Source organism: Bosea vaviloviae (assembly GCF_001741865.1).
Taxonomy (GTDB): domain Bacteria; phylum Pseudomonadota; class Alphaproteobacteria; order Rhizobiales; family Beijerinckiaceae; genus Allobosea; species Allobosea vaviloviae.
Genome location: NZ_CP017147.1, coordinates 1,526,478 through 1,983,213, shown reverse-complemented (window position 1 = coordinate 1,983,213; position 456,736 = coordinate 1,526,478). Strand labels below are relative to the sequence as shown.

Annotated in this window: 425 protein-coding genes, 4 tRNA genes, 2 pseudogenes and 1 riboswitch (2 of these 432 only partly in view); of the genes and pseudogenes, 226 read left to right on the top strand and 205 right to left on the bottom strand. The window is 65.3% G+C overall.

Annotated features, from left to right (window positions below):
- From BHK69_RS09285 to cobJ, 5 genes are all read left to right on the top strand, one after another.
- Positions 1-1,240, top strand: partial view of a cobaltochelatase subunit CobN gene (locus tag BHK69_RS09285; RefSeq protein WP_069689848.1) — the 3' portion only. The gene continues 2,300 nt to the left of window position 1, outside the view; only the last 1,240 of its 3,540 coding nucleotides appear in the window; the start codon falls outside the window, past its left edge; its stop codon occupies positions 1,238-1,240.
- Positions 1,237-2,526: a precorrin-3B synthase gene (cobG, locus tag BHK69_RS09280; RefSeq protein ID WP_083269220.1), complete on the top strand. Its 1,290-nt coding sequence runs from the start codon at positions 1,237-1,239 to the stop codon at positions 2,524-2,526. The genes BHK69_RS09285 and cobG overlap by 4 nt, the downstream gene beginning before the upstream one ends.
- 3 nt (positions 2,527-2,529) lie before the next feature.
- A complete protein-coding gene (locus BHK69_RS09275) occupies positions 2,530-3,162 on the top strand; it encodes a precorrin-8X methylmutase (RefSeq protein WP_069689846.1) in 633 nt (210 codons plus the stop codon).
- Between the two features lie 85 nt (positions 3,163-3,247).
- Entirely contained in the window at positions 3,248-3,925 is a 678-nt protein-coding gene (locus tag BHK69_RS09270) for a precorrin-2 C(20)-methyltransferase (RefSeq protein WP_425285563.1), read from the top strand.
- Between the two features lie 14 nt (positions 3,926-3,939).
- The gene (gene cobJ / locus BHK69_RS09265) at positions 3,940-4,731 is read left to right on the top strand and encodes a precorrin-3B C(17)-methyltransferase (RefSeq protein ID WP_069693509.1); all 792 of its coding nucleotides are present in this window, start codon (positions 3,940-3,942) and stop codon (positions 4,729-4,731) included.
- Here cobJ and BHK69_RS09260 read toward each other — a convergent pair.
- Positions 4,674-5,438 (bottom strand): cobalt-precorrin-6A reductase, encoded by a 765-nt coding sequence (locus BHK69_RS09260; protein WP_083269218.1) that lies wholly within the window; start codon positions 5,436-5,438, stop codon positions 4,674-4,676. The two genes, cobJ and BHK69_RS09260, sit on opposite strands and share 58 nt — an antisense overlap.
- On the opposite strand from BHK69_RS09260, the gene BHK69_RS09255 reads away from it, so the two are divergent.
- Genes BHK69_RS09255 through bluB form a run of 5 tightly spaced genes read left to right on the top strand, consistent with a single transcriptional unit; the run spans position 5,437 to position 9,773 of the window.
- Entirely contained in the window at positions 5,437-6,693 is a 1,257-nt protein-coding gene (locus BHK69_RS09255) for a bifunctional cobalt-precorrin-7 (C(5))-methyltransferase/cobalt-precorrin-6B (C(15))-methyltransferase (protein WP_069689844.1), read from the top strand. The genes BHK69_RS09260 and BHK69_RS09255 overlap by 2 nt on opposite strands.
- Positions 6,690-7,079: a cobalamin biosynthesis protein gene (locus BHK69_RS09250; RefSeq protein ID WP_158516180.1), complete on the top strand. Its 390-nt coding sequence runs from the start codon at positions 6,690-6,692 to the stop codon at positions 7,077-7,079. Before BHK69_RS09255 ends, BHK69_RS09250 begins: the two co-directional genes overlap by 4 nt.
- On the top strand, positions 7,076-7,840 hold the full coding sequence (gene cobM, locus BHK69_RS09245) for a precorrin-4 C(11)-methyltransferase (protein WP_069689842.1): 765 nt from the start codon (positions 7,076-7,078) through the stop codon (positions 7,838-7,840). Before BHK69_RS09250 ends, cobM begins: the two co-directional genes overlap by 4 nt.
- Entirely contained in the window at positions 7,837-9,156 is a 1,320-nt protein-coding gene (locus tag BHK69_RS09240; protein WP_069689841.1) for a cobyrinic acid a,c-diamide synthase CobB, read from the top strand. Before cobM ends, BHK69_RS09240 begins: the two co-directional genes overlap by 4 nt.
- On the top strand, positions 9,153-9,773 hold the full coding sequence (gene bluB, locus BHK69_RS09235) for a 5,6-dimethylbenzimidazole synthase (protein WP_069689840.1): 621 nt from the start codon (positions 9,153-9,155) through the stop codon (positions 9,771-9,773). The genes BHK69_RS09240 and bluB overlap by 4 nt, the downstream gene beginning before the upstream one ends.
- 128 nt (positions 9,774-9,901) lie before the next feature.
- On the opposite strand, the gene BHK69_RS09230 is transcribed toward bluB, so the two are convergent.
- The 5 genes from BHK69_RS09230 to BHK69_RS09210 form a co-directional block, all read right to left on the bottom strand.
- On the bottom strand, positions 9,902-10,555 hold the full coding sequence (locus tag BHK69_RS09230) for a 3-oxoacid CoA-transferase subunit B (protein ID WP_069689839.1): 654 nt from the start codon (positions 10,553-10,555) through the stop codon (positions 9,902-9,904).
- A gap of 12 nt (positions 10,556-10,567) precedes the next feature.
- The gene (locus BHK69_RS09225) at positions 10,568-11,275 is read right to left on the bottom strand and encodes a CoA transferase subunit A (RefSeq protein ID WP_069689838.1); all 708 of its coding nucleotides are present in this window, start codon (positions 11,273-11,275) and stop codon (positions 10,568-10,570) included.
- A gap of 144 nt (positions 11,276-11,419) precedes the next feature.
- Positions 11,420-12,049, bottom strand: coding sequence for an Isoquinoline 1-oxidoreductase subunit (locus tag BHK69_RS09220; RefSeq protein ID WP_083269216.1), 630 nt, complete (start codon positions 12,047-12,049; stop codon positions 11,420-11,422).
- On the bottom strand, positions 12,049-14,232 hold the full coding sequence (locus BHK69_RS09215; protein WP_069689837.1) for a xanthine dehydrogenase family protein molybdopterin-binding subunit: 2,184 nt from the start codon (positions 14,230-14,232) through the stop codon (positions 12,049-12,051). The genes BHK69_RS09220 and BHK69_RS09215 overlap by 1 nt, the downstream gene beginning before the upstream one ends.
- Before the next feature lie 2 nt (positions 14,233-14,234).
- Entirely contained in the window at positions 14,235-14,696 is a 462-nt protein-coding gene (locus BHK69_RS09210) for a (2Fe-2S)-binding protein (protein ID WP_069689836.1), read from the bottom strand.
- Between the two features lie 191 nt (positions 14,697-14,887).
- On the opposite strand from BHK69_RS09210, the gene BHK69_RS09205 reads away from it, so the two are divergent.
- From BHK69_RS09205 to BHK69_RS09185, 5 genes are all read left to right on the top strand, one after another.
- Positions 14,888-15,529 (top strand): TetR/AcrR family transcriptional regulator, encoded by a 642-nt coding sequence (locus BHK69_RS09205; protein WP_069689835.1) that lies wholly within the window; start codon positions 14,888-14,890, stop codon positions 15,527-15,529.
- A gap of 164 nt (positions 15,530-15,693) precedes the next feature.
- Positions 15,694-16,458, top strand: coding sequence for an ABC transporter ATP-binding protein (locus BHK69_RS09200; protein ID WP_069689834.1), 765 nt, complete (start codon positions 15,694-15,696; stop codon positions 16,456-16,458).
- Positions 16,448-17,191 carry an ABC transporter ATP-binding protein gene (locus BHK69_RS09195; protein ID WP_069689833.1) on the top strand — a complete coding sequence of 248 codons (744 nt, stop codon included), beginning with the start codon at positions 16,448-16,450 and terminating at the stop codon, positions 17,189-17,191. The genes BHK69_RS09200 and BHK69_RS09195 overlap by 11 nt, the downstream gene beginning before the upstream one ends.
- Positions 17,192-17,300: 109 nt before the next feature.
- Positions 17,301-18,506: an ABC transporter substrate-binding protein gene (locus BHK69_RS09190; RefSeq protein WP_069693506.1), complete on the top strand. Its 1,206-nt coding sequence runs from the start codon at positions 17,301-17,303 to the stop codon at positions 18,504-18,506.
- A gap of 184 nt (positions 18,507-18,690) precedes the next feature.
- Positions 18,691-19,578, top strand: coding sequence for a branched-chain amino acid ABC transporter permease (locus BHK69_RS09185; protein WP_069689832.1), 888 nt, complete (start codon positions 18,691-18,693; stop codon positions 19,576-19,578).
- Positions 19,579-19,589: 11 nt separating this feature from the next.
- Here BHK69_RS09185 and BHK69_RS32595 read toward each other — a convergent pair whose 3' ends face one another.
- Positions 19,590-19,730, bottom strand: coding sequence for a hypothetical protein (locus BHK69_RS32595; protein WP_158516179.1), 141 nt, complete (start codon positions 19,728-19,730; stop codon positions 19,590-19,592).
- Here BHK69_RS32595 and BHK69_RS09180 point away from each other — a divergent pair.
- Positions 19,729-20,721, top strand: coding sequence for a branched-chain amino acid ABC transporter permease (locus tag BHK69_RS09180; protein WP_069689831.1), 993 nt, complete (start codon positions 19,729-19,731; stop codon positions 20,719-20,721). The two genes, BHK69_RS32595 and BHK69_RS09180, sit on opposite strands and share 2 nt — an antisense overlap.
- 122 nt (positions 20,722-20,843) lie before the next feature.
- On the opposite strand, the gene BHK69_RS09175 is transcribed toward BHK69_RS09180, so the two are convergent.
- The 3 genes from BHK69_RS09175 to BHK69_RS09165 all read right to left on the bottom strand — a co-directional run bounded on the left by BHK69_RS09175 (position 20,844) and on the right by BHK69_RS09165 (position 22,971).
- A complete protein-coding gene (locus BHK69_RS09175) occupies positions 20,844-21,215 on the bottom strand; it encodes a c-type cytochrome (RefSeq protein WP_148663359.1) in 372 nt (123 codons plus the stop codon).
- Positions 21,212-22,216, bottom strand: coding sequence for a Vgb family protein (locus BHK69_RS09170; protein WP_069689830.1), 1,005 nt, complete (start codon positions 22,214-22,216; stop codon positions 21,212-21,214). The genes BHK69_RS09175 and BHK69_RS09170 overlap by 4 nt, the downstream gene beginning before the upstream one ends.
- Before the next feature lie 224 nt (positions 22,217-22,440).
- On the bottom strand, positions 22,441-22,971 hold the full coding sequence (locus BHK69_RS09165; protein WP_069689829.1) for an isochorismatase family protein: 531 nt from the start codon (positions 22,969-22,971) through the stop codon (positions 22,441-22,443).
- Positions 22,972-23,206: 235 nt separating this feature from the next.
- Between BHK69_RS09165 and BHK69_RS09160 the strand changes: the two genes are divergently transcribed.
- The gene (locus BHK69_RS09160; RefSeq protein WP_069689828.1) at positions 23,207-23,611 is read left to right on the top strand and encodes a VOC family protein; all 405 of its coding nucleotides are present in this window, start codon (positions 23,207-23,209) and stop codon (positions 23,609-23,611) included.
- A 346-nt stretch (positions 23,612-23,957) separates the two neighbouring features.
- On the opposite strand, the gene BHK69_RS09155 is transcribed toward BHK69_RS09160, so the two are convergent.
- The 3 genes from BHK69_RS09155 to BHK69_RS32845 all read right to left on the bottom strand — a co-directional run bounded on the left by BHK69_RS09155 (position 23,958) and on the right by BHK69_RS32845 (position 26,431).
- On the bottom strand, positions 23,958-25,040 hold the full coding sequence (locus tag BHK69_RS09155) for an alpha/beta fold hydrolase (protein WP_069693504.1): 1,083 nt from the start codon (positions 25,038-25,040) through the stop codon (positions 23,958-23,960).
- A 450-nt stretch (positions 25,041-25,490) separates the two neighbouring features.
- Positions 25,491-25,697: a hypothetical protein gene (locus tag BHK69_RS09150; protein ID WP_069689827.1), complete on the bottom strand. Its 207-nt coding sequence runs from the start codon at positions 25,695-25,697 to the stop codon at positions 25,491-25,493.
- 224 nt (positions 25,698-25,921) lie between these two features.
- Positions 25,922-26,431 carry a DUF1488 family protein gene (locus tag BHK69_RS32845; RefSeq protein WP_199579082.1) on the bottom strand — a complete coding sequence of 170 codons (510 nt, stop codon included), beginning with the start codon at positions 26,429-26,431 and terminating at the stop codon, positions 25,922-25,924.
- 238 nt (positions 26,432-26,669) lie between these two features.
- Between BHK69_RS32845 and BHK69_RS09140 the strand changes: the two genes are divergently transcribed.
- Both BHK69_RS09140 and BHK69_RS09135 read left to right on the top strand, forming a co-directional pair.
- A complete protein-coding gene (locus tag BHK69_RS09140) occupies positions 26,670-28,163 on the top strand; it encodes an MDR family MFS transporter (protein ID WP_069689825.1) in 1,494 nt (497 codons plus the stop codon).
- A gap of 89 nt (positions 28,164-28,252) precedes the next feature.
- Entirely contained in the window at positions 28,253-28,804 is a 552-nt protein-coding gene (locus BHK69_RS09135; protein WP_069689824.1) for a DUF1269 domain-containing protein, read from the top strand.
- Between the two features lie 152 nt (positions 28,805-28,956).
- Here BHK69_RS09135 and dapD read toward each other — a convergent pair whose 3' ends face one another.
- Positions 28,957-29,799 carry a 2,3,4,5-tetrahydropyridine-2,6-dicarboxylate N-succinyltransferase gene (gene dapD / locus BHK69_RS09130; RefSeq protein ID WP_069689823.1) on the bottom strand — a complete coding sequence of 281 codons (843 nt, stop codon included), beginning with the start codon at positions 29,797-29,799 and terminating at the stop codon, positions 28,957-28,959.
- Positions 29,800-29,943: 144 nt separating this feature from the next.
- Here dapD and BHK69_RS09125 point away from each other — a divergent pair, with 144 nt between their 5' ends.
- The 3 genes from BHK69_RS09125 (at position 29,944) to BHK69_RS09115 (ending at position 32,096) form a co-directional block, all read left to right on the top strand.
- Entirely contained in the window at positions 29,944-30,246 is a 303-nt protein-coding gene (locus BHK69_RS09125) for a hypothetical protein (RefSeq protein WP_069689822.1), read from the top strand.
- Between the two features lie 90 nt (positions 30,247-30,336).
- Positions 30,337-31,671, top strand: a complete 1,335-nt coding sequence (locus BHK69_RS09120; protein WP_069689821.1) for an 8-oxoguanine deaminase — start codon at positions 30,337-30,339, stop codon at positions 31,669-31,671.
- A 173-nt stretch (positions 31,672-31,844) separates the two neighbouring features.
- Positions 31,845-32,096, top strand: coding sequence for a hypothetical protein (locus BHK69_RS09115; RefSeq protein WP_069689820.1), 252 nt, complete (start codon positions 31,845-31,847; stop codon positions 32,094-32,096).
- Positions 32,097-32,108: 12 nt separating this feature from the next.
- On the opposite strand, the gene BHK69_RS09110 is transcribed toward BHK69_RS09115, so the two are convergent.
- Positions 32,109-32,627: a MarR family winged helix-turn-helix transcriptional regulator gene (locus tag BHK69_RS09110; RefSeq protein WP_069689819.1), complete on the bottom strand. Its 519-nt coding sequence runs from the start codon at positions 32,625-32,627 to the stop codon at positions 32,109-32,111.
- A 209-nt stretch (positions 32,628-32,836) separates the two neighbouring features.
- Between BHK69_RS09110 and hydA the strand changes: the two genes are divergently transcribed.
- The 3 genes from hydA (at position 32,837) to BHK69_RS09095 (ending at position 35,497) form a co-directional block, all read left to right on the top strand.
- Positions 32,837-34,300, top strand: coding sequence for a dihydropyrimidinase (hydA, locus tag BHK69_RS09105; RefSeq protein WP_069689818.1), 1,464 nt, complete (start codon positions 32,837-32,839; stop codon positions 34,298-34,300).
- A gap of 102 nt (positions 34,301-34,402) precedes the next feature.
- Positions 34,403-35,065: an aspartate/glutamate racemase family protein gene (locus BHK69_RS09100; protein ID WP_069689817.1), complete on the top strand. Its 663-nt coding sequence runs from the start codon at positions 34,403-34,405 to the stop codon at positions 35,063-35,065.
- A 219-nt stretch (positions 35,066-35,284) separates the two neighbouring features.
- Entirely contained in the window at positions 35,285-35,497 is a 213-nt protein-coding gene (locus BHK69_RS09095) for a hypothetical protein (protein ID WP_148663358.1), read from the top strand.
- A 21-nt stretch (positions 35,498-35,518) separates the two neighbouring features.
- Here the strand turns inward: BHK69_RS09095 and BHK69_RS32590 are convergent, their stop codons facing one another.
- Positions 35,519-35,686, bottom strand: a complete 168-nt coding sequence (locus BHK69_RS32590; RefSeq protein WP_158516178.1) for a hypothetical protein — start codon at positions 35,684-35,686, stop codon at positions 35,519-35,521.
- 292 nt (positions 35,687-35,978) lie between these two features.
- Between BHK69_RS32590 and BHK69_RS09090 the strand changes: the two genes are divergently transcribed.
- The 4 genes from BHK69_RS09090 (at position 35,979) to BHK69_RS09075 (ending at position 40,712) form a co-directional block, all read left to right on the top strand.
- Positions 35,979-37,475, top strand: coding sequence for an ABC transporter substrate-binding protein (locus BHK69_RS09090; RefSeq protein ID WP_199579079.1), 1,497 nt, complete (start codon positions 35,979-35,981; stop codon positions 37,473-37,475).
- A 303-nt stretch (positions 37,476-37,778) separates the two neighbouring features.
- Positions 37,779-38,696 carry an ABC transporter permease gene (locus BHK69_RS09085; RefSeq protein ID WP_069689814.1) on the top strand — a complete coding sequence of 306 codons (918 nt, stop codon included), beginning with the start codon at positions 37,779-37,781 and terminating at the stop codon, positions 38,694-38,696.
- Positions 38,696-39,577, top strand: a complete 882-nt coding sequence (locus tag BHK69_RS09080; RefSeq protein WP_069689813.1) for an ABC transporter permease — start codon at positions 38,696-38,698, stop codon at positions 39,575-39,577. Before BHK69_RS09085 ends, BHK69_RS09080 begins: the two co-directional genes overlap by 1 nt.
- Before the next feature lie 151 nt (positions 39,578-39,728).
- Positions 39,729-40,712, top strand: coding sequence for a LysR family transcriptional regulator (locus BHK69_RS09075; RefSeq protein ID WP_069689812.1), 984 nt, complete (start codon positions 39,729-39,731; stop codon positions 40,710-40,712).
- 268 nt (positions 40,713-40,980) lie between these two features.
- On the opposite strand, the gene BHK69_RS09070 is transcribed toward BHK69_RS09075, so the two are convergent.
- From BHK69_RS09070 to BHK69_RS09040, 7 genes are all read right to left on the bottom strand, one after another.
- Positions 40,981-42,225, bottom strand: a complete 1,245-nt coding sequence (locus BHK69_RS09070) for a Zn-dependent hydrolase (RefSeq protein WP_069689811.1) — start codon at positions 42,223-42,225, stop codon at positions 40,981-40,983.
- A gap of 162 nt (positions 42,226-42,387) precedes the next feature.
- Positions 42,388-43,602: a serine hydrolase domain-containing protein gene (locus BHK69_RS09065; protein WP_244548447.1), complete on the bottom strand. Its 1,215-nt coding sequence runs from the start codon at positions 43,600-43,602 to the stop codon at positions 42,388-42,390.
- 152 nt (positions 43,603-43,754) lie between these two features.
- A complete protein-coding gene (locus tag BHK69_RS09060) occupies positions 43,755-44,657 on the bottom strand; it encodes a LysR substrate-binding domain-containing protein (protein ID WP_069689809.1) in 903 nt (300 codons plus the stop codon).
- An 87-nt stretch (positions 44,658-44,744) separates the two neighbouring features.
- On the bottom strand, positions 44,745-45,635 hold the full coding sequence (locus tag BHK69_RS09055) for an ABC transporter permease (RefSeq protein ID WP_069689808.1): 891 nt from the start codon (positions 45,633-45,635) through the stop codon (positions 44,745-44,747).
- Positions 45,636-45,638: 3 nt separating this feature from the next.
- Complete coding sequence (locus tag BHK69_RS09050; protein ID WP_069689807.1) at positions 45,639-46,589, bottom strand: ABC transporter permease; 951 nt, start codon at positions 46,587-46,589, stop codon at positions 45,639-45,641.
- A gap of 18 nt (positions 46,590-46,607) precedes the next feature.
- Positions 46,608-48,266 carry a peptide ABC transporter substrate-binding protein gene (locus BHK69_RS09045; RefSeq protein WP_069689806.1) on the bottom strand — a complete coding sequence of 553 codons (1,659 nt, stop codon included), beginning with the start codon at positions 48,264-48,266 and terminating at the stop codon, positions 46,608-46,610.
- Positions 48,267-48,331: 65 nt separating this feature from the next.
- Positions 48,332-49,483, bottom strand: coding sequence for an NAD(P)/FAD-dependent oxidoreductase (locus BHK69_RS09040; RefSeq protein WP_199579076.1), 1,152 nt, complete (start codon positions 49,481-49,483; stop codon positions 48,332-48,334).
- 267 nt (positions 49,484-49,750) lie between these two features.
- Between BHK69_RS09040 and BHK69_RS09035 the strand changes: the two genes are divergently transcribed.
- The 4 genes from BHK69_RS09035 to BHK69_RS09020 all read left to right on the top strand — a co-directional run bounded on the left by BHK69_RS09035 (position 49,751) and on the right by BHK69_RS09020 (position 53,635).
- A complete protein-coding gene (locus BHK69_RS09035; RefSeq protein ID WP_069689804.1) occupies positions 49,751-50,182 on the top strand; it encodes a Rid family hydrolase in 432 nt (143 codons plus the stop codon).
- A complete protein-coding gene (locus tag BHK69_RS09030; RefSeq protein WP_069689803.1) occupies positions 50,169-51,524 on the top strand; it encodes an NAD(P)/FAD-dependent oxidoreductase in 1,356 nt (451 codons plus the stop codon). The genes BHK69_RS09035 and BHK69_RS09030 overlap by 14 nt, the downstream gene beginning before the upstream one ends.
- 20 nt (positions 51,525-51,544) lie before the next feature.
- Positions 51,545-53,068 (top strand): aldehyde dehydrogenase, encoded by a 1,524-nt coding sequence (locus BHK69_RS09025; RefSeq protein ID WP_069689802.1) that lies wholly within the window; start codon positions 51,545-51,547, stop codon positions 53,066-53,068.
- 207 nt (positions 53,069-53,275) lie between these two features.
- Positions 53,276-53,635 carry a helix-turn-helix domain-containing protein gene (locus BHK69_RS09020; protein ID WP_069693503.1) on the top strand — a complete coding sequence of 120 codons (360 nt, stop codon included), beginning with the start codon at positions 53,276-53,278 and terminating at the stop codon, positions 53,633-53,635.
- 123 nt (positions 53,636-53,758) lie between these two features.
- Here BHK69_RS09020 and BHK69_RS09015 read toward each other — a convergent pair whose 3' ends face one another.
- Positions 53,759-53,980, bottom strand: a complete 222-nt coding sequence (locus BHK69_RS09015) for a hypothetical protein (protein ID WP_069689801.1) — start codon at positions 53,978-53,980, stop codon at positions 53,759-53,761.
- A gap of 132 nt (positions 53,981-54,112) precedes the next feature.
- On the bottom strand, positions 54,113-55,150 hold the full coding sequence (locus BHK69_RS09010; protein WP_083269213.1) for a LysR family transcriptional regulator: 1,038 nt from the start codon (positions 55,148-55,150) through the stop codon (positions 54,113-54,115).
- Between the two features lie 271 nt (positions 55,151-55,421).
- On the opposite strand from BHK69_RS09010, the gene BHK69_RS09005 reads away from it, so the two are divergent.
- The gene (locus tag BHK69_RS09005) at positions 55,422-56,621 is read left to right on the top strand and encodes a GNAT family N-acetyltransferase (RefSeq protein WP_069689799.1); all 1,200 of its coding nucleotides are present in this window, start codon (positions 55,422-55,424) and stop codon (positions 56,619-56,621) included.
- Positions 56,608-56,823: a hypothetical protein gene (locus BHK69_RS09000; protein WP_069689798.1), complete on the top strand. Its 216-nt coding sequence runs from the start codon at positions 56,608-56,610 to the stop codon at positions 56,821-56,823. Before BHK69_RS09005 ends, BHK69_RS09000 begins: the two co-directional genes overlap by 14 nt.
- A gap of 140 nt (positions 56,824-56,963) precedes the next feature.
- Here the strand turns inward: BHK69_RS09000 and BHK69_RS08995 are convergent, their stop codons facing one another.
- The 14 genes from BHK69_RS08995 to BHK69_RS08930 form a co-directional block, all read right to left on the bottom strand.
- Complete coding sequence (locus BHK69_RS08995) at positions 56,964-58,388, bottom strand: FAD-binding oxidoreductase (RefSeq protein ID WP_158516177.1); 1,425 nt, start codon at positions 58,386-58,388, stop codon at positions 56,964-56,966.
- Between the two features lie 4 nt (positions 58,389-58,392).
- Complete coding sequence (locus BHK69_RS08990; protein WP_069689796.1) at positions 58,393-59,157, bottom strand: SDR family NAD(P)-dependent oxidoreductase; 765 nt, start codon at positions 59,155-59,157, stop codon at positions 58,393-58,395.
- Entirely contained in the window at positions 59,154-60,902 is a 1,749-nt protein-coding gene (locus BHK69_RS08985) for an SMP-30/gluconolactonase/LRE family protein (RefSeq protein WP_083269212.1), read from the bottom strand. Before BHK69_RS08985 ends, BHK69_RS08990 begins: the two co-directional genes overlap by 4 nt.
- On the bottom strand, positions 60,842-61,834 hold the full coding sequence (locus tag BHK69_RS08980; protein ID WP_069689795.1) for an NAD-dependent epimerase/dehydratase family protein: 993 nt from the start codon (positions 61,832-61,834) through the stop codon (positions 60,842-60,844). Before BHK69_RS08980 ends, BHK69_RS08985 begins: the two co-directional genes overlap by 61 nt.
- A complete protein-coding gene (locus BHK69_RS08975; RefSeq protein ID WP_069689794.1) occupies positions 61,831-62,958 on the bottom strand; it encodes an ABC transporter ATP-binding protein in 1,128 nt (375 codons plus the stop codon). The genes BHK69_RS08980 and BHK69_RS08975 overlap by 4 nt, the downstream gene beginning before the upstream one ends.
- Positions 62,959-62,973: 15 nt before the next feature.
- A complete protein-coding gene (locus BHK69_RS08970) occupies positions 62,974-63,804 on the bottom strand; it encodes a carbohydrate ABC transporter permease (RefSeq protein WP_069689793.1) in 831 nt (276 codons plus the stop codon).
- Between the two features lie 10 nt (positions 63,805-63,814).
- Positions 63,815-64,720: a carbohydrate ABC transporter permease gene (locus tag BHK69_RS08965; RefSeq protein WP_069689792.1), complete on the bottom strand. Its 906-nt coding sequence runs from the start codon at positions 64,718-64,720 to the stop codon at positions 63,815-63,817.
- A 252-nt stretch (positions 64,721-64,972) separates the two neighbouring features.
- Positions 64,973-66,235 (bottom strand): ABC transporter substrate-binding protein, encoded by a 1,263-nt coding sequence (locus tag BHK69_RS08960; protein ID WP_244548446.1) that lies wholly within the window; start codon positions 66,233-66,235, stop codon positions 64,973-64,975.
- Positions 66,236-66,423: 188 nt separating this feature from the next.
- Positions 66,424-67,593: a mandelate racemase/muconate lactonizing enzyme family protein gene (locus BHK69_RS08955; RefSeq protein WP_069689791.1), complete on the bottom strand. Its 1,170-nt coding sequence runs from the start codon at positions 67,591-67,593 to the stop codon at positions 66,424-66,426.
- Positions 67,590-68,522 (bottom strand): dihydrodipicolinate synthase family protein, encoded by a 933-nt coding sequence (locus tag BHK69_RS08950; RefSeq protein ID WP_069689790.1) that lies wholly within the window; start codon positions 68,520-68,522, stop codon positions 67,590-67,592. The genes BHK69_RS08955 and BHK69_RS08950 overlap by 4 nt, the downstream gene beginning before the upstream one ends.
- A gap of 765 nt (positions 68,523-69,287) precedes the next feature.
- Complete coding sequence (locus BHK69_RS08945; protein ID WP_069689789.1) at positions 69,288-70,796, bottom strand: argininosuccinate lyase; 1,509 nt, start codon at positions 70,794-70,796, stop codon at positions 69,288-69,290.
- Positions 70,797-70,945: 149 nt separating this feature from the next.
- Entirely contained in the window at positions 70,946-72,109 is a 1,164-nt protein-coding gene (locus BHK69_RS08940; RefSeq protein ID WP_069689788.1) for a M20 aminoacylase family protein, read from the bottom strand.
- Positions 72,106-72,735: a glutathione S-transferase family protein gene (locus tag BHK69_RS08935; RefSeq protein ID WP_069693500.1), complete on the bottom strand. Its 630-nt coding sequence runs from the start codon at positions 72,733-72,735 to the stop codon at positions 72,106-72,108. The genes BHK69_RS08940 and BHK69_RS08935 overlap by 4 nt, the downstream gene beginning before the upstream one ends.
- A gap of 11 nt (positions 72,736-72,746) precedes the next feature.
- Complete coding sequence (locus BHK69_RS08930) at positions 72,747-73,961, bottom strand: diaminopropionate ammonia-lyase (RefSeq protein WP_069689787.1); 1,215 nt, start codon at positions 73,959-73,961, stop codon at positions 72,747-72,749.
- A gap of 135 nt (positions 73,962-74,096) precedes the next feature.
- Between BHK69_RS08930 and BHK69_RS08925 the strand changes: the two genes are divergently transcribed.
- Positions 74,097-74,576, top strand: a complete 480-nt coding sequence (locus BHK69_RS08925) for an Lrp/AsnC family transcriptional regulator (protein WP_069689786.1) — start codon at positions 74,097-74,099, stop codon at positions 74,574-74,576.
- On the opposite strand, the gene BHK69_RS08920 is transcribed toward BHK69_RS08925, so the two are convergent.
- Positions 74,573-74,905: a GIY-YIG nuclease family protein gene (locus tag BHK69_RS08920; RefSeq protein ID WP_069689785.1), complete on the bottom strand. Its 333-nt coding sequence runs from the start codon at positions 74,903-74,905 to the stop codon at positions 74,573-74,575. The two genes, BHK69_RS08925 and BHK69_RS08920, sit on opposite strands and share 4 nt — an antisense overlap.
- 107 nt (positions 74,906-75,012) lie before the next feature.
- Between BHK69_RS08920 and BHK69_RS08915 the strand changes: the two genes are divergently transcribed.
- The 12 genes from BHK69_RS08915 to BHK69_RS08855 all read left to right on the top strand — a co-directional run bounded on the left by BHK69_RS08915 (position 75,013) and on the right by BHK69_RS08855 (position 90,964).
- A complete protein-coding gene (locus BHK69_RS08915) occupies positions 75,013-75,648 on the top strand; it encodes a DUF2239 family protein (protein WP_069689784.1) in 636 nt (211 codons plus the stop codon).
- 18 nt (positions 75,649-75,666) lie between these two features.
- Positions 75,667-76,572 carry an alpha/beta fold hydrolase gene (locus BHK69_RS08910; RefSeq protein ID WP_069689783.1) on the top strand — a complete coding sequence of 302 codons (906 nt, stop codon included), beginning with the start codon at positions 75,667-75,669 and terminating at the stop codon, positions 76,570-76,572.
- 359 nt (positions 76,573-76,931) lie between these two features.
- Positions 76,932-80,129, top strand: coding sequence for a chemotaxis protein CheB (locus BHK69_RS08905; protein WP_083269209.1), 3,198 nt, complete (start codon positions 76,932-76,934; stop codon positions 80,127-80,129).
- 46 nt (positions 80,130-80,175) lie between these two features.
- Positions 80,176-80,550, top strand: a complete 375-nt coding sequence (locus BHK69_RS08900; RefSeq protein WP_069689782.1) for a response regulator — start codon at positions 80,176-80,178, stop codon at positions 80,548-80,550.
- Between the two features lie 406 nt (positions 80,551-80,956).
- On the top strand, positions 80,957-81,370 hold the full coding sequence (locus BHK69_RS08895; protein WP_069689781.1) for a DUF1236 domain-containing protein: 414 nt from the start codon (positions 80,957-80,959) through the stop codon (positions 81,368-81,370).
- A gap of 379 nt (positions 81,371-81,749) precedes the next feature.
- Positions 81,750-82,709 carry a class I mannose-6-phosphate isomerase gene (locus tag BHK69_RS08890; RefSeq protein WP_069689780.1) on the top strand — a complete coding sequence of 320 codons (960 nt, stop codon included), beginning with the start codon at positions 81,750-81,752 and terminating at the stop codon, positions 82,707-82,709.
- Entirely contained in the window at positions 82,706-84,991 is a 2,286-nt protein-coding gene (locus BHK69_RS08885; RefSeq protein ID WP_069689779.1) for a glycosyltransferase family 4 protein, read from the top strand. The genes BHK69_RS08890 and BHK69_RS08885 overlap by 4 nt, the downstream gene beginning before the upstream one ends.
- 37 nt (positions 84,992-85,028) lie before the next feature.
- Positions 85,029-86,351, top strand: a complete 1,323-nt coding sequence (locus BHK69_RS08880; RefSeq protein ID WP_069689778.1) for a glycoside hydrolase family 130 protein — start codon at positions 85,029-85,031, stop codon at positions 86,349-86,351.
- Positions 86,352-86,665: 314 nt separating this feature from the next.
- Positions 86,666-86,875: a cold-shock protein gene (locus BHK69_RS08875; RefSeq protein WP_069689777.1), complete on the top strand. Its 210-nt coding sequence runs from the start codon at positions 86,666-86,668 to the stop codon at positions 86,873-86,875.
- Positions 86,876-87,391: 516 nt separating this feature from the next.
- The gene (locus tag BHK69_RS08870; protein WP_069689776.1) at positions 87,392-87,661 is read left to right on the top strand and encodes a hypothetical protein; all 270 of its coding nucleotides are present in this window, start codon (positions 87,392-87,394) and stop codon (positions 87,659-87,661) included.
- A 657-nt stretch (positions 87,662-88,318) separates the two neighbouring features.
- Positions 88,319-89,917 (top strand): alpha-amylase family glycosyl hydrolase, encoded by a 1,599-nt coding sequence (locus BHK69_RS08860; protein WP_069689774.1) that lies wholly within the window; start codon positions 88,319-88,321, stop codon positions 89,915-89,917.
- 39 nt (positions 89,918-89,956) lie between these two features.
- The gene (locus tag BHK69_RS08855) at positions 89,957-90,964 is read left to right on the top strand and encodes a glycosyltransferase family 4 protein (RefSeq protein ID WP_069689773.1); all 1,008 of its coding nucleotides are present in this window, start codon (positions 89,957-89,959) and stop codon (positions 90,962-90,964) included.
- A 111-nt stretch (positions 90,965-91,075) separates the two neighbouring features.
- Here the strand turns inward: BHK69_RS08855 and BHK69_RS08850 are convergent, their stop codons facing one another.
- The 3 genes from BHK69_RS08850 to BHK69_RS08840 all read right to left on the bottom strand — a co-directional run bounded on the left by BHK69_RS08850 (position 91,076) and on the right by BHK69_RS08840 (position 94,001).
- Positions 91,076-92,212 (bottom strand): M20 metallopeptidase family protein, encoded by a 1,137-nt coding sequence (locus tag BHK69_RS08850; RefSeq protein ID WP_244548445.1) that lies wholly within the window; start codon positions 92,210-92,212, stop codon positions 91,076-91,078.
- 95 nt (positions 92,213-92,307) lie between these two features.
- Positions 92,308-93,342: a glycine betaine/L-proline ABC transporter substrate-binding protein ProX gene (gene proX, locus BHK69_RS08845; RefSeq protein ID WP_069689771.1), complete on the bottom strand. Its 1,035-nt coding sequence runs from the start codon at positions 93,340-93,342 to the stop codon at positions 92,308-92,310.
- Positions 93,343-93,533: 191 nt separating this feature from the next.
- Entirely contained in the window at positions 93,534-94,001 is a 468-nt protein-coding gene (locus BHK69_RS08840; RefSeq protein ID WP_069689770.1) for an Lrp/AsnC family transcriptional regulator, read from the bottom strand.
- A 129-nt stretch (positions 94,002-94,130) separates the two neighbouring features.
- Here BHK69_RS08840 and BHK69_RS08835 point away from each other — a divergent pair, with 129 nt between their 5' ends.
- Both BHK69_RS08835 and BHK69_RS08830 read left to right on the top strand, forming a co-directional pair.
- Positions 94,131-95,609, top strand: coding sequence for an NAD-dependent succinate-semialdehyde dehydrogenase (locus BHK69_RS08835; RefSeq protein WP_069689769.1), 1,479 nt, complete (start codon positions 94,131-94,133; stop codon positions 95,607-95,609).
- Between the two features lie 15 nt (positions 95,610-95,624).
- Complete coding sequence (locus tag BHK69_RS08830) at positions 95,625-97,031, top strand: aminotransferase (RefSeq protein ID WP_069689768.1); 1,407 nt, start codon at positions 95,625-95,627, stop codon at positions 97,029-97,031.
- Between the two features lie 216 nt (positions 97,032-97,247).
- Here BHK69_RS08830 and BHK69_RS08825 read toward each other — a convergent pair whose 3' ends face one another.
- The gene (locus tag BHK69_RS08825) at positions 97,248-97,838 is read right to left on the bottom strand and encodes an amino acid synthesis family protein (protein ID WP_069689767.1); all 591 of its coding nucleotides are present in this window, start codon (positions 97,836-97,838) and stop codon (positions 97,248-97,250) included.
- A 144-nt stretch (positions 97,839-97,982) separates the two neighbouring features.
- Here BHK69_RS08825 and BHK69_RS08820 point away from each other — a divergent pair, with 144 nt between their 5' ends.
- From BHK69_RS08820 to proX (BHK69_RS08780), 9 genes are all read left to right on the top strand, one after another.
- Entirely contained in the window at positions 97,983-99,791 is a 1,809-nt protein-coding gene (locus BHK69_RS08820) for a helix-turn-helix domain-containing protein (RefSeq protein ID WP_069689766.1), read from the top strand.
- 128 nt (positions 99,792-99,919) lie between these two features.
- Positions 99,920-100,915: a flavin reductase gene (locus tag BHK69_RS08815; RefSeq protein ID WP_148663356.1), complete on the top strand. Its 996-nt coding sequence runs from the start codon at positions 99,920-99,922 to the stop codon at positions 100,913-100,915.
- Between the two features lie 15 nt (positions 100,916-100,930).
- Positions 100,931-102,442 (top strand): aldehyde dehydrogenase, encoded by a 1,512-nt coding sequence (locus BHK69_RS08810; RefSeq protein ID WP_069689765.1) that lies wholly within the window; start codon positions 100,931-100,933, stop codon positions 102,440-102,442.
- Positions 102,443-102,480: 38 nt separating this feature from the next.
- Positions 102,481-103,569 (top strand): LLM class flavin-dependent oxidoreductase, encoded by a 1,089-nt coding sequence (locus BHK69_RS08805; protein WP_069689764.1) that lies wholly within the window; start codon positions 102,481-102,483, stop codon positions 103,567-103,569.
- A 3-nt stretch (positions 103,570-103,572) separates the two neighbouring features.
- On the top strand, positions 103,573-104,418 hold the full coding sequence (locus BHK69_RS08800) for an alpha/beta fold hydrolase (protein ID WP_069689763.1): 846 nt from the start codon (positions 103,573-103,575) through the stop codon (positions 104,416-104,418).
- Complete coding sequence (locus BHK69_RS08795; RefSeq protein WP_069689762.1) at positions 104,415-104,729, top strand: NIPSNAP family protein; 315 nt, start codon at positions 104,415-104,417, stop codon at positions 104,727-104,729. The genes BHK69_RS08800 and BHK69_RS08795 overlap by 4 nt, the downstream gene beginning before the upstream one ends.
- Positions 104,730-104,904: 175 nt before the next feature.
- On the top strand, positions 104,905-106,098 hold the full coding sequence (locus BHK69_RS08790) for a quaternary amine ABC transporter ATP-binding protein (RefSeq protein ID WP_069689761.1): 1,194 nt from the start codon (positions 104,905-104,907) through the stop codon (positions 106,096-106,098).
- Positions 106,091-107,038: an ABC transporter permease gene (locus BHK69_RS08785; protein ID WP_069689760.1), complete on the top strand. Its 948-nt coding sequence runs from the start codon at positions 106,091-106,093 to the stop codon at positions 107,036-107,038. Before BHK69_RS08790 ends, BHK69_RS08785 begins: the two co-directional genes overlap by 8 nt.
- Positions 107,039-107,169: 131 nt before the next feature.
- On the top strand, positions 107,170-108,210 hold the full coding sequence (gene proX, locus BHK69_RS08780) for a glycine betaine/L-proline ABC transporter substrate-binding protein ProX (protein WP_199579073.1): 1,041 nt from the start codon (positions 107,170-107,172) through the stop codon (positions 108,208-108,210).
- Positions 108,211-108,608: 398 nt separating this feature from the next.
- Here proX (BHK69_RS08780) and BHK69_RS08775 read toward each other — a convergent pair whose 3' ends face one another.
- The 8 genes from BHK69_RS08775 to BHK69_RS08740 all read right to left on the bottom strand — a co-directional run bounded on the left by BHK69_RS08775 (position 108,609) and on the right by BHK69_RS08740 (position 115,201).
- A complete protein-coding gene (locus BHK69_RS08775; RefSeq protein ID WP_083269823.1) occupies positions 108,609-109,172 on the bottom strand; it encodes a PRC-barrel domain-containing protein in 564 nt (187 codons plus the stop codon).
- Positions 109,173-109,424: 252 nt separating this feature from the next.
- Positions 109,425-109,760, bottom strand: coding sequence for a cytochrome C oxidase subunit IV family protein (locus tag BHK69_RS08770; protein ID WP_069689758.1), 336 nt, complete (start codon positions 109,758-109,760; stop codon positions 109,425-109,427).
- Positions 109,761-109,769: 9 nt separating this feature from the next.
- Entirely contained in the window at positions 109,770-110,492 is a 723-nt protein-coding gene (locus BHK69_RS08765) for a heme-copper oxidase subunit III family protein (protein WP_069689757.1), read from the bottom strand.
- A 23-nt stretch (positions 110,493-110,515) separates the two neighbouring features.
- Positions 110,516-111,229, bottom strand: coding sequence for a cytochrome c oxidase subunit 3 (locus BHK69_RS08760; protein ID WP_069689756.1), 714 nt, complete (start codon positions 111,227-111,229; stop codon positions 110,516-110,518).
- A gap of 12 nt (positions 111,230-111,241) precedes the next feature.
- Positions 111,242-113,002 carry a cbb3-type cytochrome c oxidase subunit I gene (locus BHK69_RS08755; RefSeq protein WP_069689755.1) on the bottom strand — a complete coding sequence of 587 codons (1,761 nt, stop codon included), beginning with the start codon at positions 113,000-113,002 and terminating at the stop codon, positions 111,242-111,244.
- A 63-nt stretch (positions 113,003-113,065) separates the two neighbouring features.
- A complete protein-coding gene (locus BHK69_RS08750; RefSeq protein ID WP_069689754.1) occupies positions 113,066-113,881 on the bottom strand; it encodes a cytochrome c oxidase subunit II in 816 nt (271 codons plus the stop codon).
- A 469-nt stretch (positions 113,882-114,350) separates the two neighbouring features.
- Positions 114,351-114,740: a c-type cytochrome gene (locus tag BHK69_RS08745; RefSeq protein WP_069689753.1), complete on the bottom strand. Its 390-nt coding sequence runs from the start codon at positions 114,738-114,740 to the stop codon at positions 114,351-114,353.
- A gap of 371 nt (positions 114,741-115,111) precedes the next feature.
- Positions 115,112-115,201, bottom strand: a tRNA-Ser gene (locus tag BHK69_RS08740).
- A 279-nt stretch (positions 115,202-115,480) separates the two neighbouring features.
- Between BHK69_RS08740 and BHK69_RS08735 the strand changes: the two genes are divergently transcribed.
- The 3 genes from BHK69_RS08735 to BHK69_RS08725 all read left to right on the top strand — a co-directional run bounded on the left by BHK69_RS08735 (position 115,481) and on the right by BHK69_RS08725 (position 117,204).
- Positions 115,481-115,804: a hypothetical protein gene (locus tag BHK69_RS08735; RefSeq protein WP_069689752.1), complete on the top strand. Its 324-nt coding sequence runs from the start codon at positions 115,481-115,483 to the stop codon at positions 115,802-115,804.
- Positions 115,805-115,887: 83 nt separating this feature from the next.
- Positions 115,888-116,544, top strand: a complete 657-nt coding sequence (gene msrA / locus BHK69_RS08730) for a peptide-methionine (S)-S-oxide reductase MsrA (protein WP_069693496.1) — start codon at positions 115,888-115,890, stop codon at positions 116,542-116,544.
- Between the two features lie 93 nt (positions 116,545-116,637).
- Positions 116,638-117,204 carry a TIGR00645 family protein gene (locus BHK69_RS08725; RefSeq protein ID WP_069689751.1) on the top strand — a complete coding sequence of 189 codons (567 nt, stop codon included), beginning with the start codon at positions 116,638-116,640 and terminating at the stop codon, positions 117,202-117,204.
- On the opposite strand, the gene BHK69_RS08720 is transcribed toward BHK69_RS08725, so the two are convergent.
- A complete protein-coding gene (locus BHK69_RS08720; protein ID WP_069689750.1) occupies positions 117,201-117,710 on the bottom strand; it encodes a GNAT family N-acetyltransferase in 510 nt (169 codons plus the stop codon). The two genes, BHK69_RS08725 and BHK69_RS08720, sit on opposite strands and share 4 nt — an antisense overlap.
- A gap of 189 nt (positions 117,711-117,899) precedes the next feature.
- Here BHK69_RS08720 and BHK69_RS08715 point away from each other — a divergent pair, with 189 nt between their 5' ends.
- From BHK69_RS08715 to olsB, 3 genes are all read left to right on the top strand, one after another.
- Positions 117,900-119,438, top strand: coding sequence for a YifB family Mg chelatase-like AAA ATPase (locus BHK69_RS08715; RefSeq protein WP_069693495.1), 1,539 nt, complete (start codon positions 117,900-117,902; stop codon positions 119,436-119,438).
- A gap of 376 nt (positions 119,439-119,814) precedes the next feature.
- Positions 119,815-121,905: an ATP-binding protein gene (locus BHK69_RS08710; RefSeq protein ID WP_069689749.1), complete on the top strand. Its 2,091-nt coding sequence runs from the start codon at positions 119,815-119,817 to the stop codon at positions 121,903-121,905.
- Positions 121,906-122,006: 101 nt separating this feature from the next.
- Positions 122,007-122,933, top strand: a complete 927-nt coding sequence (olsB, locus tag BHK69_RS08705) for a l-ornithine N(alpha)-acyltransferase (protein ID WP_069689748.1) — start codon at positions 122,007-122,009, stop codon at positions 122,931-122,933.
- A 98-nt stretch (positions 122,934-123,031) separates the two neighbouring features.
- Here the strand turns inward: olsB and BHK69_RS08700 are convergent, their stop codons facing one another.
- The 3 genes from BHK69_RS08700 to BHK69_RS08690 form a co-directional block, all read right to left on the bottom strand.
- Complete coding sequence (locus tag BHK69_RS08700; RefSeq protein WP_069689747.1) at positions 123,032-123,898, bottom strand: SDR family oxidoreductase; 867 nt, start codon at positions 123,896-123,898, stop codon at positions 123,032-123,034.
- On the bottom strand, positions 123,895-124,947 hold the full coding sequence (queG, locus tag BHK69_RS08695) for a tRNA epoxyqueuosine(34) reductase QueG (protein ID WP_069693494.1): 1,053 nt from the start codon (positions 124,945-124,947) through the stop codon (positions 123,895-123,897). Before queG ends, BHK69_RS08700 begins: the two co-directional genes overlap by 4 nt.
- Before the next feature lie 83 nt (positions 124,948-125,030).
- Positions 125,031-125,723 (bottom strand): glutathione S-transferase family protein, encoded by a 693-nt coding sequence (locus BHK69_RS08690; protein ID WP_069689746.1) that lies wholly within the window; start codon positions 125,721-125,723, stop codon positions 125,031-125,033.
- 243 nt (positions 125,724-125,966) lie between these two features.
- On the opposite strand from BHK69_RS08690, the gene BHK69_RS08685 reads away from it, so the two are divergent.
- The gene (locus tag BHK69_RS08685; RefSeq protein ID WP_069689745.1) at positions 125,967-126,764 is read left to right on the top strand and encodes an undecaprenyl-diphosphate phosphatase; all 798 of its coding nucleotides are present in this window, start codon (positions 125,967-125,969) and stop codon (positions 126,762-126,764) included.
- A gap of 132 nt (positions 126,765-126,896) precedes the next feature.
- Here the strand turns inward: BHK69_RS08685 and BHK69_RS08680 are convergent, their stop codons facing one another.
- Positions 126,897-128,624: an MFS transporter gene (locus BHK69_RS08680; protein WP_083269206.1), complete on the bottom strand. Its 1,728-nt coding sequence runs from the start codon at positions 128,622-128,624 to the stop codon at positions 126,897-126,899.
- Between the two features lie 57 nt (positions 128,625-128,681).
- Positions 128,682-129,572 (bottom strand): protein-methionine-sulfoxide reductase heme-binding subunit MsrQ, encoded by an 891-nt coding sequence (gene msrQ / locus BHK69_RS08675; protein ID WP_244548443.1) that lies wholly within the window; start codon positions 129,570-129,572, stop codon positions 128,682-128,684.
- A gap of 120 nt (positions 129,573-129,692) precedes the next feature.
- On the opposite strand from msrQ, the gene BHK69_RS08670 reads away from it, so the two are divergent.
- The 3 genes from BHK69_RS08670 to BHK69_RS08660 are packed head-to-tail and all read left to right on the top strand — an operon-like array spanning position 129,693 to position 130,928.
- The gene (locus tag BHK69_RS08670; RefSeq protein WP_069689744.1) at positions 129,693-129,968 is read left to right on the top strand and encodes a BrnT family toxin; all 276 of its coding nucleotides are present in this window, start codon (positions 129,693-129,695) and stop codon (positions 129,966-129,968) included.
- The gene (locus tag BHK69_RS08665; protein WP_069689743.1) at positions 129,952-130,218 is read left to right on the top strand and encodes a BrnA antitoxin family protein; all 267 of its coding nucleotides are present in this window, start codon (positions 129,952-129,954) and stop codon (positions 130,216-130,218) included. The genes BHK69_RS08670 and BHK69_RS08665 overlap by 17 nt, the downstream gene beginning before the upstream one ends.
- Positions 130,215-130,928: an HAD family hydrolase gene (locus tag BHK69_RS08660; RefSeq protein ID WP_069689742.1), complete on the top strand. Its 714-nt coding sequence runs from the start codon at positions 130,215-130,217 to the stop codon at positions 130,926-130,928. The genes BHK69_RS08665 and BHK69_RS08660 overlap by 4 nt, the downstream gene beginning before the upstream one ends.
- A gap of 28 nt (positions 130,929-130,956) precedes the next feature.
- On the opposite strand, the gene lepA is transcribed toward BHK69_RS08660, so the two are convergent.
- Both lepA and BHK69_RS08650 read right to left on the bottom strand, forming a co-directional pair.
- The gene (gene lepA, locus BHK69_RS08655) at positions 130,957-132,762 is read right to left on the bottom strand and encodes a translation elongation factor 4 (RefSeq protein ID WP_069693491.1); all 1,806 of its coding nucleotides are present in this window, start codon (positions 132,760-132,762) and stop codon (positions 130,957-130,959) included.
- Positions 132,763-132,807: 45 nt separating this feature from the next.
- The gene (locus tag BHK69_RS08650) at positions 132,808-133,593 is read right to left on the bottom strand and encodes a YiiX/YebB-like N1pC/P60 family cysteine hydrolase (RefSeq protein WP_069689741.1); all 786 of its coding nucleotides are present in this window, start codon (positions 133,591-133,593) and stop codon (positions 132,808-132,810) included.
- Between the two features lie 227 nt (positions 133,594-133,820).
- On the opposite strand from BHK69_RS08650, the gene BHK69_RS08645 reads away from it, so the two are divergent.
- Positions 133,821-134,396 (top strand): helix-turn-helix domain-containing protein, encoded by a 576-nt coding sequence (locus BHK69_RS08645; protein WP_069689740.1) that lies wholly within the window; start codon positions 133,821-133,823, stop codon positions 134,394-134,396.
- A 23-nt stretch (positions 134,397-134,419) separates the two neighbouring features.
- Positions 134,420-134,950, top strand: coding sequence for a GNAT family N-acetyltransferase (locus BHK69_RS08640; protein WP_069693490.1), 531 nt, complete (start codon positions 134,420-134,422; stop codon positions 134,948-134,950).
- On the opposite strand, the gene BHK69_RS08635 is transcribed toward BHK69_RS08640, so the two are convergent.
- On the bottom strand, positions 134,947-135,396 hold the full coding sequence (locus BHK69_RS08635) for a MarR family winged helix-turn-helix transcriptional regulator (RefSeq protein ID WP_069689739.1): 450 nt from the start codon (positions 135,394-135,396) through the stop codon (positions 134,947-134,949). The two genes, BHK69_RS08640 and BHK69_RS08635, sit on opposite strands and share 4 nt — an antisense overlap.
- A gap of 92 nt (positions 135,397-135,488) precedes the next feature.
- On the opposite strand from BHK69_RS08635, the gene BHK69_RS08630 reads away from it, so the two are divergent.
- Entirely contained in the window at positions 135,489-135,959 is a 471-nt protein-coding gene (locus BHK69_RS08630; protein ID WP_083269205.1) for an anthrone oxygenase family protein, read from the top strand.
- A 15-nt stretch (positions 135,960-135,974) separates the two neighbouring features.
- Here BHK69_RS08630 and BHK69_RS08625 read toward each other — a convergent pair whose 3' ends face one another.
- The 3 genes from BHK69_RS08625 to hrcA all read right to left on the bottom strand — a co-directional run bounded on the left by BHK69_RS08625 (position 135,975) and on the right by hrcA (position 138,038).
- Positions 135,975-136,217, bottom strand: a complete 243-nt coding sequence (locus BHK69_RS08625) for a DUF3297 family protein (RefSeq protein WP_069689738.1) — start codon at positions 136,215-136,217, stop codon at positions 135,975-135,977.
- Between the two features lie 94 nt (positions 136,218-136,311).
- The gene (locus BHK69_RS08620) at positions 136,312-136,923 is read right to left on the bottom strand and encodes an ankyrin repeat domain-containing protein (protein WP_069693488.1); all 612 of its coding nucleotides are present in this window, start codon (positions 136,921-136,923) and stop codon (positions 136,312-136,314) included.
- A gap of 44 nt (positions 136,924-136,967) precedes the next feature.
- Positions 136,968-138,038: a heat-inducible transcriptional repressor HrcA gene (gene hrcA, locus BHK69_RS08615; RefSeq protein WP_244548442.1), complete on the bottom strand. Its 1,071-nt coding sequence runs from the start codon at positions 138,036-138,038 to the stop codon at positions 136,968-136,970.
- Between the two features lie 345 nt (positions 138,039-138,383).
- On the opposite strand from hrcA, the gene rph reads away from it, so the two are divergent.
- From rph to BHK69_RS08590, 5 genes are all read left to right on the top strand, one after another.
- Positions 138,384-139,100, top strand: coding sequence for a ribonuclease PH (rph, locus tag BHK69_RS08610; RefSeq protein WP_069689736.1), 717 nt, complete (start codon positions 138,384-138,386; stop codon positions 139,098-139,100).
- Positions 139,101-139,288: 188 nt separating this feature from the next.
- On the top strand, positions 139,289-139,936 hold the full coding sequence (gene rdgB, locus BHK69_RS08605; RefSeq protein ID WP_069689735.1) for an RdgB/HAM1 family non-canonical purine NTP pyrophosphatase: 648 nt from the start codon (positions 139,289-139,291) through the stop codon (positions 139,934-139,936).
- On the top strand, positions 139,933-141,135 hold the full coding sequence (gene hemW / locus BHK69_RS08600; protein WP_069689734.1) for a radical SAM family heme chaperone HemW: 1,203 nt from the start codon (positions 139,933-139,935) through the stop codon (positions 141,133-141,135). The genes rdgB and hemW overlap by 4 nt, the downstream gene beginning before the upstream one ends.
- 53 nt (positions 141,136-141,188) lie before the next feature.
- Complete coding sequence (locus BHK69_RS08595; protein ID WP_069689733.1) at positions 141,189-141,479, top strand: type II toxin-antitoxin system RelE/ParE family toxin; 291 nt, start codon at positions 141,189-141,191, stop codon at positions 141,477-141,479.
- Positions 141,479-141,808 carry a HigA family addiction module antitoxin gene (locus tag BHK69_RS08590; protein WP_069689732.1) on the top strand — a complete coding sequence of 110 codons (330 nt, stop codon included), beginning with the start codon at positions 141,479-141,481 and terminating at the stop codon, positions 141,806-141,808. Before BHK69_RS08595 ends, BHK69_RS08590 begins: the two co-directional genes overlap by 1 nt.
- A gap of 21 nt (positions 141,809-141,829) precedes the next feature.
- Here the strand turns inward: BHK69_RS08590 and BHK69_RS08585 are convergent, their stop codons facing one another.
- A complete protein-coding gene (locus tag BHK69_RS08585; RefSeq protein WP_244548441.1) occupies positions 141,830-143,044 on the bottom strand; it encodes a penicillin-binding protein activator in 1,215 nt (404 codons plus the stop codon).
- A 217-nt stretch (positions 143,045-143,261) separates the two neighbouring features.
- Between BHK69_RS08585 and rsmI the strand changes: the two genes are divergently transcribed.
- The 3 genes from rsmI to gshB all read left to right on the top strand — a co-directional run bounded on the left by rsmI (position 143,262) and on the right by gshB (position 145,784).
- Positions 143,262-144,173 carry a 16S rRNA (cytidine(1402)-2'-O)-methyltransferase gene (gene rsmI, locus BHK69_RS08580; protein WP_069689730.1) on the top strand — a complete coding sequence of 304 codons (912 nt, stop codon included), beginning with the start codon at positions 143,262-143,264 and terminating at the stop codon, positions 144,171-144,173.
- A gap of 216 nt (positions 144,174-144,389) precedes the next feature.
- The gene (locus tag BHK69_RS08575) at positions 144,390-144,770 is read left to right on the top strand and encodes a YraN family protein (RefSeq protein ID WP_069689729.1); all 381 of its coding nucleotides are present in this window, start codon (positions 144,390-144,392) and stop codon (positions 144,768-144,770) included.
- A 75-nt stretch (positions 144,771-144,845) separates the two neighbouring features.
- Positions 144,846-145,784 carry a glutathione synthase gene (gene gshB, locus BHK69_RS08570; RefSeq protein WP_069689728.1) on the top strand — a complete coding sequence of 313 codons (939 nt, stop codon included), beginning with the start codon at positions 144,846-144,848 and terminating at the stop codon, positions 145,782-145,784.
- Positions 145,785-145,829: 45 nt separating this feature from the next.
- Here the strand turns inward: gshB and BHK69_RS08565 are convergent, their stop codons facing one another.
- A complete protein-coding gene (locus BHK69_RS08565) occupies positions 145,830-146,615 on the bottom strand; it encodes a HesA/MoeB/ThiF family protein (RefSeq protein WP_069689727.1) in 786 nt (261 codons plus the stop codon).
- A 165-nt stretch (positions 146,616-146,780) separates the two neighbouring features.
- On the opposite strand from BHK69_RS08565, the gene BHK69_RS08560 reads away from it, so the two are divergent.
- From BHK69_RS08560 to BHK69_RS08505, 12 genes are all read left to right on the top strand, one after another.
- Entirely contained in the window at positions 146,781-147,776 is a 996-nt protein-coding gene (locus BHK69_RS08560; protein WP_425285562.1) for a BMP family lipoprotein, read from the top strand.
- A gap of 82 nt (positions 147,777-147,858) precedes the next feature.
- A complete protein-coding gene (locus tag BHK69_RS08555; protein WP_069689726.1) occupies positions 147,859-148,596 on the top strand; it encodes an MBL fold metallo-hydrolase in 738 nt (245 codons plus the stop codon).
- Positions 148,597-148,616: 20 nt separating this feature from the next.
- Positions 148,617-150,143, top strand: coding sequence for an ABC transporter ATP-binding protein (locus BHK69_RS08550; protein ID WP_069689725.1), 1,527 nt, complete (start codon positions 148,617-148,619; stop codon positions 150,141-150,143).
- Positions 150,140-151,240 carry an ABC transporter permease gene (locus BHK69_RS08545; RefSeq protein ID WP_069689724.1) on the top strand — a complete coding sequence of 367 codons (1,101 nt, stop codon included), beginning with the start codon at positions 150,140-150,142 and terminating at the stop codon, positions 151,238-151,240. Before BHK69_RS08550 ends, BHK69_RS08545 begins: the two co-directional genes overlap by 4 nt.
- Positions 151,241-151,442: 202 nt before the next feature.
- The gene (locus BHK69_RS08540) at positions 151,443-152,417 is read left to right on the top strand and encodes an ABC transporter permease (protein WP_069689723.1); all 975 of its coding nucleotides are present in this window, start codon (positions 151,443-151,445) and stop codon (positions 152,415-152,417) included.
- Positions 152,418-152,423: 6 nt separating this feature from the next.
- The gene (locus tag BHK69_RS08535) at positions 152,424-152,834 is read left to right on the top strand and encodes a cytidine deaminase (protein ID WP_069689722.1); all 411 of its coding nucleotides are present in this window, start codon (positions 152,424-152,426) and stop codon (positions 152,832-152,834) included.
- A 60-nt stretch (positions 152,835-152,894) separates the two neighbouring features.
- A complete protein-coding gene (locus tag BHK69_RS08530) occupies positions 152,895-153,707 on the top strand; it encodes a purine-nucleoside phosphorylase (RefSeq protein ID WP_069689721.1) in 813 nt (270 codons plus the stop codon).
- 4 nt (positions 153,708-153,711) lie between these two features.
- Complete coding sequence (gene deoC / locus BHK69_RS08525) at positions 153,712-154,470, top strand: deoxyribose-phosphate aldolase (RefSeq protein WP_069689720.1); 759 nt, start codon at positions 153,712-153,714, stop codon at positions 154,468-154,470.
- Position 154,471: 1 nt separating this feature from the next.
- The gene (deoA, locus tag BHK69_RS08520; RefSeq protein WP_069689719.1) at positions 154,472-155,800 is read left to right on the top strand and encodes a thymidine phosphorylase; all 1,329 of its coding nucleotides are present in this window, start codon (positions 154,472-154,474) and stop codon (positions 155,798-155,800) included.
- Positions 155,797-156,741 (top strand): 2-hydroxyacid dehydrogenase, encoded by a 945-nt coding sequence (locus BHK69_RS08515; protein ID WP_069689718.1) that lies wholly within the window; start codon positions 155,797-155,799, stop codon positions 156,739-156,741. Before deoA ends, BHK69_RS08515 begins: the two co-directional genes overlap by 4 nt.
- Positions 156,742-156,893: 152 nt before the next feature.
- Positions 156,894-158,252, top strand: coding sequence for an esterase-like activity of phytase family protein (locus BHK69_RS08510; protein ID WP_069689717.1), 1,359 nt, complete (start codon positions 156,894-156,896; stop codon positions 158,250-158,252).
- A 225-nt stretch (positions 158,253-158,477) separates the two neighbouring features.
- Positions 158,478-158,840, top strand: a complete 363-nt coding sequence (locus tag BHK69_RS08505; protein ID WP_069689716.1) for an SPW repeat protein — start codon at positions 158,478-158,480, stop codon at positions 158,838-158,840.
- 68 nt (positions 158,841-158,908) lie between these two features.
- Here BHK69_RS08505 and nth read toward each other — a convergent pair whose 3' ends face one another.
- Positions 158,909-159,610 carry an endonuclease III gene (gene nth, locus BHK69_RS08500; protein WP_069689715.1) on the bottom strand — a complete coding sequence of 234 codons (702 nt, stop codon included), beginning with the start codon at positions 159,608-159,610 and terminating at the stop codon, positions 158,909-158,911.
- Positions 159,611-159,630: 20 nt separating this feature from the next.
- Between nth and BHK69_RS08495 the strand changes: the two genes are divergently transcribed.
- Positions 159,631-160,170 (top strand): DUF2244 domain-containing protein, encoded by a 540-nt coding sequence (locus tag BHK69_RS08495; RefSeq protein WP_069689714.1) that lies wholly within the window; start codon positions 159,631-159,633, stop codon positions 160,168-160,170.
- Between the two features lie 62 nt (positions 160,171-160,232).
- Complete coding sequence (locus BHK69_RS08490; protein WP_148663355.1) at positions 160,233-160,769, top strand: hypothetical protein; 537 nt, start codon at positions 160,233-160,235, stop codon at positions 160,767-160,769.
- A gap of 67 nt (positions 160,770-160,836) precedes the next feature.
- Here BHK69_RS08490 and BHK69_RS08485 read toward each other — a convergent pair whose 3' ends face one another.
- Together BHK69_RS08485 and BHK69_RS08480 are read right to left on the bottom strand one after the other, a co-directional pair.
- Entirely contained in the window at positions 160,837-161,496 is a 660-nt protein-coding gene (locus tag BHK69_RS08485) for an SDR family oxidoreductase (protein WP_069689712.1), read from the bottom strand.
- Positions 161,497-161,815: 319 nt separating this feature from the next.
- Positions 161,816-162,733, bottom strand: a complete 918-nt coding sequence (locus BHK69_RS08480) for an alpha/beta fold hydrolase (protein WP_069689711.1) — start codon at positions 162,731-162,733, stop codon at positions 161,816-161,818.
- Between the two features lie 361 nt (positions 162,734-163,094).
- On the opposite strand from BHK69_RS08480, the gene BHK69_RS08475 reads away from it, so the two are divergent.
- Positions 163,095-163,997 carry a methylated-DNA--[protein]-cysteine S-methyltransferase gene (locus tag BHK69_RS08475; protein ID WP_069693486.1) on the top strand — a complete coding sequence of 301 codons (903 nt, stop codon included), beginning with the start codon at positions 163,095-163,097 and terminating at the stop codon, positions 163,995-163,997.
- A gap of 4 nt (positions 163,998-164,001) precedes the next feature.
- Here the strand turns inward: BHK69_RS08475 and BHK69_RS08470 are convergent, their stop codons facing one another.
- From BHK69_RS08470 to BHK69_RS08455, 4 genes are all read right to left on the bottom strand, one after another.
- Positions 164,002-165,696, bottom strand: a complete 1,695-nt coding sequence (locus tag BHK69_RS08470) for a hypothetical protein (RefSeq protein WP_069689710.1) — start codon at positions 165,694-165,696, stop codon at positions 164,002-164,004.
- A 207-nt stretch (positions 165,697-165,903) separates the two neighbouring features.
- A complete protein-coding gene (locus BHK69_RS08465; RefSeq protein ID WP_069689709.1) occupies positions 165,904-166,914 on the bottom strand; it encodes a proline racemase family protein in 1,011 nt (336 codons plus the stop codon).
- 103 nt (positions 166,915-167,017) lie between these two features.
- The gene (locus BHK69_RS08460) at positions 167,018-167,968 is read right to left on the bottom strand and encodes a carbohydrate kinase family protein (protein WP_069689708.1); all 951 of its coding nucleotides are present in this window, start codon (positions 167,966-167,968) and stop codon (positions 167,018-167,020) included.
- Complete coding sequence (locus BHK69_RS08455) at positions 167,965-169,140, bottom strand: fumarylacetoacetate hydrolase family protein (RefSeq protein WP_069689707.1); 1,176 nt, start codon at positions 169,138-169,140, stop codon at positions 167,965-167,967. The genes BHK69_RS08460 and BHK69_RS08455 overlap by 4 nt, the downstream gene beginning before the upstream one ends.
- A 313-nt stretch (positions 169,141-169,453) precedes the next feature.
- Between BHK69_RS08455 and ugpB the strand changes: the two genes are divergently transcribed.
- From ugpB to BHK69_RS08430, 5 genes are all read left to right on the top strand, one after another.
- Positions 169,454-170,776 (top strand): sn-glycerol-3-phosphate ABC transporter substrate-binding protein UgpB, encoded by a 1,323-nt coding sequence (gene ugpB, locus BHK69_RS08450; protein WP_069689706.1) that lies wholly within the window; start codon positions 169,454-169,456, stop codon positions 170,774-170,776.
- Positions 170,777-170,891: 115 nt separating this feature from the next.
- Positions 170,892-171,773, top strand: coding sequence for a sn-glycerol-3-phosphate ABC transporter permease UgpA (gene ugpA, locus BHK69_RS08445; RefSeq protein WP_069689705.1), 882 nt, complete (start codon positions 170,892-170,894; stop codon positions 171,771-171,773).
- Between the two features lie 113 nt (positions 171,774-171,886).
- Positions 171,887-172,330: a hypothetical protein gene (locus BHK69_RS08440; RefSeq protein ID WP_148663354.1), complete on the top strand. Its 444-nt coding sequence runs from the start codon at positions 171,887-171,889 to the stop codon at positions 172,328-172,330.
- Between the two features lie 36 nt (positions 172,331-172,366).
- The gene (ugpE, locus tag BHK69_RS08435; RefSeq protein WP_069689703.1) at positions 172,367-173,215 is read left to right on the top strand and encodes a sn-glycerol-3-phosphate ABC transporter permease UgpE; all 849 of its coding nucleotides are present in this window, start codon (positions 172,367-172,369) and stop codon (positions 173,213-173,215) included.
- Positions 173,216-173,298: 83 nt separating this feature from the next.
- On the top strand, positions 173,299-174,378 hold the full coding sequence (locus BHK69_RS08430) for a sn-glycerol-3-phosphate import ATP-binding protein UgpC (protein WP_069689702.1): 1,080 nt from the start codon (positions 173,299-173,301) through the stop codon (positions 174,376-174,378).
- Between the two features lie 218 nt (positions 174,379-174,596).
- Here BHK69_RS08430 and BHK69_RS08425 read toward each other — a convergent pair whose 3' ends face one another.
- Positions 174,597-175,238: a thioredoxin family protein gene (locus BHK69_RS08425; RefSeq protein ID WP_069689701.1), complete on the bottom strand. Its 642-nt coding sequence runs from the start codon at positions 175,236-175,238 to the stop codon at positions 174,597-174,599.
- Positions 175,239-175,431: 193 nt separating this feature from the next.
- A complete protein-coding gene (locus tag BHK69_RS08420; protein ID WP_069689700.1) occupies positions 175,432-177,612 on the bottom strand; it encodes a protein-disulfide reductase DsbD family protein in 2,181 nt (726 codons plus the stop codon).
- Positions 177,613-177,821: 209 nt separating this feature from the next.
- On the opposite strand from BHK69_RS08420, the gene BHK69_RS08415 reads away from it, so the two are divergent.
- On the top strand, positions 177,822-178,673 hold the full coding sequence (locus BHK69_RS08415; protein ID WP_069689699.1) for an SDR family NAD(P)-dependent oxidoreductase: 852 nt from the start codon (positions 177,822-177,824) through the stop codon (positions 178,671-178,673).
- 134 nt (positions 178,674-178,807) lie between these two features.
- Here the strand turns inward: BHK69_RS08415 and BHK69_RS08410 are convergent, their stop codons facing one another.
- Genes BHK69_RS08410 through BHK69_RS08400 form a run of 3 tightly spaced genes read right to left on the bottom strand, consistent with a single transcriptional unit; the run spans position 178,808 to position 181,343 of the window.
- Entirely contained in the window at positions 178,808-179,572 is a 765-nt protein-coding gene (locus BHK69_RS08410) for an ABC transporter ATP-binding protein (protein ID WP_083269202.1), read from the bottom strand.
- Positions 179,560-180,312, bottom strand: coding sequence for an ABC transporter permease (locus tag BHK69_RS08405; RefSeq protein WP_069689697.1), 753 nt, complete (start codon positions 180,310-180,312; stop codon positions 179,560-179,562). The genes BHK69_RS08410 and BHK69_RS08405 overlap by 13 nt, the downstream gene beginning before the upstream one ends.
- A gap of 5 nt (positions 180,313-180,317) precedes the next feature.
- Complete coding sequence (locus BHK69_RS08400) at positions 180,318-181,343, bottom strand: ABC transporter substrate-binding protein (RefSeq protein ID WP_069689696.1); 1,026 nt, start codon at positions 181,341-181,343, stop codon at positions 180,318-180,320.
- A 161-nt stretch (positions 181,344-181,504) separates the two neighbouring features.
- On the opposite strand from BHK69_RS08400, the gene BHK69_RS08395 reads away from it, so the two are divergent.
- Positions 181,505-181,972 (top strand): Lrp/AsnC family transcriptional regulator, encoded by a 468-nt coding sequence (locus BHK69_RS08395; protein ID WP_069689695.1) that lies wholly within the window; start codon positions 181,505-181,507, stop codon positions 181,970-181,972.
- Positions 181,973-182,111: 139 nt separating this feature from the next.
- Here the strand turns inward: BHK69_RS08395 and BHK69_RS08390 are convergent, their stop codons facing one another.
- The 5 genes from BHK69_RS08390 to BHK69_RS08370 all read right to left on the bottom strand — a co-directional run bounded on the left by BHK69_RS08390 (position 182,112) and on the right by BHK69_RS08370 (position 187,196).
- Positions 182,112-182,867 (bottom strand): SDR family NAD(P)-dependent oxidoreductase, encoded by a 756-nt coding sequence (locus tag BHK69_RS08390; RefSeq protein ID WP_069689694.1) that lies wholly within the window; start codon positions 182,865-182,867, stop codon positions 182,112-182,114.
- The gene (locus tag BHK69_RS08385) at positions 182,840-183,883 is read right to left on the bottom strand and encodes a ketopantoate reductase family protein (RefSeq protein WP_069689693.1); all 1,044 of its coding nucleotides are present in this window, start codon (positions 183,881-183,883) and stop codon (positions 182,840-182,842) included. Before BHK69_RS08385 ends, BHK69_RS08390 begins: the two co-directional genes overlap by 28 nt.
- On the bottom strand, positions 183,880-184,830 hold the full coding sequence (locus tag BHK69_RS08380; RefSeq protein WP_069689692.1) for an isoaspartyl peptidase/L-asparaginase family protein: 951 nt from the start codon (positions 184,828-184,830) through the stop codon (positions 183,880-183,882). The genes BHK69_RS08385 and BHK69_RS08380 overlap by 4 nt, the downstream gene beginning before the upstream one ends.
- An 81-nt stretch (positions 184,831-184,911) precedes the next feature.
- Positions 184,912-186,504 (bottom strand): ABC transporter substrate-binding protein, encoded by a 1,593-nt coding sequence (locus tag BHK69_RS08375; RefSeq protein WP_069689691.1) that lies wholly within the window; start codon positions 186,502-186,504, stop codon positions 184,912-184,914.
- A gap of 149 nt (positions 186,505-186,653) precedes the next feature.
- A complete protein-coding gene (locus BHK69_RS08370; protein WP_083269201.1) occupies positions 186,654-187,196 on the bottom strand; it encodes a MarR family winged helix-turn-helix transcriptional regulator in 543 nt (180 codons plus the stop codon).
- Between the two features lie 109 nt (positions 187,197-187,305).
- Between BHK69_RS08370 and BHK69_RS08365 the strand changes: the two genes are divergently transcribed.
- From BHK69_RS08365 to thiE, 13 genes are all read left to right on the top strand, one after another.
- Positions 187,306-188,007 carry a creatininase family protein gene (locus BHK69_RS08365; RefSeq protein ID WP_069689690.1) on the top strand — a complete coding sequence of 234 codons (702 nt, stop codon included), beginning with the start codon at positions 187,306-187,308 and terminating at the stop codon, positions 188,005-188,007.
- A gap of 22 nt (positions 188,008-188,029) precedes the next feature.
- Entirely contained in the window at positions 188,030-189,001 is a 972-nt protein-coding gene (locus tag BHK69_RS08360; RefSeq protein WP_069689689.1) for an ABC transporter permease, read from the top strand.
- Positions 189,001-189,879, top strand: a complete 879-nt coding sequence (locus BHK69_RS08355; RefSeq protein ID WP_069689688.1) for an ABC transporter permease — start codon at positions 189,001-189,003, stop codon at positions 189,877-189,879. The genes BHK69_RS08360 and BHK69_RS08355 overlap by 1 nt, the downstream gene beginning before the upstream one ends.
- Before the next feature lie 148 nt (positions 189,880-190,027).
- The gene (locus tag BHK69_RS08350) at positions 190,028-191,020 is read left to right on the top strand and encodes an ABC transporter ATP-binding protein (protein ID WP_069689687.1); all 993 of its coding nucleotides are present in this window, start codon (positions 190,028-190,030) and stop codon (positions 191,018-191,020) included.
- Positions 191,017-192,018 carry an ABC transporter ATP-binding protein gene (locus BHK69_RS08345; protein WP_069689686.1) on the top strand — a complete coding sequence of 334 codons (1,002 nt, stop codon included), beginning with the start codon at positions 191,017-191,019 and terminating at the stop codon, positions 192,016-192,018. Before BHK69_RS08350 ends, BHK69_RS08345 begins: the two co-directional genes overlap by 4 nt.
- A gap of 11 nt (positions 192,019-192,029) precedes the next feature.
- On the top strand, positions 192,030-192,929 hold the full coding sequence (locus BHK69_RS08340; RefSeq protein WP_069689685.1) for a polysaccharide deacetylase family protein: 900 nt from the start codon (positions 192,030-192,032) through the stop codon (positions 192,927-192,929).
- Positions 192,930-194,112: 1,183 nt separating this feature from the next.
- Positions 194,113-194,241: a hypothetical protein gene (locus BHK69_RS33390; RefSeq protein ID WP_280142027.1), complete on the top strand. Its 129-nt coding sequence runs from the start codon at positions 194,113-194,115 to the stop codon at positions 194,239-194,241.
- Positions 194,242-194,252: 11 nt separating this feature from the next.
- Positions 194,253-195,164, top strand: coding sequence for an OmpA family protein (locus BHK69_RS33070; protein WP_244548513.1), 912 nt, complete (start codon positions 194,253-194,255; stop codon positions 195,162-195,164).
- 224 nt (positions 195,165-195,388) lie between these two features.
- Complete coding sequence (locus tag BHK69_RS08330; RefSeq protein ID WP_069689684.1) at positions 195,389-195,589, top strand: hypothetical protein; 201 nt, start codon at positions 195,389-195,391, stop codon at positions 195,587-195,589.
- 234 nt (positions 195,590-195,823) lie between these two features.
- Positions 195,824-197,743 carry a sensor domain-containing diguanylate cyclase gene (locus tag BHK69_RS08325; protein WP_069689683.1) on the top strand — a complete coding sequence of 640 codons (1,920 nt, stop codon included), beginning with the start codon at positions 195,824-195,826 and terminating at the stop codon, positions 197,741-197,743.
- Positions 197,744-197,926: 183 nt separating this feature from the next.
- Positions 197,927-198,031: riboswitch (TPP riboswitch) on the top strand.
- Positions 198,032-198,107: 76 nt separating this feature from the next.
- Complete coding sequence (gene thiC, locus BHK69_RS08320; RefSeq protein WP_069689682.1) at positions 198,108-200,021, top strand: phosphomethylpyrimidine synthase ThiC; 1,914 nt, start codon at positions 198,108-198,110, stop codon at positions 200,019-200,021.
- A gap of 2 nt (positions 200,022-200,023) precedes the next feature.
- Positions 200,024-200,773 carry a hydroxyethylthiazole kinase gene (locus BHK69_RS08315; protein WP_069693483.1) on the top strand — a complete coding sequence of 250 codons (750 nt, stop codon included), beginning with the start codon at positions 200,024-200,026 and terminating at the stop codon, positions 200,771-200,773.
- Positions 200,774-200,979: 206 nt separating this feature from the next.
- A complete protein-coding gene (thiE, locus tag BHK69_RS08310; RefSeq protein ID WP_069689681.1) occupies positions 200,980-201,630 on the top strand; it encodes a thiamine phosphate synthase in 651 nt (216 codons plus the stop codon).
- An 80-nt stretch (positions 201,631-201,710) separates the two neighbouring features.
- On the opposite strand, the gene BHK69_RS08305 is transcribed toward thiE, so the two are convergent.
- Complete coding sequence (locus BHK69_RS08305) at positions 201,711-202,589, bottom strand: DUF1311 domain-containing protein (RefSeq protein WP_069689680.1); 879 nt, start codon at positions 202,587-202,589, stop codon at positions 201,711-201,713.
- A 390-nt stretch (positions 202,590-202,979) separates the two neighbouring features.
- On the opposite strand from BHK69_RS08305, the gene dnaK reads away from it, so the two are divergent.
- Both dnaK and dnaJ read left to right on the top strand, forming a co-directional pair.
- A complete protein-coding gene (dnaK, locus tag BHK69_RS08300; RefSeq protein WP_069689679.1) occupies positions 202,980-204,911 on the top strand; it encodes a molecular chaperone DnaK in 1,932 nt (643 codons plus the stop codon).
- A 154-nt stretch (positions 204,912-205,065) separates the two neighbouring features.
- Positions 205,066-206,205 carry a molecular chaperone DnaJ gene (dnaJ, locus tag BHK69_RS08295; protein WP_069689678.1) on the top strand — a complete coding sequence of 380 codons (1,140 nt, stop codon included), beginning with the start codon at positions 205,066-205,068 and terminating at the stop codon, positions 206,203-206,205.
- 194 nt (positions 206,206-206,399) lie between these two features.
- Here dnaJ and BHK69_RS08290 read toward each other — a convergent pair whose 3' ends face one another.
- Both BHK69_RS08290 and BHK69_RS08285 read right to left on the bottom strand, forming a co-directional pair.
- Complete coding sequence (locus BHK69_RS08290) at positions 206,400-206,591, bottom strand: CsbD family protein (protein WP_069693482.1); 192 nt, start codon at positions 206,589-206,591, stop codon at positions 206,400-206,402.
- A 94-nt stretch (positions 206,592-206,685) separates the two neighbouring features.
- Positions 206,686-207,528, bottom strand: a complete 843-nt coding sequence (locus BHK69_RS08285) for a helix-turn-helix domain-containing protein (RefSeq protein WP_069689677.1) — start codon at positions 207,526-207,528, stop codon at positions 206,686-206,688.
- A 141-nt stretch (positions 207,529-207,669) separates the two neighbouring features.
- Between BHK69_RS08285 and BHK69_RS08280 the strand changes: the two genes are divergently transcribed.
- Both BHK69_RS08280 and BHK69_RS08275 read left to right on the top strand, forming a co-directional pair.
- Positions 207,670-208,092 carry a hypothetical protein gene (locus BHK69_RS08280; RefSeq protein ID WP_069689676.1) on the top strand — a complete coding sequence of 141 codons (423 nt, stop codon included), beginning with the start codon at positions 207,670-207,672 and terminating at the stop codon, positions 208,090-208,092.
- A gap of 116 nt (positions 208,093-208,208) precedes the next feature.
- Positions 208,209-210,410: an esterase-like activity of phytase family protein gene (locus BHK69_RS08275; protein ID WP_069689675.1), complete on the top strand. Its 2,202-nt coding sequence runs from the start codon at positions 208,209-208,211 to the stop codon at positions 210,408-210,410.
- A gap of 190 nt (positions 210,411-210,600) precedes the next feature.
- Here BHK69_RS08275 and BHK69_RS08270 read toward each other — a convergent pair whose 3' ends face one another.
- The 5 genes from BHK69_RS08270 to BHK69_RS08255 form a co-directional block, all read right to left on the bottom strand.
- Positions 210,601-211,401, bottom strand: coding sequence for a MetQ/NlpA family ABC transporter substrate-binding protein (locus BHK69_RS08270; RefSeq protein ID WP_069689674.1), 801 nt, complete (start codon positions 211,399-211,401; stop codon positions 210,601-210,603).
- Between the two features lie 135 nt (positions 211,402-211,536).
- Complete coding sequence (locus BHK69_RS08265) at positions 211,537-212,202, bottom strand: methionine ABC transporter permease (protein WP_069689673.1); 666 nt, start codon at positions 212,200-212,202, stop codon at positions 211,537-211,539.
- On the bottom strand, positions 212,192-213,298 hold the full coding sequence (locus BHK69_RS08260; RefSeq protein WP_069693481.1) for a methionine ABC transporter ATP-binding protein: 1,107 nt from the start codon (positions 213,296-213,298) through the stop codon (positions 212,192-212,194). The genes BHK69_RS08265 and BHK69_RS08260 overlap by 11 nt, the downstream gene beginning before the upstream one ends.
- Positions 213,299-213,305: 7 nt before the next feature.
- Positions 213,306-213,476: a hypothetical protein gene (locus BHK69_RS32585; RefSeq protein WP_158516176.1), complete on the bottom strand. Its 171-nt coding sequence runs from the start codon at positions 213,474-213,476 to the stop codon at positions 213,306-213,308.
- A 10-nt stretch (positions 213,477-213,486) separates the two neighbouring features.
- On the bottom strand, positions 213,487-213,741 hold the full coding sequence (locus tag BHK69_RS08255) for a hypothetical protein (protein WP_069693480.1): 255 nt from the start codon (positions 213,739-213,741) through the stop codon (positions 213,487-213,489).
- A 444-nt stretch (positions 213,742-214,185) separates the two neighbouring features.
- On the opposite strand from BHK69_RS08255, the gene BHK69_RS08250 reads away from it, so the two are divergent.
- Both BHK69_RS08250 and BHK69_RS08245 read left to right on the top strand, forming a co-directional pair.
- Entirely contained in the window at positions 214,186-214,593 is a 408-nt protein-coding gene (locus BHK69_RS08250) for a hypothetical protein (protein ID WP_069689672.1), read from the top strand.
- A gap of 103 nt (positions 214,594-214,696) precedes the next feature.
- Positions 214,697-215,179, top strand: a complete 483-nt coding sequence (locus tag BHK69_RS08245; protein ID WP_244548440.1) for a copper chaperone PCu(A)C — start codon at positions 214,697-214,699, stop codon at positions 215,177-215,179.
- A gap of 117 nt (positions 215,180-215,296) precedes the next feature.
- On the opposite strand, the gene BHK69_RS08240 is transcribed toward BHK69_RS08245, so the two are convergent.
- Together BHK69_RS08240 and BHK69_RS08235 are read right to left on the bottom strand one after the other, a co-directional pair.
- Complete coding sequence (locus tag BHK69_RS08240; protein WP_069689670.1) at positions 215,297-216,226, bottom strand: dihydrodipicolinate synthase family protein; 930 nt, start codon at positions 216,224-216,226, stop codon at positions 215,297-215,299.
- A gap of 47 nt (positions 216,227-216,273) precedes the next feature.
- Entirely contained in the window at positions 216,274-216,960 is a 687-nt protein-coding gene (locus BHK69_RS08235; RefSeq protein ID WP_069689669.1) for a fumarylacetoacetate hydrolase family protein, read from the bottom strand.
- 217 nt (positions 216,961-217,177) lie between these two features.
- On the opposite strand from BHK69_RS08235, the gene BHK69_RS08230 reads away from it, so the two are divergent.
- Positions 217,178-217,387 carry a cold-shock protein gene (locus BHK69_RS08230; protein WP_054210450.1) on the top strand — a complete coding sequence of 70 codons (210 nt, stop codon included), beginning with the start codon at positions 217,178-217,180 and terminating at the stop codon, positions 217,385-217,387.
- Positions 217,388-217,572: 185 nt separating this feature from the next.
- On the opposite strand, the gene BHK69_RS08225 is transcribed toward BHK69_RS08230, so the two are convergent.
- Both BHK69_RS08225 and BHK69_RS08220 read right to left on the bottom strand, forming a co-directional pair.
- Positions 217,573-218,811, bottom strand: coding sequence for a multidrug effflux MFS transporter (locus tag BHK69_RS08225; RefSeq protein WP_244548439.1), 1,239 nt, complete (start codon positions 218,809-218,811; stop codon positions 217,573-217,575).
- Between the two features lie 218 nt (positions 218,812-219,029).
- The gene (locus BHK69_RS08220) at positions 219,030-219,662 is read right to left on the bottom strand and encodes a glutathione S-transferase family protein (RefSeq protein ID WP_069689668.1); all 633 of its coding nucleotides are present in this window, start codon (positions 219,660-219,662) and stop codon (positions 219,030-219,032) included.
- A gap of 163 nt (positions 219,663-219,825) precedes the next feature.
- On the opposite strand from BHK69_RS08220, the gene BHK69_RS08215 reads away from it, so the two are divergent.
- Positions 219,826-220,527 (top strand): hypothetical protein, encoded by a 702-nt coding sequence (locus tag BHK69_RS08215; RefSeq protein ID WP_069689667.1) that lies wholly within the window; start codon positions 219,826-219,828, stop codon positions 220,525-220,527.
- Between the two features lie 321 nt (positions 220,528-220,848).
- Here the strand turns inward: BHK69_RS08215 and BHK69_RS08210 are convergent, their stop codons facing one another.
- Positions 220,849-221,979 carry an IS481 family transposase gene (locus tag BHK69_RS08210; RefSeq protein ID WP_199578988.1) on the bottom strand — a complete coding sequence of 377 codons (1,131 nt, stop codon included), beginning with the start codon at positions 221,977-221,979 and terminating at the stop codon, positions 220,849-220,851.
- 397 nt (positions 221,980-222,376) lie between these two features.
- A complete protein-coding gene (locus tag BHK69_RS08205; RefSeq protein ID WP_083269200.1) occupies positions 222,377-222,670 on the bottom strand; it encodes a hypothetical protein in 294 nt (97 codons plus the stop codon).
- A 288-nt stretch (positions 222,671-222,958) separates the two neighbouring features.
- Here BHK69_RS08205 and BHK69_RS08200 point away from each other — a divergent pair, with 288 nt between their 5' ends.
- From BHK69_RS08200 to BHK69_RS31335, 4 genes are all read left to right on the top strand, one after another.
- On the top strand, positions 222,959-223,345 hold the full coding sequence (locus BHK69_RS08200; RefSeq protein WP_069689666.1) for a SpoIIAA family protein: 387 nt from the start codon (positions 222,959-222,961) through the stop codon (positions 223,343-223,345).
- Between the two features lie 99 nt (positions 223,346-223,444).
- Positions 223,445-223,732, top strand: a complete 288-nt coding sequence (locus BHK69_RS08195) for a hypothetical protein (RefSeq protein ID WP_148663353.1) — start codon at positions 223,445-223,447, stop codon at positions 223,730-223,732.
- A 625-nt stretch (positions 223,733-224,357) separates the two neighbouring features.
- Complete coding sequence (locus BHK69_RS31340; RefSeq protein ID WP_083269199.1) at positions 224,358-225,635, top strand: AAA family ATPase; 1,278 nt, start codon at positions 224,358-224,360, stop codon at positions 225,633-225,635.
- A gap of 2 nt (positions 225,636-225,637) precedes the next feature.
- On the top strand, positions 225,638-226,297 hold the full coding sequence (locus tag BHK69_RS31335; RefSeq protein ID WP_083269198.1) for a hypothetical protein: 660 nt from the start codon (positions 225,638-225,640) through the stop codon (positions 226,295-226,297).
- A 6-nt stretch (positions 226,298-226,303) separates the two neighbouring features.
- On the opposite strand, the gene uvrB is transcribed toward BHK69_RS31335, so the two are convergent.
- A complete protein-coding gene (gene uvrB / locus BHK69_RS08190) occupies positions 226,304-228,982 on the bottom strand; it encodes an excinuclease ABC subunit UvrB (protein ID WP_083269197.1) in 2,679 nt (892 codons plus the stop codon).
- A gap of 219 nt (positions 228,983-229,201) precedes the next feature.
- Here uvrB and BHK69_RS08185 point away from each other — a divergent pair, with 219 nt between their 5' ends.
- From BHK69_RS08185 to BHK69_RS08175, 3 genes are all read left to right on the top strand, one after another.
- Entirely contained in the window at positions 229,202-229,930 is a 729-nt protein-coding gene (locus BHK69_RS08185) for a helix-turn-helix transcriptional regulator (protein ID WP_069689664.1), read from the top strand.
- Positions 229,931-230,029: 99 nt separating this feature from the next.
- Complete coding sequence (locus BHK69_RS08180) at positions 230,030-230,674, top strand: acyl-homoserine-lactone synthase (RefSeq protein ID WP_069689663.1); 645 nt, start codon at positions 230,030-230,032, stop codon at positions 230,672-230,674.
- Positions 230,667-231,017 (top strand): hypothetical protein, encoded by a 351-nt coding sequence (locus BHK69_RS08175; protein WP_069689662.1) that lies wholly within the window; start codon positions 230,667-230,669, stop codon positions 231,015-231,017. Before BHK69_RS08180 ends, BHK69_RS08175 begins: the two co-directional genes overlap by 8 nt.
- 236 nt (positions 231,018-231,253) lie before the next feature.
- Here BHK69_RS08175 and BHK69_RS08170 read toward each other — a convergent pair whose 3' ends face one another.
- The 8 genes from BHK69_RS08170 to BHK69_RS08135 form a co-directional block, all read right to left on the bottom strand.
- The gene (locus BHK69_RS08170; RefSeq protein ID WP_069689661.1) at positions 231,254-232,468 is read right to left on the bottom strand and encodes a TIGR03862 family flavoprotein; all 1,215 of its coding nucleotides are present in this window, start codon (positions 232,466-232,468) and stop codon (positions 231,254-231,256) included.
- A gap of 141 nt (positions 232,469-232,609) precedes the next feature.
- Positions 232,610-233,308: a phosphate regulon transcriptional regulator PhoB gene (gene phoB / locus BHK69_RS08165; RefSeq protein WP_069689660.1), complete on the bottom strand. Its 699-nt coding sequence runs from the start codon at positions 233,306-233,308 to the stop codon at positions 232,610-232,612.
- A gap of 174 nt (positions 233,309-233,482) precedes the next feature.
- Positions 233,483-234,202: a phosphate signaling complex protein PhoU gene (gene phoU, locus BHK69_RS08160; protein ID WP_069689659.1), complete on the bottom strand. Its 720-nt coding sequence runs from the start codon at positions 234,200-234,202 to the stop codon at positions 233,483-233,485.
- A gap of 39 nt (positions 234,203-234,241) precedes the next feature.
- Positions 234,242-235,042, bottom strand: coding sequence for a phosphate ABC transporter ATP-binding protein PstB (gene pstB / locus BHK69_RS08155; RefSeq protein ID WP_069689658.1), 801 nt, complete (start codon positions 235,040-235,042; stop codon positions 234,242-234,244).
- 64 nt (positions 235,043-235,106) lie between these two features.
- Positions 235,107-235,997: a phosphate ABC transporter permease PstA gene (pstA, locus tag BHK69_RS08150; protein WP_069689657.1), complete on the bottom strand. Its 891-nt coding sequence runs from the start codon at positions 235,995-235,997 to the stop codon at positions 235,107-235,109.
- A 12-nt stretch (positions 235,998-236,009) separates the two neighbouring features.
- A complete protein-coding gene (pstC, locus tag BHK69_RS08145; protein ID WP_069689656.1) occupies positions 236,010-236,981 on the bottom strand; it encodes a phosphate ABC transporter permease subunit PstC in 972 nt (323 codons plus the stop codon).
- Positions 236,982-237,143: 162 nt separating this feature from the next.
- Positions 237,144-238,169 (bottom strand): phosphate ABC transporter substrate-binding protein PstS, encoded by a 1,026-nt coding sequence (pstS, locus tag BHK69_RS08140; protein WP_069689655.1) that lies wholly within the window; start codon positions 238,167-238,169, stop codon positions 237,144-237,146.
- 99 nt (positions 238,170-238,268) lie between these two features.
- Complete coding sequence (locus BHK69_RS08135; RefSeq protein WP_244548438.1) at positions 238,269-239,426, bottom strand: ATP-binding protein; 1,158 nt, start codon at positions 239,424-239,426, stop codon at positions 238,269-238,271.
- Between the two features lie 60 nt (positions 239,427-239,486).
- Here BHK69_RS08135 and ppk2 point away from each other — a divergent pair, with 60 nt between their 5' ends.
- Entirely contained in the window at positions 239,487-240,482 is a 996-nt protein-coding gene (ppk2, locus tag BHK69_RS08130) for a polyphosphate kinase 2 (RefSeq protein WP_069689653.1), read from the top strand.
- 26 nt (positions 240,483-240,508) lie between these two features.
- On the opposite strand, the gene BHK69_RS08125 is transcribed toward ppk2, so the two are convergent.
- From BHK69_RS08125 to BHK69_RS08110, 4 genes are all read right to left on the bottom strand, one after another.
- Entirely contained in the window at positions 240,509-241,456 is a 948-nt protein-coding gene (locus BHK69_RS08125; protein ID WP_244548437.1) for a lysylphosphatidylglycerol synthase domain-containing protein, read from the bottom strand.
- 296 nt (positions 241,457-241,752) lie between these two features.
- A complete protein-coding gene (locus BHK69_RS08120) occupies positions 241,753-243,294 on the bottom strand; it encodes an ABC-F family ATP-binding cassette domain-containing protein (RefSeq protein ID WP_069689651.1) in 1,542 nt (513 codons plus the stop codon).
- Positions 243,295-243,869: 575 nt separating this feature from the next.
- The gene (locus tag BHK69_RS08115) at positions 243,870-244,445 is read right to left on the bottom strand and encodes a hypothetical protein (RefSeq protein WP_199579069.1); all 576 of its coding nucleotides are present in this window, start codon (positions 244,443-244,445) and stop codon (positions 243,870-243,872) included.
- Positions 244,446-244,567: 122 nt separating this feature from the next.
- Positions 244,568-246,355, bottom strand: coding sequence for an ABC transporter ATP-binding protein/permease (locus BHK69_RS08110; RefSeq protein WP_148663352.1), 1,788 nt, complete (start codon positions 246,353-246,355; stop codon positions 244,568-244,570).
- A gap of 484 nt (positions 246,356-246,839) precedes the next feature.
- On the opposite strand from BHK69_RS08110, the gene exbB reads away from it, so the two are divergent.
- The 7 genes from exbB to BHK69_RS08075 all read left to right on the top strand — a co-directional run bounded on the left by exbB (position 246,840) and on the right by BHK69_RS08075 (position 251,922).
- Complete coding sequence (gene exbB / locus BHK69_RS08105) at positions 246,840-247,529, top strand: tonB-system energizer ExbB (RefSeq protein ID WP_069693476.1); 690 nt, start codon at positions 246,840-246,842, stop codon at positions 247,527-247,529.
- A 4-nt stretch (positions 247,530-247,533) separates the two neighbouring features.
- Entirely contained in the window at positions 247,534-248,028 is a 495-nt protein-coding gene (gene exbD, locus BHK69_RS08100; RefSeq protein WP_069689649.1) for a TonB system transport protein ExbD, read from the top strand.
- Between the two features lie 305 nt (positions 248,029-248,333).
- Positions 248,334-248,648, top strand: a complete 315-nt coding sequence (locus BHK69_RS08095) for an NIPSNAP family protein (RefSeq protein WP_069689648.1) — start codon at positions 248,334-248,336, stop codon at positions 248,646-248,648.
- Positions 248,645-249,472: an alpha/beta fold hydrolase gene (locus BHK69_RS08090; RefSeq protein WP_069689647.1), complete on the top strand. Its 828-nt coding sequence runs from the start codon at positions 248,645-248,647 to the stop codon at positions 249,470-249,472. The genes BHK69_RS08095 and BHK69_RS08090 overlap by 4 nt, the downstream gene beginning before the upstream one ends.
- Entirely contained in the window at positions 249,469-250,275 is an 807-nt protein-coding gene (locus BHK69_RS08085; protein WP_069689646.1) for an aspartate dehydrogenase, read from the top strand. Before BHK69_RS08090 ends, BHK69_RS08085 begins: the two co-directional genes overlap by 4 nt.
- A gap of 63 nt (positions 250,276-250,338) precedes the next feature.
- Positions 250,339-251,097, top strand: coding sequence for an SDR family oxidoreductase (locus tag BHK69_RS08080; RefSeq protein ID WP_069689645.1), 759 nt, complete (start codon positions 250,339-250,341; stop codon positions 251,095-251,097).
- 54 nt (positions 251,098-251,151) lie between these two features.
- Complete coding sequence (locus tag BHK69_RS08075; RefSeq protein ID WP_069689644.1) at positions 251,152-251,922, top strand: SDR family NAD(P)-dependent oxidoreductase; 771 nt, start codon at positions 251,152-251,154, stop codon at positions 251,920-251,922.
- A 7-nt stretch (positions 251,923-251,929) separates the two neighbouring features.
- Here BHK69_RS08075 and BHK69_RS08070 read toward each other — a convergent pair whose 3' ends face one another.
- From BHK69_RS08070 to BHK69_RS08040, 7 genes and pseudogenes are all read right to left on the bottom strand, one after another.
- Complete coding sequence (locus tag BHK69_RS08070) at positions 251,930-252,736, bottom strand: phosphate/phosphite/phosphonate ABC transporter substrate-binding protein (RefSeq protein WP_069689643.1); 807 nt, start codon at positions 252,734-252,736, stop codon at positions 251,930-251,932.
- Between the two features lie 14 nt (positions 252,737-252,750).
- Positions 252,751-253,752: pseudogene (locus BHK69_RS08065) on the bottom strand (ornithine cyclodeaminase family protein).
- A 161-nt stretch (positions 253,753-253,913) separates the two neighbouring features.
- Positions 253,914-254,891 carry an oligopeptide/dipeptide ABC transporter ATP-binding protein gene (locus BHK69_RS08060; protein WP_069689642.1) on the bottom strand — a complete coding sequence of 326 codons (978 nt, stop codon included), beginning with the start codon at positions 254,889-254,891 and terminating at the stop codon, positions 253,914-253,916.
- Complete coding sequence (locus BHK69_RS08055; RefSeq protein ID WP_069693475.1) at positions 254,888-255,871, bottom strand: ABC transporter ATP-binding protein; 984 nt, start codon at positions 255,869-255,871, stop codon at positions 254,888-254,890. Before BHK69_RS08055 ends, BHK69_RS08060 begins: the two co-directional genes overlap by 4 nt.
- 195 nt (positions 255,872-256,066) lie before the next feature.
- The gene (locus BHK69_RS08050; protein WP_083269194.1) at positions 256,067-256,921 is read right to left on the bottom strand and encodes an ABC transporter permease; all 855 of its coding nucleotides are present in this window, start codon (positions 256,919-256,921) and stop codon (positions 256,067-256,069) included.
- On the bottom strand, positions 256,918-257,892 hold the full coding sequence (locus tag BHK69_RS08045) for an ABC transporter permease (protein WP_199579063.1): 975 nt from the start codon (positions 257,890-257,892) through the stop codon (positions 256,918-256,920). The genes BHK69_RS08050 and BHK69_RS08045 overlap by 4 nt, the downstream gene beginning before the upstream one ends.
- A gap of 192 nt (positions 257,893-258,084) precedes the next feature.
- Positions 258,085-259,641 carry an ABC transporter substrate-binding protein gene (locus tag BHK69_RS08040; RefSeq protein ID WP_069693472.1) on the bottom strand — a complete coding sequence of 519 codons (1,557 nt, stop codon included), beginning with the start codon at positions 259,639-259,641 and terminating at the stop codon, positions 258,085-258,087.
- A 291-nt stretch (positions 259,642-259,932) separates the two neighbouring features.
- On the opposite strand from BHK69_RS08040, the gene BHK69_RS08035 reads away from it, so the two are divergent.
- The 7 genes from BHK69_RS08035 to BHK69_RS08005 all read left to right on the top strand — a co-directional run bounded on the left by BHK69_RS08035 (position 259,933) and on the right by BHK69_RS08005 (position 269,257).
- Positions 259,933-261,486 carry an HAL/PAL/TAL family ammonia-lyase gene (locus tag BHK69_RS08035; RefSeq protein ID WP_069689641.1) on the top strand — a complete coding sequence of 518 codons (1,554 nt, stop codon included), beginning with the start codon at positions 259,933-259,935 and terminating at the stop codon, positions 261,484-261,486.
- Positions 261,487-261,914: 428 nt separating this feature from the next.
- Positions 261,915-263,420: an ABC transporter substrate-binding protein gene (locus tag BHK69_RS08030; protein ID WP_069693471.1), complete on the top strand. Its 1,506-nt coding sequence runs from the start codon at positions 261,915-261,917 to the stop codon at positions 263,418-263,420.
- A 158-nt stretch (positions 263,421-263,578) separates the two neighbouring features.
- Positions 263,579-264,556, top strand: coding sequence for an ABC transporter permease (locus BHK69_RS08025; protein ID WP_069689640.1), 978 nt, complete (start codon positions 263,579-263,581; stop codon positions 264,554-264,556).
- A gap of 139 nt (positions 264,557-264,695) precedes the next feature.
- Positions 264,696-265,532 (top strand): ABC transporter permease, encoded by an 837-nt coding sequence (locus BHK69_RS08020; RefSeq protein ID WP_069689639.1) that lies wholly within the window; start codon positions 264,696-264,698, stop codon positions 265,530-265,532.
- Positions 265,529-267,169 carry an ABC transporter ATP-binding protein gene (locus BHK69_RS08015; RefSeq protein ID WP_069689638.1) on the top strand — a complete coding sequence of 547 codons (1,641 nt, stop codon included), beginning with the start codon at positions 265,529-265,531 and terminating at the stop codon, positions 267,167-267,169. Before BHK69_RS08020 ends, BHK69_RS08015 begins: the two co-directional genes overlap by 4 nt.
- Positions 267,170-267,322: 153 nt before the next feature.
- Positions 267,323-268,612, top strand: coding sequence for an ArgE/DapE family deacylase (locus tag BHK69_RS08010; RefSeq protein ID WP_069689637.1), 1,290 nt, complete (start codon positions 267,323-267,325; stop codon positions 268,610-268,612).
- 252 nt (positions 268,613-268,864) lie between these two features.
- A complete protein-coding gene (locus BHK69_RS08005) occupies positions 268,865-269,257 on the top strand; it encodes an NUDIX hydrolase (protein ID WP_244548436.1) in 393 nt (130 codons plus the stop codon).
- Here BHK69_RS08005 and BHK69_RS08000 read toward each other — a convergent pair whose 3' ends face one another.
- Both BHK69_RS08000 and BHK69_RS07995 read right to left on the bottom strand, forming a co-directional pair.
- On the bottom strand, positions 269,258-270,979 hold the full coding sequence (locus tag BHK69_RS08000; protein ID WP_069689635.1) for a Na/Pi cotransporter family protein: 1,722 nt from the start codon (positions 270,977-270,979) through the stop codon (positions 269,258-269,260).
- Between the two features lie 167 nt (positions 270,980-271,146).
- Positions 271,147-272,157 carry a GlxA family transcriptional regulator gene (locus BHK69_RS07995; RefSeq protein WP_069689634.1) on the bottom strand — a complete coding sequence of 337 codons (1,011 nt, stop codon included), beginning with the start codon at positions 272,155-272,157 and terminating at the stop codon, positions 271,147-271,149.
- Positions 272,158-272,244: 87 nt separating this feature from the next.
- On the opposite strand from BHK69_RS07995, the gene BHK69_RS07990 reads away from it, so the two are divergent.
- The 9 genes from BHK69_RS07990 (at position 272,245) to BHK69_RS07950 (ending at position 284,414) form a co-directional block, all read left to right on the top strand.
- Positions 272,245-273,495 (top strand): sarcosine oxidase subunit beta family protein, encoded by a 1,251-nt coding sequence (locus tag BHK69_RS07990; RefSeq protein ID WP_069693470.1) that lies wholly within the window; start codon positions 272,245-272,247, stop codon positions 273,493-273,495.
- 161 nt (positions 273,496-273,656) lie between these two features.
- Positions 273,657-273,932, top strand: a complete 276-nt coding sequence (locus BHK69_RS07985; RefSeq protein WP_069689633.1) for a sarcosine oxidase subunit delta — start codon at positions 273,657-273,659, stop codon at positions 273,930-273,932.
- Entirely contained in the window at positions 273,929-276,913 is a 2,985-nt protein-coding gene (locus tag BHK69_RS07980; RefSeq protein ID WP_069689632.1) for a sarcosine oxidase subunit alpha family protein, read from the top strand. Before BHK69_RS07985 ends, BHK69_RS07980 begins: the two co-directional genes overlap by 4 nt.
- On the top strand, positions 276,906-277,568 hold the full coding sequence (locus tag BHK69_RS07975; RefSeq protein ID WP_069689631.1) for a sarcosine oxidase subunit gamma: 663 nt from the start codon (positions 276,906-276,908) through the stop codon (positions 277,566-277,568). The genes BHK69_RS07980 and BHK69_RS07975 overlap by 8 nt, the downstream gene beginning before the upstream one ends.
- Before the next feature lie 98 nt (positions 277,569-277,666).
- On the top strand, positions 277,667-278,530 hold the full coding sequence (gene purU / locus BHK69_RS07970; RefSeq protein ID WP_069689630.1) for a formyltetrahydrofolate deformylase: 864 nt from the start codon (positions 277,667-277,669) through the stop codon (positions 278,528-278,530).
- Between the two features lie 222 nt (positions 278,531-278,752).
- Positions 278,753-280,543, top strand: coding sequence for a peptide ABC transporter substrate-binding protein (locus BHK69_RS07965; protein WP_069689629.1), 1,791 nt, complete (start codon positions 278,753-278,755; stop codon positions 280,541-280,543).
- 127 nt (positions 280,544-280,670) lie between these two features.
- The gene (locus BHK69_RS07960) at positions 280,671-281,630 is read left to right on the top strand and encodes an ABC transporter permease (protein WP_069689628.1); all 960 of its coding nucleotides are present in this window, start codon (positions 280,671-280,673) and stop codon (positions 281,628-281,630) included.
- Positions 281,596-282,537 (top strand): ABC transporter permease, encoded by a 942-nt coding sequence (locus tag BHK69_RS07955; protein ID WP_069689627.1) that lies wholly within the window; start codon positions 281,596-281,598, stop codon positions 282,535-282,537. The genes BHK69_RS07960 and BHK69_RS07955 overlap by 35 nt, the downstream gene beginning before the upstream one ends.
- A 23-nt stretch (positions 282,538-282,560) precedes the next feature.
- The gene (locus tag BHK69_RS07950; protein ID WP_148663351.1) at positions 282,561-284,414 is read left to right on the top strand and encodes an ABC transporter ATP-binding protein; all 1,854 of its coding nucleotides are present in this window, start codon (positions 282,561-282,563) and stop codon (positions 284,412-284,414) included.
- A 217-nt stretch (positions 284,415-284,631) separates the two neighbouring features.
- Here the strand turns inward: BHK69_RS07950 and BHK69_RS07945 are convergent, their stop codons facing one another.
- Complete coding sequence (locus BHK69_RS07945) at positions 284,632-285,936, bottom strand: UDP-glucose dehydrogenase family protein (RefSeq protein ID WP_069689626.1); 1,305 nt, start codon at positions 285,934-285,936, stop codon at positions 284,632-284,634.
- A gap of 164 nt (positions 285,937-286,100) precedes the next feature.
- Complete coding sequence (locus tag BHK69_RS07940) at positions 286,101-288,137, bottom strand: NAD(+) synthase (protein ID WP_069689625.1); 2,037 nt, start codon at positions 288,135-288,137, stop codon at positions 286,101-286,103.
- A gap of 250 nt (positions 288,138-288,387) precedes the next feature.
- Between BHK69_RS07940 and BHK69_RS07935 the strand changes: the two genes are divergently transcribed.
- The 8 genes from BHK69_RS07935 (at position 288,388) to BHK69_RS07900 (ending at position 295,814) form a co-directional block, all read left to right on the top strand.
- Positions 288,388-289,401, top strand: a complete 1,014-nt coding sequence (locus tag BHK69_RS07935) for a rhamnan synthesis F family protein (RefSeq protein ID WP_069689624.1) — start codon at positions 288,388-288,390, stop codon at positions 289,399-289,401.
- A gap of 180 nt (positions 289,402-289,581) precedes the next feature.
- Positions 289,582-290,637: a dTDP-glucose 4,6-dehydratase gene (rfbB, locus tag BHK69_RS07930; RefSeq protein WP_069689623.1), complete on the top strand. Its 1,056-nt coding sequence runs from the start codon at positions 289,582-289,584 to the stop codon at positions 290,635-290,637.
- Between the two features lie 33 nt (positions 290,638-290,670).
- Positions 290,671-291,228 carry a dTDP-4-dehydrorhamnose 3,5-epimerase gene (gene rfbC / locus BHK69_RS07925; protein WP_069689622.1) on the top strand — a complete coding sequence of 186 codons (558 nt, stop codon included), beginning with the start codon at positions 290,671-290,673 and terminating at the stop codon, positions 291,226-291,228.
- Between the two features lie 6 nt (positions 291,229-291,234).
- Positions 291,235-292,125, top strand: coding sequence for a dTDP-4-dehydrorhamnose reductase (gene rfbD / locus BHK69_RS07920; protein WP_069689621.1), 891 nt, complete (start codon positions 291,235-291,237; stop codon positions 292,123-292,125).
- Positions 292,126-292,131: 6 nt separating this feature from the next.
- The gene (gene rfbA, locus BHK69_RS07915) at positions 292,132-293,007 is read left to right on the top strand and encodes a glucose-1-phosphate thymidylyltransferase RfbA (protein ID WP_069689620.1); all 876 of its coding nucleotides are present in this window, start codon (positions 292,132-292,134) and stop codon (positions 293,005-293,007) included.
- Positions 293,008-293,019: 12 nt separating this feature from the next.
- Positions 293,020-293,955 (top strand): glycosyltransferase family protein, encoded by a 936-nt coding sequence (locus BHK69_RS07910; protein ID WP_148663350.1) that lies wholly within the window; start codon positions 293,020-293,022, stop codon positions 293,953-293,955.
- A gap of 306 nt (positions 293,956-294,261) precedes the next feature.
- Positions 294,262-295,416, top strand: coding sequence for an acyltransferase family protein (locus BHK69_RS07905; protein WP_083269192.1), 1,155 nt, complete (start codon positions 294,262-294,264; stop codon positions 295,414-295,416).
- A 200-nt stretch (positions 295,417-295,616) separates the two neighbouring features.
- Positions 295,617-295,814, top strand: a complete 198-nt coding sequence (locus BHK69_RS07900) for a hypothetical protein (protein ID WP_069689617.1) — start codon at positions 295,617-295,619, stop codon at positions 295,812-295,814.
- Here the strand turns inward: BHK69_RS07900 and BHK69_RS07895 are convergent.
- The 4 genes and pseudogenes from BHK69_RS07895 to BHK69_RS07880 all read right to left on the bottom strand — a co-directional run.
- Positions 295,793-295,969, bottom strand: a pseudogene (locus BHK69_RS07895) (IS21 family transposase); the annotation flags it as partial. The gene BHK69_RS07900 and the pseudogene BHK69_RS07895 sit on opposite strands and share 22 nt — an antisense overlap.
- A gap of 105 nt (positions 295,970-296,074) precedes the next feature.
- Entirely contained in the window at positions 296,075-296,884 is an 810-nt protein-coding gene (locus BHK69_RS07890; RefSeq protein WP_069689615.1) for a rhamnan synthesis F family protein, read from the bottom strand.
- 275 nt (positions 296,885-297,159) lie between these two features.
- Positions 297,160-298,608 (bottom strand): glycosyltransferase, encoded by a 1,449-nt coding sequence (locus tag BHK69_RS07885; protein WP_069689614.1) that lies wholly within the window; start codon positions 298,606-298,608, stop codon positions 297,160-297,162.
- A 48-nt stretch (positions 298,609-298,656) separates the two neighbouring features.
- Positions 298,657-300,279, bottom strand: a complete 1,623-nt coding sequence (locus tag BHK69_RS07880; RefSeq protein WP_069689613.1) for an ArnT family glycosyltransferase — start codon at positions 300,277-300,279, stop codon at positions 298,657-298,659.
- Between the two features lie 287 nt (positions 300,280-300,566).
- On the opposite strand from BHK69_RS07880, the gene BHK69_RS07875 reads away from it, so the two are divergent.
- Genes BHK69_RS07875 through BHK69_RS07865 form a run of 3 tightly spaced genes read left to right on the top strand, consistent with a single transcriptional unit; the run spans position 300,567 to position 307,084 of the window.
- Entirely contained in the window at positions 300,567-302,600 is a 2,034-nt protein-coding gene (locus tag BHK69_RS07875) for a glycosyltransferase (protein WP_069689612.1), read from the top strand.
- 35 nt (positions 302,601-302,635) lie between these two features.
- Positions 302,636-303,706 (top strand): GDP-mannose 4,6-dehydratase, encoded by a 1,071-nt coding sequence (gene gmd / locus BHK69_RS07870; RefSeq protein ID WP_069689611.1) that lies wholly within the window; start codon positions 302,636-302,638, stop codon positions 303,704-303,706.
- A 36-nt stretch (positions 303,707-303,742) separates the two neighbouring features.
- Entirely contained in the window at positions 303,743-307,084 is a 3,342-nt protein-coding gene (locus tag BHK69_RS07865) for a glycosyltransferase (RefSeq protein WP_069689610.1), read from the top strand.
- 12 nt (positions 307,085-307,096) lie between these two features.
- Here BHK69_RS07865 and BHK69_RS07860 read toward each other — a convergent pair whose 3' ends face one another.
- From BHK69_RS07860 to BHK69_RS31330, 4 genes are all read right to left on the bottom strand, one after another.
- Positions 307,097-308,350 carry a class I SAM-dependent methyltransferase gene (locus BHK69_RS07860; RefSeq protein ID WP_244548435.1) on the bottom strand — a complete coding sequence of 418 codons (1,254 nt, stop codon included), beginning with the start codon at positions 308,348-308,350 and terminating at the stop codon, positions 307,097-307,099.
- 96 nt (positions 308,351-308,446) lie between these two features.
- The gene (gene rfbG, locus BHK69_RS07855) at positions 308,447-309,526 is read right to left on the bottom strand and encodes a CDP-glucose 4,6-dehydratase (RefSeq protein WP_069689609.1); all 1,080 of its coding nucleotides are present in this window, start codon (positions 309,524-309,526) and stop codon (positions 308,447-308,449) included.
- Positions 309,523-310,296: a glucose-1-phosphate cytidylyltransferase gene (rfbF, locus tag BHK69_RS07850; protein ID WP_069689608.1), complete on the bottom strand. Its 774-nt coding sequence runs from the start codon at positions 310,294-310,296 to the stop codon at positions 309,523-309,525. Before rfbF ends, rfbG begins: the two co-directional genes overlap by 4 nt.
- A 2-nt stretch (positions 310,297-310,298) precedes the next feature.
- Complete coding sequence (locus tag BHK69_RS31330) at positions 310,299-312,647, bottom strand: FkbM family methyltransferase (protein WP_083269189.1); 2,349 nt, start codon at positions 312,645-312,647, stop codon at positions 310,299-310,301.
- A 108-nt stretch (positions 312,648-312,755) separates the two neighbouring features.
- On the opposite strand from BHK69_RS31330, the gene rfbC (BHK69_RS07840) reads away from it, so the two are divergent.
- The 7 genes from rfbC (BHK69_RS07840) (at position 312,756) to BHK69_RS07810 (ending at position 318,422) form a co-directional block, all read left to right on the top strand.
- The gene (rfbC, locus tag BHK69_RS07840; RefSeq protein ID WP_069689607.1) at positions 312,756-313,292 is read left to right on the top strand and encodes a dTDP-4-dehydrorhamnose 3,5-epimerase; all 537 of its coding nucleotides are present in this window, start codon (positions 312,756-312,758) and stop codon (positions 313,290-313,292) included.
- Positions 313,289-314,044, top strand: a complete 756-nt coding sequence (locus BHK69_RS07835; RefSeq protein WP_069689606.1) for a cephalosporin hydroxylase family protein — start codon at positions 313,289-313,291, stop codon at positions 314,042-314,044. The genes rfbC (BHK69_RS07840) and BHK69_RS07835 overlap by 4 nt, the downstream gene beginning before the upstream one ends.
- On the top strand, positions 314,032-314,580 hold the full coding sequence (locus tag BHK69_RS07830) for a GNAT family N-acetyltransferase (protein ID WP_083269188.1): 549 nt from the start codon (positions 314,032-314,034) through the stop codon (positions 314,578-314,580). The genes BHK69_RS07835 and BHK69_RS07830 overlap by 13 nt, the downstream gene beginning before the upstream one ends.
- Complete coding sequence (locus BHK69_RS07825) at positions 314,577-315,308, top strand: WbqC family protein (RefSeq protein WP_069689605.1); 732 nt, start codon at positions 314,577-314,579, stop codon at positions 315,306-315,308. Before BHK69_RS07830 ends, BHK69_RS07825 begins: the two co-directional genes overlap by 4 nt.
- Positions 315,298-316,134: a phytanoyl-CoA dioxygenase family protein gene (locus BHK69_RS07820; protein WP_069689604.1), complete on the top strand. Its 837-nt coding sequence runs from the start codon at positions 315,298-315,300 to the stop codon at positions 316,132-316,134. The genes BHK69_RS07825 and BHK69_RS07820 overlap by 11 nt, the downstream gene beginning before the upstream one ends.
- An 83-nt stretch (positions 316,135-316,217) precedes the next feature.
- The gene (locus BHK69_RS07815; protein WP_158516175.1) at positions 316,218-317,267 is read left to right on the top strand and encodes a class I SAM-dependent methyltransferase; all 1,050 of its coding nucleotides are present in this window, start codon (positions 316,218-316,220) and stop codon (positions 317,265-317,267) included.
- A gap of 33 nt (positions 317,268-317,300) precedes the next feature.
- The gene (locus tag BHK69_RS07810) at positions 317,301-318,422 is read left to right on the top strand and encodes a DegT/DnrJ/EryC1/StrS family aminotransferase (RefSeq protein WP_069689602.1); all 1,122 of its coding nucleotides are present in this window, start codon (positions 317,301-317,303) and stop codon (positions 318,420-318,422) included.
- Positions 318,423-318,428: 6 nt separating this feature from the next.
- On the opposite strand, the gene BHK69_RS07805 is transcribed toward BHK69_RS07810, so the two are convergent.
- The 3 genes from BHK69_RS07805 to BHK69_RS07795 all read right to left on the bottom strand — a co-directional run bounded on the left by BHK69_RS07805 (position 318,429) and on the right by BHK69_RS07795 (position 321,230).
- A complete protein-coding gene (locus BHK69_RS07805) occupies positions 318,429-319,199 on the bottom strand; it encodes a class I SAM-dependent methyltransferase (protein WP_083269187.1) in 771 nt (256 codons plus the stop codon).
- 70 nt (positions 319,200-319,269) lie between these two features.
- Entirely contained in the window at positions 319,270-320,229 is a 960-nt protein-coding gene (fcl, locus tag BHK69_RS07800) for a GDP-L-fucose synthase (RefSeq protein ID WP_069689601.1), read from the bottom strand.
- A 92-nt stretch (positions 320,230-320,321) separates the two neighbouring features.
- Positions 320,322-321,230: an NAD-dependent epimerase/dehydratase family protein gene (locus BHK69_RS07795; protein WP_158516174.1), complete on the bottom strand. Its 909-nt coding sequence runs from the start codon at positions 321,228-321,230 to the stop codon at positions 320,322-320,324.
- Positions 321,231-321,516: 286 nt separating this feature from the next.
- Between BHK69_RS07795 and BHK69_RS07790 the strand changes: the two genes are divergently transcribed.
- Complete coding sequence (locus tag BHK69_RS07790; RefSeq protein ID WP_069689599.1) at positions 321,517-322,491, top strand: lysylphosphatidylglycerol synthase transmembrane domain-containing protein; 975 nt, start codon at positions 321,517-321,519, stop codon at positions 322,489-322,491.
- A 47-nt stretch (positions 322,492-322,538) separates the two neighbouring features.
- Here BHK69_RS07790 and BHK69_RS07785 read toward each other — a convergent pair whose 3' ends face one another.
- Positions 322,539-323,480 (bottom strand): glycosyltransferase, encoded by a 942-nt coding sequence (locus tag BHK69_RS07785; RefSeq protein WP_244548434.1) that lies wholly within the window; start codon positions 323,478-323,480, stop codon positions 322,539-322,541.
- A gap of 74 nt (positions 323,481-323,554) precedes the next feature.
- Positions 323,555-326,173 carry a hypothetical protein gene (locus BHK69_RS32580; RefSeq protein WP_158516173.1) on the bottom strand — a complete coding sequence of 873 codons (2,619 nt, stop codon included), beginning with the start codon at positions 326,171-326,173 and terminating at the stop codon, positions 323,555-323,557.
- Positions 326,174-326,652: 479 nt separating this feature from the next.
- On the opposite strand from BHK69_RS32580, the gene BHK69_RS07770 reads away from it, so the two are divergent.
- The 4 genes from BHK69_RS07770 (at position 326,653) to BHK69_RS07755 (ending at position 330,110) form a co-directional block, all read left to right on the top strand.
- Complete coding sequence (locus tag BHK69_RS07770) at positions 326,653-327,441, top strand: ABC transporter permease (RefSeq protein ID WP_069689595.1); 789 nt, start codon at positions 326,653-326,655, stop codon at positions 327,439-327,441.
- Between the two features lie 7 nt (positions 327,442-327,448).
- The gene (locus BHK69_RS07765) at positions 327,449-328,216 is read left to right on the top strand and encodes an ABC transporter ATP-binding protein (RefSeq protein ID WP_069689594.1); all 768 of its coding nucleotides are present in this window, start codon (positions 327,449-327,451) and stop codon (positions 328,214-328,216) included.
- A 240-nt stretch (positions 328,217-328,456) separates the two neighbouring features.
- Complete coding sequence (locus tag BHK69_RS07760; RefSeq protein WP_069689593.1) at positions 328,457-329,014, top strand: LemA family protein; 558 nt, start codon at positions 328,457-328,459, stop codon at positions 329,012-329,014.
- Between the two features lie 37 nt (positions 329,015-329,051).
- Complete coding sequence (locus BHK69_RS07755) at positions 329,052-330,110, top strand: M48 family metallopeptidase (RefSeq protein ID WP_069689592.1); 1,059 nt, start codon at positions 329,052-329,054, stop codon at positions 330,108-330,110.
- A gap of 186 nt (positions 330,111-330,296) precedes the next feature.
- Here BHK69_RS07755 and BHK69_RS07750 read toward each other — a convergent pair whose 3' ends face one another.
- Together BHK69_RS07750 and BHK69_RS07745 are read right to left on the bottom strand one after the other, a co-directional pair.
- Positions 330,297-331,277, bottom strand: a complete 981-nt coding sequence (locus tag BHK69_RS07750; protein WP_158516172.1) for an NHL repeat-containing protein — start codon at positions 331,275-331,277, stop codon at positions 330,297-330,299.
- A gap of 7 nt (positions 331,278-331,284) precedes the next feature.
- Positions 331,285-331,893, bottom strand: coding sequence for a 2-hydroxychromene-2-carboxylate isomerase (locus BHK69_RS07745; RefSeq protein WP_069689590.1), 609 nt, complete (start codon positions 331,891-331,893; stop codon positions 331,285-331,287).
- A gap of 254 nt (positions 331,894-332,147) precedes the next feature.
- On the opposite strand from BHK69_RS07745, the gene BHK69_RS07740 reads away from it, so the two are divergent.
- A complete protein-coding gene (locus tag BHK69_RS07740) occupies positions 332,148-333,380 on the top strand; it encodes an argininosuccinate synthase (RefSeq protein WP_069689589.1) in 1,233 nt (410 codons plus the stop codon).
- Between the two features lie 151 nt (positions 333,381-333,531).
- A complete protein-coding gene (locus BHK69_RS07735) occupies positions 333,532-333,906 on the top strand; it encodes a hypothetical protein (protein WP_083269182.1) in 375 nt (124 codons plus the stop codon).
- A gap of 91 nt (positions 333,907-333,997) precedes the next feature.
- Here the strand turns inward: BHK69_RS07735 and BHK69_RS07730 are convergent, their stop codons facing one another.
- The 7 genes from BHK69_RS07730 to BHK69_RS07700 all read right to left on the bottom strand — a co-directional run bounded on the left by BHK69_RS07730 (position 333,998) and on the right by BHK69_RS07700 (position 338,578).
- On the bottom strand, positions 333,998-334,243 hold the full coding sequence (locus tag BHK69_RS07730; protein ID WP_069689588.1) for a DUF2188 domain-containing protein: 246 nt from the start codon (positions 334,241-334,243) through the stop codon (positions 333,998-334,000).
- A 66-nt stretch (positions 334,244-334,309) separates the two neighbouring features.
- Positions 334,310-335,143 carry an enoyl-ACP reductase FabI gene (gene fabI, locus BHK69_RS07725; RefSeq protein WP_069689587.1) on the bottom strand — a complete coding sequence of 278 codons (834 nt, stop codon included), beginning with the start codon at positions 335,141-335,143 and terminating at the stop codon, positions 334,310-334,312.
- Positions 335,144-335,290: 147 nt separating this feature from the next.
- The gene (locus tag BHK69_RS07720) at positions 335,291-335,563 is read right to left on the bottom strand and encodes a DUF3303 domain-containing protein (protein ID WP_069689586.1); all 273 of its coding nucleotides are present in this window, start codon (positions 335,561-335,563) and stop codon (positions 335,291-335,293) included.
- Between the two features lie 6 nt (positions 335,564-335,569).
- Positions 335,570-336,796: a beta-ketoacyl-ACP synthase I gene (gene fabB / locus BHK69_RS07715; protein ID WP_069689585.1), complete on the bottom strand. Its 1,227-nt coding sequence runs from the start codon at positions 336,794-336,796 to the stop codon at positions 335,570-335,572.
- Positions 336,797-337,028: 232 nt separating this feature from the next.
- Entirely contained in the window at positions 337,029-337,541 is a 513-nt protein-coding gene (gene fabA / locus BHK69_RS07710; protein WP_069689584.1) for a 3-hydroxyacyl-[acyl-carrier-protein] dehydratase FabA, read from the bottom strand.
- Between the two features lie 120 nt (positions 337,542-337,661).
- Positions 337,662-338,300, bottom strand: a complete 639-nt coding sequence (locus tag BHK69_RS31315) for a LysE family translocator (protein WP_083269181.1) — start codon at positions 338,298-338,300, stop codon at positions 337,662-337,664.
- Complete coding sequence (locus tag BHK69_RS07700) at positions 338,300-338,578, bottom strand: LysE family transporter (protein ID WP_069689582.1); 279 nt, start codon at positions 338,576-338,578, stop codon at positions 338,300-338,302. Before BHK69_RS07700 ends, BHK69_RS31315 begins: the two co-directional genes overlap by 1 nt.
- Positions 338,579-338,888: 310 nt before the next feature.
- Here BHK69_RS07700 and irrA point away from each other — a divergent pair, with 310 nt between their 5' ends.
- Complete coding sequence (irrA, locus tag BHK69_RS07695) at positions 338,889-339,353, top strand: iron response transcriptional regulator IrrA (protein WP_069689581.1); 465 nt, start codon at positions 338,889-338,891, stop codon at positions 339,351-339,353.
- Positions 339,354-339,763: 410 nt separating this feature from the next.
- On the opposite strand, the gene BHK69_RS07690 is transcribed toward irrA, so the two are convergent.
- Complete coding sequence (locus tag BHK69_RS07690; RefSeq protein WP_069689580.1) at positions 339,764-340,300, bottom strand: SH3 domain-containing protein; 537 nt, start codon at positions 340,298-340,300, stop codon at positions 339,764-339,766.
- A 201-nt stretch (positions 340,301-340,501) separates the two neighbouring features.
- On the opposite strand from BHK69_RS07690, the gene BHK69_RS07685 reads away from it, so the two are divergent.
- Positions 340,502-341,497, top strand: a complete 996-nt coding sequence (locus BHK69_RS07685) for a 2-hydroxyacid dehydrogenase (protein ID WP_069689579.1) — start codon at positions 340,502-340,504, stop codon at positions 341,495-341,497.
- Between the two features lie 39 nt (positions 341,498-341,536).
- Here BHK69_RS07685 and BHK69_RS07680 read toward each other — a convergent pair whose 3' ends face one another.
- Complete coding sequence (locus BHK69_RS07680) at positions 341,537-342,217, bottom strand: HAD family hydrolase (RefSeq protein ID WP_069689578.1); 681 nt, start codon at positions 342,215-342,217, stop codon at positions 341,537-341,539.
- Between the two features lie 14 nt (positions 342,218-342,231).
- Entirely contained in the window at positions 342,232-343,242 is a 1,011-nt protein-coding gene (locus BHK69_RS07675) for a complex I NDUFA9 subunit family protein (protein ID WP_069693463.1), read from the bottom strand.
- A 14-nt stretch (positions 343,243-343,256) separates the two neighbouring features.
- Here BHK69_RS07675 and BHK69_RS07670 point away from each other — a divergent pair, with 14 nt between their 5' ends.
- From BHK69_RS07670 to BHK69_RS07660, 3 genes are all read left to right on the top strand, one after another.
- Positions 343,257-343,628 carry a hypothetical protein gene (locus tag BHK69_RS07670; protein ID WP_069689577.1) on the top strand — a complete coding sequence of 124 codons (372 nt, stop codon included), beginning with the start codon at positions 343,257-343,259 and terminating at the stop codon, positions 343,626-343,628.
- A gap of 45 nt (positions 343,629-343,673) precedes the next feature.
- Positions 343,674-345,773, top strand: a complete 2,100-nt coding sequence (locus BHK69_RS07665) for a methyl-accepting chemotaxis protein (protein WP_069689576.1) — start codon at positions 343,674-343,676, stop codon at positions 345,771-345,773.
- Between the two features lie 112 nt (positions 345,774-345,885).
- Positions 345,886-345,972, top strand: a tRNA-Leu gene (locus BHK69_RS07660).
- 305 nt (positions 345,973-346,277) lie between these two features.
- Here BHK69_RS07660 and BHK69_RS07655 read toward each other — a convergent pair.
- From BHK69_RS07655 to BHK69_RS07625, 7 genes are all read right to left on the bottom strand, one after another.
- Positions 346,278-346,784, bottom strand: coding sequence for a DsrE family protein (locus tag BHK69_RS07655; protein WP_425285551.1), 507 nt, complete (start codon positions 346,782-346,784; stop codon positions 346,278-346,280).
- 25 nt (positions 346,785-346,809) lie between these two features.
- Positions 346,810-347,397: a hypothetical protein gene (locus BHK69_RS07650; protein ID WP_083269178.1), complete on the bottom strand. Its 588-nt coding sequence runs from the start codon at positions 347,395-347,397 to the stop codon at positions 346,810-346,812.
- Positions 347,398-347,405: 8 nt separating this feature from the next.
- Complete coding sequence (locus BHK69_RS07645) at positions 347,406-348,446, bottom strand: TAXI family TRAP transporter solute-binding subunit (RefSeq protein ID WP_148663347.1); 1,041 nt, start codon at positions 348,444-348,446, stop codon at positions 347,406-347,408.
- A 58-nt stretch (positions 348,447-348,504) separates the two neighbouring features.
- Positions 348,505-350,505: a coiled-coil domain-containing protein gene (locus tag BHK69_RS07640; protein WP_148663346.1), complete on the bottom strand. Its 2,001-nt coding sequence runs from the start codon at positions 350,503-350,505 to the stop codon at positions 348,505-348,507.
- Positions 350,506-350,940: 435 nt separating this feature from the next.
- Complete coding sequence (locus tag BHK69_RS07635) at positions 350,941-352,161, bottom strand: cytochrome c (RefSeq protein WP_069689573.1); 1,221 nt, start codon at positions 352,159-352,161, stop codon at positions 350,941-350,943.
- Positions 352,158-353,921: a GMC family oxidoreductase gene (locus BHK69_RS07630; protein ID WP_069689572.1), complete on the bottom strand. Its 1,764-nt coding sequence runs from the start codon at positions 353,919-353,921 to the stop codon at positions 352,158-352,160. The genes BHK69_RS07635 and BHK69_RS07630 overlap by 4 nt, the downstream gene beginning before the upstream one ends.
- Positions 353,922-353,939: 18 nt before the next feature.
- Positions 353,940-354,632, bottom strand: a complete 693-nt coding sequence (locus tag BHK69_RS07625; RefSeq protein WP_244548433.1) for a gluconate 2-dehydrogenase subunit 3 family protein — start codon at positions 354,630-354,632, stop codon at positions 353,940-353,942.
- Between the two features lie 391 nt (positions 354,633-355,023).
- Here BHK69_RS07625 and BHK69_RS07620 point away from each other — a divergent pair, with 391 nt between their 5' ends.
- Positions 355,024-355,500, top strand: a complete 477-nt coding sequence (locus tag BHK69_RS07620; protein ID WP_244548432.1) for a cupin domain-containing protein — start codon at positions 355,024-355,026, stop codon at positions 355,498-355,500.
- 473 nt (positions 355,501-355,973) lie between these two features.
- Here the strand turns inward: BHK69_RS07620 and BHK69_RS07615 are convergent, their stop codons facing one another.
- Positions 355,974-356,780: a TetR/AcrR family transcriptional regulator gene (locus BHK69_RS07615; RefSeq protein WP_083269177.1), complete on the bottom strand. Its 807-nt coding sequence runs from the start codon at positions 356,778-356,780 to the stop codon at positions 355,974-355,976.
- A gap of 101 nt (positions 356,781-356,881) precedes the next feature.
- Between BHK69_RS07615 and BHK69_RS07610 the strand changes: the two genes are divergently transcribed.
- The 3 genes from BHK69_RS07610 to BHK69_RS07600 are packed head-to-tail and all read left to right on the top strand — an operon-like array spanning position 356,882 to position 362,129.
- Entirely contained in the window at positions 356,882-357,973 is a 1,092-nt protein-coding gene (locus BHK69_RS07610; protein ID WP_244548431.1) for an efflux RND transporter periplasmic adaptor subunit, read from the top strand.
- Positions 357,970-359,055, top strand: coding sequence for an efflux RND transporter periplasmic adaptor subunit (locus BHK69_RS07605; protein ID WP_069689567.1), 1,086 nt, complete (start codon positions 357,970-357,972; stop codon positions 359,053-359,055). The genes BHK69_RS07610 and BHK69_RS07605 overlap by 4 nt, the downstream gene beginning before the upstream one ends.
- Positions 359,052-362,129 (top strand): efflux RND transporter permease subunit, encoded by a 3,078-nt coding sequence (locus BHK69_RS07600; RefSeq protein ID WP_069689566.1) that lies wholly within the window; start codon positions 359,052-359,054, stop codon positions 362,127-362,129. Before BHK69_RS07605 ends, BHK69_RS07600 begins: the two co-directional genes overlap by 4 nt.
- 19 nt (positions 362,130-362,148) lie before the next feature.
- On the opposite strand, the gene BHK69_RS07595 is transcribed toward BHK69_RS07600, so the two are convergent.
- From BHK69_RS07595 to BHK69_RS07565, 7 genes are all read right to left on the bottom strand, one after another.
- Positions 362,149-363,066 (bottom strand): homocysteine S-methyltransferase family protein, encoded by a 918-nt coding sequence (locus tag BHK69_RS07595; protein WP_069689565.1) that lies wholly within the window; start codon positions 363,064-363,066, stop codon positions 362,149-362,151.
- Between the two features lie 142 nt (positions 363,067-363,208).
- Positions 363,209-363,901: a GntR family transcriptional regulator gene (locus BHK69_RS07590; RefSeq protein WP_069689564.1), complete on the bottom strand. Its 693-nt coding sequence runs from the start codon at positions 363,899-363,901 to the stop codon at positions 363,209-363,211.
- Positions 363,902-363,957: 56 nt separating this feature from the next.
- Positions 363,958-364,752 carry an ATP-binding cassette domain-containing protein gene (locus BHK69_RS07585; RefSeq protein WP_069689563.1) on the bottom strand — a complete coding sequence of 265 codons (795 nt, stop codon included), beginning with the start codon at positions 364,750-364,752 and terminating at the stop codon, positions 363,958-363,960.
- Positions 364,749-365,450: an ABC transporter permease gene (locus BHK69_RS07580; RefSeq protein WP_069689562.1), complete on the bottom strand. Its 702-nt coding sequence runs from the start codon at positions 365,448-365,450 to the stop codon at positions 364,749-364,751. Before BHK69_RS07580 ends, BHK69_RS07585 begins: the two co-directional genes overlap by 4 nt.
- A 4-nt stretch (positions 365,451-365,454) precedes the next feature.
- Positions 365,455-366,180 carry an ABC transporter permease gene (locus tag BHK69_RS07575; protein ID WP_069689561.1) on the bottom strand — a complete coding sequence of 242 codons (726 nt, stop codon included), beginning with the start codon at positions 366,178-366,180 and terminating at the stop codon, positions 365,455-365,457.
- Between the two features lie 22 nt (positions 366,181-366,202).
- Positions 366,203-367,066 carry a transporter substrate-binding domain-containing protein gene (locus tag BHK69_RS07570; protein WP_083269176.1) on the bottom strand — a complete coding sequence of 288 codons (864 nt, stop codon included), beginning with the start codon at positions 367,064-367,066 and terminating at the stop codon, positions 366,203-366,205.
- A gap of 43 nt (positions 367,067-367,109) precedes the next feature.
- Complete coding sequence (locus BHK69_RS07565; protein ID WP_069693459.1) at positions 367,110-368,300, bottom strand: M20 metallopeptidase family protein; 1,191 nt, start codon at positions 368,298-368,300, stop codon at positions 367,110-367,112.
- Positions 368,301-368,436: 136 nt separating this feature from the next.
- Between BHK69_RS07565 and BHK69_RS07560 the strand changes: the two genes are divergently transcribed.
- Positions 368,437-369,612 (top strand): trans-sulfuration enzyme family protein, encoded by a 1,176-nt coding sequence (locus tag BHK69_RS07560; RefSeq protein WP_069693458.1) that lies wholly within the window; start codon positions 368,437-368,439, stop codon positions 369,610-369,612.
- 48 nt (positions 369,613-369,660) lie between these two features.
- A complete protein-coding gene (locus tag BHK69_RS07555) occupies positions 369,661-370,485 on the top strand; it encodes an MBL fold metallo-hydrolase (protein WP_069689560.1) in 825 nt (274 codons plus the stop codon).
- Here the strand turns inward: BHK69_RS07555 and BHK69_RS07550 are convergent.
- On the bottom strand, positions 370,469-370,714 hold the full coding sequence (locus tag BHK69_RS07550) for a hypothetical protein (RefSeq protein WP_069689559.1): 246 nt from the start codon (positions 370,712-370,714) through the stop codon (positions 370,469-370,471). The genes BHK69_RS07555 and BHK69_RS07550 overlap by 17 nt on opposite strands.
- Positions 370,715-371,062: 348 nt before the next feature.
- Between BHK69_RS07550 and BHK69_RS07545 the strand changes: the two genes are divergently transcribed.
- The 10 genes from BHK69_RS07545 to BHK69_RS07500 all read left to right on the top strand — a co-directional run bounded on the left by BHK69_RS07545 (position 371,063) and on the right by BHK69_RS07500 (position 381,900).
- A complete protein-coding gene (locus tag BHK69_RS07545) occupies positions 371,063-372,265 on the top strand; it encodes an ABC transporter substrate-binding protein (RefSeq protein ID WP_069693457.1) in 1,203 nt (400 codons plus the stop codon).
- 80 nt (positions 372,266-372,345) lie between these two features.
- Positions 372,346-373,245, top strand: coding sequence for a branched-chain amino acid ABC transporter permease (locus tag BHK69_RS07540; protein ID WP_069689558.1), 900 nt, complete (start codon positions 372,346-372,348; stop codon positions 373,243-373,245).
- A 7-nt stretch (positions 373,246-373,252) separates the two neighbouring features.
- Positions 373,253-375,244, top strand: a complete 1,992-nt coding sequence (locus BHK69_RS07535; protein WP_069689557.1) for a branched-chain amino acid ABC transporter ATP-binding protein/permease — start codon at positions 373,253-373,255, stop codon at positions 375,242-375,244.
- A gap of 12 nt (positions 375,245-375,256) precedes the next feature.
- Positions 375,257-375,979 (top strand): ABC transporter ATP-binding protein, encoded by a 723-nt coding sequence (locus tag BHK69_RS07530; protein ID WP_069689556.1) that lies wholly within the window; start codon positions 375,257-375,259, stop codon positions 375,977-375,979.
- A 161-nt stretch (positions 375,980-376,140) separates the two neighbouring features.
- Entirely contained in the window at positions 376,141-377,250 is a 1,110-nt protein-coding gene (locus BHK69_RS07525; RefSeq protein ID WP_069689555.1) for an ABC transporter ATP-binding protein, read from the top strand.
- 31 nt (positions 377,251-377,281) lie between these two features.
- Positions 377,282-378,310 (top strand): extracellular solute-binding protein, encoded by a 1,029-nt coding sequence (locus BHK69_RS07520; RefSeq protein WP_069689554.1) that lies wholly within the window; start codon positions 377,282-377,284, stop codon positions 378,308-378,310.
- 11 nt (positions 378,311-378,321) lie between these two features.
- Positions 378,322-379,179 (top strand): ABC transporter permease, encoded by an 858-nt coding sequence (locus tag BHK69_RS07515; protein ID WP_069689553.1) that lies wholly within the window; start codon positions 378,322-378,324, stop codon positions 379,177-379,179.
- Between the two features lie 10 nt (positions 379,180-379,189).
- Complete coding sequence (locus BHK69_RS07510; protein WP_069689552.1) at positions 379,190-380,008, top strand: ABC transporter permease; 819 nt, start codon at positions 379,190-379,192, stop codon at positions 380,006-380,008.
- 16 nt (positions 380,009-380,024) lie between these two features.
- Entirely contained in the window at positions 380,025-380,933 is a 909-nt protein-coding gene (locus tag BHK69_RS07505) for a polysaccharide deacetylase family protein (protein ID WP_069689551.1), read from the top strand.
- A 118-nt stretch (positions 380,934-381,051) separates the two neighbouring features.
- Positions 381,052-381,900, top strand: coding sequence for an NHL repeat-containing protein (locus tag BHK69_RS07500; protein WP_069689550.1), 849 nt, complete (start codon positions 381,052-381,054; stop codon positions 381,898-381,900).
- A 68-nt stretch (positions 381,901-381,968) separates the two neighbouring features.
- Here the strand turns inward: BHK69_RS07500 and BHK69_RS07495 are convergent, their stop codons facing one another.
- Both BHK69_RS07495 and BHK69_RS07490 read right to left on the bottom strand, forming a co-directional pair.
- Positions 381,969-382,880, bottom strand: a complete 912-nt coding sequence (locus BHK69_RS07495; RefSeq protein ID WP_069689549.1) for a polysaccharide deacetylase family protein — start codon at positions 382,878-382,880, stop codon at positions 381,969-381,971.
- A gap of 97 nt (positions 382,881-382,977) precedes the next feature.
- Positions 382,978-384,306, bottom strand: a complete 1,329-nt coding sequence (locus tag BHK69_RS07490) for an NAD(P)/FAD-dependent oxidoreductase (RefSeq protein WP_069689548.1) — start codon at positions 384,304-384,306, stop codon at positions 382,978-382,980.
- A 330-nt stretch (positions 384,307-384,636) separates the two neighbouring features.
- Here BHK69_RS07490 and BHK69_RS07485 point away from each other — a divergent pair, with 330 nt between their 5' ends.
- From BHK69_RS07485 to BHK69_RS07465, 5 genes are all read left to right on the top strand, one after another.
- A complete protein-coding gene (locus BHK69_RS07485; protein WP_069689547.1) occupies positions 384,637-385,488 on the top strand; it encodes a VOC family protein in 852 nt (283 codons plus the stop codon).
- A gap of 95 nt (positions 385,489-385,583) precedes the next feature.
- Complete coding sequence (locus BHK69_RS07480) at positions 385,584-387,188, top strand: ABC transporter substrate-binding protein (protein ID WP_069689546.1); 1,605 nt, start codon at positions 385,584-385,586, stop codon at positions 387,186-387,188.
- A gap of 40 nt (positions 387,189-387,228) precedes the next feature.
- On the top strand, positions 387,229-388,206 hold the full coding sequence (locus tag BHK69_RS07475; protein ID WP_069689545.1) for an ABC transporter permease: 978 nt from the start codon (positions 387,229-387,231) through the stop codon (positions 388,204-388,206).
- Positions 388,207-388,210: 4 nt separating this feature from the next.
- Complete coding sequence (locus BHK69_RS07470) at positions 388,211-389,041, top strand: ABC transporter permease (RefSeq protein ID WP_069689544.1); 831 nt, start codon at positions 388,211-388,213, stop codon at positions 389,039-389,041.
- Entirely contained in the window at positions 389,038-390,660 is a 1,623-nt protein-coding gene (locus BHK69_RS07465; protein WP_069689543.1) for an ABC transporter ATP-binding protein, read from the top strand. The genes BHK69_RS07470 and BHK69_RS07465 overlap by 4 nt, the downstream gene beginning before the upstream one ends.
- A 281-nt stretch (positions 390,661-390,941) precedes the next feature.
- Here BHK69_RS07465 and BHK69_RS07460 read toward each other — a convergent pair whose 3' ends face one another.
- The 8 genes from BHK69_RS07460 to BHK69_RS07425 are packed head-to-tail and all read right to left on the bottom strand — an operon-like array spanning position 390,942 to position 399,255.
- Entirely contained in the window at positions 390,942-391,727 is a 786-nt protein-coding gene (locus BHK69_RS07460; protein WP_069689542.1) for an enoyl-CoA hydratase/isomerase family protein, read from the bottom strand.
- A 44-nt stretch (positions 391,728-391,771) separates the two neighbouring features.
- A complete protein-coding gene (locus tag BHK69_RS07455) occupies positions 391,772-393,580 on the bottom strand; it encodes an AMP-dependent synthetase/ligase (RefSeq protein WP_244548430.1) in 1,809 nt (602 codons plus the stop codon).
- Positions 393,581-393,591: 11 nt separating this feature from the next.
- The gene (locus tag BHK69_RS07450; protein ID WP_069689541.1) at positions 393,592-394,410 is read right to left on the bottom strand and encodes an ABC transporter ATP-binding protein; all 819 of its coding nucleotides are present in this window, start codon (positions 394,408-394,410) and stop codon (positions 393,592-393,594) included.
- 2 nt (positions 394,411-394,412) lie between these two features.
- Entirely contained in the window at positions 394,413-395,594 is a 1,182-nt protein-coding gene (locus BHK69_RS07445; protein WP_069689540.1) for an ABC transporter substrate-binding protein, read from the bottom strand.
- 46 nt (positions 395,595-395,640) lie between these two features.
- Positions 395,641-396,684: a branched-chain amino acid ABC transporter permease gene (locus BHK69_RS07440; RefSeq protein ID WP_069689539.1), complete on the bottom strand. Its 1,044-nt coding sequence runs from the start codon at positions 396,682-396,684 to the stop codon at positions 395,641-395,643.
- A complete protein-coding gene (locus BHK69_RS07435) occupies positions 396,684-397,568 on the bottom strand; it encodes a branched-chain amino acid ABC transporter permease (RefSeq protein ID WP_069689538.1) in 885 nt (294 codons plus the stop codon). The genes BHK69_RS07440 and BHK69_RS07435 overlap by 1 nt, the downstream gene beginning before the upstream one ends.
- The gene (locus tag BHK69_RS07430) at positions 397,568-398,467 is read right to left on the bottom strand and encodes an ABC transporter ATP-binding protein (protein ID WP_083269174.1); all 900 of its coding nucleotides are present in this window, start codon (positions 398,465-398,467) and stop codon (positions 397,568-397,570) included. The genes BHK69_RS07435 and BHK69_RS07430 overlap by 1 nt, the downstream gene beginning before the upstream one ends.
- A gap of 17 nt (positions 398,468-398,484) precedes the next feature.
- Entirely contained in the window at positions 398,485-399,255 is a 771-nt protein-coding gene (locus BHK69_RS07425) for a FadR/GntR family transcriptional regulator (protein WP_069693454.1), read from the bottom strand.
- A gap of 189 nt (positions 399,256-399,444) precedes the next feature.
- On the opposite strand from BHK69_RS07425, the gene BHK69_RS07420 reads away from it, so the two are divergent.
- Together BHK69_RS07420 and BHK69_RS07415 are read left to right on the top strand one after the other, a co-directional pair.
- A complete protein-coding gene (locus BHK69_RS07420; RefSeq protein ID WP_069689537.1) occupies positions 399,445-400,617 on the top strand; it encodes an acetyl-CoA C-acetyltransferase in 1,173 nt (390 codons plus the stop codon).
- Between the two features lie 94 nt (positions 400,618-400,711).
- Complete coding sequence (locus tag BHK69_RS07415) at positions 400,712-401,488, top strand: DUF1499 domain-containing protein (protein WP_069689536.1); 777 nt, start codon at positions 400,712-400,714, stop codon at positions 401,486-401,488.
- A gap of 166 nt (positions 401,489-401,654) precedes the next feature.
- Here BHK69_RS07415 and BHK69_RS07410 read toward each other — a convergent pair whose 3' ends face one another.
- Entirely contained in the window at positions 401,655-402,569 is a 915-nt protein-coding gene (locus tag BHK69_RS07410) for an MBL fold metallo-hydrolase (RefSeq protein ID WP_069689535.1), read from the bottom strand.
- A gap of 135 nt (positions 402,570-402,704) precedes the next feature.
- Between BHK69_RS07410 and BHK69_RS07405 the strand changes: the two genes are divergently transcribed.
- Entirely contained in the window at positions 402,705-403,322 is a 618-nt protein-coding gene (locus BHK69_RS07405; RefSeq protein ID WP_083269814.1) for a biotin transporter BioY, read from the top strand.
- Positions 403,323-403,619: 297 nt separating this feature from the next.
- On the opposite strand, the gene BHK69_RS32575 is transcribed toward BHK69_RS07405, so the two are convergent.
- The 4 genes from BHK69_RS32575 to BHK69_RS07390 form a co-directional block, all read right to left on the bottom strand.
- Entirely contained in the window at positions 403,620-403,757 is a 138-nt protein-coding gene (locus tag BHK69_RS32575) for a hypothetical protein (RefSeq protein WP_158516171.1), read from the bottom strand.
- A gap of 139 nt (positions 403,758-403,896) precedes the next feature.
- Positions 403,897-405,507, bottom strand: coding sequence for a putative bifunctional diguanylate cyclase/phosphodiesterase (locus BHK69_RS07400; RefSeq protein ID WP_069689533.1), 1,611 nt, complete (start codon positions 405,505-405,507; stop codon positions 403,897-403,899).
- A gap of 141 nt (positions 405,508-405,648) precedes the next feature.
- Positions 405,649-407,424 (bottom strand): ATP-binding protein, encoded by a 1,776-nt coding sequence (locus BHK69_RS07395; protein ID WP_244548429.1) that lies wholly within the window; start codon positions 407,422-407,424, stop codon positions 405,649-405,651.
- 537 nt (positions 407,425-407,961) lie between these two features.
- Positions 407,962-408,038 (bottom strand) — tRNA-Pro (locus BHK69_RS07390).
- Between the two features lie 147 nt (positions 408,039-408,185).
- On the opposite strand from BHK69_RS07390, the gene BHK69_RS07385 reads away from it, so the two are divergent.
- From BHK69_RS07385 to BHK69_RS31890, 3 genes are all read left to right on the top strand, one after another.
- A tRNA-Gln gene (locus BHK69_RS07385) sits at positions 408,186-408,260 on the top strand.
- A 141-nt stretch (positions 408,261-408,401) separates the two neighbouring features.
- A complete protein-coding gene (locus tag BHK69_RS31895) occupies positions 408,402-408,686 on the top strand; it encodes a hypothetical protein (protein WP_148663343.1) in 285 nt (94 codons plus the stop codon).
- Between the two features lie 62 nt (positions 408,687-408,748).
- A complete protein-coding gene (locus BHK69_RS31890) occupies positions 408,749-408,961 on the top strand; it encodes a hypothetical protein (protein ID WP_148663342.1) in 213 nt (70 codons plus the stop codon).
- Between the two features lie 426 nt (positions 408,962-409,387).
- On the opposite strand, the gene BHK69_RS07380 is transcribed toward BHK69_RS31890, so the two are convergent.
- Positions 409,388-409,846, bottom strand: a complete 459-nt coding sequence (locus tag BHK69_RS07380) for a very short patch repair endonuclease (protein WP_069689532.1) — start codon at positions 409,844-409,846, stop codon at positions 409,388-409,390.
- Positions 409,847-409,922: 76 nt separating this feature from the next.
- Here BHK69_RS07380 and BHK69_RS07375 point away from each other — a divergent pair, with 76 nt between their 5' ends.
- From BHK69_RS07375 to BHK69_RS31885, 6 genes are all read left to right on the top strand, one after another.
- A complete protein-coding gene (locus tag BHK69_RS07375; RefSeq protein ID WP_069689531.1) occupies positions 409,923-411,527 on the top strand; it encodes a DNA cytosine methyltransferase in 1,605 nt (534 codons plus the stop codon).
- Between the two features lie 124 nt (positions 411,528-411,651).
- Positions 411,652-414,291, top strand: coding sequence for a Z1 domain-containing protein (locus BHK69_RS07370; RefSeq protein WP_069689530.1), 2,640 nt, complete (start codon positions 411,652-411,654; stop codon positions 414,289-414,291).
- Between the two features lie 139 nt (positions 414,292-414,430).
- Complete coding sequence (locus tag BHK69_RS07365; RefSeq protein ID WP_158516170.1) at positions 414,431-415,294, top strand: PD-(D/E)XK motif protein; 864 nt, start codon at positions 414,431-414,433, stop codon at positions 415,292-415,294.
- Positions 415,276-417,129 (top strand): hypothetical protein, encoded by a 1,854-nt coding sequence (locus BHK69_RS07360; protein ID WP_069689528.1) that lies wholly within the window; start codon positions 415,276-415,278, stop codon positions 417,127-417,129. The genes BHK69_RS07365 and BHK69_RS07360 overlap by 19 nt, the downstream gene beginning before the upstream one ends.
- A complete protein-coding gene (locus BHK69_RS07355; protein ID WP_069689527.1) occupies positions 417,126-418,040 on the top strand; it encodes a hypothetical protein in 915 nt (304 codons plus the stop codon). The genes BHK69_RS07360 and BHK69_RS07355 overlap by 4 nt, the downstream gene beginning before the upstream one ends.
- Positions 418,037-418,789, top strand: coding sequence for a DUF6339 family protein (locus BHK69_RS31885; protein ID WP_158516169.1), 753 nt, complete (start codon positions 418,037-418,039; stop codon positions 418,787-418,789). Before BHK69_RS07355 ends, BHK69_RS31885 begins: the two co-directional genes overlap by 4 nt.
- A gap of 252 nt (positions 418,790-419,041) precedes the next feature.
- Here BHK69_RS31885 and BHK69_RS07345 read toward each other — a convergent pair whose 3' ends face one another.
- On the bottom strand, positions 419,042-420,466 hold the full coding sequence (locus tag BHK69_RS07345) for an ATP-binding protein (protein WP_069689525.1): 1,425 nt from the start codon (positions 420,464-420,466) through the stop codon (positions 419,042-419,044).
- 5 nt (positions 420,467-420,471) lie between these two features.
- On the bottom strand, positions 420,472-421,236 hold the full coding sequence (locus tag BHK69_RS07340; protein ID WP_244548428.1) for a response regulator: 765 nt from the start codon (positions 421,234-421,236) through the stop codon (positions 420,472-420,474).
- A 284-nt stretch (positions 421,237-421,520) separates the two neighbouring features.
- Between BHK69_RS07340 and BHK69_RS07335 the strand changes: the two genes are divergently transcribed.
- Genes BHK69_RS07335 through BHK69_RS07315 form a run of 5 tightly spaced genes read left to right on the top strand, consistent with a single transcriptional unit; the run spans position 421,521 to position 425,613 of the window.
- A complete protein-coding gene (locus BHK69_RS07335; protein ID WP_069689523.1) occupies positions 421,521-421,766 on the top strand; it encodes a hypothetical protein in 246 nt (81 codons plus the stop codon).
- Between the two features lie 23 nt (positions 421,767-421,789).
- A complete protein-coding gene (locus BHK69_RS07330) occupies positions 421,790-423,247 on the top strand; it encodes a TolC family protein (RefSeq protein ID WP_069689522.1) in 1,458 nt (485 codons plus the stop codon).
- Between the two features lie 45 nt (positions 423,248-423,292).
- A complete protein-coding gene (locus BHK69_RS07325) occupies positions 423,293-424,765 on the top strand; it encodes a multicopper oxidase family protein (RefSeq protein WP_083269171.1) in 1,473 nt (490 codons plus the stop codon).
- A gap of 27 nt (positions 424,766-424,792) precedes the next feature.
- Positions 424,793-425,287 (top strand): cupredoxin domain-containing protein, encoded by a 495-nt coding sequence (locus tag BHK69_RS07320; protein WP_069689521.1) that lies wholly within the window; start codon positions 424,793-424,795, stop codon positions 425,285-425,287.
- Positions 425,288-425,319: 32 nt separating this feature from the next.
- The gene (locus tag BHK69_RS07315; RefSeq protein ID WP_069693452.1) at positions 425,320-425,613 is read left to right on the top strand and encodes a copper-binding protein; all 294 of its coding nucleotides are present in this window, start codon (positions 425,320-425,322) and stop codon (positions 425,611-425,613) included.
- 411 nt (positions 425,614-426,024) lie between these two features.
- On the opposite strand, the gene cueR is transcribed toward BHK69_RS07315, so the two are convergent.
- The 4 genes from cueR to BHK69_RS07295 all read right to left on the bottom strand — a co-directional run bounded on the left by cueR (position 426,025) and on the right by BHK69_RS07295 (position 430,503).
- Positions 426,025-426,507 (bottom strand): Cu(I)-responsive transcriptional regulator, encoded by a 483-nt coding sequence (gene cueR, locus BHK69_RS07310; protein WP_069689520.1) that lies wholly within the window; start codon positions 426,505-426,507, stop codon positions 426,025-426,027.
- A 32-nt stretch (positions 426,508-426,539) separates the two neighbouring features.
- Positions 426,540-429,080, bottom strand: a complete 2,541-nt coding sequence (locus BHK69_RS07305; RefSeq protein ID WP_069689519.1) for a heavy metal translocating P-type ATPase — start codon at positions 429,078-429,080, stop codon at positions 426,540-426,542.
- A 378-nt stretch (positions 429,081-429,458) separates the two neighbouring features.
- Complete coding sequence (locus tag BHK69_RS07300) at positions 429,459-430,106, bottom strand: hypothetical protein (RefSeq protein WP_069689518.1); 648 nt, start codon at positions 430,104-430,106, stop codon at positions 429,459-429,461.
- A 106-nt stretch (positions 430,107-430,212) separates the two neighbouring features.
- On the bottom strand, positions 430,213-430,503 hold the full coding sequence (locus BHK69_RS07295; protein WP_069689517.1) for a metal-sensing transcriptional repressor: 291 nt from the start codon (positions 430,501-430,503) through the stop codon (positions 430,213-430,215).
- Positions 430,504-430,629: 126 nt separating this feature from the next.
- On the opposite strand from BHK69_RS07295, the gene BHK69_RS07290 reads away from it, so the two are divergent.
- Entirely contained in the window at positions 430,630-431,193 is a 564-nt protein-coding gene (locus BHK69_RS07290) for a GNAT family N-acetyltransferase (RefSeq protein ID WP_069689516.1), read from the top strand.
- A gap of 141 nt (positions 431,194-431,334) precedes the next feature.
- Positions 431,335-432,525: a nickel/cobalt efflux protein RcnA gene (locus tag BHK69_RS07285; RefSeq protein WP_069689515.1), complete on the top strand. Its 1,191-nt coding sequence runs from the start codon at positions 431,335-431,337 to the stop codon at positions 432,523-432,525.
- Positions 432,526-432,609: 84 nt separating this feature from the next.
- Here BHK69_RS07285 and BHK69_RS07280 read toward each other — a convergent pair whose 3' ends face one another.
- The 18 genes from BHK69_RS07280 to BHK69_RS07185 all read right to left on the bottom strand — a co-directional run bounded on the left by BHK69_RS07280 (position 432,610) and on the right by BHK69_RS07185 (position 452,784).
- Positions 432,610-433,680, bottom strand: coding sequence for an ABC transporter ATP-binding protein (locus tag BHK69_RS07280; protein ID WP_069689514.1), 1,071 nt, complete (start codon positions 433,678-433,680; stop codon positions 432,610-432,612).
- Complete coding sequence (locus tag BHK69_RS07275; protein ID WP_069693451.1) at positions 433,677-434,726, bottom strand: ABC transporter ATP-binding protein; 1,050 nt, start codon at positions 434,724-434,726, stop codon at positions 433,677-433,679. Before BHK69_RS07275 ends, BHK69_RS07280 begins: the two co-directional genes overlap by 4 nt.
- A 26-nt stretch (positions 434,727-434,752) precedes the next feature.
- Positions 434,753-435,673, bottom strand: coding sequence for an ABC transporter permease (locus tag BHK69_RS07270; RefSeq protein ID WP_244548427.1), 921 nt, complete (start codon positions 435,671-435,673; stop codon positions 434,753-434,755).
- Positions 435,666-436,613: an ABC transporter permease gene (locus BHK69_RS07265; RefSeq protein ID WP_069689512.1), complete on the bottom strand. Its 948-nt coding sequence runs from the start codon at positions 436,611-436,613 to the stop codon at positions 435,666-435,668. The genes BHK69_RS07270 and BHK69_RS07265 overlap by 8 nt, the downstream gene beginning before the upstream one ends.
- A gap of 109 nt (positions 436,614-436,722) precedes the next feature.
- On the bottom strand, positions 436,723-438,225 hold the full coding sequence (locus tag BHK69_RS07260; RefSeq protein WP_069689511.1) for an ABC transporter substrate-binding protein: 1,503 nt from the start codon (positions 438,223-438,225) through the stop codon (positions 436,723-436,725).
- Between the two features lie 296 nt (positions 438,226-438,521).
- Positions 438,522-438,728: a heavy-metal-associated domain-containing protein gene (locus BHK69_RS07255; protein WP_244548426.1), complete on the bottom strand. Its 207-nt coding sequence runs from the start codon at positions 438,726-438,728 to the stop codon at positions 438,522-438,524.
- 130 nt (positions 438,729-438,858) lie between these two features.
- Positions 438,859-441,864, bottom strand: coding sequence for a heavy metal translocating P-type ATPase (locus tag BHK69_RS07250; RefSeq protein ID WP_342029747.1), 3,006 nt, complete (start codon positions 441,862-441,864; stop codon positions 438,859-438,861).
- A gap of 161 nt (positions 441,865-442,025) precedes the next feature.
- Positions 442,026-443,057 (bottom strand): L-idonate 5-dehydrogenase, encoded by a 1,032-nt coding sequence (locus BHK69_RS07235; RefSeq protein WP_069689506.1) that lies wholly within the window; start codon positions 443,055-443,057, stop codon positions 442,026-442,028.
- Between the two features lie 14 nt (positions 443,058-443,071).
- Positions 443,072-444,283: an ABC transporter ATP-binding protein gene (locus BHK69_RS07230; protein WP_069689505.1), complete on the bottom strand. Its 1,212-nt coding sequence runs from the start codon at positions 444,281-444,283 to the stop codon at positions 443,072-443,074.
- Between the two features lie 14 nt (positions 444,284-444,297).
- The gene (locus BHK69_RS07225; RefSeq protein WP_069689504.1) at positions 444,298-445,125 is read right to left on the bottom strand and encodes a carbohydrate ABC transporter permease; all 828 of its coding nucleotides are present in this window, start codon (positions 445,123-445,125) and stop codon (positions 444,298-444,300) included.
- Positions 445,125-446,078 (bottom strand): carbohydrate ABC transporter permease, encoded by a 954-nt coding sequence (locus tag BHK69_RS07220; RefSeq protein WP_148663340.1) that lies wholly within the window; start codon positions 446,076-446,078, stop codon positions 445,125-445,127. The genes BHK69_RS07225 and BHK69_RS07220 overlap by 1 nt, the downstream gene beginning before the upstream one ends.
- 1 nt (position 446,079) lies before the next feature.
- Complete coding sequence (locus BHK69_RS07215; protein WP_244548425.1) at positions 446,080-447,258, bottom strand: ABC transporter substrate-binding protein; 1,179 nt, start codon at positions 447,256-447,258, stop codon at positions 446,080-446,082.
- A 420-nt stretch (positions 447,259-447,678) separates the two neighbouring features.
- Entirely contained in the window at positions 447,679-448,383 is a 705-nt protein-coding gene (locus tag BHK69_RS07210; RefSeq protein ID WP_069689502.1) for a GntR family transcriptional regulator, read from the bottom strand.
- A 4-nt stretch (positions 448,384-448,387) separates the two neighbouring features.
- The gene (locus BHK69_RS07205; protein ID WP_069689501.1) at positions 448,388-448,867 is read right to left on the bottom strand and encodes a VOC family protein; all 480 of its coding nucleotides are present in this window, start codon (positions 448,865-448,867) and stop codon (positions 448,388-448,390) included.
- Complete coding sequence (locus BHK69_RS07200; RefSeq protein WP_083269170.1) at positions 448,864-450,006, bottom strand: mandelate racemase/muconate lactonizing enzyme family protein; 1,143 nt, start codon at positions 450,004-450,006, stop codon at positions 448,864-448,866. Before BHK69_RS07200 ends, BHK69_RS07205 begins: the two co-directional genes overlap by 4 nt.
- Positions 450,003-450,830 carry an SDR family NAD(P)-dependent oxidoreductase gene (locus BHK69_RS07195; RefSeq protein ID WP_069689499.1) on the bottom strand — a complete coding sequence of 276 codons (828 nt, stop codon included), beginning with the start codon at positions 450,828-450,830 and terminating at the stop codon, positions 450,003-450,005. Before BHK69_RS07195 ends, BHK69_RS07200 begins: the two co-directional genes overlap by 4 nt.
- Positions 450,830-451,921: a glycerol dehydrogenase gene (locus BHK69_RS07190; protein ID WP_069689498.1), complete on the bottom strand. Its 1,092-nt coding sequence runs from the start codon at positions 451,919-451,921 to the stop codon at positions 450,830-450,832. Before BHK69_RS07190 ends, BHK69_RS07195 begins: the two co-directional genes overlap by 1 nt.
- 26 nt (positions 451,922-451,947) lie before the next feature.
- Positions 451,948-452,784 (bottom strand): shikimate dehydrogenase family protein, encoded by an 837-nt coding sequence (locus tag BHK69_RS07185; RefSeq protein WP_069689497.1) that lies wholly within the window; start codon positions 452,782-452,784, stop codon positions 451,948-451,950.
- A 344-nt stretch (positions 452,785-453,128) separates the two neighbouring features.
- Here BHK69_RS07185 and BHK69_RS07180 point away from each other — a divergent pair, with 344 nt between their 5' ends.
- The gene (locus tag BHK69_RS07180) at positions 453,129-454,013 is read left to right on the top strand and encodes a transketolase (RefSeq protein WP_069689496.1); all 885 of its coding nucleotides are present in this window, start codon (positions 453,129-453,131) and stop codon (positions 454,011-454,013) included.
- 2 nt (positions 454,014-454,015) lie between these two features.
- Positions 454,016-455,017 (top strand): transketolase family protein, encoded by a 1,002-nt coding sequence (locus BHK69_RS07175; protein WP_069689495.1) that lies wholly within the window; start codon positions 454,016-454,018, stop codon positions 455,015-455,017.
- A gap of 115 nt (positions 455,018-455,132) precedes the next feature.
- On the opposite strand, the gene BHK69_RS07170 is transcribed toward BHK69_RS07175, so the two are convergent.
- The 3 genes in view from BHK69_RS07170 to BHK69_RS07160 are tightly spaced (each overlapping or abutting the next) and all read right to left on the bottom strand, a layout consistent with a single transcriptional unit that may run on beyond the window.
- Complete coding sequence (locus tag BHK69_RS07170; protein WP_069689494.1) at positions 455,133-455,864, bottom strand: amino acid ABC transporter ATP-binding protein; 732 nt, start codon at positions 455,862-455,864, stop codon at positions 455,133-455,135.
- Entirely contained in the window at positions 455,845-456,498 is a 654-nt protein-coding gene (locus BHK69_RS07165; RefSeq protein WP_069693449.1) for an amino acid ABC transporter permease, read from the bottom strand. The genes BHK69_RS07170 and BHK69_RS07165 overlap by 20 nt, the downstream gene beginning before the upstream one ends.
- A protein-coding gene (locus BHK69_RS07160; RefSeq protein WP_069693448.1) for an amino acid ABC transporter permease crosses the window boundary here: on the bottom strand, positions 456,498-456,736 show its final stretch. The gene runs 421 nt beyond the window's last position; 239 of the gene's 660 nt are visible here — the last part of the coding sequence; the start codon falls outside the window, past its right edge; it ends in the stop codon at positions 456,498-456,500. The genes BHK69_RS07165 and BHK69_RS07160 overlap by 1 nt, the downstream gene beginning before the upstream one ends.

The following is a 456,736-nucleotide window of genomic DNA, read 5'->3' as shown; positions in this document are numbered from 1 at the left end:
TGCCTCCTCCGAGGCCGAGCGGACAAATCTGCTGCGCGCGCTCGATGCCCGCTTCGTGCCGCCCGGCCCCGCCGGCTCGCCGCATCGCGGCCGGCCCGATGTGCTGCCGACCGGGCGCAACCTCTCGACGCTGGACCCGCGCGCGATCCCGACACGCGCTGCGGCAAGGCTGGGCAGCCTCGCCGCTCAAGCCGTGATCGCGCGCCATCTGCAGGAGCATGGCGAGTATCCGCGCCGGATCGTGATGGATCTCTGGGCCTCGCCGACCCTGCGCTCGGGCGGTGAGGATATCGCGCATGCGCTCGCCCTGATGGGCGTCGAGCCGCTCTGGGACCATGCCTCGACGCGGGTGACGGGCTTCTCGATCACGCCGCAGCCGAAGCTGACGCATCCGCGCCTCGATGTGACGATCCGCATCTCCGGCGCCTTCCGCGACACGTTTCCCGGCCAGATCGCCCTGCTCGATGCGGCCGCCCGCGCGGTTGCGGCCCTCGACGAGCCCGACGATTGGAACGAGCCCGCCGCCGCACAGCGCCGCGGCGAGGCCGGGGCGCGCATCTTCGGAGCGGCGCCCGGCCGCTATGGCGCGGCGATGGCCGACCGCGCCCTCGACGGCGACTGGACGACGCGCGGCGAACTGGCCGAGGCCTATCTCGCCGCCTCCAGCCATGCCTATGGCGGAGCGGAGGGCGCAGCGACGGCCGATGCGGGTTTCGCGCAACGCATCAGGGCGGCGCAGGCCTTCATCCATGTCAGCGACACGGCCGGGCGCGACATCCTGGAAGCCTCGAGCGCAGCGGACGTCATCGGCGGGCTTGCGGCAGCGGCCACATCACTCGGCGCCAATCCCGCGCTCTACAGCCTCGACTCCTCAAACCCCGAGGCACCGAAGGCGCGCACGCTGACGGAGGATATCGCCCGCATCGTCCATGGCCGCTTGACGCATCCGCGCTGGATCGCGGCCCAGCTCGCCCATGGCTGGCGCGGTGCGGCGGAACTGGCCGAGGCCGTCGATACGCTTTTCGTTTTCGCGGCGAGCACGGATGCGGTCGCGGATGGGCTGTTCGACGCCGTCTTCCAGGCCTATTGCGCCGATCCGGCGATCTGGAGCGCACTGGAAGCGGCGAATGCTCCCGCAGCAAACGCGATCCGCGATCGACTGGCCGAAGCCGAGCGGCGCGGCCTGTGGACGAGCCGGCGCAATTCGGTCGCGGCTTTTCTCGCACGGGCCGCGGAATGAGCGCGCTTCCGCACGGACGCGCGCCCCCGGCAACGCTGCGGCGCGGCTGGTGCCCGAGCACGTTGAAGCCGATGGAGACCGGTGATGGCTGGCTGGTGCGGCTGCATCCGCCCGGAGCCGTTCTGACGCCCACGCAGCTCATCCGCATCGCCACCCTGGCGCGCGAGCATGGCAACGGGCTGATCGAGATTTCCGCGCGCGGCAACATGCAGCTGCGCGGGTTGACGGCTCAGAGCCATCCGGCGCTGGTAGCAGTGCTGCTGGGCGAACGCCTTGTCGACGAGCATGACGGCGACGGTCCGCAGCGCCTGACGCTGATCTCGCCATTGGCGGGAGACGGCGAGATGATCGACGCCGCCGCGCTGGCAGAAGCGATCGAAGCGCGCGGGCGGCTCGTAGCCGGGCTTCCGGCGAAACTCCTGATCATCGTCGATGGCGGAGGCACGCTCTCGCTCGACGGTTTCGCCTGCGATCTGCGCCTCCTGGCGATCGCGGCCGACCGCATCATGATCGGCCTGCCGGACGGTTCATGGCGCGGGCCGATCGCCGTTGCGGATACGGTCGAGGCCGTCGAGACGATCCTGCGTCGCTTCGCCGGGCATCACGCCCAGGCGCGCGAGACGATCCGCCGCCTGCGCGATCTGTCGCCCGAGGCGCTCGCCGCTCTCTGCGACCTGCCCGAAACCGATGCACCACCACCTCGCCATGCCTCCCGCCGTGCCGGCCTGTTCGCGCTCGGCACTGGCCGCTTCGCCGCCATCGCCGGCCTGCCCTTCGGCCGCTGCGACGCTGCCACGCTGAAAGCCCTCGGCCACGCCGCCGAGGCGCAAGGCACGCGCGCTTTACGCCTCTCGCCCTGGCGCGGGCTTGCCTGCCTCGGCCTGAGCGAAGCCTCGGCGCAGGCCTGGCTCGGCGAGGCCGGTGGCCTAGGCCTGATCACGCATGACGAGGATCCACGCCTCTGGGTCCAGGCCTGCGCCGGCAAACCGGCCTGCCTGCGCGCCGAAACCGAGGCCATGAGCGATGCCGCGCGGCTCGCCGAAGCTGCCGCGCCGCTCTTGGCCCGGGGCCTGAGCCTGCATGTCTCGGGCTGTGCCAAATCCTGCGCCCATCCGGGTGGCGCCGACCTCACTTTGGTCGGCCGGGAGGGGCGCTACGACGTGGTTCTCCACGGCACGACGCACGATCAGCCTGTCGCGACGCTTGACCTTTGCGACATCCTGCGGCGTCTGCAGCCAGGACAGGATCTTTTCGCCCGCCTGAGTGCGGCGGCTTCAGGACATTAGAGTTTGAGCACGCGTTACAACTATATCCAGGACGGAGCCGCGATCTATGAGCGCTCCTTCGCGATCATCCGGGCCGAGGCCGATCTCTCGCGCTTTTCCGGCTCCGCCGCGCGCGTCGTGGTGCGGATGATCCACGCCTGCGGCATGACCGACTTGCCTGACGACATCGAGATGTCCGAGGGCTTCACGAGCGCGGCCGAGGCTGCCATGCGGGCCGGCGCACCGATTCTCTGCGACGCCAAGATGGTCGCCAATGGTGTGACACGGGCCCGCCTGCCGGCGCGAAACGAGGTGGTCTGCACACTCGACGATCCGCGCACGCCCGGCCTCGCCGCGGAACTCGGCACGACGCGCTCCGCCGCTGCAATGGAATTGTGGCGGCCACAGCTTGCCGGAGCGCTGGTGGTGATCGGCAATGCGCCGACCTCGCTGTTCCGGCTGCTGGAGATGCTCGATGCCGGCGCGCCCCAGCCTGCCGCCGTGATCGGCATTCCGGTCGGCTTCGTCGGTGCGGCGGAATCGAAGCAGGCCTTGGCCGGAGATGGCCGCGTGCCCTTCCTCGTCGTGCACGGACGGCGCGGCGGCTCGGCGATGGCGGCAGCCGCCGTCAACGCGCTGGCGCAAGAAAAGGAATGAGCCGGTGACCTCAGAACCGGCCAATTCTGCTGCTGGAAAGACTCTGCTGTTCGGCGTCGGCCTCGGCCCCGGCGACCCGGATTACATGACCCTGCGCGCCCGCGACATCATTCTCAGTGCGGACCGGCTGGTGCATTTCTGCAAGCGCGGCCGGCGCGGCAATGCCCGCGTCACGGCCGACGCGATCGTCCCGCCCAATGCGGCGCGTGAGATCGAGCTCGCCTTCCCCGTGACGACCGAGGCCCATGTCGGCGAGGTCGGCTATGACGAGCCGATCGCGACCTTCTACGAGGAAGCCGCCGCCCAGCTCGCGGCGGAGATGGAAGCAGGGCGAAGCGTCGCCGTGCTCTGCGACGGCGACCCGTTCTTCTACGGCTCATTCATGCATCTGTGGCGGCGCCTCGCCCATCGCTTCCCGACCGAGGTGGTGCCGGGCGTCACCGGCATGGCCGGAGCCTGGACCCGGGCCGGAGCGCCGATCACCTGGGGCGACGACATCATGACCGTGCTGCCGGGCACGCTCTCGGAAGCGGAATTGACGCGCCGGCTGGTCGACACCGACGCGGCCGTGATCATGAAGCTCGGCCGCAACCTGCCGAAAGTGCGCCGCGCCCTGAGGACGGCGGGGCTGATCCACCGCGCGATCTATGTCGAGCGCGCCACCATGGCCGAGCAGGTCGTGCTGAAGCTCGGCGACAAACCCGATGACGAGGCGCCCTATTTCTCGATGGTGCTGGTGCCGGGCGAAGGACGGCGGCTGTGAGCGGCTCGCTCACCATCGTAGGCTCGCTCACCATCGTAGGCTTGGGCCCCGGCGAGGCGCATTGGCTGACGCCGGCCGCACAAGCCGCGCTCGATGCAGCCAGCGACCTCGTCGGCTACGGGCCCTATCTCGACCGGATTCCGGCGCGCGCCGGCCAGACCAAGCACGGCTCCGACAACCGCGTCGAGATCGCGCGCGCCGAGCATGCCTTGCGGCTGGCGGCTGAAGGGCGGACCGTCGCTGTCGTTTCGGGCGGCGATCCCGGCGTCTTCGCGATGGCGGCGGCCGTGTTCGAGGCGCTGGAGGCGGGCGATCCGGCCTGGCGGGCGCTGACGATCACGGTCGAGCCCGGCATCACGGCGATGCTGGCGGCTGCGGCCAAGGTCGGTGCGCCGCTCGGCGGCGATTTCTGCGCGATCTCGCTCTCGGACAATCTCAAGCCCTGGGAGGTCGTCACGATGCGGTTAGAGGCCGCGCTGGCCGCCGATTTCGTGATCGCGCTCTACAACCCGATCTCGAAGGCGCGGCCCTGGCAGCTCGGCGCCGCGCTCGAGCTGGCGGCACAACACCGCCCGGCGGAGACGCCGGTGATCTTCGCCCGCGCCGTCGGGCGGCCGGATGAGAATCTGCGCGTGCTGCCGCTATCGCAAGCTGTCGCGGCTGCGGCTTCGGCCGACATGGCCACCCTGGTGATGATCGGCGCGTCCTCGACGCGGTTGATCGAGCGGCCGGGCCAGGCCGCGATCGTCTATACGCCGCGTTCCGTGACGAAGAGCCCCTGCGCCACCAGCCAGGGCAGGACCTGATCGATATGCTCGACAGCCTCGACATCGGGCTTCGGCGGCCGCTCGACCATGATCACCGGCAAGCCGAGCTGGCGCGCGGCGACGAGCTTGCCGGCCGTGGCGTCACCGCCCGAATTCTTGGTGACGAGAATCTCGACGCCTTCGCGGCGCATCAGATCCTCTTCGTCATCGGCATGGAAGGGTCCGCGCTGCTGGATCACGGTGACGTCGTGCAGCGGCAGGCGGTCTCCGATCGGCTCGATGACGCGAACCAGATAGCGATGACGCGGCGCGTCGGCGAAAACCGGGAGTTCAAGGCGGCCGACGGTCAGGAAGACGCGCTTCGGCTCGTCCCCCAGCGCCTCGACCGCGGCCTGCATATCGAGCACGGAGCGCCAGCGATCGCCAGGGCGCCGTATCCAGGGCTTGCGGCGGATGGCGAGCAGCGGCACGCCCTCGGCCTTGCAGGCGTGCTCGGCGTTGAAGGGCATGATCGCGGCAAAGGGATGTGTCGCATCGATGACGGCGATGATGCCCTCCTCGCGCAGATAGGCCCGCAGGCCCTCGATGCCGCCGAAGCCTCCGACCCGAACCGGCAGGTTCGACGGGCGGGGGTCGACTGTATGGCCGGCCAAGGAGATGATGGCGCGAATATCGGGGGCCTGTTCAGCCAGATGCTGATCAAGCGCCGCCGCTTCACTGGTTCCACCAAGAATGAGCACGGTCATGGCACTAGTTACGCTTGAAAACGATGGGCTGTCGAGCGGCAGCGAGGCTGCGCCCTCGCCTTGGCTGGCGCTGATCGGGCTTGGCGAGGACGGCCGGGCCGGTCTCGGCCCCGAGGCGAAGTCCGCTCTCGACGAGGCCGAGATCGTCTTCGGCGGCGAGCGCCATATCGCGCTGGTCGGGTCGGTGCCGGGCGAGCTGCGCCCCTGGCCGCAGCCCTTCCGCAACGCTCTGCCGCAGATCCTGGCCGAACGCGGCCGCAAGGTCTGCGTTCTCGCGACCAGCGACCCGTTCCACTACGGCATCGGCAATAGCTTGAGCCGTGCGATTCCCGCGCAGGAAATGCGGATCATCCCGCAAATCTCCTCCTTCGCGATGGCCTGCACCAGGATGCGCTGGCCGCAGGAGGAGTGCGCGCTGGTCTCGCTGCATGGCCGCACGCTCTACCGCATCGTGCCGCATCTCCAGCCGGGCGCGCGTATCCTGGCCCTGTCCTGGGACGAGACCACCCCGCGCGCCGTCGCCGAACTGATGACGGCGCGCGGCCTCGGCGGCAGTCGCATTGCCGTGATGGAATCGCTCGGAGGGCCGCAGGAGCGCGTGCGCGAGACGCGCGCCGATAGCTTCGCCTTCGACGACATCGTGCCGCTGAACATCATCGCGGTCGATGTCGCGGCCGGACGCGACTCGCGCATCCTGCCGCTCGCACCGGGGCTGGACGAGGACTGGTTCGCCCATGACGGGCAGATCACCAAATCGGAGATCCGCGCGATCACCCTGTCGGCACTCGCCCCCCGCGGCGGCGAGCTGCTCTGGGATGTCGGCGCGGGCTCGGGCTCCATCGCGGTCGAATGGTGCCAGCGCCATCTCCGCAACCAGGCCGTCGCCTTCGAGGCCAGGCCCGAGCGCGCGCACCGGATCGCACGCAACAAAATCGAACTCGGCGGCCTCTCGGTCGAGGTCGTCGGCGAGGCGCCTGCGGGCTTCGCCGGGCGCGAAGCGCCCGATGCCGTGTTCATCGGCGGCGGCCTGACAGTCGATGGCCTGTTCGAGGCCGCCTGGGCCGCGCTGAAGCCGGGTGGGCGCCTCGTCGCCAATGTCGTGACGATCGAGGGCGAGGCGAAACTCGCTGCGCTGCACGCCGAACATGGCGGCTCGCTGCGGCGCGTTTCGATCGACCGGCTGGCGCCCGTCGGCGGCAAGCATGGCTGGCGCCCGGCCATGCCGGTGACGCAATGGCGGGTCGAAAAGCCTTGAGCGGCCGTCTCGTCGCAGGGTTGGGCCTGCGTGCCGGGACGAGCGAGGGCGATATCCGCGCCTGTCTCGACCTGACACTGGCGACTGCAGGGCTCGCCGGAGAGGTCGTACCCCGTTTCGCGACACTCGCCGCGCGCAGCGCCGAGCCGGGGCTGCTGGCGCTGGCGAAGGACCGCAATGCCGAGCTCGTCGCCATTCCCGATGAGGCGCTGAAAGGATTCGAGGCGGCCTGTGCGACACGCTCCACGCGGATCGCCTCGCTCTATGGCGTCGGCTCGGTGGCGGAGGCCGCCGCGCTCGCCGCCGCAGGTCTCGGCGGCGTCCTGGTGCAATCGCGCATCACGACTGCCCGCGTCACCTGCGCCCTGGCGAGGAGCGCCACATGAGCGTGCATTTCATCGGCGCCGGCCCCGGCGCGCCCGATCTCATCACCCTGCGCGGACGCGACCTGATCGCAGCCTGCCCGGTCTGCCTCTATGCCGGCTCGCTGATCCCCAAGGCAATGCTCGACTGGTGCCCGAAGGGTGCCCGCATCATCGACACCGCCCCGCTCGACCTCGACGCCATCATCGCGGAGATGGAAGGCGCCCACCTTGCCGGGCAGGATGTGGCGCGGCTGCATTCGGGCGACCTCTCGATCTGGAGCGCCTGCGGGGAGCAGATGCGCCGGCTCGATGCTCTCGCCATCCCCTATAGCGTAACGCCAGGCGTGCCGGCCTTCGCGGCTGCCGCCGCGAGCCTGAAGCGCGAACTGACGCTGCCGGGCGTCGCGCAATCGCTGGTTCTCACCCGCACCTCGGGCCGCGCCTCGGCTATGCCCGAGCGGGAAAAACTCGCGACGTTCGCGGCATCCGGCGCGACGCTGGCGATCCATCTTTCGATCCATGTCATCGATCAGGTGGTAGCGGAGCTCACGCCCTTCTACGGCGCGGAGTGTCCGGTCGCGGTCGTCTTCCGGGCGTCCTGGCCCGATGAACGCGTGCTGCGCGGGACGCTGGCTGCGATTGCCGAGCAGGTCCGTTCCTCGGGGCTGGAGCGCACCGCGCTGATCCTGGTCGGACCGGCTTTGGGCGCAGAGGATTTCGGCGAGAGTGCTCTCTACTCGACCGGCTACGACCGCCGCTTCCGGCCGGGAGGGGGACAATGACCGCGCGTGGCCTGATCATCGCCGCGCCGCGCTCCGGCTCGGGCAAGACCACGATCACGCTCGGCCTGCAGCGCGCGCTGGTGCGGCGTGGGCTAATCGTGCGCGGGCTGAAATGCGGACCGGACTATATCGATCCGGCCTTCCATGCCGCTGCGACCGGAGCGCCCAGCGCCAATCTCGATTCCTACGCCATGCCCGGGGCATTGCTTCGCCAGATCGCGCAGGGTGCGGCAGGCCACGCCGACATCGTCATCGCGGAAGGCTCGATGGGCCTGTTCGACGGCGTGCCGGGCGAGGCGGGCCACACTGGCGCCAGCGCCGACATCGCCGCATTGATGGGCTGGCCGGTCGTGCTCGTCATCGACGTGTCCGGCCAGGCGCAATCGGCCGCCGCGATCGCGCTCGGCTGCATGCATTACGATCCGCGCATCACCATTGCCGGCGTCATCCTCAACAAGGTCGCGAGCGAGCGCCATCAACGGCTCGTCGGCCAAGGCATGGCGCGCATCGGCCTGCCTGTGCTTGGCTCCTTGCCGCGCGAGGCCAGCCTGATCCTGCCCGAGCGCCATCTCGGACTGGTGCAGGCTGGCGAGACTGAAGATTTGTTCGCCCGGCTCGATGCGCTGGCGGACGCTATCGCGGCTGCGGTCGATCTCGATGCGGTGCTCGCAGCCGCAGGGGCGACGACGATCGCCGCGCCGCTCGCGCCCGCGCCTGCCCTGCCAGCGCCGGGCCGGCGCATCGCAATTGCACGCGACGCCGCCTTTAGCTTCGTCTACCCGCATGTCGAGGCCGGCTGGCGCGCGGCCGGGGCCGAACTCGTGCCGTTCTCACCACTCGCCAATGAACCGCCGCCCGAGGATTGCGACACCTGCTGGCTGCCAGGCGGTTATCCTGAGCTGCATGCGGACCGGATCGCGGGCGCAGCGCGCTTCCTCGACGGTCTGCGCAGTTTTGCGCGGACGCGACCGGTCCATGGCGAGTGCGGTGGCTATATGGTGCTGGGGCGCTCATTGATCGATGCCGAGGGCGTCGCTCACGCCATGGCCAGGCTGCTCGGCGTCGAAACCAGCTTCGCCAAGCGCAAGATGAATCTGGGCTACCGCCGCGCCGTGCTGCAGGCCGACGGCCCGCTGGGGCAAGCCGGCCAAGCGCTCACGGGGCACGAATTCCACTACGCCACGATCGTCGCCGCCGGAGACGATGCGCCCTTCGCTATGGTCACCGATCCGCATGGCTCGGCGCCCGCCCCCGCCGGCAGCCGGCGCGGCCATGTCACCGGCTCGTTCTTCCACGCGATCGCGTTGGCGCCGTGAGCGCGCCGCCGGTCTTCGACGCAGGTTTCGCGCAGCAATTCGCTGCGCTCCTGGCATGGCGGCGCGATGTCCGGCGCTTCCGGCGCGATCCGCTACCCGAGGGGCTGGTCGACAGGCTCCTGGCGCAGGCCGAGCTTTCGCCCTCGGTCGGCCATTCCCAGCCCTGGCGCTGGGTCCGGGTGCGCGACGAGGCGCAGCGCCAGACGGCGCGGAACAGTTTCCAGCGCTGCAATGCCGATGCGCTCGGTGCCTATGAGGGCGAGCGGGCGCGGCTCTATGCCAGCCTCAAGCTCGAAGGCATGCGCGAGGCGCCGGAGCAGATCGCGGTGTTCTGCGACCATAGCACCCAACAGGGCCACGGGCTTGGGCGACGGACCATGCCCGAGATGCTGGATTATTCCGTCGTGGCCGCGATCACGCAGTTCTGGCTCGCGGCGCGGGTCGCGGGCGTAGGCGTCGGCTGGGTCTCGATCCTGGAGCCGGAAGCCGTGCGCGAGGCGCTCAGTGCGCCACCGGAATGGAAGCTGATCGCCTGGCTCTGCATCGGCTGGCCGGAGGAGGAGAGCGACGTGCCCGAGCTCGTGCGGGCGGGCTGGGAGAGCGGGCGGCAGGCCTAGCGGGCGAGCCATCGTTCTCGGGCAGCGCCCTCGGGTCCGATCTTCGATCGGCCCAAGGATGAACTCCGCGCTGACCCGAGAACCTCTTTCAAGAGATGCTCGGGTCAAGCCCGAGCATGACGTGGAGGCTACAGCGCGACCTTGAACGCCGCTTCCGTCTTGCTGGTGATCTCCTCCAGCGTGACGCCCTCGGCCAGTTCGATCAGGCTCATGCCGCCGCCATTCTCGTCGATCGTGAAGACGCCGAGATCGGTGATCACCATGTCGACCACGCCAGCCCCGGTCAGCGGCAGGTCGCAGGCCTTGAGCAGCTTGGCCGATTCCGAGCCGTCCTTGTTCTTGGCGACATGCTCCATCACCACGACGACCTTCTTGACGCCGGCGACGAGGTCCATGGCGCCGCCCATGCCCTTCACCACCTTGCCGGGGATCATCCAATTGGCGAGGTCGCCGTTCTGGGCGACCTGCATGGCCCCCAGGATCGAGAGGTCGATATGACCACCGCGGATCATGCCGAAGGAGTCGGCGGACGAGAAATAGCTCGTCGTCGGAAGTTCGGTGATGGTCTGCTTGCCGGCGTTGATCAGGTCGGGATCCTCGTCGCCCTCATAGGGGAAGGGGCCCATGCCGAGCATGCCGTTCTCGGACTGGAGCTGAACCGAAACCCCCTCGGGGATGTAGTTCGAGACCAGCGTCGGAATGCCGATGCCGAGATTGACGTAATAGCCGTCCTTGAGTTCCTTGGCGGCGCGGGCTGCGATCTGTTCACGGGTCCAGGGCATGTCTCGAACTCCTTAAGCCGCGCGCTTGCGGGTGGTGCGCTGCTCGATGCGCTTGGCCGCATTGGTGACGTGGACGATCCGCTTCACGAAGATGCCCGGCGTATGCATGTGATCGGGATCGATCTCGCCCGCCGGCACGAGATGCTCGACCTGCGCGATGGTCAGCCGCGAGGCCGAGGCCATCATCGGATTGAAGTTGCGCGCCGTCTTCCGGTAGACGAGATTGCCTTCGGTATCGCCCTTCCAGGCATGGACCAGCGAGACATCGGCGAAGAGGCCGCGCTCCATGATGTAGCGCTCGCCGTCGAAAACCCGCTCCTCCTTGCCTTCCGCGACCAAGGTGCCGACGCCGGTCTTGGTGAAGAAGGCCGGGATGCCCGCCCCACCGGCGCGGATGCGCTCGGCCAGCGTGCCCTGCGGGGTGAATTCGAGCTCCAGTTCGCCGGCGAGGAACTGCTGGGCGAAGAGCTTGTTCTCGCCGACGTAGGACGAGATCATCTTCTTGATCTGCCGCGTCTCGAGCAGGATGCCGAGGCCCGCGCCGTCGATGCCGGCATTGTTGGAGATGAAGGTCAGCTCCTTGGCGCCGCTCTCGCGCACCGCCTCGATCAGGAGATCGGGAATGCCGCAAAGGCCGAAGCCGCCGGCCATGATGGTCATGCCGTCCTTGATGGCGCCGGCCAGAGCGGCCTTGGCGTCAGGAAAAACCTTCTTCGACATCGCGTTGCCTTTGCCGCTGGAATGACTGGCCGGGGGGCTTGCTAAAGCACTAGCCGAGCGCGAGGGGCGGTTGCAACATGAGGTAGACTAAATGCGCGCAAACCCCCTTCCAAAAGGAAGGGGGTTTGCGTCGCGTTGCCAGCCTTACGACGCCGGGCAGGCCGCGCCGCTATCCGCCCAGGCCTGCATCAATTCGCCGAACTGCGCCGCCGTGCCCGGTGCCGGCTGGCGACTGGCGCCGGGATTCCAGCCCCAGAGCACCAGCGTGTCGGTGGTGACGTGCTTGACCAGCGCTGCGAAGTCGCGGCTGCCGTTGCGGTTCTGGTCCTTGAGCTGCTCGCAGATCTGGCCGAGCGTCTTGCCCTCCCAGGCCATCGAGGCGGGCGCCAAAGCCCAGTGCCCGTCGCCGGGCACGCGGGCGGGATCGTAGTTCTGCTTGCCGTGGCAGGTGGCGCATTCCAGGCCCGGCGCGCCGTGCCCGTCCTTGCCGCGCACCACCATCGGCTCGTGCAGGCGCCGCGCATCAGCCTGGCGCGGACGCTCGGTGGCGGGGTGGCAGTTCATGCAGCGCGGATGCTGCATGACCTTGCCCATTTCGGTGAAGAGCGCGACCGAACGGTCGCGCGGGTTGGCGATGCTGGAGAAGCTCGCAGCCGGGCGCAGCGTCGCCCCCCCCGGCTGCGCCTGGTTGGCGTTCTGCGCCAGGGTGAGCGCGCTCCCAGCGATGCACAGCGCGAGGCCGGCGGCGGCGGAGACGAGCAGGTTGCGCCGCATCAGACCGTCCCCCCCTGCATCGGTAGCTGACGCGGGCGGACCTGTCCGAGCGCGGCGAGAGCGTTCGCTACGGCCGGGCCAATCGGCGGCACGCCGGGCTCGCCGACGCCGGTCGGCTTCTCCGTCGAGGCCATGATCCTGACCTCGACCGCCGGCATCTCGTGGATACGCAGCGAGCGGTAGCTGTCGAAATTGGTCTGTACCGGCTTGCCCTGGTCGAGCGTGAGCTCGCCATACAGTGCGTGGCCGAGGCCGAAGCCGATGCCGCCCTCCATCTGGGCGCGGATAATGTCGGGGTTGACCGCGACGCCGCAATCGACCGCGCACCAGACCTTGTGCACCTTGGGCTCGCCGCCCTCGCCGAGCGAGACCTCGGCAATCTGGGCGACGAAGGTATTGAAGCTCTCGACGACCGCGACGCCGCGCGCCCGGCCATTGCCGGCCGCCGGCCCCGTCCAGTTGGCCATCTCGCCGACGGCCTTGAGCACGGCCGCCGCGCGCGGATGCCTGTCACCCATCATCGCAAGACGCCCCTTCAGCGGGTCCTGCCCCGCCGCCTGGAGGAGCTCGTCGATGAAGCACTCGACGGCGTAGCCGGTATGAGTGTGGCCGACCGAACGCCACCACAGGGTCGGCACGCCGACCTTGGGGTTGGCCACCTCGCAGTTGAAATCGGCGATCTCGTAGAAGAGCTCGTTGGCGCCTTCGACGGAGGTGGCGTCGATGCCGTTCTTCACCACCATCGCCTCGAAGGGCGTGCCGAGGAAGAAGGACTGGCCGACGATGTTGTCGGCCCAGGCCACGACCTTGCCGTCCTTCACCGCGCCGCGCAGGCGATGCAGGAAGAGCGGGCGGTAATAGCCGCCCGAGAGATCGTCCTCGCGGGTCCAGACCAGCTTGACCGGACGGTTCGGGCCGATCGCCTTGGCCGCCATGGCGAGCTCGGCCGCGAGATGCTGGCTGACCTGCGCACGCCGGCCGAAGCTGCCACCGGCGAGCATGGTCTCGAGTTTCACCTTCTCCGGCGGCAGCCCGAGGATGGTCGCGATGGTGGCGTGCTCGGTCGTCTGGAACTGGCTGCCGAAGCGGGCCAGCGCCTGGCTTCCGTCCCATTCGAGATAGCCGTCGAGCGGCTCCATCGGCGCATGCGCCAGATAGGGGAAGACGAACTCGGCCTCGATGACCTTGTCCGCCTTGGCGAGCACGGCCTCGGCATCGCCATGCGTGCCGGCGACGGTGCCCTTCTGGCGGGCGAGCGCGCGGTATTCGGCAATCAGCTCGCGGCTGCCACGCTTCTCGGCGGCGCTTTCGTCCCAGTTGACCTTCAGGGCCTCGCGGCCCTTCAGCGCCGGCCACATGCCGGTGGCGTAGACGGCGACGCCGGAGCCGATCTGCTTGACGTCGACCACGCCCTTGACCTTGAGGGTCGCGGCCGCATCGAAGCTGGCGACCTTGCCGCCGAAGCGCGGCGGCCGGGCGACGACCACGGTCAGCATGTTCGGCGCATGGATGTCGATGGTGAACTGCGCCTTGCCGCGCGACTTGTCGTAGCTGTCGAGGCGTTTCACCGCGCCTTCCTTGCCGATCAGCTTATAGGCCGAGGCGGGCTTGAGCGGCGCGTTCTCCGGCACGGGCAGCTTGGCGGCGGCCTCGGCGAACTCGCCGAAGCGGCCCTGCTTGCCCGAGGCATGGCTGATCACGCCGGCCTCGACCTTGATTTCGGCAGCCGGGACCTTCCAGGCATCGGCCGCGGCCTGGACCAGCATGGCGCGGGCGGTCGCGCCGGCCTTGCGCATCTGCTCCCAGCTATTGGCAATCGCGGTCGAGCCGCCGGTGCCCTGCACGCCGAAGGCGAGGTTGGCGTAGAGCTTGACGTCGGCGGGCGCGTGCTCGCTGCGCATCTGGCCCCAGTCGGCGTCCATCTCCTCGGCGGCCAGGGTAGCGAGGCCGGTGAAGGGGCCCTGGCCGAACTCGATATGCTTGACCAGCACGGTCACGGTCGAGTCGGGCGCGACGCGGATGAAGGCGTTGGGCGCGAAGGTGGCGTTGCCGCCGGGCCGGAAGGCGGCGCCGGCCCCGGAAGACTGGGCACGGGCAGCGAGCGGCAGGTGCAGGCCGATGACGAGGGCGCCAGCGCCCTTCAGCAGGGAGCGACGCGAGAGGTTGGGGTCGTGTGCGGTCATGATCAGGCCTCCAGCGCGCGGGCGGCGCTATGGATCGCGGCGCGGATGCGGACGTAAGTTGCGCAGCGGCAGAGATTGCCGTTCATCGCGAGATCGATGTCGCGATCGGTCGGCTTCTTGTTGTCCTTGAGCAGGGCGACCGCGCTCATCACCTGGCCAGACTGGCAATAGCCGCATTGCGGCACATCGCCGGCGGTCCAGGCCGCCTGGACCGCCTCGGCCTCGCGGCCGGAGATCGCCTCGATCGTGGTGATTTCGGCGCCGACCACGGCGGAGACCGGCGTCACGCAGGAGCGCAGCGGCTTGCCGTCGAGATAGACGGTGCAGGCGCCACATTGCGCGACGCCGCAGCCGAATTTGGTGCCGGTGAGGCCGAGATTGTCGCGCAGCGCCCAGAGCAGGGGCGTGTCGTCGTCGATATCGACGCTATGCGTCGTTCCGTTGACCTTGAAGGTATGGGCCATGGCTGCCTCCGATGCTGATATGACGCAGCGCGGCACCATGGTGCGGATCGAGGCTCGCCCTCGCCGGCCCGATCTGACATATCAGAAGCGGGCTATCAATCCGTAGTCCTGGGTCGCGCGACTGGACTAGTTAGACGCTTTCAGTCTAATTAGGATAGTCGCGCTCAGTTTGGATCTTGTCAAGACTGCAAATGGCCGACAGCAGCGAAAGTTCCGGCACCGGAGCAAATTCTTGTGCCGAGGATGCGACCACCCGCATCGACCAGATCGCGGATGCGGCCCTGCGCCGTTTCGCGCGCTACGGTTTCAAGCGCACCTCGATGGACGACATCGCCAAGGAGGCCGGCCTCGCCAAGGCGACGCTCTATCTGCATTTCAAGGGCAAGGACGACGTCTTCCGGGCGATGATGCTGCGGACCGGCCAGCGGGTCGATGCCCGCTGCCAGCGCGTGATGGCGATGGCGGCTCCGTTCCCGGAGCGGCTCGCGGCGCTGCTCGACGCACATTTCGGCACCGGCTACGCCTGTTTCGGCGCCGGCGAGCACCTCCTTGAGCTCAAGGCCGTGATGACGAGCGTCGCCAGCGCCGAGGTACAGGCTTTCGAGAACATCTTCACGCGCCACGCCACCGAGCTCCTCGAAAAGGCCGAAGCGGCGGGCGAGATCAGCCTGTCGCGCAGCGGGCTCTCGACGGCCACCTTCGTGGCGACATTGATGCAGGCAGCGGCCGGCGCGAAGGCCGGCGCCAAACTCTCGTGCGAAACTTACGGGGCCCGCCTGCGCGATCTCGCATCGGTCTTCGGCGCTGCCCTCGCGCCAACGGGCCTGGATTGAGGGTTTTCATCTCACGCCTTAGCCAAACGTCGTAATTCCCGCCGAAACAGCCGCAATTACGGGCAGAAGCCGGCGTTGACACTCGCTCGCGGCGCAGTGCAGCATGACTGCAAGGGGAAACGTATCAATAAGAAAGAACACGATGCTACGCTCTGGCGATCGCCATGGCTGACGACATCATTCTGTCGACGGCGGGACTGACCAAGGACTTCGGCGGCTTCAAGGCCGTCAGCGGCGTCGACCTCAAGGTCCGGCGCGGACACATCCATGCGCTGATCGGCCCCAACGGCGCCGGCAAGACGACATGCTTCAATCTGCTGACCAAATTCCTCAGCCCGACCAAGGGTGCGATCGTCTATAACGGCCGCGACATCACGCGCGAAAAGCCGGCCGAGATCGCCCGGCTTGGCCTGGTGCGCTCGTTCCAGATCTCGGCGGTGTTCCCGCAGCTCAGCGTGCTGACCAATGTGCGCATCGCGCTGCAGCGCAAGCGCGGCGACTCGTTCGATTTCTGGCGCTCGGAGAAGGTGCTGGCCGGGCTCGACGAGGAGGCGATGCGCCTCGTCGAAGCAGTCGGACTCGGCTCGTTCGCCAGCCTGACGGCAGCCGAGCTCAGCTACGGCCGCAAGCGCGCGCTCGAGATCGCCACGACGCTGGCTCTCGACCCCGAAATGCTGCTGCTCGACGAGCCGATGGCCGGCATGGGTCGCGAGGATGTCGAGCGTATCGAGGCCCTGATCCGCAAGGTCTCGGTCAACCGCACCATCCTGATGGTCGAGCATAATCTCTCGGTCGTCGCCTCGCTCTCGGACCGCATCACGGTGCTGGCGCGCGGGCAGGTGCTGGCCGAAGGCGACTATGCCACGGTCTCGAAGGATCCGCGCGTGATCGAGGCCTATATCGGCTCGGGGGGCGACCATGCTCACTAAGACGACGGCGGCAGGCCAGCCCGCGACCGAGACCGCTCCGCTGCTGAAGGTGCGCGGGCTCGAAGCCTGGTATGGCGAGAGCCATGTGCTGCACGGCATCGATTTCGACGTCGCACCCGGTGAGGTGGTGACGCTGCTGGGCCGCAACGGCGCCGGCAAGACGACGACGCTGAAGTCGATCATGGGCGTGATGGGCAAGCGCCGCGGCTCGGTCGTGCTGGAGGGCACGGAGACGATCGCCCTGCCCTCGCGCGCCATCGCCAGGCTCGGCATCGGCTACGTCCCGGAGGAGCGCGGCATCTATGCCAGCCTCAGCGTCGAGGAGAACCTGCTGCTGCCGCCGCAGGTCAGGCCGGGCGGGCTCTCGCTCGAGCAGATCTTCGAGCTCTTCCCCAACATCAAGGAGCGCTTGAAGAGCCAGGGCACGAAGCTCTCGGGCGGCGAGCAGCAGATGCTGGCGATCGGCCGCATCCTGCGCACCGGTGCCCGTCTCCTCCTGCTCGACGAGCCGACCGAGGGGCTGGCCCCGGTCATCATCGAACAGATCGGCCGGACGATCGCGCGATTGAAGCGCGAGGGCTTCACCATCATCCTGGTCGAGCAGAATTTCCGCTTCGCCGCGACCGTCGCCGACCGACACTATGTCGTCGAGCAGGGCAAGGTCATCGACATGATCCCCAATGACGAGCTCGACGCCAATATCGACAAGCTCCACAGCTATCTCGGAGTCTGAAGCCACGCTCCAGGACCAGGAACTCCAGGACCAAGGACGCCGAGACCAGGCACTTCAACAACAAAAACAACGTCGAAAACGACATTCACTCCAGGGAGAGACCCACATGATGAAACTCAAGACCATTCTGGCGACGACGGCTCTGGCCGCGCTGATGGCGAGCCCGGCCTTCGCGCAGCAGATCGCGGTCAAGCTCGGCGTGCTGAACGACCGCTCCGGCCTCTATGCCGACCTGACCGGCGAAGGCTCCGTCGTCGCCGCCAAGCTCGCGGTCGAGGACTTCAAGGCGGCCGAGAAGGGCATCAAGGTCGAGATCGTCTCGGCCGACCACCAGAACAAGCCCGATGTCGGCTCCAACATCGCCCGGCAATGGTACGATCAGGACGGCGTCGATGTGATCCTCGACGTGCCGACCTCCTCGGTCGCGCTCGCGATCAACCAGATCACCAAGGACAAGAACAAGATCATGCTGAATTCGGGCGCCGCGGCGTCCGACCTCACCGGCAAGGCCTGCACGCCCAACACGATCCACTGGACCTATGATACCTATGCCCTGGCCCAGGGCACGGGCGGCGCCATGGTGAAGGCCGGCGGCGACAGCTGGTTCTTCCTCACCGCCGACTATGCCTTCGGCCACGCGCTGGAGCGCGACACGGCGGCGATCGTCACCAAGAATGGCGGAAAGGTGCTGGGCGCGGTGCGCACGCCGTTCCCGGGCACGGACTTCTCCTCCTTCCTGCTGCAGGCACAGGCCTCGAAGGCCAAGGTCATCGGCCTGGCGAATGCTGGCGGCGACACCATCAATTCGATCAAGCAGGCTGGCGAATTCGGCATCGTCGCGGGCGGGCAGAAGCTCGCCGGGCTGCTCGTCTTCGTCACCGACGTGAACGCGCTCGGCCTGCAGACGGCGCAGGGGCTGGTGCTGACCGAATCCTTCTACTGGGACCGGGATGAGGGCACACGCGCCTGGTCGCAGCGTTTCGCCAAGGCGCATAACGGCAACATGCCGTCGATGGTCCAGGCCGGCGTCTACAGCTCGGTGCTGCATTACCTCAAGGCGGTAGAGGCGACGAAGTCGAAGGATACGGCGACGGTGCTGGCCAAGATGAAGGAGCTGCCGACCGACGACCCGCTCTTCGGCAAGGGCACGGTTCGCGTCGACGGCCGCAAGATGCACGACATGTATCTCTACGAGGTCAAGAAGCCCTCGGAATCGAAGGGCAAGTGGGACTACTACAAGCAGATCGCCGTGCTGCCGGCCGAGCAGGCCTTCCGCCCGCTCTCCGAAAGCGAATGCCCGCTCGTCAAGAAGTGAGGGCGGCTTAGCCGCAGCGTTGCGACAACCTCAACGTCATCCCGGACAAGTCGCGTAAGCGACGCAGATCCGGGATCCATCGAAGGGCCCCACGGCTGCATGGATCCCGGGTCTGCGCTTCGCTCCGCCCGGGATGACGGAGAGGTTCCAGTGCCCCTACATACCGCAATGATCTGAGCCCCGCATGTTCGAGCTTCTCGGAATCCCGCCACAAGCGCTCTTCGGCCAGGTCCTGCTCGGCCTGATCAACGGCTCGTTCTACGCCATCCTCAGCCTCGGGCTGGCGGTGATCTTCGGGCTGCTCAACATCATCAACTTCGCCCATGGCGCGCAGTACATGATGGGCGCCTTCGTCGCCTGGATGTGCCTGAACTATCTCGGCATCAATTACTGGGCGGCGCTCCTGCTGGCGCCCTTGATCGTGGGCGTCTTCGGCGTGCTGATCGAGCGCTTCCTGATCGCAAGGCTCGCCAATCTCGACCATCTCTACGGCCTGCTGCTGACCTTTGGGCTGGCGCTGATCATCCAGGGTCTGTTCCGCAATTCCTACGGCTCGTCGGGCCTGCCCTACCAGATCCCCGACGCGCTCAGGGGCGGGCAGAATCTCGGCTTCATGTTCCTGCCGAATTATCGCGGCTGGGTCGTCGGCGCCTCGCTCGTGGTCTGCCTCGTGACCTGGTTCATGATCGAGAAGACCAGACTCGGCGCCTATCTGCGCGCCGCCACCGAGAACCCGACGCTGACCCAGGCCTTCGGCATCAACGTGCCGCTGCTGGTCACACTGACCTATGGCTTCGGCGTGGCGCTGGCGGCCTTCGCCGGCGTGCTCGCCGCGCCGATCTATTCGGTCAATCCGAATATGGGCGCCGATCTGATCATCGTCGTCTTCGCCGTGGTCGTGATCGGCGGCATGGGTTCGATCCTGGGCTCGATCGTCACCGGCTTCGGACTCGGGCTGATCGAGGGCCTGACCAAGGTGTTCTACCCGGAGGCCTCGGCCACGGTGATCTTCATCATTATGGTCCTGGTGCTGCTGGTGAAGCCCGCCGGGTTGTTCGGGCGGGCCGCGTGATGGCGCTCCTGTCATTGCGAGCGCAGCGAAGCAATCCAGATGGCTCGCTCGATATCCCCCTGGATTGCTTCGTCGCTACGCTCCTCGCAATGACGGAAGAGCGTTTGCGCCTGCAAACCCAGCATCGCGGCGTAGCTGTAAGGACCTGACATGGCAAACGTTGCTACGACCGATGCACCTGTGGCGGGTTTGGCCCTCGCAGAAATGAATGACGGCACCGAGCGGCTGCACAGGGCGATCCTGATCGGGCTTGCCGTCCTGCTCGCGGCCGCGCCCTTCCTCCTCTACCCGGTCTTCGTCATGAAGGTGTTGTGCTTCGCGCTGTTCGCGCTCGCCTTCAATCTACTGCTTGGCTATGGCGGGCTGCTCTCCTTCGGCCATGCCGCCTATTTCGGCATGTCGAGCTATGTCTGCGCCTATGCCGCTAAGAACTGGGGCCTGACGCCGGAACTCGCCATCCTCTCGGGCGCGCTGGTCGCGGCCGTGCTGGGCCTGGCCTTCGGGGCGCTCGCGATCCGGCGACAAGGCATCTATTTCGCCATGATCACGCTGGCGCTCGCCCAGATGACGTTCTTCTTCTCGCTGCAGACGCCGAAATTCACCGGCGGCGAGGACGGCATCCAGGCCGTGCCGCGCGGCAAGCTTTTCGGGCTGGTCGACCTCTCCAACGACCTGACGCTGTATTATCTCGTCGCGATCATCTTCATGGCCGGGCTTTTGCTGATCTACCGCATCATCCACTCGCCCTTCGGCCAGGTCTGCAAGGCGATCAGGGACAATGAGCCGCGCGCGATCTCGCTCGGCTACCGTGCCAACCAGTACAAGCTTGCCGTCTTCGTGCTCTCGGCGACGCTGGCGGGGCTCGCCGGCGCGACCAAGGCGATCGTCTTCCAGCTCGCTTCGCTCACCGATGTGCACTGGTCGATGTCGGGCGAGGTCGTGCTGATGACGCTGGTGGGCGGGCTTGGCACCGTCTTCGGGCCGATCGTCGGGGCGCTCGTCATCGTCTCCATGCAGAACTATCTCGCCAGCCTCGGCGCCTGGGTCACGGTGGTGCAAGGCGTGATCTTCGTGGTCTGCGTGCTGCTCTTCCGCGAGGGCATTGTGGGCGTGATCGCGAAGAAGATCGGGCGGCCGCTGTAGAGCATTGCGCGAAAAAGCGGGTACCGGTTTTTCGTGGGAGCAATGCTCTAAACTTTTAGAATCGATCACGTTTTTCGCATCCGGACGGAACCGTCCGAATGCGAAAAACGTGATCGAGAGCCTCACCGCCCGCGCATCAGGAAGGCGGTGACGGCCGCCCGGTCGGCCTCGTCGTCGAGGCCCTGAGGGCTCATCCAGCCGCCTTTGAACATCGCGTCGGGGTCGACGAGATAGGCGTTCAGGCGGGTTTCGTCCCAGATGACGCGCTTGGCGCGCGCCGCCTTGAAGGCGGGCGAATAGTCGAAGCCCTCGGCCGCGCCGACGACGCGCCCTTTCAGCCCGGCCAGATGCGGCCCGGCCATGCCCTGCTTGGCGGGATCGAGGCTGTGGCAGGATTTGCAGGCCTCGAACAGCGCCTCGCCGCGCCCCAGATCCTGCGCCATGGCGAGCCCGCCCGAGAGCACAAGCGCCACGATGGCAGAGGCGTATCTCACGCCTGCTTCACCGTCTGGATGCGCACGAGGCGGTCATTGCCGCTCTCGCCACCCCAGGCCTCGCCGGAGCGGCCGTCCATCTGGCGGACATTGGCGCCGGCCTTGTCGCTCGGGAAGCTGTTGAAGGCCTCGGTGACCGGATCGAAATGCACGATGGCGTTGGCGCTGAAATCGGTCAGCCAGACCTTGTCGGCGTCGTCGACATAGACCGAATAGGCGCGCGGCTTGTCGCCCGGCAGTTTCCAGGTCTTCCAGCTCTTGCTCAGCGTGTCATAGGCGGAGACGTTGCCGGAGTTCCATTCGCTGACCCAGACCCGATTCTTCGAATCCGACCAGACGCGGCGCGCGCCCTGTCCGGGCGTCGGCGGCTCGACCACCGTGACCTGGGCCGTGCCGGTGTCGATGCTGGCGATGTGGTTGCCGGCGAGCGAGGCGTACCAGACCTCGCCCGAGGGCGTCAGCGTGATGCCATAGGCGCCGGGGCCACGCGGCGCGTCCCAGACCTCCATCTTGCGCGTATTCGGATCGAAGCGGCCGATGACGCCGTTCTGGCCGGTGAACCAGAGGATGCCGCTCTTGTCGAAGACGCCGGTGTTGAGGTTGGCCCGTGCCCTGCCCTCCGGCAGCTTGAACAATTCGACTTTGTGGGTCTTGTCGTCGACACGGGCGATGGCGTTCTGGCCGCCCTCCGTCACCCAGGCCGCGCCGTCGGGCCCGCGGATGACGCCATGAGGCGCAGCGCCCTGGCCGAGCTCGACCACCTTGAGCTGGCCGGAGCGCGGATCGAAACGTCCGAGCGTGCCGTTGCGCTGGCCGCAGACCCAGAGCGTGCCGTCGCCGGCGTCGGTGACGTCGCGGGAGCCCTTGATCGCGGGAATGTCGAAATAGGTGACGGTGAATTTCGTCTCGGTCGTCTCGGCTGCGATCGCGGCGGTCCGGCCGATCAAGGCGGGGGCAGCGAGTCCGGCGAGGCCGAGCTGGAGAAAGGAACGGCGCAGCATGGAGCGTCTCCTTCGTAGGCAGAAGCTAGAACAACGTCCGACCCGGTTGGATCGTTCAATTGCTCCAATCTATTATTTTAGCGCGTTTTCTCCGCGCAAACGCTTCGCGTTTGTCGCGAGGGAACCGTATCCACTTCGCTCGAAAACGCTCTGGGATCGCGCTTGGCTCCTTGAGTAGACCGACAAGATGGTGAAACCGGGACAGAGCCCAACGCGCTGCCGCTTCAGCGGATCAGCTTCGCCGCCGCGCGGAACTGCGGATGGGCCGCGGTCCTGAGCCATTCGAACACCACCATCTCAGTCGTGACGATCTCGGCGCCATGGCGTGCCATGCGCGCGATCGCGACCTCTTTTGATTCAGCCGCGCGCGAGCCGACCGCATCCTGCACCACGGCGACGCGGCGACGGTGCTCGAGCAGGCTCAGCACGGTCTGGCCGACGCAGACATGCGCCTCGCAGCCGCAGATGACGAGCTGCATGTCGCCGGCAAGCGCCTCCAGGAAAGCGGGCTCCGCGCAGGAATCGAAGCTCATCTTGGCGATCACGGGACCGGCGCCCGCCAGCTCAGGCACCGTGCCGCCGAGCCCGGCCGGGTTCTGCTCGGTCATCAGCACCGGCACCGCAAGGAGGCCGGCAGCATCGACCAGGCGCCTGGCGTTCGCGACCAGGCGCGCGCCGTCATGGATCGCCGGCATCAGGCGCGCCTGGAAATCGATGATGACGAGGATGGCGTCGGTGGCGGAAAGCAGGGTCATGACTGCGTCTTTCTACTGCGGTTTCCTATTGAGAGCGCACCGAAGCCCCGCTCAGTGCCGCCATGCTAAAGCATTTTCGAGCGAAGTGGACACCGGTTCCCTCGCGACAAACGCGAAGCGTTTGCGCGGAGAAAATGCGACAAAACAAGGAGGTAGAGCATTTCCGTGATTCAGAGAGACGCGGAAATGCTCTAACCTCACGCACGCCTGGAAACCAGAAAGGGAAGGAAACGCCATGCCCCAGATGATCTTCGTCAACCTGCCCGTGCAGGATCTCGACGCCTCGGTTGCCTTCTTCACGGCGCTAGGTTTCTCGTTCAATCCGCAATTCACCGATGAGACCGCGACCTGCATGGTGATCAGCGACACCATCTTCGCGATGCTGCTGACTCATGAGAAATTCCTCAGCTTCTCGCCGAGGCCAATCGCCGATACGAGCCAGGCGATCGAGGTGCTGACCTGCCTCTCCCGCGACAGCCGGGCTGATGTCGATGCCATGGTCAAGGCAGCCCTGGCGGCCGGCGGCACGACCTATAAGGAGCCGCAGGATTACGGCTTCATGTATGGCCACGGCTTCCAGGACCTCGACGGCCATGTCTGGGAGCTGATGTGGATGGATCCCGCCGCCGTGCAGGGGTGAGCTCTCCCTTCTCCCAGCCATCTCGGGCTTGCCCGAGATGGGCAAGCCAAACTGTCAAAGTCGGCAACAGCCGACTTTGATGCGGGCGAAGGTGGCTCGGCGGCGGCCGAGACGGATGAGGGGGCGCTGTGAGCTCACCGCCTGGCCGAACAGGACGCCAGCCGGAAAGGGCACGGCGCCCCCTCATCCGGCGCTGCGCGCCACCTTCTCCCGCGAGGGGAGAAGGGAAGAGCGCGCGTCATCCTCGGGCGTAGCGCAGCGAAGACCCGGGCATCTCGGGACCAGCCTCTTCCTTCACGAGCTTCCCGGGTCCGCGCTCTGCGCGGCCCGGGAATGACGCCCTTCGTCAATTCCCGCCCGCCGCGCGCTTGGGCACGCCGGCTAGCCAGACGCCCATCTCTTTGGCCCAGAACTTCGCCAGCCCCGTCGTGCCGTGGCCGCGGCTGTCCTCGCTTGCCGGGATCAGCAGCAGCTTGCCATTGGCGAGGCGCTTCAACTCGCGCTCCATGATACCGGTCTCGGGCGGGTTGCGCTCGTCATCAGCGGAGTTGATCGCCAGCAGCGGCGCCTTGATCGCGCCCAGGCCGTGGGAGGCGTCGTAGTCGCGCGAAGAATCCCACTGATAGAGGAAATCATTGGCATCGGCGCTGAAGGCGGCCTTCAGGCGCTCGTCGAGCAGCGCGTCAGCAGCCTCGCGCGTCGGCGCCAATTTCTGATAGGCGAGCGTGCCGCCGTTGGTGGCGATACCGAAGAAGACATTGGCCGTGCGGAAAGCCGGCGGCTGCGTCGTGTAGTCGCCGCCCTTCCACTCCGGATCGTTGCGGACGGCGTCGATGATCATGCGCCGCATCATCCAGTTGCGGCTCGACATCGGCGTCGGCTGCGAGGCCATCGGCACCAGCGCGTCCATGAAATCGGGATGCCTGACGCCCCAGAGCCAGACATGCATGCCGCCCATCGAATTGCCGAGCACGAGCCGGACATGGCGCAGCCCCAGCCCCTCGCTGACCAGCTTGTGCTGGGCTGCGACCATGTCCTCGTAATTATAGCGCGGGAACTTCGCCTTCAGCCCGTCGGAGGGCTTGGAGGAGGTACCGGCCCCGATCGCATCCGGCAGGATGATGAAGTATTTCGCCGCATCGAGCGGCTGGCCCGGGCCGAACAATTCGCCCGCAAAGGCCGGCGTCAGCAGGCTCGCCGCCGAGCCCGCCGTGCCGTGCAGGATCACCACCGGCTCGCCCACGGGATCGCCGATGGTGGCGTAGCCGAGCTTCAATTCCGCCAATGTCTCGCCGCTCTGGAAGCGGAAATCCTTGGCCACCCAGACGCCGCGCTTGGGCGCGGGATAATCGGCCGCCGCGGCCGCCACCGCGACGATGGACAGGATGAAGGCCGCGGCCAGGCGGCGCGGCCAGCTTGCGATGGTCATGATGATGGCACCTTCGTTGTCGCCGCCACAGCTTACCGTCACGACTTGCCGTCACGACTTGCCGCCGGGCGATCCTCCCTTGATCGAAGGATCGCGCCGAACAGGGGGCGAGGCAAGGGAGGCGGGGGTGGGCTTCTTCCTTCTCCCACCCATCTCGGGCTTGCCTTCCCTTCTCCCCTCGCGGGAGAAGGTGGCGCGCAGCGCCGCATGAGGGGCGCCGTGCCCTTTCCGGTTGGCGTCACACTCAGGCTAAACGGAAAGCTCACAGCGCCCCTTCATCCGTCTCGGCTTCGCCGATCCACCTTCCCCCGCTAGGGGGAAGGGAAAGCGCGCGCGAAATTCCCGCTAGCGCTTCCGCTGCGGTGAGGGGCTGGCGGAGCGCCGCCAGGCACGAATTGGTAGCAGTCCGCATCCGTTGAGCCAGAAGCGGCGCGGAGGGGTTGGCCGCCCTCAGCCGCGCCGGACAGGCGTCTCGGCGATCTCGTGGTGACCGATGGCGCGTTCGAGGCCATCGGGACCGCGCACGCGATACTGCTCTTCCTTGTTGTCGCGCGGCGGCATCACACGCAGGATCTCGTAGAGGCCGAGCCTGGCCTGATTGGCGAAACCCGGTTCGAGATTGACCAGATCACCCGGCTTATATGGCTGACTGGCCATGTCATCATCCCCCGTAAGACGGATTGAGGCGTTGGAACAGGTTGCGACGCGCATCGCCGCAACAGCATCGGCTTGTCCGAAAACCGGTTCCCACTTTTCGGGCCGATGCCCGAGTCATCTTGCATCGGCTTGTCCGAAAACCGGTTCCCACTTTTCGGGCCGATGCCTGAGTCATCTCGCATCGGGCTTGTCCGAAAACCGGTTCCCGCTTTTCGGGCCGATGCCTAGAAATCGGCGGGCGTCAGGCGGTGATAGCTGGCCCGGTGCCGCGCATAGGCGTTCGCGGCCGCCTTCAGGATCGTGTCCCGGTTCCGATCAAAGACATCGAGCACCTGCGCCTGACTGTCATTGATGCCGGAACCCAGCTTGCGCAGGGCGTCCATCTCGATCTGGAAGGTGATCTCCAACGAGGCATCCGAGCCCCAGAAGCTGACGCAGGAACGCCCCGCGTCGAAACTACGGACCGGATTGGGGAAATTCAGCGCCATGGTCGGCCTGCTTTCTTGCGGTTGCCTGTCACGACCAGCTTCAGGACGCCAGCGCCGCAACCTGCTGGTCCACGGCCCGGAAGCGCGGCTGAGCCAAAGCGCGCGAGCCGCCAATGACCGGCGCAAGCGCGCGCCGAACGCAGCGAGCGCCCGCTCCACTGTGTAGGTGCGCCGTCGGCTCCCGAGGGGCTCAAGCAAGCTGATCGTTTTCTCAAGGACGGTCAGGCCAAAACAGATCAACCGCAAGGCGGCTTGTTCTCGACGACCGTCCTTCGGACATGGGGAAGGCAGCCGCGCATTGTAAGGGCCGCGCAATAATAAGGCTTGAACCTCGCAACAAGACTTGGACCTCGTGAACAAGACTTGGACCTCGCAGGACTGGCCGGTCCGCTATGCAGCGGCGGCACGTCCCGCCTCTGGCGCATGGCATGCCCCAGCTTTACAAGTCTGCCATTCTCCCAACGCACGGGCAGGCCGAGTGACCATGGACAAACGGGTCGAGACGGCGGCGCATCCAGCGCCCCTTACCCATGAGGATATTCGCAGCATCCTGTTCGGCATCATGCTCGCCATGTTGCTGGCGGCGCTGGACCAGACCATCGTCGCCACCGCGATGCCGACGATCGGGCGCGAACTCAACGACGTCACGCATCTGCCCTGGGTGGTGACGGCCTATCTGCTCGCCTCGACCGCGGTCACGCCGCTCTACGGCAAGCTCGCCGACATCCATGGCCGGCGGGTGACGCTGCTCTCGGGCATCGTCGTCTTCGTCGTCGGCTCCGTGGCCTGCGCGCTCGCGCCCAATCTCTGGCTCTTGGTGGTCGCGCGCTTCGTCCAGGGGCTGGGCGGCGGCGGGCTGATCGCGCTGGCCCAGACCATTATCGCCGACATGGTCTCACCCAAGGAGCGCGGCAAATACCAGGTCTATTTCGCCGCCGTCTTCATGGTCTCCTCCGTGCTTGGACCGGTTCTCGGCGGGGTCATCGCCGAGGCGCTGCACTGGTCGGTGATCTTCTGGATCAACCTGCCATTGGGGCTCGCCGCTTACTGGATGACGAGCTCGGCGCTGAAGCGGCTGCCGCGCCATGAGCGGCCGCACAAGCTCGACGTCGCCGGCGCCCTGCTGATGACCAGCGCGACGATGACGCTGCTGCTCGCGCTCTCCTGGGGTGGCACCTATTATCCCTGGGGCTCGGCGTGGATCATCGGGCTCGTGGCCTTCTCGATCGTGTTGTGGGCGGTCTTCGCCTGGCGGCTGCGGAGCGCCGCCGAGCCGCTGATCCCGCTCGACCTCCTCGCCAATCCGGTGGTGCGGATGGGCACGATGGCAGCGGGCTTCGGCATGGGCACCTTCATCGGCCTGACGATCTATCTGCCGCTCTATTTCGAGACGGTGGTCGGGATGAGCGCCTCGGCCTCGGGGCTCGGCCTGCTGCCGCTGACCTGCGGCACCGTGATGGGCGCGACCTTGTCGGGCCGCTCGCTGACGCGATTGACGCATTACAAGCGCGTGCCGGTGGCAGGGCTGAGCGTCGCGACAGCGGGAGCGGCGCTGCTGACGATCTATGCCGGGCAGATGCCGCTCCTGCCCTTCTCGCTGACCCTTGCGGTGATCAGCCTGGGGCTCGGCACCATGCTGCCCGTGGCGACGGTCTCGATCCAGAACGCGGTGCTGCCGCATCAGCTCGGCACGGCTACCGCGATCGCGAACTTCTTCCGCCAGATCGGCGGGGCGCTGATCGTGGCGGTGTTCGGCGCGATCGTGCTCGGCGGCGTCGGTGGGGCCGGCGTCGGGCTCTCGCCCGAGGCGCTGAAGCTGGGAACGGTCGATCGCGCGGCGATGATCGAGCTGTTCCGCTATGTCTTCGCAGCGACCTGCTTCGGCTTCGCGATGGCGCTGCTGCTGATGGTGCGGATGAAGGAACTGCCCCTGCGCGGCAGCGCGGTGGAAGCGGCAAAGGCGGCCGGCGGCGAATAGCCGGAACAGTCGCCGCCCCCGCGCGTTCGCCACGAGCCCGCCGCATCGCCGCGGCGGGGTTTCGTCACGCCTTCACGCAGGAGCATGCCATGTCCGATCTCGTCGTCATCGTCTATCCGACCGAGGCCCGCGCCGAGGACATGCGCCAGAAGGTCGTCTCGCTGCAGAAGGAATACCTGATCGAGCTCGGCGACGCCGCCATCGCGGTGATGCATGAGGGCGGCAAGATCAAGTTGAACCAGCTGCTCAACACCACCGCACTCGGCGCCGTCTCCGGCTCGTTCTGGGGCCTGCTGATCGGCGCGATCTTCCTGATGCCGGTGTTCGGCGCAGCGCTGGGCGCAGCATCAGGCGCGCTCGGCGGGGCGCTGACCGATTACGGCGTCAATGACGGCTTCATGAAGGAACTCGCCGCCAACCTGCAGCCGGGCAATGCCGCGCTCTTCCTGCTGATCAACAAGATGACCGCCGACAAGGTGCTCGACGCCGTCAAGGGCACGGGCGGCGTGGTGCTGAAGACCTCGCTCGACCACAGCCGCGAACAGCAATTGCGCGATGCGCTGGCGGGAACGCCGAGGACGCCGGCGGCCGCTCCAGCCCCAACTCCGGAAGGCGCGGGCGCGCCTTCGCCGGTGGGCTGAGGCACCAGCTCTCACAGCATTCTCGGGCGACCTGAGGGAGGCCGGGATCCGAAGCGCGTCATGGTCGGGCTCGACCCGACCATCTTCGGCACCAGCGCACTCTGGTCATGAGATTCTCGGGACAAGCCCGAGAATGACGGCAAGGGTTGAGTTCAGTCGCGCAGCAATTCGTTGATGCCGGTCTTGGAGCGCGTCTGGGCGTCGACCGTCTTGACGATGACGGCGCAGGAGAGCGAGGGGCCGGGTGTACCGTCCGGGAAGGGCTTGCCGGGCAGCGCGCCCGGGACCACGACCGAATAGGGTGGCACCTTGCCGATGTGGATCTGGCCGGTGGCGCGGTCGACGATCTTGGTCGAGGCCGAGATGAACACGCCCATCGAGAGCACCGAGCCCTCGCCGACGATCACGCCCTCGACCACCTCGGAGCGGGCGCCGATGAAGCAGTTGTCCTCGATGATGGTCGGGTTGGCCTGCAGCGGCTCGAGCACGCCGCCGATACCGACGCCGCCCGAGAGATGGACGTTCTTGCCGATCTGGGCGCAGGAGCCGACCGTCGCCCAGGTGTCGACCATGGTGCCGCTGTCGACATAGGCGCCGATATTGACGAAGGACGGCATCAGCACGACGTTGGGGGCAAGGAAGGAGCCCTTGCGCGCGGCGGCCGGCGGCACGACGCGGAAGCCCGCGGCGCGGAAGCGGTTCTCGCCCCAGCCCTCGAATTTTGAGGGCACCTTGTCCCAGAACACGCCTTCGCCGGGGCCATTGGCGATGATCATGTTGTCGGTCAGGCGGAAGGAGAGCAGCACCGCCTTCTTGAGCCACTGATGCACGACCCACTCAGTGCCGATCTTCTCGGCGACGCGGGCCTCGCCGGCATCGAGCAATTCGATCACCTGTTCGACCGCCTCGCGAACCGCGCCTTTGGTGTTGATGCCGATCTCGGAGCGAGCCTCCCAGGCGGCGTCGATGGTGGCGGCGAGATCGGTGAGGGACATGGCGGCGCTCCGGCGGGCGAAAAAGTCGCGGGGAGCGATGGCGGATGAGGGCGGCGACGTCAAGGCGCAAGGATCTATGCGGGAACGACAGGCCCGAATACCGGTTATGCTGTCGTCACCATGCCCAGCGCACTGGAGGGGACCATGAAACACATCGCTTCGTGCTTGGCCTTGTGCTTGCTGCTGACCATGTCGCTCGACGCCGCGCTTGCGCAATCGCGGCCTTCAACCACGAACCGGCCCTGCAGCGTCAACCGCCAGAGTGTCGCGGCAAACGGCGCGATCGTGCTCGGCACCGGCGGCTACACCTATGACCGCTTCGTCGCCAACCGCAGCTTTTGCGAATTCGACGAGGGTGTAGAGCCCGCCTGGGTGCCGAGCCGCGACACGCCGAGCTGCTTCATCGGCTATCGCTGCAAGAGCCGCGACCCGATCTGGTTCGACTGACGCGCCGCGGTTGCTTTCGCCGCCAGCCTGGCTTCTGTTCGCCGCGACCGTAGGAACAAGGGCGACGAAAGCGCCAGACAGGATTCTTGCATGCGCCTCTGGATCAAGAACCCGCTCGGCATCGTCGCGGACAATGCCGGCGGCGGGATCGTCGTCGATGGCGCGATCATCGCCGAGCTCGTACCGGCAGGCGGCTCCCCCGCCCTGCCCGTCGACGGGGTCTTCGACGCCTCGCGCCATGTCGTGCTGCCGGGGCTGATCAACACGCATCACCATTTCTACCAGACGCTGACGCGAGCCCATCCGGCCGCGATCGATCGCGAGCTGTTTCCCTGGCTGACCGCACTCTACCCGCTCTGGGCGAGACTGACGCCCGATGACCTGCGATTGGCGGTCCGCGTTGCGCTGACCGAACTCCTGCTCTCCGGCTGCACCACGGCGGCGGACCATCATTACCTCTACCCGAAGGGGCTGGAGAACGCCGTCGACATCGCGGTCGAGGAGGCGCGGGCTCTGGGCATCCGCGCCACGATCTCGCGCGGCTCGATGAACCTGTCGCAGAAGGATGGCGGCCTGCCGCCCGACAGCGTCGTCCAGGACGAAGAGACGATCCTGACCGACAGCGAACGGGTGCTTTCCCTGTTCCATGATCCCGCGCCGGGCAGCATGGTCCAGATCGCGCTCGCACCTTGCTCGCCGTTTTCGGTGACCCCGGCGCTGATGGTGAAGAGCGCGGAGCTGGCAGCACGCTTCGATGCGCCGCTGCACACCCATCTCGCCGAGACCAGGGATGAGGACGCCTATTGCCTCGAAGTCTATGGCAAGCGCCCGCTCGACCTGCTGGAGGAGACCGGCTGGATGCGGCCAAAGACCTGGCTGGCGCATGGCGTGCATTTCAGCTGCGAGGAATGCGAACGGCTGGGGACTGCGGGCGTCGGCGTCTGCCATTGCCCGACCTCGAACGGGGTGCTGGCCTCCGGCTTCTGCCGGACGCGCGAATTGGAGGAGGCCGGGGCGCCGCTGGGCTTGGGCGTCGACGGCTCAGCCTCCAATGACGGCTCGAACCTGATGGAGGAATTGCGCCACGCACTTCTGATCAACCGCCTGCGCTATGAGAGCGCCACGGCCGTGACCGCGCGCGACGTGATCCGCTGGGCGACGGAAGGCTCGGCGCGCTGCCTCGGACGCTCAGATATCGGGCGGATCGCGCCCGGCCTGCAGGCGGATCTGGCGCTGTTTTGCCTCGACGAATTGCGCTTCTCCGGCGCGCATGACCCAGTCGCGGCGCTGGTGCTGTGCGGCGCGAACCGGGCCGACCGGGTGATGATCGCCGGCGCCTGGCGGGTGATCGACGGGGCCGTGCCGGGGCTCGATCTGGCGGCACTGCGGCGCTCGCATGGAGCGGCGGCAAAACGTTACGCCTGAGCGGGAGCCGTTTCCGATCCAATTGGACCGGAAACGGCTCCCCTCTTTGTTTTAACGCGTTTTCTTCACGCGAACCGGTGCCCACTTCGCTCGAAAACGCTCCGGTCGCCCAGAATCTTGACGCATTTCTCGGCTTGATTCGTGGCCGATCACGGCCAAGGGAGTCAGGCGCCATGAAGATCGGTTTGATCGCGGCATTGGGGTTGGCTCTTCTCGGCAGCGGCTGTGTCACGATCGCCGAGCGACGCGCGCTCGACGAGGAGCGCTGTCGCTCCTACGGCTTCCGCCCCGGCACTGACGGCTATGCGAATTGCCTGCTGCATATCGAACTCGACCGATCGGCCAGCCGCAGGGTCTGGGTCGAGCGCGATTACTACGGACCCTATTACGGCTATGGCTTCGGCTACGGCTTCCGGCGCTGGTGACAGTTCGTTCCGTCAACTGGCGGGCGGGCCGTCGCGCTCCAGCCTGAAATCGCGCAGTTGCGGCAGCTTGGCGTGCAGCCGGTGCAGGAAGCCGGTCAGCTGCGCCTGTTCCTCCGCCGTGAAGCCTTCGAGCAGCAGGCGCTCGCGGGCGGTGGCGAGCGCGATCAATGCGTCATGCAGGGCATAGCCGCTCGGCGTCAACTCCAGCACCTGCCGGCGGGCGTCGCGATCGTCGGGCCGCTCGGTGACATGGCGGGCGGCAACCAGGGCCGCGACGCTGCGGCTGACCGCGCCCTTGTCGAGCCCGATCACCTCGCAGATGCGCTGCGCCGCAATCGCCGGCTCGATGGCGAGCTGCGAGATGACGCGCCATTCGGTGACGCCGACGCCGAAACGCTCAAGATAGAGCCGCGACGAGCTGCGCGACCAGGTGTTGGAAATTGCGGTCAGGAAATAGGGAACGTAACCGCCGAGATCGAGAACATCCCGCTCCGGGCCGGCAGCGGCCTTGTGGCGCTTCGTCGAGGGCATGGCGCATCCAGAGAAGTCAGGCCGGGTATCTCACACGCCGCTGCGGGATGCGGCAAGCGCCATGAGCCGGCGCATCTAATAGAGCCTATATTGGCCAGCGCCTTGCGTGCGCGCAGGCCCGCCATACGGGGAAGCCCGTGGCGCCGGCGCCGATGCCGGGCATACTGCGCCTCGCGACCAAATCATCTGCCTGTTCAAGGAACCAGCCCATGCCGACCCCTGCCTACGACATCGTCATCCGTGGCGGCACGCTTGCGACGGCGACGGATGTGTTCAAGGCCGATCTCGGCATCCAGGCCGGGCGCATCGCCGCGATCGGGCTCGACCTGCCCGCCGGGGTGCAGGAGATCGACGCGAAGGGCAGGCTCGTCTTGCCCGGCGGCGTCGACACCCATTGCCATATCGAACAGCTCTCGGGCAGCGGGCTGATGAGCGCCGACAATTTTGAGACTGCGACGCGCTCGGCGGCTTTCGGCGGCACCACCTCGGTGATTTCCTTCGCTGCCCAGCATCGCGGCGCCAACCTCGCCAGCGTGGTTGAGGAGTATGCGGCCCTGGCCAAGAAGGGCGCGATCATCGACTACGCCTTCCACCTGATGGTGGCGAACCCCGACGAGCAGACCGTCACGCAGGATCTGCCGGCGCTGATCCGCGCCGGGCACCGCTCGGTCAAGGTCTTCATGACCTATGACGCCGTACAGGTCGATGACGGGCAATTGCTCGACGTCCTGATGGCGGCACGCTCGGCCGGAGCGCTGGTCTGCGTCCATGCCGAGAACCACGGCCTGCTGAAATGGATGGGCGAGCGCTTGATGAAGCGCGGCTACACCGCGCCGAAATACCATTCCGTCAGCCACCCCCAGGCGGCCGAGGTCGAGGCCTTCCACCGCCTGATCGCCTTCTCGGAACTGCTCGACCAGCCGATCTGCATCTTCCATGTCTCGACCGCCGAGGGCGCCAAGGTAATCCGCGAGGCACGCGGGCGCGGCGTCAAGATCTATGCCGAGACCTGCCCGCATTATCTCTTGATGACCGCCGCCGAACTCGACAAGCCCGGCATCGAGGGCGCGAAATGGGTCTGCTCCCCGCCGCAGCGGGGTTCGTCCGACCAGGAGGCGCTGTGGCAGGCGCTGGCGCTCGGCGACCTGCAGATCCTCTCCTCCGACCACGCACCCTATCGCTTCGACGAGACCGGCAAACTGAAATACGGCCCCAATCCCGGCTTCAAGCAGATCGCCAACGGCATGCCGGGGCTCGAGATGCGGCTGCCTGTGATGTTCGACGCTATGGTCTCGCAAGGCCGGCTCGGGCTGAAGAAATTCGTCGAACTGACCGCGACCGCCCCGGCCCGGATCTACGACCTGCCGGGCAAGGGCTCGCTCGCCATCGGCATGGATGCCGACATCGCGGTCTGGGATGCCGACCGCAAGATCGTGCTCGCCGACAACCTGCACGACAACACCGGCTACAACCCCTTTGCCGGCCGTACCATCACCGGCTGGCCGGAGACGGTGCTCAGGCGCGGCGAGGTCGTCGTCGCGCAGGGCGCACTGAAGGCGCAGCCGGGCTCGGGCCGATTGATGCTGCGCGAGGCCGGCGAGGCAACCCGACCGACCGGGACGCTCTCGCCCGAATTCGACCCGGCGCGGAATTTTGGCGCCAAGCTGTATTGATGCGAACGAACCACCCCCGTCATTCCAGATCGGCGCCGCTTCGCGGCTTGTCCGGAATGAGGGTGTCGTTCAGGCAAATATTCGTATTCTGAAGGAGCGCCCATGGCCGGCACCATCTTCGTCATCAACCCGAACTCGACCGAGGCCGTCACCGCCGGCATCGACAAGGCGGTCGAGCCGCTGCGCTCGGTGGACGGCCCCAAGATCGCCTGCCTGACTCTGACCGAAGGGCCTGCGGGCATCCAGTCGCAGCGCGACGCCGACGGCGTCGTCGGGCCGCTGCTGAAGCGGGCAGCCGGGCTGGAGAACGAGGCGGCAGCCTTCGTCGTCGCCTGCTTCAGCGACCCCGGCATGCATGCGCTGCGCGAGCAGAGCCGCCGCCCGGTGCTCGGCATCGCGGAATCGGGCGTGTTCCAGGCCCTGACGCTCGGCCAGCGCTTCGGCGTGATCGCGATCCTGCCGAGTTCGATCCAGCGGCATCTGCGCTATTTCGGCGCCATGGGCGTGATGGGGCGCTTTGCCGGCGATCTCTCGATCGGGATGGGCGTGACCGAGCTCAGCAATGCGGAGAAGACGCTGGAGCGCATGACCGCGACCGGCAGGACGCTGCGCGACACGCATCATGCCGACGTCATCGTGATGGGCTGCGCCGGCATGGCGCGCTTCCGCCGGCCGCTGGAGGAGGCGCTCGGCGTGCCGGTGGTCGAGCCGACCCAGGCCGCGACCGCGATGGCCGTGGGACGAGTGCGGCTCGCCGCAGCCTAAGGGCAGGATACGAAAAAGTGGGAACGGGTTTTTCGCATTGATCCTGCTCTCACTCTTGGATGAGAGACGGATTCAGATGTCAGATGGGATCACTTCGTGAGCCCATCTGACATCATCCGGCTGTAGCCCGCACCCAGGCGGAAACTTTGCGAAATGGCCGGAACCGGAAGGGCGCAACGGCGTTGCAATGCCGCCGCCTTCTCTCCGGGAGTTCTCGCCGTGGATCAGGATCGTATCGTCCGGATTGCCAGGGCCATGTGCCGCGCCGCGCGCATGGACCCGGACAAGCCTCTTGCGATCCAGGCTATCCGCGAAGAGATGCGATTTGCGCAGACCGACGCGGAAGCCTCTCCCTTGCCCGCCTGGCGGTATTTTCAGCCGGAAGCGGCCGCCTTCGTCGCGCGTCATCGCCTGCGGACAGAGACTGCTTGAACGGAGACGCGCTGAAGCGCCCTACTCCTCCGCCTCGTCCAGGCGCATCTCGAAGGCCAGCATCGCATCGGCCAGCGCAGCGAGTTCGGCGTCGCGCGCCGGGCTCTCGGGCGAGGCGCTCAGCTCCTGGACGCGCTCCTGAGCCCGCTGATAATCTTCTTCGGTATGGACGACGATCGGCTGCTTCATCGTCATAACCGGCACTGCGATTGTGGCGTCTTCATGAGCGGCGCCACAATCTCCACGACACTCCGCGCCCCGACGCCCCGCCGGCTATCCGTGGCATAGGAACAGTCTATTAGCCCGACGAAGATCTCCTGACCTATGGTTGGCTCCGCGGCATCCCGCCTCGTTCGCCCGAGCGACGGCGGCGCGGAGCGCCCGCGGCAAAACCCGCCGAAGATGAAGCGGCGCGCCGGACGGGCCGACACCATAAAAACAGGGGACGAGATCGATGGCACGGTTGGGATTGGCATCATTCATGGGCGGCATCGCCCTGACGCTGCTGGGGCTCTCAGCCCCGCCAGCACTGGCCGGCAAAGCCGACGACACGCTCAACGTCGCCTTCGCACTCGAGCCCGAGGCGCTCGACACCTACAAGATCGCTGGTCGCGAGGGGCTGATCCTGGCCCGGCACATCTATGACGGCCTGCTCTACAAGGATCTCGACACCGGCGAGATCAAGCCGGCGCTGGCCAAGGCCTGGCGCTTCACCGACCCGATGACGATGGAGTTCGATCTCCGCGAGGGCGTGACCTTCCACAACGGCGCGAAGTTCACTGCCGACGATGTGGTCTACACGCTCAACACCGCGCTCGACCCGAATTACGGCACGCGCTTCCGCATCGCCATCGACTGGATCCAGACAGTCGAAAAGGTCTCGGAATTCCAGGTTCGCATCAAGATGGCGAAACCCTTTGCCGGCGCGGTCGAGATGCTGGCCGATGCGCTGCCGATCTATCCTGCCGCCTATTTCAAGGAGGTCGGCTCGGCCGGCATGGCGGCCAAGCCCGTCGGCACCGGCCCCTACAAGCTCGTCGAGATGACGCCGGGCATCCGCTACGCCTTCGAGCGTTTCGATGCCCATTATGCCGGCAGCCCCAAGGGCAAGCCGGCGATCGGCAAGATCGTCGTGCGTACCATCCCCGAGCTCAACACCCAGTTCGCCGAGCTTCTGGCCGGCAAGCTCGACTGGAGCTGGCGCATCCCGCCCGACCAGGCGGCACGGCTCGCGAGCCGCATCCAGATCGTCAACGGCCCGATCATGCGCGTCGCCTATGTCGGCCTCAACGTGACGGCCAAGGGCAAGGACTACCCGACCAAGAACCTGCTGGTGCGCCGCGCCATCAACCATGCCGTCAACCGCGAGGCGATCGTGAAAGCCTTCGCCGGCGGCGCCTCGCAGGTGCTGAACGCGGCCTGCAACCCCAAGCAGTTCGGCTGCGCGCAGGATGTCGCGACTTACGCCTATGATCCGGCCAAGGCCAAGGCGCTGCTGAGCGAGGCCGGCTTGCCCAACGGCGTCGATATCGAGATGGTTTTTGCCGCGATGCCGCGCCCGGTCGCCGAGGCGGTCGCCTCCGACCTCACCAAGGTCGGCATCCGGGTGACGCTGAACGAGCAGCAATATGCAGCCGGCGTGCAGAAATGGCGCGCGGGCGAATTGCCGGCCTTCTTCACCAATTGGGGCAGTTACGGCACCGGCGACGTCGCCTTCATCATCTCGAACTTCTTCGGCGGCGGCGCCGACGACCTCGTCCAAGACAAGGAGGTGATCGATCTCGTCACCGCAGCCGACACGGCGCAGGACCGGGCTCTGCGCCAGGAGAACTACGCCAAGGCGCTGAAAAAGATCGCCGACCAGGCCTATTGGCTGCCGATGTACGACTTCAACATCAATTACGGCCTGTCGACGGCGCTCAACTTCAAGCCGCACCCCGACGAGTTCGCCCGCTGGTGGCTGTCGAGCTGGAAGTAGGCTTCCTCGGAGCAACGCCGTCATTCCGGGCGACCGAAGGGAGGCCCGGAATCCATCGAAGGGCTCCGGCGCTTAGAGCAGGATGCGAAAAAGTGGGAACCGGTTTTTCGCAATCGATCCTGCTCTAACTCTTTGATGAGAGACGGATTCAGATTTCAGACGGGATCACAAAGTGACCCCGTCTGAAATCATCCGGCTGTAGGATGGATTCCGGATCGGCGCCGCTTTCGCGGCTTGTCCGGAATGACGGTGCGGTTGGAATAGCAAGCGCACGCGCTCACACAGCCTCTGGATGGAACCGCCATGCTGCCCTTTCTCGCGCGCCGCCTGATCGTCGCCGTCCTCGTCGCGCTTGCGGTGTCGATGGTCGCGTTCGGGCTGATGTTCGTCGCCGGCGATCCCGCGGTGGTGCTCGCTGGCCAGGCGGGCCGGGCCCAGGATGTCGAAATGATCCGGCAGGCCTATGGGCTCGACCGGCCGCTGCCGGTGCAGTTCCTCGGCTGGATCGGCCGGGCGCTGACGGGCAATTTCGGCACAAGCCTGTATTTCAACCTGCCGGTCGCCACGATCATCGGCGAGCGCTTGCCGGTCACGCTGATGCTCGGCAGCGCCGCCTTCCTGCTCGCCATGCTGGTTTCGGTACCGCTCGGCATCGCCGCCTCGCTCAAGCCCGGCGGCCTGCTCGACCGCGCCGCGCTGCTGCTCGCCGTGCTCGGACAGGCGATCCCGAGCTTCTGGCTCGGGCTGATCCTGATCGTCGTCTTCGGCGTCTGGTGGGGCCTGGTCCCGATCTCGGGAACCGAGAGCTGGCAGGGCTATATCCTGCCCGTGATCGTGCTGAGCTATTACGCCATGCCGGCGCTGATGCGCCTGACCCGGGCCGGTATGATCGAGGTGCTCGGGGCCGATTATATCCGCACCGCCCGCGCCAAGGGGCTGGCGCGGCTGCGCATCCTCATGGTGCACGCGCTGCGCAACGCCGTGCTGCCCTTGGTTTCGCTGGCGGCGGTGCAATTCGGCATGATGCTCTCGGGCTCGATCGTGATCGAGAGCGTCTTCGCCATCAACGGGCTCGGCCGCCTCGCCTGGGAATCGCTGCTGCGCAGCGACCTGCCGGTGGTGCAGGCGATCATCCTGATCCTGTCGCTGATCTATGTGACGCTGACGACCGCGGCCGATCTGGTCAATGCCTGGCTCGATCCTCGCCTGAGGAGCGCCTGATGACGGTGCTCGATCTCGACAGCCGGGTGCTGCAACGGCGCAAGCTCTGGCGGCGCATCAGCCGCAGCACCGGCATCCATCTCGGCGGCGGGCTGCTGGTGCTGATCGCCTGCATCGCGCTGTTTGCCCCGCTGCTCGCGCCGCATGATCCGATCGCGCAGGACCTGACGCGCCGGCTGCTGCCGCCCTTCTGGCAGGCCGGCTCCGACCCGGCGCATTGGCTCGGCACCGACCATCTCGGCCGCGACTATCTCTCGCGACTGATCTTCGGCGCGCGGGTCTCGCTCGGGATCGGGCTCGGCGTGACGCTCTGCGCCGGGCTGATCGGCACGATGCTCGGGCTGCTTGCCGGCTATTTCGGCGGCAAGACCGATATGCTGATCAGCTTCATCATCACGACGCGGCTGTCGCTGCCGATCGTGCTGGTCGCGCTCGCCGCCGTCGCGCTCGGCGGCGCCTCGCTGCAGACATTGGCGATCGTGCTCAGCCTCCTGCTCTGGGACCGTTTCGCCGTGGTGGTACGCTCGGCGACACAAGGGCTGCGCAACCGCGAATTCGTCCAGGCCACGATCTCGTTCGGCGCTTCCAGCCTGCATGTGATGCTGCGCGGCATCCTGCCGAACCTGCGCAACACGCTGATCGTGGTGGCGACGCTGGAGGTCGCCAATGTCATCCTGCTGGAGGCGGCTTTGTCGTTCCTGGGCCTGGGCGCGCGGCCGCCGACGCCGTCCTGGGGGCTGATGATCGCCGAGGGACGCGAGCACATCCTGTTCGATCCCTGGCTGATCGCTTTGCCCGGTTCGGCGCTCTGCCTGCTCATCCTCGCCGTCAATCTGCTCGGCGACGGCGTGCGCGACGCACTCGATGCCACGAGCTCCTGAACCCGCCCCGGCCGCTCCCGAGAGCGAACGGCACGCGCCCTGCATACCGAGCCCGAGCTTGACGCGCGGCTCAAGCTGCGTTGCCATCCCGTTTCGCGGTGGCGGCACGGCTGCGCGTGTTAACGTGCAGGCCAGGCCGAAGGGAGAGTTCGTGACGGCAAAGCGCCCGAAACTGCATCACCTGAACTGGAATCTCCTCCACACCTTCCTGGTGATCGTCGAGGAGCGCAGCATCACGCGTGCCGCCGACCGGCTGCTCGTGCGCCAGCCCTCGGTCAGCGCAGCCCTGCAGCGGCTGGAAGAGACGCTTGGCGGACAGCTCGTGCAGCGCGACAGCCGCCGCTTCGTCCTGACCAAGCGCGGCGAGCTTTTGCACAAGGAATGCGTCGACATCTATCGCAGCGTCGCCCGCATCGGCGAAAAGCTCTCGGAAGAACATGACGAGCTGACCGGGCTCGTGCGCGTCCAGCTCATCACGCATATGGTCCTGCCGGCCTTCGATCGGGCGCTGTCGTTGATGAGCCGCCGCCATCCCGGCGTCACCGTGCGGGTCGAGGTGGCGAGCAGCCAGGACATCGTCCGCTCCGTCTCGCAAAGGCTGAGCCCCTTCGGCTTCTGCCTTTTGCCCAATCCGCTCGCCGGGCTGAATTGCCGCCATTTGCTGCGCGAGGAGTTCGGCATCCTGTGCGGGCGCGACCACGCGCTCCATGGCCGGGCCGGCGTGCCGCTCCATGAGCTCGCCGACGAGCCTTTCATCGCACTCGCCTGCGGCCAGGACGGCGCGCTCGAGCCCATGGTCTCGCTGCGCGAAGGCGCGGGGCTGGGCAGCCGCACGGTCGGCGCGAGCCCCAATCTGGAGGAGGTCGCGCGCATGATCGCCGCCGGCATGGGCATCGGCATCCTGCCGCTCGCCTCGGTGCAGGACGCGCTCGACACCGGCACGCTCTGGAACCTGTCGGGCGCGGGCGGAGGGCTCGGCGCCGATCTCTATTTCGTCAGCAGCCCGGCCATGGGGCTCAGCGCGGCCGAACTCGCCTTCCAGCGCCTGTTCGAGGACATGCTGGAGGCCGAAAGCGCGCCGCCCGAGATCATCGACAACCCGCTGATCGCAGGGCTGACGCTGCCGCTGGCTTGAGACTTTCCAGCTCGCCTCGGAACCACACCCGTCATTCCGTGGCGATCCGAAGGATCGAAACCGGAACCCATGAACACCGCCTCATTCGCCATGGTCGGCCTTGTGCCGACTATCCACGTCTCCGCTGGTCGAGAATCGTGTTCAAGACGTGGATGCTCGCCACAAGGGCGAGCATGACGAACTGGACCAGCGTCGTGTTCATGGGTTCCGGTTTCGCGCCTTCGGCGCGTCCCGGCATGCCGCCCGGTTTCCCGCAAACGCGACGGGCCTACCGGTCCGCGCGTTCCAGCACGCATTGCAGCAGCACGTTCAGCCCCGGCTCCAGATCCTCGCGGGTGCAGAGCTCGCCATTATTGTGGGTGATGCCGCCCTGGCAGGGGGCGAAGATCATCGTCGTGGGCGCGTGGCGGGCGATGTAATAGGCGTCGTGCCCGGCCTGGCTCAGAATATCCATGTGGCGGTAGCCGCGCGCGGCCGCCGAGGCGCGGACCTGATCGATCAGCTCCTCCGCGAAGATGCGCCCGCCCCATTTCCAGATATCGAGGATCTCGACGCCGCAATCGGCTTTCGCGGCCGCCTCGAAAGCGGCGCGGCGCATGCGCTCGGCCATCACCTCCGAGGTCACCGGGTCGGGATGGCGGACATCGCCGACGGCCTGGGCCCAGTCGGAGAGGATGCCCGGCTTGTTGGGCCAGGCGACGAGCCGCGCGGCAGTGGCCTTGCCGCCGCTGCCGGCGTGGTCCCAGCCGAGATCGTCGACCGCGACGAGGAAGCGCGCGCCGGCAAGCAGCGCGTTCTTGCGCCGCTCCATCGGCCAGGGGCCGGTATGGGCGGTCTCGCCCTTGAACTCGACCAGCATGCCGGTCGAGGGGAAGCCGCCGGTGACGACGCCGAGCTGCATGCCCTCGCGATCGAGGATCGGACCCTGCTCGATATGGAATTCGAAATAGGCGTCGAAGGCGTGGGGCTTGTCCTCCATCTCGCCGAGATAGCCGATGCGCTTAAGCTCCGCGCCGATCGTCTTGCCGTCCTCATCCGTACGCCCGCGCGCCCAGTCCAGCGCATAGGCGCCGGTGAAGGCGCCGGAGCCGACCATGGGCGGCGAGAAGCGCGCGCCCTCCTCATTGGTCCAGTTGACCACCTCGATCGGCCGGCGCGTGCGCTTGCCCAGCGCATCGAGCGTGCGGCAGACCTCCAGCCCCGCCAGCACGCCGGCGACGCCGTCGAAGCGGCCGCCATTGAACTGGGTGTCGAGATGGCTGCCCATCACCACCGGCGGCAGGCTGCTATCGGTCCCGGCGCGACGGGCGAAGATGTTGCCGATGCCATCGACGCGGACGCTCAAGCCGGCCTCGCGGCACCAGGCGACGAACTGATCGCGCACCTCCTTGTCGGAATCCGACGCCGCCAGGCGCGACAGGCCGCCCGGGCGGCCTGGCCCGATCTCGGCGGAGCGCTCGATCGTCGTCCAGAAACGTTCGATGTCGATGCGGGCGTCGCTCGGCACAGGCATGGCAATCTGCTCTCGGATATGCGTTTCGGCGGGGCACCGCTCGCCGGACAGGTTGGGTCACCGTCCCGATAAGGATAGTTGGCGACGGCCCGGCCCCTGGCAAATAGATATTGGCTATGCCTGATATCCGGGCGGCGCGGTTCCCCGCATAAACAGCAGATCCTAGACGACCCGCTGCAACGCCTCGCCGACCCGATTCAGAACCCCGATCTCGCGCTCGGACAAGGCGTCCTCGCTCGGCTCCGGCCGCGAGCAGAACCTGACCAGAACCAGGCGGCTTTCAGGATCGATCCAGAGCCATTGGCCATGGATGCCGACGCCGCAGAAGGCGCCGCGCGGATTGCCGGTGAGGTACCAGCAGGAGCGATACCGCCCGTCCAGGAACATGTCCCAGAAATTGCCCGTCTCCCAGGCCCGGCGATTGCCCTTAGTGCGCATATCGGCAACCCATTCGCTGGGTACGACCTGCCTGCCGTCGCGGGCCCGCCCGCCATCGAGGACGAGTTGGCCGAAGCGCGCCAGATCGCGCGCCGTCGCGCAGATACCGCCGCTGGCGCGGGCGGTGCCGGCGCGATCGACCGTGACATAAGCCGCCCCGCGCGCACCCATGGGCCGCCACAGGCGCTGCGCCAGATAGGCGTGATAGGGCGTGCCGGTGGCCCGTTCGATGACCAGCCCGAGCATGTCGGCATTGGGCGAGGCGTAGTAGAAGGCCCGACCGTGCTCGGCGGCGCTGCGGCCAAGCGAGGTCATGACCTGCTCCAGCGTCTCCGGTGTTTCGCCCGGGCGCGCCGGATTCCACAGCATGGCGCGGCGATAGCGATCGAACAGGCCGGTGGTGTCGAGATAACTCTCCTCGAAATCCAGCGCGACGGTCATGTCGAGGAGATCGCGCACGGTCGCGCTCGCATAGGCGCTACGAGTGGGCGCGGCGACATAATGCGAGATCGGCGCGGCAGGATCGAGCTTGCCCTCGCCGATCGCGATGCCGGCGAGCATGCCGGTGACCGATTTCGAGATCGAGAAGATGGTATGCGGCCGGTCGCGGTCGAGATGGGGCGCATACCATTCGGCGACGACCTCGCCATCGCGCATGGCGACGAGCGCGTCAGTGCTGGAGCGCGTCAGGTGCTCGCGCAAGGTGAGCCGCTGGCCGTCGGGATAGTCGACCTCGATCCCGTCGAAGAGCGCGCTTCCGGCATCGGACTCGGACAGGCCGGGCTCGCTGATCGCGGCTGTCGGCACCAGCGCGTCAAGGTTCTGGAAGCTCCATTGGCAGAAGGGCGCGATCCGCCAGTTCGCGAGCGCCGCTTTCTCCAGAATCGCCTGCTCCAGCATCGCCGTCCTGGGCGCCATTTGGGGATCGATAGGGGTCATCGGAGCATCCAGCATTATGAAATGGCCCGAGAGCGCGGCAGGCGCGTCCGGGCACCGTCGGCGTCACAGAGACCGGAAGGAGGCTGCGCTGTCGATGTCAATAATCGCAGCCCCGCAGCATAAAAACTGAGGCGGCATCGCCGCATCGAGGCTCAGTGCATGTAGAGGCGGACAGTGTCGCGCGCCGCGCTAATCTCGTCGCAGATCCACTCATCGAGCAGCTTGACCTGCCGCCGCCGGCGCATATCCGGCGGGCGCACGAGATAATAGGAGGCGCCTGTCGGCACCGCCTTGCGCACGGGCGCGACGAGCCGGCCGGCCTCGAGCGCCTCATGGGCGAGCACGACATCGGTCATCGCGACGCCAAGCCCGGCCTCGGCTGCGCTGAGGGCCATGTCGAGGGCGTCGAAATCCAGCCCCTTGCGCGTGTCGAGCGGATGCCCGGCCTTCTCCGACCAGGTCAGCCAGTCCTGCCTGTCGGGCAGCGGGTGCAGCAGCGTCGCCCGGTCGAGATCGCCATCGGGACAGTCGCTGCCGGAGAGATAGCCGGGCGCGCAGACCGGCAGGATCCATTCCGGATAGAGCTCCGTGGCGCAGTCCTGGGGCCAGTTGCCGATGCCGTAGCGGATGCCGAGATCGGCGTCGGTGTCGTTCAGGGTCATGTCGTTGAGGCGGGTCTGGACATTGACCTTGATCAGCGGGTGCTGGGCCTGGAAGGCGCGCAGGCGCGGGAAGAGCCAGCGCAGAGCAAAGGTCGGCAGCACCTTGATCGTCACCGCGTCGCGGTCGCTCTGGAAGGGATCGACGGCGCGGGCGATGTGGTCGAAGGCCTCTTTCACGCCCATGGCGAGGCGCTGGCCGGCATCGGTGATCTCGAGGCCGTTATGGGTGCGCATGAAGAGCGGCGTGCCGAGCTGCTCCTCCAGGATGCGCACCTGGCGGCTGACCGCGCTTTCGCTGACATGCAGGGACAAGGCCGCCTTCTTGATGCTGAGCTGGGCCGCGACGACCTCGAAGCAGCGCAGGGCGTTCAGTGATGGCAGACGGCGTGTCATGACGGTTTCCGGCCTTTCAGGCGCCGCAATATCGCATGACGAGCCGGCTTTTGTCTCGCCATCGACGCGTCGCAGGGCCCAGCCCACTCATCGGATGTCCATGCGTGGGTCGAGCGCATCGCGCAGCCCATCGCCGATGAAGTTGAAGCTGGTGACGGCGAGCGTGATCGCCAGCCCCGGCAGGATCGCGAGCCAGGGCGCGCTGGTCAGGTAGATCTGGGCGTTGTTGAGCATGTTGCCCCAGCTCGCCACCGGCGGCTGGATGCCATAGCCGAGGAAGCTGACATAGGATTCGAGCAGGATCGCCTTGGCGACGTTGAGCGTGGCCGCGACCACGATTGCCGCCATCGCATTGGGCAGGAGCGAGCGGACCATGACGCGCCAATCGGAGGCGCCCATCGCCTTGGCCGCGACCGCGTAGTCCTGCTCGCGCAGCGAGCGGATCTGACCCTCGACGATGCGGGCGACGTTCATCCAGGCGGTCGCGGCGACGAGCAGCGTCATCGAGACCAGGCTGGGCTCGACCAGCGCCGCCAGCGCCAGCAGCAGGAAGATCGTCGGGAAGCACAAGACCGCATCGACGAAGCGCATCAGGAGCGAACCGATGATGCCGCCGTAATATCCGGCGACCGTGCCGATCGTGGTGCCGACGACCACGGCGATCACCATCGCCATGAAGCCGATGGCGAGCGAGATGCGCCCGCCCATCATCAAGCGCGCGAGGATGTCGCGGCCGAGTTCGTCTGTGCCCAGCCAATGCGCGCCCGAGAGCGGCCAGGCGAAGCGATGCATCACGTCGATACGGGTGTCGTCGAAGGGCAAGAGATAGGGGCCGAAGAAGGAGCCCAGGAACAGCACGGTGATCGTCACCGCCCCGGCCATGGCAAGCTTGTGCCGGCGGAAGCGGCGCCAGGCGGCATTCTCGGCAGGCGGCGGCACTAGGACGGTATCGTCGAGCAGCGTTTGCAGATTCGCCATGATTCAGCCCATCCGAATGCGCGGGTCGGCGACGGCATAGAGCATGTCGGCCAAGAGCGAGCCGAGCAGCACCATGACGGCGGAAAACATCAGGATGCCCATCACCACCGGGTAATCGCGATACTCGATGGAATCGAGGAAGAGCCGGCCCATGCCCGGCCAGGTGAAGACCGTCTCGGTCACCAATGCGCCGCCGAGCAGGGTCGGGAACTGCAACCCCGCCAGCGTGATCATCGGCAGCAAGGCGTTGCGCGTCGCATGGCCGCGCAGCACCTGGCGCTCCGGCAGGCCCTTGGCGCGCGCCGTGCGGATATAATCCTGGCCGATCACCTCCAGCATGGCCGAGCGCATGAAGCGCGCCCAGATCGCGGTCTCGACCAGCGCCAGCACCAGGGCCGGTGCGATGAGATGGTGCAAGAGATCGAGCGGCGAACCGTCCCCGATCGTCTGGCGGTTGCCGGCCGGCAGCCAGCCGAGCTGGACCGAGAACAGATAGATCGCGATCAGCCCGAACCAGAAGGTCGGGATCGACAGCGCGACCATGGCGCCGATCGTCGCCAGCGTGTCGAACAGGGAATAACGCCGGACCGCGCCGAGAATGCCGATCCAGCAGCCGAGCCCGATCGCGATCACGGTCGAGACGGCCATGAGCTCGAAGGTCGCGCGCAGATGCGAGCCGATGACGGCGGAGACCGGCGCGCCGTCGCGAAAGGACAAACCCCAATCGCCGCGCAGCATGCGCCAGAGCCAGTCGAGATATTGCGCCAGTAGCGGCCGGTCGAGCCCGAGCTGACGGGTGATCCGGTCGAGGTCCTCCTGCGACATCTGCGAGGAGAGCGCGAATTGCGACAAGGGCCCGCCCGGCGCCAGATGCAGGATCGCGAAGCCGATCATCGAGACCAGCGCCAGGAGCAGCAGGCACTGCCCCAGGCGCTGCAGGAGATAACGCCCCATATCAATGCGCCCGGAGCATCACGAGGCCCAGTACCAGGACCGCATGTTCCAGCAATTCGACGAGCAGTTGATGTTGGCCGCGAAGCCCTGCAGGCCGTCCTTGAGCCCCTCCGCCATCACGGTCTGGTAGATCGGCAGCAGAGCGAGATCGTCGCGGATGATCTGCTGGATGCGGCCATAGGTGGCCTTGCGCGCCGCCTGGTCGAACTGCGTCGCGCCTTGCGCCAGGAGCGTGTCGACCTCGGCGTTCTGGTACTGGCAGGTGTTGAGGCCGCTGCCGCCCTTGGCGGGAATGGCCTTGCTGCTGAAGCGCGGCGTCACGTCGGGGTCGCTGCCCTGCATGAAGTTCGAGCCGACCATCACCGACTGGAATTTCGACTTCTGCCAGAACTCGCCCCAGATCACCGCGGCGGGCATGTTGCTGATGCGCATGGCCGCGCCGACGGCCTGCCAATCCTGCGCCAGCAACTGCTGGGACTGTTCGCGGCCGGGATTGCCGACGGTCGTCGAATTGGTGAATTCGAGCCTGACCCCGGCTTTGGCGCGGATGCCGTCCGGGCCGCGCACCCAGCCTGCCGCATCGAGCAGCGCATTCGCCTTGGCGGGGTCGTGCCGGTGGACCGGAAGCTTGTCGGCATAGGCCCAGGATTGCTGCGGCAGGAAGGATTCCGTCGGCACGGGCAGGCCGTAATAGAGCGCGTCGATGCGCGCCTGCTTGTTCATCGCGAGATAGAGCGCCTCGCGCACCGCCTTCTCGGCGAAGGGGCCGTATTCGAGATTGAGCGCGATATGCTCGACGAAGGCCGTGGGCGAGAGCGAGACCTTGCGGCCGCGCAGGCTTTGCGCCTCCCTCACGAAATGCGCCGAGATGCCGGAAAGCCCGAGATAATCGACCTGCCCGGTGCGGAACTGCGTGTAGAGCATCGTCAGATCGGGGATGTATTTGAAGACGATGCGTTCGAGATGCGGCCCCTGCCCATGATAGGCGGGGTTGGCCTGTAGCAGGATATGATCGCCCGCCACCCGCTCGCCCCAGCGGAAGGGGCCGGTGCCGACAGGCGCGCTGTTGAAGGGCGCGGTGTTGGGATCGCTCGCCTTTTCCAGGATGTGCCTGGGCACGATGAAGGTCAGCGCCAGGATCGAGAGATAGGGCGAATAGGCGCTTTCCATGCGCCAATGGATCTCGTCGGGCGCGACCACGCGGATGTCCCGGACGAGGCCGTGGCCGACGCGGTTGCGGACCCGGAAGCCGGGATTGTTGATCAGGTCGAGCGTGTATTTGACGTCCTCGGCCGTAAACGGCGTGCCGTCATGCCATTTCGCATCGCTGCGCAGCTTGACCTTCCAGACCAGCCCGTCGGCTGACAGGCCGCCATTCTCGAGCGACGGCACCTCGCGGGCGAGATCGGCGACCAGCTTGCCCTGGGGATCGATGTACCAGAGCGGGCTGAAGACCTGCCACCAGACGCCCTGATCGACCTCGCTGCCGGGCATCAGCGGGTTGAAGACGGTCGGCTCCTGCGAGATGCCGGCGACGACCTGGCCGCGCGGGCTGGCGGGCGGGCGCGCCTGCGCGAAACCCGATGTGGCGCGTCCGAGCCCGAGTGCCGCTCCCGCGCCGAGCGCGATCAATCCCCGCCGCGTCGGGCTTGCGAAGTCCGAATTCCTGCTGGCCATGGTCTTTATCCCCTGGTGTTGAACGGGCTGTGTTCAGCCTCGACAGTGATGCGCAGGCCCCAGCTTCAAGCGGCTGGGCGCAACGTCTCCCGCTGCGGCGACAGGTCCGCAGCGGACACGCCGAGCGCGCGCAATCCCTCTGGCAAATCCCGATCGCACATGATCGCCGCGATCGCCTGGCCCATGGCCGGCGAGGTCAGGATGCCGCAGCCGCCCTGCCCGGCGAGCCAGAAGAAGCCCTCGGTGTCGGCAGCCCGAGCCCCCGCGACAGGGTTCTTGTCGGCGGTGAAATTGCGCAAGCCCGCCCATTGGCTGAGCGGACGCCCGACCCTGAAGCTGGTGTCCTGCTCGATATTGTGGATCGCCTGCGCGACGTCGATATCCTCGGGATGGACGTCGCCCGGCTCGGTCGCGACCGCATCGGCGAGACTGCCCATCAGGCAGCCGGTCTCGGGCTTCACATACCAGCGGTAGTCGACATTGCTGACATGGGGCCATGCCGCCGTGCCGAGGCCTGCGGGCGAGGCGAAGGTGAAGGCGGTGCGGCGATGCGGGACGACGCCGAGCGGCGCCACCCCAGCGAGCCCTGCGACCTGATCGACCCAGGCGCCCGCCGCGTTGAGCAGGAGCGGCGCGCGGATCTGCTGGCCGTCGAGCGAGACCAGCCATTGGCCGCCCTTGCGCTCGATCGCGGCGATACTGGCGCCGGCGAGCAATTGCGCGCCCCTGGCCTTGGCCCCGCGCAGATAGCCCTGGAGCAGCGTGTTGACGTCGATATCCATCGCGTCGGGCTCGTAGACGCCAGAAGCGACATGTTCGGCGAGCAGTGCCGGAAACAAAGCGAGCGCCCCGGCCCGGTCGAGATGCTGCGCCCGGGCTCCGACAGAGGCCAGATTGTCGTGCAGGCGCGAGAGGGATTGCTCCTGCCCGGCGCGGGCGACGGTCAGGCAGCCGCGCGGCGTCAGGATGCGCTCTTCGGCGAAGCCGGGCGGCGGACTTTCCAGGAAGGCGCGGCTCGCCTGAGCCAGGCGCCGCATCGTGCCCGCGGCGATGCCGACGGTGAACTGCGCCGCGGTACGGCCGGAGCTGTGATAGCCGAAATGCGGCTCGCGCTCGATCAGCACGACAGAGCCTTGACCGGACAGGAAATAGGCGGCGGACGCGCCGGCGATCCCTCCTCCGATGATGATGACATCCGCCTGCATCTCGTCTCTCAACTTTCTCTCGTGGCGCGAGCCTGCTTCTCTCGCGGCGCGGCCGACTTCTCCCGCAGCGCCGCCTGTCGGCCCAGCCGGCTCGCCGTGCAGCAAGGAGGTCACCGCCCCTGCCCGTTGTCGATGACAATTAATCGAAGCCGACCGCGCAAAAACCGGGGCCAGACCCCAGATTCCTCGGCCCCCGCCTCCAATTATTGAAATCGACACAGCCGGCATCCGGCGTGATCCCTGAGGTCATACGACCCTTAGGGATAGGCGATAGCGACCATGCCCGATTTGAAGACCGCCCCAAATTTGAAGACCGCCCCAAGCAGCCGCCGCCGGATCTCGTCCGGCAGCGAATTCGAGCGGACCTATAGCTACAGCCGCGCGGTCGTGGTGGGGCCGCATGTCATGCTCTCGGGCACGACCGGCTACGACTATGCGACGAGCACGCTGCCGGCAGGCGCACGCGAGCAGACGCTGCAGCTTTTCACCAATGCAGCGGCGGCCTTTGCCCAGGCCGGCGCGAGCCTCGCCGATGTCGTGCGCGTGCGGATGTATATCTCCGGCGCGGAACACTACGAGACCGTGATGGCGGTCTTCGCCGAGACCTTCCGCGGCGTCGATCCGGCCTGCACCACGGTCGAGGCCGGGTTGTTCGACCCGGCGATTATCGTCGAGATGGACATGGACGCCGTCAGCGATGCCGGCGCTTAGTCTCTATTCGCATGTGCCCGACGATGTGATCGCGCGGCTCGGGCCGCGGCCTTGCGCCTTTCCCAGCCGGGTCGATGCCGTCGTCATTGGCGGCGGCATCGTCGGGGCCGCCTGCGCCTATGAATTGTCGCTGAAGGGCCTGAGCGTCGCGCTGGTCGAGCGCGACAAGATCGCCTCGCAGCAATCGGGCCGCAATTGGGGTTTTGTGCGCACGCAGTATCGCGACCCGGCCGAATTGCCGCTGGCGGTCGAGGCGCTCTCGATCTGGCCGACGCTGGAGCGGGAGCTTGGCCGCGAGATCGGCTGGCGCCGCAGCGGCTGCGTCTTCGTGGCCGAAAACGAGGCTGAGTACGAGACCTTCGCGCAATGGCAAGCGGCGACCCGGGACATCGCCAGCGATGCCCGGATGCTGAATCGCGACCAGACCTGCGACTTGCTGCCGGCGCTGGCGAGCAAGGTTCCCGGCGCGCTGTTCACGCCCTCGGACGGGCAGGCCGAGCCGGCGCTGGCGACGCTGGCGCTTGCACGCGCCGCCGAGGACAAGGGCGCCCTCATCCTGGAGGATTGCGGCGCGCTTGCCATCGAGACTGCGGGCGGACGCATCACCGGCGTGCTGACCGAGCACGGCCTGATCGGATGCACGACCGTGGTCTGCGCGGCGGGCGCGCAGGCGCATCGCTTCCTCAAGCCGCTCGGCCTGATACTGCCGCAGCAGATCGTCCGCAGCACGGTCTCGCTGACCGCGCCCATGGCGGAGCTGAGCACGCCCTGCTTCTGCGGCTTCGGGCTCGGCCTGCGCCAGCGGGCGGACGGCTCCTGCATCCTCGCCGCCGATTCCAGCTCCGATATCGATGTGACACTCGATTCGATGCGCGCCGCCGGCTATTTCCTGCCCGAACTGCTCAGGCACCGCAAAGGCTTCGCCCTGCGGCTCGGCCGTCCCTTCATCGACGATGTCCATGCCCGCATCGCCCTGCCGGAGCAGGAGCGCCTGGTCACGCCGCGACGCCCGCGGATCCCGGCCAATGCGCAAAAGGCCGCCGACACGGCCGGGTTGTTCGCGCGTTTGTTCGAGGGCGCGGGCCAGGCCCGGATCGTGAAATCCTGGGCCGGGCAGATCGATGTGTTGCCGGACGCGCTACCCGTCATCGACGCGCCGCCAGCGGTTCCCGGCCTGATCGTAGCGACCGGGTTCTCGGGCCATGGCTTCGGCCTCGGCCCCGCCGTCGGCCGCCATGTCGCCCGGCTTGCCGCCGGCGAACAGGCCGGCGAAGCAATCCGGCCGTTCCAGCTCGATCGCTTCGTCAAGGGCGCCTATTCGCGCCCGCACGCGCCGCTTTAGACCCCCGCACGGAGATCGCCATGATCCATGAAAGCCCGGCCTTCTACCTGGCGATAGCCGACAGGCTCACGCTCCCGACCAAGGCCTTCATCGATGGCAGCTTCGTCGCCGCGAAGTCGGGCGCGGTGATCGAGACCGTCAACCCGGCGACGGGGCTGGTCCTCGCGGCGGTCGCCCATTGCCAGGCCGAGGATGTCGACCGCACTGTGGCCGCCGCGCGACGCGCCTTCAGGAGCGGCGTCTGGTCGCGCGTCGCGCCCGAGGCGCGCAAGGCCGTCCTGCTGCGTCTGGCAGAGTTGATCCGCGCCAACAGCACCGAGCTCGCCGTGCTCGAAAGCCTCGACAGCGGCAAGCCGATCAGGGACTGCCTGAAGGAGATCGCGATCGAGGTGCCCGACACCTTCCAATGGTATGCCGAGCTGATCGACAAGAGCTTCGGCAAGGTCGCGCCGACCGGCGAACAGGCTTGCGCGCTGATCCTGCGCGAGCCGATCGGCGTCGTGGCGGCGGTGCTGCCCTGGAATTTTCCGTTGCTGATGGCCGCCTGGAAGCTGGCCCCGGCCTTGGCCTGCGGCTGCTCCGTTCTCGTCAAGCCGGCTGAGCAGACCTCGATGTCGATCCTGCGACTGGCCGAACTCGCCAATGAGGCTGGGATCCCCGCCGGCGTGCTCAACGTCCTGCCGGGCCTCGGCGAGACCGCTGGGCAAGCGATCGGCCGCCATGGCGATATCGACGCCGTCTCCTTCACCGGCTCGACCGAGGTCGGGCGGCTGTTCCTGCGCTATGCTGCCGACAGCAACCTGAAGTCGATCGGGCTCGAAATGGGCGGCAAGAGCCCCTTCATCGTCCTCGATGACGCTGAATTGTCGCCTGAGATGATCGACAACGCCGTCATGGCCGCCTTCTGGAATGGCGGCCAGAACTGCTCGGCGAATATGCGCCAGATCGTCGACCGGTCGCGGCAGGAGGAATTCCTCGATCGCGTCGTCGAACGCGCCAAGGCCCTCGTCATCGGTGCGCCGCTCGACCCCGCGACCGAACTCGGCCCGCTGATCACGCGGGAGCATCGCCGCCGCGTGCTCGACTATGTCGAGAGCGGCAGCCGGGAGGGTGCGCGGGCGGTACTCTCGGGCGCGGCTTTCGACAGCGACGCACCCGGCAGCTTCCTGGGGCCGACGGTCTTCGCCGATCTCGCCCCGGAGATGACGATCGCGCGCGAGGAGATCTTTGGGCCGGTGCTCGGGGTGATGCCGGTCGACGGCATCGAGCAGGCCCTCACGATCGCCAATGGCAGCGAATATGGGCTGCATGCGACGGTCTACACCAGGGATATCGACCGGGCCCTGTTCATGGCGCGGCGCTTGGCTTGCGGCACCGTCGCGGTCAACGGCTTCACCGAGGGCGACCTGAAGACGCCGTTCGGCGGCTATAAGCGCTCCGGCTCGCTCGCCCGCGACAAGGGCACGGAGGCGATGGCCCAGTATCTCCAGACGAAGACGATCTGGCTCAGCCTCGACGGCAGATACGCTTCGATCCCCGGCTGAGCCCGGCGCAAGAACGCAGTTACTTTATACAATAACAAATTTTATCAACCTTATAGGCTGTCCCATTGGCCATCAGAGTGCTAGCTGTCGCGTAGGGCTAACTTTCGGGGGAGGTGCCGCGTGAACGTCCAGAACTCCGCAGTCGGCGCGCCGGTCGAAAGAAAGACTCCAAATCCGATCGACAAGCATGTCGGAAGCCGTGTCCGCATGCGCAGGATGCTTTTGAAAGTCAGCCAGGAGCGGCTCGGCGATGCGCTCGGCCTGACCTTCCAGCAGATCCAGAAATACGAAAAAGGTACCAACCGCATCAGCGCCAGCCGCCTGCAGCAAATCGCCAAGGTGCTCGACGTACAGGTGTCCTTCTTCTTCGAAGGCGCCCCCACCGGCGACATGCCCGATGGCCGCTTCTCGGCCGCCGCCTCGACCGCCTATGTCTCCGACTTCCTGACGACCAGCGAAGGCGTGCAGCTGACCAAGGCCCTGATGCGGATCAAGAGCGACCGCGTCAGGCGGCGCGTCGTCGAGCTGGTCGAGGCAATGGCCGAGGCAGACGACAGGGACGCCTGAGCGTTCGAACGCGAGAGCAGGATGCGAAAAAGTGGGTACCGGTTTTTCGCATTGATCCTGCTCTCACTCTTGGATGAGAGACCGGGCCCACTTCGCGCGAAAACGCTATAGCCGCACCAGCCGTCACCGGTCGGGCGAGCTCTGGCCACGGTCCCCGCCGGCGACCAGCGAAACCTGCGCGCCCTCCAGCTTCGCGAGCTCGATCTCGACCTCTTTTTGGGCGTGCTCGAGAATGCTGCAGAGCAAGGGGCTTCCGAGGACGTTCGCTGCCGCCGCCAGTTTCGGAATATCCTTCGCCAGGATCGTCAGCGCTTCAGCCTTGGCCTTGTCCTTAGCCTTCGTCATAAGCCCGCCTCGAACGCAAACCGCGGCGGAAACTTAGAGCAGGATGCGAAGAAGTGGGAACCGGTTTTTCGCATTGATCCTGCTCTCACTTTTAGATGAGAGACAGATTCTAGAGAGGCAACCTGGATAAATCTACGATGCCAGCTTCGCCACTGCTCCCGGAGTGAAGAAGCTCATTATTTTTTTGCGCTCCATGTAGTGTTCTATCTCGGTGGGACTGACGAATTCCTCGCGGAACCAGGGATATAGCGAGGCGTCGAAGGACTGTACGACCCAGTCGATCGTCTGCCGAATATGGCGCAGCTCAGCCGCCTGCGGGTGGTAGGCGAGCCAGATGTCCCGCCGGAGGACGAAGTCCTTGGCGACATGGACGAGCCCGCTCGAGACGATGGGCGCATAGGTCGGCAGGGCCGTTACGCCCCAGCCGCTCAGCGCCGCCACAAACTGGGCGGAGCTGATATTGACCCGCATATTGACGAAGCGGCGCTTGTCCTCGCGGGTCATTTCCTCCTCGACCCTCTCGCTCCTGATCTGCGGAGCCTCGATCTCGACGAAGTGGTAGTCGGCGATGTCAGCCTTGCTGGCCGGTGCCCCGTATTCGTCGACATAGCTCTGTGCGGCATAGAGAACGACGTGGAGATAGCCGATTCTCCGGACGATCAGATTGGGATCCGTCGGCTTGTCCAACTGGATCGCCAGGTCGACCTCCAGATCCGAGATGTTCGGCGCCGTCATCGAGCATTTCATATCGAACTGGATGTCGGGATGGGCCCGACGCAGATTGCCGAACATCGGCGTCAGCCAGAAGGCGCCGAGGCCCTCGGTGATGCCGACGCGCGCCGTCGGCTTCAGGTCCTGCCTGCCCCGCATCGAGAGCGCGCCGAAGACCTTGGCCTGCTTCTGGATTTCCTCAGCCGCAGCAATCAGGCGCTCACCGGTCTTGGTCAGCGACACACCGGCGGCCGAGCGGTGGAACAGGACTGCGCCGGTCTGCGCTTCGAGGTCCATGATTCGGCTGCGGAGCGCCTTCGCGGAGTGCCCGGTCGCGGCAGCAACAGCGCGAATGCTGCCAAGCCGCGCGAGCGTTAGAAAGATTCGAATGTCGTCCCAATTGAAATTCACCTCGTTCCCACCCGTGGGGTGAGAACTTTTGGAGACCACGTGCCTCATTTTCGACTTATCCCCGACTCCAGAGATTAAGGTTAACCTAACCTTGTTGCGTACCTAGTTTCTCGTACCCAGAAGGATTTGCGTCATGGGATTCCACTATTCGCTGAAGGAGCACTTTAATATTGCGCAAACTCAGCGCAATTTCCGCACGCTCGACTACACGAAATACGGGCGTGGATACACGACGTTCAGCCCGACAAAAAGAATCATCGACTATTCGATGAGAATGGCAAGCGCCGATATACCCGGCCTGTCAACGCTCGATCGGGTTATGAACGTGTTTCAGCATAATCCCGATACAATTTCGGCTTTCTCGCGCGGCTGGTCTGACGACCCCAAGGCCACACCGATCGGCATCCTAGCGCATCTGCCGCTGAATCAGGCCGGCGCGCGCGCGCTCTTCACCGGCGCACTGGACACCGCCAACCCCGATCTGAAGTTCATCTGCCGGCCGAGCGAACGCGCCGCCGTGCTCTACTTCTGGTTCATCTACCTCCCGGAGGGCCAGGGCGGCGGTATCTCGCTCGTGATGGAGCGCATGACCAGCGACAAGAACCGGGGCCTCCCGATCTTCTGCAAGCCGGCGAACACAAAGGCGCAGACTTTCTTCGAGAAGATGGGCTTCGTCATGGGCGCGGCCTATGACGGGCTGAAATCCTACCAACTGATGAGCTGCGCCCTGCCCGACCCGGTCGCCGGCCGCAAGCCCTATGACAACTTCATGCCCGGCCTGAACGCCGGCACAAAGAAGACCTCCGTCACCGTCGTGCACTCGGCCGACGACCTGCTCAAATGCATCGCGATTCGCGGGGCCGCCTATGTCGAGGACCGGAGCATTCCTTATGCCGAGGATGTCGACGGCAACGACTACACGGCGACGCATCTGCTCGGCTATGTCGGGGACGAGCCCGCCGGCTGCATCCGGCTGCGCTACTGGGCCGACTTCATCAAGATCGAGCGGCTCGCGGTGCTGCCGCGCTGCCGTGGCGGTTTGGCGCTCGATCTCGTGCGGGCGGCGCTCGCCTTCGGCCAGGACAAGGGCTATCGGCGCTTCTACGGGCAGGCCGCCTTCCCGGTCTCGAAGATCTGGGAGCGCTTCGGCTTCAAGCGGCGCCCTGGCGCCGGCCTCTCCTATCTGACCGACGAGGTCTATTACGAGATGGACCTCGTCACCGAGCCGTCAGACTGGCGGCTTACGCCCGATTCGGGCGCCGCGGTGCTCGTCCGGCCGGAAGGCCAATGGGACCGTCCCGGCCCGCTGGAAGCCAATGCGGAGACCCCAGATCTCCCTGACAAATCCCTCGGCTCCGGCGAATGGATCCCGGGTGTGAGCCCGACCACGCTCTATCCCGACAAGGATATCCCTGGCTGCGTCAACCCTTTCTACGGGGAGTCCCCAACCTGCGGGAAGGACTCCTGGCCACCTCTGATCTACGGACGACTACAAGGAGTGAACGATGGCGCCGACTGACATCACGCAGCCGACAGCGATCTCCGAGGCCGACATCGATGCGATGATCGGGATGACCGAATATCTCATCGAGGAGGCCGTCAAGGTGAGCGCGGTTGCAACCGCCCTGTTGGGCCTGGCGAAGGGGGAGCTGCTTGCCAGCAAGATGATCCTGAGAGGCGAGGTCGCCTCTCTGAGCGGACGTGCGGCCAGATTGATGTGACGCGAAACCCGCTGCGGGATCCGCAGCGGGTTTTCGCATGACGGCATCAGGATGGCGGCGCATCCTGCTCTCACTTTTGGATGAGAGACGGATTCAGATTTCAGATGGGATCACTCAGATGAGATCACTTGGTGGTCCCATCAGACATCATCCGGCTCCAGGACCGCGCCCGGGTTCAGGATGCCGAGCGGATCGAAGGCGTTCTTGATCCCGGCCATGAGTTCGAGCGTCTCGGGCTGGGCGGCCCGGCGCAAGGCGCCGACAAGCGAGCGGCCGACGCCATGCTCGGCCGTGATGCTCCCGCCGAACTGGCTGACGATCTCGAAGATACAGGCATTCACGCTCGCAGCGACACCTGCGAAGATCGCCTCATCCCGGAACTGAGCCTCCCGGAACAGCAGAATGACGTGGATGTTGCCGTCCCCGACATGTCCGACGAAGAGGGGCTGCGCGGTCGGGAAGCGCTCCGCCGCTGCACCCTGCACCGCTGCGATGAAGCGGGGAACATCCGCAGTCGCGACGCTGGTGTCATGCGAGACGCCCGGGCCGGCGCGCTTGTTGGCTTCCGAGACGGCGAAACGCAGATGCCAGAGCGCCTTGGCCTGAGCGCCGCTCTGCGCGACGACCGCATCGCTCAGCACAGCGGCATCGGAAGCGAGCGCCAGCGCGCGCGTCAGGACCTGTTCCATGGCGGCATCGGGCGCGCTGTCGGCGATCTCGATGAAGACATACCAGGGGTGGCGGTCGTGGAACGGGAGCGCCGCCCCGCCGAGGAGATCGAGCGTCAGGCCCATTTCGGCGTCGCACATCAATTCGAAACTCGAGATTCGCTCGCCGGCAATCTCGCGCAGCATCGTCAGCAGCCGGATCGCGGCGGTCGGATTCGGGATTCCGCAGAGCGCGGTCGCGCTCGCCCTCAGTCGGGCGAAGAGCCTGAACGATGCCGCGGTGATGACGGCCAGAGTGCCTTCCGAGCCGATCAGCAGTTCGCGCAGCCTATAGCCGGCATTGTCCTTGCGCAGCGGCTTCAGGCCGTGGATCACGGCGCCGTCGGCGCGCACATATTCGAGACCGAGCACAAGGTCGCGCACCGTGCCGTAGCGGATCACATTGATGCCGCCGGCATTGGTGGCGACGATGCCGCCGACCTGGCAGGAGCCCTCGCTGCCCAGGCTCAGGGGAAACAGCCGATCGGCCTTTGCCGCCTCCTGCTGAAGCTGCGCCAGCACGCAGCCTGCCTCCGCGATCACGCTGTCGCCTTCCGTGTCGACCGAGCGGATGCGGTTGAGGCGGCCCAGCGAGAGCACGGCGCAACGGCCGCTCTCATCGGGCGTGGCGCCGCCGGACAGGCCGGTGTTGCCGCCTTGCGGCACGATTGGCGTGCGCGTCACTGTCGCCCAGCGCAGGATCGTCGAGACATCCGCGACGGAGCGCGGGCGCAGGACCGCCAGGGCGCGGCCGTGCCTGCGGCCGCGCCAGTCTGTGAGGAACGGCGCCATCTCCTCGGGCGCGGCCAGCACACAGGACGTGTCGAGCCTCCCGGCGAGCTCGGCGAGCGGGGACATCGCGTCAGACCGTACCGGCATCGACGATGAAGTTCTGGCCGGTGCACATGCGCGCGGCGTCCGATGCGAGGAAGAGAACCATCGCCGCGATATCCTCCGGCAGGATCTCGCCCTTGATCGCCTGCGCCTGCTGGGCGGCGTCCCACTTGTCCGGCGTGACCCAACGCGTGCGCTGGCGCTCGGTCATCACCCAGCCGGGCGTGACGCAGTTGACCCGGATGCCATCCGACCCCAGCGCCCGCGCCAGCGAGCGGGTGAAGCCGAGCACGGCTGATTTCGCGGTCGTGTAAGCGATCATGTGGGGAGATCCCTTCATCCACGAGGTCGAGCTTAGATTGATCAATGCGCCACCGCCAAGCGCGCGCATATCGGGAGCAAGCGCCTGGGCGACGAACATCATCGGGCGCAGATTCACTGCGAAACGATCATCCCAATAGTCTGATGTCACGGTCTCGAAGGCGTGACGCTCGTCATGGCCGGCATTGTTGACGCCGATCGAGAAAGGGCCGCAGACCTCGCGCGCCACCGTGATCGCGGCTTGCGTCGCGGCGATGTCGCGCAGATCGACGGGCTGGAACGAGACCGTTCCGCCGGCCTCGGTCAGCTCCGCCGCCAGGGCTTCGCCGCGCTCGCGATCCAGGTCGAGAAAGGCGACCCTGGCTTTCTGGCGAATAAGCGCCGCGACGATCGCCCGGCCGATCCCGTCGGCCCCGCCGGTAACGAGCGCAGCGCGGCCGGCGAGATCGGGATAGACCGCCTCCGCGCTCATGCTGCGAATTCCGAGGCCGGCAGGCCGGCAACATCGACCGGCAGCGTGAACAGGCCGCCGGAGAAGGGCGCCTCCGCCAGGATGCGCGACGGCAAGCGGACGCGGGCGCTGGTGATGAACAGCGTCTTCAGATCGCCGCCGCCAAAGGCGATGCTGGTCGGGCGCGGTACGGGCAGGCGGACCTCGCGCGCCAGCGCGCCATTCGGCGCGTAGCGGTGCAAGCACCAGCCGTCCCAGACAGCACACCAGACGAAGCCTTCGCTGTCGACGGCAAGCCCATCGGGGCGGCCGATGGTGGCATCGATCTCGGCGAAGATGCGGCGTCGCGCGAGCCGGCCCGTCTCCATCTCGAAATCATAGGCATAGATGCGGCCCGGCGCGGAATCGGCGAAATAGAAGGTCCGCCCGTCCGGGCTCCAGTCGAGGCCGTTGGCGACGGTCAGGCCGCTTTCCCGGCGCTCCCAGGTGAGATCGGGCGCGATCGCATAAAGCGAGCCGCTGGTGCGGCTGGCGTCGAGCCGCATCGTTCCGGCCCAGAGCCGGCCCCGTCGGTCGCATTTGCCGTCATTGAAACGGTTGTCGGGAATCTCGGCCTCCGGATCGACCAGGGGGCTCAGCGCGCCGCTGGCGAAGTCGAAAGCCTCGAGCCCGTCCTGCGTCAGGGCGGCCAAGCCGCCGCCGCGGCGCTCGACCACGGCGCTGACCAGCCGCGGCAGCATGACCTCCTCATTGGCCCGCGTCGCGGGGTCGAAGCGGTTGACCGAGGGGGCGAGGATATCGACCCAGTAGAGCCGCTTCTCCCGCGCCGACCAGACCGGGCCTTCCGCCAGATGCGCCCCCCAGGGCAGCACGCATTCGACCTGCGGATCGGTGGCGCGGCCCGAGCGCGTGCTCGGCGTGATGTTCATCGGCGTGGCGCCGACATTGCCGGAAATCTGCCGGCCGGCAGCCATCAGGTCACGCCCGGTGACGTGGAGGCGCTCGCTGGTCAGGCGCGAACTCGGCCCGAACACGCCGATCGCCGCGACCGCACGGCCGGTGTGGTCGAAGATCGGCGCGGCGACCGAGGAGACACCCGCGACATGCTCCTCGAGCGAGACCGCATAGCCGCGCGCCCGCGCCAGAGCGAGATCGGCGAGGAGCGCGTCCTCCTGCGTGAAGCTGGCGTCGGTGAAGCGCTCGAGCTTGATCCGGTCGAAGATGGCGCGCTGCTCGTGCGGCTGGGCGAAGGCGAGCAGGGCCTTGCCGCCGGCCGTGCAATGCAGCGGCGCGCGCCGGCCGATCTCGATGCGGAAGCCATAGGCGCCGCCGCGGCTGCGCTGGTCGATATAGAGCGCCTCGTCATTGTCGATCGCGCAGAGCGCTGCCGTCTCGCGGGTCTCGTCGGCGAGGCGTTCGAGCACGGGAGCGGCCGCGCCGCGCAGATCGAAGGATTCCCAGACACGGTGCGCCAGCTCGAACAGCCGGTGCCCGAGCCGATAGCTGTTGTCGCTGTCCTCCTGGCGGATGAGCCGGAACAGCACCAGCGTGTTGAGCAGGCGCGCGAGCGTGCCCTTGGGCAGGCCGGTCGCAGCCTGAAGGTCCTTGAAACGCGGCGGCGAAGGCGCCTCCCCGATCACGTCGAGCAGATAGAGGCCCTTGGCGAGGGCGGCTGCGCCGGTGGGAACGTCGCGCTCGTCCGGTTTCAGGACCGGCGCTTCGCCCAGGCCTGTGCCGCCTCTTCGATCATCCGGTCGAACGTCCATCGCGGTTCATATCCCAGTTCAGTCCGAATCCTGGCGTTCGACGTCCGATAGAAGACGCCGTTGCCCGGCAGGTCGATGGTCTTCAGGGGAAGCCCCGTCAACTCCGCCATCCCCGGCAAGGCCGCGGCGAAGTCGACGGGCTCGGCCGCGCCGAGATTATAGGTCCGGCCGGCCGCCGCCTGATGGTCGAGCGCGAGCAGGATGCCGTCCACCATGTCGCGGGTGTCGGTGATGTGCATCTGGAAGGGGCGGCCCGACTCGTTGCGCGACAGCACGAGCGCCTCGCGGCCATCATCGGCCTGCTTCAACAAGGCGACTGCGGCCGTGTTACCGAAGCCCTCCTGCTGCCGGATTTTTGGATGCAGGAAGAAACGCGGACCGGAGAAGACGCTTTCCGGATCGAGCAATTCGGCCGCATCCTGCGTATGCGAAAAGCGCAGGATCGTCGCAGGCATATCGCTGGTGCGCTCGAAGAAGCGCACGAGCTCCTCGCCCAGGAGCTTGGTCAAACCATAGGGCGAGCGCGGCTTCAGCGGGTGATCTTCGTCGAGCGGCAGATAGTCCGGGACGTTCTCGGGATAGACCTCGCCGGAGCTGGCGAAGACGAGGCGACGCGATTTTACGCGCGCGGCCTCCTCCAGCAGCACGCGCGTGCCCTCGACATTGGCGCGGAACAGCCTGTCGCCGTCAGTCGGCAGCCAGGACATGAAGGCACCGAGATGGAGGATGGCGTCAGCGTCACTCACCGCGTCCATGGCTGCGGTCCGGTCGTCGAAGCGGCCGAGCACTTCGCGATAGGCGGGGTGCTCGATTCCGGCCGGGCGCAGATCGAAGCCCGCGACCGCGCGGCCGGCATCGAGCAGGCGGCGGACCACTTTCGAGCCGACGCGGCCGGCGCTGCCGGTGACGAGGATGCGCGCCGCGGCGGTCACCGGATCGCCTCCTGCGTCACCGCGTCGAAGACGTGCAGCCGGGCCGGATCGAAGGAGAGCGTCAAGCGCTCGGCGAGCGGCCGGCCATCGGGATTGATCAATCGCGCGATCAGCGCATTGCCACGGCCATCCTCCTCGGCGGCCGCATGCGGCGCCTGCCCGACCCGGTTTTCCGGCGGCAGGTCGACATAGACATATTGCTCGCTGCCGAGGCTTTCGATCAGCCGCGGCTGGACCTCGAAGCTGACCGGGCCCGGCCCAGCCGAGATATGTTCCGGCCGCAGACCGAGGACGACATTCCGGCCCGCGAGAGCCGAGGCGTCAGCCACCGGCAATGGCACCTCCTGGCCGAAGAGACGGGCCTGGGCGCCAGTCCCGGCCGCAGTCACCGGAGACTGCAGGAAATTCATCCCCGGCGAGCCGATGAAGCCGGCGACGAAGAGGTTGGCCGGCTCGCGGAACATCGTGTCGGGATGGGCGATCTGCTGGATCTCGCCATCCTTCATGATGACGATGCGGTCGGCCATCGTCATGGCTTCGGTCTGGTCATGGGTGACATAGATGGTGGTGACGCGCAGGCGCTTGTGCAGGGCGCTGATCTCGGCGCGGGTATGGACGCGCAATTTGGCGTCGAGATTGGAAAGCGGCTCGTCCATCAGGAAGGCGAGCGGCTCGCGCACGATGGCGCGCCCGAGCGCGACGCGCTGGCGCTGGCCGCCCGACAATGCACGCGGCCGCCGGTCGAGCAGATGGTCGATGCCGAGGATTTTCGCGGCCTCGGTGACGCGCCGGTCGATCTCGCCGGCTTCCGTGCCGCGCATCTTCAGGCCGAAGCCCATATTTTTGCGCACCGTCAGATGCGGATAGAGCGCGTAGTTCTGGAAGACCATGGCAATGTCGCGGTCGCCCGGCGCGAGGTCGGTGACGTCGCGCTCGCCGATCGAGACCTTGCCGGAGGAGGCCTCCTCGAGCCCGGCGAGGATCTTGAGCATGGTCGATTTGCCGCAACCGGAGGGGCCGACCAGGACGACGAACTCGCCATCGGCGATATCGAGGGAAAAGTCCTTGAGAACGGTGAGCCCGCCATAGGATTTCGTGACGTGCTCGATGCGTATGCCGGCCATGGTCGGTCCTGGTCCTTACTTGTCCGAGCCGGCCGTGAGGCCGCCGACGAGATAGCGTTCGAGGAAGAGGTAGATCAGCAGGATCGGCAGGGCGACGAGGATCGAGGCGGCCGATATGTCGCTCCAGTTGCTGACATATTCGCCCTTCATCGTGGTGATGCCGAGATTGGCGGTCCAGTTGGTCTGGGCGTTGGTCAGGAAGGTGCGCGCATAGGCGTAGTCCGACCAGGACAGCACGAAGCCGTAGAGCGCGGTCGCAGCCAGGCCCGGCGCCGAGACCGGCAGGATCACCCGGACCATGGCGCCGAGCGGCGAGCAGCCATCGACCATGGCGGCCTGTTCGAGTTCGCGCGGGATCGTGTCGAAGTAGCCCTTCAGCATCCAGGTGGTGAAGGGGATGATCAGCGTCGCATGCGCCAGGATGATCGACCACAGGCTGCCGATCAGCTCCAGCTGCCTGAAGATGCCGAAAAGCGGGATGACCAGCAGCGTCGCCGGCAGCATCTTCGCGGTCAGGATGAACAGGCCCAGCGACTGGCCGCCGCGGAGCTTGAAGCGCGACAGGCTGTAGCCTGCCAGCACCGACACCGTCATCGACAAGGTGACGGCGCCGATCGCGGCCAGCGCCGAATTGCCGAGCCATTGCAGGATCGGCCGCTCCGCCAGGATCTGGGCAAAGACGCCCCAGCGCGGCTGGTCGGGCCAGAATTTCGGCGGCAATTGGCGCAATTGGTCGGGCTCGGAGAGCGCGGTGACGACGAGCCAGTAGATCGGGAAGACCAATAGCGCGCAGGTCAGGATCGCCGTGGCGTAGAGGAGGAGGCTGTCGAAGCGGCTTCGTTTCATGGCCTCGTCCTCACATCGTGTCCGGCGCGCGCGCGATCATCAGCCGGCTAGCGATGATGCAGACGATCAGGGTGATGACGCCGATGGCCGAGGCGTAGCCCATCTTGAAGAAGCCGAAGGCCTGCTCATAGGTCATGATCGAGAGGCTCTGCGTCGCCTTCAGCGGGCCGCCGCCGGTCAGCACGTAGATGATCGAGAAATCGCGGAAGACCCAGAGCATCACCAGCACAAGCGTGACGCCGAGCACCGGCATCAGCGAGGGGATGGTGATGTTGAGCAGGCGCTGCCAGGCGCTGGCGCCGTCGACGCGGGCAGCGTTGTAGAAATCCTCCGGGATCGACTGGAGCCCGGCCAGCAGCATGATCGAGACGAAGGGATAGCCCTTCCAGATCATGACGACGCAGACGACGGCGAAGGAGGCGCTGGGCGAGGAGAACCAGTTGATCGTGGTGTCGACCAGCCCGAGCTTGATGAAGATCCAGTTCATCAGGCCAAAGGAGGAATCGAATAGCCAGGCGAAGATCACGACGGCGATGACCTCGGGCACAGCCCAGGGCAAGGCGACGAGGAGGCGGGCCAGGGCCTGGCCCTTGAAGCGGTTATTGACGAGGAGCGCGGTCGCCATGCCGAGCAGGAAGCAGCCGGTGCTGACTATGACGACGAGTTTGAAGGTGACCCAGCAGGCGTTCCAGAAATCCTCGGAGGCGAAGAGGCGCTCGTAATTGGCCGTGGTGAAGGGCCGGCGCGGCTGGTCGAGCCTGGCGATGTTGACGTTCTGGAACGACAGATCGACCGAGACGAAGAGCGGGTAGACGATGATCAACCCGATCAGCAGCACCGCCGGCGCGAGCAGGAGATAGCCGAGCCAGTGCCGGCGGCTCGGACGCGCGAGATCCAGGAACGCGGCTCTGGGCATGGTCGATTGTCTCGCTTCTCTGTCGTTCCCGGTACGGGCGCGGGGAACCCTTCTCCCGTGTGGGAGAAGGGCAGGGATGAGGGCCTGCCCTCACCGGTAAAGGCCTCAGCGGCGCCGTATCACTTCACTTATCAGCGGCACACCCTCACCCCTGCCCCTCTCACTGAACTCGGGCCTGCCCGAGTTCAGCACTTGGAGTGTCGAAGTCGGGTAGACCCGACTTCGATGCGGGAGAGGGGTTCCCCCCGACGCTCACTGCTTCTGCAGCGCCTCGGCCTTCCGCTGCATGGTCGCGGCCACGATTTTCGGATCGAGATCCTGGATGATCATGCGCTGCGATTCCTCCAAGACCATCTTGGCGAACTCGTTGAAGACGAGCTCCAGGCCCTTGGGGATGCGGTCGATCTTGGCGTCGGCGGCGGCTTTGGTCGCTTGCACCAGCAGGTCGAAATGCGGCGTCTCCTTGGATGCGGCCGAGACGTCGGCGCGCGGGCTCGGCGGCGGCGAGGCGCCCAGCGTCGCATAGCTGCTCTGGAACTTGTCGGAGGTCGCGATCTGGATGAAATCCCAGACCAGCTTCTTGTTGTCCTTCGGGATGTCGCTGGCGATGCCGAGCACGTTCGAGGAACCGCCGACAGGCGGGCTGAACGGCGACATGGCGAGCTTGATCTGGTCCTTGGCCTTGCCCTTCTGAATGATCGGCCAGAGCCAGGGGCCGTCCGTCTTCAAGGCGATCTTGCCGTCGGCGAACATCTGGCGGACCTCGCCGGCGGCGAGATCACGTGGCGTCAGGCTGTCCTTGACGATGGTCTTCCAGCGGGAGAGCCCCTCGACCATCTGCGGCGTGTCGATCGTCACCTTGCCGGCGTCATTGGTCCAGCGCCCGCCGGCATCGAGCGTGTAGTTCATCATCTCGCTCATATACTGGCCGCCGCCGCCCTTGGTCTCGTGGCCGGTGCCGAACTGGTCGATGATGCCGTCGCCGTTCAGATCCTTGGTCAGCTTGCGCGCGGCCGCCAGGAACTCGGCGTAATTTTTCGGGACCGCCAGCCCCTCCTTCCTGAGCATCTCCTCGTTATAGGCGAGGAAATAGCCGAAATAGAGCATCATCGTGCAGACGGTCTGCTTGTTGAAGACGCAGGTGTCCTGGCCGGCCCAGCCCTTCATGTCGAGCTTGGCGTCCTTGATGTAGCCGTCGAGCGGCTCCAGCCAGCCGTTATCCGCGAATTTCTGAAACTCGAAGGAGGCGAGATGGACGATGTCGGGCGGCTTGCCGCCGGCGAACAGCGTCGTCATCGTGTCGGCATAGGCGCCGCGCTCGACCTTGGTCCATTCGATCTTGATGCCTGGATGGGTCGCCTCGAACTCCTTGATGACCGAGCCCCACCAGTCGCCGACGCCGCGCTCATCCTTCTGCCAGGAAACGAATTTGAGAACCTTGCCCTGGGCAAACACCGCGCTCGATGCAAACCCCGCCGTCAGCGCCAGGGCGACCGCGGCAGCAGATAGAAACAACCTGGAGCAATTTCCGATCCAATTGGATCGTTCAATAGCTCCAGCCCCTCGTTTGAACGCGTTTTCTCCGCGCAAACGCTTCGCGTTTGTCGCGGGGGAACCGGTTTCCACTTCGCTTGAAAACGCTCTGGTCCTCGGCATGACGTGACCTCCCCGGTCGTGTTTTGTTTTTAGTGCGTGTTTTGTTCTTAGTGTTTGTGCAGAAGCTCCAGCGCCTCTTTGGACGGCTCGACGCCCAGCCCCGCACCCGTCGGCAAGCTGTAGAGGCCCTCGCGGCAATCCATGTCGCCGACGAGCAGGCGGCGATTGGGCTCGAAGATCGAGTGCTGGTATTCGTGGCATTCCACTGCGGCCAAGGCCGAGCTCGCGTGCAGGCTCGCGGCCAGGAACAGCCCGATGCCGATCGTGGCATGCGGAATGAGCTTGAGATGATGCGCCTGGGCATAAAGGCCGATGCGCATGAACTCGGTGATGCCCTTATGCCCCATCTCGGGCTGGATGATCGCGCAGGCGCGGCGCGCCACGCGCGGCACGAGGTCATAGACCGTGCGCCACTCCTCGCCCGCCGCAATCGGCGTCGCGACGCGGGAGGCGACGAGGCTGAGCCCGTCGAGGTCCTCGGGCTTGACCGGCGCCTCGGCGAACCAGAGGCCATGCGGCTCCATCGCCTTGATGAGCGCGACGGCCTCCTCGCCGCCATGGACCCAATGCATGTCGCAGGCGATGCGCGCTGATGGCCCAAGCCGCGCGCGCAGGGTCTCCATCTCCGCGACGACACCGTCATCGGCGACGGGCGCGGCGAATTTGAAGCTGTCGAAGCCCTGCGCCTGCCACTGCGCCGCAAAATCGGCGCGCTCGGCGCGCGTCGCCTTGGGCAGGCCGGAGATATAGGCCGGCAGGCGCTCATGCCGCTGCCCGCCCAGCAGCTTGACCAATGGCAGGTTCGCAAGCTTGCCGCAGATGTCCCAGAGCGCGATGTCGATCGCCGCCAGCGCGTCGCAATAGAAGCCGCCGGCATAGCCGCGCACCCGCATCAGATCGTAGAGATCGTCATGAATCACGCAGACATCGCGCGGATCGCGGCCGACGACGAAAGGGCCGAGCAGATCGTCGATGATCGCCATCGCGGCGCCGGGCGCGACGATGCCATAGGTCTCGCCCCAGCCGACCGCGCCGCCCGTCGTCTCCACGCGCACGACCACGGTGCGGTCGACGACGGGATAAACGGTGCGGTTGCCCTTGCGCACGACATAGCCGCGCTCGTTGACGGTCTCGCCCTCGCGCAGCGCGCCGAGATAGGGCGTGTCGCGCGGAATGGTGATCGAGAAGACCTCGACCTTGGCGACCCGTTCGCTCATCCCCGTGCTCCGGCGACACGCATGCTGGGTGGAGCCGCCGCCTGCATCAGATCGCTCGCCGCATCGAGCCAGGCGTCGATCTCGGCGAGGTCATGGGCGTCCATGTCAGGCACCTTGGCGCGCACGACCCGATTGTCGAGAACGCCGCGTCGCGACAGCACATGCTTGGTGAAGGCCATGCGGAAATTCGCCTGGATCACCAGCAGCGGCAGCGTGCGCATATAGAGTTCGCGGGCACGATCAATCTCGCCGACGCGGAAGGCGCGGTCCATCGTGACATGGATATCGGAAAGCTCGACCGCCGGCATCGCGCCGCAGACGCCGCGATTATATTCGTCGATGAAATAGCGCGCCCCGCCGCCGCCGATCACGCCCTTGAGATGCTCCGGCTTGCCGGCGATGAGCGCCGAGATCGCCAGCCCCGAGGGCAGCGTCTCCTCCTTGACATAGGTGATGGCCGGGTTGCCGCGGACGATCTCGAGGATCGTCTCGGGCTTCAGATCCGAGCCGCGCGGCGCCGGCGCATTCTGCAGGACAATCTCAAGGCCGGGCACCGCATCGGCGATGTCCCTGTAGAAGGCAGCCACAGCCTCGAAGCCGGCACCGACGCTCTTGGGCGCCTGGATCATCACAGTCGAGACGCCGAAACCCATTGCCTCGCGGGCATGGCCGACCGCTTCCGCGACGCTGGCGGCACTGGCGCCCGCGACGATCGGGACCCTGCCGGCGACGCGCTCGACCACGACCTTCAGCAAGGCCGCCCGTTCCGCCGCGGTGAGATCGTCGACCTCGCTGGCGAAGCCGGGGAACACGACGCCGTCCACACCAGCGCCAAGCGCGAAATCGGTGACCCGCGCCATGGCGGCGGCATCGATGCCGCCTTCCGCCGTGAATGGCGTCGGCAGCACCGGAAGGATGCCCTGCAACACGACCTAACCTCCCGTTGATCCATATGTTGGATCGATTGTTATTATATATGGATCGTAGTTCGCGCCCCCGATCAGGTCAAGCCGCGTCGCAGCGGTCCTCGGCTATGCGCGCCGACAAGGAGCGTCGTCGAGGGTTACCGAAGCCGAAGTCACGATTCGAGGTTTGGAGCGATGTGGAACGCCAGCGGCCGCGCAGGAGGCGCCGGCAACTGCCCGGAGCTTGCAGCCCCAGCGCGGAATCGCGTCGTCATTTCGAGGCGGCCCGCAGACCTGGGCTCGCCCCCATGACCGTGACATTCCGTCATGCGCCGGATGAAGGGCGCGGGGAACCCTTCTCCCGGATGGGAGAAGGGCAGGGATGAGGGCCTGCCGCGGATTGTTGGGGTAAGACTGAGCCGCAGCGCCGGCTTCATCCTGAAAGCACAGGAGACGATGCGGAGCCGCTTGCGCGATCTAGTTGTCTGGCCTGCCCTCACCCCTGCCCCTCTCCCACACGGGAGAGGGGTTCCCCGCGCCTGTCTCATTCGCGCCCGCCCGCTGGAAAGCCTTCAATGAACGGAGCTTTTCAATCGGGTGCTCGCGGCGAACCGGACAGGCGCGGGACAAGCCCGAGCATCTCCTGCAGGAGATGCTCGGGTCTGCGCGGAGTTTATCCTTGGGCCGATCGAAGATCGGACCCGAGGGCTCCGCCCGAGAATGACGGCGAGGTGTTCATGGGACCCGGAGGATCAGGCCCCGATGCGGACGATCAGCAACGCACCGCCGTCATTTGGCGCGTTCCAGAACCTTTCCGAAATCGCGGTCGAGCGCGGCAAGCGCGGTATCGATCCTGCCGCGCCGCTCCTTGGTCCATTGCTCCTGCTGCGCCAGCTTCTGCTTGGCTAAAGCGAGCATGCGCGCCATCTCGGCCGGCTGCGGTCCGCCGGCAGTGGTGCGGTTGCGGATAATGGCGACCGGATCGAGCGTGGCGCGAAACTCCGCCTCGCCCAGCGGCAGCTCCGAACCCGTCACGTTCATCTCCTTCAACGTGGCCTTGTAGATCCGCTGGGCTTCCGCATAGGGGAAATCCGTGGGCCGGATGTTGTTCGCCTTGGCGTAGTCGACGACTTCGGAGGCGAAGTGGTGGCCGACGCGGAAAGGCAGCTTGTATTTGCGCATCAGCACATCGGCGACCTCCTGGGAGGCCGTCCAGTCGCTGTTGAGCTCTTCGAGCGCCCGGGCGGGATCGATGACCAGCCCGTTCAGAATCCGGTCCCATCCGTCGAGCATCGCAATCGTGCCGGTGATCACCGCCGCATTGTCGCGCACGCTCTTCACGTCGCTCATGCCGGGCGGAATGTTATGGGCCTGGATGACGCGCCCGATGCCCGCAGTGATCACGCTCGAGGCCTGGCTGCGCGTGCTGTTGAGCAGGCCAGGATTGCGCTTCTGCGGCATGGCGCTCGAGACATAGGTATTGCCGTCGCCTTCCGCCAAAAGGATCCAGGGGCGCGGCTGCGCATACTGGGTCATGACGTCCTCGATGAAGGCGCCGGCATGCAACGCGATGCTGGTGGCGAGCGCGCCGACCTCGACCGGCAGTTCGGCCGCAGCGATCTGGGCCGCGTCATAGGCATTGTCGACCGTCTCTGCGAAACCGAGATAGCTTGCCATGCGGTTCCGGTTCAGCGGCCAGCTGGTGCCGTTCAGCACGGTCGTGCCCATCGGTGAACGATCGAGCCGGGCGAAAGCCTCGCGCAGGCGCTGCGCATCGCGATCGAGCCCCGCGACATGGCCCAGCAAATAGTGGCCATAGCTGTTGGGCTGGGCGGCGACGCCATTGGTGTAGTTCGGCACGATGGTGCCGACGTGCTTCTCGGCGAGCGCGACCATGGTCGCCGTGACCTTGCGCAGTCGCTCGTCCAGTCGCAGCAATTCATCGCGCATGATCGCCGCACGCACGGTAGCAAGCATGTCCTGGCTCGAGCGGCCGGCATGCAACAGGGTCGCCTCGACGCCGGCGGCTTCGATCAGCAGCGGCTCGAAAGTGATGACCAGCGTCGGCCGCTTGGCGCCGGGCTTCTCCGCCGCCTTGAGCATGCTGTCGAGGCCTGCCGCGATCCGTGGCGCGAGTGCGGGGTCGAGCAGCCCCTCATCCGTGTTGATGACGGCGCTCGCCTTGTTGATCTCGCCCAGCCAGTAGAATTCGTCGCGCTTCGGCGCCGATTGCGCGTTGGCCGGAGCCGCGCAAGCAACAGCCAGCAGCGCCGCAAAGGCCGTTCTTGTCCCGAGCATGGTTCTTGTCCTCCCTAGAGCTGTCGCACCCGGGCCGCGCATCCCACACCTGCCGCGCGGCCAGGGCGCGGTTGCGAGTGAAAGCTACAGCCTCTGGCGAATGCGCCAAAGAGAGTTCGCCAGAGAGTTCGGCCTGCCGGGCGTAAAGCTTACGCGGCGGGCAGGCGCTGACGTGCGATCGCGGCATGGAAGCGCGCGCCGAAGATCAGGCCCTCATCGTTGAAGTCGTAGGTCGGGTTGTGCAGCGGGGACGACGCTTCGCCATTGCCGACGAAGGCGAAGCAACCCGGCACATGCTCCAGGAAGCGGGCGAAATCCTCCGATCCGGTCATCGGCTCGCGCGCCGTCGCGACCGCCGCATTGCCAAAGACCTCGCGCGCGGCAGTGAACGCTTCCTCGACCAGGGCCTCGTCGTTCAGCAACGGCACGAACTCGCGGGTATAGGTCATTTCGGCTGTGACGTTGTAAGTCAGCGCGGTGCCCTGGGCGATGATGCCCATCTGTTCTTCGATCCTGGCGCTGATCTCCGGCCGGAAGCTGCGCGCATCGCCAAGGATGCGGGCGAGACCCGGCAGGGCGTTGCGGGTGCCGTCGGTCAGCAATTCGGTGACGGAGACGACGCCGATATCGGTCGGGCTCAGGCGGCGCGAGACGATGGTCTGGAGATTGGTGACGAGCGCGCAGGCGGCGACGAGCACCTCATTGCCCATCTGCGGACGCGCCGCATGGCCGCCGACGCCTTTGAGCGCGATCTCGAAATTATCCTCGGCCGACATGATCGGCCCTGCCCTGGTCTGGAACTGCCCGATGGCGAGGCCGGGCATGTTGTGCAGCCCGAAGATCTCCTCGAAGGGGAACCGTTCCAGCAACCCGTCGGCGAGCATGGCGAGCGCGCCCCTGCCCCATTCCTCCGCCGGCTGGAAGACGAAGCGCACCGTGCCGTCGAAGCCGCCTTGCTCCGCCAGCATTTTCGCGGCGCCGAGCAGCATCGCGGTGTGGCCGTCATGTCCGCAAGCATGCATGACGCCCGGCGTCCGGGAGCGATGGGCATGGTCGCCCTGCTCGGTGATGCGCAGCGCGTCCATGTCGGCTCGCAGCGCGATCGCCCGGTTGCCCGTGCCGCATGTCAGCGTGCCGACGACGCCGGTCCCGCCAATGCCTTCCGCGACCTCGCTCAGGCCGAACTCGCGCAGCTTGGCCGCGACGAAGGCGGCGGTGCGTGTCTCCTCAAAGCCGTGCTCGGGATGGGCATGGAGATCGCGCCGCCAGGCGGTCATCTCGGCAACCAGCGCGTCATGATCGAGCGTCGTCATTGCGATCCTCCATCCTGTGTTTCGCCGTCATAGGGCGTGGCGCGCATCGAGGGCCGCTGGCTGAAATCGTCATACCAGGCGGTGAGCCGCGGCGCGCATTTGCGGAACCCTGGCAGGTCGCGGAATTCGAGCCAGGCCAGCGCCGTTGCCAGTGCGATCTGGCCGATGGTGATCGGCGCCCCGAACTCGACTTGCGTTTCCAGATGCTCATAGGCTTCGAGCAGCTTCATCGCCTGTCCCTGCGCCAAGGGCGGATAGCGCAGGGCTTCCGGACGCCGCACCGTCTCCCAGCGCAGCGCGATGCCCGCATCGCAAAGGCCCTGGGCCAAGGCCTGCAAACGCAGCGCCTCATAGCGCGCCGGCCCCTCGCGCGGGATCAGCCGGCCTGTGCCGCCGAGCCGGTCGAGATAGTCGCAGATGACGACCGAATCGAAGAGCGCGCCGGCATCCGGCGTCAGCAGAACCGGCACTTTTCCAAGGGGATTGGCCGCGAAGACGGCATCGTTGCGGTTGGTCGGGCTGGTCTCGTGGTGGACGACAGCGATGCGGTCGGCGAGCCCGAGCTCATGGGCACTGACCAGCACCTTGCGGGCATAGGGGGAATGGCTCTGGTAGAGCAGCGTCAGGCTGTCGGACATCACGCCGCCCTGCCCGCGACCTCGGCCGGTGTCAGCCCGACGAGTTCGGCATAGCGTTCAGGATCGGTCGCGCCCTCGGTGTTGATCACCAGCACGCGCGAGGAGGTGTCGAGACCCAGCGCCTGCCGGATGTCCGGGTCAGCTGCTGCACGCATCAGCCCGGCCAGGCCGGCGCAACCGCTCTCGCCGGCAACGATCGCGGGATCCCCCGCCACGGGGCGAGCCAGGCGGTTCATTGCCGTGACCGCATCCGCATCCTCGACCGTCATGAAGCCGTCCGCGACCCGCGACAGCACGCGCCAGGCGATGGGGGACGGCTCGTAGCACTCCAGCATCGCCATCACCGTGGGCTCGCCATGGGCCACCTTGACCGGCCGACCGGCGCGGGCGGCCTCGACGATGCAGGCGGCGCGGGCGGGGTCGACCACGGTGAAGACCGGCCGCGCCTCGCCCAGCACGAGCGCCAGATGCGCGGCCACCGCCGCCGCGATTCCGCCGACGCCGGCCTGGACGAAGACATGCGTCGGCCTGCAGATCTGGGTCGGCCTGGAAGGAAGCTGGTTCAAGGCTTCGCGCACGAGCGCGGTGTAGCCCTGCATGACAAGGCCGGGGATGCGCTCATAACCGCCCCAGGAGGTGTCGGAGACGACAATCCAACCCTTTTCGCCGGCGATCCGGGCAGCCTCGACGACGGAATCGTCATAGGTTCCGGCGACGCGCAGGATCTGCGCACCGAAGCGGGCGATCGCCGCGATCCGCTCCTCGCTGACGCCGGCGTGGACGACGATCACCGCCTTCGCCCCGGCGAGTTGCGCACCCTGCGCGACCGAGCGGCCGTGATTGCCGTCCGTGGCGCAGGCGAAGGTCATCTCCGCGGCGACAGCGCGAATCTCGGGCTCCCGGAACGCAGCGTCACCCAGCTTCCGGCCAAGCCGCAGTTCGGCGGCCTCCAGCACCAGCCTGATCACGGCATAGCCTCCGCCCAGCGCCTTGAAGCTGCCGAGTCCGAGACGATGGCCCTCGTCCTTCACATGCAAGGCGCCGATGCCCAACTCGGCCGCAAGCCCCGGCAAACCATGGAGCGGCGTCACCGCGTGGTCGCTGCGCTCAGCGAGATGGCGCCCGATCGCGTCGGCTCCCGCGCCGCCGAGCGTCTCGGCATCGACGGGAGCAAGCCCGCTGCGGTAATCGGCATGCTGGTTGAGCAGGAACATCGCGACCTCGCTTGAATGCGGTCTCGAAGGAATATTGCAAGCAGCACGAAAAAGGCGCTGCAATCGAGGGGCCTCAATGCAAGTTTGTTTCGTCGCAAGTCTTATTTCGTCGCAAGTTTGTTTCGTGAGATAGCCGTGCCCGAGAGTCCGACCCATCCGCTTGATGCCTTCGACCGGGCCATTCTCGCGATCCTGCAGCAGGACAACACCACCCCGCAGCGGGTCATCGGCGAGCGCGTGAACCTGTCGGCGCCGGCCGTGCAGCGCCGGATCCGGCGGATGGAGCAGGCCGGCGTGATCCAGGCCAATGTCGCGATCGTCGATCCCGCCGCGCTTGGCCATCCCATCACGATCTTCGTCGAGGTCGAGCTCGTCAGCGAAACCGCGGGGGACATCGACGCAGCCAAGCGCAGCTTCCTGGCCGCGCCCGAGGTGCAGCAATGCTATTATGTGACGGGCGACGTCGACTTCATGCTCGTCGTGCTGGTGCCAAGCATGACGGCTTATGAGGCGCTGACGCGCCGGCTCTTCTTCAACAACGCCAATATCCGCAAATTTCGCACCTTCGTCGCCATGGACCGCGTCAAGGCGGGCCTTGCCGTCCCCGTGGCTTAGAGCCGCCCCGCCTTGTGCCGCTCGCACCAATGCGCGGCCCGCTCCTTGAGCCGCGCAGTCCGGATATAGGGATCGTCCTCCTCCATCTGCTCGAGCGGCTCGAAGGAGAACGCCTCGGCTCCGTGCTCGGCCCAAGCCCGCTGCAAGGTTTTGTTCGGGTGGTTCCCGAAGCGCAGCGTGAACCAGATCCGGTTCTGGATGGTGCTCAGCTCGGCGCATGCGCCGATCCAGGCCTCTCCCGACACAGCGCAGCGGATCAGATAGACGCCGCTGATCATCTTGCGTTCCTTGTAAGCGGAAACGGCCGCCTTCCTGTCCTCGGCGCGCATGCCGCTCTCCTTAATCGGTCAAAGACCCGCGTTCAATATCACCCGGGTGATATTGACATAGAATATTTTCACCCGGATATAAAGCGGGGAAACGTAGAGGCTCCGCCATGTCCGATCCATTCGTCCCATTCTGTACCGCCTTCGAAGGGACCCGACGGCTGGCCTCGGGCTCCCTGAGCGAGGTCGCCCGCGCGGTGAAGGCGGCGGTCGATGGCGGCACGCGCGAGCCCCTGCTCGTCTTCGACGATGCCTCGGGACAGGCCATCGATTTCGATCTCCGCGGCACCGAGGCCGACGTGATCGCGCGCTTGCCCGCGCTCGCCGCGCGACTGGCCCCACCGCGGACCCAGCCACTGCAGACGGAGGGGGAGACGGCGGCCGGACCGCGCGGCAAGGGCCGCCCGAAGCTTGGCGTGATCGCTCGCGAGGTGACCTTGCTGCCCCGGCACTGGGACTGGCTCGCCGCGCAGCAAGGCGGTGCTTCAGCGACCTTGCGACGTCTGGTCGAGCAAGCCCGGCGCGCCGGCGGTGCGAGCCAGCAACGACGGGTGGCGCGGGAGGCGGCCTATCGTTTCATATCGGCGACGGCCGGCAACCTCGCCGGCTTCGAGGAGGCGACGCGCGCATTGTTTGCCGACGACCGGCCTCGCATGGAAGCGCAAATGGCGGCCTGGCCCGAGGACATCTGCGGCCACACGCTGCGCCTGGCCTGGGGTGATCACGTCCCGTCGACCGAAATCTAAGGAAAGGCTCGCCGGACCATGCCCTATGTGGAAACGAACCGCGTCACGATCGCCTATGAAAGCATCGGCCCGATTGCTGGCGAGGTGATCCTGCTGATAGCGGGCCTTGGCACGCAGATGCTGCGATGGAGCCCGGAGTTTTGCGACAGGCTGACAGCGCAGGGCTTTCGCGTGATACGGTTCGACAATCGCGATGCCGGCCTGTCGACGCATCTGCGCGACCAGCCCGCCCCGGATTTCGCCGCCCTGTCGGCCGCTGCGGCCAGCGGACGGCCGTTCGCGGTTCCCTATACGCTCGATGACATGGCGAGCGATACCGTCGGCCTGCTCGATGCACTGGGAGTAAAGCAGGCCCATCTGGTTGGCCGCTCGATGGGCGGGATGATCGCCCAGATCGTTGCGAGCACGTATCCGCACCGCACCCTGTCACTCGCCGCGATCATGTCCAGCACCGGCAATCCGGAGCTTCCTAAGGCAGCGCCGGAGGTCATGGCGCTGCTGATGCGACCAGCACCGGCTCCCTCCGTGGACCTGGAGGGATATCTCGCCCATAGCCTCGCCTTCGCGCGTCGCATCGCCGGTCCCGCCTATCTCTTCGACGAGACGGCGCAGCGCGCCCTCATCATGAGCGAACTGGAACGGTCATATGATCCAGCCGGCACGAGCCGCCAGATCGCCGCCATCGCCGCAACCGGCGATTTGCGCCCGCGCCTGAGCCACATCACCGCGCCAACCCTGGCGGTGCATGGTGCGGATGATCCCCTGGTCCCAAAGGCAGCCGGCGAGGACATCGCGGCCTCGATCGGCGGTGCCCGCCTCATGATCATTGACGGCATGGGCCACGACCTGCCCGCGCCGCTTTACAACAGGGTGGTTCGGGCGATCGTCGAAAACGTGCGCAGCGCGGCCCGGGCCTCGATTTGAGCGGCGGATCGATCATCGAAAACGACCCCATGGTTCGCATGCTGAACCACCTCCGCGAGCGCTTCACCGCGTGGTTGCTCAAGCGAGCCTAACGTCTCAGGTTGGAGACCGGCACATCCCAGTCCTTTCGAGGCCTCGCGTCTCTCGCAAAAAGAGCACCGCGTTCCTTCACACGCCGCCTCGATGGAGCCCGGCGATGGACCCCGGCGAAACTTGTGTCTAGGGTGCCTCCAGTCGGGGGACGAAGCGGCCTGGCCTTTCCAACATCGTGAGGATTTTGCAAGGGAGCGCCTTCCGGCAAGCGGCCTCCTTCTTCGCGCGATACCATCGCCGTATATGCGTAGCCTCAGGCGGATCTCATGACCCAGCAGAGCCGCAACGACACGCTCGAAGCCGCCCGCAAGGCTGCGGGCGAGCGCCTTTCGGAACCGGGCGCCTCGAAGCCGTCGCCGGACGGCCTCGGCCTGGTCGTCGGCATCGGCGCATCGGCCGGCGGGCTCAGTGCGTTCAAGGCTTTCCTGACGAGCATGCCGACGCAGAGCGGCATGACCTTCGTGCTGGTCCAGCATCTGGCGCCGGACCATAAGAGCATGCTGAGCGACCTGCTGGGACACGCGACCGGCATGCGCGTGCTGGAAGCCGAAGACGGCATGATCGCGGCGGCAAACACGGTCTATGTCATTCCGCCGGACGCGACCCTGATCCTCCGGGACCGTCGCTTGCGGGTCTCGAAACCCGCACCGCCGCGCGCCTTGCGCCGGCCGATCGATACGTTCTTCACCTCGCTTGCCGAAGATCAGGGCGAAAATGCCGTCTGTATCGTGCTAGCGGGCACCGGCAATGACGGCGCGCTCGGCCTGTCGGCGGTCAAGGAGAATGGCGGCCTCACTCTGGCTCAGGCGGAGTTCGACCACATTGCGATGAGTGGCATGCCGCAAAGCGCCACGGCGACCGGGTTCGTCGACGAGGTGATGCCGGTCGAGCAGATGCCGGCGCGGTTGCTCGACCATCAACGCCATCTCTCCCTGGTCGCGCCGCACAAGGACGATGATGGAACACGGCGCGACGCAAGCAGACATCTGGTCACGATCAGCGCCCTGCTGCGCGCCCAGATCGGCCATGACTTCGTCCATTACAAGGAAAAGACCCTGGTCCGTCGCGTCCAGCGCCGCATGCAGGTGCTGCAGATCGATGAAGTACCGGCCTATATCGCCCGCCTGCGTGACGACCCGGACCAGATCGACCTGCTCTTCCGCGAACTCCTGATCGGAGTGACCCAGTTCTTCCGTGACCCAGAGGCTTTCAAGGCGCTGCAGGCCGCGTTGGCGCCGAAATTTGCAGGTGACCAGCGCGACGATGACAATGTCCGGATCTGGGTGCCGGGCTGCGCCACGGGGGAGGAGGTCTATTCGCTCGCCATTCTCGTGAGGGAGATCATTGCGCAGCGACCGAGCGCGGTGAGAGTCCAGATCTTCGGCACCGATATCGACAACGCCGCGATCGCGTTTGCCCGCCAGGCGCGCTACCGCAAGATGACCGGCGTGACGCCCGAGCGTCTCGCGAAATGGTTTTCCCCCGATGGCGACGAATATTGCCCGGTGAGGGTGATCCGCGAAATGTGCGTGTTCTCGACCCACAGCGTCACCAAGGATCCGCCCTTCTCCAAGCTCGATTTGATCTCCTGCCGCAATCTCCTGATCTATATGAACGCGGCCCTGCAGGATCGCGTGCTGAAAACCTTTCATTACGCGCTCAAGCCGGATGGCGTGCTGTTTCTCGGGCCGTCGGAAAGCATGACGCGCCAGAGCCGGCTCTTTGCCGACAGCGACAAGAAGCACCGCATCTTCCGGCGCGAGGATGCGGTTGCCACCTTGCCGGACGTCACGCTCCGTGCGGCATCCTTCTCAACCCCGGATCTGCCGCCGGCCGGGCTTGCCGCCGGTCCGGGAGAAGACCGGATCGACAAGACCGCGCGCCGGATGCTCGAGAAATATTCCCCCGTCTATGTCGTCATCGACAAGCACCACGACATCCTCCGCTTTTCGGGCGGCGAGGCCGGGCACTATCTCGAACCTTCATCGGGGACGGCGAGCCTCAACCTCTTCGGCATTCTGCGAAAGGCCTTGCGGCCGATCGTGCGCAGCACGCTGCAGCAGGCGCTCTCCAAGAAAGCCGCAGCCGTCCATGAGGCCGTGCCCGTCAGGATCGATGGGCAGAACCGGGCTGTCACCGTCATCGTCGAGCCGCTCGCCGAGGGAGGACTATGCGTCGTCGCCTTTCGCGATGACGGCATCCGCGCCGTCAGCCGCAGCAGGAAGGCGACGATCGCGAGCGAAGCCGCCGCAACGGCAGCGATGGAGCACGAATTGCTGACGGTGAGGATGCAACTGCAGGCGACGGTCGACGAGTTGGAGACGATCAACGAGGAGAGGCGGGCCGCGGCGGAGGAATATCAATCGGCCAATGAGGAGCTGCAATCGTCGAACGAGGAGCTGGAAACCTCGAAGGAGGAGATGCAGTCGATCAATGAGGAGCTTCAGACCGTCAATGCCGAGGTGGTCAGCAAGAACGAGACGCTGACGCACCTTAACAGCGATCTGAAGAACCTGCTCGACAGCACCGAGATCGCCACCAGCTTCCTGGACAGCAATCTGCGCATCAAAAGCTTCACGCCGAAGATGACCGATATCTTCCATCTGCGCGACAGCGATCGCGGGCGCCCGATCACCGACATCACCTCCATGCTCGGCTATGACGAGATCGAGGACGATGCGCGCCAGGTCCTGCGCGAGCTCTCGGTCGTCGAACGCGAGGTGCAGATCAAGCATCACGGCATGAGCTTCCTGATGCGGATGCGGCCCTACCGCACCATGGACAATGTCGTCGATGGCGTCGTGATCACCTTCATGGACATCAATGAGCGCAAGAAGGCGGAAGAGACGCAGGATCTCCTGGTTCGCGAACTCAACCACCGGATCAAGAACCTATTCGCGGTCACCAATGGCGTGGTTTCGCTCAGCGCGCGCTCGGCCGGCACGCCGCAAGAGATGGCCAGGGCGATCCGAGGCAGGCTCGAGGCCCTAGCGCGCGCGCACGAGCTGATCATCCCGGCATTGGGCGGGGGCGGCGAAGCGATCAAACGGGGTACGACGCTCGATGCGCTGGTGACAGCGATCGCCTCGCCCTATCGCGAACAGGAGGGCGATCGCGCGCGCGTGGCGATCAAGGGTCCGAATGTCCCGCTTGGCGGGCAGGCGGTCACCAGCCTCGCGCTGGTTCTGCACGAGTTGGCGACGAACGCCACCAAATACGGCGCCTTGTCGTCCTCTAAGGGCCATATCGCCATCTCCTGGTCTGTCAGTGAAGGCGCCCTGTCGCTGACCTGGGAGGAGCGCGGCGGGCCGGCGGTCGCAGGTCCGCCGCTTGGGCAAGGGTTCGGAAGCCTGCTCGCACGCCGCAGCATCGAGGGCCAGCTCGGCGGCGTGCTGGCCTATGACTGGAAGGCGGAAGGGCTCATCGTCCACCTATCGACGCCAATGGAACGATTGCTTCAGTAAAATTGTTTAAATTACCAGTGCTCGCAATTGGAGCAGGAGTCCTGCCTTGCTCCATACCCTGCCCCTGCTGCCGGCGATCCTGATTGTCGATGACGAGCCGTTCATCGCCCTCGACCTTGCTTTGGCGGTCGAGGATGCGGGCTGTCTTGTCGTCGGGCCCGCGGGAAGCGTGCGCGAAGCTCTTAGCCTGCTCGCATCGAGCCGTGTGACGGCCGCCATCCTCGACGTGAATTTGAGCGATGGCGACGTGACGCCGGTCGTCGATATCCTGGTCGCGCGCGGCATTCCGCTGATCTTCCAGACCGGCGTCGGACTGCCGCCTTCACTGAAGGCGCGCTATCCCGACCTTCTCGTCTACGCCAAGCCCGTCATGTCCGAGCGGCTCGTGGACATGCTGATCGGGTTGATCCCGCAAACCTGATCCCACGAGCCTGATCCCGGGAACCAGATCCAGCCGCGTCAAAAGGCTGACGCGAAACCCCAGAGGCAGATGCAATCTGCGAGCCGGGTCGCCATTCGGATCTCGTTGGCAAAGCGCCTGTCATCCGGGTTCTACCCCAAAGCGCCCTGAGAGGCGCGTGGCTACTTGGGAAGGCATTTATGCATTCGATGTGAAGGGTTTAGTCGAAACACGATGTGGGAGGCAAAATTTCCAATCTGATCCGTTTAATCCAGTTTTTATCCTAAAATTTTTTAGAACTCGTCTGGTCGATCGACATTTTTGCAAAATAAACAAGCGGAACATTTCTATAATCTGCGCGTTTTAAAGCCACCTGACCAATTCGCGGGATATCCTTTCCCACTGGTTCATGCGAAGGATTACTTCCATGCTGAAGACATTTGCCCTGATTTCCGCCATCGCCCTCATTCCTGCGACGGCTTTTGCCCAGAATGCCCCGGCAGCCGGTGGCGCGGTTGGCGGCGCGGCGACCGGAGCGGTTGGCGGCGCGATCGTCGGCGGCCCGATTGGCGCCGTCGTCGGCGGTGTCGGCGGAGCGGTGGTCGGCGCGATCATCGGTGATCAGACGCCGCGGTTCCAGACCTATGTCGTGGAGCAGCGCCGCCCGTCCTACAGCTATGCCGAGCCGGTCGTCGTCGGCGCGATACTCCCGAATGAAGGCGTCACTTACTACGAGGTGCCGCGCGAATATGGCGAGACAAGCTATCGCTACACGGTGATCAACAACCGCACCGTACTGGTCGATCCCAGGACGCACCGCGTCGTGCAGGTCATCCAGTAGGCCGAACGCCCGACCCGGGATCTGCCTGACACAGGAGTGATCGCGCCCTCACGCGCAGCCGCTCCTCTATCCGGGTCAACGGCCTGCTCCAGCGATGGGGTGGGCCTTGGCCCGTTCGATGCGCGCTAGAGCAATTTCCGATCCAGCTGGATCGTTCAATTGCTCTAGATCGTTGTTTTAACGCGTTTTCTTCCCGCGAACCGGCAGCCACTTCGCTCGAAAGCGCTCTCGTTCGCGCAACGATGCCGCTCTCGACGGGCTTTGCCCCTCGACATCTGCGCCCGGCATCTGCGCGCCAGGACAAGCCGTCGCCGACCATTGCCGCATCGCTCGACAGCCCTGTCGAGCGATCGCCGGCGATGTGAAAGAGGAGACTGACATGGCGCTCGAGCAGACCCGTGTGCAGATCGTGCCCAAGCCTTGGGGATCGACCGATCTTTTGCCGTGGAGCGAGGCCGGACATGACGGCGTCGCGATCGGCGAACTCTGGTTTCAGCGGCGCGATCCCGCTGCGCCCGAACCTGCCTTGCTGCTAAAATTGTTGTTCACGCAGGAGGCCTTGTCGATCCAGGTGCATCCCGATGATGCGCTGGCGCAGGCGATGGGGCAGGCACACGGCAAGACGGAGGCCTGGTACATCCTCTCCGCAACACCGGAGGCCACGGTCGGCGTTGGGCTGACATCCGTCCTCACAAGCGCGCAATTGCGCTCCGCCATCGCGGACGGCTCGATCACTGAACACCTGCAATGGCGCAGAGCCGCGAAGGACGACGTCATCTTCGTGCCGGCGGGAACGATCCATGCGATCGGCGCGGGCCTTGTGCTCGCGGAGATCCAGCAGCGCAGCGATACGACGTTTCGCCTGTTCGACCATGGCCGTGCGCGCGAGCTCCATATCGAGCGGGGCGTCGCTGCCGCCCATGCCGGGCCTGCCGAGCGCCAGGCGCCGCCTGAGCGCCTGAGCGACACCAGGACCCTGCTCGTCGCGAGCCCGTATTTCGTCCTCGAACGGCTCGATCTGGCGGCGGGCTCGACCTGGGAACTCGACGCCAGGCACGAGACCTGGCTTGTCGTCATCGCCGGGAACGCTCAGCTCGGACCATCCCAGGCAGGCATCGGCGAGGGCTGCTTCGTCGAGGCCCAGACGATGCGCATCAAGGCAGGGCGCGATGGCCTGACCTGTCTCCTGGCCTATGAGGCCAACAAGCCGAGCCACGACCTTCTGCGCGCGCTTGACGCAAGCGCGGCGCTTGCGCCGGGCAGCATCGCTTTCCAACCACCCCCGCCCTTCCCCGCGCTCGCGGGTTCAACGATCCCCGTCACGGAGGCACGACCATGAGCCCGCTCCACCGCATCGCGTTCATCGGCAATTCGCTCCCGCGCCGCTGCGGGATCGCGACCTTCACCACCGATCTGCAGCAGGCGGTCGCTTCGTCGGGTGCGGGTATGGATACCTCCATCATAGCCATGAACGACCATGGTCATGGCTACGACTACCCGCCCTCGGTCCATTGCCAGGTGCGCGACGAGCGGCTGGAGGATTACGCACGCGCCGCCGACTTTCTGAATGACGGCCGGTTCGACGTCGTCTCGCTCCAGCACGAGTTCGGCATCTTCGGCGGTGAAGCCGGGAGCCACATCATGGCGCTGCTGTCGCGTCTGACGGTGCCGGTCGTCACCAGCCTGCATACCGTCCTGTCCGCGCCGACTGCCGTGCAGCGCGACGTCATGGAGCGGATCATCGACGCCTCGGCGCGGGTCGTGGTCATGGCCGAGAAGGCGCGCGACTTGCTGCGGACAGTCTACCGGCTCCCCGCCGACAAGATCGAGGTCATCCCCCACGGCATTCCCGCATTCGCCTTTCTCGAGCCTGACGAGGCCAAGGCCAGGCTCGGCTTCAGCGGCCGTTCCGTCATCCTGACCTTCGGGCTACTCTCGCCCAACAAGGGCGTCGAGGTGATGATCGATGCGATGCCCTCGATCCTGCGCCGCCGCCCCGACGCGGTTTATGTGGTCCTGGGTGCGACGCACCCCAATCTGGTTCGCGAGCAGGGCGAGGCTTATCGCGCCAGCCTGATGAACCGCGTGCGCGAACTCGGCGTCGAGGATCACGTGGTTTTCCTCGACCAGTTCGTCGATCAGGCAACACTGCTCGGCTTCATTTCGATGTGCGACGTCTATGTCACGCCCTATCTCAACGAGGCGCAGATGACGTCCGGGACGCTGGCCTACAGCTTCGGGCTGGGCAAGGCGGTCGTATCGACGCCGTACTGGCATGCGCAGGAACTGCTCGCGGATGGACGCGGCGTCCTGGTGCCGTTCGGCGATGCGGTTGCGATCGGCGACGAGATCGCCGGCTTGCTGACCGATGACAGCCGGCGGCAGGCAATGCGGTTGCGCGCCTATGCGAGCAGCCGCTCGATGACATGGGAGCGAACCGCCAAGCGCTATCTCACGGCGTTCGAGACGGCGCGCCGGGGCCGCATGCTGAGCGTGGTCGCAGGCACAGCCCAGACGACGCCGTTGCCGCAAATCGCCGCGCCGCCCGAGATGCGGACGGGCCATTTCCTGAGCATGTGCGACGATACCGGCCTGTTCCAGCACGCCGTCCATTCCGTGCCCGATCGCACGCATGGCTACTGCGTCGACGACAATGCCCGGGCACTGCTCCTCGCCTGCGTGCTGAACAGCACCAGTGAGCCGCGCCTGTCGGAAGCACTGACGGCGCGCTTCGCCTCGTTCGTCCAGCATGCCTGGAACCCCGATACGCGGCGCTTCCGCAATTTCATGAGCTTCGACCGGCGCTGGCTCGAGGATACCGGTTCGGAAGACAGCCACGGACGGACACTCTGGGCGCTTGGCGAATGCGCGCGCAGCGATATCAGCCCATCGCGTCGGCAATGGGCCGCCGCCCTGTTCGCGGAAGCCTTGCCCGTGGTCGAGGAGTTCACCTCGCCCCGCGCCTGGGGCTTCGCCTTGCTCGGTCTGGACGCCTATTGCGCGATTGCCGGTGCGCCGGCGACGGCGATCTGGCTGCGCCCGCTGCTGGCGGACCGATTGCTCGGCCTGATGTCGGCGGTCGAAACGCCGGACTGGGCCTGGTTCGAGGACGGGTTGTCCTATGACAATGCGCGCCTGCCCCAGGCCCTGATCGCGACCGGAGTTTCGATGAAGGTCCCGGCCTATGTCGAAGCCGGCTTGCGCTCGCTGCGCTGGCTCACGGCCCTGCAGACCACGCCGGCTGGCTTGTTCAGGCCGGTCGGCTCGGACAGCTTCGGCGACAAGCGCTGTGCGCCCAAAGCCTTCGACCAGCAGCCGCTGGAGGCGACCGCGACGATCTCTGCCTCCCTTGCCGCCTGGCGCGCGGATGGCGCTCCGCAATGGCGGGCTGAGGCCGCGCGCGCCTTCGCCTGGTTCCTGGGCCACAACGACCTCTCATCGCCCTTGGTCGATCTGGACACGGGCGCCTGTCGCGACGGCCTGCATCGCGACCGACCGAACGAGAACCGCGGCGGCGAATCCGTGGTATCCTATCTGATCAGCCTCGCCGAGATTCGCCAGCTAGCCCGCATCAGCGGGGATCGCCCGAAACTGGCGCCGCTTCGGGCCTTGCACGCCTGAGCCTCCGGCGAGCACGCACAAACAGACTGGGGTCGCCTTGTCCCAATCCACCTTCCTGAACCGGCAGGCCCTGTATCTGCGCCCCGACCCCGCCAGGGTCGTGGTGCGCCGGTTCGGCCCCCAGGCGGAGCCCAGGGATCTCAGCCACACCGACAAGATCCGGGCGAACCATATCGTTGAGCGGGTTCTGTCGCTCGACCCTGTGGCAGCGGAAAGCCTGCTCGCCGAGGTGCTGGAGAATTTCAAGGGGCGGCATCGCAACCTGCTGGAACGGTTCGAGGCTCGCGCCGACGAGATGGAGGAGGCCTTCGCGACGCATGGCGAATTCACTCAGGTGCAGCGCCGGCTGGTCGGCTCCTATTTCCTGCATGAATATTCGTTCGAGGCGGCAGCGCTCTTCAATCCCAGCATCGTTTCGCATCCCGACCAGTCCGGCGCGCCTCCGGGCGGGCGCCGCTTCGTTCTGAGCGTTCGCGCCGTTGGAGAGGGGCATATCTCGTCCCTGACCTTCCGCTCCGGCACGATCGCAGCCGACGGCAGCGTCAGCGTCGACCCGACATCGCGCCTGGCTTCGATCGCGACCTTGCGGAACCGGATGGCGCGCCTCGACGGCGAGGATGTCGAGGTCACCTTCTCCACCGACGGCGACATCAGCGAGCGGGTGATCTTCCCCGTGACCGCAGCCCAGTCGAACGGCATCGAGGATGCGCGCTTCGTCGCCTTCGAGGAGGACGGGAAGATCGTGTTCCGCGCGACCTATACGGCCTATAACGGCCGAGGCATCCGCTCCGAATTGATCGAGACCAGCGACTTCCTGTCGTTCCGGATGTCGCCGCTGCGCGGCTCGGCAGCCGTTAACAAGGGCATGGCGCTGTTTCCGCGCAAGATCAATGGCCGCTACGCCATGATCGCGCGGCAGGACAGCGAGAACCTCTACCTCATCTACTCCGACGATCTCCTCACCTGGGAGAGCGGCGGCGTCGCGCTGTTGAAGCCGCAATTCCCGTGGGAATTCATCCAGATTGGCACCTGCGGCTCGCCGATTGAACTCGACGAGGGCTGGCTTCTCCTGACGCATGGCGTTGGGCCGGTTCGGAAATATGCGATCGGCGCGGTTCTTCTCGACAAGGCGGACCCGTCGAAAGTCCTGGCGCGCTCGCGCGAGCCCTTCGTCCGGCCCGAACCCTCCGAGCGCGAAGGCTATGTTCCCAACGTCGTCTATACCTGCGGCGCGATACGCCATAACGACCAGATCATCCTGCCTTATGCCGTCTCCGACACCTTCTGCAATTTCGCGACGGTCAGGATCGCCGCGCTCCTGCAAGCCATGGAACGCCATGATGCCGGAATGGGCATATGACGGAGACGAACCGCTTCCAGCAGGACAGTCCGGACAATCCGCTTCTCCTGTCGAGGAGGACATCGGATCGCATTGATTTCGATATGATTTATCTTGATCTCAGTAGCCAATTTCGACATTAACTCAAATTCTGGTAGCGTTGAAATTTGACTTACTGAACTTACTCGCCTAGGGTGGCCTTGCCGATATTTGTCTGGTTGACTGTTTTTTCTCGCGCTTCGGCGCGTCTCTGACGAACTCCCTTTCGAAATCGTGCTGATCCCGCCGCGCATTCGCGTGACGGTCGACGAATATTATCAAAAGGAGAGTTCACTATGGCCACTGGCACAGTGAAATGGTTCAATTCCACCAAGGGCTTCGGCTTCATTCAGCCTGATGACGGCAGCCAGGACGTGTTCGTCCATATCTCTGCCGTCGAACGCGCTGGAATGCGCGAGATCGTCGAAGGCCAGAAGCTCGGCTACGAGATGGTCAAGGACAATAAATCCGGCAAGATGTCCGCCGAGCAGCTGCAGGCAGCCTAACTGCCATTCAACCTCGCCGGTGACCACGGATGTACTGGCATCGCGACGAGGCTGAAGAACACGAGAAGGCCAGGCTCACGCCTGGCCTTTTTCATAGCATCGACCTTTGCCGCCGGCGCTAATGCGCTTGTTTCCATGCATGCTCTTCGCGCGAACCGGTTCTGCTTCGCTCGGAAAATGCTCCAACCAGGAGAAAGCATCTGGCCGAGAATTCGAAATCCCGCATCCAGGCGGAGGCTGCATTCCTCAAGATCCAAACCCACGCCTTGCCGGGCACTCGGATCATATCCGAGGCCGATATCGTCGATCTGGCCCGCGACGCCAACACCGCGAGGCTGAAGGAACTGCGACTGAACCGGGAGGCTCTCGACCGTGCCGCTGTGACTGCTGTTCCGCCAAAGCTGAGAATGCGCAAGAATCCGACTTCGGCGTGACCTGGTCGAGCGCGTTCTTCGGTGCGCGCCGGACGGCAACGCTCACGCCCTGTTGCGTCGCTTCTTCTGATGGGATTACGCCTTGGACATCGACGTTACGCCAAAATCCGACGAAGCAGCCTGGCTGCTGACTGACCTGCTCGGCCGGCCCGTGGGGCATGTCGAGGAGGAGCCTACCGGCGAATTCAGGTTCCATCCCGCTGGCCGGTCGCTGGTGACGATGAAGGCGATGAAATGCGGCCCCTTCAAAACACTCGATGATGCCTTGGCCGAGATCGAACTCTTTACCCGGGGCAGCTGCAGGCGAGTGTTGGGCGGCGACCCGCCGCCAGAGGCAGATGCGGCCTCCTAGAAAAGTGGGAACCGGCTTTTCGCATCGTTCCTGCTCAATTTTTTTGTTTTAACGCGTTTTCTCCGCGCAAACGCTTCGCGTTTGTCGCGAGGGAACCGGCATCCACTTCGCTCGAAAACGCTCTAAGCCGGGCGCCGCTTCGCCGGAGTGCCTGCAGGCAGATTGATGAGCTTGGCCTTTCGCGAGGCCTTTGCCTCCTCCGATACTGGGATTGTGGACAGCGCCTTGTCGATATGGTGGCCTGCAACCGCTCGCGCCTTCAACTGCTGGCGCTTGCGGGTGACATTGCCGGGCGCATCCGCCGGTTGCGACAGATCCATATCATGGGCGACGGCCGGGTTGTCCGGCTCCGTTGCCTGATCAGCGAGAGCGGGGCGGGTTATCTTGATAGCGGTAGAATTGGTCATTAGGAGTCAATGATCAACGCGCCGTTTTGTTCCGATTTCGCGGAAATCTCTTACCTCGCCGAATTGATGCGAGATCAGAGACAAGAACTGCTAAGATTACGGGCAGGCGATGATCGTTCGTGGGCGAGCCGCGACCAGCGCCCTGCCTGCGCCCCGATCAAGCCCTCCGCCTCGCAGGTTCCGGGTTTCAGAAGGCCTCAATCATGCTTACCGGCACGCCCAGAGCCCTGTTCGCCAGAGCCCTGTTCGCATGACCGCGCCGTGGTGGCAGGCAGGCGTGATCTACCAGATCTACCCGCGCTCCTTCCAGGACACGGATGACGACGGCATAGGCGATCTCAAGGGCATCGCGCAGCGGCTCGACTATCTCGTAGGTCTCGGCATCGACGCGATCTGGATTTCACCGGTCTATCCCTCGCCGATGGCCGATTTCGGCTATGACGTCGCCGATTATTGCGGGATCGATCCGCGTTTCGGCACGCTTGCCGATTTCGACGATCTGCTTGGGCAGGTCCATGCCCGCGGGCTCAAGCTCGTGCTCGACTTCGTGCCGAACCACAGCTCCGACCAACACCCATGGTTCGTCGAGAGCCGCTCCTCGCTCCGCAATCCGAAACGGGACTGGTATCTCTGGCGTGACCCCGCACCCGATGGCGGGCCGCCCAATAACTGGATCAGCGATTTCGGCGGCTCGGCCTGGGAGTGGGACGAGGCCACCGGGCAATATTATTACCACGCCTTCCTGAAGCAGCAGCCGGACCTCAACTGGCGCAATCCAGCCGTGCAGACGGCAATGCATCAGGTGATGCGCTTCTGGTTCGACCGCGGCGTCGATGGCTTTCGCATCGACGTGCTCTGGCACATGATCAAGGCAGCGGATTTCCCCGACAATCCGCCAAACCCGGCCTATCGGCCCGCCATGGGCGATATGCACCGCGTGCTCCAGCTCCACTCGGCCGACCAGCCCGAGATCCATGCGATCGCCGCCGAGATGCGCGCCATCGCCGACGGATATGGCGCAAGGGGGCAAGGCGAGCGCCTGCTGATCGGCGAGATCTACCTGCCGCTCGATCGTCTGATGGACTATTACGGCGGAGCGCAGGCCGGGGTGCAATTGCCTTTCAACTTCCAGCTCATCGACGCTCCCTGGCAGGCGCGCTCGCTTGCCGCCCTGATCGCCGCTTATGACGCCGCCCTGCCGCCGGGCGGCTGGCCGAATTGGGTACTCGGCAACCATGATCGTTCGCGCATCGCCAGCAAGCGCGGTGAGGCCCAGGCCCGCATCGCTGCGATGCTGCTGCTGACGCTGCGCGGCACGCCCACCCTCTATTACGGTGACGAGCTGGGCCTGAGCGATGTTCCAATCCCGCCCGCGCAGCTCCAGGACCCTCGCGAATTGCGCGAGCCCGGGCTCGGCCTGGGCCGCGATCCCGTCCGAACGCCGATGCCGTGGGATGCAAGTGCGCATGCCGGCTTCAGCACGGTCTCGCCCTGGCTGCCGCTCAATGGCGACTGGCCGATGCGCAATGTCGCGGGGATGGCAGGCGAGCCCGCTTCGATCCTGACGCTCTATCGCCAGTTGCTGGCAATCAGGCGTGCCTATCCGGCTTTGGCGATCGGTGATTTCAGTTTGCTGGACTCCGAAGGCGATGTGCTCGCCTATGAGCGCCGCTACGCGGCGCAACGATTGATCGTGGCGCTCAATCTCGGGACAAGCACACAGCGCCTGGAATTGCCGATTTGGGCAAGCGAGCACCGGCTGATCCTGTCGACACGCGGCGAGGCGCATCTCGTTGAAAGCAACGTGCTGCTGCTGCGGGCGGATGAGGGCGTGATCCTCGCGACCTGATCGCGGTTTTTAGAACGTTTTCGAGCAAAGGACGACGATTTGCGTATCGCCATGCTGGCGCCGATCTCCTGGCGCACCCCGCCGCGCCATTACGGTCCATGGGAGCTGGTGACGAGCGTGTTGACCGAGGCGCTGCTGGCGCGTGGCGTCGACGTCACGCTTTTTGCCACCCGGGATAGCTGGACGGCGGGTACTCTGGCTGGTGTCTGTCCAGCCCCCTATTCCGAAGACCCCAGCATCGACGCCAAGGTCTGGGAGATGCTCCATGTCGCCCATGTCTTCGAGCGCGCCGGCGAGTTCGACCTGATTCACAACCAGGCCGATTTCGTGCCCCTGGCCTTCTCGCGACTGGTGGACACACCGGTGGTGACGACGATTCACGGCTTCTCCTCGGAGTGCATCCTGCCGGCGTTCAAGGCCTATCAGGACCGCGTCCACTATGTCGCGATCAGCGCTGCCGACCGGCACCCGGATTTGCGCTATGCGGCGACGATCCATCACGGCATCAGGCTGGAGGACTTTCCGTTCGATCCGGCTGGTGGCGAAGACCTGCTCTTCTTCGGCCGCATCCACCCCGACAAGGGAGCAGCCGAGGCGATCGCGGCAGCACGCCAGGCAGGTCGGCGGCTGGTCATGGCGGGCATCGTCCAGGATCAGGGCTACCACGCCGAACATGTCGCGCCTGCGCTCGACGGCCGCCGCGTCGATTATCTCGGCCCGATCGGCGGAGACGTCCGCACCAAAACCCTGGGCTCGGCGCGGGCGCTGCTCCACCTCATCAATTTCGAGGAGCCGTTCGGGCTGTCGGTCGTGGAGGCGCTCGCCTGCGGCACGCCGGTCATCGCCTCCAGGCGTGGCTCTATGCCGGAATTGATCGAGCATGGCGTGACCGGCTTCCTGGTCAACAGCGTCGATGAAGCCGTGGACGCGATCGGCCGCATTGGTGAGATCGATCGCGCCGCCTGCCGGGCATCGGTTGCGGCGCGCTTCACGGTGGATCGCATGGCGGATCGATACTGGGAGCTTTATCGATCGCTCCTGGCATGATGGCGCGGCCTAGAGCAATCTCCGATCCAATTGGATCGTTCAATTGCGCTAGCTCTTTGTTTTAATGCGTTTTCTTCACGCGATCCGGTGCCCACTTCGCTCGGAAACGCTCTAGTTCAGCAACTCCATGGCGGTGCGCGACAAGGCGAGCACGCCATGGCCGATGCAGCTTTCGTCTGGCTGGTAGTTCGAGTTGTGGACGCGGTCTCGCCGGCCGGGCTGCGCGGAGCCGATCCGGATATGCGACGACGGCACGCGCTCGGAGAAGAAGGCGAAATCCTCGGCGCCGAAGCCGCCATCGATCTCGTGAATGGCCCCGCCCTGCATGCGAACCGCCGCGATGGTTTTGTCCAGCAGGCCGTCATCGTTCATGACCGGGGGCAGGTTGCGGCTATAGGCGAGGTTGCATGTCACGCGATGCATGATTTCGGTGCCGGCGCAGATCCGGCGAACGGCGGCTTCCATGGCGTCGCGCGTCTCAGGCGCGCGCGTGCGGATCGTGCCCGCCATCATGCAGCTGTCGGGGATGATGTTGTAGGCATCGCCCCCCTCGATCCGACCGACGGTGAGGACCGCGCTGCGGATCGGGTTGATCTCGCGCGAGACGATCGTCTGCAACTGCGTCAGGAGGTAGCCGGCCGCCATGATCGGGTCGACAGCCTCATGCGGCTGCGCCGCATGGCCGGAGCGGCCCTCGATCGTGATCTGGAAGCTGTCGGCCGAGGCGAAGCTTGCGCCGCGGATGTAGCCGCTGGTTCCCGCCGGCACGCCGGGTTCGTTGTGGAAGCCCAGCGCCATGTCGACACCATCGAGCACGCCGTCGGCGATCATCGCGGCGGCGCCGCTGTCGATCGTCTCTTCAGCGGGCTGGAAGACCAGCCTCACCGTGCCGCGCAGCTTGCCCGAGAGCTGGTTGAGGACGGCCCCCACGCCGAGCAGCGTTGCGGTGTGGAGGTCGTGTCCGCAGGCATGCATGCGGCCGGGGATGGTGCTGGCATAGGCAAGGCCCGTCATCTCCTGGATCGGGAGGGCGTCCATGTCGGCCCGGATCACCAGGCAGGGGCCGGGCGCTCCGCCGATAATGTCCGCCACGACGCCGGTGCGGCCCACGCCGGTCCGGCAGGCAATGCCGAGCCGCGCGAGCTCGGCGGCAACGACGCCGGCGGTGCGCTGCAGCTCGAAACCGATCTCGGGATGGGCGTGCAGATCGCGCCTGATGCCGATCAACTTGGGCGCAATGTCCTGCACGATCGCATCGATCGCCTTGCCACGTCGTTCATCTCACGAGCGTTGTCCACGAAGTCCCTCATTCCTTGCAAAGTCGATCGATCAGGTTGACCGCCCTAGCGGGCCGCCGTCGCTTCGGCGATCCAACCATCGAACAGCGTCTGGTTCTCCTTGATCCAGCTGTCGCCCGCGGCGCGGATGGCGCGTGGCGAGCTGTCCGCCGCGATGACGCCCTCCCATTTCGCCCAGGTGTCGCGGGGATAGCGGGCGAGTTCGAGGAAGCGCCGGATGGCGGGGTTCTTCGCCAGGAAGTCGCGGTTGGCGACAGGCATATAGTTCCACTGGCCGAGCGCCATGCGGCACGGATCCTGCCCGCCGGCACAGCCCTTGACGCCGGAAACCAGCGCGCTGGTCGAAACCTTGAGGTTGGGCGGGACTGCATCGAACGGCGTCGGCAGCCAGACCACGTCCTTGCCCGGAACGAGCTTGTCCATCACCCAGGACGGGCTCCAGGCATAGTAGAGCGTCGGCTCGCCGCGCAGCGCGCGGCCGATCGCTTCGGCCATCAGCGCCTCGTACTTGCCGCGCACCGATTTGATCGTGTTCTTCAGGCCGAACTTGTCGAGCTGATATTCGACGACATCCCCGCAGGACCAGCCCGGATCGCAATTGATCAGGTTGACCTTGCCGTCCGCCGCGAGCGCTGCTGCGATCTTGGGGTCCTTCAACTGGTCGAGCTGGGTGATGTTGTTGGCATCGGCCGTCTTCTTGTCGATGAGATAGCCGTTGATGCCGCCCTCGATGATGGTGCCGTCGCCGATCGTGGCGAGCTGCTTTTCCACCGTCTTGAACTGCGGTTCGCGCTGCGGAAAATTGAGCCCGCTGAGCATGTCGAGATCGCCCAGCGCGGCGGCCTGGAAGAACAGCGTCGGGTTGATCTGCGTTTCCGCGGTCTTGTAGCCCAGCTTCCGGAATGCGGTTTCGAGGATGTGGTCATGCATCCGCGTCGCGCCCAGCGTATCGCCGACCGCAATGCGGACGGTCCTGCCCTCGCCGGGTAAGGATTGGGCGCCAGCCGGGGACAGCGCCAAAAACCCTGCGCATGCCAGCGCGAATATCGAGCCCGTCTTGCCAGTCCAGGATGCGGCCATCGTCGTCGAGCTCCCGCGGTTATGATCCCCGTCAGGATTCGTAGCGAGCCGGCGTCGATAGAACTTCCTGTGCCAAGGCGGATGGAGAGGCGCGAATTTCCTGCGAAATCGCGCATGCCGGCGGATATCGGGATGATCCGACCCGGTGCTTGGCCGATGACGGCGCCGCGAGGGCCTTGCCCGGCCTAGGCTCAGGGCTCGATCGGCAGGGCGAAGCCCGCCTTGACGCGGTCCATCACCACCATCGTCTTGAAGCCCTTGATGTCAGGGTTCTCATAGAAGAACCGGCGCGTGAAGCGCTCATAGTCTTCCATGTCGCTGGCCGTGACATAGAGCACGAAATCGGCGTCGCCGGTCACGTAGAGGCCGATCATCACCTCTTTCGTCGCGCGGATCGACGCCTTGAAGCGGTCGACGATGTCGGCGCGCTCGCGCTCCAGCGTCACCAGCACCAGCATCGAGACCGGGCGCCCGACGGCCTTGGGCGAGACCACGGCGATATCGGCCTCGATGACGCCTTCGTCGCGCAGCCGCTTCAATCGCCGCTGGCAGGCGGTGGCGGAGAGGCCGACCTGCTGGCCGAGTTCGGCGGTGGTCAGGCGATTGTCCTGCTGGACGGCGGCGAGAAGGCGCCGGTCGAGACTGTCGAGCGATGTCATGCAGAAATCCTGCGTGAAAGGAGAGAACAGCGCCGAAATTCGGCGCGATACTAGCGATTATACCGCAAAGAGCTGCGCCGCCCGCGGTAATTTCCGGCTGAGTTCAATCACTGGTTCCGGAGGATCTTGATGCAGGGCATATCCGCGAAAGCGCTGAAAGGGCTCGCGCGAGCCGACCTGCTGCAGAGCCGGGCTTTTGTGAATGGCGCGTGGCGCGGCGCTCCGCAGCGCCAGCCGGTCACGGATCCCGCGACCGGCGAAACCATCGCGGAGGTCGCCTCCTGCGAGGTCGGCATGGTCGATGAGGCCGTTGCCGCCGCGGTTCGGGCGCAACGAGCCTGGCGCGAGCGCCCGCCTCTCGAACGCGGGCTCCTGCTGCGCGACTGGGCCTCCGCGATGCGCCGCAATGCCGGCGATCTCGCCGTCATCATGACGGCCGAACAGGGCAAGCCGCTGGCGGAATCCCATGGCGAGATCGCCTATGCGGCTGCCTTCCTCGATTGGTTCGCGGCCGAGGGAGAGCGCAGTTACGGCGAGACGATCCCCAGCCATCTGCCGGGAAGCCGGCTTTCGGTCCAGATGCAGCCGATCGGAGTAGCAGTGGCCGTCACGCCCTGGAATTTTCCAAGCGCGATGATCACGCGCAAGGCCGGCGCGGCCTTGGCCGCCGGTTGCGTCATGATCGTGAAACCCGCATCGGAGACGCCGCTGTCCGCGCTGGCGCTCGCCCGGCTGGCGGAAGAGGTCGGCCTGCCCGCCAGCGTTCTCCAGCTCGTCACCGGCGAGGCCGCGCCGTTGTCGCAGCGCCTGATGTCCCACACCGATATCCGCGCCTTCTCCTTCACGGGCTCCACCGAGGTCGGGCGGCTGCTGCTTGGGCAGGCAGCACAGACGGTGAAGCGGGCCTCGCTCGAACTCGGCGGTCACGCGCCCTTCATCGTCTTCGACGATGCCCCGCTCGATGCCGCCATTGCCGGCTGCCTCGCGGCGAAATTCGCAACCTCCGGCCAGGACTGCCTTGCGGCCAACCGCATATATGTCCAGCGGAACTCCTACCAGCGCTTCGTCGCTGCCTTCTCCGAGGCGACTGCGCGCTTGCGGGTCGGTCACGGGCTCTCCGAGGGCACCGATATCGGGCCGATGACCAAGGCTTCCGTCGCGGAAAAATGCCGCCAGCAGATCGCGCAGGCGGTCGCCGCCGGCGCCCGGATCGTCACGGGCGGGCAGGACAGTCCGCTCAGTGGCAATTTCGTCCAGCCGACTGTGCTCGCCGATGTCACCGATGCGATGACGATCGCGCGCGAGGAGACGTTTGGACCCGTCGCCGCCATTCTGCCTTTCGATGACGAGGACGAGGTCGTCGCCCGGGCCAATGCCACCGAGATGGGGCTCGCGGCCTATGTCTACACCGACGATCTGCGCCGTGCGATGCGGCTCACCGACCAGCTCGAATACGGCATGGTCGCGGTCAACACGGCAAAATTCACCGGCGCGCCGATCCCCTTTGGCGGCTGGAAGCAGTCGGGCCTCGGCCGCGAGGGCTCGCGGCACGGCATCACCGAATATCTCGAAGCGAAATATGTCTGCTTCGGAAATCTCGCAGCCTGATCAAGGAGATCACCCATGACGATCGATGTCGCAGCCATCGGTGCGCTGGATCGCGCCAGCGTCCTGCACCCCTTCACCCAGCTCAAGGATTTTGCCAGCGGCAAGCTCGGCGCGCCGACCATCGTCGAAACCGGGAAAGGCATCCGCATTCAGGATGCGACCGGCCGCAGCTATATCGACGGCTTCGCCGGGCTCTACTGCGTCAATATCGGCTATGGCCGGACCGAGGTGGCCGAGGCGATCTCGCGGCAGGCCCACCGGCTCGCCTATTATCACAGCTACGCCGCCCACACGACCGATGAGCTCGCCATCCTCTCCGACCGCCTCGTCAGGATGGCTCCGGGACAGATGAGCAAGGTCTTCTACGGGATGTCCGGCTCGGACGCGAACGAGACCCAGGCCAAGCTGGTCTGGTATTACAACAACCTGCGCGGCCAGCCGCGGAAGAAGAAGATCATCTCGCGGCTGCGCGGCTATCACGGCTGCAGCGTCGTTTCCGGCTCGATGACCGGGATGAGCTTCTACCATGATCATATGGATCTGCCCTTCCCCGGCATTCTGCACACCGGCGCACCGCATCATTATTGGGGGGCTCAAGCCGGCGAGACCGAGATCGAGTTCTCGAAGCGCCTTGCGGACGAGCTCGAAGGCCTGATCCTGAGCGAGGGTCCCGAGACTGTCGGCGCCTTCATCGGTGAGCCGGTACTGGGCACGGGCGGCATCACCCCGCCGCCTGAGGGCTACTGGCACGAGATCCAGCTGGTGCTGCGCAAATACGACGTGCTCTTGATCGCCGACGAGGTCATCACCGGCTTTGGTCGCGTCGGCACACCCTTCGGCTCGCATCTCTATGGCATCGAGCCGGACCTGATCACTGTCGCGAAAGGCCTGACCTCGGGCTATTTCCCGCTCTCGGCCGCGATCGTCGGAGAAAAAGTCTACAAGGTTCTGGAGGACGGCGCGGACCGTGTCGGGGCCTTCTCGCACGGCTATACCTATTCCGGGCATCCGATCGGCGCCGCCGCAGCCAATGCCGTGCTCGACATCGTCGAGCGCGAGGATCTGGCGGGTAAGGCGCGCGATGTCGGCGGCTATTTCCAGGACCGGCTGAAAGCCGCCTTCGCGCAATTGCCGATCGTCGGCGAGGTGCGCGGCGTCGGCATGCTGGGCGCGCTTGAATTCGTCGCCGACCGCGCGGCCAAGACCCGCTTCGATGCGGGCCTCAAGGTCGGGGCGCGCATCTCCAAGGCCGCTCGCGATCGCGGCCTGATCGCGCGCGCGATGCCCCATGGCGATATTCTCGGCTTCGCCCCACCGCTTGTGACGACGAAGGACGAGATCGACGAAATCGTCGGCATCGCCGAGCAAGCGGTGCGTCAGGTCATGGACGAGCTGGCCCGCGAGAAGGTCAAGCTGGCCTGAGGTGTGGCGATGCGTCAGGCGCTCAACTCATGCAACAGGGCCCGCCAAGATGGCGGGCCCTGTTTCGATTGGCGGATGCCAGGAGTCGCCGGCATTAGAGCATTGCGCGAAAAAGTGGGTACCGGTTTTTCGCAGGAGCAATGCTCTAAACTCCAGGAATCGATCACGTTTTTCGCATTCGGACGGAATCGTCCGAATGCGACGCGATCGACGCGCTCAGGCGTTCTCCAGCTCCCGCTTCATCTCGTCCATGTCCTGGAAGCGATCGGCGAGGCGCGGATGGGCCCGGCTGTTGTCGCAGGCTCCGATTGCGACCAGGACCTCGTCGGCGGCCGGCGCATCCGGAACCTGGAAATTCGCCGTCAGGAAATGCGAGCGCTTGCCGGTTTCGCTCTTGTGGATCATCGGCAGCGAAAGCAGCGCGCCGGGCGCATTGCGCGTGTTGGTAAAGCTCAGATAGGCCGTGCCTTTGACGGCATCGCGAAACATGTTGCCGAAGCGCAGCGTGTGAATCAGCGCCGAGGCGTGCTCGATCTCGCCGTTGGTGCCGACCGCCGCGGCCTTGCCGTAAGCCTCGACCTGTTCGGCCGGCATCAGTGCGACGAGGCGCTTGGTCAGTTCGGTGCCGAGATGGGGCGCGATGCGCAGGATTTCGGGCCGCAGGTTCTCGACGAAACCCTGGCCCGCCCAGGGGTTGCGCAGCACGGCGGCGACGATGACCATGCGGACCGGCCGATCGGTGGCCTTGCCGCCCTCGATGAAGGTTTCCTCGACGAAGGTCGAGATCTTGCGCAAGCCGAAATCCATGGGGTGCCACCTGTTGTGATTGTCCGATGCGGCCGCAGCGTAGCGGCCCGGTTGCGCGAACGTCTTCCGCCGGATCGCTGGAAGATTCTGCGGACCGCCCCTGCGATGCGGGGTAAGGTCGCCATGCTGGCGCGGGAGGGCTGAATGGCGGACCAGGCATCGCAGATGCGTTCGTTGCGGGATGTCGCAAGCCGGATCAATTCCGACGGCGATCTCGAAACGATCCTGCGCGACCTCATCCATGCCGCCTGCGAGCATGGCGGCTGGACGCTGGGGTCGGTCATGGCGATCGACGCCGCCCATGGCGAGGCGCATGTCATGGTGCGGCATGACCCGACGCTGCTGCGCCGGCCGCTCGAGAACCGCTGGGAGCTGGCGACGAGCCCGGCCCTGATCGCACTGCAACGCAACGAGCCGGTCTATATCCGCGACGCTCGCGCCTCCGACGAGTTTCCGGGCTATCGACGCGAGGCCTTCGAGCGCGACTACCGCACGGTGCTCGTACTGCCGATGAGCTGCGCCGATGCCGAAAACCGGCCGATGGTGCTGAACGTCGTCTCGCGCGGCATCACCGAGGTCTCGCCGGATGACCTCGCCTTCATGAGCATGATCGTCCATCTCGGTGGGATCGCGGTCGAGCGCGAGCATCGGATCAGGGCCGAACGCCAGGCGGCCGAGCAGTTGCAGAAGGCGCTGCAGACGCAGACGACACTGCTTCAGGAGGTTTTGTCCGGCGGGTCGACCTCGGCGCTAGCGGCGATGTTGGCAGATCTGTTGCCGGCCCCCGTGCTGGTCGTCGATTTCTCCGGCAATGCGCTGGTCGCCAGCCGGTCGCCGACACCGGTTCATTTCGACGACACGGCCTGGCAGCGGGCGATCGACACCAGCCTTGGCAGCCAGATCATCACAGCGGCGCGGGACGCCGTCGCGGCGCAGCGCAACGAACCGCGGGGCTTACGGCTCGATGACGGCGAACGGCAGCTGCAGCTCATGGCCAGGATCGAGCCCCTGAATGTCGATGGGCAGGCTGTCGGCGCGCTCGTGATCTTCCCAACTGCGCAGGCTGCCGGCGATCTCGAACGGCTCCTGCTCGACAGCGTGAAGTTCGCCCTCAGCGTCCAGATGATGCGCAGCGTCATCCGTTTCCGCTTCGAGACGCGGACATTGACCGAGCTGTTCTTCGAGATCATCGAGCGCCGCTGGCGCGATGCCGACGATGTCCTTCTGCGCGGCCGGCGGCTGGGCCTCGCCCTCGGCGCGCCGGCGCGCATGGTGGTCGTCGATTTTCCGGACATGCCGTCCCTGCCGGCCGACATCAGCGTCGATTGCCACCATGCGGTAACGCGGCTGGCACGCCAACTGAACGTTCCCGCAAGCGTCGTCGCCATCGGCGGCGGGCTGGTCTGCCTCCTGCCGCATGACGAGGACGACGACCAGGAGCGGATCGGACGCCTGGCGCGCCGCATGGTCGAGACGCTGCGGCACAGCTTCAACCGGGAGCCGATCGTCGTGCTCGGCGGCGTCTGCGATGGTCTCGACACCTATCCCAAGGAATGGGAGCGCTGCTGGCGGATGATCCGCATCGCGCGCGCTTTCGGCCGCACGGGGACCCTTTCGGCCTCGGATTTCGGCCCGATGCCGATGCTGATCGGCGCGGCGGAATCGGCCGATGTGCGCAGCTTCGTCGACAGCAGCATCGGCATCGTGGTCGCGCATGATCGCAAGCACGACACGCCCTATCTGGAAACGCTCGCCGCCTATCTGCGCGAGGGCTGCCGTGCCCAGGCCTGCGCCGATGCGATGGGGCTGCATGTGACGACGCTGCGCTACAGGCTGGCGCGCATTCAGGACCTGTTTGGCATCGATCCCGAGACGCCCGACCGCCGTTTCGCGATCGAACTCGCCATCCGGCTGCATGGCGTTATCGAGAATGGAAGCGCCACGGCCGGTTGAGGCCAGGCGGGGCGCTTCCCACTGTCCCGTGAGGAAGATCGCCATTTCATCCTTTGCTTCATAGGAAGAATAGGCGGCACCCGCCGCTTAGCCTGCCACCACGATCCAGATTGATCGAGGTGACGCGCATGCTGGCCAAGACCGTAAACACACAAGCCGTAGACACTCAAAATGCCGTCGACCCGGTCGCGCTGCGCCGCGCCCTGGGGACATTCGTGACCGGTGTGACCGTCATCACGACCCATGACGCGGAGGGCCTGCCACGCGGCATGACCGCCAATTCCTTCACGTCGGTTTCGCTCGATCCGCCGTTGCTGCTGGTCTGCGTCGGCCGGGGCGCCCACAGCTTCGCGGCCTTCAACGCCTGCTCCTCCTTTGCGGTCAACCTGCTGCATGAGGGGCAGACGGACGTCTCCAACCTGTTCGCTTCGAAGGCCGCCAACAAGTTCGATACGATCAGCTACGATCGCGTCCATACGGGATCGCCGATCCTGACAGATTGCCTGTCCTGGTTCGACTGTACGGTTCATCGCCGCGTCGATGCCGGCGACCACACCGTGCTGATCGGCGAGGTGCAGGCCTTCGGCACCAGCCCGTCCGCGCCGCTCGGCTTCTGCCGGGGCCGCTATGCCAACATCAAGGATCCGCTGCCGCCGGGATGGCTCGCCTCGCATGGCATGATCGTGGGCTATCTCATCGAGGCCGACGGGCATCTGCTGCTGCGCTCAGACGGCAAGGGAGGCTGGGTGCTGCCCACGGCGATGCGCCGGATCGCCGATAACGAACTCAAGCTCGACGGCGGCGACGCGCTGACGCTGGTTCCCGACGACACCTTTCTCTACTCGGTCTTCGACGTCTCCGACGGCGACCCCGGATACCTGATCTACCGCGCCCGCCTCGCACAGGACGTCAGCTCGGCGCCCCTCTCGGCGGGGCTGAAATTCTTCCCCATAGACCAGCTTCCCTACGACCATATTCCGACGCGCGAGATCAGCGCGATGCTGCGCCGTTATGTGCGCGAAAGCGCCAGCAAGCGCTTCGGGATCTACATGGATTCCAACGATGGCGGGCGTCTCGCCATGGTCGGCGAGGCCCAGCCCTGGGCGCCCAATCCGCAATCCTGAGCCGGCAGAGCAGATATGAAGACCACGGTCAAAACCCTCGAAGGCTCGCGCCAGGATCTCTTCATCGACGGCCGCTTCGTCGCACCCAAGAGCGGCGTCTACCTGCCCTCCTATGATCCGACGACCGCCGAGCCCTGGTACGCCTTCGCGCAAGGCGACGCCGCCGATGTCGATGCCGCCGTGCGCTCGGCGCGCGCTGCGCTGGTCAACCCCGCCTGGCGGCGCCTGACGCAGACCGACCGCGGCAAGCTGGTGCGCCGTCTCGCCGAGCTCGTGCTCGAGAACGCCGACGAGCTGGCGATGATCGAGTGCCGCGACAACGGCAAGCTGCTCAAGGAGATGCGCGCCCAGATGCGCGCGATCCCGGACTCCTATCTCTATTTCGCGGGGATGGCCGACAAGCTCCAGGGCGACACGATCCCGGTCAACAAGCTCGACACCCTGAACTTCAACCTGTGCGAGCCGATCGGTGTCGTCGGGATGATCATCCCGTGGAACTCGCCATTGATGATGCTGACGGGCACGCTGGCGCCCTGCCTCGCCATCGGCAACACCATCGTGGTGAAGCCCTCCGAGCATGCGACTGCCTCGACACTGGCGCTGGCCGAACTCGTCATCGAGGCCGGCATTCCGCCCGGAGTCGTCAATGTCGTCACCGGCGACGGCACGACCACGGGCGACGCGCTGACGCGCCATCCCGGCATCGCGAAATACGTCTTCACCGGCTCGACCTTCACCGGCCGCAAGATCGCCGGCAATGCCGCCGAAAACCTGGTTCCCTGCCAGATGGAGCTGGGCGGCAAATCGCCCCACGTCATCTTCTCCGATGTCGACATCGACAAGGCGGTGAACGGCGTCGTTTCCGGCGTCTTCGCCGCGGCCGGGCAAACCTGCGTCGCCGGTTCGCGCTGCTTCGTCGAGCAGCCGATCTATGACCGCTTCGTCGAGGCGCTGGTCGCGCGCACCCAGCGCATCAAGGTCGGCCACCCGCAGGTCGAGGATACCGACATCGGGCCGCTGGCGCTCTCGGCGCAGCTCGCCAAGGTCGAGGATTATGTCGCCTCCGGTGTGCGGGAGGGCGCGAAGATCGCTGCCGGCGGGCGCAAGCCGCAGGACGGCGAACTGGCGCGCGGCTGGTATTTCGAGCCGACGGTGATGACCGAGGCGAGCAACACCATGCGCTTCATGCGCGAGGAGATCTTCGGGCCAGTGGTCGGCGTCGTGCCGTTCAAGAGCGAGGAGGAGATGATCGCTCTCGCCAACGACACCGAATACGGCCTGGCGTCCGGCATCTGGACCCAAAACATCGACCGCGCGATGCGCTTCGCCCGCAACATCGAGGCGGGCACGGTCTGGATCAACACCTACCGCTCCGCCGCCTACATGTCCGCCAATGGCGGCATGAAGAACAGCGGCTATGGCCGCCGCGGCGGCTTCGAGGTCATGCGCGAGTTCTCGCGCTTGAAGAACGTCGTGATCGACTACTCGGGCGCCATGCAGGACCCGTTCGTGATCCGCCTGCGCTGAACCCCAAAAAGCCAAGAACGCCGAGCCGGGAGGCCATCATGAAATTTGCCGTTTCGATCAGCATGGAGCGTTTCTCGCCCCAGGATTCGATGTCGGACGCGGTCGCCAACATGCGCGCACTCGCAAAGATCGCCGATGAAGGTGGCTTCGAGACGCTCTGGACCGCCGAGCATCACACCATCGAGTGCACGGTCTCGCCCAACCCTTTCACGGTGCTGACCTGGCTCGGCCAGCACACCGACCGGATCAGGCTCGGCACGGCGACGCTGGTCGCCCCCTACTGGTCGCCGATCCGGCTGGCCGGCGAGGCCGCGCTCTGCGACCACCTGACCGGCGGCAGGCTCGAATTCGGCATCGCGCGCGGCGCCTATCAATACGAGTTCGATCGCATGGCCGGCGGCATTCCCCAGCAAGAGGGCGTCGCCTTCATGAAGGAACTGGTGCCGGCAGTGCAGAAGCTCTGGGCCGGCGACTATGCCCATGACGGGCATTATTGGAAGTTCCCGCTTGCGACCTCGGTGCCCAAGCCGCTCCAGCAGCCGCATCCCAGCATCTGGGTGGCGGCGCGCGATCCCGGCACTTTCGACTGGGCGGTCGGCATCGGCGCCAACATCCTGTCGACGCCGCTCTCCTCGCCTCCAGCCGAGGTCGGCGTGCTCGGCGAAAAGTTCCGCAAGGCCGTGGCCGACCATCCCGAGCGGCCGCGGCCGCGCCTGATGATGCAGCGCCGGACCTGCGTCTATGACCGGCAGGAGGACTGGGAGGTCGCGGTGCGGCATTCCGTCGATTACGGGCGCTATTTCGAGAACCTGATGCAGAATATCGGCACCGTGACCAACGGCTTCCCCGAGGCTGTGCCGTTCGAGGCCGTCGCCAACCGCGCCAACTACAATCCGCAGGCGGTCCGCGACAACCTGATGTTCGGCACGCCGGACGAGGTCATCAGGAAGCTTCAGCTCTATGAGGATGCGGGCGTCGACCAGTACTGCCTCGGCCTGTCCTTCAATCTGCCCTTCGAAATGCAGGTGAAGACGCTGCGGCTGTTCATCGACGAGGTGATGCCGCATTTCGCCGCCCGCGAGCAGGAGCGCGCCGCGGTACCCCGCTTCGCCGCAGCCGGGTATTGAGCCATGGGCACTGCGGTACAAGTGGCGCGCGCGCCACAGGAGCATGGCTCGACGAGCCTGAGGATCGGCGACGTCAGCTTGAACTATCGCCTGCAGGGCAGCGGCACGCCGCTTGTCTGCATTCATGGCGTCGGCTCCTATCTGGAAGCCTGGGAGGGCGTGGCCGAGCGCCTGGCCGACCAGTTCCGCATTCTCACCTTCGACCTGCGCGGCCATGGCCGCTCGTCCAAGGTAGGCGGGCGCTACGAGATCGACGATTTCGTCGGCGATGCGCTGGCGCTGGCCGACCATGCCGGTTTTGAGACCTTCCATCTCGCCGGCTTCTCGCTCGGTGGGCTGGTCGCGCAGCGCATGGCGCTGACGCATCTGGCGCGGCTCAGGCGGCTCGTGCTGCTGGCGACCGTGGCGGGCCGCACCGAGGAGGAGCGCGAGCGCGTCGCCCTGCGTCTCGCAGCCCTGCAGGCCGGCGATCGCGGTTCGCATTACGACGCATCGCTGTCGCGCTGGCTGACCGAAGCCTTCCAGGCGCGCAATCCGGACCTCATTGCGACGCTGCGGCAGCGCAACGCCGAGAACGACCCCGACTGCTACGCCGCCGCCTATCGCGTGCTGGCGCAGACCGATTTCGGTGGTTTGCTCGACCAGATCCGCATGCCGGCCCTGATCGCGACGGGGGAGGAGGATGCCGGCTCCAACCCGCGCATGGCGCGCTACATGCACGAGCGCATCAGCGGCTCGCAACTGCACATCCTGCCCGGCCTGCGTCACTCGATCCTGACCGAGGCCCCCGAGCAGGTGGCCGCGCTGATGCGCGGATTTCTAGGCAGCAGCGCCGGAGATGCACAATGATTGTCGAGGAACGGGTCTATCGTATCCGCAATGGGCGGATGGGGCGCTATCTCGCGCTTGTGAGGGATGAAGGCCTGGCGATCCAGCAGCCCATTCTCGGTCATCTGATCGGCTATTTCACCACCGAGATCGGCCTGCTCAGCCATGTCACCCATCTCTGGGCCTATGCCGATTTCGAGGATCGGGTGCGACGGCGCCAGCAACTGGCTGACGATCCACGCTGGCAAGCCTTCCTGCCGCGACTGTCTGAGAACATCGAGCAGGCGGAAAACCGCATCCTGTTGCCGACTGATTTTTCGCCGCTTCGGTGAAGGCACGGATCGCGCGACGCGCCACCGCCGTTTTTAGCGCTTTTCCGACAAGCGATGACAGCATTCGTCCTCTGGATCGCAGGAAGACGGGCCGCACCAGCCGGCTCTTAATCGATAGCGGCAGGGGTCTGACAAGCCCGAAGACATCGGGCGCCGGAAGGAGGGGTTTTCGGACATGACCGAGCGACTGCAGATTCAGAATCTGTACAAGATCTTCTCGGCGGCGCCGGAAGCGGCGCTGCAGATCCTCGCGAATGGCGGGGACAAGAACACCGTGTTCGACAAGCTCGGCGCTGTCGTCGGGCTCAACAATGTCTCGCTCAGCGTGCCTGAAGGCGCCATGTATATGGTCATGGGGCTGTCTGGCTCCGGCAAGTCGACGCTGGCGCGCTGCATCAACCGGCTGAACGAGCCGAGCGCCGGCAAGATCCTGCTCGACGGCCGCGATATCGTTCCCCTGAAGGAAGAGGAACTGCGCGAGGTTCGCCGTACGCGCATCTCGATGGTCTTCCAGCATTTTGCGCTCCTGCCGAATAAGCGCGTCATCGAGAATGTCGAATTCGGGCTGAAGCTGCGTGGCGCCTCGCCGGCGGATCGCCGCCGCCGTGCCGACGAGGTGCTGAGCGTCGTCGGGCTTGCGCGCTGGGGCTACCATTTCCCTCATGAGCTGAGCGGCGGCATGCGCCAGCGCGTCGGCCTTGCCCGCGCGCTCGCGACCGATGCCGATATCCTGATCATGGACGAGGCCTTCAGTGCGCTCGACCCGCTGATCCGCACCGAGATGCAGGACGAATTGCTGCGCCTGCAGCGCACGCTGAACAAGACCATCCTGTTCATTACCCATGACTTCCAGGAGGCGCTCAAGCTCGGCACGCGCATCGCGATCATGTCCGAAGGCGAGCTGGTTCGCGAGGGCACCCCGCAATCGATCGTGCTGGAGCCGGGCAGCGATTATGTCGCGGCCTTCACCCGCGAGATCGACCGGGCCCGGCTTTTTGATGCCCGCTCCGTCATGCGCGAAGCGGCCCCGATCCTGCGCTCCGAGAGCGGCATCCTGGTGGGCGGCGCGGAGGCCGGCGATCCCGGTTTCGTTCTCGATGGAGAGGGCAGGATCCTCGGCGCGCTCGACGGCGCGGCGCTGGGCCATGCTCGCCAGAGCGGCGAAATCGGCACGCCGAGCAGCGATTACGTCAGCGTCCCGGAGAACGCCAAGCTCATCGAGGTCGCGCGCAGCTATCGCAACGGCGCGCCGATGGCGGTCATCGACGAGGATGGCAGGCTCGTCGGGACCCTGGGCGTCGGCGAGCTCCTGTCCCGCATGTCCTCGACCTCTCCCAAAACCGCCTCAGCCGGAGATCGCCATGTTTAAGGCCGACGATCTTGCCATTTTCCCGATCGACAGCTGGATCCAGCAGGGCGTCAGCTGGGTCGCGCTCAATCTGCGCCCCCTCTTCCTCGCCATCAAATGGCCGGTCGAGGGCCTGCTCAGCCTGAACGACACGGTGCTGCACGCCATTCCGTTCCCGGTCTTCGTCGTCGGCTTCGCGCTGCTGGCATGGCGCCTGGCGACACCTGGCATCGCGGCCTTCAGCGCGATATCGCTCGTCGTGGTCGCGATGCTCGGCGTCTGGAACGAGGCGATGACGACGCTCTCGCTGATCTCGACCGCGATCGTGTTCTGCGCCGTCATCGGCATTCCGATGGGGATCTGGTGCGCGAGCAGCGACCGTGTCTGGAACGTGGTGCGGCCGATCCTCGACATCATGCAGACGACGCCGAGCTTCGTCTATCTGGTGCCGGTCGTCATGCTGTTCGGCGTCGGCACCGTGCCGGGCGAAGTCGCCGTCGTCACGGCCGCGGCGCCGCCGCTGATCCGCTTCACCAATCTCGGCATCCGCATGGTCGAGCACGAGATCGTCGAGGCCGGCCTCGCCTTCGGCGCCGACAAGCGCCAGCTCCTGTTCGAGATCCAGCTCCCCCTGGCCATTCCGACCATCCTCGGCGGCCTCAACCAGACGGTGCTTACCGCGATGGTGCTCTCGGTCGTCGTCGCGATGATCGGCGCCGAGGGGTTGGGCCTCGTCGTCCTCCAGGGCCTGGGCCGTCTCGATGTCGGCCGCGCGGCGGTCGGCGGCATCGCCATCGTGCTGCTGGCGATGGTGCTCGACCGTGTCACGCAGAAGCTGGCCGAACCCAGGCGCGGCGGCGCGGCGCGGATCTCGCTGTTCGCCACGGTGATGCGCCTGTTCAAGGGCGGTCGCCCGGAAGAACCGACGGCAACCGCGATAGCGGCAAAGCAAGCGCTCTAACGCTCGCCACTGAGCGGCATGGCCGGAGAATAGCCGAAGCGTCGAGGCGCGTCGGCTCGAAGACCCGCCGCGAGGCGGTCAGGGGAAATCACAAAACGATCGAACAGATCGGCATCGAGAAGGAGAACGCAATGACAGGCATAACCGGGTTGAAGACATTGACGGCTGCGGCCGTCGCCATGACCGCAATCGCTTTCACGACAGCGCCTGCGGCTGCGCAGGAGCTTCCGGGGAAGGGCAAGACCATCCGCTATGCCCAGAGCGACAGTCTGGGCGCCAACTACGTCGTCGCGCAGATCGTGATGAAGGCGATGAAGCAGCTCGGCTACGAGGTTAAGCTCAGCACTGTCAACACGACGCTGTTCTTCCAGGCCGCAGCGCAGGGCGACCTCGATATCGCGACCGACGTCAATTTCCCACAGCGCGAGCCCGGCTTCCGCGCGGTCGAGAAGCAGGCCGAAATCGTCGGCGCCGGCATGATCGTCGGCGGCGGCATCAATGGCTATCTGATCGACAAGAAAACGGCGACCGCCCACAACATCACCACGCTCGCGCAGATGAAGGATCCCAAGATCGCGGCGCTGTTCGGCCGGGACGGCAAGGCGGATCTGATCAATTGCGATCCCGGCTGGAGCTGTGGCGACGTCGTCGATTTCCAGCTCGACAAGTTCGGCCTCAAGGACACCGTGAAATCGATCCGCGGAAAATACGAGGCGCTGATGGTGGAGGCCGTTGCCCGCGTGAAGCGTGGCGAGCCGGCGTTCTTCTACGCCTGGAGCCCATCCTGGATGAACAATGCCCTTGTCCCGGGGCAGGACGTGGTCTGGCTGCCGACACCGGCGGACGCGCTGCCGCCCTCCGTGCCGAACAAGGGCTCGGCGCTGGTCAGCGGCGTCAAGGGCTGCGCCGGCGGGGCCGATCCGTGCCGGATGGCCATGTCCTCATGGAACTGGTCGGCCGTCGCCAACAAAGGGTTCGTCGCTGCCAACCCAGCGATCAAAACCTTCGTGGAGCAGATGAAGTTCCCGCTCGAAGACTGGTCGAACTGGGAAGCCAGCATCAACAAGAACGGCGGAAGCACCACCCTCGTGACCAAGATGGCCGATGAGTGGATCGGCTTGCACAAGGGTGTGTTCGAGGGCTGGGTCGAGGCCGCCCGTTCGACAAAATGAGGTCCGGTCCTTCTCAATCCAGTCCTGCTCAATCCAGTCCTGCTCAATCCAAGCGCGCGACCGTTTCGTCGAAGCCTTTGGACCCGAACTCGTAGTCCGCCTGCGAACGCAGCCGCCCGGTGTGCGGCTGCGTTCAGAGCGTTTTCGAGCGAAGTGGATACCGGTTCCCTCGCGACAAACGCGAAGCGTTTGCGCGGAGAAAACGCGTTAAAACAAAGATCTAGAGCCATTGAACGATCCAACCGGATCGGAAATTGCTCTGGCGCCAAAGCCGGGCTGGGATAGCGAACTGCCGCGCGACGGCAGCATCGACTTTGGAACCGGCGTGATCGGCCCGGAGGACGTGCCCCGAAATCCGAACGTCCTCCGAGGGCAGCCTCGGGGCAGGTTCGGATTGGTCATTTGGGAAGGTTGTTCCAGTAGTCACTCATGTCCTGCTGACGTGTCTGGTCCGGCAAGGCGCCTTTGTCTCCATACAGGGTCGCGGCACCTCGGACCTGCGCCTCGGTGAGATCAGTGCAATAGCCCTCAAGCTCCTTGTCGTAGGTGAGCTTTTCCCACGGGATTGTAACGTGGCGGCTGCCGATGCCGAGAAATCCCCCAAACGTCACGTCGACGAAGACAACGCGGCCACTGACCTTCTCGATCAACAGCCGCTTGATGGTACCGATCTGATCATATTTACGGTCGAATACGGCGGTCCCTTCGACACGATCACTTTCGATGATCAGGTGCGATGCCGCCGGCCGCTCGACGGGTCCCCAAAGATAAAAACCGTTCTCGATAATGCCGGCCGCTACGACTGCTCTGCTGACGGGGATCGTCCATTCCTGATTGGGTCGGATCTCTCGCACGAGGGTCCACGGCCCAAGATCCGGAGGCAAATTGTGGCCGGCAGGCTCCTCGGCGAAGGCGCGCAGGTCGGGGGAGTTCACGGCTTGGAACAAGCAGTAGGTTCTCATGAGCGCCTCCCTTTGCCCGATCACAGCCTCATGGGCTGCTGCTCCATCCCAGATCTGCGTCCCGAGGCCCTGATCACACGTCCCGTGTCATCGCGGGTACGGCGTCGCCGGCTTCTGCGCATCGCCGGCGCGGCATGGCGTTCAACGGCATGGCGTTCATGGGTGTCGAGCCTATCGAGCAAGCCATTGCCTCCTCGAAGACCTCCCGCAGAGGCCGGCATGCATCGTGATCGAGAGCCTCCAGATCGCCCGTCATGAACCGGCCACGAAGAACGCCAGCCGGGTGAAGAGCGTGTAGTTCGATTCGAAGACCATGATCCCGACGAAGACCAGCAACACCAGCGGCGGGACGAGGATCGCATAGGACAGCGCCAGCCGCTCCCAGGCCATGTGCATGAAGACGGCGATGATCAGCCCGGCCTTGAGCGCCATGAAGATCAGGATCAGCGACCATCTGAGATAGCCCACGAGGCCGAAAAAATCGACCAGGTAGGAACACAGGCTGAGGATGAAGAGCCAGCCCCAGACGACAAGATAGAGCCTGATCGGATGCTGTTGCGTATCGGTATGAGTTGCTAGCTGTGCCATGGCGGTCCCTCACCAGAGATAGAACAGCGCGAAGATGAAGACCCAAACGAGATCGACGAAGTGCCAGTAGAGCCCGGTGATCTCGACGATCTCGTAATGCCCCCTCCGGCTCGTGAAAAAACCGCGTCGCCCATCATCGAAATCACCGCGCCAGACTTTGCGGGCGACGATGATCAGGAAGATCACGCCGATCGTGACATGGGTGCCGTGGAAGCCGGTGATCATGAAGAAGCTGGAGCCGAATTGCTCCGCGCCCCAGGGATTGCCCCAGGGGCGGACGCCCTCCGCAATCAGCTTCGACCATTCGAAGGCCTGCATGCCGACGAAGGCCGCGCCGAGCACCGCTGTCAGCAGCATCAGGATCGCGGTCTTCTTGCGGTCGCGTCGATAGGCGAAATTGACCGCCATCGCCATCGTGCCGCTGCTGCTGATCAGGACGAAGGTCATGATCGCGATCAGGATGAGCGGCAGGTGGTGGCCGCCGATCTCGAGCGCGAAAACCTCGCTCGGATTGGGCCAGGGCACGGTCGTCGACATCCTGCCCGTCATGTAGGAAATCAGGAACGTGCCGAAGATGAAGGTGTCGCTGAGCAGGAAGATCCACATCATGGCCTTCCCCCAGGACACATTTTCGAAGGCCCGCTGATCGGACGACCAATCCGCCACGATCCCTTGCCAGCCCGGCGCGCGACCGATCTTGGGGTTCAGGGTGTCCGGTGCGACCTCATTCATCGTTCCGACCTCGCTTAGAGCCTCTAAGTCAGCAGTCCGCGGCAGATCGCGATGAGATCATCCGCCCAGCGCATGAGCAGGCTGAAAAGGATGAGCCAGACCAACAGCAGGAAATGCCAGTAGAGGGCACAGAGCTCGACGCTGAGCGTGAGCTCGCCAACCGCCCGCGGAGGGCTCGTCGCCGATAGGGCGAACGCTCTGACGCTCGTTCTGCAGAGCGCCACGAGCCCGCCCAGCATGTGCAGGCCGTGCACTGCGGTGATCAGGTAGAAGAAAGCGCTCGCTGGATTGGCGGCGCTGAAATAGCCCGCGGCGGCGAGCTCGCGCCACGCCAGCAATTGTCCTGCGAGGAAGGCGAGCGCGGATATACCGGCGGCGAGCAAGCCGGATTTGACCCCATCCAGCTCGCCCCGATGTGCGGCGACCACCGCCGTTTGCAGTACGACACTGCTCAGGATCAGCAGGCCTGTACTGAACCACAAGACGGTCGGCATCGGCAACGCGCGCCAGTCCGCCATCTCCATCCGCATGGAATAGGCGCTGACCAGAAGCGAGAACAGCGAGCCGGCCACGACGAGGAAGGCGCCGAGGCCGACCTTCGCGGTCGGATGAGAGGGCAGCTCCGCTTGGCTGCCCACCCCGACCACCAGCCAAGGCTTGTCGGCCAGACCCTGGCGCGACAGCCACCAGCCGGCGAGCGCTGCCATGATGACCATGAAGATGACGACCACGATCATGTCGGCCTCTCCTCACGCGGTCCGTGGATCGGGAGGCTGGTTCTGCGGCAGAAAATCCTCCGCGGCACCGGGCACGCTGTAGTCATAGGCCCAGCGGTAGACCACCGGCAGGGTTTTGCCCCAGTTGCCATGCGCGGGCGGCGTCTGCGGCGTCTGCCATTCGAGCGTGGTCGCGCGCCAGGGGTTGCCACCGGCCGGCCGGCCGTGCCTGACGCTCCAGATGAGGTTGAACAGGAAGACGAGCTGGGCGGCGCCGACGATCAGGGCGACGACCGTGATGAACTGGTTCAGCGTCGCTGTCGAGGGCGGGACGAAGGCCATCCCGCTGATCTCGTGATAGCGGCGGGGCACGCCCATCAGCCCGATATAATGCATCGGGAAGAAGATCAGATAGGCCCCGAGGAAGGTGACCCAGAAATGCAGCTTCCCGAGCATGTCGTCGAGCATCCGCCCGGTGACTTTCGGGTACCAATGGTAGATCGCTCCGAAGATCACGAGGATCGGCGCGACGCCCATCACCATGTGGAAATGGGCGACGACGAACATCGTGTCGGAGAGCGGCACGTCGACGACGACATTGCCGAGGAACAGGCCGGTGAGCCCGCCATTCACGAAGGTGACGATGAAGCCGAGTGCGAACAGCATCGGCATGGTGAAATGGATGTCGCCGCGCCAGAGCGTCAGCACCCAGTTATAGACTTTGATGGCGGTGGGGATCGCGATGATCAGCGTGGTCGTCGCGAAGAAGAACCCGAAGGCGGGGTGCATGCCGCTGACATACATGTGGTGCGCCCAGACGACGAAGCTCAGCGCCCCGATTGCGACCAGCGCCCAGACCATCATCCGGTAGCCGAAGATGTTCTTCCGCGCATGCGTGCTGATCAGGTCGGAGACGATGCCGAAGGCCGGCAGCGCGACGATGTAGACCTCGGGGTGGCCGAAGAACCAGAACAGGTGCTGGAACAGAATCGGGCTGCCGCCCTTGTGGGCCAGCCGCTCACCCATCGCGATGATGGCCGGCATGAAGAAGCTCGTGCCGATCAGCCGGTCGAGCAGCATCATCACGGCCCCAACGAAGAGCGCGGGGAAAGCAAGCAGCGCCATCACGGTAGCCGTGAAGATCCCCCAGATCGTCAACGGCATGCGCATCAGCGTCATGCCTCTGGCGCGCCCTTGCAGCACGGTCACGACATAGTTCAGCCCACCCATGGTGAAGCCGATGATGAAGAGGATCAGCGAGACCAGCATCACGAGGATGCCCCATTGCTGGCCGGGCGTATTGGCGAGGATCGCCTGCGGCGGATAGAGGGTCCAGCCCGCGCCCGTCGGCCCGCCCGGCACGAAGAAACCGGCGACCAGGACCAGCACGGCCAGGAAATAGATCCAGAAGCTCAGCATGTTCACATAGGGGAACACCATGTCCCGCGCGCCGAGCATCAGCGGGATCAGATAGTTGCCGAAACCGCCGAGGAACAAGGCCGTCAGCAGATAGATCACCATGATCATCCCGTGCATGGTGATGAACTGATAGTAGCGGTCAGGGTCGATGAAGGAGAACGTGCCGGGGAAGCCGAGCTGCAGCCGCATCAGCCAGGACAGGACCAGGGCGACCAACCCGATCGCCAGCGCCACCATGGAATACTGGATGGCGATGACCTTGGCGTCCTGCGAGAAGACGTATTTCGTGATCCAACTCTTCGGGTGATACAGTTCGACATCGTCGACCTCGGCCGCCGATAGCGGTCCGGCTGCGTCATGCGTCACGTCGGCCATCGGAGCATCTCCCACTCCTTTTCGGACGCAGCCCCTTCCAGGGCCTGATCCCCGTATCAATCCCTAGTTTTTCGCCTGCGTCCTCACCGGCGCCTGGAGTTGGGCGAAGGTCTTTTGTTGCTGCAGCCAGGCCTGGTAGCTGCCGTCCGGCTCGACCACGACATTGCCGCGCATGAAAGTATGGCCGGTGCCACAGAGCTCGGCGCACAGCACGTCGAACGTGCCGGCCAGGGTCGGCGTGAACCAGTAATAGGTGACGCTGCCGGGGATCATGTCCATCTTGGCGCGGAACTCCGGCACATAGAAATTGTGCAGGACATCGATCGCGCGCAGCAGCATCTTGACCGGTTTGCCGAGCGGGAGGTGGAGATTGTCGCCCTGAATCACGACATCGTCCTGCCCGTGCGGATCCTTGGGATCGACGCCGAGCGGATTCTCCGGGCTGACATGAGCGATATCGGAGGCGCCGAGCCTGCCATCGGCGCCCGGCAGCCGGTAGGCCCACTGCCATTGCTGGCCGACGACCTCGACCACGGTAGCGTCCTTCGGAACCGTGATGAACTGGTGCCAGACGACGAGGCCGGGCGCGAGCATGGCGGCGACGCCGACGCCCGTGCCGATCGCGAGCCACCATTCGAGCCGCTTGTTCTCCGGCTCGTAGGCCGCGCGGCTGCCCTCGCGATGGCGGAACCGGAGGACGCAATAGGCCATGAACAGGACGACGGCAGCGAAGACGACGCCGGTGATCCAGAACGTGATGATGATGGTGTCGTCGATATAGCCCCAGTTGGAGGCAATCGGCGTCCACCACCACGGGCTCAAGAAGTGGAAAACCACCGAGCCGATCACGATCAGAGCCAAGACGACTGCGATACCCATCCCTCTTTCATCCTTGCCGAGGGCGGCGTGAACAGGAAGCAGGCTATGCCACGGCGCATGTCATGCGCCATGCGCTACATAAATGAGTTCACTATCGATATGAGAACAGTGTTGCGGCCCGAGATGAATCGGGCCTGCAGTTTAAAACGGAGTTGGACTTTAAAACGGACTTGGTCTCTAAAACCGTCTTGGCCAATGACATCGCTTGCGGCACATGACCGCTGCGGGGCGCGGGCTCGGGCGAGCGCACCTTTGGGCTGCAAGTTTTGCTTCCTGTCCGCCATTGCCGAACCTTGGGTTCGCCTGGACGACCGCGTGTCGCGTCTGACGCAAAAAACTCTCAGCCAGGCTGCAGGATCTTCAAGCCTTCAGCCCGTTGCCTCATGTTGTCGTCCTGCTCGCGGGAGTTGTCAATTGATCCCGCATCGCAGGCCGGCGCCGCCACGACTGCAATCGCGCGCCGATCCGGCTATTTCTTCTTGCCGTCCGCGTCAAATTGCTTGAGGAAGGCGAGGATGTCGTCGATTTCCTGATCCGATTTGAGGCCTGGAAACACCATCTTGGTGCTCGGGATCTTGGCCTGCGGCCCCTTGATGTAATCCCGGAACGTGGGCTCATCCCATAGGATGCCGGAGTTCTTGTTGGCGGGCGAGTAGCTGTAGCCCTCGATCGATCCCGCCTGCCGACCGAGAAGGCCGTTCAGTTTCGGCCCGACGGCATTCTTGGCCGTCTCCCCGATCTGGTGGCAGGCGCGGCACTTCTGGAAAACCTTCTCGCCCGCGGCGGGATCGCCGGCCGCTTTGGCCGGATGGGGCAAGGCCGCAAACATCAGCGAGGCCATCAAGATCCAACGCAGCATCGAAGGTTCTCCTTCGAACTCGGAGGCGACCCAATCCGCTTGACCGCGGCGGAGCCGCACAACCTCTCGCAATATGCTTACATCATTGCCGGCTGCCCTCCAAACCGGCGGAGGCAGCTTGAGGATGAGAACGCCAGGCTTCGGAAACTGACCCAGTCCACAAAGGGCCAACTTGCGACATAAATGGCGCCAGACGCGAGCCACTTCGGTTCTCTCCGGCAACCGAGCAGACGGCTCTCGCCGTGCCCCCCAGAAAGCATTAGCTCTTTTGAACTTTAACTCGACGAGAGAAACCCGCCCCAGCGCTAACGCCCGGGCATGCCGGCGAATTCTGCGCGGCCTGCTTCAATCATGGGAGGTTGAGAATTAGCTGGCGGACAGGGCGGGATTCGAACCCGCGATACGGTTTCCCGTATACACACTTTCCAGGCGTGCGCCTTCAACCACTCGGCCACCTGTCCGGCGCGCTGCTTATGACCGCCGAGCCGGCTTCTTTCAAGGGCCGATCGCAAGGCTTTTCACAGTTCGTGCGAATGAGGCGCTCGCGCCCGTTGCAAAGGCCTGTCGGAATGGGCACATCGGGGCTGGGGCTGGCCCCGATCCCGGTCTGCGGGCTAGAGCGTTTTCAAGCGAAGTGGAATCCGGTTCGCGTGAAGAAAACGCGTTAAAACAAATGCCTAGAGCAATTTCCGATCCAGCTGGATCGGAAATTGCTCTAGGTTGCTGCGCGCGAGGGAGCGATGGTGCGGTTTCTGCTGCGGCTGTTGGGCTATGTCCTGATCGCGGCCGGCTTTGTCTCTCTCGTCATCGACGGTGCGCGCTCGATCGCCAATTCGGCGCTGCAGTTCACCCCGATCAGTGCCACGCTCGCGGCCCTGCTTGGCGAGCGCTATCAATCGCTGCAGCCGGCGATCGAGCGCAATCTCCACCCGCTGCTCTGGGATCCCGTCCTGTTCAACCTGATACGCTCGCCGACCGCGCTGGCGGCGCTCCTGCTGGGTTTCCTGCTGCTCAGGCTCGGCGCGCGGCCGGAACCGACGATCGGCATCGTCACACGACGGTGAAGCGCCACGCGCGGATTCATGCCTGTCGAAATCGCGCCCGCATGCCTATCTTGGTGGCCGACAGCACGATGAGGGAGCCCAAGATGTTCTTCCAGCGCAAAAAGGCCGTCCTGCCCCAGGCCGATGAGGCGCTGCCCGGCCGGCCGCAGGCGATCGCGACCGCCGAGCGGCATTTTCTCAGCAAGCGCCCGCTGCAAGGTCCCTATCCCGAGGGGCTCGAGACCGCTGTTTTCGGCATCGGTTGCTTCTGGGGAGCGGAACGCAAGTTCTGGCAGATCGAGGACGGCGTCTGGGTCACCGCGGTCGGCTATACCGGCGGCCTGACCCCGAACCCGAGCTATGAGGAGGTCTGCTCGGGCATGACCGGGCATAACGAGGTCGTGCGCGTGGTCTACGACCCCGCCAAGCTGCCCTACGAGATGCTGCTCAAGACCTTCTGGGAGAATCACGACCCGACCCAGGGCATGCGCCAGGGCAACGATATCGGCACGCAATATCGCTCCGGCATCTATGTCACCACGGCCGCGCAGCGCGAGGCCGCCGAACGCTCGAAAGCCGACTATCAGCAGGCGCTCAGCCAGCGTGGCTATGGCCCGATCACCACCGAAATCCTCGACGCGCCGGAATTCTACTTCGCCGAGGACTATCACCAGCAATATCTCGCCAAGAACCCGGCCGGCTATTGCGGATTGGGCGGCACCGGCGTCGCCTGCCAGATCGGCCTCAGTGTCGAAGCCTGATGCTCCAACCAGACTAGAACGAGGCCCCGCAGGCTTGCCTGCGGGGCCTCTTCACGTCATGGCAGGAGGAGAGAGCACATCAGGGGGCACAGGATGGCACAGCATCAGACCGAAGCGGAGACCGCGCCCGATTTCACGCCATCAGTCCCTGAGCGCGTGCTGGAGACCTTCCTCTCGGCCAGCCGCTGGCTGCTGGCGCCGTTTTATGTGCTGCTCGTCATTGCGCTTGGCGGCCTGCTGGTGAAGGCGCTGCAGGAGGCATGGCACTTCATCAGCCATGTCTTCTCCGCGACCGAATCCGACGTGATCCTCGGCGTGCTCTCGCTGGTCGACCTGACCTTCACGGGCTCGCTGATCGTCATCGTGATCTTCTCCGGCTATGAGAACTTCGTCTCGAAGATCGATCCGAAGGCGCATCGCGACTGGCCGGAATGGATGTCGCAGATCGACTTCTCCGGCCTCAAGCTGAAGCTAATCTCCTCGATCGTCGCGATCTCGGCGATCCAGGTGCTGAAGGCCTTCATGAATGTGAAAGCCTCCTCCGACCGCGACCTGACCTGGCTCGTCGCGATTCACGTCGTCTTCGTGGTGTCGGGGCTGGTGATGGCCTGGACCGACAGGATCTCCGGCGAGGGGCATGGCGGAAAGGGCGGGCACTAGAGCCGGATGCGCTCGAACATGGTGACCTCGGCGCTTTTGTAGGAGGCCTGCCCGAAAGGCGCATAGCCCAGCTTTCCGGCCAGCCGGACCGAGGCCGTATTGTTGGGATTGATGATGCAGACGGTGCGGGTCTGCGGCCGATTGGCGTCGAACCAGGCATGAGCCGCGCCCACGGCCTCTGCTGCGATGCCACGGCCATGCGCCGCTGTCGCGGTGATCCAGGCGGCTTCCGGATAGGGATCGAACACCTCGCCGAGGCCGCGATGGAAATCGGCGAGCCCGGTCTGGCCGAGGAGGCGGCCGCTCTCCTTCTCGATGATGACAAAAAGCCCGTAACCCAGCAGCGACCAGTGCCCGGCATAGCGCAGCAGGCGATGCCAACTCTCCTCCCGCGACAGCGGCCCGCCGATGAAGCTCATGACCGCGGGGTCGGAAAGCAGCGCGTAGCTCGCCTCGAAATCATCCAGGACGGGCGGGCGGAGCAGCAGGCGTTCTGTCTCGATCATAACAGCTTTGAACCATTTCCAGCGCTCGTCGCCTATGGCGGAGATGCGCGCTCCCGTTGCGCGCCGGACACATAGCCGCGGCAGCCTGCGCGCCGCACCAGCATGAATAAGCGAGCATAAGTTCCCGATATGTTCTTGCGTGTGGTTTGAAGCTCGATTAGCCTCACGCAAGGGCAAGGGGTGGCGCTGATGGTGACGCGGGTCGCGACGGTGGCGTTCGAGGGCATCGAGGCGCGCGCCGTCGATGTGCAGGTGCAGGTGACGCCGGGCGGCGTCGCCTTCATCCTGGTCGGCCTGCCCGACAAGGCCGTGGCCGAAAGCCGCGAGCGGGTGCGCGCCGCGCTGATCGCCTCGGGGCTGGCGCTGCCGGCCAAGCGCATCACCGTCAATCTCGCGCCGGCCGACCTTCCAAAGGAGGGCAGCCATTACGACCTGCCGATCGCGCTCGGCGTGATGGCGGCGATCGGGGCGATCCCGGCGGATGCGCTGGCGGGCTACACGGTCCTGGGCGAGCTCGCGCTCGACGGCTCGATCACGGCAGTGGCCGGCGTGCTGCCAGCCGCGATCGCCGCCTATGGCAGGGGCCAGGGACTGATCTGCCCGGCGGCGTCCGGCCCCGAAGCGGCCTGGGCCGCCGCCGATATCGACATCCTCAGCCCGCGCTCGCTGATCCAGCTCGCCAATCATTTCAAGGGCACGCAGGTGATGGCGCGGCCGGAGCCGGCGGTGGCGCGGCAATCGGGCTCCCTGCCCGATCTTGCCGACATCAAGGGCCAGGAGAGCGCCAAGCGCGTCCTCGAAATCGCTGCGGCCGGAGGTCATAATCTCCTGATGAACGGGCCGCCCGGCGCCGGAAAATCGATGCTGGCGAGCCGGTTGCCCTCGATCCTGCCGCCGCTGAACCCGCGCGAATTGCTGGAAGTCTCGATGGTGCTCTCGGTCGCAGGCCATCTCGCCGACGGCGCCCTGACCGACCGGCGGCCCTTCCGCGCGCCGCATCACTCGGCCTCGATGGCGGCGCTCGTCGGCGGCGGCTTGCAGGCCAAGCCCGGCGAGATCTCGCTCGCCCATCACGGCGTGCTCTTCCTCGACGAATTACCGGAGTTCCAGGCGCAGGCGCTCGACGCATTGCGCCAGCCGATGGAGACCGGCGACGTGCTGATCTCGCGGGCCAATCATCGCGCGGTTTATCCGGCCCGCTTCCAGCTCGTCGCGGCGATGAACCCATGCCGCTGCGGCAAGGCGACGGAGCCGGGCTTCGCCTGTCGCCGCCAGCAGAACGAGCGCTGCATGGCGCAGTATCAGAGCCGCATCTCCGGGCCGATGCTCGACCGTATCGACATCACCATAGACGTGCCGGCGGTCACGGCGTCCGACCTGATCCTGCCGCGCCCGAGCGAGGGCTCGGCCGAGGTTGCGGCCCGCGTCGCCGCGGCAAGGCGGCTCCAGACGGCGCGGTTCGAGGCGCTCGGTCTCGGCGGCATCTCGACCAACGCAGCCTGCCCGGCGACGGTGCTGGACGAGATCGCGCGGCCCGACAATGCCGGCCTCAAGCTGCTCAGGGACGCCGCCGACGCGATGCGCCTGACGGCGCGAGCCTATCACCGTGTCCTGAAGGTGGCCCGGACGCTGGCCGATCTCGACGGCGAGCCCAAGATCGGGCGCATCCATCTGGCCGAGGCCCTGTCCTATCGCTCGCGCATCGACCAGGTCGCGCAGGCGGCGTGAGTCTTGGCTTCGATGGACAGCGCTCGCTTGCGACGCTTCGGCTGGTGCGATCTTGGGCTGGTGCGATCTTGGGCTGGTGCGATCTTGGGCTGGTGCGGTCCCGGGCCAGAGACGCACCGTCATCCTGGGCGCCCGAAGGGCGTCCCAGGGATCCATCATAAAACTCCGGAGCCCTCCGATGGATCCCGGGACTTCGCTGCGCGAAGCCCAGGGATGACGGAGTGTTTCCGAGCCAGGACGGCACGGTCCCGCATCGTGTTTCCGGCACGCGACGATCTCCGGAACGCCCGCAGGGTTAACGTTTCATGCCATTCGATCGCTAAACTTCGACGATCCAACCAACTCTTTCTCAATAGGGCGATGATACACAGGGAACATGGCTTTCCCTTCATCATCGCTGGCATTCTGGATGGCGGTCGCAACGGCGATCCTCGCAATCCTGTTCGCGCTCAAGATGGCGCGGCAGCGCGACCGCATCGTGCGCCAGGCCACCGAACTCGCCCATGACATCGAGACACTGAACGACCGGCTCTGGGCGCTGGCCGATAGCGAGGAGCGCTATCGCAGCCTGATCCAGGCGCAGGGCGACCTGATCGTGCGCCGCGACGGCGACCGGATCGTCTACGCCAATGCCGGCTATGCCTCCCTGCTCGGCTTGAGCGAGGCCGAGGTCATCGGCAGCCAGGCGCAACCGAGGCGCATCGCCTGCCGGCCGGCCCTGGCGCTGGGCGACGGCGCCCGTGTCTTCGACGAGAGCCTGGCGACCTTCGAAGGCGAGCGCTGGATCTCCTGGGTCGAGACCGTCGTGCCGGTCGCGCTCGGCAAGACCGTACTGCAGCGCGTCGGCCGCGACATCACCGCCCGCATCGCCGGCGAGCAGGAACTGGTCGAGGCCCGCGCCCGGGCCGAGAGCGCCAGTGACGCAAAATCGCGCTTCCTTGCCACCGTCAGCCACGAATTCCGCACGCCGCTCAACGGTATCCTCGGCATGGCCGATCTGCTCGGCGACACCCGCCTCGACCCCGAGCAGACCACCTATGTCGGCGCTCTGCGGACCTCGGGCGAGGCGCTGCTCTCGCTCGTCGACGACATCCTCGACGTCGCCAAGGTCGAGGCCGGCAAGCTCGAATTATCCGTGGCGCCCTTCGATCTCGGCCCGCTGGTCGAGACCGTCGGCGAATTGATGGCGCCGCGCGCCCAGGCGAAGGGCCTCGACATCGCGACCTATCTCGCCCCCGATCTGCCCAGCCGCCTGGTCGGCGACCGCGACCGGCTGCGCCAGATCCTGCTCAACCTCGTCGGCAATGCGATCAAGTTCACAGAGCATGGCGGCGTCGGCATCCGCCTCGATCGCGCCGGGGAGATGATCGAGATCACCGTCTCCGACACCGGGCCCGGCATCCCGGAAGACCGGCAGAAGGCGATTTTCGACGAGTTCGAGCAGGCGGACAACACCGCCACGCGCAGCCATGAAGGCACGGGGCTGGGTCTTGCCATCGTGCGGCGGCTCGCGGCGCTGATGGGCGGCGAGGTCGGCGTCGAGAGCCGGCCTGGCGAAGGCGCGCTCTTTCGCGTCCACCTCCCGCTTGCGGCGGCTGAAGCCAGCACGATCCTGGCCCCGCCGGACTGGCAAGGGCGGCGCGTGCTTGTCGTCTCGGCCGCCCCCTTCGCCGGACGCTTTCTGGCGGACACGATCGCGACCACGGGCGCCACGGCCATGCTGGCAACCGGGCCCGACGGAGCGCTCGCCCTGCTGCGGCAAGACGCAACTTACGATGCCATCCTGATCGATCAGTCGATCGGTCCCGAGGCGGCGCGCGCATTGGCGGAAGCGGCGCGCCAGGCCGGGCCGGGCGAACGGTTGATCATGCTGTCCCCGACCGAGCGGCGGCAATTCGGCGTGCCGCGCGAGCAGGGCTTCACCGGGTTCCTGATGAAGCCGGTGCGGGCGCGCTCGCTCTATGAGCGCCTCTCGCCGCGGCCGGAAGCCGCCCTGCCCTTGCCCGATTCGCGTCAGGACGCGCCCGCTCCCATACTCCCGGTCGCGCCGCGGCTCACCGTGCTCGTCGCCGAGGACAACGAGATCAACGCCTTGCTGGCGACACGGACGCTGGAGCGGCTCGGCTGCGCCGCGATCTGGGCCCGCAACGGGCGCGAAGCCATCAGCCATGTCGCGGCCAGCCTGAATGGCGAGGCGACAGCGCTTGACCTTGTCCTGCTGGATATCCGCATGCCGGAGCTCGACGGGCTCTCGGCCGCGCGCATCATCCGCACCATGGAGGCCGAGGCGAAAGCCGGCGCAAAACTGCCGCTGATCGCCGTCTCCGCCAATGTCTCGCCCGCTGATCGCAGCGCCGCGCAGGCCGCCGGCATGGATGATTGCCTGGCTAAGCCTCTCGACCGCGCCGCGCTCAAGCGCTGGCTCGACCATGTCGAAGGCGGCCTGATGTTGACTTTGAGCGCTTGAGACGGCGTCATAACGCTGACGCAGTTCTGTCGCGATCCTGTTAAATCGCCGGCGCTAGCGTTCCCATCGCCAGCATCGGCGGCGCAGGGGCAAGACGAGCCATGGCATTTGAGGTCTTTCGCGGCCACGATCAGCCGGCAAATCAATTGCCGGCCGGACATCCGTTCCTGGCGCGGCTGCGCAAGCTTGGCGGCCGCCCGGGCGAATTCGACCCGCTTTCAGGCACGCTCGGCCGTTCCGGTTCGCTCGAGGTCAGGCTGGCGCGAGGCCCGCGCGAGATCTGGCGGGCACAACGTTTGCGCTACCGCGTGTTCTACCAGGAAATGTCGGCCAAGCCCGATGTCGTATCACGGATGTTCCGCCGCGACGCCGACCGTTTCGACGGGGCTTGCGATCATCTCCTGGTCATCGACCATGCCGCGCGCGGGCGCTTCGGCGGCATCAAGCCCAAGGTCGTCGGCACCTATCGCCTGATGCGGCAAGGCACGGCGACGCGCTTCGGCGGCTTCTACACGCAAGGGGAGTTCGACCTGCAGCCGCTGCTCGCGCGCCACCCATCCGCGCGCTTCCTCGAGCTCGGCCGCTCCTGCGTGCTCAAACCCTATCGGACCAAGAAGACGGTCGAACTGCTCTGGCACGGCATCTGGGCCTATGTCCGCCACCATCGGATCGACGCGATGTTCGGCTGCGCCAGCTTCGACAGCACCGATCCCGACGCATTGGCGCTGCCGCTGAGCTTCCTGCACCACCATGCCCGCTGCGAAGGCGAATGGGGCGCCGCCGCCCGGCCCGACCGCAGCGTGGCGATGAACCGGCTCCCGGTGGAGGTACTCGATACCAAGCAGGCGCTGAAACAGATGCCGCCGCTGATCAAGGCCTATCTCCGGCTGGGCGCCCGTTTCGGCACGGGCGCGGTGGTCGACAGGCAATTCGGCACCACCGACGTGCTGGTGATCCTGCCCGTGGCCGCGATCGATCGGCGCTATCTCGATTATTACGGCGACGAGGGCCAACGCTACGCGGCTTGAGGGCCTTCAGGACCGCGAATGAACCACAGCGTCATTCCGGGGCGGGCCACAGGCCCCGACATGACGGCGGAGGTTTGCGAGCCTATTCCCCTGGCAGCCTATTCCCCCGCCTCCGCCAGCGCCCGCAGGGCCTCGCGATAAGTGGGATAGCGGAGCGCGTAACCGAGCTCCCGCTTCATCAGCGCGTTCGAGACACGCTTGTTCTCGCCATAGAAACTCGCCGCCATGGGCGTCAGCTGCGCCGGATCGAACGGGATCTCGGGCGGCGGCTCGATGCCGATCAGCCCGGCGGCGAAGCTCACCACATCCTGCGGCGGCGCGGGCTCGTCATCGGTCACGTTGTAGACGGCCCCGTTGCGCGGCTTTTCGAGCGAGGCCAGCAGCACGCCGGCGATGTCCTGCGCATGGATGCGGTTGAAGACCTGGCCGGGCTTGACCAGGCGCCGCGCCGTGCCCGCGCGCAGATTGACGATGCCGTTGCGGCCGGGGCCGTAAATGCCGGCGAGACGGAAAATCTGCACGGGCTTTCCGGTCTTCTCCCCGAAGGCGAGCCAGGCCTTGTCGACCGTCAGCCGCAGCGTCGAGCGCGCATTGGTCGGCCGGCATTCGGCTGTTTCGTCGATCCAGGCGCCGTCATGATTGCCATAGACACCGATGGTCGAGAGATAGCCGATCCAGCGCAGATCGGGCGCGGCCGCAAGCTGCCCGGAGAGGCAGGCGAGCGCCGGATCGCCGTCCTCGCCAGGCTGCGCCGAGACCAGCACGGCGTCGGCCTCCATGACGGCTTTGGCAAGCCGAGACGACACCGCGAAACCGTCGAAGACCAGGGTCGGAATGCCGGCGCGGCTGAGCGCTCCCGCCTTGTCGGCCGAGCGCACCGTGCCGGTGACCTCGAAGCCCGCAGCTAAAGCAGCACGCGCGAAAAAACCGGCGGTATAGCCGAGGCCGATGATGACGAGCTTCATGCGATGCATTCCGGCTGGGATGGGAGGGCGAGCCATTCGTGGCGGACATCCGCATCGGCCTCGCCTGCGAGGGCATCAGCGGCGAGGTGCCCGGCCCGCACTGGCGCGAGCCTGATCAGCGCCCAGGCGGCCATGGCGCGCACCAAAGGCGAGGCATCCGCGACCAGGGCCTCGGCGCTGGCGGCAAGCTCGGGCCGGTTGCTGTTGCCGATCGCGATCAGGACGTTGCGGATGAAGCGGTCGCGGCCCGTGCGCTTCACCGGCGTGCCGGCGAAGAGCGTGCGGAAGGCAGCGTCGTCCAGCGCCGCGAGCTCGGCCAATGGCAGCGCGTCGAGGCCATTCTTGAGCGCGAGCCGGGTTTCCTGCGCGGCGGCGGCAAACTTGTTCCAGGGGCAGACGGCCAGGCAATCATCGCAGCCGAAGACGCGGTTGCCGATGCCGGGGCGCAGCGCCGCATCGATATGGCCCTGATGCTCGATGGTGAGATAGGCGATGCAGCGGCGCGCATCGAGCTGATAGGGCGCGGGGAAGGCGTCGGTCGGGCAAATGTCGAGGCAGCGCCGGCAGGAGCCGCAATGGTCGCTCTCGGGCGCGTCCACCGGCAATTCGGCCGTGGTGTAGATCGCCCCGAGGAAGAGCCAGGAGCCGTGCTCGCGCGAGACCAGCACGGTGTGCTTGCCCTGCCAGCCGAGGCCGGCCGCCTCGGCGAGCGGCTTTTCCATCACCGGGGCTGTGTCGACGAAGACCTTGACGTCCGCCCCGCCCTTCGCCGCGAGCAGGCCGGCGACGCTTTTCAGCTTGCCCTTGATGACGTCGTGATAATCGCGCCGCCGCGCATAGAGCGAGATCGCGGCCTTGTCGGGCTGACTGAGGATGGCAAGCGGGTCGCTATCGGGCGCATAGCTCATGCCGAGCATCACGACGCGACGCGCCTCGCTCCAGAGCTGTCGCGGCGCGGCGCGCTCAGTGACGCGCTCCGCCATCCAGCTCATATCGCCATGATGGCCGGCCTCGAGCCAGGCCTGGAGACGCTCGGGAACCTGCGGGATGGCCTCTGTCGAGGCGATGCGGATGACGGCGAAGCCCTCGGCCCGGGCGCGCTCGACGACCGCCCGCTTCAGGCGCTCGCCTTTCAAAAATCCAGATTGTCGTAATGCGCGCTCGGAGCCATGCCCGGAATCCGGTCGGCCAGCAGTGACCGGAAGCTCGGGCGGGACTTGATCCTCGCATACCATGCGCGCGCGGCCTCATCCTCTTCCCAGGGCACGTCGCCGAGATAGTCGACGCAGGAGAGATGCGCCGCCGCGGCGAGATCGGCATAGCTCAGTTCGGCCCCGGCGAGCCAGTTCCGCTTGGCGGTGAGCCAAGCGATGTAGCGCAGATGATAGCGCACATTGGCGCGCGCCGCGCGGATCGCGCTCATCTCGGGCGGCCCGCCGCCCTCGTCGCGGCTCATGAAGCGCTTCATCACCTTTTCCAGCACGAGCGGGGCGGTGATCTCGGCATCGAATTTCAGATTGAACCAGTCGAGCAGCCGGCGCACCTCGACACGCTCGCCCGGGCCTTCCGGCAAGAGGCGGCGTTCGGCGAGCGCCAGACCACGCGTCTCGTCCAAATATTCGGCAATGACGCCGGCGCCGGGAACGGCAAGCCCATTCTCCTCGCGGAAGACCGGCGTGGTGCCGGCGGTGTTGAGTTCAAGGAACTCGCGCCGCCGCTCCCAGACGCGCTCCTCGACCAGGTCGGCCTCCATGCCGAACTCGCCGAGAACCAGCCGGATGAAGCGCGAATGCGGGCATAGCGGATAATGAAAAAGGGTCGCCATGGCACTCATGAAACAGCGAGATGCGGCCGAAGCAGGGCCAGCGGAAAGGCGGGACGCAGCCATGCGCCAGGCGCTTGCTATAGTCCCAGGCCACGAAGGTCACAACCCGGGGGGTGCGCAGTGCCTCGATTTGCAGCCGCCGCATTGGCGAATTGGTAACCGAATTGCAAAGAGCTTGGCCCATGGAAGGGTGCGGTTTACCAAGCGCGGCGGCGCGCGATTCGCTTCAAAGGATAGCCTCTCATGCAAAACCTGATCGAAGCGGTCGTGCTCGGCATCGTCGAGGGCCTGACCGAGTTCCTGCCGGTCTCGTCGACCGGCCACCTCCTGCTGCTCGGGCATTTCCTCGGCTTCGAATCCAACGGCAAGACCTTCGAGGTGCTGGTCCAGCTCGGCGCGATCCTGGCGATCATGCTGGTCTATTTCCGGCGCCTGCTCGATATCGCGCTGCGCCTGGGCAGCGACCCCGCCGCGCGGCGCTTCGTCATCGGCGTGCTCGTCGCCTTCCTGCCGGCGGCCTTGATCGGGGCCGTGCTGCACGGCTTCATCAAGAGCGTGCTGTTCAACCCGTTCCTGGTCTGCTGCGCGCTGATCGCAGGCGGGCTCGTGCTGCTGGTCGTCGACGAGCTCGAACTCGAGGTGAAGCACACCGACGCCACCACCTTCCCCCTGTCGATGTATCTCAAGATCGGCTTCTTCCAGTGCCTGGCGATGATCCCGGGCGTCTCGCGCTCGGGCTCGACCATCGTCGGCGCGATGTTGCTGGGCGCCAGCAAGCGCGCGGCGGCCGAATTCTCCTTCTTCCTGGCCATGCCGACCATGGCGGGCGCCTTCGCCTACGACCTGCTCAAGAGCTACAAAACCCTGACCTTCGACGATTCCCTGCTGATCGTCGTCGGCTTCGTGGCCGCCTTCTTCTCGGCCCTGATCGTGGTGCGCAGCTTCCTCGACTACGTCTCCAAGCGCGGTTTCGCGATCTTCGCCTGGTGGCGGATCATCGTGGGGCTGTTCGGCCTGGCGGGCTTGTGGATCGTCGGCTGAGAGCAGGATGCGAAAAAGTGGGTACCGGTTTTTCGCATTGATCCTGCTCTCGCTCTTTGATGAGAGACGGATTCAGATTTCAGATGGGATCACTTCGTGAGCCCATCTGAAATCATCCGGCTCTAGCCCGGCTTACACCGAGCGCGGATCGCTCAGCGACTCCGTGATCATCTGAGCCTGCACCGCCGCCACGCGCGGCAGCGAGCCGGTCTGGCGCTCGATCATGCGGTGGACGACAGGCGGGTTCTCGCCCTTGTGCAAGGCGCGGACGCGATCACCGATCTCGGCATCGGCCTGGGTGACGCGCTGGTTCTGGCGGATGTATTCGACCCAGGTCGGGCTGTCGTAGCGTTCGATCCAGAGTTCCGCATTGGTCAGGTCGCGCAACAGCGTCCAGTGGCGCGCGCCGTCCCGGCGGCGAATGCGGCGGCGCTCGGCCATGGCGTTGAGGAAGACGACGACGTCCTCCTCGTGGATCAGGTATTCGATGGTGACGATGACCGGCCCGCTGCGCGGCTCGATATCGACTGCGACCTTGGGCTCGCGCCAGCGGCTGAGCGGATCGAGGTTGAGCGCTTCCAGCGGCGGCAGGGCGTAGCGCAGGCCGAGCGCCGCGCCGACCAGGAGGATGACGGCCGCCATCAGCAGCGCCTGCTCGGTGCCGTAATGCAGGACCGCCCGGCCCCAGGCCCAGCTGCCGATCGCCATGCCGCCGAAGGCGCCCATCTGATAGAGCGCCAATGACCGGCCGACGACCCAGCGCGGCGCCGAGAGCTGCACCGTGGCGTTGAAGGTCGAGAGCGTCAAAACCCAGCAGGCGCCACCGACACAGAGCGCCGGCATGGTCAGCCACAGGCTCGTGCTGACGGCGATCAGCGCAACGGAGACGGCAAAGGCGACGAAGGTCATCCGCACCAGCGCCTCGGTGGTGAGCAGCCGGCGCAGCCTTGCGCTCATGAAGGCGCCGCCGACCGCGCCGACCCCGAAGGCTCCGAGCAGCACGCCGAAGATCAGCGGACCGCCCTGGATGAGATCGCGCGCGATCAGCGGCAGCAAGGCGAGAGCGACGATGCCGCCGAAGCCGAAGGCGAAGGCACGCAGGATGACACTGCGGATATTGGGCGACATCGCGACATAGCGCAGCCCCGCCCCCATCGCGATCCAGAGCGTCTCGCGCGGCAACAGACGCTCGACCTTGGGCGGCTGCCAGCGCGCCAGCACCGCGATCAGTGCGATATAGCTCAGCGCATTGATGGCGAAGGCAGCGAAGGCTCCGGCCGCCGCGACGATGGCGCCGCCGATCGCTGGCCCGACGCTGCGGGCGATGTTGAAGGCGACGCTGTTCAGCGTCACCGCGGCGGGCACGTCCCGGCGCGGCACCATATCGCCGACGGAAGACTGCCAGGCCGGGTTGTTCAAGGCCGTACCGCAGCCGATCAGGAAGGTGAAGGTCAGCAGCCACCAAGGCGTGATCAGCCCGGACCAGGAGAAGACCGCGAGCGCGATCGAGACCACGAACATGAAGCCCTGCGCGGTCAACATGATCTTGCGGCGGTCGTAATTGTCCGAGACCGCCCCCGCGGCCAGCGAGAACAGCATCACCGGCAGCGTCGTCGAGGCCTGCACCAGCGCGACCATATCGGGCGAGGCCGCGATCGAGGTCATCATCCAGGAGGCGCCGACAGCCTGGATCAGCCCGCCGAAATTCGAGGCGAGGCTGGCGAACCAGACTTTGCGGAAGATCGGCTGCTGCAGCGGCACGAAGGGCGAGCTGCGCTCCGAGGACAGGTCGATGCCCTCCGAGGCGAGATCGGCGGCGGCGACATCTTCGACAGGCTGAGCGTGAGGATCGACAGGCATCCCACAGGGTTAGTGCCTGCGACGCGGGCTGCCAACCATGAAAGATCGGCCCTGCCTTCAAGCACCCGTCTGTGCCGGAACGCCATCGCTGCGGCGCGCCCGGCGCGGCTTGGCGACTGGCGCCCGCCAGGCATGAACGGCCGCGACAGCAAGCCCGACCAGCGCCACCCAATGCCCCGGCCGCAGGAAGCCGAGATCCTGATAGACCACCACATCGGCATTGGCCTGGAAGACGTCCCAAGCCGAGACGCCGCTCGTCAAGGCATACCACGCCGTCTCGCAGAGCGCCGTGGCAAGCCCGGTCAGAAGTGCCGCCGCGATCAGCACCGGGGTGGTCGTCGCGATCTTCAATCGGTTCAGCCCGCGATAGAGCAAGAGCAGCGCGAAGAGCCCGTTCAGCAGCGCCGGCTGGGTGACGTCGATCTTGGACTGCAGGGCGAAATGCAGCAGGCCCAGCCCGGCGATCAGGTAGACGAGGTTGTGCAGGCGCTGCCAGTTCTTCGCGCCCATCCGGCGGATCATCCCGTCCGTCGAGGTGACGCCGAGCGCGGTCAGGCCGAGCAGCGCGGTGAAGCCGATCGTCAGATAGAAGCGCTTGACGATCTCGGAGACGATCAGGCCCCAGTCGAAGGCGAGGTCGATGCAGTAGAGCGTCAGATGCCCGGCCGCATAGGCCAGCACGGAGAGGCCGAGCATGCGGCGGATGCCGAGCAGCTTGCCCCAGTCGAGAATGCGCCGGAGCGGCGAGACCGCAAGCGTGACCAGGAGCAAACGGATCGCCCAGGTGCCGGTGTCGTGCACCGCCCGCGTCCAGGGTTTCGAGCCGAGCTGGCCGGTCCAGGCCTCATAGGCCAGGATCAAGGCCGGCACGAGCACCAGCGCGAAAGCAAGCGCACGCAAGGCCGAGAACCGCCCCTGCCGATCCAGCCATGGCAGCCATCCGTCCACGCCGTTCTCCCGCTTGCCGTTCGCCTCTTGGAGATACGCGACAGCCCTTGCCTCTGTCTTGCACGTCTGCACACAAGGACGTGAGGACGAAGCTGGAACGTAACTACAAATCGTAGTAGCATACCTGAATTCGAATGGGATCCTGAGAAGGACACGGCCAATGTCGCCAAGCACGGCGTCGCCTTCGAATTTGCGAAACGCATTTTCGAGGGACCGGTGCTGAGCTGGGTCGATGACCGCGTCGACTATGGCGAGGTTCGAGAGATCAGCATCGGTCGTGTCGACGGCATCGTTGTGCTCGTCGTCGTGCATACCGACCGCGACGGCCGCATCCGCATCATCTCGGCCCGACCGGTCTCTCAAAAGGAAAGGCAGCGCTATGAAGCCTCCCTATGACAAACCGCTGTCGCCTGAGGCTCTCGCCGCGCTCAAGGACGACGAAATCGATTTCAGCGACATCCCCGAGCTGGACGAGACCTTCTGGAAAAACGCGAAGCTGGTCGAGCCCGACCGGACGCAACTGGTGACTCTGCGCGTCAAGAAATCGGTCCTGGAAGCCTATAAGGCCCAGGGCCGCGGCTATCAGACCCGCATGAACGCCGTTCTCGAAACCTATGCCCGTTCCCAACTCAAGCGGACTTCATGATGCCGACCCAAACCTCGCCCACTGTCGTCTTCGATGTCGGCAACGTCCTGCTCCGCTGGGATCCGCGCCTGCTCTATCGCGAGTTGATTCCCGATCCCGCGAAGCTCGACTGGTTCATGCAGAATGTCTGCACCGCCGCCTGGAACATCGAGCAGGATCGCGGCCGCTCCTGGGAGGAGGCCGTGGCGCTGCTGGTCGCGTCCCATCCGGAATGGACGCGCGAGATCAAGGCCTTCGACGAGCGCTGGCACGAGACCGTGCCCGGCGTGATCGAGGACAATGTCGCGCTACTCGCCGAACTCAAGGCAAAGGGCGAAAAGGTCTACGCCATCACCAATTTCTCGCGCGAGAAATGGGCGGAATGCCTGATCCGCTTCCCCTTCCTGCAAAGCTTCGACGGCGCCATCGTCTCGGCGCATGAAGGCCTGATCAAGCCGGATGTCGCGATCTACCACACGCTGCTGGAGCGCTATGCCCTGAGCGCGCCCGACTGCATCTTCATCGACGACAGCCACAAGAATGTCGAAGCGGCGCGCGCCGTCGGCATGAAGGCCGTGCACTTCGTCGAGCCGCTCGATCTGCGCGCCGAGCTGCGGGGGTTGGGCGTCGCGGCGTATGCGTCATGGCCGGCATCGAGCCGACCCTCTCGTGACGGTGACGCTGCTCCTGCAGGAGATGCTCTTCTGCAGGCGTTTCTCAGCCCGCGCTAGGCGCAGCCCGAGACTGACGGAAGGCTGCTCACGAATCCATCTTCAGTGCGGCGATGAAGGCTTCCTGCGGGATTTCGACCTTGCCGAACTGCCGCATCTTCTTCTTGCCTTCCTTCTGCTTCTCCAGAAGCTTGCGCTTGCGGGTGGCGTCGCCGCCATAGCATTTGGCGGTGACGTCCTTGCGCAGGGCGCGGATGGTCTCGCGGGCGATGATCTTGCCACCAATCGCCGCCTGCACCGGGATCTGGAACATGTGCGGCGGGATCAGCTCCTTGAGCTTCTCGCACATGGCGCGGCCGCGTGCGTCGGCGCGCGAGCGGTGCACCAGCATCGAGAGCGCATCGACCGGCTCGGCATTGACCAGGATCGACATGCGCACGAGGTCGCCCTCGCGATAATCGGTGATGGCGTAGTCGAAGGAAGCGTAGCCCTTCGAGATCGACTTCAGCCGGTCGTAGAAATCGAACACGACCTCGTTCAGCGGCAGGTCGTAGACGACCTTGGCGCGAGAGCCGACATAGCTGAGATCAGTCTGGACGCCGCGACGGTCCTGGCAGAGCTTCAAAACCGAGCCGAGATATTCGTCCGGCGTGAAGATCGTCGCCTTGATCCAGGGTTCCTCGATCGTCTCGATCTTCATCACATCGGGCATATCGGCCGGATTGTGCAGTTCCAGCACCGAGCCGTCGCGCAGATTGAGATGGTAAACCACAGACGGCGCGGTCGAGATCAGGTTGAGGTTGAACTCGCGCTCCAGCCGCTCCTGGATGATCTCCAGATGCAGCAACCCGAGAAAACCGCAGCGGAAACCGAAGCCGAGCGCCGCCGAGGTCTCCATCTCGTAGGAGAAGCTGGCATCGTTCAGGCGCAGCCGGCTCATCGCGGCCCGCAGCACCTCGAAATCGGCCGCATCGACCGGGAAGATGCCGCAGAACACCACCGGCTGCACCGGCTTGAAGCCGGGCAATGGGTTCGGCGTCTGGCGCTTGTCGTCGGTGATGGTGTCGCCGACCGCGGTGTCGGCGACCTCCTTGATCGAGGCGGTGAAGAAGCCGACTTCACCGGGGCCGAGCTCCTTGACCTCGAGCATCTTGGGCTTGAACACGCCGACGCGGTCGACGCCATAGGCGGCATTGGCCCGGATCATGCGGATGGTCATGTTCTTCTTCAGCACGCCGTCGATGACGCGCACCAGCACGACGACGCCGAGATAGGCGTCGTACCATGAGTCGACCAGCAGGCACTTCAGCGGCGCATCGATGTCGCCCTTGGGCGCCGGCAGCCTGGTGACGATCGCCTCGAGCACGCCCTCGATGTTGATGCCGGTCTTGGCCGAGATCGGCACGGCCTCGGAGGCGTCGAGCCCGATCACGTCCTCGATCTGTTGCTTGATGCGCTCGGGCTCGGCGGCAGGCAGGTCGATCTTGTTCAGGACCGTGACGATCTCATGGCCCGCATCGAGCGCCTGATAGACATTGGCGAGCGTCTGCGCCTCGACGCCCTGCGAGGCGTCGACGACCAGGAGCGAACCTTCGCAGGCCGCGAGCGACCGTGAGACCTCATAGGCGAAGTCGACATGGCCGGGCGTGTCCATCAGGTTCAGGATGTAATCCTTGCCATCCTGGGCGCGGTAGTCGAGCCGCACCGTCTGGGCCTTGATGGTGATGCCGCGCTCTTTCTCGATATCCATCGAGTCGAGCATCTGCTCGCTCATGTCGCGCGCCGCCACCGTGCCGGTGGTCTGGATCAGCCGGTCGGCCAGCGTCGATTTGCCGTGGTCGATATGCGCCACGATCGAGAAATTGCGGATGTTGTCGAAACTGCGGGTGCTCATGGGCGCGCAATAGCAGCGATGCCGCATTGCGCCAAGGGTTTGCGGCTATTCCGCCGCGGCAAGTTGCTGCTGGGCCGGGCAGGGCTCCAGCGCCCAGGTCAGGGCGCGATAGTCGAAGCCGCTCTCCAGCGTCGGCTTCACGACTGCGAAATAGGGCGAGATGTCGAAATCGCGCGGCATGTAGAGCGAATGGTGCCGGATATGCAGGATCTCCTCGAAATCCTCCTCGTCCATCGCCTGCGCATATTCGACGGTCGGCAGCACGGGATAACGCGCCGCCTCAAAAGCCTGCGCGATCAGGGTGGAACAGATCGCCCGCGTCGGGTCGCCCGAGCCCAGCGCGATCATGCGCCGGCGCCATGATGGCGGGGCCCAGGGGATCGGGATCAGCCAGCGCATCAGATCGAGGATGTTCTTGAGGTCGTACTGGGTGCCGAGCCGCTCCAGCACATAATCGACGACAATGGCACGGCCCTCGCGGTCAAGCGCCTGGGGACGGCAGATGCGGGTGCCGAAAGCGCCGTATTTCGACAGCGGCGAGAGCACGCAGCCGACATCCATCTCGACCTCGGCCAGCACCAGCGGCTCGCCCTGCTCGCTAAACTGCCCGGTCTCCCCGACGTAAAGAGCCGCATGCGACCAGGTCGATTGCGTCAGATACTTGATCGCGGCCGAGACCTTCATGCTGCCTTCGACCAGCAGGACATCGCCCGGCCGCAGCGCCGATTGCAACCGGGCCAGCGCCTTGGCGTCGACCGGGCGGGCTTCCGGCTTGCCGCGGGTGATGAACCCGACGACGGAACGCCCGAGAAGTTCAAGACCGCGATTCATGGCCGCTTCCCCCCGTGTCGCTTCTTTCGCGACTCGCGCCCTTCAAGAGCGTCGTTTGAGGCTCATCAAAGCGCGGATTCCTGAATCTTTCCGGAAACGCGACCTGTCGCGGCGCCCAGACTTGGAAATGTGGTGAAAGCGGAGTTCACGCTGCGTCAGAAGCAAGCGACGACGAAGGCCCGTGTTTGGGCTTGACGTTCTCATATAGTAGAATAATTCTTCGTATCATGGAAATGATGGATGACCTCGAACTCGATCAGCGGCTCGGCGCGCGCATCAAGGCGCTGCGCCAGAGCCGCAGCCTGACGCTCGACATGCTGGCCGAACGCTCGGGCGTCAGCCGCGCGATGATCTCACGGGTGGAGCGGGGCGAATCGAGCCCGACGGCCGCGCTGCTGGACCGAATCTGCGCCGGCCTCGGAATTGTTCTCTCGGTCCTGTTTCGCGACGAGGGCCATGCCGGCCCGCTCGCGCGGCGCACCGATCAGCCGGTCTGGACCGATCCGGCCAGCGGCTATGTCCGGCGCAACATCTCTCCCCCAGGAACCGGCTCGGGGATCGAGATCGTCGATGTCGAGATGCCGGCGGGCGGGCGCGTCCTGCTCGACGCACCGCGCAGCGCCCATCGGCTCGACCAGCAGGTCTGGGTTCTGGCCGGCGAGATGATGGTCACGCTTGGTGGCATCGAGCACCGGCTGGCGGCGGGAGATTGCCTGCAGATGCTGCTCGACGGGCCGATCGCCTACCACAACCCCGGCAGCGTGCCCGCCCGCTATGCCGTCGTACTGACCACCTCCGGCTGAACGCCGCCCAAAGGATGAAGCTGATGCCGGTTGATGCCATCGTAATCGAAACGCTCACCCCGGAGGCCGCCAGCAACGCCATCCCGGCGCTGGTCGAGATCCTGCGCGACAGCGTCGCGAACGGGGCCTCTGTCGGCTTCATGGCGTGGAATACGCCGGAGGATTACCGCGGCTTCTGGACCGGGGTCATCGACGAGGTTGGCGCTGGCCGCACGGTGCTGCTGATCGCAAAGTTGGCCGGGGAGATCGTCGGCACGGCGCAGCTTCATCTGATCGGCAAACCCAACCAGCCGCACCGCGCCGAGATCGCCAAGGTGCTGGTGCATTCCTGCGCGCGGCGTCAGGGCCTCGGCGAGAAGCTGATGCTTGTGGCCGAAGAGGCCGCGCGGCAGGCGGGACGCACGCTTCTGGTGCTCGACACCGACGAAGCCGGCGCCGCCCGGCGGCTCTATGGCCGCCTCGGCTGGACCGAAATCGGCACGATCCCCCGCTTCGCCCTGATGCCGGACGGCCGCGATTGCGGCTCGACCTTCTTCTACAAGACGATCGGCTAATTCTCAGAGCCGCTTTCAGTTGCCGATAACGCGGCGATGATGCTCGCCATGCCGTCGAGCATCCGCTCGCGCTCGTCATCGCTGAAGCCGGCCAGCGCCTGCCGGTTGATCTGACGCGCCTTGCCAACGGCCGCAACCTCCAGCGCGCGCGCATGGGCGGTGAGATGGATGGTGCGCGCACGCGCATCCAGGGGATCAGGCCGTCGCTCGATCAGCCGGTCTCGTTCCATGCGCGCAAGCGTGCTGGCCATTGTCGCCTGTTCGACATCGAGGCGTTGGACCAGATCCTTCTGCGTCACGCCATCCTCGCGCCAGAGCTCGAGCAGGACCATGAACTGAGCCGGCGCCAGGCCCAGCGGGCGGATCGCATCGGCGAGCGCCCTGGCGAAGCTGCGCGCCATATGGTTCGCGAGGTAGCCTGCAGATCGGGTCTTGAACGCCGTCATCACCACTGCACCACCCTTCAGGCCAAGGCGATATCACTTGAACAGCATGCTATGCAATGATACATAGCATGCTGTTCAAGTGAGAGAGCGCCATGGAGAACACCGCTGCGCGGTTCGTGACCGCCCGTTTCGCCGGCCCCGCCACCCTCGCGCTGGCTGCCCTGTTCACGGGTGCTGCGCTTTACATCCTCGTCGCGGAGCAACCGGCACGCCTGTCGCTCGACGCGCCTGCCTTGCTGCGGCAATGGCAGGTCTCGATCGGACCGGCGACGCGCATGCAGGCCTCGCTCGTCGTCTTGACGGCGGCGGCTGGCTTTTTGTCCTGGCGCGCAACAGGCCGCCGGCTCTGGCTGTTCGGCATGGCCGCCATATTGGCGAACCTGCCGCTTACCCTGATCGCGATTGCTCCGATCAACAGCGCGTTGCAGGCGCTGCCGCTCGATCAGGCCGACACGGTGAGCCGGGCGCTGATCGCGCGCTGGGGCGAACTGCACAGCATTCGCGCCGGGCTTGGCATACTGGCGACCGGCCTGTTCGCATGGGCCTTGTCGCGGCGCGACTGACGCCCCTCGGATGCCTTACTCAGCTTGGCGGAAATAGGGCTCGACCTCGCCCTTGAGCTTCACCGTCATCGGATTGCCGAAGCGGTCCTTGGCATTGCCGGCGGTGAGGCGCACCCAGCCCTCGCTGACGCAATACTCCTCGACATTGGTCTTATCGACGCCCTTGAAGCGCACGCCGATGTCGCGGGCGAGCAGCTCCTCATTGTAATGCGGGCTGTTGGGGTTCGAGGAGAGACGGTCGGGGAGCGTGTCGGTCATCTGATAAAGCCTTGACGTGCAGATTTCGGGCGGCAGGAAGGCCGCGTTGGCGGCAGAGGTAGCGCGAACTGGCGGCGATGCCAAATCGAGCGAGTCAGCCGCCGCCGGCCTGCTCGATAAGCGCCGCCACCGCACGCTGGCCCCTCTGGCGGGCATGGGCGAGCGGCGACACGCCATCCTTGTCGGCGAGATTGGGATTGGCGCCGGCATCGAGCACGAGCTTTGCCACCTGCTGATGGCGCGGGCCGCCATCACCGAGGATCACGATTTCCAGCAGGCAGGTCCAGCCGAGATCATTGACGTGATCGAGGTCGATGCCGCTGGTCAGCAGCAGCTTCACGGCCTCGACATGGCCGCGCTCGCAGGCAGGAATCAGGGCGTTGCCACCATAGCGGTTGCGGATCGTCAGGTCGGGCTTGCGCGGCAGCATCACTGCTATGATCTCGGCACGTCCCAACGCCCCGGCCAGGAGCCAGGGCGTGTCGCGATTGGCGGCCTGCGTATTCGGGCTCGCACCGGCATCGAGCAAGGCCTTGGCGGTCGCGACATGGTTTCCGGCAACGGCCAGCAGAAGGGCGGAGCGACCCTGCGCATCCTGGGCTTCGAGCGGAGCGCCGGCCACGATGAGCCGAGCCACCTCGTCGGTGCGTCCTGCGGCTGCGGCATCGATCAATGCAGGCCCTGCAGCAGCGGCGGGACTGATCATCAGCGACACACCCAAAACGGCCGCCAGCCAGGCGGCCGCCCCCCTCACCGTCCGCTGTCGAGCAGGCGCCCGACCACCTTGGCGGTATAGTCCACCATCGGCACGATGCGGGCATAGTTCAGCCGCGTCGGGCCGATGATGCCGACGACGCCGACGATGCGCTGCTCCGCGTCACGGAAGGGTGCGGCCACCATCGAGGAGCCCGACATCGAGAACAGTTTGTTCTCGGAGCCGATGAAGATGCGCACGCCATCGCCGGCCTCGGCTCGGGAAAGCAGATCGATGACATCGGTCTGCGTCTCGAGATCGCCGAAGAGCAGGCGGATGCGCTCGAGATCCTCCTGCGCCTTCAGATCCTCCAGCAGATTGGCCTGGCCGCGCACGATCAGATGGCGGTCGGTCGAGGGACCCGACGAGGTCGCGATCCCGCTCTCGACGAGCTTGGCGGTCAGCGCATCGAGCTCGCTTTCCATCTCAGCGCGATGCTCGGCGATCTCACGGCGCAGATCGCCCAGCGTCTTGCCCATGATGCGGGCGTTGAGGAAATTCGCGGCCTCCGTCAGCGCCGAGGCCGGCAGGCCGGGCGGCAAGGCAAGCAGCCGGTTCTCGACCGTGCCGTCATCGGCCACCAGCACGACGAGCGCACGAGCGGGATCGAGCCGGACGAATTCGATATGCTTGAGGCGGGCATTGGCCTTGGTGGTGACGACGACGCCGGCGCCGCGCGAGAGACCCGAGAGCAGGGCCGAGGCCTCTGTCAGCGTCGCATCCAGCGTGCGATTGGTGGCGGCCGCCTTCATCTGCGCCTCGATGCGGGTGCGCTCGTCGGAGGTGAGATTGCCGACCTCCATCATCGCATCGACGAAGAAGCGCAGGCCTCTTTCCGTGGGCAGGCGCCCCGCAGAGGTATGCGGTGCGTAGATCAACCCGGCGAGTTCGAGATCGGTCATGACGTTGCGCACAGTCGCGGGCGACAGCGTCATCGGCAGCAGGCGGGCGATGTTGCGCGAGCCGACCGGCTCCCCGGTGGTGAGGTAGCCGTCGATGATCTGACGGAAAATCTCGCGCGAGCGCTGATCGGTCTCGATCAGGCCGCCGGGGGATTCAGGGCGCATCGGCGTGTGAGCACTCATTTCGGCTGAAAACGCGGGTTCGACATGGGGTTATTGTCGGCTTGGACCTGAGAAGGATCAAGCGGAAACGGTAAATGAAGAGCGCGGGGAACCCTTCTCCCACGAGGAGAGGAGGGGCGCGCCAGTCTCGGGCGGAGCCAGGGCTCGCGGAACCCTTCTCCCCGTCAAAGTCGGCTGTTGCCGACTTTGACACTTTGGGTTGCCCATCTCGGGCAAGCCCGAGATGGGTGGAAGAAGGGAGAAGCGTCGCGAAACCCGGCTCCCAACCTTGCCGCCCCCGGCTCAACCGCTTACAAGCCGCCAACTTCGAACAATCAGGATGCTCCCATGCGACCCTCCAAACGCGCGGCCGACGAAATGCGCAAGGTCACGCTCGAACGCGGCGTGGTGCGCTATGCCGAGGGCTCCTGCATGGTCACCTTCGGCGAAACCCGGGTGCTCTGCGCCGCAACGGTGGAAGAAAAGGGTCCGCCCTGGCTGCGCGGCACCGGCAAGGGCTGGGTCACCGCCGAATATGCGATGCTGCCGCGCGCGACGCATGAGCGCAATCGCCGTGAGGTCACCTCCGGCAAGCCGTCGGGCCGCACACAGGAAATCCAGCGCCTGGTCGGGCGCTCGCTTCGCGCCGTGGTCGACCTGACCGCGATCGGCGAGCGCCAGATCGTGGTCGATTGCGACGTGCTCCAGGCCGATGGCGGCACCCGCACGGCCTCGATCACCGGGGCGTGGGTCGCGCTGCATGACGCACTGAAATGGATGGAGGGCCGCTCGATGCTGAAGGGCTCCAACCCGCTCAAGGACCATGTCGCAGCGATTTCCTGCGGAATCGTCGCCGGCAATCCGGTGCTCGATCTCGATTATATCGAGGATTCCGGCGCGCAGACCGATGCGAATTTCGTCATCACCGGCGGCGGCGGCCTTGTGGAAGTGCAGGGAACGGCCGAAGGCGCGCCCTTCTCGGAGGAGGAGCTCCTGGCCCTGCTCAAGCTCGCCAAGGGCGGCGTGAGCAAGCTCGTGGCGCTGCAGAAGGCGGCGGTGGCGTAATCTGGAGTAGTTCCTGTGCTGGGAACCACGACGCCATTCCGGACGCAGCCCTCGGGTCCGGCCTTCGGCCGGCCCAAGGACAGGCTCCGCGTAGATCCGGGATCTAACCTAAAGCGCGACGCCCTTCGATGGATCCCGGGGCAAGCCCGGGATGACGGCGCGTTTCCGAGCCAAGTAGGGCAAGAGCAATGACGACGCATCGCCTCCTCGCCGGCAAGGTCGTGATCGCGACCCATAACCAGGGCAAATTGCGCGAGATGCGCGATTTGCTCGGGCCTTACGGCATCGAGCTGGTCTCAGCCGGCGAGCTCGGCCTGCCCGAGCCGGTCGAGGACGGCATGATGTTTTCCGAGAACGCCGCGATCAAGGCCGTCGCCGCGACCAAGGCCTCCGGCCTGCCGGCGCTCTCCGATGATTCCGGCATCTGCATCGATGCGCTCGACGGCGCGCCGGGCCTGTTCTCTGCCAATTGGGCCGGTCCGGGCAAAGACTTCGCCCCGGCGCTCGCCCGCGTACAAGTCGAGCTGTCCAAGCGCGATGCGACCACGCCCGACAAGCGCCGGGCACATTTCGTCTCGGCGCTGGTGATCGCCTGGCCCGACGGGCATCAGGAACTGTTCGAGGGCCGTGTTTTCGGCGAGATCGTCGATGCACCGCGCGGGCTCGGCGGCTTCGGCTATGACCCGATCTTCCGGCCGGACGGCCACGCCAAGACCTTCGGCGAAATGACCACGCACGAAAAGCACGGCATTCCCGAGGATGGTTCGGCCGGGCTCTCACATCGCGCGCGCGCCTTCCACGAACTCGCCGCCGCCTGCCTGAGGAAGCCATCATGACCAATACGGCCGCCCTCACCGAGCGGCCCGGCGCGATCCTGCATCCCACCGCGGATGCCGGTTTCGCGGTCTATGTGCATTGGCCGTTCTGCCTGGCCAAATGCCCCTATTGCGACTTCAACTCCCATGTCCGGCATGCACCGCCCGACCAGGCACGCTATGTCGCGGCCTTCCGGCGTGAGATCGCCCATCGTGCAGAGCTCACGCCCGGCCGCACCGTCTCCTCGATCTTCTTCGGCGGCGGCACGCCCTCACTGATGGAGGGCCGCACGGTCGGTGCGATCCTCGACGCGATCGGAGAGCATTGGGCCGTCGATCCCCATTGCGAGGTCTCGCTGGAGGCCAACCCGACCAGCGTCGAGGCCGGGCGCTTCCAGGATTTTCGCGCCGCCGGCGTCAACCGCGTTTCGCTCGGTGTGCAGGCGCTGAACGACACCGACCTCAAGGCGCTCGGCCGGATGCATTCGACGCAGGAGGCCTTGGATGCTGTCGCGATCGCGCGCAAATATTTCGAGCGCTACTCCTTCGACCTGATCTATGCCCGTTCGGTCGGGCAGACGCCGGCCTTGTGGCGCGCCGAGCTCGAACTCGCGATCAGCCATGCAGCCGAGCATCTCTCGCTCTACCAGCTCACCATAGAGCCCGACACAGCCTTCGAGCGGCTGTTCAAGGCCGGGAAGCTCGCGATCCCCGATCACGAGGCGGGAGCAGCGCTCTACGAAGTCACGCAGGAGATCACGGCCAAGCATGGCATGCCGGTCTACGAGATCTCGAACCACGCCAAACCCGGCGCCGAATGCCGGCACAACCTGGTCTATTGGCGCTATGGCGAATATGCCGGCATCGGGCCCGGCGCGCATGGCCGATTGGTGACGGCGCAGGGCCGCATGGCGCATTCGACCGAAAAGAGCCCGGAAGCCTGGCTGAGCCGCGTCGAGGCGGAAGGGCATGCGCTGGTCGAGGACGAATTGCTGAACGCCGAAGCCCAGGGCGACGAGTACCTGCTGATGGGGCTGAGGCTGGTCGAGGGCATCGACCCGGCCGTGTTCAAGGCCCTGTCCGGGCGGAGTTTGCGCGAACCCCGCGTCACCAGCCTGATCCTGGATGGGCTGCTGACCCGAAAGCCCGGCGGCAAGCTCGCAGCGACGCCCGATGGCGCATTGCTGCTCAATGCGCTGGTGGCTGATCTGGCGGCGTGAAATCGTAAAGCGTCGCTTTACACAAATCACCTCCTCGCTCTATAGTCCAGGCAATGCGTATCCGGAACGTCAGGCACAAGGGACTCCGGCGCCTCGTCGAAAACGACGATGTATCTGGGCTTCAGCCGCAGGCCGTCGATAAGCTTCGGAAGATGATCTCATTCCTGCAGGACATGGACCATCAGGACGAATTGCGCTCCGTACCCACTTGGAAGGCGCATCTGCTGACGGGCGATAGGAAAGGCGTCTGGAGCCTGTTCGTGACGAAGAACTGGCGCATGACCTTCCGGATAGAGCAGACGGAGATCGAGATCATCGATCTCGACCATGAGGATTATCATTGATGGATGACGAGACCGCACCTCCGCAGAGCTATCGCCTGAAGAACCCCGCTCATCCCGGCAGCTTCCTGAAGACCGAGATCATCGAGCCGGCAGGTTTGTCAGTGACCGCAGCCGCCACCGCGCTCGGCGTGACGCGTCCGGCGCTATCTGCGCTGATCAACGCCCGTGCCGCCTTGTCTCCCGACATGGCGTTGCGGTTCGAGAAGGCCTTCGGCTTGTCGATGGACACATTGATGCGCATGCAGAACAGCTACGACATCGCGCAAGCCCGCAAGCGGGCCGACACCATCGACGTCAAGCCGTTCACGCCCGCGCCGAAAGCGGCCTGACGGCAGGGCCCGAGGGCAGAATTACTGCGTCCTCGGCCCGAGATCGCGCGGGGCGGCGTTGACCGTGACGATCTGGCCGTTGCGCAGCTCCAGCACCGCCAGCCCGCGCTCGTTCTGGCCATCGGGACGGAAGCGGAAGACGCCGTCGGCGCCCGCAAAACCCGAGGCGTTGGCCAGCACGGCTTCCGAGAAGCGCTGTGACCCTTGCGTACGGGCAAGCGCGGCAGCCAGTGAGACCGCGTCATAGGCCAGGGTCGCGGTGCGGGTCGGGGCGCTGTTGAAGCGCTGCTGGTAGCGCCCGGCAAAGGCGTTGAAGCCGGCCGTGTCGGGCGAGGCGAACCAGCCGCCCTGGATCGCCGGAACGCGCGCAACGGCGCCGTCGTTCCAGACGCCGGTGCCAAGCGGCTTGACCTTGGTCGGATCGAAACCGCCCTGCTGCAAGGCGAGGCCGAGCGCCGGCATGGTGTCGGCGGCAGCCGGCACGAACAGCGCGTCGGCCTGCGGCAGCGACGGAGCAAGCCTGCCGACCGCCGCGCGCATGCTGTTGGCGTCGCCGCTGAAGCGCTCGATAGCCACAGTGCGCGCGCCGCGATCGGCGACGGCCTGCTGGAAGGCGGCCTCGACGACCTTGCCATAGGCGGTGTCCGGCACCAGCGCGGCGAAGGATTTCTTACCTTGCGCCGAGGCGTAGGCGATGACGCGATTGACGTCGTTCTCGGGCGGGAAGGAGAGCAGATAGACGCCACGCGTCGCGACATTGCTGTCGCTGGAGAAGGCCATGACCGGGCGGTTGGCAGAGCGCGCGACCTGCGCCGCAGCCTGGACGGAAGGCGCGAAGAGCGGGCCGATGATCAGCTCCGCGCCCTCGCGCAGCGCCTCCTGGGTTCCCGCCTGCGCCCCCTCCGGCGTGCCACGATCATCCTTGACCAGCAATGTCAGGTCGGCGCCGGGGAATTCGGCAAGCGCCATCTCGGCCGCGTTGCGCAGCGAATTGCCGACCACGGCGCCCTGCCCTTCCGCCGTCAGCGGCAGGATGAGGCCGACCTTGACCTTGCCATTGCCGATCGTCTGGCCGGAGCTCGCCGGCTGGCCCTGGGCTGTTCCCGGAGAGCCCGTGTCGAAGCCCGGCATGCCGGAGGGGCCACCGCTGCAGGCGGCGAGCGCGAGCGAGGCGAAGACCGCCAGCGCCGGGATGCGCAGAGACAAGATCGGAGCGAGGTGCCAGGGGCGCAACACGGGGCGATCTCCAGTCATGAGCCGAACTCTGGACCTAAAACTTATGAACCAGTGCGGCGAGAAGCCGCCCGGTGGTGCAGTCCCCCGACCGTGGGGCTTTCCTGCCAGTCCGCCATGGTATTTTCAAGTTGTTAACTCTGAGTTGCGCCGCCCCCGTCAGCCATTCCGCAGGCTGCGGCCGTGGCGAAAGCCGAGCGCTTGTGGCAGCGTGCAAGCCATGTCGACCCAACCCTCCACACCCCGCTCTCCCAGCTACACCGCCTTCGGGCTCAAGGCCGAGGCCGAGCCGCTCGCGCCCGGGCTGCACATCGTCGCGACGCCGATCGGCAATCTGCGCGACATTTCCTTCCGCGCCCTGGCGACGCTTGCTGCGGCCGATGCGGTGCTCGCCGAAGACACCCGGACCTCGAAGACGCTGCTGGCGCATTACGGCATCTCGACACCGTTGTTGCCCTATCACGAGCACAACGCCGCGCTGATGCGCCCAAAAGTGCTGGCGAAGCTGCGCGAGGGCGGCCGGCTCGCCTTGATCTCGGATGCGGGCACGCCGCTGGTCTCCGACCCCGGCTACAAGCTCGTCGCCGATGTCGTGGCGGAAGGCTTAGCCGTGACCGGCATCCCCGGCCCCTCCGCCGTACTGGCGGCGCTGGTGCTGGCGGGGCTGCCGACCGACCGCTTCTTCTTCGAGGGCTTCCTGCCGCCCAAGGCCGCGGCGCGGCGCGGGCGCCTGACCGAGCTCGCCGCGATTCCCGGCACGCTGGTCTTCTTCGAATCGCCGCGCCGTCTCGCCGAGATGCTGGGCGACGCCGCCGCCGTGCTCGGCGCGAGGCCCGCCGCCGTGGCGCGCGAACTGACCAAATATTACGAGAATGTCCGGCGCGGCTCGCTCGCCGAACTCGCCAGCCACTATGACAGCGAGGAGGAGGCGCGCGGCGAGATCGTCGTCATCATCGGCCCGCCCGGGGCCGAGGAGCTGGCGCCGGCCGGCGACGTCATCGACGAAAGACTGCGCGCCGCGCTCGCCGATGTCTCGCTGAAGGAAGCGGTGGCGCAGGTCGCCGCGCAGACCGGTCAGCCGCGCCGCAAGATCTACGCCCGCGCGCTCGAGCTGACCCGCGAGGAGCCTTGAGCATGCCCCATGCCCGTCCAGGACGAACAATCGGCATCGCCCTTCCCGTCATGGTCGGGCAGGTTTCGACGGAGACCGACATATGTCGGTCATCCGTCATGGTCGGGCTTGTCCCGACCATCCACGTCTTCCTTCGTCGAGACCTGTGTTCAAGACGTGGATGCTCGCCACAAGGGCGAGCATGACGGTGGACCCCGACCCATCTGATGTCTCCTGATGAATCCGTCTAGCCGCCGGCCGAAGGCTCGGACTGCCGCGACAACCGGGCGCAAGGCTGAATGGCTCGCGCTGATCTATCTCTCAATGAAGGGCTACCGGCTGCTGGCGCGGCGCTTCGGCGGCAAGGGCGGCGAGATCGACCTCATCGTCAAGCGCGGCCGCACCATCGCCTTCGTCGAGGTCAAGGCGCGCGGCGCGCTGGAGGATGCGCTCAGTGCCATCACGCCGCAGAAGCACCGGCTCGTCGAGGCGCGGATCCGGCAATGGCTTGCGCAAAACCCCTGGGCGATGGAGCATCATTTGCGGGCCGACGCGGTCTTTCTCGCGCCCCGGCATTGGCCGCGCCATGTACTGGGCGTGTTCGAACTTGTCTTGTGACGCAAGGCATCCCACTTGCCGATGCGGTGCGCGCCGGTCGATAAGGGCGCGCTACACAATCGGAGCGCTCTTTACATGACCCTGAACGTCGCCATCCAGATGGACCCGATCGAGCGCGTCCGAATCGCCGGCGATACCGGCTTCGCGCTGATGCTCGAGGCTCAAGGCCGAGGGCACACGCTCTACACCTACACGCCGGATAAACTCTCGCTGCGCGACGGCAAGGTCACGGCCCGGATCAGGCCGGTCACGGTGCGCGATGTCGAGGGCGACCATTTCACGGCGGGCACTGAGGAGCGCATCGATCTCTCGACGCTCGACGTCGTGCTGCTGCGCCAGGATCCGCCCTTCGACATGGCCTATGTCACGACGACCCATCTGCTCGAGCGCATCCACCCCAAGACGCTGGTGGTCAACAACCCGACCGAGGTGCGCAACGCGCCCGAAAAGATCCTGGTCACGCATTTCCCGGAGTTGATGCCGCAGACGCTGATCACCCGCGACAAGGCCGAGATCGAGGCGTTCCGCGACGAATTCGGCGAGATCGTGATGAAGCCGCTTTACGGCCATGGCGGCGCGACCGTGTTCAAGACCGGCAAGGACGACCCGAATTTCGGTTCGCTCTACGACCTCTTCGCCGGCATCTTCCGCGAGCCCTGGGTGGTGCAGCGCTTCATGAAGGAGGTCTCGGAAGGCGACAAGCGCATCATCCTGATCGACGGCAAGGCGGCGGGCGCGGTCAACCGGGTGCCGGCGACCGGCGACCTGCGCGCCAACATGGTGCGCGGCGGTGCAGCCAGGCCGACCGATCTATCGAAGCGCGAACTCGAAATCTGCGAGGCCATCGGCCCGACGCTGCGCGAGCGCGGCCTGCTGCTCGTCGGCATCGACGTGATCGGCGGCAACCTGACCGAGATCAACGTGACGGCGCCGACCGGCGTGCGCGCGATCAAGAAGCTCGGCGGCCCGGATCTGGCGGCGCAGCTGTGGGATGTGATCGAGGCGAAGCGGTAGGCGAGGGGCGAATAACGAGTGGCGAGTGGATGCTCGCTCCACTCGCTATTCGCCACTCGCCACTCGCCCGCTCAACGGATTCCCCGCATCCCAGCCATAGCGCATCGTCTCGAAGCGCATCGTCAGGGCGTCGACGAGCAGGAGCTTGCCGACCAGCGATTCGCCGAAGCCGGTGACGGCGCGCACCACCTCCAGCGCCATCAGCGAGCCCATCACGCCCGCGAGCGCCCCCAGCACGCCGGCCTCGGCGCAGGGCGCGACCGTGCCGGGCGGCGGCTCCTGCGGGAAGAGACAGCGATAGGTCGGGTTGGGCTTGCCGTCGGGGCTGGCCTCATGCGCCCGGATCGTCGTCAGTGAACCGTCGAAACGGCCGAGCGCGGCGGTGACCAGCGGTCGCCGCTCATGGAAGCAGGCATCCGAGACGGCGTAGCGCGTGCTGAAATTGTCCGAGCCTTCAGCGACGATGTCGTAGAAGGCGATCAGCGCGCGGGCATTGTGCGGATCGATGCGGACGACGTGCTCCTCGACCACGACGTTGGGATTGAGCCCGCGGATGAATTCGGCCGCGACAACGGCCTTGTGCTCGCCGATGTCGGCGGTGCTGAAAATGGTCTGACGTTGCAGATTGGAGAGCGAGACGATGTCGTCGTCGACGATACCGATCTTGCCGATGCCCGCCGCCGCCAGATATTGCAGCAACGGAGCCCCCAGCCCGCCCGCGCCAATGACCAGAACCCGGGCATTCTTCAGCCGATTCTGGCCCGGCCCGCCGATCTCGGGCAGCACCAGATGGCGGGCATAGCGCTCGATCTCAGCGTCGTTCAGGCTCATCCCCTAGGGTTAAGCCGATCCTGCCGCTCCTGCAATCGCCGCGAAGAACGGCCGCAGGATCATGGCGCGGTCCCGGCTTGGCCGCGTCGCCAAGCCATGCCATCGTAAGCTCAGACAGGGCGGGAAAACCGCCCCAAAGATCGAACAGGGGAATGATCCATGCGGTTGAAATCTCTCGCGCTCGCGCTTGCCGGCGTCGCCCTTTCGGCCGTGGCCGCGATGGCTCAGCAAGCGATCAAGCCGGCGGTCGTCTATGACAAGGGCGGCAAGTTCGACAAATCCTTCAACGAGGCCGCCTATATCGGCGCGGAGAAGTTCAAGGCCGAGACCGGCGTGGAGTTCCGCGATTTCGAGCCGACCAACGAAGCCCAGATCGAGCAGGCGCTACGCCGCTTCGCCCGCGACGGCAATTCGCCGATCATCGCCGTCGGTTTCTCGCAGGCGACGGCCCTGCAGAAGGTCGCGGCTGAGTTCCCGGACCTGAAATTCACCATCATCGACATGGTCGTAGAGCTGCCCAACGTGCAGTCGGTCGTATTCAAGGAGCAGGAGGGCTCCTATCTCGTCGGGCTCCTGGCCGGCATGGCCTCGAAGACCAACAAGGTCGGCTTCGTCGGCGGCATGGACATTCCGTTGATCCGCAAATTCGCCTGCGGCTATGTCCAGGGCGTCAAGGCGGCCAAGAAGGACGCCGAGATCTTCCAGAACATGACCGGCTCGACACCCTCGGCCTGGAACGATCCGGTCAAGGGCGGCGAGCTCGCCAAGTCGCAGATCGACCGCGGCGCCGACGTGATCTACCACGCGGCGGGCGGCACCGGCATCGGCGTGCTGCGCGCCGCCGCAGACGCCGGCAAGCTCGGCATCGGCGTCGATTCCAACCAGAACGGCCTGCAGCCCGGCAAGGTGCTGACCTCGATGCTGAAGCGCGTCGATGTGGCGACCTACGCCTCCTTCAAAGCGGCGCGAGACGGCACCTGGAAGCCCGGCATCTCGGTGCTGGGGCTGAAGGAGGACGGCGTCGGCTGGGCGCTCGACGACGCCAACAAGGCGCTGATCACGCCCGAGATGAAGGCCGCGGCCGACAAGGCCCGCGCCGACATCATCAGCGGGGCCGTGAAGGTGCACGACTACATGTCGGATTCGAAGTGCACGATGTGATCTTCGCGACAGCGAGGATCATCCCGGACGCGGCGCGGGAACCGCGGCGCGATCCGGGATCACAGGCCGAAGCACATATCCCATGAACATCACCATCCTCGGCTCGGGCGACGCCTTCGGCTCCGGCGGGCGCTTCAACAGCTGCCTGCATGTCGAGGCGGGCGGGGAGCGCATGCTGCTCGATTGCGGCGCCTCGAGCCTGGTCGCGCTCAACAAGGCCGGCATCGAACGCAACGGCATTTCGACGCTGCTGTTCACGCATTTCCATGGCGACCATTTCGGCGGCCTGCCGGCCTTCCTGCTCGACGCGCAATTCGTCTCGCGCCGCAGCGAGCCGCTGGTGATCGCGGGGCCGCTCGGCGTCGAGCACCGGGCGTTGCATGCGCTCGACGCCGATTTCCCGGGCGCCGCGACCAATGCCTGGCGCTTCCCGATCCGCTATGTCGAGGTCACGCCCGAGAGCCCCGCTTCGCTCGCCGGGATCGACGTCACCGCCTTGCCGATGGTGCATGACGAGCGCGCCGGCCCCTGCCAGGGCTACCGGCTGGCTCATGGCGGCAAGGTCTTCGCCTTTTCCGGCGACACCGCCTGGACCGAGGCGCTGGTCCCGCTCGCGGCCGGGGCCGATGTGCTGCTGGTCGAGTGCTACACATGGGACGTCAAGCTCGCCAACCATCTCGACTACGAAACACTCGCCTCGCACCGGGCAGAGCTCGAGACGGCACGAATCGTGCTGACGCATATGGGCGTCTCGATGCTCGCGCATCGCGCGCCCTTGTCCGAGGAGCGGGCGCATGACGGCATGGTGATCGCGCTGTGACGGAACCCCCGCCTTCTGCCGTGAAACCGGCCCCCGCCATCGAGTTGATCGGCATCTCGAAGCGCTTCGGATCGGTCCAGGCCAATAAGGACGTAGCGCTCAAGGTCGCCGCCGGCTCGATCCACGGCATTGTCGGCGAGAACGGGGCCGGCAAATCGACCTTGATGTCGATCCTCTACGGTTTCTACGAGGCCGATTCCGGCGAGATCAGGGTTTCGGGTGCACCGCGCAAGATTCGCTCCCCGGGCGAGGCCATCGCGGCCGGCATCGGCATGGTCCACCAGCATTTCATGCTGGTCGAGACGCTCTCCGTCGTCGAGAACGTCGTACTCGGAGCCGAGGGCGGCGCATGGCTCAAAGGCGGGCTCGCCAAGGCGCGGGCCGAGCTCGCGCGGCTCTCGCAGGAATACGGCCTCGTCATCGACCCGGACGCCATCATCGGCGATCTCTCCGTCGGCTTGCAGCAGCGCGTCGAGATCCTGAAGGCGCTCTATCGCGGCGCCGATATCCTGATCCTCGACGAGCCCACTGCCGTGCTGACGCCGCCGGAAGCCGACCAACTCTTTTGCCTGCTCAGGGCGCTGAAGCGCCAGGGCAAGACCGTGATCCTGATCACGCACAAGCTGCGCGAGATCATGGACGTGACCGATAGGGTCTCGGTGATGCGGCGCGGCGAGATGGTCGCGCATGTCGCAACGGCCGAGACTTCGCCGGCCGCCCTGGCCGAGGCGATGGTCGGCCGGCGCGTGCTGCTGCGGGTCGAGAAAGCGCCGCGCCAGCCTGGCCCGGCCGTGCTGGAGATCGCCGGGCTGTCCTATGTCGACGGGCGCAACTGCGAGACGCTCAAGGACGCAAGCCTGACGCTGCATGCCGGCGAGATCGTCGGCATCGCCGGTGTCGCCGGCAACGGCCAGAGCGAATTGCTCGAAGTGCTGGCCGGGCTGATCCAGCCCTCGCGCGGCGTGATCCGGTTGAACGGGCAGATCCTCAACGCGACCGAGCGCAACCCCGCCCGCCTGCGCAAGCTCGGACTGATGCATATCCCCGAGGACCGGCAGAAGGCCGGGCTCGTCACCGCCTTCTCGGCCGCCGAGAACGCGATCCTCGGCTATCACGACGAGCCCGCCTTCGGACCCGGCCCCTTCCTGTCGCCCGCTGCGATCGAAGCCCATGCGCGCGCGGCGTTTACGGCCTATGACGTGCGCCCGCCCGATCCCGCGTTGAAGACGGCGAAGTTCTCCGGCGGCAACCAGCAGAAGATCGTGCTCGCTCGCGAGATCGAGCGCGCGCCAAAGGTGCTGCTCGTCGGCCAGCCGACGCGCGGCGTCGATATCGGCGCGATCGAGTTCATCCATCGCCGGTTGATCGGGCTACGCGATGCCGGCGTCGCGATCCTGTTGGTCTCGGTGGAGCTGGAGGAGGTGATGGCGCTGTCCGACCGGATCCTTGCCATGTGCGGTGGGCAGATCACGGGCGAACGGGCGGCGGAGACAGCCGACGAGCGCGACCTTGGGCTGCTGATGGCCGGCGTGAGCGAGGCGGCATGAGCGCCACCCCCATCGACCTCCCGCGCTGGGCCGACGCAGGCCTGGTTCCCCTCGTATCCGTGGCGGCAGCCCTCGTCGTCGCAGGCCTCGTCGTCATCGGCATCGGCGAGAGCCCGCTGGAGGCGACGACATTGCTGCTGCGCGGCGCGCTGGGCAGCGCCGAGGGTGTCAGCTTCACGCTCTACTACACGACGAACTTCATTTTCACAGGGCTTGCCGTTGCCGTCGCCTTCCATGCGGGGCTGTTCAATATCGGCGGCGAGGGACAGGCGACGATCGCCGGCATTTTCGTCGCGCTCGCCTGCCTCTGGCTTGCGCCGCTGCCCGGCATCCTGCTGGTGCCGCTGGCGATCCTCGCGGCGGCGGCGGGCGGCGCGCTTTATGGCTTCATTCCCGGCTGGCTCCAGGCGACGCGCGGCAGCCATGTCGTCATCACCACGATCATGTTCAATTTCATCGCCGCGACACTCAGCGTCTACATGCTGGTCGAGGTGATCGGAAAGCCCGGCTCGATGCAGGCCGAGACACCGGAGTTCGCCCGCCACGCGATCCTGACGCCGATGCATGAATTGCTCGCGCCGCTCGGCCTCAAGCTGCCGGCAACGCCGCTGAACAGCGCCTTCCTGCTGGCGCTGGCCGCGCTCGTCGCGGTCTGGGCGCTGATCTATCGCTCGCGGTTGGGCTACGCGATCCGCACGGTCGGGGCCAATCCGCGCGCGGCCGCCTATGCAGGCATTTCGCCGGCGCGGATCATCATGGTCGCGATGGCGATTTCGGGCGCGCTCGCCGGCGGCCTTGCCGTCAACGAGGTCATGGGCGTGCAGCACCGGCTGCTGCTCGATTTCACCGCCGGCTATGGCTTCGTCGGCATCGCGGTCGCGCTGATGGGGCGCGGCCATCCGGTCGGCGTCGGGCTCGCGGCGCTGCTGTTCGGCGTGCTCTATCAAGGCGGAGCGGAGCTTTCCTTCGACAAGCCGAGCATCACCCGCGACATGGTCGTCGTCATCGGCGGCGTCATCATCCTGTTCGCCGGAGCGCTGGACGGGCTGTTCCGGCGGCTGGTGGCAGGCCTGCTGCGGCTGGGGCGTCCGGCATGACAATCATCTCGCAAGGAAACACGCCTGTCGTCCCGGGCGACCCACCGGGTCCGGCTTTCAGCCGGCCCGATGGCAGGCTCAGGGAGACCCGGGATCCATGCCGGAACACGTGCCGGAAAGGTTCAGGCATGGGTCCCGGATCTCCGCTTCGCTGCGTCCGGGACGACAGCGTGTTTCCCAAGCAATACGGCTCGATCTAACGATGGAATGGGTCCAGACCATCGCCGTCGTGCTCGACTCGGCCGTCAGGCTGTCGGTCCCGCTGCTCTGCGCCGCATTGGCGGGGCTGTGGTCGGAGCGGGCGGGCATCGTCGATATCGGGCTTGAGGGCAAGATGCTGATCGCCGCCTTCGCCTCGGCAGTCGCTGCCTTCGCGACAGGCTCGGCCTGGGCGGGACTTGGCGCCGGCATCCTCGCCTCTGTCATGCTCGCGCTGGTGCATGGCTTCGCCGCGATCACCTGGCGCGGCAACCAGATCGTCTCCGGCGTCGCCATCAACATGCTGGCGGCGGGGCTGACCGTGATCCTCGGCAATGCCTGGTACGGCCAGGGCGGACGCACCCCCTCGCTCGAAGGGCCGGCGCGCTTCCCCGATTTGACGCTGCCCCTGGGCGCCTGGGCGCGCGAACATGTGCCGGTCGTGGGAACGTTCTATGACGAGGTCGTCTCCGGCCATGCCGCGCCGGTCTACCTCGCCTTTGGCTGCCTCCTTCTGACCGCGCTCGTGCTGAAGCGGACGCGGTTCGGCTTACGGCTACGGGCCGTCGGCGAAAATCCGGCGGCAGTCGACACCGCCGGCATTTCGGTCGCGGGGCTGCGCTACGGCGCGGTGATCATCTGCGGAGCGCTGTGCGGGCTGGGCGGAACCTATCTCGCCGTCTCGCAATCGGCCGGCTTCCTGCCGCATATGACCGCCGGCAAGGGCTTCATCGCGCTCGCCGCCGTGATCTTCGCCAATTGGCGCCCCTGGCCGGCGCTGGGCGCCTGCCTGCTCTTCGGCCTGCTCGACGCGGTTGCGATCAGGCTGCAAGGCGTCATATTGCCCGGCATCGGCCAGGTGCCGGTGCAGGCGATCCAGGCCCTGCCCTATCTGATGACGGTGATCCTGCTCGCCGGCTTCATCGGAAAATCGACGCCGCCGAAGGCCTCGGGCCTGCCCTATGTCAAGGAACGCTGAGCCGAGATGACCGACGAGCCTGATTTCGACGCCCTTTTCGCGGCAGCCCAACCTGTCCAGGCCAGGGCCTACGCGCCCTATTCGCGCTTCAAGGTCGGCGCGGCGCTGCTCGCCGATGACGGCGCGGTCTATTCCGGCTGCAATGTCGAGAATGCGTCCTATCCGGTCGGCGTCTGCGCCGAGGCCGGCGCGATCTCGGCCATGATCGCCGGCGGCGGGCGTGCCATCCGCGCTTTGCTCGTGCTCGGCGACGGGGATACGCTGGTCACGCCCTGCGGCGCCTGCCGCCAGCGCATCCGCGAATTCGCCGCACCCGAGACCCCGATCGCGATCGCCGGCCCAAACGGCATTCGCGCCCGCTTTTCGCTGGCCGAGCTGTTGCCAGCCTCCTTCGGACCAGACAATTTGCGCCAGTGATTTGCGCAATCGACGAGTTTTCGTCCGCATGGGTGAATCGGAAGGCCAGGGGGCGGACGAATGGCTGTTGACGCAATCTTCGACGAGGCGGCGGGAACGCTGATCGACCGCGGGGTCGATGGCCCCATCGAATGTGCCCTCGTGCTCGGAACCGGTCTCGGCCGCATCGTCGACGACATGGTCGACATGGTCACGATTCCGTTCTCGGCGATCCCCGGCTTTCCCCTGGGCGAGGTCTCAGGTCACGCCCGACAGCTCTGCTACGGCACGCTGTTCGGCAAGAAGGTGCTGATCTTCCAGGGCCGGGCGCATTACTACGAGACCGGAGACCCTGCAGCGATGCGCGTGCCGCTCGGCATGCTGACCGCCTTCGGCTCGCCGCCTCTGATCCTCACCAATGCGGCAGGCTCGCTGAAGCCCGATCTCCGGCCCGGCGGGCTCGCGCTGATCACCGATCATATCAATCTCAACGGTCCCAATCCGCTGGTCGGGGATGTCGGCGATGGCCGCTTCGTGCCGATGGTCGATGCCTATGACCCGCATTTGCGCCTGCGGCTGAAGAAGGCCGCCGCGAGCTCCGGCGCCAATCTCGGCGAAGGCGTCTATATGTGGTTCACCGGTCCCAGCTTCGAGACACCGGCCGAGATCAGGATGGCGAAGACGCTCGGCGCCGATCTCGTCGGCATGTCGACCGTGCCCGAGGTGATCCTCGCCCGGCGCTTCGGCATTCGCGTCGCCGCCATCTCGGTCATCACCAATATGGGAGCAGGCCTGCTCGGCGGCACGCCGCATCATGCCGAGACACGCGATGTCGCGACCGCCGCCTCGACCGGGTTGCGGCGCCTCTTCCGCAGCTTCCTGTCGGAGCTCTGACCCGATGTCCGACGCATCTGTCGCGGCGCGCGCGCTCGCCCTGCTCGATCTGACGGACCTTGCCGAGAATGCCGACGAGGCCGGCCTGAGCAACCTGTGCGCACGCGCCGTCGCCGCGCCCGGCCCGGTCGCGGCCATATGCATCTGGCCGCGCTTCGTCCGCCAAGCCCGCGCCTTGCTGGGCGACGGGCCGGTGCGCATCGCGACCGTGATGAATTTCCCCGGAGGCGGGACGGCCATCGCCCCGGTCCTGCGCGAGGCCGAACAAGCGCTCACTGACGGCGCCGACGAGATCGATCTCGTCCTGCCCTGGCAAGCCTTCCTCGCCGGCTTTCTCGAGAGCCCGCGCGCGATGGTCAGGCTGGTGAAATCGCGCTGCGGCGACAAGCGGCTTAAGGTCATCCTGGAGACGGGGGAATATCCCGATCTCGCCCAGGTCCAGGCCGCCGCCGAGCTCGCCATCGCGGAAGGGGCCGACTTCATCAAGACCTCGACCGGTAAGACGGCGCATTCGGCCAGCATTCCCGCCGCGCGGACGATGCTGCAGGTCATCGGGGCGACCAAGCGCCCCGTGGGGTTGAAACCCTCCGGCGGCATCAGGAGTTTGTCCGATGCCGCGAGCTATCTTGCGCTTGCCGACGCGATCATGGGGCCGGACTGGGCGACGCCGGAGAGCTTTCGCTTCGGCGCGAGCGGGTTGCACCAGGTGCTCGTCGATGTGATCGCGGGCGGTGCGGCGGGGCAAGTGAACGGACCTTACTGAGATGAAGCTGACCCAGGAGATCATCGCCGCCAAGCGTGACGGCGCTGAATTGCCGGATGCCGACATCCGGCAATTCGTCGCAGGCATCACCGACGGCTCGGTCAGCGAGGGCCAGGCCGCCGCCTTTGCGATGGCGATCTTCTTCCGCGATATGACGGCGAAGGAGCGCGTCGCGCTGACGCTCGCCATGCGCGATTCCGGCACCGTGTTGAACTGGGACGACCTGCCCGGCCCAGCCCTCGACAAGCATTCGACCGGCGGCGTCGGCGACACTGTGAGCCTGCCATTGGCGGCGGCGGTCGCGGCCTGCGGCGGCTTCGTGCCGATGATTTCGGGGCGCGGGCTCGGCCATACCGGCGGCACGCTCGACAAGCTCGACGCCGTGCCGGGCTATGTCACGCAGCCAGACATCGTGCTGTTCCGCAAGGTGGTGCGCGAGCAGGGCTGCGCCATCATCGGCCAGACCGCCGATCTCGCCCCCGCCGACAAGCGGCTCTACGCGATCCGCGACGTGACGGCGACGGTCGAGACCATCCCGCTTCTGACCTCGTCGATCCTGTCGAAGAAGCTCGCGGCCGGGCTGCATGGCCTCGCCATGGATGTGAAGTTCGGCTCGGGCGCCTTCCTGACAGATTACGGCCAGGCGCGCGCGCTCGCCGACGCGCTGGTCGGCGTCGCCAATGGCGCGGGCCTGCCGACGACGGCCTTGATGACCGACATGGACGAGCCCCTGGCGAGCGCGGCCGGCAACGCGCTCGAAGTCGCCTATGCCCTCGATCATCTGACGGGCAGGCGACGCGAGCCACGCTTCCATGAGGCGACGGTGGCGCTGGCGGCCGAGATGCTGCTGCTGGGCCGGCTCGCGGGCGATCTCACTGAAGCCCGCGCGAAGATCGAGGCCGCTTTCGCCTCGGGCGCGGCGGCAGAGCGCTTCGCGCAGATGGTCGCGGCGCTGGGCGGGCCGACGGACCTGCTGGAACGACCGGAGAAATATCTCGCGCCGGCACCGGTCGTGAAGCCCGTCTTTCCCGTTGCACCCGGCACGGTCCAGGCCATCGACACGCGCGGCGTCGGCTTCGCCATCGTCGCGCTCGGGGGTGGGCGCAGCCGCGCCGAAGACCGGATCGACCACAGCGTCGGCATCGTCGATCTCGCCGGCATCGGTGACGCCGCGGGGGCGGAACGTCCTCTCGGCATCGTTCATGCACGCAGCGAAGCCGGCTTCGCTGCCGCAGAGGCCCGCTTGCGGCAGGCCTATCGCATCGGCGAAGGTGCGGCCGGCCACGGCCCGCTCGTCACGGAACGCATCACGGAGAGTTCGCACGCATGAGTCTGCTTTTGGCCATGACAGGTTGGCATGTCGAGGATTGGCGCGCCCGCTTCCAGGCGCTGCTGCCCGACATCCCCGTGGTGATCCTCGGCGAGCCCTTCGATCGGCGCGCAGTGCATTACGTCGCGAGCTGGAAGCACCCTGAGGGGAGCCTTGCCGGACTGCCGAACCTCGCCGCGATCTTCTCGCTCGGCGCCGGCGTCGATTTCCTCTTCGCCGACCAGCGCCTGCCCGAAGCGCCGATCGCGCGTGTCGTCGATCCCGACCTGACGACGCGGATGAGCGAATACATCGTGCTGCACTGCCTGATGATCCTGCGTCAGCAGCGCCGCTATGACCGCCAGCAGCCCACCAAGAGCTGGGAGGACGACCGCCACCAGCCGGCGGCGCGCTCGGTGCGCGTCGGCATCATGGGGCTCGGCGAGCTCGGGCTTGATGCGGCACGCAAGCTCCAGGTCATGGGTTTCGACGTGGCAGGCTGGAGCCGCAGCCCCAAGAGCGTCGAGGGCCTCACTACCTTCGCCGGCGAGGACGGCATGGCCGCGTTCCTGGCGCGTACCGACATCCTGGTCAGCCTGCTGCCGCTAACACCGGAGACGAAGGGCACGATCAACGCCGCCTTGCTCGCCGGCCTCGCAAGCGATGGCCGGCTCGGCGGGCCGTTCCTGGTCAATGCCGGGCGCGGCGGCTTGCAGGTCGAGGCCGATATCATGGCAGCTCTGGAGGCCGGCACGCTCAAGGGCGCGACGCTCGATGTGTTCGAGACCGAGCCGCTGCCGGCGGATTCCCCGCTCTGGAGCCATCCGGCCGTGACGGTGACGCCGCACAACGCCGCGATGTCCGAGCCCGAGGCGGTGGCAAATCTGATCTCGGCGCAGATCCGACGCCTGGAAGCCGGCCAGCCGCTGGAGCATGTCGTCGATCCCCAGCGGGGATATTGATTTTCGGCGAATAGCGAGTGGCGAATGGCGAATAGAGAGCGGTACCTATTCGGCACTCGCCCTTCCGTCATCGCTTCGTCATCCCACCGTCGCGGCGCTGAAACGCGGTCCCGCCAAGTCCTCTGGGTCATTCCCCCAGCCCGGAGCGTTCCATGCGCCTGTCCCTCGTCGCAGCCTTGCTGCTGTCATCGACCATCCTCGCCGGCGCCCAGGATGCGCAGAAGGAATTCCCCGCCAAGCTCGCCGGCCATGCCCTGCTGCCGGCCAACACGATCATCGCCGCCCCGGCCGATGCGCCGGCCGACCTCAAGGTCTCCGGCAAGTTCGTCACGCCCGGCAAGCGCGTCGAGGCGGTCGGCACGGTGATGGGTACCTCGGGCGGGCGCCCAACCGGCCTGTCGACGCCGTTTGCCGGCCAGCCGGTGCAGGGCTTCTCCGGCATTCGTTCGCTTGGCAATGGCGAGTTCCTGGTGCTGACCGATAACGGCTTCGGCGCCAAGGCGAACTCGCCGGACGCGATGCTGTTCTTCCACCGCCTCAAGGCCGATTTCGCCAGCGGCAAGATCGAGCGGACCGCGACCACCTTCCTGCACGACCCCGACAAGAAGATCCCCTTCCGCATCGTCCATGAGGGCACGGAGAAGCGCTATCTGACCGGTGCGGATTTCGATCCGGAATCGATCCAGCCGATCGGCGGCAAATTCTGGATCGGCGAGGAGTTCGGCCCCTATCTCATCCGCGTCGACGCCGACGGCAAGGTCGAGGCCGTGTTCGAGACGCTCGTCGACGGCAAGCCCGCCCGCTCGCCCGACCACTACGCCGTGACCACGCCCAACGCGCCCAACCTCCCGGTCGAGTTCAATGTCCGCCGCTCCAAGGGTTTTGAGGGCATGGCGCAGTCGCCCGACGGCCGCTTCCTCTATCCGCTGCTGGAAGGCCCGCTCTGGAACGCCGAGACCAAGGGCAATGAGGAGGTCGACGGCAAGGAGGTGCTGCGCATCCTCGAATTCGACGTGGCTGCCGAGAAGTGGACCGGCCGTTCCTGGCTCTTCCCGCTGGAAGCCAAGGGCAACGCCATCGGCGACTTCAACATGATCGACGCCACGACAGCGCTCATTATCGAAAGAGATAACGGCGAAGGCACAGCCGACAGGGCCTGCGCCGCTGGCCAGAAGGGCCCCGACTGCTTCCACGACCTCGCCAAGTTCAAGCGCATCGTGAAGATCGAAATGACCGACGCCAATGTCGGCAAGCCGGTGCGCAAGGTCGGCTTCATCGACCTCTTGAAGATCGCCGACCCGGACAAGAAGGCCAGGCAAGGCGCCATCGACGGCGTGCTGCCCTTCCCCTTCTTCACCATCGAGAACGTCGATGTGGTCGACCGCGCCAACGGCATCATCGTCGTCGGCAACGACAACAACTTGCCCTTCTCCTCCTCGCGCGATCCGAAGAAGGCCGACGACAATGAACTCGTGCTGCTCTCGGTGAAGGAACTGCTCGACGCGAAGTGAGCCGGTCCGCACGCCTGCTCCTCCAAGTCGTGGACAGGCAAGTTGCGGACAGGTAAGTCTCCAACCTGGAAGTCTCCATTCAAGTCATGGCCGGCCTTTGGCCGGCCATGTGCGTTAGGGAAACCTGCCCTTGAATGGCTGTTTCCACAGGATTATATTGACAGGCACCAAGCACTCCATGTGCGAGGGCGGTGGTTTGGATGATCGACACTCAAGGAGGTGATCATGTTGACCGCGAATACGGACGGCAGACGGCCGCAGGACTTGTGCAACCTCATCCTGGCCGCGTGCCTGTTCATCTCTCCCTGGATTTTCGGCTTCGTGGGCGAGGCTATGCCCACCCGAAACGCCTGGATCGTCGCCGTGGCGCTCGCCCTGGTGGCCTTCGCGGCGCTTTCAGCCTTCGCCGAATGGGAGGAATGGGTGAACCTGGCGCTCGGCGTTTGGCTGATGGCGGCCCCCTGGATGCTCGGCTTTACCGGCAACTTCAACGCGTTCTGGACCCATATGATCCTCGGCGCCTTGACGGCAGCGGTATCGGCCTGGGCGGTCTGGGACTATCGGCACGAGCCACACGCCACGGCCTGATCGGGCCGTGACATGACGCTATGGCCCGCCGCCGCGAGGCGACGGGCTTTTTTCGTGTCCGCAACCCGTCAGGCCACGCGCTTATCCGCGGAATCGCAGAGATCGACGAGCAGGCAGCGGCCGCATTCGGGCCGGAGCGCCTTGCAGGTGTAGCGGCCATGCAGGATCAGCCAGTGATGCGCATGCCGGCCGAACTCCCGCGGCACAGCTTTCTCCAACCCCAGTTCGACCTGCAGCACGTTCTTGCCCGGTGCGATGCGCAAACGATTGGCGACGCGGAAGACATGGGTATCGACTGCGTGGGTGATCTCGCCGAAGGCCATGTTGAGCACGACATTGGCCGTCTTGCGGCCGACGCCGGGCAGCGTCTCCAGCGCCTCGCGGTTGGCCGGCACCTCGCTGCCGAACTCGGCGATCAGCTTTTCGCTCAGCGCGATCACGTTCTTCGCCTTGGTGCGGAAGAGGCCGATCGTCTTGACCAGCTCGCGCACTTGGCTTTCGCCCAGTGCCAGCATTGTCTCCGGCGTATCGGCGAGCGCGAAGAGCTTGCGCGTCGCCTTGTTGACGCCTGCATCGGTCGCCTGCGCCGAGAGCACGACGGCGACCAGAAGAGTGAAGGCGTTGATGTGTTCGAGCTCACCCTTGGGCTCAGGCTCGACGGCGCGGAAACGCTCGAAAATCTCGCGGATTCCGGCGGCGCTGCGCGCGCGCGGCTTCGTGATCCCGGGAGCGGCGGGCGCGCGGCGTTTGGGCCTGTTCTCTTGCATCATCGAGGCGTTATAATTGGACCATGAACCCCGGCAAGCCCGATTCAGCTGCGACCGGCGACGCCTCGGCCATGGCGGCCGAGCGCCCCGTCTTCGACGCGACGATCACGCCGCATCGCTCGCTGGGGCAGAACGGCTTCCGCATCGTGATGACGCTGGTCTGCCTCTCCAGCGTGGTCTCCTCGATCCCCTTCGTCGTGCTCGGCGCCTGGCCGGTGGCGGGCTTCTTCGGCCTCGATGTCGCGGCCTTGTTCATCGCCTTCCACGTCAATTTCCGCCATGCGCGCGCCTTCGAGCGGGTCGTAGTGACGCCGCTCGAAGTGCTGCTGCGCAAGGTCTCGCATCATGGCCGCGAGGCGGTCTGGCGCTTCAACCCGGCCTGGACCAAGCTCGAGCGCCAGGAGGACGAGGATTATGGGCTGCTGCGGCTGAGCCTGGTCTCGCGCGGGCAAAGCGTCGCGGTCGCCGCCGCACTCTCGCCGCATGAGCGCGAGGGCTTTGCGGACGCGCTGGGCGTGGCACTTGCGAGCGCGAGGCGCGGCCCGGACTACGGAGCGGCCTGACAGACCCGCGTCAGGCCTGTCAAATGTCAGCTTTTCCGGTGTGAATCTTTCGGATGCGAGCCTTGGCCGCCACCATCATTCCGCTGATTTCGGCTGCGATCATCGTCGGATTGATCGCAACTTTGCTCGTCAGCAAATCGGGAGCGCGGATGCCCAACGCCGACGAGGATGCGCCAGGGCAGAGCGGCGAGGAGCGGGTGCGCGCCTACGGGCTGGTGCTGCGCGACCAGCTCGACCGGACGGCGTTCGGGCCGGAACTGCCGCGCATGGTCTGGCGCAAGCTCATGACATGCCCGCCCGGAGAGGGGCTGGTGCGCGAGTTCCACCGCGATTTCTGCGGGCAGGGCCTGATCCGCACTCAAGACGGCGTCAAGCTCTGCGATATCTTCGACGGCGGCCATAATACCGGCGATGCGATCACGTCCTGGCCAAGCGAGGAGGCATTCGTTGGCTTCTTCGCTGCTCAGTCGGACCATAGCTGCAGCGGCTGGGACGAGACCTCGGCCGTCTTCGCGACACAGGATGAATGGTATCGCAACAACCAGCGCCTGACGCGGGAGGGGTTGCGGGTTTTCGCCGCCGCGCTAAAGCCGCGCTGAACGGCTCGCGCGAATTTTTCGCTCTGAACAGACGAGTTCTGTCGCTGACCATCCAGGATCGATGCGATTATGATTGTGCCAACCGCTGTATGGCTTGGCCGACCGGCGCATCACCCTTTGTGAGCTCAATGATGATGCGGTTGACTGCCGGATTCTCGATAATCTCAACGAGCGCCGTCGCAACGTCGTCTCGCGTGACCTCACCATTGGGAATTGCCAAACCCGCTCGCACCATGCCGGTGCCGGGGTCGCTTAACAATGTCCCCGGTCGGAGGATCACCCAATCCATATCCGTTTCCGCCAGATGGACATCGGCCAGCTTCTTCACAGCCATGTAGTTTTCGAAAGTATCGGATACGTATTTGCCACGGAACGCTTCGGGGAAAGCCGAGACTAGGAGAAAGCGCCTGATGCCGGCCTCTTGGGCAGACGCCACCGACAACTCCAACCCACGACCGTCGATTGCATTGGTCATCTCCGTGCCACCCTTCCCGCCAGCTCCGGCAGAAAAAACCACCACGTCGCTATCAGCCATGAGCCGAGCTAATTGGGACACATCAAGTTCCGTAAGGCTCCCTAGTACCGGAGTAGCGCCCAGTGCCATGAGTTCATCCGCTTGCCCCGGCTTGCGGTACAGCGCCCTTGTTTGATGACCGCGCTCGCTCAACTGGCGTGCCAGCGAACGCCCGATCTTGCCCGCTGCGCCAACAACGAAAACCTTTTGCATGGCGCTCTCCTGATTGGATGGCCGAGGAACCGTGCCATACCTCGTATGGCCCTCTGTTCCATTTCTGTGGCGCGAGTCCAGAACCTGATCTCATCAGTGAGCCGATCCCACACAGTCAAGCAATAGCTTGGGTTGAAGCTGGACCATCCGGCGACTAGCTGCGGAATGTCCACTTGCCACCCACCTGCGACCTCGAAACGTCTGCTGATGGGCAAGGCCGCGGTGCCCTTCCACGAGTCGGAAGGACGTCGTGGGGGGTACCAAGCGTTAGATTCCATCCACCAGGAGCTCTGAACCAGCTCCGTCAGGGCTTGCTCCGTCAGGGCTTGGTGTCGAGGAACGTCCGAACCAATTTGGTGGTCGCAGCCGGGTTCTCCTCCATGATCCAGTGTCCGGAATCGGGGACGATTGCGCCTCGAACATCGCTGGCCGCGAACTTCATCACCTCGGCCATGGTCAGCCCGAAGGACTTTTCGCCGCCCAGCGCCAACACAGGCATGGTCAGCTTGCCCGCTGCCACGAAAGCCTTGTTGTCGATCGCATCCTGATCGAAGGCGGCAAACTGCGCGAAGCCGGCATGCATCGCGCCCGGCTTGGCGTAAAGCGCGGCATAGTGCCGGCGCGAGGCTTCGGTGAAGCGGCTCGGCGTAGCGGAGAACTCGTTCCAGAACCGGTCGAGATAGATGCGCTCGCGGCCGGCGACGAGCCGCTCCATATCAGGCCCACCGAAGCGGAAATGCCAGAGCAGCGGGTTCTTGAGGATCTCTTCCCAGGGGCCGACACCCGGCAAGGGCGCGTCGATCAAGACGAACTTCGTCACGCGGTCGCGGTGCAGGGCGGCGAAGGCGTAGCCGACCATATTGCCGATGTCGTGGGTGACCAGACCCGTCTTCTCGATCTTGAGCGCGTCGAGAACCCCGGCAACGTCGCCGCCCTGTGTCTTCTTGTCGAAACCGCCCTTGGGCTTGGACGAGAGGCCCATGCCACGCAGGTCGGGAACGATGACGGTGTGGTCGCGGACGAGATCGGCCGCCAATGGCGCCCACATATCGCCGGTCTCGCCATAGCCGTGCAACAGGACCACCGCCGGGCCCTTGCCACCGATACGGACATGGATGGTGGTGCCGTTGGTCGCGATCTGCTGGGTGCGGAAAGCCGCGGGGAAGGGAGCGACCTGCGCCGATGCCGGCATTGCCAGCAGAACGATGCCGACCATGGCGGCCAGAATGCGAAACATGTCGATTCCTTCCAATGGCTGCGCGAGCGGACGCTCAAAACGGCTCGCCAGGACAATGCCCCTGCCGCATCGTCAGGTATAGACGTGGAATAAGCGAGCTGGCTTCGGATTGGCGCATGATGATGACATGTGACGGAGACGCGGCCTTCATCGCGGAAGCCGAAGCGGGCCCGACCATCGCCTCAGCCATTCCCCGCATGCGACTTGCCAGCTTTCGGGTGGAGTCCGTCCCCTTGCATCCCTAGTTTCGCAGCATGACATTCGATGCGAGGTTGATCCCATGACCGCTCATATCCAGAAGCTCGGTGCGATGACCCCGACACGCTTCACCAACGCCGTGCTGGCGCGCGCCACTGAGGCCATGCCGGCCGGGGCCGATTTCCCCTCGACCGCGCCCGGTTCCGATTACGACACGGTGCGCCGGATCCTGGCCTTCATCACCGAGACATGGCGCGAGCAGCCGACGATCGAGGCGATCTCGGAAGCAGCCGGCGCGACGCCGACCGATGTCCACCATCTCTTCCGGCGCTGGTGCGGGCTCACCCCCAAGGCCTTCCTGCAGGCGATCACACTCGACCATGCCAAGGGCCTGCTGGGCGCCTCCGCCAGCATCCTCGACACCGCCTACGAGGTCGGGCTGTCGGGGCCCGGGCGGCTGCACGATCTCTTCGTCACCCATGAGGCGATGTCGCCGGGCGAATGGAAGGCCGGCGGCGGCGGCTTGCGATTGTCCTATGGCTTCCATGCCTCGCCCTTCGGCGAAGCGCTGATCGTCGCGACCGATCGCGGATTGGCGGGGCTCGGCTGGGTCTCGACTTCAGTCGATGGCGGCAAGGTCGTCGGCGGACGGGCCGAGGCGCTGGCGGACATGATGCGGCGCTGGCCCCATGCCGACTACCATTACGATCCCATGGCGACGAAACCCTATGCGGCGCGCATCTTCGATCCCGCCGCCTGGTCGGCCGAGACGCCGCTGCGCGTCGTGCTGATCGGCACGGATTTCGAGGTCCGGGTCTGGGAGACCCTGCTCAGGATTCCGGTCGGCTGCGCCACCACCTATGGCGATGTCGCAAGCCATATCGGCAAACCGAGCGCCGCGCGCGCCGTCGGCATGGCGGTCGGCAAGAACCCGATCTCCTTCGTCGTGCCCTGCCATCGCGTGATCGGAAAATCCGGCGCGCTGACGGGCTATCACTGGGGTCTGACGCGCAAGCGCGCCATCCTGGGCTGGGAAGCCGGGCAGACGGCAGGCGTGGCGGGCTGAACCGCTACGGCCTCAAATACATGTCCCAGCAGGGCGCGAGCGCCACAAGCTTGCGCCCCTCCAGCGCCGCAGCGAAATGCGTCGCGATCGCCACACGCGCTGGCGTCGGCGGGCATTTCGGCGCGAGGATCGCGTCCGTCGCCCGCAAAGCCTCCAGCGTCGCCGGCGTAACGGCCGGGTTGGAGCGGCCCGGATCGATGCCGATCGGAACATGCCGCGGGGCGGCGCGGCCGAGCAGGTGATTGACCGGGTCGGCGAAATCGAGCGTGAAGATGCCCTCGAGCCGGCGGCTATTATTGGCCTCCCAGGCGCGAATGGCCGAGACCGCCTGCTGGACCTCCATCAGCCAGGTCGCCTGGTAGTCGATCTCCGAAAAGAGGATCGAGGCGGGCAGGACGCCCCGGAGCGTCAGGTCGCGATAGGTCTGCTGATGGGCCGCATAGTGCTCCAGCATGTCAGTGCCGCGCGCGAGATATTCGGACTTCAGGCTGACGCGGCCGAGCGGTCCGAGATCGGGCACGGCAAGCGCGACATAGCCGGGCGCCCCCAGCAGCGCACGGGCTGCGCGCTCGACGACGATCACCAGGCTGGGCAGCGTGACCGCGAGCGCCAGGACCAGCACAATCGGCCTGAGCACGTCGCCCTGGCGCGCCCGCCATTGCAGCAGCACCAGCAGCAGCACCGGCCAGAGCCCGAAGAATTCGAGCGAGCCGGTATTCTGCGTTTCGAAGAAGGCCAGCGCCGCGAAGACGGCCATGAACCAGCCGAGCGGCGAGGCGACGACCGCGCATGCTCCGGCGACTGTCGGTCGCACCCCGTCGCGCCAGGCCGCGACGGCAAGCGCGCCGATCAGCGCCAGGGAGGGCCCAACGACATTGAACTTCACCGAGGCGACGGTGAGGAAGCGCGGCAGCAAGGTGCCGGTGTTGAGCGAGATCAAGATCAGAATGTCGCGCAGATAGGCGCGCACGATCCCGGTCGCGAGATCGAGCAGGCCGAGCGCGACAAGGACCGCCACAGCAGCGAGCAGGGCCTCGCGCAGGCGCAGGCGGCCGGCGATAAGCGCGTAGCCAACCAGCAGCGCGCCAGCGACAGCGCCTGTGATCTTGACCAGGAACAGCGTCAGCATCAGCACCGCGACGAGGCCGGTCAGGAGCCTGCGATGCCCAACGAAGAGCAGCGTCGCCACCAGCAGATAGAGCAGCAAGGCGATATGGCGGTTGTAATGGCCGAAGCCGTCGAAGCCCGGCGCGGGATAGAGGCTATGCAGATTGATCGGCAGCAGCGCAAAGATCAGGAAAGGCAGGACGAGCGCCAGCGCCTGGCTCCGCGAGCGCCGCTGGACATCGATGACGAGGGCGGCGAGCACGGGCAGCGCGATCGGCAGCAGCGCCCAGTTGACCAGCAGCATCGGCTGCGCCTGGGCAAACAGAGCAGCAAGCCCGGCCGCGAGATAATAACCGAGCGGGCCGACCGGCGCGAAGAAGTCGTTGCTCGGCACCTGCCCGAGGCGGATGCGATGGATCGCGTCGAGATAGACGTCAGTGTCCCAGTAATTCGCGCCGAGCGGCAGGCGCAGCGGCAAGGCAAGACCGCACAGAACCAGCAGGAGGAAGACTGCAAGCCAGAAAACCGGCGCGCCAAGCAGACGCGGCAGGGCTTTCTGTCTGTCTTCCGCCGTCACAAGGCCCGATGTCATCGCCCTCTCCCGCTGCAAAGCTGCGGAAGACTGCCAGAGAAACCTTACTCGAAGGCTTCCTTCCCTCAAAGAACGGTCAAATTCCCTGCCCTCAATCGCCGCGTGCCAGAGCAACCTCCGATCCATCCGGATCGTTCGATTGCTCTGGTTTTTTGTCTCAACGCGTTTTCTTCACGCGAACCGGCACCCACTTCGTTCGAAAACGCTCTAGATTTCCGCGAAGCGCGCCGGGAGCTCGAAACCCCAGCCCAGCGGATCGTCGGCCTCAATGGTGAAGACGCCCTCGCCGGCGAAATGACCGGTTCCTCCGACCGCGACCGTCACAGCGCCGGGAGCCGGATAATCGGCATGGCCGAGAACGCGCCCCGAGAACGCGCCACCGGTGATGCTGCGGAAAAGCCGGGTCCGACTGGGACCAATCAGGCCCTTGGCATGGTCCAGCGCCATCCTGGCGGTGACGCCGGAGCCTGTCGGCGAGCGGTCGATCTGGCGCTCGGCGAAGACGCAGAGATTGAAGCTCGTCTCGTCGCGCCCCGCCTCGTCGGTGACGATCGTGCCGTAGAGAAAGCCGAGATCGGGCTCGGTCGGGTGAGTGATCGCTGGCCCGGCGCGGACAGCGTCTGTGAGCGCGCCGGCCGCCTCGACGATCCGCGCGACCGGCGTCTCGAACAGGTCGAGCCCGAGGCGGGAGGCCGGCAGGATGCAGTAGAAGGCGCCGCCATAGGCGATGTCGGTGGTGATCGGCCCCAGGCCCGGCACATCGACGACCCGATCCCGAACCTGGACGAAGGCCGGCACGCTCTCGAAGGTCACGGTGCCGAGCTTCCCGCTGTTGACCTCGCAGGCAAGCCTGACCAGCCCGCAAGGCGCCTCGATGGCGAAGCGCGTGACCGGCTCGACCGCCGGCACCAGCCCGTGCTCGATCGCATAGCGGCCGAGCGCAATGGTCGCGTGGCCGCACATGGTCGAATAGCCTTCATTATGCGTGAACAACACGCCGAAGGCGGCATCGTGATGCGACGCCTTGACCGGGATGACACCATACATGCCGGCATGGCCGCGCGGCTCCAGCATCATCGCGCGCCGCAGATGGTCGTGCTGCTCGCGGGCTTGCCTGCGCTTGTCGAGGATGGTGGCGCCCGTGAGCTCAGGATAGCCAGCGGTGACGATGCGAACGGGCTCGCCGCAGGTGTGGTAGTCGAGATAGCTCAGGCGCATTGCTTTTCTCCAACGTCATTGCGAGCGTAGCGAAGCAATCTAGGAGACGTAGCGCGAGCCCTCCTGGATTGCTTCGCTCCGCTCGCAATGACGGCAAATTCAATCATACCTCGACGGCACTCCGGCGAGGCGGATCGCATCCAGGGCGCGTACAGCTATCGGCGGCAACATCGCAGGCGAAAGCCAGCGCGGCTTGCAGATCGCTGCGTGTCGCCAATGCAAGGTTTTGCCCGAGCAGACCGCGCCCTGCCAATACGGACAGAACGCCGCCGATGAAGGTGTCACCGGCTCCGACCGTATCAGTCACCACCACGGACGGCGCGGCACTCTCGATCAGGCCATCGGCACCGTGGCAGGACGCGCCCTGCACACCACGCGTCACCAGCACGCATGTCGCGCCAAATCTGCTCGCGCCAAGTCCGTGCCAATGCGCCACGACCGTCTCGGCCGACCAGTCCGGGTGCAGCCAGGCGAGGTCGTCCAGACTGACCTTGACGATGTCTGCGAGCGCGATGCGCTGCTCGATCAACGCTGTCGCGAGCGCCCGCTCGGGCAGCACCGAGGCGCGAATGTTGACGTCGTAGCTGATGCTCGCGCCCTGCGCCTTCGCGCTCTCGATCAGCGCCAGCGTCGCCTCGCCGGACGGGCCGACCGTCGCGCCGAAGGAGGTGGCGTGGAGGTGGACGACGCCAGGAGGACAGGAGCGCGGCGTCCCCTCCGGCTCGGCATGAGCCGTGCCGTCGAGATAAAGCCCGAATTCAGGCACGCCTCCGGGCCCGAGCGGAGCGACGACCGCGATGGCGCTGGGACGAGCGCTGTCATGAACCAGGCCGGCATCGATGCCCTCGGTGGCAAGGGCCGTGCGAAAGCGCCGGCCAAGCGCATCGGTCGAGAGCGCTCCGGCATAAGCGACGCTCGCGCCGAAGCGGGCGAGCGCCAGCGCAGCGTTGAAGCCGGAGCCCCCGAGCACCGCCTCGTAATGCCTGCCCTCGCCGTCGCGCGGGATGAAGTCGCCTATCGCCTCGCCGGTGACGAGGATCGTCCCTTGCGTCACAGCAGCCCGCGCTTGGCCAGGCTGCGCATCAGATGCGAGGCACCGAAGGTCCAGGGTTCGCACTCATCGGTACGGCGCATACGGTTGACCAGCGCGCCAAGCTCGGGGGCGGCGATGGTGACGATGTCGCCGTATTTATGGGTGAAGCCGCCGCCGACCGTGTCGCGATCCTTGATCGGCGCGAACATGGTGCCGAGATAGAGCGCAGCCCCATCCGGATACTGGTGGTGCGGCCCGAGCATCTGCTTGGCGAGATCGGCCGGATCGCGGCTGATTTTGGCGATCGAGGACGAGCCTTCCAGCGTGAAGCCGTCCTCGCCCTTGACCGTCAGCGAGACGGTGGTCCTGCGGACATGATCGAGCGAGAAACCGGCGTCGAAGAGGCGGATGAAGGGACCCACCGCCGCTGCCGCATTGTTGTCCTTGGCCTTGCCGAGCAGCAGCGCCGAGCGGCCCTCGACATCGCGCAGATTGACGTCGTTGCCGAGCGTCGCGCCGACGATCGCGCCGGTCGAGGCAACGATCAGCACGATCTCCGGCTCGGGGTTGTTCCAGGTCGAGGCGGGATGGAGGCCGGCGTCAAAGCCGGTGCCGACCGAGGACATCGGCGGTGCCTTGGTGAAAATCTCGGCGTCAGGCCCGATGCCGACCTCGAGATACTGGCTCCAGGCGCCCTGCTCGATCAGAACCTCCTTGAGATGCATCGCCTCGGGCGAGCCGGGCTTGAGCTTGGAGAGATCGTCGCCGATGAGCTTGCCTATCTCCTCACGGATAGCCACCGCAGCGGCCGGGTTGCCGCGCGCCTTCTCCTCGATCACGCGCTCCAGCATCGAGACCGCGAAGGTGACGCCGGCCGCCTTCACGGCCTGAAGGTCGAGCGGCGAGAGCAGCCAGGGCTTTGACGGGTTGCGCGCATCGATCGGCGTGTTCGCCAGAATCTCGGCAAGCGAGCCGATCGCCTCCCCCTTCGCAGCCTTCAATGCAGCGGCTGGGTCGGGCGCCTCGCAGAGATCGCGCATGGTCGGGAAGGTGCGCGTGACATCGACGAGCTGCCCCTCCCGCAAGACCACGACGGCGGGCCCGGCGACATCCGGCAACCAGGCGCGGCCTGCAAGCGCCGCGGCTGCGGCGTCCGCCGGCAAAGTGTTTTCGGGCGTCAAGGCGAGCGTCATCGTGATGTTCCATCGGCACGGCGGAGTGGGGTGCGGAGAACAGCCGCTTCCAGCCATTTGCGCAAGCCCCGCCCGGCGCATGGGCCTAGAGGCTGTCATGGACTCTGGGCCCTTGCTGCCGCCTCGGTTCTCATCCCCAGGATGCTGCGCCTGCAAGATTTCGAGCGATCAAGACTGGGGAAACCGCCGAGCTGCCCCTTGGCGAGCGTCATCCTTTTGTCGTTGAAACGTCACCTGCGCTTCATGCTAGCTTGCGCACCAACGACAAGAGCCGCCATGCCGTGCGCAAGGGTGGATAAGGGAGACGACATCAATGACAGTGAAATCGACGATCCTGATCTCGGCCGCCGCTTTCGTGCTCGCGGGCGCAGCTCCTGCCCTGGCGCAGACCGAGATCCAGTGGTGGCATGCGCTGACCGGCGCCAATAACGACGTCGTGGTGAAGCTCGCCGAGGATTTCAACGCCTCGCAGAAGGACTACAAGATCGTCCCCGCCTATAAGGGCTCCTATCCCGACACGCTGAATGCCGGCATTGCCGCCTTCCGCGCCGGCACCGCGCCGCATATCCTGCAAGTCTTCGAAGTCGGCACCGGCACGATGATGTCGGCCAAGGGCGCGATCAAGCCCGTCTTCGAGTTGATGAAGGAAGCCGGCGAAACATTCGATCCGAAGGCCTATCTGCCTGCGATCACCGGCTATTATTCCACGGCCAAGGGCGACATGCTCTCGATGCCGTTCAACTCGTCCTCGATGGTGATGTGGTACAACAAGGACGCCTTCAAGAAGGCGGGCCTGAACCCCGACGCGCCGCCCAAGACCTGGCCCGAGGTGTTCGAGGCCGGCAAGAAACTGAAGGCCGCCGGCTTCGATAAATGCGGCTTCACCAATGCCTGGGCGACCTGGGCCAACATCGAGCAGTTCGGTGCCTGGCACAATATCCCGATCGCGACCAAGGGGAACGGGCTCGACGGCTTCGACGCCGTGCTGAACTTCAACAGCCCGCTCTTCGTCAAGCACCTGACCAATCTGGTCGAGCTGCAGAAGGACAAGACCTACGATTATTCCGGCCGCACCAATAATGGCGAGGGCCGCTTCACCTCGGGCGAATGCCCGATCATGCTGACCTCCTCGGGCTTCTTCGGCAACGTCAAGGCGAACGCCAAGTTCGACTGGGCCAATGCGCCGATGCCGTATTACCCCGAAGCCACCGGCGCGCCGCAGAACTCGATCATCGGCGGCGCCTCGCTGTGGGTGATGGGCGGCAAGAAGGCCGACGAATACAAGGGCGTCGCCAAGTTCTTCACCTTCCTGTCTGACGTCGACCGCCAGGTGAAGCTGCATACCGAGTCCGGCTATCTGCCGATCACCAAGGCGGCCTATGAGAAGGTCAAGGCGTCCGGCTTCTACAAGGACAAGCCCTATCTCGAGACGCCGATCCTGGAGCTGACCAACAAGGAGCCGACCGAGAATTCGCGCGGCCTGCGCTTCGGCAGCCTGGTCCAGATCCGCGACATCTGGTCGGAGGAGATCGAAGCGGCGCTGAACGGGCAGAAGACGCCGAAGGCGGCGCTGGATGCAGCCGTCGAGCGCGGCAACCAGATGCTGCGCCAGTTCGAGCGCACCGCGTCGCGTTGACCATGAGACGCATGGCGAGATGGCGAATGGCGAGTAGACGAGGAACGATGCCCTCTCATCCCATTCGCCACTCGCCATTCGCCATTCGCTTCTTCCCCCAACCCACCATTCGCCCATGACCAAGAACGCCTATTTCAGCGGCCTGACGATCCCGGTCCTGCTGCTCGCGCCGCAGCTGGTGATCACCGTGCTGTTCTTCTACTGGCCGGCGAGCCAGGCGGTCTGGCAGAGCTTCCTGCTGCAGGACGCCTTCGGCACCTCGACCGAATTCGTCTGGTTCGAGAACTATCGCGATCTGTTCGCCGATCCCGGCTACTACAAGGCGCTGATCAACACCGCGATCTTCTCCTCCTTCGTCTGTGTGCTCTCGCTGTCGATCGCGCTGCTCTTCGCCGTGATGGCCGACCGGCAGATCAGGGGCGCCGAGATCTACAAGACATTGCTGATCTGGCCCTATGCAGTCGCGCCGGCGGTGGCCGGCGTGCTCTGGATCTTCATGTTCGATCCCTCGCTGGGCATGCTGGCGCGAGGCCTCAACAGTCTCAGCATAGCCTGGAACCCGCGCCTCAACGGCAATGACGCGATGACGCTGGTGATCCTGGCCGCGACCTGGAAGCAGATCAGCTACAATTTCCTGTTCTTCCTCGCCGGCCTGCAATCGATCCCCAAAAGCGTGATCGAGGCGGCTGTGATCGACGGGGCCAAGCCGATGCGCCGCTTCTGGACGATCATCTTCCCGCTGCTCTCGCCGACGACCTTCTTCCTGCTCACCGTCAACATCGTCTACGTCTTCTTCGACACCTTCGGCATCATCGACACCATCTCCGGCGGCGGCCCTTCGGGGGCGACCGAGACCTTGGTCTACAAGGTCTATTCCGACGGCAAGGGTGGCTCGAATCTGGGCGGCTCGGCGGCGCAATCGGTCGTCCTGCTGATCATGGTGATCGGTATGACGGCGATCCAGTTCCGCTTCATCGAGCGCAAGGTGAGCTATTGATGCGCCGGCGCCTCGCATGGCTTGTGTCCGTCGGGCTTATGTCGGCATCGGCAGCCCTGATCGTGGCTGCTCATGCGCAGGCCCTTCAGACCACGCCTGCATCGCCTGCTCGCATGATCGACGCCTGGCCCGGCATTGTCCTTTTCTGCATGCCCTCGCGCCAGGAATGGGGCGCGACAGCATGCGGCGTCGCCGCCCGGGAAGCCGAACGGCAAGCCGCGGCCGCCTCGATCAAACTCATCGCGGTCAGCGCGGCGGAGGCCGGTCTTTCCGTGGGGCCAAACAGCGCAGCACCCTCCTTCGTCTGGCCACAGGCGCTGCGGCTCTTCCTGCAGTTTCACCCCGTCGGAGAGGGCTCGAAGCGATGGCGGCTGTCGACGAAGGCCTATGAGCTCACGCCGCCCGCACCGGAACAGGCCGGGCAGGCGCCGAAATGGCATTATGTCTACGACCATTTCTCGGTGCTGGATGAGGGCAAGGAGATCCGCGCGACGGAGGAGGCCGCGCCGCCGCTGCTCGAGCTGTTTTTTGCCACCATGACGAAACCACGGAGCTAAGCGCGTGATCGGCTTCACCGAAAGAGGCGAATATTGATGGTCGAAGACCGCCGCCTGGGCGATGCGATCGCCTATGTCATCCTGACGATCGGGGTTCTGATCGTCGCCTTCCCGGTCTGGCTGACCTTCGTCGCCTCGACCTGGGACGCCTCGACCATCATCAACGGCAAGCTGCCGCTCTGGCCGGGACCGTATTTCCTGGAGAACTACCACCGCATCCTGTTCATCGGCACCTCGGGCACGACGCGCGAGCCGGTCGCCGGGATGATGCTGAACTCCTTCATCATGGCGATGGCGATCGCGCTGGGAAAGATCTTCATCTCGGTGCTCTCGGCCTATGCCATCGTCTATTACCGCTTCCCGTTCCGGATGGCGGCGTTCTGGATCATCTTCATCACGCTGATGCTGCCGGTCGAGGTGCGCATCTTCCCGACCTTCAAGGTCGTCTCCGACCTCAACATGCTCGACAGCTATCAGGGCCTCGCCGTGCCATTGATCGCCTCGGCCACCGGCACATTGCTGTTCCGTCAATTCTTCATGACGATCCCCGACGAATTGCTCGAAGCCTCCCGGATCGACAATGCCGGGCCATTCCGCTTCTTCAAGGACACGGTGATCCCGCTCTCGATGACGACGATCGCGGCTTTGTTCGTGATCCAGTTCATCTATGGCTGGAACCAGTATCTCTGGCCGCTCCTGGTGACGACGAAGGACTCGATGCAAACCATCGTCATCGGCATCAAGAAAATGATCGTCACCTCCGACGCGCTCACCGAATGGCAGCTCGCCATGGCCACCGCCATGCTGGCGATGCTGCCGCCGGTGCTCGTCGTCATCCTGATGCAGAGGCTCTTCGTGAAGGGCCTGGTGGAGACGGAAAAATAGAGGCGAATGGCAAGTAGCGAATGGCGACTGGCCGTTCCTGCTCTCCACTCGCATTCGCCACTCGCTATTCGCCCGGGAACCCCATGGCTCAAGTCACGCTCACCAACGTCAAAAAAGTCTATTTCGGCGGAGTCGAAGCCGTAAAGGGCGTGTCCTTCGACATCCCCGATGGCGGTTTCTGCGTGCTCGTCGGCCCGTCCGGCTGCGGCAAGTCCACCTTGCTGCGCATGGTTGCGGGGCTGGAGACGATCTCGTCGGGCGAGGTCACCATCGGCAATCGCGTCGTCAACCAGATCGGCCCCGCCGAGCGCGACATCGCCATGGTGTTCCAGAACTACGCGCTCTATCCGCATATGAGTGTCTACGACAACATGGCCTATGGCCTGCGCAATCTCGGCACACCCAAGGACGAGATCGACGCCCGTGTGAAGGAGGCCGCGCGCATCCTCGCAATCGAGGCGCTGCTCGAGCGGCGACCCAAGCAGCTCTCGGGCGGCCAGCGCCAGCGCGTCGCCATGGGGCGCGCCATCGTGCGCAAGCCGCAGGTCTTCCTGTTCGACGAGCCGCTCTCCAATCTCGACGCCAAATTGCGCGTGCAGATGCGCGTCGAGATCAAGAAGCTGCAGCGTGCGCTCGGCGTCACCGCGATCTACGTCACCCATGACCAGGTCGAGGCGATGACGCTCTCGGACAAGCTCGTGGTGATGAATGGCGGCCAGGTCGAGCAGATCGGCCTGCCGGCCGAGGTCTACAAGAAGCCCGCGAGCAAATTCGTCGCGACCTTCATCGGCTCGCCGCCGATGAACATCCTGCCTGGAACGATCGACGGGCCCGGCATCGTCGCGCTCGGCGAAGCAATCCTCGAGGCGCGCGACCTGCGCGAGGATCTGGCGGCCGGCTCTCCCGTCGAAGTCGGCCTGCGGCCCGAGGATATCGAGATCGCCTCGGAGGGCGAAGCCGGCTCATTGCCCTTCGATGTCGAGTTCATCGAGGAGTTAGGGGCGACGCAGCTCTTCCACGGCAAGCTCGCCGGCCTGCCTTTCGTGATGCAGGCGGCAACCGATGCGATTTCGGCCCAGGCCGGCCGGCTCTGGATCACAGTCAATCCGGACCGGGTGCATGTCTTCGACGTGCAGACAGGTGGCCGGCTGGGGCGGGTGTAACGCACGCGCCGACGGGGATTTGGGTGGGTTCTTCCCTTCCCCCCTGGCGGGGGAAGGTGGCAGCGCGCAGCGCTGACGGATGAGGGGGCGCCGTGAGCCCTTCCGTCTGGCCGAACACGACGCTAACCGGATAGGGCACGGCGCCCCCTCATCCGGCCCTCCGGGCCACCTTCTCCCGCGAGGGGAGAAGGGAGGAGAAGGGAAGAGGGAAGGTTCTCTTAGCTCAGTGGCGCGTATTTCACCGCACAGCCATAAGATTTGGTAGCCGCCTCGCTGATCGGCTTGCCGGCCTTCAGCTCGGCCACGGCCTGCCGGACATAGCTCTTGGCGCCGTTGAGGCTCGCCGGATTCGAGGAGGGCTTGTCGTCGATCGCGCCCATATAGGCGAGCGTGCCCTTGGGATCGACGATGTACATATGCGGCGTCGTCGTCGCTCCATAAGCGCGCGCCACCTTGCTGTTGGGGTCGAGCAGCACGGCGGCCGGCGCGGCATCGCGCTTCGCCGTCAGTTCCTTGGCCGCAGAGCCTTCGACATAACCCTGCTCGCCGACCGGCGAGGACACGACCGAGAGCCAGACGATGCCCTCCTTGGCCATATCCTTCTGCAGCGTCTGCATGGTGGCGCTGTTGTAGTGCTTCCTGACATAGGGGCAGTCTGCATTGGTCCATTCCAGGATCACGGTCTTGCCGGCGAATTCCGAGAGATTGCGCGTCTTGCCGTCGGCGTCGACGGCCTGGAAGGCAGGTGCGGGCTGGCCGATCTTCGCGGCACCCTGCGCCAGGACGGAGCCTGCGCTCAGCGAAAGGCCGGCAAGAGCGAGGCCGGCGATGAAACTCTGTCGGGTCAGGCTGGCTTTCATGGAGTGTCTCCGTCTTCAGGGGTTGGGACCTTAGAGGCTGCTATGAACCAGCGGTACGATTTGACGCTGGCGATTTTGCGCGAATGCCAGGAGTTCGAGGACGCAAACCTTCCGGTTTGCTACGAAGAACGACGCCGCAATCGCGCAAAATCGCCAGCGTCAAATCGTACCGCTGGTTCATAGCAGCCTCTAGTCAGCGGGAGGCGGTCTTGATCTCCTTGCCGGCGGCCCGACGGGCGGCCGTGACCAGCATGTCGGGCGTCAGCAATTGCGGCAGGATCTCGGGCTGCGCATCCTTCTTGCCGGGATAGAACAGATAGAGCGGCACACCGGCGCGGCCCTGCTCGGCCAGCGCCTGGGCGATCGCGGAATTGCGGTTGGTCCAGTCGGCCTTGAGGGAGGCGACCTTCAGTTCGGCGAAGGCGTCCTTGACCTCCTGCCGCGAGAGCGCGACGCGCTCATTCGCCAGGCAGGTGATGCACCAGGCGGCGGTGAAATTGACGAAGACGGGTTTGCCCTCGGCCTGCAGGCCTGCGACGCGCTCCGGTGTCCAGGCCTGGATATCGCCGGCGCGCGCCTCGCTGGTCGCGCTGGGCACGGCGCTCTGCAGCACGAACCAGCCGGCGCCAAGTGCGACCAGCGCGGCGAGCCCCGAAGCGGCCAGGCGCAGCCGGCCGGTGCCGCGCGTGACGCCAACGAGCCAGACGATGAAGCCCGCGGCCAGCACCGCGACCAGCGCGGCCAAAACGCCACCGGGGCCGGCCTGCACCGAGGCGACCCAGACCAGCCAGATCGCGGTCGCGAACATCGGGAAGGCGAAGGCCTGTTTCAGGATCACCATCCAGCGGCCGGGCTTGGGCAGCAGGCGCAACAGGCCGGGCGCGAAGGAGAGCGCCAGGACCGGCAAAGCGAAGCCGAGCGCCAGCGCCAGGAAGACGGCGAGGCCCATGGCAGGCGGCTGTGTCACCGCATAGCCCACCGCCGCGCCCATGAAGGGGGCTGTGCAGGGCGTCGCGACCACGACGGCAAGCGCGCCGGTCATGAAAGCGCCCAGGCGGCCGCCCCGGCTGGCGAGGTCCTGGCCCACGCCGCCAGCGGAGGTTCCGACCTCGAAGGCGCCCAGCAGGTTGAAGCCGATCAATGTCATGATGACGGCAAGCGCGATGACCAGAGGCGGTGATTGCAGTTGGAACCCCCAGCCGATGCTGGAGCCGAGCGCCGCGAAGCCGACGACGATGCCGGCCAGGATCATGAAGGTCACGACCACGCCGCCGAGGAAGAGCATGCCCTGCTCGCGAACCTCGTCGCGATGCGCCCGCGCCAATTGCGCAAAGCCGAGCGCCTTGATGAACAGCACCGGCAGCACGCAAGGCATCAGGTTGAGAATCAAGCCGCCCGCAAAGGCGAAGGCGAGCGCAGCCCAGAGCGTCAGGTCGGCGCCCTCGACCGGAAGCGGCAGTCTCACCACGGCCGGGCGCGGCGCAGCGCTTGCCCCCGTTGCGGCGGTCAGCAAAGCGGGCTCGGCTTCGACTGTCACCGCAAGCGAACGCGGCAGGCCACCTTCCTTGAAGGTGACGACGCCGGAGAGTTCCGCATTCTCAAGCTTGAACGCGCTGGAGCGGGCGAGCTGCAGGCTGACGCCATCGGCGGCGGGCGTGGCGGGCTGCGGCGCGGCATGCTCGATCAGCGTGTCGGAGAGCGGAAAGAAGCGGATCTCGCTCGCCTGCGCGCTCAGGCCCGGCAGCGAGAGTGCAAGCCGGTCGCCATCGCTCGTCAGCTTCGCCTTGAAACCGGCGGGCTGCGGCAAGGCAGCAAGCGTCGCATCGATGCGCGACTGGGCGTTCTCATCGACGATCGCCGCGGCCTCGACCGGCAGGTCGAGCGTGAAGGCGCCCTCCTCGGGAATGCAGATCTTCTCGCAGACAAGCCAGGTCGCATTAGCCTTCAGCGTCACCCTCTCGCCGGGCTTGGCGCTCTCGGGCACAGTGATCTCGACCGGCAACAGCAGCGTGCCCTCGAAGCCGAAATTGACCAGCGGCTCGACCGGGAGCGCCTTGGGCGCGGGCCAGCGGATATCGCTCGCCGTCATGCCCGCCGGCAGAGCCCAGTCGATGCGCGTCGCCTCGCCGGAATCGCCGGGGTTTTGCCAATAGGTGTGCCAGCCCCTGGCGATCTTCTGGACGAGCGCGACCTGGAAGCGCTCGCCCGGCTGGACGGCATCGCGGCTCGACAGCAAAGTCGCCGTGACGCGCGGCGAGCTGACTGCAGCCGATTCCGCCGCGATGGCGAGCGCCGGCGCGATCAGCGCGAAGGCCAGCACGGCCTTGTGCAGGAAGCCTTGGCGCGGGAAGCCTTGTCGAGAGGTCTGAGCCATGGGCTAGGTCGTCATCCCGTTCAATTCCCCCTCCAGATGCCCGACTTTGCCTGATAGAGCCAATGACAAGCCAGTGATGCCGGCAAGAGGTCGTCTGGAAAGAGGTCGTCATTCTCAAGCAAGGACGGAAACAGCGCACCGCGCCATGATGTCGCCGCCTGCGCTGCTTTATTTGCGCGCCAGACACTCCGGAATGTTGAAAGCTGATCATGGCCACACTGCCTGCCGCCATCGCCCCTTCTCATGTCGCCGTGGTCACGGGAGCCGCCTCGGGCATCGGCTTCGCCGCCGCCCGCGCCTTCGCGGGGCTGGGCATGAAGGTCGCCATCGCCGACCGCGACGCGGAAGGGCTCAAGGCCGCCGGGCAGGTGCTGGCGACGCTCGTCGGCGAGGAGAACGTGCTGGCTGTGCCGACCGATGTGGCGCGGCGCGAAGCGGTTCAGGCCCTGCACGAGCAGGTGAGCGCCCGCTTCGGCACCGTCCATGTGCTGATGAACAATGCCGGCATCCAGCCGGGCAGCGCGATGTTCGGACCGACCGAGACCTGGGAACGGATTCTCGCCGTCAATCTCGGCGGCATCGTCAACGGCACGCAGATCTTCGCGCCCGACATGATCGCTGGCGGCGCGCCGGGCCTGATCATCAACACCGGCTCGAAGCAGGGCATCACCACGCCACCCGGCGACCCCGCCTACAACGTCTCGAAAGCCGGCGTGAAAGCCTTTACCGAGGCCTTGCAGCATGACTTACGCGGGACGGCAGGCTGCAAGGTCAGCGCCCATCTCCTCATTCCCGGCTTCGTCTACACGCCGCTCACGGCCAAGGGGCGCCTCGAGCAACCAGCCGGGGCCTGGACGCCGGAGCAGACGATGGACTTCATGCTGGAGCGACTGGGCGCGGGCGACTTTTATATCCTCTGCCCCGACAACGAGACGCCGCGCGCCCTCGACGAGAAGCGCATGGCCTGGGCGATCGGCGACATCATCGAGAACCGTCCCCCGCTCTCGCGCTGGCACCCTGGCTTTGCCGAGGCGTTCAAGGCGCATGTCGAGGGGGAGTGAGACCTCCCCGTCATTGCGAGCGTAGCGAAGCAATCCAGGAGGGCTCGCTCTACGTCTCCCTGGATTGCTTCGCTGAGCCTGTACTCGGGCTTGCCGAAGGCAAGACCCGGGTGCTCGCAATGACGACGAAGCGTTCAGATCGCTGCCCCGTCCATCACCGTATCCGCGCCCAGGCCCAATCGCACCGCGCGCACGATCTCGGCTTCGGCCGCCTCGCCGCGCTTGCGGGGACGGGGCGCGCTGATCCTGTGCTCGGCGATGATCTGGCCCGGCGCGCCGGAGAGGATGACGACGCGGTCGGCAAGATAAGCCGCCTCGTCGATGTCGTGGGTGACGAAGAGCACGGTTTTGCCGGTGCGCTGCCAGACGCGGATCAGTTCGTCCTGCAGGCTTTCGCGGGTCAATGCGTCGAGCGCCGAAAACGGCTCGTCCATCAGCAGGATCTCGGGCTCGACCGCGAGCGCGCGGGCCAGCGAGACGCGCTGGCGCTGGCCGCCGGAGAGCTGGTGCGGCCAGCGGTTCGCCAGCGAACTCAAGCCCACGAGATCGAGCATCTCCTGCGCCTTGGCCTGTCGCTCGTGACGCGAGACCTGTCCTTCGAGCCCGAAGCCGACATTCGAGGCAACCTTGCGCCAGGGCAGCAGGCGCGAATCCTGGAAGACGAGTGCGACCGGCCGGCGGGTGTCATCTGCGGCATTGATCACGACTTCGCCGCCACTGGGCCTGGCGAGGCCCGCGATGACGCGCAGCAGCGTCGACTTGCCGACGCCGGACGGGCCGACGATCGCCAGGAACTCGCCGCGCGCGACCGAAAGATCAAGCTTGTGCAGCACCTCCGTCGCCTCGCCATCGCGGGTGAAGGTCAGCGAGAGGGCCTTGATGTCGATCACGCTTTCCATCGCAGCACCCATTTCTGGAAGGCGACGAAGAGGGTGTCGAGGAAGCCGTAGAGCCCCGCCATGGTCAGCATGTAGATCACCACGATATCGGTCGCGAGCAGGCTGGAGGCCTGCATCATGCGCTGGCCGACGCCGGCGACGCCAAAAATCTCGGCCGCGACGACCGCCATCCAGGCCTGGCCCAGCGCCGTGCGCACGCCGATCAGAATGCCGGGCATGGCAGCCGGCAGCAGGATCTTGGTCAGGCGCTGCCAGCTCGTGCGGAAGCCGAAGGCGTCGGCGACCTCGATCAGATCGCGATCGACGCCGCGGACAGCGCCCTGGGCGGCGAAGAAGACGATCCAGAACACGCCGATCGCGATGATGAACACCGCGGCCGACGGGTTCACGCCAAACCAGATGATGGCAAAGGGCACCCAGGCGAGGCCGGGAATAGGCCGCAGCAGGCGCACCACCCAGGCCGTGGCTTCTTCAGCGATGCGCGACATGCCGACGAGCACGCCAAGCGCCGCGCCCAGCACCGAGCCGGTGATCAGGCCGGTGAAGTAATGGCCGAGCGAACCGAGGATCGCGGCAATCCAGGCGCCCGAGGTGACCTCACGCCAAAACGCCTTCGGCAAGGCGCTCGGGCCCGGCAGGAAGGCCGGGTTCACGAGGCCGAAGAAGGGGATCGCCTCCCAGAACAGCAGGAAGGCGACGAGGCCCGCGAGGGCTAGGGCCGGAGCCCGAAGGGATTGCAAGGATGTCAGCCGCCCGTCTTGATCGCGCGCTCGTAATACTGCGTCTCGAACAGGCCGTCGAACGGCAATTCCTTATCGAGCGAACCGAGCTTGACCTGATAGGCCTGCATGACGCGGGACGGCTCGATGATCTTGCGCGGATCGATCTCGAAGGTGCTCGCCGGCGAGGTCAGCGCCTTGCGGATCAATTCGGGATCGACGATGCCCTTGCCGAGCGCGGCCCCGACATGGGGCGCGGCCTTGTCGGGGTTCTTGGCGATCAGATCGGCGGCTCGCACCAGGCTGTTGACCAGCTTCTGCACGACCTCCGGGTTCTTGGTGACGAAGGCGCCCGAGCCCGCCACCACCGTGCCGGGCTGGCCGGGGAAGAGCTCCTGCCCGCCCGCGATCAGCCTGATGCCGGGGTTGCGGGTCTGGATGATGGTCAGCGCCGGCTCGCGCACGATCGCACCCTCGACAGCCGCCGCCAGCACCGCCTGCTGGGTCGCGTCGATGCCCATCGGTACGACCTCGACATCGGCCTTGTCGGCCTTGGCGACCTCCCAGAGCCAGTATTGCAGCGTGGTGTTGGGCACGGAGCCCGCCGGCTGGGTGGCGAGGCGCGCGGCCTTGCCGGTCGCGGCCTTGTAGGCCTTGAAGGCGGCCGCCGCCGTGGTGCCCGGCGTGAAGAACTTCGTCAGGGACGGCGCGGCGACGAAGACGTTCTCGGCCACCGCCGTGGCAGCCACGACGCGGACATCGACGCCGCGCGAGCGCGCCACCGCCAGCGGCGCGATGCCGGCGACATAGAAATCGATCGTGCCCGAGGCGAAGGCCTGGATCATGTTCGGGCCGGATTCGAACACCGTGAAGCTCGCATTGAGGCCGGCCTGCTTGAGCCAGCCCTCGCCATTGGCGACGAAGACCGGAGCCGTGCCGATGACCGGGATATAGCCGATGCGGGCGGTGACAGCGTCCTGGGCGCGCGCACCGGCGATGGGTGCGGCGGCGAGAAGCGCGGAACCGGCGAGCAGGAACTGGCGGCGATCCATCGATCAAATCCTTCGTGAGAACGGGGCGGGAAATGCACCCATTGACAGATTGAGAAAAGGATTTTCTATCTGAAAACAAGTTTGAAGCCTTAAAAAGATAATTATTCTTACTTTTCTGCACACGACAGATATAATCTTCTCCTCACGGACGGAATACGAGAATGGATGCGATAGACCGGAAAATCCTCACCGTCCTGCAGGGCGACGCCAACATCTCGATCGCGGAACTCGCCGACCGTGTCGGGCTGTCGCAGACGCCATGCTGGAAGCGCATCCAGCGTCTGGAGCAGTCGGGCGTCATCGTGAAACGCGTCGCGCTGGTCGCGCCTGAGAAGATCGGGCTCGGCCTCACCGTCTTCGTCCAGATCGAGACCGCCGACCATTCCGGGCCGTGGCTGGAGAAGTTCGCGCAGATGGTCGCGTCGATGCCGGAGGTGATGGAGTTCTACCGCATGGCCGGCGATGTCGACTACATGCTGCGCGTCGTCGTCGCCGACATGGCGGCCTATGACGGCTTCTACAAGAAGCTGATCGAGACGATTCCCTTGAAGAACGTGACCTCGCGCTTCGCCATGGAGCGGATCAAGTCGACCACGGCCTATCGTGTGCCGGACCTGCCTAAGGTGTGAAGTCGGGCGGCAGCGTCATGCTCGGGCTTGCCCCGAGCATCTCTCGGGAGTGATGCGCACTGAGCCTCATCCTGCATGAGATTCTCGGGTCAAGCCCGAGAATGACGAATGGAGAGGCCCCAGTGTGACGAGAAGCCCTTTACGACCGCCCGCCATCCACGGACAGCACCTGCCCGGTGATCCAGCCTGCCTGTTCGCTGAGGAAGAACAGCGTCGCCGCCGCGATGTCGGCGGGCGTGCCGAGGCGGCGGGTGTGGATGCCCTCGATCAGGCGTTTCTGGCCCTCGGGACCATAGCTCTCCCATTGCCGCTCGGTCGCGGGGTTGGAGCGCACGAAGCCCGGCGCGACGGAGTTCACCGTGATGCCATGGGGGCCGAACTCCCAGGCGAGCTGCTTGGTCAACCCGACCAGCGCGTGCTTGGCGCTGGCATAGGCCTGGATGCCGGTGAGGCTCGGCCGCAGGCCCGCGCCCGACGAGATCGTGACGATGCGGCCATAGCCGGACTGCCGCATCACCGGGGCGGCGGCCTGGGCGAGAAAGAAGGCAGCGTCGACATTGGCGGCGAAGATCACGCGCCAATCGGCCTCGGAGATCGCCTCGATCGGCCGGCCGACCTGCCCGCGCACGCCGCCGGCAGCATGGACCATGAGATCGAGCTTGCCGCTTTTCGCGACGATCTCGGCTATCAGCGCGCTCGCAGCCTCGGGCGTAGCGAGATCGACCACATGCGGCGTCGCGCCGATCGCCTTGGCCGTCTCGGCCACGCCCGCGGCGTCGATATCGGCAAGGTGCACGGTCGCGCCGGACTCGGCCAGCGCCGTGGCGATGGCCCGGCCAAGGCCCTGGGCTGCGCCGGTGACGAGGGCTACGCGGTTGTCGAAGCGGATTTGCATTGGTCGAGCAGGACTTTCAGCGTGGCGAAGGAGAGCGGACGGTTGCCGTCCTCGATCTCATGGATGAGCGAAACCAGCGTGATCAGCGCCGGGGTGGCGACACCCGCCTCGCGGCCCAGCGTCGCGATGATGCCGATCTGCGGATCGACCTCGGTCTTGCGCTTGCGCACGGCCAGATCGCGCCAGATGCCGGAATGGGTTTTCGCCGTCTTGGAGGTGTAGTCGGCGAGCCAGGCAATCGTCTCGATTTGCGGGCCTTCAGGCCGGCCGGGAGCAAAGACCATCGGATCGAACCCGCCGAAGCCGAGCGAGCGTACGCCGCGCGCAGCGGCGACCGCGCCGACCTCGCGACCGAGCGCGAGCCAGACCGGCAGGCGCGTGGGATCGGCGAAATTCGCCGACATCGTATCATCCGTCAGCGCCGTGCCGAACAGCATCGCGCCATAGGCGAGCTTACCCCAGAGCGAACCCCAGATGTTGTCGGTCACGACCGAATCCTGGTCGAAGAGCTTCAGCAACGCATGCATCTCGCGCAGGCGCGGCGTCATCGCCCCGTCGAGCTCGCCGACGACGACCGCGCCGCGATTGCCGTATAAAATCTCGCCCGGCCCATGCCAGTCCGCGCCGAAATTGACGAAGCAGCCCATGGTCCGCGCCTCGCCGAGCTGGCCTGCGATCGTCAACTCGTTGAGGCCGTTCTGGGCCGAGAGCACGAATCCGTCCGCCGCGAGATGCGGCTTCAGCGCCGCGACCGCAGCTTCGGTCGCACCGGCCTTCACCGCCAGCACGATGCGCTTATAGGTGCCGGTCAATTCGGCCGGCGTCACGGCCGGAACGATCTGGCGGAATTCCTCGATCGGCCCGGTGATCGCAAGGCCTGTCATGCGGCAGGCCTCGACATGCTCGGGCACGATATCGACGAGGAGGACAGGAATACCGGCGCGAGCCCAATAGGCGCCCAGCGTGCCGCCGATCGCGCCTGCGCCCCAGATCAGGATGGGTTCGGGTGTGCTCATGCCTGCCCCGCCATCTCGACATCGCCATGGGTCGCGACATGGACGAGCCCGTCGGGCGTGACCCAGCCGCGATACATGCCCTCGGAATTATAGGGCGCGACGATGGCGCCATCGGCATCGATGGCGACGAGGCCGGCGCCGATCTTGTGGGCCGTCAATTCGGCCAGGGCCGTATCGGTCGCCTGTTTCAGGCTCAGCCCCTTATAGGCGATCAGCGACGCGATCTCGTGGCCGACGCAATAGCGGATGAAATACTCGCCCTTGCCGGTGCCGGAGACGGCGCAGCGGCCGTCGCGGGCATAGGTGCCGGCTCCGATGATGGGGGAATCACCGACGCGCCCGACCGGCTTATTGGTGTAGCCGCCGGTCGAGGTCGCGGCGGCGAGATGGCCTTGGACATCTCGTGCGACCGCGCCGACCGTGCCGTGCTTTTCCGCCTCGCTCGCTTCCGAGGCCGTGCCGACCAGTTCCCGGATCTTCATCGAGGAGAGGTTCTTGCGGCGGCGCTCGGTCGAGAAATACTCGTTCTCGACCATGTCCAGGCCTTCATGATCGGCGAAGGCATCCCCGGCCGCGCCCGCCAGCAACAGCGGATCGCCGCGCCGCATCAAGGCCTTCGCGGCGCTGACCGGGTTCTTGATGCGCTTGACGCCGCAGAGCGCGCCGGCCGCCAGTGTCGCTCCATCCATGATCGAAACGTCGAGCTCGTGCTCGCCATCGGCATTGAAGGCCGAACCATGGCCGGCATTGAAATGCGGCGAATCCTCCATCACCCGCACCGCCGCCTCGACAGCGTCCACCGCCGTGCCGCCCTTGGCGAGGATCGCCCAACCGGCGCGCAAGGAGGCTGCGAGATCGGCCCGGGCCTGCGCCCATTCGGCGTCGGTCATCTCGGCCTTGGGCAGCGTGCCGCAGCCGCCATGGATGGCGAGAGCGATGTTGGTCATGTGAGGAGGCTCATTTTGCGGTGGGCGAGTGGCGAATAGCGAATGGCGAGTGGGGCTATTCGCCACTCGCCATTCGCCCCTTCACTTCTTGGCGGGCTTGATGTCCATCGCCAGCGTGTCCTCGTCCACGCGCGGGGCGATCGTGACCTTGTCCTTCTGCATCGCCCAAGCCGAGCCGACAGAGACGATCGGCAGGCGCGGCCGATCCTTGGCGACGATGGCGTTGGCGTCTGAGAGATATTTGTTGCGCTTGGCCTCGTCCATTTCGACGCCGGCATCCTCGATCAGCTTGTCGAGCTCGGCATTCTTGTAGCCGAGCACATTGAAGGGGCCGAGCTTCTTGGCGGGATCGTTGGAGTGCACGACCGAGGAGAGCGTGTAGTTCGCCTCGCCCGTCAGCGTACCCCAGCCAGACATCGCCAGCGAGAACTCGCCGCGCGAGCGTGCCGGGAAGAAGACCGCGCCGGGCTGGGCGTTGGCGTTCACCTCGATGCCGATGCGGGCCAGCATCTGCGCGATCGAGGTGCCGACCTGGCGATCACCCGGCAAGCGGTCGCTGGTGAAGGAGAAGGTCACCTTGAAGCCATTGGCGTAGCCGGCCTCCTCCATCAGCTTCTTGGCCTTGGCGAGATCGGGCTTCAGCGGCGGCAGTGAGGTGTTGAAGCCGGCGATGCTGGAGGTGACGAGCTGGTTGACCGGGGCTCCCAACCCTTCCATCGCGATCTCGACCAGGGCCGGCCGGTCGATGGCGAGGTCGATCGCCTCGCGCACCTTGACGTCCTGCAGCGGGTTCTTTGCCAGCGGGGAGCCGTCCTTGGCGCTGATCTGCGGGGCCTTGTCCCGCATGTCGAGCTCCATGTTGAAAACATAGACCGTGTCGATGGTCGCGACCGAAAGCTTCGGATCGCGCTTCAGCGTCGCGACGTCGGAAGACGGCGCGCGGACGATGATGTCGACCTGGCCAGCCTTAAGCTGGGCGACGCGGGCGGCGTCATTGGGCAATTCCTTGCGGACGACCCGGGCCCATGGCTCCTTCGGCCCCCAATAGCCGTCGAAGCGGTCCAGAACCATCTGATCCTTCGGCGTCCAGGAGACGAATTTGTAGGGACCGGTGCCAATCGCCGCCTTGCCGGAGTTGAAGGCTTCATTGGCGTTGTCCTTGGTCAGGCCTTTGGCGGCCTTGGCCGAGACGATGAACAGGCGGATGAAGTCGTTGGGCAGGTTCGGCGCCGGTCCGTCGGTGACGATATGGACCGTCAGCGGGTCGATGATCTTCACCTCCTTGACGCGGCGGACATAGATCGTCGTCGGATTGGGGCCCGAGACGACCGGAATGCGCTCGATCGAGAACTTGACGTCCTCGGCGGTGAAATCCGAGCCGTCGTGGAATTTCACGCCGGGACGCAGCTTGAACTCCCAAACGGAGGGCTCAATCGCCTTCCAGCTCAAGGCGAGGCGCGGCTCGATCTGGAGTTTGTCGCCGGACCAGGTCAGCGTGTCGAAGACATGCTTCAGCGCTTCGGCATGGGTGCCGGTCGCGGTGAAATGCGGATCGATCGAGTCCGGGCCGGCGCGCACGCCGATCGTGAGATTCTGGGCGAGAGCTGCGGTCGACACCGACATACCAAGCATGGCCGCGAGGGCGAGCGAGCGAAGGGGAAGGGATAGTTTCATGATGGTGGTCCTCTGAGATCTGTCATGCCTTGTCGAGCGGCATGATCGGTTGATTCCACGCGATGGTTTTTCTCTAGTAAGCCCGGCGCGCGGTCGCGAAATGCCGCACTCCGTCGGTTCTTTGGAAAGACGGTTCGGATGCCTTCGGGCTATGTCTGGCTTTCGAGATCATTGGGCCAGGTCGGCGAGGCGATGACGAGCTTGTCCATCAATTCGCAGAGCTGGCGCTGCTCGGCTTCGCTGAGCCCTTCCAGCATGGTAGTCTGCTGCTGCACCATCACCGGCATCGTTTCCTCGAAGATGGCGCGTCCGGCCGTGGTCAGGCGCAGCACGAAGCTGCGCAGATCGTCGCGGTCGGTCTCGCGCTTGAGCAGGCGGCGGGTCAAAAGCTTCTGGATGGCGCGCGAGAGCGTGTTCTTGGGCAGCCCGGAGGAGGCCACGATGTTCTTGGCGGCCACGCCATCCCTCAGGCCAACGGCGTAGAGCACGACGAATTCCGGCCGCACCAGGCCATAGCGGGTCTCGATCCAGCGATAGACGGGATCGTTGAAGCGAAAGGCGATGAAATTCAGCCGGAAGGACAGCCAGCAGGGATTGTCCCAGAGCTTGGTGATGGTGAGCGGATCAAGGTCGCGCAGCGCGGCCTCGCGCTCATGGTCAAGACGCGACAAGGCGGTCGGAGCGCGGCGCATGATCAGCTCCCTGATTTAGTTCCAAATGGAACTTGACGCTCCTGAAAGCGGGAGTCAAGGATGGCCCATCCATCGGATTTTGCCACATATTTTCTGCAAGGAACGGGCCGTGCGTATCGCACAGATGAACTGGATGCAGGTTGAGGCGCAAGCCAAGCGGGACGACCGCTGCGTCCTGCCGCTCGGCAGCGTCGAGCAGCACGCCTATCTGAGCCTGGCGACCGACGCGATCCTCTCCGAAAAAGTGGCTCAGGATGCGGCGGAACCGCTCGACATCCCGGTCTTTCCCGTGCTCGCCTATGGCATGACGCCGGGCTTTGCCGCCTATCCCGGCACCGTCTCGCTGCGGCTGAGCACGTATATTGCTGTGGTGGAGGACATGCTCGAAGGGTTCTACCGCTCCGGCTTCCGTCGCATCGTGCTGGTCAACGGCCATGGCGGCAATTCGCCGGCCATGACCTTCTGCACGGAGTGGATGGGCGTGCGGACCGATGCCAGCGTCAGGATGCATAATTGGTGGGCCGGGCCGCGTTTTCAGGCAGCGGTGAAGGCGCTCGACCCGGCGGCCTCGCACGCTTCCTGGATGGAGAACTTCCCCTGGACGCGGCTGGAAGGCGTGGCGCTGCCCAATGCCGCGAAACCGCCCTTCAATGCGGCGCTTTATCAGGCAGCCAGCCCGGCCCGGAAGCGAGAGATCCTCGGCGACGGCAATTTCCACGGCCGCTACCAGCGCACCGACGAGGAGATGCTGAGCCTGTGGCAGATCGGCGTCGAGGAGACCCGCGCGGCGATGGTCGAGGACTGGCCGTGAGGCGACGCCACGGCGCCCGCCCATGCTAGGTCACATCATCGAGCGCGTGGTGCAGGCGCTCGCCGTCATGCTGGTCATGTCGGCGCTGGTCTTCGTCGGCGTCTACGCTATCGGCAACCCGATCGACGTGCTGATCGGCCCCGATGTCAGCCAGGACATCAGGCTCGAGACCATCGCCCGCTATGGGCTCGACCGGCCACTCTGGGAGCAGTACTTCACCTTCCTCGGGCGCATCCTGCATGGTGATTTCGGCCGCTCCTTCGTCTTCGGCATGCCGGTGCTCGACCTGATCCTGTCGCGCCTGCCGGCGACGCTGGAGTTGACGCTGCTGGCCGTCTGCGGCGCCGCGCTGATCGGAATCCCCGCCGGCATCTATGCCGGCTACCGGCCGCACGGCCTGCCCGCCAAGATCATCATGGCGGTCTCGATCCTCGGTTTCTCGGTGCCGACCTTCTGGATCGGCCTCGTGCTGATCATCACCTTCGCGGTCGAGCTGCAATGGCTGCCGGCGGGCGGGCGCGGCGACACGGCCTCGCTCTTCGGCATCGAATGGAGCTTCCTGACGCTGAACGGGCTCAGCCATCTGCTGCTGCCGGCGCTGAACCTTGCCTTCTTCAAGCTCGCCTTGATGACGCGCCTCGCCCGGGCGGGCACGCGCGAGGTGATGCTGACCGACACGGTGAAATTCGCCCGCGCCGCCGGCCTGTCGGAATGGACCGTGCTGCGCCGGCACGTGCTGCGATTGATCGCGATCCCGATCGTCACCGTCTTCGGGCTGGAATTCGCCTCGACGCTGGCCTTCGCCGTCGTCACCGAGACGATCTTCTCCTGGCCCGGCATCGGCAAGCTGATCATCGACTCGATCACCTCGCTCGACCGGCCGGTGATGGTTGCCTATCTCATGCTCGTCGCCGTCGTCTTCATCACCATCAATTTCCTGGTCGATCTCGCCTATGTCGGGCTCGATCCGCGCCTGCGGAAGGCGCGCGCCTGATGAAGCCCGCCTCCCCGATCGCCCGCTTCTGGGCCGAATTCCGCGAGAGCCGGGTCGCGCTCGCCGCACTCACCGTCATGGTGCTGATGATCGGCGTCGCGCTGCTCGCCCCGCTCATCGCGCCTCAGGACCCTTACGACCTCGCCAATCTCGTGCTGATGGATGCGCGCCGGCCGCCGGGCTTCGTCGGCTCGAGCGGCTACATTCATATCCTGGGCACGGACGCACAGGGACGCGACCTATTCTCGGCCATCCTCTATGGCTTGCGCATCTCCTTGCAGATGGGTTTGATCGCCGGCTCCTGTGCCTTCGTAATCGGCGTCAGCCTGGGGTTGGGCGCGGCCTATGTCGGCGGGCGCTGGGAGGCCTTCATCATGCGGGTGATCGACCTGCAGCTTGCCTTTCCCGCGATCCTGCTCGCGCTCGTGCTCTCGGCCCTGCTCGGCCAGGGCAAGGCGCAACTCATCACCGCGCTCACCGCCGCCCAATACGCCTATTTCGCCCGCACCGCCCATGGCGCAGCGGCGGCCGAACGCGGCAAGGACTATATCGAGGCAGCGCTCTCGACGCCGCTGCCGGGCTGGCAGGTGGTCTTCCGCCACATCCTGCCGAACTGCCTGCCACCCCTGATCGTGATCGCGACCGTGCAGGTCGCCAACGCCATCGCGCTCGAAGCCACCTTGTCCTTTCTCGGCGTCGGACTTCCGGTCACCGAGCCCTCGCTTGGCATGCTGATCGCGAACGGCTTCCAGTACATGCTGTCAGGCCGCTACTGGATCTCGATCTATCCCGGCATCGCGCTGATCGTGCTCATCGTCGCCATCAACCTCGTCGGCGACCAGATCCGCGACCAGGTCAATCCGAGGCTGAAGCGATGAGGGACGGGCTCAGATCGCTCCCGTCATGGTCGTCCTCGCGCTTGTCCCGAGGATCATCCCGATCATCCACGTCTTCCTTCGGCGAAGCCAGTGTTCGAGACGTGGATGCTCGCCACGAGGGCGAGCATGACGGCAGAGGCACGTCGCCATGACCGCGCCCCTCCTCGAAGTCGACAATCTCGCGACGCATTTCTTCACCCGCGCCGGGGTGGTGAAGGCGGTCGACGGCGTTTCCTTTCGTCTGAGCAAGGGCGAGGTCATGGGCCTCGTCGGCGAGTCCGGCTCGGGCAAGAGCGTCACCGGCTTCTCGCTGCTGGGCCTGGTCGACCCGCCCGGCCGCATCGCCTCGGGCGCCGTGCGCTTCGAGGGACAGGACCTCGTTTCGATGCGGCCCTCGCAACTGCGGCAGCTGCGGGGCAAGCGCATCGCAATGGTCTTCCAGGACCCGGCGACGACGCTGAACCCGGTCATCACCATCGGCGAGCAGATGCGCATGGCCTTGGAAGCCCATGGCGTGACCGGCGAGCAGGCGACGCGCACGCGCAGCGTCGCCGTGCTGACCCGCGTCGGCATTCCCGACGCCGCGCGCCGCCTGGGCGCCTATCCGCATGAGTTCTCCGGCGGCATGCGCCAGCGCGTCGCGATCGCAATCGCGCTGCTGCACGACCCTGCCCTGCTGATCGCCGACGAGCCGACGACAGCGCTCGACGTCTCGATCCAGGCGCAGATCCTGGCCGAGATGAAGGCGCTCGTCGCCGATCTCGGCATGGCGCTGATCTGGATCAGCCACGACCTCGCCACCGTCTCCTCGCTCGCCGACAAGATCGCGGTGATGTATGCCGGGCGCATCGTCGAGGCCGGCCCGACGGCCGCCGTGCTGCGCAACCCGCGCCACCCCTATACGCGCGGGCTGCTGGATTCCCTGCCGGCCCGCGCCGAGCCCGGCCGCGATCTGGTGCAAATTCCGGGCTCCACGCCCTCACTGCTCTCGCTGCCGCCGGGCTGCGCTTTCGCGCCGCGCTGTCCGCGCGCCGACGCCGCCTGCCAAATGATGCCAGAGCTGGTGATGCCTGAGCTGGTGACGGAACATCTGCGCCAGCATCGCTGCCACCATCCGCTCGGGCTGGAGGTCGCGATATGACCGACGCCTTCCTCAACATCGAGAACGTCTCGCGTCGGTTCGCGCCGCGCATCTCCTTCGGCGACAGGATCGCAGCCAAGCTCGGCCAGAAGGTCGACACCCGCATCACTCATGCCGTCGATGGCGTCTCCCTGACCGTCGCCAAGGGCGAGGCGCTCGGGCTCGTCGGCGAATCCGGTTGCGGCAAGTCCACGCTCGGCCGCGTCGTCGCCGGCATTCTGGCACCGAGCGCGGGTGCAACCTCGGTTGCCGGCGAGCCGGTGATGTCGGGCGGGCACAAGACGACGACGCGCGTCCAGATGATCTTCCAGGACCCCTACGCCTCGCTCGATCCGCGCATGCAGGTCGGCGACACCATTGCGGAAGGGCCGCTCGCGCATGGCCTGACGACGAAGGCGCAGGCGCGCGACTATGTCGGCAAATGGCTCACGACCGTGGGGCTCGATCCGTCCATCGCCTCGCGCTACCCGCACCAATTCTCGGGCGGGCAGCGCCAGCGCATCGCGATCGCGCGTGCGCTCGCGATGCAGCCGGACATGCTGGTCTGCGACGAGCCGGTCGCCTCGCTCGATGTCTCGATCCAGGCGCAGATCATCAATCTGTTCCTGAAGCTGCGCCGCGAACTCAACCTCACCATGCTGTTCATCAGCCACGATCTCGGCGTGGTGCGCCATCTCTGCGACCGCGTCGCAATCATGTATCTCGGCCGCATCGTCGAGCTGGGCGAGACGCAGGCGGTCTACGCCGCTCCACAGCATCCCTATACCCAGGCACTGCTCGACAGCGTGCCCAAGCTCGTGCTCGATGACGGCGTCACGACGTCGTTCAAGCCGATCGCGGGCGAATTGCCCTCGCCGCTCTCGCCGCCAGCGGGCTGCCATTTCCATTTGCGCTGCCCGCTCGCGGCAGAGCGCTGTCGCGAGGAGCGGCCGCTGCTGCGCGAGGTCGGCGCGGCCCGCCTCAGCGCCTGTCATTTCGCGCCTTTCGCCCCTGTCTGAAGGAGCCTGCCATGACCGATCTGCCTCTCGAACCCTGGCAATGGCCTGAAGAGACCTGGCGCGCCAAGGTCGACCGCGTCCGCGCCGGACGCAATCTGAAGCCGAAGACCTGGCCCAACGGCGCACGCTGCGCGGTGGCGCTGTCATTCGACGTCGATCATGAGACCAACGAACTGCGCGATGGCGGCAAGTCGGTCGGCCGGCTCTCCTGGGGCCAGTACGGCAATCGCGTCGGCATGCCGCGCATCCTGAGCCTGCTGGCGAAGGAAGGCATTCAGGCAAGCTTCTTCGTGCCGGCGGTGACCGCGCTGCTTTACCCGGACGAACAGCGCCGCGTCATCGCGGAGGGCCATGAGATCGGCCTTCACGGCTGGATCCACGAGGTCAATACCGCCGTGCCCCCGGCCAATGAGCGCGAATTGCATCTGCGCTCGGCCGACACATTGGAACAGGTCACCGGCGTCAGGCCGGTCGGGATGCGCACGCCGTCCTGGGATTTCTCCGAAGTGACGCTGGCGATCGAGCGCGAACTCGGCCTGCTCTACGATTCATCGCTCTTCGCCGATGACGACCCTTACGAATTGATCGAGAAGGGCGAGGCCACCGGCATGGTCGAGCTGCCGGTCGAGTGGATTCGCGACGACGCGGTCTATTTCAACATGAACCGCTTCCAGGCCTTGCGGCCCTATACGGCGCCGGAGACCGTGTTCGACATCTTCCGCCGCGAATTCGACGGCGCCTATGAGGATGGCGGGCTGTTCCTGCTGACCATGCACCCGCATATCATCACCTATCGCTCGCGCATCTGGATCCTCGAGAAGCTGATCGCGCACGCCAAGGCGAAGGGCGATGTCTGGTTCGCCAGCCATGCCGAGATCGCGCGCTATGTGAAGGCCCAGGCCGGGCTCTGAATCGCGCCGTCCCGCCCGGCAAGACCGGGCGGGACGGAACTCTGCCCGATTTCGGCCGTTTTCGCTTCATCGGGGGTTCAGCGCGCAAACGCGTTGATGCCCGTCTCTGAAACGGAAATGGATTTCATGACGCGCACCAAGAACTGGCTCCTGATTGGAACCATGCTGCCTGCGATCACCTTGTCGCAGGGCGGCTTCGCCGCTCCCTCCGCTCAGAATGTCCTGCTGCTGGCGCAAGCGCCCGCCCCCGCTCCCAGCGAGGACGAACCCGGCCGGCCAGGCCGGCCCCGGCCGCCAGGACAGCAGCCGGGAGGCGAGCGCCCGCCCGCGGCCCGCCCCGCACCAGGCGCGCCACCGGCGATACAGCGCCCTGCTGCTCCGCCAGCCCCGAACGCCGCGCCAGCGACTCCGGCTGCGCCCCGTCCCGCTCCGGCTCCGCCGACCGCCGCGCCAGAACCCCGGCCCCAGCCCCGGGCCGAGCCGCCGGCGGCACGTCCGGTTCCGCCCGCGCCCGCTCCGCGCGCCGAGCCGCCCCGCGAGCCATCGATGCCGCGCCCCGTCCCGCCGATCATGGCTCCCGCCCCGGGCGAACCCGGCCGCCCGCCAGCGGCGCGGCCGCAACCCCTGCCCGGCCAGCCGCCAGCCGCACGGCCGACGCCCGCGCCTGCCCCTCTCGCGCCGCCGCCTCCGGCCGGCCGCACGCCGGGTGCCCCGCCCGCCGCTCAGCCTGCACCGGCCCCGAACGCCGCGCCGGCAGCGCCCCGCCCTGCTCCGGTTCCGCCGGCAGTAGCGCCCTCGACGCCGGGAACGCCCACGCCCACGGCTCCGGCCGTCCCGCGCCCGCCACAGCCGCCGGGCCAGCCGCAAGCCGCTCCGCCGGCAGCGGCTCCGGGCCAGGCGCCAGCAACCCGTCCGACGCCCGTGCCGCCGCCCGCGGCCGCACCGCAGACGCTTCCGCCAGCGACCGCTCCGACGGCTCCTGCTCCGAGCGGGCGCAGTCCGGGAACGCCCCTGCCGCCACCTGCCGCCCAGCCGCAGCCGGGGCAGACCCAGCCTGGACAGACTCAGCCCGGACAGACTCTTGCGCCTCCGCCAGCTGCAGCCCCTACGGCTCCCGCTCCAGGCGGGCGCGGCCCGGGAACTCCCCCGCCGCCTTCCGCCCAGCCCCAGCCCGGACAAACTCTTGCGCCTCCGCCAGCAGGCCAGCCCCCCGCTGGTGCTCCCGGCCAACCGCCAGCGCCTGACCGGCAAGGCCGGCGTGGCGGCATCGGGCTTGGCGGCGCAGCCGCGATCGGCCTTGGCGCCGGCGTGATTGGCGGCATCATGGCGACGCAGGGCGCGGAGCGTTTCGACGATGTCCGCAGCCGGCGCGAGGAACGTCGTGACGGCGACGTCACGATCATCCGCGAGCCCGGCCGCACGATCATTCGCGACGACGACCGTGTCATCATCCGCCGCGACGAGACGCAAGCCTTCCGCGATCTCGGTTTCCAGGGCCGAACCGAGCGCCTGGGCGACGAGAACCGCAACGTCTTCGAGCGGCCCGACGGCACGCGCATCGTCACGATCACCGACCAGGATGGCCGCCTGATCCGCCGCACGCGGCTCGACCGCAACGGCCAGGAGTACGTGATCATCGACAACACCCGCCGCGACCGGCCCAATGACCGCTTCTCGGACGAGATCGTCGTGCTGCCGCCGCCACCGCTGCCGATGCCGCGCGAGCGCTATATCGTCGATGCTGAGCGGGCCGATGAGCGTTTGATCTACGAGACGATCATGGCCCCGCCGATCGCGGCGATCCCGCGCCGCTACACGCTCGACGAGGTGCGCTATTCGCCCGATCTGCGGGCGCGGATGCGCAGCGTCGACATCGATACGGTGACCTTCGAGACGGGCTCCTGGACCATCGTGCCGGACCAGGCGCAACGGCTCGCCACCATCGCCCAGTCGATCCGGCAGGGGCTGCAGAGCTCGCCCAACGAGGTCTTCCTGGTCGAGGGGCATACCGACGCCGTCGGCGCCGACATCGACAATCTGTCCTTGTCGGACCGTCGCGCTCAATCGGTCGCAGAAATCCTGACCCGCGACTTCGGCGTGCCGGCTGAGAACCTGACGACCCAGGGCTATGGCGAGCAATATCTCAAGGTCGCGACGCAGGAGCCCTCGCGCGAAAACCGGCGCGTGACGCTGCGGCGGATCACGCCGCTGCTGGCCGGGCAGAGCGGGCGCTGAAGACGATGCCGGCGCGGCGGCTCGCTGCCGCGCCGGTTCGCTTTCGCCGCATCGCTTTCATGAAGCGGCAAGGTCTGTGGTCTAGCTCTTCTGGTCTAGCGCTAGAGCAATTTTCGATCCGACAGGATCGTTCCATTGCACTCGCCCTTTGTTTTGATGCGCTTTCTTCACGCGAACCGGTGTCCACTTCGCTTGAAAGCGCTCTAATTGAGAGGAGACCGACCATGAGCGATTCATCGATTGCCATCGCGCAGAGCCTCGCCGCAAGCCAGGCTGCGGCCACGCGCCAGACGATCCAGACCGCGATGGTCAAGCAGCAGGCCGATGCCGATCAGGCCATGGCCGACCTGCTGCAGCAGGGTGCGGCCCAGGCGAAGGCCGCCCTCCCGGCCGGACAGGGCCAGACCGTCGACATCACCGCCTGAACTCCTACCTCCTGAGCTCCTGCCTCCTGAGCTCCTGCGTCATGGCGTAGAGCACGACGATCCGCGCCCACGCAGCGATACCGGCCGCCGGCATGCAGCCCGGTGAACGACACTCCGCGGGACGCGCAGCCGGCCGAGGCGGCATCGGGAGAGGCTCACTGGCGTTAAGTTTTATTAAGACTGCGATGTGAGGATTACGCCCGCGATGTGAAGCTCCGCTTCGAAGGAACGGCCATGAAGGCGAGTCGCATCAATGGTCACGCCGAGAGCCTGCCGCGCCTGCCATTCTGGACCGCTACATTCGTCACGATGGTCTGCATCGCCATTCTCGCCCTGAGCGGATGGCGCGAATGGGCCACCCGGGAAGCCGATCTGAAGAACGCCGAAATCGACATGGTCAATCTCGCGCGCTCGCTGACACAGCACGCGGAGGACACCATCGAACTCGCCGATGCAGTGCTTTTCGGTTTGGCCAGCAGACTGGAGGCAAACGGCACGGGTCCCGCCGCAATCGCGACAGTTCAGAATGTTCTCGACCTTCGCAAACCGACGCTAGGGCGAATCCGCGGCCTCTTCGTCTACGACGAAACGGGCCGCTGGCTGGCCACCACGGAGAAAGTCGACTTCTCTGGCCTCAACAACAGCGACCGCGCATATTTCCAGCATCATCGCGCTGTGGACGATCGCCGCATCCATCTGGGCCCGCCCGTTCAAAGCCGGGTCGGTGGTCAGTGGATCATCACGGTGTCCCGGCGCCTCGACCATCCCGATGGCGCTTTCGCCGGTGTGGTCCTGGCGACGATCGACGCCGGATATTTCTCGCAGTTCTATCGCCAGTTCGACCTCGGCCCCAACGGGGCAATTACGCTGCTCAGCGCCGACGGCATTCTGCTTGCGCGCAGCGTCGATAACGGCACCTATGTCGGACGAGACATGTCGGCGACACCTCTGATCAGGGACAGGATGTCCCGGCCCGCCGCCAGCGTCTATTATTTCAAATCACCGCTGGATGGGCTGCAACGTTTGAGTTCCTTCAGGTTCAGCGAGCGATATCCGCTGCTGGTGCTGGCGACGGAAGCCCAGGACGATGTTCTGGTGCGCTGGCGCCAGACCGCCATGGTCCGGACGGCCTTCGTGCTGGCTTTGACATTGGTGATTGGCGTCATCGGCCTGTATCTCGTGCGTCAGCTCTATGAGCGCCAGCGTATGGCGGCAGCGCTGATCGCCAAGGAGGCCGATTTCCGTCTGCTCGCGGAAGCATCCAGCGACATGGTCACCCGGATCGATTTCGACGAGCGGATTCTCTACGCTTCCCCCTCCTCCGCGAGCGTTCTGGGCTGGGACCCCACGCAACTGGTCGGAACGCCGGCCCTGGCCGGCGTCAACCCGGAGGACTTGCCCCGGGTCGCACAGGTGGTTGCTGCGTTGAAGCGCGGCGAGGTCGAGGAAGCCAGGATCATCTATCGCACGCGCCACCGGGAGAAGACCGAGATCTGGATCGAGACGACCTTGCGCGTGACAAGATCCGATAGCGGCACGATCAATGGCGTCGTGGCGATCTCGCGCGATATGACCGAGCACAAGGATCTCGAAGACAAACTCGCGGCGCTGGCGACCTTGGACGGGCTGACGGGGCTCGCCAATCGCCGATGTTTCGACGAGCGGCTGGAGCAGGAATGGGCGCGGGCCTCGCGAGAGGGCACCGCCCTTTCCGTGCTGATGATCGATATCGACCATTTCAAGAAGTTCAACGATCGTTACGGACATCCGGCTGGAGATGGCTGCCTGCGTGCTGTGGCCGCCGTGCTGGCCGCGCAAACACGACGCCCGGGCGACCTGGCCTCGCGCTATGGCGGGGAAGAGTTCGCACTCCTCTTGCCCGGTACGGATGCCGAAGGCTGCGAGGTGGTCGGCATGAGATTCTGCGATGCGCTTCGCGACATCCAGATTCCGCACGGGTCGAACCCTCCGTCCGGGCTCGTCACGGCGAGCCTTGGCGGCGCGACTGTCTGGCCGAACTCCAATGCAACGACAGACTGCGCCTCGTTGGTTGGAGCAGCGGATCGGGCGCTTTATTCCGCCAAGGACGGCGGGCGCGATCGCATGGTCATGTCGGGACGAGTGCTGCCCTGGCCGCGCGCCAGGAGCGCCTGACCCGCAACAGAGCGCATCACCGGAATGCGTCGCTTCCGAAGATAGCTCCGCGCGATCCGTCGCAGCCGTCGTCGCGCCGAAGCGCCGCCGCAATCAACGAGGCGCTGAACACATGGCAATGACGTCATGCGAGCCGGGCGCTGTTTGCCGGTTGCGCACCGACGTCATCGCGCCTAACTTCCCAGCCGTTCCGAGGGGTGCTCGCAAGAGCTGAGATGGCCGTAAAGGCCGAACCCATCGAACCTGATCCGGGTCATACCGGCGGAGGGACTGGAACGCGGCTTGCGCATAATCGCGGCCGCAGACAGCGCTAGACCGCTTCGACGCCGGATCTCCTGAACCTTGGACCAAGGAGGAGATCCCCATGAACGTTCACACCAAGACTGCCAAAAACAGCGTCAGGGCCGCGCCCAAGTTTGGTGCACCGACCGGCGTCACCACCGGCCCGATCATCGGCTCGCGCAAGATCTATGTCGCGCCACCGGAAGACCCGACCATGCGGGTGCCCTTCCGCGAGGTGCAGCTTTCGACCGACGCGGAACCACCGGTGCGCATCTACGACCCGTCAGGGCCCTTCACCGAGACCGACGCCAGGATCGATCTGAACCAGGGCCTGCCGCAGCCACGCCGCGCCTGGCTCGACGCGCGCGGTTTCGACAGCATTCCTGGCCGCGAAGTCACCGCCGCCGACAATGGCAACATCTCGCCCGAGAACCTGGTGCCCGCCTGCCCGGCTGAGCGCCCGGTGCTGACGGCCAAGCCCGGCCAGATGGCGACGCAGTACGAGTTCGCCAGGGCCGGCATCATCACGCCCGAGATGATCTATGTCGCGCATCGCGAGAATCTCGGCCGCGCCGCGATGCTGGAAGGCGCGAAAGAGCGCCATGCCGATGGCGAGAGCTTTGGCGCAAGCGTGCCGGAATTCGTCACACCCGAATTCGTGCGCAGCGAGATCGCGCGCGGGCGAGCGATCATTCCCGCCAACATCAACCACCCGGAACTCGAGCCGATGGCGATCGGCCGGAACTTCCTGGTCAAGATCAACGCCAATATCGGTAATTCCGCCGTCACCTCCGGTGCGGCCGAGGAGGTCGAGAAGCTGGTCTGGGCGATCCGCTGGGGCGCGGACACGGTCATGGACCTGTCGACCGGGCGCAACATCCACAACATCCGCTCCTGGATCCTGCGCAACTCGCCGGTCCCGATCGGCACCGTGCCGATCTACCAGGCGCTGGAGAAGGTCGGCGGCGATCCGGTCAAGCTCGACTGGGAGGTGTTCAAGGACACGCTGATCGAGCAAGCCGAGCAGGGCGTCGACTACTTCACCATCCATGCCGGCGTCAGGCTGCCCTATGTGCCGCTGACGGCTTCCAGGGTGACCGGCATCGTCTCGCGCGGCGGCTCGATCATGGCGCGCTGGTGCCTGGCGCATCACAAGGAAAGCTTCCTCTACGAGCGTTTCGACGAGATCTGCGAGATCATGCGGCGCTATGACGTCTCGTTCTCGCTCGGCGACGGATTGCGTCCAGGCTCGATCGCCGACGCCAATGACCGTGCCCAGTTCGCCGAGCTGGAGACGCTGGGCGAGCTCACCAAACTCGCCTGGGACAAGGGCTGCCAGGTGATGATCGAGGGCCCCGGCCATGTGCCGATGCACAAGATCAAGGAGAATATGGACAAGCAGTTGCGCGAATGCGGCGAGGCGCCCTTCTACACGCTGGGACCGCTGACGACCGACATCGCGCCGGGCTACGACCACATCACCTCGGGGATAGGCGCTGCGATGATCGGCTGGTTCGGCTGCGCCATGCTCTGCTATGTCACGCCCAAGGAGCATCTCGGCCTGCCCAACCGCGACGACGTCAAGACCGGCGTCATCGCCTACCGGATCGCGGCCCATGCCGCCGATCTCGCCAAGGGCCATCCGGCGGCCAGGCTCCGCGACGATGCGGTCAGCCGCGCACGCTTCGACTTCCGCTGGGAAGACCAGTTCAACCTGGCGCTCGACCCCGACACCGCCCGCGCCTATCACGACGAAACCTTGCCGAAGGACGCGCACAAGGTCGCGCATTTCTGTTCGATGTGCGGGCCAAAGTTCTGCTCGATGAAGATCACGCAGGATCTGCGCGCCGAGGTCCTCGCCATGGGCGAGAACGAGCGCATTGCACTTGACCAGGCGGCGGCACAGATCGAAACGGAAAGGCATGCGGGCATGGCCGCGAAATCCCAGGAATTTCTTTCGAAGGGCGGCAATCTCTACCTGCCGGCAGCGGAATGAGCATGACCACGGACATCACCCATCTCGATGCCGCCCGCGTCGCCGCCGTGCTGGCGCGCGTGGCGGCGCAGCGGCCGCGGGTGCAATGCCTGACCAACACGGTGGCGCAGAACATCACGGCCAACATGCTGCTCGCCTTCGGGGCGATTCCCTCGATGGCGATCCATGTCGACGAGGTTGCGGCGATGGCCGACGGCGCGGGCGCGATCCTGATCAATATCGGCACAATCAACGCCGAGAGCGAGCTCGCCATTCCCAAGCTTCTGGAGGTGGCGCGCGACCAGGCCAAGCCGCTGGTCTTCGACCCCGTCTTCGTCGAGCTCTCGCCCCTGCGCCAGCATGTGGCGCGCGAGGTGCTGCGCTTGCGCAACATCGTCGTGCGCGGCAACGCGACCGAGATGGCGGCGCTCGAAGACACGCTCCAAGCCGCGCGCGGACATGATCTGACGCTGGTCACGACCGGCAAGATCGACCGCATCGAAGGCCCGCGCGGCGCGTTCTCGGTCGCGCATGGCCATCCCCTGATGACGAAGGTCACCGGCGTCGGCTGTGCGGCCGGCGCCCTGATCGCGGCAGCTTGCGCGGTCGAGAGCAACCCGGCCCTGGCAGCGGCCGCCGCATTGACCGCCTACGGCATCGCCGGCGAGATCGCCGCCGAACGCAGCAATGGCCCCGGCAGCTTCGCTGTCGCGCTGATCGACGCGCTGGCGGGCATCGACGAGGCCACGCTGCGGGCGCGCATGTCCGCTTGAAGACGAAACATCGTCATTGCGCGCGTAGCGAAGCAATCCAGAGCATCGGCCCGAAAAGTGGGAACCGGTTTTCGGGACAAGCCGATGCAAGATCAAAGCCCTACAGCCTCGGACCGAATCCGATATTCGGTCTGAGGCTGTAGGGCCGTCGAGCGAGCCCTTCTGGATTGCTTCGCTACGCTCGCAATGACGGAGAGGGTAAACCAATGACGCTCGATATCCTGCTCTACGGTCTGGTCGATCCGCAGATCGCCAGAGGCCGTTCGCTCGCCGAGCTCGCCCGGGCGGCGGCCAAAGGCGGCGCGACGCTGATCCAGTACCGCGCCAAGGAGGCCTCGACGCGCGAGATGGTGCGGGAGGCCCGAGCGATCCATGCGGCACTCGCCGGCACCGGCGTGCCGCTCTTGATCAACGACCGCGTCGATGTCGCTTTGGCGGCCGGCGCGGAAGGCGTGCATCTGGGCGCCGACGATATGGAGCTTGCCGACGCCCGCCGCCTGCTCGGCGAGAACGCGATCATCGGCGCGACGCTGGGAGAAGCGGCGGAATTGCCCTACCTCGCCTCCGCGCGCATCGATTATGCCTGCGTCGGCCCGGTCTTCGCCACGCAGCACAAGGACGATGCCGACATCCCGCTCGGCCTCGACGGCTACGCTGCGCTGCGGCGGCAGGCAGCCGAAGCGCTGGGTTTACTCCCGGTCGGAGCGATCGCCGGCATCAATGCGAGCAATGCCGCCTCGGTGATGGCCGCCGGTGCGGACGGGGTCGCCGTGATCGGCGCGATGTTCGGGGCCGACGATGTCGAGGGCGCGACGCGGGCATTGCGGGCCGCAATGGGAGTGAGCCCGCCTCGCTGACCACATACGCCCGTCACCCCGGATCTAAGCCGCTACACGGCTCGTCCGGGATGACGCAGGGATGAAAATTCCGTCGAGACTTACTGCGTCGGCGTGAGCGGCAGCGGGACCGGCTTCGGACGCGGCTTGGGCTTGGCGGCGGGCTTCGGCTCGCTGGTGATGCCGAGACGCGCCCGGATCGATGCCGCCCGCGCCTCGGTCATGCGCGCGCCGCAGAAGCCGAGCGAGCCCTCGCGCTGGAAGTCGCGGCAGGTCAGTTCGCGCTCGGCCGAGAAGCTCGCCTGTTCGCGCGCGATGGCGCGCTGGTCGGACGCATCGCCTTTGGCGCCGAGCACCCGATAGCCCTCGCGCACCGCTCTTTCAGCCGTGCCGCGCGCGGATTCGATCTCCTTGGCGCGCGAGACGAGCGTGCGCGAATCCGGCCCCCACAGGCCGCGCGGATCGATCCGACAGGCAGCGGCCTCGACGACGCAGGGCTGCGCTGGTTCAACCACGAGGAAAGCGCCATCAAGTACGTCGAAGACGATGGGGCAGATCGGGGCCTCGAGCTTATAGCGCGGGACGCCGGCGGGTCGTCCCAGCGCTGTCAGCGGCACCGGCGCATCGCCGAACGAGATCGCACAGGGCTCGACCAGATTGCTGGCCTGGAACCCCTCGGCCTTGAGTTTCAGCCCGTAGCCCGCCGCGGTCTTGTCGAAGACCGCCTCGCCGAAGCCGCCATTGCGCCTGAGCGGCCGGCCAATGATCGCCTCCTCGCCCGCGACCTTGATCGCCGGCATCACATGGGCGCGCGACGCCGCCGCGGGGCCGCCGGAGGCAGGCGGTGCAGACTGTTGGGTGCCGGCCTGGTTCGGTGGCTGCGCGCCGGGCAATTGCAGCGGCTGGGCGCAAGCGAGCGTCGTCCCGCCGGCAAGGGCGAGCAGGGCAAGGCTCGAAGCAAGGCGCAGATGTCGGTTCACGTCACAACCCTGGCGAAGACTCGACCGAGCGAAGGCATGCAAGTCCAAAGAAGGCTCGGCAAACCCGAAGAGAGCTTGGGCATTCCGCCTTGAATGACGGGGGCCGCGCCGGCACGCAAGGACACAAGCGCAACACCGGCTGGGAATGATCCCGATCGCGGCCGCACCCGGCCACAGCGACGGCGCCAGATTCTTAATCGGCTCTCGTGTCTTGCAAGGGCGGGAACACCCTCACTATATACGCCGCCAAGAGGCGGTTTAACGACCGTTCGACGTGGAATGCCGGTTTCGCTCGCCGCAGTAGGCGGGGGCGGCCCGGTCCATGGGCCGGAAGGCGGCGCCCAGGCGTCGCGGGCCGGCGATCTGCTCAATTTAAAAGGGATCCCCTCCATGGGTAAAGTTATTGGTATCGACCTCGGCACGACAAACTCCTGCGTCGCGGTCATGGAAGGCTCTACACCCAAGGTCATCGAGAATTCGGAAGGTGCCCGCACCACGCCGTCGATCGTGGCCATCACCGATGACGGCGAACGCCTCGTCGGCCAGCCGGCCAAGCGCCAGGCTGTCACCAACCCCGAGCGCACCTTCTTCGCGATCAAGCGCCTGATCGGCCGGACCTTCGACGATCCGATGACGCAGAAGGACATGCATCTCGTCCCCTACAAGATCAAGAAGGCGGCTGCGGGCGACGCCTGGGTCGAGGCCGACGGCACCGACTATTCGCCCTCGCAGATCTCGGCTTTCACGCTGACCAAGATGAAGGAGACCGCGGAGGCCTATCTCGGCCAGCCGGTCACCCAGGCCGTCATCACGGTCCCGGCCTATTTCAACGACGCCCAGCGCCAGGCGACGAAGGATGCCGGCCGCATCGCCGGCCTCGAAGTGCTGCGCATCATCAACGAGCCGACCGCGGCAGCGCTCGCCTATGGCCTCGACAAGAAGTCGGCCGGCACGATCGCGGTCTATGACCTCGGCGGCGGCACCTTCGACGTCTCGATCCTCGAGATCGGCGACGGCGTCTTCGAGGTGAAGTCGACCAATGGCGACACCTTCCTCGGCGGCGAGGATTTCGACATGCGCCTCGTCGAATATCTCGCCGAGGAGTTCAAGCGCGAGCAGGGCATCGACCTGAAGAAGGACAAGCTCGCCCTGCAGCGCCTGAAGGAAGCCGCCGAGAAGGCCAAGATCGAGCTCTCGACCACGGCCCAGACCGAAATCAACCTGCCCTACATCACGGCCGACGCTTCCGGGCCGAAGCATCTCGCCATCAAGCTCTCGCGCGCCAAGTTCGAGAGCCTGGTCGACGATCTCGTCCAGCGCACCATCGAGCCCTGCAAGAAAGCGCTCAAGGATGCCGGTCTTTCGGCGGGCCAGATCGACGAGGTCGTTCTCGTCGGCGGCATGACCCGCATGCCGAAGGTCCAGGAGGTCGTGAAGCAGTTCTTCGGCAAGGAGCCGCATAAGGGCGTCAACCCGGACGAGGTTGTCGCCATCGGCGCCGCGATCCAGGCCGGCGTGCTGCAGGGCGACGTCAAGGACGTGCTCCTGCTCGACGTGACCCCGCTTTCGCTCGGCATCGAGACGCTGGGCGGAGTGTTCACGCGCCTGATCGACCGCAACACCACGATCCCGACCAAGAAGAGCCAGGTCTTCTCCACTGCCGAGGACAATCAGCAGGCGGTGACGATCCGGGTATTCCAGGGCGAGCGCGAGATGGCGGCCGACAACAAGATGCTCGGCCAGTTCGACCTGATGGGCATCCCCCCGTCTCCGCGCGGCATGCCGCAGATCGAGGTGACCTTCGACATCGACGCCAACGGCATCGTCTCGGTGACGGCGAAGGACAAGGCCACCAACAAGGAGCAGCAGATCCGCATCCAGGCGTCTGGCGGCCTGTCGGAGGCCGACATCCAGAAGATGGTCAAGGATGCCGAGGCCAATGCCGGCGAGGACAAGAAGCGTCGCGAGCTGGTCGAGGCCAAGAACCAGGGCGAGAGCCTGGTGCACTCGACCGAGAAGTCGCTGAAAGACTATGGCGAGAAGGTCACGGCCGCCGACAAGACGGCGATCGAGACCGCGCTCGACGCGCTGAAGGCGGCCCTGGCGGAAGACAACGCCGAGACCATCTCGGCGCGCACCACCGACCTGATGCAGGCTTCGATGAAGCTGGGCGAAGCCATGTATGCGGCAAGCCAGACGGAGGGCGCCGCGGCGGCCGATGGCGGCGAAGAGCATGCGGCTGAAGCCAAGAAGGACGACGTCATCGACGCCGACTTCAAGGACGTCAGCGACGACAAGGGCGACAAGAAGAAGAGCGCCTGATTGCACGACTCCTTTCGCTGAGCGACATGGCCGGGCTTGACCCGGCCATTGCGTTCGCAGAAGGCGTCCTGAAGGAAGATATCGCTCTTCTGTCGGAGGTGGCCGGGCCTGAGCCCGGCCATGATTTCGAGGAGTGCGAAGGGGCGGCTGTTTGATGTCCAAGCGCGACTATTACGAGATCCTCGGCGTTTCCAAGACCGCAAGCGATGCGGAGCTGAAGAGCTCCTTCCGCAAGCAGGCGATGCAGTGCCATCCTGACCGTCATCCTGGCGACAAGGGGGCCGAAGCCAGGTTCAAGGAACTGAACGAGGCCTATCAGGTCCTGTCCGACGAGCAGAAGCGCGCGGCCTATGATCGCTTCGGCCACCAGGCTTTCGAGAATGGCGGCGGGGGCGGCGGCAATCCCGATTTCTCCGACTTCATGTCGGACATCTTCGACTCGTTCTTCGGCGATGCCAGGGGCGGCGGACGCGGCGGCCCACGCGCAGCCAATGGCCGCGAGCGCGGCGCCGATCTGCGTTACAATCTCGAGATCGGCCTGGAGGACGCCTTCGCCGGCAAGAACGCTTCGATCCGCGTGCCGACCTCGATCGCCTGCGAGGGCTGCTCCGGCAGCGGCGCCAAGCCGGGCTCCAAATCGCGGCAATGCCCGACCTGCGGCGGCCATGGCCGCGTGCGCGCCAATCAGGGCTTCTTTTCGGTCGAGCGCACCTGCCCGACCTGCAATGGCCGCGGCGAGATCATCGACGACCCCTGCAAGATCTGCCAGGGCGCGGGCCGGGTCACGCGCGAGCGCACGCTCGCCGTCAACATCCCGGCGGGCGTCGAGGACGGCACGCGCATCAGGCTCGCCGGCGAGGGCGAGGCCGGCTTGCGCGGCGGACCGGCGGGCGATCTGTACATCTTCCTCTCGATCAGGCCGCACGCGATCTTCCAGCGCGACGGTGCCGATCTGTTCTGCCGCGTGCCGCTCGGCCTGACCTCGGCCGCGCTCGGCGGCGAGATCGAGGTGCCGACGCTGACCGGCGAGCAGGCCAGGGTGAAGATCCCCGAGGGCACGCAGACCGGCAAGCAGTTCCGCCTCAAGGGCAAGGGCATGAGCGTGCTGCGCTCGCGCGAGGTCGGCGACCTCTACATCCAGGTGTTGATCGAGACGCCGCAGAAGCTCACCGCCCGCCAGCGCGAATTGCTGCTGGAGTTCGAGCGCGAGAGCTCGCATTCGACCCATCCCGAAGCCGCCGGCTTCTTCGGCCGCGTGAAGGACTTTCTGGGCGGGCTCGGCGGCGCGGCTTGACCTCGCCGTCATTGCGAGCGCAGCGAAGCAATCCAGTCTCGTAGAGCACGGCGGCCCCTGGATTACTTCGCGGAGCCTGTACTCGGGCTTGCCGAAGGCAAGACCCGGGTGCTCGCAATGACGGGCAGCGGTAACGCACACAAAAAACGGGCCGCCTTCCGGCAGCCCGTTCTTCGATCGAAGCCTGACCGCAATCAGGCCTTGTCGATCACCTTCTTGACGGCGTCCTTGCCCTTGCCAAGCGCCTGCTGAGCCTCGCCCTTGCGCTCCTGTGCGATGCCCTCGGCCTGGAGGCCGGGCTTGTTCAGCGTCTTGCCGGCGGCCTGCTTGACGTTGCCGGCGGCCTCATTGGCCATGCCCTTGATCTTGTCGGCGGTGCTGCCCATCATCTTGATCCTTCTCATGAATTCGCGCCGTCGCTGCGGCCTGAGATGAAGAAACCAATGGGCGGAAGGAAGGTTCCCGGGATTTTCCCGCGGTTCACGGAACCCCTGGAAACGCCCCGGAGACGCTTTGCGCCGCCATGGCGCGCAAGGCTTCACCGGTCGCAGCGTCGGCCGGAAAGAAGGTTTCCAGCGCCAGTTCCGACAGCGTGATGTCCACCGGCGTGCCGAAGACCGTCGTCGTCGAGATCAGGGACAAGACTGTCTCGCCCAGCCGCAATTGCAGCGGTACCACGATGGCAGGCTCGGCATCGATCTCCGGTGCATGGCCCTTGCGCACGGGCTCGACCGGTGCGGGATAGGTCAGTAATTCGGCCAGGAGATCGGCCAGCACCGGATCGGCCGTGGCCCTGATCTGCTGACGCAGCCGCGCGAGCAGATGCATCCGCCACTCGCCGAGATTCACGATGAGCGGAGCGAGCCCGTCCGGGTGCAAGGAAAGCCGCAGCACATTGACCGGCGGCCGCAGCAGATCGGCATCCACGATCAGGCCAAGCAGCGGCGCAACCGCGGCGTTGGCGGCAAGCAGCGTCCAGTGGCGGTCCACCGCCAGCGCCGGATAGGGCTCGTGGCCCTTGAGCACGAGGTCGATCGCGGCCTTCGCCGCCTGCAGGCCTGGATCTTCCAGGGAACGCTCCAGATAGACCGGCGCATAGCCCGCAGCCAGCAGCAGCGCATTGCGCTCGCGCAGCGGCACGCCAAGGTGCTCGCAGAGCAGCAGGACCATGTCGCGGCTCGGTTGCGAGCGGCCGCTTTCGAGGAAGCTGAGATGCTTTTGCGAGATCTCGGCCTCGAGCGCGAGATCGAGCTGGCTGAGCCGTCGCAATTGCCGCCAGTCGCGGATGAGCGAGCCGACCACGGGCTGATGATGCTTGTTCATGACGCCAACCTATCCGAGCACGGCCCGCTTTCAATTACCTCTGGCTTAATCGACCCGCCGACACGATCCCGTCAGCATGGCCTCCATCGACCACGGCCCAGGCTCAAACCCGCCCCGGCCACAACCAAGGAGACCAGAGCGATGTCCATGATCCAATCCTCGCGCTTCCTGCGGAATGCCCTTGCCGCTGACGCCGCCGCCTGCGCCGCGACCGGCCTGCTGCTTGCCATGGCGGCCGGTCCGCTCTCCGGCCTGCTCGGCTTCCCCGCGGGCTTCCTGCGCGGAGCCGGCCTCGTGCTGCTGCCTTGTGCGGCGTTGCTCGCCTGGCTCTGCGCCCGCGAAACCCTGCCGCGCCTGGCCGTCCACGCCGTGATCGGCGTCAACATCCTCTGGGTCGCCGACAGCATCGCGATCCTGGTCGCGGGCTGGTTCCAGCCAAGCGGGCTCGGCATCGCCTTCGTGCTGGCGCAGGCCGCGGCCGTCGCAGTGATCACGGAGCTGGAAGTGATCGGCCTGAAGCGCTCGGCGGCCGGCTCTGCCGCCAATGCCGTAGCGAGCCTGTGACCAGCAGCCAGTCTCGTCGGGGTGCCGGATTTCCGGCCCCCCGACACGCAACTGTCATGCAGCCTGACTAGCCGATTGGATTCGCGCTATCCCCTCAACGGAAGCAGGATCGATCCATGCGCCAGTCCTTCATCCCTGCCGCCCTCGCCTCCGCGCTGCTCTGCGGCACTGCTACGGCCGAGCCGATGTTCAACCGCATCGCGACCTTCTCCGTGCCGCTCAACCTTCCCGCCGACCGGGACGCCAGGCAGAAGACGGTCGCGGAGATCATCGCCGCCAACGAGGCCGGCACCCTGCTCGCCTATACCGACGGCGAGCAGAAGGCGGTCGGGCTGATCGACATCGCCACGCCGAACGCACCCAGGCCCGCCGGCTTCGTTCCCGTCGGGGGCGAGGCCACCTCGGTCGTCATCCTCGGCGATCTCGCCTTCGCGGCGGTCGTCACCTCCGGCGACAATTTCAAGGAACCGGCCGGGCATCTCGCCACCATCGACCTGAAGACCAGGCAGGTCATCGCCAGATGCGAGCTCGGTGGCCAACCCGACTCGATCACGCTCAGCAAGGACAAGAGCCGAATCGTCATCGCGATCGAGAACGAGCGCGACGAGAAGCTGAACAAGGGCGCGCTACCGCAACTGCCCGCCGGCAACCTGACCCTGATCGGCGTCAAGGACGGCGCAGCCGATTGCGCCTCGCGCCAGGTCGTCGACCTCACCGGCATCGCCGCCGTCGAGCCCACCGATCCGGAGCCCGAATTCGTCGACGTCAACCAGGATGGCCTCGTCGTGGTGACGTTGCAGGAGAACAACCACATCGCCATCGTCGATGTGAAGACAGGCAAGCTGGTCACGCATTTTCCGGCCGGCACGGTCGATCTCAAGGAGATCGACAAGACCCGCGACGGTCAGATCAAGCCCAGCGAAGAGCTGAAGGGCGTGGCGCGCGAGCCCGACGCCGTGCGCTGGCTCGACAATGACCGCTTCGTCACCGCCAATGAGGGCGACTGGAAGGGCGGCTCGCGCGGCTTCACCATCTTCCGCAAGGACGGCACGGTCGAGTTCGATTCAGGCGCCGCAGTCGAACATATCGCGATGCGCCTCGGCCACTACCCCGAGCGCCGCTCGGCCGCCAAGGGCAGCGAGCCGGAAGGCATCGAGGTCGCGAGCTACGGTAATGACCGCCTGATCTTCGTCGGGCTGGAGCGCGCTTCGCTGGTCCTAGTCTACAAGGATGAGGGCTCGGGCCGGCCGCCGCGCTATCTCCAGGCGCTGCCGGGCGGCATCGCGCCGGAGGGCCTGCTCGCCATCCCGCAGCGCAACCTCTTCGTCTCGGCCTCCGAGGCCGATCTCGGCGCGAAGGGCGGGGCGCGCTCGGCCGTGACGATCTATCAGCGCGGCGATCAGCCCGCCGCCTATCCGAGCATCCTCTCCAGCGATGTCGAGGGCGTGCCACTCGGCTGGGGCGGGCTGTCTGGGCTGGCGGCGCATCCCGCGACGCCTGGGCGTCTCTTCGCCGTCATCGACAACGCCTATTCGCCCTCGCGCATCCTCGAGATCGACGCCAGCCAGAATCCGGCGCGAATCGTCGCGGCCCTGACCGTGACCAAGGACGGCAAGCCCGCCACCTATGATCTCGAAGCGATCGCGACGCGCCCCGCTGGTGGCTTCTGGCTCGCCTCGGAGGGCAACCCCGAGGCCAAGGACAAGCCGACGCAGAACATCCTGCTGCGCGCCTCGGCCGCAGGCGTGGTCGAGGAGGAAATCCTTCTCCCCGAGGATCTGGCGAAGCAGGCCACCCGCTTCGGCTTCGAGGGTGTCGCGGTGACCGGCTCCGGCGCGGAAGAGACCATCTGGCTCGCCGTCCAGCGCGAGTGGCAGGACGATCCCAAGGGCAAGGCCAAAATCCTGAGCTACAAGCCCGCGACGAAAACATGGGGGGTGCTGCACTACCCGCTCGGCAAGCCGGCCGAAGGCGCCTGGATGGGCCTGTCCGAACTGACCTTTCTCGGCAACGAGACTTTCGCCGTGATCGAGCGCGACAATCTCTTCGGCGACAAGGCGGTGAAGACGCTGGCGAGCTTCTCGGTCAAGGGCCTGACGCCGGCACCGATTGGCTCGACCACGATCCCGACCGTGGAGAAGACGCTGCTGCGCGACCTCACGCCCGATCTGATGAAGCTCGGCGGCTATGGCCTCGACAAGGTCGAGGGCATGGCGCTCGACAAGGCGGGCGACCTCTTCGTCGTCACCGATAATGACGGCGTCGACGAGTCCTCCGGCGAGACGCAGTTCTTCGCGTTGGGGAAGATCACGCGCTGAGGGCTCGACGAGCGTCATGCTCGGGCGAAGACCCGAGCATCTCATGCCGGAGATTCTCGCAGGAGATACCCGGCGCTCCGCTTCGCTGCGGCCGAGAATGACGGGCGGGTCCGCACAACAAAAAAAGCCCCGGATGCACGCATCCGGGGCAGGCGCCTGACCGCGATTGGGGCCAGGTGGGGAGGAAGGGTTACCAGCCGGCGAGCACGGCGCCCTTGAAGCGCTCGGCGACGAAGGCCTTGATCTCGGGGGTGTGATAGGCGTCGACGAGGGTCTTGACCCAGGGCTTGTCCTTGTCGGCGGCGCGGACCGCGATGACGTTGACGTAGGGGCCCTTGGGATCCTCGCGCAGGATCGCCGAGGTCGGCTCGATCTTGGCATCGACGGCGTAGTTGGTGTTGATCGCGGCGGCGGCCACGTCGGCCAGCGAACGCGGGGTCTGTGCCGCCTCGATCTCGATGACCTTCAGCTTCTTCGGGTTCGAGACGATGTCGGCCGGGCCCGGCTTGAAGCCGACGCCGTCCTTCAGCTTGATGATGCCCTTGTCCTGCAGCAGCAGGAGCGAGCGCCCACCATTGGTGGGGTCGTTCTGGATGGCGATGGTGGCGCCGTCAGGCACCTCGCCCCAGCTCTTGTACTTGGCCGAATAGATGCCGAGCGGGAAGTTCACGGTCAGGCCGACGCTGACGATCTTGTAGCCGCGATCCTTCACCTGGTTGTCGAGATAGGGCTGGTTCTGGAAGGAGTTGGCCTCCAGCTCGCCGGCGTCGAGCGCCTGGTTCGGCACGACATAGTCGGAGAACTCGATGATCTTGAGATCGATGCCCTGCTTGGCGACGAGCGGCTTCAGCTTCTCCAGGATCTCGGCATGGGGACCGGGCGAGGCGCCGATGCGCACGACCTGATTCTGCTGGGCGAGCGCCGGCACGGCAAGCGTCAGGGCAAGAGCGGCGGAGGCTGCCAGCGCGGCGCGGCGTGTGATGATGGACATGGGATGGGCTCCTTTGGTTGTGCTTGTTTGGTTGTGCTTGGGATGGCGGATCAAGAACCTCAGCCCTCATCCCAAGGAGCCGGCGCAGCCAGCGTCCCGAAGGATGCACCTCAGGATGAGGGCTGTGGTTAGGGTTCAGGCGTGACGCAGGCGCTTGTTCAGGCGGCGAGCGAGCCGGTCCCCGATGCTCTGGACGGTCTGGACCAGGACGATCAGGACGGCGACGACGGCGGCCATGACATCGGGCATGAAGCGCTGATAGCCGTAACGGATGCCGAGATCGCCGAGCCCGCCGCCGCCGACCGCGCCGACCATGGCGGAGAAGCCGAGCAGGCTGACGATGGCAAGCGTGAGCCCCAGCACGATCGCGGGCAGCGCCTCGGGCACCAAGACCTTGCGCACGATCTGGACCGGCGTCGCGCCCATCGAACGGGCGGCCTCGACGAGGCCCTGATCGACCTCGCGGATCGCCCCCTCGATCAAGCGCGCGATGAAGGGCGTGGAAGCGACCGTCAATGGCACGATCGCGGCCGCAGTGCCGATCGAGGTTCCCGCCAGCAAGCGCGTGAACGGGATGATCGCGACGACGAGGATGATGAAGGGCGTCGAGCGCGTGGCATTGACGAGCGCGCCGAGCACCGCGTTGGCGAAGGGCGCGGCAAACAATTCGCCGCGCTTGCTCGTCGCCAGGAAGACGCCGAGCGGCAACCCCAGCAAGGTGCCGATCCCGGCCGCGACCGCGACCATGGTCAGCGTGTCGGCGGTGGCCTGGAGGATGAGCCGGATGATTTCAGGCGACATGGCCGATGACCTCCACCTTGAGTTCAAGGCTTTTCAGCGCGCCGAGCACGGCACCGAGTTCAGGCTCGCGCGCCGGCACCGAGACCAGCAGGCTGCCGAAGGGCTTGCCGGCGATGGCGTCGATGCGCCCGGCCAGGATGTTGACGTCGACGCCGATGATCGAACTCAGCCGGCTGATCACCGGGGCCGTCGCGTTCTCGCCGGTGAAGGTGATGCGCAGCACTGCGGCGTCGCCCGATCGCGGCTCGCTGCGAAGACGGCCGGCGAGATGAGCTGGCAGATCGACGCCGGTCACCGCCTCGACGAAACGTGCCGTGGTCGGGTGCTTGGGCTGCGTCAGCATGGAGAAGGTGTCGCCCTCCTCGACGATGCGGCCGCCCTCGATCACCGCGACGCGGTCGCAGATCTCCTTGATGACGGGAATCTCGTGCGTGATCAGCAGGATGGTGACGCCGAGCTCGCGGTTGACCTGCTTGAGCAGCGCCAGGATCGATTGCGTCGTCTCAGGATCGAGCGCCGAGGTCGCCTCGTCGCAGAGCAGCACCTTCGGCTCGGTCGCGAGCGCACGGGCGATGCCGACGCGCTGCTTCTGGCCACCGGACAGCTCGGCCGGATAGCGCTCGCGCTTGTCGGCGAGGCCGACGAGATCGAGCAGGCGCTCGACCTGGGCCGTGATCTCCGCCTTGGGCGTGCCGGCGATCTCCAGCGGCAGCGCGACATTGTCAAACACCGTGCGCGAGGAGAGCAGGTTGAAATGCTGGAAGATCATGCCGGTCGTGCGGCGCCGCGCCCGCCAGCCGGCCTCGCTCAAGCCGGTGACGTCCTCGCCCTCGATCAGGATGCGGCCGGAGCTGGCGCGCTCCAGCCCGTTGACCAGCCGGATCAAGGTCGACTTGCCGGCGCCGGAGCGGCCGATGACGCCGACGATCGCGCCCTTGGGCACATCGAGATCGATGCCCGCGAGCGCCTCGACCTCGCTTTGGCCGCGACGGCCGGCAAAGACCTTGCCGACCCGCTCGAAGCGGATGATCGGCTCAGGCAATGGCGGGATACCGATCCCGACGCGAAAGGCGTCAGGCTTCAAAGGGGCGTTCATCATGGCCTCAGAAATGGGTGTGGCAGGACCAGTGGGCAATGCCGAGCTGTTCGTGCGTCACATCGTGAATGGATTGGCGCAGGGCCTCATCAGCCGCGGGATCGCACGCTGCCTGCGCAGGCACCGCCCTGGCGAACCAGGACGACAGCCAGCGCCAGAGAAAGGCGAGCGAGCCCATCGCGGCCTCGTCAGGATGCCAGCCGCGTCGCGCTGTGGCGGCGCGGAGCGGCGAGCTGACGGGCGGCAAGCTCGGCCGCGCTCGGCGTAGCGAAGCGATGGCCCTCGAGCGCATGGAACGCCGCGGACGCCGCGATGAAGGTGAAATAGCGCTCGTCGGGACGGCGATTGACCAGGCCCGCCTGGGTCTCGCCGATCTCGATGACATAAGCCTGAGAGGCCTGGACCAGAGCCAGCTGATCGTAACTGGAATGAGTATGCGACATGGTTCTGCCTCCGCCGCTCTTGCGGCGCTTGATGGACATCTGACGGATGGAAGAGAGCCGGTGAGCCGGCCTTCAGCGCAGGATCAGCGTCGACAACAGCCCATATCGCAGGCGAGGCGGGGTTCGTCAGGTCGAACGGTCAGCATGGCCATGGTCTTCTCCTCATAACTGGAGCCCACGACCACGTCGTGGCGCTTTAGCGTTTGGTGACGCGGCGCAAGCTGCTCGCTCAAATCCCCGCGGCCATCGGACCATGCCCGACGACAAGCCATAATCTGGCCGGAGATATCCTCTTTGTCAACCCAATCGTTCTTTTAAAGAAACGAAACGGGAGAAAAGAATTTTCCCGCCAGCAGCGCCGTGACGAAAAATCCTTCGTCGAAGCAGCGCGCTGGTCGCTGCGCGAGTGCACGGCTTCACTGGCGCAGCTTGACGGGCATAGGAATGCGGGTGCATCTGCCCGGCATGCCGGCTTTCGCCCCTCTACTCGCGCGACTGCGCCGCTCCGCGCTCGGAGCCTGGCTCGCCGTCGCCTATGCGCTGGCGGTGCTGGCTGCGGGACTGGCGCCTTCCGCCGCGCTCGCCCATCCCGGCCTCGACGGCGCGCTGCTCTGTTCCGGACTGAGCGCTCCCGGACCTGACGCTCCCGAGCCCGCCGGCGAGCTGACGCATTGCAAGGGCTGCCCGGTCAATCCGGTGATCGCCGGCCCCGCGCCGACCATGCAAGGCATGATCGTCAGGCTGGCCGTTCAGGCGCCCGCCCTTCACACCATCATCCCGGCGCCACCGCGCATGGCCGCGTTCGGCCTGCCGCAATCGCGCGCGCCGCCGACGGCCCTCCTCCGTCTCTGACGGCTCCTATCCCGCTTTCATTAGGGCAGACGCCCCAGGTCGCGCTGCCGTTTCGCATCCCCTGCCCTCGGGCATGGTCGATGCAGCCATTCAGGATTTTTCGATGAACAAGATTTTGCACACGCTCGCGGCCATCGCGCTGACAGTGAGCAGCGCCGCCGCCTTCGCCCATGAATACAAGGCCGGCCCGCTCAAAATCGGCCATCCCTGGTCGCGCGCCACGCCCGCCGGCGCGAAGGTCGGCGGCGGCTATCTCTCGATCGAGAATACGGGCGCGACGCCCGACCGGCTGGTCTCGATCTCCGTGCCCTTCGCGGACAGCGTCGAAATGCACGAGATGGCTGTGGTCGACGGCATCATGACCATGCGGCCGCTCGAAAATGGGCTCGCGATCGCATCCGGCGCCAAGATCGAGTTCAAGCCCGGCGGCTACCACATCATGTTCATGGACCTAAAGCAGCCGCTGAAGCAGGACGAGATGCTCAAGGGCACGCTGACCTTCGAGAAGGCCGGCACGGTTGAGGTCGCGTTCAAGGTCGAGACCATGGGCGCCAAGGCCCCTGCCCCCGGCGCGCATACGCACTGAGGCACAGGCTGCGCCGTCATGCTCGGGCGAAGTCCCGAGCATCCACGCCTTCGCTGGTCAAAGTCCGTGGTCAAGACGTGGATGCTCGCCACAAGGGCGAGCATGACGGCTGGAACCTCACACCTTGGCGCGCGGATCGACCTTGGCGACGCGCGCCAGCAGGTAATCGACCTCGGTCTTCGCCTTGGCTGAGATCGACGAACCCGGCTTGCGCTGGGCGTCGCTGGCAAGGATGCCACGCTTCATCATGGTGTATTTGCGCACGGCGAGGCCGACGCCGAGCTGCTGCTCATAGCGCAGCAGCGGCAGATGCGCGTCGAAGATGTCGTGGGCGGCGTCGCGGCTTCCGGCCTTCTGAAGCTTGACCACGTCGATCAGCAATTCCGGGAAAGCGTAGCCGGTCATCGCGCCGTCGGCGCCGCGCTCCATCTCGAAATCGAGGAACATGCCGCCATTGCCGGTCAGGATCGAGATCGGCCGCAAGGAGCCCTCGGCCTGGAACTTGCGCAGCGTCGAGATCTTCTCCAGCCCCGGCCAGTCCTCATGCTTCAGCATCACGCAGGAGGAGTGGTCCATGACGATCTTGCGGATCACCGCCGGCGTCATGATCACCGAGAGCGTCAGCGGATAGTCCTGGATGACGAAGGGGATGTCGGTGCCGATCGCCTCGATGGCTTGGGCGTAATAGCCGGTGATCTGGTCGTCGGTGCGCAGGGATGGCGGCGGCGCGATCATCACGCCGGCGGCGCCGAGCTCCATCGACTGGCGCGCCAGCGAGCGCATCGCGGCAAAGCCGGGCGCGGAGACGCCGACGATGACCGGCTTGCCCGGCATCCTGGCCACGGCGATCTTGACGATGCGGACCGATTCCTCCGGCTCCAGCTTGGGCGCCTCGCCCATGATGCCGAGCACCGTCGTGCCATCCGAGCCAATGCCGTCGTAGAATTCGAACAGGCGCTCGGTCGAGGTCCAGTCGATCGTGCCGTCGGGATTGAACGGCGTCGGCGCGATCGGGAAGACGCCGCTGGCGTCGGGGGTCAGGCTCATGGTTTTGGCTTTCGAATGGACTGTGTCGATGGACTTCGATTCGGCTCTCAGACGATGCGGGTGCGGACGCTGCCGACGCCGGCGATCTCGCCCTCGAGCACGTCGCCCCGGACCACCGCTGCCACGCCCTCGGGCGTGCCGGTGAAGATCAGGTCGCCGGGCGCGAGCACGACGAGGCCCGACAGATAGGCGATCGTCTCAGGCACGCTCCAGATCATCTTGGCGAGGTCCGAGCTCTGGCGAGGCACGCTGTTGACGACGAGCTCGATCTTGCCGGCGCTGGGATGGCCGACATGGCTCGCGGGCGCGATCTCGCCGATCGGCCCCGACAGGTCGAAGCCCTTGCTCATGTCCCAGGGCTTGCCGGTCTTCTTGGCGGCGGCCTGCAGGTCGCGCCGCGTCATGTCGAGCCCGGCGGCGTAGCCATAGACATGGTTCAGCGCCTCGGCCTCGGGGATGTCATGCCCGCCGGTGCCGATCGCCACGACCAGCTCCATCTCGTGGTGCAGATCCCCGGTCTTGGTCGGATAGGGCATGTCGGCGCCGTTGATCAGCAGCGCGTCGGCCGGCTTGGTGAAGAAGAACGGCTCCTCGCGATCGGGATCGCCGCCCATCTCGCGGGTATGCTCGGCATAGTTCCTGCCGACGCAGAAGACCCGGCGCACGGGGAAGAGCCCGCCGCCGGCGACCGGCACCGCGGTGACGGCAGGCGGATCGATCACGTAATTCGTCATGGCTCGGGGCTCCTTGCGATATTTCCCCTGCCGTTCATGCGGGAGCGGGGCGTGCGGGGCAAGGGCCTCGACTCTCGGGACGGGGCTGCATCTGCGACATCGCAAAGACCGGCGCAAGGGCGTTTTGCGGCGCATCATTGCAACCATAGCGGATTGCCCCCTACAGTAAGGCCGGGTCGGCATGTGCCGGCCTGAACTGAGACTGAAGGAACAGCACGTGAGCACGGGTACCGTGAAATGGTTCAACGAAACCAAGGGCTACGGATTCATCACGCCTGACCAGGGCGGCAGCGATGTTTTCGTGCATATCAGCGCGGTCGAGCGCTCTGGCATGCGCGGCCTGAACGAAGGTCAGAAGATCAGCTACGATCTCGAGGCCGACCGCAAGACCGGCAAGTCCTCGGCGGTCAATCTCAAGACTGCGTGAGATAACCCCTAGACGGGAGGCCGATCGGCGGCGTCGCTTCCCGAGCCAATGCGAATCTCTATCGATCTACCAGGACTGAAGACGATTCCCGGCATGCCCGTCGCCAAGAGGCGGCGGTCGAAGGGCAAAGGCCAGCCCCAATGGCCCGATTTCCGCAGCGGCTTCTTGTCAGCTGCGACCTCTTGTTAGGTGCGACCTGGCGCCGGCCGAAACAGCCGGCCTTTCTCGGCCACCAGCACGATCCCCAGCGCGGCCAGCCCGCACAGCGAGAAGCCCAGCGTCAGCGGCACCACCGTGCCGTCGAAATGCTGGCCGATATAGAAACCGATCAGCGCGCCACCGACCGTGGTGACGAAGCCCTGCACCGAGGAGGCCGTGCCCGCGACATGGCCGAGCGGGTCCATGGCGAGCGCGCCGAAATTCGGCGCCAGCAGGCCGAAGCAGAACATCGCGCCGCCCTGCAGGGCCGTGAAGCTCCAGAGCGATTCATGCCCCGTCAGCGCGACCAGCGCATGCGTGCCGGTGAAGGCGATATAGCCCAGCAGCGCGGCATGCGAGACCCGGCGCATGCCGAGCCGCACGACGATGCGCGAATTCACCAGCGAGGCCACCGCCATGAAGCCCGCGATCAGCGCGAAGATGATGGTGAAGAGCTGCGGCGCCGCGAAGACATCGACGAAGACCTGCTGGGCCGAGTTGATGAAGCCGAACAGCCCACCGATGACGAAGGCCATCGCCAGCATGTACCCGACCGCGACGCGCGTCGTCAGCGTGGTGCGGAAGGCTGCGACGACGCTGTGAAACTCGATCGGCTTGCGATCCTCCTCATGCAGCGTCTCGGGCAGCCTGAACGCGGCCCAGAGCATCACCGAGGCGCCGAAGATCGTCAGCACGCCAAAAATCCAGCGCCAGGGCGCGACCCAGAGGATGGCCTGGCCGATCGAGGGAGCGAGAATCGGCACCGCCAGGAAGACGATCATGGCGAGCGACATCACGCGGGCCATGTCGCGGCCGGAATAGCAGTCGCGCACGATCGAGACCGCGAGCACGCGCGTCGCCGCCGCGCCGACTCCCTGGACGATACGCGCCCACATCATCGCCTCGAAGGAGCCGGCGAAGGCCGCCGCGATGCTCGCCAGCACATAGAGCCCGAGGCCGAAGAGCAGCACCGGCCTGCGGCCGAAGCGGTCCGAAAGCGTGCCGTAGACGATCTGCGCCACGCCGAACCCGAGCAGATAGGCGGTGACGATCCATTGCCGGTGATTCGCCTCCATGATGCCGAGCGTCTCGGCCATTTCGGGCAAAGCCGGCAGCATCGAATCGATCGCGAGCGCGTTCACCGCCATCAAGGCGGCGGTCAGCGTCACGAAGGAACGGAAGCTCATGCCGTGGCGCGGCAAGGCGGGGTCAGCGATTACGGTCATGTCAGCCTGTGCGGGCGCTGATCCGCGCAGGGCGGATTTGGAAAAGCTCGATTGCCCCTTAGAGCGCCGAGTTTTATGCCCTCATCAAACGCAGGACAACCCGGCTTTGCTGCAGCGCGTCATGCACCGAGCGGGAAGCGCGCTGGAGCAATTGCTCCAGCTGCTTTGTCTGAACGCGTTTTCTTCCCGCGAACCGGTGCCCACTTCGCGAAAACGCTTCAGGCCTGCTTCTGCTGCTCCGCGATCAGGGCATCGTCGATCTCGTCGGCCCGCAGCGCCGCCGGGCGGCCGGAGATGCGCTTGCCATAGGCGTCGAAGGCCGGGCGCTTCTCGATCGAGCCGAATTGCAGGCCCCAGAGGATCTGCGAACCGAGATAGACATCGGCCGCGCTGAAACGGTCGCCCAGCAGATATTCACCCGCCGTCACCGCCTGCTCCAGCGTGTCCATGACGTCGGTGAAGCTGCCATAGCCGATCATCCGGGCCCTGTCGGCGGGCACCTCGAAGCCGAGCGCCTTGTTGCTCACCGCCGCCTCCGTCGGCCCCGCGCCGAAGAACAGCCAGCGGTAATAGGGGCCGCGCAATTTGCTGCCGGGCTCCGGCGCGAGGCCGGCCTGCGGGAAGGCGTCGGCGAGATAGGCGCAGATCGCGGCGCATTCGGTGACGACCATGTCGCCATGCTTCAGCGCCGGCACCTTGCCCATCGGATTGACCGCCTTATAGGCGCCCTTCATCGGCGGGCCGAAACCCAGGATCTCGGCGCGGTAGGGCGCGCCCACCTCCTCCAGCATCCAGCGCGCGATCCGGCCGCGCGACATCGGGTTGGTGTAGAGCACGAGCTCGTCCGACATGGTGTTCTCCCTGGTCTTGTGGTTTCCGCCACCATAGCCCGACGAGATGGCGCGACCGTGTCAGCAGCGATTTGCTACAGCTTGCATCGGCTTATCCCGAATAACCGGTTCCCACTTTTCGGGCCGATGCTCTATCCTCGCCTGCGAACACGGCGCGGGGCCCATGGATTTGTCGACAGCGCAGCGCGCAACGATCACGGATGGCCGGATGGTCATCGCCGGCCTGCCCGGCCACTTCGTGCAAGCGCCGGCGCGCCGGCTCACGCTGGAGGCGAGCGGGCTTGCCGCGCTCTCGGGTTATGCGCTGCGTGACGGCGCGCTGGCCAATGACAGCCGCATCGCCGCCCGCGCAAAACTGCCCGAGGACAGCCTCGGCCGGGCTGGCCTCAGCGAGGAAGCCGGCGAGATGCCGCTCGCGATCCGGCCCTTGCCCGAGGGCGGCATGGCGACGCGCATGCTGCTCGTGCTCGCCCATGGCGGCGAGGAGCCAGGCTACCACGCGACACTGTGGCTGCCGAACGAGATCTTCTCCGCCCTGAAGCAGGACGTCGAGGCCGATCGCGCCGGTCAGCTCTCCCTCGTCGCGACGACGAGCCTCTGGCTCGACGAGGCGGAGCGCGATGCCCCCACTGAGCGCCCCGTTGCCTGGCGGCTCGGGCCGGCGCCGGACGATGAGGGCAGCGTCCCGGCGCGCGGCCTGGTCGAGCGCATCGGCTGGAGCGCGGCCGCCGCCTCGCCCACATTTGCGCAGGCCGACGAGGAGCCGGAGGAGACGGTAGCCGAGGCCCTTACGCGATTGAACTGGAGCCTGAAGCAGATCGCGCTGGTGCTGTTGTTTTTGATGATCATTGCGGCGTTGAAGTGAGGTTTCTCCTTCTCCCACCCATCTCGGGCTTGCCCGAGATTGGCAACCCAAAGTGTCAAAGTCGGCAACAGCCGACTTTGACGCGGGAGAAGGTGGCCCGGCAGGGGCGGATGAGGGGGCGCCGTGCGCTTTCCGGTTGGCGTCGTGTTCGGCTGGTTGGAAAGCTCACTGCGCCCCCTCATCCGTCTCGGCTGCGCCGATCCACCTTCCCCCGCCAGGGGGGAAGGGAAGAACTCCCGCCAAAACCCCGCCGGCGTTTCCGCGGCAGTTGGTGAGGGGCAGTCGCCCCCGCGCCTGTCCAGCGGATAGGTTGGTTACAATTTAGCCTGGGTAGATTGGTGACAGTTTCTGGCCTTGGTGGTCGATGAGGCCGATGGGTTGTTTGTAGAACCAGACGCACCAGCCGTGCTCTGTCGCTTCGAGGGCTACGGGCTCACCTTTGAGGGCGGAGCAGATCTGTACGAGGCGGCCCTCGATCTTGATCTCGCCGTTGCTACGCACCCTGCGGATGGTTCGATCGGACGGGTAGTCGGGTTGGGGAAGTTTGTCGGGCATGGACCGGGGCGAAGGATTGTAGAAGCTGGCGGGGGGCTTCTGGCCAAGGGCCTGATGGGGCCGTTCGTGGTTGTAGTCGCGTCGGAAGGCTTCCAGGCGCTGAGCCTGGGCGGCGCGGTTGAGTGAAGCGGGCCGCATGGCTTCCAGCAGGGTGAGATGGAAGCGTTCGAGGCGGCCATTTTCCTGAGGAGAACCGGGCCGGGTGCGCTCGGGCTGGATGCCCAGCTTGATCCACCAGGCCGACAGGGCGCTGAGCCCGGAGGCGCTGGTGGAGGCGAAGGGCGGGCCGTTGTCGGAACGGATGACCTCGGGCAGGCCATAGACCTGGAAGGCGCGTTGCATGACCGGCTTGGCCTGGGCGGTGTGGACGCCGTCGCCCGCCGAGACCGCCAGGACGAAGCGGCTGTAGCTGTCGGCCAGGGTCAGCGGCTCGCAGCGCTCGCCGTCGCCCAGGGTGACCCAACCCTTGTGGTCCACAGCCCAGACGTGGTTCGGCCGCTCGGGTGTGGTCAGCGCGCCCAGCCGGGGCGGGGGACGGCGTCGGAGGCGGCGGCCCGATATCAGGCCCTGGCGCTTGAGGATCTCGTGCGCCGTCGAATGCGATGGCCAGGACAAGTCCGGATGCAGCTGCTCAAGCTTAGCCACGATCTTGCGCGGACCCCAGCTCGGCCGCGCCCGTCGCAGGTCCAGGATCTTCTCCACCAACGGCGCAGGCGTCGCCAGCCCGTGCGCAAGCGGCGCCGATGACCGGTTCGCAAGCCCCGACGCGCCCTCAGCCTCATAGCGCGCCCGCCACTTGTACCCAGCTTTGCGACTGATCCCGTAAACCTCGCAAAGCTCGGTCATCGACACGTCGCCCGCCAGCCAGTCGGCTATGAAACGCACCCGTTCGTCCATGGCACAGCTCTCTCGCCACGGCATGGTCCAGCCCTCCCAACTATCCAGGGAAAAACTGTCACCCTTCTATCCGGGCTCGTCTGTCACCAATCTATCCAGGCAGGACACGCTGCCACCTTCTCCCCTCGGGGGAGAAGGTGGGCCGGCGGAGCCGGGTCGGATGAGGGAAGGGAGCGAGCCGAAACAAGACTGCCCTCATCCGTCAGCGCTATGCGCTGCCACTTCTCCCCCGAGGGGAGAAGGGAAAGTCATCCCCGCGCCTCTTCCGAGATACCCGGGTCAAGCCCGACCACGACGGCAGGGCGATGCTGAAGCACAGAAAAAAGCGCCCCGCGAGCGATCGCGGGGCGCTTCCTGGATATGTGCCGGCGAGCCGCTGGCAGGGCCCGCCTCGGGCTCAGCTCTTGCTGGGCATCAGCTTCATGGCGTTGTCCATGTGGGTGGTGCAGCCCTTCATGTCCTTCTTGGCCAGCATCTCCTTGGCCAGGGTCATTTCCTTCGTGGCCGCGGTCTTCTTGGTCGCGTCCGTCAGCTTGGAGGCGTCGGTATCCAGCTTGGTCAACTCGGCCTGGGTGCAGGTCACGGGCATCGCGGGCGCCGCAGGTGTTGCGGGCGCGGCAGTCTGCGCCTGGACCGGCGACAGAGCGAGCGCGAAGCCGAGAGCAGCAAGCGTAAGGGTGGTTTTGAACATTGTTTTTCTCCCTGATGAACCGAATGGCCCATAGCGGGAAGAACAATTCGGCGATAATTTCGTTCCATTAATTCTACGATACGAAGAAAAATGTTCTTATTGGAAAGCTGAACGCCACACCTCGACATGGACTTGGCGTTTTTATTTAGATCTCGACTTATTGTTTTCTTTTTCCACCGCCCGATGTCGATCACGGAATATTGCCGGAACCGCGACGCCCTTTCCTTTGCCTGCCCCACGCAACCTCTCGCGCGCCGGCGCGTTTCCCTTTCTCTTGGGGAGGCCATCATGTTCGAAATTCTCGCCGCGCCGGACCATGTCGCCGCTTATCGCCTGACGGGCACGCTGACGGAGGCCGATCTCGACGGCGTCGTCGCCGATCTTGAGGACCGGCTGTCCCGCCATGAAAAGCTCGGCATCCTGGCTGATCTGACCGGCTTCGAGGACATGACCTTCCGGGCCGGGCTCAAAGATGTGCGCTATGGGCTCAGCATGGTGCGACGATTGAAACGCTTTCCGCGCGAGGCGGTGGTCACCGACAAGGGCTGGATCGAGAGCTTCGCGGCGATCGCCAACCCGATCATTCCGCATGTCGAGGTGAAATGCTTCAAGCCGGCGGAGTTCGACGCGGCGCTGGCCTGGGCGAGCGAGATCGAGGGCGGGCCGGAGGCGTAAGGCTCGCTCCCAACATGAACGGCAGTGAACCTTTTCGTTCAGCATCTGTTTCAACTTGGCCTGCTCTATTGCGGCATCGAGAAAACCCGGGAGGAATTCATGCGTCAATTTCTGATCGCCGCGGCCATTGCGCTGGGAGCGGCCGCGACACCAGCGGCAGCGAGCGAGGCCTTCACCGGCGCAAGCGCGCTCGACAAGGTCGAAGTCACCTATACCAGGCACAACCGCGAGCATCGCATGTGGGAGATTCAGCGGACCCAGGAGATGCAGGCGCGGCGCGGCTACCGCCATCACGATCGCGGCTATGATCGCGGCTATGGCCGCCACCGTGGCGGCCCGCCGCCCTGGGCCCCGGCCCATGGCCGCCGCGACCGCGACCGCTGGTGAGCTCCAGCTTTGATGGAAGGCCCGGCCGCAAGGCCGGGCCTTTTTTCGTTTTTGGGGGATGGTGCGGGAGCCGCGACGCCATCTTCCTTCTCCCGGATGGGAGAAGGTGCCCCGGCAGGGGCGGATGAGGGTGTGCCGTCTCAGTAGAAGATGCGACGGCTCCGGCACGCCTCAATCATCAGCGGCGGGCCCTCATCCCTGCCCTTCTCGCACCCGGGAGAAGGGTTCCCCGCGCCTATATTGGAGTGTGGCGGAGCCTCGACAGAGAACCCTCTCCTGTAAGGAGAGGGCAGGGTGAGGTGTAGGCCGTTATCCGGAAGGGACGAGCCCTCACCGCCGCACGCGGTTGGCTTTGCGCGTTACTGGTCCAGGGGCCAACACCTCATCCCTGCCCTTCTCCTTACAGGAGAAGGGTTCCCCGCGCCTTTCCTGCCGAATATAGCCGAACCCGAAAGGTGACGAGCACGGCGACAACCGCCGCATTGTGGTAGGAAGGTCCAGCGCCTCGCGCGCATCGAGCAGAAAGTGCCTTGAAGCGATCTTCGTATTGCTCGCCATTGGCAGCGCAGCCAAAATTGATATGGTAGGTATCGAGATTTAGAATTAATCGCTTTGAGGTAAAACTGTGGCCCGCATCGAAGGCTTTCGCGTTCGCAACTATCGTGCACTTAAAGATGTCACGCTAGGTCGACTGTGGAATTTGCGCGATCAAGACCCACTTACGCCCCTTACTGCTGTAATAGGGAAGAATGGGGTAGGCAAGAGCACGCTTTTCGATGCATTCGGATTCCTGTCTGATTGCTTGAGACTTGGTGTTGAAGAAGCATGTGATCAGCACGGCCGCGGTGGATTTGATCGAATTCGTACGCAAGGCGCAATAGAACCAATACAATTTGACATTTACTACAAAGAAGACCTTCAATCTCGACCGATAACTTATGAAATATCCATAGATACCGACTCTGGCGGGCGACCCTATGTTATGAGCGAGCGCTTGAGACAGCGACGCAGAGGGCAATCAAATGGGTGGCCGTTCTCATTTCTGATCCTGAACTCGGGCCGTGGAGTTGCTTGGAAGGGAGAGGAGGTCGGGCTGAAAGAAGAAGAGAATAATCTCTCGTTCGATGACGTGCTGAACATCGTGTCTCGCAATTCTGGGGAAGAAACTACTGAAACTGAACTGGTTGAACTCGACGATTCGCGACGCCTTGGCATATCCACATTAGGTTCACTAAAGCAGCACCCGAGAATCGCGGCATTTCGGCGGTTTATCGAGGGTTGGCATCTCAGCTATTTTACTCCCGATGCCGCGCGGGGCCTGCCAATGGCGGGCCCCCAGCGGCACCTGAATGTACACGGCGACAATTTGGGCAACGTGGTCCAGTTTCTAGAGCGAGAGCATCCTCGACGCTTTAGGGAGATACTATCTCGTATATCCAAAAAAATACCAGCCATCGAAAAGATAGACACCCACAGAACTGAAGATGGCCGCCTTCTCCTCAGATTTAATGACAAAGGCTTCGATGACCCGTTCTTCGCTCAACAAATGTCCGATGGTACACTCAAGATATTTGCTTATCTTTTACTCTTAGAAGACCCAGAGCCCCCTCCGTTTTTATGCATTGAAGAGCCAGAAAATGGATTATACCATAAATTGCTTGAATCTCTGGCGGTTGAATTTCGTACCCACGCGACTGGAAAGAAAGATACCTCGCAGATATTTGTAACAACGCACCAGCCGTATTTTGTTGATGCGCTCGCGCCGAACGAAGTCTGGGTAATGGAGAAGGGAGAAGACGGACTATCTTCGGTCAGGCGAGCCAGCGACATAGATATCGTTAGTAACATGGTGGCTGAAGGCCTCCCATTGGGCGGGCTATGGTATAGCGATTATCTGGATTGAACATGCTTCACATCGAATTTCTAGTCGAAGACATATCCGGCAAAAGGGCGTTGGATGCGATTCTGCCAAATCTCGCCGGAGATTTTAGTTACAGGGTCATCGCCTATAAAGGAATCGGTCGAATTCCCAAAGGGTTGAAGCCCAGTTCTGATGCGAGCAAGCGGATATTACTAGATCAGCTACCACGTCTTATGCAAGGATACGCAACGTCCTTTAAAGATGATTCTGATGACTATGTTCGATTTGTTTTTATCGTTTGCGATCTAGACGATCGCGTAATGGTTGATTTTCTGAAGGAAATAAATAATTCAATTAACGTATGCCATCCCGTCCCAAAATACAAAATTTGCCTTGCCATTGAAGAAGGTGAAGCGTGGTTATTGGGCGACCAACGAGCGCTTTTATCCGCTTACCCCAAAGCCAACAAGGCAATCCTTGCGACCTATGTACAAGACTCAATATGTGGAACTTGGGAGAAACTCGCTGATGTCGTATATCCCGGCGGCGCAAAGGCTCTCAAAAAAACAAATTTTGTTGAAATAGGCAGGATGAAATCAGTTTGGGCCGACAATATAGCTCCATTAGTTGAAAAAAATAGAAATATATCACCAAGTTTCAATTTTTTTGTTGATGCCATTGTCGAGACTACATCGAATAATTAACCTCATTCACCGCCTCCCCCGCCGCTTCCCCCTCCCCTCTCCCGCCCCCAGCGGCCGCGAATCCGGCCTTGGGCCCATCTCGTCGAGCGTCGGCTTCTTCGGGCGGGCGACCGGCTTGGCTTCTCCGCCGCCCCAGTTATGCGGCCCCATATCCGCATCGGTCGGCTTGCGCGCCCGGGTCGGCAGGTTGGCGTTGGCACCGTAGCTGCGCTCGCCCTTGTATTTGCCGGCTGAGGCCTCGACGTCGCCCTGGCGGGCGAGCGGGTCGTCGGAGATGGCGAGCTCGGTCGCCTGGAGGCGCTTGATCTCGTCGCGCAGGCGCGCGGCGGTCTCGAATTCGAGGTCGGCGGCGGCTTCGCGCATGCGCTTTTCGAGATCGGCCAGGGCCGCCTTGAAGTTGTGGCCGGCGACCGGCGTGCCCATGCCGGCATCGACCGTGACATGGTCGCGCTCATAGACCGAGCCCAGGATGTCGCCGATGGCGCGCTTGATCGATTGCGGCGTGATGCCGTGGGCGGCGTTGTAGGCCTCCTGCTTCTCGCGGCGGCGCGAGGTCTCGGCCATCGCCCGCTCCATCGAGCCGGTGATGTGGTCTGCGTAGAGGATGACGCGGCCGTCGACATTGCGGGCGGCGCGGCCGATGGTCTGGATCAACGAGGTCTCGGAGCGCAGGAAACCCTCCTTGTCGGCGTCGAGAATGGCGACGAAACCGCATTCGGGAATGTCGAGGCCCTCGCGCAGCAGGTTGATGCCGACGAGAACATCAAACGCTCCAAGGCGGAGATCGCGAAGAATCTCGATGCGCTCGATCGTGTCGATGTCGGAGTGCATGTAGCGAACACGCACGCCGTTCTCGTGGAGATACTCGGTCAGGTCCTCCGCCATGCGCTTGGTCAGCACGGTGACCAGGGTGCGGTAGCCCTTGGCCGAGACCTCCTTGATCTCGTCCAGGAGGTCGGCGACCTGATGTTTTGCCGGGCGGATCTCGACCGGCGGGTCGATCAGGCCGGTCGGGCGGATGACCTGCTCGGTGAAGACGCCGCCGGTGCGGTCCATCTCCCAGCTGCCCGGCGTGGCCGAGACATGCACCGATTGCGGGCGCATCGCGTCCCATTCCTCGAAACGCAGCGGCCGGTTATCCATGCAGGAGGGCAGGCGGAAGCCGTATTCCGCCAAAGTCGCCTTGCGCCGAAAGTCGCCGCGATACATGCCGCCGATCTGCGGCACGGTGACATGGCTCTCATCGGTGAAGACCAGCGCATTGTCGGGCAGGTATTCGAACAGGGTCGGCGGCGGCTCGCCCGGCTTGCGGCCGGTGAGATAGCGCGAATAATTCTCGATGCCGTTGCAGGAGCCGGTGGCCTCGATCATCTCGATGTCGAAGGTGCAGCGCTGGTCGAGCCGCTGCGCCTCGAGATAGCGGCCCATCTTGTTGAGCTCGTCGAGGCGGCCCCGCAGCTCCTCCTTGATCGACTTCACGGCCTGAGTCAGCGTCGGGCGCGGCGTGGTGTAGTGCGAATTGCCGTAGACCTTGACGAATTCGAGGTCGGCGGTCTTCTGGCCGGTCAGCGGGTCGAACTCCGAGATCTGCTCGACCTCGTCGCCGAACAGGCCGATGCGCCAGGCGCGGTCCTCATAGTGGGCCGGAAAGAGTTCGATGACATCGCCGCGCACGCGGAAGGAGCCGCGGACGAAATCGCCAAGGGTGCGCTTGTATTGCAGGGCGACGAGATCGGCGATGAGCTGGCGCTGCTCGATCTTCTCGCCCAGCTTGATGCCGAAGGTCATCGCCGTATAGGTCTCGACCGAACCGATACCGTAGATGCACGAGACCGAGGCGACGATGATGACGTCGTCGCGCTCCAAGAGCGAGCGCGTGGCGGAGTGGCGCATGCGGTCGATCTGCTCGTTGATCGAGCTTTCCTTCTCGATGAAGGTGTCCGAGCGCGGCACATAGGCCTCGGGCTGGTAGTAGTCGTAATAGGAGACGAAATACTCGACCGCGTTGTCGGGGAAGAAGCTCTTGAACTCGCCATAGAGCTGCGCGGCCAGCGTCTTGTTCGGCGCCAGGACCAGCGCGGGACGCTGCGTCTTCTCGATGACTTGCGCCATGGTGAAGGTCTTGCCGGAGCCGGTGACGCCCAGGAGCACCTGGTCGCGCTCCTGGCGCGAGATGCCGTCGACGAGATCGGCGATCGCGGTCGGCTGGTCGCCGGCGGGCTCGTATTCCGAATTCATCCGGAAGCGGATGCCGCCTTCGGATTTATCGGGGCGCGGCGGGCGATGCGGCGTCCAGGCCTTGCCGGGATCGATGAAGGGGCTGCCGGTCTCCAGCAGCGTCTGCAGCGACTGCGCCGTCAGGCTCGCGGCGGTCTCGCCCTCGACGCCGTCAAAGGCGGAATCGGCCTTCTTGCCGATCTTGCGCTTGGGAGCGCCGTCGCCGGGCCGGGCCTCGGGCTCGTAACCGGCCTGCGGTTGGTCGCTGAAGCCGGCGGCGCCGCCCGGGACCGCATTGCCGCGGTTGATCGCCGGGTTGAGCAGATCGGCGAGATAGCCTTCCAGCGGCTTCAATTCCTGGCGCGAGGCCTTGGAATTAGGCGTGCGCGCGCTGGCCGGCTTCTTCGCGGGCTTCGTCTTGGCGTCAGGGGCGGAAGTTTTGGCGTCAGGGGCGGAAGTTTTGGACATGGCGGCAATATGGGACGGAAGCCTCCCAAGCGCGAGAGGGCAAGGCGCATGGCAGGCCGCATAGCTGACAGGAGATGGCAGGAGAAGATGGCCGTGCGGCGCGCCTCCGTGCCTTACGCGCAGAGCCGGCCCCGCCTAAAGGCTCGGTCTTGCTGAAGGCATTGACTCCCCGAGACGCGCTGCAACAATACGGTTATAATGCGGCCATTGGGGACCGTCATGTCGGGACAACACTTCGACACCGGACGAGACGCGCTCGATTTCATCGATGTGCTGACGCGTCTCAACGACCCGCAGACGATCATCTCCTCACTGCGCGACAAGCTCGCCAGCTTCGGCTTCCACGCCTTCCTGATCACCGGCCTGCCGGAGACCGGCGACAGGATCGCCCCGCTCGTGCTGTTGAATGGCTGGCCCGACGGCTGGTTCGAGCTCTATGTCCGGCAGAACTATGCCGATGACGACCCGATCGCGGCGCATTGCAAGACCACGACGAACCCGTTCGTCTGGGACGAGGTCTATCGCCAGGAGGTCGCCAGCGCGCGCCAGCAGGAGATCATGCGGCGCGCCAGCGACTTCAAGATGATCCACGGCTTCTGCGTGCCGATCCACAATGAGGACGGCTTCAAGGCCGTCGTCACCATGGCCGGCGACAGGCCCGACCTGTCGCGGCAGTCCCGCTCCGCCATCCACCTGATGTCGCTCTATGCCCATGCCAAGGCCGAGGCCGCCATGCACGGCACCCAGGGCCATTGCCTCACCGTGCGGGAGCGCGAGGTCCTGACCTGGATGGCTGTCGGCAAATCGACCGAGGGCGTCGCGGAGGTGCTCAATATCCGCGCCGGAACCGTCGAGGCGCATTACCAGAACGCTGCCCGCAAGCTCGGCGCCCGGGGCCGCACGCGCACGGTGGTCGAGGCGCATCTGCGCGGCGAGATCCAACTTTAGTCTACAGCCCAACGAAAGCGCTGGCACTCCCGGAAAACCGGGATTCCGCCCGGCGCGGATCGGCAGAAAATTCTTCCTCACGCCGCTGAGGAAGAACTCATGATTCACATCATCGACGCCTCCAATCGCCGGCTCTATGCCGACCAGATCGAGGAACATTTCCGCATCCGGCACCGCATCTATGTCGAGGAGCGCCGCTGGATGGAGCTGGAGCGCCCCGACGGACGCGAGGTCGACCAGTTCGACACCGACGACGCGGTCTATCTGCTGGCGCTGAAGGAGGGCAAGGTCATCGGGGGCTCCCGCCTCGTGCCGACGCTCGGCCCGCATCTGATGAGCGAGGTCTTTCCCTACCTCGCCAATATCCGCGGCCTCCAGCGTGGCCCCGACATCGTAGAATGGACCCGGATCTTCGTGGTTCCCGAGTATCGCGGCCGCGAATCCACCGTGCTGCACACCGTCCTCGCCGGCATTCTCGAATACTGCCTGGAGCAGCATTTCAGCGCGATCACCGTCGTGATGGAAACCTGGTGGATGCCGCGCTTCCTGGAGCTCGGCTGGGAGGTCAAACCGCTCGGCCTGCCGACGATGATCGACGGCATGTCCTGCATCGGCACGATGATCAGCGTGACCGAAGAGGCTTGGCGCAACACGCTGGCATTCAAACGGATTGCGGCCCCGACATTGGTCGACCGGCGGCATGGGCCGCACATCACCGAGGAAAGGCGAACCAACCATGTATGACGAGCACAGCTATTCGGCCTTATCCTCCGAGGAACGGCAAGACCTCGGAAACGCGCTGGCGACCCTGATGACGCTGATGGAACGGCACCGGGGCTACACCCCGCTGCTGGAAGCAGCGTCCCATTTCGACCTCCCCGACGATCTCTGGCTGCTGACTCAGGTCATGGGCCTGGACGATGCCGGGCGCTCGGCGCTGGTGCAGCTCTTCCTGCTGACCAATGGGGCGATCCAGGCCAAGCCGTTGAGCCAGGACGCCGTCATGCTGGTAAGCCACGATCTCGGCGCCATCTACGAGCGGGCCCGGGACCGCGAGCGCGGGGTGGCCTCACCTCACGACGCGTGACGAAGGGGCAGACCTAGGGGCAGGCGGGAGAAGCGCACTCGCTTGTCCCATGTCTCCCGGAGCCAGATGTCTCCCGGAACCACGCCGTCATCCTGGCCGAAGCGAAGCGGAGCGCCGGGATCATCGGAGGGCCGATCCTTTGACGGACCTGGCTCTACGATGGATCCCGGAGCTACGCGGCTCCGCCGCTTGTCCAGGATGACGTGGAGGTTCTGGAGCGAGATTTCTTGCTCAGCTTACCCTCGCGCCAGCCAAGCCTCCAGCCCCGCCGCCGCCGCGATGCCGGTGGCGAAGCAGGCCTGCAGCAGGTAGCCGCCGGTCGGGGCTTCCCAGTCCAGCATCTCGCCGGCAACGAAGACGCCGGGCAATGCCTTCAGCATGAAATCGGGGGTGACCGCACCAGCTTCGATGCCGCCGGCGCTCGAAATCGCCCGCGTGATCGGGGCGAGGCCGGTGAGTGTGAGGGGAGCGGTCTTGATCAGCGCCGCCAAGGCCGCTGCGTCCTCAGGCAAGCGCGGGCTCGCCTCGCGCAGGAGCGCGATCGCAGCCGGCGACAGGCCCGCCGCCTTGCGCAGATGGTTGCTCAGCGTCTCGCCCTTGCGACGCTTCGCCAGACGCTCAACGAGGCGGGCGGTCTCCATGTCGGGCCGCAGGTCGAGCGTGACCGCCGCCCTGCCCTGGCGCAGGATCGCCTCGCGCAGCAGGCCCGAGAGCGCATAGACCGCGCCGCCCTCGATACCGTCGGCATCGATCATCGCCTCACCGGTGGCCTGACGCTCACCGAAGCGAATGACGATGCGCTTCAACGGCGCGCCACTGAAGCGCTCGCGCATCGTCGCCGACCAGGCCACCGTGAAGCCGCCATTGGCCGGCAGCAGCGGCGCGACGGTGACTCCGCGCTCCACGAGTCGAGGCGCCCAGCCGCCATCTGAGCCAAGGCGCGGCCAGCTCGCGCCGCCGAGCGCCAGCAAGGTCGCGCCGGGCCGGATCGTCTCGACCCCGCCGTCGCGGGTCTGGAAGGCGAGCGCGCCATCGGCGCTCCAGCCGGTCCAGAGCCTGCCCGGAGCGAATGTCACGCCTTGCCCTTCCAGCCGGCGCAGCCAGGCGCGCAGCAGAGGCGAGGCCTTCATCGCCTTGGGAAAGACGCGCCCGCTCGTGCCGATGAAGCTGTCGGCGCCGAGACCGTCGGCCCAATCGCGCAAAGCCTGGGGCGGGAAGGCGCGGATCGCCGGTTCGAGCCAGGCCTGCGCGCCGCGATAGCGCGTCAGGAACTGATCCAGCGGTTCGGAATGGGTCAGGTTCAGCCCACCGCGGCCGGCAAGCAGGAATTTACGCGCCGGCGAGGGCATGCGGTCATAGACCGTAACGGCGTGGCCGGCGGCGGACAGCCGCTCGGCGGCGATCAGGCCGGAGGGGCCTGCGCCGATGATCGCGATGGATTTGTTTTGCATCGGGAGGGCTTGGGGCCGGCGGGCGCGCGGGTCAAGCGCGATCGTCCATGCTCGGGCTTGACCCGCGCATCTCATGCCGAACCGAATGGCGCTTCATGCGGCTGGAGATTCTCGGGTCAAACCCGAGAATGACGCGCGCTTTCAGCCCCGCGCGAAAGTCTCGTCGAAAGCGTAGCCCGCGCCGCGCACGGTGCGCAGCGGGTCCTTGGCGTCACCGGGCGTGATCGCCTTGCGCAGGCGCCCGACATGAACGTCGACCGTGCGCTCGTCGATATAGACGTCGCGACCCCAGACGGCGTCGAGGAGTTGTGCGCGGGAATAGACCCGGCCAGGCGCCTGCATCAGGAATTCGAGCAGGCGGAATTCGGTCGGGCCGAGATGCAATTCCGCGCCGGAGCGGCGGACGCGGCGCGTCGTGCGGTCGAGCTCGAGATCGCCGGCCGCGAGCAGCCCGGCGACATGGCCAGGCTTCGCCCGGCGCAGCAGCGCCTGGATGCGCGCGATCAGTTCAGGCAGCGAGAACGGCTTGACCACGTAGTCGTCAGCACCGGTGGCGAGGCCGCGCACGCGCTCGGTCTCCTCGCCGCGGGCGGTGAGCATGATGATCGGCACGCGCTCGGTGTCGCGGCGCGTGCGCAGGCGGCGGCAGAGCTCGATGCCCGACAGGCCCGGCAGCATCCAGTCGAGCAGGACGAGGTCGGGCGTGTGGTCGCGCAGATGCAGTTCAGCATCGTCGCCGCGCGCGACGCTGTCGACCTCGAAGCCCTCGGCTTCGAGATTGTAGCGCAGGAGCAGGGTGAGCGGCTCCTCGTCCTCGACGATCAGGATGCGTGCGGGCATGTCTCGGTTCCGTTCTTGGCATTCAGCCGACACACACCGTCATGCTCGCCCTTGTGGCGAGCATCCATGTCTTGAACACAGGTCTCGACCGGCGAAGACGTGGATGGTCGGGATGATCCTCGGGACAAGCCCGAGGACGACCCTGACGGGAAAGGTGCCGGTGCGTTCATTCCATCAGCTCCCCGTCACCGCCTCGACATTGATGTCGGTGGTGTCGAGCTTCGGGCGGTTGAGATCGAGCGACTCGCCGGTGACGAGATAATGGATCGTCTCGGCGATGTTGGTGGTGTGATCGCCGATGCGCTCGACGTTCTTGGCGCAGAACAGGAGATGCGTGCAGAAGGTGATGTTGCGCGGATCTTCCATCATATAGGTCAGCAATTCCCGGAAGAGCGAGGTGTAGAGCGCGTCGATCTCGTCGTCGCGGCGCCAGACCTCCATGGCCTTCTGTTCGTTGCTCGCGGCATAGGCGTCGAGCACGTCCTTGAGCTGGGCCTGGACGAGGCGGCTCATATGCTCGAGCCCGACCACGGCGCGATGCGGCGGCTGGAACTGGCCGGAGATCGCGACCGCGCGCTTGGCGATGTTCTTGGCGAGATCGCCGACGCGCTCGATGTCGGCAGCGATGCGGATCGCCGAGATCAATTCACGCAGGTCGTTCGCCAGCGGCTGGCGCCGCGCGATGGTCAGGACCGCGCGCTCCTCGACATCGCGCTGCAGGTTGTCGAGGCGCTGGTCGGCGCTGATCACCTTCTGGGCGAGCGTGGTGTCGCGGCGCACCAGCGCCACGGTGGAATCGCCGAGCATGCGCTCGGACATGCCGCCCATCTCGGCGAGGCTGCGGCGCAGCGCCTCGAGTTCGGCGTCGTAGGAGCGGACGATATGGTCGGTCATCGCGGCGGATCCTCTGGAAGCGAAAACAGGGTTCGACAGTCAGCCGAAGCGGCCGGTGACATAGTCCTGGGTCTGCTTCTTGTGCGGGTTCATGAAGATGGTGTTGGTCGGCGCGAACTCGATCACCTCGCCAAGATACATGAAGGCGGTATACTGCGAGATACGCGCCGCCTGCTGCATGTTGTGGGTGACGATGACGATGGTGAAATCGGTCTTGAGCTGCTCCAGCAGATCCTCGATCTTGCCGGTCGAGATCGGATCGAGCGCCGAGGTCGGTTCGTCGAACAGGATCACCTCCGGCTTCTGCGCGATGGTGCGCGCGATGCACAGGCGCTGCTGCTGGCCGCCCGACAGGCCCATGCCCGAGGCCTTGAGCTTGTCCTTGACCTCGTCCCAGAGCGCCGCGCGGCGCAGCGCGCCCTCGACGCGATCGTCGAGCTCCGACTTCGGCGGCTTCTCATAGAGCCGGATGCCGAAGGCGACATTGTCGTAGATCGACATCGGGAACGGCGTCGGCTTCTGGAAGACCATGCCGATGCGCGAGCGCAACTCGTTCACGTCGACATCGTTGGAGATGACGTTGCGGCCGTCGAGGATGACCTCGCCGGTGGCGCGCTGCTCAGGGTAGAGCGAGTAGATGCGGTTGAAGATGCGCAGCAGGGTCGACTTGCCGCAGCCCGAGGGGCCGATCAGCGCCGTGACGTGGCGGTCGCGGAAATCGAGATTGACGCTCTTCAGCGCCTTGTGCTCGCCGTAGTAGAAATCGAGGTTCTTGACCGCGATCCGGACGGGGGCATCGGCGTCGAGTGATTGCGGGCTCAGTTCCAGGGTCGAAAGCATCGAAGGGTTCCTTCGGATCGGACGCGACGAATGTCAGAAGCGACGTATTGTTTGAAGCGACGGATTACTTGGAGCCGCGCACGATGCGGCGGGCGATGAGCGAGAGCACCAGGATCGACATGGTGATGATCAGCGAGCCGGCCCAGGCGAGCTGCTGCCAGTTCTCGTAAGGCGCCGAGGCGAACTGGTAGATCGTCACCGGCAAGTTGGAAACGCCGCCCGAGAGAGAGGGCGAGAACCAGAAATTGTTGTTCAGCGCGGTGAAGATCAGCGGCGCGGTCTCGCCGGCGATGCGGGCAAGAGCGAGCAGGATGCCGGTGACCATGCCGGATTTGGCCGCCCGCCAGGTGATCGAGGTGATCACGACGGAAGGCGGCGCGCCGAGCGCCGAGCCGGCCTCGCGCAGCGGCCCCGGAACCAGGCGCAGCATGTCCTCGGTGGTCCGCACGATGACCGGGATCGCGATGATGCCGAGCGCCACGCCGCCGGCCCAGCCGGAATAGCCGCCCAGAGGCTCGACCATGATGACGTAGACGAACAGGCCGATCAGGATCGAGGGCGCCGAGAGCAGGATGTCGTTGATGAAACGGATCAGGTCGGCGAGCTTCGAGCCCTTGCCGTATTCGGCGAGATAGGTGCCGGCGAGCACGCCGATCGGCGTCGCCACCACGATGCCGAGGAAGGTCAGCACGATCGAGCCGACGATGGCGTTGGCGAGGCCGCCGCCCTCCGAACCGGGACCCGGCGTGATCTGCGTGAAGGTCGCGACGGACAACCCGCCGACGCCCTTCACGATCAGCATGCCGAGAATCCAGAACAGCACGAAGATCGCAAGGCCGGTGAAGCCGGCCGCGATGATGCGCATGAGTTTATCGGCCGTGCGGCGCGACTGGCGGACGCGGCCCCATTCGGCATGGGGCAGCGGGCGGACGGTGGAGGGTGTCGTCAGGCTCATGACCGGGCTCGCTCAGTAGGCTTTGACGCGCGACACCAGGATGCGCGCGATGACGAGGACGACGAAGGTGACGAAGAACAGGATGCAGCCCAGCGCGATCAGCGCATTGAGTTGCAGGCCCATGGCCTCATTGAACTCGTTGGCGATGCGCGAGGCGATTGTCGAGCCGGGATCCATGATCGAGGCCGAGAGCCGGTTGGCGTTGCCGACGACGAAGGTCACCGCCATGGTTTCGCCCAGCGCACGGCCGAGGCCCAGCATGATCGCGCCGATGATCGAGACGCCGGCCTGCGGCACCAGCACATGGCGCACCACCTCCCAGGTGGTCGCGCCGATACCGTAGGCGCTCTCGCGCAGCACGGACGGAATCTGGTCCAGCATGTCGCGGGTGATCGAGGCGATGAAGGGGATGATCATGAAGGCGAGGATGATGCCGGCCGTGAGGATGCCGAGGCCGGAGGGCGAGCGCGAATACAGCACCGTGCCGACGATAGGCAGGCCTTCGACGATGTTGGAGAGCGGCACCTGCACATAGGCTGCAAACAGCGGCACGAAGACGAACAGGCCCCACATGCCGTAGATGATCGAGGGCACGGCGGCGAGGAGTTCGATCGCGGTCGAGACCGGCTGCTTGAACCAGGGCGGTGCGAGCTGCGTCAGGTAGACGGCGATGCCCAGCGACAGCGGCACGCCGATGACCAGCGCCAGAAGGGCGGTCGAGAGGGTGCCGACGATGGCGGGCCAGGCGCCGTACTGGTCGTTCTGCGTGTCCCAGACGCTGGAGGTCAGGAAGCCGAGCCCCATCTCGCGGAAGGCCGGCCAGCCGCCCATGATCATCGACAGCATGATGCCGGCGAGCAGGACGAGGACGAACAGCGCCGACAGGAAGCTGGCGTTGCGGAAGATGATGTCGAAGGTGCCCTTGGGGGTCTTTCGCTGGGGCGCAGCGCCGGGAACGGTCATGTGGTCGGTCACGGCGGTCATCCGCGGGTACTCCGGTATCGTTGCCGAGGCTTCCCAAGCCGCTTTATCGGCCTGAGCAACCTCAGCCCTCATCCTGAGGAGCGCCGCAGGCGCGTCTCGAAGGATGAAGGCTGAGAATAACGTGGCGAAGCAGGGAGCCCGCTTCGCCTTGTCGCGCTCCGATCAGAAGATCGGCTTGCCGGCCGGGTCGGTGACGCCCTTCCAGGCGTTGCGGACCTGATCCTTGACGGCGGTCGGCAGCGGCACATAGTCGAGGTCGAGAGCGAGCTTGTCGCCGTTCTTGAAGGCCCAGTCGACGAACTTCAGCGCGGCCTGCACCTCTTCCGGCTTCTCCGGCTTGGCATGGACGAGCAGGAAGGTCGCGGCCGTGATCGGCCAGGCTTCGGCGCCCTTCTGGTTGTTCAGCGAGATGCCGAAGCCGGGAGCCTCGTTCCAGTTGGCGTTGGCGGCGGCGGCCTGGAAGGCCTTGTCGTCGGGGGCCGGGTAGTTGCCGTCGGCGTTCTGGATCAGCGCGAAGTTGAGCTTGTTCTGCTTGGCGTAGGCGTACTCGACATAACCGATCGAGTTGGCGACCTGCTTGACCGAAGCCGAGACGCCCTCATTGCCCTTGCCGCCGATGCCGACGGCCCACTGGACCGACTGGTTGGCGCCGACCTTGGACTTCCAGTCAGCCGAAACCTTGGAGAGGTAATCGGTGAAGACATAGGTCGTGCCCGATCCGTCCGAGCGATAGACCGGGTTGATGTTGGCGTCGGGGAGGGTCACGCCGGCGTTGAGCGCGACGATCTTGGGGTCGTTCCACTTCTTGATGTCGCCCATATAGATCGCGGCGATGATCGGGCCGGTCAGCTTGAGCTTGCCGGCCTCGACGCCGGCGACGTTGATCGCGGGAACGACGCCGCCCATCACGGTCGGGAACTGGATCAGGCCGTCCTTGGTCAGGTCCTCGCCCTTGAGCGGGGCGTCGGTGGCGCCGAAGGCGACCGTCTTGGCCTTGATCTGGCGGATGCCGCCACCCGAGCCGATCGACTGGTAATTGAGACCGATATTGGTCTCCTTCTTATAGGCTTCAGCCCATTTGGCGTAGATCGGGAAGGGGAAAGTCGCGCCGGCGCCGGTGATGTCGGCAGCCTGGACCGCGCCGGACAGCCCGATTGAGGCGGCCGCGAGAATGAGAATTTTGCGCATTGAGATGTCCTCTCTGGATCGCACGTTCAGCGGCCCCGTCAGAACACCTTCTGTGTGACAGACGGATGACATCCTGTCATCAAAGCTGTCACAAACGATTCAGGACGGGCTCCGAGGCGCCGGTCCGAGGCGCGGAAAGATCGCCTTGAAAGTCGCGCCCTGCCCCAGCAGGCTCTCGATGGTGAGGCGCCCGCGATGGCGCAGCACGATGTGCTTGACGATGGCCAGGCCAAGGCCGGTTCCGCCCGCTTCGCGGCTGGCGGCGGTGTCGACCCGGTAGAAGCGCTCGGTCAGGCGCGGCAGGTGTTCGGGCGCGATGCCGGGCCCGTCATCGCGCACGCTGACGCTGGCCTCGGTCGCGCCATCGATGACATCGATCGCGACCTCGCCGTCCCTACGGCCATATTTAATGGCGTTCTCGACCAGATTCTCCATCAATCGCAGCAATTCGTCGCGGTCGCCGGCGACCTTCACCGGCTGCTCGGGCAGCGACAGGCGCAGATTCACATTACGCTCGCGCGCCATCAGCGTCAGCGAATCGACGATCTCGCGCGAGATGCCGGCGAGATCGACCGGGGTTTCAGGCGCCAGATGGGCGCGCAGCTCGATGCGCGAGAGCGAGAGCAGATCGTCGACGAGGCGCGCCATGCGCAAGCCCTGCTCGCGCATGATCGTCAGGAAGCGGTCGCGCGCGCCGGCATCGTTGCGAGCGGGGCCCTGCAGCGTCTCGACGAAGCCGAGCAGCGAGGCCAAAGGCGTGCGCAGTTCATGGCTGGCATTGGCGACGAAATCGACCCGCATGCGCTCGGTGACGCGCTGCTCGCTGAGATCCTCGAAGGTCAGCAGCAAGGAGCGACGCCCGCCCGCGGTCCGCAACGCCGCGATATGGATCCGAAAGGTGCGTTCGACCGGCACGCGCTCGACCAGTTCGATGACGCGGCGCCCGCCCTGGCTCGAGACCTGCTCCATCGCCCCGATCAGATCGGGATCGCGCATGACGAGCGTCAATTGCCGGCCCTGGTCGAGCGCCGGGATCAGCGCATTCATCGCCGGGCTCAGCGCCTGGACGACGCCTTGCGCGTCGAGCAGGACGACGGCCGAGCCGAGCGCCCCGATCAGGGCGAGCGTGGCGGGGGCATTGGGGTCGACAGTCTCGAACATCGGACGCGGCACCTTGCGCTGTCCTCTCGCCACCGAGGCAGGCGCGAGAGCCGGACGACGCGAGAGGATGCCTTCCTGATCGGATCGCCGGCGCACGTCAATTCCCCTGACCGCGCACACGGGTTAGCTTGCCAGCCAAGGACCAGGAGAAAACAGATGGCCAAGCGCGTGTCCATGACGAAAGCGAAGACCGCCGGCACGAAGGTGCCCAAGCGCGTCATCGCCAAGAGCCTCGCCAAAAGCCTTGCTAAAACGGACCCAGCCAAGACAAAGCCGCCGGCGCCCACGAAGCGGAAGAAGGCCGAATCCGACGCCTTCGACATCGAAGCGGAGACCTTGCCCCAGCGCATCGTCGACGCCGCCTTCCGCAGCGGCGGCTACCCCCATGACAAGCGCATGAAGCGCAAGCATTACGACAAGGGGATGGAGCCGCTGCAGATCGAATTGCAGAAGCTCCTCGCCTGGGTGCGCGAGACCGGCGAACGCATAGTCATCGTGCTCGAAGGCCGCGACGGCGCCGGCAAGGGCGGCGCGATCACCCGCTTCACCCAGCATCTCAATCCGCGCCAGGCGCGCGTGGTGGCGCTGTCGAAGCCCTCCGACACCGAGAAGGGGCAATGGTATTTCCAGCGCTATGCCGCGGAAATGCCGGCGGCGGGCGAGATCGTGTTCTTCGACCGCTCCTGGTACAATCGCGCCGGCGTCGAGCGCGTGATGAGCTTCTGCACGCCCGACCAGACCGACGCCTTCCTGCGCGAGGCCCCCGTCTTCGAGGGCATGCTGGCGCGCGACGGCATCCGCATGATCAAGCTCTTCCTGACCATCGGCCGCGAGATGCAGATGACGCGGCTGCATGCGCGCTGGCACGACCCGCTCAAGCGCTGGAAGCTGTCGCCAATCGATTTCGAGGCGATTCCGCGCTTCGACGCCTATTCCGAGGCCTTCGACGAAATCCTGGAGCGCAGCTCGACGTCATCGGCGCCCTGGAGCGTGCTGCGCGGCAACGACAAGTTCCGCACCCGGCTCAACGCCATCCGCCTCGTGCTCCAAGCGGTCCCCTACAAGGACAAGGACGAGGCGGCGATCGGCGAACTCGACCACAAGATCACGCTGACCGCAGCGCGCTATCTCGACAATGGTGGAGAGGAATAAGCGGCATCCAGGGACGTTGGAGAGATTCAGCGCTCCCGCCGCCTGATCCGCCGGATCATCTCGTTCAGCGCCAGCAGAACGAGCGCCAGGATGAAGGGCAAAAGGTAATAGGCGATGCGGAAGAGCAGCAGCGCGCCAAGCACACCCTCGTAAGGCAGGCGGCTCAGCGCGACCAGCATCGTCGCCTCGAAGACGCCGAGCCCTCCCGGTGCGTGGCTGGCGATGCCGATCAGGCAGGCGAAGACATAGACCGCGAGGAAGCTCGGATAGTCGATATTGTGCCCACCCGGCAGCAGGACGAAGAGCACGGCCGCGGCCGCACAGACCTCGCAGGCGCCGAGGCACATCTGACCGAGCGTGATCCCCAAGCCCGGCAGCGGCAGGTTCCAGCCGCTGACGCGGATGGTGCGCTCGCCGCTCGCGATCCAGGCGAGGTAGCCCAGCGTGCCGAGCGCCACCGCCGCGCCGACGCCCTGCACCACCAGCGGCGAGGTGCGCGCCAGCCGCGCAACGCCCTCGGAATCGTAGAACAGGCAGGCGCACAGGATCGCGCCGAGGCCGAGCCAGAAGGTCAGGCCCGCGATCACGGTCAGGCTCGCGACCTCGGAGGCGCGCACGCCCTTGGGCGAATAGATCCAGTAACGCACCGTGCCGCCGGTCACGATCGGGAAACCCAACGTGAAGGACACGGAATAGCTGGTGAAGGAGGCGAGCGCCGTGGTGCGGTAAGGGATGGAGAGCCCGAGCCGCTTCAGCGCCAGCGCGTCGTAGCCGGTGAGCAGGAGATAGCTCAGCGCGGTGAAGCCGAGCGCGAGGCCGAGCTGGCGCTGGCTGGCATTGGCGAAAGCCCCGGCGAGCGCGCCGGGCTCGATCTCCCGGATGATGAACCAGAGCACGACCAGCGAGGCGATAAAGATCGTCGCGCTCGCCAGCGGGCCGAGCCACCACCAGCGGCTGCGCCTGCGCAAGGGCATACCTGGCTCATGCGGGCCGAAGGACATATGCGAACTCGCTCGAAGGCTGATCGGGACCGCACGCTGCTGCGCCAGATCCCCGGGGCGGGGCGACAGGCCGCAGGACGCGACCTTGCCCGACAGATAACGCCTCGACCGGGATGCACAAGCCGGAACGGCGCGGCGAATGCGCGCCATGAGGCTGGCGCAGGTCGCGCCCGGCGGTTTTTCCGGACGCGCGCGCATTGCCATGAGGCGGCCTTTGCGGCCGCCTCATGGCGCCAGGATCTTTCCGGCGAGGATCCTGGCGCAATACGTCAGCTATCCCGCCTGGCGACGGACGCGAAGAGCCGATCGGGCCCCTCGACCTCGACCAGGCGCCGGTTCTCGATCAGCCAGAAGCGATTGCCGACCGTCCGGGCGAAGCTGCGGTCATGCGAGACCAGCAGGCCGCTCGCCTCAGGGCCCATCAATTGGCCCATCAACTCGGCCTCCAGCGCCTCCTGCCCCTCGATGTCGAGATGGTTGGTCGGTTCGTCCAGCAGGTAGAAATTGGGATTGGCCAGGCGCAAGATCAGCATCATCAACCGCGCCTTCTGCCCGCCGGAAAGGCGGCCTATGGCGCCGTCCTGCATCTCGATGGTCAAGCCCGCGCCGGCCAGCAGCGAGCGGGCGCGCTGATCGCCGACATCGAAGCGCCGGCCGATCGCCGCCCCGGGCGTATCGTCAGGCGCAAGCTCGGACAGGTTCTGGTCGCTATAGCCGAGCTTCAGGGACGGCGTCGCCCTGATCGCCTCCGACGCTCCCTGAGGCTCCACGATCGCGCGCCTGATCAGGCTGACGAGGCGCGACTTGCCGGTCCCGTTGGCTCCGAGCAGGATGATGCGATCGCCCTGGTTGATCCAGCGCTTGCCCGTCTTGAACAGCAGCGTCCCGTCAGGCGCCGCGATGGTCGCATCGTCGAGCGTGACCAGGACCTTGGCATGGGTGCCGCGATTAGCGAGCCTGATCGCCCCGGCCGAGCGCTCGCGATGCGCGGGCAAGGCCGCATCCTCCAGGCGCTCGGCTCTTTCCTTGAGCTGCTTGGTCTTGACCACCAGGAGGTCGCTGCCGGAATTGATCCCAATATTCCTGAGCTTCGCGGCCTGCCGGCGCAATTGCTGGGCGGTCTTCAGGTCGCGCTGGAACCGGCGCTCCTGCGAGGCATCGACCTCGTCGAGCGCGAGCCGCGCCCTCGTATAGGGCAAGGCGAAGAGCTGGGAGCGCTCCGGGCGCAGGAACAGCGTCCGGTTGGTCGTCGCGTCCAAGAAGGCGCGGTCATGGCTCGATATGACGACGGGCACCTCGCGCGGCAAGGCGTTGAGCCAGTCTTCCAGCTGATTGATCCGGGCGAGATCGAGATGGTTGGTCGGCTCGTCCAGCAGCAGCAGATCGGGCTCGGTCACCCAGATGCGCGCCAGCATCGCCAGCCTCTGCCAGCCTCCGCTCAGGCGCGAGAGCGGGCGCTGGCGCAGCGGCTCGGGAACCTCGAGCGAGTCGAGCACCACATCGACGCGCCAGCCTTCGCTGTCGGCCTGCTCCGCCGGCAAGGCCTGGCGGACGAGGTCATGGAAGGCCGTGTCCGCGAACCGGGCCGGGATATCCTGCTCGACATGCCCGACGCGCAAGCCGCGCGAGCGCGTGATCTCGCCCGCGCTGGGCTCGAGGCCACCGGTGAGACAATGCAGCAGGGTCGACTTGCCCCGGCCATTGGCGGCGACGAGGCCGAGGCGGTCATTCGCCCCGATCGTCAGGTCCAGATTCGAAAAGAGCGGCGTGCCCAAGGTGACGCCGAGATTCCTCAGATTGATCAATGCCATTGTCGTTGTCCGGTCTGCCCGAGCCATGGCCGGCGCTCGCCGCAGGCAGTCTTGCTGCCGCGCGATGCGGGGCTGGGGGCCGCAGCTTCCCAAGCTCGGTGTTGTGAAGGGACGCGAGCCGCGAGCCGTTGAAGGCTCAGCGCTGCGCTACCACGAAGGGCAGACCGGGAAGAGAACCGTGAAGCAATCGTCTCTGGTCAGCCCTGCAAACAGCTTTGCAGGGCGTTGACCGGGCCACGCGTATGATAGTGACGAACAAACGTGATCACGCGGCCCTCCTTTCTCGACGAGTTGCCGGATAAACCTAACGCCGTGCGCGACGGCAAGCAATCCTCGCCACTTCGGGCGTGTTGTTGGGAGCGTGTTGTTTGCGCTCAGAACCGCGCCGTCATCCTGGACAAGCGGCGAAGCCGCGCAGCTCCGGGATCCATCGTAGAGCTCCGGAGCCCTCCGATGGATCCCGGTCACCCTTCGGGTGCCCAGGATGACGGCGTGGTTCCGAGCATAAACAGTTCATGGTTGAAGCGCGCGGATTCACAATTGAAACACGCCGTCGGGAGCCGCCTCCAACATCCTCAGCCGGTCTTCCGGAACACCCGCAGCGTCTTGAAGCTGGCAACCTCGTCGACCTGCGCCGTCCTGGCCCAGTCGGCGATGATCGGCTCGGCCGTGGCATAGGCGAAGGAGCCGGTGTAGAACAGGAGATAGCCGCCGATATCGGTCTGGGCCGTGAAGAGGTCGATCACCTCGCGGTCGGTCAGCGCGCCATAGGCGTCATTGGCCTCGCTCCTGAACTCGCAGGCATGGAACAGCGTCACGATATCGAAGCGCGGCAGCAGCCGAGCGTTGCTGGTATAGATGTCGCCGAAATAGGCTGAATAGGTCTTGGTGATGCTCGGGCTTGCCGTCGCCAGCTTGACGAAGGCGTCATATTCCTTGGGCGAGGCGGTGATGCCGAGCACGGTGTTGTTCAATTCCGGCTCGGCGCAGCGGATGCCGACATAATGATGCCCGCCCGTGCCGAAATGGTAGATACGCTTGTCGGTGAGCCCCTCCTCCTCGAGCCATTCGACGAAATGCACGTCACAGGGGCATTGGTCGACGCGCAGGCCCCAATAGACGTCCCAGATGTTCATCGTTGCGGCTGTCATCGATGTCGGCTCCTTGGCATGAGCGCCGGCGCTCCCACCGGCGGCTTTGGGGAAGGATGGGGTCGCAGGCACAGGAGCCCGCGCCCCCGCTGAACCCTTGCTGAACGGCGCTTCATGGCGCCCTACTCCGCCAGCTCGGCATGCGCGCCCGCGCGTGTCTTGTCGGCACCGGCCATGCGCACGACGCCGCCGGCCCGCTTCAGAACCAGACGATGCGTCGCGGCCTCGGCGAAGCCGGCGCTCTGGCCGAAGGCCAGGATCATCGCGTCCGGCCGTGCCGCGCGCAACTCCTCGATCAGCTCCAGCGCCATGTCGGTCTCGAGCGCGCTCGTCGCCTCATCGAGCAGGATGATGTCGGGCGCCTCCAGCTCGGCACGAGCGAGCGCGAGGCGCTGCCGGTCCCCGGTCGCGAGTTCCTTGTCCCAGTCGCTGATCTCGTCGAGCCGCGGCACGAGGGCCGACAGGCCATAGCGCCGCAGGGCCTCCAGCAGAGGCTCGGAGGGCCGGGTCAGCCCGGTATCGAGTACGGCCCGCAAGCTGCCTTCGGTCAGATGCAGCTTCTGTGGCACAACCGTCACCAGCGCCTCCCGCGGCAGCGCGATCTCGCCCCGCCCCCAGGGCCAGAGACCGGCGATCGCCTGAATCAGGGCGGCTTGGCCGAGGCCGAGCTCGCCCGAAAGATGCAGCGTCGCGCCCGGCGGCAGCGACAGGTCGATATCGGCGGCGAGCGTGCGGCCGTCGCGGTCGATCAGCGTGACTCCACGCAGCCGCAGCAGGCCGTCAGGGCTCAGCATCACGCTGAGATGATCGCCCGGAGGCTCGCCATCGACGCGCTGCAGCGCATCGGCGAGTTCGTTGACACGCCTTGCGGCCGCAAGCCACTCGGCGATGCGCATGAAGTTGTCGAGCAGCCAATTGAAGGCGTTCTGCACCGCCACGAAGGCAGCCGCGACCTGCACGACGCCGCCGAGCGACATCTCGCCGGAGAGGTATTTCGGCGCGGCCAGCAGCAGCGGCACCACCGGCACGAGCGCGCCGCTGCCATTGGTGATCCAGGTCAAGCGGCCGCGTTGGCGGATCATCGCGAGCCAGCGCCTGACGAGGCCGTCATAGGTCTGCGCCACGGCCCGGCGCTCGCTGGGCTCGGTACGGGCGAGCGCGATCGTCTCGCCATGGTCGCGAATGCGCATCAAGGAGAAGCGCAGCCGCGCCTCGCCCTCGTTGCGTGCCGCGATCAGGCGCGGCAGGCGGCGCCCGACGATGCTGATGAGGAGGGAGACGAGCACGGCATAGACGATCGCCGCCAGCACCATATAGGCGGGGATCGTGACCCGACCGCTGCCGGTCGCGATCTGCAGCGCGCCACCGATTTCCCAGAGGATCTCGATGAAGGTGATGATGGTGATGATCGCCGTGAGCAGGCCGATGGCGAAATCGACCACCGGCTCGGTCGCCCAGCGGACATCGTCGGCGATGCGGTATTCGGGATTGGCCGGCTCGTAGCCGGAGAGGCCGAGCCGGAAGAAGCGGCGCTCATTGATCCAGCCATCGGCCAGCTTTCCCGTGACCCATTGCCGCCAGTGCACCTGGAAGGTCTCGCGGGCGACGAGGATGACGACGCCGAGCCCGGCCGCGATCAGGACCAGCACCGGAAAGACCGCCATCGCAATCAGCGCGCTCTCGCTGTCCTTCTTCTCCAGCGCGTCGAAGAACCAGCCGTTCCAGCGATTGACGGTGACATTGGCGAAAACGGAGAGAATGATCGCAATTGCGAGCAGGAGCGACCAGAACCAGGCGCGGCGGGCGCTCGCGCCCCGCCAGAAGCCGCCGGTCAGCCCGGCGAAACGCCAGGCGACCTGCCGGTCACTCGGCAGCCCGGCCACGCCCTGCATGTCGTCCGAACTCGGCAACAGCGACGAATCCCCCCAGACCACGCAACCGGATCGTCCCGCTGCAAGCGAGCCTTAACAGACACTTAGCCGCGACCGAATGAACTTGACATGAACGGCCGATGAACGAAAGCAGCCGACGCACGCCTCTTCCCGCCCACTCGGCCTTTCCTTAGAATCCCTCTAAGATACTGATATTGAATATATATTTCGTATGCTGCATTGCATTCGAGCCATTGACTCGCCAACATCGCGCCTTAAAGACAAGCCCGTTCGCGACAGGCCGCCACAGCTCCCCTGGCCAGCCAGATCGCCGAACCCGAGCAACCACCGCGGCGCGGGCCAGCGGCCGCCTGACGGGAAGCCACCGCAACCTCATTCGCCACTGGGCCGAGATGTGACCATGACGCGCCAATCAACCACCGGATATCGCCGGACGTTGCGCCTCGCAGCCGCTGCGACGTTCCTGTTCATCCCCGCCCTGGCCCATGCGCAGGCCTCGACCATGCCGCACGACCTCTCGCCCTGGTCAATGTTCATGGCCGCCGATATCGTCGTGAAATCGGTGATGGCGGGCCTGGCCTTCGCCTCGGTCGTGACCTGGACGATCGGGCTCGCCAAGACGCTTGAATTGAGCGCCGCCAAGCGCCGGCTGCGGCAGGCGACCCGAATCCTGGCAAAGCAGACCACCCTCGGCGAGGCTTCGCTCGCGCTCGACAAAGCGCAAAGGCTCGGCCGCAAGCTGATCGAGGCCGCTGTGGAGGAGATGCACGCCTCCAAGCAGGCCTATGACAAGGACGGCATCAAGGAGCGCGTCGTCTCGCGGCTGCACCGGATCGAGCTCGCCGCCAGCCGCGAGATCGCGCGCGGCACGGGCTGGCTGGCGACGATCGGCTCGACGGCACCCTTCGTCGGCCTGTTCGGCACCGTCTGGGGCATCATGAATTCGTTCATCGGCATCTCCAAGGCGCAGACCACAAACCTCGCCGTGGTTGCTCCGGGCATCGCCGAGGCGCTGCTCGCCACCGCGATCGGCCTCGTCGCCGCCATTCCCGCCGTAATCATCTACAACCTGTTCAGCCGCGGCATCGCCGGCTACCGCGCCGAGGTCGGCGACGCCGCCGCGACTGTGGCCCGGCTGGTCTCGCGCGATCTCGACCGCGGCCGCAGCGCGCTCCAGCGCGCGGCGGAGTGAGGCCATGGCCGGCGGCATCAATGCGAATGGCGGCTTCGGCGACGACGACCTGCCCGAAGCCAGCGAGATCAATGTCACGCCGTTCATCGACGTGATCCTGGTGCTGCTGATCATCTTCATGGTCGCAGCCCCGCTCTCCACCGTCGATGCGCCAGTCGAGCTTCCGGTCTCGACCGCCAAGCCTCAGCCGCGCCCCGAGAAGCCGGTCTTCCTGACGCTGAAGGCCGATCTCGCGATGGTGCTGGGCGAACAGCCCGTCGCTGCCGACCAGCTCGCCACGGCGCTCGACGCCCAGACCAGATCCGACCGCGAGCAGCGTATCTTCGTGCGCGCCGACCAGTCGGTCTCCTATGGCGAGGTCGTCAAGCTGATGAACACGCTACGCGCGGCGGGCTATCTCAAGATCGCGCTGGTCGGGCTCGAAGGCCCGAACGCGCCTGCCCCGGCCGCCGGCGAGATCCCCGCGGCCCCGGCTTCGCCGGCCGGCGCGCAGCCGTAAATGACCCAACGGCACGCCGCGTAAGGCTGCGGCCGCCGATCCGGAACAGCCGCCCTCACCCGAGAACGCAAGTCCAGACCGGACTCTGCGGCCGCCCCAGTCGGGTCGCTTCCCGAAAGGTGATCTGCATGGCCTGCGCCCCGGCCCCGTCTTTGCGGGCATGGCGGCGGCGAGCCAGCTAGGCCATGCTTAGCAGGCATGACCGACGCCGCAGTTGCGGCGAACGGCTCAGCGTGATGCAGCAGACGCATGAGCATGAGGGCGCAGATCCTCGTGCCCGATGCGTGAGAGGGGAGGATCGCCCGATGATCTATGAAGAGCGCGATTATCGCATCAAGGCCGGCAAGCTTGGCGAATTCGTCAAGATCTATGGCGAACACGGCCTGCCGCTGCAGAAGGAGCATCTGGGCAATTTCATCGCCTATTTCACCACCGAGATCGGCGAGCTGAACCATGTCGTCGCGCTCTGGAGCTATCAGAGCCTCGACGAGCGCACGGCCAAGCGCAAGACGATGCTGGCCGATCCGCGCTGGCAGGACTACCTCAAGCGCGTCGATGGGCTGATCGACATCCAGAACACGCGCATCCTCAACCCCGTTTCCTATTCGCCACTGCAATGAGCACCGCATCGCAATCCGGCGCGGCCGGACATTTCACCGCCGAAACTCCCGACGGCGCCGTACTGCACGCGACCAGCGAGGGTCAGGGCCCGACGCTGCTGCTCGTCAGCGGGCTGGGCGGTACAGCCGGCTTCTGGAAGAGCAATGCCACGACGCTGGCGCGCTCCTTCCGCGTCATCCGCTTCGACCAGCGCGGCATCGGCGCGAGCACGCGCGGCACCGCCGCCTGCACCATCGACCAATTGGCGCAGGACTGCCTTGGCGTGCTCGACGCCGCCGGCGCCGATCGCACCGTCCTGCTCGGCCATTCGACCGGCGGCTGCATCGGCCAGGCGCTGGGTCGGCTCGCGCCCGAACGGCTCGACGGGCTGATCCTGAGCGCGACCTGGCTCAAGCCCAGCCGCTACATGACCAGCCTGTTCGGCACCCGCCGCGCGATCCTCGACGAGAACCCGCATGCCTATGCCGCGACCGCCGCGCTGTTGGCCTATCCGCCGGCCTGGATCGAGGCGAATTGGGCCACCTACGAGGCCGCCCTCACCTCTGCCCCGGTGACGGCGCAGGCGCGGCAGGTCGTGCGTGAGCGCATCGACGCGTTGATGTCCTTCGACGGCTCCGCCAGCACCGCCTCGCTGATGATGCCGATCCTGATCCTGGGTGCGCGCGACGACATGATCGTGCCGGCCTTCCTGCAGGAGGAGCTGGCGGCGGCGCTGCCTGGATCGCGCAAGACGATGCTCGACACTGGCGGGCACTTCTTCCCGGTCTCGCGGCCCGACGCCTTCACCGCGAATGTCGCGGAATGGATCGGCGAGCTCGGATGAAGCCGCGCCGCCTCGTCCTGATCGGCTTCGGCGCGATCGCCGGCGATCTTGCCGCCACGCTGCTCGACGCTCCGCAGCCGGGCTACGTGCTCGGCGTGTTGCTGAAGCCAGGATCGGCCTCGCGCCAGCGCCTGCCGCAGAGCTGCACGCCACTCTCGGACCTCGCCGAGCTCGCCGCCTTCGCGCCCGACCTCGTCGTCGAGGCGGCAGGCCATGAGGCGGTGCGCGCCAGCGTTCCGGGCTGTCTGACGCTTGGCCTGCCTGTGCTGATCTCCTCGATCGGCGCCTTGCATGACGCGGCTTTGCTTGCGAGCCTCGTCGCCACGGCACGCGAGCATGGCGGGCGCTTGCTGCTGCCCTCGGGCGCGCTCGGTGGGCTCGACTATGTCCGCGCGGTTCGGCACGCAAGCGAGCTCACGCTGCGCTATGAATCGCGCAAGCCTCCCGCAGCCTGGAGCGCTGAGCTCAAGGCGCTCGGCCATGATCCCGACAGGCTCGACGCCCCCGTGACCCTGTTCTCGGGCAATGCGCGCGAGGCGGCGGCCGCCTATCCGCAAAACCTCAATGTCGCGGCCGCGCTGGCGCTGGCGGGGCCGGGCTTCGAGGCGACCGGCGTCGATGTGATCTGCGACCCCGCCACGACCGGCAACACCCATGTCGTGACGGCGCGCAGCGAATTCGGCACGATGCATCTTGCCATCGCCAACCGGCCCTCGCCGAGCAATCCGAAATCCTCCTGGATCGTCGGCCGCTCGCTGCTGGCGGCGATCGAGCAGTTCTTCGCTCCCGTGATGATGCTGTGACGGCCATTCGCACCTGATATATAAATGCGGCGCAATCCCGTGACGAGACGAAGGACGGACAGGATGAAGCTTGCTGGCAGGATCGCGATCATCACCGGCGGCGGTTCCGGCATCGGCCACGAGGCGGCGAAGCTCTTCGCTGCAGAGGGCGCAGTCGTGATCGTCGCCGACCGTGACGGGGCTGCCGCGGAACGCGTCGCGGCCGAGATCAAGAGCAGTTCCGGCAAGGCGAGCGCACATACGATCGACGTCAGCAAGGAAGCCGAGATCAAGGCCATGATCGACAGGGTTGTCGCCGATCATGGCCGGCTCGACATCCTCGTCAACAATGCCGGCTTCGGTTTCGCCGGCACGGTCGTAACCACATCGGAAGCCGACTGGGACGCGCTGATGGCGGTGAACGTCAAGGGCGTGTTCTTCGGCTGCAAATACGCCATTCCGGTGATGGAGAAACAGGGCGGCGGCGTCATCGTCAACACGGCGTCTGCCGTCGCCAATGTCGGCATCACCGATCGCGCAGCCTATGTCGCCTCCAAGGGCGCGGTCGCCGCGCTGACGCGGGCAATGGCGATCGACCATGTCGCGGCCAAGATCCGGATCAACTGCGTCGCGCCGGGCACGATCGAATCGCCCTATTTCGCCAAGATCCTGAGCGGACCTGACGGCGCCGAACTCCGGCGCGGCCTCGAGCAGCGCCAGGCCATGGAGCGACTGGGACAGCCCGTCGAGATCGCCAGGGCGATGCTCTTTCTCGCCAGCGACGAGTCGTCGTTCTGCACGGGAACGACGCTGGTTGCCGACGGTGGTTGGACAGCGCGCTGATATATTATAGAAGGCGGCTCGCTCTCCAGACTCCGATCGACAGGATTTCCGCGCATGTACGGGCTTGAAGGACGCAAGGCGATCGTCACCGGCGCCGCCCATGGCATCGGCCGGGCCATCGCGGCGCGGCTGCTCACTGAGGGCTGCGATGTCGGCATTCTGGATTTTGATCTCGCAGCCGCCGAGGCGACGGCTGAAAGCCTGCGTAAGGATGGCGGCAAGGTCGCGGTGGCGGCCGGCGACGTCTCGTCGAGCGCTCAGGTAGAGGCCGCGGTCGCGACGCTGCGCGCGGCGCTCGGCCCCATCGACATCCTGGTCAACAATGCCGGCATCCTGAAGGTCGGCAAGCTGCTCGAGACCAGCGAGGCGGACTGGAAGGCGCATTTCTCAGTCAATGTCGACGGGCTGTTCCACATGACGCGCGCCGTCGCGCCCGAGATGGTTGGGAACCGCAAGGGCGCAATCGTCAACATCGCCTCCTGGATGGGAAAATCGGGCGTGGCTTCGTACAGTGCCTATTGCGCCTCGAAATTCGCGATCATCGGCATCACCCAGTCGCTCGCGACCGAACTCGGCGAGCACGGCGTGCGTGTCAACGCCGTCGGGCCGGGCCTGATTGTCGACACCAAGATGCGCGACGAATCCGAGATCAAGCGCAAGGCCGAGGGACTGCCCGACGCCTATGAGCGCGCGCAAGCGATCCCCCTGCGGCGACCGGGATTGCCCGACGACATCGCCAAGGCCGTCGCCTTCCTGTCCTCAGACGAAGCCGACTACATCACGGGCGAGACGATCAGCATCACCGGTGGCCTCTGGAACGACTGAGCGCGCCCTATCCCGGCTCGCCATATCCGGATTCGTCGAGGGCTGCGGCCTGCGCCAGCAAAGGCCTGTAGTCGTCAGGCTCGACGGCGGCAAAGCCGGTGAGGCACAATTCGACGAGGACAGACTTTGCCGCCGAGGCCGCGCCAAGCGCCAGCAACGTGCCACGCAGGGCTGCAATAATCGCGGGATCGATCCCGCTCGAAGCAGCCAGCAGCGGCATCGGCGTTGCTTGCGTCGTCGCGACCACGCGCAGCCTTGCCGCCGTCTCGGGCTCATGCCGCTTCAGCACATCGTGGAAATAGGAATCGAGCGGCCCGATATCGATCCGGTCGTTGAGCACGGCCTCGATCACCCGGCGCGGCGTCATCAGCTCGCCGAGGCTCTCGCGATAGAGCGGTGCGCCGGATTTGACATAAGGCAGCAGATGTCCACGCAGCGCCTGGAAGCCGGATTGCGAATGCCGCGCCGTCCAGCCGATGCGGCCGCCAAACGTATCCTGCAGCGTCCGGAGCGGACCGTTGGCGCGCACGATCAGGTCGCTGGCGTAGAGAGGTTTTCCGGATGCGAGCGGGTTTGCGGGGATGGGCGCCGCGATCGGCTGCACGGGAAAGCCGCCACTGGCGAAGGGAAAGCCGCAGATGAAGGCGAGGCCGAGATCCTGGCGCCGCCAGAGCGCTTCAAGCGGCGCGGGCGCGGCATGCTCGATCACCGCAAGCGGCACGCCGGCCTTCTGCGAGACCAGTGCGAACAGTTTCGCCCAGGCGGCGCGAACGCCGGCATTGACCGCATACATCCGCGCATTGGCGACGAGCATCGGCCTGATCCCGTTCAGGCGAAGCGCAGGCGCTGGCCGATGCCCAGCCGCTTGCCCTTCTCCAGCATGGCGTGGCCGAGCGCGATATCCGACAGCGACAGACCGCGATGCCAGAACAAGATGGTCTCGTCCTCGCTTTCACGGCCAGGTTTCAGGCCGGCGACGATCTGGCCCATCTCGGCATGCAGCGTCGCCTCCGAGAGCTTGCCGGCCTCGACATGGGCGCGCAAGCTGCCGAACTTGCCGCCCTTGCACTGGCCCCAATCATCGACGACGAGCTTGCTCATGATGTCGGTCAGCGAGAACTCGACCGCGCTCATCGTGCCCTAGGGCACGACGAAGGCGCCCTTTTTGATCCACTGCGTCTTCAGCATCGGCTCGGGCTGGTCGAGCCGCGAGGCCTCGACGACGATATCGGCGCCCTCGACGCAGGATCTCCAGTCCGGCGTGGCGATGACGCGCTTGCCGAGATCGGCCGAGAGTTTCGCCGCAAAACCGTCGCGGCTCTCGGGCCGGCGCGAATGCACGCGGATCTCGTCGAAATCGAAGAGATGGTCGAGCAGGCGGACATTCCAATAGGCGGTGCCGCGCGCGCCGATATGGCCGAGCACCTTTGAGCCCTTGCGAGCGAGATATTTCGCGCCGATGGCAGTGACCGCACCGGTGCGCATATCGGTGATGCCAGATGCGTCGAGGATCGCCTTGGGACTGCCGTTGAAGCGGTCGAACAGGGTCAAAACGGCAAGCTCCGAGGGCAGGCCGATCTTGTAGTTCTCGACGAAGTCGCCAACGACCTTGACGCCGGCTGCGTCGATCTCGCCTCCGAGCGCACCGCGCAGCACGTTGAAATGGCCGTTCGCCGCCTTGGGTTCGAGATGCATGCGTGGCTCGATCACCGCCTCGCCGCGCCCTTGCGTCGCCAGCGCGCCCTCGATCGCAGCCAGGATCTCGTCATCGGTGATGGCGAGCGCCTCTATGTCGAGGCGGTTCATATAGGTGATGTAGATCGGCGGCATGGCAGCGGGCGCGGACATGGCTCTTGCTCCTCGGGATCAGGCCGTACGACTAGAGCATTTTCGAGCGAAGTGGACACCGGTTCGCGTGAAGAAAATGCGATAAAACAAGGCGGTAGAGCCGGATGACTTCAGGTGGGATCACCAGGGGAGCCCATCTGAAGTCATCCGGCTCTGGCGGCAGCTTCGGTCAACGGGAAATGGCAACGCACGCGGCGACCGGTGCCCAGCTCGCGCAGCTCCGGCATCTCGATCTTGCAACGCTCCGCGACCTGCGGGCAGCGCGTATGGAAGCGGCAGCCGGAAGGCGGATTGATCGGGCTCGGGATCTCGCCCTTCAGGATGATGCGCTCGCGGCGCCTGGCCGGATCGACGGACGGGTTGGTCGAGAGCAGCGCTGCCGCGTAGGGGTGGGCCGGGGCCTCGAACAATGCCCTGGTCGGCGCCTCCTCGACGACCTGGCCGAGATACATCACGATCGTCCGGCCGGTCAGCCGGCGCACGACATTGAGGTTGTGGCTGACGACGAGATAGGTCAGCGCGAACTCCTCATGCAGGTCGCGCATCAGATTGAGCAGATCGCCCTGCACGGAGACGTCGAGTCCCGCGGTGGGCTCGTCGGCGACGATGATCTCAGGCTGCAGCACCAAAGCGCGCAGGATCGCGATGCGGCGCGCCTGTCCGCCCGAGACCTGATGCGGAAACTTGTCGAGCGTCGCCTCGGGCAGGCCGAGACGCTTGAGGATGCGCAGCAAGCGGGCGCGGCCCTCGACCATCGGCAATCCGTGGATCTTCAACGGCTCCTCGGCCAGCGCCCGGATGCGCATGCGCGGCGAGAGCGAGGCGACCGCCTCCTGCTTGAGCATCTGGACCTGCCGGCGGAAGCCAAGCGGATCGCGCGCGAGACGCACCGCCAGCGGCTCCCCGGCAATCGTTACGCGTCCCGACGAAGCGGGCAGCAGCCCCATCAGCACGCGGCAGAGCGTGGTCTTGCCCGAGCCGGATTCGCCGACGAGGCCGACGATCTCGCCGCGGTCGATCGCGAAGGAGACTCCGTCGAGCGCCCGCACCTTGCCGTCATAGACGAGCGAGACCCCGTCGAAGGCGATCAATGGCGCGGGCTCAGCCACTGGTGCGCTCATGGCAGCACCTCGGCCGAGCGAATGCAGGCCGCCTGCCGGCCCTGTCCCACGGCCGCAAGCGACGGGTGCCGCTCCAGGCAGATATCGGCTGTGTGGGCGCAGCGGCTGGCGAAGATGCATTGCGTCAATTCGCTCAGCGGGTTGGGTACCTCGCCGGGAATCGTCGCGAGCCGGCCCTCGTCGCCATCCTCGATCTCGCAGTCGAGCAGCGCGCGGGTATAGGGATGGCGCGGAGCCCGCAGCACCTCGGCGACCGGGCCGGTCTCGACGATCGCGCCGCCATACATCACGCAGAGATCGTCGCAGAGCTCGGCAACGAGCCCGAGATGATGCGAGATGAAGACGATCGAGCCGGAAAAATCCTGCCTGAGCCGGTCGAACAGCGCGACGATCTGGGCTTCGACCGTGGCGTCGAGCGCCGTCGTCGGCTCGTCGGCGAGCAGCAGGTCGGGCTCGACCGAGAGCGCCATGGCGATCATCACGCGCTGGCGCATGCCACCCGATAATTGGTGCGGATAGGCCTTCAGGCGCAGATGCGGATCGGCGATGCCGACCTTGACCAGCATCGCCTCGCTGCGAGCAAGCGCCTCGCGCCGCGACAGTTCGGGAAAGCGCCGCCGCAGCACATCGACCATATGGGTGCCGACAGTGAAAAGCGGGTTCAGCGCCGTCATCGGATCCTGGAAGATCATGGCGATGCGCACACCGCGCCAGGCCTGCATCTCATTGGCCGGGAGCGCGAGCAGGTCGGTGCCGTCGAAGCGGATCTCGCCGTCGAGCCGGCTGACATTGCTCGGGAGCAAGCGCAGCAAGGCGGAGGCGAGCGTCGATTTGCCGGAGCCGGATTCGCCCACGACGCCGAGAATGCGGCCGCGCCCGATCTCGAGGTCGATCCCACGCAGGATATGCGCCGGGCCGCGCTCGGTCATAGCGTCAAGCGTCAGCTTGCGAATGCTGACGAGGGGAGATGCGTCAGTCATGCCGCCCTCCCCCGTCATTCCGGGGCTTCGCCCTCGGGTCCGACCTTTGGTCGGCCCAAGGATAAACTCCGCGAAGAACCCGGAACCCACGACCGGGTGGCACGGTTCGGCAACCGAAAAACGCTCGCCCGGTCGTGGGTTCCGGGTTCGGTCCTGCGGACCGCCCCGGAATGACTGTGGTGGTGCGCGCCATCGCTAGCGCTCCCCGTCGAGGCGAGGATCGACCGCGTCGCGAAGCGCCTCGCCGAAGAGCGTGAAGCCGAGCGTGGCGAGAGCGAGCGCGCTGCTGGCGATCACCACGGGAAGCTTGGAATCCGAGAGATAGGCATAGCCGTCATAGATCAGCGTGCCCCAGCTCGCGAGCGGCGGCCTGACGCCGAGCCCGATGAAGGACAGCCCGGCCTCGATGGTGATGACCACGGGAATGTCTATCGAGGCGAGCACGACGAGCGGCCCGGCGATATTGGGCAGGATATGCGAGAAGACGATGCGCCAGGAGGATGCGCCGAGCAGCCGTTCGGCCTCGATATAGGGCGCATTGCGCACGGTCAGAACCTGGGCGCGGGCGACACGGCCGAAATGCGGGATCAGCGTGACCGCGACGATGATCACCACGAGCATGGTCGAGGGGCCGAAGACCGCGACGACCGCCAGCGCCAGCACGAGGCTGGGGAAGGACGAGATCACGTCGAACAGGATCAGGATGAGCCGCTCGGAGCGCGCCGGCAGCGAGGCCGCGAGGATGCCGAGCAGCGTGCCGGCGATGAGCGCCGTCGAGATCGCCGTCAGCGCCACCGCCATGGCGACGCTCGCGCCATGGACGAGCCGGCTGTAGAGATCGCGCCCGAGATGGTCGGTGCCGAGCCAATGCTGGGCGGTGGGGCCAGAGAAGCGGTTCAGCACATCGAGCGCATCGGGATCATGCGTCGCCACCAGCGGCGCAAACACGGCCGACAGCACCACGACCGCGACGATGACGAGCCCGACCGCGCCGCCGAAATGCGAACCGATGCGCCGGACGGTGCCGGCAATTGCTGCAAGCGCATTCATTGCCCGGCCGCCTGCGGAGCGGCATCGCGGCGGATGCGCGGATCGATCGCGGAATAGCTGAGATCGACGAGGAGGTTGGTGACGACGAAGATCACCACCACGACCAGCACGGCACCCTGCAGGACGGGGAAATTGCGGGTCGCGATCGCATCGAAAATCAGGCGACCGAGGCCCGGCCGCGCGAAGACGATCTCGACCAGAACCGCTCCACCGAGCAAGCGGCCGATACCCATGCCGAGCACGGCGATGGTCGGGATGCAGGCGTTCTTGAGCGCGTATTTGTAGGTCACCATCCGGTTCGGCAGGCCGTAGGCGCGCGCGGTGCGGATATAGTTCTCGCCCATCACCTCCAGCATCGACGAGCGCATCAGGCGCGCGATGAAGCCGATCCAGCCGACGCTCAGCGCTGTCATGGGCAGGATCAGGCGCTTGGCCTGGTCGAGCCAATCGCCGGGCTGGCCGGCGCCGAGCACGGGCAGCCAGTCCAGCCAGATCGAGAAGATCAGCAGCAGGAAGATCGCGATGACGAAGGAGGGGATCGCGATGAAGGCGACGCTGATGAAAGCCAGCGCATGATCGAGCGCCGAGCCGCGATGCGTCGCGGCATAACAGCCGAGCGGTACGCCGATCACGACCGCAAGCCCGATCGAGGCGAAGGTCAGGATGAAGGTGTAGGGGATCACCGCGCCGACGATGCCCGCAACCGGCCGGCCCGAAAGCACGTCGATGCCGAGATTGCCGGTCAGGACATGGCCGAGGAAGGTCGGCAGGCGGCGATACCAGGGCTGGTCGAGCCCCATCTCGACGATGAAGCGCCGCGCATATTCAGGCGTCGCCTGCGGGCCGAGCAGGGCGGTTGCCGGATCACCCGGCACGATCGCCGAGAGCGTGAACAGCAGCAGCATCGCACCGAGCACGATCAGCAGCGTCGTGACGAGACGGCTCACAAGGTAGCGCGCGGTGTCGCTCATTCCGGGGCCTGCCGCGGATGACCCGGCGTCCCGTCAAAAAGCGCACCGTCATCCTGGGCGGCCGGAGGCCGTCCCGGGATCCATCCTAGACCGCCGAGCCCTTCGATGGATCCCGGGACGCCCTTCGGGCGCCCAGGATGACGAAGAGCTTGCCTTGAAGCGCCGATCATCGCCGCGTAACCGGCCAACCGCTCAAGCGCTCGTGAAACGGTCGAGCTGCCAGTCGAGCGCGCCGGGCAGATAGGCCGGCTTCACCGAGGCGCGCCGCACGGCGAAGGCGACGTCGTTGGTGAGCCAGACGAAGGCGGCGGACTTGTCCATTTCCTGCTGCGCCTTGATGACGGTCGCCGCGCGCTTGGCCGGATCGGATTCGACGATCGCCTCCTGATAGAGCCTGTCGAATTCCGGGCTGTTGAAGCGCTGCCAGTTCCAGGTGCCGATCTGGCTGGAAACGAACCACTGCATCAGGAAGTTGGGGTCGAGCTTGCCGTTGAAGCGCATCATGAACAAATCGAGGTTCTTGCCGGCCTCGCCCTTGCCGGCGTCCCAATAGGTGCCGCCTTCCTGGACGTCGAGCTCGGCGGTGATGCCGACCTCCTTCAGCAGCGCCTGCGCCACCAGCGCCATGGTCTGGTAGGCCGGCTGGTTCAGGATGGTGATGCGGGTCTTGATCGCGCTCTGGCCGGCTTCCGCCAGGAGCTTCTTGGCTTCAGCGACATTGCGCTTATAGACCGGCGCCTCCGTCCAGGCGCCGAGGATCGGCTGCATGACCAGCGTGTTCAGTCGCGGCGCCTTGCCGTTGAAGCCGGCGAGCAGCATCTGGTCGACATCGAGCGCGAGCCTGACCGCCTGGCGCACGCGCAGATCGGTGAAGGGCGCCTTCTCCATATTGATGCCGAGCCAGACATAGGCCAGCCCCGGCGACTGATCGACGACGATGCCTTGCGCCGAGCGCATCGGCTCGGCAATGGCCGGCGGCAGCACCGCGAAATCGAGCTCGCCCGAGCGCAGCGCCAGTTCCGCCGTCTTCGGATCCTGGATGAAGTTGACCTTGATCTCCTCGAAGGTCGGCTTTGCGCCCGAATAGGTCGGATTGCGTTTCAGCACCGCGCCGCGCTGCTTCTCGACCGAGACGACCTGATAGGGCCCCGAACCGACCGGCTTGGTGTTGTGCTCGACGCCGCGCGCCATCACCGCCTTCTTCGAGACGATGCAGCCCGAAGCATCGGCGATCGCGATGGCGAGCAGTCCGGCATTGGGCTGCGAGAGGTTGATCTTGCCGGTATATGTGCCGGTGACCTCGACGCCGGCCAGGCCGGTCCAGTCGCCCTTATAGGGCGAGATCTTGCCGTCGACGGGCGCCACCGCGAAGCGCTCGAAGGAGAATTTCACGTCCTCGGCGGTCATCTCGCCGAAGCCGTCGGTGAACATCTGCCCGGGCTTGAGCGTGAACTCGATCAGGGTCGGGCTGACCTGCTTCAGATCGGCTGCGGCATCGAGCTCCGTCTCGACCGAGCCGTCCTTCTGCTTGATCAGGCGCTGATAGACGCAACGGATGACATTGGCGTCGTGCGGGCCGCCGCGGAAGGCGGGATCAAGCACGGTGATGTCGCGCTCGATGCGCACCGCGACGCTGGTCTTGGCCTGCGCCAGGGCCGGCATCGCGCCGAGCAGAGGGCTTGCAGTGACGGCGACCGAGCCTGCCACGAAGGCGCGCCGGGACACGCTGAGCTCCAGATCGTTCTGCATCATCGCTCTCCTCTGTCCATCGATCTTCAGACGGCCTCCGTCGTCAAACGAGCGAGCGACCGGGAAGATCCCCCTTGCCGCCATCGTCAGCCGGATCGAGGGGTGAGGTAAAGGGCCGCGCTGCCAGTTCTGTCAGCAATCGCAACGGCAATGCTCACATCTTCGCGCCTTTGGCGGGTGAGAGGTCGGTTGCGCGGCTGTTGAGGCTGCGGCTACCGTTCCAACCGAAGCGCCGCCGGCGCCGCATCCCACCGCCTGCACATCGCAAGGCATCGACGGAGATCCTTCTGCGTGAGCGAATTCCTTCTGGGCGCCGCGCCGGTCGGGCTCGGCTTCGTCATGGCAGCCAGCCGCCGCGGCACGACGGTCGCGCTGGCGCCTGAAGCGCGCGACAGGGTGGTCGCGGCGCGCAGGGTGGTGGAGCGCTATGCGCAAGGCGACGCGCCGATCTACGGGCTCAACACCGGGCTCGGCGGCAACGTCGCCTTCCGTCTGGACAAGGCTCAGATCGAGGCGTTCCAGGTCCAGATGGTGCGCGGGCGCTGCATCGGCATGGGCGAGCCTTTTCCCGAGGCGACGGCGCGCGCCATGGGGCTGTGCCGCCTGATCGGCCTGGCCCAGGGCGGCTCGGGCATCTCCCCGCCGGTGCTCGACACGATGGTGGCGATGTTCAATGCCGGGCTGACGCCGGTCATTCCCGGGCGCGGCTCGATCGGCGCCGGCGATCTCGGGCTCTGCGCCCATCTCGGCGCGGCAGTGATCGGGCTCGGCGAGATCTTCGTGAACGGTGAAAAGCGCTCCGCCATGGAGGCGCTCACTTCGGCCGGGCTGCAGCCGGCGACGCTCGCCGCCAAGGACGGGCTCGCGATCCTGAATGCGAGCGCGGTCAGCTGCGGCCACGCCGCCAAGGTGCTGGCCGAGCTCTCCGACATCCTGTTCGCCTCCGTCGCAATCGCAGGGCTGACGGATGAGGGTTATGCGGCCAATCCGCAGATCTTCGACGCCAGGCTCGCAGCCGCGCGGCCTGCCGGCGGCCAGGAGCGGGCGGCGGCGATGTTCCGCGCGGTTCTCGCGGGCAGCTATCTCCATGACGAGGGCGCGGCCCGCTCGATCCAGGACGCGCTCTCCTTCCGCGTGCTCGCGCAGATCTACGGGCCGGCGCTGACGAGCTTCGAGACGGCGGTCGAGAGCGTCGAAACCGAAATCAACGCCGCGGCCGACAACCCGCTGGTCATGACCGATGACGATTTGATCCTGTCCACGGCGAATTTTCAAACGCCAGCGATCGCGCTGGCTTTCGACACGATGGCGATCGTCAACACGCATCTGGCGACAGCCTCGGCCTACCGCACCATCAAGATGATGAACCATCATCTCTCCGGCCTGCCGAAATATCTCTCGCCGATCGGCGGCGCCTCGAACGGCTACAACTCGCTGCAGAAGACCGCCTCCTATCTGCATGGCGAGATCCGCCTCAAGGCCGCGCCTGCGAGCTGCGATGCGCTGCCGGTCTCGGAGAGCGTCGAGGACCACGCGCCGCAGACGGCATTGACGATCCGCAAGCTGGAGGAGCAGCTCGTGCCCCTGCGCATGCTGTTCGCCATCGAGGCCGTAGTCGCGGCCCAGGCCGTCGATATCGGCAAGCGGCCCCGGCTCGCGCCCGCCACCGGGGTGCTCTATGAGGCGATCCGCGCGAGCGTGCCGATGCTGGTCGAGGATCGCGAGACCGGCCTCGATGCGATGAAGGCGCTGGCGGTGATCGCGCAGCCAAGCTTCGTCGCCGCTCTGCGCGAAGCGATGCCGGCAGATGCGGCGGGCGCCTTCGCATTGTCGCGGAAAGGCTGACGGCGGACGCCTTGCGGCATCGTTCCTGCTTTCCTGCCTGCATTGCAGGAAAAATGGACAGGGACGACGGAACCTGCATCGCAGCAGGCAGAAAGCCGTTGCGACTGCCTGCAAAGGCCGCTCGGGCGGCTATCGCTGACATAGGCAGAGGCTATTGGACGATCGCCGCGCTGCCTCGTTATCGTTCCCTTGCGAGCTGGGCCGCGGAGGCCATCCGCGGGGAGTTCTCATATAGGGCAGCGGCAGAGGCTCCGGCCCTGTGCGGCACGACCAAGCTATGATCTAGTCCGAGGCGGGGCGGATCGCGAAAAAGATGCGACCGACGATTAAGACAGTCGAGGCAGTGGGAGAAGATGATGACGAGTTCAGCATTCCGCCGGCATCTCGCCGTGACGACCGCGCTTGCAGCCTTCGCGCTGGCGCCGTCCATGGCGTCGGCGCAGACGCCCAAGAAGGGCGGCAGCATCCATGTCGTGGTGCAGCCGGAACCGCCGATGCTGATGCAGGGGCTGAACCAGAACGGCCCGACCAACATGGTCGCGGGCAACATCTACGAATCGCTGCTGCGCTATGACGAGAAGCTCACCCCGCAGCCCTCGCTCGCCAAAAGCTGGGAGATCTCGCCGGATTCCAAGGTTTACACCTTCAAGCTCCAGGACGGCGTGACCTGGCATGACGGCAAGCCCTTCACCGCCGACGATGTGGTGTTCTCGCTCGACAAGTTCCTGCGCGAGGTGCATCCGCGCTGGCGCCCGATCGCCAACGGCCAGGTCGAGAAGATCGAGAAGATCGACGACCTCACCGTCAAGATCACGCTGAAGCAGCCATTTGGCCCGCTGATCCTGTCGCAGGAGGTCGGCGGCGCGCCGATGATCCCCAAGCACATCTATGACGGCACGGATTACCGCGCCAACCCTGCCAACAACACCCCGATCGGCACCGGACCGTTCAAGTTCAAGGAGTGGAAGAAGGGCTCCTATATCCACCTCGTCAAGAACGAGAACTACTGGCAGAAGGGCAAGCCGAACCTCGACGAGATCTATTGGCAGATCATCCCCGATGCGGCCGCCCGCGCCGTCGCCTACGAGACCGGCAAGATCGACGTGCTGACCGGCGGCTCGGTCGATGTCTACGACGTCGCCCGCCTCTCCAAGCTGCCCAATAGCTGCGTCACCACCAAGGGCTGGGAGATGTTCGCACCCCATGCCTGGCTGACGCCGAATATCGCCAAGGGCGGCCCGCTCGCCAACAAGCAGTTCCGCCAGGGCATGATGTTCGCGATCGACCGCGAGTTCGGCAAAGACGTGGTCTGGGGCGGGCTCGGCAAGCTGCCGACCGGACCGATCTCGTCGAAGACCAAGTTCTACTCGGCCGACGTGCCCAAATATGCCTACGACGTCGCCAAGGCGAAGGAGCTGATCAAGGCCTCCGGCTATAAGGGCGAGCCGATCAAGCTGCTCGCCCTGCCCTATGGCGAGGTCTGGAGCCGCTGGGCCGAGGCGATCAAGCAGAACCTCACCGATGCCGGAGTCAACGTCTCGATCGAGACCACCGACGTGCCGGGCTGGACCCAGAAGGCCAGCAACGGCGATTTCGACATGACCTTCAACTATCTCTACCAGCTCGGCGATCCCGCGACGGGCGTGGCGCGCAACTACATCTCGACCAACATCGTCAAGGGCAATCCCTTCGGCAACCAGGGCGCCTATGTAAACGCCGAGGTCGACAAGCTCTTCGCCGACGCCGCAATCGCGCCTTCGGACAGCGCTCGACAGGAGCTTTACACGAAAGTGCAGAAGATCCTCGCCGACGACGTGCCCGTGCTCTGGCAGCTCGAGATGGATTTCCCGACGATCTATCGCTGCAACATCAAGAACCTCGTCAACAGCGCGGTCGGCGTGAATGACGGCTTCCGGGATGCGTGGAAGGAGTGACACGGGTCGCGCCTGACAAACAGGCGCGACGTCATTCGTCATGGTCGGGCTTGTCCCGACCATCCACGTCTTCACTTTTCCAATGCCGTGTTCAAGACGTGGATGCTCGCCATAAGGGCGAGCATGACGGCGAGGTCCACGTCAATGCGGATGCCTGAATGAACCTCCTCCACTTCCTCTCCGGCCGATTGGTGAAGGGCGTTCTCGTGCTCTTCGCCATCGCCGTGCTGAACTTCTTCCTGATCCGCGCCGCGCCGGGCGACCCGGCGCAGGTGCTGGCCGGCGAAGCGGGCGCGGCCGACGCCCAGTTGCTCGAACAGCTGCGCCAGCGCTTCGGGCTGAACGAGCCGATCACGACGCAGCTCTGGATCTACATCAAGGGCTACATGACCTTCGATCTCGGCTTCAGCTATCGCCAGCAGCAGTCGGTGCTCAGCCTCGTGCTCGACCGACTGCCCGCGACGCTGCTCCTGACCGGGGCCGCCTTCGCGCTTTCGCTCGCGCTCGGCATCGTCATGGGCGCGCTGGCCGCAAGGCGCGCCGGGCGCTGGTCGGACAGCCTGATCACGACGCTGTCGCTGGTCTTCTACGCGACACCGCTGTTCTGGATCGCGTTGATGAGCCAGATCGTCTTCTCGCTGAAGCTCGGCCTCGTGCCCAATGTGGGGTACGAGACGATCGGCGCGAATTACACGGGGCTGGCGCGGGCGCTCGACATCGGCCACCACCTGATCCTGCCGGCGCTGACGCTCGGCCTGTTCTTCACCGCGCTCTATGCCCGGATGATGCGCGCCTCGATGCTCGAGGTCGCCGGCGCCGATTTCGTCAAGACGGCACGCGCCAAAGGGCTTTCCCCGGGCATCGTCTCGCGGCGGCATGTGGCGCGCAACGCGATCCTGCCCGTGGTGACGCTGGCGGGGTTGCAGGCCGGCCAGCTCGTCGGCGGGGCGGTGCTGACCGAGACGGTCTTTGCCTGGCCCGGCATCGGCCGGTTGATGTTCGACGCGCTGGTGCAGCGCGACTATTCCGTGCTGCTCGGCGTCTTCTTCATGTCCTCGGCCATGGTCGTCGGCTTCAACATCCTGACGGATCTGGTCTATCGGCTGGCCGATCCGCGTATCGAGGCTGCGTCGTGAGCTGCTTTGCACCCCCGTCATGGTCGGGCTTGTCCCGGCCATCCATGTCTTCATTTGCCACGTCTTCGCTTGTCGAATGCTGCGTTCAAGACGTGGATGCTCGCCACAAGGGCGAGCATGACGGTGAGGAGGCGGGAGCATGAACTTTCTCAAACGCTTCTGCCGCAATCGCGGCGCCGTGCTCGGCCTGGTGATCCTGCTCGCGGTCGTCGCCTTCGCGCTGCTGGCGCCCTCGCTCTATCCGAGCTCGCCCTGGCGCATGGTCGGGCGGCCCTTCATGGCGCCCTTCGCGCTGGAGCGCTTCCCGCTCGGCACCGACACGCTCGGCCGCGACATTGCGGCAGGCATGGTCCATGGCGCACGCGTCTCGCTGATGATCGGCGTCGTCTCGACGATCGTCTCGCTCCTGATCGGCGTGCCGCTCGGGGCACTCGCCGGCTATGCCGGGGGCTTCGTCGACGACGCGCTGATGCGCTTCACCGAGTTCTTCCAGACCATTCCCTCCTTCGCGCTGGCGATTGTGCTGGTTGCGATCCTGCAGCCGCAATTGAGCTCGATCGTGCTCGCCATCGGCGTCGTCTCCTGGCCGCCGGTGGCGCGGCTGGTGCGCGGCGAGGTGCTCTCGCTGAAGACGCGCGAATATGTCCAGGCCGCCGTCACGATCGGCCAATCGACGCCGCGCATCATCTTCAGCCAGGTGCTGCCCAACACGGTGGCGCCGATCATCGTGATGGGCTCATTGATGATCGGCTCGGCGATCCTGCTCGAATCCGCCCTTTCCTTCCTGGGCCTGGGCGACCCCAACCTGATGAGCTGGGGCTATATGGTGGGGGCGGGGCGCACGCGCCTGCTCGACGCCTGGTGGATCAGCTTCTTCCCGGGCTTTGCGATTTTCCTGACCGTGCTGGCGCTCAACCTCGCCGGCGAGGGGCTGAACGATGCGCTGAACCCGCGCCTCGCACGAGGCCGCGAATGAGCGATATCTCTCCAAAGACCCCGCCTGTCCTCTCCATCGAGAACCTGACGCTGGCCCTGCCGGCTCTAGCCGACCGGGCGCATGCGGTCGAAGGCGTGACGCTTGCGATCGCGCCCGGCGAAACGCTCTGCGTCGTCGGCGAATCCGGTTCGGGCAAATCGATGATCGCCCATGCCGTGATGGGCCTCCTGCCCAAGGCGGTGAAGCCTGCGGGCGGTGCGATCAGGCTCGCCGGACGCGACCTGCTCAGCCTCGACGAGGAGGCGATGCAGGATGTCCGCGGGCGCGAGATCGGCATGATCTTCCAGGAGCCGATGACCTCGCTCAACCCGGTGATGCGGGTCGCCGACCAGATCATCGAGACCTTCGACGCGCATGGGCTGCACGGAGCCTCCGAACGGCGTGCGCGCGCCATCGCGCTCCTGACCGAGGTCGGCCTGCCCGACCCGCCGCGCCTCGCCAAGGCCTATCCGCACGAGCTCTCGGGCGGGCAGCGCCAGCGCGTGATGATCGCGATGGCGCTGGCGCTCGAACCCAAGCTCTTGATCGCCGACGAGCCGACGACCGCGCTCGACGTCACCACACAGGCGCAGATCCTCAAGCTCCTCGATAATTTGCGCCACAAGCACGGCACGGCGGTGCTGTTCATCACCCATGACATGGGCGTCGTCGCCGAGATCGCCGACCGCATCGCCGTGCTGGAGAAGGGCGTGCTGGTCGAGGAAGGCACGGCCGACCAGGTGCTGGGCGCCCCGCGCCATGCCTATACGCAAAAACTCCTCGCCGCCGTGCCCTCGCTCGTGCCGCCCGTGCGACCGGCCTTGCCGGAGAGCCCGCCCGTGCTCAGCGTCGAGGGGCTCGGCAAGATCTATCGCAAGCGCTCCTTTTTCGGCACGGCGCGCGAGGTCAGGGCGGCCGAGGACATCTCGTTCGCGCTGGTCCGGGGCGAGACGCTCGGGCTCGTCGGCGAGTCCGGCTCCGGCAAATCGACCGTCGGGCGCTGCTGCCTCAGATTGATCGAACCCAATAGCGGGCGGATCGTATTGAGCGGTCAAGGCTCGGGAGATCTCGTGCTCAGCGATCTCGGGCCCTCAGCGCTGCGCCAGCACCGCAAGCGCATCCAGATGGTGTTCCAGGATCCCTTCGCCTCGCTCAACCCGCGCCAGACTGTCGGCCGCATCATCTCCGACGGGCCGGTGGCGCATGGCGTGGCGCGCGTGACCGCCCTGATGAAGGCGCGCGAATTGCTCGAACTCGTCGGCCTCTCCGCCAATGCGGTCGACCGCTACCCGCATGAATTCTCCGGCGGCCAGCGCCAGCGCATCGGCATTGCGCGTGCGCTCGCGCTCGAACCCGACGTGCTGGTGGCCGACGAGGCGGTCTCGGCGCTCGACGTCTCCGTGCAGGCGCAGATCCTGTCCCTGATCAAGGACATCCAAAGCCGGCTTGGTCTCGCCATCCTGTTCGTCACCCACGACCTGCGCGTCGCGGCGCAGATCTGCGACCGCATCGCGGTGATGCAGCGCGGCCGCATCGTCGAGACCGGCCCGACGGCGGCTTTGTTCGCCGCCCCGCAGCACGAGTATACGCGGCAGCTGCTGGCAGCCGTTCCCGGCGGCGGGCGGTTCGGGCACTAATGAGCGCTCCCTCGCCATTCCCCGGGGGAGCGCAACGCAGCCCCGAGAATCCTGGGGCGAGACGATACTGGTTTTAGAGATGGCCGGATCGAGCCCGGCCATGACGCGCAAAAGCCCTGCCTGCCGCCTGTCCCACCTGCCGGAGCCCAGCCCATGCCTCTCGATCCCGCTCTCCGCGACAAGATTCTTGCCTCCGTCGAAGCCGGCTTTGCCGAGCAGATCGCCTTCACGCAGGAGCTGATCCGCTTTCCCTCGCTGCGGGGCCAGGAACACACCTGCCAGGACTTCGTCTTCCGGGCGCTTAAGGATCGCGGCTTCACCATGGACCGCTTTGCGATGGACAGGGCCGCGATCGCGGCCCACCCCGGCGGCGCGCCTTTCTCCGACACGCATTCCGACGCTCCGATCGTTGTCGGCATCCATCATCCGCGCACGGAGACCGGCTGTTCGCTGATCCTGCAGGCGCATGTCGACGTCGTACCCACCGGCCCTGTCGACCAGTGGACGCATGCACCCTTCGACCCGGTGATCGAGGGCGACTGGATGTATGGCCGCGGCAGCGCCGACATGAAGGCCGGGGCCGGCGCGAATTTCTACTGCCTGGACGCCCTGAAACGCATCGGCCTGCAGCCGGCGGCGACGCTCTATCTGGAGTCCGTCGTCGAGGAGGAATCGACCGGAAACGGCGCGCTGATGACGCATTTGCGCGGCTACCGCGCCGATGCGGCGCTGATCCCCGAGCCCGAATACGAGATGCTGGCCCGGGCCAATGCCGGCGTGCTCTGGTTCCAGTTCGAGGTCCGCGGCGTGCCGGTGCATGTGCGCGAGATGGGCACTGGCGCCAACGCCATCGACGCCGCCTATCGCGTCGTCGCGGCGCTGCGCAAGCTAGAGGAAGAGTTCAACGCCGAGAAGGCCGGCCGCGAGCATTTCGAGGACCAGCCCCACCCGATCAACCTCAATATCGGCAAGATCGAAGGCGGCGACTGGGCTTCCTCGGTACCGTGCTGGTGCCGGGTCGATTGCCGCGTCGGGCTCTATCCGGGCGTGACCGCAGAAGAAACCGCCAAGCGCATCGAGGATTGCATCCGAACCGCGTCGCGGGCCGATGCCTTCCTCGCCAACAACCCGCCGAAGGTGACCTTCAACGGCTTCTGGGCGGAGGGTTATGTGCTCGCGCCCGGCAGCGAAGCCGAGGCCGTGCTCGGCCGCGCGCATGAGGCCGCGCTGGGAGCGCCGCTGAAGAGTTTCATGACGGCAGCCTATCTCGATACCCGCGTGCACGCGCTCTACGACAAGATTCCGGCGCTCTGCTATGGCCCGATGGGCGAGAACATCCACGCCTTCGACGAGCGCGTCAGCCTGGCTTCGCTGAAGCGCATCACCGGATCGATGGCGCTGTTCGTGGCGGAATGGTGCGGCGTCGAGGCCGTGAACGGCTGAAGCGCCGCCGCGACGCGCGCCCGATCCGTCCGGGGGCCGGCTTGGCCCGGCAGATACGACAAAGCTGTTGTCGATTGGTCACGGCGAGGCCAAGGGCGTCGCCAATTGGCCTGGGATGCATGACACTATGCTGGCTTCTGCCGCGCCTGATTCGCGCTGGGCGCCCCTGATTTCGCGTAGCCATGGAGACGCCACCCCACGATGAAGAAGGCCAAGCGCACGCCCGGCGAGGCTCGCTTACAGATCGCTGCCATGCCGATCAGACGCATGGACGATGGCTCGACCCAGATCATGCTCGTGACCTCGCGCACGACGAAGCGCTGGATTGTGCCCAAGGGCTGGCCGATCAAGGGGTTGAAGAACCATGAGGCGGCAGCGCGCGAGGCTTTCGAGGAAGCCGGAGTGATCGGGAAGATCAGCGCCAAGCCGGCTGGCCGCTACATCTACTGGAAGCGCATGCGCGACCATTTCGTGCTGTGCACGGTGAAGCTCTATCTGCTCGAAGTCGAGCGGCAGCTCGCAAGCTGGGCCGAGCAAGGCCAGCGGCACAGCCAGTGGTTCAAGCCCGAAGATGCCGCCGATCTGGTCGACGAGCCCGAATTGAGCACGGCCATCCGCAAACTGGCCGCCCCAGTCCCGGGCTGATCAGAGGCCCGATTGCGGGGCCGGCATCAGCCCCCCCTCTTGCTGGGCCTGCGCCTCCTGCGCTTCCCGCAAACGACTCTCGCGCAGAGCATTGGCGCTTTCCAGGATCGGATAGCCGATCGACGCGACATGGCCGTGGATGCGCTTGAGGTCGCGGATGATGTCGAGATGGATTGCGCTGGTCTCGATCGATTCCGCCCGCCCGCTGCGGAGGCGCTGGAAATGGCTCTCGGTCGCGCGCCGCTCGGCATCGCGCATCATCGCCTTCTCCGCGAAAAGCTGGCGCGCCAAAGCGAGATCGCGGCTGGCAAAGACGTTGAGCGCCAGCACCAGGCCCGATGAGACGCGCTGGTGGAAGTCGCGGATCTCGGCCAGGCCTTCGGGCGAGAAGGCATAGCGCTTGCGGATCTTCTTCTCGGCGAGTTCGCGCAGATTCTTGTCGATGATATCGCCGATATGCTCGAGATTGGTGATCAGCGTGATGATCTCGAGCAGGCGGCGGCCCTCCTCCTCGGTCAATTCGTTGCGCGACACCTGGACGAGATAGAGCTTGATCGATTCATGGATCGCGTCGACCCCGTCATCGGCCTGGGCGATGGCGCGCGAGAGTTTCAACTCGTCCTTTTCGAGCAGCGTCATCGTATCGCGCAGCATCAATTCGACGCGGTCTCCGAGATTCAGCGCCTCGCGCATCGCGCAGGCCAGAGCTTCTGAGGGACTGTCGAGCACGGAGGAATCAAGATGACGCGGCCGCACGGTCGCGTCAGGCGCCTCCTTGCCCGGCATCAAGCGTTCGACCAGCCGCGCCACCGGCGCGACGAAGGGCAGGAACACAAGCGCGCCGACGAGGTTCAGCGCGACATGGAACTCGATGGCGAGGCGTGAATCGAGCGTCGGCAGCGTCTGGAACCAGCCTGCCAGAGGCGCGACGAAGGGCAGCACCAGGAGCGCCAGGACGAGCCGGGTGAACAGATTAGCGACAGCGGCCTGCCGCTGCAGCGCGGGCGCGCCGAGTTGGTCCAGCACCGGGATCAGCGCATTGCCGAGATTGGCGCCGATGACGAGGGTCAGCGCGGTCGCGGGCGGAAACAGGCCGGACGCCGCGAAGGTCGCGATCAGCAGGATGACGGCGATACTGGAATGGGTCAGCCAGGTCGCGGCGACCGCGACGAGGACCGCCAGCAGCGGCTCATGGCCGATCGCGCCCAGGAGCGTGCGAAAGACCGGCGACTGGGCCAAGGGAGCCGCCGCCGCGTTCAGCTCGATCAGCGAGAGCAGGATGAGCCCGATGCCGACGAAGACGCGGCCGATATTGCGGGCGCGGTCCATCGCCTCATTCGCCAGATAGAGCGCGACGCCGATGGCCAGGCAAAGCCCCCAGATCCAGCCCAGATCCATCGAGATCACGAAGGCGGCGAGCGAGGTGCCGAGATTGGCCCCGAGCAGCACGGCCAGCGCCATTGCCGGCACGATCAGGCGGCGACCGGCGAAGGAGGAGACCAGCAGCGTCGTCGCCGTCGAACTCTGCAGCACCATGGTGACCGCGATGCCGCTGCCGAAAGCGGCGAAGCGATTGCGTGTGAAGCTCGCCAGGGCATGGCGCAGCGAGGCCCCGAAAGCCCGCATCGCGCCCGTGCGCACCAGCCTGACCGCCCAGATCAGCAGCGCGACGCCGCCGGCGAGGTGGATCAGGACTGTGGTGGCGCTCTCGCTGCTTGTCATCGCCGTCGGGTCTTTCTCCGATTCAGGCCGGAACTATAGCGCAAAATTCCTAGTTTTTCATTAGCCAACTTATGTTTAATGGCCGCAAAAGATGCTGACAATGCGGCAAGATCGGGGAAATTTTGCGCATCGGAATTGCGGTTGGCGCAATGCGAGCCAGCCGCGCTTCAGCACGGCGCGCGCGTCGTTTCCGGGACGCGCTCGGCGCGCGGCGAATGGCAGAAACGCAAGCGATAAGCCCGCGAGAAATGGCTTGCGCTGGCAAAACCGCAAGCAAGCCCGGTCTCCAGCACCGAGAGGCTGGTCTGGCGCAGCAAGTCGCGGGCCCGGTCGAGCCGCAATGCCAGATAATGCTCGCCGAGCGAGCGGCCAAGATGCAGCCGAAACAGCCGCTCCAGCTGGCGCAGGGAGACATTCGCCGTGCGGGCGAGCTCGGCGCGGGGGACAGGATTCTCGAGGTTCTGCTCCATCCGGGCGACGACGCGCAGGAGCGGCGCATGAGCGATGCCGAGCCGCTCGCGCAAGGGCATGCGCTGCGGCCCCTCGCCTTCCCGGACATGGGTCTGCAGGAACCATTCGCTGACCGCGAGCGCGAGTTCGCTGCCATGTTCGCGGGCGATGACGGCGTGCATCATGTCGAGCGGGGCAGTGCCGCCGCTCGAAGTCAGACGATCCCGGTCGATCTCGTAAAGCGAGCGGCGCAGATCAAGATAGGGATAGTCCTCGAGGAAGGCCGGGGCATGCTCCCAATGCAGGGTGAAGCGGTAGCCGGAGAGCACGTTCGCCCGCGCCAGGATATAGGGCCCGCCCGAGACGCCGCCGAGCTTGACGCCACGCCGCGCCAATTGCCTGAGCCAGGCGAAGGTCGCCGGATGCTGGAAGGCGGCCGGATTGCCGCCGGCGCAGACGAAGACATAGTCGAAGCGGGTCTCGTCCCCCAGGCCATAATCGGCCTGGATGTTGACGCCGTTCGAGGCCGGCGCCGGCAGGCCGTCGATCGAGACATGGCTCCAGCGGTAGAGATCACGCCCCGAGAGGCGGTTGGCCGCCCTCAAGGGCTCGACCGCCGAGGCATAGGCGAGCAGCGCGAAATCCGGAATCAGCAGGAAGCCGATATGGGCTGGGCCCTGGCCATGCGCCCCGTCGCTGGAAGTCAATCTTGCGTCGCTGGTGGTCATGTTGACCAGCCTATGATCGTCAATCTCAGGAAGACAAGTCCGGAGCGCCGCTGGCCGCCGGACAAGCCCTCCGGACCTGACCCGCTCATGCGCTATTCCGCCTTCTCGCTGCTCGCCCAGACGCTGGCCGGCCATAAGGGCTGGAAGCCGGCCTGGCGCGACGCCGCGCCCAAGCCCGAATACGACGTGCTCGTCATCGGCGGCGGCGGGCACGGGCTGGCGACGGCCTATTACCTCGCCAGCCAGCACGGCATCAGCAATGTCGCGGTGATCGAGAAGGGCTATATCGGCTCCGGCAATGTCGGCCGGAACACCACGATCATCCGCTCGAACTATCTCCTGCCCGGCAACACGCCTTTCTACGAGCACGCGATGAAGCTCTGGGAAGGGCTGGAGCAGGACATCAACTACAACGCCATGGTCAGCCAGCGCGGCGTGCTGAACCTCTACCATTCCGATGCGCAGCGCGACGCCTATGCCAGGCGCGGCAACGCGATGCGGCTCGCCGGCGTCGATGCCGAACTGCTCGACCGCGAGCAAGTGCGCGCCATGGTTCCCTTCTTCAATTACGAGACCGGACGCTTCCCGATCCAGGGCGGGTTGCTGCAGCGGCGCGGCGGCTCGGTCCGGCATGACGCCGTCGCCTGGGGCTATGCCCGCGCCGCCGATCGGCGCGGCGTCGATATCGTCCAGAACTGCGAGGTCACGGGCCTCGCGATCGAGAATGGCCGCGTCACGGGTGTCGAGACCTCGCGCGGGCCGATCAAGGCGAAGAAGATCGCCCTCGCCGTCGCCGGCAACTCCTCGCGGCTTACCGCCATGGCGGGGATGCGCCTGCCGATCGAGAGCCATGTGCTGCAGGCCTTCGTCTCGGAGGGCGTCAAGCCATTGATCGACAATGTCGTGACCTATGGCGCCGGCCATTTTTACGTCAGCCAGTCTGACAAGGGCGGGCTCGTCTTCGGCGGCGACATCGACGGCTACAACTCCTACGCCCAGCGCGGCAACCTGCCGGTGATCGAGGATGTGATGGAATCGGCTATGGCGCTGTGGCCCGGCGTCGGACGGTTGCGCGTGCTGCGGCACTGGGGCGGCATCATGGACATGTCGATGGATGGTTCGCCGATCATCGACCACACCCCCATCGACGGGCTCTATCTCAATGCCGGCTGGTGCTATGGCGGCTTCAAGGCGACGCCGGCCTCAGGCTGGTGCTTCGCCCATCTGATCGCGCGTGACGAGCCTCATCCCGTCGCGACAGCCTTCCGGCTCGACCGTTTCGCCACCGGCCGCGTCATCGACGAAAAGGGCGTCGGCGCCCAGCCGAACCTGCATTGAGGCGCGCGATGCTTACGCTTCCTCTTCCGTCATGGTCGGGCTTGTCCCGACCATCCACGTCTTCCTTCGGAGCGTGCGGTGTTCAAGACGTGGATGCTCGGGACAAGGCCGAGCATGACGCGGTTGGCGCGCGCCTCGCCCTCGGCCGGATGGTCTGAACCATGCGAATCCCCTGCCCCCATTGCGGCGCCCGCGACGCCCAGGAATTCACCTATCTCGGCGACGCCAATCCCAAGCGTCCCGACGGGATGGAAGCGACCGAAGCGGCGATGTTCGAATACGTCTATCAGCGCGATAACCCGGCCGGCCGGTTTCGCGAGCTCTGGTATCACGGCGCCGGCTGCCATGCCTGGCTCGTGGTGACGCGCGACACCCGGACCCACGCGATCGAGGCCGCCGAGCCGGCGAAACCGACCAAGGCTGGAGCCGCGGCATGAGCACGCAACCCTTCCGTCTCGGCACTGGCGGGCTGATCGACCGCACGCAGGCGCAATCCTTCCGTTTCGACGGCAAGCGCTACGAAGGCTACGCCGGCGACACGCTGGCCTCGGCTCTCCTGGCGAATGGCGTCCGGCTAGTCGGCCGCTCGTTCAAATACCATCGCCCGCGCGGCATCCTTTCGGCCGGGGCCGAGGAGCCCAATGCGCTGGTCGAGCTGCGCGCCGGCGCAAGGCGCGAACCCAATACCCGGGCCACCGTCGCCGAGCTTTATCACGGGCTGGAGGCGCGCAGCCAGAACCGCTGGCCCTCGCTCGCCTTCGACCTGCTTTCGGTCAACTCGCTCTTCGGCGCCGGCCTGGTCGCGGGCTTCTACTACAAGACCTTCATGTGGCCGGCGGCCTTCTGGGAGAAGCTCTACGAGCCGCTGATCCGCCGGGCGGCAGGGCTCGGGCGGGCCGCGACCCATGAGGATCCCGACCATTACGAGAAGGCCTTCGCCTTCTGCGACGTGCTGGTGATCGGCGGAGGGCCGGCAGGCCTTGCCGCCGCGCTGGCCGCGGGGCGCAGCGGCGCGCGCGTCATCCTCTGCGACGAGGATTTCCGGCTGGGCGGCGCCTTGCTGGCCGAAAAACGCGAGATCGACGGCCGGCCGGCGGCTGAATGGCTCGCAGCGACGCTGGCCGAACTCGCCAGCCTGCCGGATGTGACGATCATGCCGCGCAGCACGGTCTATGGCGTCTACGACCATGGCATCTATGGCGTGGTCGAACGTGTGAACGACCATCTGCCGGTCCCGCCAGCGCATCAGCCGCGCCAGCGCGCCTGGCGCATCAACGCCAAGCGCGCGATTCTGGCCGCGGGCGCGATCGAGCGGCCAATCGTCTTCGCCGGCAACGACACGCCCGGCGTGATGCTGGCGGGCGCAGTGCGCGCCTACGTCAACCGCTATGGCGTGCTGCCGGGGCGCGAGGCTGTCGTCTTCACCAGCGGCGACGATGGCTGGACCACAATGCGCGACCTCGTGGCGGCCGGAGCGAAGGTCGCCGCGATCGTCGATCCGCGAGCCACGATCGATGCCGGACTGATGGCACTGGCAAGCCGGATTGGCGCGCAGGTATTCGCGGGGAGCGTGGTCAGCAGCGCCTCGGGCGGCCGGGCGCTCAACCGCGTCACCATCCGGGACGCTTCGGGGCGCGAGCAGAGCATCGCCTGCGATGTGCTAGCGGTCTCGAATGGCTGGAACCCGACGCTGCATCTGACTTCGCACCAGAATACGCGACCGGTCTGGGACGAGGCCATCCACGCCTTCGTGCCGGGCCAGATGCCGGCGGCCCTTTCCGTCACCGGCAGCGCGGCCGGGCGGCTCTCGCTGGCGCAGGCGCTGGAGGACGGCGCACGGCAGGGCGCTGAGGCCGCGACCGATTGCGGTTTTGCCGGGAAAACCGGGACGCCCTCGCCGAAGACCGATCCGGAAGGCCTCGCGCTCTCGCCCGTCTGGCGCGTCAAGGACGGCAAAGGCAAAGCCTTCGTCGATTTCCAGAACGACGTCACCGACAAGGATGTCGAGCTCGCCGCGCGCGAAGGCTTCAAGCCGGTCGAGCATCTCAAGCGCTACACCACGCTGGGCATGGCGACCGACCAGGGCAAGACCTCCAACATCGCTGGCCTCGCGATCATGGCCGAGCTCACGGCCAAGACCATCCCCGAGACCGGCACGACGATCTTCCGCCCGCCTTATACGCCAGTGGCGATCGGCGCGCTCGGCGGCCATCATCGTGGCCGCGACTTCAGGCCGACACGGCTCGCTCCGACGCATCAATGGTCGCAGGACCAGGGCGCGGTCTTCGTCGAGAGCGGCGCCTGGATGCGGGCGCAATACTATCCCAAGCCCGGCGAGACCGACTGGCTGACGACTGTGAACCGCGAGGTTCTGGCGGTGCGAAACGGCATCGGCCTCTGCGACGTCTCGACGCTGGGCAAGATCGATATCCAGGGCGCGGACGCCGCCGAATTCCTGGAGCGCGTCTACATCAATGGCTGGAAGGCCCTGCCTGTCGGCAAGGCGCGCTACGGGCTGATGCTGCGCGAGGACGGCTTCGTCATGGACGACGGCACGACCTCGCGGCTCACGGAGACGCAGTTCCTGATGACCACCACCACGGCCAATGCCGGCAAGGTGATGCAGCATCTCGAATTCTGTCACCAGGTGCTCTGGCCCTCGCTCGAGGTCCGCATGGTCTCGGTCTCCGAGCAATGGGCGCAAGCCGCGATCGCCGGGCCGAAGGCGCGCCAGGCGCTGCAGGGCGTGGTCGACCCGCAGCACGACATCTCGAACGAAGCCTTCCCCTATCTCGCGGCACGGGAGATCACGGTCGGCGGCGGCATTCCGGCGCGGCTCTTCCGGATCTCATTTTCGGGTGAGCTCGCCTATGAGCTCGCCGTGCCGGCCGACCATGGCGATGCGATGATGCGGGCGCTGATGGCGGCGGGCGAGCCGCATGGCATCTGCGCTTACGGCACCGAGGCGCTCGGCGTGATGCGCATCGAGAAGGGCCATGTCGCCGGCAACGAGCTCAGCGGCCAGACCACGGCGCGCGATCTCGGCCTCAGCAAGATGATGTCCTCGAAAAAGGACTATATCGGGCGCGTCATGGCCAGGCGCGAGGCGCTGGTCGAAGCGGAACGGCCGAGCTTCGTTGGCTTCAAGGCAGTCGATCCCGGCCAGAGACTGCGCGCCGGAGCGCATTTCATCGCGCTCGGCCGGCCCGCGACGATGGAGAATGACGAGGGCTACATGACCTCGGTCGCCTATTCGCCAAACCTGAAGCACTGGATGGGGCTCGGCCTGCTCAAGAACGGCGCGAGCCGCATCGGCGAGCGTATCCGCGCGGTCGACCCCGTCCGCAACGGCGATATCGAGGTCGAGATCTGCTCGCCCGTCTTCGTCGATCCCGAAGGAACGCGCCTGCATGTCTGACGCAGCGATGAAGTCTGACGCAGCGATGAAGCCGGGCTGGACGCCCAGGAGCGCCTGGGCCGGCATCCTCTCCGAGGGCGCATTCGGCGCGAAGGGACCTGCGGGCGTAATTGCAGCCGCGAGGGAAGGACTCGGCATCGCCAGCCTGATCGCGCCGGAGGATGGCGAAGCGGCGTTGAGCCAGGCGGTCAAAACGCGCTTCGGGCTCGACCTGCCGACCACGCCTCGGACGGCCGCCTCGGCCGGCCGCGCGCTGGCCTGGGCTGGCCCGGGCCAATGGCTGCTCGTGACGCAGAACCGGGCCGGTTTCGCCGACGATCTTCAGGCGCTGTCAGGGCTGGCCGCTATCGCCGACCAGAGCGACGGGCGCGCCGTCTTGACCCTGTCGGGCGGCAGAATCCGCGCCGCGCTGGCCAAGGGCTGCATGATCGACCTGCATCCATCCGCCTTCCCGGTCGGCAGCGCCGCCTTGACAAGCATCGCTCATATCGGTGTGCATCTCTGGCGGGCCGAGGACGGTCCCAATGGGGCGGTTTTCGAGTTCATGGTCGCGCGCAGCATGGCGGGCAGTTTCTGGTCCTGGTTCTCGGCTTCAGCAGCCGAGTTCGGCTGCCAGGTCACGCTCGCAAGAGATTGCGCCAACGGACGAGGTTGAGCGCAGCGCGTCGCGCGCAGCCCGCCTCACCTCTTGCCATTCCTGTTCTTGCCATTCCTGTTTCGATTTTAAGGGCCGCCTCCCCGGCGGCGTCAATCATGCTCGACCGTACCGCGATCCTCACCCTCTCCTGCCCGGACCGCCCCGGCATCGTCGCCGCCGTCTCGACCCTGCTGTTCGAGGCCGGTTGCAACATCCTGGACGCCCAGCAATTCGACGACACCGAGACCGGCCGCTTCTTCATGCGCGTCGTCTTCAACCGTCTCGAGGACGGGCAAGAGCCCGCAGTGATCGCCGCCTCGGTCGACGAATTGGCCAAGCGCTTCGGCATGGCCTTCACGCTGCGCGAGCGCGGAGCGAGGAAGCGCGTCATGCTGCTGGTTTCGAAATTCGACCATTGCCTGGCCGATTTGCTCTATCGCTGGCGCATCGGCGAATTTCCGATGGAGATCACCGGCATCGTCTCAAATCACGGCCGCGACAGCATCGCCTCGACCGATATCGGCGATTTGCCGTTCCATCACTTGCCGGTGACGCGCCAGACCAAGATGGAACAGGAGGCCGAAATCTGGCGCTTGGTCCAGGAAACCAGGACCGATCTTGTGGTGCTCGCGCGCTATATGCAGATCCTGTCTGACGGTTTCTCGGCCAAGCTTCTCGGTCGCTGCATCAATATTCATCACTCCTTCCTGCCCGGCTTCAAGGGCGCCAAGCCCTATCACCAGGCCCATGAGCGCGGCGTGAAGCTGATCGGGGCGACGGCGCATTACGTCACGCCCGATCTCGATGAAGGCCCAATTATCGAGCAGGACGTCGAGCGCATCTCGCATCGCGACACGCCCGACGATCTCGTCCGCAAGGGCCGCGACATCGAGCGGCGCGTGCTGGCCCGCGCCGTCCTCCATCATTTGGAGGATCGCGTCATCCTCAATGGCAAGAAGACCGTCGTCTTCACGGATTGAACGGCATAAAATTGCGTTTCCTGAGCCGATCGCTAACGTATTGCGGCGTTCCGCGCTTATAATGACTCGCGCGCGCCGCGCAATGGCGGCATCCTCCACATCCGCCGCTGCGCTGCACGGTTGACGCATCGATTGGCACATGCCTTGCTCAGGGCAATCGGGGAAAGAGCGGCGCGGTAAGCGCCGCCTGTCGATTCTTGTCGCTTGAAGTGGAGGTTACGAATGAAAGATCATGATCTGCGACGACTGATCGAAGGGGTCAAAACTGGTACCCTGTCGCGGCGATCCTTCATCAAGAAGGCGGCCGCTGTCGGCCTGGCAGCTCCCTTCGCGAACCAGCTGCTTGGATTCAACGGCGTCGCGATGGCGCAGAACGCCACCATTGAATACAAGCCGAGCAAGGCCGGCGGCGGCGGGCCGCTCAAGATCCTGCTCTGGCAGGCCCCGACGCTGCTGAACCCGCATTTCGCCTCGGGCACCAAGGACCAGATCGCCTCGCGCATCTTCTTCGAGCCGCTTGCCGGCTGGGACAAGGAGGGCAACCTGATCCCGCAGCTCGCAGCCGAGACTCCGACCAAGGCCAATGGCGGTCTTTCCGCCGACGGCAAGGAAGTGACCTGGAAGCTGAAGCCTGGCGTGAAGTGGCATGACGGCAAGCCGTTCACGGCCGATGACGTCATCTTCACCTGGGAATACGCCAAGGACCCGGCGACCGCCGCCTACACCACCGGCTCCTACAAGGACATCACGGTCCAGAAGATCGACGACCTGACCATCAAGGTCATCTTCAAGGAGTCGACGCCGTTCTGGGCCGACCCCTTCGTCGGCGTCGCCGGCCAGATCCTGCCGAAGCATCATTTCGCCGATTATGTCGGCGCCAAGTCGCGCGACGCGCCGGCCAATCTCAAGCCCGTCGGCACCGGCCCCTACAAGTTCGTCGACTTCAAGCCCGGCGACATCCTTACCGGCGAGCGCTTCACCGACTATCACGTCAAGAACCAGCCGCATTTCGACACGCTCGAGGTCAAGGGTGGCGGTGACGCGGTCTCGGCGGCGCGCGCCGTGCTGCAGACCGGCGAATTCGACTATGCCTGGAACCTGCAGGTCGAGGACGAGGTCCTCAAGCGCATGGAGACCGGCGGCCGCGGCAAGATCAGCGCCGTCGTATCCGGCGATGTCGAGTTCATCATCCTCAACACCACCGATCCGTGGACAGAGGTCGATGGCGAGCGCTCCAGCATCAAGACCAAGCACCCGACGCTGACGGACCCGAAGGTGCGCGAAGCGATCAACCTGCTGATCGACCGCGACTCGATCCAGAAGTTCATCTATGGCCGCGGCGGCATCGCCACCGCGAGCTTCGTCAACGCACCGGCCCAGTTTAAGTCGCAGAAGCTCAAATACGAGTTCAGCGTCGACAAGGCCAACAAGATCCTCGACGACGCGGGCTATAAGCGCGGCGCGGACGGCATCCGTGAAAAGGATGGCAAGAAGCTGAAATACGTCTACCAGACCTCGATCAACGCCCCGCGCCAGAAGACCCAGGCCATCATCAAGCAGGCCTGCCAGCGCGCCGGCATCGATCTGGAGCTGAAGTCGGTCACGGCCTCGGTGTTCTTCTCGTCGGACGTCGCCAATCCCGACACCTACACCAAGCTCTATGTCGACATCGAGATGTACACCACGACGCAGCCGCAGCCCGATCCGGAGCGCTTCCTCCAGCAGTTCCTCTCCTGGGAAATCGCCAACAAGGAGAACAAATGGCTGGGCCGCAACGTCTCGCGCTATTCCGACCCGGCTGCCGACGAGGCCTACAAGGCCGCCCAGAAGGAGCTCGATCCGGTCAAGCGCGCCGCGCTGCTGATCAAGGTCAACGAGATCTTCTGCGAGGCGAATGTGATCCTGCCGCTACTGTCGCGCACACGCGTCGCCGCGTCCGTGCATAATCTCGTGCATGATCACAGCGGCTGGGACGTCGACACCTGGAACCTCGCGGCCTGGTATCGTAGCTGAGACCCTGGTCCTTCGCGGAGCTAGCGCTTCGTGAAGGCCTGTTCGCCGCCTGCAGGCATAAGCCGTGCCTGCAGGCGGCGAGCCATTTTCGTCCGCGGGCCAACCGCGTGCTCACAGAGACCATTTCATGGCCAGTTATCTGCTCCGGCGCCTGTTGATCGCCATTCCCAGCCTGCTCGGCATCAGCGTGATCCTGTTCACGGTGCTCGCGATGGCGCCGGGCGATCCGTTCTCGGAAATGGCGACCAATCCGAACGTGCCGCCTGAGGTGCGCGAGGCGCTGCGCGCCAGCTTCGGCCTCAACGACCCGATCATGGTGCGCTATCTGCGCTGGCTGACAGCGATGATGCAGGGCGACTGGGGCTTTTCCTTCGCCAGCCGCATCAATGTCGACAAGCTGATCCTGCAGCGCGTGCCGACCACCCTCTTCGTCGTCGGTTCCTCGCAGATCCTGGCGCTGCTGATCGCGCTGCCCGTCGGCATCTATGCCGCGACGCGGCCCTATTCCGTGTTCGACCAGATCGCCAACACGCTGGCCTTCGTCGGCTTCTCGCTGCCGACCTTCTTCACCGGCCTGCTCTTCATCCTGGTCTTCTCGGTGGCGCTGGACTGGTTCCCCTTCGTGTACCGCTCCGACATCGCCGCCACGGGCTGGCGCTGGTATTGGGAGATGTTCCGCCAGGCGATCATGCCGATCATGGTGCTCGGCCTGTTCCAGGCGGCCTCCTACACGCGCTATGTGCGCTCGGCGGTGCTCGACGTCATCCGGCTGGATTACGTCACCACCGCCCGCGCCAAGGGCCTGAGCGAGAGGAACGTGACGCTTCGCCACATCACACGCAATGCGCTGATCCCGGTCGTCACGCTTGTCGCCCTGCAGATGCCGGCCGTGTTCGGCGGCGCCATCGTCACCGAACAGATCTTTCGCATTCCAGGCATCGGCTCACTGCTGATCGACGCGATCCTCGCCAACGACACACCGGTGATCATGGCCGTGACCTTCGTCTTCGCCTGCCTCGTCGTCATCTTCAATCTCATCGCGGATATTCTTTATGGCTGGCTCGACCCTCGCATCTCCTTCAGCTGAACCCATGGTGGTGGCGGCGAAAACGAGCGCTGCGGTCTCGCCGGGGCGCGAGACCTGGCGGCGTTTCCGTCGCCACAAGCTCGCCATGGCGAGCTCGGTCGTGCTCGCCATATTGGTGCTCGGCGTCGTCATCGGCCCCTGGCTCTGGCCGATTGCGATCAACGAGATCGACTTCTCGGCCCAGCTCCAGACCCCGTCCTGGGCTCATCCCTTCGGGACCGACGACCTTGGCCAGGACATTCTGGCGCGGATGATCTATGGCGGCCGCATCTCGCTCGCCGTCGGTCTCGCGGCGATGTTCGTCGCCACCTTCGTCGGCGTCGTCATCGGCGCGCTGGCGGGCATGTCGCGCCGCTATGTCGATTCCTTCCTGATGTGGGTGACCGACCTGTTCCTGTCGCTGCCGCAGCTGCCGCTGCTGCTGCTCGTGATCTATCTCTTCCGCGAGCAGCTCAAGGCGGCCTTCGGCGTCGAGGGCGGTGTCTTCGTGCTGATCGTCATCGTCATCGGCGGGCTGAAATGGATGCCGGTGGCGCGGCTGGTGCGCGCCCAGTTCATGTCGCTGCGCGAGAAGGAGTTCGTCGAGGCGGCGCGCGCCCAGGGCGCGACCCGGTTCCGGCAGATGGTCCACCACATCCTGCCGAACGCGCTCGGCCCCGTGATCGTGGCGGCGACCATCGAGGTTTCCTCGGCGATCATCGCGGAATCGACGCTCTCCTTCCTCGGGCTTGGCTTCCCGCCCGACATCCCGACCTGGGGACGCCTGCTCTTCGACGCCAAGGATCATCTCGATTCCGCCCCGCACTGGGCTCTGTTCCCGGGTGCCGCGATCTTCCTCACCGTGCTCTCGATCAACTTCATCGGCGACGGCCTGCGCGACGCGCTCGATCCGCGCCGCGTCATCTGACACAACCATAGAAGGCACCCCTCATGACAACCCCTCCCATTCTGTCCGTGAGCAACCTGACGACGTCCTTCCGCGTCGAGGGTCTGTGGAAGCCGGTCGTGCGGAATGTCTCCTTCGACATCGCACCGAAGGAGACGCTGGCGGTCGTTGGTGAATCGGGCTCAGGCAAATCAGTGACCGCGCTCTCGATCATGCGATTGACGCCATCGGGCAACAGCCGCATCGAGGGCTCGATCAAGCTGAGCGGCCAGGAATTGCTGACCCTGCCCGACCCCGACATGCGAAAGATCCGCGGCAACGACATCGCGATGATCTTCCAGGAGCCGATGACGTCGCTCAACCCGGTGCTGACCATCGGCTTCCAGATCGCCGAGGCGCTGATCCTGCATCGCAACCTGTCGCGTTCGGCGGCCGAAGCCGAGACGATCCGCCTGCTGGAGAAGGTCCGCATTCCGGCGGCGAAGTCGCGCTTCCACGAATATCCGCACCGCTTCTCGGGCGGCATGCGCCAGCGCGTTATGATCGCCATGGCGCTGGCCTGCAAGCCCAAGCTCCTGATCGCCGACGAGCCGACGACCGCGCTCGACGTGACGATCCAGGCGCAGATCCTGGAGCTGATCAAGCTGCTGCAGGAGGAGGAAGGCATGTCCGTCCTCTTCATCACTCACGACATGGGCGTCGTCGCCGAAATCGCCGACCGCACGGTGGTGATGTATAATGGCGAGGCGGTCGAGACCGGCACGACGGAGGACATCTTCGCCCGCGCCCACCACCCCTATACGCGCTCCCTGCTCTCGGCGGTGCCGAAGCTCGGCTCGATGGAAGGGCGCAAGCGGCCGATGCGCTTCCCCGTGGTCGATCGCCTGACCGGCGAATCCGACGTGCCGACCGAGACGCCCGATACGGTGGAGGCGAGCGAGCGCCCGGTGATCGAGGTCAGCAATCTGACCACGCGCTTCGAGATCCGCTCCGGCCTGCTCGGCAAGGTCCAGGGCCGCGTCCATGCGGTCGAGAACGTCTCCTTCAGCGTGCAGGCCGGCGAGACCCTGGCGCTGGTCGGCGAGTCCGGCTGCGGCAAGTCGACGACCGGGCGCTCGGTGATGCGCCTGATCGAGCCGCTGGCGGGCTCCGTGCTGCTCGACGGCGTCGATGTCCTCAAGCTGAACCAGCATGACCTGCGCGAGCAGCGCAAGCGCATGCAGATGATCTTCCAGGACCCCTTCGCCAGCCTGAACCCGCGCATGAATGTCGGTGCGGCGATCGCGGAACCCCTGCTGATCAACAAGCTCGCGACCCGCTCGGAAGCGCGCGACAAGGTCGCTGAACTGCTGCGCCGCGTCGGCCTGCAACCCGACATGGCGAGCCGCTTCCCGCATGAATTTTCGGGCGGCCAGCGCCAGCGCATCTGCATCGCGCGTGCGCTCGCAGTCGAGCCGCGCCTGATCGTGGCGGATGAATCGGTCTCGGCTCTCGACGTCTCGGTCAAGGCGCAGGTGATCAACCTGATGCTCGAGCTCCAGGCCAGGATGAAGCTCGCCTATCTCTTCATCTCGCACGACATGGCGGTGGTGGAGCGGGTGAGCCATCGCGTCGCGGTGATGTATCTCGGCGAGATCGTCGAGATCGGGCCGCGCGAGGCAATCTTCGGCAATCCGCAGCACCCCTACACCAAGCGCCTGCTGGCCGCCGTGCCGATCGCCGATCCGACGCGCCGTCACGAGAAGAACCCGGTTTCAAACGACGAGATCAGGAGCCCGGTGCGCGCGGCCGACTATATCCCGCCGATCCGGCAGTTCCGCGAAGTCTCGCCCGGCCATGCCGTGATGATCTGGGGCGAGGAGTGGGCGAAGCCCACCGTGCAGGGCATCGCCGCCTGAGCTTTCTGAGCTCCGTGAAGAACATAAAGCCCGCGGCAGCGATGCCGCGGGCTTTTTCTTGGCTCAGGGCATCGGCTCCGTGGGAACCGGTTTTCGGGACAAGCCGATGCGCCCCGCTGGTCATCCGGAGCTTCGCCCTCGGGTCCGACCTTCGGTCGGCCCAAGCATAAACTCCGCGAAGAGCCGAGAATGACGGCAAGCGTCCTGCACTGAGCCGTCAGGCGCCGCGGCCGATGCCGTGATAGGTGAAGCCCAGCGCCTTCATCTCCTGCGGCCGGTAGATGTTGCGCAGGTCGACCACGACCGGGCTCTTCAGGGACGCCTTGACGCGCTTCAGATCGAGCGCGCGGAAGGCGTTCCACTCGGTGATGATCACCAAAGCGTCGGCCCCCTCGATACAGTCATAGGGCCCCTCGGCGAAGCCGACATTCAGGACCTGGCGCGCCTGTTCCATGCTCTCGGGGTCATAGGCGATGACCTCCGCTCCTGCCGCCTGCAAGGCCGGGATGATGTCGAGGGAGGGCGCATCGCGCATGTCGTCGGTGTTGGGCTTGAAGGCCAGCCCCAGCACGGCGATGCGCTTGCCGGCGACCGAGCCGCCGCAAGCCGCGATGATCTTCTCGGCCATGCGCTTCTTGCGCCTGCTGTTGACCTCGACCACCGTCTCGATCAGGCGGGTCGGGCTGTTTGCGTCCTGGGCGGTCTTGACCAGAGCGAGCGTATCCTTCGGGAAGCAGGAGCCGCCATAGCCGGGACCGGCATGGAGGAATTTCGCGCCGATGCGATTATCGAGGCCGATGCCGCGCGCCACGTCCTGGACATCGGCGTCGAGCTTCTCGCAGAGATCGGCCATCTCGTTGATGAAGGTGATCTTCATCGCGAGGAAGGCGTTGGCGGCGTATTTGATCAGCTCCGAGGTCCGGCGGCTGACGAAGAGCAACGGGCCCTGGTTGATATAGAGCGGGCGATAGATCTCGGTCATGACATAGCGGGCATGGTCGCTGTCGGTGCCGATGACGATCCGGTCAGGACGCTTGAAATCCTCGATCGCCGCGCCCTCGCGTAGGAATTCGGGGTTGGAGACGACGCTGATATTGGCTCCGGGGCGGATCTCGCGCAGAATCCGCTCGACCTCGTCGCCGGTGCCGACCGGCACCGTCGATTTGGTGACGATGACGGCATTCTCCGCGGCGAGCACGGCGATCTCGCGGGTCGCCTCATAGACATAGGTCAGATCGGCATGGCCGTCGCCACGACGCGTCGGGGTGCCGACCGCGATGAAGATCGCATCGGCATCGCGCGCCGCCTCAGTGAGATCGGTGGTGAAGGAGAGACGCCCGGCGCGCATATTCGCCTCGAGCATCGTATCGAGACCCGGCTCGAAGATCGGCACCTCGCCGTTCTTCAGCCGCGCGATCTTGGCGGGATCCTTGTCGACGCAAACCACGTCATGGCCGAAATCGGCGAAGCAGACACCCGAAACAAGGCCGACATAGCCCGCCCCCACCATGACAAGGCGCATCCACCATCTCCCAAACACCGCGCACCGGTCAGTCCCGGCGGCTGGTCAGAATTTCCAAGGGGTCTAGCATTGCGCTGCACAAGGGCAAAGCGCGCGCAGCCGAAAGCCTCCCACTCAGGAGAGCTACCCTGATCGGCGCCCAGCGGGCGCGTCGTCAGCACGCATCACGGAATGCGATCGAGATCCACGAGCCAGGCGGCGGCCGATGCATCGCTCGGCGCCCGCCAATCCCCGCGCGGCGACAGCGAGCCGCCCGAGGACACCTTCGGACCATTGGGCACGGCCGAGCGCTTGAACTGGCTTGTCTCGAAGAAGCGCCGCACGAAGACGGTGAGCCAGCGCTTGATCACCGGCAGGTCATAGGCGACCCGCTTATCCGCCTCGATATTGGGCGGCCAGTCGCCGCGCCCGGCATCCGACCAGGCGTGCTGCGAGAGGAAGGCGACCTTGCTCGGCCGGAAACCGAAGCGGGTGATGTAGAACAGGTTGAAGTCCTGCAGCGCATAGGGACCGACGAAATCCTCGGTCCTCTGGCTCGGTCCGTCGCCCTTGCCCGGCACGAGCTCGGGCGAGATCTCGGTCGCAAGGATGTCCAGCATCGCGGCCGAAGCATCCGCACCGAAGCGCTGCGATTGCGCCACCCAGCGGATCAGATGCTGGATCAGGGTCTTCGAGACCGAACCGTTGACGTTGTAATGGGACATGTGGTCGCCGACGCCATAGGTGCACCAGCCAAGCGCCAGTTCCGAGAGATCGCCCGTGCCGAGCACGAGCCCGTTATTCTGGTTGGCAAGGCGGAACAGGACGGAGGTGCGCGCGCCCGCCTGCACGTTCTCGAAGGTGATGTCGTAGACGGGTTTGCCCTTGGCAAAGGGGTGACCGATATCGACCAGCATCTGCCGGCAGGCCGGCGTCATGTCGATTTCCTGCGCGGAGACACCAAGCGCCGTCATCAACCGCCAGGCATTGGCCTTGGTGCCCTTGCTCGTGGCAAAGGCCGGCAATGTGTAGGCGAGGATGTTGCTGCGGGATAAGCCGAGCGCATCGAAGGTCTGCGCGGCGACGATCAGGGCCTGCGTCGAATCGAGGCCACCGGAGACGCCGATGACGATCTTCTCGACGCGTGCGCTCTCCAGCCGCTTGCGCAGGCCATGCGACTGGATGTTGTAGGCCTCGAAGCAGAGCTCGTTCAGCCGCGCATCATCACTCGGCACGAAGGGGAAGCGCTCGATAGTGCGCTCGAGGCCAAGATCGGAGACGCGGTCGGGAGCGAGCTCGAAGCTGATGGTGCGGAAATTCAACCGGTCGCGCAGCGCATCGGCATTGTCGCCAAAGGTGTTCTGGCGGATGCGGTCCATCACCAGCCGCTCGAGATCGATATCGGCGACGATGAGCTGCGGCTCGGCGGCGAAGCGCTCGGCCTCGGCCATCAGCACCCCGCTCTCATAGATCATCGCCTGGCCGTCCCAGGCGAGATCTGTGGTGGATTCGCCAGGGCCCGCCGCGGAATAGGCATAGGCCGCGATGCACCGGCCGGAATGGGCCTTGCACAAGGCATGACGCCAATCGGACTTGCCGATGGTGACATTGCTGGCGGAGAGATTGAGCAGCACGGTCGCGCCTGCCAGCGCCGCAAACGAACTCGGCGGCACCGGCGTCCAGACGTCCTCGCAGATCTCCATATGGATCGTGAAATCGGCGATATCGGAGGCTTTCAACAGGATGTCCGTGCCGAAGGGCACATCCTGGCCGCTGAGCACGACGCTTTCCACCGCCGCACGCTCGCCCGAGGCGAACTGCCGGCGCTCATAGAATTCGCGGTAGTTCGGCAGATAGGTCTTCGGCACGGCGGCAAGGATACGGCCGCGATGGATCGCAATCGCGCAATTGAACAGCCGCCCGTCGATGCGCAGCGGCGCTCCGACAATGGCGACCGGCTGTAGCGAACGGCTCTCCTCGACCAACACCCCAAGCGCGGCCAGCACGGCATCGAGCAACGCGTTCTGCTGCAGAAGGTCGTCGATCGCATAGGCGCTGATGCCAAGCTCCGGAAACAGCGCAAGCGAAGCGCCCTGCGCATCGGCGCGGCGCAGCAGACGGACCGTCTCGGCGACATTGAAGGCGGGATCGGCAACCTTCAGGCGCGGCGCAGCGCAGGCGATGCGCACGAAGCCATGGGTGTGGATGTTGAAGAAACTCATCGCCGATCCAATCCGCCAAGGCGGAGAGCCCAAGGCCGACTATCTTATCGCGCAGGCAGGAGCGGCCGGGCAAGAGCCCCGAGCGCTGGGGAGGCGCAGGATATCAATCGCCAAGAAGACAATGCGATTCTTCGCATTTGCGTCTATAGGAAGTCTAATGCAGTCAGCGCACAGGCCAAAAGCTTCCTATGCGCACAAGATGAACAGTACAGCCAACGGACAAGGTCGGCCACCTGTCGAGAACCACTAAATGTTTGATAAGCTTTGCCTCTTCGCCCATTTCGACAAAGACGACCTCGTTGCCGACTACGTCCTCCACTATCTGCACGCCATTCGCAACGCAGGCTTCCCGATCGTTGTCATCTCGACCTCGAAACTGTCGGCCGACGATGTGGCGCGGCTGAAAAGCGTCGCCCATGACGTGATTCTGCGCGAAAATCGCGGCCATGATTTCGCATCCTGGGGGCTCGGGCTTGAGCGTTACGCCGACCAGGTCACAGGCCAGCTCCTGATCGCCAATGACAGCGTCTATGCTCCGATCGGCGATTTCGGCGAGGCGCTACGCCGCCTGACCAGCGTGGAGGCCGATGCCTATGGCATGATCGAAAGCCTCGAGATTGCCCGTCACCTGCAAAGCTGGTTCCTCCTGCTCGAAAAGCGCGTCCATGCGCATCCCGATTTCCGGGCCGTGTTCGCTCAGGATTTCAGCGCGCTGGTCAAAACGGACATCATCCGCAATGGCGAGATCGGCCTGTCCCAAACATTGCTGAATCACGGCTTCCGGTTGCACGCCCTGTTCAGCGGCCTGTCACGAACCGGCCGTGCCATGCACATGTCCTCCAACTACAGCCATTTCCTGTGGCGCGAACTGATCGAGAATGAGGGTATCCCTTTCCTCAAGATCGAGCTCCTCCGCGTGAACCCGTGCCGCATCGCCGACCTGGCTGAATGGCCCGAGATCGTCGGGCGCCACGCACCGGAGTTGGTGCCAATGATCCAAGATCATTTGGAGCGCACGGTGACCGGACAAGGCAGGAGCATAGAGGCAATCCAGCGCATCTCCGTGACTCACAACGACATGCAGTCATTCATTCGCCGAGACTATGCCTACGCATCGACGCGCCGGCCCATTGCAGGCTTAGGCAATCTGCTGCTGTTGAGCGGCGTCAGGATGAAGCGGCTGCTCATGCATGCCGTTTACCGCAGCCTGGCGCCAATCCGACACAAGCTCGGCCCCTTGAAGCGCAAATTTCCGCCGCAGTGAGCGGGCTTCTGATCTCACCATCGGCGGACCAACGCGATTGACAGCCGCGCCCCGTCCTGATTTGGACAGGGCGAACGAAGGCGTTCAACTTGAATTGTCGGCACCAGAATTCGTCGGTGCGGCGAATGAGGACGGCTTTGGCTGTTCCATCGGCTGGCGCCGGATGAGGGACAGGGATTGATGTCTTTGCGTTTCCTAGTCACCGGCGGCGCCGGCTTCATCGGTTCGGCCGTGGTCAGAAAACTGATCGCCGAGACCGAGCACCAAGTCTGCGTCGTCGACAAGCTGACCTATGCCGGCAACCTGGCCTCGCTCGCGCCGGTCGCGCAGAGCAATCGCTATCGCTTCGAACAGGCCGATATCGGCGATGGCGAGCGCATGCGCGCGATCTTCGCCGATTTCGACCCCGACATCGTCATGCATCTGGCTGCTGAGAGCCATGTCGACCGTTCGATCGACGGCCCCTCGGCCTTCATCGACACCAACATCGTCGGTACCTTCGCATTGTTGCAGGAGGCGCTGCGGCACTGGCGCGGTCTCGACGAGGCCCGCAAAGCCGCCTTCCGCTTCCACCATATCTCGACCGACGAGGTCTTCGGCTCGCTCGGCACTGAGGGCTTTTTCCGCGAGGACACGGCCTATCAGCCCAACTCGCCCTATTCCGCCTCGAAGGCGGCGTCCGATCATCTCGTGCGGGCCTGGCACCACACCTATGGCCTGCCGACGCTGATGACCAACTGCTCGAACAATTACGGCCCGTATCACTTCCCGGAGAAGCTGATCCCGCTGATGATCATCAACGCGCTCGAGGGCAAGCCGCTGCCGGTCTATGGCAACGGCCTGAATGTGCGCGACTGGCTTTATGTTGACGACCATGCCGACGCGCTGCTGAGCGTGGCGCAAAACGGCGTCGTCGGCGAGACCTATAATATCGGCGGCCATAATGAGATGGCCAATATTGACGTGGTCAAGGGCATCTGTGCCCTGCTCGACGAGCTCAGGCCCGATCCGGCCGGCTCGCGCGAGCGCCTGATCACCTATGTCACCGATCGGCCTGGCCATGATGCGCGCTATGCGATCGATGCCGGGAAGATCGGCCGCGAACTCGGCTGGAAGCCGAAGCAGACCTTCGAGACCGGCTTGCGCCAGACCGTCGAATGGTATCTGGCCAATTCCGGATGGTGGGGAGACATACGCAGTGGCGTTTATCGTGGCGAGCGCCTCGGCGCAGCCTGATTTCAGCCACGAACAGGATCGAGACCCGGCCCCATGTTGAGCGTCGAAGCCACCGCCATCCCGGATGTGAAGCTGATCTCGCCGAAGAAATTCGGCGATCATCGCGGCTTCTTCTCCGAGACCTATAACCGCGCGAGCTTCAAGGACGCTGGCATCGACCTCGAATTCGTGCAGGACAACCATTCGCTCTCGGCCACCGTCGGCACGCTGCGCGGGCTGCACTTCCAGTCGGCGCCCTTCGCGCAGGACAAGCTGGTGCGCGTCGCCAAGGGCCGCATCCTCGACGTCGCCGTCGATATCCGCGCCTCCTCGCCGACATTCGGTCGCCATGTTGCGGTGGAGCTCTCAGCCGAGAACTGGAAGCAGCTGCTGGTTCCGGTCGGCTTCGCCCATGGCTTCATCACGCTCGAGCCCGATACCGAAGTGCTCTACAAGGTGACCGCGCTCTACGGCCCGCAAAACGACCATGGCATCGCCTTCGATGATCCAGCGCTCAGCATCGACTGGCGCATCCCCCATGACCGGCTCGTCCTGTCCGACAAGGACCGCAAGCATCCGCGCCTTGCCGACCTGCCGCGCTATTTCGGCTGAGGCGCCATGAGGATCGCCGTCACCGGACAGGCCGGCCAAGTCGTGCTCGCCATGCTGGAGCGGGCGTCGGCAGGCGATGTCGTCATCCCGCTCGGCCGCCCCGGCTTCGATCTGGAGCGGCTTGAGACGATCGCCCCGACTATTGCGGCCAGCCACCCCGACATCGTCGTCAACGCCGCGGCCTTCACCGCCGTCGACGTCGCCGAGAGCGAGGCTGAGACCGCGATGCTGATCAATGGGCAGGCTGCCGGCGAAGTGGCCAGGGCCTCTGCTGCACTCGGCGTACCGGTGATCCAGATCTCGACCGATTATGTCTTCAATGGTGCGCTGGACCGGCCCTATCGCGAGGATGATACGGTCGGGCCGATCTCGGCTTATGGCCGCAGCAAGCTCGCCGGCGAGGTGGCTGTCGTGGCCGCAACCCCCGACCACGCCATTCTGCGCACCGCCTGGGTCTACAGCCCCTTCGGCAAGAATTTCGTCCGTACGATGCTGCGCCTGGCCGAGACGCGCAACGAGATCGGCGTTGTCGCCGATCAGCGGGGCTGTCCGACCAATGCGCTCGACATCGCCGACGCCGTCTTCACTGTTGCGAGGAATTTGCTGGCCCGGCCGCAGGATGGGCGCCTACGCGGCGTCTTCCATATGAGCGCCCAGGGCGAAGCCGTCTGGGCCGATGTCGCCGAGGCGATCTTTGCGCAACGCGCCGCCATGGGGGCCGCCCCGGTTGTGGTCAAGCGCATCGCGACCAGGGATTATCCGACACCAGCAACGCGCCCGGCAAATTCGCGGCTCGATTGCACCAAGCTTGCTACCATCCATGGCGTGACGCTGCCTGAGTGGCGCGGATCGCTTTCAAGCTGCCTGACGCGGCTCATGACAGAACAGACGGGATAAACGACGATGAAGGGCATCATCCTGGCCGGCGGTTCCGGAACCCGGCTCCACCCGATGACGCTGGCGATGTCGAAGCAGCTCCTGCCTGTCTACGACAAGCCGATGATCTATTATCCGCTCACCACGCTGATGTTGGCGGGCATCCGCGAGGTGCTGATCATCTCGACGCCGGCCGACCTGCCGAACTTCAAGCGCCTGCTCGGCGATGGTTCGGATTGGGGCATGACGCTGAGCTATGCCGAACAGCCCAATCCCGGCGGGCTGGCACAGGCCTATATCATCGGCGCCGATTTCGTCGCCGGCGAGCCCTCGGTGCTGATCCTGGGCGACAATCTGTTCTACGGTCACACGCTTCCGGAAATGATGGCCTCGGCCGCCGCGCGCCCCAAGGGCGCCAGCGTCTTCGCCTATCATGTGCGCGACCCGGAGCGTTACGGCGTGGTCGATTTCGACGCTGACGGCAAGGCGAGCTCGATCGAAGAGAAGCCGAAGGTCCCGAAGTCGAACTGGGCTGTCACGGGGCTGTATTTCTACGATGCGCAGGTCGTCGAGATCGCAGGGAATCTCAAGCCCTCGCCGCGTGGCGAACTCGAGATCACCGACGTCAATCGGGTCTATCTCGAGCGCGGCGAACTCTCCGTCGAAACCATGGGACGCGGGTTCGCCTGGCTCGACACCGGCACGCCAGACAGCCTGCTCGAAGCCGGTGAGTTCGTGCGCACACTGGAAAGCCGCCAAGGCCTTCGCATCGCCTGCCCAGAGGAGATCGCGGCAAGGCAGGGCTGGATCGACGCGCGACAGCTCACCAGCCTCGGCGAGCGCCTCGCCAAGGGCGATTACGGCCAGTATCTGCTGCACGTGGCCCGCGATATCAGCGCCTAGAGCCAAGCCGGCGTGGCTTATGCCCCTCTCCCGGATCCCCCTGACGACCGCGTCCCGGGCGCTGTCGCAGCGGCAACCGTGCTCTATCGGCCGGACGCCGGCGTGCTCGACGCGCTGCTGACGCCGCTCGAGGCTGACGGCCTGCGCCTCTTCATCTTCGCCAATGGGCCGCTGGACGAAGAGATCGAGCGCAGGCTTGCACGATCCCCCCAAGCGGCGCTCATTCGCGCACCGGAGAATATGGGTCTCGGCCACGGTCTCAACGCCGTCACCGAGGCCGCAGCGGCGGAGGGCTTTGCGTTCGTCCTGCTGCTGGATCAGGACAGCGTACCGACGTCCGGGATGGCGGATGCCCTACTCGCGCATCTGGGGGCCCTCGCGGCGTCTCCGACGCCTCCCCCCGCCGTTATCGGTCCTCGCCTCGTCTCGCCGGCCGAAGAGGGCTATCTCGCGCCCTGGTATTCACGACGCACGGCGAAGGACGGCGTGGCTGAGGGCGCCGTCGACTTCCTCTCGACCTCGGGCTCCCTGGTCTCGCTTGCAGCATGGCAGGCGGTCGGGCCATTCCGGGCGGATTACTTCATCGACGGAATCGATGTCGAATGGTGTTTCCGCGCCTGGAACCGCGGTCATGGCTGCTATCTCGCGGAAGAGGTGACGATGCCGCATCGCTGGGGCGGCGCGGCCGAGAACGGCAAGCGCCAGCCGCAAATCCTGCGGCAATCGCCGCTGCGCTCCTATTACTATCTCCGCAACGGCCTCTACGGCCTACGGCTGGCGCATATCCCGTGGAGCTGGCGCCTTCGAACAGCAGCCCGGGTCACGGCGCAGGCGGCGCTGCTGCTGCTGGCGCACCGCTTCGACCGCCCCATCCGGCGTCTCGTCTTCACAGCCTTGCGAGACGGCCTGCAAGCGCGGCTGGGCCCGGCTCCGCCAGATATCGCCTGAGCCAGAGCATTTTCCGATCCAATGGAATCGTGAATGTCAAACGGCACGCAATACTGCTCCCCGATCGGCGTCTAATGTTGACCCCTTGATGAGGTGAGGCGGTCAGGAGGCGGCGCGGCGCAGCTGGCATGGGTGGCGCAGCCGCGCCGGCTCTGGGTCGGTGGTTTAGCGCGAACGATCAAATGGCATCGGATTGAAAAGTCGAACAGTCGCTCCAGCCCATTATCCGGAAGCCAAAGCCTCTCGCCAGTGGCAGAACCGGTTGGTCCCGTGCTACGAGCCGGCGCAAAGGCTGGCGAGGTTGAGATGACGACTGTTGGTGATGCCCGCCTGGGCGCCGTCGATGCACTGCGCGGCTATGCAATAATAGCGGTCCTCGCGGTTCACTGCACCGAAGCCGTCTATCCATCTAGCGCCAGGATGCTCCTGGCGGGGCAGTTCGGGGAGCGAGGCGTCCAGCTTTTCTACATTGCCAGTGCCTTCTCGATGTTCCTGGCGCTTGAGCGGCGGCCGATTGGTTCGGCCATCGACCTGCGCGATTTCTGGATCCGTCGTTTCGCCCGGCTCGCGCCGATGTTCTGGCTGGCATTCATGGTTTATCTGCCGATCTATGGCGACACGCCGAGCTTCTGGGCACCCGAAGGGCCCGCGCTGCTGGACAAAGTGCTGACGGTTTTGATGCTTCACACATGGTGGCCGACGGCTGCCAATTCCATCGTGCCCGGTGGCTGGAGCGTCGGCGTCGAGATGACGTTCTATGCCGTGCTGCCTGTGCTGGTGATGCTGGTGCGGAATCTCTGGGCAGCGCTCCTGCTTCTCGCCGCGGCGTTCGCGGCGTCCTATCCGGCGACGCAGCTACTGGAGCTGCTCTACGCTGGCACGACGACGCCGGTTCTGATCAATCAGTTCGCGACCGTCCTCAGCTTCCCAGCTCAGGCGCCAGCGTTCACCTGCGGGATCGTGCTTTATTTCCTGCACAGGGCTGGAGCACGGCTGCACTGGAGCGCGGCGACGGTGCTGCTCTTCGTCGGCCTCGCCTTCATGGCGCTGATCAAGAACGATACCGGCTATTGGTTCGTGGTGCAGGGCAAGGCCGTGTTGTTCACCAACCTGACGCTCTTCGGCCTCGGCCTGCTCGGATTTGCTGCAGCAGTGGTGCTTTGCCCGAGCCTTCCGTTGAACAACCGCGTCGCGCGCTATGTCGGCGAGGTCAGCTATAGCCTTTACCTGATCCACATCCTCTGGATCTCGTATGTTCTCAAGTCCACCAAATGGCTTGGGCTAAATCTCGCCGGCGACGTTGGATTTGTCACGTTCACGATTATCACGGTGATCACCGGCACCGCCGCAGCTACAGTAACTTACCGGCTCGTCGAAAAGCCCGCGATCGCATGGGCTAAGCGCTTAAGCGACCGCAGCAGGAGGCCGGTGGAGTTCGACGCGGTCAGCCAATCAACATAACCGTCATGGTTCAAGGCTTAGCCCGCTGATCACGAGTCCCCGCTCCGGGGGAGCGCGTTCGCCAGCGGCTGGCTGAAAGCTCGGATCTGCTCCCAGGCGTAGTACCGTGAAAATCGCCCGCACATCATCTCGCTCCGAACTGCTGGTTTTGCACCACGCCACCCTCGGCCTGGCCGAGCGCCTCAGCAAGGTCGCGCCTCTTGCGGCGTGAGTTCGGCCACGAGGGTGTCCAAAATCCTGAGATCGACGGCATTGCCTATCCGCTCAACGGTCAGATCGACACGCCGCAGGCCGGGATCGCTGGGCTATTCGATCTCAATGCGCGTGCCGCCGCTGATGCGGATGACGCTGTGTTTCCGTCGCGGGTTACCATTCACCCGATCTTCGGCTGGAGCTGAACCTTCCGCTGGCACTCGAACAACGTCGCGCCCGAGCGCAGCATCTTGCGCACCGTGTTCCGCGAAACGTGCAACGCGCGGACAATCTCGTTGATCGTCTTCCCCCGGATCGAAAACTCGCGCCGGATCCGCGCAGTCGTATCGACGCCCTTCATCTCCCGCCCGCCCGTTTGAAACCTAAATGGGCAGTCTCTCCGAAACCGGCTCAAGGGGGTCAAAGTTGGACGCCGATCCCCCGCCTCACGGGGTCAAACCGCGCCTCAGCCCAGAATGCGCCCGCGCAGATCGCGGACGGTGAAACCGCGCGCCCAGGCCGCGATGGTGAAACAGCGCTCGACCGCGTGATGCAGGGTGCCGTCGAGCTGACGCTCCTCCGGCTCGAAATCCTCGGGCTGCAGCTTGAGCTCACGCAACGCCGCAAAGGCCGCGGGCCTGAACCAGAACATCGAGCCTTCGAAGAAGCCGAGACGAACCGCAACCTCAGGCGCGTCCATCCGCCCAGCCAGCTCCCGCACGCGAGCCTCGTTCTTCATCCAATAGGGCGGGCTCGTGCGAAAGCAATTGCGCCAGCCGACCATGCCGGTCGACGGGTCTGCAAAATCCGTAAGGACACGCAAAGCCGCGTTGCGTTCGCCACACAGCATGTCGAACAGCAGCTTGCGACGGATCTCGCCGTCAAGCAGATGCGGGCTGCGCTTGGTGTGCAGCTTGAGCACCGCATCATAGCCATCAAGCGCGCCGGAACCCAGCACCGTCAGGAATGGAGCGATGTCGCGGCCCCGGTTCTCGCATGGATGCAGAATGACATCGGGCACTCCAGCGAGATATTGCTTGGTGATCTCCATACGCTCCGCCGGCAGTGTCACGTGAAGCGGAACGATGCCGGGCAAGACGGCCCTGCATGAGAGAATCTCGTCAAGCAGCTCAGCGTAGTAGGCGTGCGCGATCAGGGCGACCTTGATGTCAGGAACCTGCGAAACCGGATTTACGCCAGCTAGCGCCGCCCGCAAGCGGCGGCCAGGCCCGGAAACGAACAAGGCTCCCAGTGTTACGGTCGCGATCTTGTCCATGACATGACGCGCAAAGGCATAAGGGTATTTTCTTAAGGCGCTCATTGAAGACCTTGCCTCACAGCCTGATCAGTGCGTGCAAAGGCAAGCCGATTGCTGACCTGCCCATCCGCGCGTTCTGTCACATTCCCGCCAACCGTCGAGCCTGCAAGCGCGCGCCAGCGCCCCCCTTGTCGATACCGCTGCACCGGGCGCGTTGCCGCCGGGCCGGATACGGCATTGGGACGCCGCACTTGATCGGTCAAAGCACTTGGCCGATCAAAGCATTTGGCCAGTCAAAGCGCCTTGATCTTGAAAAAGGCGAACACGACCATCTTCAGCAGCAGCCAGCCATGCGAAAAACGCGAGATCTGCGTCTCGCCATAGGTCCGCGCAGCGTACCGCACGGGCAGGTCGACGGATTTGAGCGACATCTTGGCTGCACCAAAAATCAGGTCGAAATCGCCAAACGGATCGAAATCACCAAAATAGGCTCTGCCTTCCTTGAGCCGCTCGTAGTCGACCCGGCGCATCACCTTCGTGCCGCAAAGCGTGTCGGTGTAGCGCTGATTGAGCAGCCAGGAGAAGAGGATCGAGAAGGTCCTGTTGGCGATGAGATTCAGGAAACGCATCGCCTCGTCCTCCATCGGATAAACGAGCCGCGAACCGTTGATGTACTCGCCCTTGCCGGAGACGATCGCCTCCCAGAATTTTGGAAGCTGCTCGGGCGGCATGGTCAAGTCGGCGTCCAGGATCATCAGAACATCGCCGCGCGCGACGTCGTAGGCCGTGAAAACCGCGTCGGCCTTGCCCTTTCCGGGCTGTTTCATCACCTTGATGTCATATTGAGGATAAGCCGCCTGAACGCGCAGGCACTCCTCATAGGTGTCGTCCTTGCTGTTGCCTTCGACGAAGATGATCTCGATATCGTCGCAAAAGCGCGGAATGCGCTGAACGGCCGGTTCAATGTTGCCTTTCTCGTTGCGTGCCGGGACGACGATCGAGACCGATTTGAGGCCATCGTCCTTCATGACCAGCGAACGCGCCACCAGATAGTGACGAAGCGCCAGCGACCGCACCAGTGGAAGATGGCTGACGAAACGGTTCAAAGCCGAGCCAAGCCCGAAAAGCCTGAAAGGCGAAATCAGGCGCGCCTCCGATTTCACAGGTTCGAAATCGGCGAGCTCGGCAAAAGCCCGCAAATCAGCAGGCGACAACACATTGGAAGGCTCCGACGGCATCCTGACGCCAAGAGCTTCCGCGCCCGACAACAAGGGCTGCCAGAGATGCGAGAAATAGGCGACGACGAGACGCGTCTTGCGATCACACAGCCGATGAAGCGACGCGATCAGCGCCTGCACATCCTTGATGTGGCCAAGCGTATCGACGATCAGGATATAGTCGAACGGCCCTTGAATGGCTGCCAGCGTCTGCGGATTCTCGACATCGCCAACGATGAAATCCAGACCCGCATGGCGGCTGCGCGCGACCTCGACCATCTTTGGGCTGAAATCGACCCCCACGCCGCGCGACGGCTTCAGCGCCGCCAGCGTATCGCCGATGCCGCAGCCGATCTCGAGGATCGACTTACCCTCGGGGATGATGAAGCGCAGGTACTTGTTGTCCTCCTCGTGGAAGAACTCAGCCTTCTCGCGCCATTGCGCGCGCTGCTCGGCAAAGCGCTCGGAGCTTTCGAAAACTGCAAGCCTTGGACCTGCGAGATCAGGAGTTTCCTGTTTGAACATGAACAATCGTGCCTGAAAGTTGTCGTGCCGGCTTGAGCCTGGTTGAGGTCAACGGCGTCTGTGAAAGATCATCAAACCGCTGTCACGATCCTGGGTCGCCGTGAAGCGCGGATCGGACGAAAGCCTCTCCACGACGACGCCCGATATACGGTTGAACAGGTCGGGATCGCGCTGGCGGTCAGGGGTGAAGGTTACGAGATAGTCTGCGTCGAGGCTGTCAATCCTCGCCAAGGCCTTATCGAGATCAGTCTCCGCGTAGCCAAGGCTCGTATAGTAGCATCTGTGTCGCGTCTTGCGTTGCTGCTTCGCCGAAAAGAAGGCGGCGGAATTCCCATTGAATGATGGATACTCCACCCCAATGATCGCATAGCGATTTGGCCGCGACGCGGAACAGCTTTCCGTCACGGCGCGCGCAAGAAGGTTCTTGCGATCGGTGTCAAGATCGACCTGCTTGAGCCAGACAGAGGGTTGGAGCCCGAGTGGATTGTAGCCATGCGCGAAGCTGACCGCATAGACCGCGTTGCAGGCGACGGCAATGAAGGCCAGGAGCTGGAGCCAACGCCACCGCAGAACCGTCAGCGCCCAGCCCAGGAGAACGGCAATCATCGGCAGCGTCGGTGACAGAAAGCGCGTCTCTTCATTGATCTGAGTGGCGAGACCGAGAACGGTGAGCGCAATCGTGCCGATCAAAGCTCCCGCATAGAGGAAGCCATTGTCGAGAGCGAGGAGCGGCCATTGATTGCGCGGCGCCTTGACGACGTTCGCGAGGCAAACCGCGAAGGCCAAGATAATCGGCCCGCCAATGACAACAGCAATGAACGGCCAAGGCGACAGCGCCACGGCGAGCGACTGCACCCAGAGGGAAAGCTTGCTGCCAAGCGTTCCAACGTTGCCATATGCCAAGGCGACATCATTCAAGGTGGAGTTACGGAAATGCTGGGTCATCGGGGCCCAATTGACCCAGTACCAGCCCACGCAAGCGGCACATATCAGAGCGGCGGCCAGCGCAAGCAGAAGTACACCAACCGGTCGCACAGCCTGCCGAGCATCCGTTCTGATCAGGCAGGCGACGATGCAATAAACGGCAAAGGGGATGGCGAATGTAAAGCTCGATGCTTTGACCAGCATCGCAAGCGCCATGATGAGAACGCCCCACAGAATCGTGCTCGCGACAGCTCGCCGCTCGACCTTCCATATGAGGTCCAACATGATGGCGACGCTCAGCATCTGCAGCGTCTCAGTCAGGAACTGGTGCGACAACCCCAGCGACAGCGAACTGCCGCCAAAGGCGAGTACACCGGCCAATTGAGCCAGCACGCCACAGCCCATGCGGGCGCAAATCCTGGCGATGAGCAGCAGCGTCGCGAGCTGCGCCAACACATTGACCATCAAAAGCGCGGGTTCGATATCTCCCAGCCAGCGCGACAACGGCGCGAAGAACTGAGCGACCCAGGCGAGCAGCGGCGGCTTCGAGCCGAAGGCGGCGAGAGAGGCCCTAAGCCACTCCCAACCATTGCCACGGCGCGATTGGGCAAGATCGAGAGCGACCTCGCCATACCAGGCCTGATCCCATGGCCAGACCGAGGTATCGCGCAGAACCCAGAGGAAAGTGCTGCCGATCAGGCCCAGCACCACAATCACAACGGCTGGGTTGATCCGCTGTGTGGTCACACCATGAGACATATCGAGAGGGAAACCGTACAAACCGCGTCCAGAAGCCCTCCTTGCAGACGAGCAGCTGTTCAATGTCAAGGGCGCTCGCACGATAAGTAGAACGAATCTCCATGGAATCCAGACAGCTACGGTTCAGATATGGATCGATACAGCACTCCGCTGTCTCACAACGTCCAGGCTGAAGCGATAGCAGTGCTGCACTGGCCAAAGCGTGCCTGCTTGCCCCTGAGTTTTCCAACGGCTACACGAACAGGCCGCGCAGAAAGTGGTTGAAACTCTCCAGAATGACCGAAAATACGTTTCCGCTGCTCGACGTCAGCATGGTGGTCAACATTCATGCAGGAGGTAACTACCTCAGGCGAACCATGCGCTCGCTGGAGGCTGCCGCCAGAAAAGCCCGCTCCTCCGGTTTGAAAATCGAGCTGCTGCTGGCGCTCGATCGATCACCGCCCGAAACCCTGGCATGGGTCGAAGCCTATCACTCCGACGCCTTTGAGCGCACACGCGTCATTCGGCTGGACAACGGCTCTCTAGGGCTGTCGCGCCAAGACGGTCTGCGCCACGCCCGCGCGAACTACATTCAATTTTGCGACGAAGACGACCTCATCTCAAGCAACACGACGCTCGTCTCGCATCAAACGGCGCTCAAGCATTCGCCCCGGACGATCATCGTCCCCGAGTATCTTTTCGGCTTCGGTTCGCTTCATCTCCTGGCGGTCTACAACGGCAGCGCAAGCATACCCCCGATCGCCTTCTTCTCGCAGCATCCATACATATCGCGGCTTTTCGTCCACCGTAGTATTGTCGATTTGAACCAGTTCATCGATGTCCGCCTCGGGCCGGGCTACGCTTATGAAGACTGGCACTTCAACGCCACGGCAATCGCCAAGGGCGCCGAGTTCGTCGTCGCTCCGGCCGTCATCCTGTTTTATCGCCATCGTGCGAACAGCCTGTCATCCAATATGAACAATCAGTCGGCGCGACTGATCCCGCCGACCCCTCTGTTCGAGCCACAAACCTATCTCGCACTCGCAGCTCCCGGCGCGCGCCGCTTCCTCCGGCACGGCCAGGACGCGGTCGATTGCGAGACCGAACGCTCGCGCTTCCTGATGTCGCTCTCGAATTGCGAGGAAGTCAGGCTTGCCAACCTGATCGATCCGGCAATTTCACTAGGATCGATGGAGCACTGCCCGGTCGTTTCAACGCGCAATGGCGACTTCGCGGCCGGCGTCGGTTATTTCGAGGCATGCCGGCGCGTTGCCGGGCTTCGCTTTACCGAAGTCGGCATCGTCTCGACGCCGACCTCCCCCCAAGGCAAGACGGTTTTCGCCGCGCTCAAGGCGCTTTCGGATATCGACAGCACTACGCGAAGCCTCCTCCTCGTCGATGACCCCGCATTTGACGAGGACATGCCTTCGATGGCTCTCGGCAACGCCGTCATCATCAATCTTGCGCATCTCGTCAAAGGGTTGTCGGCAGACCAGCGCGATCTCGTCGCCTATCGCCTCATCGAGATCGCCGCCATCGGCGCCCGACTTCACCTCGCATCCGGCACGATGTCAGCACGCATCCTGGGCCGCTATGGGCGATTGTTGGCGGATCGCGACAAGATCTTTTACAGGGCAGACGATCGAGCGACGCCTGTTCAAGGCTTCAGCATGATCCAACCCGATCCGTTCGACTTCCTCTCGGAGTTCCTTGACGAGGCGACGCTGGTCATCCACTCCTCGGAAACGGGGCAGCGGGACGATCGAGCCAGGCTTGATCGACGCGCGGACATCTGGCGCATCGCCTACTCTCCAGTGGAACTCGACGCTGAACGGCCCGCTCAACAGCCGTTGAACCACCGCATTTTGGCAATTGGCCTCACAGCACCGGAAGCGGCTCAACTGCAACAACTGTGTCCTGCGGCAGGGCTCAAGGTACGCCTCGTCACGGCCACCGAAACTCCGGCGGAGCACGAACTCGCAAATTTCGATCTGGTTCTGCTCATGAACGGGTCGGCAGCGACTTATGACGAAGTCGTCGCCCTGCTTCGGGCCGGATTGCCCATCGTTGGGGCCGATGTCGCCCCCCTGTCGGAGGTCATGGCCAGAGGCGCGGTCTTCTTGACGATTTCCGCGTCCGACAGCACAAGGCTCGCCGAGGCCAGGGACTGTTTCGCCGCATTCTATCGTGACGCCTCACTGCGCGAGCGCCTGACACTTGGAATTCGGACTTTTCTGGAGACACACCACTCACCGGCCAGCCATCGTTCTTGCATCGCAGAACTTCTGAAGACCCCGGCTGCCCGCCTCTCCAGCCATTCGTTCAATTAAGATAAACGCCAGATAATCGGCGAAAGGACAAAATCATGACGAAGAAAACTGCCTTGATTACTGGCGTTACCGGGCAAGACGGCGCCTATCTGGCGGAGCTTCTGCTTGGAAAAGGCTATACCGTTCATGGCGTGAAGCGGCGCTCATCGTCGTTCAATACGAAGAGGGTCGACCATCTCTATGTCGATCCACATCGGAAAGACACGAACTTCTTCATGCACTATGGCGACTTGACGGACTCGACCAATCTGATCCGTATCGTCCAGGAAACCCAGCCGGACGAGATCTACAATCTCGCGGCCCAGAGCCACGTAAAGGTTTCGTTCGAAACGCCGGAATATACGGCCAATGCGGATGGCATCGGAACCCTGAGGCTACTGGAAGCTCTGCGTATCCTGGGGCTCGAGAAAAAATCGAAGTTCTATCAGGCTTCGACATCCGAGCTTTATGGCGCGGTTCGCGAGGTTCCCCAAAGCGAGACGACGCCCTTCAATCCGCAATCCCCTTATGCGGTCGCCAAGCTCTATGCCTATTGGATCGTCGCCAATTATCGCGACGCCTACGGCATTCATGCCTCGAACGGGATTCTGTTCAACCATGAGAGCCCTATCCGCGGCGAGACTTTCGTGACGCGAAAGATCACCCGCGCCGTCGCGGCAATCGAGTTGGGACTGACAGACCGGCTATATCTCGGGAATGTCGACGCCAAGCGCGATTGGGGGCATGCACGCGATTATGTCGAGGGAATGTGGCTGATGCTTCAGCAGCCCGAGCCCGACGACTACGTCCTGGCAACCGGCGAGATGCACTCCGTTCGTGAGTTCGTAGAGCTGGCGTTCGCGCATGTCGGACGCACCATCAGATGGGAAGGTGCCGGCGTCGACGAGAAAGGCATCGATGCGGAATCCGGAGCGACGCTGGTGGAGATCGACCCCGAATACTTCCGCCCGACAGAGGTCGAGCAACTGCTGGGGGATCCCACGAAAGCCAAGACCAAGCTGGGCTGGTCCCACAAGACAGGCTTCCAGCAATTGGTTCAGGAAATGGTAGCCAGCGACCTCATCGAAGTCGAACTGGAGAGAAAGGGCGGTGTTCGCCATAGCTGAAGCAATTTGCAGCGCGTTCGACTCCAGGATTGCTCGATGGACGGCTTGATCGACATGGACGAAAACCTGTCCGTCGCATTGTCGGCGCACGGCTTATCTGCGGATGTCCGCATCCTGGAATTCCGCTCGCGGGCAATCAGCGCGCCAACTCTGCGAAAGGCTCTCATACCCGACATTGTCGCGATTTTCCTGAGACGCGACTCGGCCGATCAAGAGCCTTTCTGGCCGTTCTGGCCGCTCGCCTTCGACCTGGGCTTCGTGCCCGTCGCTTGTGACGCATGCGGCGATCTCTTCCTGCGTTCAAGCCACGTAACTGACATTTCGCGCCTGGGCGGCAAGGCTCGCGGCCAGGTCACTATGTCCTCGCTGGGCTCCAACGGCCGTTTTGCCAACCAGATCTTCCAGCACGCCTATGTCAAATTTTACGGCCTACGCTATGGCTGCGCGGTAACCTTTCCCGAATGGGACGGGAACGGCATCTATACCATCGCCGACCCCAAGCCGGAGACGCCGCTACCGACCGAGCTTCGCTATTTTGCCTTCGACAATGACGACCTCGAGCTCTGGAAATTGGAGGCGCCGCTGGTCGATGCCGATTTCTGGGGGTATTTCCAGGAATTGCCTGCTTGTTGGGGCCCCCATCGCGAACTTCTGCGCCGCCTTTATGAACTCGGGGAGGCTCAGGCGGCCGATGTCGAGCGAAGGCTTTCCGTGCTTACGGAAGGCGGCACGCGCCCGCTGATCGCGATCCATGTTCGCCGCGGCGACTATGTCGAACTGCACAAGAACGGCCTGCCCTGGTACCGCCCGGTTCCCGAAGCCTGGTATGCCGACTGGCTCGATGCCGTTTTTGCCGATCGGCCAGACGCAGTCCTCTATGTGGCAACCGACGCGCCCGACGATGTCCTGCCGGCATTTGCGCGCTTTCGTGCGAAAAGCCTGAGCGACGTTGAATCCGTACCAGGCCTGCCATCCGCGATGCTCGATTTCGAAATCATGCAGCGGGCCGGCCAACTTGCCGTCTGCAATTCAAGCTTTTCGCGCATGGCGGCAATCCTGGCGCCAGACAGCCAGAACGCCGTCATCGCCGATTTCGGCGGGCAGCGCCTCACGCCATTCGACGCCTGGAGCTTCGAGCCGTTCTGGTCACGCTTTGAAGGCAAGGGCCTGGAGAAGCAGTCGCCTATCCTGGGCTATGGCGCAGAGCCCAAGCGCCAACGCAATCTCGAGCTACGACGACAAGCGGCGCTGGGGCTGCAGACCTATCGTGATCTCACCAAGCTGGCAGCCGACTACACCAAGCTGGCAGCCGACTACAACAATCTCGCCGACCGCCATCAGCAGTTGAACCATGAGCACAGCCACTTGCTGTCACAGATCAGTCGAGAGGCCGTCAAGGCAGCCGACTTGACCACGCAGTTGCAGCAGGCTCGCGGTGAAACCGCCCATCTTCAGATCGCCATCCGGGGTGAAATCCTCCGGCGGCCAAGCCGGATCGTTCATAGGAGCCTGTTCCGTTCGCTATATCTCGGCACTCGTATAGGCCGGCGCTTGCTGGGCCCGACATCAGGCTTCGTGACGGCCCATCTCAGCCCGATGATCGATGCCTTGCGAGAATACCGCCACCGCGAGGCACTCCAGCTTGGGAGGCACGCGATCGGGAGCGTCCTGCGTCGATACGCGATATTGCAGCCGGCATCGGTCGCCTCGTCCCATGCCCAGACGCCCCAGGCCCCGACGCGACGGGCCAAGACGCCTAACAAGACCCGCTCCTGGCAGGAGAGCGGCTCAATCTCGCCAGTTGCCGTCACCCGCCCCTTTGAGATGTTGCGCCCCGATGGCCCCGATCTCGCCGAACAGATTGAACAATCTGCGGCCGAGATTCTCGCAATATCAGCCAAGGGGCTCGAGGCGATCACGATCGAGCAGTGGCTGGCGGCCGGCCTGCTGCTCGCGGAACAGGATATCGATGCGCTGGTAACGGCCGCATCACCGGAAGCCGGCCTGCTGTTCGTGCGACGAAGCGCGATCCTCCAGGGGTTACCGGCCAATAAGCGCCTCAAGCGTGGACTCGCGCCAAAAACCTGGATCACCCGGCTGCGCGACGGGCTGTCCTTATGCTATTCCTGCGCCTCGCTGCAGCCTGGCGCCAATGATGCTGTCGCCACCGCGCTCGGCCCACACCACCCGCTTTTGACAGCGGATCCCATCGGCGGAGCGGAACGTCTCGAAGCAGCGTTGCAGTCGCTGCCCGCCCGTCAGCGCGACGACGAGCGACCGCACTGTCTCGTCGTCGTGCCCTGGCTGCCGATGGGAGGATCGGAGGTCGTTCTCCTCGACGTCTTGAGCCGTTTGGCGAAGGACTGGCGAATTACCATCGTCACCATGCTGCCAAGCGAGCACGCCATGCGCGGCGCATTTGCAACCGTGTCGCAGGATATCCTCCATGCCGGCGATCTGCTGGATGCCGACCGATTGGTCGCAACGCTAGCGGCACTGGTCCAGGTCGAAGGCTCCCTTGCCATCCTGACGAGCAACTCGTCGCTCACCTACGAGCGCGCCCCGGAGTTGAAGGCCCGTTTCCCCCATCTCGCCTTCATCGACATCGTGCATAATGATCTTGCCGAGGGTCATATCCGGAACGCGGCGCGGTATTCGGCGGCCTTCAGCACGCATGTCGCGATCAGCGCCAAGGTCCGGAATTCCCTGGTCGCACGCGGAGTACCAGCCGAGCGCGTAAACCGGATTCCGAATGGAATCGACATCGACCTGTTTCAGCCGGCAGCGGACCGGGCATCGCTCAAGGCTGAGTGCGGCGTGGCCGCAGGAGACATCCTGCTAGGTTTCGTCGGCAGGCTCAGTGGTGAGAAGCGGCCTGACAAATTTCTCGACGTCATCTCGCGACTGTCGGGAGATCTTCCGATCAGGGCAATCATGGTCGGAGATGGCGAGGAACTACCACAGCTGCAAAAGCGCATCGCTACTGAGAACCTGCCGGTCCGCATCATTGCCAAACTGGACCGTTCCAGCCTGCCCCGCCTCTATGGGGCGCTCGACATCCTCGTCATGACCTCGTCGATCGAGGGCATGCCGCTGGTGATGCTCGAGGCCCTGGCCTGCGGAACCCCGGTCGCGAGCACCCGCGTCGGCGACGTGGAGCGCATCATTCGCGACGGGGAGAACGGTTTCCTCGCCTCTGTCGACCATGTCGAGGCTCTCGCAGACAGCATTCGCGGCGCCGCCCAGGCGGGGCGACTCGCAGGCATGCGCGATGAGGCACGCGAAAGCATCATCGCTTCCGGCATGACGCGAGACGCCATGCTGGACGGCTATGCCGAGGTCATGTCCGGAGTACTGGCGCATGGGGCGCGCGCCTGACCGACACTGCCATCAATCAAGGATGCAAGGGCTCGGTATCGGAACGATGAACTTGGCGCCCCATTGGCGCACATGGCTCATCGATTCGACGATCTCCTGGCGAATATTCCAAGGCAGGATCAGAATGTAATCGGGACGATGCTCGTCGATCGCCTCGGCGCCCAGAATGGGGATTCCGGTGCCTGGCACGAAGCGGCCCTGCTTGTGCGGATTGCGATCGACGACGAAGTCGAGGATATCCGTCTTGATCCCGCAATAGTTCAGGAGCGTCGTTCCCTTCGCCGCAGCGCCATAGCCGCAGATGCGCGCGCCACCCGTCTTGAGTTCGATCAGAAGCTTGAGCAGGCTCCGCTTCGTCTCGCGGACGGATTCCGCAAAGGCCGTGTAAAAGTCATCTGTGTGCAGGCCCGCGGCCAGCTCCTCGGCACGCAGGGCTTCTAGCGCGCCGGTTTGCGGAAATGGCGCGGCCTGGTGGCATATGAAGAGACGCAATGAGCCGCCATGCGTCGATAGCCTCTCCGCGTCGTAGACCCGCAGACCGGCACGCGCGAAGAGCGGTTCAAGCGCCAGAAGCGACAGATACGAATAGTGTTCGTGATAGATCGTGTCGAATTCGCAATGCCTGACGAGTTCCAGCAGGTGCGGAAATTCGAACGTCGCAGTTCCGGCAGGCTTCAACAGATTGGCGAAGCCCGATACGAAGTCATTCGGATCGGGCACATGGGCGAGGACATTGTTCGCCGCGATCAGATCCGCCTGCCAACCGTCCTTGGCCAAGGCGGCCCCCAGCTCGGCCCCGAAGAAACCGACGCGCGTTTCGACGTTGAAATTGCGCATGGCGGCTTCAGCGCAATTCGCGGCGGGATCGACGCCGAGACACGCGATTCCGCGAGCAACGAAGTTCTTCAGGAGATAGCCGTCATTGCTGGCGATCTCGATAACGCGCGATGCGGCGCCAAGCTCGAAGCGATCGATCATCGCCGTGGCGTAGCGTGCCGCATGAGCCAGCCATGAGGTCGAGACCGACGAGAAATACGCATAGTCCTCGTTGAAATGGACTTCGCGGCTCTCGAAATCCTCGAGCTGCACGAGCCGGCATTCCGAGCAGACGAAGGCTCTCAGAGGGTAAAACAGCTCGGCCTGCCGGCGCGCAGCGATGCGCGGAAAGGCGTTGGAGATCGGAGACAGCCCGAGATCGGCGAAGGTCGCCGTCAACGCCGCGCCGCAAGAGCGGCAGACCGCACCGGAAAGTTCCATGTTCGACATTGCGCAGAATCTCGAGACTTCGATCAGAGGCATGACCCCATATACGGGTTCGGAAACCGGGGCTATCGTGCAGGCTTGATTTTGAGCGGCCGGTGGTCAGGGCCGACCTGTCACGCCCAGTTGCATGAAGGCTTCGATCTCGCCTCGGCAGGCCAAACGCATGTCGCCTCCGCCGAGATAGGCCCCATACCATGCCGCCGTCGCTTCGATCGCTGCGGAGGCTTTCAACCGGTCGCGCCAACCCAGCGTCTCATGTGCAAGCGTGACATCGAGAGCCAGCGTCTTGGCCTCGGTGGGGCCGGCACTCTCCTGTGCCAACCAGGCGCCCGGATGTCCCAATGCGCGGCAAAGCTGCTCGACGACATCGGCCACAGCCAGGCTGCCCTCCGGGCCAGGGCCGATATTCAAGGCAGGCGGCAACGGTCCATCGGCGACAAGCGCCTGCGCATAGACGAAATATCCGGCCAGACAATCGAGCACATGCTGCCAGGGCCGCGTCGATTGCGGGTGGCGGATCGAGACATGAGTGTGATTCTGGATGGCCCTGACGATGTCGGGCACGAGCCGGTCCTCAGCGAAGTCACCACCGCCTATGACGTTTCCACCCCTCGCCGTCGCCAGACGGATGTTGGAGGCCGTGAAATAGCTCCGGGCATAGGCGCCGGCGATCAGTTCCTGGGCCACTTTCGACGCCGAGTAGGGCTCTTCGCCCCATAACGGATCCGTTTCGCGGAACGCGGCGCCCTCATTGCGGTTGCGATAGACCTTGTCGGTCGTGACGATGAGAACGGCGCGCAGGCCGTCCCGATGCCTGAGAGCCTCCAGCAGGTTGACTGCGCCGCCGACATTGCTGGCAAACGTATCGACAGGGTCGCGATAGGCCCTGCGGACCAGTGCCTGCGAGGCGAAATGCAGCACGATCTCGGGCCGCGCCCGCTCGACGCAAGCGCGCACGGCCGCAACGTCGGCGAGATCACCGATCATGCTGGTGACGTCAGCATCGACGCCGGCCAGTTCATAAAGCGACGGAGCCGTGTCAGGCGCGCGCGCGAAACCGAAGACATGCGCTCCCATCGCCGACAGCCAAAGCGCGGCCCAGCTGCCCTTGAAACCGGTGTGGCCCGTCAGGAGGACGCGCCGGCCCTTCCAAAAGCCTGCGTCGACCACCGTGCTCACGGCCAGACCTTCCAAGGTGCGCGGCCGCTGCTCCAGAGCTCTTCGAGCAGGTTTCGATCGCGCAACGTGTCCATCGGCTGCCAGAAGCCGCGATGGCGATAGGCGCCCAGCTGCCCTTTGCTGGCCAGTGCCTCGAGAGGAGCTCCCTCCCACGACACCTGGTCACCATCGATCATGTCGATGACCTGCGGGTCCAGAACGAAGAAGCCGCCATTGATGAAGCCGCCATCGCCTGGCGGCTTCTCCATGAAGCGCTTGACCGTGGTCCCGTCCAGGTCGAGCGCGCCATAGCGGCCTGGCGGCACGACGGCCGTCAGCGTTGCCAGGCGGCCGGAGCGGGAGTGGAAGTCGACGAGTGCGGGGACGTCGATATCGGCGAGCCCGTCGCCATAGGTGAAGCAGAAGGGCTGCCCCGGGTCCAGATAATCGCGGACCCGCCTGAGACGTCCGCCCGTCAGCGTCGTCTCGCCCGTATCGACCAAGGTGATGCGCCAGGGCTCGACGGAGCTCTGATGGTAGGTGATGCGGTTCTCGATCGCGTCGATCGTGACATCGGAGTGATGCAGCACGAAATTCGCGAAGTACTCCTTGATCATGTAGCCCTTGTAGCCGAGGCAGATCACGAAATCGCGGATGCCGTGCTGGGCATAGACCTTCATGATGTGCCACAGGATCGGCCGCCCGCCGATCTCGATCATGGGCTTGGGCCGCAGAACCGATTCCTCGGAAATACGGGTTCCCAGCCCGCCGGCGAGGATGACGGCTTTCATTATCAGTGCCTGACCTGCACGTCGGGGAGCTCCGCAAGCAGTGTCGGTAGGTCGAGCGGTTCGCGCGACGCGACGAAGACCGAGCGGGTCAAGCCCTTGCCATGCTCGAGCCCGCGCCAATCGAGCGGGAACTCCGGATGCCAAGGCTGCGTGCGTGTCACGTAGACATAGGGGAACAGCGTCTTCAGGGTCTCGAACACCCAACGCCGGCTCGGGCGACAGCCCGTGCCGCTGCGTGCCTGGCTGGGCAGATCGTCTTCCTTCACGAGATTAATGCTGAGGTCGGTCTTAGGAGAGACGCAAGTTTCGAGAAGCAGCATGCCACTACAAAGGCGCGACATCGTCCTGAGCGCTCGCTCGGGATCATTCAAATGATAAAGCAAGCCATAGGCGTAAACGATCTCATAAGGGTCCGAGAAGTCGGGCTCTTCGTCGAGATCGATCTGTGCCGTCCGCATCCACGAGAAGCGATCTCGCAATATCTCATAGAGTTCGGGCCTGCCGTCCGTGACGCAAAGCGGACAATCGCGGTCGATGAAAAAGGTCGTGTGATCGCCGATGCCGGCCCCTAATTCGAGCACCGAACGCTCCGCGATCGGCAGGCCGAGGGACGCGAGGTGCTCCTGCCGCCGCAAGGTGTGGCGGATATAGTGATCGGCGCGGAACTCATCGTAGAAACTCTTCTGCCAACTTTTGTCGGAAGGTAGTTCCTTTGTTAGCGCTTCAGGCTTCGATGCTGCGATCGGCTGCGCTTTCTTGAGTTCTGACATCAAAACAGGCAGATGCTCAGGAAGCGGCCGCATGACGAACCGCTTGTAGAAGCGCTCGTAGCGATATCGCAGAGATGTGAGAAGCTTTGTCCAAAGATAATAGGGCGTCCCCTTTGCAACTTCGCGATACGCCCCGAGGTACGTTCCCGCATCAGATTCGGCGTAGATGAAGCGATGCGGATCATCGACATCGAAGCTCTCGGCATCGGTGTTGTGCCGTTTGAAGAACAGTGGCTCAGGCGAAACCTCTATCTTGTTCCGACACAGGAAGGCGTAGGCAAAGACCATATCCGCCCCCCAAACATCGTGGAGGTTGTCGAGCATTGGCAAAACGTTTGCCAAATTCTTCCGGCGATACAAAAGATTGAACACGTTGGCTTTACCGAGAACTTCGGGCTCGAAGATATATTTCGCGAGATCAAGCGGCTTTACCCAAGTACTACTGAAACGGACCAGGTTCGGGATTTCCCGCATAACGCGATCCCGGCTGTTGATCACCTCAAGATGGGTCATCCAGCCGCCCAGGTCCGGTCGCTCGTCCAGCGCTCGGACTCCCTCTTCCAGGAAGGTCGGCCGCCAGATGTCATCATCTGCAGCCCAAAGAAAGAGGTCCGCCCGGGCTTCCGCGAAAACAAAACGAAAATTATCACCTGGACCGATATTACGTGGCTGGCGTACGATTTGAATACGATCGTCGTCAGCTGCCGCGGCGAGCGCAATCTTCCAAACGTTCAAGTCGCTCGAATGATTGTCCGAGATAATTAGCTCGAAGTCGCGGAAAGTTTGAGCGCGAATAGACGCGATGGCCTTCGCGAGTAATTCAGCACGCTCGAAAGTCGGCATCCCGATAGAGACGCGTGGAACCGGATACTGTTCGTCGCTGCATTCGAGCGAGGCAGCCGAAGCAACGTCTGAACGCACATAGATCGTATTGATATGATCACGGAAGGTATCGACGTAGCCAAGAGCCTCTATTCGCCGGCGCAGCGTCTTGACCGGCTCCGTGACACGCGCGTTGTCGCGAAAATCCGGGTGCTCATCCTCAAGCTCGAGGACCATGACTTTGGGGCGCCAGTATTCTATATCAAACCCGGCCATGACCTGCGCCTCCGCCCCCTCGACATCGACGACGAGAACGTCGAAATCGGGCTCGAAACGAGTCTGCCTCAGAATGACGTCGAGACGCTCGGTCGGAACCTGGCGGCTCTCGCCGCGATGGAGCCCCTTGGCCCAATCGATTCGCTCATAATCGGCCACCTGCTCTTTCACGAGCGTCGTTAGCGTATCGCCTACGAATATCTCCGCTTGGCCGGCACTGTCAGAAACCGCACTTACAAGCACCGAAACATTGGGATTGTCAGAATGGCGCAGTCGGCATTTTTCCGCGAATTCGCTCACGGGTTCGATATACAGCCCCTTCCAGCCTACATCCGCCAGGCACGAGGTATTAGAATAGCTCTCACCGTCGTAGGCACCGACTTCGACGAACGAACCGCCGGTCTTACGGCCGAACAGGGCCTCCCATTTTCCGCTGAGGTTCGGAATCTGGCAGGTGGCAGGCGGCCGGTAAAATCTGTTCATGCGTTCGGCTCTGAAGGGAAAGGGAATATTGCTCTCTGTTGCAAGTTCGCATAGCAAGCGTACCTCCGGCCCACAAGGTCGCCCTCAGCCTTCGGACATTGGATTCGCATGCTGTTGGACGTATTGCCCCTCACCGGTGCGTTCAAAATCAGGCTCGATACGCAGGCCGATGAACGCGGTTTCTTCGCGCGCCGTTTCTGTGCCGCGACCTTCGCCGATCACGGCCTCGAAACCGATTTCGTGCAGCGCTCGGTTTCCTACAATGCCCGTCGCGGGACGCTCCGCGGTCTTCATTTCCAGGCGCCCCCCCATGCGGAAACCAAGATCGTACGCTGCACGCGCGGCTCAATCTTCGATGTAATCGTTGATCTACGCGCAAAGTCTCCGACTTTTGGCCGCTGGCACGCCGAGACGCTGACGGCAGACAACCACATCGCGCTTTACGTCCCCAAGGGCTTCGCGCACGGTTTCCAGACCCTTGAGGACGTCACCGAGATCGACTACGAAATCACTCCCGCCTATGTACCGGGCTTTGCTCGCGGCGTTCGGTTCGACGATAAGGAACTGGGGATCGAATGGCCGATATCTTCGGCCATTTTGTCGGATCGCGACAGAAACCTGCCAGGCCTCCGAGGACTAAGATGAGCGCCCTAACCGCCGATGACCGCGCCAAATTCGAAAGCGACCGGCAGCGAAACTGTCTGGCGCTTGGCCGTGACCAGTCCGCCTTCGACCAGGCCGCAGCGGCTCTGACGACAGCCGACAAGCACAGTTATGCCTACCTGTGGAGTTGGTGGGGACTGCCCATCATCCAGATGCCCGCCGATATCATGGCCACGCAGGAGGTCGTCTTTGCAACGAAGCCAACGGTCATCATCGAGACCGGCGTAGCCAGGGGCGGCTCGCTCGTCTTCATGGCGTCGCTGCTGCAATTGCTAGGCCGGGGCAAGGTCATCGGCATCGACATCGATATCCGGCCGCACAACCGAGACTCGATCGAGCGGCATCCGATGTCTCATCGTATCGAACTCATTCAAGGCTCTTCGACAGATCCTTCCGTTCTTGAGCAGGTTAGGCGCCTTATCGGGCCGGAGGACAGCGTTATGGTGGTTCTCGACTCGGACCACAGCAAAAGCCATGTGCTCGCTGAACTCAGGGCTTATGGGCCGCTGGTCACCAAGGATCAGTACATGATCGTGGCCGACACACTCCTCGGCCAGATCGACGCCGACAAGACGCCCGAGAAACGCTCGAAAATCTGGCGTCCCGGCGATGAGCCCTTCGCGGCCGTCAAGGATTATCTCGGCGAATCGGACCGCTTCGAGACCGATCTGGTGCTGAACGGAAAGCTGATTTTCGCGAGCTCGCCGGGCGGATATCTGAGATGTCGAGGGTAGCCCGAGCGGTGGAAACGGAGCCGCAGACAGCCGTCGTGCTGCGCCCAGCCTGCGACGATGATTTCGAAGCACTTGCAGCCTTGCGAGCCGACAAGGATGCGCAACATTTACTCCTTGCGCATCCAGAGTCCGTCAATGGTAACGTGCAAGACTGGCTTCAACGTCGTCGGAGCGATCCGGATGGCTATTTCGCCGTGGTGACGCCGGCTTGCGGAGTTTCCGCAGTCGGATTCGTCCAGCTTGTCGGTATTCATCGCCTCGATCGCTATGCTTTTGCCGGAATCGCGCTTCTGGACAGCGCGCGAGGACAGGGCTTCGGTCGGGCGGCCATGCTAGAACTCATGCGGATCGCACGAGACGAGCGCGGCTTGAGAAAGCTGCTGCTTTATGTTCGAAGCGACAATCTGCCAGCGCTGCAGCTTTACCATGCGATAGGCTATCGCACAGTCGGCGTGATGCGCGAGCAATACGACGATGGTGCACGGCTGCACGATGTTATGCTGCTTGAGATTCTGCTGGCAACCGCTGCCCAATGACGACCGTCGTCATCTCGCAGCCGATGCTGTTTCCCTGGCCCGGATTCTTCGAACAGCTCCAACTGGCCGACGTCTTCATTCATCTGGACGACGTTCAGTTCTCGAAGGGCAGCTTCACGAACCGCGTGCAATTGCAGCACGGCGACGAGACGCGATGGCTGACCGTCCCCCTGCAAGGCAAAGGCAGCTTCCAGCTGATAAAGGATTTGCGACCAGCCAATGATTCATGGCGCCGTGATCATGTGACGGCGTTAACTTCGGTATTGGCGGCGGCGCCGAACTGCGCCGAGGCGGTCGCCCTGTTGCGGGAGGCATATGCGGAAGACAGCGTCGTGGACGCTCTCATCGCAAGCATCGACGCCAGTGCACGGAAACTGGGTATAGGCGCAGATCGAAGCATCCTAAAGAGCAGCGAAATGGATGTGTCAGGTCGATCATGGCAGCGCGTGCTTGATCTGGTTCTCTCCGTTGGCGGAACGCGTTATCTGACGGGGCACGGAGCGGCTGAATATCTTGACCATAGCGCCTTCGAGGCAGCCGGTGTGACCGTACTGTACATGGACTACAGTCTGACGACATGGCCCAGGGACGGCTCCACGGCCACGCCCTATCTATCGGTGCTCGATCTGATTGCCTGGGCTGGAGAGAATGCAGCGAGTTATCTTCATCCCGCGACTCTGTCGTGGACTGAATTCCTTCAGAAGCGCGAGTTGAACAATGAGCAATGACGTGGTCGTGACAGAGTTTCGAAAGAACGGTTTCTTTCTGATCAAAAATTTCTATGACGTCGAGACCGAGGTGGCACCGATCCAGAATGCGATCCGCGACATCGTGCTGGCTGTAGCCAAGCGACACGGCGTGTCAGTCCCCGCATCAACCTCCTTAGAGGCGCTGACGGTCGGCTACCGGGCGCTTATCAAACACGACAGAAGCTGGGGCGCTGAAGTATACGACGCCGTGAAGCAGATCCCAGCATTCCTGCGACTGGTATCTTCTGAGAAGAACGATAGAATTTTTAAGGAAATCCGCCAGAATTCCCTTCCCGGCATTGCAGCTGGCGGCTTCGGTATTCGCATCGACAATCCCAGCGAAGACCGATTTCGCTCACCGTGGCATCAGGAATTCCCAGCCCAATTGCGCAGCCTCGACGGCATCGTGTTCTGGACTCCGCTGCTTGAGATCGCCGAAGACATGGGGCCGGTGGAGATTGCGGCCGGCTCGCATGCCGAGGGCATCATCCCGGTCTATGAGGAGAACGCCTCCGGTCGCGCCGGCGCCTATGCCCTGCGCCTCGATCGGGAAGAGGAGCGGCTCGCAAAATACCAGAGGGTCGCCCCACTAACGAATCCAGGGGACCTCGTCCTGATGGATTTCCTCACAATGCACCAGTCGGGAGAGAACAGATCGGACAAGCCGCGCTGGTCGATCCAGTTCCGCTACTTCAATTTCAATGAGCCGCTCGGCCAGCGAATCGGCTGGACCGGTTCCTTCGCCGCCAACGTCGATTTTCGGCAGGTCATTCCCGAGCTCGCAGCCCCCGGCTACACGCCATGATGGGGTGCCGTGTCTGCCGATCCGGGGACATCAGGACCATCTACCAGTCGCCGGCGCCGTCAATCACGTCGCTAACGACAACGTTGCCGACTCCGACATCCGTCTTTGCCTGCCCCGCCTGCGGCCACGCCCAATCGAACGACCTCCCAGAAGCTAGCGCCTTCTACGATACAGCCTACCGGATCTCGCTCGACACGGAAGACCATGACCAGATCATCACTGATCGCCATGGGCAGCCTGTTTTTCGGACTGAACTCCAGACGCAACTCGTTCTGGCGCTGCTTGACCCGCAGCCCGGGCAAAAAATTCTGGACTTCGGTGCGGCCAAGGCGGCCACGCTGAAGCGTATTGTCGCCAAGCGGAAAGACGTTGAAGCCTTTGTCTTTGACGTCAGCGACGATTACCGGCCAGCCTGGCACGGCTGGCTCGACGAGACGCATTGCGCGACCTACACCGTCCCACCCCATTGGATTGGCACCTTCGACGCAATCACCGCCCATTTTGTTATCGAGCACGTTGCCGATCCGGTCGAAACTCTTTCTTTCTTACGCAGCCTGCTTAAACAGGGTGGGCGCCTGTTCGTGACCGTGCCATCGGTACTAGCAAATCCGGGCGATCTCCTCGTAGTGGATCACCTCAGTCATTTCTCGCCTGCTTCGCTGGAGCGTGCATTAAATCTCGCCGGGTTCGGTACGGTCGATGTCGAGGACGACGGTCCGTTGCCAGCTGCCTTGCTGGCAATCGCATCGAATACTCCCTCGACGTCAGGCGTCGTCCAAGCACAGAATTTCTCGGCCATAGAGGCCGTTGCCGCCAATTGGTCAGCCGCCCGTAGCCGCCTCCGGCGCGAGCGGGAGGCACATCTAGGCCGTAAGGCGGCAATTTTCGGCGCGGGGTTTTATGGAACCTGGATTGCTTCGGTGCTGATGCCGCTAGACGACGTACTGTGCTTCGTCGACAACAACCCTCATCTCCAGTCGCAAACGCGTTTCGGCCGGCCGGTTATCCTGCCCCGAGACATGCCCGATGACATTGAAGTGATCTATGTTGGGCTTAACCCATCACATTCTCGGCAAGTGATAGAGCGATGCCGACCACACCTGCGCGCCGACCTTCAGTGGGTCTGGCTCTGATTTCCTTCCGAATCGACTTTAGGTCCAAAATCCATGAAACGCATTCCCGTCGCCGGACCGTCGATCACTGCCAGAGAGATCGACTATGTCACGCAGGCCGTTACCTCGGCCTGGTATGGCGACGCCGGGATGTTCCATGGCCGGTTCGAGGCCGCCTTCGCCAACCATTGCGGACGGCGCCATGCCATCGCCCTACCCTCCTGCACCTCGGCGCTTCACCTCGCCCTGATGGCGCTCGATATCGAGCCTGGCGACGAGGTCATCGTACCGGACGCGACCTGGATCGCCTCGGTTGCGCCGGTACACTATGTCGGCGCCACCCCCGTCTTCGCGGATATCGACAGGGATAGTTGGTGCCTCTCGCCCGAGGCCTTCGAAGCCGCGATCACACCCCGGACAAAAGCGGCGATCGTGGTCGATCTCTATGGATCGATGCCGGACTGGGATCGCCTTAACGCTATCGCAGCAGCCAATGGCGTCGCTCTCATTGAAGATGCCGCGGAGGCGATTGGGTCGCGCTGGCGCGACAGGCCTGCCGGCGCCTTCGGTGTGATGTCTGCCTTCTCCTTTCACGGCTCAAAGACTCTCACCACAGGTGAAGGCGGCATGCTCGTGCTCGATGACGAGAAGCTGTTGGAACGTGTGCAGCGCTTGCGCGATCACGGCCGGTCGCCAGGCGATACGATGTTCTTCAACGATGAGGTCGGCTGGAAATACAAGATGTCGTCCATGCAGGCCGCCCTCGGCCTGGCGCAGCTGGAGCGCGTGGACGAGCTCGTCGACGGTAAGCGACGCATCTTCAGCTGGTATCGCGAGGCCCTGTCAGACTGGAACGGCGGCAAGCTCAACCCGGATGTCGACGGTCTCTACAATTCGTATTGGATGTCGACCGTAGTGCTCGACAGCGAGATTGGCGTGAGAAAGGAAAAGCTGATCCCGCTGATGAGGCAAGAGGGTATCGATGTCAGGCCATTTTTCTACCCACTCAGCCAATTGCCAGCATTCCGGGATACTCCAGAAGCAGCAATCGCCCGAGACCGAAACACGGTGGCGGCGGCGGTCACGCCTTGCGGCATCAACCTGCCAAGTGCCTTGAGCTTGACGAGGGACGATATCGAGCGCGTGGCTTCCGCCCTGAAAAGACTGACGCTGTGAGCGCCCTCAAATCGCTCGCTTCTCCAGCGTGATCTGCAAACGGAAGCCAAGGAGCGGCCCGAGCACAGGCAGCAGCGCGTCTTCGAAGCGCAGGGTCTTCTCGGTCAAGGCCGCCGGCCATAGGCACCAGGATTTGAACCCACCCGAAAGCGGATAGGCCAGCAGGCTGAGCCAGCGGATATCGACGACAGCCAGATCAGGAACGGCGGAGACGACCTTGTCGCGCCCCTGCTTTGAGCCAAACATCAAGGTCGGGATCGCCTGATTGGAGTCGAAGGGGTTGTTGCCCGACTGCGCTTCCGGCTTGAACGGATCGGCATCCATGATCACCGGCTCCTGGTGCAGATGCGTGTAGAACTGCTTGGCGACAACGCTCATTCCCGGCTCGATCATGGCAAGCCGCCCGCCAGGCCGCAGCACGCGCGCAGCCTCGGCCAGGAACGCCACTGGGAACTGCAGATGGTGCAGCACATCCAGCATCACGATTCCAGCGAAGTGGTCGCTTTTCAACGGCAGACGATGAGCGTCCGCCACCAGATCGATGCCCGGGAACGGCACGATATCGATTGAGGTGACATCGCTCCTGCCGCGCTTGAAATCGGCCGAGCTGCCACCAATGTCGAGCAGCGGCCCATCCGGACAGCTCGTTTCCAAGCGCCGGTGGAAATCCGCATAGATCATCCGGAGCGTCGGCTTTTTGTCCCAGATCCGCTTGTGCTCGATCAGGAGATCCGCCGACGAGGCGACATCGACGGATGTCAGGATCTCGGTCTGCAAGGCGAACTCCCCGGCGCCGACGACGGTCAGGTCGCCTTATCGCGATGCAATTTTAGGCCACCTGGAAAAATCAAACGCGCTCGAGCAACTCGTTTTGCGTCAGAAACCAGCGATACGTCATCTCGATGCCCGATCGAAGATCGAAGCGCGGGCGCCAGCCCAAAGCATTCAACCGCGATATGTCGGTGCACTTCCGCGGCGTGCCGTCAGGCTTGGACGGGTCGAACACGAAGCTGCCTTCATAGCCGACGACCTCCGCGATCTGCTCCGCCAACTCCCGGATGGTGACATCGACACCGGTTCCGACATTGAGATGCAAGGCGTCGGAATAGTGTTCAGCGATATGAAGGCTCGCATCGGCGAGATCGTCGACATGAAGGAATTCGCGGCGCGGCGTCCCGCTGCCCCAGATCTCGACCGCGCCAGTTCCGCGCGTCTTCGCCTCATGGATCTTTCGCAGCAAGGCCGGCAAGACATGGCTGGACTTGAGATCGAAATTATCGTTCGGGCCATAGAGATTGGTCGGCATCGCCGAAATGAAGTCACAGCCCTGCTGCAGACGATAGGATTCGGCCAGCTTGAGCCCGGCGATCTTTGCAATCGCATACCATTCATTGGTCGGTTCGAGCGAGCCGGTCAGCAGAGCCTCTTCACGGATCGGCTGATCAGCGAATTTCGGATAGATGCAGGTCGAGCCCAGAAACAACAGCTTCTCGACGCCCAGCGACGCCGACGCGTGAATGACGTTCATGGCGATCGCGAGATTGTCGAAAAGAAAATCCGACGGATATGTCTTGTTCGCAAGGATGCCGCCGACCTTGGCCGCGGCGAGGAAAACAACCTCGGGGCGCTCCTTGCCCATCCATGCTTCAACTTCTGCCTGCCGCCGTAAATCCACATCCGCGCGACGCACGGTGATCGGCGCAATGCCGCGCGCCTCCAGCGCCCGAACCAAGGCAGAGCCGACCATGCCGCGGTGACCCGCGACCCAGACCCGCTTTCCTGCTAGGTTATAGTGCTTGTCCGGCATCAGGGCGCCTTTCCGCAAAAACTACCCTGCGGCAGATATCCCGTCGAAGAGCCGATCACAAGGACACTGTCTGCGCCCACGCCTCCCCAAGCCTATGACCGGTTCTGTGAGAGAAGCCTGGAGACGGTCTTGGACAGGTCGGTTTCGGGATTCCAACCCAACTGCGATCGCGCGCGCTCAATGTCGAGAACCGCATAACGCAGGTCAAAAGGCCGTGCCGGCGCAAAATTCAGATCGAGTTTCCGGCCCGTCAAAGTCTCCAGCAAAGCGATGACATCGCATTCCGTCATGCCGTGCCCGGAGCCGATATTGAAAACACCACGTGGTCGAAACCGCGTATCATCGAAGCGAGCCAGCAATTGCACGAGCTGCTCGACATCGAAATAGTCACGCATATTCCGGCCATCGCCAAAAATCGTGAGAGGGCGTCCCAGGTTCATACTGCGAATAGCCGCCGCGACGAGCCCGTGCCCTTTGTCAAACTGCCAACGCCCAACCGGATTGGCGACCCTTAGTATCGTGACGCCCAGCTGGTCGGCCTGCGCGAAGAAGGTGAGCATGTTCTCCATCAGCAACTTCCCCAGCGCATAAGCTGTGGGCGGCGCCGGCGGTGCGGTCTCGGGGATCGGAGCCTCATGCCCCCGCCCATAGACCTGCCCGCCACTGGAGGCGAAGACGACATGGCAATCTGGATTGACGGCGCGCAACTTCGCCATCAGGGCCGCGGCCTGCGCAGCCTGACCGAACTCATGTGAAGGGTCGAGAGGGTTGGACGCGGGAAGCGAGTTCGAAGCGAGATAAACCAGCACCGTCGCGCTTTCGAGCACCCCCGGCAATTCCGGGGCATCGGCGGCCAAGGCTGCGACGCTTGGCGCATGGAGGGAGAGGAAATCACGGTCGGGGTTGCGAGACACCACGCAGGCGGCAATGCCCCTGGCATGCAATTCCTGACACAGGTGACGGCCGATAAAGCCCGTTCCACCAAAGATGCAGATGGTCAATTCAAGCACTCCGCAGAGACAGTTCGGCAAAGACCGCGCCGCCACAGGACTGCGAGTAAGGCTGCTTTTTCATTGAGGCAACGCTTCTCTTCGCGTCAATCCGGACATCTCCCGGAAACAGCCCCCCAAACTCGGGAAACCCAGCTTGCAGGCAAAGCGCATTGGCCCCCAGCAAGCAGCGCCCGGCACAACTCAGAAGCCCGCCGTTCCATGTCTGTGGCGCTGACCGACAAGCTCATGTAGGAAAGCACGCGCGCTACGGCATAGCGAGATCGGCATTTGAACCATGAATTTCAAGAAATTGATCATCGCGGCGAAATTAGCCGTCGGCGTCGCGCTAATCGCATTTATATTCTACAAAATCGACATGGCGGCTATAACGAATGCCATATATAACGCCAATTTATCGCTTTTTTTACTTGCTACAGGGCTCCTTTCCGTCGCGGTTATTTTTAATGCTTTTCGCTGGGTTTCTATCAGCCGCAAACTTTCGTATGCCGTCGAGCCTAAAATTGCGATCATCGGCTATTTCGAAGCCATGTTCTTCAACCAGATTCTTCCAACCGGCTTCGGCGGAGACGCCATTCGCATTGTCCGAGCCTATGATTCCGGCATTGTCGCAGGTTGGGCCACGATCGGCGTCCTGATCGACCGCGCCTTCGGACTGCTGGCCGTTGGGTTGATGTTGCTTGCGGCCCTCGTCAACCATAGCTCGCAGGTTGCGACAGCTTCGACATTTCCGCTGATCGCGGCCTGCGCCGCGCTCATCGTGGGTGGGGCCGCGGGAGCCGCCGGGCTGGGCATGGTCTTGCGGGCGGAAGCGCTTCCGGGCTGGACCCGCCCCTTCGTCGCCTTGTTGAAAGCCTTCGCCGATGTTTTTAGATCGCCCAAGGGGCTCGGCTATATCTTCGTCACCTTGACCGCGTCGAGCTGCCTGACAGTTGCGTCATTCATGGCCTGTGCGAGCAGCCTCGGTGTCCAGGTGGGCTGGTGGGACTGTGCCATCATTCTTCAGGGCATGGTGCTTGCCTCGTTGATCCCGATTTCGATCGGGGGATGGGGCCTTCGAGAGGGCGCCGCCATCATTCTCTTCGGCGCCTTGGGCATCGGTACCGAGGCAGCCGCCGCGACATCGATCCTCTTCGGCCTCGTCTTGACCGTGGTGGGCCTGATCGGGGCGGCGGTCTGGATGTTCAGCGGCTATCGCCGCGTCGATCTGGCGGCGCGCCTGAATTCCATCAAATCGGCTGAAAAGACCTGAGCGCAGCCGCACATGGTTTTGCGGTTCCAGCTGGTTCGTCTTCCCTATCAAGCCGCTCTGACGGCCACCTCGCGAAGAGCCCCGTTGGATGGAGGCTGCGCAAGAACCTGTTCCCAGGTGATTGCGCGATGATCGCTTGAAACAGCGGGGGCGACATCGCGATCGGGCATCAGAAGCGCCAGAGCTTCGAGCGCCCCTCGCGGCATCCATACGGTCAGCCGGTATCGCCACATCCGATAGGCCAGGATTCCGGCCTGGAGCATCGTCACGCCCACAGCCTTCGCGAGTGCCTGCAGCGCGCCGGGCACGGTGTTGACGGCATCGACGGCGCAAAACGTCTCGCGCACGAGCGTCGAGCCGCTCTGTTGCTGGACGCCGTTCAACGCCGAGACCGACCGGGCGTGGACCGTGTAGTCGTACAGTGCTTCTTCAACCATGGCGGGCTTGAAGAAGCGCAGCCAAATTCCCCAAAGCGCATAGTCCTCGCAATGAGCGGTCCTGGGGTCATGGGAATAGCCGCCCAGCAATTGATAGATATCTCGCCGGGCAAGCACGCTGCCATGAGGAAAGGGGCAGCCTACCTCGACAAAGAAGTTCAGAATGCCACCCCAGTCGCCCGGTCGCACATGAGTTTCGAGCGGCTTTCCTGCCGGCGTCACCAGTGTCATGCCCGTCGCGGAAATCGTCAGGTCGGGATCCTGCAGGAACTGCTCGAATTGCTTTTCGATCTTACCCGGCAGCCATTTGTCATCCGCATCCAGCCGCGCGATGAAGGGATGATGGCTGCACGCAAGACCACGGTTCAAGGCGTGGACAAGCCCGCCATTGCGGCCGGCCCGCACAAACCGGACCTCCTGCACAAGAGATGGCGAACCGATCCGGGAGGACAGGCTGGCGATCGGCACGGGGCTGCCGTCATCGACGATCAGGGTCTCATAGGCTCCCGGGAAACGCTGATCGCGGATCGATTCGATCGAGCGACGCAGCAAGCGGAGATTCTCCGTGCTCGGCTCCTCGAAATACACCGGAAGCAGAACGGTCGTACCCAGGTTCTGGTCCCGCCTCATCTTCGGTTCTCGGTCATCTGGCTTTCGAAAATGGCGCGGACCTCGACGAGACGCTCGATCTCCGCAGGCGACAATGCCGCCCTTTCCTCGAAATCGAATGCGGCGAGATCGCGGACGAAGCGCTTCATGCCAAGTCGCCTGGCGGTGAGGAGGCCCTTTTCGAGAACCATCCTCTCGCATTGTTCGAAATGGTCCTGGTTTCGCTTTTCCGCCTGATTGCCGTCTCCGATGATCCGATACTCGCAGAGAACCTCGGGCAGCAGAAAGAACCGAGCCCCCGCATCCAGCAGGCTCACCAGGAAGTCCCAGTCTTCCAGATAGTCGATATCCTCCTGGAACCTCAGCGGGTTCACAGTCAGAAATGCCGTCCGCATCGCATAGCAATGAATCGGAATGAAATTTCCGGCGACGAGAGCGCTCACCGGCAGTTGCTGATGCCCCGGCTGCGGCGGCTTCCACGGCACACGACTGTTGGCGAGGGCCACGCCGACATCGCAGCCCGTCATGCTCAGCAGAGCGGCGAGACGCTCAGCGTAGAGCGGATAGATGATGTCGTCATCATCAAGGAAGAAGGCGAAATCATAGGAGCTGGCATTGGCTCTCACATAGTCCAATCCCACATTCAGCGGGTAGCCTCTGCGCCGCTCCCTGTTGGGCGCTCCAATCACCAGCGCGTCCAGCTGTTGGGAGGCAAGCCATGCTCTCACCTGTGCCTCGACATCGTCTCCTCCATGGACAACGACACAAGGGCGCGTGTTGACGGTCTGGTCGAGCACCGACGCAACCGTTTCCGCGAGCAGATGGAGACGGCTGCCTTGAGTGCGGATGATACAAAGGCCCGCAGTCAGCGGGCCTGCCAGCGGAGCGCCGCGATCATCGGACTGCCCGGTCAGCTGTTGCGCGAACAGATTCAGGAACCCGCGCAGCGCACGCGCTGTCGACAGCGAGGGACTGGCCGCGGCTGCTTTGCAATCGGACGCCGGCAGCCAGCGGTGACGATGCAGGTATTCGGGAATGACCAGGATCGGCTCATCCAAGGCAACCCGCAGCAAGACCTCATAATCGATTTCGCGATCGTCGGCCTCGCCTTCCCGATTCAAAGGGAAATCGCAGCGAACCGCCACGAACTGGCCCGGCGCCAGCCCGCTTTCAAACAGTAAACTGGGACTTGCGTTGCGATTGCGCCGCAACACCTCGCCATCCCCAGCGATATCGACGGGGCTGGCCAGAATGGACCGGCATTTCGGGAAATGGGCACTGTAGAAATCCAGGGCCGCGGTGGCGTGGACCTCGATCTCATCGGCTTCCTCGAGGCTGAAATGCCACTCCGCCCCGGCCTTGAGGAGCGCTTCTTTCAGGCCTCCCCCTGCACCACGCGATAACGCGCTCTCCAATTCCACCACGAAAGCCGACATATCAGCCGGCACCAGATCGAGAGCTGATTTTGAGTTGAAACCGGCAGCTCCACCAAGGACGATCCAGGTGATCCGCCTCACCCCAACCGCTTCGTAGTCGATGTCCATCAGCGCCTTCACCGAGGCTGCACATGAACGGAAATGCTCCGCAGATCCGGCTCGGACGGTCACGATCGCGTAGCGCGGCACTGCCTGGCTGCAACGAACATCCTGGCGCGGCTCTGTTTTCGCAAATGCGCTGCGGATCAACTCGACTGGGGCCGCCTTCCTCAGAATCTCGATCGTCTGCGCTGGCGGGCGAATGCCGTATCGTTGCGTCAGTTCCTTGGTCGCGGCCTGGAAGCGCATGTCGCTGGCGAGTTGATCAGCCGGCGTGACGAGACGCGGCGCGAAACGCTCATCCTCGGCCAGAGCACGGCCGCCATACCAGCCGCCATTGAACCAGCCGTCCGGCTCGCTTCCGTCCAGCAGGGGCTCACGGACCTGTGCCCGGGCCATCAGAACAGCATCGGTATCCGATGGCAGTGGGTCGTGAGCGCGCGGCCCAGTCTGCGACTTCGAGCCACTCACGATGGAATGCACGAACGGATCGAGGCCGAGGAAAGCCAGAATCGGCCGTTCGCTGGCATAGCGGTCCGGATCGAAGTCCGGGCGAGGCCAGCGCCCCTTCGCCGCTCCGAACTGGAGATAATCACGAATGGGATCCAAGCCCGAAGCTGCCGCCTCAGGATAGGCCTGGCGGTACCACGCTGCATCGAACAGACCGGATTCCCGAATGATGCGCTCAAGCCCGGCAAGGTGGCGCTCGTCCCACCAAAGCCTGAGCCCTTTAGGCAAAAGCCGCCTGACCAGCCTCCGCTGAAAGCTCATCCGCCTGAGATAAAGAACCCGCCTCAGGCCAGCAGTGGTGCGTCGAGCCTCCTCCATGCGTTGTTTGGTTTCATGGAGTTCAAGCAGCACCTGCTCGAGCCGAGCAGACAGCAGGTCCGAACTCGACACAAGGCGCCGCCGCATCTCAGATCGTTCCGCGTGCCTGCGCTGCTCGGCGCGAACACGCTCAAGTTCCGCCGCATGAGCCTGCTCGCCTCCGCGAGCAGCAGCCGACAGGGAGGCCGAACCGACGCCAGAGGCCATATCGCGATGGGCGCCGCAGCTTTCGGCATCCTTCGGCGCTTGGCCGTTCACGGCGCTGACGTCCAAGGTGAAGCTCCTCCAGGCGGCATGTCGATTTCCAGGGCGGTCGAGCCGCATCGATAGTAGCTGTCCACTACCCGATCAATACCTTTAGCAACAAACGGCCAAGTAAGAATAAACCAATAGATTTTCAGCTGCGCCTCTCGAATTTCGCCTCTGAAAATCGAGCTCTCGTCGCCGCGAAGCGCATTATAAGCACCGGGGCGCGGCAATCTCGGCGGGTTTGATGCTGAAAGCATTTCGCCATTGCAACAACATGACGTGACGACCGAGCCGCTCCGCACTCAGCATCACCGGCAACAAGCCCTGCCTTGCCCGGGGCCTCCGGAATCGCGAAGGCCTCGGCAACGACAGCACTCCGCGAGAAGCCCCCGGAGCATGAACCGCATTCATTCTCCGATCTTGCCAGTCAGGGGCGATCTATGGTCTGACGCCCTCCAAAGGCGTATTGCCGCCGGACCCGTACCCCGGAGGAGAACCAACACATGCGATTTATCGCGCTCGGCACCGCCGATGTCATCGGCGGCTTCGGCTCTTGGCGCATGTGGTGGATGCTCGCAAAGAACGATGTCGCCCGCCGCTACCGGCGCTCGCGCATCGGGCAGCTTTGGCTGACGCTCAGCATGGCGGTCACCGTGCTGGGCATGGGCCTCGTCTACTCGCTGCTGTTCAACATACCGATCGCATCCTACCTACCCCATGTCGGCGTCGGGCTGGTGCTGTGGGGCATGATCGCCGGCATTCTGACCGAGAGCTGCCTGAGCTTCACCGAGAACGAGAACATCATGCGGCAGATCGCATTGCCGCGCTTCACCTACCTGCTGCGCACGATCGCCCGCAATCTTTTCGTCTTCGGCCACAACCTCATTATTCTCCCGGTCGTTTTCCTGGCTTGCGGAACGGCGATCAACGCGAACATGTTCCTGTTCCTGCCGGGTCTGCTCCTCGTGCTCGCCAACCTGGCATGGGCCGGCTATCTGCTCGCCATCCTGTCGGCACGTTTTCGCGATATCCCGCAGATCATTCAGAGCCTGATTCAGGTCGCGTTCTTTGTCTCGCCAGTGGTCTTCAAGCCTGCGCAGCTCCCCCCTAACCATCCGGTCCTGATCTTGAATCCGTTCGCCAGCATGCTCGATGTGATGCGCGAGCCCCTGCTCGGACACCTGCCCAGCCTCACCGCCTACGCCATCCTGCTTGGGCTCCTGGTCGTCGGATGGCTCGTTTCGCTGGCCTTCGCAGGCAAGTACTCACACCGCGTCGTCTACTGGCTCTGAGGGCCTCATGGCACATATCGTTCTGGACAAGGCGAGCGTCGAGCTCGCCGTCTATAATTCCCGCGGGCGAGCGCTCAAGCACGAACTCTTCCGCCGCACCGTCGGGGGTGGGGTGGAGGATCGGCGCGATTCCAGCGTCCAGGTCGTCAAGGCGCTGCGCGAGGTCAGCTTCGAGGCCAGGGATGGCGACCGGATCGGGCTCATCGGCGGCAATGGCGCCGGCAAAACCACGCTGCTGCGCGTTCTGAGCCGCGTCTATCCGCCGACCGGCGGGCGGGCCGAGATCGAGGGGCGCGTATCCTCGCTGATCGACCTCTCCATGGGGATGGACACCGATGCGACCGGCTATGAGAACATCATCATGCGCGGCGTCATGCTCGGCCTTCACCGCAAGCAGGCCGAGGCGATAACGCAGGATGTCGAGGAATTCAGCGAACTCGGCGAATTCCTCGACCTGCCGATCCGCACCTATTCCAGCGGCATGATGCTGCGCCTGGCATTCGCCGTCAGCACCGCGGTGCAACCCGACATCCTGATTCTGGACGAGGTGATCGGCGTGGGCGACGCCGCTTTCGCGGAGCGGGCCGAACTGCGCATGCACAACATGATCAGCAACGCCAATATCGTCTTCCTCGCATCCCACAGCGACGAGACGATCAAACGCTTCTGCAACCGGACGCTCTGGATGAAAGCCGGAACCCTCATGGCGGACGGAACGCCCGAGGAGGTTCTGGCCGCCTATCACGCCGACGGACATCACGCTGCCGGCGAATAAAGCGGGCAGGAGCCGTTTCCGATCCAATTCGATCGCTCAACGGCTCCTGCTTTTTGTCTTAACGCGTTTTCTCCGCGCAAACGTTTCGCGTTTGTCGCGGGGGAACCGGTGCCCACTGCGCTCGAAAACGCATCTAGGGGGCAACCCGAACAGCCAATCTTTCGCTTTCCCGCCCCGCTTCCCCAACGCCACCCTTCATGCAAGGTTGCGCGTCGGGTTTTGCCTGCACGGGAGCGCGCCATGGGCTGGGTCATTCTGGGGCTGCTCGCAGCCGTCGTCGTCTACCTGATCATCACCTATAACGGCCTTGTCGCGATGCGGCAGCGCGTCGGCCAGGCTTTCGCCGATATCGACGTGCAGCTGAAGCAGCGGCACGATCTGATCCCGAACCTGATCGAGACGGTGAAGGGCTATGCCGCCCATGAGCGCGGCACGCTCGATGCGGTGATCGCGGCGCGCAACGCGGCCCAGGGCGCGACCGGCGTGCATGCGCAAGCCGCCGCCGAGCAGCAATTATCGGGCGCCGTCGGCCGGCTCCTGGCACTGGGCGAGGCCTATCCCGATCTCAAGGCCAGCGCCAATTTCCAGCAGCTCCAGGTCGATCTCGGCAATGTCGAGGACAAGCTCGCGGCAGCCCGGCGCTTCTTCAACAATGCGGTCGGCGAATTCAACGCCGCGATCCAGGCCTTTCCCGCCGTGCTGTTTGCCCCGCAAATGGGCTTCACGCCGCGCGAGTTCTTCGATGTCGGCGAGGCGGCGCGGACCCAGCTCGATGCGCCGCCGACCGTGAAATTCTAGGGACGGGCCACGACAACCGGCAGACGAGGCGGCGGCGATGGTCGGCCAAGCCTTCGGGCTCTACACACATCAGCGCAACAACCGGATCCGCTCCGGTTTCCTGCTCGTTGGGCTGTTCCTGCTGGTCTACCTGACCTGCTGGGGCCTGATCCTGGTCGGCTATGGCTATGGCGGCGTGCCGCGCGGGCGCAGCCCCTTCAGCGAGGCGACGCGACTGTTCTGGTCGTGGTGGCCCTTCATCACGATCGCCACCGCGGCCTGGATCTTCATCGGCTTCCGCATCAATGTCGGGCTGATCGGCGCTGCGGCTGGCGCGACCGAGGTGTCGCGGGAGGACAACCCCAAGCTCTACCGGATGCTGGAGAATCTCTGCATCTCGCGCGGCCTGACCATGCCCAAGCTCGCCATCGTCGAGAGCGAGGCGCTCAACGCCTTCGCCAGCGGCGTCAACGACAAGCAATTCACGGTCACGGTGACGCGCGGCCTGCTCGACCAGCTCGACGATGCCGAGGTCGAGGCGGTGCTCGCCCATGAGCTCACCCATATCCGCAATGGCGACGTCAAGCTGATGGTGATCGCGGTGGTCATCGCCGGCGTGATCTCCTTCGTGGGCGAAATCATCTTCCGCAATCTCGGGCGCGTGCGGATTTCTTCCGACGATACCAAGAAGGGTAATTTCGTCGCGATCCTGATCGGTTTCGCGGTGATCGCGGTTTCCTGGCTGCTCGCCGTGCTGATCCGGCTCTCTTTGTCGCGGGCGCGCGAATATCTGGCGGATGCGGGCGCGGTCGAATTGACCAAGAACCCGGATGCGATGATCTCGGCGCTGCTCAAGATCGCCGGCCGTGCCGATATCGACGGCGTGCCGTCAGGCGTGATGGATATGTGCTTCGAGAACGATCCCGACGATTTCGCCGATCTGTTCTCGACCCACCCCTCCATCACCAAGCGCGTGCAGGCGCTGGTGGAGACCGCCGGTGGGCGCGTGCCGATGATGCCGCCGCAGCCGCCCAAGCTGGCGGACCGGCAGACCCTGCCGACCATGGTCGAGGAATCCGCCGCACGTGGTCCCTGGGCGCGGCCGCCGCAGGGCTGAGCCGGATGCGAAAAAGTCGGAACCGGTTTTTCGCGTGAGCAATGCTTTTGGAGGGTAGCCTGAACCACAGCGTCATTGCGAGGAGCAGAGCGACGAAGCAATCCAGGAGCGGCAGCACTCGACGTCCCTGGATTGCTTCGCTGCGCTCGCAATGACGGCCTGGATGGTCTTGAAACCTAGATCTGATCAGCCCCGCGCAATCAGCCTGCCCGGGTCGATCTCGAAGACCAGCGGGTAGAAGGTCTCCCAGCGGCTCCAGCGTTGCGAACCCGCCTCGCTGACCGCCCAGAGCCTGCCGTCAGTGGCGCAGCCGAGATCCTCGATGCCGCCCGGCGCCGCATAGCTCGCGAGCACGGCACCGCTGCGTGGGTCGAGCCGGTGCAAGGCGCCCTGCCTGTTGCCAGCGCTTTCCGAAATCCAGAGCCCGCCCGAGCGATCGAAGCTCGCGCCCTGGGCCAGGAGCGGCAGAGGCAGGCGCCGGCCGGCGTCTGCGGGGCCGAGCGGGTCACTGCCTCCTTCGAAGATGCGCGCCAGCGGGATGGCATAGAGCGTAGCCTCGCCCTGGCGGCGAAACGGGCCAAACCAGAGCGCATCGCCGTCGCAAGCCAGGAATGAGGGGCCCATCGCCTTGTCGACGCGTCGCTCCCCGATGATGGCGGGACTACCGCTGCGGAGCGAAGTCGGGAGATCGAGCGCCAGAAGCCGACCGGAATTGGCGACGAAGAGCGTCGTGCCCCGCGCCGCCAGCCCGCCGGGATGGCCGTAAGCCTCGGGCAGATCGAAACCGCCGGCAAGGCGGCCATCGCCTGGCGCCAGGCGAAACACCCGGGCGAGGCCGTTATCCTGTCTGGGATCGACGCTGCGATAGGCTGCGACGAGGATCTCAGCTCCCGTCACGGTCAGGCCCTGCGGCACATAGCCCTCGTTTAGGCCTGGCGCCCAATAGCGCCTGCCGATGGCCTGTGCGTTGGGGATGAGGCTCAGTGGACGCTGGTCATAGCGTGGCGGCTCGCCGGCGATGGCAGGGCGATCCTGGGCAAGACGATCCTGGGCGGGAGCAAGGCGATCCTGGGCAGGAGCAAGGCTTGCGCAGAGCAGGCCCGCAGCAGCGCCCGACACGAAACTCCTGCGATCCGGCAAACTCTTGCGATCCAGCAAGCCCGCCATGGCCTGCTCAGCACCCATCCTTGGCCCAGTCGAGCGCTTCCTCGAGCCGGTCGTCGCCCCAGAACAGTTCCCCATCCTCGGTGACGAAGGTCGGCGCCCCGAAAATGCCGATCGACTTGGCGTATTCAGTCTCGGCCTTGAGGCGGCCCTTGACCTCCTCGCTGCGGGAGGCCGCGTAGGCGACGCCGGGATCGGCCCCCGCCGCCTTGAGCGCCGCGTTGAGCACGGCCTCTTCGGCAATGTTCCGGCCCTCGCAGAACTGCGCCCGGAACAACGCTTTCGAGAAGGCCGGCATCCAGCCGGCTTCGCGACCGGCCAGCGCGAGACGGGCAGCGATCAGCGAATTCTGCGGGAAGGTCTCGGGCCGCACGAAGCTGAGCCCGCTGCGGCCGCCGCGACGCGCCATGTCGCGCCACATATAGCGGCCCTTATTGGGGAACAGATTGAACGGTGACGTCGTCCAGCCTTGCGCAGCGAAGATCGGCCCGAGCAGAAAGGGGCGCCAGCGCAATGCCACGCCGGCCTCCTCCGCCAGAGCCTCGATCCGCAACGCACTCAAGCAGGAATAGGTCGATGCAAACTCGTACCAGAAGTCCAGAACAGGACGCTTCGGCATTCAGCCTCCAAGTCGATGATCTAGGTTGAAATCGCGCGTCCGGAGCTTCGGCTTCCAGACATCCAACTGCAAGGGCAGCCGGTGCGGTCTGTCGCTCGCGATGGGCGTCATCAACACCGATCCATCACGGGAAGACGCGGGATCGATCAGAAGGTTCCGATTGCTTCGCCGCTGAGGCTGCGATAGTGCGCCATTGCGTTCAAAACGCGGCCCGACGGGACGCGGGAGCGCGGCAGCAACAGGAAGATTGCCCGATGTCCGATAAAAGCGTGAAGAAGGTCGTTCTCGCCTATTCCGGCGGCCTTGACACCTCGATCATCCTGAAATGGCTGCAGACCACGTACTCGTGCGAGGTCGTGACCTTCACCGCCGATCTCGGCCAGGGCGAGGAACTGGGACCGGCGCGCGACAAAGCGCTGCTGCTCGGCATCAAGCCCGAGAACATCTTCATCGAGGATCTGCGCGAGGAATTCGTGCGCGACTACGTCTTCCCGATGTTCCGCGCCAATGCCGCCTATGAGGGCGTCTATCTGCTGGGAACCTCGATCGCGCGCCCGCTGATCGCCAAGAAGCTGATCGAGATCGCCGAGAAGCTCGGCGCCGACGCGGTCTCCCATGGCGCGACCGGCAAGGGCAACGACCAGGTCCGCTTCGAATTGACCGCCTATGCGCTCAAGCCCGACGTCGTGGTGATCGCGCCCTGGCGCGAATGGGACATGCGCTCGCGCGAGCAGCTCATCGCCTTCGCCGAGCAGCACCAGATTCCGATCGCCAAGGACAAGCGCGGCGAGGCGCCGTTCTCGGTCGACGCCAACCTGCTGCACGCCTCCTCGGAAGGAAAAGTGCTGGAGGACCCGGCACAGGAAGTGCCGGACTACGTCTATTCCCGCACGATCTCGCCGGAGGACGCGCCGGACAAGCCGACCGTGATCTCGATCGAGTTCGAGAAGGGCGATGCCGTCGGCATCGACGGCGAGAAGCTCTCGCCCGCGACGCTGCTCGCCAGGCTCAACGATCTCGGCCGCGACAACGGCATCGGCCGGCTCGACCTGGTCGAGAACCGCTTCGTCGGCATGAAATCGCGCGGCATGTACGAGACGCCCGGCGGCACGATCCTGGCCGTCGCGCATCGCGCCATCGAATCGATCACGCTCGATCGCGGCGCGGCTCATCTCAAGGACCAGATCATGCCGCAATATGCGGAGCTGATCTATAATGGCTTCTGGTTCTCGCCGGAGCGCGAGATGCTGCAGGCGCTGATCGACAAGAGCCAGGAATTCGTTGCCGGCTCGGTGCGCCTCAAGCTCTATAAGGGCGGCGTGCATGTGATCGGCCGCTCCAGCCCCTATTCGCTCTACGACCAGGATCTCGTCACCTTCGAGGAAGGCGCCGTCGCCTATGACCACCGCGACGCGGCGGGCTTCATCAAGCTGAACGCACTGCGGCTGCGCACGCTCGGCCAGCGCAAGAAGAAGCTGGGGCTGTAAGGGCGCCTGAGATTCACAAAGTACAGCCTCTTCGTCATGCTCGCCCTTGTGGCGAGCATCCACGTCGGCCTCAACGCTCGACAATCGAAGACGTATTTGAACCACCGCCTCATTCGCGCGTTCAGCTTGCACCCTCCCCCGAGTGCACCTCATGACGCGCCTGACTGTCCCTGCCCTGCTGATCGCGGCGTGTCTCGCCGCGCCGGCGCTCGCCCAGACCGCACCGACCGCCGGACCAACCTCCGGCACGCCGCCGGAGAAGCCGGCCTCGGCCGAGATCGCCGCCTGCAAGACGACGGCGCTTCACACGATCTCGGCCAAGGATCCGGAGATCAAGGACATCTATATCGACGAGGACGGGGTGACGATCGCCACCGCCGAAACCAAGGTCGAGGACACGCCGATCACGCGCATCATCATGGGCGAGGCCTATCTGCGCACCGATCGATCGGACAAGCCGCGCCGCTTCCTCTGCCTGCTCGGCGAGAAGGGCAAGGTGCTGCTGACCTTCTTCACGGCGCGGTAAGCCCCGAACGTGGCCGCAAAGTCGGCGCGCTAGAGCGTTTTCAAGCGAAGCACAGGTTCGCCTGAAAACGCGTTAAAACAAAGATCTAGAGCTATTTCTGGTCGATGACCCTGGTCAAGGGCCTGTCCTTCCCGTCGGCGAGTTCCTCGTGCCAGGCGCCGTCCTTGTCCTGATAGACGATGCCGTCGGTCGTGCCGGCCAGGGTCTGCCGCGCCGCCGCGCTCGTCGCGGCCTTGAGAGCGGCATCATGCGTGCGAAACGTCTCGGACAAGGCGTCGCCGACCTTGTAGGCCCAGCCGCCATCATGCTCGACAACTTCATATCTGACCGTGACCATCGCGCGTCTCCTGTTTCGACAAGTGAACTGCGGTCCGTCGTTCCTGTTCCTAGCAGCCGCCTACCTCTACTCGCCCGCTGCGCTATCGGCAGCGCGCAGGCCGTCCAGCACCGGCATCGAGGTGATGTTGTAGCCGGCATCGACATGGTGGATGTCGCCGGTCACACCGCCGGAGAGATCCGAAAGGTAATATAGCGCCGAGCCGCCGATCTCCTCCAGCGAAACCGACTTGCGCAAAGGCGAGTTGGCGCGCTGCCAGGAATACATGGCGCGTGCATCCGAAATGCCGGCGCCGGCCAGCGTCCGCACCGGCCCGGGCGAGAGCGCGTTCACGCGGATGCCCTTGGGCCCGTAATCGGCCGCGAGATAGCGCATGCTGGCCTCCAGCGCGGCCTTGGCGACGCCCATGACATTGTAGTTCGGCATCACCCGGGTCGAGCCGCCATAGGTCAGCGTGATCATGCTGCCGCCCTTGGGCATGCGCTGCGCCGCGCGCTTGGCGACCTCGGTGAAGGAGAAGCAGGAGATCACCATGGTGCGCGAGAAATTCTCGCGGCTGGTATCGGCATAAAGCCCCTTCAATTCGTTCTTGTCGGAGAAGCCGATGGCATGGACGACGAAGTCCAGCGTGTTGCGCTCCGGATCGCCGCCCCAGGCTTCATCGAGTGCGGCGAAGGTCGCATCGACCGTGGCGATGTCCTCGACATCGCAGGGCAGGACGAGCTTCGAGCCGATGCTGTCCGCCAGCGGCTTGACCCGCTTGCCGAGCGCATCGCCCTGATAGGTGAAGGCCATCTGCGCGCCATGCGCGTGCAAGCTGCGCGCGATGCCCCAGGCGATCGAGTTCTGGTTGGCGACACCCATGACGAGGCCGCGCTTGTTGTGCATGAGGGGGAGCATGGGGATATCCCGAGAGGTCAGCGTCGAGGACTTGTCAAACGGCAGTCGGCAGTCGGCAGTCGGCAGTCGGCAGTCGGCAGTCGGCAGTCGGCAGTATCAGTCAAAGCGCTTCAATGAATACGCAAGCGCCCGAGGCGGGCGTCAGCACTATAAATGCTTCTTCACCGCCGCTGCGGTGTCCTTGGACGAGGCCAGCGGCACGATCTCGAAGCGGGCGAGATCGGCCCATTCCAGCACCCATTCCTGCAGCAGCGTGACGTCGTCGCATGCCATGATCTGGAAGCAACGGGCGAAGTCGGCCGAGATCCAGCTGTCGACATAGGTCAGGCCTTCGGGCGCTAAGCGGCCGCGCTCGTGAAAGCGGGCATAGATCTCTTTCACCCGCGCCTGGTCGAAATGCTCGATCACCATGAAGAGCATGGGGCGTTACGCCTCCAGCTTCTTCATCACGATCGTGGCGTTGGTGCCGCCAAACCCGAAGGAATTCGACAGCACGCAGCCGAGGCCGGCATTGTCGATGCGCTTGCGCACGATCGGCATGTCGGCGAAGGCGGGGTCGAGCTCCTCGATATGGGCGCTCTCGCAGATGAAGTCGTTGTTCAGCATCAAGAGCGAGTAGATCGCCTCCTGGACGCCGGTTGCACCGAGCGAATGGCCGGTCAGCGACTTGGTCGCCGAGATCGGCGGGCTCTTCTCGCCGGCGCCGAAGACCTCGCGGATCGCCTCGATCTCCTTGGCGTCGCCGACCGGGGTCGAGGTGCCGTGCGGGTTGATGTAGTCGACCTTGGCCTTGACGGTTTCCAGCGCCATCCTCATGCAGCGCACCGCGCCCTCGCCGGACGGGGCGACCATGTCGTAGCCGTCTGAGGTCGCGCCATAGCCGACGATCTCGCCATAGATCTTGGCGCCGCGCGCCCTGGCATGCTCCAGCTCCTCCAGCACGACGACGCCGGCGCCGCCGGCGATGACGAAACCATCGCGCTTGACGTCATAGGCGCGCGAGGCACGCGACGGCGTCTCGTTGAAGTCCGACGACATCGCGCCCATCGCGTCGAAGAGCACGGACAAGGTCCAGTCGAGCTCCTCGCAGCCGCCGGCGAAGATGACGTCCTGCTTGCCCCACTGGATCAATTCATAGGCATTGCCGATGCAGTGATTGGAGGTCGCGCAGGCCGAGGAGATCGAATAATTCACGCCCTTGATCTTGAACCAGGTCGCGAGCGTGGCCGAGGCGGTCGAGGACATGCCCTTGGGCACGGCGAAGGGGCCGACCTTCTTGGAGGAGCCGCTCTCGCGCGCCTTGTCATAGGCGTCGATCAGCGCGCGCGTCGAGGGACCGCCAGAGCCCATGATGATGCCGGTGCGCTCATGGCTGATTTCGGGCGTCTCGAGGCCCGAATCGAGGATCGCCTGCTCCATGGCGACCTGGTTCCAGGCCGAGCCGCCGCCATGGAAGCGCATGGCGCGCCGGTCGAGCACGCTCGCCGGATCGAGCGTCGGCACGCCACCGACGCGGCTGCGGAAGCCGTGCTCGGCAAAGTCCGGCACGAAGGAGATGCCCGATTTGGCCTCGTGCAGCGAGGACAGCACTTCCTGCGTATTGTTGCCGATGGACGAGACAATGCCCATCCCGGTGACCACAACGCGTCTCATGCTCGCTTCTCCAGCTCGATATCTCATGCGGCCGGCGCTCCAGGGCCCCGGCTCTTTTCTGTCGTCACCGCGCAAATGGACCGCGTGGCTGGCACGCGCAAGGCTGCGCGACGCTTTTCCTAGAGCAGGATGCGGAAAAGTGGGAACCGGTTTTCCGCGCCGACGATGCTCGCAGCTTAAAAGTACGGCCAGTCGCATCGGGCCATCGGCCCGATGCGACTGGCCTACGCAGCTACGCGGCTTCGGGCTTGAACAGGCCGACGCGCATGTCGCTGACCGTGTAGATTCGCTTGCCGTCGGCCTCCAGCCAGCCATCGGCGATGCCGAGCACGAGCTTCGATTTGAAGACGCGCTTGAACTCGACGCCATAGACCACCTGCTTGACTGATGGCAGCACCTGGTCGGCGAACTTGACCTCGCCGACGCCCAGCGCCCGGCCCCGGCCAGGCAGGCCGAGCCAACCCAGGAAGAAGCCGGTGAGCTGCCAGAGCGCATCCAGGCCAAGACAGCCCGGCATCACCGGATCGCCCTTGAAATGGCAGTCGAAGAACCAGAGGTCGGGGCGCACATCGAGTTCGGCGCGCACCAGGCCCTTGCCGTTGGGGCCGCCGGTTTCACTGATCTCGACGATGCGGTCGACCATCAGCATGGGCGGCAGCGGCAATTGCGCATTGCCGGGCCCGAACAGCTCCCCGCGACCGCAGGCGAGGATCTCCTCGTAGCTGAATGACGATTGCCGCTCCATTCGCGTTCCGCTCCGTTCCGTTCCGGCTGCCAGGGCCGGCGGTTCATCTGATCTCGCGCCGTGCCTAACACGGCGCTGCGCGGGAACGAAAGGGCGCAGGCGCAGCGATTCCGGCAAAGATCAGAGGTGGCGCCAACCTTCGAAGGCCGTGATGGCCGCCACCAGCACCAACAAAACCCCGACCGCCCGGCCGATCAGGAGCGTCGCATTGGGGTGTGCCGCAAGGGCCGTGCGCCCTCCGCCGGCCACGACAGCCAGGCAACCATAGACCAACGCCTGCGTCAGCGCGATGATCAGGCTCAAAATGGCCGCCTGGAGCCAGATCCGCCCCGCTTCGGGCTTCAGAAACTGCGGAAACACCGCAAGCATGAACAGATATGCCTTTGGATTCAGCAGGTTGGTCAGCGCCCCCTGGCTGAAGATCATCCAGGCTGTCCGCCGCTCGGCAAGCTCGACCCTGCCCAGCGCGGCGCCATTCCGGAACAGACAAAAGCCCGGCCAGGCAACATAGAGGTTGTTAGGGACTCTGGGGCTGATTTGACGCAGGCGATTTTGCGCCAATGCCAGGAGTTCGAGGACGCAAAGAGTTCGAGGACGCAAACCTTCCGGTTTGCTACGAAGAACGACGCCGCAGTCGCGCAAAAGCGCCGCGCCCCGCAGGGTGAGGTGAAAACGACGGAGCTGCAGCGTCGCATCGCTTGCCGATACCGATGGTATCGCCGCGCAATGCTCCTCCCATCTCCGGCGTTTTGACCTCATCAGATCAACCCCAGAGTCCCTGACAACCTCTCGGCAGCGCCGAGCAACAGCATGATGTTGAAGGCGGCAGGCACGAGTTGCAGCACGATGCCGACGCCGAGCACGCCGATGACGACGTGGCCGATTCCCGCCGCGATGACACCGCCTGTCGCGAAGAATCCGCCGCGGCGTCCCCCAGTGAGCGAATTCGCCAGCACGAACGCCATATCCATGCCCGGCACGATGACGATGCCGAGAACGAGCGAGAAAAACAGCCAGAGATAGTTCGTATCGGACATGGCGCCGCTCCTAGAGCAGGATGCGGAAAAGTGGGAACCGGTTTTTCGCATTGATCCTGCTCTCACTCCTTGATGAGAGACGGATTCAGATTTCAGACGGAGACACTTTGTGACTCCGTCTGAAATCATCCGGCTCTAGTGGACCGGAGCATTGCGACAGCGTGCCTCACGAAGCGGTCAGGAGGCGCGCGCCATCCGGAAAACGGCCCTCAAGCTTGCGGGGCACGGGCTGAAGCCTTACATCTATTGTAATCTATTCGCGACGCGCCATCCGCGTCAGCCAACCCCTGTGAAGAGGCCCGCCCAAGGCATGACCGATCTGATTTCCCAGGACCAGGGCTACGGATCGAGCGCGCGACAAGGCTGCCCGTTCCATGATGTGCGCCAGCGCCTGCGGCGCGTCGGCTTGCGTCCGACCCGCCAGCGCGTCTCGCTTGGCTGGCTCCTGTTTGCCAAGGGCGACCGGCATGTCAGCGCCGAGATGCTCTATGAGGAGGCGATGAAGGCCCGCGTGCCGGTTTCACTCGCCACCGTCTACAACACGCTGCACCAGTTCACCCAGGCCGGCCTGCTGCGCGAACTCGCGATCGACGGCGCCAAGACCTATTTCGACACCGACAACAGCGAGCACCATCACTTCGTGGTGGATGGCGAGAACACGGTGATCGACATCCCGGCCTCGGCGGTGGACGTCGCCGAACTGCCGGAGCCGCCCGAGGGTTACGAGATCGCCCGGGTCGATGTCGTGGTGCGCCTGCGCAAGATCGCCAACTGAGCAGTAGCTCCCCGCCTAGCAAGGCAAGAGCACGGGGAACCCTTCTCCTGCATCGAAGTCGGGTTTACCCGACTTCGACACGCTGAGTGCTGAACTCGGGCAGGCCCGAGTTCAGTGAGAATGGCAGGGATGAGGTGTCGGCCCCTCGACCAGTTGGTGACGACCTTGCCGTCATTGCGAGCGCAGCGAAGCAATCCAGGAAACGTAGAGCGAGCCCTCCTGAATTGCTTCGCTGCGCTCGCAATGACGATGGAGCGGCGGTTGAGTTCCAGCCGAAACGTCAAACGGCCGACACCTCACCCTGCCCTCTCCTTACAGGAGAGGGTTCCCCGCGCTTGTCGCGGCAAGCAAGAAGGGCGCCTCCGACATCGTGGCGATGTCGAGATTCGCGCGCCTGCGCCTGCAGCCCCCTAGTCGATTTTCTCGTTGGGGTAGACGCCCCAGAGCCGATCCTGGCGCAGATAGCCTTCGACCTTGCCGATGCCGACACGGCACCAGGTATTGGCGCAGCTCGCGACATTGGTGATGACGCCGGACTGAAGCTGCGCCACCACGGCCGACTTCTCATCGGCGGAGGCGCGCAAGGTGAAGGTCTCGTCCTTGGCCTTCGACCACGGCGCGACGAGCGCGGTGCGGCGGCCGGACAGCAGGCTGTGCAGGACCCAGCCCTCGGAGCCGTCGGCGTCGCGCACGCGCCGCCAGGTTTCGAATTCGGCGACGATCTCGACCGGCAGACCGGCGCGCTGATAGACCCAGCGCGTGCGATGTTCCTTGGAGGGGCCCTCGCGCAGATTCACTCGGTCCGACTTCAGGCTGACATAGCGCGGCACCGGCAAACCCGTGACCGAGCCCGCCTGCGTATCCTGGGCCAGCGCGACAGAGCCCCCGCTCATGGCCGCGAACATCGCAAGGCCAAGCCAAACACCGCGCACCGACAAACCCAGCATCCGTCCAATCTCCGTCCCACAACAAGACCGACGCGCCGGACACATCCGGCGAAGGGCCATGTTGTCATCCGCCGCGCCGCCACTTAGACAACGAGGCGAGCACGCGCGGTCACGCCACCCCTCATTCCTGAAGCCCTGCGGTTAATGGCGGGTTGAGGCCAAAAGGCGGCGAAGCACCGGCAAGCGTTGGAGGAGGCGTCCATGACGAAGAAAAAGCCGCTGGTCGTCGTGACACGCAAGCTTCCTGCCGTGGTCGAAACACGCATGCGCGAGCTGTTCGACGCCCGCCTCAATATCGACGACACCCCGATGAGCCAGGCCGCTTTGGTCGAAGCGGTCAAGACCGCCGATGTGCTGGTGCCGACCGTGACCGACAGGATCGACGCCGGGATCATCGCCCAGGCCGGCGACCAGCTCAGGCTGATCGCGAATTTCGGCAACGGCGTCGATAATATCGACGTGACCAGCGCGGTGCAGCGCGGCATCACCGTGACCAACACGCCGGGCGTACTGACTGACGACACCGCCGACATGACGATCGCGCTGATTCTCGCCGTGGCGCGGCGCATCAGTGAGGGCGCGCGCGTCATCCCCGACGACGAATGGGCCGGCTGGTCGCCGACCTGGATGCTCGGCCGCCGCATCACCGGCAAGCGGCTCGGCATCGTCGGCATGGGCCGCATCGGCCAGGCGGTCGCGCGCCGCGCCGCCGCCTTCGGCCTCTCGATCCATTATCATAACCGCCGCCGCCTCGACGCCCGCGTCGAGGAGAAGCTCGACGCGACCTATTGGGATTCGCTCGACCAGATGCTGGCGCGGATGGACATCGTCTCGGTCAACTGCCCGCATACGCCGGCGACTTACCATCTGCTCTCGGCCCGCCGCTTGAAGCTGATGAAGCCCGACGCGATCCTGGTGAACACGGCGCGCGGCGAGATCGTCGATGAGACCGCGCTGGCGCGCATGCTGGAAGCCGGAGAGCTCGCCGGGGCGGGGCTCGACGTCTTCGAGAGCGAGCCTGCGGTCAATCCGCGCCTGCTCAGGCTCGCCCGCCAGCACCGCATCGTGGTGCTGCCCCATATGGGCTCGGCCACGCATGAGGGCCGCGCCGATATGGGCGAGAAGGTCATCGTCAACATCAAGACCTTCATGGATGGGCACAAGCCACCGGACCGCGTCCTGCCGAGCATGCTGTAAAACGGCCGGCGACAGGCCTCGCCACTTGCGCGCGTGGTCTCAGGCCGCGGCAGGCGCGCCGAGGCCAGCCACGACATCGGGCCAGATCCCGAAATCGTCGATGACCTGCACGGCGCCGGCTTCGCTCAGGCGGGCCGCGCTACGCTGCTTGTCGTGCGAGACGCCGGTGAAGCCGATGACGGTCATCTCGGCGGCGCGCGCCGCCAGCACGCCCGGCACGGAATCCTCGATCACGAGGCAATTGCGCGGCGCAACCCCCATCTGATCGCTCGCGAACAGGAAAACATCGGGATGAGGCTTGCCGCGGGCGACCTGCGAAGCCGAGAAGATATGAGGGTCGAACAGATCGACGAGACCGGCAATGCCGAGATTGCGCCGCAACGGGACCAGGCTCGTCGACGACGCGACGCAACGCAGGCCGGCAATCGCGCCGACCGCCTCGCGCACGCCCGGCAGGGCGCGCACTTCGTTCTGAAGCCGCAACGCGACGGCCTCCTCGATCCTTGTCTCGAAATCGGCCGGCAGCGGGCGGCCATGCGCGGCCTCGATGATCCTGACGCCGTCCGACCACGGGATGCCGACGATCTGGTCGACATAATGGTCGAGCGTCCACTCCGTCAGGCCGAGCGCATGGCAGGCAGCGAGGCTGACCTCGCCATAGAGCGTCTCGGTATCGATGAGCGTGCCGTCGCAGTCATAGATGATCAGATCGAAACCCATCGTCGTGATCAGCTTCAGCCTGCCTGCGCCGCATCGAACTGGCCGGTCTTGCGGAAGCGCCAGAGATAGGACGGCACCACGGCCTCGACGGAACTCGGCGCGATGCCGAGGCCCGCGAAATCGCGCCCCTCTTCCTTTGCCGCATGGGAGACGACATTGTCGCTCTCCAGCAGCGCGACCTGATCGCGGGTCAGCTTCAGTTCGTTCGGCAAGAGCCCGAGCGTCAGCATGTCGACGATCTCGATGATGCGCGCCTGCAGCCGCGCCAGCGGGAATGGCAGCGAGACCAAGAGACGCTTGCGGCCGGTGACCTCGCAGATATAGGCGACGAGCTCCCTGAAGCTCTTCACCTCGGGCCCGCCCAATTCGTAGATGCGCCCGCCAGCGACCGCACCGTCGACGGCCAGCGCGATCGCTTCCGCGACATCGCCGACGAAGGCCGGCTGGAATTTCGTCTCGCCACCGCCGACCAGCGGCAGCACGGGCAACATCCGGGCGAGCGCGGCGAAGCGGTTGAAGAAACCATCCTCGGGTCCGAACATGATCGAAGGCCGCAGCACGACCGCGCCAGGCACGAGCGCAAGGACGGCAGCCTCACCCTCGGCCTTGCTGCGGCCATAGCTCGACTTCGAATCCTTGCTGGCGCCGATCGCCGAAATCTGGACCAGCCGCGGGACGCCCAACGCCGCGCAAGCCTGGGCGACGGCGCGTGCGCCATTGGCATGGACGCCGGCGAAGCTCTGGCGGCCGCTCTCCTGCAGGATGCCGACCAGGTTGACGACGGCGTCCGCCCCCTTGATCGCAGCCGCGACAGAATCGGGATAGCGCAGATTGGCCTGGACGCCATGGATCTGGCCGACGGTGCCGAGCGGCTGCAGGAAGCCGGCGAGATCGGGCCGGCGCACCGCGACGCGCACGCGATAGCCGCGCTTGACGAGGGCGCGCACGACATGGCGCCCGACGAAACCCGAACCGCCGAAGACCGTGACGAGCTGCTGGCTCGGAGGGGACAGATCGTTCGCCATGCTCGTCATGCCTCATGCGCGTTGGTTGGAACGCTCCTAAAGCATTTCGCCCCGATCTGGAAAGGCGGTTTGGGACGCAGCCTGCAGGAATCGAGCGCGAAGGAATCGAGTGCGACAAGAGAATCGAGCCCGACAAGGGCATCGAGCCCGACAAGGGCATCGAGCCCGACAAGGGCATCGAGCCCGACAAGGGCCTGGACGAGCTCTGCGGAGGCAACGGCTGGAGCTTGAAACACCTCGCAGCGCCCGGGCCGGCGCGCTCGAACCGTCCTCACGAAATCGCTGCCCCGTCGAGGGCAGGCGACGCCTTGAAAATGGGCATATTTCTGGCTTTTTTGTTCCTTTCTGGGGGCAAGATTAACTCGGCCTTCAATTACCCCCGCTAAAACACACGAAATTTGTCGATATTGCGCGATCGGCCAGGGGATAAGATGAAATCAATTCGTGTCAAAATTCTCGGTCTGATCGGCATTGTCGCCTTCGGCGCCATCATCGCGCTGGGCAGCGCGCTCATCGCGATTTCCAGCCTTGAGACGATGAATCAGCGCGTCTCCCGCCAGAATGACACGATGCTGGCGACGGAGCGGCTCAATGTCGCGATCAACCAGCTCAGTGAGGATTCCCGGCTGGCCTATATGTCGCGCAACCCCCATGAGGCGAAGCTCGCCGCCACGGCCATGGAGAAGGGGCTGGGCAAGGTCGACGACCGGCTCAAGATTCTCCTGAAGACCATTCCCGAGACCGAGCGATCGCGGACAGAGAAGATCAGCAAGCTGATCGAGGACTTCGTCGCCAACCGGGTCGAGACGATACGCCTGGTCCAGGAGGTCTCCGGGCGGGCCGCCGACGCCTGGGGCAATGGCGAGGCCAGCCGGCGCAACCGCGCGGCCCTGATGGAGGAACTGGCTACGTTCAGCCAAGCCAATGAGGAAACCAGCGGCGCCATCGAGGCCGCGACAGGGGCTTTCGCCTCGAAACTGCGCATCATCCTGCCCGTCGCCCTGCTTCTGCTGCTGGGCGTTTCGATCGCCGGCGCCCTGGCCTTTTCGCGGCGCGCCATCATCAAGCCGCTGATCGATCTCAGCGGGGTGATGGATCGGTTGACGCAAGGCGAAACCAAGATCGACGTGCCCCATGTCGCACGCCAGGACGAAGTCGGTACCATGGCGCGCGCCGTCTCGGTGCTGCGCGAGAGCACGGAGAAGGTCGCCCTGTTCCAGGAGCAGGAGCGCGAATTGGCCGCAGCACGGCTGCGGGCGGCGGAATCGATGGCCTCCGTCGTCACGGATGTCGGCGAGGTCGTGGCGGCTGCGGCGTCGGGCGATTTCTCGGCGCGGCTGCAGGTCGAGCATGCCGATGAGCAGATGCAGAAGCTCGTCGCCGGCATCAACGAGATCAATGCCGTGGTCGACAGCGCCACATCCGAATTCGCCGCCGCCTTGCAGGCAGTGGCGGGCGGGGACCTGACCTCCCGGATCGAGACCGCCTATCGCGGCAAGTTCGCCGAGCTCAAGGGCGCGATCAACGAGACGGTCGACCGCCTGTCCTCGACGGTGCGCACGATCCAGACGACCTCGGCCGATGTGGGCTTGGCCGCCCGCGAGATCACCATGGGCGCCGATGATCTGTCCAAGCGCACGGAAGAGCAGGCGAGCTCGCTGGAGGAGACCGCGGCCACGACCGAGGAGCTCGCAGCCTCGGTGAAGGCCTCGGCCCAGGCCTCGAAGAACGCCGCCGCGATCGCGACAGAGGCGATGCAGGCAGCCCAGTCGGGCGGCGTGATCGCCGGCCAGGCGGTCGACGCCATGGCGCGGATCGAGAGCGCCTCGCAGAAGATCTCCGACATCATCCGGGTGATCGACGACATCGCCTTCCAGACCAATCTGCTGGCGCTGAATGCGGCGGTGGAAGCGGCGCGTGCCGGCGATGCCGGCAAGGGTTTCGCGGTGGTGGCAAGCGAGGTGCGCACGCTGGCGCAGCGCTCGGGCGCCGCCGCCAAGGACATCTCCGGGCTGATCTCCTCGTCCAATGCCGAGGTCGGCACTGGCGTCACGCTGGTGCGTCAGGCCGGCGACGCCCTGACCCAGATCCTGGCGGCCTCGCAAAAGGTCGCGGCCACCATCGCCGAGATCTCGGCGGCCTCGGGCGAACAGGCCAACGGCATCGACGAGATGAGCCAGGCTGTCGCCCATCTCGACGAGATGACGCAGGCCAATGCAGCGCTCGCCGAACAGAGCGCGGCCTCGGCCGGTTCGCTCTCGGGCCGCATCGTCCAGCTCAACGACCTCGTCGCCGCCTTCAGGACGGGCCCTGAGGGCGCCACCGCCTCATCAGCCAGCTACGCCCCGGCTCCAGTCAGGGCGGCCCCGGCCGGTCATGGCTCCGAGCCCGCGCGCCTGCGCAAGCTCGCCGAGGCCGCCTTCGGGCAATCCCGGGCGGCGACGCCGGCCCACGCCCCGGCGCGGGCCTCCGCCCCGGCCAAGCGCGCCGTCAACGGCCGCGCCAACGATGCCGGATGGGAGGAGTTCTGAGCGGCGAAACCGCGCCCTCAGGCCCCGCCCAAACTCTTCCGTCAACGAAACGACATGAATGTCGATCTATGCGTTGACAGGACCATCCGGCCCCCGTAAACGAACCGCCGTTGCCCAGGTGGCGGAATTGGTAGACGCACCAGCTTCAGGTGCTGGCGCTCGCAAGGGCGTGGAGGTTCGAGTCCTCTCCTGGGCACCACTCTTTCTCTCAAGCAGGAGAAAGAGTCATGATCTCGCAAGGCCTTACGGCGCATTCGCCCCTCACCGGGCGCATTCACCTCCACCCCTTGCGATGATCCATCCCTTCACTACCAAGTAGGGATTTCTCCGGCTCGATCGTCGTGCGCTGGCGCAGGCTGCGCGAGGTCGTGCGGCCGGGCCGAGGCACGATACGCCGGCCCCGATCGCTACGCCTTCAAGCAACCAGATCGACGCGTTTTAGTCGCGCCACCCTAGCTGCCCCTCATGCAATGCCGACCCTGCCGGGCGGCATGCATGCGCTGATCACGGCCTGACATAGGTCCAGCCTCGCTCCTGCAATTCCATCACATGGACGACGCCGGATTTCACCACCGTCGCCTCGGGAATAAGGGAAATGTCCTTATTCTCCGCCTTGCTCATATTGCCCTGGGTATTGCCGCAGGCTTTGAAGGAGATCCCCGGAGTGCTCGCCGCGATTGCCTTGATGCGCGCTTTCACCGGTGACGTGTCATCGCGCAGCATGTTCAGGCCGGGCCCGAAGGTCACGATTTCGATCTCCACTTTCTCGCCGCGCTCCTGATAGTACTGCGCGACGTTGGTCGCGTTGTTGAGCGCTAGATTCATCGTCCCGGGTTCATTCGTATTCACCTGCAGGACGAGCCGGTGCGCCTTCTTTTCAACAGCAGGTCGCTTGGAGGTTTGCGCCGAGGTTTGCTTGACGTCCTCCGCTGCCACGGGCGCAAAGGTGATGAAGAACGCGACACCAGCCACCAGGGTGGAGCCGACAACGTCTCTAAAGCTGATCATCATTGTCTTTCGCCCATGAGTTTGAGGATTATTCGGGACGCGGCTTGGCGGCATGGCGTGGCCAGCTGCAGGCGACAGCCAGCTTGCTGCGCACCGCCTTGAGGCCGCTAAGGGAGAAATGCCCTTCATGGACGGCGCCGGATCGCGCGGAGAGGCGGATCGCCAGCGCGCCCTCTTCGGGGAGCGACTGCAGCAAACTCACGACATCGCCCCTGAACGCGATGCCTGTCCCAAGCGAAGCCCTGCCGGCTGCAGCCCGCACGGGCTGGCCGCTATTGAGGCGGTAGGACAGCTCGTAATCCGTACCGCTGCTGGCGAGGGCCGGCCCCCCGACCACCATCTCCGTCCGGCCGCCACGGCAGAGAACGGCGAGCCGCGCCAGGGACGTACCGGCGTTGTCGCGGGACAACGCGGTGGCAGTGACGATCGGCGTATAATCCACCGGTGAGGTCGTCTCGCTGATGACCCAGTCGTCGCCGGCTCGCGGAAGCTTATCCAAGCAGACCACCCGCTCCGCCTGCTCGAGCTGCGAGCAGGCGCGAGACCGGGTCATGGGATCGGCAGCGCTCTGGGCGAGCGCGGTCTGGCTCACCGCCGCGAACGCGACTGTCACCATGATCACTCTCACCGTAACGCTCGCGGAGCGGACCCCTGGCGAGCGAGCCACTCCTGCGCCGCCGCAAAACGGTCCAGACCGGGGACCGTGGCGGCGAGGTTGATCGACTTCCATTTCTCGTCGAAGCCCGGCCCCTGGAGCTTCTCGATACGGCTGAACAGGAGGTCGACGAAGCGGGCGACGCGATCGTAACGGTTGGTCTGTGGGGCCCAATTGAAAGCAACCAGAACCGTCGGCACCGCAATCGTCGCCACCCTCTCATTGGGCTTGATGAGGCCGGGATATTCGCGGGCCTCCAGCACGGCCGGAAGATAGTAGTCCTCGAACTTGCTCTCGTATTGGACCGCAAGAAACTTGAAGCCGGGCTCGAAGCGTCCGCGCACGAAGGCATCGACAGGCTTGGACGTGATGAAAACAACGGCGGCGATCTCACCCTTGCGCATCTGCTCGAGCGCAACCGGATGAGGAATGAACATTTTCTCAGCATTGATGCCGAGGCGGCTGAAGATCATGGGCCCGGAATAGGCGGCAGCCGTGCCCAGTGTGTTGAAGTTCACCTTCTTGCCGTTCAGGTCCTGCAGGGTCTGTATCTCGGGCCGGACGAGGATATGCAGTTCCGAGGGGAAGAGATTCAGCAGGTAAGTGATCTTGCGCCGGATCTGGGGGACCTGGATCCTGTACTCTTCCAGCGCATCGGAGTTGATGATCGCCGTATCGACACCACGCAGATAAAGCAGCGCGTTCAGGTTTTCCGTGGCGCCCCGGGTGACGATCGGCAGCAGGAGCATATTCGACCCGTCATCGACGACGCGGGCCATCTCGGCCCCGAGACGCAGCGGCGCACCCTCGATCAACCCCGCGGCAAGGCCGACCGTCCATGTATTGATCTTCTCCTGCTCCGTCGCGGGCGCACGTCCGCGCAACGGCACGGCAATATTGCCGGTGTTCGCCTGGGGCGTCTGCGCCTGCAGGCCGGTTGGCTGGAGCGTCGGCGCAAGCGCAGTCAACGCGGCCAGCAGGAGCCAGAACCGTCCCGGCGAGATGTTCATTTCCAAACCCTCTTTCGAGCATGAAACCCAAAGGCGGGAGCATCGCCTTCGTCGGGCGTTACTGGAGCAGCGCGCCGACGCGATCCCTTGCCTCCTGAATGCCGCCGGCCTGCGCCTTCGCGTAGAGCTCGCGGGCCCTCGTCACTTCGCCGCGCGTGCCATAGGTTCCCCAGGCTGAAAGAATGCGGGGATCGTAGGTCTCCGCGAGCATGAAGCTCGCTCGTGCGCTGCCCATCTCGATCGCGCGCTCGAGCACGATCCGCGCGGAGCCGATATCCCCCTGACCAAGCAGTGCACTGGCGCGTGCGATCAACCGTATCGCCTCCTGGCTGACATGCGCCTCCGCGACCGCCGGCTGCTCGGCCCCGACGACCGCCACTTCCGGCGGATGCCGGGTATCCTGACTGATCGCCAAGGGTTCGGTCGCTGCAGGCCCGAAAACGCCAGATCGCGCCACTCTCGATTCCGAGGTCATTGCCGCGGCGCGATCGCGCTCTTGCGGCAGGGTTTGGCGCAGTTCCGCGATTGTCGTCTCTGCTGCCTGCCTGGACTGGCCGGCTTCGTCCTGCGCCTTGCGCAGCTGCGCCTCCAGCGCCTCGCTGTCTTGCCGCGCCGTCGACACTTGGTTGGCCAGCGCGACACCACGTGCGCGTTCCTCCTCAAGCGCTTGACGTTGCTCTGCCCTGGTTGCCGTCAGCGCCAGTCGCGCAGCTTCAACCTCGGTGAGAGCAGCCACCTTCTGTTGCTCCAGCTGGAGAATTTGCGCATTCCTCGCCGTTTCCGCCTGCTTGAGCTGTGCGGTTTCGCTGACTGCCTTGCGCAGTTGCGCCGCCAGCGCCTCGCTGTCCTGGCGCGCGGCCGCAACCTGGTTCGCCAGCGCAGTGCCGCGCGCACGCTCCTGCTCGAGCGCTTGACGATGTTGCCGCGTTGCCGTGGCCAGCGCCTGCCGCGCGGCCTCCGCCTCGGTTGATAAAACGGCCGCCTTCTGCTGCTCCTGCTGGAGGAGCTGAGCACTCCTCACAGCCTCCGACTGCTTGAGCTGTGCGGTTTCGCCGACGACCTTGCGCAGCTGCGCCGCCAGTGCATCGGTCTCCTGTCGCGCCGCCAATAGCTGGTTTGCCAGCGCCGCGCCGCGTGCGCGTTCCTGCTCGAGCATTTGGCGTTGTTGCGCCGTGGCCGCGGTCAGCTCCCTGCGGGCGGCTTCAGCCTCAGTCAATGCTGCCGCCTTCTGCTGCTCCTGTTCGAGCGATTGTGCGGTTTTGGTGGCATCCGCCTGCTTGGATTGTCCGGCTTCGGCCAGCGCCTTGCGCAGCTGCGCCGCCAGCGCCTCGCCTTCCTGCCGCGACGCCAATAATTGGCTCGCCAGCGCGGCAGCGCTCGCGCGCTCCTGTTCGATCGCTTGATGGTGCTGCGCGCGGGTTGCGGTCAGTTCCTTTCGCGCGGCTTCGGCTTCCTGCACGAGGGCGGCCGTTCTCTCGCGCTCCTGTGCCAATGCATGGTCATTCTCGGTCGCTTGGGTGCGGAGCTGCGCGGTGAGGTTTTCGATTGCGCGCCGAGCCTCGGCAAGCTCCCGCGATAGTGTGACAGCCAGCTCTCCGTTCTGCGATCGCTGGATTGCGGGCTCCGGAGGCTCGGCAAGCCGTGGTAGGCGCCCCTGCGCGCCGGCGGCATCGGCATAGCTCGGAGAGAGCGCTGTATTCGAGACCTGGCTCGACGCCAAACCAGCCCGCGCAAACTGAGCAGGATTCGGTTGGTCCAGATCAGGGATCACAACGACAAGCAGGAGACCCACTGCGGCGACACCGCTCGCCAGCGCGATATAGCGGCGCCGACGTCTCGCACGCTCGGCCTGGGCGGATTTAGCGCGTTGATTGCTTCTCGCAGGAGATAACGCTCGGGTGCCAGTGGCTGCTGACACGTTAGTACGATCGGATTTGGCGGGCGGCTCTGCGCCGCCCCACTGACCAGTCCAGTGCGTGGCATCATATGGCTCGGTCGCGCCACCCTTTCCGATGACGATTTGCCGATCTTCTTGTGCGCTCTCTGTCACGTCGCGCATGGAACAGACGCCTGTTCAGTTGGCGGCACCACGCCCTAGCCGCGATCGAGATGACCCCCGTCCGGAGGAGAACAGAAGGCGGGCATAGGGGCAGGAGATCGCACTAACGGGGTACCCCGCCTATGCTGCGCGCGGCACCGTCACCGTCGATGGCAAGCTCGTCGACAAGCCGTTCTGGACCAGGCGCGGAAGATCCTGGCTGCCGGCACCCGCAGAACGGCCCCAGATAGAGCGTGATGACTTGACTCGGAAACACCACCGTCATTCCGGGGCGATCCGCAGGATCGAGCCCGGAACCCAGAGCCGATGTGGGTTCTCAATGATGCGCTCGCATGGCGAGCTTCGCTGATCGAGGGCATCGGTTCTGGGTTCCGGGCTCAGGCCTGCGGCCTGCCCCGGAATGACGGCGTGGTTCAGACCATGCTCATCAGACTTCTAGCGCGCGAGCTTCGTGCGCATGTCCTTGACCTGGGCCGGCGTCACCGCCGGGGCGGCGTTGCCCCAGCTGTTGCGGACATAGCTGAGAACGCTGGCGACCTCGGCGTCGCCCAGATTCCAGGCGAAGGACGGCATCGCCGGGGTCGTCGGCCTTGCCTTGGTCGTCCCGGCCTGGCTGCCCTCGAGCACGACGCGGATCAGGGAGGTCGGGTCATCGCCGTTGACCACCGGCGCCTTGGCCAGCTTCGGGAACAGGAAGGGCGCGCCCTCGCCCGAGCTGACATGGCAGGCCGAGCAGCGGTCGACGAAGATGGCCTTGCCGGCCAGCATCAGGGGGTCGCCGGCGTCGAGCGGCCGGGGCGGAGCGGTACCTGCGCCCTTGATGTCCTTGAGATAGGTCGCAACCGCGGTCAGATCGGCATCGGTCCAATATTGCGTCGAGTTCGCGACGACCTCGGACATCGGGCCAGACGCGATGTCGAAGCGGTTCGCACCGGTTTTCAGATAGGCGACGATATCCTCGGCCGCCCAGCCGCCGATGCCCTTATGGGCGTCATTGGTGATGTCGGGCGCGACCCAGCTCTGCAGGTTCCCGGCACGCAGGAACTGGTCGGTCTTGTCGGCACCGAGCAGGCTCTTGGGCGTATGGCAGGTGCCGCAATGCGCGGGTCCGTTGACGAGATAGGCGCCGCGATTCCATTCGGCTGATTTGGCCGGGTCGGGCTTGAACTCGCTGGGCGAGAAATTCAGCAGGTTCCAGCCGATCATCACCGTGCGGATGCTGAACGGAAAGGGCAATTGGTTCGAGACGACGCGGTTGCTGACCGGCTCGATCTTCTGGAAATAGGCCCAGAGATCGGCGATATCGGCCTCCGTCATCGCGGAATAGGCCGGATAGGGCATCGCCGGATAGAGCCGCTTGCCGCCCTTGCCGACGCCCTCCTTCAGCGCACCGCGAAAATCGGCATAGCTCCAATTGCCGATTCCGGTCTCGCGATCAGGCGTGATGTTCGATGGGATCAGCTTGCCGAAGGGCGTGTCGAGCGGCGCCCCGCCGGCAAAGGGCTGACCGCCGGGCTTGGTGTGGCAGGCGGCGCAATCGGCCAGGACGGCCTTGTAGCGACCCGCATTGATCCGGTCGAACAGGTCGGAAGCGAAGCCGCTCGCGCTGACGAGAGCGGCTGCGACGACGCCGGCGAGAAGCGCTGCCTTCTTCATGCCTGCACCAGCTTGCCGGGATTCTTTAGATAGTGGTTGCGGATCGCATCCGCAGCCCAGAAGGCGAGCGCGCCGACAGGGCCGGTCGGGTTCTTGCCGGCGTTCTGCGGGAAGGCCGAGGCGCCGACGACGAAGACATTGGGTACATCCCAGCTCTGCAGATGGCGGTTGACCGCGCTGGTGTTCGGATCCGTCCCCATGATCGCGCCGCCGGTGTTGTGCGTGCTCTGATAGGGCACGGAATTCCAGCCCTTGCGCGCCCGGCCGACCACCGCCTGCTTGCCACCGAGCGTGGTTGCGATCTGCTGCATGCGGTCGCTGACCCAGTTCGACATGCGGATGTCGTTATCGGGGAAATCGAAAGTGACGCGCAGCAAGGGCCGGCCGAAGCGGTCCTTATAGGTCGGGTCAAGGTCGAGATAATTGCCGCGCGCGGCGTAGGACGAGCCTTGCGAGCTGAAGGTCAGCGTATTGCCGTAATTCTGCTTGGCCGCCTTCTTCCAGGCGCTGCCCCAGCGCGGCGTGCCCGGCGGCGTCGGCCGGTAGGCGATCGGCCGGCCATTGGTCGGGATGCAGTTGATGCCGGCGCCACCGACGAAATCGAGAGCTGCGTGGTCGAAGGCATCGCCATTGTAGTCGTCGACCGTCTGGCCGAGCGCGCCCGCCGCGATGAAGGGGTTGAAGTTCTTGCCCTCGAAGAAGACCTGGGTCGAGGCATTGGTCTGATAGGCATAATTGCGCCCGACCGTGCCCGTGCCGGTCGCGGGGTCATAGGGCGTGCCGATCTTGGAGAGCAGCATCAAGCGGACATTGTGCAGGCCGTAGGCGTTGAGCAGCACGATATCGGCGGGCTGCTCGCAGAGTTCGCCGGTGACGTCGACATAGGTCACGCCCTTGGCCGTCTTGCCGTCGGATGCGAGATCGACCTTGAGCACCTCGCATTCCGTGCGCGCCTCGAAATTCGATTTGCGCATCAGCACCGGCAGGATCGTGGTGTGGGCGCTGGATTTCGAATAATTGGCGCAGCCGAAGCGCTCGCAGAAACCGCAGAAGGTGCACTGCCCCATCGCGATGCCGAGCGGATTGACATAGGCCTTGGAGAGATTGGCCGAAGGCGTCGGGAAGGGATGCAGGCCGATCGAGCGGGCGGCTTCCGCAAACAGCGTCGGCGCATAGGTCATCTGCATTGGCGGCAACGGATATTCCCGGCTGCGCGGCCCCTCGAAGGGATTGCCGCCGGCCTCGATCTTGCCGTTCAGATTGCCGGCCTTGCCGGAGATGCCGGCGAGATATTCGAAGCGGTCGAAGGAATTCTCCAGCTCGTCATAGCTGACGCCCCAATCCTGCACCGTCAGATCGGCGATGCGGCCTGCGCCATAGCGCTCGGTCAGATGCGTCTTCAGGACGAAATCGCTCGGGAAGAAGCGCCAGGTGTGACCGTTCCAATGCGTGCCCGCGCCGCCGACCCCGGTGCCCGGCAGAAAGGAGCCGTAATCGCGCATCGGCAGCGCCGTCTGCGAGATGTTGTTGCGCATCGTCATCGCTTCCTGCGCCGGCTGCAGGAACAGATCCTTGCGGATGGCGTAGCGCAATTCGTCAGGCGCATAGGCGACGTTGAAATCGGTCGCCGTATCGCGCCAGGGCCCGCGCTCGATCGCGACGACATCAAGCCCGGCATCGGTCAATTCATGCGCCAGGATCGCGCCCGTCCAACCGAGGCCGACGATGACGACATCCTTGCGGGGCAGTTTCCTCACCATCGTGCCTGATCCCGCCGGTTACTTGCTGCCGACCTTCCACTCCGGCCGCCCGGCGATCGAGAGCGGCGGCAGAGGGAAGGGCTGGTTATGGGCCGTGACGTAGTCGCGGTAATCGTAGCGGGCGCCGGGGAAGCCGAGCAGCTTCCAGCCCGCCATATCCTTGTTGCCGCCATAGATCGGGTCAGCGAAGAAGCCTTCCATCGTGTTCTGCAGCAGCAGGTTGAAGAAGCCGGCGGCGGCGGGATAGGCGACCTTGCCGGCGTCGAAATCGCCCAGCACCTTGTCCTGGTCGGTAGGGGCGAGATCGGCAAAAGCTTTGCCGGCGAATTGAGCCCGAACATGCTGCGCCAAGGCGGCAAGCCCGGCCCGGTAGCGCGCCACCGGCGCCTCGGCCCCCTGATAACCCTGCGTCGGCAGGCCGGGCAGGAACGGGCCTTGCGTATAAAGCCGCTCGGACGAGCCGTAGCTGCCGGCAAGCTGGCGATCGATGAAGGTCGCGCAACCCGCCTCCTTGCCGCCGATGCTGAGATCGTCTGCCGGGATCAGGCGATCGACGATGGCCTCGACCATGCGCGCCTCGTCAGGCGTGAAGACGTACCAGCGCCCTCCGGGCAGCGGCTGCGGCGGCAGCGCCGCGAACGGCTTCCAAGGCAAGGTTCCGGAGTGCTCGGCCGCCTTCGCGCCTGCGATGGAGGCGACGAGCAAGGTCATGCCTGTCGAAGAAAGAAAACCGCGGCGACTGGGGCGAAACGGTGTGGATCGTGTCATTCAGGCCTCGACTGTCCGCGTCGCTGGTCGGGCAAGCCGCAGCCATTGCAAGAGCAGGATGCGAAAAAGTGGGAACCGGTTTTTTGCATCGATCCTGCTCTCACTTTTAGATGAGAGCCGGATGATTTCAGATGGGATCACCTCGTGAGCTCATCTGAAATCATCCGGCTCGAGCGAGGCGAGGCTCTACTTTCGATTGAGAACAATCAATATCCAGCCAGAGCGATGCTGCCATCCCCCTGATGCATGGAACCGCCCAAGCAGGAGGTCGCAGCATGCCGGGCGCCCCTTCCATCGCTGCGCGTCATATGCTGAGAGATGAGGGGCGATCAGCTTGTCTCGACGCAACACCGGCCCGGCCCAAGGAATTGCGAACCAAGCAATTGCGAAGCAAGCCATCACGAAGGATGAAGGCATTCCGATGCAAGTTCTCGATCACAATACCCAGCCCCTGGAAAAGTGGCGTGACGGCGTGATGACCCTGATGCGGGCCTCGGCAACGGTGCAGAGCAAGCAATTATGCATCTTCGACCAGTTCTGCGACCCGGGGCTGGGCGCCCCGATGCATATTCATGCGGTCGAGGAGGTGCTCGAGGTTTATGAGGGTACGGCCGAGATCTACCTGCGCAATGAGAGCATGATCGTGACGGCCAATCAGTCTGTGCTGATCCCGGCCGGCGCCCGCCACGGCTTCAAGAATGTCGGCACCGGCATTCTGCGCGTGCGCGCAACCTTGGCCGCCGCCATTTTCGAGGCGTCCTATGACGACCGTAACGAATTGTCACGGCGTTACGTGCCGCAGGACGCATGACCCTTCCCGGCGAGAAATGACGCTTCCCCGCGCGGGAGCAGGGAAGCGCCCAGGCTACTTGCCTGCTCTTGATGCGGTGTCCTGGGTGAGCGGAACGATGAGGCGGTCGATATCGCCCGGCTCCGGGATGTGAATATACTCGATCGCGCGGACCGAGGCCTTGAGACCGCTCAGCACCGAGTCCGTGCCCGATGCGAAGACGATGACATCGGCATCGTCACGAGCCAGGGGTGCATCGCCTAGCCGGCTCCAGCCGAGCGCACCTTCGAGACATGAGGCGCGAAGCGCAGCACGCCCGCCCTCATGATCGGCAGGAATTCGGGAAACCGCGCCACAAGGAGCACGCGTGCCATCGGATCGATGGAGGCGAGCGCACGTCTGGTCTCTTCCGAAGGAATGAAGCGCCTTTTCATTGCAGCCGCGACGCCTCTTCCCTTCTCCCGGATGGGAGAAGGTGCCCCGCGCCCTTGCCGTTAATCTTGAGGTCTTGCCCCGACAAATTGGCGATCACCACCGGCGCGGGATTGTTGCGAGCGCCGGCTTGCTCCGTCGCGGCGCTCATAGCGCGCCAGAAAGAGCGCGATCCCCTCCTCGATCTGCTCCTCGATTTCGGCCTTCGGAGGCAGTTCCAGGGACAGCATCCCCCTGACGTCGAGATCGCCCCGGATGATGCTCAGGAATTGCCGGGCAGCCAGGCTTGGATTGGGGACATCGAGGAGAGCCTTTTCATCCGCCAGGGTGAAAAAGCGGGCGAGCCTTTCCGTCACCACCAGTGGCCCAGCCTCGAACACGACGCGACCGATGCCCGGAAAACGCGGGACCGCCCCGATAGCCGCGCGCCACAACCGCACGCATCGCGAGGCCGTGAAAATGTCGATGAAGTTCCGGGCGACGCGATTGAGCGCCGTCGGGACATCGTCAACCTCGACATCGGAGAGCCAGATCGTGTCGGTGATGCGCTTGGCTTCATCGGTCACAACGGCCTCGAACAAGGCTTCCTTATTGGCGAAATGAACATAGAGCGTCGCCTTGGAGACCCCGGAGACCCGCGTGACCATGTCCATGGTGACGGCGTCGAAGCCGTATTCGAGAAACAAATCGCACGCCGCGACCAGGATCTGCTCCACCTTCCGGCTGCGGCGATCGGGTCGCATCTCGACGTTTTTCATGCCACCTTCCGGCGGGTTGTTGTTGCGGGTTCCTGGCGTCACGCCGTTTTCGCCCTCTTTTTGAACTGTACCGTTTAGTTTCCTCTTGACTTCTGACAGAGCGCAAGGCATCCGTCAACGAAATAAACTGAACCGTTTAGTTTAGCAGGTATTCGATGGCACAGTCTCGACAAGACAGGCTATGGCGACCGCGGCGCAGCGCCGGGCCAGGTTTGGGCGTCCTTGCGCTGCTGGCGCTCGCCGGCTGCAAGGATTCCGCGCCGGTTGATGCGCAACCGCCATTGGCGGTGCTGACGCAGACGGCCAGGCCCACACCGCGCGCCCAAACCGTTTCGCTCACGGGCGAGATCAAGGCCCGCATCCAAAGCGATCTGTCCTTCCGCTTCGCCGGCCGCATCGCGACGCGCAGCGTCGATGTCGGGGACCGCGTCGTGGCCGGCCAGATTCTCGCCACGCTCGAGACCACCGAGCAGAAGGCCGACACGGATTCGGCGACGGCGAGCGTACAGGCCGCCGAGGCGACGTTGCGCCAGGCGAGCGCCACCTTCGAGCGGCAGAAATCGCTGCTCGCCAACGGCTATACGACGCAACGCAGCTACGACAACGCCAATGAAGCCTATCGGGCAGCGCAAGCCTCGCTCGACAGCGCGAAGGCCAATCTCGCCACCGCGCAGGACCAGCTCTCCTACACGGCCCTGCGCGCCGAAGCGCCCGGCATCATCACCGCGCGCAATGCCGAGGTGGGGCAAGTCGTCGAGGCGGCGCAAGCCGTCTTCACCGTCGCCCGGGACGGCGCGCGCGATGCGGTTTTCGACGTCTACGAGGCGCTGCTCGTGCAGAAACCGGCCGACGGCCATGTCGAGATCACGTTGATCTCGAATCCCGCCATCAAGGTCACAGGCACGGTGCGAGAGGTCGCGCCGGTCGTCGACCCCACGACCGGGTCGGTCAGGGTCAAGATCGGCATCGATCAGCCGCCGCCGGAGATGACGCTCAGTGCCGCCGTCTCCGGGGTCGGCCGCTTCCAGCCCCGTGATGTCTTCGCGCTGCCATGGACGGCGTTCTTCACGCAAGGCGGCAAGGCGGCAGTCTGGGTGGTCGATCCGAAAAGCCGCGCTGTCTCGCTCAAGCCCGTCGTCATCGACATCTACCGGACCGGCGAAGTGCTGATCCGCAGTGGATTGAGCGCCGGCGATATCGTGGTCACCGGCGGGGCGCAGCTTCTCAGGCCGGGCCAGGTCGTCGCGCCCACCGAGCAGCAACCGACGGCGCTCCTGCCGGCCAGGGCGGGGAATGCAGGATGAAACACATCGCCACATTCGCCGCCGTGGGAGCCGCCCTGGCGCTCGCGGGCTGCAATTCCGAGACAAACTCGAACACCAAAGCGGCACCGCCTGCGCGCCCCGTGCTGTCGATCGTCGTGAAGCCCAATAGCGACAAGACGATCGGCTTCACCGGCACGATCCAGCCGCAATATCAGACGGAGCTGGGCTTCCGGGTGCTTGGACGGTTGGTCGCGCGCAACGTCAATGTCGGCGACCTCGTCAAGGCCGGGCAGAGCCTGGCCCAGCTCGACCCCTTCATCCTCGCGCTTGCGCTCCGCGCCGCCGAGGCCGATCTGGTCAAGGCGCGCGCGCAGCTTGCGAACACCACCGCCGCCGAAAACCGGATCTCGATCCTGCTCGGGCGGCAGATCTCGAACCAGGCGGATTTCGACACCGCGCAGCAGGCCAAGGAAGCGGCCGCCGCCGCCGTGCAGCAAGCCGAGGCCAATCTGGCAAAGGCGCGCGAGCAGCTCGGCTACACCACGCTCAATGCCGACATTGACGGCGTGGTGACCACGACCGACGCCGAGGTCGGACAGATGGTCGCCGCCGGCAAGCGCGTGGTTTCGCTCGCCCGGACCGATATTCGCGAGGCCGTTGTCGATCTTCCCGACGACCGCGCGCAGCTGCTGGCGGCGGGAGCGCCGTTCGAGGTTCATCTCCAGGCCGACCCTCTGGTCAAGGCCAATGGAAAAGTCCGCGAAATCGCGCCGCAGGCCGATGCCGCGACCCGGACCCGGCGGATCAAGATCACGCTCGAACAGGCCAGCGAGGCGTTCCGGCTTGGCGCGACGGTGACGGCGACGCCATTGGAGGCGACGACGTCGACGATCGACGTGCCGCTCTCGGCCCTGCTCGAGCGCGACGGCGCAACCCGTGTCTGGATCGTCGACACCGCCGCCAAGACCGTGAAGACGGTGCCGGTCCAGGTCGCGGAGCGCAATGGACGCAGCGCCCGGATCGCCAGCGGATTGGAGGCTGGCGCACGCCTCGTCGTGGCGGGCGTCAACAGCCTGTCCGAGGGGCAGGCCGTCAAGATGGATGAGAGGACTACCCGGTGAAGAGCTTCAACCTCTCCGACTGGGCGCTGCAGCACCGCTCGCTCATCTGGTATTTCATGATCGTGGCTTCGGTCATGGGCCTGTTCTCCTATTTCAACCTCGGCCGGGCCGAGGACCCTGACTTCACCATCAAGACGATGATCATCCAGGCGCGCTGGCCAGGCGCCACCGTCGAGGACACGATCAGCCAGGTCACCGACCGGATCGAGAAGAAGCTCGAGGAACTCGACAGCTTCGATTACGCCAAGAGCCTCAACATGCCGGGGCAGACGACGATCTTCGTCAACCTCAAGGACACGACCAGGGCCAAGGACATCCCCGCGATCTGGGTCAAGATCCGCAACATGATCGGGGACATCAAGGGACAGTTTCCCGACGGCATCGTCGGCCCCTTGTTCAACGACAATTTCGGCGACGTTTACGGCAATGTCTACGCCTTCACCTCCGACGGGCTGAGCCAGCGGCAATTGCGCGACTATGTCGAGGATGTCCGCGCCAAGGTCCTGACGGTTGCCAATGTCGGCAAGGTCGACCTCGTCGGCGCGCAGGACGAAGTCATCTATCTCGAATTCTCGACACGCGAGATCGCGGCGCTGGGCATCACCCAGCAAATGGTGGTCGACACGCTGAGGGCGCAGAATGCGATCTCGCCCTCCGGCACCATCGAGGCCAAGGGCGAGCGCATCAGCGTGCGCGTCGGCGGCCAGTTCACCTCCGAAGAAAGCCTGCGGGCGATCAATCTGCGCATCAACGACCGCTTCTTCCGGCTTGGCGACGTCGCCACCATCAGCCGCGGCTATGCCGATCCGCCGACATCCCTGTTCCGCGTCGGCGGGCAACCCGCGATCGGGCTCGCCATCGGCATGAAGCCCAACGCCAACCTGCTCCATTTCGGCGAGGCGCTGAAGGCCGAGATGGCCAAGATCGAGGCGGAACTGCCGATCGGTGTCGGCGTGCATCTGGTCTCGGACCAGCCCGCGATCGTGGAGGAGGCCGTCGGCGGCTTCACCAAGGCACTGGCCGAGGCGGTCGCGATCGTGCTCATCGTCAGCTTCATCAGCCTGGGCGCGCGCGCCGGCTTCGTAGTGGCGCTGACGATCCCGCTCGTGCTCGCCATCACCTTCGTCTTCATGGAGCTCACCGGCATCTCGCTGCAGCGCATCTCGCTCGGCGCGCTGATCATTGCGCTCGGCTTGCTCGTCGACGACGCCATGATCGCCGTCGAGATGATGGTGGCGCGGCTCGAGGTCGGCGACACGCTCCAGAAGGCCGCGACCTATGTCTACACCTCGACGGCCTTTCCGATGCTCACCGGCACGCTGGTGACGGTGGCGAGCTTCATTCCGGTCGGCCTCAACGGCAGCGCCGCGGGCGAGTTCACCTTCACGCTCTTCGTCGTCATCGCCGTGTCGCTGCTCGTCTCCTGGGTGGTCGCGGTGCTGTTCGCGCCGCTGCTCGGCGTCACGCTGCTGCCCAAGACGATGAAGCAGCATCACGACGGGCCCGGGCGGTTGACCCGCGCCTTCAACCGGACCTTACGCGCCTGCGTGCGCTGGAAATGGCTGACGATTGCGGCAACGGTGGCACTGTTTGCCCTCTCGGTCGGCGGCATGCGCTTCGTCCAGGAACAGTTCTTCCCGTCCTCCGACCGGCGTGAGCTGATCATCGACTGGACCGTCCCACAGAACGCCTCGATCACGCAGACGCGCGACCAGATGGACCGTTTCGAGAAGCAGGCCCTCGTCGGCGAGCCCGATATCGAGCATTGGTCGTCCTATGTCGGCCAGGGCGCGGTGCGCTTCGTGCTGTCCTACGACGTCCAACCGGCGAGCCCGAACTTCGGGCAGATCGTCATCGTGACGAAGGACATCGCCGCGCGCGATCGCCTGCGCCCCAAGCTGAAGGCCATTCTCACACGCGATTTCGTCGGCACCGACGCCTTCGTCCATCTGCTCGACATCGGTCCCCCGGTCGGCCGTCCGATCCAGTACCGGGTCAGCGGACCCGACATCCAGACGGTGCGCGCTCTGGCGCAGAAGGTCGCCAGCACGATCGGGCAGAACAAAGACCTGGGCGACATCGTCTATGACTGGAATGAGCCCGGCCGTGTCGTGAAGGTCGATGTGCTGCAGGACAAGGCGGCCCAGCTCGGCATCACCTCGGAAACGATCGCGACCGCCCTGAACAGCATCGTCAGCGGCGTAACCACGACACAGGTGCGCGACAGCATCTACCTGATCAATGTCATGGGCCGGGCGCGCGACGCCGAGCGTTCCTCGATCGACACGCTGCAGAACCTGCAGGTCCAGAGCAGTGCCGGCAAAACAGTCCCGCTCGCGGCGATCGCCAATTTCCGCTACGAATCCGAGCAGCCCGTGGTCTGGCGGCGCGACCGCCTGCCGACGGTGACGGTCAAGGCCAATGTCGTCACCGCGTTGCAGCCGGCAACCGTGGTCAAGGCCCTCGAACCGAGCCTGCGCGAGATCATCACGACGCTGCCGGCCGGCTACAAGATCGTCACCGGCGGCGCGGTCGAGGAAAGCGCCAAGGGCCAGGGGCCGATCGTCGCGATCGTGCCCGTGATGCTCTTCGCCATGGCCACGATCCTGATGATCCAGCTGCAGAGCTTCCAGCGATTGTTCCTGGTCGTCGTGGTGGCGCCGCTGGGCTTGATCGGCGTGGTCTCGGCGCTGGTGCCCAGCGGCGCGCCGCTCGGCTTCGTCGCCATTCTGGGCGTGCTGGCGCTGATCGGCATCCTGATCCGCAACTCGGTCATCCTCGTCGTCCAGATCGAGCATCTGCGGGATGAGGGCCGGGATGGCTGGACCGCCGTGGTCGAGGCGACCGAGCACCGCATGCGGCCGATCCTGCTCACCGCGGCAGCCGCCAGCCTCGCGCTGATCCCGATCGCGCGCGAGGTCTTCTGGGGGCCGATGGCCTACGCCATGATGGGCGGCATCATCGTCGGAACGGTGCTGACGCTGCTGTTCCTGCCGGCGCTCTATGTCGCCTGGTTCCGGCTGAAGGAGCCGGAAGCGCCGACCGAGACGGCCCATCCCGCGGCTACCGGCTGAGCGCGACCACCTGGCCGCCTCACTCCGCCTTCAATCCCTTGTGAATGGCGCAGATATAGTCCGGCCCGATCCCGCAGCAGCCCCCGATGATCCTGGCGCCGCGCCGGCGCCAGTCCTGGGCCCAGCCGAGATAGCGTTGCGGAGCGACATCCTCACGCAGCGCGGAGATGCCCTCATTGGCCGCGGCTTCGCCGGTCTTCTCCGGGAAGGCGTTCGCATAGACGCCGACCGCGATGTCGCTGTCGCCGAGCACCTGCGCGGCGATGTCGACGGCGGGGCCCATGACCTCCGGCCGGCTGCAATTGAACAGCACCGCTTGCGCGCCCGCTTGCCGGATCGCGGCAACCGCGTCGGCCACGGCTTCGCCCGAGCGCAGCCGAGCCTCGGTCCGGTTGATCTCATCATCCTGCAGCGTGAACGAAACCCAGATCGGCCGTCCGGTCGGGACGACCGCGGCGCAAGCCGCCAGGGCCTCCGCAATGCAGCTCTGGGTCTCGGCCAGGAACAGATCGACATGAGGCAGCAGGGCCTCCACCAGATGGTCGAGCATCACTGGTGCGCGCGCGGCGTCGAACAGCTCCGGCTGATAGGATCCAAACAAAGGCGGCAGCGAGCCCGCGACCCGCACGACACGGCCCGCCCGCTCGGCCGCCTCGTCGGCTGCCTGCCGCGCCAGCTTGCCGGCGAGCCCCGCCAGCCGCGCGCCATCGCGTGCAAAACGCTCTTCCCCGATATGGAACGGCACCAGCGCATAGCTGTTGGTGGTGACGATCTCCGCCCCGCTGGCGATGAATGAACGATGCGCCGCGAGCACCGTGTCGGGTGCCTCCATCAAGGCCAGCGCCGACCATTCAGGCTGGCGGAACGGCGCGCCCATGCGCTCCAGCTCCCGCCCCATGCCGCCATCCAGCACGGTCACGCCAGCGCTCGTCGTCATCTCACTCTCCCGATCCGATAGAGCATTGCGCGAAAAAGTGGGTACCGGTTTTTCGCAAGAGCAATGCTCTAAACTTTGAGTATCGATCACGTTTTTCGCATTCGGACGGAACCGTCCGAATGCGACGTGATCGAGGGGATAATCAACGCGTGGAGCGCCTGGCTTCGAGCGCGGCATATCCCTTGAGGTCCTCTGCCAGGCTGACGGCGATATGCTGCCGCACCGCCTCTTCCGCCTGGTGCGGCGAGCCGCTCAGGAGGGCATCGACCAGGGGGCGATGGCTTTCCTCCAGGGGATAACGCTGCGGCCAGTGCTCCTCCGACCAGCGATAGAGCCACTCCATCTTGGCCGACAGGGCGGCGTACCGGTGGATCAGATGCTGGTGTCCGGTCAGCTCGACGGTGGCGCGGTGCAGATCGAGATCGGCAGCCACGCGCTGATCCAGCGGCTCCGCCTCCGCAGGACCCAGCCTTGCGAAAGCCTCCCGCAGCCGCTCACCCGCCGCTTCAGTCGAGCGTTCCGCCAGAATGCGCGCGGCCAGGCCCTCCAGCGCTTCGCGCAGCGTATAGATCTCCCATATGACCTGCGCGTTCAGCGGCGCCACCCGCCAATTGGAATATGGCGCGCGGACGACGAGTTCGTTGCCCTCCAAGGCGAACAGCGCCGTGCGGATCGTCCCCCGGCCGACGCCCAGCCGGCTCGACAGCGCGATCTCGGTCAGCGTCTCGCCAGGGGCAAGCCGGCCGCGCACGATGTCCTCTTGGAGGCGCAACGTGGCGATATCGGCCAGACTCAGCCGCTCGATGGGCAGTGAGAGGTGGGGATCGGACGACACGGCGTACCTTCAGTTCAATCGACAGGACCTGCAGTTCAATCGACAGGACCTGCAGTTCAATCGACAGGACCGGCCTGGCCCCGGACGAAACGGCGACAGCGCTCGGAAACCGGATCGAGGAAGACCTGCTGCGGCGGACCCGCCTCCTCGATGCGGCCTTCATGCAGATAAATGGCGTGGCTGGAAACCTCGCGTGCGAAGGCCATCTCATGCGTCACGATCAGCATGGTGCGGCCCTCCTCGGCCAAAGCGCGGATGACGCGCAGGACCTCGCCCACCAATTCAGGATCGAGCGCCGAAGTCGGCTCGTCGAAGAGCAAGGCGCGGGGCCGGCTCGCCAGCGCCCGGGCGATCGCCACGCGCTGCTGCTGGCCGCCGGAGAGATGTGCCGGCCAGGCATCGCGCTTATCCGCCAGACCGACCTTGGCGAGCATGGCCTCGGCCTCCTCGCGGCATTCGGCGCGGGGCCTGCCCTGCACATGCAGCGGCACCTCCATGACATTCTGCAGCGCAGTCATATGCGGCCAGAGGTTGAAGCTCTGGAACACGAAGCCGATCTGCCCACGCAGCCGGCGAACCTTCTGCCGCTCCGCACGCGAAAACCGGTGCACCGAGCCGGTCAGGACGATCGTCTCGTCCCCGACCGTGACCTCGCCCTGATCGGGAATCTCGAGGAATGGGATGCAGCGCAGCAAGGTGCTCTTGCCCGAGCCGCTGGAGCCGATGATCGAGATGACGTCGCCATCGCGAGCCTCGAGATCGATGCCGCGCAGCACCTCCTGCCTGCCGAAGCTCTTATGGATATTGGCCAGTCGGACCGTTGTCGGGGTTCGAACCGTTGTCGGATTCATGCCGGGCTCCGGTCGAGGGCGGGGCTGCGATGGGTCGAAAGCCGGGCTTCCAGCCAATGGACGAGGCGCGTGATCAAGGTGACGAGCACGAGATAGATCACCGCCGCGCACAGGAAGACCTCGATCGCGCGATAGCTCTGCGAGACCTCGGCCCGGGCGAGGCCCGTCACCTCCATCAAGGTCACGACACTGGCGAGCGAGGTCGCCTTGACCATGCTGGTCACCTCCGCCCCATAGGCCGGCAGCGCCTGGCGGAAGGCCAGTGGCAGAACGATGCGGCGCAGCATGGTCGGGCGCGACATGCCGGCGACCTTGGCGGCCTCGATCGCCCCGCTCGACACGGCGCGGAGGCCGCCGCGCAGGATCTCCGAGGTGTAGGCGGCGTCATTCAGCATGAGCGCCAGGACGGCGCAGACATAAGGCTCGCGCAGGAGCGGCCAGAGCAGCGAATGCCGCAGCGCCGGAAACTGGGCGAGCCCGTAATAGATCAGGAAGATCTGGATCAGCAGCGGCGTGCCGCGAAAGATGTAGACATAGAAATTCGCAAACTGCGCGCCGAGCCAGGACGAGGCCCGCAGGCCCGAGAGCATGAGCGCGAGGACCGCGCCGCCGCTCAGGGACAGCACGGCGAGACTCAGCGTCAGCGGCAGGCCTGCCAGCAGCTTCGGAAACACCTCGGCGATGAAAGCGAGATCCACGCCGCTAGCCCCCCACCCGCATGGCCGGCTGGCCGCGCATGGCCCGCCATTCCGCGATGCGGAAGACGAGCCCTGAGACCGTAGTGATCGCAAGGTAGATCGCGCCGCCGGCCAGGAAGAACAGGAAGGGCAGTTCCGTCGAATTCGCCGCGACGCTGACGGCGCGCAATGTCTCGACCAGGCCGGTCACCGAGACCAGCGCCGATTCCTTGATCACCGACTGCCATTGGTTGCCCAGCCCCGGCAAAGCGGTCCGCAGCGCCTGCGGCGCGATGATGCGCCGGAACATGGTCCAACGCCTCATGCCCGTGACCCGCGCGGCTTCCAGCGTTCCCGGCGGAATGGCGTGGAAGGCGCCACGCAGCACCTCCGCTTGCGCCGCACCGGAGATCAGCCCGATGGCGAGCGAGCCCGCGACGAAGCCGCTGATCTCGACGGGGCCGGTATGGCCGAACTGGTTGGCGATCGTGGTGACGAGCTGGCGGCCGCCGAAATAAAACAGGTAGATCACCAGCAGGTCCGGAATCCCGCGCAGCACCACGCCATAGATGTCGGCGGCGCGGCGCAGCACGGGCGGCCCCGCGATCTTGGCCCAGGCGCAGAGCGTGCCCAGGACGAGCCCGCAGGCGAAGGCGCAGGCCGAGACGGCAAGCGTCGTCAGCCCCGCGGTCAGCAAAGCGTGCCCCCAGCCTTCGGGGCCGAAACCTAGCAGGGTGAAAGCCTCGCCCATCCGCGCCGTATCGTCCGCTGCGTCAGAGCGCGGGCGTAATGTCGATCTCGAACCATTTCAGCGCGAGGCGCTTCAGCGTGCCGTCCTCCGCCACGGACTTCAGCGCCTTGTCGAAGAGTTCCTTGAGCTCGGGATCGCCCTTGCGCAGCCCGACCGCCGAGCCCTGCCCGAGCAGGCCACCGGCGAAGACATAGCCCGAGGCGATCATCTCGCCATTCGACTTCTTGGCGGAGGCGTTGAGGTTGATCGCCGAAGCCATCACCGCATCGACACGCCCGCTCTTGAGGTCGAGGAAGGTATCGGGGCCGGACGAATAGGTGCGGATGGTGACGACGTCCTTGAGATATTTGGTCAGGAAGTCGTTTTGGATCGTCGCGACCTGCACGCCGATGGTCTTGCCGGCGAGCGGCTTGGCCATCTCCTCGACCGCCGCCTTCGTTGCGGCCTCATCGGCCAGCTGGATCCGTGTGCCCGTGCCCGGCAGCGACTTGACGGCGCCATCCTTCATGATGGCGAGGCCCGACGGAGCCGCGGCATAAGGCGTCGAGAAGGCGATGACCTCCTGGCGCTTGGGCGTGATCGAAACCGCGTCCATGATCGCGTCGTATTTGCCGTCGGTAAGCCCGGCGATCATGCCATCCCAGGCCTGCGCGATCATCTCGCATTTGATGTTCATGCGCGCGGACAATTCCTGCAGCAACTCCGGCTCGAAGCCGATCAGGCGGCCGTCGGGCGCATGCATGTTGTAGGGGGGAAAGGCGCCTTCGGTGGCGACGCGGATGACCTTCCAGTCCTTGGCGCTGGCGCTGCGGGGCGCGGTTCCAAATACGAGTCCGGCAGCGGCGCCGAGGCCGAGGGTCAGGAAGGACGAACGGGTGATCTTCACGCCGGAATCTCCAACGAAGGGGTTTGAACAGGGCTAGAGGCTATTATGAAAGGACATCGACCGCGGTGCGCACGAGCGCCGCCACGCCCAGGCCGATGCAGCGCTCGTCGGGCTGGTAGTCGGAGTTGTGCACGCGGTCATTGCGCCCGGGCTGGGACGCTCCGACCAGCAATTGGCAGGACGGGATGCGCTCGGAGAAATAGGAGAAATCCTCCGCGCCGAAGCGCCCTTCGAGCTGGTCGATCACGTCCGCCCCGAACTGGGCCGAGACGGAGCGAACCGCGGCATCGACCACGCCATCGTCATTCACCAGCGCCGGCGCGCCGCGGATATAGGAGATCTCGCAGGTCACGCCCATGGCCGCGCCGACGCCCTCGCAGATGCGGCGGAAGGTGGCTTCCATCGTGTCGCGCGAGGCCGCCGAGCGGCAGCGGACCGTGCCCTGGAACATGCAGCTGTCGGGAATGATGTTGTGGGTCGAGCCGCCGGCGATGTGGCCGATCGTCAGCACAGCCGACTGCGAGGGGTCCATGACGCGGGAAATCGCCGTCTGCAGCTGCATGATCATAGCCGAGGCCGCGACGATGGGATCGACTGCCGCATGGGGACGCGCGGCATGGCCGGAGCGGCCATGGATGATCACGTCGAACTCGTCGCTCGACGCCGTCGAGGCGCCGCGGACATAGCCGAACCGACCGACCGGCATCTCCGGCCGGTTGTGGAAGGCGAGCGCCATCGCCACGCCATCGGCGGCTCCGTCGGCGACCATCGCAGCCGCTCCGCTCTCGACCGTCTCCTCCGCCGGCTGGAAGACGAGGCGGACGCTGCCGCGCAGCATCGGCGCCAGGTTCTTCAGCACCATGCCCGCCCCAAGCAAGGTGGCGGTGTGGATGTCGTGGCCGCAGGCGTGCATCTTGCCGGGAATGGTGCTGGCGAAGGGCAGGCCGGTCAGCTCCTCCATCGGCAAGGCGTCCATGTCGGCGCGGATCAGCAGGCACGGCCCGGGCGCCCCGCCCTCGATCTCCGCCACGACGCCGACGCGCCCGACGCCGCGCTGCGGCTTCAGCCCGATCCGCTCCAGCTCCGATGCGACCAGCGCCGCCGTCCGCACCGTCTCGAAACCGACCTCGGGATGGGCGTGGATATCGCGGCGCAAGGCGATGAGCGCCGGCTCGATCGCCTCCACCTGGTCGGCGATGGCGCGGGTCAGTTCGTTCGGGCGATCAAGGGACATCAGCACACTCAAGGCCATCTTGAAAATTGCGGCGGCATCTAGCCATAGATTCAGCCCTCTCGCAACATGATCGAGGATCGACAATCGACAATATCGGCCTATCCTGTGCGCGATGATCCCCGCCGACGAGACCCCGATGCACGCCGCCACGGTGCTGGCCCAACTCGACCATTACCTGGACCCGGAGACCGGAGGGCTCGTACCGTCGATCCATCCGGCGGTCACGCACGCCCCGCCTGGAGATGCGGCGATGGGCACCGGTTCGACCGCCTCGCGCTATGCGCGCTCCGGCAATAGCGGCGCCACGGTCGCGGAGCGCGTATTGGCCCAGCTTGAAGGCGGAGCGGCCGCCGCGGTCTTCAGCGCTGGCGCGTCGGCAGCCCAGGCTGTCCTGGCCAATCTGCGGCCCGGCGACCATCTCGTGCTGGATTCGGCGGCCTATTATGAATTCGGCGCCATCATCGAGAGGTTCGGCCAGCGCTGGGGCGTAACCGTGGCCCGCGCGGATATGTGCTGCCCCGAGACCGTGCGGCAGGCCATGCGCCCGGGCGAGACGCGGCTGGTCTGGGCGGAGTGTCCCAGCAACCCGCTCTGGCGCGTGCCGGATATCACCGCGCTGGCGGCCATCGCGCATCAGGGTGGCGCGCAGCTCCTGGTGGACGCGACGGTTGCGACGCCGGTGCTGTGCCGGCCGCTGGATTTCGGCGCCGATCTCGTCCTGCACTCGGCGACCAAATATCTGAACGGCCATGGCGATCTCGTCGCCGGCGCGCTCATCACGGCGCAGGCCGGAGCGGCCTGGCAGGAGATCCTCGCCTCGCGGGTAGCGCATGGCAGCGTCCTGCCGCCCTTCGAAGCGTGGCTCCTGCTGCGCGGCATGCGTTCGCTCGCCTTGCGCGTCGAGCGCGCCTCACAGACGGCACTGAAGATCGCCACGACCCTGGCCACGCATCCCGGGGTCGGCGCGGTGCATTATCCCGGCCTGCCCGGCGACCCGCACCATGAGCTGGCCCAGCGGCAATTCCTGGGCGGCTTCGGCGGCATGCTGTCCTTCGAGATCGCCGGTACGGCGGCGGATGCGCTGGCCATATGCGAGCGGACAGCGGTGTTTCGCCGCTCGACCTCGCTAGGCTCGACGGAGAGCCTGATCGAGCATCGGCGCAGCACGGAGGGCGAGCGCTCCACCTGTCCGGAGGCGTTGATCCGACTCTCGATCGGCCTGGAGCACGCGGAAGATCTGATCGTCGATCTGCAGCGCGCTTTGAGCGGCATGCGCCGCATGGCGGAGGCGCCCTTAGCCGAGATGATCTAGAAGAACGATCGTCGCCGCCCGCAGGCGATTGTCTGAAAGGGACCGGCATTGGCATTCCTGAGCGAGAGCGAGCCCGCGCGCGGCGTTCCCCTGGCCGTCGTTCCCGGCATTTCCCGCATCGTCGCCAGGAATCCGAGCCTGATGACCTATCACGGCACGAACACCTATCTGATCGAGACCGGCGACGGCTTCATGGTTCTCGATCCCGGCCCCGATGATGTCGGCCATCTCGACGACATCCTGAAGGCGACGGGCGGCGCCGTCTCCGCGATCCTGCTCAGCCACACCCATTCCGACCATCTCGGCGCGACGGCGGCGCTGAAGGCCCGCACCGGCGCCAAGACCTATGCGTTTCATCTCAGCGCCGACGACGCCTTCATACCCGACATTCTCCTGCGGGACGGCGACAGCGCGGCGGGCATGCTCGCCATCCACACCCCGGGGCATGCCAGCGACCATCTCTGCTTCGCCTATCGAGACGGAATCCTGTTCAGCGCCGACCATGTGATGTCCTGGTCGAGCAGCATCGTCTCCCCGCCCGGCGGCGACATGGCCGACTATGTCAGGAGCCTGCGCCTGATGATGGCCCGCGACGACCGGCTCTATCTGCCGGGACATGGGCCGCCTTTGCCCGATCCCAGGCCCTATGTGCAGGAATTGCTCGACCGCCGGCTCAAGCGCGAGAATGAGATCGCGGCGGCTCTCGCCGCCGGCCCGCTGGGCACCCTGGATCTGGTCGACCGGCTCTATTCCAAGACCGACCCCTGGCTGCGGCTCGCGGCCGAGCGCAATGTCGTGGCCCATCTCCTCAAGCTGAAATCCGAAAGACGCGTCGAGGACAAAGGAGATTTGTGGGCTACCCCGGAGGCTTGAGCGCCTCTACCGCGAGCGCATCGACGGACGCTCCAAGACCGGCGCGGAAACCGATCTCGCCCGCAAGGCCGATGCGATCGAGCGCGAACTGCGCCTCGCCGGCCTGCGGGCCGAGCGCGACGAAATCTACCGCGTCGCCCGGGCGCGCGGCACCTCGGACGAGATCGCCAGGAAGCTGGTCAGGGAAATCGACCTGCTGGAAGCGCGTTTCTCCCGGCTTGAGCGTCAACCGCCTGCAAGACGCATCGCGAGGCTTCGCACCTGATCGTCAAGTGAGGGGGAGAATTGCCTCATTCGCGGGCAACCTCCGTCCATCAGGGAAAGCGCCGCCACCCCGATAAGACTAAAGGTTGATACTCCGGAGCGGCGCGCCCCATATTCTCGGTTGCCCACGCAACCAGTCCGCCCTAACTCTTTGAAGACTTGGCATGTCCTGCCAGCTGCGGGAACGCGCCCTTGACTGTCGTCGAGGGTACGCTGCGCAGCGCAGGCCACCGACAGACCGTTTAGAATAACAATAAAAAGCATCAATTCCGAGCAAATCGGAAGAATGAACCATGCAATAGGGATGGAAACCATGACGATGAAGAAATGGCTCGCCGCCGCAGCTTTCAGCGCTGCCATGACTGGGGCGGCCTATGCCCAGCAGACCGTCAAGATCGGCATCAGCGGCCCCTATACTGGCGGCTCGGCCGCCATGGGCGTCAGCATGCGCGATGGCGTGAAACTCGCCGCGCAGGAGATCAACAAGGCCGGCGGCGTGCTCGGCAAACCGATCCAACTGATCGAACGCGACGACGAGGCCAAGAACGAGCTCGGCGTCCAGATCGCGCAGGAATTGATCAACAAGGAGCAGGTGGTCGCGACCGTCGGCTTCATCAACACCGGCGTCTCGCTCGCCTCGCAGCGCTTCTACCAGGAAGCCGAGATTCCCGTGATGAACAACGTGTCGACCGGCACGCTGGTCACACAGCAGTTCAAGGCGCCCGAGCACAAGGCGAACTACGTCTTCCGCAACGCCGCCAACGACACCATCCAGAGCTCGATGATCGCGGAAGCCGTCAAGAAGAACGGTTACACCAAGGTCGCGATCATCGCGGACTCGACCAATTACGGCCAACTCGGCCGCGCCGACCTCGAAAAGGCGCTCGCCGAACGCGGCCTGAAGCCAGTCGCCGTCGAGAAGTTCAATATCGGCGACACCGACATGACGGCGCAGGCGCTGCGCGCCAAGGATGCCGGCGCCGATGTGGTGCTGACCTATGCGATCGGCCCCGAGCTGGCGCAGACGGTCAACGCCGTCGTCAAGCTCGGCTGGAAGGTGCCGGTCCTGGGCTCCTGGACGCTGTCGATGGCGAGCTTCATCGATGCCGCCGGCGCCAATGGCGAGGGCGTGATGATGCCGCAGACCTTCATCCAGCTGCCCTCGACGCCCAAGCGCAAGAGCTTCATCGAGGCCTATCAGGCCGCCTACAAGGTCGACCGCATCCCCTCCCCGGTCTCGGCCGCGCAGGGCTACGACTCGATGTACCTGCTGGCCGCCGCGATCAACCAGGCCAAGTCGACCGACGGCCGCAAGGTCCGCGAAGCGCTGGAGAACCTGACCACCAAGGTCGAAGGCGTCGTCACCACCTATGACAAGCCCTTCAGCGCCACCGACCATGAGGCGATCACGGCCAACATCCCCGTGCTCGGTATCGTCAAGGGCGGCCGCGTCGTGCCGGCCAACCCGGCCGATCTCGAAGGCGCGGGCGCGCTGCGGGTCAAGCCGAAGTCCTGAGCGACGGTCTTAGCTAGGAATAAACCCTCCCCGCCAGGCGGGGAGGGTTCTTCATTATCGGTCGGAGTGTCGGTCCCTCCATGCAGAACTTCTTCCAGATCCTCGTCTCCGGCATTTCCGTCGGCATGATCTACGGCGTCATCGCCTTCGGCTACCAGCTCACCTTCGCCACCTCCAAGACGCTGAATTTCGGCCAGGGCGAGGCGCTGACATTGGGCGCGCTCGTCGGCCTGACCTGCGTGAATGTCCTGATCGGACTGCATCTGGGCACGCTCGCGGCCTATCTCATCGCCCTGCCCTTCGTCTTCGCCTTCGGCCTCGCCCAGGGCGCGGTCGTCGAGCGGCTCGGCGTCAGGCAAGCCATGAAGACCAAATCCGAGGCCGGCTGGATCATGGCAACGATCGCGCTCGGCATCATCTTCAAGAACATGGCCGAGAACATCTGGGGCAAGGACCCGCTGAAATTCCCCTCGCCCTTGAGCGAGGATCCGCTGACGATCGCGGGCGTCAATATCCGCCCGATGGAGATCGCGATCGTGCTCGGCGCGCTCGCGATGATGCTCGCCGTCGAGGCCTTCAACCGCCGCTCGATCTACGGCAAGGCGGTGGTGGCGACCTCCAACGACCGCGATGCAGCCGGCTTGATGGGCATCAATACGCCGCTCGTCATCACCTTCTCCTATGCGCTGTCCTCGCTCGCGGCGGCGCTGGCCGGCGTGCTGATCGCGCCGATCACATTGACCGGCGCCAATATGGGCGCGGCGCTGGGCCTGAAGGCCTTCGCGGTCGCGATCATCGGCGGGTTGTCGAGCGGGCTCGGCGTCGTCGTCGGCGGCCTGATCCTCGGCATCACGGAAAGCATGACCGGCTTCTATTTCGACACCGGCTACAAGGATGTTCCCGGGCTGATCCTGCTGCTGCTCGTCCTGTCGCTGAAGCCCGCCGGGCTTTTCGGCAAGACCGCGATCAAGAAGGTCTGAGCCCGCCATGAAGACGCTTCTCTTCATCGCCGGCGTCGTCGCGCTGTTCGCGCTGCCCTTCGTCGTCACCTCGTCCTACTACCTGCCCTTGATCACCACGATCGTGATCTATTCGATCCTGGTGCTCGGGCTCGACATCGTCTTCGGCTACACCGGCGAGGTCTCGATCGGCCATGCCGCGCTCTTCGGCGTCGGGGCCTATACGGCGGGCCTTTTGTCCATGCATTTCGGCCTGGGCTTCTGGTGGGCGCTGCCGGCCGGCATCGTCATCACGGCCCTGTTCGGAGCGCTGCTCGCTTTGCCGGCGCTGAAGGTGACCGGGCCCTATCTCGCCATGGTGACGCTCGCCTTCGGAACGATCGTCGTCACCCTGATCAACGAAATGACCGATCTCGGCCCCTGGTTCAATCATCTCAACCTGACCAATGGCCCGCTCGGCATCGAATTGCGCACGCCGCTCTTCATCGATCTGCGCGACTATATCGACCTCTCGCTGAAGCGCTTGAGGGAGGTCGAGTACTACTACATCTCGGCCATCGCGCTGGTGCTGACGGTGGTGGTGATCAACCGCATCATCGCCTCCCGCTATGGTCGGGCTTTCGAGGCGCTGCGCGATTCACCCATCGCCTCGGACTGCATGGGTGTCAGCGTCTACAAGCACAAGGTCCTGGCCTTCGTCATCAGCGCCGGCTTCGCCGGGCTGGCTGGCGCGCTCTATGCCTATTTCCGGCAATATATCGCGCCGGAAGCCTTCAACTTCGCCACCTCGATCGAGTTCCTGCTCGCCGTCGCCATGGGCGGGCGCAAATCCAGGATGGGGCCGATCATCGGCTCGGCCATCGTCGTCTTCCTGCCCAATATCCTGGCCGATCTCGAATTGTTCCGGATCACCGCCGGGCTGATCGCGCTCGGCGCCATCGTGGGCGGCTTCTCGGCCTGGCGCAACGATCCGAGCCAGGCGCGCAGCATCGGTATCGCAGTTGTGCTCTGCATCCTGTTCTTCGTGTTCTCGCTCTTCCTCGAGCGCATCGTCGACTACAAGCTCACCATCTACGGGCTGATGATCCTGTTCGTGGTGTATTACCTGCCCGACGGCATCATGGGCTTCGTCCGGCAGCTGCTCACGCGCCTGTCATTGCGGCGCGGCGGCAGGGCGCTGGTGGCCAGGGAAACCGGCAATGAGGCGCGGGTCTGGGGCGCCACCGCGACCAGCACGCCGCCTGGAGGCGTCCTGCTCGACGCGCGGGCCGTGCTGATGCAGTTCGGCGGCCTGAAGGCGCTGAACGCCATCGACATGGCGGTGAAGCCTGGCACCATCCACGGGCTGATCGGCCCCAACGGCTCCGGCAAGAGCACGATGATGAACGTGCTCACCGGCATCTACACGCCGACCGGCGGCGAGATCCTCTTCGAAGGCAAGAGCCTGGTCGGCCGGAACTCGCCCGAGATCGCGAAGCAGGGCATCGCCCGCACCTTCCAGAACGTCCAGCTCTTCGGCGAGCTGACCTGCCTGGAGAATGTCATGGTCGGCCTGCACCACACCTATCGCAGCGGCCTCTTTGCCGTCGCCCTGGGATTGCCGCAGGCCCGCAAGGAGGAGAGCGCCGCGCGCGAACGCGCCGCCAGCATCCTGCAATTCGTCGGGCTCGACGCCCTGGCGAATGAGGAGGCGCGCAACCTGCCCTATGGCAAGATGCGGCTGCTCGAGATCGGCCGCGCGCTGGCGCTCGACCCCAAGCTCCTGCTGCTCGACGAGCCGGCCGCCGGCCTGACCGCGCCCGACATCAAGGAGCTCATCGAGATCATCCGCAAGATCAAGGCGCATGGCATCACCGTCGTCCTGATCGAGCATCACATGGATGTGGTGATGAGCATTTCCGACACGGTGACCGTGCTCGATTTCGGCCAGAAGATCGCCGAGGGCGTGCCCGCCCAGGTCCAGGCCGACCCGCGCGTGATCGAGGCCTATCTCGGCGGCAGCGCCGCCACGGCCCATTGAGGGGACGAGACCATGCTCCAGGTCCAAAATCTCGTCGCCGGCTATGGCAAGGTGCAGGTGCTGCACCAGCTCTCGATCTCCGTGCCCAAGGGCCAGCTCGTCACGCTGATCGGCTCCAACGGCGCCGGCAAGACCACGACGCTGCGGGCGATCTCCGGCATGATCAAGCCCGATGCCGGCGAGATCCTGCTGGCCGGCCGCAACATCGCCGGCATGGCCTCGCATGAGATCACCAGGCTCGGCATGGCCCACTCGCCCGAAGGCCGGCGGGTCTTCCCCGCCTTGAGCGTCGACGACAATCTCCAGCTCGGCGCCTTTCCGCGCCTGACCGGCGCGCGGCCCAAGGGCGATGTCGAGCAGGACCGCGAGCGCATGTTCGAGCTCTTTCCGCGCCTGAAGGAACGCCGCACCCAGCTCGCCGGCACGCTCTCGGGCGGCGAGCAGCAGATGCTGGCGATGGCGCGAGCCTTGATGCTGGGGCCAGAGGTCCTGCTGCTCGACGAACCCTCGATGGGGCTCGCGCCGCGCCTCGTCGAGGAGGTCTTCGCCACGATCGCGCGGCTGAAGGCAGCCAAGATCACCATGCTGCTGGTCGAGCAATTCGCCGCTGCCGCGCTGGATGTCGCCGATTACGGCTATGTGCTGGAAAACGGCCGCCTGGCCAGCTCCGGCGAAGCCGCCAGCCTGAAGAACGACCCGGCAGTGCGTGCAGCCTATCTCGGCGGCAGCCATTAGGAGCGGCATACGGGTTGGTGGCGGGGTCCGCGAGCCTGCAATGCGCCGCGCCGGGTTCGCGGAAATCGGCAATCCGCTCATCGACTTGCCACTCATCGACTTGGCATGCCGGTTGCTAGCCTTCCGGAGACCTGCTGCGTCGCTTGAGGTTTCCGCGTTCGATGCTTGCGCCTGCCCCATCCGGAGCGGTCATCGCCCAGCCCCTGACGCTGGACGGCATCACGCATAGCTATGGCGCGGGCCTGGCCGTCGACAATGTCACGCTGGAGGTGAAGGGCGGCGAGCTCGTCGCTCTGCTCGGGCCGTCGGGCTGCGGCAAGACCACCTTGCTGCGGATCGTCGCCGGCTTCATCGAACAGAGCAACGGCAAGGTCATCATCGGCCATCGCTCGATCGATACGCTGCCGCCGAACCGCCGCGAGATCGGCATCGTCTTCCAGAACTATGCGCTGTTCCCGCATATGACCGTGGCGCAGAACATCGCCTATGGGCTCGCCGCGCGCGGCGAGAGCCGTGAGATCCAGCGTGAGCGCGTGCGCGAAATGCTGGCGACGGTGCAGATGTCCGCCTTCGCCGAGCGCAAGCCGCGCCAGCTCTCGGGCGGCCAGCAGCAGCGCGTGGCGCTGGCGCGCGCGCTCGCGATGCGGCCGCGCATCCTCCTGCTCGACGAGCCCTTCGCCGCGCTCGACAAGAACCTGCGGCTCGACATGCAAATCGAGATCAAGCGCTTGCAGCGGCAATTCGCACTGACCGCGATCATGGTCACGCATGACCAGGACGAGGCGATGGCGATCGCCGACCGCATCGCAGTGATGAATGCCGGCCGGATCGAACAGCTCGGCACTCCGGTCGAGATCTACGACCAGCCGGCGAGCCTGTTCGTCAACAGCTTCATCGGCTCCAGCAATCTCCTGCCCGGCACGATCTCGAGCAAGGTCGAGGGCGGCTATGCGGTCGCGCTCGGCAATGGCGCTGCCTGGCAAGTGATGTCGCCGGCGCGGTTCTCGGCAGGGCAGCCGGTCATCGTCTCGGTCCGGCCCGAACAGATGCTGCTGGCGGACGAGGCCACCCCTGCGCGCTTTCCCGTCGCGCTCAAGCTCAGCCTGCCGATTGGCGGCGAGATGATCCATGACGTGACGGCTGTTGACGGCGCCTCGCTCAAGATCGCGATGCCGCGCCGCCCGGGCATGGTCGCGAGCACGACTGCCAGCGCCTTCTGCGGGCTTGGCGAGCATGCCCGGCCTGTCCTGTTTCCCGCCTCGCCCTCCTGAAACGCCAACCCCGAACGCGGAGACCAAGCGCATGACCGTCACCACACGTCGCGAGTTTCTGGCCGGGGCCGCCGCGCTCGGCTTCGCCTCCGCCTGGCCCTTCCGCGCCAGCGCCGCCGGCAGCCTCACCGCCGCGATCTATCCCGGCACCTGGGAGGAGGCCTATCGCGGCGTGCTGGCCCCGGCCTTGAAGAAGAGCGCCGATATCGACGTCGCCTTCGACTCGCTCTTCGCAGTCGACCAGGTCGCCAAGGTGCGCGCCGCGCGCGGCGTGCCACCCTTCGACTGCTTCGTGCTCGACCCCGGCCCGGCGGCCTCGGCAATGCAGGCCGGGTTGTTCGAGCCGATCGACGCCAGCAAGCTCACCAATGCCGCCAAGGTCCCAGCCGGGCTGATCACCTCGCATGCGGTGACCTGCAACGCCCAGGTCGTCGGCATCGCCTACAACCCGAAGAAGTTCGCGACGCCGCCGAAAAGCTGGGCCGACCTGTTCAAGAGCCCTTACGTCGAGCGCCTCGGCCTGACCGGCTTCCAGACCACATTCGGCACGGTCTCGATCATCGAGATGGCCAAGGTCTTCGGCGGCTCCGAGACCAATGTCGAACCGGTCTTCGCCGAGTTGAAGAAGGCGGTCGAGAAGGCCGCGGCCGTCGCGGCGCCCGCCGCAATGCCCGGCCTGTTCCAGCAGGGCCAGATCGACGTGATGTACACCAACACCAACACGGTCGCGATCCTCAAGGGGCGCGGCGTCAGCATCGAATTCGTCAAGCCCGAGACCGGCGCGATCACCTTCCAGACCACGCTGCATATCGTGAAGGGCGCCGACAACGTCGCCAACGCCTATAAATACATGGACATGGCGATCTCGGCCGAGGTCCAGGGCGCGCTGCAGAAGCAGCCCTACAACATGATCCCGATCAACAAGGACGTGAAGCTGGTCGAGACGCTCGACATCAAGTCGGTGGATGAGCTGACCAAGATGGTCACGCATGACTGGACCAAGATCAACCCGCAGCGCGCCGCCTGGATCGAACGCTTCAACAAGGAGATCACCAAGTAGGGGCGCCGGCCATGGCTGGAGCGGCAGTGGCAGGCGGCACAGAAGGCAAGGTCGATTGGCGCCTCGCGGCGCCACTCGGCCTGACCTATCTCGCCTTCTTCGCCGCGCCCTTCGCGATCCTGCTCGGCATCAGCTTCTATGCCGATGCCGAGCAGACGCGGCTGGGCCTCGACAGCTGGACCAAGTTCTATGGCGACGCCTTCTATCTGAAGGTGATCGTCGACACGCTGAAGCTCGGCGTCTTCGCGGTCACCGCGACGACCTTGCTCGCCTATCCGCTGGCGCTGCTGTTCCGGGCTGTGGGGCCGCGCGCGCAGCGCGTCCTGATCTTCATCATCCTGATGCCGCTCCTGACCTCGGTCGTGATCCGCACCTTCGCCTGGATCGTGATCCTGGCGCGGGAGGGCGTGGTCAACCAGACCCTGCTGGCTCTGGGCGTCACGGCTGCTCCGCTCAACCTGCTGCAGACCGAGCTCGGCCTCGTGATCGCTCTGACGCAGATCGAGATGCCCTTGATGCTGCTGCCCCTGCTCACCGTGATGAACCAGATGGACCAGAACCTGGTCGACGCCTCGCGCGCGCTCGGCGCCTCGAAATGGCGGACCTTCTTTCGCGTCATCCTGCCGCTGACCCTGCCGGGCTGGATCGCCGGCGCGACTTTGGTCTTCGCCTCGGCAACGACAGCCTTCATCTCGCAATCGGTGATCGGCGGAGCGCGGCTCGTCTACCTGCCGGCATTGATCTGGCAGCAATCCATGGTGGTCTATAACTGGCCCTTCGCCGCTGTCGCCTCGCTGACGCTGCTGTTCACGGTTCTCGCCGGCATCATGGCGCTGGGCTGGCTCGGCCGCTTCGCCAGGACGGGTTGAGGGCAAGGCGATGCAGCGCTCGACCTTCAGCGACGTCACCTATGCATGGGCCATCGGCCTGCTCGCCGGCTTAGGCGTCCTGATCCTGATCGGGCCGGTGCTGATCGTGATCGCGACCTCCTTCACCACCTCGCAGACGCTGCGCTTCCCGCCGCCCGAGCTCTCGCTGCGCTGGTATCGCGATCTGTTCGATCCCGTGCGCTCGGCGCAGATCCACAGCGCCGCGCTGAACAGCGTCTGGGTGGCGGGAACAGCGACCATCATCGGGGCGGTGATGTCGGTGCTGGCGGCCTTGGCGATCACGCGGGTCGCGCGGCCCTCGGCGCGCATCCTGGAGGCGAGCTTCCTCTCGCCATTGATCCTGCCGACGCTGTCCTATGGGCTGGCTGCCTTGATGTTCTTCTCGGTCATCGGCATCAGGCCCTCGCTCAACCTCCTGATCGCCGGCCATCTCGTGGTGATCGCGCCCTTCATCTTCCGGACCACGCTGGCGAGCCTGACGCAGCTTGACCCCGCCTTGCTGGAAGCCTCAGCCAATCTCGGCGCCAGCCGGTTCTTCGGCTTCCGTCGCATCACCTTGCCGCTGATCGCGCCCGGCATAGCGGCCGGCTGCTTCCTCGCCTTCATCTCCTCGATGGACAACGTGCCGGTCTCGCTCTTCCTGTCGAACGCGCGCACCGGCATGCTGCCGATCCGGATGTGGGGCATGATGGAATCGACGCTGGACGTGCGCATCGCCGCGATCGCCGGCGTCCTGATCCTGGCGACGCTGATCCTGATGATCGTGATGGACCGCTTGACCGGGCTGACGAAGCGCATCAGCGGATGACGAGTGGAGACTGGCCTTGACCTATGACCGCGACCTGATCGGCTACGGTGCCAACCCTCCCGACCCGAAATGGCCGGGCGGCGCGCGCATCGCCATCAATTTCGTGATGAATTACGAGGAGGGCTCGGAGCCCTCGATGCAGGACGGCGAGGGCTATACCGAGACCGCGCTGACTGAATCGAGCAGCCTCAGCATGGCGGTGAAGGGGCGCGATCTCGCCGGCGAGGGCATGTTCGCCTATGGCAGCCGCGTCGGCTTCTGGCGCTTGATGCGGCTCTTCCAGGAGCGCGGCCTGCCGATGACCGTGTTCGGCTGCGCGCTCGCGATCGAGCGCAACCCGGAGGCCGCAGCCGCGATCAGGGCCTCGGGCTTCGACGTCTGCTGCCATGGCTGGCGCTGGATCAAGCATTACGAACTCAGCGAGGAGGAGGAGCGCGAGCATATCGCCAAGGCGATCGCCTCGCTCGAAGCCACGGTCGGCGAGCGCCCGCTCGGCTGGTATTGCCGCTATGGGCCGAGCGTGAACACGCGCAGGCTCGTGGTCGAGGACGGGGGTTTCCTCTACGATTCCGACGCCTATGACGACGAATTGCCCTATTGGAAGGTCGTCGGCAGCAAGCCACATCTCGTCGTGCCCTATTCGCTCGCCAATAATGACGGTAAGTTCGGCTCGGGCTACTTCGCGACCGCGTCCGACTATTTCGACTGGCACAAGGACGCTTTCGACATGCTCTATGCCGAGGGCAAGACGCAGCCCAAGATGATGTCGGTGGGCCTGCATATGCGCCTGATCGGCCATCCGGCCCGGGCAGCGGGGCTCGCGCGCTTCCTCGACTATGTCCAGGGCCATGAAGACGTCTGGGTCACCGGCCGTCTCGACATTGCCAAGCATTGGGTGAAGACGCATCCTTTCCAAGGCGCGTGAAGTATGCGTCATGCTCGGGCTTGACCCGAGCATCTCCTGCCGGAGATTCCCGGCTCTCCGCTGCGCTCCGGCCGGGAATGACGCCAGGGCGCAACCGCATCACGACAGGAACGTCGCCTTGCCCACCCCTGATCTGATCGTCGCGCTCGGCGACACGCACTACCGCGTCGAACGGCCCTTCGGCTCCTGGCCGCAGAACACCGGCTTCGTCACCGATGTCACGGTCGATTCCCGAGGCCATGTCTTCGTGATGCTGCGGCACGACCCGCTGGTGCACCCCAATGATCCCCGCGTGATCGAGCTGGCACCCGACGGGACCTATCTCGGTGGCTGGGGCGGCGATCTGATCGCGGATTCCCATATGCTGACGGCGGATGCCGCCGGGCGCATCCTCTGCGTCGATCGCGATATGCACGAGATCATCATCTGCTCGGCCAAGGGCGAGCGGATCAGCGGGTTGGGCCAACGCGGCCAGCCGCTCGCGCCCTTCAACCACCCCACCGACATCCATGTCTCGGCCTGGGGCGAGATCTATGTCGCGGACGGCTATGCGGCGAGCCGGGTGCATCGCTTCTCGGCCTATGGCGTTCATATCCAGAGCTGGGGCGAGCATGGCGACGGTGACGGGCAGTTCGGCTGGCCGCACGCGATCTGGACGCATACTGACGGTCGCGTTCTGGTCGTCGACCGTACGCATGACCGCGTCCAGATCTTCGACCGTAACGGCAACCATCTCGGGAACTGGACCCATTTCCGCGACCCCGTCGCGATCTGGGGCGACGAGGACGGCAATAGCTATGTGACCGATACCCAGCCGACCCTTCAGAAAATCGGCCCCAGGGGCGAGAAGCTCGGCCGCTGCCGCCCGTTCCTGAACGGCGCGCATGGCATCTTCGGCACACCCGAGGGCGATATCCTGCTCGCCGAGAGCAGCCCCAGCCGGCTCACCCGGCTGCGGCGGCTTTGACGAAACGATCCAATCGGATCGGAAACTGCTCTTGAACGGGATAGCGCGGAGAATCCGGCTTCCCGTGATCAGCGTGGCAGCGGGGGCACCGCCGCGCTGAAGGCGTGGGCGATCTCCGCGCGGGTCGCGATCCAGATTGTCTCGCGCCGTCCGGCCAGCAGGCGCAGAATGTCGCGGAAGGCGGCGAAGCGCGCCGGACGCCCGACGATGCGCAAGTGGAAGCCGATGTTCAGCAGCCGCGGCAGGCCACGCGCCGCCTCATCTTCCAGAACGCCGAGCGCATCCTCGACATAGTCGACCATCTCGCGGGCGCGGACGAAGCCGTTGGGGTGGAAGAACTTCATGTCGTTGCTGTCGAGCGCATAAGGCACGACCAGCAGCGGGCCGCTCGCCGGCGAGCGATCCCAGTAAGGCAAATCGTCGTCGAAGCCGTTCGAGGTGTAGAGGAAGCCGCGCTGCGCCAGCAATTCGCGCGTCCACGGGCTTTCGCCGCCCCTGCAGAAGAAGCCCAGCGGCCGCTGCCCGGTCGCGGATATGATCGCCTCGACGCAGCGCTCGATATCGGCGGCTTCGCGTTCGGGATCGTCGTAATCGGCATGCGGCCGCCAGCGCCAGCCATGGACGGCCGGCTCATGGCCGCGCGCGACGATTGTCTTCGCCAGCTCTGGCAGGCGCTCGACCGCGCGGCCGCAGAACAGGAAGGTCGATCGGATCGCGCTTTCGTCGAGCGCAGCGAGCATGCGCCAGAGCCCGGCGCGCGTGCCGTAGCCGAAGATCTGCTCCTGCCCCTGGTCACGCTTGCCGGGCGGCACGACGCTGATCACCTCGCCCATGGTTTCCGAGCGCGGATCGCCGTCACCGACCTGGAGTTCGGCGCCTTCCTCGAAATTGACCACGACGGAGACAGCCAATCGCGCACCGTTGGGCCAGGTGAAATCGGGCCAGACGCCGCCATAGCCAAGAAGATCGCGTTCGCTCATGACCCCGAGCCTAGCGGTGACTGGCACCGCGGCCAATCATGAGCCGTGCGCTTTCGCCAGCGGTCATGATTGCGCGGCAATGGCTCGGACCTCGGGCTCAGATCTCGGCCGCATCCAGCCGCCGATAGAGCGGCAGTGCGAGCGGTGCGATCCGGCGCACGAGACTGCGGAAGGGCTGGGATTTTGGCTCCGACAGCGGCAGGCCTAGCGTCTCGATCGCCACGCCTTGCGTCGCCCGGGCGAGCTCGCGCCCAAGCGAGATCGACAGCGCCACCGCCCGGCCATTGCAGCCGACCCAGCCGAAGCCGTCCGGCCCCAGGCGATGGATGCGCGGAAAACCCGGCACCTGCGGCGTCAACAGATTATCCGGCGTCATGCCGACATAGCCCGACCAGACATAGTCGAACTCGACATCGCCGAGCTGCGGCCAGAGGCGCTTCAGGCGCTCCGCCACAGCCGGACGCAGATTGGCGCCGCCTGCTCCGGGGAAGACCGCGGCGCCACCGGTGACCAGGCGATTGTGGGCGTCCCAACGCGCGAAATAGAGCTCGCGATGAGTGTCCGACATCGCTTGCCGGCCTGGGATGACGGTCTTGGCGATGGTGTCGCTGAGCGGCTTCGTCGCCATCTGCCAGGACAGGACGGGGATGACCTCATTGGCGATCTCGGGCGCGAGGTCTGACTCGAACTCGCCGGTATAGGCATTGGTCGCCAGCACCAGCGCGCGCGCCGTGACGGAGCCCCGCGCGGTCTTCACGCGCCAGCGGCCGTTCTCATGCGCCATCGCGATCGCGGGCGAGCGGGCATGGATGACCGCGCCGAGCTTGAGCGCAACCTCGGCGAGGCCACGGGTGAGTGCGAGCGGGTTGATATGGCCGCCGGTCGGGTTCCAGAAGCCGCCGAACCAGGCCTGCGAGCCCAGCATCTCGGCAGTCGCGGCGCGATCCAGAAGCGCGACCGGCGCTCCGATCGCAGACCACTCCCTGACCCGTTTCTCGGCGAGCTTGAACCGGCCCGGCGAATGCACCGGCTGGACCCAGCCGGCCTGCTCGGCCTCGGCGGGGATATCGTATTTGCCGATGAGGTCGAACAGATACTGGGCGCTGTCGCGCAGCACCGCGTTGAAGCGTTCGCCCGCCGCGCCATGACGCTTGACCATGGCGGAAGGATCATGGCCGGCGAGCGTCGGGATGACCTGGCCATTATTGCGCCCCGAAGCGCCCCAGCCGGGCTCGGCAGCTTCCAGCACCACGACGCCAACCCCGCTCTCGCGCAGATGGATCGCGGTCGAGAGGCCGGTGAAGCCCGCTCCGATCACCACGACATCAGTGGTGACATCCCCGTCCAGCGCGGCGAGGACCGGGCCGGGCTGGGCGGTTGCGGCCCAAAGCGAGGGCGGCCAGATGACGGAAGAGGAGGCTGTCATGGGGTGGGTCTCGTCAGGCGAAGACGAAGGCGCAGCGTGGTGCGCTTTCGCAGGAAGAGCGCCATCCTCGCCTCGCTTTGTCCCTGCCGCAAGTCGACGCCTTCCCCCCAAGGCGACCAGGACGAGATGTACTTGCTATAAATCAGCTTGAAAAGAGAATTAACTCATCGTTCTTTTGCGTTTTCTCTCCTTCTGTTGAAAGTTTCATCTTCGAAACGCTATGTGTGCGGCGCAGCGCGATCTGCCGGAAACGCTTTGGCGCGCCGGTTGCGCGGCCGGGCCTGTTCGGCTGAACTCGGCGCCTGCTGGCTTTGGATTCAAGGAGGCGTCATGCCACTCAAGCATGTTCTCGGTATCGACCACGTCATGGTTACGGTGCGCGATCTCGATGCGTCGGCCGCCGCCTGGAAGCGGCTGGGGTTCACGGTCTCGCCGCGCGGCACGCATTCGCCGCATCTCGGCTCCGGCAACTACACGATCATGTTCGGCGAGGATTATATCGAGCTGCTCGGCATTCTCACCGAGACCGAGCACAACAAGCCGATGCGGGATTTCCTCAAGACCCGCGAGGGTGTGGAGCGCGTCGCCTTCACGACCGACGATGCCGCCGCCGGCGTCGCCGAATTGCAGGCGCGCGGTATCGCCGCAGACGGACCGGTGCATTTCGGCCGACCGGTCGAATTGCCCGGCGGACGCGTCGGCGAGGCCAAATTCAACGTCTTTCGCTGGCCGCTGGACGAGAATCCGGGCGGCCTGCGGATTTTCGCGTGCCAGCACCTGACGCGCGAGACGGTCTGGGTGCCGGAGTGGCAGAGCCACGCCAATGGCGCGACCCGCATCCGGCGGGTTGAAGTTCTCACCGCCGACCCCAAGGCGGCAGCCGCGCATCTGAGCCGGCTGATCGACGAACCGGCCTCCGAAGTCGAGGGCGGCTGGCAGGTGCCCTCCGGCGGCAAACGCGCCGATGTGCTCTTCTCCGAAGCTGCCGCATTCGCCCGGCGCTACCCGCAAGCGGCGCGCACTGGGACCCCGCCCGAGGGGCTGGCTTCGGTCGTGCTGGAAAGCGCCGATGTCGAACTTACAAAGGCTGCGCTCGGCGCAGAGGCGCTCGCCCATGACGGCGCCGTCAGCGTGCCGGCGAGCGCCGCCAACGGCATCGTCGTGAGTTTCGTACCACAATAGAGCGCGCCTTATTTTTGGGCGGCGCCGTTGTTGACGGGCGCCGCGATGGCTCGCATCGTTTCCCTTACGTGATCGCAGGACCAAGGATTTCCGTCATGGACATGACCCGCCGCGCCGCGCTTTTGACCAGCGCCGCCATTGCCGCGAATGTGCTGAACCCGATGCGCTCCTTCGCGCAGGCGACGCCGCGGAAAGGCGGAGTCTTCACGGTGCATTACGGCGCGGAGCAGCGCCAGTTGAACCCGAGCCTGCAGGCCTCGACCGGCGTCTACATCATCGGCGGCAAGATCCAGGAGCAGCTGGTCGACCTCGACGCGGCCGGCCAGCCGGTCGGCGTTCTGGCCGAGAGCTGGGAGGCCGCGCCCGACGGCAAGACCATCACCTTCAAGCTGCGCAAGGGCGTCAGCTGGCATGACGGCAAGCCCTTCACCTCGGCGGATGTGCAGTTCACCGCCATGGAGATGTGGAAGAAGATCCTGAACTACGGCACGACGCTGCAGCTCTTCCTCACCGCCGTCGACACGCCCGACCCGCTGACCGCCGTGTTCCGCTATGAGCGGCCGATGCCGCTGGCCCTGCTGCTGCGGGCGCTGCCCGATCTCGGCTACATCTCGCCGCGCCATCTCTATGAGGGCAAGGGCGACATCCGGCAGAACCCGGTCAATCTCGCGCCGGTCGGAACCGGCCCGTTCAAATTCGTGACCTATGAGCGCGGCCAGCATGTCATCGCCGACCGCAACGCCGATTACTGGCGGCAAAACGCGCCCTATCTCGACCGCATCGTCTGGCGCGTCGTCACCGATCGCGCCGCAGCGGCCGCCCAGATGGAAGCCGGCCAGATCCATTACAGCCCGTTCTCGGGCCTGACGATCTCGGACTCCGCCCGCCTCGCCAAGGATCCGCGCTTCATCGTCTCGACCAAGGGCAATGAAGGCAATGCCCGCACCAACACGGTGGAGTTCAACATCCGCCGCAAGGAGCTCGCCGATATCCGCGTCCGCCAGGCGATCGCGCATGCGCTCGACATCCCCTTCTTCATCGAGAATTTTCTGGGCGATTTCGCCAAGCGCGGCACCGGGCCGGTGCCCTCGGTCTCAACCGATTTCTACCCGGCCGATAACGGCCCGCAGTACCCGTTCGACAAGAAGCTCTCAGCCAAGCTCCTCGACGAGGCCGGCTTCAAGGCCGGCGCTGGCGGCACGCGCTTCTCGCTGCGGCTGTTGCCCGCGCCCTGGGGCGAGGACATCTCGCTCTTCGCCACCTTCATCCAGCAGTCGCTCTCCGAGGTCGGTATCAAAATCGAGGTCGTACGCACCGATGGCGGCGGCTTCCTGAAGCAGGTCTATGACGACCACGCCTTCGACCTCGCCACCGGCTGGCACCAATACCGCAACGACCCGGCCGTCTCGACGACGGTGTGGTATCGCTCCGGCCAGCCAAAGGGTGCGCCCTGGACCAACCAATGGGGCTGGACCGACCCGACCATCGACAAGATCATCGACGATGCCGCCACCGAGGTCGATGTCGCCAAGCGCAAGGCGCTCTATGGCGATTTCGTGCGCCGGGCCAACACGGAACTCCCGATCTGGACGCCGATCGAGCAGATCTTCCTGACCGTGATCAACGCCAAGGCCCGCAACCACTCCAACACGCCGCGCTGGGGCTCCAGCTCATGGCACGATTTGTGGTTGGCGGAGTGAGCGCCTCAACCACCGAACCCGTCGCTTCCGGCCGATTTCCATGCGCGTTCTCGTTCTAGCGGGGCGGCGGCTTGCCGCCTCGATCCCGACGCTGGTCCTGATCCTGATCGGCGTGTTCCTGCTGCTGCAATTCGCACCGGGCGACACGGTCGATGCGATGATGGCGCAGATGGGCGGCGGCGATGCGGCGACCGCGCGAGATCTGCGCCGGTTCTATGGCCTGGACCTCTCGGTCTGGGCCCAGCTCGGCAATTATCTCTGGCGATTGGTCCGGTTCGATCTCGGCTTCTCCGCGATTTACGGCAAGCCGGTCGCGACCGTGATCGCGGAGCGGCTGCCGGTAACGATCCTGCTGATGACCGCCTCGCTGTCGCTCGCCTTCTTCTTCGGGCTGATCCTGGGCGTCATCGCGGCGCGCGGCGTCAACCGCTGGCCAGACACGCTGATCTCGACGCTCGGCCTCGTCTTCTATGCGATGCCGACCTTCTGGTTCGGGTTGATGGCGATTGTCGTCTTCGCGATCTACCTGCAATGGCTGCCCGCCGGCGGGTTTGAAGACATCACGATCGCTCATACCGGCCTGTCGCGCACATTCGACATCGCGCAGCACCTCGTGCTGCCGACGCTGACGCTCGGCCTGTTCTACATGGCGATCTATCTGCGCATCATGCGCGGCTCGATGCTGGAGGTGCTGAACCTCGATTTTGTTCGCACGGCCCGGGCCAAGGGCATGGACGAGACGCGGGTCGTGGTGCGCCATGTCCTGCGCAATGCGCTCCTGCCGATGGTGACGCTGATCGGCCTGCAGGCCGGCACGATGCTGGGCGGCTCGGTCGTGGTCGAGAGCGTGTTCTCGCTGCCGGGGCTCGGGCGCCTCGCCTATGAATCGGTGGTGCAGCGCGACCTCAACACCTTGCTCGGCATCGTCTTCGTCTCGGCGCTGCTGGTGATAACAATCAATTTCATCGTCGACCTGCTCTATGCCCGGCTCGACCCGCGCATCACCACGGGGGCCTGAGGCGATGGCGCTGGTGAGACTCTATCTCCGCAGCCCCTCGGCCATCATCGGCCTGGTGCTGCTATTCGCCGTGCTCGCCATGGCCGCCACCGCGGGCTGGCTTTATCCGAAGGACCCGCTGGCGCTGGCCGGGCGGCCGCTGGTCTGGCCGTTCAGCAATCCGCGCTTCCTGCTCGGCACCGACAATTCCGGCCGCGACATCGCCGCCCAGATCTTCCACGGCGCGCGCATCTCGCTCCTGATCGGCGTGGTGGCGACGGTGATCTCGATCATGATCGGCATCACCATCGGCGCCTTCGCCGGCTATTATGGCGGCTGGGTCGATACCGCGCTGATGCGTGTCACCGAAGCCTTCCAGACGCTGCCGAACTTCCTGCTGCTGCTGGTGCTGGTCGCGGTCTTCGGCTCGACCATCACCACGGTGACGGTCGCGATCGGCATCGTCTCCTGGCCGGCCTCGGCGCGGTTGACGCGCGCCGAATTCCTGTCGCTGCGCAATCGCGAATTCGTCCAGGCCGGGCGCACGCTCGGCCTCAAGGACGCCAAGCTGATCTTCGGCGAGATCCTGCCCAACGCCCTGCCCCCGGTGATCGTCTATGCCAGCGTCGTGATGGCGGTCGCGATCCTGCTGGAAAGCGCGCTCGCCTTCCTCAAGCTGTCGGACCCCAATGTCGCCTCCTGGGGCAATCTGATCGGCGCCGGCCGCGATGTGCTGCGGGTGCAATGGTATGTCTCGGCCATTCCCGGCATCGCGATCCTCGTCACCGTGCTCGCCGTCTCGCTGGTCGGTCAGGGGCTCAACGACGCGCTCAACCCGAGGCTCAGAGGTCGATGAGCCCGATCCTCGTTCTCGACGCCGTCAGCGTGAAGCTGCCGAAGGGTGCGGACCGCTCGCACGCCATGACAGAGGTGACGCTTTCGGTCGCCGCCAATGAAATCCTCTGCGTCGTCGGCGAATCCGGCTCCGGCAAATCGATGACCGCCAATGCGATCATGCGGCTGCTGCCGGGCGGCGTCGAAATCGACGGCGGGCGCATCCTGTTCGAGGGGCACGACCTCGCCGGCGTCAGCGAGGCGCAGATGCGCGGGGTGCGCGGCGCCGGCATCGCGATGATCTTCCAGGAGCCGATGACGGCGCTCAACCCGCTGCGCTCGATCGGCGACCAGATCGGCGAGATGTTCGAGATTCACACGCAGCTCTCGAAAGCCGAGATCGGCGCGCGCGTGCTGGCGCTGCTCGAAGAGGTTCGCATCCCCGATCCCGCGCTCGCCGCAAAGGCCTATCCGCACGAACTCTCCGGCGGCCAGCGCCAGCGCGCCATGATCGCGATGGCGCTGGCGCTCGATCCGAAAGTCCTGATTGCCGACGAGCCGACGACGGCGCTCGACGTGACGACGCAGGCGCAGATCCTCGAGCTGATCCGCGACCTGCAGAAGCGCAAGGGCACGGCCGTGCTGTTCATCACCCATGATTTCGGCGTCGTCGCCGAGATCGCCGACCGGGTCGCGGTGATGAGCCAGGGCCGCGTCGTCGAGCAGGGCAGCGTCGGCGCCGTCCTCGACAATCCGCAGCACGCCTATACCAGGCAGCTCATCGCGGCCGTGCCGCCGCTGAAAGCGCCGCCGCCGCGCGCGCTTTCGTCCGAGCCGATTCTGAGCATGGAGCATGTCTCCAAGACCTACCGCACCGGCGGCTTCCTCGGGCGCGGGCAGCGCGTGACCCATGCGGTCAAGGATGTCTCGCTGGTGCTGCCCAAGGGCGGCACGCTCGGCATCGTCGGTGAGTCCGGCTCCGGCAAATCGACGCTCGCGCGCTGCCTCGTGCGCCTGATCGACCCGGAAAGCGGCGAGATCCGCCTGAACGGCCGTGATCTGGCCTGCCTGAGCCGTGAGGAGATGCGGGCGGAGACCCGCCATATCCAGATGGTCTTCCAGGACCCCTTCGCCTCGCTCAATCCACGCCGCAAGGCCGGCGAATTGGTGGCGCAGGGGCTGATCGTGCATGGCACGCCGCGCCCGCAGGCTCTGATCCGCGCCAGGGAGCTCTTCGCACTGGTCGGGCTCGACCCTTCAGCGACCGATCGCTATCCGCATGAGTTCTCCGGCGGCCAGCGCCAGAGGATCGGCCTTGCCCGTGCCCTGGCGCTGGAGCCGGATGTTCTGGTCGCCGACGAGCCCGTCTCGGCGCTCGACGTTTCCGTCCAGGCGCAGGTGCTGAAGCTCCTGGCGGAGCTGCGCCAACGGCTTGGCCTGTCGATCGTCTTCATCACCCATGATTTGCGCGTCGCGGCGCAGGTCTGCGATCTCGTCGCGGTGATGAAGAGCGGCGAGGTGGTCGAGGCCGGCTCTATCGGAGACGTCTTCGGCAACCCGCAGCATGCCTATACGCGGGCGCTGCTCGCCTCGATTCCCGGCCGCGACTTCGGATTGAAGCGCGAGGCCGTGACGGCATAGTCCTGACGGCCGTTGACGCCGACTTATGGCTGAGGCTGCGCCGTCATTCCGGGGCGATCCGAAGGATCGAGCCTGGAACCCAGAACCGATGCCGCTGCTTGAGAAAGCACGGGCAGCCGGCCCGCTTCGCCACGACACGCATCGGTTCTGGGTTCCGGGCCCATATTCTTTCGCGTTATTGGCTGCGCCATGTCCCGGAATGACGGCGGAGGACAGGCCATCGGTCAGCTCTGGAGGTCGTGACGGCATAAGGTCCAACCTCTCCGCGATCGCAGGCAGGTTCACTGCCCGCGAAAGACGGGCTCGCGCTTGCCGAGGAAGGCCGCGACGCCCTCGCCGAAATCCTGCGTCCGCGTCGCCTCCAGAAAACGCCGGCGCTCGCTCTCCAGATGCGCCTCCAATGGCGCGGCGAGCGCATCGTCGATCAGGCGCTTGAAGCTGCCATAGGCTGCAGTCGGGCCAGCTGCGATGCGCGCGGCGATTTCGCCTGCGCGGCTTTCGAGCTCGGCTTGCGGCACGACCTCGGTGACGATGCCGGCTGCAAGCGCCGCCTGCGCATCAAGAACCTGCCCCAGCAGCATCATGGCGAAGGCGCGTCCGCGCCCGACCTTGCGCGGCAGGAACCAGGTGCCGCCGCAATCGGGCGGTGCGCCGATGCGATCATAGGCGATGACGAAGCGGGCCTTGTCGCTCGCCAGCAAAATGTCGGCGCTGAGCGCAATGCTCAGACCGGCACCGGCAGCCGGCCCCTGCACGACGGCAAGGACGGGCGCGGGGCAGGCGCGCAAGGCGAGGATCGCAGGGTGGAGCGCTCCGAGCAGCGCATCGACGACCTCAGCCGGTTCGTCGCCGAAACTCGCGACGTCACCGCCAGCCACGAAAGCGCGCCCCGCACCGGCGAGCACGACGCAGCGCAAGCCCGTCTGCGCGACGACGTTCGAGACAGCCTCCCGAAAGGCCGTCGCGGTCGCGACATCGATGGCGTTCAGCACATCGGGACGGTTGAAGCTGATGCGGGCGATGCCGCTTGCCGCATCGAATGCCGCGGTGACCAGTGCATCAGCCATGAGAGATTGTCCTTCCTGCATTCGCCACTTCGCGCGAAAACGCTTTAGCGGGCCGCACCGTAGAGGCTCTCGATCTCATGAGCGTATTTGGTCTGGATGCTGGAGCGGCGGACCTTCATCGTCGCCGTGACCTCGTCATCATCATGGTCGAGCTCCTTCGTCAGCAGATGGAAGCGGCGGATATGGGAGACCTGGGCAAGCTGGGCATTGGCCGCGGCGATCTCGCGCTCGATCAGCTCGCGCACGCTGGCATGCTCGGCCAAGCTGCGGAAATGGGTGTAGGTCAGCCCGCTTTCTTCGGCCCATTGTCCGACCGTCTCGGCATCGATCTGGATCAGGGCCGAGACATATTTGCGTGCCTCGCCGATGACGATGCATTCCTTGACGAAGGGGCTGGCCTTGACCGTGTTCTCGATCTCGGAAGGGCTGAGGTTCTTGCCGCCGGCCGTGATGATGATGTCCTTGAGACGGTCGACGATCTTGAACTGACCCTGAACGATCTCGACGACATCGCCGGTGTGCAGCCAGCCATCGGGCGCGATCGCGGCTTGCGTCGCAGCTTCGCCCTTATAGTAGCCGGAGAAGACGATATCGCCGCGGACGAGCAATTCGCCCTCGTCGCTGCGGGCGAGCTCAGCGCCCGCCACGGCCGGGCCGACACAAAGCGGCACGAGGTCCGACAAGCGCTGGCCGGCCGCCATGCCCGAGGTTTCGGTCGCGCCATAGACCTCGACCAGCGGCACGCCGATGGTGCGGAAGAAGCGCACGATCTTGGCTGGAATCGGCGCCGCGCCCGTCATCGCGACATCGACACGGCGCAGGCCGATATAGTTCTGCAAGGCGCGGAAGATCAGCCAATAGGACACAGCGAAGGTCAGGCGCTGTGCCAGCGTGCGCTTCTCGCGCGCGACCTCGGCGAAGGGCTCGCAAGCTGCAAAAGCGCGCTCGAACAGCTTGAGGCGAAAGCCCCCGGCCTCGGCCAGCTTGATATGGATCGCCGAGTTGAGCTTCTCCCAGATGCGCGGCACGCCCAGGAACATGCTGGGCGCGACCTCGCGCAGATCCTCCTGAACGGTGCGGATCGACTCGCCGAAACTGACCAGCGAGCCGTTATAGACCGGCGCCATGGTGGTCAGCATCTGCTCGGCGACGTGGCAGAGCGGCAGATAGGAGAGATGGCTGGTGGCCGCCGCCAACCCGATCCGCTCCGAGACCGCGATGGCCTGGGCGCGGATGTTGCGATAGCTCAGCATCGCGCCCTTGGGCTTTCCGGTGGAGCCGGATGTGTAGATGATCAAGCCGATGTCGGAGAGGGACTGCCGCGCCAGCACGGCATCGATCGCGCCGGGCTCGGCTCGCTGCGCGGTGCGGCCGGTGTCCTCCAGGCTCGCGAAGCTGGTGACGAACTCAGCGGGATAGGAGCGGATGCCCTTGGTCTCGACCACCACGATGCCGCGTAAGCCAGGCAGTTCGCCACGGCGTTCCAGCACCTTGTCGACCTGCTCCTGATCCTCGCAGATGACGATCTCGGCGTCGCAATGGCCGAGCACATAGGCGACCTCATTGGCGGGGCTGGTCGGATAGACTCCGACCGTGACCGCCCCGACGAGCCCCGCGCCGAGCTGGGCCAGCACCCATTCGACCCGGTTCTCCGAGAGGATCGCGACATGGCCGCCCTCGCTCAGGCCGAGCGCGCGGAAGCCTGAGCCGACTGCCGCGGCACGCTCGAAATAATCGCGCCAGGTCACAGGCTTCCAGATGCCGAAATCCTTCTGGCGAATGGCGATGCGCTCAGGGATCAGGCGCGCCTGCTCGCGCAGCATCTGGGGAAGGGTGAGTTCGGGCAGCGTCACGGGGCGCGTCCTCAGGAGAGCCAGCGCTTGCGGCGCTTATAGTGCTTGATGTCGCGGAAGCTCTTATGGCCGGCTGCGCCCGCCCCCATGCCAAGATAGAACTCGCGCACATCCTGGTCGCGCATCAGCGTCTCGACCGGACCGTCGATGACGATCTTTCCGGTCTCCATGATGTAGGCGTAGTGCGAGACGGCGAAGGCGACGGCCGCGTTCTGCTCGACCAGCAGCATGGAGGCGCCCTGTTCGCGGTTGATGCGGGCGATGATGGTGAAGATCTCCTCGACCAGCATCGGCGACAGGCCCAGCGAAGGCTCGTCGAGCAGGATCAGTTGCGGATCGGCGATCAGCGCGCGGCCGATCGCCAGCATCTGCTGCTCGCCGCCGGAGAGATAGCCGGCGAGCCCCGAGCGACGCTCGCGCAGGCGCGGGAAATAGTCGTAGACGATGTCGAAGCTTTTAGGCGGGGCCCTGCGTCCCGTCAGCGCGAAGGTCGCGGCCGTCAGGTTCTCCTCGACGGTCAGGTCCTCGAAGATGCGCCGCCCCTCCATGACGTGGAACAGCCCCTTGCGGACCAGCGCATGCGGGGCGAGCGGCGCGATGTCGGTGCCGTCGAAACGAATGGCGCCGCCGGTGACGGCGCCATCCTCCAGTTCGAGCAGGCGCGAGATCGCCTTCAGCGTCGTCGACTTGCCGGCGCCGTTGGAGCCGAGCAGCGCGACGATCCGGCCGCGCGGCACGGAGAGCGACAGGCCACGCAGGACCTGCACGGTCTTGTTGTAGATGACCTCGATGTTGGAGACATCGAGGATCGGCGGCGCGGCGCTCGTCATCGTCAGCTCGGCTTCGAGACGTTGATCCAGTCGCCCTGCCCGACCATGACCTTCCTGGCCGCGTCGTACTGGTAGACACGGCCGACCGGGATCGAATTGCCAGTGATCGTGATCGGCGCGCCGATCAGGCCGCCGGTATCGAAGTCTTTGATCGAGTTGAGCGCGGCCTTGAGGTTGGTCGCGGTCATCTCCTGCTTGGCGTCGAGACAACGCTTGCCCGCTTCGCAGAACAGCATGGCGGTCAGGAAGCCCTGCATATAGGCGGTCGAGACATATTCGGGCCGCATCTGCCGTATCTTGGCCAGCATCGGCGCCTTGGCATCCTCGTCGAAATAATAGCGATACGGCATCACGCCCATGAAGCCGTTGGCCGCCTCGCCGACCTTGGCCCAGAGCGAATTGTCCATCGACCAGAAGGTGCCCATGAACTTGGTCTTGAGGCCGAGCTGCTTGGCCTGCGTCATGAACTCGGGCAGAGGCGCCAGCACATAGCCGTGGAAGATGGTGTAGTCGGGGTTGGCGCGGCGCAGTTTCAAAACCTCGGTCGAGACGTCGACGGAGGTCGGCGGGGTGACGATCTTCTCGGCGATGGTGAGGCCGAGCTTCTTTGCCATCGCCTCGGTGGTCGCGATCGGGTCGCGGCCGAACTCGGTGTCGGAGTTCACCAGCGCGATCTTCGCGCCGGGTTGCGTCTTGGCGATATAGGTCAGCAACACGCTGATCATGTCGGAATAATCGGGACCGGCGATGAACTGGTTCGGATAGGCCTTGGCGTCGTTGAGCTCGGTCGCGAAGGAGGCGCCGGCCATGATCATCGAACCCTTGCGGTTGAGCTCGGGGTTGATCGTCTTCGCGAAGCCGGTGGAGTCGCTGTAATAGAAATTCACCGCATTCGAGCCGGTGAGCTTGTTGAACACGGCGACCGACTGGTCGACCTTGTAGGCGGTGTCCTCATAGACATAGCGGACCTTGCGGCCAGCGATGCCGCCGGCCTCGTTGACGAGCTTCACATAGTCACTGAGCCCGTCATTGATGCCGATGCCGGCGAAGGCGAAGACGCCGGTGAGCGGGATCGACCCCGCGATGACAATCTCATTGGCCTGGGCGAGCCCGGGCCGGATGCCGGCGGCGAGCCCGCCCGCTGCGATGCCGGCGGCGAGAGCCTGTCGTCTGGTGATGGTCATGGTTGCAGTCCTCCCTTGGTTTTTCGTTGCCTTGATTTTTTCGTTGTCAGGTCTTGAACGGCCAGAGGTGGAAGAAGCGGCGGATGCGCCGCCAGATCTCGGCGAGCCCATGCGGCTCCAGGATCAGGAAGCCGATGATCAGCGCTCCGAAGACGATGGTCCGCACCGGCGAGAGGATCGCCACCGCATTGGGCATCCAGGGCGAGAGCAGGCCGACGACGAGCTTCAGCGCCTCGGGCACCAGCGTCATGAAGACCGCGCCCAGGATGCCGCCGAGGATCGTACCCATGCCGCCGACGATGACAGCGGCGAGGAAGAAGATCGAATAGACGAAGGGGAAGCTTTCGGGCGTCACCACACGGAAGAAATAGGCCCATAAGCCGCCCGCGACACCGGCATAGAAGGAGGAGAGGCCGAAGCTCATCAGCTTGTAGCGCAGCAATGGAATGCCCAGCACCTCGGCCGAGATGTCGCGGTCGCGGATGGCGATGAAGGCGCGCCCGATACGGGTGCGGAAGAGATTGGCGGCGGCGAGCACCATGAGGCAGGTCAACGGCGCGATGACCCAATAGAGCGCGAAGGGCCTGGCCAGTTCGAGGCCGAAGAGCCGCGCCGGCGGGATGCTCAGGCCGCGCGTGCCGCCGGTGACCGCAGTCCAGTTCTGGAAGACGAAATGCAGGATGAAGGAGGCCGCGATCGTCGCGATGGCGAGGTAGAGCCCCTTGACCCGCAGGCTGGGCACCCCGACCACCATGCCGACCGCCGCGGTGACCAGGCCGGCCGCCAGCAGATTGAGCAGGAACGGCGTCCCCAGCCTGGTCTCGGCCAGCGCCACGACATAAGCGCCGACGCCCATGAAGGCAGCCTGGCCGAGGCTGACCAGGCCGGTATAGCCGGTGAGGATGTTGAGCCCCGTCGTCGAGACGATATGGATGCCGACGAGGCAAGCGAGATAGAGCCAGTAGTCGCTGGCGGCGAAGGGGAAGGCCAGCAATGCGACCGCTCCAAGCGCCAGCCACAGCCGCTGCGGGGCCGTGTCGAACAGCGCCTGATCGGCGCCATAGCTGTCCTTGAGCGCACCGATCCGCATCAGAGTCGCTCGATCTCGACGGTGCCGAACAGCCCATAGGGCCGCACCATCAGAATGATCAGCAGGAGTCCGAAGGTCGCCAGCAATTTGTATTCGCCGCCGATGAAGGTGCCCGACCAGGCTTCGACGAGGCCGACGATGAGGCCGCCGACCAGCGCGCCGGCGATTGAATCGAGCCCGCCGACGATGACGACGACCAGGGCCGACAGGCCAAACACGCCCATGGTCGGCGAGATGCCGCCGACCGCGCCGACGAGAATGCCTGCGCCCGCTGCCGCCACTCCGGCGACGATCCAGGCGGCGGAGAACACTTTCGGCACATCGATGCCGCAGGAATAGGCCGCGCCCTGGTCGGTCGCGGTGGCGCGCAAGGCCACGCCGCCACGCCAGAAGCGGAAGGCCAGCACGAAGGCGGCGATGACGATGCTGGCGACCGCGAAGCCGATCGCGATCTTGCGCGAGACGTAGGCGGCGCCGATGAAGAGCGGCGTCGTGCCCATGAAGTCCGGCAACTGCGTCGGAGCTGCACCCCAGACGATCTCGACGAGGCCGACGAGCACCGAGCCCAGGCCGATCGTGACCATAAAGACCGAGATCGCGCTCTCGCCGAGCATCGGCCGGATGATCGTGCGCTCGACGATGGCCCCGAGCAGGCCGCCGCCGATGAGCGCCAGCGGGATGGCGAGCCAGACCGGCAGGCCGAAACCGGCCGCGAAGGAGAAGAACAGATAGGCGCCGACCATCAGCATCTCGCCGATGGCGAGGTTCACCACCTTGGTCGCCTTGTAGATCAGCACGAAGGCAAGCGCGGTCAGCGCCAGCAAGGCGCCGGAGCCGAGCCCTGCCAGCGTCACCTCGAAGAAGAAGAGCCAGTCGAACTCCATCACGCCGCCTCCGTCCCGGCGATGCGGGCCTTGAGCTGGCCGATGTCGCCGGCGCCGAGATAGGCGCGGATGACCTGCTCATTGGCGGTCACCTCGGCAGGCGCGCCGCGCGCAATCACCTGCCCGAAATTCAGCACGACGACATGGTCCGAAATGTCCATGACGAGGCCCATATCGTGCTCGACCATCAGGATCGTCACGCCCCATTCCTCCTTCACGTCGAGGATGAAGCGAGCCATGTCCTCGGTCTCCTCGCGGTTCATCCCCGCGACGGGCTCGTCCAGCATCAGGATCTTCGGGCGCATGGCGAGCGCGCGCGCCAGCTCGACACGCTTGCGCAAGCCATAGGCGAGCGAGGCGACCGGCTGGTTGCGGATGTGGTTGATCTCGAGGAAATCGATCACCCGCTCCTCGATCTCGGCGCGAACCTCGGCCTCCTCGCGCTGGGCGCGGCCCCAATAGAGCAGGCCGTCGAGCAGATTGGTGCGCATATGGACGTGGCGGCCGAGCTTGATGTTGTCGAGCACGGTCATGCCGCGAAACAGCGCGATGTTCTGGAAGGTGCGGGCAAGCCCGAGCCTGGCGCGCTCCGGCGGGTGCAGGCGGGTGATATCGCGCCCCTCGAAACGGATCGCGCCGGCTTGGGGCCGATAGAAGCCCGAGATGCAGTTGAACAGCGAGGTCTTGCCGGCGCCGTTGGGCCCGATGATCGCCGTGATCGAGCCCGCTGCCACATCGAAGCCGACATCGGACAAGGCCCTGAGCCCGCCGAAATTCAGCGTCAGGCCGCTAACCGACAGCGCCGCCTCACCAATGCTGGTCATCGCCGCAACCTGCGGCAGGCCGACCCGATCCTCATCCTCGTTCTCCTCCCCATCGAACCCGCGTGCCTTCGGCATCTTCGGGTGGCTTCATTTCAGTAAGGCGGTCGCAAGACGCTCCTGGCATAGACCCGCTCGACCGGCTCATCGAGATCGCGCCCGGCGCGCTCGAAGCCCTTGCGCCAATCGGCGATATGCCGGCTCATCCAGAGCGCTGCCTGCACGGCATCGCCGGCCTTGAGCGCATCGATCAGATGACGATGCGCCGCGACGAGCCGCCCCGCGCCTTCGGGAACCCGCCGGACGATAAGCTCCGTCGTCGGAAAGAACAGCAGCCCGGCCGGCTCGCGCGCCAGTTCGAGCACGCGGTTGCGCGTCGCCTTCGCCAGCAGCTGGTGGAATTCGGTGTCGAGATGGGAGAGCCGGGCAGGATCCTCCAGCGCCGATTCCGCCTGCGCCTGATTGGCTTCCAGCAGCGCGATGATCGCGGCATCGGCATTCTCGGCGGCTTGCTCGGCCGCAGCGATCTCGAGCACGCGCGCCGTGGCCCAGAGCTCGCGAAACGTGACCTCGTGGAGGATCAGCGCCCGGCTGATGCGGGAGGACAGGCCGCTATAGCGCGGCAGGCTGGCATAAAGCCGCCGGTCGGCGCCGCGTCGTACCAGCCCGCTTTGCTCCAGCACGCGGATCGCCTCGCGCACGGTCGAGCGGTTGACGCCGAACTGGGCGCAAAGTGCAGCTTCCGTCCCGACGCTGTCGCCCGGACGCATGCGGCCCGACATGATCTCGCGCTCGATCGCGTCGGCGACCAGCTGATAGGCTGACGCGACCTCAATCTTGTCGAAGCGTTCGAGGGCGGCGACCATCTTCATCCCGTGCCGAGCGTTACTGAGTGACGCTTGTCCCATTGTCCGACAAAGTCAACGTGCGGAAACTCACGGACGAGCCTACCAAGATTTGAGTTTGTCGGACAAAGTCGACCGCGTTAGCATCACCGCCAGCGGGCGGCGCTTTTCCAACGACAAGCCCGATATGTCTCATCCTGGGAGGGTCCGATGCCCGAGGCCTATATCGTCGCGGCGGCGCGCACAGCCGGAGGGCGCCGCAAGGGTCGCGTCTCGGGCTGGCACCCGGCCGATCTCGCCGCCGTCATCCTCGACGTGTTGATCGCGCGCACCGACGCCGACCCGGCCCTCGTCGAGGATGTGATCATGGGCTGCGTCGGCCAGGTCGGCGAGCAATCGACCAATATCGCGCGCGGCGCCGTGCTCGCCTCGCGCCTGCCCGAAAGCGTGCCCGGCGTCTCGATTGACCGGCAATGCGGCTCCTCGCAGCAGGCCCTGCATTTCGCCGCCGCGACCGTGATGTCGGGCCAGATGGATGTGGTGATCGCCGCCGGCGTCGAATGCATGACGCGGGTGCCGATGACGCTCTCCTCGGAATTTCCGGCCAAGGCGGGCTATGGCGAGGCCAAGAGCCCGCGCCAGCAGATGCGCTATCCCGACATCGCCTTCAGCCAGTTCACCGGCGCGGAAATGGTCGCGGAGAAGCATGGCTTCAGCAAGGATGAGCTCGACGCCTTCGGCTTCCAGAGCCAGCAAAAGGCGATCGCGGCGACCCAGGGCGGGCTGTTCGCAAGGGAGATCGTGCCGATCGAGGTCACCCTCCCCGATGGCGGCCGTGACATTCATGCGATCGATGAAGGCATCCGCTTCGACGTGTCGCTGGAGGGCGTGAGATCGGTCAAGCTGATCCAGGACGGCGGGCGGCTCAGCGCCGCGACCGCAAGCCAGATCTGCGACGGAGCCTCGGGCGTGATGGTGGTCAATGAGCACGGCCTGAAGGCGCTCGGCATCGCGCCGCTCGCGCGCATCCATACGATGACCGTCTCGGGCGGCGACCCGGTGATCATGCTGGAGGAGCCGCTCTTCGCCACCGACAAGGCGCTGAAGCGCGCCGGCTTGCGCATCGACGACATCGATCTCTACGAGGTCAACGAGGCCTTCGCCTCGATCCCGATGGCCTGGCTCAAGCATAGCGGCGCCGACCCCGACAGGCTCAATGTCAATGGCGGCGCGATCGCGCTCGGCCATCCGCTCGGCGCATCAGGCACGAAATTGATGACGACGCTGGTGCATGCGCTGCACCAGCGCGGCAAGCGCTACGGCCTCCAGACCATGTGCGAGGGCGGCGGGCTCGCCAACGTCACCATCGTCGAGCGGCTCTGACGCCGCGCACATTCGCGGGGCGGGCGGAAGGCAAGGCCGGCTGAGAATCATCGCCGGCCTTGCCTTCCGCCCGCCGCAGCGTCACCTAAAGGCCATGCATCGCCGTCTCGTCTTCGAGGAGCCTGTCTCGCGCGCCGCGCTGTGGAGCCGGCGGCTGGCCTGGTTCTCGCTCGCGGTGCTGTTGCTGTCGGTGCTGGTGTTCCGGGCGGGCGAGCCGAGCCTGCAGGGTCTCGCTCCGATCGCAGGCGCCTATGGCTTCGTGCTGCTGGCGCTTATCCTGTCGGTGCTAGCCTTCATCCGCATCTGGCAGTCCGGCCATCGCGGCGTCGGCATGGCGGCGCAGGCTTTCGCCCTCGCCCTGCTGCTGCTCGCACCGGCAGGCTATGTCGGCTTCAAGCTCGTCACCTTACCGGCCCTGAACGATATCTCGACCGATATCGACGACCCACCCGCCTTCAGCCGTTCGCGCGTCGCGCTCGATGCGCGCAAGAGCCGCGTGCCGCCCGATGTTTCGCCCGAGCTGCGGCGGGCTCAGCGCCAGGCCTACCCCAAGACCTTGCCGATCGTCCTGGAGGTGCCAGCCGAGATGGCTTTCGACATCGCCAGGCGCGCGGCACTCAATCGCGGCTGGCAGGTGCTCGAATCGGCGCGGCCGGGCGGGCGCAGCGGAGCCGGACGCATCGAAGCTGTGGCGCGCACGCGCCTGCTGCGCTTCTCCGACGACATCACCATCCGGGTGCGCCCGCGCGCCGATGGCAGCCGGATCGATATCCGCTCGGCCTCGCGCCTCGGCACGCATGATCTCGGCGCCAACGCCGCGCGCATCGCAGCCTTCGCCGAGGAGGTCGAGCTGCTGGTCGAGACCCGCTAGAGTCGCTTTGGAACCTCCAGCCTTCATCCTGAGGAGCCATTCCTCACGGCGAATGGCGAGTAGCGAATGGCGAGTAAAGCTTCCATTCGCTACTCGCCATTCGCCATCTCGCGAGGAATGGCTCCCCGGGATGAGGGCTCGCGGAGTTTCCAAATAGGCTCTGAGCTCAGATTCGCCGGTAGCGACTCGTCAGCAGCGGCAGGACGTCGTCGCAGGAGACGCTGCCGCGCAGGACGAGGTCCTCCAACTGCGCCAGCACCGACAAGCCGGCCGCCCCGTGCAAGGCCGGGGCGAGACCCTGGTAGATCGCCCGCACCATCTCGGCGATGCGCTCGTCGCCCACGCTCAATCGGTTGAGGATCGCCGCCTCGCGCTGACGGCGATGCTGCACCAGGCCGCGCAGGAAGCGCTGCGGCTCCATGACGGGGCCGCCATGGCCGGGCCAGTAGAGCCGGTGCTCCATGCCGCGCAGCTTTTCGATCGAGGCCATATAGGCCGCCATCGAGCCGTCCGGCGGAGCGACGATGCTCGTCGACCAGGCCATGACATGGTCGCCCGAGAACAGGCTCGCCTCCTCGGCAAGACTGAAAGCGACATGGTTGGCGGTGTGGCCGGGGGTATCGATCGCCGTCAGCGTCCAGCCGGGACCTGAGACATGATCGCCATCGCGCATCAACAGGTCGGGTGCATAGGCGCGGTCGGCCGCGGCATCGAGCGGATTCGCCTCGCCGAGTGCGAGCTCGCGTGCCGCGCGGTGCAGGCCGCAGCCGACGATACGTGCGCCTGTCGCGGCCTTGACGGCGGGGACGGCGGGCGAATGGTCACGATGGGTGTGGGTGACGACGATATCGGTCACGGTCTCGCTGGCGACCGCCGCGAGCAGCCGCGCGACATGAGCGGGATCGTCCGGCCCCGGATCGATGATCGCGACCCGGCCGCGCCCGACGATATAGGTACAGGTGCCGGTGAAGGTCATCGGCCCGCCATTCCCAGCGATGACGCGCCGGACCAGTGGCGAGAGCTCCGCGATCTCACCCGGCGGGGTCGTGGCCGTTCTGTCGAACTCGATCTCGTCGCTCATGCGTCGCCTTGCACTCCGGGCTGCCCATCCGCGCAGCTTCCGCGCGCTTGTGAGGCTTTGCCGCATTTCCTATAGACGGGAAAGATGGTCGCGCGACGCGGCCCTGCTGAACAGGATCCAACGCGGATGGCAGACATGCTCCCCCTTCAAGCTCCCACCCTCGTCCATGCGGCTCTGCCGGCGGTCTCGGGTCCGCGCGCCGCCATGGCCCGCAACATCGCGCTCACCGTCGCCGGCAGCCTGCTGCTGGTGCTCGCCGCCAAGATCAAGGTGCCGTTCTGGCCGGTGCCGATGACGCTGCAGACGCTGGCGGTGCTCAGCCTGGGCGCAGCTTATGGCTCGCGGCTCGGTGCGGCGACGGTCGCGCTCTACATCGCCTATGGCCTCGCCGGCCTGCCGGTCTTCACCAATACGCCCCCGGTTGCGGCGGGCCCGCTCTACCTGATGGGGCCGACCGGCGGCTTCCTCGTCGGCTTCATCCTGGCGGCGGCTGTGGCCGGCTGGGCGGCGGCGCGCGGCGCCTCATTGACACGTCTCGTCGTCGGTCTCGTCACGGCCGAGGCACTGATGCTGGGCCTCGGCTGCCTGTGGCTCGCGCTCGGCGCGCAGATGGCAGGCGGGGTGACCGGCGTCGGTTTCGCCAAGGCCTTCGCCTTCGGCGTTCAGCCCTTCCTGATCGGCGATGCGCTCAAGGTCGCGCTGGCGGCCTGCTTTGTCGGCACCGGCTGGTCGATGCTCCAGCGTCGCGGCTGAACCACGCGCAGCAAGGCAATGCGAAGGCCGGGGGAAACCCCGGCCTTTTTCACGTCGTGGCGTTGGGGATGCGAAAAAGTGGGACCCGGTTTTTCGCGTCGACCCTGCTCTAACTCCGGCTCTCGATGCTTCCTTGGCTCAGAACCACCGCGTCATCCTGGACAAGCCGCGCGAGCGGCGCAGCTCCGGGATCCATCGTAGGGTGCAGTTCCCTACGATGGATCCCGGGGACGACCTCCGGTCGCCCAGGATGACGGCCCGTTTCCGAGCCAAGACAGGATGCTGCAGTCTCGGGGCTCAGCCGGCCGGGCGCGAATCGCCGCAGCTCTTGGGCATGTTGAACGGCCGCAGCGTCTCGCCGCATTTGTCGCAGGCCGCCAGCATGGTCGCCAGGCCGAGAATGCCGATGATCTGGAAGAGACGCTTACGCTTCATGATGTCGAGACCGCTGCTGAATTGGCCCGCAGCCTACAGGGCCTGACCGCGCTTCGCCATCATGGAAATGCGCACCGGCTGCTCGGAGCTTGAATCGAGATAGCGCCACCGCTGGAATCCGACGGCGTCGCTTGTGGGTTTACGACCTGTAGCCGACCGCGCGGACCAGCGGACTGCGCAACGGAGCCGGGGCCTGCCGCAAGGAGAGGTCGGGCGTCCTGGTGGTCATTTCATCGAGGAACATGGGTTTCGCGAAATAGTAGCCCTGCGCGAGTCGGATGCGAGTGGCGGCTTGGAGATAGAGGAGCTCCTCAATCGTTTCGACGCCCTCTACGATGATCGACATATCCAGCGCATCGGCCAGCGATTCAATCGTCTTCAGAATGCTCTGGCTGCGCGGGCGCTGGTGAATCGCGGTGATGAATGAACGATCCACCTTGATCTCGTCGGCCGTGATGTCGGCGAGCGCCGCCAGCGACGAATATCCGACACCAAAATCGTCAATGGAAACGCGCGCTCCAATCTCGCGGATCATCGGCAGGACCTGCGTCTGGAACCGGCTCTTCGACAGGAACGCTTCCTCGGTCAGCTCGATCATGAAACGCTGGGCACAGCCGGTGGCCTCGATGGCGTCGACCAGCGAGCGCATGAATACGGGCTCGTCCGCCTGACGCGCGGCGACGTTGAGGCTGATGGTCGAGGTCGCGCCGAACGCGCTGTCGATACGATCGATCGCGCCGGTCGCTTCGGCAAGAACGAGATGCGTGATCTCGTCCATGAGTCCCAACTCGACCGCCAGATTGACGAAGTCACCCGGCGGGTGGATTACGCCCTCCTCGTCCATCCAACGCAGCAGCACCTCGACGCCGACAACTTCGTTCGAACGAAAATCGACCTTCGGTTGGTAGGCGCAGCGGAGGCGTCGGTCTCGAACGGCCAGCCGAAGCCGCTGTTCGATCTTCATCCGTTCGCTGGCGGCGTGATCGACGCCGGGGCTGAAGAACTGCACGCTGCCTTTGGTGGTGCCCTTGATCCGGTACATCGCTCGGTCGGCGTTGGAGCAGAGCGCGTCATAGGAGCGGCCGTCGGCAGGGTAGAGGCTGACGCCGACCGAAGCAGAGGTGAGGATCTCGCTGCCCTCGATGAAGTAGGGCTCCTTCAGCCTGGAGAGGAAATGCTCGACCCTGGCGGCGATCTCTTCCATCGGCCCGGCGGGCGAGAGCAGCAACACGAACTCGTCCCCCCCCACGCGCGCCATCAGATCGCAGGGGCGCAGTTCGCCGCTGAGGCGCTGGGCGACCTTGACCAGCAGCGCGTCGCCGACGGCATGCCCGTAATAGTCGTTGATATTCTTGAAGCCGTCGAGATCGAGAAAAGCGAGGGCGAAGGTCTGTTCGCGATCCGATGCCGTCAGCGCTGCGACGCTGCGCTCAAGCAGGCCCCTGTTGGGTAAACCGGTGAGATCGTCGAAATAGGCACGCCGGAAGAGGTCGTCCTCAAGCGCGCGCTGTTCGGTGACGTCTAGGGAAAGGCGGACCTGATGCGGTACGCCACCGATGGACAACGAGAGTTGCTGCACATTGATGGTGCGACCGGCCAGCACGGCATCCCGCTGGCCCGCCGGCAAGGCGGCATGAGCTAACCCCTGGCGGTTCGCATAGATGGATAGGTTCTGGCTTGCAGCAGCAATTCCGACCGGAAGGCCGTCGAGAACGTCCAGCAGCGTTTCGAAGTCGATCGATGTGGTCATCTGCGATCTGTCGCGGCTAGAGCAGGATGCGAAAAAGTGGGAACCGGTTTTTCGCATTGATCCTGCTCTAACTCTTTGATGCGAGACGGATTCAGATTTGAGATGGGATCACTCCGTGATTCCATCTCAAATCATCCGGCTCTAGCGCTTGAGAATCTGCAGGCGTGCATCTTCCAGCAGGCGCGAGACGCCAGAGCCCGGCACTTCGCTGGAGCTGTCGGGTGCCGGAGGCTCGCGGACCGGGGCGGCACTTGCCTCCTCGTCCTTCACCGTGCCGCGCCACCGCGCAACGACGGTTGCGATGAACTCGCGCTGCGTCGCCACCTCAGCGTCAATGGCCGAAGGGGCGGTGGATTCGCTGCGCGGCACCGCCGTCTCCTCCAGCCGCCGAAAGGTCAGGCGGGCCGGCATCGGCATGCCCTCGCCGAAGCCGACTACCTCGCCGGTGCCGAGGGAGGGAACGAAATCGAGCAAGTTTGCTCCAGCATCGGCCACGGCCGAGCGGAGCAGCGCTTGATCGTGGTCGTTGGCCATACGCATCGCCAACAGGGTGGAGCATTGCGAGATGATGGTGGGATCGAGCTCGGCCGGCCGCTGGGTGACGAGGCCGAGGAAGACGCCGTATTTGCGGCCCTCTTTGGCGATTCGGGCCAAGGCGCGGCGGGTCGGGCCAAACCCCAGGCTGTGATCCGCCGCGGCGTAGCGGTGTGCTTCCTCGCAGACGAAGAGCAGCGGCATTGCGCCATCGCTCCATAGACCGAAATCAAAGGCAAGTCGGCACAGCACGCAGACCACCGCATCAACGACTTCCACCGGCAGACCGGCGAGCTGCATGACGCTGATGGGCTTACCGTCGGGCTCGAGGCGGAAAAGATGCGTGAGCAGGCCAACCATGGTGTCGCCGCCGACGCTGGCATTCTCAAACATGAAGGCGTAGCGCGGATCGTTCTTGATGGTCTCGATCCGCGTCATCAAGCGATGATAGTTCATGCGCGAGGATCGGTTCTCGAGCTTGCCCATGCGATCATCGATGAGCGCCAGCAGATCCTGCAGCAGATAGGGTACCGGCGTATCCACGGTGTAGCCGGTGCGCTTGGGATTGCTTTTCTTGAAGCCGAGCCGATCGGTGGCAGGCTTGTATTGCAGATAGTTACTCTTGGCGATCGGGATCAACTCGGAGAGTATTTCCAATTCCTCGGCCACGGCGGGACGGCCGCCATAGACGACATCGGTCAGTTCCTCGAAGCTGAACAGCCAGAACGGCAGCTTCAGATTGCGCGGGCTGATGACATTGGCCCGTTCGCCGAAACTGCGGCCATACTCATTGTGACCATCAAGCAGGAAAATCCGCACATCCGGTCGTGCTTTGAGGATTTCCTGAAGGATTACGGTGACGCCGCTGGATTTACCCACGCCCGTGGAGCCCAAAATCGCGAAGTGCTTGGAGATCAGGCTATCGACGTCGATATGGGCCGAGATGGAACTGTCGTGGTTGAGATGGCCGATATTGATCGTGCGTTGGCCTGCCGGGGTGTAGATCAATCGAAGATGCTCGCGACTGATCAGATGGGCCGCGTCGCCGATAGCGGGGTAGTCGGAAACACCGCGGCGAAAGGCCTGGGATCCGTCGGCATTGCTGACGATTTCGCCCATCAGCGCGACCCGCGCCACCGCACGAAGCTCCTTGGCGGCTTCGGGGGAAGGCCGTGTCGAAACCTCGATGACCATGCCAATGAGGGACAGGGGACCGGCATCGATAGCCAGGAATCGACCTACGGTCGCCCTCGCGCCCTTGTCGGGCCAGGGCGCAGGCAGGTCGATCTGGGCCTCGGAGCCACGCACGGAAAGAACGTGGCCGATGGGACCGGCCGTCCTGGCGGATTCCGGGCCTCCATGGTGGTCGCCGAGCTGATTCAAGAGAAGCCCCCTTCAGGCAGAAGACAGCCTGCCCAGAAACTAAGCATGAAAGGGCTTACGAAGAGGTTGATCTGATCCCCATAAACAAGACCATTTGAAGTTTGAGTTTCCGCGCTATTAAGCCTGCCCCTCCTCGCCCGCGGCTCGTGCTGACTTTGCGTCATGCCACCCTTCTGGGCGAGGTCGCCGACGGACAGGACACCAGCAGGAGTCGACTTCGCTCGCAAATGCTCCGGGCGTTCGATCTCGAAATCGAGGAGAACGCCTCTGCCGGGCTGCTTTGCCCGGTCGCGGATGGCAGCGCTGCGCCCTTCGACGGAAGCCAGCCACTGCGAGACACGAGGGCCAAATCGGCTTGTCCTCTCCTGCCGAAATCCGAACGGCCATCGAGGGGTTCCCTTTCGCGCTCGCCAGTTCCCGGTCTTGGAATCTTTCGACGGCACGACGAGATGCGAGGCCATATGCGCCGCCCTTTCGTAGGAAGGGGCGGCCCAAGGCCGAAACTCGCGCAAAATCAACAATATTCGGGAAATCCAGTGGTCGGAGTGGCAGGATTTGAACCTGCGACCCCCTCGTCCCGAACGAGGTGCTCTACCAGGCTGAGCCACACTCCGATCAACTGGTGCCGGGCTTATAGCCAGCGTGGAGCGCGGGCGCAACAGCATCCAGGGCATTGTGACGCCGATTTCTGCAAAGAGATATTCGGCGGCGGCGCGGATGGTTGCGCACGGCCGCGCCGCGTTCTAGAAGGCGCGGCACGTTGGGGCGTCGCCAAGTGGTAAGGCAGCGGTTTTTGGTACCGCCATTCGGAGGTTCGAATCCTCCCGCCCCAGCCACAAAAATCATCTAAGCTACTGATATTGTTAGCATAAAACACTGTCTTGGCGGCTTTCCCACCAGCTGGTGCGCGAAGGCCTGGCACGTAGGGGGCATCTCGCCTAGAGCGGCGTGGAGCCGCCTATGACAGGTGCCGGCGTTTGCTTGATTTTCTCGCGCAGCGCCTGAATCAGCACTGCATGGTGATGAGCTTAAGGACCCGGGCACTTAAATCTGCGCGTTATCTGGCAGCGCAACTCGGTGCAGCTGTCGAAAAGATGCTGGTCTCACCGTCCGTAAACTGGGTCACCAAGGAGCAGCTGAAGGATTTCTTCCGCCGCTCCTTTGCGATCCATGAGGAAACCATTCGACGTGCGGCCGCCATGCCTGATGCGGGGCCGATCACGATCGAGAGCAACCGCACTCTTTCGGTGGCAAATGGCTGAACCTCCGGGTAATCGCCGAGCAGGGAACGCCTGCGGAAGTGAGAGAGGAAGATCGCTTAGCCATGACCGCGGCCGGCATTTCCCCGGCGGAACTTGCCACGGTGGTCGACGCGGTTCGCTGGCATCGTTCCCCGAAGCGTCTGTCCCAGATGTGGCAGTCGATTGCCCAAATCCTGGTGGAAGTGGGCGCCGAACCCACATCAGACAACATCTCACGGGCAGAACGGCTCTATGCGCGCGCAGAGCGAAGCAGCCTTCTGAATCCTACCAGTTGAAACCCCGGAATTCGATTTCGGGTCGCTGATTCGGGAGACGCAGGCACTCCACCGTCGATCGCGTGGTCCATCGCCAACCCCACAGCCAGCCTTGACGCTGACCACATGGGGCCTGCCATTGGCCGTACGACAGCACTTCAGCATCTTGGGGAATGGTTCGATCCGCCTGTTGAGGCATCATCTGCTGCGGAAGCGCTTAACGGCGAGGAGGGCGTTTCTGTCGTGGAGGCGGCCCGGGCCTTTCAAGGGACAAGGCGAAAAGCGAGGAGTGGACGTCGAAGACGCAGAGTCAATTTCTCTCGATCTGCGACCTCCTTGACCGGTTCCTGAGGAAGGAGTGCTCGATCGATGATCTACGGCACCTCGGGCTACCCCACCTTCACAGATTCAATCAGTTCCTGCTGGCAGGCTTGGCCCAAGCTCTCCTTACGCATCTGAGCGCACCAGCGCACTCTCGAAGAAAGGCATGTCGGAACGTATCCAGCGATCGACTTCCACAACCGTCTCGACCGCATAGGCCTTTCGCAGGGCGCATTCCCAAACGATTGCCGTTCGCCATCCAAGGTCGGCCAGTGCTTGCATGGCCTCTTTGTCCCGCTCGACATTGCGAGCGAACTTATTTTGCCAGAATTCGACATTGCTTGCAGGCGTCGTGCACCAGTGGCAGCCCTTGTGCCGATGCCAGAAGCAGCCATGGACAAATATCGCAACCCGCCTTGAGACCAGCACGATGTCTGGTCTGCCCGGCAGTCCGGCGACATGTAGCCGATAGCGAAAGCCGGCCCGATGCAGAGAGCTCCGCAGAAGGCTCTCAGGTTTTGTGTCCTTCCCTCTAATGCCGGCCATCATGCGCGAGCGAGTTGCGAGATCGACTATGTCAGCCATGCACCAGAGCCTGTCATTTCACGGCAGAGATGATATCAATCACCCTTTTGCACGACCTTTCGAAAGCGTGTGACTCTTGCCAACTTATTCGGTCGTCGACATCTTTGCAGGGCCAGGGGGGCTGGCGGAGGGATTTTCGAGCGTTCCCGGCGCGGAAGGCAAGAGGGCATTCAAGATTGCGCTGTCGATCGAGAAGGAAACGGCAGCATATTCTACGCTTCGGCTCCGAAGCTTTCTCCGCCAATTCGACGGCAATCTGCCCGACAGCTACTATAATCTCATCAACAGCGGGAAGGACGAACCCGATTGGGCTGCGCTTGATCCGGAGAGGTGGAAGGCAGCCTGCGAAGATGCTTGGCAGCTCGAGCTAGGCAAGGAACACCCGGAACTCCGGCTGAATGCCCGACTGGACTCCATCCGCTCCCAAAGCGATGGCAACGTCATTCTGATAGGTGGACCTCCCTGCCAAGCCTATTCGCTCGCTGGGCGGTCGCGCAACCTTGGCAAGGAAGGCTACGTCGCCAGCGAGGATGAGAAGCACTTCCTCTATCAGGAGTACATCCGCATCCTCGACCGGCTCCGCCCGGTTGCTTTCGTGATGGAGAACGTCAAGGGGATGCTTTCGTCGTCCGTCGATGGCGAGAGCCGGATATTTGATCAGGTTCTCCACGACCTGCGCGGAGAAACGCGCGGCGGCGAACGCTATCGATTGATTGCTCTCGATCCTCGCAGCCGAAAGCAACTCGATCTGGGAGAGCCACGTGCCTCCGACTTCATCGTTCGTGCCGAGGATTTCGGAGTCCCCCAAGCGCGCCACAGGGTGATCGTCGTGGGTCTTCGATCAGATCTGGCCGCCAACCTCCCGGACTCCGCGCTTGCAGATCGCATGGTCCGACATAACCTGACCGCTACGGTTGGCAACGTGTTGACAGGTATGCCAAGGCTGCGCAGCGGCCTGAGCCAAGGTATTGACGGACGTCAAGAATGGCGGGAAATCGTCGAGGCTGCCATGGCCTTCGTAGCCGAGCTCGAGACCAACCTTCCTGACGATCTTCAGACAAGGTTTGCCGATCGGGCAGCGACGTATGATGACATTTTTCGTAGGCAGAATGACGTCCCGTGCCGCAAGGCGCATGGGGCCGGCATCTCGCCCTCATGCCCAGCAGACCTGCGTGATTGGCTGATCGATCCCAAGCTAACAGATCTGCCTAATCACGAAACGCGCGGCCACATGGCGAGTGACTTGGCTCGATATTTCTTCGCAGCGGTATTTGCTGAGGTTGTAGGGCGTTCACCCAAAGCGGCCGACTTTCCGGAGGAGCTGGCACCCGACCACGAGAACTGGACTTCTGGCAAGTTTGCCGACCGCTTCCGAGTTCAGCGTTCCGGTAGCCCGTCGACAACCGTCACGAGCCATATCTCGAAGGATGGGCACTACTTCATTCATCCCGATCCGCTGCAGTGTCGCAGCCTGACAGTGCGCGAGGCTGCCCGCCTTCAAACCTTTCCGGATAATTATCTTTTCAAGGGAAATCGCACCCAGCAGTATGTGCAGGTGGGGAATGCTGTCCCCCCGCTGCTTGCACGCTGGATTGGAGAGGCGCTTTTTGCCATTCTTACTGCAAGATGCGCAGATGTTGCGGCTCCCAAGCTTGAGACGAGACTGTCGCGCGTCGGTTGATCGAATTCCGCGAGATACCCCTATTGGATGTATCGTTCTGAGCGGTTCCACTCCTGCTTGCTAGGGTTGCCGCCTCGGTGCAGAACCGGTCGAGGGTTAAAGCGGCTCGAAGGCAGGGGATTGCATGACATCGACCACACAAGTTGAAGCGTTCGTGCGGCAGTTGCGCGCGCGCCTGCCCTCCGCCGCAGACATCGACGACGCCGCAAGGCTCGTCCGCCAAGATCTCGAGCCCTTTCTCGGGCGCTTTTCCGAGGAGAACGAGACAGACTTTGCTGTAGCCATCGAACAGATGCGCGCTTCGATCCGGCCGGTCGAGATTCTTCGTGTGAATTCGATCTTTCGCACCCGTCAGCAATGGTATCAGGGGCCTGGGGACGGCGACCGCCACTGGCCTGCTCTGCGTGCCTATCTGATCGACTCTAAGGACTGGTCTCCCACAACGGTCGATGAACGGATAGGAGCTGCGTCCAACGAGATCGTCTCGTTGCTCGAAGCGCCAGCCCAAGAAAGCTTCGCTTGCCGCGGGCTTGTAATTGGCCATGTGCAGTCCGGCAAAACAGCGAATATGACTGCCGTCATCGCAAAGGCGGTGGATGCCGGCTACAATCTGGTGATCATTCTCGCGGGCCTAACAAACAAGCTGCGCAAGCAGACGCAAGGACGGATGCAGAAGGACCTGGTGGACCGCCTCAGGGACCGCTGGCAGCTTCTAACCCGCGAGGACGAGCAGGGTGACTTCAGAATGCCGCCCAACGGCGGCTTCCCGATGCCTGCTGCCGGCGCGGTCCACCTCGCCGTGGTGAAGAAGAACGTGGCCCCTCTCGGGCAATTGCTGCTTACGATCGAGCGGACCGTGCCTGCCATCCTCCGGCGCCTCAAGGTGCTGATCATCGACGACGAGTGCGACCAGGCAAGCGTTAACACGGCCTCCGGCGAATACGATATGACGCGGATTAATGAGATGATCCGCCTCATCCTCCGGAGGATCCCTGCAAATTCCTATGTGGGATATACCGCCACCCCGTTTGCGAACGTGCTCATTAACCCGTTCCCGGCTGGCGGTAGCCAACTCGATGACCTCTATCCCAAGGACTTCATCACAGCCCTACCCACCCCGGATGGCTATTTCGGTACCGAGCGCTTGTTCGGTCGTCCGCCAGTCGATGCCGACTCGCCGCGACTGGAGGAAGAAGGGCTCGACATGATCCGCGACATTCCGGAGGCTGATGCCACGTATCTGCAGCCGCCGAGCCGAGCAGATAAGGACCTATTCCAGCCGCGCATGCCGTCTTCGCTTGAGGATGCAGTGCTCTACTTCCTCGCATCATGCGCGGCGCGTCGGTTCCGCGGCGACGGCGGTAACCACATGTCAATGCTGATCCATACCTCTGCCTATGTGATCATGCACGAGCGCCTTGCAACGCTCGTCAAGGCATGGCTCGAGGTCAACGCGGACCAGATCGTCGCATCCGACTCGCCGTTGGCGAGACGGATGCTCGCGCTATGGGACGCGGAGCAGGCGCGCGTCCCAAGTGATCTCAGCATCCTCCCCCAGGTGAACGGCGAACAGCTCATGCCGTTCATGCCAGAAGTTCTCGACGCACTTGTCGTGCCTGTCGAAAATGGGGTTAGCGAGGACCGGATCGACTATGACGGTCCCGCAAAGACCTACATCGTCGTCGGCGGATCGATCCTAGCCCGCGGCCTGACGATTGAGGGACTTTGCGTGAGCTACTTTCTGCGGACATCAAGCCAGTACGACACCCTGCTGCAGATGGGGCGCTGGTTCGGCTACAGACCGCGATACGAAGATATGCCGCGCATCTGGATGACGGAATCGCTCAGCACGGCCTTCAGATCGCTTGCACTCGTCGAGGCGGAGATACGGACCGACGTTGAGGAATACAGGATCCGCCGGACAAGTCCGACCGAGTTCGCGGTCAGGGTCCGGTCCATTCCTGGAATGGCGATCACCGCAGCCAGCAAGATGCGAGCAGCAGTGCTGACCGACATGAGCTATGCTGGCAAGCACATCCAGACTATCCGGTTTGACCACCGCGATCCCAACGTCGTTCGCGGAAACTGGACGGCTTCTGCGAATCTCTTGACCCAGCTAATCGATCTCGGACTGCGTGATCCAGAAGCGAATCGCGCGCTGTTCCGCGGCGTTCCAGGGCGCCTGATCGTGCAGTTCCTGCGCGCTTACTCGGTTCAGGCATCACATCGCGAGCTCTCCAACGAATTTCTGCTGGGTTACATCGATGCATCGGGCGACAGTCGCAGAACTTGGAATGTTGGCGTGGTCGAACCTAGGATCGGCGAGCCGTCTGCGGCGCCCCTGGGCGGACTTGGCACGCTTCGCCTCTCGAACAGGACTAGATTGCAGCGCCCCGAAGATTTCGCGGACATCAAGGCGCTCATGTCACGACGCGACGTGATGTTTGACTGGGTCGAGGAAGGAGATGCGGCGACATCCTCTGATTGGAGCGGCCTTAAGGCTGCCCGTGCCGACGTCGTTGGCGACACGCCGCTGCTGCTGCTCTACCCGATCGACCGTCGTTCGACACCGCGCCCGGGATCCCGCGAGCGGGTCGCACTCGATGCAGTCGGTGATCTTATTGGCTTCGGGATCGTTTTTCCGGGCTCGGTCGAAGGCTCTGGCGGCTACTACAGCGTAAGACTGGAGGCACCCTCGGCTGATGATCTCCAAGACATCGAAGATGAGGTCGCGGAGCAACTCGAGGCAGGTCGTGTCCACTGACTCGCCACTCGATCACTGGACCATGCTTCGACGTGGTGGCCAAGCGTCTACGGGTCTTGAGATACCCAGTATCGATACTGGCATTGAGACGGGCTTCGGGCGTGTGCGGCTCGCGCTTGGCAGTGCGGGCGAACTCCGGTTGCTCCTTCCCGTGCGCCAGAGCGAGCGGATTGCCGACATTCCGGCAAACCAGTCGCTTCATATCGGCGTGTCGACATACTTGCTGAACGGCACTCCGATCCGTTACCTCGATATTGTCTGTTTGAATGCTGCGCTCGACGGTGCCTTCGCAGACGTTTGTGCCGAGATCATACGACGAATTTCGGACGGGGCCGCGCCGACCGAGGCCAGCTTGACGACGCTTGACGACTTCCGGTCACTGCTGATCGTACCTTCGGCCGAGGTGACATCTCAGGAGATGCGAGGCCTCATCGCTGAGCTCGTGATGCTACGTCGTCTCCTTAACTTGGATCCGCGCGCTTGGCGGCTGTGGCGCGGGCCGCTCATGGAGCGCCATGACTTCAGAGGCGGCAGCTTCGCAATCGAGGTCAAGTCCTCGGCGCGTGTGGCCGGGCGGTCGGTGACGATCTCCTCGATAGATCAGCTTGTCGCACCCGTGGAGGGCGCTTTACATCTGTATCTACTTCAGCTCGAGGAGGCTGCGGGAACCGATCTGTCGATATCAAGGCTCGCCGCAGAATCGATCTCGATGGCGTCCGATCCACAGCAGATCCGCGATCTTCTGGCCGCGCTCGGGTGCGCCGATCCCGATGCTAGAGCGTGGAACCGGGCCAGCTTCCGCATCGAGGGCGAGCATCAATATGCCGTCGACGCCGCGTTTCCGAGGATCGTTCCCGAGAGTTTTATTGCTGAAGCCGTACCAGAAGGCGTTGTCAGCCTCTCGTATACCATTGACCTTGCCGCTGCCGAAGGAAGTCGCCTCGATGCCCTCGCGGCCGAAACGCATGTACGGGAAATGATCGCATGCCTCGATCACCCCTGATCCTTCATTCCGAGGCCTATTCTGCTTCGGGGAATCTCGCCGCAGACGGGTATCTAAAACTGCTCGGCGCGCCGTCGATTGATCTCGTTCAAACCGTGGTCCGAGAGGCGGTTCAGAACAGCTGCGATGCGGCCATCTCGGACGGAGGAGCCGAGGTTCATTTCCGGCTTCGCACGCTTGATCGGGACCAGGCAGCCGTGTTGCGGCACGACATTCTGGGACAGCGTCCGCTGGACCATGCTGCCGCGCAAGCTCTGGAGGCGTATCTTTCCTCCGCCCGCCCCCGCGTTCTGGAGATCTGCGACTTCGGGACCACAGGACTAGCGGGTCCCACAAGGGCAGATCTGGCGGTCAACGAAGACGAACCCTCTGACTTCGTTGATTTTCTGCGCAACGTCGGCTCACCGCGCAACACGACCCACAGTGGCGGCACCTACGGATACGGCAAGGCATCGCTGTACATGGCCAGCCGCTGCTCTGCGATATTGATCGACAGCCAGACCTTCCACGCCGGCCAGCCAACGAGGCGGGTCATCGCGGCCCAGCTCGGATTGTCATTTGCGGCGGAGGATACCGAAGGCGTGCGACGTAGGTTCACTGGACGGCACTGGTGGGGGGCGGGCGCCAAGGGAGACGAGTTCGTCGATCCGTTGGAAGGACCTGAGGCAGCCACTTTGGCCGAAGATATCGGCTTTCCAGTGCGCGACCCCTCGCGATCGGGCACCTCTATCATGATCCTCGACCCGCTGTTCGTTGATCAAGACGAGGTGCGGGCGCTGCGTCTGATAGAGGAATCACTGCTGTTCTTCTTCTGGCCTCGCATGCTGGAATGCACGCCTCGGAGCCGCAGGATGCATTTTCGTATCTTTGTCGAGAACGTGGAGTACCCGCTGCCAAGACCGGAAGATTTTCCTCCGCTCGACCTGTTTGCGCGCGCCATGAGCGGATTGCGCTCCAGTCCAACCGCCGGGGAGGAGGTGCGCTCGCAACGTCCAAACCGCGTCCTCGGCCGCCTCAATATCGTCAGAGGACTTCGCGCCGAGCGGCGTGCACCAGCGGGTCTCGAGGGCAGCTTGTTTCCTGAGCGCTCAGCGGCAATCGCGGTGATGCGGCCGGTAGAACTGGTGGTCCGCTACTATCCCGGCAACCAGCTTCCCGACGATCGCTTCGAGTGGGGCGGCGTGTTCGTGGCTTCGAACGACGAGACGGTCGAGGCTGCGTTCGCAAGGGCCGAGCCGCCTGCGCATGACGACTGGCAGCACGAGGCGCTTGCTGACCGAGTTGAACGCAGCATCGTCCGGATCGCCGTAAACCGGATCAAGATTGCCGCTGCTGAATATGCGACGCCAGTTTCTGCCGCACGTCCCGGAGGAGAGACGGGACCATCCTTCGCAAAGGTGGCCGGCCTATTAGGCCGCGTGCTCGAGGGAGATGGCGAAGGTGCGGGTGCGCGCGCCTCAGGAGGCGGAGGCGGAGGTGGAGGCGGCTCACGGAGCGCGCTGGGTGTCAGCAGGCCCGTGTTCGCGAGGCTGGAACAAGGCGCAAGCGGGCCCGTCGCGGTTTTCCAACTGGAGATCAAGGCGAGAGTGGGGGGACAAACTGTACTTCTCCTGGAACCTGCGCTGGTGATGGATGGCGGAATTGCAGCCGATGTGTCGTCCATCGCCCGGCCGACAGTGCTCGCGGTTCGGGACGAGGCCGGCGATCTATTCCGCGAGACCGCGCGAGTCGAGATTGGTGGACGGGCCGGCCGGTTCGAGGTTTCGGTCGTTATGCCATCCGACTGTGCCGTGACGCTGGGTGCGCGGCTGGTTTCCGGAGCAGACAACGCATGACCCGTGTTGCCTTTCCGTTTCTCACCCTCGGAACCGACGCTGTACTCGCGCGGCCTTGGATGCTGATGGATGGCGACCGCGAGGTCGCTATCGGCGACGCATGGCTATCGGACTGGGACAGCGCGAGGGACGTGACGCTTCGACGTCTCATTTCCATCGATTTGGACATTGCGGCAGCGCAACTTCGCATGGAGATCAACGAGCGGACGCTCGTGCTTGTAGTGCGGATCGGGACGGGAGCTGGCAACGTTCCCCGAATTATCGTCACAAGGTCGAGATATGAACTTGCCCGCGGCGATGCGACGCTCGTTCTTGAGGAGCGAATTGCGGGACACGAGCTCTCCCAGCGCCTGTTGGTCGAAACACAGATCCTTGCGAATCGGACGTCTGCGAACGCTCATCCGCTCTCTCCGCTTCGAGCTTCCTCCAAGGTCTGGGCTGACCGAATTGACCTCCGGCTCGAAGGTGAAGAGCCTAGATTTCCAATGGAAGCTATCAGCTTCTCTCAGCGCTTCGGGGGACGCCCGGAGGCCCATGCCCCATGGTTTCTTCATTGGACGCCGGGCAACCTCCATCGCGACTTCGGAGGTAGCGTCCGCCTGTTCGTGAACAGCGATCGTCCTGATCTTGTAGAGCGCCTTTTGTCCGGCGACCGAGCTACCCTGCAGGTCGTTCTCGCAGATGTCATGATCCAGATCATCTCGACATCACTGCGACAGGCAGACTTCCAGCAGGTCGCAGCCGACGGCGATCCCGGTTCGATCATCGGGCGGGTCCTGTCTTGGATGACGCTGGCATTTCCGGGGCAGGATGCACAGACTATCAGAAGCGCGATGGAACTTCGCCCCTCCACCTTCCATGCGGCGATTCTCGCTGCGGCCGATGTTGCCGGAGAGGAACCAGGCGCATGAGCGTAGCGCTATTGCCTCGCCTCGATCGTCTCTCCGTCGATGCCTGTTTATCAGCCGGGTCAACGCTTGGAACTGCCGCCCAGACGGATCTGGATCCTGCTAGCTTTCCGCTTGGAACGACCTACGCCGCCAGTGGCGGGACGCCAGTCCGACGGGAATTTCTCTTGGAATTGCGGTCGGCCCTTCTTGAAATTGCAATTGGCTGCGGCTTTCCACAACGCGGCAGCAGCGCGAGTCGTGCACGGTTCGATGAGCTCGCATCCATCCACCTCGCACAGCTTCCGGAGTTAGCTGGTGGCGAGGCGTTGCGCGATGATGTCTGGGCATTTCTTGCAACTGTGATCGCCCCCGACGTGGTGGTCTGGCGGTTCACCGACCGCCCAGCTGAGCGATTTCATGGAGGCGTTCGCAACACTTTCCAGCGGCTGTGGATGCGAGGGAGGATTCTCGATCGAGATGTCGGCGCAGAAAGGCGATGGGGCATGTTAGCCGAGCTCACGGAGGACGCGATGGTGCAGATCACCGAGCGCCCTTCAATCGGTGGCGATACCCGTGTCGCGCGGGCTTTTGCCGAGGGCTGGCTGCGAGCGGCGGGAAGGCTTGGTCGACCAGCGATGGAGGGCGCGACGCGCGAGGCGATCGTTCGCCTGAGGCTCCGCAACCAAGTGCAGCTGCTGGCCGAGGTCGGTGACCGTGAGCTTTCGGAAATCGTCGATTCCTTCTTCGTCTCGGATCAAGAGCGGACTTGACCACCGCGACTGACTGGGTTTTCGCACACATGCCATTAGCGACGTCACAGCGATCTCGGCCGTCAGGTCGTCGCGCAGCCGATCTCGCCAAAACAGGTGTTGCCGCCTGTGACCGATTGATATAGCACAAGAGCGAGCGCCAAGCGTCTAATACGAAGTAATATCAATAACTTATGTAGTTCGTATATTTTAGCTGGGTATCCTCCCGCCCCAGCCAATTTCCTACAAAGACTTCCGCATCCGCCGCGGGCATCAAGCTGGCCGCGATTCGATGGATTCTGATTGCGCCGAGCGATCCTGCGCCGCATCCGTCGGCTGACCTGCGGAGACATCCAGTTTCGGCAGGGTGATCGTCACGCGCAGGCCGCCCTCGCGGCGATTCGCCAGCGCGATCTCGCCGCCATGGGAGGCGATGACGGCGCGGGCGATCGTCAGGCCCAGTCCGGAGCCACCGGTTTCGCGGCCGCGCGATTCCTCCAATCGCACGAAGGGCTGGAAGACGCGCTCCATCTGCGCCTCGGGAATGCCGGGGCCGTCATCCTCGACCGTGATTGAGAACTGTGTCGGCGTCTCCGCGATCACGACGACGGCGCTGTCGCCGTATTTCACCGCATTGCCGACGATGTTCCAGAAGGCCCGCTTCAGCGCGAGCAATCTGCCGAGCACGCGGCCATGGGCGCGTGCATCGAGCGTGATCCGGCGGCCCTGATCGGCCTCGTCATCGACGATGGTTTCCAGCACCGAGACGATGTCGATCGGGCGGGCGGCCTCGCTCGAGTCGCCGCCGCGCAGGAATTCCAGCGTCGAATCGATCATCCCCTCCATCTCGGAAAGGTCGGCGTCGACGAGATCGCGCGTCGCCTCGTCCTCGAGCAGTTCGGAGCGCAGGCGCAAACGCGTGATCGGGGTGCGTAGATCATGCGAGACGGCGGCGAGCGCCTGGGTGCGCTCGGCGACGAGGCGCTGGATGCGCTCACGCATGGTGTTGAAGGCGCGGGCGGCGCGGCGGACCTCGGCCGGGCCGGATTCATCGAGCGGCTGGGGCGTCTGGTCGAGGCTGAAGCGCTCGGCTGCGATGGCGAGATCGCGCAAGGGCCGCGTCGCCCAGCGCAGCAGCAGCACGGCGACGACGATGATGCCGATGCCGAGGCAGATCATGACGGTCATCAGGCCGTCATCGCCATGCTGCGGCGCGCCCGCCGTCGACGAGAAATTCACCCAGGAGCCGTCCTCGAGCCTGACCGAGACCAGCATCATATGGCGATAGGCATCGGCCTCGCCCGAGCGGAGCGCGCCGTCATCGGCGAAGCCGAGGCGGAAGGATTCGGCCGCGAGATCAGGCACGAGCTCCTTGAGCCGGGCTTCCATCACTTTTGTGCGCTCGGTCGCCGGCGCCGTGCCCAGAACCAGGCTGACCTTGCTCCAATGCACTTCGAGGCTCGCGCTCGACAGATCATGGGCGACACGGTCGCGCTCGGGCTCCTGCGGAATGCTGGCAATGGCGCGCTTGATCGAAACGATGCGCTCGGCGAGGCCGCGAGCGCTCTGTCGCGTCGCATGGCTCTCGACGCCGATATGATAGGCCCAGTAGCCGGCGAGATGAAAAGCCAGCAGCGCCACGACGAGGACCAGGATGGCCCGGCTCGCCACCGTGTCGGGCAGGCCCCGTTTCAGCATGCTCCTCACGCCGGCTGCCCTTCGCGCGACCTGACATCGGGCGTGAAGACATAGCCCGCGCCCCGGACCGTCTTGATCAATTGGCCGCCCTGGGCGTCGGCCTCCAGCTTGCGGCGCAGCCGGCTGATCTGGACATCGATGGTCCGGTCGAAAGGATCGTCGCTCACCCTGGCCTTGGCGTATTGCATCAGCGCCTCGCGCGAGAGCACGCGGTTGGCATGCTCGACGAAGACGACGAGCAGGTCGAATTCGCCTGTGGAGAGATCGACCAGCGTGCCCGAAGGCGAGACCAGTTCGCGCCGACGCAGATCGACGTTCCAGCCATCGAAGGCCACGAACTGGCTGACCTGGCCGGCATCCGCCTTGCGCGTCGCCCGGGCCCGACGCAGCACGGCGCGCACCCGCGCCAGCAATTCGCGCGGGCTGAACGGCTTGGTGACGTAGTCGTCCGCGCCGACCTCCAGGCCCAGGATGCGGTCGCTCTCCTCGCTGCGGGCGGTCAGCATCACGATGGGCACCTGCGAGGTCGCGCGGATATCGCCGCATAATTCGATGCCGGAACGGCCCGGCAGCATCAGATCGAGAATGACGAGGTCGATCGCCGTATGCGCCAGGATTTCGAGCATCACGCGGCCATCCGGCGCACCCGTCACCTGATAGCCATGACGCTGCAGGAAGCGCGCGACCAGCAGGCGGATCTGCGGGTCGTCATCCACCACGAGGACATGGCCGTGGTCGTCGGCCACTGCTGTGACGGGTGTCTGATCCAAATCCGGCTATCCCTGCCTGCGCATCAGCTTCGCGTGTCGTCTGCGGGGATGAAGAGCCCCCAGTTCCACTTGCAGGATAGCGCTACTCGGCCCGTCATGCGCGGCCGGCATCGCAACAATTTGTAACGGACGCGGGCCGGCGCCAGTTGCTACCCAGATGCCATCGACGCTCAGGACATGCCGCCCCGCGATGCGCCGAGAGCCGGATGATTTCGGATGGGATCACAGAGTGACCCCATCCGAAATCTGAATCCGTCTCTCAACTAAGAGTGAGAGCAGGATCAATGCGAAAAACCGGTTCCCACTTTTTCGCATCCTGCTCTGGACCGCTCCTCATCACCTCGCTGGGACTGGTGCTCGGCGCCTGCTCGGTGGCGCCCATTCCGGGCTATCTGGCGCGACCGGCCGATCCCGATATCCGCGTTCCGGCATTGGCCTATCAGAGCGTCGGCGCCGGGTCGGCCACGCTGCGCCCGGCAGAGCCCAAGGACTGGCGTGAGCTCAACCGTCAGGTCGGTCCGCGGCCATGACCAGCACAAGAACTGCCTTGCCCATGCCTGCCCCCATCCATGCGAACCGGATCTCCCGCCTCGCCTTACTGGCCGGCATCGCCGCCCTGCTCGGCGGCTGCGCCAGCTTCTCGCCCGATGGCGGCGTCGGGACGGCGAAGGCAATCGCCTATTCCGAGCTGAACAAGGATGTCGTCAAGATCGGCGACGATGCCTCCGCCGGCACAGCCAAGGCGCGGGTCGACATGCTGCTGAAGGCGCCGTTGACGGCCGACAGCGCCGTCCAGATCGCGCTGCTCAACAATCGCGGCCTGCAAGCCGCCTTCAACGAACTCGGCATCGCCGAGGCGCAGATGGTCGCGGCCAGCCTGCCGCCCAATCCGCGCTTCGGCATCTCCAAGCTTTCGGGCCGGTTCGAGATCGAGATCGAGCGCCAGGTCGCGGCAAGCCTGCTCGCGCTCGCCACCTTGCCGGCGCGGGCGGAGATCGCGCGCGATCGCTTCGGCGCGGCCCAATTGCGCGCGGCCGAGGCCGTGCTGAAGCTCGCCGCCGAGACACGGCGGCAATATTATCGCACGGTGGCAGCCAATGCCCAGGCGGCCTTTTTCCAGGAGGCCAAGGCGTCATCCGACGCGGCCTCCGAGCTGTTCAAGCGGCTGGGCGAATCCGGCGGCATCAACAAGCTCAACCAGGCGCGCGAATTCGCCTTCGACGCCGAGCTCGGCGCGCAGCTCGCGCAAGCCAGGCTGCAGCAGCGCCGGGAGCGCGAGCGGCTGGTGCGCCAGCTCGGCCTCTGGGGCGACGACCTCAAGTTCAAGCTGCCCGGCACCTTGCCGCCCTTGCCGCCGCTGAAGACCGTCAAGGCTGTTGAGGCCGAGGCGCTGCGCAAGCGCATCGACGTGCAAGTCGCGCGCTCCGAGCTCGATCTCCTCGCCAAGGCGCTCGGCCTGACGCAGGCGACCCGTTTCGTCAACGATATCGATCTTCTGGGTCGACGCACCTATGACCGTGGCCGCAGCGTCCTGGCCGATGGCGAGATCGAGCGCGAAGCCAAGCGCAGCCGCACGCTGGAGCTCGAAATCGAGATCCCGCTCTATGATTTCGGCCAGTCACGCGTCGTCCAGGCCGAGCAAACTTATATGCAGGCTGCCAACAAGCTCGCCGAGAAGGCGGTCAATGTCCGCTCCGAGGCGCGCGAGGCCTATACCGCCTATCGCGGCTCTCACGAGATCGCCCGGCAATACCAGACCAACGTGCTGCCCTTGCGCAAGATCATCCAGGACGAGGCGCTGCTGCAGTATAACGGCATGCTGATCGACGTGACCCAGCTCATCGTCGATGCGCGCGGCCGCATCCTCTCCAATATCGCCGCGATCAACGCCCGGCGCGATGTCTGGATCGCCCATACCGATTTCAAGCACGCGATCATCGGCGGCGGGGTCGGCGCAGGCGGTAGTGCCGTCGTCGCCTCAGTCGGCGGCGGCGATGCGCCGGCGCACTGACGCCAGCGAGAGGGACATCGACATGACCGCCAAGAGGACATCGACATGACCACAATGTCACGCAGGGGGTTCATCGGCTCGTCGGGCCTCGTGCTCGCGGGCGCGGCCGCCGTCTCCGGCCGAACCGCCTTCGCCTCGGTGCCGGAAGCGCCGACGATGACGGAGGCTGCGACGCAAGCGCCGCTCGTGCCGACATCGGGGCCAGACTACCAGCCGGTCGCGACGCTGAACGGCTGGACCTTGCCCTGGCGCATGCAGGAGGGCTGGAAGGAGTTCCATCTCGTCGCCGAGCCGGTCGAGCGCGAGCTCGCGCCAGGCATGAAGGCCTTCCTCTGGGGCTATAACGGCCAGTCGCCGGGACCGACGATCGAGGCGGTCGAGGGCGACAAGGTCCGCATCTTCGTCACCAACAAGCTGCCTGAGAACACCACCATCCATTGGCACGGCCAGCGCCTGCCCAACGGCATGGACGGCGTCGGCGGTTTGACGCAGCCGCATATCCCGCCCGGCAAGACCTTCGTCTACGAGTTCGAGCTCAGGCGCTCGGGCACCTATATGTACCATCCTCATTCCGACGAGATGGTGCAGATGGCGATGGGCATGATGGGCTTCTTCGTGGTGCATCCGAAAGACCCGGCCTTCCGCCGGGTCGACCGCGACTTCGTCTTCCTGCTCAACGCCTTCGACATCGAGCCCGGCTCTTACGTGCCGAAGGTCAACACCATGCTCGATTTCAACCTGTGGTGCTGGAACAGCCGGGTCTTTCCCGGCATTGATCCCTTCGTCGTCGGCCTCAACGACAAGGTCCGCATCCGCTTCGGCAACCTGACCATGACCAACCACCCGGTCCATATGCATGGCTACGAGTTCAAGGTCTCCTGCACCGATGGCGGCTGGGTCGATCCTGCTGCCGCCTGGCCGGAGGTCTCGGTCGATTGCGCGGTCGGCCAGATGCGCGCCTTCGATTTCGTCGCCGACGAGCCCGGCGACTGGGCGATCCATTGCCACAAATCGCACCATACGATGAACGCCATGGGCCATTCCGTGAAGACCTATATCGGCGTCGGCAAGAAGGATCTCGCCAAGCGGATCGCCAAGATCGCGCCCGGCTACATGCCGATGGGCTCGAACGGCATGGGCGAGATGGGTGGCATGGAGATGCCGCTGCCCGACAACACCTTGCCGATGATGACCGGCTTCGCCCAGTTCGGCCCGGTCGAGATGGGCGGCATGTTCTCGGTGGTAAAGGTGCGCGATGGGTTGGCGAAGGGCGACTACAAGGATCCCGGTCCGTACAAGAACCCACAAGGCACCGTCGCCTATGAATATAAGGGCGCTGGCCTGACCGAGGCGCCGCGCGCGCAGCCGCCTAAAGCCCAGGTCGCACCCGGCGCCAAGGTCGCTCCCGGCGCGAAGATCGAGCCGACGGAGTGGCGGGTCAAGGATCCGCGCAAGCCCAGGCTGGGCCCGGACGGCAAGCCGCTGCCGGCCGCCAAGAGCCCGCATTCCAACCACTGACCCGAACCACCGGACAGGAGCGAACGCATGAAGCGGACGATGTCGATACCGAAACTGGCCGCTCTGGCCTTGCTGCTCTCGACTGGAGCGGCCTTCGCCGCGCCGGGCGCGGCCGGCCACAGCCATGGCCATGGCGACGAGACCGCCTATGGCAAGCCCGGCGACCCGAAGAAGCCGGCCCGCATCATCCAGATCTCGATGGGCGAGCGCGACGGCAAGATGCAGTTCATTCCCGACAGGATCGAGGTGCGGCGCGGCGAGCAGGTCAAGTTCCAGCTGCGCAACAATGGCGAACTCGACCATGAGCTCGTGCTGGCGACGCTCGAGGAGAACCTGAAGCACGCCATCGAGATGCAGAAGAACCCCGACATGGAGCATGACGACCCGAACGCCAAGCGCCTCGCGCCAAAGAAGACCGGCGAGATCGTCTGGCAGTTCACCAAGGCCGGCGAGTTCGATTTTTCCTGCCTGATCCCCGGCCACCGCGAGGCGGGCATGACCGGCAAGGTCGTCGTCAAGTGACGATCCTTGTTTCCAAACCAACGATGGAGACCATGATGCGCAGACTTCTCACGATCACCTTCGTCAGCCTCGGCCTTGCCGGGGCAGCCCTGGCGCAGGACTCAGCCCTGGTGAGCGCGACGGTCAAGAAGGTCGATGCGGCCCAGGGCAAGATCACGCTTGATCACGGGCCGATCAAGAATCTCGACATGGACAGCATGACGATGGTGTTCAAGGCCGCCGATCCCGCCATGCTCAAGGATGTGAAAGCCGGCCAGAAGGTGATGTTCACCGCCGACCGGGTCAACGGCCAGATCACGGTCACGAAGCTCCAAAAGGCGAAGTAATACCAATGGCCTTTGACCCCGGCTTATGGCTGGGGTCCTGCCGTCATTCCGGGGCGATCCGAAGGAGCGAGCCCGGAACCGAGAACCGACGCCGCAGGGGATGAGCGAGACAGGCATCACCGTTTTCAATAGGGCGGGGAGAAGCGAAGAGGGCGTCGCGGTCACGGCGAAAAGCGCGGGGAACCCTTCTCCCGTATGGGAGAAGGGCAGGGATGAGGGCCTGCCGCTGATTGCTGGAGCGGGACTGAGCCGCAGCACCTTCTACTGAGAGGGCACACCCTCACCCCTGCCCCTCTCCCATCCGGGAGAGGGGTTCCCCGCGCCCGGTCGAAACACCGCAGCGCACGGGCGCGCTCGGGCAGTCGGGCATGAGCCCGGGATGAGGGCTCGCGGAGATTGCCAAACCAGTCGCTAGGCAGGCAGCGCCGCATCCTCATGGCAGGCGCAGTCAGCTTCATGCCGCGCCTTGCGCCTGGGCTTGCCGGGCACTGGCGCGAGCGACGCGGCCGGGTCGGCGAGATCGGCCAGGATCGGGCAGTCCGGCCGTCCATCGCCATGGCAGGTCCGGGCGAGATGCGAGAGCGTGCGCGCCATCGCCTGGAGCTCGGAGATCTTGGTTTCGAGATCCTGGACATGCCTCATCGCGACGCTTTTCACATCGGCGCTGGCGCGGCTCTTGTCGCGCCAGAGCGCCAGCAATTCGCGCACCTCCTCGATCGAGAAGCCCAGATTCCGCGCCCGCTTGACGAAGCGCAGCGCATGGACGTCGTCATTGGCATAGACGCGGTAATTGGCCTGGGTGCGGACCGGCGCGGTGATCAGCCCGATGCTCTCATAGTAGCGGATCATCTTGGCGGTCACATTCGAGGCCTTGGCGGCTTGTCCGATGTTCATGGCCCGTCTCCTTGCGATCCAAACCTTAAGCGTCACTCGGCCGGCGCGAGCTTTGCTGCGGGGCTGCGTGCCGAGGCCGTGGCTGCGACACCGCCGAAGCGCCTGAGCCGCAGCGCATTGGTCAGCACGCTGACGCTCGACAGCGCCATGGCGAGGCCTGCAAACATCGGCGACATCAGGATGCCGAAGGCCGGATAGAGCGCACCCGCCGCGACCGGGATCAGCACGATGTTGTAGCCGAAGGCCCAGGCCAGATTCTGGCGGATATTGGCGATCGTCGCCTGCGACAACGCGATCGCCTTGGCGACGCCGTTGAGATCGCCCGACATCAAGACGACATCGGCGCTCTCGATGGCGATATCGGTGCCGGTGCCGATGGCGAGGCCGACATCGGCCTGTGCCAAGGCAGGCGCGTCATTGATGCCGTCGCCGACGAAGGCGACCTTGACGCCGCCGGCCTGAAGGGTCTTGACGACCTCGGACTTGCCCGTCGGCAGAACCTCCGCCACGACCTCGTCGATGCCGAGCCGCGCGGCGATGGCGTTGGCCGTGCCCTTGTTGTCGCCGGTGATCATCACGACGCGCAGGCCAAGTGCGTGCAGCGCGGCAATGGCCGCGGGCGTGGTCTCCTTGATCGGATCGGCGACGGCGATGATCGCGGCGAGCTTGCCGTCGATCGCGGCATAGAGCGGCGTCTTGCCGGCAGCGGCCAATCGCCCGGCCTGATCGGCAAAGGCTGCGAGATCCAGGCCCAGGCGGCGCATCAGGCGGTCGGCGCCGACCTCGATCGCCCGGCCCTCGACCTTGGCCTTGACGCCGAATCCAGGCTCGGCAGCGAACTCCGCCGGCTCCGCCAGCTCGAACCCGCGCAAACGGGCCGCCGCGACGATGGCCTCGGCGACCGGATGCTCGGAGCGCGCCTCGACCGAGGCGACCAGACGCAGCACCTCGTCCTCCGCGAAGCCCGGCGCGACCGAAATGTCGGTCAATTCGGGCCGCCCCTTGGTCAGCGTGCCGGTCTTGTCCAGCGCCACGATCCTGGCATCCTTCAGCGATTGCAGCGCCTCGCCCTGGCGGAACAGGATGCCCAGCTCCGCCCCCTTGCCGGTGCCGACCATGATCGAGGTCGGCGTCGCCAGTCCCATCGCGCAGGGGCAAGCGATGATCAGGACCGCAACCGCGTTGACCAGCGCGAAGGCGAAGGCGGGGCTTGGACCGAAAACCAGCCAGGCGGCGAAGGTCAGCAGCGCCAGCGCGATGACGGCGGGCACGAACCACATCGTCACCTTGTCGACGAGCGCCTGGATCGGCAGCTTCGAGCCCTGCGCCGCCTCGACCGTGCGCACGATCTGGGCGAGCAGCGTGTCGGCACCGACCTTGCGGGCAGCGAAGCGGAATGCGCCGGTTCCGTTCACGGTGCCGCCGGTAACAGTCGCGCCCGGCTCCTTGCGTGCCGGGATCGGCTCGCCGGTGATCATCGCCTCATCGACATAGGAGAGGCCTTCGAGGACCTCGCCATCGACCGGGATACGTTCGCCCGGCCGCACGATGACGATGTCGCCGGGCACCACGGTCTCGATCGCGACATCGATCTCGGCGCCGTCGCGCAGCACGCGGGCGGATTTCGCCTGCAGCGACATCAAGCGACGAATGGCCTCGCTGGTCTGGCCCTTGGCGCGCGCCTCGAACCAGCGCCCGGTCAGGATCAGCGTGACGATGACCGCTCCGGCCTCGAAATAGGTGTAGTCGGTGCCGTCAGGCAACCAGTCCGGCGCGAAGGTCGCCACTGTCGAATAGAGATAGGCTGCGCTGGTGCCCAGCATCACCAGCGAATTCATGTCGGGCGCGCCGCGCAGCAGCGCCGGCCAGCCCTTGCGCAGGAAGCGCAGGCCCGGGCCGAACTGCACGAAGCTCGCGAGCAGGAACGAGATCACCTTGATGTTGAACTCGCCGACCTTCCCCGCCAGGACATGATGCAGCGTCTCCGAGAGATGCATCCCCATTTCAAAGACGAGCAATGGCACGGTGGCGATGGCCGCCGCGATGACGGCACGACGCAAGCTCGTCTGCTCGACCTCGCGTGCCTGGCGCTCGCGATCGGCCATGTCGATGCCGGCCTGGATGGGCTCGGCGGCATAGCCGGCCGCCGTCGCCGCAGCCGCGAGTCGCGACGCGATGTCAGCTCCCCCCAGAACGCGCACGGAAGCCCGTTCGGTCGCCAGATTGACATTCGCATCGAGAACGCCGGGCACCGCCTTCAGCGCCTTCTCGACCCGGCCGACGCAGGAGGCGCAGCTCATGCCGGCGACGCTCAGTTCGACCGTGCTCTCGGAGGGCTCGTAACCGGCCTTGCGAATGGCCGCGCCGATGGCCGCGGGATCAACCTTCACTGACGACAGGACGACATGGGCGCGTTCGGTCGCGAGATTGACCGCGACCGACTCCACGCCCTCCACGGCCGCGACCGCGCGCTCGACCCGGCCGACACAGGAGGCGCAGCTCATGCCGCCGACAGGAATGTCGAGCTGCATGCTGCGCCCGGCCGTCGTTTTCAGAACCGTGTCAGTCGACATGACGTCACTCCAGACTCATCTGGCGAGAGATATGCTCCTTCCCATAATGGGAAGGTCAAGGGCCTCTCGCCAGCCTTGTGCGGAGATGCCGCAGGCGAATGCGCAGTCGCGGTTTCGCCGCCTCAGAGCCTGGAGCAAGGATTTCAGTCGGTTGGAATTTCGTGTTGAAACGCGCCGTCATCCCGGACGCCACCCCCGGGTCCGATCTTCGATCGGCCCAAGGATAAACTCCGCGGAGATCAGGGATCCATTCCGGAGCGCTTGCGAGTGAGGTTCCGGCATGGATCCCGGGTCTCCCTGCGGTCGCCCGGGATGACGGCGCGTTTTTTCTTGATGTTCAAGCTTTTGAAAACAGCGGCATCGTTATCGGCCAGACTCTCAGGCTGCGCTGACGATCGGGAAACCGCGGATCTGCTCGCCGACCTCGCTCTTGATGGTCAGGCGCGCATGCGTGGCGTCCTTGATCTTGCCGCCGGCGATCAGGGTCGAAGGCATTTCACCCGGCTCGGTCGCGAGGTTACGGATCTGGTAGTCCTCGGCGCGCGGGCCGATCGCCTGCACGACCACGCTCTCGGCCGGCGGCGGTGCGACGACGGCCCCGCCTTTCAGGAAGCTGATCTCCCAGCGCGTCTCGTCCAGGCGCTTGACCTCGGCCTCGAGTCCACCGTCGAGCGCAACCAGCGCGCCCCCGCGCGAGCCAAGTTTAGGCGGCAGCACTGCCGCGCCCGGCAGAAGCGATTCGCGGGTATGGAAATGCGTGCCGTGAACGACGCGCATGCGGACGCGATAGGCGCCTTCGACATGGCCGCTGGCGAGCACGGAGGAGACGCTTCCGCTGGCCGAGATGGCAAGCGGATGAATCCGGCCCTGGGTGTCGATCGCATCGACCTCGACCTCGTTCAGCGGCGGCGCCTTGTAATCGGGCACGCCGGCCTCGCTGAAGACGATTTCCCATTGGCCGGCATCGCGCGCGACGATGTCCACCATCTGACCGTGGCCCATATGGATCGATGCTGGCTGCGACATGTTCGGTCTCCGCTTCACTCGCGCCGGCAGGCCCATCCCGCCGGCTTGGCTATCGCTCCGCGCCAGCGGCGTCGGAGGAATCTTGGGCGTCAGAAGAATCTGGGCGTCAGAGGAATTTCGTGACCGCCTTGAACTCCTTCAGGAGCTCGCGCGCATCTGTGGGGATGTGGCCGGCCGCCTCTTCCAGGCAGTGGTCGATATGCTCCTGGATCAGGATCTTGCGCGCATTGGCGACGGCGTTCTCGACCGCCTGCAGTTGCTGCGCGATCTCCAGGCATGAGCGCACATTCACCACCATCTCGATCGTCGAGCGCAGATGACCCTCGGCCCGCTTCAACCGGGTGATGATCTCCGGATGGCGGTGATGGTGGATTTTCTCGTGCGGTTCGTTTTTCATCTTGATCCTATCCCCCTGGAGGGGTTATAGCCAATCACAACGGCTGGCAAGTGGAAGCTGAATTCTGGCCCTTACGAGCCCTGTCGAAAGGCCAGCGCCCTCGCTGGTACGGCTGGAGTTGGATTGATGTCGATGGCCGATGCTCCTCATGGCTTGACGCTCGCTTTGCTGCCCGACGATTCCGGCGAGCAGCATAAGGCCGCGCGCCAGTTCTGCCTCGACGTGATCAAGGAATTCTACGGCTTCGATTATCGGGCCGACTGGCATGCCGATCTCGACTCGCTGACGCTGGGGCCGGAGCAATCCTGGTTCAGTGCGCGCAACCGTGGCGCATTCTGGACCTTGAGCGCCCCGGACGGGTCGCTCGTGGCGGCAGCCGGCCTGTATTGCCTGACATGGAAGCCAAAGCTGGCCGCAGCTCTCGCCGCGCGGTATCCTGACCCGGAACAGGTCACGCAGCTCGTCCGCGTCTATATCCGCAAGGACCAGCGCGGCCGCCAGATCGGACGCTGGCTCAACACGCTCGCTGAAGCCGAAGCCAGGCGCCTGGGCTTTGCGACCCTCTATTTGCACGCCAACGCCGACACTGCGGCGACGATCGGCTTCTGGCGAGGCCGCGGTTATGCCGAGATCGCGAGCGACGAGGCCACAACCCATTTCGACAAGAGCTTGTCGAACACACCAGCTTGATCGGGCAAGCGCCGGCACAAGTCCAGGCGCCTCCCCGGGATCGAGAAGACGAGGACAGGAGGCAAAGCGCCCTCGACCAGAGCCGGTTGGACCGGCCGGTGCGGCGGCCCAGCCAAATGTCCGGATCTGAGGAGCACTGTCGTGCCGTCATTCACCGAACTGCTGGCCCAGGGGGCCGGCAATGCCTGGCTGTTCATCCCGAGCGCGATCCTGCTCGGTGCGCTTCACGGCCTCGAGCCCGGCCATTCCAAGACGATGATGGCGGCTTTCATCGTCGCCGTGCGCGGCACCGTGTTCCAGGCCGTGCTGCTCGGGCTCGCGGCCACCTTCTCGCATACGCTGGTCGTCTGGGGGGTGGCGCTGGGAGGCATGTACATCTTCAAGGGCCTCGATCCCGAGACCACGGAGCCCTATTTCCAGCTCGCCTCGGCGGTCATCATCATCGGTATCGCCTCCTGGATGTTCTGGCGAACCTGGCAGGACCAGCAGCGCGCCAAGCAGTATGCGCGCGAGGTCGAAGCCTATGAGAAGAACAAGGCCAAGACCGCGCTGTCGCATCGCGTCGATACCGGCCACGGCTTCATGTCGCTGGAGATCCCGCCGGAAAAGCCGGCGCATTTCCGCCTGACCGTCATCAGCGGCGACAAATGGGCCGGCGAATACATCAAGATCACCACCGAGCGCCCTGACGGCACGAGCCAGGTCTTCAGCTTCCTCGACCGCGACGGCTATATGGAATCGGCCGAGACGATCGCCGAACCCTATGATTTCATGGTGCGGCTCAGCCTCGACCATGGCGACCACGAGCATGATTACGACGTCTCGTTCCTCCAGGGCATAGCGGGCACCGATGCCCTGCACAGCCAGGAGAAGGGCCTCGCCGTCGCCACCGACGGCTATATGGACGCGCATGAGCTCTCCCACGCCAACGACATCCGCAAGCGCTTCACCAATCGCGAGGTGACGACCTGGCAGATCGTGATGTTCGGCCTGACCGGGGGCCTGATCCCCTGCCCGGCCGCGATCACGGTCCTGCTGCTCTGCGTCCAGATCAAGCAGTTCACGCTCGGTGCGGTTCTCGTGCTGTGCTTCTCGATCGGGCTCGCGATCACGCTGGTCACGGTCGGAGCGGTCGCCGCCATCAGCGTCCGGCAGGCGACGAAGCGGGTGAGCTGGCTCTCCGCGGTGGCCAGCCGCGCGCCGTATTTCTCCAGCGCGCTGATCGTCCTCGTCGGGCTTTATACCGGCTATCACGGCTGGACCGGGCTGCAGGCGCAGCAACACGCTCCGGCCGCGCAGAGCGCCCCGGCCACCCAGCCAAAGGCAGGCTGAGCGACGCCAGGTTGAGCGACACAACGCATCAGTGGGAGCGTCCAAGACGCTCCCACTGATGCGTTTAAGGTTCAGATCATCCCGTCAGGAAGCGGACGCGACCTCGCGCTGTGCGATATGGCAGCGCACCAGGGCGCCGTCCCCGAGCGGAGCCAGCTCTGGCGGCTGTGCGTGGCACAGCGGCTCGGCCTGGGGGCAGCGCCCGTGGAAGCGACAGCCATGCGGCGGGTTGATCGGGCTCGGCGGCTCCCCGCCCAGCGCGGCCGCGCCATAAAGCCCGTTCTCCTCCAGCATCGAGGCCGCGATCAGGGCCTTGGTGTAGGGGTGGCGGGGCCGCTCGAAGAGCTCGTCGCGCGGCGCCATCTCGACGATCTGTCCGAGATACATCACCGCGATCCGGTCGCAGAGATAGCGCACGACCCGCAGGTCATGCGAGATCATCAGCAGGGTCAGCGAGAAGCGTTTCCTGAGATCGAGCAGCAGGTTCAGGATCTGCGTCCGCATCGAGGCATCGAGCGCCGAGGTCGGCTCGTCACAGACCAGAAAGCGCGGCTTCAGGATCAGCGCGCGCGCGATCACGACGCGCTGGAGCTGCCCGCCAGAACATTCCCCGGGCACGCGGTCGTAGAAGCTCTCATCGAGCCCGACCTCGCGCAGCATCTCCAGCACGATGGCGCGGCGCTGGCCGCGATCGCCCATGCCATGCGCGCTCAAGGGCGCATCGAGGCTATGGCCGAGCCGCATGCGCGGATCGAGCGCGCCGAACGGATCCTGGAAGACGAGCTGCGCCTGCTTCCTGAAATCGAGCAGGTCATGGCCGCGCAGCCGCGCCACATCCTTGCCGGCGATCCTGATCGAGCCGCTGTCGGCGCTGGTCATCCGGACCAGCAGCCGGGCGATCGTGCTCTTGCCGCAACCGGATTCACCGACGAGGCCGAGCACTTCGCCCTCGGGAATCGACAGGGAGACATGATCGACCGAATTGACCACGCGCCGCCCGCCCGGACCCCAGCCGGCAACCGGGTAGGTCTTCACGAGATCGTCCACGACCACGAAGGGCGCAGGCTCCCGGAGCGGAACCTCGATCCCGTTCGGTGAGGCAGGGTTCAGCGCGGCAGGATTCAGCGCGGCATGGGCAAGCGATGTCACGCTCATGCCCTGTGCTCCACGGCCGGCAGCGTGGGAGCAGCGTTGACGCTCCAGCAGCGCGCCTTGTGCTGGCCGCTGCAGCATTCCAGGTTCGGCTCGGCGCTGCAGCAGGCATGAGCATGCTCGGACGTCGCCGCGACGCTGCAGCGAGGCTGGAAGCGGCAGCCGCAGGCGATGTCGCGCGCCGAGGCCGCGCCGCCGGGGATCGAGATCAGCGCGCCGGTTTCATCCCGCTGCAACAGGGAGCAGCGGATCAGCGCCTTGGTGTAGGGATGGCGCGGTGCATTCAGGACCTCGCGCGTCGGCCCTTCCTCGACGAGGCGGCCGGCATACATCACCGCAACCCGCTCCGAGAGCGCGGCCACCACGGCAAGATCATGCGTGATCAGGAGCACCGCCATGTCGCGCTTCCGGCGCTGCTCGTCGAGCAGGCGCAGGATCTGGGCCTGGACGGTGACGTCGAGCGCCGTCGTCGGCTCGTCGGCGATGAGCAGATCGGGATCGGCGCTGAGCGCGGCCGCGATCATCACGCGCTGCGCCATGCCGCCCGAGAGCTCATGCGCGTAGCAACGCAGCCGCGTCTCCGGCGCGGGAATGCCGACCTCGCGGAAGAGCGCGACCACCCGCTCCATCGCGGCCTCGCGGCTGAGGCCGCGATGGATACGCAGGCTTTCGGCGACCTGATCGCCGACGCGGCAGGTCGGGTCGAGCATGGCGAGCGGCTGCTGGAAGATCATGCCGATGCGGCCGCCGCGCAGCGCATTGAGGGCGGCCGGCCGCATCGCGCCGACATCGTTGCCACCGAAGCGGACCGAGCCGCTGGTGATCGAAGCCGCAGTCGGCAGCAGCCGCAGCACCGACAGGGCGGTGAGGCTCTTGCCCGAACCGGATTCACCGACGAGCGCCACGACCTCGCCGCGCCTGATCTCGAGGTCGAGGCCGTCGATGACGGGGCGGGTTCCGGTACCGATCCCGACCCGCAGCCCCTCGATCGCCAGCAGCGGCTCGGCGTCGCGCACCGCCGCCTGCAGCCGGCCGGGGGCCGGGCGCATCTGGGACTCGTTGGCGGCTGGTGCGATCATGCCTGCTCTCCCGCCGTCTTGCGCTTGGTTTCCAGGTTGCGCTTGGTCTCCAGGCCCTGGCCGATCCAGGTCACGCTGAGCGCGGTCAGGAAGATCGCGAGCCCTGGGCAGATGACGAGCAGCGGAGCGCGTTCGAGATAGGGTTGGGAACTCGCCATCATTGCCGCCCAGTCGGCATGAGGCGGCTGGACGCCGAGCCCGATGAAGGACAGGCCGCCGACTGTGATGAGCTTGTGGCCGAAGCGCAGGAACCCCATCGCCGCCAGGGGGCGGATCGCGTTGGGGATGATGTGGCGCAGGATGATGAAGCGGCGCGAGCAGCCCAGGATCTCGGCGGCCCGGATATAGGATTTGGCGTTGATCTCGATGGCGAGCCCGCGCGCCAGCCGGGCGAAGGGCGTCCAGCTCACCACCGTCAGCGCCACGATCAGCGTGCCATAGCCCGGCCCCATCAGCGCGATCAGGAAGATCGCCACGACGACGTCGGGAAAGGAGATCAGCAGATCGACGATCCGCATCGTGATCTCGTCGACGAGACCACCCTGGCGCGCGCTGATCACCCCGATCACCGTGCCGGTCACCGCCGACAGGACCAGGGTCACAGCGGCGATGATGATGGCGAAATGGCCGCCGACGAGAAGGCGGCTGAGCTGGTCGCGGCCGAGATGGTCGGTGCCGAGCCAGTGCCGGCTGCTCGGCCCCTGCAAGCGCTGCAGCAGGCTCTGCGAGGCAGGATCATAAGGCGCTAGCCAATGCGCCGTGCACAGCAGCAGCAGGACGGTGGCGAACATCACGGCGCCGGCGGAGAAGACCCAGTGCCGCTGGCGCGCGAAGCCCAGCGCGCGGCGCAGGATGGAGGGGCGCGAGGTAGCCCCCTTCGCGATATCGAAGAGCGGTGCGGCCATGGTGTCAGGCATGTGCATGGGCCATCCTCACCATCGGGTTGAGCACCGCGTAGAGAATGTCGGCGAGCGTATTGATCAGCACCGACAGGGCGACGATCGCGACGAAGCTCGCCTGCAGGACCGGAATGTCCTTGTTGATCACCGCCTCGTAGATCAATCGGCCCATGCCGGGGATGGCGAAGATGACCTCGACCACGACCGAGCCGCCGAGCAGGCCGGCAAGCCAGAGCGCAAACAATGTGACCACGGGGATGGCGCCGTTGCGCACGCCATGGCGCAGCACCGTCTGCGTCATGCTCAGGCCCCGGCTGCGCGCGGCGGTGATGTAGGGAGCCTGCAAGACGTCCATCATGGCCGCGCGCGTCACCCGCGTGAAATAAGCCAAAGGCCGCAGCGCCAGCACCATCGCCGGGAGCACCAGCGACGACATGCCGTCCCAACCGGCCGAAGGCAGCCAGCCGAGATAGAGCGCGAAGACCAGGATGCCCATCGGCGCCATCCAGTATTCCGGGATCGCGACCAGCGTCTGGGTGACGAAGGTTGCGGCGGTGTCGATGGGTCCGCCAGGCCTGGTCGCCGCCGCCGTGCCCAGCGGCACCGCGATGACGATGGCAATGCCGAGCGCCGACATTGCGAGCGTGATCGAGACGAGCAGAGCCCGGCCAATCTGGTCGATCACCGGAGCGCGGCTGGTGTAGGAATAGCCGAAATCGCCATGCAGCGCCGCGTTGAGCCAGCTGAGATATTGCGCGAGCAGGGAGCGATCGAGCCCGAGCTGCTGGCGCAACGCCTCAACCGCCGCCTGGTCGACCTGGAAATCGGCCACGCGGGAGCGCAGGACCAGCACGGCCGGGTCACCGTCGCTGAGATAGGGGATCAGGAAGGCGAAGACCGACACCACCAGCAAGGTCAGCAGGAGAACGGCCAGTCGGCGGGTAACGAAGAGCCACATGGCAGGTTCCTCTCCGCAGCGATGTAAAAGTTTGGAGCAGTGCTCTTGGCTTTGCAGCGGAGGCGTCCGCAGGAATCGCAGACGCCTCCGGTGTTGGCGAAACGGCCGCTCACTCGAGCGCGAGTTCGGGCGTCAGCGTGTATTGATACAGCGGATGGATCTTATAGTTGCGGACTTTCGCGCTGTAGGCGTCGTTGCCGGCCTCGTGAATGACGAAGATGTTCACCGCGTCGTTTTGCAAATCCTGAGCCAGTTCCGAATAGACGACGTAGCGCTTGGCGGGGTCGGCCTCGCCGGCGACCTTGGCCAGTTTCTCGTCGAACTTGGCATTGCAGTAGTGCGACAGGTTGTATCCGCCGCCACAGCCATAATCCGATTGCAGATATCCCGCGGGATCGGCGACATCGACCATGTGGCTGCGCGAGAGCAGCGCCAGATCATATTTTCCCGCCAGGATATCGGGCTCCAGCGCCTTGTATTCGGCGACGCGGATATTGGCCTTGACGCCGATCGCGTTGAACTGGTCCTGCAGGATCGCCGCGAGATCCTTGAATTCGATCTTCTCGACATAGGCGAAGAGATCGAGCGTCAGCGAACCCGGCTTGATGCCGGCCTCAGCCAGGAGGGCCTGCGCCTTCTTGGGATCATAAGCCGCGGGCTTGGCACCCTTGGGAGCCCAGGGTTCGGCCGGTGCGAAGGGCCCGATAGCCGGCTGCACCGAACCTTCATAGACGCTGGCCGCGATGCCCTGGAGATCGAGCGCCATCTGCAGGGCCTGGCGGACCTTGGGATTGTCGAGCGGCGCCTTCTTGGTGTTGATCAGCAAGGTGCTGGTGCGCGGCGTGGCGATGCTCTCGATCTTGAGGCCTGCGGTCGATTTCAGCGTGGCCAGCGTCGAGGCCGGAACCGCCGCGCCGACATGGGCCTCGCCGGTGCGCACCTGCGTGGCGCGGACATTGGCATCGGGGATGAACTTGATCTCGACCTCCGCCAGCTTGACCGCCCCGCCCCAGTATTTGTCGTTACGCTTCAGCGACATGCCTTGCTGGCCGTTGACCCGGGTGATGACGAAGGGGCCGGTGCAGGTGCCGACAGGGTCGATCTTGCCGTCCTTATAAGCCGCCGGCGACAGGATGCCGGTATTGGCCGCGGCCAACCGCAGCGGCGTCAGCACGGAGGCAACGGGCGTGGTCACGCGCACCGTGTCCTCATTGATCGCCTCGACCGACTTGATCAGCTTGGGCGAAAAGGCGCGCGCCGGCGCCGTGACCTTGAGCACCGCATTGAGCGCGGCAGCGGCGCTGGCCGCCGTCAGCGCCTGGCCGTCCTGAAAGCTGACGCCCTTGCGCAAGGTGAAATCCCAGGCATCAGGCGCGGTTTGCGTCCACGAGGTCGCCAGCGCAGGTTTCAGCTTGCCGTCGAAATCGATGCGCGTCAGCATTTCGAGACAGCCCGCCTTGGACAGGACGTTGGCGTCGTCGGTTTCGAGCGCGAAGCCGGCGCGCGGCGGGAAATTCTCGGCGATGACGAATTTACCGCCCTGCGCGGACGCCGCGCCGGCAACGCCGAGAGTGGAGAGGAAGGCTGCAACAAACCCTGCTCGCGTGATCATGCTGACGACTCCGTTGTTGTTCGCTGTTCCCGTCTCGCCGACTTGCTCTCGCGATATCGGCAAGGAGCGCCCGCGAAGGCGGCCCTGCCGAGTTCATGATGCCGTCGATCTGATATGTTATAACATTAATATGCGATAGCTCTCCCGCATCTCTTGCCGGGCCGGCCCGCTCGTTTTTGTGGACGGCTCAGTCGTGGGAGCCGTCCACCTTGTTGCAATTCGAAGCCCAGCCAGGGGCCCCGTATTGTATGGAATTTCTCGCCGACGCCCGAGATTCAGGCAGCGCCTGGCGGATTTCAGGCAGAAGCGCCTGCCAGCAATGGCGTATAGCCGGCCTTGGTCACGATCGCCTGGATCGCGGCGCTGTCGCTGGCGCCGGTGATGGTGACACGCTTGGAGGCCGGGTCGGCGGTGACTGAGGAACCCGGCAGCGCCTGCTCGATCGCGCCCTTGATCGTGCCGGCGCAGTGGCCGCAGGTCATGTCGTCGACGAGGAGGATCACCGCCTGATCCGGCGTTGCGCTGGTGTCGGTTTCCGTGGGAGCCGCATGCTGGCTGCATGAACACATGAGAAGCGTCCTTCGTGGTTTGGCTGATGGTGGGATCAGGCTGCGGCTTGCCCTGATGGGAAGGTCAAGCGTGTTCCGGCGAAAAATTTCGATTGGCGGGCGCAGCGACCTGGGGGCTGTCCTCGCCCTTGAAGAAACCCAGCAGCCTCAGCGCGTTGAGGGTGACAAGAACCGTCGCCCCCGTATCCGCCAGGACCGCGATCCAGAGCCCGGTCGCGCCGATGATCGTGGTGACGAGGAAGAGCAGCTTCAGCCCGAGCGCGATGACGATGTTCTGGCGGATATTGGCCATGGTCGCGCGCGACAGCCGGATCAGCCTGACGACATCGCCGACGCGGCTCTTCAGCAAGGCAGCGTCGGCGGCCTCGATGGCGACATCCGTGCCCGAGCCCATGGCGATGCCGGCATCGGCCGCAGCCAGCGCCGGCGCATCGTTGATGCCGTCGCCAACCATCACGACATGACCCGCCTGCCGCAAGGCGCGCACCGCCTCGACCTTGGCCTCGGGCATCATCTCGGCCTGGACCTCGATGCCGAGCTGGCCGCCGATGGCCTCGCCGGTGCGGCGGTTGTCGCCGGTCAGCATGACCGCGCGCAGGCCGAGTGCCTTGAGCTCCGCGATCGCGGCGCGGGCGTCCGGGCGCGGCTCGTCGCGCAGGGCGATCACCCCCGCGACGATCTCGCCCTCGAGCACGACCACGACGGTCTTGCCCTGCGCCTCCAGTGCCGCGATCCGATCAGTTATCTCGGTGGACAGCACCGCCCGTTCGGTCGCGAAGCGCGGCGCACCGATGAAGATCGGGGTTTCACCCAGGAGCGCTTCCATGCCCTTGCCGGGAATGGCGCGCGTGGCCGTGACCACGAGCTTGGCAGCCCGGTCGTCCTGCGCCCGCGCCACGATGGCCTCCGCCAGAGGGTGGCTGGATTCACGCTCGACTGCGCCAGCCAGTGCCAGCAGGCGGCCGGCATTGGCAGCGCCCGGCACGATGTCGGTCACGACCGGCCGGCCCCAGGTCAAGGTGCCCGTCTTGTCGAAGGCGACGATCTGGGTGCGGGCCAGCATCTCGACCACCGCGCCGCCCTTGACCAGCAGGCCGCGCCTGGCCGCCATCGACAGGCTGGAGGCGATCGCAGCCGGCACCGAGATGACCAGCGCGCAGGGGCAGCCGATCAGCAGCAGCGTCAGGCCGCGATAGATCCAGACCGACCATTCCGCACCGGCGAATAGCGGCGGCAGCACCGCCACGAGCAAGGACAAGCCGACGATGCAAGGCATGTAGATGCGCGAGAAGCGATCGATGAAGCGCTCGGTCGGGGCCTTGGCGTCCTGCGCCTCCTCGACCAGCGCCACGATGCGGGCGATGGTGTTGTCCTCCGGCGCGCGCTCGACCTTGATGCGTAGCGCCGCTTCCTGGTTGATCGAGCCGGCGAAGATCGCAGCGCCCGGCTCCTTGCCCTTGGGCACGGATTCGCCGGTGATCGGCGATTCATCGACGCTGGAGAAGCCGGCGACCACGCTGCCATCGGCCGGGACACGGTCGCCCGGCCGCACCAGCGCGATCTGTCCGATCCGCAGCGAGGCGGCGGCGACTTCGCGCACGCTCCCACCCTCATCGAGCAAAGCCGTTTTGGGCACGAGCGCCGCAAGCGCGCGAATGCCGGAGCGCGCCTTGTTGGCGGCAACGCCTTCGAGCACCTCGCCGACGGCGAAGAGGAAGACGACGACGGCCGCTTCCTCGATCGCCCCGATGAAGAGCGCACCGGCGGCGGCGATCGTCATCAGCATCTCGATGGTGAAGGGTGCGCCCGCAAGCGCAGCCATCACGGCGCGCTTGGCGATCGGCGCGACGGCGATCACCGTCGCGAGCGCGAAGACCGCGAAGGAGGCCTGCGGGAACACCAGACCAACGGCATAGGCTGCGGCGAGAAGCAGGCCGGCCGTGATCGCCACCCTGCCCTTCGACGTCGTCCACCAGCGGCGCGGCGCCTCCGGCGCAACCGGAGCGGACTCGCTCACGGTCGAGGGCACAGTGAGCAGCGTCGGCTTGTAGCCGAGCCGGCTGAGCTGGGTATCGATCGCCGCGACCCCCGCGCTGCCCGCGGCGAGACGCAAGGACAAGGTTTCGTTGGTGATCGAGATCCTGAGATCGCTGACCCCCGGCATCTTTTCCAGAGCCGTCCGGATGGTCGCGGCGCAGCTGCCGCAATCCATGCCGGCGACTTTCCAGCTCAGCGCATCGGCCGCGACGACCTCGGCAGCCCGGTTTGCAGAGGAGTGGGCATGGGCATGGGCATGCGCGTGATCGTGGCCGTGGTGATCATGTCCGTGATCATGCCCGCAAGCGGAATGGTCATGCGCATGCTGTTCGGCAGCCTTCGGAGCCGGCGCAGCATGGTCATGACCACAACCACACTCATCCACGGCAGCTTGCACGGGCGCATGGCCGTGAGCGGCGTGGTCATGAGCATGCTGTTCGGCAGGCTTGGGAGCCGGCGCAGCATGGTCATGGCCGCAACCACACTCATCCACGGCAGCTTGTACGGGCGCATGGCCATGAGCCTTGTGGTCATGAGCGTCGTGGTCATGCCCGCAAGCAGAGTGGTCGTGCGCATGCTGTTCGGCAGTCTTGGGAGCCGGCGCAGCATGGTCATGGCCGCAGGCCGAGTGGTCATGCTCGGCCCCGGCCTGCACTGCTGTCGCATGGTCTTGCTTGCCATGCGAATGGTCGTGATGCTCATGGTTGGCATGGTCTTGGCCAGCATGATCATGACCATGATGGTCGTGGCTGCGGGCCTCTGCCGGCTTTGCCTTGGCGGCCTGCAATGTCGGCCCGAAGCCCAGCCGCTTCACGCGCGCCTCGATCGCGTCCGCAGTCGTGGTTCCCTCCGCCAAGGCCAGGCTCAGCGTCTCCTTGGTCACCGAAATCTTGATGTCGGAGACGCCCGGCAGCTTTTCGAGCGCGGCCCGGATGGTCGAGGCGCAGCTGCCGCAATCCATGCCATCGACCTTCCAGGTGACGGATTTCGATTGCGATTCCAGTCCCTTGAGGGCTTCCGCGGGCAGCGTCATCAGAGATCTCCTTGACCAGTGATGACGAGCTTAACTGCTCTAGTCACTAGAGGTTCAAGGGCTATTTTGCAGGCTATGCGGGATTTTCTTCGCTCTGGGAAAGGCGACGCGATCGCAGGCCCGGCTCAAGGCCAGCGATCGCACCGTCCCGGAGTTGGACCTCAGAACGCCAGCTGCACCTTCATCGCGCGCGAGCGGTCCGCGGCGAGTTCGAAGGCCTCGACCGCGCGCTCGAACGGCAAGGTGGCGCTGACCAGCGGCTTCAGATCGACGAGGCCATTGCTCATCAGATCGACGGCAAGCTGGAATTCGGCATCGAAGCGGAAGGTGCCGTGCAGGCGCAATTCCTTGGCGACGATGAGGTTCATCGGCAGGGTCATGTCGCCACCGAGACCGACCTGCACGATGACGCCGCCAGGACGCATGGCATCGAGCGCGCCGGCCAAGGCGCGGCCATTGCCCGAGGCTTCGAACAGGACGTCGAAGCTGCCCTTGTCGGCGGTATAGGCCCCGAGCGCCTCAGGCTGCGCCGCGATGTTGACGGCCTGCGTGGCGCCGAGAGCCCGGGCCGTCACTAGGGGCGCATCCGCGACATCGGTCGCGACGATCTGCGCCGCTCCGCCCAGACGCGCGACCACGACGCAGAGCGCGCCGATCGGTCCGCAGCCCGTCACCAGTACGCGCTTGCCCAGCAGCGATCCTGCCTGCTTGCCGGCATGCAGGCAGACGGCGAAGGGCTCGGCCATCGCGGCTTCGCCCATGCTGACATCATCGCCGACCGGCACCGCCTGATAGGCGTTGACGGTCAGGCTTTGCCGGAAGCCGCCCTGGGCATGGGGAAAGCGCATCGCGCTGCCGATGAACTGCATGTTCAGGCATTCATGGCGCATGCCTTCATGGCAATAGCGGCAGGCATTGCAGGGCTGGCTCGGATTGACCGCGACGCGCATGCCGGGAACGAGGTGCGAGACGCCCTCGCCGATCTCCTCGATCACGCCGGCGATCTCGTGCCCGAGCGCCATGGGCTGCTTGATCCGCACCGTGCCGAAGCCGCCATGCTGGTAGTAATGCAGATCCGACCCGCAGATGCCGCCGGCAGCGATGCGGATGCGCACCTGGCCGGCTTGCGGCGCAACGACCGCGATATCCTCGATCCTGAGATCGCGAGGGGCGTGAATGATGACGCCTTTCATCGGGATGGCCTCCTTCAAGCCGCCAGAGCGAGACCGGCGCGCAGCTGCTCGCCCGTGCTGCGGGAGAACAGAACGGCCTCGGAAAGATCCGGCACGACCGAGACCGGATCGCCGGGTTTGAGCTCGCTATACCCTTGCGTGGTGATCATGATCTCGCCCGCCACCGCGCCCTCCTCGTCATGGGCGGTCGCCGCATGGCTCAGCTTGACCGCGACGACCGATTCCGCGCCGACATGCTCGACGAGGCTGACTGTGCCGGCGAGCTGGCCGGCGAGCTGCCCGGCGAGCTGGCCCTGTCCGCCGGGCGCAGCCAGCGTCAGCGCGTTGGGCCGGATGCCGAGCAGGACCGGGGCACGCCCGCCCTCGCGACCGGCCGCCGCCAGCGCATGCGGCAAGGGCAGGTTCACCTCACCGAGCTTGATCATGCCGGCATCGATGCTGCCCTCGATCAGGTTCATCGGCGGGGTGCCGATGAAGCGCGCGACATAGGTATTGGCGGGCGAGGTGTAGATATCGCGCGGCGTGCCGAATTGCTGCACCACGCCATCGCGCATCAGGGCGATGCGGGTCCCCATGGTCATGGCCTCGACCTGATCATGCGTGACATAGACGAAGGTGCCGCCGACGCGTTGGTGCAGGCGGGTGATCTCGGCGCGCATCGCCGTGCGCAGCTTGGCGTCGAGGTTCGAGAGCGGCTCGTCCATCAGGAAGACCTCGGGCTTGCGCACCATGGCGCGGCCGAGCGCGACGCGCTGGCGCTGCCCGCCCGACAAGGTGCGCGGGTAGCGGTCGAGCATCTCCGTCAGCGACAAGGTCTTGGCGGTCTTCTCGACGAGGTCGGCCACCTCAGGCGAGCGCTCGATCCGGCGCTTGGCCCAGCCGCCGATGAGCGGGATATGGAACCACCATTTGAACTGCCGCATGATCAGCGGGAAGGCGATGTTCCGGCGCACGCTCATATGCGGATAGAGCGCATAGGACTGGAACACGAAGGCCATGTCGCGCGCGCTCGGCGGCAATTGGTCGACACGGCGGTCGCCCAGATGGATCTCGCCGCTGCTGACGGTTTCGAGGCCGGCGAGCATCCGCAACAAGGTCGACTTGCCGCAGCCGGAAGGGCCGAGCAGGACGAGGAATTCGCCATCTGTGACGTCGAGGTCGACATCGGAGATCGCGACCTTGGTGCCGAAATGCTTGGCGACGTGGTTGAGCTTGATCGAAGCCATTTTTGTTCGCTTTCTCAGCCCTTGACGCTGCCGGCGGTCATGCCGGCCACGACATAGCGCTGGACCATGAGGTAGAAGAGGACGGCCGGCAGCGTGTACATCACGCCGATGGCCATGACGGTGTGGATCGGGGTGGAGAGCTCCCCGACGAAGCTGGCGAGGCCGACGGAAGCCGTGCGCAGATCCTGGCTCGAGACCAGGGTCTGGGCGAAGACGTACTCGTTCCAGCCATGGAAGAAGGCGATGACCGAGGCTGCCGCCAATGTCGGCGCGACGACCGGCACCACGACCTGGAGCACGATGCCGATCCGGCTGCAGCCATCGACGCGGGCCGCCTCCTCGATCTCCATCGGCACGCCATCGATGGCGCCCTTGAGGATCCAGGTGATCACCGGGACGGTGAAGGCGGTGTTGGCGAGGATCAGCCCGCCCAGCGTGTCGAGCAAGGCGAGATTGGCGAAGATCGCATAGAGCGGCACCACCAGCATCGCCTCGGGCAGCATCTGCGTCGCAAAGAGCAGGAAGCCGAGCGCGCCCTTGCCGCGGAAGCGGAAGCGCGACAGCGCATAGGCCGGCAGGATCGCCAGCAGGATCGAGAGCACCATCGTGCCGATGGCGACGATCGCGCTGTTGCGCAGCCAGATCAGCACGCCGGTATGGCTGAAGGTGTCGGCGTAGTTGAAGGCCTGCGCCGGATCGGGAACCAGCTGTGGCGTGTCGGCGAAGAGGTTCGCCGAGGAGGTCAGCGAAGTGACGACCATCCAGTAGATCGGAAACACCGAGACGCTAAGCAGGATCAGGATCAGCGCCATGCGGATGGCGTGGGAGGCGGGGCTACGCATCAGCTGCGACCCTCCGCCCGTTCGGCGCGCTGCGTCGCCCAGAAATAGACCACCGTGACCACGAGCGCGATCGAGAGCCCGACCATGCCGACGGCGGCCGCCTCGCCGAGCTCGCGCGCAACGAAGGCGCGGGTGTACAGCTCGATGACGAGCGTCTTGGTCGCGCCGATCGGCCCGCCCTGCGTCATCACCCAGATCAGGTCGAAGCGGCGCAGCGACCAGATGGTGACGAAGAGCACGAGCAGAGCCACCGTCGGCCGGATCGTCGGCCAGACCGCGACCTTGAAGATGCTGAGCTTGTCGGCGCCATCGATCTGGGCGGCCTCGCGGACCTCCTCGGACACGCCCTGGAGCGCAGCAAGCAGCACGACCGAGGAGAAGGGGAAGATCTGCCAGATCGTGGTGAAGAGGATCGCCGGCAATGCGAGCCTGGGATTGTCGAGCCAGCTCTCATAGCCGATCTCGAGATCCAGCAGCTTCAGCCAGTGATTGAAGATGCCGTATTGCGCATTGAGCATCCAGGCGAAGACGGTTGCGACCGCGACCGGCGGCGCCGCCCAGGGGATGGTGACGAGCGCACGCGCTATGCCCCGCCCCCGGAACGGCCGGTCGAGCAGGAGCGCGGCTCCCAGCCCCAGCGCGATCGCAAGCACGACGCAGATGGCGGTGTAGAGCGCGGTCACGCCGATCACGCGCCAGAAATCCGGCCGCGCGGCCAATTCGGCATAATTGCGCATGCCGACGAAATGCGAGGTCTGCGGCGTCAGCAGCGAGGTCTGCGTGAAGCTCAGCATGAGCTCGCGCAGCAGCGGATACCCCTGAAACAGCAGAAGATAGAGCACCACGGGTGCAGCGAAGAGATAGGGCGTCCACGGATTGCCGTCGAGCCGCGCGGTCCCCCGCGCGATCGGTGAACGCGACAGCTGCGGCTGCCTCAGGGCGGCGTCCGTCATGTCAGCGCCGGAGAATGCGGCTGAGCGCCTGGGCCTGAGCGTCGGCCATCACCTGCTTGGGCGATTCTCCGCCGATCAGGCAGCGCAGCACGTTCTCGCAGACGACCTGCTGGAAATCGAGCGTCTTGCTCTCCAGCGAGCGAACCAGGAAGGGCTGGCCATTGGGCGTATTCTGGTCGAAGGCCGTGACCCAGGGGTACTTCTTGAGCTCCTCCTCGGCGCGCGGGATCTGCGTCGCGACATTGGAAGCGCCCAGAAGCAGCTGGAGTTCGGCCTGCGGCTCGGGCTGCAGCATCCATTCGATGAAGGCGGCGGCGGCGGCCTTCTTCTTCGAATTGGCGTTGAACGCCAGCATGGTCAGCGTGATGCCCTGCGTCTTGTTGGGGAAGGGCGAGGGTGCAGCGTCGAACTTGAAGTCTGGAGCCTGGGCCGAGAAGATGCCGCCGACGCCGCCATTGTCGACGTTCATCGCGATCTTGCCTTCCCAGAACATGCGCCGGTAGGTCGCCGCATCCGCGCCCTTCGGGATCACGCCGAGATCGTAGACGCGCTTGTATTGGGTGATCGCCTCGATCACCTCGGGGCTGTTCAGCGTGGGTTCGCCATTGCCGCCCCATTGGCCGCCGAAGCCGTAGACATAATTCGACAGATCGAACCAGAAGCCGGCCCGCTCCGGCATGGTCGCCCGGTAGGCGTAGCCGAACTTGCCCTTGCCTGTCGCCTCCTTGGCGGCCGCGACGAAGGCGTCGAAATCCTTCGGCGGCGTGCCGTCCTTGAGCAAGGCCGGGTTGTAGAGCATCGCGTAGTTGGCGGTCTCGAAGGCAATGCCGATGCGCTTGCCGTCGACCTTCACGAATTTATCGGCGGCCTGGAACTTGTACTTGGACAGGTCGAGCAGATCATCGACCGGGAAGAGGCGCCCAGCGGGCACGGCGGCGAAGAAATCGGTCTGGTCGAAGCGGATCAAGTCGGGACCGCCGCCGCCGCCCATCTGGGTGAAGACGGTGTCGGCGAGCTTCGAGAACGAAATCGCCACGGGCTCGATGGCGTAGCGATCCTGGCTCTTGTTGAACTTGTCGACCCAGGCGCGCGTCTTGTCGCCGCGTCCCGCCTCGGCGAAGAGACCGGCGGCGAAAGTCAGGGTCTCCTTGGTCTGCGCGAAGCTGCGCGTCACGTTCATGGCCGCGGCGCCAGATGCGGCCTGCAGCACTGTGCGTCTCGAAATCCCAGTCCTCGAAATCCCAGTCATAGCGTTCCTCCGATTATGCCCCGTGAGGCGAAAGCGCCCGGTTTCCGGGTCGCCGATGGTTGAAGCGGCGCGCTCAGCCGCGGATTGTCGTGTCTTTCTCCACGTCAAACGGCTGGGACAGCGAGCGAAACTGCGGCCCGCTCGGTCCCTGAATTCCAGCCCGGGCGACGGGCTCAATCTCTCGCTGGCGAAGGTGGGACGGAGCGCTTGCTCCGCTTCGGCGCGCCTGGATCATCTCCAGGGCCTGCCGCCTGACTTTCCTCCGCTGCGGAACTTCTTAAGCTCGGCTCCGTCACGAGCGATGATAAACATGTTGTGATATTTTACAAGACGGGTCGCCCAGCCCTGCACTCAACCGGACCCCGCCAGCCGCTTCGCCTCATTCTGCTGCTCCAGCGCATCGATCAGGACGCTGCCCCAGCGGATATCCTCCTGGATCGCGGCGCGAGCGCCCTGTGCATCGCCTCGGCGCAGGGCCTCCAGGACATCGTGATGCAGATGCTCCTCGCCGGTCATCTGGCGCTTGGGGATATGGACGTGGAACAGCCGCAGGAACGGCCCCATCAGCACCCAGGCGTTCTCGACGATGCTTTCCAGGATCGGCAATTCGGCGACACGCAGCAGGGCGAAATGGAAGTCGCGGTTGCGGATGCTCGCCTCCGCCGGATCGACCGCCGCGGCCTTGAGGAAGCGCTGATGGATCTCGGTCAGTTCGGCCAGTTGTTTGGCCGTGATCTTCTGTGCTGCCCGCTCGGCTGCCGCCCCTTCGAGCTCGACGCGGATCAACTGCACCTCGCGCAGCCGGGCCGGGTCGAGGCGCGGGACATGAACCGCCGTCGCCGCACGCATCTCGAGCGCATGCTCGCTGACGAGGCGGAAGATCGTCTCGCGAACCGGCGTGATGCTGGTGCCGAACTGCGTGGCGAGCGCCGCGATCGTCACGCGTTCGCCCGGCTCGAACTGACCTTCCATCAGGGCTCCGCGCATCTGCGCATAGATCCTGGCGGACAGATTGTCCTTGCTGACCTGTTTGATCGGTGACCGCGTCTCGGGCATCGCTCTACTCCTCGGGAACTTCGACGAGCTCTATCAGGATGCCGTGAGGATCGCGCATGAAGAGACCGCGCAATCCCTTGGCGATGCCTTCGGTGATTTCGCTGATCTCGCCCTGAAGCGCGCCGCCGGCGTCGAGGATCTCCTGCCGCAACGCCGCAAGCCGGGTCACGCGCAGGCAGATATGCGCGGCACCAGGCTGGTTGGCCGCCGGGCGGATCGCCTCGCCCTGCGGCGAGACGAATTCGATGAACTCGATATGCGCGCCATGGCCGAAGAGATGGACGAGGCGCATATGCGCGCCGGGAACGCCGATGAAGCTCTGCAGCCAGGGCGCGCTGCGCTCGCCGATCGGGTCGGCGCGGAAGCCCAGGACCTTCGTCCAGAAGGCGACGGAGCGCTCGATATCGGGTGTGATGAAGCCGGTATGGCCAAAGCTGATCGAACGCGGCGTCACGGTCACGTCCTGCTGCAGGGTAGCGGTCATGATCCCACCCGCTCGGTGCGCAGCGCAAAGCCCGCCGCACGGTCCCAGTCGAAGGCGATCGCCGCGCCAGGGGCCTGCGAGATCAGCAGATCGCCGTCCTCGATGCGCGCCTCCTCGCTGAGCAGCCGGTCGATCGGGTCGGCGCCGACTTCGGGGAGGATCATCTCGACGCAGCGGATCGCCGGGAAGGCAGCCGCGAGCTGGCCATGCAGCGTCGGGAAGACATGCGGGATGACCTCGCGATCCATGATCGTCGCCAGATGCAGCGCCTCGACCGCGCCGGTGAGGCCGCCGCTGACGGAGGCGTCGATGCGCAGGATGCGGGCGGACTCGGCAAGATCGCGGAAGCCGTAGCGGTCGATCACATCCTCGCCGACAGCGATCGGCACGCCGATCTGCGCCTGCAGATCACCGACATTGCGCCATTGCTGCGGCAAGAAGGGATCCTCGATGAAGGCCGCGCCGAGATCCTGCGCCAGCAGGCAGGTCGGCAGCGCATCCTCGATCGTCTTCCAGGACCAGTGCGCGTCGATGCCGAAGGCGACATCGTCCGGCATCGCGCCGCGCACGGCTTCCAGCAAGGCGCGGTCGGCGGCCGTGTCGGTGCCGTTGATCATGATCTTGATCGTGCGGAAGCCGCGTCCGGCCAGATCGGCGCATTGGCCGGTCACCGCCTCGATCGAGGCGCCATAGCCGATAACGGGCATCACCGGGACGCGCATCCGCGCGCCGCCGAGCAGTGCCCAGAGCGGCAGTTCGCGGGCGCGGCCGAGCGCATCCCACATCGCGATGTCGAGCAGGCTGATGCCGCGCATCAGCACGGCGCGTGCCGGCGGCGTCGCGGCTTCGGCCGCCTGCCGCGCGGCGGCGCGCATCTCCGGGGACCGGCCGACATAGAAGGGCGCGACCCGCGTCACCAGATCGAGCAGCGGCATGCCGCGCTCGAAGCCGACCGCATGGCCCACGCCGCCATCAGCGAGACGGATGCGGACCAGGACATAGTCGCGATGCGTCATATGCACCTTGCCGAGCTGGAGCGGGCTCGGAAAGGGAATGCGGCAATGCATCGCCTCGACCGCAGTCACGGCCGGCATTGCAGCCGTCCCGGCTGCAGCGGAGAGAGCGGGCGAGCTTGTCATGCCGCGAGCCCCAGATCGGTCACTTCCGGCTGGAACAGCGTCGCCGACATGCCGCCATCGACCATCAGCACATGGCCGGAGACGAAGCCGGCGGCAGCCGAGGCGAGGAAGACGGCCGGTCCCGCCAACTCGTCGGGCGAAGCCCAGCGCGCCAGCGGCGTGCGGTCGACCACCTGCTTGTGGAAGCGGCCGTCGGCGAGCGTCGCCTTGTTGATCTCGGTCTCGATATAACCCGGCCCGATGGCGTTGACGGTGATGCCATAGGCGCCGAGTTCGGCGGCGAGCGCACGGGTGATGCCGACGACGCCATGCTTGGCGGCGACATAGGAGATCACGCCCGGCCGCGACGAGATACCCATCAGCGAGGCGGTGTTGATGATGCGGCCATAGCCGGCCTTGCGCATATGCCGCGTCGCCTCTCGGGCAAGCGCATAAAGCGAGGTCAGGTTGATCGCGATGACCTTGTCCCAATCGGACATGTCATGCGTCTCGACCGGCTTGCGGATCAGGATGCCGGCATTGTTCATCAGGATGTCGAGCTTGCCATGGCGCGCGACGATGGTGTCGATCGCGGCGGCACCCGCCGGATGATCGGTGACATCGAAGGCCTGCGGCTCGGCCTTGTAGCCATCCGCGCACAGGACATCGCTGGCGGCTTGCGCTGCCGCCGGGTTGACGTCGTTGATGATGACCGTCGCACCGGCCTCGGCGAAGCCGCGGGCAATCGAGAAGCCGATGCCGCGTCCAGCCCCTGTGACGAGCGCGATGCGACCGTCGAGCGAGAAATCAGCGATGCGCCTGGTTGGCAGGGAAGGAGAGCTCATCAGGCAGCATCCTTCTTGACGAGAGCGGCAGCCTCGACCGACTCGATCGCCGCAACAAGATCCAGAGCTGAGACCGGCCGCTCGAAATGCTTCATATGCGCGGCCTGCGCGGTCAATTCCGCGATTGTCGCGATCTCGGCCGCGCCGCCGGTAAAACCGAGATCGGCAAGCGATAGCGGCAGGCCGACCTGCGCGAAAAAGCCCCGGATATCGGCGATGAAATCCGCCGCGCGCCCCTCCAGAGCGAGCTGGACAAGCAGGCCATAGGCGACCTGATGGCCGTGCAGCGCCGAGGCCGGCCCGGGCACCGCCGAGAGGCCGCGCGTCATGGCATGACAGACGGACAAGCCACCGCTCTCGAAAGCAAGCCCGCTCATCAGCACGCTCGCCTCGATCATGCGCTCCAGCGCCTCGTCGGGCTCGCCGCGCCCAACCGCCGCCAGGGCCGCGACGGCATCGACACGCACCGTGTCGTAGCAGGCATGGGCCAATGCCAGAGCCGTCAGGGGCGAGCGCCCGCCGAAGACGTTATTGCCGCGCACGCCGACGCATTGCTCGACCTCGAAGCGCTTGACGATGGCATCGCCTATGCCGGCCGACAGCAGCGCCGCCGGGGCCTTGGCGATGACCGCAGTATCGACCAGCACGAGGTCGGGATTGCCGGCAAGCTTCTCGACGCCGGTGAGCTTATGGTTCTCGTCATAGACCACGATGATGTGGCTGGTTGGGGAATCATTCGACGCCACCGTCGGCATGGTCGCGAGCTTCGCCTTGATCTTGCCGGAGAGGAACTTGCCGGCATCGATGGTCTTGCCGCCGCCGGCCGCGATCACGACCTCGGGCGGATTCGCGCCGCAGAGGCCCGCCATGCGCTCGACCTCGGCATGGGTGATCTCGCCGCCGAAGGTGATCGGCGTGAGCACGATGCCGGCAGCCTTGCAGCTCGCCTGCGCCTTGGCGCCGACGAGATCGAGGACATGGGCGTCGGCAACCAGCACTGCCGTCTTGCCGAGCTTGGCGACCTCCTCACCGAGCCGCGCGATCGCGTCGCGACCCTGAAGATAGCGTCGTGGTGAGCCGAAGATGATCATAGGTCGAGGTCTCGTTCGGGTTGAGGTCAAGCGAGGCGAAGCGCCGGGCGCCGGGTTTCATTGCCGGCGGCGGCGTCGCTGATGAGGAAATCGATGAAGAGATCGACCTGCGCGGCAAGCATGTGCTCGCCCTGGTGAATCTGGGCCCCGCGCGTGAGCGCCCCGATCAGCAAAGGCGTCATCGCCGGTTTCATGACGATGTCGGAGACCATGCTGCCGGGCTCGATCGTGGCGATGTCGACTGGGCTCGATGGGTCACCGTCGAGCCCAACGGAGGTGCCGTTGACGACGAGGTCGAAGCCGGTCGCGTCAGCTGCGCCGGTCGCGACCACACTGTCAGGGTTGAGCCGGCGCAGCCGGGCGGCGAGCGCCTCGCCGCGTGCGGCATTGCGGTTGGCGATGACGAGCTCGGAAACGCCAGCTTCGAGCAAGGCCTGGGCGAGCGCGGTTGCCGCCCCGCCGGCACCGAGCAGCAATGTCCGGCGGCCTTTCGGCTCATAGCCATGCTGGCGCAGGCCGGCGACGAAGCCGAGCCCGTCATAGAGCCGCCCGGTCATCGCGCCGTCCGCGTCGCGGCGCACGATATTGGCGACGCCGAGCTCGGCCGCCACGCCCTCCAGCCTGTCGCAATGCGTGGCCGCGGTCTCCTTGTGAGGAATCGTCACGATGGCGCCGGCCAGGCTGCGCGCCGTGCGCAATGTGGCCCAGGTCGCGGCGAGATCGCCGGGCGCAATCTCCCAGGGCACGAGCACGGCATTGACGCCACGCTCGACACAGCGAGCGTTGAACAGCGTCGGCGTCCGCAGATGCGCGGACGGATAGGCGAGATGGACGATGACGCGGGTGCGTCCGTCGATAGTCATGTCCGCCTCCCCCAGAGCATTTCCGATCCGATCGGATCGGAAATGCTCTATCTCTTCGTTTTGACGCGTTTTCTTCACGCGAACCGGTGGCCACTTCGCTCGAAAACGCTCTGAGAACGTCGCCGCAAGTTGTCGCCTTGCCAGCCTTGTTATCATATATGATGCATGATACGAGACGGCCGTCAACCGGCGACGGATGGCGAGCCGGAGGCCACCCAGCGGGCGCGCCGGCATGCCCATTCTTCACGAAGAAAAGCTTTGCTTCAGGCGGGGCCCGCAGGTCCCAACCTGTCTCGAAGCCGGCTCGCCGGGGTCCGAACGAGGATTTCAGGGAAACGCCCAGCATGTCAGCCATCACCGCCACACAGAGACGGGTCGGCAATGATTACGAGCCGTCCGCCGCCGAGATCGCCCGCCTGCGGGAGAAAGCGCGCTTCGTGCGCCTGGAGACGATCCGGCTGATCGAGATCGCCAAGGTCGGCCATTACTCCTCGGTCTTCTCGGCCGCCGAGATCTTCTCCGCCCTGTATTACGACGTCATGGAGCTGAAGCAGGGTGAGCCGGCGTGGCCCGACCGCGACCGTTTCCTGATGGGCAAGGGCCATGCGGCCGTCGGCCTGTTCCCGATCCTGGCCGATCTCGGCTACATCGAGAAGGGCGTGCTCGACGGCTATACGCGCCTGGGCAACCCGCTCGGCGACCATCCCGACATGCGCAAGGTGCCGGGCATCGATTTCTCCTCGGGGTCGATCGGCCATGCGCTCTCGGCCGGCGCCGGCATGGCTTGGGGCGGCCGCGCTTCCAACCGCGACTTCAACGTCTTCGTCATGCTCGGCGATGGCGAGATGCAGGAGGGCCAGGTCTGGGAGGCCGCGCTCTTCGGCGCGCATCACAAGCTCTCGAAGCTGATCGCGATCGTCGACCGCAACGGCTTCCAGCTCGACGGCGCCGTCGACGACGTCATCGGCGTCGAGCCGCTCGACGCGAAATGGCGCGCCTTCGGCTGGGAGACCCATGTCGTCGACGGCCACAACCTCGCGGAACTCACCGCGCTGCTGCGCCGGCTCAAGGCGGACGAAACCCGCAAGACGCCTGCCTGCATCATCGCCAGGACGCTCAAGGGCAAGGGCGTCTCCTATATGGAGACCGAGCCCGGCTGGCATCTCGGCTATCTCGCGCCTGAGGATGCAGAGCGCGCCGTCGCCGAAATCATGAGCCGGGAGATCTGAGCATGAACGCCCCCCAATCCCCGAACTCTCCCCAATCCCCGAACTCCTGGCAGTATCGCGCGCTGAACTCGGCCAATCCCGGCCTGAACTTCCTCTCCGACGCGCTGCTCGAGCTTGTCACTGAGGGCCATCCCGTCCTCGCCGGCGCGGCCGATCTGCAATATTCCAACGGCCTCAACAAATTCGCCGCGCAGCATCCCGAGCGCTACATCCAGTTCGGCATCTCCGAGCAAAACATGGTCACGGCGGCGGCGGGCCTCGCCACCACCGGGCATATGCCGTTCGTCGCCACCTTCGCCTCGTTCCTCGGCCTGCTCTGCTGCGAGCAGATCCGCATGGATGTCGCCTATTGCGCCCAGCCGGTCCGGCTGATCGGCCACCATACCGGCATCTCGCTGGGCTTCTACGGCACCTCGCATCACGCGACCGAGGACATCGCGACGATGCGCGCCATCGCCGACCTGACCGTGATCTCGCCGGCCGACGGCCCCCAGCTTGCCGCCGCGATCAAGGCCTCGGCGACCTGGCTGGAGCCGATCTATTTCCGCATCGGCCGCGGCCGCGAGCCCGATGTCTACGAGAACGGCACGCCTTTCATCATCGGCAAGGCGATCGAGCACATGCAAGGCGATGAGCTCACCATCATCGCCTGCGGCCTGCCGGTGCATCCGGCGCTGGAAGCGGCCCGCAAGCTCAATGCGGAAGGCCGCTCAGTCGGCGTCATCGACATGGCGACGGTGAAGCCCCTCGATCGCGAGGCGGTGCTGCGCGCAGCCGGCCGCAGCAAGATCCTGATGACGGCAGAAGAGCACAATGTGCTCGGCGGCCTCGGCTCGGCGGTGGCGGAGGTGTTGGCTGACGAAGGCTGCGGCATCAAGCTGGTGCGCCACGGCATCCATGACGAATACAGCCTGATCGCCCCACCGACGCATCTCTACGCGCATTACAAGCTCGATGCGGCGGGGATGGAAGAGGTGGCGCGGGGAGCGCTCGCCAGGATCTGATCTGATCCTAGACGCGAGCCCTCGCCGTCATTGCGAGAAGCGTAGCGACGAAGCAATCCAGAGGGGCCGCGCTCTACGTCTCCCTGGATTGCTTCGCTTCGCTCGCAATGACGATTTAATGCGCGCCGGCGCTGACGAAGTTGCGCAGTTCCGGCGTCTGCGGATCCGCGAACAACGTCTTCGACGGCCCGCTTTCCCAGATCTTGCCCTGGTGCATGAACACCGTCGTGCTCGCCACGGTGCGGGCGAAATTCATTTCATGCGTCACCAGCAGCATGGTCATGCCGCCCTTGGCGAGCTTCTCCATCACCAGCAGCACCTCGCCCGTCAGCTCCGGATCGAGCGCCGAGGTGACCTCGTCGAACAGCATCACCTTCGGGCGCATCGCCAGCGAACGGGCGATGGCGACGCGCTGCTGCTGCCCGCCCGAGAGATTATCGGGATAGCTGTCGAACTTCTCGGAGAGGCCGACCTGCGCCAGCACGTCACGCGCCAGCGTCATCGCCTCGGCGGTCGAGACGCCCTGGGTGATGCGCGGCGAGAGCATGATGTTCTGCCCGACAGTCAGATGCGGGAAGAGGTTGTAGCTCTGGAAGACGATGCCGACATCCTTGCGCAATTCGCGCAGGCGCTTGGGGTCCTGGTCGACAGTGTGGCCGGCGACCTCGATGCGACCGGCGTGGAAGATCTCGAGCCCGTTGATGCAGCGCAGCAGCGTGCTCTTGCCCGAGCCGGAGCGGCCAATGATCGCGACGACCTGGCCTGTGTCGACGCTGAGCGAGACGCCTTTCAGGACCTCGAGCGCGCCGAACTTCTTGTAGACGTCGTCAATGACTACGGCTGGCATTCATCACCTTTTCGAGATGTCGGCTGAGCCTGGAAAGCGGGAAGCAGATGGCGAAATAGATCGCTCCCACCAGGGTGAAGATCTGGAAGGCCTGATAGGTCGCATTGTTGACCAGCATGCCGGCCCGCATCAGGTCGACGAAGCCGACGACCTGGACGATCGAGGTGTTCTTCACGAGCTGGACGAGGAAGCCGACCGTCGGTGGCAGCGAGATGCGCGCGGCCTGCGGCAGGATGATGTAGCGGTATTGCTGGCCGCGCGTCAGCGCCAGCGAGGCCGAGGCCTCCCATTGCTGGCGCGGCACGGATTCGATCGAGCCACGCCAGATCTCGGCGAGATAGGCCGAGACGTAGATCGCGAGCGAGGCGGAGGCCGCAAGGAAGGGCGGCAATTCGATGCCGACTGCCGAGAGCCCGTAATAGCTCATGAACAGCACCATGAGCACGGGAATGGACTGGATCACCAGGATGTAGCCGGCGGCGAAGCGGCGCAGCAGCTTCAGCCGCGACAGCCGCATGATGGCGAGAACGCCGCCGAAGAGGCCGCCTATGACGAAGGCGATGGCGGTGAGCGCTATCGTCCAGCTCGCGGCGCGGAGAATGAAATAGGCCTCGGGCCAACCGAAGGTCTGCATCAGGCGGCCTCCCCATGCGCTTCGGTGACGCGGGCGAGCCCGGAGACCTGGGGGAAGATCCTGCGGCCGAGCCAGTTCAGGAAGAGCTTCAGCGAGAGCGCCAGCACGAGGTAGATCACGGTGACGATGATGTAGGTCTCGAAGCTGCGGAACGTATCCTGCTCGATGATCGCGGCCGTACCCGAGAGCTCCTGCACCGAGACGAAGGAGCAGATGCTGGAGGCGAGCATCATCAGCA

Coding starts and splice junctions, on each gene's coding strand:
- uvrB (WP_083269197.1), bottom strand. CDS start 228,982: ATGTCCAAAACTTCCGCCCCTGACGCCAAAACTTCCGCCCCTGACGCC.
- BHK69_RS08660 (WP_069689742.1), top strand. CDS start 130,215: ATGATGCCGACCCAAACCTCGCCCACTGTCGTCTTCGATGTCGGCAAC.
- BHK69_RS08120 (WP_069689651.1), bottom strand. CDS start 243,294: ATGGCATTGATCAATCTGAGGAATCTCGGCGTCACCTTGGGCACGCCG.
- purU (WP_069689630.1), top strand. CDS start 277,667: ATGCTCGACCGTACCGCGATCCTCACCCTCTCCTGCCCGGACCGCCCC.
- BHK69_RS08760 (WP_069689756.1), bottom strand. CDS start 111,229: ATGATCGTGGTCGTCATCTTCATGGTCATCATGGCAGCGCTCGCCGGC.
- BHK69_RS07645 (WP_148663347.1), bottom strand. CDS start 348,446: ATGAACATCTCGCCGGGACGGTTCTGGCTCCTGCTGGCCGCGTTGACT.
- BHK69_RS07630 (WP_069689572.1), bottom strand. CDS start 353,921: ATGGTGAGGAAACTGCCCCGCAAGGATGTCGTCATCGTCGGCCTCGGT.
- BHK69_RS08050 (WP_083269194.1), bottom strand. CDS start 256,921: ATGAATGCGCTTGCAGCAATTGCCGGCACCGTCCGGCGCATCGGTTCG.
- exbB (WP_069693476.1), top strand. CDS start 246,840: ATGCCGCACGACCTCTCGCCCTGGTCAATGTTCATGGCCGCCGATATC.
- BHK69_RS07425 (WP_069693454.1), bottom strand. CDS start 399,255: ATGGTCGCCGCCCTCGAACGCTTCGACAAGATTGAGGTCGCGTCAGCC.
- BHK69_RS08255 (WP_069693480.1), bottom strand. CDS start 213,741: ATGTCGCATACTCATTCCAGTTACGATCAGCTGGCTCTGGTCCAGGCC.
- BHK69_RS07745 (WP_069689590.1), bottom strand. CDS start 331,893: ATGCCGAAGCGTCCTGTTCTGGACTTCTGGTACGAGTTTGCATCGACC.
- BHK69_RS07230 (WP_069689505.1), bottom strand. CDS start 444,283: ATGGCTTCGATCAAGCTCAACCACGTCGCCAAGCATTTCGGCACCAAG.
- BHK69_RS08830 (WP_069689768.1), top strand. CDS start 95,625: ATGACGATCGATGTCGCAGCCATCGGTGCGCTGGATCGCGCCAGCGTC.
- BHK69_RS07820 (WP_069689604.1), top strand. CDS start 315,298: ATGAGCAATGACGTGGTCGTGACAGAGTTTCGAAAGAACGGTTTCTTT.
- pstC (WP_069689656.1), bottom strand. CDS start 236,981: ATGACCGCCGTGACCGACCACATGACCGTTCCCGGCGCTGCGCCCCAG.
- BHK69_RS07215 (WP_244548425.1), bottom strand. CDS start 447,258: ATGAACGTGACGCGCAGCTTCGCGCAGACCAAGGAGACCCTGACTTTC.
- BHK69_RS09010 (WP_083269213.1), bottom strand. CDS start 55,150: ATGAGGCACGTGGTCTCCAAAAGTTCTCACCCCACGGGTGGGAACGAG.
- BHK69_RS07545 (WP_069693457.1), top strand. CDS start 371,063: ATGACGATGAAGAAATGGCTCGCCGCCGCAGCTTTCAGCGCTGCCATG.
- BHK69_RS07680 (WP_069689578.1), bottom strand. CDS start 342,217: ATGGGTTTCGATCTGATCATCTATGACTGCGACGGCACGCTCATCGAT.
- BHK69_RS07205 (WP_069689501.1), bottom strand. CDS start 448,867: ATGACCGCTACCCTGCAGCAGGACGTGACCGTGACGCCGCGTTCGATC.
- phoU (WP_069689659.1), bottom strand. CDS start 234,202: ATGACCGACCATATCGTCCGCTCCTACGACGCCGAACTCGAGGCGCTG.
- thiE (WP_069689681.1), top strand. CDS start 200,980: ATGACGCTCGATATCCTGCTCTACGGTCTGGTCGATCCGCAGATCGCC.
- BHK69_RS09195 (WP_069689833.1), top strand. CDS start 16,448: ATGCTCACTAAGACGACGGCGGCAGGCCAGCCCGCGACCGAGACCGCT.
- BHK69_RS07690 (WP_069689580.1), bottom strand. CDS start 340,300: ATGCTGGGTTTGTCGGTGCGCGGTGTTTGGCTTGGCCTTGCGATGTTC.
- BHK69_RS08410 (WP_083269202.1), bottom strand. CDS start 179,572: ATGGAAAGCGTGATCGACATCAAGGCCCTCTCGCTGACCTTCACCCGC.
- BHK69_RS08920 (WP_069689785.1), bottom strand. CDS start 74,905: ATGCGCGCCGAGGACAGGAAGGCGGCCGTTTCCGCTTACAAGGAACGC.
- BHK69_RS08545 (WP_069689724.1), top strand. CDS start 150,140: ATGAGCGCCACCCCCATCGACCTCCCGCGCTGGGCCGACGCAGGCCTG.
- BHK69_RS07510 (WP_069689552.1), top strand. CDS start 379,190: ATGCAGCGCTCGACCTTCAGCGACGTCACCTATGCATGGGCCATCGGC.
- BHK69_RS08720 (WP_069689750.1), bottom strand. CDS start 117,710: ATGATCGAGACAGAACGCCTGCTGCTCCGCCCGCCCGTCCTGGATGAT.
- BHK69_RS08650 (WP_069689741.1), bottom strand. CDS start 133,593: ATGAATCGCGGTCTTGAACTTCTCGGGCGTTCCGTCGTCGGGTTCATC.
- fabB (WP_069689585.1), bottom strand. CDS start 336,796: ATGAGACGCGTTGTGGTCACCGGGATGGGCATTGTCTCGTCCATCGGC.
- BHK69_RS09205 (WP_069689835.1), top strand. CDS start 14,888: ATGGCCGACAGCAGCGAAAGTTCCGGCACCGGAGCAAATTCTTGTGCC.
- BHK69_RS08235 (WP_069689669.1), bottom strand. CDS start 216,960: ATGACGAATTACGTGATCGATCCGCCTGCCGTCACCGCGGTGCCGGTC.
- rph (WP_069689736.1), top strand. CDS start 138,384: ATGCGACCCTCCAAACGCGCGGCCGACGAAATGCGCAAGGTCACGCTC.
- BHK69_RS07740 (WP_069689589.1), top strand. CDS start 332,148: ATGTCCGATAAAAGCGTGAAGAAGGTCGTTCTCGCCTATTCCGGCGGC.
- BHK69_RS07435 (WP_069689538.1), bottom strand. CDS start 397,568: ATGGAGTTCGACTGGCTCTTCTTCTTCGAGGTGACGCTGGCAGGGCTC.
- BHK69_RS08540 (WP_069689723.1), top strand. CDS start 151,443: ATGGAATGGGTCCAGACCATCGCCGTCGTGCTCGACTCGGCCGTCAGG.
- BHK69_RS08055 (WP_069693475.1), bottom strand. CDS start 255,871: ATGACTGACGCATCTCCCCTCGTCAGCATTCGCAAGCTGACGCTTGAC.
- BHK69_RS07575 (WP_069689561.1), bottom strand. CDS start 366,180: ATGGGCGAGGCTTTCACCCTGCTAGGTTTCGGCCCCGAAGGCTGGGGG.
- BHK69_RS07540 (WP_069689558.1), top strand. CDS start 372,346: ATGCAGAACTTCTTCCAGATCCTCGTCTCCGGCATTTCCGTCGGCATG.
- BHK69_RS09120 (WP_069689821.1), top strand. CDS start 30,337: ATGCGCCTCTGGATCAAGAACCCGCTCGGCATCGTCGCGGACAATGCC.
- BHK69_RS08990 (WP_069689796.1), bottom strand. CDS start 59,157: ATGAGCGCGGAGGCGGTCTATCCCGATCTCGCCGGCCGCGCTGCGCTC.
- BHK69_RS08040 (WP_069693472.1), bottom strand. CDS start 259,641: ATGCAGAACGATCTGGAGCTCAGCGTGTCCCGGCGCGCCTTCGTGGCA.
- BHK69_RS07315 (WP_069693452.1), top strand. CDS start 425,320: ATGATGCGCAGACTTCTCACGATCACCTTCGTCAGCCTCGGCCTTGCC.
- BHK69_RS09215 (WP_069689837.1), bottom strand. CDS start 14,232: ATGACCGCACACGACCCCAACCTCTCGCGTCGCTCCCTGCTGAAGGGC.
- BHK69_RS07585 (WP_069689563.1), bottom strand. CDS start 364,752: ATGAATCCGACAACGGTTCGAACCCCGACAACGGTCCGACTGGCCAAT.
- BHK69_RS08565 (WP_069689727.1), bottom strand. CDS start 146,615: ATGAGCCTGAACGACGCTGAGATCGAGCGCTATGCCCGCCATCTGGTG.
- BHK69_RS07460 (WP_069689542.1), bottom strand. CDS start 391,727: ATGGCTGATGCACTGGTCACCGCGGCATTCGATGCGGCAAGCGGCATC.
- proX (WP_199579073.1), top strand. CDS start 107,170: ATGACAGGCATAACCGGGTTGAAGACATTGACGGCTGCGGCCGTCGCC.
- BHK69_RS07770 (WP_069689595.1), top strand. CDS start 326,653: ATGCGATTTATCGCGCTCGGCACCGCCGATGTCATCGGCGGCTTCGGC.
- BHK69_RS09035 (WP_069689804.1), top strand. CDS start 49,751: ATGCCCGATTTGAAGACCGCCCCAAATTTGAAGACCGCCCCAAGCAGC.
- BHK69_RS09155 (WP_069693504.1), bottom strand. CDS start 25,040: ATGACCATCGCAAGCTGGCCGCGCCGCCTGGCCGCGGCCTTCATCCTG.
- BHK69_RS07325 (WP_083269171.1), top strand. CDS start 423,293: ATGACCACAATGTCACGCAGGGGGTTCATCGGCTCGTCGGGCCTCGTG.
- BHK69_RS07720 (WP_069689586.1), bottom strand. CDS start 335,563: ATGCTCTTCATGGTGATCGAGCATTTCGACCAGGCGCGGGTGAAAGAG.
- BHK69_RS08995 (WP_158516177.1), bottom strand. CDS start 58,388: ATGTCCCCGCTCGCCGAGCTCGCCGGGAGGCTCGACACGTCCTGTGTG.
- BHK69_RS07200 (WP_083269170.1), bottom strand. CDS start 450,006: ATGACAAGCTCGCCCGCTCTCTCCGCTGCAGCCGGGACGGCTGCAATG.
- BHK69_RS07450 (WP_069689541.1), bottom strand. CDS start 394,410: ATGACGAGCGCCGCGCCGCCGATCCTCGATGTCTCCAACATCGAGGTC.
- BHK69_RS32585 (WP_158516176.1), bottom strand. CDS start 213,476: ATGGGCTCGCTCGCCTTTCTCTGGCGCTGGCTGTCGTCCTGGTTCGCC.
- BHK69_RS09020 (WP_069693503.1), top strand. CDS start 53,276: ATGCGCAGGATGCTTTTGAAAGTCAGCCAGGAGCGGCTCGGCGATGCG.
- BHK69_RS07370 (WP_069689530.1), top strand. CDS start 411,652: ATGACATCGACCACACAAGTTGAAGCGTTCGTGCGGCAGTTGCGCGCG.
- BHK69_RS08245 (WP_244548440.1), top strand. CDS start 214,697: ATGAACAAGATTTTGCACACGCTCGCGGCCATCGCGCTGACAGTGAGC.
- rfbB (WP_069689623.1), top strand. CDS start 289,582: ATGTCTTTGCGTTTCCTAGTCACCGGCGGCGCCGGCTTCATCGGTTCG.
- BHK69_RS08745 (WP_069689753.1), bottom strand. CDS start 114,740: ATGCTGCGTTGGATCTTGATGGCCTCGCTGATGTTTGCGGCCTTGCCC.
- BHK69_RS09030 (WP_069689803.1), top strand. CDS start 50,169: ATGCCGGCGCTTAGTCTCTATTCGCATGTGCCCGACGATGTGATCGCG.
- BHK69_RS07400 (WP_069689533.1), bottom strand. CDS start 405,507: ATGACCACATCGATCGACTTCGAAACGCTGCTGGACGTTCTCGACGGC.
- BHK69_RS09005 (WP_069689799.1), top strand. CDS start 55,422: ATGAACGTGTTTCAGCATAATCCCGATACAATTTCGGCTTTCTCGCGC.
- BHK69_RS08795 (WP_069689762.1), top strand. CDS start 104,415: ATGATTGTCGAGGAACGGGTCTATCGTATCCGCAATGGGCGGATGGGG.
- BHK69_RS07685 (WP_069689579.1), top strand. CDS start 340,502: ATGACGAAGAAAAAGCCGCTGGTCGTCGTGACACGCAAGCTTCCTGCC.
- BHK69_RS07235 (WP_069689506.1), bottom strand. CDS start 443,057: ATGAAAGGCGTCATCATTCACGCCCCTCGCGATCTCAGGATCGAGGAT.
- BHK69_RS08205 (WP_083269200.1), bottom strand. CDS start 222,670: ATGTTCAAAACCACCCTTACGCTTGCTGCTCTCGGCTTCGCGCTCGCT.
- BHK69_RS07980 (WP_069689632.1), top strand. CDS start 273,929: ATGAGCACGCAACCCTTCCGTCTCGGCACTGGCGGGCTGATCGACCGC.
- BHK69_RS07995 (WP_069689634.1), bottom strand. CDS start 272,157: ATGACCACCAGCGACGCAAGATTGACTTCCAGCGACGGGGCGCATGGC.
- exbD (WP_069689649.1), top strand. CDS start 247,534: ATGGCCGGCGGCATCAATGCGAATGGCGGCTTCGGCGACGACGACCTG.
- BHK69_RS08240 (WP_069689670.1), bottom strand. CDS start 216,226: ATGAGCCTGACCCCCGACGCCAGCGGCGTCTTCCCGATCGCGCCGACG.
- BHK69_RS08700 (WP_069689747.1), bottom strand. CDS start 123,898: ATGAAGCTCGTCATCATCGGCCTCGGCTATACCGCCGGTTTTTTCGCG.
- BHK69_RS07990 (WP_069693470.1), top strand. CDS start 272,245: ATGCGCTATTCCGCCTTCTCGCTGCTCGCCCAGACGCTGGCCGGCCAT.
- BHK69_RS08470 (WP_069689710.1), bottom strand. CDS start 165,696: ATGACATCGGGCCTTGTGACGGCGGAAGACAGACAGAAAGCCCTGCCG.
- BHK69_RS08425 (WP_069689701.1), bottom strand. CDS start 175,238: ATGAAAGCCAGCCTGACCCGACAGAGTTTCATCGCCGGCCTCGCTCTT.
- BHK69_RS08085 (WP_069689646.1), top strand. CDS start 249,469: ATGAAGCCGCGCCGCCTCGTCCTGATCGGCTTCGGCGCGATCGCCGGC.
- BHK69_RS08840 (WP_069689770.1), bottom strand. CDS start 94,001: ATGACATCGCTCGACAGTCTCGACCGGCGCCTTCTCGCCGCCGTCCAG.
- BHK69_RS09085 (WP_069689814.1), top strand. CDS start 37,779: ATGCTGCCCTTTCTCGCGCGCCGCCTGATCGTCGCCGTCCTCGTCGCG.
- BHK69_RS08400 (WP_069689696.1), bottom strand. CDS start 181,343: ATGGATCGCCGCCAGTTCCTGCTCGCCGGTTCCGCGCTTCTCGCCGCC.
- BHK69_RS08025 (WP_069689640.1), top strand. CDS start 263,579: ATGAACCTCCTCCACTTCCTCTCCGGCCGATTGGTGAAGGGCGTTCTC.
- BHK69_RS07625 (WP_244548433.1), bottom strand. CDS start 354,632: ATGACCTTGCTCGTCGCCTCCATCGCAGGCGCGAAGGCGGCCGAGCAC.
- BHK69_RS09165 (WP_069689829.1), bottom strand. CDS start 22,971: ATGACCCTGCTTTCCGCCACCGACGCCATCCTCGTCATCATCGATTTC.
- BHK69_RS08590 (WP_069689732.1), top strand. CDS start 141,479: ATGGATGACGAGACCGCACCTCCGCAGAGCTATCGCCTGAAGAACCCC.
- BHK69_RS07445 (WP_069689540.1), bottom strand. CDS start 395,594: ATGACCATCACCAGACGACAGGCTCTCGCCGCCGGCATCGCAGCGGGC.
- BHK69_RS08915 (WP_069689784.1), top strand. CDS start 75,013: ATGTCCGATCCATTCGTCCCATTCTGTACCGCCTTCGAAGGGACCCGA.
- BHK69_RS08665 (WP_069689743.1), top strand. CDS start 129,952: ATGAAGCCTCCCTATGACAAACCGCTGTCGCCTGAGGCTCTCGCCGCG.
- BHK69_RS08115 (WP_199579069.1), bottom strand. CDS start 244,445: ATGACAGCCGCAACGATGAACATCTGGGACGTCTATTGGGGCCTGCGC.
- BHK69_RS07260 (WP_069689511.1), bottom strand. CDS start 438,225: ATGATCACGCGAGCAGGGTTTGTTGCAGCCTTCCTCTCCACTCTCGGC.
- deoA (WP_069689719.1), top strand. CDS start 154,472: ATGAAGCTGACCCAGGAGATCATCGCCGCCAAGCGTGACGGCGCTGAA.
- rfbA (WP_069689620.1), top strand. CDS start 292,132: ATGAAGGGCATCATCCTGGCCGGCGGTTCCGGAACCCGGCTCCACCCG.
- BHK69_RS07605 (WP_069689567.1), top strand. CDS start 357,970: ATGAAACACATCGCCACATTCGCCGCCGTGGGAGCCGCCCTGGCGCTC.
- BHK69_RS09045 (WP_069689806.1), bottom strand. CDS start 48,266: ATGGCCAGCAGGAATTCGGACTTCGCAAGCCCGACGCGGCGGGGATTG.
- BHK69_RS08775 (WP_083269823.1), bottom strand. CDS start 109,172: ATGAGAACCTACTGCTTGTTCCAAGCCGTGAACTCCCCCGACCTGCGC.
- BHK69_RS08955 (WP_069689791.1), bottom strand. CDS start 67,593: ATGAGCGAACGGGTCGCCAAGGTCGAGGTCTTCTCGATCACCATTCCG.
- BHK69_RS09230 (WP_069689839.1), bottom strand. CDS start 10,555: ATGCCCTGGACCCGTGAACAGATCGCAGCCCGCGCCGCCAAGGAACTC.
- BHK69_RS07535 (WP_069689557.1), top strand. CDS start 373,253: ATGAAGACGCTTCTCTTCATCGCCGGCGTCGTCGCGCTGTTCGCGCTG.
- BHK69_RS09225 (WP_069689838.1), bottom strand. CDS start 11,275: ATGTCGAAGAAGGTTTTTCCTGACGCCAAGGCCGCTCTGGCCGGCGCC.
- BHK69_RS08010 (WP_069689637.1), top strand. CDS start 267,323: ATGCCTCTCGATCCCGCTCTCCGCGACAAGATTCTTGCCTCCGTCGAA.
- BHK69_RS09160 (WP_069689828.1), top strand. CDS start 23,207: ATGCCCCAGATGATCTTCGTCAACCTGCCCGTGCAGGATCTCGACGCC.
- BHK69_RS08790 (WP_069689761.1), top strand. CDS start 104,905: ATGACCGAGCGACTGCAGATTCAGAATCTGTACAAGATCTTCTCGGCG.
- BHK69_RS08340 (WP_069689685.1), top strand. CDS start 192,030: ATGACCGATCTGCCTCTCGAACCCTGGCAATGGCCTGAAGAGACCTGG.
- BHK69_RS09050 (WP_069689807.1), bottom strand. CDS start 46,589: ATGGGGCGTTATCTCCTGCAGCGCCTGGGGCAGTGCCTGCTGCTCCTG.
- BHK69_RS07330 (WP_069689522.1), top strand. CDS start 421,790: ATGCCTGCCCCCATCCATGCGAACCGGATCTCCCGCCTCGCCTTACTG.
- BHK69_RS08090 (WP_069689647.1), top strand. CDS start 248,645: ATGAGCACCGCATCGCAATCCGGCGCGGCCGGACATTTCACCGCCGAA.
- nth (WP_069689715.1), bottom strand. CDS start 159,610: ATGATGCAAGAGAACAGGCCCAAACGCCGCGCGCCCGCCGCTCCCGGG.
- BHK69_RS32595 (WP_158516179.1), bottom strand. CDS start 19,730: ATGTCAGGTCCTTACAGCTACGCCGCGATGCTGGGTTTGCAGGCGCAA.
- BHK69_RS07860 (WP_244548435.1), bottom strand. CDS start 308,350: ATGTCGAACATGGAACTTTCCGGTGCGGTCTGCCGCTCTTGCGGCGCG.
- BHK69_RS09135 (WP_069689824.1), top strand. CDS start 28,253: ATGTCCGATCTCGTCGTCATCGTCTATCCGACCGAGGCCCGCGCCGAG.
- BHK69_RS31335 (WP_083269198.1), top strand. CDS start 225,638: ATGCTTCACATCGAATTTCTAGTCGAAGACATATCCGGCAAAAGGGCG.
- BHK69_RS32590 (WP_158516178.1), bottom strand. CDS start 35,686: ATGAAGCAGCCGATCGTCGTCCATACCGAAGAAGATTATCAGCGGGCT.
- BHK69_RS08455 (WP_069689707.1), bottom strand. CDS start 169,140: ATGACGCTCGCCTTGACGCCCGAAAACACTTTGCCGGCGGACGCCGCA.
- BHK69_RS09115 (WP_069689820.1), top strand. CDS start 31,845: ATGAAGATCGGTTTGATCGCGGCATTGGGGTTGGCTCTTCTCGGCAGC.
- BHK69_RS07825 (WP_069689605.1), top strand. CDS start 314,577: ATGACGACCGTCGTCATCTCGCAGCCGATGCTGTTTCCCTGGCCCGGA.
- BHK69_RS07220 (WP_148663340.1), bottom strand. CDS start 446,078: ATGACGGACGCCGCCCTGAGGCAGCCGCAGCTGTCGCGTTCACCGATC.
- BHK69_RS07195 (WP_069689499.1), bottom strand. CDS start 450,830: ATGAGCTCTCCTTCCCTGCCAACCAGGCGCATCGCTGATTTCTCGCTC.
- BHK69_RS07835 (WP_069689606.1), top strand. CDS start 313,289: ATGAGCGCCCTAACCGCCGATGACCGCGCCAAATTCGAAAGCGACCGG.
- BHK69_RS08395 (WP_069689695.1), top strand. CDS start 181,505: ATGGATGCGATAGACCGGAAAATCCTCACCGTCCTGCAGGGCGACGCC.
- BHK69_RS08185 (WP_069689664.1), top strand. CDS start 229,202: ATGTCGGGACAACACTTCGACACCGGACGAGACGCGCTCGATTTCATC.
- BHK69_RS07565 (WP_069693459.1), bottom strand. CDS start 368,300: ATGTCCCTTGATCGCCCGAACGAACTGACCCGCGCCATCGCCGACCAG.
- BHK69_RS07175 (WP_069689495.1), top strand. CDS start 454,016: ATGAACGCCCCCCAATCCCCGAACTCTCCCCAATCCCCGAACTCCTGG.
- BHK69_RS08625 (WP_069689738.1), bottom strand. CDS start 136,217: ATGACCGACACGCTCCCCGACCGTCTCTCCTCGAACCCCAACAGCCCG.
- BHK69_RS07165 (WP_069693449.1), bottom strand. CDS start 456,498: ATGCAGACCTTCGGTTGGCCCGAGGCCTATTTCATTCTCCGCGCCGCG.
- BHK69_RS07655 (WP_425285551.1), bottom strand. CDS start 346,784: ATGATGATCAGCTTTAGAGACGTTGTCGGCTCCACCCTGGTGGCTGGT.
- BHK69_RS08380 (WP_069689692.1), bottom strand. CDS start 184,830: ATGACCAACATCGCTCTCGCCATCCATGGCGGCTGCGGCACGCTGCCC.
- BHK69_RS31330 (WP_083269189.1), bottom strand. CDS start 312,647: ATGAACAGATTTTACCGGCCGCCTGCCACCTGCCAGATTCCGAACCTC.
- BHK69_RS07305 (WP_069689519.1), bottom strand. CDS start 429,080: ATGTCGACTGACACGGTTCTGAAAACGACGGCCGGGCGCAGCATGCAG.
- BHK69_RS07485 (WP_069689547.1), top strand. CDS start 384,637: ATGCCACTCAAGCATGTTCTCGGTATCGACCACGTCATGGTTACGGTG.
- BHK69_RS07190 (WP_069689498.1), bottom strand. CDS start 451,921: ATGATCATCTTCGGCTCACCACGACGCTATCTTCAGGGTCGCGACGCG.
- BHK69_RS08755 (WP_069689755.1), bottom strand. CDS start 113,002: ATGGCCGACGTGACGCATGACGCAGCCGGACCGCTATCGGCGGCCGAG.
- BHK69_RS07405 (WP_083269814.1), top strand. CDS start 402,705: ATGCTCCCCCTTCAAGCTCCCACCCTCGTCCATGCGGCTCTGCCGGCG.
- BHK69_RS08635 (WP_069689739.1), bottom strand. CDS start 135,396: ATGACGGCGTTCAAGACCCGATCTGCAGGCTACCTCGCGAACCATATG.
- fabA (WP_069689584.1), bottom strand. CDS start 337,541: ATGGAGCGGCAATCGTCATTCAGCTACGAGGAGATCCTCGCCTGCGGT.
- BHK69_RS09065 (WP_244548447.1), bottom strand. CDS start 43,602: ATGACCCCTATCGATCCCCAAATGGCGCCCAGGACGGCGATGCTGGAG.
- BHK69_RS08630 (WP_083269205.1), top strand. CDS start 135,489: ATGGAGAACACCGCTGCGCGGTTCGTGACCGCCCGTTTCGCCGGCCCC.
- BHK69_RS07790 (WP_069689599.1), top strand. CDS start 321,517: ATGAATTTCAAGAAATTGATCATCGCGGCGAAATTAGCCGTCGGCGTC.
- BHK69_RS09170 (WP_069689830.1), bottom strand. CDS start 22,216: ATGCTGCGCCGTTCCTTTCTCCAGCTCGGCCTCGCCGGACTCGCTGCC.
- BHK69_RS08360 (WP_069689689.1), top strand. CDS start 188,030: ATGCTAGGTCACATCATCGAGCGCGTGGTGCAGGCGCTCGCCGTCATG.
- BHK69_RS08985 (WP_083269212.1), bottom strand. CDS start 60,902: ATGGACGTTCGACCGGATGATCGAAGAGGCGGCACAGGCCTGGGCGAA.
- BHK69_RS07490 (WP_069689548.1), bottom strand. CDS start 384,306: ATGACAGCCTCCTCTTCCGTCATCTGGCCGCCCTCGCTTTGGGCCGCA.
- hrcA (WP_244548442.1), bottom strand. CDS start 138,038: ATGCGCCCTGAATCCCCCGGCGGCCTGATCGAGACCGATCAGCGCTCG.
- BHK69_RS08280 (WP_069689676.1), top strand. CDS start 207,670: ATGTCCATGATCCAATCCTCGCGCTTCCTGCGGAATGCCCTTGCCGCT.
- BHK69_RS08465 (WP_069689709.1), bottom strand. CDS start 166,914: ATGCGCCTGAGCTATCTCGACTACCACACCTGCGGCGAGCCCGTTCGC.
- BHK69_RS07665 (WP_069689576.1), top strand. CDS start 343,674: ATGAAATCAATTCGTGTCAAAATTCTCGGTCTGATCGGCATTGTCGCC.
- BHK69_RS07640 (WP_148663346.1), bottom strand. CDS start 350,505: ATGCGCGACGTGACAGAGAGCGCACAAGAAGATCGGCAAATCGTCATC.
- BHK69_RS07280 (WP_069689514.1), bottom strand. CDS start 433,680: ATGAGCGTGACATCGCTTGCCCATGCCGCGCTGAATCCTGCCGCGCTG.
- BHK69_RS09180 (WP_069689831.1), top strand. CDS start 19,729: ATGGCAAACGTTGCTACGACCGATGCACCTGTGGCGGGTTTGGCCCTC.
- BHK69_RS08075 (WP_069689644.1), top strand. CDS start 251,152: ATGTACGGGCTTGAAGGACGCAAGGCGATCGTCACCGGCGCCGCCCAT.
- BHK69_RS08535 (WP_069689722.1), top strand. CDS start 152,424: ATGACCGACGAGCCTGATTTCGACGCCCTTTTCGCGGCAGCCCAACCT.
- BHK69_RS07270 (WP_244548427.1), bottom strand. CDS start 435,673: ATGCCTGACACCATGGCCGCACCGCTCTTCGATATCGCGAAGGGGGCT.
- BHK69_RS07250 (WP_342029747.1), bottom strand. CDS start 441,864: ATGACGCTGCCCGCGGAAGCCCTCAAGGGACTGGAATCGCAATCGAAA.
- BHK69_RS08000 (WP_069689635.1), bottom strand. CDS start 270,979: ATGACAAGCAGCGAGAGCGCCACCACAGTCCTGATCCACCTCGCCGGC.
- BHK69_RS07430 (WP_083269174.1), bottom strand. CDS start 398,467: ATGCCGAAGGCACGCGGGTTCGATGGGGAGGAGAACGAGGATGAGGAT.
- BHK69_RS07830 (WP_083269188.1), top strand. CDS start 314,032: ATGTCGAGGGTAGCCCGAGCGGTGGAAACGGAGCCGCAGACAGCCGTC.
- BHK69_RS07885 (WP_069689614.1), bottom strand. CDS start 298,608: ATGTTCAAACAGGAAACTCCTGATCTCGCAGGTCCAAGGCTTGCAGTT.
- BHK69_RS09240 (WP_069689841.1), top strand. CDS start 7,837: ATGACCGCGCGTGGCCTGATCATCGCCGCGCCGCGCTCCGGCTCGGGC.
- BHK69_RS08785 (WP_069689760.1), top strand. CDS start 106,091: ATGTTTAAGGCCGACGATCTTGCCATTTTCCCGATCGACAGCTGGATC.
- BHK69_RS07675 (WP_069693463.1), bottom strand. CDS start 343,242: ATGGCGAACGATCTGTCCCCTCCGAGCCAGCAGCTCGTCACGGTCTTC.
- BHK69_RS07935 (WP_069689624.1), top strand. CDS start 288,388: ATGTTTGATAAGCTTTGCCTCTTCGCCCATTTCGACAAAGACGACCTC.
- BHK69_RS08030 (WP_069693471.1), top strand. CDS start 261,915: ATGGCGTCGGCGCAGACGCCCAAGAAGGGCGGCAGCATCCATGTCGTG.
- BHK69_RS08350 (WP_069689687.1), top strand. CDS start 190,028: ATGACCGCGCCCCTCCTCGAAGTCGACAATCTCGCGACGCATTTCTTC.
- BHK69_RS07650 (WP_083269178.1), bottom strand. CDS start 347,397: ATGGTGACAGTCGCGTTCGCGGCGGTGAGCCAGACCGCGCTCGCCCAG.
- BHK69_RS08805 (WP_069689764.1), top strand. CDS start 102,481: ATGAAATTTGCCGTTTCGATCAGCATGGAGCGTTTCTCGCCCCAGGAT.
- BHK69_RS07290 (WP_069689516.1), top strand. CDS start 430,630: ATGTCGATGGCCGATGCTCCTCATGGCTTGACGCTCGCTTTGCTGCCC.
- BHK69_RS08715 (WP_069693495.1), top strand. CDS start 117,900: ATGGTGACGCGGGTCGCGACGGTGGCGTTCGAGGGCATCGAGGCGCGC.
- BHK69_RS08125 (WP_244548437.1), bottom strand. CDS start 241,456: ATGCCCTTGCGCAGGCGCAGCCGCTGGTGGTGGCTCGGCCCGCTGGCG.
- BHK69_RS09100 (WP_069689817.1), top strand. CDS start 34,403: ATGGCCGGCACCATCTTCGTCATCAACCCGAACTCGACCGAGGCCGTC.
- BHK69_RS07985 (WP_069689633.1), top strand. CDS start 273,657: ATGCGAATCCCCTGCCCCCATTGCGGCGCCCGCGACGCCCAGGAATTC.
- BHK69_RS08260 (WP_069693481.1), bottom strand. CDS start 213,298: ATGAACGCCCCTTTGAAGCCTGACGCCTTTCGCGTCGGGATCGGTATC.
- BHK69_RS07890 (WP_069689615.1), bottom strand. CDS start 296,884: ATGGACAAGATCGCGACCGTAACACTGGGAGCCTTGTTCGTTTCCGGG.
- BHK69_RS08315 (WP_069693483.1), top strand. CDS start 200,024: ATGACCACGGACATCACCCATCTCGATGCCGCCCGCGTCGCCGCCGTG.
- BHK69_RS09055 (WP_069689808.1), bottom strand. CDS start 45,635: ATGGCGAATCTGCAAACGCTGCTCGACGATACCGTCCTAGTGCCGCCG.
- rdgB (WP_069689735.1), top strand. CDS start 139,289: ATGACGACGCATCGCCTCCTCGCCGGCAAGGTCGTGATCGCGACCCAT.
- msrA (WP_069693496.1), top strand. CDS start 115,888: ATGTTCTTCCAGCGCAAAAAGGCCGTCCTGCCCCAGGCCGATGAGGCG.
- BHK69_RS08640 (WP_069693490.1), top strand. CDS start 134,420: ATGCCGGTTGATGCCATCGTAATCGAAACGCTCACCCCGGAGGCCGCC.
- BHK69_RS09200 (WP_069689834.1), top strand. CDS start 15,694: ATGGCTGACGACATCATTCTGTCGACGGCGGGACTGACCAAGGACTTC.
- BHK69_RS07320 (WP_069689521.1), top strand. CDS start 424,793: ATGAAGCGGACGATGTCGATACCGAAACTGGCCGCTCTGGCCTTGCTG.
- BHK69_RS09080 (WP_069689813.1), top strand. CDS start 38,696: ATGACGGTGCTCGATCTCGACAGCCGGGTGCTGCAACGGCGCAAGCTC.
- BHK69_RS09270 (WP_425285563.1), top strand. CDS start 3,248: ATGACCCTGCGCGCCCGCGACATCATTCTCAGTGCGGACCGGCTGGTG.
- BHK69_RS07475 (WP_069689545.1), top strand. CDS start 387,229: ATGCGCGTTCTCGTTCTAGCGGGGCGGCGGCTTGCCGCCTCGATCCCG.
- BHK69_RS07635 (WP_069689573.1), bottom strand. CDS start 352,161: ATGAAGAAGGCAGCGCTTCTCGCCGGCGTCGTCGCAGCCGCTCTCGTC.
- BHK69_RS07410 (WP_069689535.1), bottom strand. CDS start 402,569: ATGAGCGACGAGATCGAGTTCGACAGAACGGCCACGACCCCGCCGGGT.
- BHK69_RS09255 (WP_069689844.1), top strand. CDS start 5,437: ATGGCACTAGTTACGCTTGAAAACGATGGGCTGTCGAGCGGCAGCGAG.
- BHK69_RS08060 (WP_069689642.1), bottom strand. CDS start 254,891: ATGAGCGCACCAGTGGCTGAGCCCGCGCCATTGATCGCCTTCGACGGG.
- BHK69_RS08510 (WP_069689717.1), top strand. CDS start 156,894: ATGCGCCTGTCCCTCGTCGCAGCCTTGCTGCTGTCATCGACCATCCTC.
- BHK69_RS08095 (WP_069689648.1), top strand. CDS start 248,334: ATGATCTATGAAGAGCGCGATTATCGCATCAAGGCCGGCAAGCTTGGC.
- ugpA (WP_069689705.1), top strand. CDS start 170,892: ATGACCAAGAACGCCTATTTCAGCGGCCTGACGATCCCGGTCCTGCTG.
- BHK69_RS08430 (WP_069689702.1), top strand. CDS start 173,299: ATGGCTCAAGTCACGCTCACCAACGTCAAAAAAGTCTATTTCGGCGGA.
- hemW (WP_069689734.1), top strand. CDS start 139,933: ATGACCAATACGGCCGCCCTCACCGAGCGGCCCGGCGCGATCCTGCAT.
- BHK69_RS08195 (WP_148663353.1), top strand. CDS start 223,445: ATGCGTCAATTTCTGATCGCCGCGGCCATTGCGCTGGGAGCGGCCGCG.
- BHK69_RS08370 (WP_083269201.1), bottom strand. CDS start 187,196: ATGCGCCGCGCTCCGACCGCCTTGTCGCGTCTTGACCATGAGCGCGAG.
- BHK69_RS08725 (WP_069689751.1), top strand. CDS start 116,638: ATGGCACAGCATCAGACCGAAGCGGAGACCGCGCCCGATTTCACGCCA.
- BHK69_RS08080 (WP_069689645.1), top strand. CDS start 250,339: ATGAAGCTTGCTGGCAGGATCGCGATCATCACCGGCGGCGGTTCCGGC.
- BHK69_RS08415 (WP_069689699.1), top strand. CDS start 177,822: ATGGCCACACTGCCTGCCGCCATCGCCCCTTCTCATGTCGCCGTGGTC.
- BHK69_RS09025 (WP_069689802.1), top strand. CDS start 51,545: ATGATCCATGAAAGCCCGGCCTTCTACCTGGCGATAGCCGACAGGCTC.
- BHK69_RS08555 (WP_069689726.1), top strand. CDS start 147,859: ATGAACATCACCATCCTCGGCTCGGGCGACGCCTTCGGCTCCGGCGGG.
- BHK69_RS08375 (WP_069689691.1), bottom strand. CDS start 186,504: ATGAAACTATCCCTTCCCCTTCGCTCGCTCGCCCTCGCGGCCATGCTT.
- BHK69_RS07380 (WP_069689532.1), bottom strand. CDS start 409,846: ATGGCTGACATAGTCGATCTCGCAACTCGCTCGCGCATGATGGCCGGC.
- BHK69_RS08680 (WP_083269206.1), bottom strand. CDS start 128,624: ATGCCTGTCGATCCTCACGCTCAGCCTGTCGAAGATGTCGCCGCCGCC.
- BHK69_RS08275 (WP_069689675.1), top strand. CDS start 208,209: ATGCGCCAGTCCTTCATCCCTGCCGCCCTCGCCTCCGCGCTGCTCTGC.
- fcl (WP_069689601.1), bottom strand. CDS start 320,229: ATGCCGGACAAGCACTATAACCTAGCAGGAAAGCGGGTCTGGGTCGCG.
- ugpB (WP_069689706.1), top strand. CDS start 169,454: ATGACAGTGAAATCGACGATCCTGATCTCGGCCGCCGCTTTCGTGCTC.
- BHK69_RS07560 (WP_069693458.1), top strand. CDS start 368,437: ATGCACGCCGCCACGGTGCTGGCCCAACTCGACCATTACCTGGACCCG.
- BHK69_RS07420 (WP_069689537.1), top strand. CDS start 399,445: ATGCCCGAGGCCTATATCGTCGCGGCGGCGCGCACAGCCGGAGGGCGC.
- BHK69_RS08440 (WP_148663354.1), top strand. CDS start 171,887: ATGATCGACGCCTGGCCCGGCATTGTCCTTTTCTGCATGCCCTCGCGC.
- ugpE (WP_069689703.1), top strand. CDS start 172,367: ATGGTCGAAGACCGCCGCCTGGGCGATGCGATCGCCTATGTCATCCTG.
- BHK69_RS07950 (WP_148663351.1), top strand. CDS start 282,561: ATGACAACCCCTCCCATTCTGTCCGTGAGCAACCTGACGACGTCCTTC.
- BHK69_RS08505 (WP_069689716.1), top strand. CDS start 158,478: ATGTTGACCGCGAATACGGACGGCAGACGGCCGCAGGACTTGTGCAAC.
- BHK69_RS07940 (WP_069689625.1), bottom strand. CDS start 288,137: ATGAGTTTCTTCAACATCCACACCCATGGCTTCGTGCGCATCGCCTGC.
- BHK69_RS08810 (WP_069689765.1), top strand. CDS start 100,931: ATGAAGACCACGGTCAAAACCCTCGAAGGCTCGCGCCAGGATCTCTTC.
- BHK69_RS08620 (WP_069693488.1), bottom strand. CDS start 136,923: ATGATCAGTCCCGCCGCTGCTGCAGGGCCTGCATTGATCGATGCCGCA.
- BHK69_RS31890 (WP_148663342.1), top strand. CDS start 408,749: ATGACCGCGGCCGGCATTTCCCCGGCGGAACTTGCCACGGTGGTCGAC.
- BHK69_RS09015 (WP_069689801.1), bottom strand. CDS start 53,980: ATGACGAAGGCTAAGGACAAGGCCAAGGCTGAAGCGCTGACGATCCTG.
- BHK69_RS08045 (WP_199579063.1), bottom strand. CDS start 257,892: ATGAGCGACACCGCGCGCTACCTTGTGAGCCGTCTCGTCACGACGCTG.
- BHK69_RS08020 (WP_069689639.1), top strand. CDS start 264,696: ATGAACTTTCTCAAACGCTTCTGCCGCAATCGCGGCGCCGTGCTCGGC.
- BHK69_RS08330 (WP_069689684.1), top strand. CDS start 195,389: ATGAGCGATTCATCGATTGCCATCGCGCAGAGCCTCGCCGCAAGCCAG.
- BHK69_RS07225 (WP_069689504.1), bottom strand. CDS start 445,125: ATGCGTAGCCCCGCCTCCCACGCCATCCGCATGGCGCTGATCCTGATC.
- BHK69_RS07345 (WP_069689525.1), bottom strand. CDS start 420,466: ATGCTGAAACGGGGCCTGCCCGACACGGTGGCGAGCCGGGCCATCCTG.
- BHK69_RS07810 (WP_069689602.1), top strand. CDS start 317,301: ATGAAACGCATTCCCGTCGCCGGACCGTCGATCACTGCCAGAGAGATC.
- BHK69_RS08385 (WP_069689693.1), bottom strand. CDS start 183,883: ATGAGCACACCCGAACCCATCCTGATCTGGGGCGCAGGCGCGATCGGC.
- BHK69_RS07415 (WP_069689536.1), top strand. CDS start 400,712: ATGCATCGCCGTCTCGTCTTCGAGGAGCCTGTCTCGCGCGCCGCGCTG.
- thiC (WP_069689682.1), top strand. CDS start 198,108: ATGAACGTTCACACCAAGACTGCCAAAAACAGCGTCAGGGCCGCGCCC.
- BHK69_RS08180 (WP_069689663.1), top strand. CDS start 230,030: ATGATTCACATCATCGACGCCTCCAATCGCCGGCTCTATGCCGACCAG.
- BHK69_RS08905 (WP_083269209.1), top strand. CDS start 76,932: ATGACCCAGCAGAGCCGCAACGACACGCTCGAAGCCGCCCGCAAGGCT.
- deoC (WP_069689720.1), top strand. CDS start 153,712: ATGTCCGACGCATCTGTCGCGGCGCGCGCGCTCGCCCTGCTCGATCTG.
- BHK69_RS09220 (WP_083269216.1), bottom strand. CDS start 12,049: ATGCGGCGCAACCTGCTCGTCTCCGCCGCCGCCGGCCTCGCGCTGTGC.
- BHK69_RS08225 (WP_244548439.1), bottom strand. CDS start 218,811: ATGACCGTAATCGCTGACCCCGCCTTGCCGCGCCACGGCATGAGCTTC.
- olsB (WP_069689748.1), top strand. CDS start 122,007: ATGGCATTTGAGGTCTTTCGCGGCCACGATCAGCCGGCAAATCAATTG.
- BHK69_RS07470 (WP_069689544.1), top strand. CDS start 388,211: ATGGCGCTGGTGAGACTCTATCTCCGCAGCCCCTCGGCCATCATCGGC.
- BHK69_RS08815 (WP_148663356.1), top strand. CDS start 99,920: ATGCTGGCCAAGACCGTAAACACACAAGCCGTAGACACTCAAAATGCC.
- BHK69_RS07360 (WP_069689528.1), top strand. CDS start 415,276: ATGCCTCGATCACCCCTGATCCTTCATTCCGAGGCCTATTCTGCTTCG.
- BHK69_RS08710 (WP_069689749.1), top strand. CDS start 119,815: ATGGCTTTCCCTTCATCATCGCTGGCATTCTGGATGGCGGTCGCAACG.
- BHK69_RS08970 (WP_069689793.1), bottom strand. CDS start 63,804: ATGAAACGAAGCCGCTTCGACAGCCTCCTCCTCTACGCCACGGCGATC.
- BHK69_RS08325 (WP_069689683.1), top strand. CDS start 195,824: ATGAAGGCGAGTCGCATCAATGGTCACGCCGAGAGCCTGCCGCGCCTG.
- BHK69_RS08495 (WP_069689714.1), top strand. CDS start 159,631: ATGAACCCCGGCAAGCCCGATTCAGCTGCGACCGGCGACGCCTCGGCC.
- rfbF (WP_069689608.1), bottom strand. CDS start 310,296: ATGAAAGCCGTCATCCTCGCCGGCGGGCTGGGAACCCGTATTTCCGAG.
- fabI (WP_069689587.1), bottom strand. CDS start 335,143: ATGCTCCCCCTCATGCACAACAAGCGCGGCCTCGTCATGGGTGTCGCC.
- BHK69_RS07495 (WP_069689549.1), bottom strand. CDS start 382,880: ATGAGCGAACGCGATCTTCTTGGCTATGGCGGCGTCTGGCCCGATTTC.
- BHK69_RS09140 (WP_069689825.1), top strand. CDS start 26,670: ATGGACAAACGGGTCGAGACGGCGGCGCATCCAGCGCCCCTTACCCAT.
- BHK69_RS08170 (WP_069689661.1), bottom strand. CDS start 232,468: ATGCAAAACAAATCCATCGCGATCATCGGCGCAGGCCCCTCCGGCCTG.
- BHK69_RS08885 (WP_069689779.1), top strand. CDS start 82,706: ATGAGCCCGCTCCACCGCATCGCGTTCATCGGCAATTCGCTCCCGCGC.
- proX (WP_069689771.1), bottom strand. CDS start 93,342: ATGGCCGCATCCTGGACTGGCAAGACGGGCTCGATATTCGCGCTGGCA.
- BHK69_RS09060 (WP_069689809.1), bottom strand. CDS start 44,657: ATGACACGCCGTCTGCCATCACTGAACGCCCTGCGCTGCTTCGAGGTC.
- BHK69_RS09125 (WP_069689822.1), top strand. CDS start 29,944: ATGAAACACATCGCTTCGTGCTTGGCCTTGTGCTTGCTGCTGACCATG.
- BHK69_RS08420 (WP_069689700.1), bottom strand. CDS start 177,612: ATGGCTCAGACCTCTCGACAAGGCTTCCCGCGCCAAGGCTTCCTGCAC.
- BHK69_RS08800 (WP_069689763.1), top strand. CDS start 103,573: ATGGGCACTGCGGTACAAGTGGCGCGCGCGCCACAGGAGCATGGCTCG.
- BHK69_RS07210 (WP_069689502.1), bottom strand. CDS start 448,383: ATGCCCGAGACGCGGTCACCGATCAAACAGGTCAGCAAGGACAATCTG.
- BHK69_RS07300 (WP_069689518.1), bottom strand. CDS start 430,106: ATGTCGCAGCCAGCATCGATCCATATGGGCCACGGTCAGATGGTGGAC.
- BHK69_RS07975 (WP_069689631.1), top strand. CDS start 276,906: ATGTCTGACGCAGCGATGAAGTCTGACGCAGCGATGAAGCCGGGCTGG.
- BHK69_RS07170 (WP_069689494.1), bottom strand. CDS start 455,864: ATGCCAGCCGTAGTCATTGACGACGTCTACAAGAAGTTCGGCGCGCTC.
- BHK69_RS08530 (WP_069689721.1), top strand. CDS start 152,895: ATGGCTGTTGACGCAATCTTCGACGAGGCGGCGGGAACGCTGATCGAC.
- BHK69_RS07960 (WP_069689628.1), top strand. CDS start 280,671: ATGGCCAGTTATCTGCTCCGGCGCCTGTTGATCGCCATTCCCAGCCTG.
- BHK69_RS08750 (WP_069689754.1), bottom strand. CDS start 113,881: ATGGGTATCGCAGTCGTCTTGGCTCTGATCGTGATCGGCTCGGTGGTT.
- BHK69_RS08285 (WP_069689677.1), bottom strand. CDS start 207,528: ATGAACAAGCATCATCAGCCCGTGGTCGGCTCGCTCATCCGCGACTGG.
- pstB (WP_069689658.1), bottom strand. CDS start 235,042: ATGCTTTCGACCCTGGAACTGAGCCCGCAATCACTCGACGCCGATGCC.
- BHK69_RS07735 (WP_083269182.1), top strand. CDS start 333,532: ATGACGCGCCTGACTGTCCCTGCCCTGCTGATCGCGGCGTGTCTCGCC.
- BHK69_RS07765 (WP_069689594.1), top strand. CDS start 327,449: ATGGCACATATCGTTCTGGACAAGGCGAGCGTCGAGCTCGCCGTCTAT.
- dapD (WP_069689823.1), bottom strand. CDS start 29,799: ATGTCCCTCACCGATCTCGCCGCCACCATCGACGCCGCCTGGGAGGCT.
- BHK69_RS07875 (WP_069689612.1), top strand. CDS start 300,567: ATGACCGAAAATACGTTTCCGCTGCTCGACGTCAGCATGGTGGTCAAC.
- BHK69_RS07525 (WP_069689555.1), top strand. CDS start 376,141: ATGCTTGCGCCTGCCCCATCCGGAGCGGTCATCGCCCAGCCCCTGACG.
- cobG (WP_083269220.1), top strand. CDS start 1,237: ATGAGCGCGCTTCCGCACGGACGCGCGCCCCCGGCAACGCTGCGGCGC.
- BHK69_RS08480 (WP_069689711.1), bottom strand. CDS start 162,733: ATGTTTCGCATTCTGGCCGCCATGGTCGGCATCGTTCTGCTGGCAATG.
- BHK69_RS08355 (WP_069689688.1), top strand. CDS start 189,001: ATGAAGCCCGCCTCCCCGATCGCCCGCTTCTGGGCCGAATTCCGCGAG.
- BHK69_RS08690 (WP_069689746.1), bottom strand. CDS start 125,723: ATGGCGACCCTTTTTCATTATCCGCTATGCCCGCATTCGCGCTTCATC.
- BHK69_RS07730 (WP_069689588.1), bottom strand. CDS start 334,243: ATGGTCACGGTCAGATATGAAGTTGTCGAGCATGATGGCGGCTGGGCC.
- BHK69_RS07615 (WP_083269177.1), bottom strand. CDS start 356,780: ATGCCTTGCGCTCTGTCAGAAGTCAAGAGGAAACTAAACGGTACAGTT.
- BHK69_RS08015 (WP_069689638.1), top strand. CDS start 265,529: ATGAGCGATATCTCTCCAAAGACCCCGCCTGTCCTCTCCATCGAGAAC.
- BHK69_RS08250 (WP_069689672.1), top strand. CDS start 214,186: ATGCGGGTGCATCTGCCCGGCATGCCGGCTTTCGCCCCTCTACTCGCG.
- BHK69_RS07955 (WP_069689627.1), top strand. CDS start 281,596: ATGGCTGGCTCGACCCTCGCATCTCCTTCAGCTGAACCCATGGTGGTG.
- BHK69_RS08070 (WP_069689643.1), bottom strand. CDS start 252,736: ATGCTCGTCGCCAATGCGCGGATGTATGCGGTCAATGCCGGCGTTCGC.
- BHK69_RS07185 (WP_069689497.1), bottom strand. CDS start 452,784: ATGACTATCGACGGACGCACCCGCGTCATCGTCCATCTCGCCTATCCG.
- rfbD (WP_069689621.1), top strand. CDS start 291,235: ATGAGGATCGCCGTCACCGGACAGGCCGGCCAAGTCGTGCTCGCCATG.
- BHK69_RS07355 (WP_069689527.1), top strand. CDS start 417,126: ATGACCCGTGTTGCCTTTCCGTTTCTCACCCTCGGAACCGACGCTGTA.
- BHK69_RS08200 (WP_069689666.1), top strand. CDS start 222,959: ATGTTCGAAATTCTCGCCGCGCCGGACCATGTCGCCGCTTATCGCCTG.
- BHK69_RS08685 (WP_069689745.1), top strand. CDS start 125,967: ATGCAAAACCTGATCGAAGCGGTCGTGCTCGGCATCGTCGAGGGCCTG.
- rfbC (WP_069689622.1), top strand. CDS start 290,671: ATGTTGAGCGTCGAAGCCACCGCCATCCCGGATGTGAAGCTGATCTCG.
- BHK69_RS32575 (WP_158516171.1), bottom strand. CDS start 403,757: ATGAAGCGTAAGCGTCTCTTCCAGATCATCGGCATTCTCGGCCTGGCG.
- BHK69_RS08475 (WP_069693486.1), top strand. CDS start 163,095: ATGCCGGCCGGGGCCGATTTCCCCTCGACCGCGCCCGGTTCCGATTAC.
- BHK69_RS08965 (WP_069689792.1), bottom strand. CDS start 64,720: ATGCCCAGAGCCGCGTTCCTGGATCTCGCGCGTCCGAGCCGCCGGCAC.
- irrA (WP_069689581.1), top strand. CDS start 338,889: ATGACCGATCTGATTTCCCAGGACCAGGGCTACGGATCGAGCGCGCGA.
- BHK69_RS09210 (WP_069689836.1), bottom strand. CDS start 14,696: ATGGCCCATACCTTCAAGGTCAACGGAACGACGCATAGCGTCGATATC.
- BHK69_RS08215 (WP_069689667.1), top strand. CDS start 219,826: ATGGATTTGTCGACAGCGCAGCGCGCAACGATCACGGATGGCCGGATG.
- BHK69_RS08645 (WP_069689740.1), top strand. CDS start 133,821: ATGGAAATGATGGATGACCTCGAACTCGATCAGCGGCTCGGCGCGCGC.
- BHK69_RS08595 (WP_069689733.1), top strand. CDS start 141,189: ATGCGTATCCGGAACGTCAGGCACAAGGGACTCCGGCGCCTCGTCGAA.
- BHK69_RS08220 (WP_069689668.1), bottom strand. CDS start 219,662: ATGTCGGACGAGCTCGTGCTCTACACCAACCCGATGTCGCGCGGCCGG.
- BHK69_RS08345 (WP_069689686.1), top strand. CDS start 191,017: ATGACCGACGCCTTCCTCAACATCGAGAACGTCTCGCGTCGGTTCGCG.
- BHK69_RS09260 (WP_083269218.1), bottom strand. CDS start 5,438: ATGACCGTGCTCATTCTTGGTGGAACCAGTGAAGCGGCGGCGCTTGAT.
- BHK69_RS31315 (WP_083269181.1), bottom strand. CDS start 338,300: ATGAGGTCAAAACGCCGGAGATGGGAGGAGCATTGCGCGGCGATACCA.
- BHK69_RS08930 (WP_069689787.1), bottom strand. CDS start 73,961: ATGTTCCTGCTCAACCAGCATGCCGATTACCGCAGCGGGCTTGCTCCC.
- BHK69_RS08390 (WP_069689694.1), bottom strand. CDS start 182,867: ATGCAAATCCGCTTCGACAACCGCGTAGCCCTCGTCACCGGCGCAGCC.
- phoB (WP_069689660.1), bottom strand. CDS start 233,308: ATGCCCGCACGCATCCTGATCGTCGAGGACGAGGAGCCGCTCACCCTG.
- BHK69_RS08770 (WP_069689758.1), bottom strand. CDS start 109,760: ATGGCACAGCTAGCAACTCATACCGATACGCAACAGCATCCGATCAGG.
- rfbC (WP_069689607.1), top strand. CDS start 312,756: ATGCTGTTGGACGTATTGCCCCTCACCGGTGCGTTCAAAATCAGGCTC.
- BHK69_RS07965 (WP_069689629.1), top strand. CDS start 278,753: ATGAAAGATCATGATCTGCGACGACTGATCGAAGGGGTCAAAACTGGT.
- BHK69_RS07530 (WP_069689556.1), top strand. CDS start 375,257: ATGCTCCAGGTCCAAAATCTCGTCGCCGGCTATGGCAAGGTGCAGGTG.
- BHK69_RS08005 (WP_244548436.1), top strand. CDS start 268,865: ATGCCGATCAGACGCATGGACGATGGCTCGACCCAGATCATGCTCGTG.
- BHK69_RS07520 (WP_069689554.1), top strand. CDS start 377,282: ATGACCGTCACCACACGTCGCGAGTTTCTGGCCGGGGCCGCCGCGCTC.
- BHK69_RS08270 (WP_069689674.1), bottom strand. CDS start 211,401: ATGTCCATCATCACACGCCGCGCCGCGCTGGCAGCCTCCGCCGCTCTT.
- cueR (WP_069689520.1), bottom strand. CDS start 426,507: ATGAACATCGGACAAGCCGCCAAGGCCTCGAATGTGACCGCCAAGATG.
- BHK69_RS07750 (WP_158516172.1), bottom strand. CDS start 331,277: ATGGCGGGCTTGCTGGATCGCAAGAGTTTGCCGGATCGCAGGAGTTTC.
- BHK69_RS08265 (WP_069689673.1), bottom strand. CDS start 212,202: ATGTCGCCTGAAATCATCCGGCTCATCCTCCAGGCCACCGCCGACACG.
- BHK69_RS07755 (WP_069689592.1), top strand. CDS start 329,052: ATGGTCGGCCAAGCCTTCGGGCTCTACACACATCAGCGCAACAACCGG.
- BHK69_RS08860 (WP_069689774.1), top strand. CDS start 88,319: ATGACCGCGCCGTGGTGGCAGGCAGGCGTGATCTACCAGATCTACCCG.
- BHK69_RS07945 (WP_069689626.1), bottom strand. CDS start 285,936: ATGCGCCTTGTCATGGTGGGGGCGGGCTATGTCGGCCTTGTTTCGGGT.
- BHK69_RS07595 (WP_069689565.1), bottom strand. CDS start 363,066: ATGACGACGAGCGCTGGCGTGACCGTGCTGGATGGCGGCATGGGGCGG.
- rsmI (WP_069689730.1), top strand. CDS start 143,262: ATGTCGACCCAACCCTCCACACCCCGCTCTCCCAGCTACACCGCCTTC.
- BHK69_RS07760 (WP_069689593.1), top strand. CDS start 328,457: ATGGGCTGGGTCATTCTGGGGCTGCTCGCAGCCGTCGTCGTCTACCTG.
- BHK69_RS07275 (WP_069693451.1), bottom strand. CDS start 434,726: ATGCGCCCGGCCCCCGGCCGGCTGCAGGCGGCGGTGCGCGACGCCGAG.
- BHK69_RS08825 (WP_069689767.1), bottom strand. CDS start 97,838: ATGGATTTCGGCTTGCGCAAGATCTCGACCTTCGTCGAGGAAACCTTC.
- BHK69_RS09090 (WP_199579079.1), top strand. CDS start 35,979: ATGGGCGGCATCGCCCTGACGCTGCTGGGGCTCTCAGCCCCGCCAGCA.
- BHK69_RS07905 (WP_083269192.1), top strand. CDS start 294,262: ATGACGACTGTTGGTGATGCCCGCCTGGGCGCCGTCGATGCACTGCGC.
- BHK69_RS09000 (WP_069689798.1), top strand. CDS start 56,608: ATGGCGCCGACTGACATCACGCAGCCGACAGCGATCTCCGAGGCCGAC.
- ppk2 (WP_069689653.1), top strand. CDS start 239,487: ATGGCCAAGCGCGTGTCCATGACGAAAGCGAAGACCGCCGGCACGAAG.
- BHK69_RS08910 (WP_069689783.1), top strand. CDS start 75,667: ATGCCCTATGTGGAAACGAACCGCGTCACGATCGCCTATGAAAGCATC.
- BHK69_RS08835 (WP_069689769.1), top strand. CDS start 94,131: ATGCAGGGCATATCCGCGAAAGCGCTGAAAGGGCTCGCGCGAGCCGAC.
- hydA (WP_069689818.1), top strand. CDS start 32,837: ATGCCGACCCCTGCCTACGACATCGTCATCCGTGGCGGCACGCTTGCG.
- dnaJ (WP_069689678.1), top strand. CDS start 205,066: ATGTCCAAGCGCGACTATTACGAGATCCTCGGCGTTTCCAAGACCGCA.
- gmd (WP_069689611.1), top strand. CDS start 302,636: ATGACGAAGAAAACTGCCTTGATTACTGGCGTTACCGGGCAAGACGGC.
- BHK69_RS07865 (WP_069689610.1), top strand. CDS start 303,743: ATGGACGGCTTGATCGACATGGACGAAAACCTGTCCGTCGCATTGTCG.
- BHK69_RS08735 (WP_069689752.1), top strand. CDS start 115,481: ATGGTGCGGTTTCTGCTGCGGCTGTTGGGCTATGTCCTGATCGCGGCC.
- BHK69_RS08575 (WP_069689729.1), top strand. CDS start 144,390: ATGAATCCGTCTAGCCGCCGGCCGAAGGCTCGGACTGCCGCGACAACC.
- BHK69_RS08975 (WP_069689794.1), bottom strand. CDS start 62,958: ATGGCCGGCATACGCATCGAGCACGTCACGAAATCCTATGGCGGGCTC.
- BHK69_RS08515 (WP_069689718.1), top strand. CDS start 155,797: ATGAGTCTGCTTTTGGCCATGACAGGTTGGCATGTCGAGGATTGGCGC.
- BHK69_RS08175 (WP_069689662.1), top strand. CDS start 230,667: ATGTATGACGAGCACAGCTATTCGGCCTTATCCTCCGAGGAACGGCAA.
- BHK69_RS09070 (WP_069689811.1), bottom strand. CDS start 42,225: ATGCCTGTGCCGAGCGACGCCCGCATCGACATCGAACGTTTCTGGACG.
- BHK69_RS07265 (WP_069689512.1), bottom strand. CDS start 436,613: ATGTGGCTCTTCGTTACCCGCCGACTGGCCGTTCTCCTGCTGACCTTG.
- BHK69_RS07700 (WP_069689582.1), bottom strand. CDS start 338,578: ATGTCCGATACGAACTATCTCTGGCTGTTTTTCTCGCTCGTTCTCGGC.
- BHK69_RS08485 (WP_069689712.1), bottom strand. CDS start 161,496: ATGCAAAAGGTTTTCGTTGTTGGCGCAGCGGGCAAGATCGGGCGTTCG.
- BHK69_RS08890 (WP_069689780.1), top strand. CDS start 81,750: ATGGCGCTCGAGCAGACCCGTGTGCAGATCGTGCCCAAGCCTTGGGGA.
- dnaK (WP_069689679.1), top strand. CDS start 202,980: ATGGGTAAAGTTATTGGTATCGACCTCGGCACGACAAACTCCTGCGTC.
- cobM (WP_069689842.1), top strand. CDS start 7,076: ATGAGCGTGCATTTCATCGGCGCCGGCCCCGGCGCGCCCGATCTCATC.
- pstS (WP_069689655.1), bottom strand. CDS start 238,169: ATGCGCAAAATTCTCATTCTCGCGGCCGCCTCAATCGGGCTGTCCGGC.
- BHK69_RS09110 (WP_069689819.1), bottom strand. CDS start 32,627: ATGCCCTCGACGAAGCGCCACAAGGCCGCTGCCGGCCCGGAGCGGGAT.
- BHK69_RS07465 (WP_069689543.1), top strand. CDS start 389,038: ATGAGCCCGATCCTCGTTCTCGACGCCGTCAGCGTGAAGCTGCCGAAG.
- BHK69_RS31885 (WP_158516169.1), top strand. CDS start 418,037: ATGAGCGTAGCGCTATTGCCTCGCCTCGATCGTCTCTCCGTCGATGCC.
- BHK69_RS09185 (WP_069689832.1), top strand. CDS start 18,691: ATGTTCGAGCTTCTCGGAATCCCGCCACAAGCGCTCTTCGGCCAGGTC.
- BHK69_RS08290 (WP_069693482.1), bottom strand. CDS start 206,591: ATGGGCAGCACCGCCGACAAGATCAAGGGCATGGCCAATGAGGCCGCC.
- BHK69_RS07295 (WP_069689517.1), bottom strand. CDS start 430,503: ATGAAAAACGAACCGCACGAGAAAATCCACCATCACCGCCATCCGGAG.
- BHK69_RS07180 (WP_069689496.1), top strand. CDS start 453,129: ATGTCAGCCATCACCGCCACACAGAGACGGGTCGGCAATGATTACGAG.
- BHK69_RS08895 (WP_069689781.1), top strand. CDS start 80,957: ATGCTGAAGACATTTGCCCTGATTTCCGCCATCGCCCTCATTCCTGCG.
- BHK69_RS07440 (WP_069689539.1), bottom strand. CDS start 396,684: ATGCGGATCGGTGCGCTCAAGGACAGCTATGGCGCCGATCAGGCGCTG.
- BHK69_RS08940 (WP_069689788.1), bottom strand. CDS start 72,109: ATGACGACGCTCGATCATGACGCGCTGGTTGCCGAGATGACCGCCTGG.
- BHK69_RS07335 (WP_069689523.1), top strand. CDS start 421,521: ATGCGAAAAACCGGTTCCCACTTTTTCGCATCCTGCTCTGGACCGCTC.
- BHK69_RS07480 (WP_069689546.1), top strand. CDS start 385,584: ATGGACATGACCCGCCGCGCCGCGCTTTTGACCAGCGCCGCCATTGCC.
- pstA (WP_069689657.1), bottom strand. CDS start 235,997: ATGAGCCTGACGACACCCTCCACCGTCCGCCCGCTGCCCCATGCCGAA.
- BHK69_RS08820 (WP_069689766.1), top strand. CDS start 97,983: ATGGCGGACCAGGCATCGCAGATGCGTTCGTTGCGGGATGTCGCAAGC.
- BHK69_RS09150 (WP_069689827.1), bottom strand. CDS start 25,697: ATGGCCAGTCAGCCATATAAGCCGGGTGATCTGGTCAATCTCGAACCG.
- BHK69_RS07515 (WP_069689553.1), top strand. CDS start 378,322: ATGGCTGGAGCGGCAGTGGCAGGCGGCACAGAAGGCAAGGTCGATTGG.
- BHK69_RS08875 (WP_069689777.1), top strand. CDS start 86,666: ATGGCCACTGGCACAGTGAAATGGTTCAATTCCACCAAGGGCTTCGGC.
- BHK69_RS08945 (WP_069689789.1), bottom strand. CDS start 70,796: ATGCTCGGGACAAGAACGGCCTTTGCGGCGCTGCTGGCTGTTGCTTGC.
- gshB (WP_069689728.1), top strand. CDS start 144,846: ATGACCCTGAACGTCGCCATCCAGATGGACCCGATCGAGCGCGTCCGA.
- BHK69_RS08765 (WP_069689757.1), bottom strand. CDS start 110,492: ATGAATGAGGTCGCACCGGACACCCTGAACCCCAAGATCGGTCGCGCG.
- lepA (WP_069693491.1), bottom strand. CDS start 132,762: ATGAGCACCCGCAGTTTCGACAACATCCGCAATTTCTCGATCGTGGCG.
- BHK69_RS08210 (WP_199578988.1), bottom strand. CDS start 221,979: ATGGACGAACGGGTGCGTTTCATAGCCGACTGGCTGGCGGGCGACGTG.
- BHK69_RS33070 (WP_244548513.1), top strand. CDS start 194,253: ATGGCGACGCAGGGCGCGGAGCGTTTCGACGATGTCCGCAGCCGGCGC.
- BHK69_RS09190 (WP_069693506.1), top strand. CDS start 17,301: ATGAAACTCAAGACCATTCTGGCGACGACGGCTCTGGCCGCGCTGATG.
- BHK69_RS07670 (WP_069689577.1), top strand. CDS start 343,257: ATGCGCGTTGGTTGGAACGCTCCTAAAGCATTTCGCCCCGATCTGGAA.